Consider the following 461373-nt stretch of genomic DNA (forward strand, 5'->3'; position numbering starts at 1 on the left):
GATCGGCCTTGCCTTCGAAGCCGATACCCGGCAGATCGGGCATCGTGATGTGCCCATTCTCGACCTTCACGCCATCCGGGAAGCCACCGTACGGCTGGAACAGGTCGGGATAGGATTCGTTCCCGCCCAGTCCCAGACCGGCGGCGATATTCAATGACATCTGGTGCCCGCCGTGCGGGATGCAGCGCTTGGCCGACCAGCCGTGTTCCTTGAGCATGTCGAGCGTGCGCAGGTACTCCACCAGGCCATAACTGAGCGCGCAATCGAATTGCAGCCAGTCGCGGTCGGCGCGCATGCCGCCGTGGCGGATCAGGTTGCGCGCATCCTGCATCGAAAACAGGTTCTCGCCCGTGGCCATCGGATTGGCGTAGTAGTTGCGCAGCGTCGCCTGGAGCTCGTAGTCAAGCGGGTCGCCCGCTTCCTCGTACCAGAACAGATCGTACTGCGACAGCGCTTTGGCGTAGCGGATCGCCGTGTCCAGATCGAAGCGGCCGTTCGCATCCACGGCAAGCTTCTGCCCGTCGCCCAGCACACTCAGGATCGAGTCGATGCGGCGCAGGTCTTCGTCGAGCGAGTCGCCGCCGATCTTCTTCTTGACCACCGTGTAGCCGCGATCGAGATAGCTGCGCATCTCGTCTTTCAGCTTGCCGTGGTCCTGCCCCGGATAATAATAGCCACCGGCCGCATACACGAACACACGGCGCTCCGGCTGGCCATTGCCATAGCGGTCGGCCAGCAGCTGGAACAGCGGCACGCCCGCGATCTTGGCCGTCGCATCCCACACCGCCATGTCGATCGTGCCGATGGCCACCGAGCGCTCGCCGTGACCACCGGGCTTTTCATTGGTAAACATCGTTTGCCAGATCTTGTGCGGGTCAAGGTTCGCGCCCGTGTCGTCCTGCAGCGCGGCCGGATCTGCTTCGAGGATGCGCGGGATGAAGCGCTCGCGCATCAGCGTGCCCTGGCCATAGCGGCCGTTGGAGTTGAAGCCGTAGCCGATCACGGGTTTGCCGTCGCGGATCACGTCGGTCACCACGGCGACCACGCTCAGCGTCATCTTGCTGAAATCAATGTAGGCGTTACGGATCGGAGAGCTGATCGGAACGGTCTGCTCGCGGATGTCGACGATTCTCATGGCGGTGTCTTTCATGTGCTGGTTGTACGAGACACCAGATTATTCGCTGGAGGGGCGGTTATGATTGAATCTCTTTCACAGGATTCTTCACCTAAAGTGAACAATGACCTCGCCTCGCATCTCGAATTCTTTGTGCTGCTGGCCCGCCACGGCAGCCTGAGCGCCGCTGCGCGCGCGCTCGACCTCACACCGCCGGCTGCCACCAAGCGCCTGGCGCAGCTCGAAGAGCGCCTGGGCGTGCGGCTCGTAAACCGCACCACGCGTACCAGCAGCCTCACGCCCGAGGGCGAAACCTATCTGCACTACGCGACCCGCATCCTGGCCGACCTGCACGAGATGGAAGAAGCGGTATCGAGCACGCGCGCCGTGCCGCAGGGCCTGCTGCGCGTGAATGCCTCGCTCGGCTTCGGGCGCACGACGATCGCGCCGCTGGTGTCGACCTTCGCGCAGCGCTACCCGCAGGTGGAGGTGCAGCTCGACGTCACCGACCGGCCGGTGGACCTAGTCGCAGGCGGCATCGACCTGGCGATCCGCTTCGGCGAGCTGCCCGACCAGCGCCTGGTCGCGCGCCGCATCATGTCGAACCGGCGCCTGCTGTGCGCGTCACCGCGCTATCTGGAGCGGCACGGCACGCCGGCCAGCCTGGCCGATCTGGCCAGCCACCGCTGCATCGTGCACCGGCAGAACGACGAGGCGCATGGCGTCTGGCGCCTGGAACATGAAGGCCGCGCCGTGTCGGTCAAGGTCCAGGGTGCGCTGTCGAGCAACGACGGCGACATCGTGCTGGGCTGGGCGCTCGATGGCCACGGCATCCTGGTGCGCTCGGAGTGGGATCTGGCAAAGTACGTCGACAGCGGCCGGCTGCGCATCGTGCTGCCCGGGTACGCGCAGCCCGCGGCCGACCTGTTCGTCGTCTATCCGAACAAGCGCCGGCAATCGGCGCGGGCACGCGCCTTCATCGATTTTCTGGTGGCGCACTTCGGTGCATGACGTCGCGCTGAGCGGACGCAAAAACGGCCCCGATCGGGGCCGTTTTGCTGGCAGTACACCAGGGCCAGGGCCCAGCCCCGGTGATCGCCCTTACTTCACACCCGCCGCTGCCAGCGCCGTCATGTTGACGATGCGGCGCACAGTGGCGCTCGGGCTCAGGATGTGCACCGGCTTGGCAGCGCCCAGCAGGATCGGGCCCACGGTCACGCCCTTACCCGCGGCGACCTTGAGCACGTTGAACAGGATGTTGGCCGCATCCAGCGACGGCATCACCAGCAGGTTCGCGCTGCCCGAGTAACCGGCGTCGATCTTGTACAGGTCACGGATTTCTTCCGACAGCGCAGCATCACCGTGGATCTCGCCGACCACGGCCAGCTCGGGCGACTGCTCGGCCAGCAGCGCGCGCGCTTCGCGCATGCGCTTGGCGGACGGCCGCTCGGACGAACCCTGCGACGAGTGCGACAGCAGCGCGGCCTTCGGCTCGAGGCCGAAGTGCTGCAGCGTCTCGGCTGCCAGGCGCGTGATGGCGGCCAGCTCCTGGGCGCTCGGCTGCTCATTGACATACGTGTCGGTGATGAACAGCGTGAACTTGTCGAGCACCAGCGCGTTCATCGCGGCCAGCACTTCGGCGCCTGGCGCCACGCCGATCTCGCTGCGCACGTGCTCCAGGTGGTCGTCGTAGCAGCCGGTCATGCCGCAGATCAGCGCGTCGACCGTACCCGCGGCCAGCAGGCGCGTGCCCTGCAGCGTCGTATCGGCTTCGGCCGCAATGACGGTGTAGTCTAGGCCTTCACGCAGGCGCAGACCCGCATCCTTGATGGCGCGCTGCAGGACCGACGTGTCGCCGATCAGCACCGGATGCGCGATGCCCTCGTCGACCACGGCCTGCACCGCACGCAGCACGCGCGGCTCGGTCGCTTCGGCGTAGGCCACCTTGCGCACATCGGCGCGCGCCTTGTCGAACACTGGCTTCATGAAGAAACCGGTGTGATAGATCATCTGACCCAGCTTGTCGCGGTAGGCGTCCATGTCGGTGATCGGGCGCGTCGCCACGCCCGATGCGGCAGCGGCTTCCGCCACGCGCGGTGCGATCGCGCCGAGCAGGCGCGGATCGAACGGCTTCGGAATGATGTACTCGGGGCCAAAGGCCAGGTCCTGGCCTTCATAGGCCAGCGCCACGACGTCGCTCGCTTCGGCTTCAGCCAGTTCGGCGATTGCCGTCACGCAGGCCAGCTTCATTTCATCGGTGATGCGCGTGGCGCCGCAATCGAGCGCGCCGCGGAAGATGTACGGGAAGCACAGCACGTTGTTGACCTGGTTCGGGTAGTCCGAACGGCCGGTGGCGATGATGACGTCCGGGCGCGCGGCCTTGGCCACTTCAGGACGGATCTCCGGTTCGGGATTGGCCAGCGCCAGGATGACCGGCTGGTCGGCCATCGTCTTGACCATCTCGCCCGTTAGCACGCCGGCGGTCGAGCAGCCCAGGAACACGTCAGCGTCCTTGACCACATCGGCCAGCACGCGCGCATCGGTCGCCTGCGCATAACGCGCCTTGTTTTCTTCCATATTGGCGTCGCGACCCTGCCAGATCACGCCACGCGAATCGACGACGTAGATGTTCTCTTGCTTGACACCCAGCAGCACCATCATGTCCAGGCAGGCAATCGCCGCCGCGCCGGCGCCGGAGGCGACCAGCTTGATCTGGCCGATGTCCTTGCCGACGACTTTCATCGCATTGAGCAGTGCGGCGGTCGAGATGATCGCGGTGCCGTGCTGGTCGTCGTGGAAGACCGGGATGTTCATGCGCTCGCGCAGCTTCTTCTCGATGTAGAAGCATTCCGGCGCCTTGATGTCTTCGAGGTTGATGCCGCCGACGGTCGGCTCGAGCATCGCAATGGCGTCGATCAGCTTGTCCGGATCGAGTTCGTCCAGTTCCAGGTCGAACACGTCGACACCGGCAAATTTCTTGAACAGGCAGCCCTTGCCTTCCATGACCGGCTTGGCGGCCAGCGGACCGATATTGCCCAGGCCGAGCACCGCGGTGCCGTTGGTGATCACGGCCACCAGGTTGCCGCGCGACGTGTAATCGAACGCGGTAGCCGGATCGGCGGCGATTTCTTCACAGGCGTACGCCACGCCCGGCGAATACGCGAGCGACAGGTCGCGCTGGTTCGACAGCGGTTTGGTGGCGATCACTTCGATCTTGCCGCGGGTGGGGCTGCGGTGGTATTCCAGCGCGTCGATCCGCAGTTGGGTGTTCTGTGCTTCGTTCAGCGTACTGTCGGTGCTCATGTTCTTCCTATGCTTATTGGGTGATGCGGCGTGGGAGGCGGGGCCGCCACAAGGCGTGCGCGCTACGATCCTCCCATTGTTGGGCAAACATTCTAGCCGAACCGACACCATCGCGTGCGCGACCGGTTCCCGCACGATCGTTCACATTTTCTGCACGTTCAACAGTTCGACGAAGCGCGTTGCCGCCATACCCAGCGGCCGTTCTTCGGTCCACACGATGTCGACGAAGAAGCGCAGCACGTTGGTCAGATTGGCGGTCGGGATCTCGACCAGCTCACCGCCCTGCACCGCCTCGCGCACCTGGCTCGCCGGCAGCCACGCCCAGCCCAGGCCCGCCTTGACCAGCGCCAGTGCGGCGATCGGGCTATCGGTCTTCCACTGCAGCGACGACATCGCGATGCGCTGGTCCACCTGGTCGGTGTCGCGCCCCGCCACGACGATCTGGCGCTGCAGCAGCAGATCGGTGTCGCGCACCTGCGCCTGCCTGCCCCCCTTGAACATCGGATGGGCGCGCGCCGCCACCGCCACCAGGCGCTCTTCGGCCACTTCCTGGAATGCCTGATACGGCGCCGCGCCATATCGCTCAAAGACAAGTGCCAGGTCGGCACGCCCGCTGCGCACCATCGCCAGCGCATCGGCCTGCGGCGCGGTCAGCACCTCCACCTGCAGCAGCGGGTGCTCGACCGCCAGCGCATGCAGCGCGGCGCTCCACGGCACGGTGCCCAGCAGCTCGGGCACGAGCGCCAGCGTCAGCGACGCTTCCAGGCCGCGGTTCAACGACAGCGCATGCACGTTCAGGCGCTGCAATCCCTCGGCCAGCAGGCGCGCCTGCGGCAGCAGCGCCAGTGCCTGCGCTGTCGGCACCGGATTGCGGCCGGTACGGTCGAACAGCTGCACATCGAGCTGCGCTTCCAGATTTGCGATCGCCATGCTGACGGCCGATGGCACGCGCCCGAGCGCGCGCGCGGCTGCGGAAAACGAGCCATGGTCGATCGCCGCCAGGAATGCTTTTACGTTGTCGAGGTCAAACGCCATCGTTCAATTCCATTGATAGGTGCTGACTTTTTTCATCACCAGATTCGACATAGTATCGGGCCTCACACAATCGGAGGCAATATGGTCTGGATTCTGCTGGTCCTTGCAGGACTGTTTGAAATTGTCTGGGCCGTTGGCCTGAAATACACCGAAGGCTTCACGCGCCTGTGGCCCACGGTGGGCACGGTCGCCGCCATGATCGTCAGTTTTGGCCTGCTGGCCCACGTGCTCAAGACGCTGCCGATCGGTACCGCCTACGCGATCTGGACGGGGATCGGCGCCGTCGGTACGGCGCTCGTGGGCATCATCGTGCTTGGGGAATCGGCCTCACCGGCGCGGCTAGCGTGCATCGGCATGATCGCGGCAGGCATCGTCGGACTCAAGCTCGTTTCTGCGCACTGAGAACGATTCGGGGAAATGAATCGACAAATCGTTAGGACATTCTGGAAAAGCCGTGTATCTTCAACGATGCACCACATCAAGTCGTTGTTATTGTTGGCTTTTCTCTCCCGCCTCGCCTCTTCCGGCAGTCCAGTTTGATTCCCCCGCTTTTATCTTCTCTTGGTTGAACGTGCGTATTGGGCGATTTTGCCCATGTCACTGCAAAGGAATTCAACATGACTACCCAAACCGGCACCGTAAAATGGTTCAACGACGCAAAAGGCTTCGGCTTCATCACGCCTGATGGCGGCGGCGACGATCTGTTCGCGCACTTCCAGGATATTCAATCGGAAGGCTTCAAGAGCCTGGCCGAAAATCAGCGCGTGTCGTTCGAGCGCTCGACCGGCCCTAAAGGCGAAAAAGCCGGCAACATCTGCGCAATCTGATGCTGCCCTCGTGACGCCGCAGCGCGCACCACGCAGATAGCGTGGGCGCAGCCGCAGCGCACATTGAAAAGCCCGCCAATCGGCGGGCTTTTTGCTGTCTGGGCGATCAACGCAAATTTACAAACTGCTCAGGAATTGGTTCACATCTGGCCGCGCACGTGGTGCTTTCGCCGTCGACGCGGTACCCAGACCAATGAAACAAATAGCCCGCTCATGTACCTCGAGCTGGAGTAACGTGCGCATGCCGGCAAAATCCATCGCTGCGCCACTGGCAAGGCCACTTGCAAAGCCCAGCAACTGAGCTGCCACCAGCATGTTCTGGATCGCGCAACCGAGCGACACGAGTTTTTCGTGCGTCGGGATGATGGTGCCCGGTTCGTCGCGCAGCACCGCCACCAGCAGGCATGGCGCGCGCAGGGCCTTGTCGTGCGCGGTGGCGAGCGCCTCGTCGCCGCAGGCCGGATCGCGTGCCAGTACGGCAGCGGCAAACACGTCGCCCAGCAGATGCCGCTTGTGCTGCGGGATCAGGATGAAGCGCCACGGCCGCAGCAGCCCATGGTCGGGCGCCTGCGCGCCGGCTTCGACGATGCGCAGCAGGGCCGCGTCGTCCGGGCCGGGCGCAACGAGACGGCGCAGCGTGTAGTTGCGCCGCGCGGCCAGGATGGTCAGGAAATCGTCGGCGCCAGCCGGATACTCGGTGTGCATGGCGCCAGTATAGCGACAGCGCCGCCGATGCGCCGGGATGCGACGAACACCGCCAAGCACGTACGGTACGTGCTCAGTACACGTCGCGCCGGTAACGGCCCGCATCGATCAGGCGATCGCGCCCGGCCTCGCCGAGAATCGTTGCCAGTGCCGCATCGACCTCCCCCGCCATCCCCTGCAGGCTGCCGCAGACGTGGATGACCGCATTGCGCTCGACCCAGTCGCGCAGCGTGTCGGCGCGGGCGCGCAGGCGATCCTGCACATACTCGGGCGCGTCGTCGCGCGAAAACACCAGATCGCATTCCGGCAGTGCACCGGCATCGCGCCACGCGGCGATCTCGCCCGCGCACAGGCTGTCGAAGGCGCGCTGGCGTTCGCCGAACAGCAGCCAGTTGCGGTGCTGCCCGGCCAGAACGCGGCTGCGCAGGTGCGCGCGCAAGCCGGCCATGCCCGAGCCGTTGCCGATATAGATGCAGGGCCGCGCATCCTGCGGGCCATGGAAGCCCGGATTCGTCGCCAGCCGTGCGCGGACCATCGCGCCGATGTCGAGATGCGCGGTCAGCCAGCCGGATGCCAGGCCCATGCCCTGCTCGTGGCGCTGCTGGCGCACGAGCAGCGTCAGTGCGCCATCCTGCGGGATGCCGGCAATCGAATAACGGCGCGGCGCCAGCGGTTTGAGTGCATCCGCGCATTCCTGGGTCGATGCGAATGGATGTCCGGTGCCGGGCAGTTCGCTCCAGGCCAGCGCCTCGCGCAGCGTCTGGGGTTCGCCATGCCAGATAACGCGCGCCGCGCCATCCAGGCCGCTGGCCGCCAGCCAGGCGTCAACGGTCGCCGCCGTGTGGCGCGCCGCGACGTCCAGCAGGTCGCCGGCCTGCCACTGCTGATCTGCCGTCGTCTGCAGCACCAGTTCATACAGCGGCGCGCCCAGGCTGCCGGGATTCAACAGTGTGCGCGCGACGAGGCGCCAGTCGGTCATCGGTGCCGCGTCATTGGCAGCGGCGGGAAACGTGCCGGCGGCCGCACCCAGGGTGCCCAGCGCATGCATCCAGCGGCCCAGCGCCGCGGCGTCACCCTGGTCGACGTCGATCCGTGGGAACAGCGCCGTGGCGCCCAGCGCACCGAGGCGCTCGTCAAGCGCGATGCCGTAGCCGCAGTAGCGCGCGTAATTACGGTCGCCCAGCGCCAGCACCGCGTACTTGCAGCCGGCCAGCGCCAGCGGCCCTGCATGCAGGTCGCGCGTGAAGCGGCGCGCTGCATCGGGCGCTTCGCCGTCGCCAAAGGTCGCCGCCACGAACAGCGCATGGTCGTAGCCAGCCAGTTCGCCCGGGCTGAGCGCCGACACCGCGCGCAGGTCGACCGCGCGGCCACCGGCGCGCAGCGCCGCAGCGCTGTGCAGCGCGATCCGTTCGGCCTGGCCGCCCTGGCTTGCAAACGCCAGCAGGATCGGTGCGCCGGCGCCTGGCGTGGTGGGTCCGCTCGTCATGGCGAGCGCCCGTTCGCGCGCCAGGGCGCGCTGTTGGCGTCGCCGGCCCAGGTACAGCAGCCAGCCGGTAATGGCAAAGCCGGGCAAGGCCAGGCTGGCGAGCATCATGATGACCCGCCCCGGCAGGCCGAAGTAGCTGCCCGTGTGCAGCGGCCGGATCGTGCTCAAGGCGCGCTGGCCAACGGTTTGCGCGTCGTAGGGTTCGTTCTTGAGCAGTGCGCCGTCGCTGGCGCGCAGCGACATGCGGTTGCGGGCGCGCTCGTGCGGGCCGTCCTGCGCAATCCACGTCAGTTGGTAGGCGCCGCTGCCGCGTTCCGGCAGGCGGATCGTCGCGCTGGCCCAGTTCGGGGCATGCGCGAGGAAGGTGTTCCAGGCCGGATCGAGTGCGGCCGGGCCATCCGGCGTTGCTGGGCGCTTGCGTGGCTGCGCCTTTGTTTCGGTCGCGGCGCGGCGCTCGCTGCCGGCCCAGCCCTGCACCGTGTCGCGCACGACGTCAAAACTCCAGTAAATGCCGGTGCCACCCACGATCAGGTAAGCCACCAGCGCCCAGGTACCGGCAATCGCATGCAGCGCCCACAGGAACGAGCGGCCCCGCAGGCTGGTATTGAAGGTGAGCCAGGTGCGCCAGTTGGCGGGTTGGCGCGGCCAGCGCAGATACAGGCCGCTGAGCGCGAGACCCACGAGGCACAGCGCCAGGATGCCCAGCACGAGGCGGCCCGGGGCGCGCGGCAGCAGCATCCAGCGATGCAGTTCCTCGACCCAGTTGAACGCGGCCTCGAAGCGCAGCGCCGGCAAGACCGCGCCGCTGTACGGGTGCACGCGCACGTCCGGACCGCGCCGCTCACCCTCCGGCGCGGCAAAGCGCACCAGCGCCGTGCTGGCAGGATCCGCTTCCAGCACGATGCTCACCACGCGCTCCCCGGGTCGCGCGCGCTGCGCGGCCTGCAGCAGTTGCGCCGGCTGCAGGCGCGCACGCGCTTCGGCATCGACCGTCATGACGCCCGGATTGAGCACGTCGAGCAGTTCGTCCTCGAACGCCATGATGGCGCCGGTCAGGCCAATGACGGCCAGCAGCGTGCCGGCCGTGATGCCGACGAACCAGTGCAGCTGGAACCAGACCGTGCGCAGCGACGGCAGGCGCCAGCGGCTCACAGCGCGACCTTCATCGACAGCTTGATCAGGCGCGGCAAGCCTGCGCTCAGGCGCGTGCCGGCGCCGGCCCAGTACTGCTTGTCTGCAGCATTGTCGACATTGAGTTGCCACGTGGTGCGCTTGCCGGCGAATTGGTCGATGTATCGGGCACCCACGCTGAACACGGTGGTGCCGCCCAGCCAGGCCTGGTTCAGGTCATTCACGGGCCGCCGGCCCGTGTAGTACGCGCCGCCCGTCAGCGCCAGGCCGGGCACCGCATCCAGGTCCCAGGCCACGAACGTGCTGGCGGTGCGGCGCGCTGCATTTTCCGGCAGCTTGCCGTCATACGTCGCGTTGATATTGCGGAAAGCCGGATCGAGCCACTGGGCCGACGCCTGCCAGGCCACGCTGCGCAGAATGCGGCCCTGCGACGACAGCTCCAGACCGCGATAGCGCTGCTCGCCATCGGCGGTGAAGACATTCGCGGCGTTGGTGTAGTAACCGGGGCGCTCGATCTCGAAGAGTGCCGCCTGTGTCAGCAAGCCGCCAGGCGTGCGCCAGCGCGCGCCGACTTCGCGTTGCTTGCTCACGCCGGGCGCCATGCGGGTTCCTTCATTCGCAGTGCCGGCCGGTGCGGCCTCGCCCTCTTCCAGGCCTTCGGCGGCTGACGCATACACGGAGAGATCGTCACGCAGGCGGTAGATGACGGCTGCCATCGGCGTCGTCTCGCTCGCGTCGTAGTCGTTCACGCCCTGCGTGCTGCGGTAGTCGACGCGGCGCACGCCGCCGATGAATTGCCAGGCGCCCAGGCTGATGCGATCGACCAGGTACAGGCCCTTGTCGCGCGAATCGAGTGCCGCCGTCGTGGGCGTCGCCGGCCGCGCACCGACCGAGACGTTCGTCACCGGCAGCGGCGCATACAGATTCTGTGCGGGGATCGTGTAGTTGGCCTGGAAGATCGGGGCCTGGCCCTTGTCGGTATCGCTCGCGCCGATCGTCACCTCGTGCGTCAGGGAGCCCGTGCGCAACTGGCCGGCCAGTTCGGCGCGCAGCATGCGCGAATCCACGTCGGCATGCTGCAGATTGCCCGTGATGCGCCCTGCCCCGGTCGCGATGCTCGCTGCATTATTGAAGCGGAAGATCGGCAGCGAACGGTCGCGCTTCGTTTCGGCGTGGCCCGCTTCGAGCGTCAGCGCCCAGGCGTCATTCAGTGCGATGTCTGCGCGCAGCTGCGCGTTGCGCGCATGCGTTTCGAACCTGGCCCAGTCGGGGCCGACGAGCCGGCGCGGATCCACCGCGCGCGGCAGCGTGATCACGCCGCCCACGGCCGGCGGCAGGTTGATCCCGGCCTGCTCGGTCACGCGGCGCTTGTCGTATTCGAGGTCGGCGCGCAGGCGCACGCGCGCGTTCACGCGCCAGTCGAATGCGCCGGAGGCGAAGCCGCGGTTGCCGTTGCCGACGCCATCGAGGTGAGAGCCGAGCGTGCCGCCGGCCGCGTTGATCCGCACGCCGAACGCGTCATCAACACCGAAGCGGCGCGCAGCATCGAGCGTGGCGACGACGGTCCCATTGCTGTCGACGTTGGCGCCGACGGTGTTCAGCGGCATGCTGCCGGCGCGCTTGGTGACGAAGTTCACGACGCCGGCCGGCGACGTGAAGCCGTAATACAGGGCCGTTGCGCCCTTGAGCACCTCGACGCGCTCCTTGTTCTCCATCGACACCTGGCCGAAGTTCATGATCGGCAGCGAGCCATTGAGGCGGTAGTTGGTGCGGTTTTCGACAGCGATGCCACGGATGACCAACTGGTCCCACGTGTCGCCGCCGTTCTGCTGGCGCGTCACGCCGGCCGTATTGCGCACTGCGTCATACAGGCCGGCGGCGCCCTGCAGGTCGAGCACGTCGCGGGTGATGACGTTAACGGTCGACGGCACGTCCATCACGTCGCTGCCGCGAAAGCTCCCGGCTTCCACTGTATTGGGCATGAACCCCTGCGCCTTCACGGCCGTTACGCGCACTGCCGGCATCGCGCCACCATCGGCTTCCTGCGCCATCGCTGTCGTCGGAAACGCATGCGGAAACACCAGGGACAGGGCAAGAACGAGACGCGACGGACGCAGGCAAAGGGACGAGGACATGAGAAGAAGCAGTGACGAGGAGCAAACCAGGATTCTATCGTGAATGAGAATCATTTTCAATGACGACGGCAGGTACACCGTGACTTGCTGCAGATGCACACCATGTACTTGGCGTACCTATCGCCTTTTGTGATGCAGGCATCAGAAAACGCTATTTACATGTGCATGTCATTCAATTCTATGATGACTTGACTGCATCAAACGCCACGCGCGGGGCAGCCTCGAGCACAAAAGCCTATAACAGGAGACACGCATGCCGACACACGCAATCACACGCAGGGTACTGACCGCCGCAATCGCGCTGCTCGCTTCAAGCGCCGCCCTGGCCGCCGACTATCCGGAAAAAACCATCACCCTCGTCGTCCCGTTCTCGGCCGGCGGGCCTACCGACGTCGTGGCCCGGATCCTCGGGCAGAGCATGGCGAAGTCGCTCAAGCAATCGATCATCGTGGAAAACGCCCTTGGTGCGGGCGGCACGCTGGCCGCCGGCCGCATCGCGCGCGCCACGCCGGATGGCTACACGCTGCTGCTGCACCATAACGGCATGGCCACCAGCACCACGCTGTACCGCAAGCTCGCCTTCAACCCCATGACCGACTTCGAGTACATCGGCCAGGTGGCCGACGTGCCGATGGTGCTCATGGCGCGCAAGGACCTGGCGGCCAATACGCTGCCCGAGCTGATCGCGATGATCAAGTCGAAGAAGGACGCGATGACAATGGGCCATGCTGGTCTGGGCGCCGTGTCGCACCAGTGCGGCATGCTGTTTCTGAGCGCGATCGGCGTGCCACTGACGACCGTTCCCTACAAGGGCACGGCGCCGGCACTGAGCGATATGCTGGGTGGCCAGATCGACCTGTTGTGCGACCAGACGACGCAGACGACGTCGTACATCCGCACCAATCGCGTGAAGGTGTACGGCGCGACGACGAAGACCCGCATCCCGTCGCTGCCGACCGTGCCGACACTGGCCGAGCAGGGCATGGCCGGTTTCGAGATGTATGTGTGGCACGGGATGTACGCACCAAAAGGCACGCCACCAGCGGTGGTGGCGCGTATCGGCACCGCGCTGCGCGAGGCGCTCAACGATCCGAACGTGAAGGCGCGCTTTGCCGAACTGGGCGCCGAGCCGGTGTCGGATGCGAAGGCCACACCGGAAGGCTTGCGGACGCACCTGAAAGCAGAGATCGAGAAGTGGGGCCCGATCTACAAGAAGAACGGCGCGTTCGCCGACTGATACGCGCAACGCAAAAAGCCCGCGCTGCCATCACGGCAGCGCGGGCTTTTTTTATCGCTGTTCGCTAGACCGCGCCTTGCGCGTGCATGGCTGCGATGGCCGCTGGGTCGTAGCCCAGCTCCGCCAGGATCGCATCCGTATGCTGGCCCAGCGCGGGCACGGCGTCCATGCGCGGCGTGACGTTGTGCGGTAATCCGGGCGGCAGCATGGCGGGCACGCGGCCGTTGGCGGTGTCGACTTCGGTCCAGCGCCCACGCGCCTTCAGTTGCGGATGGCCCCACACTTCGTGCATGTCGTTGACCTGGGCATTGGCGATGTGGGCCAGCTCCAGCCGCTCGCGCACCTGCTGCGCCGTCAACGTCGAAAACGCCGCCACGATCAGCGCCGCCAGTTCATCGCGCGCTGCGACCCGGCGTGCGTTGGCGTTGAAGCGCGGATCGTTCGCCAGGTCGGGCGCCTGCAGCACGATGGCGCAAAAGGCCGTCCACTCACGTTCGTTCTGGATGCCCAGCATGACCGACTTGCCGTCGCCAGCCAGGAACGGCCCGTACGGGAAGATGGTCGCGTGCGAGGCGCCCGTGCGCGCTGGCGGCGCCGCGCCGTCATATGCGTAGTACAGCGGATAACTCATCCACTCGGCCATGCTCTCCAACATCGACACATCGATGCGGCAGCCTTCGCCCGTGCGGCCACGCTGCAGCAGCGCGGCCAGGATGTTCGTGTACGCGTACATGCCGGCTGCGATATCGGCAATCGAACAGCCAGCCTTCGACGGGTCGTCCGGCGTGCCGGTGATCGACAAAAAACCTGATTCGCTCTGGATCAGCAGGTCGTAGGCCTTGCGGTCGCGGTACGGACCGTCGCTGCCGTAGCCCGAGATGTCGCAGACGATCAGGCGTGGATGGCGTTCTTTCAGCGCTTCATAAGACAAGCCAAGGCGTTCGGCCGCGCCGGGCGCGAGGTTCTGCACCAGCACGTCGGCTTCTGCCAGCAGGCCGGCCAGCACGGCGTCGGCCTGTTCGTGCTTGACGTCGAGCGTGAGGCTTTCCTTCGAACGGTTGGTCCAGACGAAGTGCGAGGCCAGGCCATTGACGCGTTCATCGTAGCCGCGCGCGAAGTCGCCGCTGCCGGGCCGCTCGACCTTGATGACGCGCGCGCCCAGGTCGGCCAACTGGCGCGTGCAGAACGGCGCTGCGATCGCGTGTTCCAGCGTGACGACGGTGATGCCGTCGAGAGGTCGCATTGGTGTCACAGGTGTCATGTGCGCGCCTCCTCAGAACGAACGTGGCAGACCAAGCACATGCTCGGCGACGTACGACAGAATCAGGTTTGTCGAGATCGGCGCCACCTGGTACAGGCGCGTTTCGCGGAACTTGCGCTCGACGTCGTATTCGGACGCGAAACCGAAGCCACCGTGGAACTGCAGGCAGGCGTTGGCCGCTTCCCACGATGCTTCGGCGGCCAGCATCTTGGCCATATTGGCTTCAGCGCCGCACGGCTTGTGCGCATCGAACAGCGCGCAGGCTTTAAAGCGCATCAGGTTCGCCGCTTCGACGTTGATATACGCGCGCGCAATCGGAAATTGCACGCCCTGGTTCTGGCCGATGGGTCGCCCGAACACGACGCGCTCATTGACGTACTTGCTGATCTTGTCGATGAACCAGTAGCCGTCGCCGATGCATTCGGCAGCGATCAGCGTGCGCTCGGCATTCAGGCCGTCGAGGATGTACTTGAAGCCCTTGCCTTCTTCGCCGATCAGATTCTCGGCCGGGATTTCCAGGTTCTCGAAGAACAGCTCATTGGTCTCGTGGTTGACCATGTTCTGGATCGGCTGCACGACCATGCCCTGCTTGATCGCATCCTTGATGTCGACCAGGAAGATCGACATGCCCTCGGATTTTTTCGTGACCTCGGCAAGGGGCGTGGTGCGCGCCAGCAGGATCATCAGGTCGGAATGCTGCACGCGCGAGATCCACACCTTCTGGCCGTTGATCACGTAGCGGTCGCCCTTGCGCACGGCCGTCGTCTTGATCTTGGTGGTGTCGGTGCCGGTGGTCGGCTCGGTCACGGCCATCGATTGCAGGCGCAGTTCGCCGCTGGCAATGCGCGGCAGGTAGTGGCGCTTCTGCGCTTCGGAGCCGTGGCGCAGCAGCGTGCCCATATTGTACATCTGGCCGTGGCAGGCGCCGGCGTTGCCGCCCGAGCGGTTGATCTCTTCCATGATGACCGAGGCTTCCGTCAGGCCCAGGCCCGAGCCACCGTATTCCTGTGGGATCAGCGCCGCGAGCCAGCCGGCTTGCGTCAGTGCGGTGACAAAAGCTTCGGGGTAGCCCCGCTCGTCGTCGACCTTGCGGAAGTACTCGGCCGGGAATTCGGCGCACAGGGCGCGCAGCGCGTCGCGGATGTCTTCAAAATCGTGGTCGGTGTGCATGGCGGTCTCCTGGTTTTTATTGGGGTGGCTTAGGCCAGCAGCGCTTCGGCGCGCATGGCCAGTTGGCCGTCGTGGGTCTTGGCCCACAGCGTGATCGTGTGGCCGTCCGGCTCGACGCGGCCGCAAACGCTGAAGCGGTGGATGTCGAATAGCGGCTGCACGGCGCGAAACGAAAACGCGCTGACGACGGCGGCCGGCCGTTCGCGCCGCACGAGGTCGAGCAGCAGGCTCGCGATCAGCGGGCCGTGCACGATCAGGCCCGGATAGCCTTCGACCTGCGTCACGTAGGGCTGGTCATAATGGATGCGGTGGCCGTTGAAGGTCAGCGCCGAGTAGCGAAACAGCAGCACCGGGTCGGGCGTGATCTCGCGGATCCAGTCGTGGTCAAGGTCGGCCATTACCGGGACCGGCGCCGGATCGTCAGGCTGCGGATTGGCGCGGTAGACGATGTCATGTTCTTCCTCGATCGCCACGCCGGCTGCGCCTTCGATCACGTGGCGCACCAGCACGAACACCAGCTTGCCGCTGCGGCCTTCCTTGCTCGTGATGTCCGCAATGGTCGACACGCGCCGTGCCTGATCGCCGACCTGCAGCGGCGCAATGAAGCGCAGGCGCCCGCCGGCCCACATACGGCGCGGCAGATCGACCGGCGGCAGGAAGCCCCCGCGCAGTGCGTGGCCGTCCGGTCCGAGTTGCGATTGCCGGTGGACGGGCAAAAAGTACAGCCAGTGCCACAGCGGCGGCACGGCGCTGCCGGGGTGCGGGGCCGGGTCATCGCGGTCGAGCAGCGCGGCCATCGCCGCGAGCGGCGCTGCGGTGATGGCATCCAGCTGTTCTTCGGTGCGGCCCTGCCAGGCGGTCAACTTGTCCATGGGGTGTCTCCTGTCGTTGTCTTGTTCTAGTCGAATGCGTCGTCGACGATGCGCTGGGCCCGGAGGATCACGGGGCGATCGGCCATCTTGCCGTCCACGGCGACGGCGGCGCCGTTGGCCTCGCGCGCTGCGGCCAGCACGCGCGTGGCCCAGGCCAGCTCGACATCCGTGGGCCGAAAGCCTGCGTTGACGGACGCCACTTGGCGCGGATGGATGCATAGCTTGGCGCCGAAGCCGAAGCGGCGGGCGCGCACGGTGTCCGCACGCAGCTGGGCGTCGTCGTCCAGCGCCACGGTCACGCCATCGATGGGCGCCGCCAAACCGGCCACGCGCGAGGCCAGCACCAGCATCGAGCGAAAATGCAGCAGTTCCTCGTCATCGCCCTCGATGCCCAGGTCGAACTGGAAATCGATCGAGCCGAATGCCAGGCGCGCGACGCCTTTCACACGCGCCAGCGCATCGACCGCTGCCATGCCGGCGGCGGTCTCGATCAGCGGCAGTACCGGGAGGCCAAGCTGCGCAACGCGCTGCAGATTTTCCACCGACTCGGCCTTCGGCAGCATGATGGCGGCCACGCCGGCGTGGCGACACAGGGCCAGGTCATCCTCGAACCAGGGGGTGTCTTCGGCGTTGATGCGCAGGATGACGGGCATCGATGGGTCAAGTGCCGCTGCCACCTGCATGCGCGCCGCGTCCTTGTCTGCGGGCGGGACAGCATCTTCAAGGTCCACGATAACGGCGTTGGCTCCGCTATCCAACGCGCGGACAAAACGCTCGGGGCGGTTACCGGGGACGAACAGGTAGGAACGGGGGATGGCTGCCATGACGAACCAGTCGCGTGGTGGGATTGAGGCCCATCATAAATTTGAATGCAGGCGACTCAGAAATAGAAAAACGTGATTCGACGATCACGTGAGTGCATGGCTGGCAGCGATCACGCCCCGGTATTGCAGGCAGCGGAGGAATAGCTTATGTTGATGGCACGACCACTTGAAGGACAACCATGGATATCAAGCAGATCCGCACACTCATCGCCATTGCCGAAACGGGCAGCGCCACCAAGGCTGCGGAACTGCTGCACCTGGTGCAGCCAGCCGTGTCGCGCCATATCCGGATGCTGGAAGAAGAATGCGGCGCCCTGCTGTTCGAGCGTGAGCGCCACGGCATGGTGTTGACCGACGCCGGCCGCACGCTGGCCGAATACGGCCGCCGCGCGCTGCGTGAACTGGACAAGGCACGCGCCGAAATCGGCCCGGCCGCCAATGCGATCTCGGGCCGGCTGATGATCGGACTGCTGGCCAGCACCAGCAATCTGCTGGCGACCGAACTGGTGGCGCGCGTGCGCACCCGACACCCTGCGGTCACGGTCGGCATCAATGTCGGGTATGCGGGCAATGTCGTGCAGTGGCTGGAAGCCGGTGAAGTCGAACTCGCGCTGCTGTACGACACACGCGCCTCGAATGGCCTGCAGGTCGAAGCGCTGCTCGATGAACGCCTGTACGTAATCGGCCCACCGGGCGAGATCGATGCGTCGACGCCGTTTCCGCTCAAGCAGCTGCGCGACCGACCAATGATCCTGCCGAACGCCCCGCATGGCCTGCGCAGCATCATCGAACACGCGCTGGCAGTGGCCGGCATCAGTGTCGACGTGGTGGCCGAAACGAATGCCCTCGACCTGCAGAAATCGCTGGTCAACAAAGGCTTCGGCTACAGCATCCTGCCCAGCTCAGCGATCCTCGACGAACTGCGTGAGGGCACGCTGTCGGGCGCCCCGGTCGGCACGCCCGACCTGTCACGCCGCATCGTCCTGGCACGCGCCGCCACCCGTCGCGCTTCACCGGTCAGTGTGGCAGCCGCCCCCGAACTGGTCGGCCTGATGAAAGAAATGGTCCTGAGCGGCGCCTGGCCCGGCGCCGCCTGGATCGGCCGCTGACCGCACCAGCCGCAGCCACTGGCTGGCTGGCTGGCTGCCAAAGAAATTGCCCAATAATTCGACTCTGACCCTAATTGTCAGGCAGCCTCGACACTCAAAACAATAATTAGGGTCAGAGTCGAATTGTTTGACAACTTTTGGGAATTGCCCAATAAATCGACTCTGACCCTATTTGTTGGCGGGCCCGAGCAATTGCCCAATAATTCGACTCTGACCCTCATTGCGGAGAAATCGGATCAATTGCTCAATAATTCTACTCTGACCCTAATTAGGGGTTGGGGTTAGAGGGATTGGCCGAGTTTCAGCGTGGCGGCGACGTTGCGGGCCGTGGTGCGCAGGTTGAATTCGGCGTTGGCGAGGGCTTCGGCGACCGTGCCGGCTTTCATGATGGTGCTGAAGGTGGCGTCGATGCCGTGGGCGTGGACGGCGCTGGCGTCGTGGCCCAGGCAGCCACCGATGGCGATGACCGGTTTGCCATGGTGGGCGGCGACGCGGGCCACGCCGATCGGCGTTTTTCCGTTGACGGTCTGGCTGTCGATGCGGCCCTCTCCCGTGATGACCAGGTCGGCCAGCGCGACGGCGGCGTCCAGTCCGACCGCGTCGGCGACGATTTCGCTGCCCGGCCGCAGGCGGCCTTTCAGGAAGACCAGCATTGCAGCGGCGATGCCGCCACCGGCGCCGGCACCCGGCACGTCGGCCACGTCCTGGCCCAGGTCGCGCGCGATGACGGCGGCGTAGTGGCGCAGGTTGGCGTCGAGTTGGGCGACCATCGCTGGCGTGGCGCCCTTTTGCGGGCCGAAGATGGCGGAGGCGCCATTTAGACCGACCAGCGGATTGCTGACGTCGCACGCCACCTCGAATACCGCGTCCCGCACGCGCGCGTCGAGCTGCGTGATGTCGATGCGCGCGAGGTTTGCCAGCGCGGCGCCGCCCGGCGCCAGTGGCGCGTCCTGCGCGTCGAGCAGCTGCACGCCCAGTGCTTGCAGCATCCCGGCGCCGCCGTCGTTGGTGGCGCTGCCGCCCACGCCGAGAATGAAGCGGCGCGTACCGGCGTCGAGCGCGGCGAGGATCAATTCGCCCGTGCCACGGCTGGTCGCGCGCAGCGGATCGCGCGCGGCCGGCGGGACCAGTTCCAGGCCGCTGGCAGCGGCCATCTCGATCACGGCGATGACGTCGCCGCCCGTCAGGCCGTAGAAGGCGTCGACGGGCGTGCCCAGCGGACCGGTGGCGCGCAGGTCGACGCGGCGGCCGGCCGTCGCGGCGATCATCGCCTCGACGGTGCCTTCGCCACCATCGGCGACGGGGATCTTGACATAGCTGGCGTCAGGGAATATCTCGCGGAAACCCGCCTCGATGGCGCTGGCTGCTTCCAGCGCCGACAGGCTTTCCTTGAATGAATCGGGTGCGATCACGATGTGCATACTGCGCTCCGATCAACGATTGACGAGGCGCGCAGGCACCACGAGCACCAGCATCGCGCCGATGAACAGCACGGTCGACAGGATGTACAGCGCCATGTCCGTGCTGCCGGTGGCGTCCTTGATCCAGCCGACCAGGAAGGGGCTGAGGAAACCGGCGATCTGGCCCATCGAATTGATCAGCGCCAGGCCGGCGGCCGCCGCCGCGCTGCCCAGGAACGCTGCCGGCAGCGGCCAGAACATCGGCAAGCCGGTCAGTGCGCCCATCGTCGCCAGACTCAGGCCGATCATCACCAGCACCACGCTATCCGAGAAGTTCGCGGCCAGCAGCAGGCCAGCCAGCGCCATCAGCAGCGGCGCCGAGAGGTGCCAGCGGCGTTCGCGGCGACGGTCGGCCGAGCGGCCCACCAACACCATGAAGACACCCGCGAACAGGTACGGAATCGCGCTGAGCCAGCCGACCGTCGTGGCGCTCTCGAAGCCCAGCGACTTGATGATCGATGGCAGCCAGAAGTTGATCGCATACACGCCCATCTGGATGCTGAAATAGATGAAGCCGAGCATCCACACATGCCAGTCGCGCAGCACGGCGCCGAACGAATGCACCGCGTGCGTGCCGCTCGAGCGCTGCGCTTCGTCCTCGTCGAGCGCCGTCTGCATCGCGGTTTTTTCCTCGGCCGTCAGCCACGGCGCCTGCGCCAGGCTGTCGTTCAGGTAGAACAGCACGGCCACGCCCAGCAGCACGGTCGGAATCCCCTGCAGCAGGAACAGCCACTGCCAGCCAGCCATGCCGCCCTGCCCGGCCGAGAAGTGACTGAGCATCCAGCCCGACAGCGGGCCGCCGATCAGGCCCGAGACGGGAATGGCCGACATGAACAGCGCCATCACCTGGCCGCGCTTGTGCGCCGGGAACCACTTGGTGAAGTACAGGACCATGCCCGGGAAGAAGCCCGCTTCGGCCACACCGGTAAAGAAGCGCAGCACATAGAATTCGACGGGCGTGCTCACGAACAGCATGCAGGCCGACAGCGCGCCCCAGGTCATCATCATCACCGCGATCCAGCGCCGCGCGCCGAGCTTGTGCAGGATGAGGTTACTCGGCACGCCGAAGGTCACGTAGCCGATGAAGAAGATGCCGGCACCCAGGCCATACACGGTCTCGCTCAGCTGCAGCGCATCGAGCATCTCGAGCTTGGCGAAACCGACGTTGACGCGATCCAGGTAATTGAAGAAGTAGCAGACGAAGATGAAGGGGATCAGGCGCCACGTGGCCTTGCGGTAGGCGCCGTCGAGCAGGCTCGCGCCGGGGGTGCTGGCAATGGTACTCATGCTGTCTCCGAATATATGGTCATGTAATCATCGAGATTATCAACCAAACAAGGGCCACACAGCGTCGGCGACACGCACAAGATTCAGTACCACGTTCACGCCTTTTTTCAGACATATGCACAAGTTGGCCGCCGAATATGGTTCTCCCGAACAGGCCAGCGTCTGCTATCGGACCCTGGCAACACCCGCCCGACGCAGGCGCAGCCCCGACAAATTGTGCATAATCACAAACGATTCCCCCCTTCAGATATCGCCATGCACATCCTCGACGCCGGCCTCGCGCAGGAGATCGTCTCGCGCACCATGCGCATCATCCCGTTCAATGTCAACGTGATGGACGCCCACGGCGTCATCCTCGCCAGCGGCAATCCGGGGCGGGTCGGCGAGCTGCATGCCGGCGCCTTGCTGGCGCTGGCCAAGAAGCTCACCACCGAAATCGATGCAGCGGCCGCGCACAAGCTGCATGGCGCTCAGCCGGGCATCAATCTGCCGCTGTGCGTCGGCGGCGAGATCTGCGGCGCGGTGGGCTTGTCCGGCGCGCCCGACGACGTGCGCCAGTTCGGCGAGCTGGTACGCCTCAGTGCCGAGATGATCCTCGAGCAGGCCGCCCTGACCCAGGCGCTGCAGAGCCATTCACGCTACCGCGAAGCGTTCGTGCTCAACCTGATCCGCTACGAGCCGGGCGCGCGCGCCGAACTCGAAGGCTGGGCGCAGCGCCTCGGGATCGACGTCGAGCGCATGCAGCTCGTGTTCCTGGTAGAACTGCAGGGCGTGCCGCCAGCAGTGGACCATGCGCCGAGCGCCGTGCAGGTGCTGCAGATGCGGATCCTCGCGCGACGCGACGACGCCCTCACCGCCACCGTCGGGCCGGCCGAACTGGTGCTGCTCGAGGCGTGGGAGCCGTCACGCAAGGGACTCGAGACACCGCCGCAGCGCCGCCTCGACGCCCTGGCCCAGCTGCTGCGCGAAGAATGCACGCTGCCGTTCACGCTGTCGATGGGAATCGCCTTGCCCGGCATCGACGGCGCGGCCATCTCGTATGGCAGTGCGCGCACCGCCAGCCGGCTGGGGCGTGCGCGCGATCCGCAGCAGCAGGTCTTCAGTTATTACGAGATGGCCTTGCCGGTGCTGCTGTCCGGCCTGGACAGCGGCTGGCAGGCGCACCAGCTGCGCATGCCGATCGCGCGGCTTGCGCACGACAAGAGCCGCGCCATGCTGCGCGCAACGCTATCCGCGTGGTTTGCGCAGAACGAGAATTCGGCCGCCACCGCAAAGGCGCTGGGCATCCACCGCAACACGCTCGACTACCGGCTGCGGCGCATCGGCGAGCTCACGGGCCTGGACCTCGGCGCGAGCGAAGACAAGCTGCTGCTGTATGTGTCGTCGTTGTTAAGCCCGACCCTGAGTCCGACCCTGAGCGCAACGGTGAGCCCGCCTGTCAGCTCGACTGTCAGACCTGCCGACCCACCGGCGTAGCCGACAACGCGCAGGTCGGCATCGATGCCGGCATCGCGCCCGACTTGTTGTCGTCGCGCGCGCGCCGGGCCTTCGCCGCCGCAGCAATGCGACGCGTCTCGGTCAGAGCGGCCGCGCGTTGCGCCAGGGTCAGCTGGCCGCCCAGCGCCGTCAGCAACCCGCTGCCCTCGGCGAACATCAGCAGCGACGGGTCGCCAGGCTGCGCAAGCTCCGTGTCGATCAGGCCAACCGCGAGCAGGTAGCCATACCCCTGCACCAGGTGCCTGTCCGTCAGGTCCGCGCCGCCCCGCTTCTGCATGCCACACATGGCATCGGGCATATCGAGCGCCAGCACGCTATTTCTCACACATTATGACGAGCGCTGGCGCAGATACACTTTGTAGCATTGCTTACTGGAATTCTTAACATGTTAGGCGGTGGCCGTAGTCTAATGAACTCATCGATTCAACGGATCGGCCACCAGGAGAAATAAAAATGAAAACCAAGTTCATCGCAGCATTGATTGCATTGACCTTTACCGTGAGTGGCAGCGCTTTTGCACAACGCGGTGATCACGGAAACGATCGCGATCACGACCGCAACGGCTATTCGCAGCAACGCGACGACCGCCGCGACGATGACCGCCGTGACGACGATCGCCGCAACAACGGCGGCCCGCGTGCCCATGACAACCAGCATCGCAACGACAGCGCCCAGTATTATCGCCGTGACGATAACCGCGGTGGCGGTCCGCGCCACGACCTGCGCCGTGGCGGCAAGCTGCACAAGGAATACCGGAATAATCGTTATGTTGTGAATGATTGGCGCGGCCGTCACCTGAGCGCGCCACCGCGTGGCTATCACTGGGTCCAGACCGGCAACGATTATGTGCTGGCAGCGATCGCCAGCGGCATTATTGCCCAGGTACTGTTCGCGAATTAAACGCCAGTTGATGCTTCGATAAACCGCCCGTCTAACGACGCGGCGGTTTTTTTACGCGTGCGCGTACCATATTTACAACATCCATTCATCCCTCTCCGATTGTTGCATCCATTCAACCCAGCGCACGTTTAATATCAGTCAATAAGTTTGATGTAATCACGGAGAATGGATGAATACGAATTTGAAACCAGGCGCACGCGCCGTGCGCGGCGTCCTCCTGGCCTGCGCCGGGACGACCATTGCCCTGGCCAGCCTGCCTCTCGCCGCGCAAACGCTGCCAGCGACGTCGGCAACTGAATTGCCGCGCGTCGAAGTCACGGGCTCGGCGATCCGCCGCGTGCAGTCTGAAACTGCGCTGCCAGTGCAAACGATTTCACGTGCCGAGATCGAGAAAACGGGTGTGACCACCGCCGCCGAACTGATGGGACGCGTGTCGGCCAACAGCAATGGTTTGACCGACGGCGCCAGCATCAATGTCGGCGGCGACCAGCGCGGCTTCAACAGCGCCAACCTGCGTGGCATCGGCACCTCGTCGACGCTCGTGCTGCTCAATGGCCGGCGCATGGCCAACTTTGCGTCGCCCGGCGATGACAGCGGCGTTGACCTGAACAATATTCCGGCCGCCGCCCTCGAGCGCGTCGAAGTGCTGCTCGACGGCGCATCGGCGCTGTATGGCACTGACGCCATCGGCGGCGTCATCAACTTCATCACCCGCAAGGATTTCCAGGGACTCGAAGCGAACGTGTACGTCGGCACGACGGACGAAGGCGGCGCCGGCAAGCGCACCGCCAGCCTCAGCGCCGGCAAGGGCGTGCTCGAGCGCGATGGCTACAATGTGTTTGCCGTGGCCGACTTCCAGCGCGCCAATCCCCTCAACACGTCGCAGCGCAGCTTCATTCCTGGCCTGCAGGTCGAGCAGCGCCTCGGCCACCTGCTCTCCAGCTACACCAGCCCGGCCAATATCCGCCTGACCTCGGCCCAGCGCGATCGCCTGCAGGAGATCGGTTTCACGCTGAACGGCCAGCCGATCACGAACCGCCTGATCAACCTGTCGGTCCCGAACTGCGCGCCGCCGGCCAATGTCTACCTGCCCGAGGGCACCGGCGGCGTCGATGCCTGTACCTATAACTACATGGGTGATACCGAGCTGTATCCGAAATCCGAAAAAGCCAGCCTGCTCAGCCGCGCCGTCATCAAGCTGGGCGGCTCGCACCAGGCATATGCCGAAGTCGCGCTCAGCCGTGCCAAGACCGACTACACCGGCTCTTCGGCACGTGTGACCGGCTACATCGATTATTCGCGCGTGCCGCAACTGGCTGGCACCGGCCTGGACCAATTGGACGACGACATTCCGGGCGAACTGGAATTGCGCATGCGCCTGAACGAAGCGGGCCAGCGCACCAGCACGCTCACCAGCGAAGGCGTGCGTTTCGTGGTTGGCATGACGGGCACCGTGGGCGGCTGGGATTACGACACTGCGTACAACCACAGCGTCAACACGGTCAAGGACCGCGATACCCATGGCTACGTGCTGTACAACGAGCTGCTCGAAGGGATCGCCGACGGCCGCATCAACCCGTTCGGTGCATCGAGCCCGGAAGGCCAGGCGCTGATCGACAGCATCCAGGTCGACGATGTCGTGCGCCGCGCGCGCGGCACACTCGACGCCGTCGACGTGAAATTTTCACGCGCCCTGATGCCGATGGCGGGCGGCGAGCTGGCGGTGGCCATTGGCGGCGAAGCGCGGCGCGAAAAGAACCGCTTCACGCCATCGGCCCTGCTACTGAGCGACAACATCAACAATGACGCCGCGCCCGAAGGCGGCCGCGCGACCAGCGACAGCCGCGATGTGGCTGCGGTGTACGGCGAAGTGCTGATGCCGTTCGCGAAACAGTGGGAAGCGCAGCTGTCGGCGCGTTACGACCATTACGAAAACGTTGGCGGCGCGGTCAGTCCGAAGATCGGTCTGACCTACCGGCCAAGCGAGGCGCTGCTGCTGCGCGGTTCGGCCGGCCGGGGCTTCCGCGCGCCGTCAATGACGGAGTTGTATCGCCCGACCGTCTACAGCAGCACGGCCACCCTGCCCGATCCGGTCTACTGCGCCACGGTCGAGAACAATTATTCGGACTGCGCCGACAACTGGGACACGCGTCGCTACAGTAACGAAAACCTGAAGCCCGAGCGCAGCCGCCAGTTCTCGCTGGGCGCCGTGTTTGCCGCCGGCAAGCATGTCAGCGCATCGCTCGACTACTGGAACATCAAGCGCACGAACCTCATCAGCGAAATCGGCGATGACATTATTCTGGGCAACCTCGCCAAGTACGGCGATCTCGTGTATCGGGACGAGGACGGCCTGATCGACTACATCGCGCTGCGCAAGGACAACCGCGGCGCGCAACTGGCGCGCGGCATCGACCTGGCGCTCACGGTGCGTGGGGTCGATACAGCCATCGGTCGCTTCGGCGGACGCCTGAACGGTACCTATGTGCTGACGTCGGACATCCAGAATGCACCAGGGGACGAATTCGTGAGCAACCTGAACCGCTTCGTGACCGACGGCGTGGTCCAGCGCTGGCGGCACACGGTGAGCTTCGACTGGGATCGCGGCCCGCTGTCGGCCAGCCTGCAAAATACATTCTCGAGCGGCTACGAAGACCAGAATACGGCGATCAATATCGATAACGGCAGCGTGGTGGCGGCCAACCGGGTCAAGCGTTATTCGCTGTGGGATTTGTCGGGCGCGTATGCCGTCGATGCACACCTGAAGCTGCGGGTGGGCATCCAGAATCTGTTCGACAAGAGTCCGCCCTATTCCAACCAGGCTTATTACTTCTTGTCGGGATACGACCCCAGCTATACGGATCCGCGCGGGCGCCGTTTCTATGCCAGTGCCAATTACTCGTTCAGATAGCGTCTGATGGCTTGTTCCGGGATTTCACCGAGCCGTGGAATCCCGGATGTCTGCCAACGTCCCCCCGTTCATCGAGCACCACCTCGCCATGTCGGGAAAACTTACAAGCGTAAATACACTCAACAGGCGCTGATCACAATCTCGATCCAAATCAAGCACTTGTAATTTAATTAAGATGTGGCACGGTTACTGCTAGTTACAAGGCTCACACTAACCGGAGAAAACCATGTCCCTGCGTACCCTGAAAAAGCTGCTTGTCGGGCTGTCATTGCTGGCCTGCACTTCTGCATTCGCTGCACCGCTGGTGGTCAATATCGCTGGTGCCCAGAGCTTTGGTGAAGTGGGAGAGGCAGGCAATACGGTCTACACGTTCAATGTGGGCGCAGGCTCCCAGATCACCAGTGTCGCCTTCAACGTCAACATTACCGCTTTCACACCGAGCTATCTGTCCGAGATCGGCCTGTATTTCAGCGATTCAGCGCAGTCGACTGGCGTGTATTTCAACCCGGGTTTTGAAAACCCGGACCCTGGCACCGCCACCTACGCCGGCTCGGCCAGCCTGATCGACCTCGGGTTTGACTTCCTGGTCGGCGCCGATGGCATCCTGCGTCTGGAGTTCTACGAGGATTTCGATGATGGATTAGTATCGCCAGACGGCATCTGGAACTTCGGCACGATCACCTTTGGTGTGACGGAAGTGGGCGGGCCTGTCGATCCGGGCACGGACATTCCTGAGCCGGCAACCGGCATGCTGCTCGGCGCCGGCCTGGCCTTGATGGGCTTTACGGCGCGGCGCCGTCGCACCGGCGCCAACATGGTGTAAGCCGCAACCTGGCGCAGTTGCCTGGCAGCTGCGTCACAGGGACTGGTTCTCGATACGAACCAGTCTCCAGCAATCGTCCATCTTGAAGTAATACGACACCAGGTAATCGGTGTCGGCCTTGGCCAGATTGACCCGCGCCGTCGCTGTCGTCACCTCTTCCAGTTGCAGAACGAGCGCGTTGTCCTTGCGCTCCTGCACCAGAGGCATGACGGGAAATTCAGCCGACTGCACCGCCGTGTAGCTGCGTTGCACCGCCTCGTCACTGGAAAATCGCTGGATGAAAAACGAAATGTCCTGGGCCGGACAAACGGACGCCGACGTGGTCGCGGGCGCATCCGACTGCGTATTCAACTGCGCCGCCTGGCCATGACCTGCTGCCATCAGCAGCAGCGCGAAGCTTAGCTTGTCCAAACCACCCACATTGACCTCCCCGATCGATTCCCTCAGAAATAGCGCGCCGCGACCAAGCCGGCTGGCGGCCGATGGATCGACCGCCGCGCTTGCCTCGCAACCAGTGCCCAAGTCTATCAGAAGAGCAACGGCGTCCTGAACACGGTCGGCCAGGTCACCTTGACAGGTCGTCATCACGAAAAATGGGAACGTGCATCAGCTGTTCTGTCGCCATACAGGAACGAAAATCCTCTGACACCCGACATTTCTGCACACGATTGCATTGTCATGCCTCAAATGCAACGGATAAGCTGGCATTATGTGAAAGATTAGACATGAACGTCTGCAGCGCTCACGGGCGTCAGGCACAGAAAATCGCACGGCTTTGACAGAATGACGATGAATCGATTTCGAACTACCGGACTCCCGGCCAGCATCCGGGGCACGTTGCCCGCTCATCTTGACGCTTCCCCCACCACCCCTCCCCACCGCCCCCGCTTGCTGCTGGTCGACGACGAGCCGCGCGTACTGGCCTCATTGCAGGAAATGCTCAAAGGTAGCGGCTACGCCATCACGACGGCCGACAGCGGGACCGCCGCGCTGGCGTGCCTGGCAGAGATGCGCTTCGATCTGGTGCTGCTCGACCTGCTCATGATGGATGTCGATGGCCACCAGGTCATGGACTTCATCAACCAGCGCGACATCAAGGCCGACGTCATCGTTGTCAGTGGTACCGTCGGGATCGATTCGGCCATCGGCGCCCTGAAACGCGGCGCCCACGATTACCTGCGCAAGCCGTTCAGCCGCGAAGAATTGCTGCGCACGGTCGAAAACGCGCTCAAGCAGCGTGACCTGCAGCAGATCAACCGTCGCATGGTGGCAGCGCTCGCGCTGTCCGAGAAAAAATACCGTTATCTGGTCGACGCCTCGCCCGACATGATCTACATGCTCGGTCACGAAGGGCGCTTTACCTACGTGAATGACCGTGCGTGCCAGATGCTGGGCTATGAACGCGAAGAGCTGCTGGGCCAGCACTACACGGCGCTGCTGCATGCCGAAGACCACGAGCGCGCACTGTACGTGTTCAACGAGCGGCGTGTCGGCGAGCGGGCCTCGCGTGACGTCGAGCTGCGCGTAACGTGCCGGGCCAGCCCGATGCACGGACACGCCACCGTCGCCGACACATCCGTGATGACGATCTCGCTCAACGCGATCGGCATGCACCGCGAAAAACGCGATCCGCACACGCAGACCTATGTCGGCACTTACGGCATCGCGCGCGACGTCAGCGCGCGCAAGCGTGCCGAGGCGGTCATCCATCACCAGGCGTACCACGACATCCTGACCGACCTGCCCAACCGCGTGCTGTTCAAGGACCGGCTCGGCCTGGCGATGCTGCAGGCCCGCCGCAAGCGCGCCGAACTGGCGGTGATGTTCATCGACCTGGACCGCTTCAAGCTCGTCAACGACACGCTCGGCCACGGTCACGGCGACAAGTTGCTGCAGCAAGTGGCGCAGCGCCTGAAGGACTGCCTGCGCAAGGGTGACACGCTGGCGCGCCAGGGTGGCGACGAGTTCACGATCGTGCTGCCCGATCTGCGCTCGCGCGACGATGCGCGCGTGGTTGCCGACAAGTTCATCGAGCAGCTGCATCAGCCATTCGACCTGGCCGGCACCGAAGTGCATATTTCCGCATCGATCGGCGTGGCCATCTACCCCGAGCACGGCGAGTCGATCGACGAGCTGCTGCGCAATGCCGACATCGCGATGTACCGCGTCAAGGACCTCGGCAAGAATGGCCATGCGTTCTACGATCCGTCGATGCACGACGCGCTGCACCAGAACGTCGCGCTGGAACAGCATCTGCGCCGCGCACTCGAGCGCAACGAGCTCGAAATGTACTACCAGCCGCAGATCGACGCTGCCAGTGGCCGCATCATCGGCGCCGAGGCGCTGATGCGCTGGAACCATCCGGTGCGCGGCCTGATCATGCCTGCCGAGTTTTTGCCATTCGCCGAAGAGAGCGGCCTGATCGTGCCGATCTCGGAGTGGATGATCGACACCCTGTGCCGCGACATGGCGCAATGGGGCACGGACGGTGCGAACGCGTTGACGCTGTCGCTGAATCTGTCGCCGCATTATCTCGACCACAGCAAATTCTTCGAGACGATGCGCAATGCCCTCGAGCGCTATGACATCGGCCCGGGGCGGATCGCCGTCGAGATCACGGAGAATATCTGCATCCGCAACCCGCAGTACGCAATCGAGCAGCTCAAAAAGCTCGGGCAGCTGGGTGTCTCGGTGGCCATCGACGATTTTGGCACCGGCTATTCGTCGCTCGCGTATCTGCACCGGTTTCCGATCCAGACCATCAAGATCGACCAGTCGTTCGTGCAGCAGATCAGCGACGAGGATGGGCATTACCCCGTCGTGCTGGCGATCATCTCAATTTCACGCGGCCTGAATCTGGACCTGGTGGCCGAGGGCGTGGAAACCGAGGCGCAGGCTCGCTATCTGCGCGCGCACGGGTGTTCGACGATGCAGGGATTTTTGTTCCACCGGCCGATGCCGTTGGGGGGCTTTGTCAACGTGCTCAATTCGTAGCATTGTGGCGCCAGGCCATGGAAGGCCCGGCACCCTGGCGCGACGGCCCGCAATGCCACCATGGGGAGCAGTCCCTCCAGCCACATCGTGTCCTGCAGCCTTGGACCTGGGCACCGAAGCGCTGATCCGACAGCACCGTCTACGCCGATTGCACGTCGACTCCCGCCAATGTTCCAGCGATGGCGTACGGCCGGCTCGCGGGCTTGTTACTGGTTTTTTGGCCGTGGCCGCAATACTTTCTCAACGAAGCGGGCCGTTTGACCTGCCTGACTAGAAAAGGCGCGCCGGCCCTTGAAGGCAGGGCACGCATGGGCAGCGGCCATCAGCCGGGGCGACCTGCCGCCTCCGTCGGCACCTTGGCCGGGATCCATCATGTATCCGATCCTCTCGGCAATGACTTCGTTGCGGAGTAGGTCAATAACTTTGAGCGAGCTACCCGCAATCCAGTAACGACGATCATCGGCTGTCGAAATATCCTCATAAGTAACGCCATAGCGTGGTGCTGGCTCACTTGTAGGGCTGGACACCAGTACCACTCTGAAATAAGCCTTCAAATAGCGTGGGTCCTTCAAACCTGGTTGTTCGATGGACCCTGTGTAGCGATATCGTTTCCCATCCTTAGGGTCACTGGCGTCCACGTACATATATCCAACTTGCCTCTGAAGAGGAGCGATCCGCCCTTCTGCGCGCTCAATATGGCCAGGCAAATCATGGTGCGCCCTAAGAAAACTCTCGATATAGCCATCTCCGGTAAGGTCTCTCCCATACGGATCATCAAGGACGAACTGTTGGCTGTAGTTGATGTCGCGAGAACGAATCTTCAGTAGCAGCAGACCATCCACATCCTCGACGGTCCTTTTGATTGTCTCTCCAGCCGTATTGCAACGCTGCTGGAACAGCGTTCGCGCCACTGCCATATCTTTGGATTCTGCATAAACATGTGACGTTATGCTCGATAGGATCAATGCAACAGCAATTCCAATTAGCACCAACATATTTTTTTCTTGATCGTCACGAGACCTTCGGGATTCTTAATTGACACGCATAAAAAGTGCGCCAATTCCTGGTAATGAATCTTGACGCTGCAAAGACAACCCCATTTTTATGGTTTTACGACTAAGAAGAACGGCATCATCGAGAACATCAACAAACTGGCCTGCTCATGAAAAGGCCGACGAAGCGGATAAGTAAAGACGCAGATATATCCTAACGGAAAATTTCTGGAAATTACTCACCGATTGTCGCAAGGCATGTTGTAAATTTTCAGTTCCTGCAATCGTTTCCTCGTCGCAGTACGGCTTTGTTTCGTGCAAAACCGATGTTCGATGAATGGACTGCCGGCTTTTCGCCGCGATCATTCCCTTGACGTTGATCCACCCAGTAAGCTGATTCGCGCAACAAAGCCCCTACCACGCAATCCCTGGACGACACGGGCACTCACTCCCCCGTGATCTTCGCATCCTTCACAAATTTGCCCCACGTCTGATATTCCTTGCTCGTATGCGCTGCCAGTTCCTGCGGCGTCATGTAGACCGCGTACGCACCCTGCTCCTGCGCCTTGCGTTTGAACGCATCGGTCGCCATGATTTTCTTGATCTCGCCCGTCAGCTTGTCCACGATCGGCTTGGGCGTGTTGGCGGGCGCGTACACGGCAAACCACGAGCTCACGTCCAGCTTCTCGTACCCTTTGATCGTCGCCGTCGTTGGCACGTTGGGCAAGCTCGGCAGCGCAACGTTGCCGGTCACAGCTATGGCGCGCAGCTTGCCGGACCGGATGTGGGCCAGCAGCGGCGGCGCCGTCGTAAAGGTCATCTCAACGTTTCCACCCAGCAGATCGGTAATCGCCGGGCCCGTGCCTTTGTAGGGCACGTGGGCGATGTTCGTGCCGCTCATCCGGTTCAGCATTTCGCCCGTCACGTGTTGCAGGGAGCCGTTGCCGGACGACGCGTAATTGAGTTTGCCGGGGTGTGCTTTGGCATAGCTGACCAGTTCGGGCAGCGTCTTGATCGGCAGATCAGGCCGCACGACGAACACTTGCGGCGCCACGATCAGGTTGGCAACGGGGGTGAAGTCCTTGATCGGATCGAATCCGGCTTTGACCACATGCGGCGTGATGACGTGAAAGCCCGAGTACTGCACCAGCAAGGTATAGCCGTCCGGCCTGGCCCGCTTGACGGCCGAGGCGGCGATTGCGCCTGCACCGCCCGGCCGGTTTTCGACGACAACCGGTTTGCCTAATGCCTTGGACAGCGGATCGGAAATCATGCGCGCGGCCAGGTCGGTGGTACCGCCTGGCGCTGCCGACACCATCAGCGTGATGGCGCGCGCGGGGTAGTTGTCCTGCGCCTGCGCGTGCGCGCCGATGCTGGCAAGTGCTGCGCCGACGGCGAGCATACTGGCGCGCATGCGCAGCGAATGAATCGATTTCATGGTGTCTCCTGAATTATTAAAATAGTTTTTTGCATGCCGGCGATGGCCTGGGTTCAAGCCGGGCGCGCTTCTGCACGCTCCCTGATCGCGTCAAAATCCCCGGGTGGCCGGTGCAGATCGAGCCGGCGGCCGGCCTTGACGATCTGGCTCGGCGTCTCGTGCCCGATCAGCGCCGGCAGCCGTGTCGATGCCTCCAGCAAGCGGTCCAGATCGACCCCCGTGTCGTAACCCATCAGCTGCAGCGCGTGTACCACCTCTTCGGTGCAGACATTGCCCGAGGCGCCGGGTGCATACGGGCAGCCACCAATGCCGCCGAGGGACGCATCGAAGCGGTCGGCGCCCGCATCGATCCCCGCCAGTACATTGGCCAGGCCCATGCCGCGGGTATTGTGAAAGTGCAGGCTCAGTTCGGTATCCGGCCAGGCTGCGCGAAAACGCGCCGTCAGCGACGCGACCTGGCTCGGGTACGCCATGCCGGTCGTGTCGCATAGCGTGATGCCGCTGGCGCCCGCCTCATCGATGAAGCGCGCGCACCAGGCCAGCAGCGTGTCTTCCGGCACGTCGCCTTCCATCGGGCAGCCGAACGAACACGACAACGAAATATTGACAGCCAGCGATGCTTGCCGCGCCAGGGCCGCCACCTCGCACAAACCCTGGAACGATTGCGCCTGCGTCATGCGCAAATTGGCCAGGTTGTGCGTTTCGCTGGCCGACATCACCAGGTTCAGTTCGTCGGTGTGGCTCTCGATCGCGCGCTCGGCACCACGCACGTTCGGCACCAGCGCGCTGTAGATCACGCCCGGCACGCGCTCGATGCCAAGCATGACCTGCTGTGCATCGGCCAGCGCCGGAATCGCCTTGGGCGAAACAAACGCAGTCACTTCGATCTTGGCCATGCCGGCCTGCGACAGGCTGTTCACCAGCGCGATCTTGTCGGCGGTCGGTACGAACACCGACTCGGCCTGCAAGCCGTCGCGCGTGCCGACTTCCTGCATGTGGATGCGGCGGCCAGCGCCGTTCCACCGGTTCATGCGACCACTCCCTTGGTGCGCAAGGCGGCGATGTCCGGCTCACTCAATCCCAGTTCGCGCAGCACGCCATCGGTGTCGTCACCCAGGCCCGGGGCAGAGCTGCGTACGGTGCCCGGGGTACCGAGCAATTTGGGAACGACGCCGGGCACCTCGAGCTCATACCCGTCGCGCGTGGACTGGGCCAGAATCATGTCGCGCGCCCGGTAATGGGGATCTTCCGCGATGTCTTTCGCCGTATAGACCTTGCCGGCCGGGACGCGGGCGCCGCCCAGCAGGTCGAGCACCTCGGTGATCGGGCGGGTTGCGGTCCAGACGCTGATGGCGGCGTCGATCTCGGCCACGCGCACGACGCGGCCGGCATTGTCCGCCAGCGCCGGGTCGTGGGCCAGATCGTCGCGCCCGATCACGGCCATCAGGCGCTTGAAGATGCTGTCGCCGTTACCGGCGATGAGCACGTAGCCATCGTTGCAGCGGTAGGCGTTCGACGGCGCGATGCCGGGCAGCGCGCTGCCGGCGGCTTCGCGCACGGCACCGAACGCGCTGTATTCGGGCAGCAGGCTTTCCATGACGTTGAACACGGCCTCGTGCAGGGCTACGTCGATCACCTGGCCCTTGCCGCCATTGACCTTGCGGTGGTACAGCGCGGTCAGCACGCCGATGGTGCCGTGCAGTGCGGCCAGCGTATCGCCGATCGACACGCCGCAGCGCACCGGCACGCGGTCGGGTTCGCCCGTCAGGTGGCGCAGGCCGCCCATCGCTTCGCCGATGGCGCCGAAGCCCGGCAGGTCGCGGTACGGACCGGTCTGGCCATAGCCCGAGATGCGCAGCATCACAAGGCCCGGATTGAGAGCGGACAGCGCGTCCCAGCCCATGCCCCAGCCTTCCAGGGTGCCGGGGCGGAAGTTCTCGATCAGCACATCGGCTTCGGCGATCAGCTTGCGGGCGATGTCCTGGCCTTCGGCGCTGCGTAGATCGAGCGCGATCGAGCGCTTGTTACGCGACTGCACCTGCCACCAGACCGATGTGCCTTCCTTGATCATGCGCCAGTTGCGCAGCGGGTCGCCGCTGCCGGGCGCCTCGATCTTGATGACATCGGCGCCGAATTCGCCCAGGGTCTTGCCGGCGAACGGGCCCGCAATCAGTTGACCCATTTCGATGACGCGCACGCCGCGCAGGGCGCCGTCGGGAATGCTGCTGTTGAGGTTCATGCTGGTCTCGTCGATGGTGGTAGCTTGTCGACCCAGCATAGAGACAACGGGCCCTGCCCGTCCAACCGTTTCTTTTCAACGAGCCTTCGTCAACCGCGAACGCTCTTCGGCAGCTCCAAGATGCGCGAGCAGCGCCCGCGTCACCGGCGACAAGCCCTTTTCTTCCCGCACGACAATGCGCAGCTCGCGCTCGGCCCACGGCTCGTCGATCTCGACAGCCACCAGCCCCAGCGGCTGGCCGATGGCCGTAAACACTTCGTGGGGAATCACGCCCAGGCCCATGCCCACCTGCGCCATGCGGCAGACGGCGTCGAAGCCAGGCACATGGATGCGGGTTTTCAGTGGCCGGCCTGAGGCGCGCGAAGCCAGGTGCGTGCGCTTGTTGATCGAACTGTCCGCGTGCAGGCCCACATGGTCGAAGTCGAGCGTGTCGGCGAACGGCACGCGGCCGCGCCCGGCCAGCGCGTGGTCGTGGCGCATGACGAGCACGACGCGGTCGCGCCGGTACAACTGGCTGTGCAGGTCGCGGGTATCGGTGTCGCCCGAGCAGATGCCGATCTCGGCGAAACCGTCTTCGACGCCCTTGACGACATCGCCGCTGGGGCGCTCTTCCAGGTCGAGCCGGATCTGCTCGTGCAGGTTCAGGAAGGCGCGCAGATCCTCCGGCAAGAATTCCACGATGGCCGACAGATTCGCCACCATGCGCACATAGCCGCGCAAGCCCTGGGCGTGCTCGGCCAGTTCCTGGCCGATCTTGTCGACGCTGAGCAAGATGCGGCGCGCATGCGTCAGCAGCGATTCGCCGGCCGGGGTCAAGGTCATGCCGCGCGCGGTGCGCACCATCAGCGCCACGCCCAGCGCCCCCTCCATGTCGGCCAGCCGCTTGCTGGCGGCCGAGACGGCAATGGCTTCGCGCTCGGCGGCGCGGGTGAGTGAACCTTCTTCGTGGATTGCCAGGAAAAGCTGCAGGCTGGTGAGATCCAGCCTTCTTAGGATATTGTTCAGTGCCATCGGAAAAGCTGATACAGCAGGAGACGAGAGTGTCACGACTGTATCAGGTCTGCTCAGGCAAACAGGTTTCCCACCCTGGGCGTGTCCGCCAGGTTCCAGATGCGCGCGGCGAGCGCATGCATCTCGGCTTCGCTCGCGGCTTCGCCAAACAGCGCCAGCCGCAGCGCTTTCCCTTCGAGTTCAGGGCGCGACAAGGTGTTGCCGGGGTCGCCCTTCGGTTCATCGACCCGGCCAGTGAGGCGCCGGCCATCGGTGGTCTCGACCGTGACCTTGCCGATCCAGCGCGCCGGATAGGCGGTGTCGACTTCGTCGTCGAACTCCATGCCCACCTTGCCACGAAACGCGGCAATCGGCGCCGCATTGAAATTGTCCTCGAACTGGCTCAGGCCGGCCACATCGTAATGTGCGATCAGCCCCAGCACCGTCCCCATCGAGAATTTGGCCTGATGCACCGTCTGCGGATCGACGACTGCGCCCAGCACATCGATTGCACCCTGGTGCACGTGCGCGACGACGCGCGCGATCTGCCCGGGTTGCAGGCCGTGGGTTCGCATCACCTGCTGCAAGGCGTCGGCAGCCGGATGCGTGTGCCGGCACGACGCGTGGAATTTGAAGGACGTCTCGGCCAGTGCCCAGCGCTCGCCCAGGCGGTCGGTCAATTTGGCCGGATCGGCGTCGCTCGACATGCCCGCCGCCATACCCTGCGCGCCCTCGAGGATGCGGCGCGCACCGGTAAAGCCGTCCTGGGCCAGGTAGGCCGAGGTCAAGCCATTCGCGGCTGCGGCGGCCGTATGCAATTGCTTCGAGTCGGCGGCGTCGCGCAAAAATTCCCACAGGCCTGCCGCCTGCGTGCCGGCCGAGCCGAACGCATGCAGCATCTGCTCGGGCGTGAGCTTGAGCAAGTGGCCCGCCGCTGCCGCAGCCGCCAGCGTACCGGCGGTGCCCGTCGTATGAAAAATGCGGTAGTGCGAGCGGCCAAGAAATTCGCCGACGCGGATGCCGACTTCATAGCCGGCGACGGCCGCCGTCAGCAAGTCGCGCCCGCTGGCGCCGATCGACTGGGCAACGGCCAGCGCCGCCGGAAACACGACCGCGCCGGGATGGAAGACCGAGCCGTTGTGCACGTCGTCCTGTTCGGCGACGTGCGAGGCAGCGGCGTTGACCATGGCAGCGAACATCGGCGTGGTCGTGCGGCGCGAGATCAGCACCTCGCAGGGGCCGCTGCCCGGCCCCATCGTCTGCGCGTAGCGATCGATGGTTTGCACGGCGCGCGAAGTGCGGCCGGCCAGCGCCGAACCGATCCAGTCGAGGAACAGGTCTTCGGTGCGCATGCGCACGGCGTCGGGAATCTGCTCGTAACGCAGGGTGGCGGCGAAGCTGGCGAGCAGCTGGCTCGGGTGCTGGTGATCAGCCATGTGGTCTCCTTGGTAGACGAGTTCGACGGTCGCCAGGGTGCGGCGTCGCGTGCTTGCTCCGGCCATCATAGGACGTAATAAACAACAAAGAGAAATAGAAATAAATGATGCCAGCATCACGGGCGCATCGATCGAAGCAGCACCATGCGCCATGACTGCGTGGTTGCGAATACCGTAAATTTGATACAGGTCAATGACCGCCAGGCGCTGTAAGGTGTAATTTTGATGCCCATCACGTTCACTCTCCATTACACCGCATGCACCACACCCCATGGCATTTCCCCGTCTGACCCGGCCCGCCAAAGCGCATAGCAGCGCCGCACACCTCATCCTGTTATTGCTGCTCCAGGCTGCCACTAACAACGGCGCGCTTGCCCGCGATTCGCTTGCGGACACACAGGCAAACGCGGCCAACCCGTGCGCGCCAGAGGTTGCGCGTGCTGTCCCGCTCCCCTCATCCGCCGTGCCCTGGTTGTCCGGTACGCACGGGATGGCAGAGGGGGCGTTGCAACTGCTGCGCGCGGCGCCCGCACACGGCCTCGACGTCCGCCGCTATCAGGTCGACGAACTCACGCAACGGCTGACCGGCCCCGAGGGCCAATCGGCGGCATTCGTGCGCGATCTCGACCGCGCAATGGTCCAGTACCTGTGCGATCTGCACGGCGGCCGTGCGGCCTGGGCCAGCCGGGTGTCCGCAGCGCCCGACACCGGTTTCGACCCGCGCCAGCGCCTGGCCACCGTGCGCGACGCGCAAGGGCTGGTACAGGCCATCGATGCAGCCGTGCCCGCCATTCCGCTGTATGGCCGGGTCAAGGCCACGCTGGCACAGTACCGCACGCTGTCCCTGGCAGCACCGGACTGGCCCGCGCTGCCGCCGGTCGCACGGGCCGCCATCCACGCCGGCGAGCCCTACGCGGGCACGGGCATGCTGCAGGCGCGGCTGCAGTTGCTGGGTGATCTGGACGCGCAGGCACCCATGGGCAGCGACGGCATCTATACGCCGGCACTGGCTGGCGCCGTGCGGCGTTTCCAGTCGCGGCACGGGCTGGACGAAGACGGCGTACTGGGCGCCGCGACGGTCACGGCGCTGTCGGTGCCGCCCGCGCACCGTATCGCCCAGCTGGCGCTGACGCTCGAACGCCTGCGCTGGCTGCCCCCGCCCCCGGTGCACGGGCGCGTCGTCGTCGTGAACGTGCCCACCTACCGCTTGTGGGCCTTCGATGCCAGCGACAATTTTGCCGCGCCAACGCTGGAAATGCGCGTGATCGTCGGCGCGCGTGGCCGCACGCCCACGCCACTGTTCATCGGAGAAATGCGCTATCTGGAATTTGCGCCTTACTGGAATGTTCCTGCCAGCATCCAGAAGAATGAAATCGTCCCGAAGCTGGCGCGCAATCCTGCCTACCTGCAGCAAAATAACATGGAACTGGTGGGATCGGACGGGCGCGTGCTGCAGGTTGGCGTCGGCGATGCGGCAAGCCGCCTGCAGGCCGGCAGTGCCAGGGTCAGGCAGCGCCCCGGCCCGCGCAATGTGCTGGGCGACGTCAAGTTCGCGCTACCCAACCCGATGAATATCTATTTGCATTCCACGTCGGCCAGGGAACTGTTCAAGCGTACGCACCGCGACCTGAGCCATGGCTGCATCCGCGTCGAACAACCGGCCGAGCTCGCGCAATTCGTGCTCGCCGATCCGCAGCAGTGGAACGGTGCACAGGTGGCTGCCGCCATGAGCGCGGGCAAGAACCGTTTTGTCAGGCTGGCCGAGCCAGTGCCTGTGGTGCTGTTCTATGCAACGGCCCTGGTCGATCGTGAAGGCCGGGCCTTGTTCGCCCCCGATATCTATGGGCGCGACGCTGCGCTGATCGCCGCGCTGCAGCTGGAATGATTGCGATGCCGCCGTCGCGCGGCGCCGGCGGCACCCTGGGTCACGCCACGGCGACTGCGTCACTCACCTGTTCGCTGTCGATGGTCTCCTGCTTGACGGACGACGAGGTGGTGTCAGCCGGCGCCTGCGCCGCAGCACCGTGGACGGCGGCGGCCTGCGCCAGCAGCGCGTAAAAAATCGAGTTCATGCGGCGCATTTGTTTGGTATTCATGGGGGCTCGCTGGTTGATGGATGAGCGCCATGCATATGGCAGTCACGGCATGCAGTGTGCAGAGACGAGCCCGCAATTTCAATGATGCAAGTCAAAGACTGCCGTTACCGTGGCCCATCGGTGGAATATCCCTGCTGCTGACGCCGCGCCTACTGCACCAGCACGTAGCGGCCCGGCGCAGCGTCCGGCACCGTGTCCGGATCGACCGCCGTCACAGCGGTGGCGGCGATCTGCGCGGTGGCATGGCTGCGCAACCAGTGCTCCCATGCCGGCCACCATGAGCCGGCGTGCTGCGGCGCCGCCGCGCACCAGGCGTCGGGATCGAGATAGCGGCCATCGTGGGCGCGCGTGGCGATCTGGTAGCCGTGCCCGCCACTTGCCAGCGGCGGGTTGACGACGCCGGCATTATGCCCGCCGCCCGTCAGGCAGAATGTGATGTCGGCGTCGGCCAGCAGGTGCAGCTTGTAGACCGACAGCCAGGGCGCGACCGTATCGCGCCGGGTGCCGAGCACGAACATGGGCCAGTGCAGGTCGGACAACGCGACCGGGCTGCCGCCCACGCGGTAGCGGCCCTGCGCCAGATCGTTGTCGAGATACAGGCTGCGCAGGTACTCGCTTTGCTGGCGGTATGGCATCCGGGTGGCATCGGCGTTCCAGGCCGCCAGGTCGCTGGTAACGCGCCGGCCCTTCCCCAGCAAATAGTTCTGCACCATGCGCGACCAGACCATGTCCTTCGCATTGAGCAGCGCAAACGCGCCTTCCATCTGCGTGCCGTCGAGATAGCCTTTACCGGCCATCACGTTGTCGAGAAAGTTCAGCTGGCTCTCGTCGATGAACAGGCCCAGTTCGCCGGGCTCGCTGAAGTCGACCTGCGCCGCGAGCAGTGTCAGGCTGGCCAGGCGAGCGTCGCCGTCGCGCGCCATGGCGGCCGCGGCAATGGCCAGCAGCGTGCCGCCCAGGCAGTAGCCGAGCGCCTGGATCGCGTACCCGGGCCGCAGTGCGGCGACCTGCTCGATGGCCGCCATTACGCCAAGCTGCAGGTAATCATCCATCCCGAGATCGCGGTCGATCGCATCGGGATTTTTCCAGGAGATCATGAAGACGGTGTGGCCACGGTCGACCAGATAGCGCACGAGTGAATTGGCGGGGGACAGGTCGAGGATGTAGTACTTCATGATCCATGGCGGCACCATCAGGACCGGCTCGGCGCAGACGGTGGCGGTCGCCGGCTCGTACTGGATCAGCTCGATAAGGCGGTTGCGATACACCACCTTGCCGGGTGTCAGGGCGACACCCCGGCCCGGCTCGAACCCCGTTGGCGCCGTCGCCGCGGCGCCGCTCGCATCGTCGATCGCGTTGCGCCACCCCATGGCCAGATTCATGCCGCCGGAACGCCAGGTTTCCTTGAGCACGACCGGATTCGTCATCAAGAAATTGGATGGTGAAAACATGTCCAGGACCTGGCGCACGGCAAAGGTCCACAATTGCTCATGATGCCGTGTTACCCCGGGCACGCCGGTGGTGGCGTTGTACCACCATTGCTGCTCGAGCAGGAATGCCTGGTAGATCAGGTTGAACGGCCACGCCTGCCACTCGGGCGCAGCGAAGCGGCGGTCTTGCGGCAAGGGGATGATGCAGGGGACAGACTTCTGGCCGGCATCGGCTGCGGCGCTTGCGGCCAGGCGCAGCAGCTTGCGCTGCGCCTTGCTGACCAGTTCACACTGCTTGTCCGGGGAACCGGCCAGATGCACCAGCCAGTCGGTGGCGGCGGCCGCCAGTGAAGCCGGGGACAGGCCCTGCGTCCACCATGCGATCTGGGCATGCAGTGCACGGTCGAGTTCGCGCACCGGCGCCTCGCCAGGCGTGGCAGAACCGGTCGCAGGCAGGGATGGCAGATCTGCGATGCGCTTACCCTCCTCTCAGCGAAACAGCAAAACAGGCAGATGCGCGTGCTCGATCACTCGGGCGGTCTGGCTCGCAAGAATGTGCTCACTGGCGCCGTGACGGCCGTGCGAGCTCATGCAAATCAGGTCAGCGTGATGGTCGAGCGCGGCGCGCACGATGGCCTGCCACGGTTCGGCGCCGGTCAGGACCTGGCACTTGCACGGCACGCCCAGCGTGCGCGCGGTGTCGGCGACCTGTTCCAGAATGCGCTCTGCATGCGCCAGCGTGGCCGATGCCAACCCGGCATCAGCGTTGTCGGAAGGCGGGACGACATGCACGGCGACCACCGCCGCGCCAATACCGGCGGCAAACGCCAGGCAGGTGGCCACCAGCGGCGTCATCGACAATGACCCGTCGACCGGCAACAGGATGCGCTGGAACATCGGTCATTCTCCAAAAAAAGATTGTCAGCGCCTGGCCGCAGACCAAGCGGCGGGCATCGGGTTGATCCTAGTCGTGCCGCTGCAAACACCGATATGACATGCATCAAAAATCACGGGAATGCACAGCGTCGCGGGCGTGCGCGCCATGCCACGCCCGGCAAGTTTGATGCAAGTCAAATTCGTTCAAACCGGTTGCGCCAAGCGCGAACGTTGCGCTGGACTGACCGCATCGACGCGCCGTACGCTGGTCAGTCACAGCCATCCGGAGGTGCACCATGTGCTACAAGACCATCGTCGTCCACGTCGACCATTCGCTGCATGCCGAGGCGCGCATGCGGTACGCGGCGCAACTGGCCGCGCGCTGCGGCGCGCACCTCGTCGGCAGCGCCTTCTCGGGCATTTCGCGCTATGCCGAGGCGGGCAGCACGATGCTGCTGGCGCAGCAGCACGAACGTCGGGGCGACAACGACAGCGCGCTGGCACGCTTCGACGCGATTGCCATTGCCGAGGGCGTGGCCAGTCATGAGCGGCGCTATGCCGACGACGAGCCGGCTGGCGGACTGGCGCTGCAAGGCCGCTACGCCGATCTCGTCGTCGTCAGCCAGACGGACCTCGACGATCCGGCGGCGGCGCATCTGGCCGGGCCAGTACCGGCGCAGGTCGTCCAGGGCAGCGCGCGTCCGGTGCTGGTGCTGCCCCATGCACGCCGGCACGCGACGATCGGCGGACGCATCATGCTGGCATGGGACGGCAGTCTACAGGCCACGCGCGCCGTCGCTGGCGCCCTGCCGCTGCTGCGCGATGCCGGCCTGGTGGCGATCGTCCTGTTCCAGCCGCTCGAGGCCACCGGGCGCGAACCGGGCACCGATCTCGCGCTGTACCTGGCACGCCAGGGGGTGCGCTGCGAGGTGCATGTCGAACCGTCGCCGATCGACGACGGCGCCGCCTTGCTGGCCTGCACGGATTGCCTGGACGCCGACCTGATCGTGATGGGCGCGTACGGGCGCCCTCGCCTGCGCGAAATGGTCCTGGGAGGCGTCACGGAAACCCTCCTCGACCGGATGACGGTGCCGGTGCTGATGGCGCACTGATGGTCCCCGACCCGACCGCCGATGGCCTGAGCGCAGCCGAGGCCGCGCACCGCATCGCCACGGACGGACCGAACACGCTGGCCACGACCGAGCGTCGCACCTGGCGCCGCATCGCTGCCGATGCGGCGCGCGAGCCGATGTTTTTGCTGCTCGCGGGCGCCGCCGTGCTGTATCTGGTGCTGGGGCAGCCCGATGAAGGGCTGCTGCTGTGCCTGATGGTCGCCGTCAGCCTCGGCCTTGGTCTGTACCAGGAAGGCAAGACCGAGCGCGCGCTGGCCGCACTGCGCGACCTGGCCAGCCCGCGCGCGCATGTCCTGCGCGACGGCTGCTGGCACATCATCGACAGCGCCGGCATCGTGGCCGGTGATCTCGTCGCGGTCAACGAAGGCGACCGCGTGCCGGCCGATGCCCACGTGCTCAGCAGCGCCGGATTGCAGGCCGACGAGTCGCTGCTGACGGGCGAATCGATGCCGGTCGAAAAGGACGCGACGACAATGCTGTATGCCGGGTCACTGGTGCTGCAGGGCCACGCGATCGCCCGCGTGGCCGCCACCGGCGCGCGCAGCGAGCTGGGCCGGATTGCCGCGTCACTGCAGTCGCTGCGGCCGGCGCCGTCCCCGCTGCAACGCCAGAGCGCCGCGCTGGCGCGTGCGTTTGCCGTGCTGGGCATGGCATTCAGTGTCATCTTGGTGCTGGTCTATGGCCTCATGCGCGGCGACTGGCTGCAAGCCGTGCTGGCCGGCATCGCGCTGGCCATGTCGATGCTGCCCGAGGAACTCGCGATCGTGATGACGGTGTTTCCCGCGATCGGGGCCTGGCGCCTGGCGCGCCAGCAAGTGTTGGTGCGGCGCCTGCCGGCGATCGAAACGCTGGGCGCCATCTCGGTCCTGTGCGTCGACAAGACCGGCACACTGACGGCCAACCGGATGGCCGTTGCGATGCTGTACGCACACGGCGCGCGCCATCCGGTCACGTCGCAGGCCCTGCCGGCCGCGCTGTTGCCGCTGCTTGAAACGGCGGTACTGGCCAGCACCGCGACGGGGCCGGACCCGATCGACCGGGCCGTGCAGCGTCTTGGTGCATCATGCCTGCCGCCGGCGCAGCGCCACACCGACTGGTTACTGGTGCACGAATACAGCGTCAGCGCGCAGCAGCGTGCACTGGTGCAGGTATGGCGGCGCCCCGACGACATCCTGATCGCTGCCGCCAAGGGCGCGCCGGAAACCGTACTCGGATGGTGTCATGCCGATGCCGCGCTGCTGGCTGCAGCATCATCCATGGCGCAGGAAGGCCAGCGCATGCTGGCGGTCGCGCAGGCCACCCTGCCCGGCACCAGCTGGCCGGTCGCGCCAGCCGATATCGCGTTCACGCCAGCGGGGCTGCTGGCCCTGGCCGACCCGCTGCGGCCCGAGATCCCCGCGTGTGTCGCCCGCTGCGCCGGGGCCGGCATCCGGGTGGTGATGATCACGGGCGACCATCCGGACACGGCGCGCGCCATCGCGCGACAGGCGGGGCTGTCTGACACGCCGGTGCTCACCGGCGCGGCGCTCGATGCGCTGGGCGATGCGGCGCTGGATGCGCGCATCGGGGCGCTCACCATCTGCGCGCGCATTGCCCCGACACAGAAACTGCGCCTGGTCCAGGCGTTCGCACGGAGCGGCGCCACCGTCGCCATGACGGGCGATGGGGTCAACGATGCGCCGGCGCTCAAGGCCGCCCACGTGGGCATCGCGATGGGCGGTCGCGGCACCGATGTGGCGCGCGAGGCGGCGGCGCTGGTCCTGCTGGACGACCGCTTCGCGTCGATCGTCGATGCCATCGGCGCCGGCCGCCGGATCCACGACAACCTGCGCAAGTCGATCCGCTACGTCATTTCGATGCATGCGCCAATCGCCGGGATGGCCATCCTGCCGATCCTCGCCGGCTGGCCGCCGCTGCTGTATCCGATGCACATCGTGTTCATGGAGCTGATCATCGATCCCGCCTGCACGCTGGTGTTCGAAAACGAGCCGTCGGCGCCCGGTGCGATGCTGCGCCCGCCGCGCGATCCGCACGCGCCGCTGTTGACACCTGCCGCCCTGGCCCGCACGCTGGCCATGGGCTTGGGTCCTTTGGTGGCAGTGGCCGGCGCGTATGGCTGGGCGCTGGGCGCGCTGGCGCCTGCCGAGGCACGCGCGTTCGGATTTACCACGCTGGTGTTTGCCAACCTGTCGCTGATCCTGGTCAACCGCGCAGCGGGCGCGAGCCTGCTCGGTTCACTGCGCCAGCCTAACCGGATCCTCTGGCTGGTCGTGGCGGCGGCCCTGGGCCTGCTGGCCCTGGCGCTGTACGTGCCGTGGCTGGCGGCGCTGTTCCAGTTTGCGGTGCTGGCGCCGGCAACCATCGCTGGCGCAGGCGTCATCGGCCTGGCAGGCGCGTTGCTGCCGGCACTGCTGTTGCGGCGGCATCGACATTGACCAGCTCGCTGCACATAAGGATTTACATCAATAACCAATCAGTTTTTTTTGATGCAAATCAAGAATTAAGAAGATATATGACCTCTTCAGCAACTTAATCTCGACGTGGCGCAGTGATAGGCCTATTGTCAATACATTCAGCACACCACGCCGGAACGTCATGACATCCACGCCAGCCATCCAGCCAGCTTGCGCCAGCACTGCCGGGGAACTGGCAGCGTCCGTGTTCCACCATAGCCGCGACGCCATCATGATCACGGCACTGGATGGCACGATCCTGGCGGTCAACCGCGCATTTTCCACCATCACCGGGTACACCGAAGACGACGTACGCGGCAAGAATCCGCGCATCCTCAAGTCGGGGCTGCAAGACCGCGCATTCTATGCCCGCATGTGGCAGGCCATCACCAGCCAGGGCTACTGGCAGGGCGAAGCCTGGAACCGGCGCAAGGATGGCACGCTGTTTGCCGAGCGTTTGACGATCATTGCGGTCCCGGGCGCCGATGGCACACCGCATCACTACCTTGCCATGTTCGCCGATGTCACCAGCGCCAGCATCCAGCGCCAGCGTCTCGAAGAACGCGCGAACTATGATGCGCTGACCGGTCTGCCCAACCGCGTCCTGCTTGACGAGCAGCTCGAACAATTGCTGGCATGCGCGCGCGACACGGCGTCCGGGGTGGCGCTTGCCTTTATCGACCTGGACGGGTTCAAACAGGTCAACGACACCCTGGGCCATCCGGCCGGCGACCGCCTGCTGGCCAGCATCGCGCAGAACCTGCGCGCTGCACTGCGCGGGTCGGACACGCTGGCACGTTTCGGCGGCGACGAGTTCGTCGCCGCCCTCCCCGGCATGCACGACGACGCGGTACTGGCTGCATTGCTCGCACGCGTGGCCGCTGCCGCCCGCGCGCCGATCCTCGTCGATGGCAAGGCAATCTGCCTGTCAGCCAGCATCGGGGTGGCGCTGTTTCCACGGGATGGCACCACGGCGGCGCAACTGATTACCCATGCCGATGCCGCGATGTATGCCGCCAAACGTGCAATGCGCGGCGGCGCGTGCGCCATCCATGTTTCCGCAGCCAGTCCGGCAGGCGGAAAGCGTCACCACCATAAGGTACTACCACCATGAATGCACCGTTACGCGTGGCCCCTTTTCCGGCCCCACGCGGTTCCCTGCCGGTCATGAAAGGCCAGTGCGGCGACTGCAACACCGGTGGCCTGTGTCTGTCCACCGGGCTGGATTCGGGCAGCAAGGTGCGCTTCGATCGCCTGGTTGGCCAGCATCGCCGCATTGCGGCCGGTGACACGCTGTACCGCACCGGCCAGCCACTGCGCAGCCTGTACGCGCTGCGCTGCGGTTTCTTCAAGACCCGCCGGCCTGGTGCTGCGGGGGACCAGATCACCGGTTTCCCGATGGCCGGTGAACTGATGGGGCTGGAAGCGGTGGGCACGGGCATCCATCAGTCCGACGCGATCGCGCTCGAGGACAGCATCGTGTGTGAACTGCCGTTCGCGGCGCTCGAGCGCCTGTTCGAGGACATTCCCAGCCTGCATCGCCGCTTCTACCGTTTGATGAGCTGTGAAATCAACCGGCAGCAGCATCTGATGCTTTTGCTTGGCCATATGCGGGCAGAGCAGCGGATGGCAACGTTTCTGGCCGACATGGGGGCAGCATACGCAGCGCGTGGCTATTCGCCCGCACAATTCCAGCTGCGCATGTCGCGTGAAGACATCGGCAGCTATCTCGGCCTGACCATCGAAAGCATCAGCCGCCTGCTGGGCCGCTTCACCAAGCTGGGGCTGATCACGGTCGACAAGCGCGCCATCGTGCTGACCGATCCGCAACGGATCGCCGCGATGGCAAACGGCTTCTCGCCCTGCAGTCCGATGGTCTGACCGCCCGTACGGCCGCCAGGGCAAGCTGGCCGGTTTGATGCATGTCATGGATTTTGCGTCCCCTCCCGGTCATCGTTGCCAGGAACGCCAAACAACGCCAAACAGCGGCGGCCGGCGCGACAGCAAGCACGACGACCTCGGAGGTTTTCATGAACATGATGAACGCAGCAGTCTTCACCGGGCCCGGCCGCATCATCCTGGACCGCAAACCCGTTCCGGTTGCCGGTCCCGGCGAGGCCGTCATCCGGATCACGCTGACGACAATCTGCGGCACCGACGTGCATATCCTGAAAGGCGAATACCCCGTCAAGCCGGGCCTGACGATCGGGCACGAGCCGGTAGGCACGATCCACGAACTGGGCCCCGGCGTGACGGGCTACCGGATTGGCCAGCGGGTAGTCGTGGGCGCCATCACGCCGTGTGGCCAGTGCCATACCTGCCTGGATGGCCACCAGTCGCAGTGCGGTGGCCGCGCCATCGGCGGCTGGCGCTTCGGCAATACGATCGACGGCTGCCAGGCCGACTATCTGAAGGTGCCGTTTGCGATGGCCAACCTGGCGCCCATCCCCGACGGCCTGACCGATGAGCAGGTACTGATGTGCCCCGACATCATGAGCACCGGCTTTGGCGGCGCCGAACATGGCGGCATCCGGCTGGGCGACACGGTCGCCATCTTTGCCCAGGGCCCCATCGGCCTGTGCGCCACTGCCGGCGCACGGCTGCGCGGCGCCAGTTGCATCATCGCCGTCGACAGCGTCCTGGAGCGCCTGAAGATGGCCCGCCAACTGGGCGCCGATCACACGGTCGATTACCGCGCCACCAACCCGGTCGACGAGATCATGCGGCTGACCGGGGGCCAGGGCGTCGACGTTGCCATCGAGGCGCTCGGCACCCAGCAGACGTTCGAACACTGCCTGCGCGCGCTCAAGCCGGGCGGCACGCTGTCAAGCCTGGGCGTGTATTCCGGCAAGCTGTCGCTGCCGGTCGAGGCCTTCGCGGCCGGGTTGGGCGACCAGTCGCTCGTCACCACGCTGTGCCCGGGCGGCAAGGAGCGCATGCGCCGTTTGATGGCCATCGTCGCCTCCGGCCGGCTCGACCTGCAACCGCTGATCACGCACCGCTTCCGGCTCGAGCAGATCGAACAGGCGTACGAGCTGTTCGCGAATCAGCGCGACGGGGTGCTGAAAGTCGCGATCACGCCCTGACGGCCGGCCCGCTCAGCCAGGTTCGCCACGTTACCCACCGAAGGGGAAAACCATGTCCTACCAATCCATTCTCGTCCACGCGTGCCAGCCGGAACTGGCGCAGGCACGTTACCGGCTGGCAGCGGCCATCGCGCTGGCCGAAGACACGCGCCTGACCGGCATCGCTCTCTCGGGCGCGATCGAATTCATCGTCCGTTGCAGCGCCGCTGCCGGCGTGGCGCCCATCGGCCCGGACGACTACAACTTCCTGACCGACAACGCGAAGCGCACGTTGACGGACTTTGAACACGCGGTGCGCGCCGCAGGCGTCGTCCCGCTGGAAAGCAAGCTCAGCGATGAATCAGCCATCCACGCCCTGCCGCTGGAAGCGCGCTACTGCGACCTGCTGCTGATCGGCCAGGTCACCCACCCCGACGCGATCCTGGCCGACGACTACTCGCTGGCGCGCCATATCCTCATCCATGCACCCTGCCCTGTCATGGTGGTGCCGTCGACCACCATTGTCACCGGCGTGCCCACCAGGCCCCTGATCGCCTGGGACGGCAGCATGGAAGCGAGCCGGGCCGTGCGCGCCGCCCTGCCCCTGCTGCGCCGCGCGGCCAGCGTGACGGCGGTGTGCTTTCATCCTCAGAAGTACGGTGGCGATCAGGGGCTGGCAGGCAAACAGCTCGCCACTTACCTGGCCAGTCACGACATCGACGTCGAGGTACTTGCGCCAGCACTGGCACCGACTGGCAACATCGGCGATGCGCTGCTCGCGCTGACCGCCACGGGGGCGCACGACCTGATAATCATGGGCAACTTCGGCCATTCGCGGTTCCGCGAACTGGTGCTGGGCGGCGTGACCGAGACTGTGCTCGCCGGGACGGTCGTGCCGGTGCTGACCAGCCATTGATCGCAGACGGTTCGATTGCGTAGCAAGATGGGATGTGACTGCGCATGCACCGACCACACCGGGAAGGCAAGCCCAAAAGCAAACGGGCCCCGATTGGGGCCCGCGCGATGACAATCTGGAGGCGAGGATCGGAGTCGAACCGACCTAGACGGCTTTGCAGGCCGCTGCATAACCGCTTTGCTACCTCGCCAGAGGATTTGATGCACTCGTGATGCGGGCGGTTATGCACCGCATCGACAAGGGAAGAATGGATCTTCCTGGAATTCTGGAGCGGGAGAAGAGGCTCGAACTCTCGACCTCAACCTTGGCAAGGTTGCGCTCTACCAACTGAGCTACTCCCGCTGGGGAGTACTACGTTACGACGCCATTTGCAGGACACTGGAGCGGGAGAAGAGGCTCGAACTCTCGACCTCAACCTTGGCAAGGTTGCGCTCTACCAACTGAGCTACTCCCGCTTGGAGCCATGCAATTACTGATCACATCTACTGCTTTACTACGCCAATGCTACGTTCTGCAACAATCAGCCGAAACTGGAGCGGGAGAAGAGGCTCGAACTCTCGACCTCAACCTTGGCAAGGTTGCGCTCTACCAACTGAGCTACTCCCGCGTACAGAACAACGATTATGACAGGTTTCAGACGTTTTTCCAAGATCGCGTGCCAACTTTGCAATCTTTGGAGCGGGAGAAGAGGCTCGAACTCTCGACCTCAACCTTGGCAAGGTTGCGCTCTACCAACTGAGCTACTCCCGCTTCGTCTTTCAATCTGTCGCGTTGTTGTCGCAACAGGCAGGCATTATAGAGATTCTATTCCGTACGTCAAGGATGCCCGGAAACTAATTAAATCGGACCCGCTTTTTCCTTGATCAGGGGCCACGCGCGGCGCAGGTAATAGAACATCGACCACACGGTCAGCACGCCCGCGACCCACAGCAGGTACTCGCCCCAGAACTGGAAATCGATGCCAAACAGCGTGTCATGAAGCAGCAGCATCGGGATCGCCGTCATCTGGGCGGCGGTCTTGATCTTGCCGATCGAGCTGACCGCGACCGAACGCGTCGCGCCAATCTGGGCCATCCATTCGCGCAGCGCCGAGATCGTGATTTCACGGCCGATGATGATGCCGGCGATGATCACGTCGACGCGGTCGAGCTGGACCAGCATCAGCAGCGCCACGGCCACCATCAGCTTGTCGGCGACCGGGTCGAGAAAGGCGCCGAAGGCCGAGGTTTCGTTCCAGCGGCGGGCCAGGAAACCGTCGAACCAGTCGGTGATGGCGGCCACGATGAAGACGGATGTGGCGGCCAGATTACGGTCCGGCATGCTCATCCAGTCAGAAGGAAGATAGAACAATCCGACCACCAGCGGAATCAGGGCGACGCGTAACCAGGTCAGGAGAATCGGAATATTTAAGGGCATGGGGGAGCTGATTACCGTGGAAAAATGCTTGGCCGTAAGTCTACATGGCTAAGGGAGTTTGGGCCAGTTGACTCGTCTGTACGGCGGACGATCAGCGGGGACTGCAGTGCGTGCAAGCTCAACGGCTGTGGTGCAATGCTGGTTGACACTGATTGCAGAGATTGGCGGCGCCATGGCGGCGCCGCCGGTATGCCACCGATGTTCAGTGCAATTGCCGGTAAATCTCTTCAGCGAGCGCACTCGAAATACCTTCTACCGTCATCAGGTCTTCGACACTGGCGTCGATCACACCACGCAGGCCACCAAAGCGTGCCAGAAGGCGCTGGCGGCGTTTGGCGCCGATGCCCTCGATCTCTTCCAGGCGCGACGCCTGGCGCGCCTTGGCGCGCTTGGCACGCATGCCGGTGATCGCGAAGCGGTGCGCCTCGTCGCGGATCAGCGCGACCAGCATCAGCGCGGCCGATTCCTTGCCCAGTTCCTGCGCCGGACGGCCATCGGCGAAGATCAGGGTCTCCAGGCCAACGCGACGCCCTTCCCCCTTGGCCACGCCGACGATCATCGACAGGTCCAGCCCCAGCTCGGTAAACACCTGGCGCGCCATCTCGACCTGGCCCTTGCCACCATCGACCAGCACGATGTCGGGCATCACCCCGGCGCCGGCCAGGACCTCGGCCGCTACTTTCTCGTAGCGGCGCATCAGCACCTGCCGCATCGCTGCGTAATCGTCGCCCGGCGTGATGCCGTTGATGTTGAAGCGCCGGTACTCGCCGTTCTGCATCGCGTGGTGGTGGAACACGACGCACGAGGCCTGCGTTGCCTCGCCCGCCGTGTGGCTGATGTCGAAGCACTCGATCCTCAGTGAGTCGAGATCGTCGGTCTCCAGCCCCAGCGTGTCGGCCAGCGCGCGCGTGCGCAGTTGCTGCGAGCCCTGCTCGGACAGCAGGCGCGCCAGCGCGATCTCGCCGCCCTTCTGCGCCATCTCGAGCCACTGGCGGCGTTGCCCGCCCGGCTGCAGCACGAGGTTGATGCGGTGGCCACATTGCTCGCTGAGCGCCAGGATCAGCTCGGGCTGGTCGAACTCGACGTTCAGGATCAGCGTGCCCGGGATGAACTGGCCCGCGTAGTGCTGTGCCAGGAACGCGCACAGCACCTCGACGTCGAGCGGGCATTCGCCCAGCGATTCCCCCACATGGCTCGGGAAGTAGGCGCGGTCGCCCAGATGCCGTCCGCCCCGCACCATCGCCAGGTTGACGCAGGCGCGCCCGCCCTGCAGTACCACCGCAATGACGTCGACATCAGCATCGCCCACGGTTTCCATGCTTTGCGCGTGCAGCACTTTCGACAGCGCCTGGATCTGGTTGCGCACGCCGGCGGCCTGCTCGAACTTCAGGTCCATCGCGTAGGTCTGCATCTTGTTCTGCAGGTCGGCCATGACTTCGCTCTGGCGCCCGCGCAGGAAGCGCGCGGCGTTCTCGACGTCGAGCTGGTACTGCTCCGGCTCGATCAGCTTGACGCACGGCGCGCTGCAGCGGCCGATCTGGTGCAGCAGGCACGGCCGCGTGCGGTTGGCGTACACGCTGTCTTCGCAGGTACGCAGCATGAACACGCGCTGCAGCAACTGGATCGATTCCTTGGCCGCCCAGGCGCTCGGGAACGGGCCGAAGTACTGGTTGCGCTTGTCCAGCGCGCCGCGGTAATACGCCATGCGCGGTGCTTCGCCGCCCGTGATCTTGATATACGGGTACGATTTATCGTCCCGAAACAGGATGTTGTAGCGCGGCTTGAGCGACTTGATCAGGTTGTTTTCGAGGATCAGCGCTTCGGCTTCGCTGCTGACGACCGTTGTTTCCAGGCGCGCGATCTGCGACACCATCATCGCGATGCGCGGGCTCGACAGGTTTTTCTGGAAATAGCTCGAGACGCGGTTCTTCAGGTTGCGCGCCTTGCCGACGTACAGCACGTTCTCGGCCGCGTCAAAGTAGCGGTAGACGCCAGGCAAGCCCGGCAGGCGATTGACGGTCGCGAGCACCTGCGCACGCACGTCGGGTTCGACCTTCGGGCTCAGTTCGCGGTTGGCCTCGGCGCGCGACTGATCACGCGCCTCCGCCAGGCGTTCACGCCCCAGGCGCGCCGTCAGTTCGGGCGTGAGTTCGGGCGTGAGTTCGACACCGCTGCCGGTCAGCGTGGTGGGTACGACGGGCTTTGCTTCGGACATGAATCTCTTGAAAAGGGGTCAGGCTGCTGGCGCAGGGGCCTGGGTAACGATGACAAACGCGACGCCGTAATCGGCCTCGTCGCTGATCGACACCTGGGCGCTGAGCCGGTTTTCTTGCATGAATGCTTCGAGCGCCCCGCTGCAGACGATCATCGGCTTGCCGCTCGGGGCATTGAGCATCTGCATCGAGCGCCAGGTCATCGGCATGCGGATCCCGGTGCCGATGGCTTTCGAGAACGCTTCCTTGGCCGAAAACCTCGTGGCCAGAAAACGCAGTCCGCGCACCGCATTCTTGGCGCTGCGGGCGTGGTACTTGGCCAGCTCTTGCGGGCCGAGGACTTTTTCGGCAAAGCGCGGGCCGCTGCGTGCGAGCGCCGCTTCCACGCGCGAGATCTGGACGATGTCGGTGCCGATGCCGTAGATCATGCCGGCTCGGTCCCGCTGGTATAGGCCGTGCCCAGGCGCGCCGCGACCATGATCGCCTTCATCTCGCGCACGGCGTTTTCGAAGCCGACAAACAGGGCGTGGCCAACGATGGCGTGGCCGATGTTCAGCTCATGCAGGTCCTTGATGGCCGCGATCGGCTGGACATTGGTGTAGTGCAGGCCGTGGCCGGCATTCACGCGCAGGCCGCGCTGAACGCCTTCGCGCGCGCCAATGCGGATGCGTTCGAGCTCGTGCGCCACTTCGTCGGGCGTGGCCTCGGCATAACGGCCCGTGTGCAGCTCGATCACGGTCGCGCCGACGGCGGCAGCGGCTTCGATCTGGCGCGCATCGGCATCGATGAACAGCGAGACACGGATGCCCTCGTCCTTCAGCTGCTTCACCGCCGCCTCAACCTCGTTGTAGTAGCGCACGACATCCAGGCCGCCCTCGGTCGTGACTTCTTCGCGCCGCTCGGGCACCAGGCACACGTCCTGCGGTTTGACGCGGCAGGCGAAATCGATCATTTCGCGCGTGACGGCCGCTTCCAGGTTCATGCGGGTGGCCAGCAGCGGGCGCAGCGCGATCACGTCGGCGTCGCGGATGTGGCGGCGGTCTTCGCGCAGGTGCAGCGTGATCAGGTCGGCGCCGGCCTGCTCGGCCAGCAGCGCGCCGCGCAGCGGGTCCGGGTAGGTCGTGCCGCGCGCATTGCGCACGGTGGCGATGTGGTCGATGTTCACGCCCAGGTCGATCACCTGGCCAACGGGATTCAGGAAGCTCATGGTGTTTTGGTCTGTTTTACAGTTGCATCAAGTCGATCAGGATCTGGCGCGTGTTGAGCGGCTGGCCGCCCAGGTGGTGCGCCAGCAGGAAGCGCATCAATTGCTTGCTCTGCGCCTGCGTGGCCGGGTCAGTATAGTCTTCGCGCTCCATGTCCAGCAGCGTCTTGCCCAGTACCACCGGCCAGACTTCGCCTGCACCGGCCTCGCGCGCGCCGCGTTCGGGGTCCACCACATAGTCACCGCCCGCCTCCACACGACTGCGCGTGGTCGTACTGCGACTCAGGTCGGCAGCAACCCCTGTCTCCTTAAGTAAGGCCCGTTCGAATTTTCGCAAGACAATTTGCGCAGGTTCGCCATGCGCCAACTGGTTCAAGGTCGAGACATAGTGATCGAACAGGGCCGGATGGCGGTCGTCGCGCGCCAGCAGTTTGACGAGGAGTTCGTTGAGGTAGAAGCCACACAGCAGCGCCGTGCGCTCCAGCGGCAGCATGCCGCCGACCCACTCGGCGTCGATCAGCGTGCGCAGTTCGGACTTGCCGCTCCACGATACGGACAGTGGCTGAAAGGTTTGCAGCACGCCGCGCAGCTTGGAGAACGGGCGCTTGGCGCCCTTGGCGACGAGTCCCACGCGACCGTGATCGCGCGTGAACATGTCAATGATCAGGCTGGTTTCTTTGTAGGGATAGCTGTGCAGCACGAAGCCGGGCTGGCCGAGTACACGGCCGTCACGCGCCGATGTCCTGGAAGATGCGCTGGCAGGTGCGCCGGCCGATGTGCTGGCCGACGCGCGGGTCCGCTTGGCGGGCGGTGGCGCCGCCTGCTCGGGCGCGTCGTCGATCAGGTCATCGTGGCTCGGCATGCTATGTGGGCGCGCTCCGGGAACTTACTCGTAACCGTAGGCGCGCAGGCCCATTTCGTTGTCGGCCCAGCCCGATTTGACCTTGACCCAGATTTCCAGGTACACGGGGCCGCCGAACAGTTTTTCCATGTCGAGGCGCGACTGCGTCGAGATTTCTTTCAGGCGCGCGCCCTTGTTACCGATGATCATCGATTTATGGGTGTCGCGCTCGACCAGGATGGCGGCGAACACGCGGCGCAGATTGCCCTCTTGCAGGAACTGTTCGATCAGCACGGTGCTGGTGTACGGCAATTCGTCGCCCGACAGGCGGAACACTTTTTCGCGGACGATCTCGGCGGCGAGGAACTTTTCGCTGCGGTCAGTGATGTCGTCCGGCCCGAACACGGGCGCATTCTGCGGCAGGTGGTTCTTGATTTCGTTTTCCAGCGCATCGGTCTGGAAGCGCAGCTTGGCAGAGACCGGCACGACAGCGGCAAATTCACGCATCGCGGCGATCTTCTGCGCGAACGGCATCAACACGGCCTTGTCCTTGACGTGGTCGGACTTGTTCAGCACCAGGATCACCGGCACGTTCTTTGGCAACAGATTAAGGACCTGTTCATCTGCCGGACCAAACGTGCCGGCTTCGAGCAGAAACAGCACAACGTCGGCCGAGATCAGCGTGTTCGAGACCGTCTTGTTGAGCGTCTTGTTCAGCGCGTTGGCGTGCCGGGTCTGGAAGCCTGGCGTGTCGACGTAGATGAACTGGGCGTCGTCGCGGGTCTGGATGCCGGTGATGCGGTGGCGGGTGGTCTGCGCCTTGCGCGACGTGATCGACACCTTGGCGCCGATCAGGACGTTCATCAGCGTCGACTTGCCGACGTTCGGACGGCCTACGATGGCGATATAGCCGCAGCGGAAATTGTCGGGGATGGCGTTCATGCTTTTTTGCTTCCTGGTTGTTCTGGCTTTGCCGCAGCCGGCGCCAAGGATTGGTCTGGGGCGCCACTCTGGGTGGTGGCGATGCCGGCCAGCTTGAGCTGGGCCGTGCGCGGCTTCGCCTTGCGGCTCACGGGCGACTTGGCCAGCGCCTTCTGGGCGGCGCCCAGGGCCAGGCTGGCTGCGGCCTGCTCGGCGGCGCGGCGGCTGCCACCGCGGCCGAACACTTGCACACTCAATTTGGGCACCAGGCATTCGACTTCGAATTCCTGGCTGTGCGCGGCGCCGTGCGTGGCCACCACATTATACGTCGGCAGCGCGATCCGCTTGGCCTGCAAAAATTCCTGCAGCAGCGTCTTGGCGTCCTTGCCAAGCGTGCCGGGGTCGACCGTGTCCAGCAGCGGAATGTAAAAGGCGCGGATCACGTCGCGCGCGCTGTCGAACCCGGCATCGAGGAAGATCGCGCCCAGCAGGGCTTCGAGCGTGTCGGCCAGGATCGACGGGCGGCGAAAGCCCCCCGATTTCAGCTCACCCTCGCCCAGGCGCAGGAACTGCGACAGGTCGAGCTTCTGGGCGATCTCGAACAGCGCCTGCTGCTTGACGAGATTGGCGCGCAGGCGCGACAGGTCGCCCTCATCCAGGCCACGATAGCGTTCGTACAGGATCGAGGCGACGACGCAGTTCAGGATCGAGTCGCCCAGAAATTCGAGGCGCTCGTTATGCAGCGCGCTATGGCTACGGTGGGTCAGGGCTTGCTGAAGCAGCCCGGCATCCCGGAATGTATAGCCCAAGCGCGTCTGCAATAACTGATGATTCATTGTCGGTGTCGTGTGCGTGGCCGGCGCCAGGCGCCCTGCCACGAAGTCCATATGGCGTGAAAGTACGGTTACGGTGCGGCGGTGCTGGCCTCGGCGACGATGCCGCTCGGGTCCGTGGTGCCGGAAAAGTCGATGAGGATGCTGACGTTGCCGGCCAGCGGCAGGCGTTTTTCGTAGGCGAAGCTGATCTCGAGGTCGCCATCGTCGCGTGTGAAGACCAGGTCGGCGCCGCGGATGGCTTCGACGTCGTTGACGCTGGTATTGCGGTCGAACGCCGCCTGCATCGCCCGCACGGTGCCGCCTTCGGCCTTGGTCTTGACGATGGCGGTCTTGATCGCGTTGTACTCGATATAGGCCGGAATCATGCGCATCGCAAAGACCAGCACGAGGCCGATCACGGCAAGGGCCACGATCAGGCCGGTCAAGGTGACGCCCTGCTGTTTGCTCCGGACCATATGCACCCCTTTAATGAATGCCGCCAACGCGCTTGAAGTTGCCAAAGTTCATCCAGACGACGAATGCCTTGCCCACGATATTCCGGTCCGGCACGAAGCCCCAGTAGCGGCTGTCGGCGCTGTTGTCGCGGTTATCGCCCATCATGAAATACTGGCCGGCCGGCACGACGCAGGTGAATTTGTCTTCCGTATAGTCGCAGGCTTCGCGCAGCGGGAACTGCTCGACGCTGGGGAAGTCAAAGTTGCGGCGATCGGCCGTGTTCAGGATGCGGTGCTGCGTGAACCCGCCCGGGCTTGGCAGTTTTTCTTCCAGCTGCTTGTGGTAGACCGGATGCTGGTCGTCCAGGTAATCGTCCAGCGGCGTGTACTCGACAGCCTTGCCATTGACGGTCAGGCGCTTGTCTTCGTAGGTGATGGTATCACCAGGCACGCCGACGACGCGCTTGATGTAATCCTGGCTCATGTCCTTTGGATATTTAAACACCATCACGTCGCCTCGCTGCGGGTCATTGATCTGGATAACTTTCTTGTTGATGATTGGCAGGCGAATACCGTAGGTGTACTTGTTCACCAGGATGAAGTCGCCCACCAGCAGCGTCGGCACCATCGACGACGACGGGATCTTGAACGGCTCCCACAGGAACGAGCGCAGGATGAACACCATCGCGATCACCGGAAAGAAGCTGCCCGAATACTCGACCCAGGTGGGCTGGCGTATGTGCGCTGCTTCGATCGCGGCGCGGTTGCCGTTGTGATCAACCTTGATGCCCTCGGCCACCATCTTTGCGTTGCGCGCATCGTACTCGCGCAATGCGGCATCGGCGGCGCGCCGGCGTTGCTTTGCCAAAACAAACCGGTCCAGGCACCAGATGATGCCCGTGATGACCATCAGCACGAACAGGATCAGGGCGAAATTGCTCAACACAGGTTGCAGGTTCATTATTTGTCTTCCACCTGGAGGATCGCCAGGAACGCTTCTTGTGGAATCTCCACCGAACCGACCTGCTTCATGCGCTTCTTACCTGCCTTTTGTTTCTCGAGCAGTTTCTTTTTACGGGAAATATCGCCGCCGTAGCACTTGGCCAGCACGTTCTTGCGCAGCGCCTTCACGTTTTCACGCGAAATGATCGTTGCACCAATCGCGGCCTGGATCGCCACGTCGAACATCTGGCGCGGAATCAGTTCGCGCATCTTCGCGGCGACCTGGCGGCCACGGTACGGCGCATTGGCGCGGTGCACGATGATCGCCAGCGCATCGACCTTCTCGCTGTTGATCAGCATATCGACCTTGACGACGTCGGCAGCGCGGTTTTCCTTGAACTCGTAATCCATCGACGCGTAACCGCGCGACGTGGACTTCAGGCGATCGAAGAAGTCCAGCACGATCTCGGCCATCGGGATTTCGTAGTGCAGCTTGACCTGACGGCCGTGGTAAGCCATGTCCATCTGGATGCCGCGCTTGCCGTTACACAGCGTCATCACGGCGCCCACGTACTCTTGCGGCATGTACAGGTTGACGTCGACGATCGGCTCGCGCACTTCGTTGATCTTCGATGGTTCCGGCATCTTCGACGGATTGTCGACGCGGATCATGGTGCCGTCACGCATTTCGACTTCGTACACCACGGTCGGGGCCGTCGTGATCAGGTCCATGTCGAATTCACGCTCGAGGCGCTCCTGCACGATTTCCATATGCAACAGGCCCAGGAAGCCGCAGCGGAAGCCGAAGCCCAGCGCCTGCGAGACTTCCGGCTCGTACATCAGGGCGGCGTCGTTCAGCTTGAGCTTTTCCAGCGAATCGCGCAGCGCGTCGTACTGGTTGGCCTCGACCGGGAACAGACCGGCGAACACTTGCGGCTGCACTTCCTTGAAGCCCGGCAGCGGTTCGGCCGCCGGCTTGTTGGCCAGGGTCACCGTATCGCCGACTTTCGCGGCGGTCAGCTCCTTGATGCCGGCGATGATGAAGCCCACCTGGCCGGCCGACAGCGACGGCAGCGAGACCGAGCGCGGCGTGAACACGCCAATGCTTTCGACCAGGTTCACCGAACCGGTCGCCATCAGGAGAATCTTGTCTTTCGGGCGCAGCGTGCCGTTAATCACGCGCACCAGCATCACGACGCCGACGTACGGGTCGTACCACGAGTCGACGATCAGCGCCTGCAGCGGCGCATCGGCGTCGCCCTTCGGCGGCGGCACGCGGGCGATCAGCGTTTCCAGCACGTCTTCAATGCCCAGGCCGGTCTTGGCCGAGCACATGGTCGCGTCGCTGGCGTCGATGCCGATGACGTCTTCGATTTCCTTGCGCGCGTTGTCCGGATCGGCGTGCGGCAAGTCGATCTTGTTCAGGATCGGCACCACTTCAACGCCCAGGTCGAGCGCGGTGTAGCAGTTGGCGACCGTCTGGGCTTCCACGCCCTGCGATGCGTCGACCACCAGCAGCGCGCCTTCGCAGGCGGACAGCGAGCGGCTCACTTCGTACGAGAAGTCGACGTGACCCGGGGTGTCGATCAGGTTCAGGTTGTAGACCTGGCCATCGCGCGCCTTGTAATGCAGGGCCGCGGTCTGGGCCTTGATGGTGATGCCGCGCTCGCGTTCCAGGTCCATCGAATCGAGCACCTGGGCATCCATTTCACGGTCCGACAAGCCGCCGCACAGCTGAATGATGCGGTCAGCCAGGGTCGATTTACCGTGGTCGATGTGGGCGATGATGGAGAAGTTACGTATGTTGTTCATTAACAGAGCTCAAAACCAAATAGACCGCGAATGCGGCGGATACGACTGAATCAGGGTGCACGTGCCGCGCGCGGCAAACAGAAAAAGCGCCGCGCCGGGGCCGTGCCGGTCCCCAGGCGAGCGCCATGGCAAAGCAAACAATTCTGGGGAGGGCCGTCTTGAAACACGCCAACCCGGCATTTTACCGGATTTCGGGACGCCCAACGGGATTTCGGGCCTGCCCCTCGAGGTAGGCCAGCACCGCGGCGCGGTCGAGGAAGTAATGGCACAGCTCGGGCCGGTCGAGCGCGCCGTAGAGTACCGGCACCAGCTCGTCGAAGCGCGCCACCAGTGCGGGATCGGCATCGACGTCCAGCACGGTAATGGCGAACGGCTGCGCCAGGGTTTCGAGCGCCCGCAGCGCTGCCAGCATGTCATCGCACAGGTGGCAATACCCGCGCGCGTACAGCGTGAACGGCACGCAAGGTGCGGCGGGCATGGCGCGCATCAGGGACGCGGCTTGACGGTCAGGTATTGCGTAGTGCCATCGCGCAGCACCAGCAGCGCCACCGGTTTCGCTTTGTCATGCTTGGCGAGCAAGCCGGCGAACTGTTCAATGCTCGTCAGCGGCGTGTTGTTCCACTGCAGCAGCACGTCGCCCGGCTGGATGCCCGCGCTGGCCGCGGCGCCCGTTGCATTCTCGACCAGCACCCCGCCCTCCACGCCCAGCTGACGGCGGTCGGCTTGCGCGATGGCCGACAAGGTCAGGCCAAGTGTATTGGCCGTCGCGCCCGGCGCCGGTTTCTTTGCTGCCGGCTTGCCCGGCGTGGATTTGTCGTCCTGCAGCTCGACGATCGTGACCGGCACCTCGAGCTGCGCGCCGCGGCGCCAGACGGTGACGCTGGCGCGGCTGCCAACCTTGGCGGCGCCGACCAGGCGCGGCAGGTCGCGCGTGGTCTCGACCGGCTGCCTGTCGAATGCCAGGATGATGTCGCCGACCTTGATGCCGCCCTTCTCGGCCGGCCCGCCGGCTTCGACCATTGACACTTCGGCGCCGCGCGCCTTGCCCAGGCCCAGCGACTCGGCCACGTCGCGCGTGACTTCACTGATCTGCACGCCAATGCGGCCCCGCGTGACCTTGCCGCTGGCCTTGAGTTGCTCGGACACCCGCGTGACTTCATCGATCGGCACCGCGAACGAGATGCCGTTGTAGGCGCCGGACAGCGTGGCGATCTGCGAATTGATGCCGATGACTTCACCGCGCATATTGATCAAGGGGCCGCCCGAGTTGCCCGGATTGACCGCCACATCGCTCTGGATCAGCGGCAGGTATTCGCCCGTGTCGCGCGACTTGGCCGAAATAATGCCGGCCGTGACGGTGTTTTCGAGGCCGAATGGCGAGCCGATCGCAAGCACCCATTCGCCGACGCGGATCTTGCTCGAGTCGCCCGTGCGCAGGTATGGGAGGTTCGTCGCGGTCAGCTTGAGCAGTGCGACGTCCGAGCGGCGGTCAGCGCCCAGCACCTTGGCCTTGAATTCGCGGCGGTCGGTCAGCGTGACCGTGACTTCGTCGGCGCCTTCGACGACGTGGGCATTGGTCAGCACATAACCATCGCCCGAAATGATGAAGCCGGAGCCGACGCCGCGCTGGACTTCGCGCTCTTCTTCGGCTTGCGGCGGGCCGCGCCGGCCGCCGCGCGGCGGCATCTGGCCGCCAAAGAAGCGGCGCAGGAATTCCTGCATTTCTTCTTCACCGGGCGCGCCGCCGCGCGTGCTGACGCGCTCGGTGGTGCGGATATTCACGACGGCCGGACCGACCTTGTCGATCACATCGGTGAAGTCGGGCAAGCCGGTCACGGTGGGTGCGGACACCGGGGCCGCGCCGGCGGCATGCGCTGGCGAGAGGGAGAGTACGGAGGTGCCGGACACGAGCAGTGCCGACAAGAGCAGGCTGGCAGTTTTACTGGTCATGGATTCGCTGTTGAATGGCTAAGATTGACCAAATGGTAAGCCAAAACCGGCGCTTTGTCGCGTCGTCAGGCGTCGCGTGCAGGACGGCTCGCGCTGCAGTGCCTGACAGGCAGGCCATGAAGGCAGCGCAGTTCAGGAAGCGCCGGGGTTGGCCAGGATGGCCGCCTGGCCCGTTGACCCGGTCACGGCATTCGCACCGCCGCTGCCACTACCGTTGCCATCGGCCAGATCGCCACGATCGCCACGATCGGACGGCAACCGCCCCTGTTCGTGCGCCAGCGCTGTGGCCAGCTGTTCGGCGAAGCCGGGCGACAGGTCTGGCGCCGGCATGGCGCGCAAGGTATCCCGGATGAGGTGATACCGGTCCCACGCCTGCTTGCCATCCTCCTCTTGCAGTGCGGCCAGTGCCAGCTCGGCATCGGCCTGCGGCAATTCGCCGTCGACCAGCGCCGAGATATGCGCGCGGAGTGTTTCGTTGGTGTCCATCGGGGTGTCCGTCGACGTCGGTGTGTTCACGGTAAGTTCAATGTTAATGCTGTGTTCGTACGATCCCGCTACCTACCGTCGTTTGTCAACCGGAAATTCAAGCAAGGGCCGCAATTTATCGGCGATGACTTCGCGCGCCCGAAAAATACGGCTGCGCACCGTACCGATGGGACAGGCCATGACTTCGGATATTTCTTCGTAGCTGAGTCCTTCTATTTCACGCAAGACAATGGCCGTGCGTAGTTCCTGGGGCAGTGCTTCCATGGCCGCATTCACCGTGTGGGCGATCTGCTTACTGGCAAGCATCGACTCCGGTGTATTGATGTCACGCAGACTGTCTGCCTCATCAAAGCCTTCGGCGCCTTCGGCATCCGTTTCCGTCGAGGTCGGCGCACGCCTGCCCTGAGTCACCAGGTAATTCTTCGCCGTGTTGATGCCTATCCGATAAAGCCACGTATAAAATGCGGAATCACCGCGAAAATGGCGCAGTGCCCGGTACGCCTTGATGAACGTTTCCTGCACGACGTCTTCTGCCTCGGCCGGATCGTGAACAAGACGCGACACCAGACGCATCAGGCGGCGCTGGTACTTGGAGACGAGCAGATCGAACGCCTTCTGGTCCCCTGCCTGCACGCGCTCCACCAGCAACTGATCACTCTCGCGTTCTGTCGTCACGGACCATGCCCCATTGGCGACCCTCTCCTAAGAGTTGATCCCCTGCAATAAGTTCAAAGTATTTTTGTCGCTGCGTTGCGCGCACCTTGCGCCAATGACCGCACTGCCACGGACAGCGCACGAAAGTCACCTGGCGACACGCTGTCGGGCAACACGGCGAGCGCGATGGTGTCGCCAGCCGCCGTGCGCAGACGCAGCAGCATGCACACAGGCCAGACCGTTGCGCCAGGCAGCAGCGTCACCGCAACCCCCTCGGATGGCGGACAGGATGAACCTGCTGGTAGCGACGCGCCTGCCGCATCCACTGCGCCCATCTCTTGTTGTACCGTCAGGCGTAGCTGCCCAAGTCCAGAAATATCAAGGCGGTGCGCCGTTCCAAATCCATGCAAAAGCGCCTGGGAATGGGCCTGCGGGCAACCCCGAAAAAAGCGGTGTACACGGCCCAGTGACCAGGCCAGTGCCACGGCGCCCAGCAGCGGCGCGACAGCGGTCAGCCTGCCAAATGCGAAGCGTTCAGGCGTGCCGAGACCGACGACCAAAGCGGTCGCAACGAGGGCGCCGCCGAACCCGGCGCACAGCCAAAGCAGGCAACGCGACGGCCGGACGATGACAGACACCGCACAGTGCATACAACGAGGGGAAACTGGATAGGCTGGCCCGGCGGACAAGCTGCGGACGTTGCCGCCAGCACCGGAACATCACCGCTGTAGAACAACAAGCGGACAATGCACCGGGCTGCAGAAGCGCCCATCCCGTTCGACCGGGATGGGGCTGGTCAGGTTCAGATTTTCGCGAAAACGAGCGTACCGTTGGTACCGCCGAAACCGAACGAGTTCTTTACCGCGTAATCGATCTTCATCTCACGCGCCGTGTTGGCGCAGAAGTCCAAGTCGCACTCGGGATCCTGGTTGAAGATGTTGATCGTTGGCGGCGAGATCTGGTTATGGATCGCCAGCACCGTGAACACCGATTCCAGGCCGCCTGCGCCACCGAGCAGGTGACCGGTCATCGACTTGGTCGAATTCACGACAATCTTCTTGGCATGGTCACCAAACACGCGCTTGATGCCACGCACTTCTGCCGCATCGCCCAATGGCGTCGAGGTGCCGTGCGCATTCACGTACTGCACCTGGTCGGCATTGATGCCAGCGTTGTTGAGGGCATTGACCATGCAACGTGCCGCGCCACTGCCATCCTCGACCGGCGAGGTGATGTGGTTGGCGTCCGCGCTCATGCCGAAGCCGATGACTTCAGCATAGATGCGGGCGCCGCGCGCGACAGCGTGTTCATACTCTTCGACGACCATGACACCGGCGCCCTCGCCCAGCACGAAGCCGTCGCGGTCGCGGTCCCAGGGACGCGAGGCCGTGGCCGGATCATCGTTGCGGGTCGACAGCGCGCGTGCCGAGGCGAAACCGCCCAGGCCCAGTGGAGACACGGTCGACTCGGCGCCGCCCGCGATCATCACGTCGGCGTCGCCGTATTCGATCAGGCGCGCTGCCGCGCCGATACTGTGCAGGCCGGTGGTGCAAGCGGTAACGATGGCCAGGTTCGGACCACGCAGGCCGAACTTGATCGAGAGATCGCCCGAGATCATGTTGATGATCGAGGCTGGCACGAAGAATGGCGAAATACGGCGTGCGCCGCGGTTCGTGTATTCCTCTTTGGTGGCTTCGATCAGCGGCAAGCCGCCGATGCCGGAGCCGATCACCACGCCAATGCGGTCCGCATTGTCTTCGGTGACAACCAGACCCGAATCCTGCAGGGCCTGGATCCCGGCTGCCATACCGTAATGGATAAAGCTATCCATATGGCGGCCTTCTTTGCCCGGCAGGTAATCCTCGACGACGAAGTTCTTTACTTCACCAGCGAAGTGGGTCGTGAATTGCGACGCATCAAACTTGGTGATGGCGGCAATACCCGACTTGCCAGCCAGCGCTGCATCCCACGCTTCGGTAACGGTGTTACCGATTGGTGAAATGCAACCCAGGCCAGTGACGACGACACGGCGGTTGCGTGAACGACTCAAGCGATTCTCCCAAAAACTGTAAAGCGACTACTCAGACCCGATTCAGGCTTTGACGTGCGCGGTAGCGTAGTCGATGGCTTGCTTGACGGTGGTGATCTTCTCAGCCTGTTCGTCAGGGATTTCCATTTCGAACTCATCTTCCAGAGCCATCACCAGCTCGACGGTGTCCAGCGAGTCAGCACCGAGGTCGTCAACGAACGAGGATTCGATTTTGATGTCTGCTTCAGCAACACCCAGTTGCTCAGCGACGATTTTTTTAACGCGTTGTTCGATATCCGACATGTTGTAGCTCCATTAAGGTATGTGTTGCGGAAAGTGCGCGCATTTTATCAGGTTTGCGACCTGAAAAACTATTTTCGGCGACTGCGCCTAACTCGCCGGAAAGTCCTGCTAAAAGTCGGGATTGCACCGATATCGTCCTGTTCAAACAGGGCCAATCACCGTGCAATCCTTCCCTCTATTGCTACTGTTTTCTTACTTGATGCTTAATATACTTAATTCATGTACATGCCGCCGTTCACGTGCAGCTCGGTGCCCGTGATGTAGGCCGCTTGCGGCCCGGCCAGGAACGCCACCGCATGGGCAATGTCTTCCGGCTGGCCCAGGCGGCCCAGCGGAATCTGGGTCAGCAGTGCAGCGTGCTGGTCGTCGCCCAGCGACTTGGTCATGTCGGTATCGATGAAGCCCGGCGCGACGCAATTGACGGTGATGTTGCGGCTGCCGATTTCGCGCGCCAGCGCGCGGGTCATGCCGGCCACGCCGGCCTTGGCCGCCGCGTAATTCATCTGGCCCGGATTGCCCGAGGCGCCCACCACCGACGTGATGTTGATGATGCGGCCTGCCTTGGCCTTCATCATCCCGCGCAGCACCAGGCGCGACAGGCGGCCGACGGCGGTCAGGTTGGTGGCGATCACGCCATCCCACTCTTCGTCTTTCATGCGCATGGCCAGGTTATCCTGGGTGATGCCGGCATTGTTTACGAGGATCGACAGGCTGCCGAACTCCTTCTGCACATCCGCCACGACGGCCGTGCAGCGTTCGCTGTCGAGCACGTTCAGGACAACACCCTTGCCGCCAAATGGCGCCAGGTAGTCCGAGATCGCCTGCGCGCCGGCATCGCTGGTGGCGGTGCCGACGACTTTCGCGCCCTGGCGGGCCAGTTCGAGAGCGATGGCCTTGCCGATGCCGCGCGATGCGCCGCTGATCAGGGCGACTTGGTTTTCCAGATTCATGGTGGTCCTCTTGTTGGGGTTAGTGGTGCTGCGCCGGCGTTACGCGTTGAACGTGTCCAGCACGCGTTCGAGCGCGGCCTGGTCGACCAGCGCGTCGCCGACCAGCGCCGGATCGATCCGCTTGGCCATGCCCACCAGCGTCTTGCTCGGTGCGCATTCAATGACCTGCGTGACGCCGTCCTGCGCCATCTTCTGCATCGTCTCGACCCAGCGCACCGGACCTGCGGCCTGACGCACCAGCGCATCCTTGATCTGCTCCGGATCATTCAACACGACGACATCGACGTTGTTGATGACGGGGATCTGCGGCACGGCAAAGGTCAGCGTGCGCATGTACTCGCGCAGACGGTCCGATGCGGGTTTCAGCAGCGACGAGTGGAACGGCGCCGAGACCGACAGCTTCATGGCGCGCTTGGCACCCTTGGCCTTGGCGATCTCGCAGGCACGCTCGACCGCCGCCGTGTGGCCGGCGATCACGATCTGGGTCGGTTCGTTGAAGTTGACCGCTTCGACGACCTCGCCCTGCGCGGCTTCGGCGCAGACGGCGCGCACGTCGTCGGCTTGCAGGCCTAGAATGACGGCCATGCCGCCCTGCCCGACCGGCACCGCGTCCTGCATCGACTGCGCGCGAAAGCGCACCAGCGGCACGGCGTCGGCAAACTGGATCACGCCGGCGGCGACCAGCGCCGAGTATTCGCCGAGGCTGTGGCCGGCAACGACGGACGGTAGCGGGCCACCGGCAGCGATCCAGGCGCGGTACACGGCCACGGCGGCGGTCAGCATGGCCGGCTGGGTGTTGGTGGTGAGATCGAGGTCTTCTTTCGGGCCGTCGGCGATCAGGCGTTGCAGATCAAAGCCGAGGGCGTCGGAAGCTTCCTGCACGGTCTGATCGACAACCGGGTTGCCGGCGAAACCGTTCAGCATGCCCACTGCCTGGGCGCCTTGTCCGGTAAACAGGAATGCGAAGTTGCTCATCGTGATAGTTCCGTAGTAATTGGTTCTTGGGAGTGCCGCCAGTGAGTGCGACGCGGTGTTCGACTCGTTACATGCGCGCCAGCACGGCGCCCCATGTAAAGCCGCCGCCCACGCCTTCCATCAGCACGTTCTGGCCCGGCTGGATGCGGCCATCGCGCACCGCCTGATCGAGTGCCAGCGGGATCGAGGCGGCTGAGGTATTGCCGTGCTCGTTGACGGTGACGACCATTTTTTCCAGCGGCAGGCCGAGCTTCTTGGCAGTGCCGTTCATGATGCGGATATTGGCCTGGTGCGGCACCAGCCAGTCGATCTGGTCCGGCGTGACGCCGGCGGTATCGAGCACTTCGTGCGCAACCTTCTCGAGCACCGACACGGCCAGCTTGAACACGGCCGGGCCGTCCATGTGCAGGAAACCGCTGCCGGCAACGGCGCCGCCCGCCAGGTTGCCCGGAATCGACAGGATGTCGGCGTGACTGCCGTCGGCGTGCAGCTTGGTGGCCAGGATACCCGGCTCGTTCGACACTTCCAGCAGCACGGCGCCGGCGCCATCGCCGAACAGCACGCAGGTGCCTCGGTCATTGAAGTCGACGATGCGCGAGAAAATTTCGGAGCCGATCACGAGCACGCGCTTGTGGTTGCCGGCGCGGATGAACGCGTCGGCGGTCGACAGCGCATAGACGAAGCCGCTGCAGACCGCCTGCACGTCGAAGGCGGCGCTGCCATTGGCCATCCCCAGCTTTTGCTGGACGATGCAGGCCGTGCTCGGGAAGCTGCCGTGAAAGTCGGGAGTGGAACTGGCGACGATGACGAGGTCGATGTCGCCCGCCTCGCGGCCGGCCATCTCGAGCGCGCGGCGCGCGGCGTGCACGGCCAGGTCGGATGAAAGCTCATCGGCGGCGGCGAAGTGGCGCGCCTCGATGCCGCTGCGGGTAACGATCCATTCGTGCGACGTTTCGACACCTTGCGCAGCCAGCCGCGTGGCCAGCGCTTCATTGGTGACACGGTTGGCCGGCAGGTAGCTGCCGGTGCCGGTGATTTTGCTGTACAGGGTCATTGCTTCACCATCCGCTCGGTTATTGCGCCTGGCGCTCGATCGTGGACACGGGCTCGAGCACCGGCATGGGCGCTTCGGCAGCGCCCGTTGAATTCGGCATCAGCTCGGTAATTAGTGCCGACAACTGTTCTTGCACATTATTGTGCGCGGCCTCGTAGGCACGCTTGATCGCCCATTCGAACGAATAGGCGGTCGCGCCGCCGTGGCTCTTGAACACCAGGCCCTTCAGGCCCAGCAGACCGGCGCCATTGTAGCGCTCGGGATTGAGTTTCTTCAGGGCCTTGCGTGCGAACACGGCGCCGACCATCGACATGATGTCGGCCTTGAACGTCGTTTTCATGAAGCGCGACAGGCCTTCGATCGCCTTGAGCATCACGTTGCCGACGAAACCGTCGCAGACGACGACGTCGACGGTGCCCTTGAAGATGTCATTGCCTTCGACGTTGCCGTAGAAATTGAGCTTGCCGCGGGCAGCATCGTCGCGCAGCAACACACCGGTGGCCTTGACCACCTCGTTGCCCTTGATGTCTTCGGTGCCCACATTGAGCAGGCCAATGGTCGGGCGGGGAATGCCTTCGATCGCCGAGCACAGCACCGAGCCCATGATCGCGAACTGGTGCAGGTGATGCGGTTCGCAATCGACGTTCGCGCCAAGGTCGAGGATGTAGGTCGGGCCGTTCTTCTGGTTGGGCATGATCGAGCAGATCGCCGGACGGTCGACGCCGGGCATCGTCTTGAGCACGTAGCGCGAGACGGCCATCAGGGCGCCGGTGTTGCCGGCCGAGACGCAGGCATTGGCGCTGCCGTCTTTCACCAGCTCGATCGCCACGCGCATCGACGAATCCTTCTTGCGGCGCAGGGCCACCTCGATCGGATCGTCCATCGCGACAACTTCGGTCGCGTTCTTGATCGTGAGACGCGGCAATTTGTCGCCGTGGTGTTTCTTGAGTTCTGCGCGCAGCACCTCTTCGACGCCCACGAGCACGAGCTCGGCGTCAGCCTGCTTCTTGAGGAACGAGATTGCTGCCGGAATAGTTACTGACGGGCCGTGATCGCCACCCATGCAGTCAATGGAAATTTTTATGGTCATGTATTGGGGATGCCGCGGCTCACACAGGACTGGCGGCCAGATGGGATCGATTCGTCGCCAGGAGGCGCACAGGATCCGCGCTGCTCAACATGACGGGGCGAAATGCATGCCCGTGATGCCAACAATGCCTGAGCAGATGCCAAAGAAAAAGCGGCGCCACGCAGATAACATACGTTGCGCCGCTTTCATGGTTCTAAAAGCCAGGACGTCGATTACTCGTCGTTTTTGGTCTTCAGAACTTTGCGACCACGGTAGAAACCGTTAGGGCTGATGTGGTGACGCAGGTGCGTTTCGCCGGTGGTTGGCTCGACTGCCAGGTTTGGTGCAACCAGGAAGTCGTGCGAACGGTGCATACCGCGCTTCGATGGGGATTTTTTATTCTGCTGAACAGCCATGATAACTCCTAATACTAAGTTCTAAAATTTTAACACATTCGACGTGCAACGATTTGCGCATCGAGTATCCCAGCAGCAATCTTCAAGGATGTCCCCCGGGATTGCCGACACGTTTCCGTCTACTTCTACTACCAATGCCATACTCGAGCGCTGCACGCGTCTGACACATTCTTTGCAAATTTTGGGCGACATTCTTTCTACGCTGCCGCCACCGTACTGCGAAACCGATCCTGCTGTATTTGGTACTACATCATTCTGTCTTGAGATTCTTGAGGCCGGCAAATGGCGACGGCTTCTCGTTCTTCAGGCTGTCCAGCAGCTTGTTTTCTGGGCAGACATCGTGCTTCGGCGACTGTGGCAACGCCAGCAGCGCTTCGTCTTCGAGCAACTGACGAATATCGCAGGTATGGCTGCCAACGATCACATCGATGCTGTCATCGTCGAGAACGATCTCGATGGCATCGGCTTCTTCGTCATCCTTGCCCAGCACCAGCATGGTCGACGAATCGATCTCGTAATCCATGGGTTGCAGGCAACGCTGGCATTCCAGCTTCACGTGACCGGCGACCTCGAGGGTCAGCGACGGATAACCGTGACGGGTTTGACCACCTTGCATCGTCCAGCGGATGTCACCGCCTTTTTCGGAACTCTCTTCGGCCAGCCGGGTCATCTCGACCAGGGGCGTGCTGCCTTCACGAAAACCATCGCTCTTGCAAAACTCGAAGGCATCAATAATGAAAGCGCTCATTTAGAAAGTCGTCCCGGAAAACCTGCGATAATAGCAGGCTTTTCACCGCAGCGCCATGAAACTGTGGCTTCGCTGCCGATTTATCCCGAGGGCCGCATGCTACCAAGTTCCACCCCGCCCCGCCTGATTCTCGCCTCGGGCTCGGCCTACCGGCGCGAATTGCTGGGCCGGCTCGGCCTGCCATTCGAGGCCATCGCACCGGATCTCGATGAAACCCCGCTGCCAGGCGAAACGCCGCCGGCAACCGCGCTGCGCCTGGCGCGCGCCAAGGCCGAGGCCGTGGCAAAGCTGCATCCGGGTGCGCTCGTGATCGGCTCCGACCAAGTCGCCACACTCGACAATCTGCAGATCGGCAAGCCGGGCGACCATGCGCGCGCGCTGGCGCAGCTGCAATTGATGCGGGGCCGTGAAGTCGTGTTCCATACGGCCCTGTGCCTGTGGGACGGACGCGCCCCCATCCCCGCCGATGCTGTCCAGGTCGAGAATGTGCAGGTCCGCGTGCGCTTTCGCGACCTGCCAGACGCCGAACTGGACGCCTACCTGCGCATCGAACAGCCGTACGATTGCGCCGGCAGCGCCAAGAACGAAGGCCTGGGCATTGCCTTGATCGACCACATCCACTCGCTTGATCCGACCGCCCTCACCGGCCTGCCGCTCATCGCCCTGACCGGCATGCTGCGGCGCGCCGGCGTGCGCTTCTTCGGCACCTGACCACTTACCTGAAACGACCCATGCCCGGCACCCTGTACTTGATTCCCAATACCCTCGGCCCACTCGACGCCGCGCCCGGCTGCCTGAACGGCCTGCTGCCGACGCAGGTGCAGGCAATGACCAGCTCGCTCGATTATTTTGTGGCCGAAAACGCCAAGACCGCGCGCGCGTTCCTCAAACTGATCGCCATCGACCATCCGCTGGCCAAGCCGCTGCAGGAAATCGAGATCGCCGAACTAAACGTGAACACGCCAGCCGCCGCGCTGACGCAATTGCTGGCGCCGTTGCTGGCGGGGCGCGATGCGGGCCTGGTGTCAGAGGCAGGCGTACCAGCGGTGGCCGATCCCGGCGCCGACCTCGTGCGCCTGGCGCATCAGCACGGGATCGCCGTGCGGCCACTGGTCGGCCCGTCGTCGCTGCTGCTGGCCGTCATGGCCAGCGGCCTGAACGGCCAGAGTTTCGCCTTCAATGGTTACCTGCCGACCGATGCGGCGCTGCGCACGAAACGCATCCGTGAGCTGGAAACCCGTTCACGGGGCGAGCGCCAGACGCAGCTGTTCATCGAGACGCCGTATCGCAATGGCGCAATGCTCGAGGCGCTGGTGGCTGGTTGCCAGCCGGGCACGCTGGTGTGTGTGGCCACCGACCTGTCGTTGCCGAGCGAGTCGGTACGCACGATGACGGCGGCGAAATGGAAGGCGGCGTTAGGGACGGACAAGGGGCCGGACTTCCACAAGAAGCCGACCGTATTCCTGCTGCTGGGTCAATAAAGAATCAGCCGGACTCAGCGCACGTCGTGCGTCAGCTCGCGGACCCAGTCGAACGCTGCCAGTTCGATCTCGCGTACCTCGGGCACCGTCAGCCCGATCTTCTTGAGTTCGGCATTGAGCTTGCGGCCGCCAACGGCCGTTTCGAGCAGCTCGGCGATGCGCAGCATCGTACCGAAGTCGCCATCGCGGTCGATCAGCGCGTCACGCACGTCATGCGCAACCTCGACATGCACGAGGATGTCGGCCATGCGCACCGAGAACAGCGCTTCGGCCAGCGACATGATGCCGACGGTAAAGGCGCGGTCGGCGCTGGCCGTGTCGCCGGGGCGCACGCGCAGCGTCATCAGTTCGAGCAGCTTGCCGCGCGTGGTGGCCAGTTGCAGCAACGGCGAGTGCAGCGAGACTTGCGCGCCTGCGGCCGTGTAGAGCAGGATCTGCAGCCAGCGGCCCAGTTGACGGCGCCCCAGCACGGCGAGCGCCTGTGACAGCGATTCGATGCGCGGACCCGGCACCGCGCGGCTGTTGACCAGCCGCAGCAGGTTCAGGCTGACCAGCGCGTCGCGCTTGACGGCCGTCTCGATGGTCTGGTTGTCGGCGTTGGAATTGACGAGCTCCAGCAAGCGCAGCAACACGACTTCGGTCGGGGCGATCTTGCGGCCGCTGAGGATCACCGGTCGCGCAAAGTAATAGCCCTGGAAGTATTCGAAACCGAGTTCCATACACAGCTTGAACTCTTCGATCGTCTCGACTTTTTCAGCCAGCAGGCGCTTGCCGGTCTTTTTCAGCGACGCGACCAGACCGCCCAGCGCGTCCGGGGCCACGCCCTTGATATCGACCTTGATGATGTCGATCAGCGAAATCAGCTGATCGAGTTCGGGCGAATGTTCGATGACGTCGTCCACGGCGAACTTGAAGCCGAGGTTTTTGAGTTCGTCCACCCGCGCCAGCAACTCCGGCGTGGGTTTGACGGTTTCCAGGATTTCGAGAATGACCTTGTGCGGCTGCAGGAAGCGCACGAAATCGCTCATCAGGACGACGGCGTCGACATTCACAAAAGCCAGCTGATCGCCCACCACCTGCTCCATGCCGAGCTGGGAAGCATGCGAAATGACAGCCGCCGTCGCGGCGGCGCCGTCAGTCAGCTTGGCGTCTTCGTCCTCGCCGGCAGCACGAAACAGCAGTTCGAACGCCAGCAATTGCTGGTCGCGCCCGAGAATGGGTTGCCGTGCGAGGAAAAAATCGTCAGACGGCACCAAGACCGCTGCCGTTGCATCAGCATGCATTGAAATATTACTCCTGGAAACTGTCGCGGCAGATCGCGGCGCGCTGGCGGCACGCACCCGCGAACCATCAGCACCGACTATACTACAAAAACATCAATCTTAGCATTTCGACATCAAATCGAACGCTAGCTGCGACCGCCGCCCTGGCGGGTGCGACCGGTGCGCGGTGCATCTGGCGTCGCCGGGCGATCGCCACCGGTGCGGGGCGCACGCGGCGTGGCCGGCGCCCCGTCGCGCGCAGCAGGAGCACGTGGCGCCGCGCTCCGTGGCGTCGTCGAGCGCGGTGCAGCGCTCGGCCGACCCGCATCCTGCGTCGGACGGCCTGTGCCCTGCGTAGGACGGCCCGCGCCGGTGGCGGTACCCGTACGCGATGGCTTGACCGGCGCTGCCGGTTCGTCGCCTTCGCGCGGCATCACCTGGCCCGGCAGGCGCAGACTGCCCTTGCCCGACAGCGGGCTGGCGCGGCGCGCATTGCCGATCGGCTGGCGCGGCATGCCGGCGGCGCCATCGGTGCGGCTGGCGCTGCGACCGAGGGCGGTACCCGTGACCTGGGTGCCCTTTTCGATCGTGAAGCGTGCGCCGGCGTCCTTGCCCAGCACGCGCACCAGGTACGGCAGCACTTCGCGCAGGATCGGCTCGAGCGTGTATGGCGGGTTCAGGATGAACATGCCGGAGCTGTGCAGGCCGGTGCCGTCCGGGGTCGGCGTCTGGATCGTCAGTGTGACGTTCAGCCATTCCTTGGCCGGCACGCGCTTGAGGCGATCGGCGAACTGGCGCGATTCCATGCGCTGCAGCACCGGATACCAGACGGCGTAGATGCCGCTCGGGAAGCGCAGCAGCGCGTCGTCAAGTGCTTCTTTTACACGCTTGTAGTCATCCTTGACTTCGTACGGCGGATCGATCAGCACCAGCGCGCGGCGCGACGGTGGCGGCAGCAGGGCCTTCATGCTGTCGAAGCCGTCGCCCCGGTCGATCATCACGCGGCGGCCGCGCGAGCGCTCGCCCTGCTCGGCCTTGTGGGCGTCGAGCTTGCGGAAGTTATCGGCCAGGATCTTGCAATCGGCCGGGTGCAGCTCGAACAGGCGCAGGCGGTCCTGCTCACGCGCCATCTGCTCGGCGACATATGGCGAGCCCGGGTAATAGCGCATCTTGCCGCTGGGGTTCATGCCCTTGATCAGATCGAGGTATTCCTTGAGGGGTGCCGGAACGTCAGTGAGCGCCCACAACGGGCCGATGCCGGTATCGAATTCGGCGGTCTTGGTCGACTGAAAACTGTCGAGTGCGTACACGCCGGCGCCCGAGTGGGTATCGATATAGGTATAGGCGGCATCCTTCTGGTTCATGTACTGGTGCAATTGCACCTGGATGAAGTGCTTGAGGACATCGGCGTGGTTACCCGCGTGGAAGGCGTGGCGGTAGCTCAACATAAGCTGGAATTCCTAAAAGTGACGTTGCCGCGCGAAACTGGCGGCGATATTAGGCGCCATTATCCACTACAACCGGGCCCGGCTGGGAATCGGTGCGATCTGCGGTCGACATAAAAGGCGCAGTCAGCGTTATCTATTGATGACTGTGATAGCGATACTAAGCAATTGTTCTGGCGAAGTAACCCGCTCACCATCCAGTGCCCAGCGCCAGCCGAGGTAGTTGGGCAGGTAGCGCGATGCCACGCCACGAAAGCCCTGTAGCCAGGCCTTGAAACGTTGATGGTAGGCGTTCACGTTCTGCACATGGATGGCAAGGCTGCCCAGACGCCTCGCTCGCACACCGGCGCGCACATTGACCGCCTCGTGCGCGATCCTGTGCTTGCGTGCAAAGGCGCGGTAAGCGGGATGGCCGTCACTGACCAGCAAGGCCTGCCGATCCAGCCTGGGCAGCAAGTCACGGTCGAGTTGCGCAGCCGTGAGCGCTCCGCGGCCGGTCACGGCATCAATGGTGCGCCCCTCGCGGTCGCGCGCGACCAGGATGCAGTCAAGTTCATCGGAAATGCCCCGCTTGGCAGCGCGGCCGCCCCGGCGGCGCGGTGGCCGATCGATCGTGCGCGAACCTTTTTGTGACTCGATCAGAAATGTTTCGTCAGCTTCGACAATGCCGTTGAGCGCTGCGGGTCGATCGAGTTTGACCCAGTGCAGGAAGCGGTGGCGCCATCGAAAGGCCGTGTTGCGGTGTACCTCGATGCGGTCTGCAGCCTTGCGCACGGGCAGTGAATCGAGCAGTGCCTGCGAATACGCGAGCCATTTGGCCTTGAGCCTGAGCCGCGCCAGTGGCGTACCGGTGAGGTCGTTAAAGGTGCGCCCGCAAGCGCAGCATCGGTAGCGCTGCAAGTCGTTGGCGAACCCGTGCCGATAGCAGCGCTCGTTGCCGCATCTGGGGCAGCAGCGGCTTGGCGCTCTGGCCTCGGTAATTAGCGCAACCACCTGATCGAGCCCGGCGGCAGGATGCAGGGCATCGAGCACTTGCCGCCGCTGCGGTTGGTTCAGCGAAGGCAGTTTTGCGAACCAACCTTTAAAACGTGGCGCTTTCATGATCGACTCCTGACGCTGGCGACAGGGGTTGGACCACTGGACTGCTCGTCTGTTCAAAGCTAGTCTCTATTTAACGCTGACTGCGCCACATAAAAAAAGCCGCAACCCTCGTGAGGTTGCGGCCAGTGCACCACCAATGTGCTTGTCAGGCGACTTTCTTTTCTTCGAAGAACTGCTCGTCCTCTGTGGAGCCGTGCAGCGCCGTGGTCGAGCTCTGGCCCTGCTGGATGGCTTGGGTCACGGCGTCGAAGTAGCCGGTGCCCACTTCGCGCTGGTGCTTGACGGCCGTGAACCCTTTTTCGGCAGCGGCGAATTCGGCCTCTTGCAGCTCGACGAAGGCCGACATGCCGGTGCGGGCGTAACCATGGGCCAGGTTGAACATGCCGTAATTGAGCGAGTGGAAGCCGGCCAGCGTGATGAACTGGAACTTGTAGCCCATCGCGCCCAGCTCGCGCTGGAACTTGGCAATGGTCGCGTCGTCCAGGTTCTTTTTCCAGTTGAACGACGGCGAGCAGTTATAGGCCAGCATCTTGCCCGGGAACTTGGCGTGGATCGCATCGGCAAAGCGGCGCGCAAACTCGAGGTCGGGCTTACCGGTTTCGCACCAGACCAGGTCGGCAAACGGCGCATAGGCCAGGCCGCGCGAAATCGCTTGCTCGACGCCCGGCTGGACGCGGAAGAAGCCCTCGACCGTGCGCTCGCCGGTGCAGAATTCCTGGTCATTGGCGTCGATGTCCGACGTGAGCAGGTCGGCCGCTTCGGCGTCCGTGCGGGCGATGACGAGCGTCGTGGTGCCCATCACGTCGGCCGCCAGGCGGGCTGCGTTGAGTTTCTCGATGGCTTCGCGGGTCGGCACCAGCACCTTGCCGCCCATGTGGCCGCATTTCTTGACCGAGGCCAGTTGATCTTCGAAGTGCACGCCCGATGCGCCGGCTTCGATCATCGACTTCATCAGCTCGTAGGCATTGAGCACGCCGCCAAAACCGGCTTCGGCATCGGCCACGATCGGGGCGAAGTAATCGATGTCATCCTTGCCTTCCGACCATTGGATCTGGTCAGCGCGCTGGAACGTGTTGTTGATGCGGCGCACGACCAGCGGCACCGAGTTGGCCGGATACAGCGACTGGTCCGGATACATTTCGCCAGCGGCGTTGGCGTCGCCCGCCACTTGCCAGCCCGACAGGTAGATCGCCTTCAGGCCCGCTTTTACCTGCTGCATGGCCTGGTTGCCGGTCAGCGCGCCCAGGGCGTTCACGTACGGCTCATCATTGACCAGGTTCCACAGCTTCTCGGCGCCGCGCTTGGCCAGCGTGTGCTCGATGCGCACCGAGCCACGCAGACGGACGACGTCGGCGGCCGTGTAATTGCGCACGACACCTTTCCAGCGTGGATTGGTGTCCCAGTCTTGCTGCAGTTCGGCGATTTGCTGTTCACGGGTAGTCATGGTGTGTTCTCCTGAAGGGTGGTAAGACGTTTGATCAACTTTGCGAATCCGTTGAGACAATCATATAGCCGTTTGTGCGCGGCACCATCAGTCTTCTATAAGACATACGACTGAAATAATTACCATCAATATCAATGACTTGGACTTTGCATATCATGATACGAAATGAAATTTCTCACGATGGTAAGGAATTGCATCGCTGGCATGCTGCGCATTCCGCATTGCACGACGATCATTTCGCATCCTGAAATATGGCGTCTTATTTCCCGTCAAGAAACGACAAAGGGCGCGGCAATTGCCGCGCCCTTTTCATGTCACCGACCCGGCTTACTTCGCCAGTTCGACCGTCTGCTCGCCGAAGGTCAGCTCACCCCCCCGCACCCGCACCGGAATCACGTCCTTCGGCCCGAAGCGGCCCGACAGGATCGCTTTCGACAGCGGATTTTCGATCTGTTGCTGGATCGCGCGCTTGAGCGGCCTTGCGCCGTACACCGGGTCATATCCTGCTCCCGCGATCTTCTGCAGCGCCTCTTCGTCGATGTCGAGCGTCATGTCCATCTTGGCCAGGCGCGCTTCCAGGATCTGCAGCTGGATGCGGGCAATGGCGCCGATGTTCTTCTCATCGAGCGCATGGAACACGACGATCTCGTCGATACGGTTGATGAACTCGGGACGGAAATGACCGCGCACCTCGGCCATTACCGCCATCTTCACGACGGCCGGCTCATCGCTTTCCATCGCCTGGATCCGGTGCGAACCCAGGTTCGAGGTCATCACGATCACCGTGTTCTTGAAGTCGACCGTGCGGCCCTGGCCATCGGTCATGCGGCCATCGTCCAGCACCTGCAGCAGCACGTTGAATACATCCGGGTGCGCCTTTTCGATCTCGTCGAGCAGGATCACGCTGTATGGTTTGCGCCGCACGGCCTCGGTCAGGTAACCGCCTTCTTCATAGCCCACATACCCCGGCGGCGCACCGATCAGGCGGGCGACCGAATGCTTCTCCATGAATTCGCTCATGTCGATGCGGATCATCGCGTCCTGCGTATCGAACAGGAAGCCAGCCAGCGCCTTGCACAGCTCGGTTTTACCGACACCGGTCGGGCCCAGGAACATGAACGAGCCATACGGGCGATCCGGGTCCGACAGGCCGGCGCGCGAACGACGGATCGCATCCGACACCGCTTCAATGGCTTCGTCCTGGCCCACGACGCGCTTGTGCAGCTCATCCTCAATGTGGAGCAATTTGTCGCGCTCGCCCTGCAGCATGCGCGTGACGGGAATGCCGGTTGCGCGCGAGACCACTTCGGCGATCTCCTCGGCGCCAACCTGCGTGCGCAGCAGCTTGGGCTTCTGTCCGTCGAGTTCGGCGCGCGCGGTGCTCGCTTCAGCCTCGCGCAGCTGCGCTTCCAGTTCCGGCAGACGGCCGTATTGCAGCTCGGAGGCCTGCTGCCAGTTGCTCTGGCGGCGCGCTTCTTCCATCTGGTAGCGGATGCGCTCGATCTCTTCCTTGATGTGCGTGGTGCCCTGTACTGCGGCCTTCTCGGCTTTCAGGATTTCTTCGAAGTCGTTGTATTCGCGTTCCAGGCGCGTGATTTCATCGCCCAGCAGCTCGAGGCGGCGCTGCGACGCTTCGTCGGTTTCGCGGCGCACGGCTTCGCGCTCGATCTTCAGCTGGATCATCCGCCGCTCGAGGCGGTCCATGACTTCGGGCTTCGAGTCGATCTCGATTTTGATCTTAGCCGCTGCCTCGTCGATCAGGTCGATGGCCTTGTCGGGCAGGAAGCGGTCGGTGATGTAGCGGTGCGACAGCTCGGCCGCCGCAATGATTGCCGCGTCGGTGATGTCGACCTGGTGGTGCAGTTCGTATTTCTCCTGCAGCCCGCGCAGGATGGCAATCGTCGCCTCGACACTTGGCTCGTCGACGATGATCTTCTGGAAGCGGCGCTCGAGGGCGGCGTCCTTTTCGACATACTTGCGGTACTCGTCGAGCGTGGTCGCGCCGACGCAGTGCAGCTCACCGCGCGCCAGCGCCGGCTTGAGCATATTGCCGGCATCCATCGCGCCTTCGGCCTTGCCGGCGCCCACCATCGTGTGCAGCTCGTCGATGAAGACAATCGTCTGGCCTTCGTCCTGCGCCAGCTCTTTCAGCACACTTTTCAGGCGTTCTTCGAATTCGCCGCGGAACTTCGCGCCGGCCAGCAGCGACGCCATGTCGAGCGACAGCACGCGCTTGCCTTTGAGCGAATCGGGCACTTCACCATTGACGATGCGCTGCGCCAGGCCTTCGACGATGGCCGTCTTGCCCACGCCCGGCTCACCGATCAGCACGGGATTGTTCTTGCTGCGACGCTGCAGCACCTGGATCGCGCGGCGGATTTCATCGTCGCGGCCGATCACCGGATCGAGCCTGCCGGCGCGGGCGCGCTCGGTCAGGTCGAGCGTGTATTTCTTGAGCGATTCGCGCTGGCCTTCGGCTTCGGGCGAATTGACGCTTTCGCCACCGCGCACGGCCTGGATCGCCGACTCTAGCGACTTCTTCGCCAGGCCGTTTTCACGCGCCAGGCGGCCGGCGTCGGACTTGTCTTCCAGCAGCGCCAGAAGGATCATTTCGGATGAGACAAAACCGTCGCCGCGCTTTTGCGCTTCGCGGTCGGCCAGGTTCAACAGGCCCATCAGGTCGCGCCCGACCTGGACGTTGCCGCCGGTGCCGGTGACCTTTGGCTGACGCTCGAGCGACGCCTTGAGCGCATTGGACAGTGCACCGACGTTCACGCCGGCGCGCTGCAGCAGCGAGCGCGCACTGCCGTCGTCCTGGTTCAACAGCGCCACCAGCAGGTGGACCGTTTCGATGTATTGGTTGTCATTGCCGACCGCCAGGCTCTGGGCATCCGCCAGCGCTTCCTGGAGCTTGGTCGTCAGTTTATCTTGCCGCATGGTGTGACTCCTGAGTTGGTTCTTGGTTGCGATACAAGATTGGGATGACGGGGGGCTTTTCAAGCGCAGCGTCGAGGCTGACGTAAGAAAAATACCTACAAACAGAAAAGCGCTTAACTGTCAGACAACTTCGACTCCGGCATCGGCCCGGCCGCCTGCAGATCGCGCACGTTCTTTTGCACAGCGATCACGGCAAACAGCGACAGTGCGAACGACATTGCATAGAAGCCTTTTTCGCTCAGCGCCAGCGTGGCGTTGACCAGACCAATGCCCAGCAGCCCGATGGATGCTGCCAGCGAGAACCAGCACAACGACGAATACAGCCCCGTGACCGGCAGGCCTTCCGCGCGGTCGCGCACCGTTTTTTGCAGCGAGATGGCGGCGAACAGGCCATACAGCAGCAGCACGAGGTAATAACCTTTTTCATTCAGCTGCATCTGGGCGTTCCAGAGGCCGATCAGATAAGCGGCCATGCCGATGATGAGCGCGCCCCAGGAGGCGCCGACGAAGGCCGCGGTCGGCCGGTAATTGGTATTCATGAACGAGCTCCTGTGCATTTACTGGACGGAAACTTTAGCATGCTTCAACCGGGCCATTTGTGCGTTGTCAGGCAAACCCGCCCCGCCCCGTCGACTTTACCCGCGCAGGGTACGTAGCAGCGCGAAACCGGCCATGCAGCACAGGAGCGAGCCGATCAGATGCAACGCCGTGTGCGCCAGCGCCCAGCCAATATCGCCGCGCTGCAGCAGCGTCATCGACTCGCCACTAAAACTGGAAAAGGTCGTCAAGCCACCGAGGAAGCCGGTGACGATGAACAGGCGCCAGTGCGGCGCCAGCCCGGGCTGGTCGGCAAAGAACGCGAGCGCGCAGCCGATCAGAAAGCCACCGAGCAGATTGGCCGCCAGCGTGCCGATCTGGACAAAGCCGTGCAGGCTGCCCAGCCACAGGCCCAGGCCCCAGCGCAGCCAGGCGCCGATGGCGGCGCCGAGCCCGATCGCGAGAAAATTCAGCGGGCTTGCCACCGTGCCCGCGCTGTATCGTCCGTCACGCGCGCATCGACCCAGCGCGCGCCGTCCGGCGTGTCTTCCTTCTTCCAGAACGGCGCGTCCGTCTTCAGGTAATCCATGATGAATTCGCAGGCCGCAAATGCATCGCCGCGGTGCGCCGCGGTGACGGCCACCAGCACGATCTGATCGAGCGGCAGCAGCGGCCCCACGCGGTGGATCACCAAGGTAGCGAACAGCGGCCAGCGCGCGGCAGCCTGCGCGGCGATGTCGTCGAGCGCTTTCTCAGTCATGCCGGGATAGTGCTCGAGCTCCATCGCCGCGACCTGCGCGCCATCGTTCAGGTCGCGTACGGTGCCGACGAATGCCACGACGGCGCCGACGCGGGCATCGCCCTCGCGCAGGCGCGCGACTTCGAGGCCGAGGTCGAAGTCGCCGGTTTGCACACGCACGTGGTTCATGATGCGTCCTTCGGCTGACGCAGCATCGGCTGCCGCAGCATCGGCTGCCGCAGCATCAGGCACTCGATGCGCGTTTCGGTGCGCACGTCGGCCAGCGCCGGCAGCGCCAGCAATGCGCGCAGCTCGGCCGTATTGCCACCCGGCTTCTGCCCCGACTTGAGGGAGCTTTGCAGCACCTCGACCTGCAGGCGCAGGCGGTCGCGGGCGAATTCGGCGCCGCTGTCAATGCCGGCGGCAATTTCCAGGCGCAGCAGATCGTTCAACAGGCGTGGCCGGTTTTCATGGAGCTGGCGCGCATACGCGGCGCGATCGCCTTCGAGCGCCGCCAGCGCCGCGTCGAAGCGCTTCTGCAGGATCGGCTCGTAACCACCGTCGACCGGGGCCAGTGCCGCCCAGCGGGCACGCCAGTCGTCTCCTTGCGTGTGGGTGCCGGCGTTGCTGTCCGGATCGGCGATTGCTGTTTCGAGCGCCTGGATCAGGCGCAGCTTGTCGCGCACGACGCCGGCCAGGACCGTGTCGGCAGCGCGCCGCACCTGGGCCACCTGCGCCTGCACCTGGGCCACGGCAGCCTGATAGCGCTGCTCAACACGCGCCTCATGGGCGCGCGGCACCGGCCCGATCGCCTGCCATTCGGCGGCGGCTTCGCGCAGCATTCTCGCGACGTTGGACGGCGTGGCATCACCTGCGGCCGCTTCGAGGCGCGCGCACAGCGCTTCCTTGGCCGCTTCGTGGGTTCGGCGTTCGCTGTCGGCCGCATGCGCATGCTCCTTGCGGGCCGCGAACAGCGCGTCACAGGCAGTGCGGAAACGCTGCCACAGCGCCTGCTCGGCCTTGCGTTCGAGCGGCAATGCGCGCGCATGCTCTTGCCAGCGGCTCTGCAACTCGCGCAGCATGTCGACCGCGTGCCGTTCGTTCGGATCGAGCTTGTGGACTTCTTCGATCAGTTGCTCGCGCACGGCCACTTCGACCTTGCGCTGGTTTTCCAGCGGACGCTGCAGCGTGGTCAGCGCCTCGGCAAACAGGCCGTCGAGACGTTTCTTTTCCTTGCGGTCGACCGCGCCCAGATGGCTCCAGGCCGTACGCAGGCGCTGGACGGTGGCCGACACATGCTTCCAGTCGGCGTTGTCCTGCTGCAGGTTGGCGATCTCGGCCTGGGCTTCGTCGACCAGCGCCTGGCCACGCGCGGCATTCGCGTGGCGCTCGTCGGCCAGCTGGCGGAAATGCGCAGCGGCCGGCGCGTAGGCAGCGCTGCAGGCAGCGTCGAAGCGCTCCCACAGACTGCGCGGCGCCGGGCCGGACAAGGTGTCGAGCGCCTTCCAGCGCTCGCGCATGCTGCCGACTTTCTTGGCCAGTTCGCCCATCGCCAGGTTCTGCGTGGCCAGCGTCTCGACTGTCTTGATCAATTCTTCGCGCGACACGTTGCCGCCCCAGCGCGCCCAGTCGGACAAGCGTTTCAGGTCGGCGCGCAGATGGGTCAGCTGCTCGAGCTGGGCGCTCGTCAGGCGCACGCCTTTGTCCTTGGCTTCCTTCAGCGATTTGTCGATTTCGGCGGCGGTGCCGAGCGAGCCCTGCTGCAGGGCGGCTTCGAGCGCTTCCAGCTGGTCGAGGAAGGCCTGGTCGGCGCCCTTGTCTTTGGCAGGCACGCTGCCGCTGTCAGCTGGCGCTGCACCCGGGACTGTCGTCGGGACGGCTCTCGGCTTGCGGATCGCTTGCGGGAACGACGCGAGCAAGGCGTCGAAGCGCGCTTGCAGCGATTCAGTGGCGGCGGCGTTGGCAGGCATGGCCGGCAGGCGCTGCCATTCGCGGCGCAGGGCATCCGGCGTCAATGCTTCTTGCGGCTGCGCCGCCCATGCGGTCAGTGCCGCATCACGGGCGGCCAGCGCTGCAGCATCCTTCTCGGCGGTGGCCAGGCTGGCCGTCAGGCGTGCCATTTCATTGCTCACCTCGCCCACCAGTGCGCGCGGCAGCGATGGGTGGCCAGGATCGGCCAGTGCCGCTGCCTGTTCCTGCTGCAGGCGGGCCAGCGCCTCGCCGAGCGCAGCAGCGTTCAGCCCCTGCCCGTCCAGCTGGCGCAGCGCGGTCAGGCGATCGATCATGGCGCGCTGCAACTGCACCTGCGCTTCGAGACGGGCTCCAAGCTGGGCGCGCACGGCCGCGAAGTCAGCAGCGAGCTCTGGCGCGCGGATGACCGACCATTTGCGGTCGAGTTCGGCAACATGATTGGGCGTGAGCAACACGTCGGCCAGCATGGTGCGCGCCTGCGCCAGCGTGTCTTCACCCCGGCGCAGTTCGGCTTCGTGATGGCGGATCGCGTCGAGCCGGCCATGCACGAGCTTGGCAACGCGGCGATCGACATTGCGCATCGCGCCATACACACGCTCGAGATGCTCGCGGCCATGGAGCAGCTCGGCGGCGGCCAGGCGCAATTCGGAAAACGGGGATTGCAGGATGAACTCGGCGGCGGCGGCTTCGTCGCTGCCAAGCGCCTTGATCTGCGCAGCCTGGCGCTCGCGGGCGCTGGCCACGGCGGCGCGTGCCTCGGCGGCCTGGGCTGCAGCCTGGTTGGCGGCCTGCTCTGCAGCGGCGGCCGCTGCCGCCCTGGCCTTGTTGTTGGCCTTGCTACCGGTCTTGCCAACGACTGGCTGGGCTGCGCCCGATTTCGCCGGGGCCGGCTTGGCGGCGCTCTGCTGCTCGCCGGACGCGGCCGGCTTACTGCCCTGCCGCTTGAAGAGAAAATCGAACATAGAAAATTCGCACCGCTAAAACTGCCATCATAGCAAAGAACATGGCGTCAACCGGTGCGCACGGCCTGCTGCGGCGGCTAATTGAGGATGGGCGCGACGGGCGGCGAGACGGCCGATTTCCTGACTGAAACTTCTGGGCCTGCAATGCCCCGCACCGCGCCGCGCCCGGCGTCGCGGTGTTCGTTCTGTACCGTATCGTGAGCAAGCATCTGGTTGGCAATCGTGAACCAGTGGTCGCCGGAGATCAATGTGCGCGCCAGTGGCAGCAACTCGCGCTCCTCGCGTTCGAGGCGCTCGAGGAGCAGTTCGCAGCATTCTTCGAGCGCGCCCAGACACCCGGGATCGCCATCGGCAGCGGCGGCCTGGGCCGCCATGCGCGCCGCGTGCGCACGCCGGCTCAACGCATCGAGTTCGGCCAGCAACACGCCGGCATCGGCCCCACGCCGGCGCAGCGCCGGCAGCACGAACTTGTCGAGTTTACGCCACTGGCAGGCGTCGCTGACCTGGCGCAGCGCCGCGCAGGCTGCCTCGTACTGGTGGGCCGCCGGGGGTTCGCCCCACCAGGCGGCAGGCCGCCAGCGGTCAAGCAGCGCCTGCAGCTCGACGCGTGCCCGGGCCTGTTCGACGGACAGTGCTACCAGCGTGTAGGTGGAAGTGAGCATGATGTCTCCTCTCGGTGCGCCGCCAGCGCGCATGGCGAGGCCATGCCGGATCGGCTGGGGGTGCGGGTATCGGGGTAGCCGGCGCTGGATGTTGTAGTAGTAGCCGGCGACAAGAACTAGCTAGTGTAGAGACACGGTCCTAGTCAGGTTTGATGTTCGTCAAATGCGATTTGACAACAAGAGCGGGGTCAGGCACGACGAATTTCCCCACACAACATGCTTGCGAGATGGTATTGCACGGCGCGCCACGACCGGTCGCCGGCTGCGTTATAGTAGGCCCCGATTTCGGCTTTCCCAACGGTAGAACTCCCCATGCGGCTGCTGCACACTTCCGACTGGCATCTTGGCCAGACCCTGCACAATTTCGACCGGATTCACGAACACGGGTGCTTCCTCGACTGGCTGGTCGATACGCTGGACGCAGAACGTGTCGATGTGCTGCTGATCGCCGGCGATATTTTCGACAACGCCAATCCGTCCTCGGCCGCCCACCGCCAGCTGTACCGCTTCCTGCAGCAGGCCCGCAGCCGCGTGCCGCATCTGCAGGTGGTGGTCATCGCGGGCAACCACGATTCCGCCGGCCGGCTGGAAGCGCCCACGCCGCTGCTCGAAGCCTATGGCACGATTGTCGTGGGCAACGTATTGCGCAGCAGCGATGGCGAGGTCGACCTCAAGCGCCTGCTGGTGCCGCTGCATGACCGCGAAGGCAAGGTGGCTGCCTGGTGCCTGGCCGTGCCGTTCCTGCGTCCCGGCGACGTGCCGCGCCTGCGCGCCGCAGCGGGCGATGCAGCGGGCGATGAGCCTGGCCTCGATCCCTATCTGCAGGGCACAACTCTGCTCTACCGCCAGGCATATGCGCTGGCGCGTGAGCGCGCTACGGAGGGCCAGGCCATCATCGCCATGGGCCACTGCCATATGGTCGATGGCCAGGCGTCACTCGACTCCGAGCGCCGCATCGTCATCGGCGGCACCGAGGCGCTGCCCAGCAGCATGTTCGATCCAGGCATCGCCTACGCGGCGCTGGGTCACCTGCATCTGGCCCAGAAGGTTGGCGGGCGCGAGAATGTGCGCTACAGCGGCAGCCCGTTGCCGCTGTCTTTTTCGGAAGTCAATTACCAGCACCAGGTGCTGCGGATCGACCTGGAAGGGGATCATGCCGTGGACATCACGCCGCTGTTCGTGCCCCGCGCGGTGGCCTTGCTGCGCGTGCCGGCCAAACCTGCGCCGCTCGACGAGGCACTCGCGGCACTGGAGGCACTCGAACTCGATCCCGACCTGCCGCAGCACGCCTGGCCCTTTCTCGAAGTCAGGGTGCTGCTCGACGGGCCAGAACCCGGCCTGCGCGCGCGCATCGAGGCGGTGCTGGCCGGCAAGCCCGTGCGCCTGGCCAAAATCGAACCGACGCGCAAGCACGTGGCCGTCGACGATACCGAACTCGCGCTGAGTCTGGACCAACTGGCGCAGCTGCAGCCGGACGATGTCTTCCGCCGCCTGTGGCTGCAGAAATACGGCGCCGAAGCACCGCCCGAGCAGATCGCGTCGTTCGCCGAACTGTTCCACGCGGTGGAAGGCGAGCCGCGATGAAGATCCTGCGTATCAGCGGCAAGAACCTCGCTTCGCTGGCGGGCGAGTTCGCCATCGATTTCGAGTCCGAACCGCTCGCCTCCGCCGGGCTGTTTGCCATCAGCGGCCCGACCGGCGCCGGCAAGAGCACCCTGCTCGACGCGCTGTGCCTGGCGCTGTATGGCGACACGCCACGCCTGCTGAAACGATCGAGCACGCGCCTGCCCGATGTGGGCGAAGAAACGGTCACCGCGCAGGATGCCCGCACGCTGCTGCGCCGGGGCGCGGCCGAAGGCTGGGCCGAGGTCGACTTCGTCGGGAGCGACGACCGGCGCTACCGCGCCCGCTGGGCCGTGCGACGCTCGCGCAACAAGCCGAATGGCGCCCTGCAGCCGGTCAAGATCTCGCTGAACCGGCTGCCCGAACTGATCCCCGTGGGCGGCACCAATACGGAGGCCGCAGCAGAGATCGTGCAACGCATTGGCCTGTCGTTCGAACAGTTTACGCGCGCCGTGCTGCTGGCCCAGAACGAATTCTCGGCATTCCTCAAAACCGACGAAAACGAGCGCGGCGAACTGCTCGAAACCCTCACCGGCACGACGATCTACAGCGACATCTCGCGCCGGGCGTTCGAGCGCTACAAGGCCGAACAGGTCCGCACGCAAGTCCTGCAATCGAAACTGGCCAATGCCGCGCCGCTGTCGCCGGAGGACCGCGCGCTGCTGGAGAGCGAGCGCACAAGCGCCGATCTGGCGCGGCAGGCGCTGGACGATCGCCACGCCCTGCTCGAAGGGCAACTGCGCTGGCACCAGGAACTGGACAAGCTCACGCGCAGCGAAGCGCAGGCCGAACAAGTCCTGGCGACGGCCAACGCGCAAAGCGTGGATGCCGGCGAGCGGCGCCAGCGCCTGGCCACGCTTGACGCGGTGCAGGCGGCGCGGCCCCTCACGCTGGAAGTACAGCGCCTGGAAGCCGAGCGGCGCCAGGCCCACTCGGCCATCGAACATGCGCAAGCCCAGCTGGCGGCAGCGCTCGAGGTGCGGCGCACCAGCGTGGCCGAGACCGATGCGGCTACCGCGCAGCTGGATGCCGCCGAAGCTGCGCTGCGTACAGCCACGCCGCAACTGGACGACGCCAAGGCCCTCGATGCGGCGCTGGCGACACTGGCGCCGAACCACGTGCAGGCGCAATCCGCACTCGACGCCGCGCGCACGCAGGCGCGCCAGGCGCGCGAGCAGCACCAGGCCAAATCGACCGCATTGGCACGTGCGCAGCAAGCCCGCGATGGCGCTGCCGCCTGGCTGACGGACCAGTCGCGCCTCGACGCGGTGGCCGGCGCCTGGGGCCAATGGGAACGCCTGCTGCGCCAGGGCGAAGACACGCTCGCCACGCTGGCTGCCAACAAGGCGGCGGCAGAGACAATCCAGGCCCAGGCACTGGGCGCTGCCGGGCGCGAGGCGCAAGCCACGCGCGCGCTGGTGGCCAGTACTGCACGCCTCGATGCGCTGGAGACGACGCGCCGCGCAGCAATGGCGGCTCTGGCCGGCTTGGATGCGGAGGCCATCGGCGCCGGGCGCCAGGCACTCGACGTGCAACGCGAACGCCTGACGCAGGCCGAGCGTACCTGGACCGACCTGTCGGCTGCGCGCGCCACACTGGCCGGCGTCGCGCGCGACAGCGACCGTGTCGAGACAGCGCGCTCCAGCGCCGAACAGGGGCTGACCGAGGCACGCGCCAATGCGCCAACACTGGAAGCGGCGATGACGCAGGCCGAGCGCTCGCTGGCGGCAGCGGAACTCGCGTGCGCGGCGGATGTCGAACAGTTGCGAGCGAACCTGGAGGACGACGCGCCCTGCCCCGTCTGCGGCGCGCACGAGCACCCGTATGCCCATCAGGCTGCGCCACTACAGAACATGCTGACCAGCCTGCGCGCCGAGGTCGACGGCTGCCGCCTGCGCGTGCGCGACAACAACGCGCTGCAGGCGCAGCATGCGGCGGCAGCGGGCGCGGCGCACGAGCGGCTGGCGGCGCTCGCGCACGACCGCCTCACGCTGAGCGAGCGCGTCGCCAGCCTCGAACAGGCCTGGCATGCCGACCCGCTGGCCGTGGCCGCGCCGCCGGCCGACGAACGCACCGACTGGTTCGTCGCCCAGCACAGCGCGCTGCGCGACGCGGTCGATGCGTTGGTGCGGCAAGAACAACAGTGGCGCGCCGCTGCCGCCGCGCGCGACGCGGCCCAGCACGACGTCGATGCTGCCCAGTCTGACCTGGCCCGCCTGCGCTCTGCAGCAGAAAGCGAGCGCGAGGCCGCAGCCGGGCTGCAGGCCGCGCTCAAGACCCACACGCTGCGCCACGAGGCAGCCAGCGCGCAACTAGATGCGCTGCTGGCCGAACTCGATGGCCCGTTGGCCGAAGCGCATGGGGACGGCTGGCAAGCGGCATGGCGGCGCGATCCGGCCACCTGGCGCGCGGCGCGTGCGCAGGAAGCCGCCGCGTGGCGCGAGCAAACCGACGCACTGGCCCGCGCCACCGCCGCGATTGCGACACTGGACGTGGAAACGACGGCGCTGGCCAAGCGCATCGCCGAGACGGACGCTGCCAGCGCGCGCAGTGCACTCGACTTCGAACGCATCGATGCCGAACTCACGCAGAAACGCACGGCGCGCGCCACGCTGTGGGCAGGCCGCCCGGCACGCGACGTCGAGCGCGAACTGAACGCCGCCGTCACCAGCGCGCGTGAATTACTCGCGGCGCGCCAGCTGGTGGCGCAGCACGCGGCCCAGGGCGAAACGACGGCGCGTACCGCACTGGCGGGCCTGGTCGAGCGCGTGGCGCAACTCGACCACGCCGGCGCCGCGGCGGCTACTGCCCTGGCCGACTGGCTGGAGGACTACCGCAAGGATCCCGACGGCGTGGACGACATCGCCAATCTCGATGCACTGGCCCGCCTGCTGCAAGTGGGCGCGGCCTGGCTGGCGCAGGAACGCACGGCGCTGAATGCGATCGACACCGCCGTCGGCCAGGCCACGGCGATCCTGAACGAGCGGCGCGCCCAGCGTCTGGCGCATCTGGCGTCGGCCCCGCCGGACGGCCAGCCGGTCGAGGCCGTCACGGCGGCGTTCGACGCGATCCAGGCCGAGCGCCACGCTGCCATCGAAGCATCGACCTCGGCGCGCCTGCGCGTCATGCAGGACGACGAGCGGCGCGTGGCCGCCGCGTCCAGCCTGCGCGAGATCGAAGAGCAGCAGATACAGGAACAGCGCTGGGGCAAGCTGTCGGAGCTGATCGGTTCGAGCGACGGCAAGAAATTCCGCAACTACGCGCAGCAGTTCACGCTCGACGTGCTGCTCGGCTACGCGAACGCGCACCTGGCGCAGCTGGCCAAACGCTACCGCCTCGAGCGCGTCAGCTACGCGGGCATGCCGTCGCTGGCGCTGATGGTGCGCGACCAGGACATGGGTGGCGAAGTGCGCTCGGTCAATTCGCTGTCGGGCGGCGAATCGTTCCTGGTCTCGCTGGCGCTGGCGCTGGGCCTGGCCTCGCTGTCGTCAAACCGGGTGCGGGTGGAGTCGCTGTTCATCGACGAGGGCTTCGGTAGCCTCGACAGCGACACGCTGGGCGTGGCGATGGACGCCCTGGACGCGCTGCAATCGCTGGGGCGCAAGGTGGGCGTCATTTCGCACGTGCAGGAGATGACCGAGCGCATCGCAACCAAGGTGCTGGTGCGCCCGGCAGGTGGCGGCAGCAGCGCCGTGGTGGTCGAATGAACCGAGTCAGCCAGCATAGTCGGGCGGTGTAAAATGCCGCCCTCCTTTCCTTTCCCAGCTCCGTGATCATGAAACCAGCCCGTACCCTGACATTCAAGTGCGCAAAATGCACCAAGCCCGTCACCGTCTATCTGCAAAAAGTCTCCGCCTGCTCGCACATCCAGCCTTACCAGGGCATCTGCGGCTGCGGTGAAGTCAAGCGCCACGCCACCGGCAATGCCGATGCCGTTGCGTCCTATCTGGCGTCGAGCGACGGCAACTGGAACCACCATCACTAATACTAATAGGGATCAAGCGATGGCACGCATCGAATGGGTCGAAGACGGCGTCGAACGCTCGGCCGTCTGGCGCTCGGAGAGCGGCTGGCCGGCACCGAAAAAGGTCGTGCTGGCCGACGACACGATGAGCGCCGACGCCGCGTACCGGCTGGCACTGGACGGCACGGCGCTGCTGTGGCGCGGCGACTTCCAGAACGCCCGCCAGCTGGTGCAGGCGCTGGCGCGCCGGATCGACCACAAAGGCGAGCGGCCACGCCGCGCCAAGGCCGGCAAGGCGGCGCCCACGCCCCTCGAAGCCTTCCACCGCCATCGCCTGTCGCAGTTGCAGCGGGCCCGCACGCTGGCGATGCTGGTGCTGCCGTTCGAGGCCGACCACAGCATCCCCCTGCGCCGTGCGCCGGATGCCCAGCAGGCTTGCCTGGAAGCGTACGGGCCGGTCGACGCGCCGTATGTCGCCTCGCTGCGCGAGCTGCTGGGCGTGATCGGCGCCCATGAGTGGCGCAGCAAGGGCGTCATGATTCCTGCGCTGAACGACCGCATCTACCCGTGGTACGGCGTGTTTTCGCCCGTGCGCGGTGAATACGTCGAGCTCGTCGCGCAGGCGCCGCTGCCTGCCGGCGCACAGCGCGCGTTCGACATCGGCGCCGGTACCGGCGTGCTGTCGGCCGTGCTGGCGCGGCGCGGCTTGCAGGTACTGGCCACCGAGGTCGATCCGCGGGCGCTGGGCTGCGCGCGCGCGAACATCGCGCGCCTGGGCTTGGGCGCACAAGTCGAGATCGCACAGACCGACCTGTTCCCGGAAGGCCGCGCGCCGCTGGTGGTCTGCAATCCACCGTGGTTGCCAGGCAAGCCGAGTTCGGCCATCGAATATGCGATCTACGATCCGGACAGCCGCATGCTGCGTGCATTCCTGGCGGGCCTCGGCGCGCATCTGGAGGCCGGTGGCGAAGGCTGGCTGATCATGTCGGACTTTGCCGAGCACCTGGGCCTGCGCAGCCGTGACCAGTTGCTGGCATGGATTGCCGCGGGCGGCCTGGAAGTGATCGAGCGCCACGATACACGGCCCGTGCACCCGCGCGCGACCGATGCCGACGATCCGCTGCACGCGGCCCGCTCGCAGGAAGTCACGTCGCTGTGGCGCCTGCGCAGCAGCGCCATCTGAGGGATTTACCCCCTCTGCACGTCGCGCATTGCATATTGCTGCGCAGCGCGCTATAATTGCGCTGCGGGGTGGAGCAGTCTGGCAGCTCGTCGGGCTCATAACCCGAAGGTCACAGGTTCAAATCCTGTCCCCGCAACCAATTCAATACAAAAGCCCGACTCACAGAGCCGGGCTTTTGTTTTCTATGGCAACAAAATGCAACCTCGAAGGCAGAGGATGAGAGACAAGAAAGACCACGCAACGTTCGACCTGCCTGGTTTCGAGCCGGCAGCGCCGCTCGATACGGTCACCGAACCCAAACGCACCGGCCCTCGTCCCCGCCGCAGCTCGCTCAAGCAAGAACAACTCTGCCTGATCGACGAAACCGACAACTCCGGCCTGCCTGTCTGGCGCCGCGACGACAAGCTCGACCTGACCGGCCTGCCGGTCTGGGCGCCCGATCCCCAATAGCGTCGGCCCTGCCGGCTGGAGGCTTCCATGCAATCCGATTCGTTTACCTCGCTGGCCCTCACGCCGCAATTTCTCGCCAATCTGACCACCCTCGGTTACGACCACATGACGCAGGTGCAGGCCGAAACGCTGCCGTCCGTCCTGGCTGGCAGCGACCTGATCGCCCAGGCCAAGACCGGCAGCGGCAAGACCGCCGCATTTGGCATCGGCATTCTGCACAAGCTCAATCCGGCCTGGTTCGCGATCCAGGGCCTGGTGCTGTGCCCGACGCGTGAACTGGCCGACCAGGTCGCCGGTGAACTGCGCCGGCTGGCGCGCGGCGTGGGCAACGTCAAGATCCTGACGCTGACCGGCGGCGTGTCGATGCGCCCGCAAATTGCATCGCTCGAACATGGCGCGCACATCGTCGTCGGCACGCCGGGCCGCATTCGCGATCACCTGGGCCGCGCGACGCTCGATCTGGCCAACGTGCAGACGCTGGTGCTGGACGAAGCCGACCGCATGACCGACATGGGCTTTTATGACGAGATCGCGGGCATCGTGTCGGCCACGCCAAAGCATCGCCAGACGCTGCTGTTCTCGGCCACCTACCCGGACGATATCCGCTTTGCCACGCAAGGCTTCCTGCGCGATCCGCTGGAAGTGAAGGTCGAGGGCAAGCACAGCTTCGAGCAGATCGACCAGCGTTTTTACGAGATTGGCTTCGAAGGCCGCGAAGATGCGGTCGGGCAGCTGCTGCGTCATCACCGCCCGGTGTCTGCCCTCGCCTTCTGCAACACCAAGGCGCGCTGCCGCGAACTGGCCGACGCCCTGCAGGCACAAGGCTTTTCGGCGCGCGCGCTGTATGGCGAACTGGAACAGAGCGAGCGCGATGAAATCCTGGTGCTGTTCGCCAACCGCAGTTGCTCGGTACTGGTAGCCACCGACGTCGCCGCGCGCGGCCTGGACATCGCCGACCTCGGCACCGTGATCAACGTGGACGTGTCGAAAGACCCCGAAGTGCACGTGCACCGCATCGGCCGCACCGGCCGCGCCGGCGGCAGCGGCATGGCGCACACGCTGTGCGCGCCGAACGAAAAGAAATGGGTTGGCCTGATCGAGCAGTACCAGGACCAGCCGGCCGTCTGGGAAAGCCTGGCTACGCTGGGCGACGACGCCGAACCCGCCGCACCGGCGCCGATGGTCACGCTGGTGATCGCTGGCGGCAAGAAGGCCAAGCTGCGTCCCGGCGACTTGCTGGGCGCGCTGACGGGTGACGCCGGCCTGACGAAAGACCAGGTCGGCAAGATCAATATCGGCGAATTCAACAGCTACGTCGCGCTCGAGCGCAGCGTGGCGCAGGCGGCTGTCAAGCGCCTGGGCGAAGGCGATGCGCCGGGGCCGGGCTTTGGCGTCATCAAGGGCCGCTGGTTCAAGATGCGTTTTCTCGACGCCTGAACGGTTGCGCGGCGGCGCATTTGCTGCGCGTTTGCCGCGCATCTGCCACCCCATCTGCCGCGCACGCTTAAGATGGGGGTACCGTCTTCCTCACAAATCTGGCATTATTTGCAATAAATAAACATTCGTTCGGCCCGCGCAAGCGGCGACCGGCAAGATGCCATGAACCCCAGCACTCCCCCGCAGCACCTCGACGGCCGTACGGTCCGCGAGATCGTCGAGTACAACCACGAGATGGTCAGCGAGCCATGGTGCCGCCGCATCATCCGCCAGGTGCTGCAATCGCTCGAAGTCCAGTACGGCATGAACGTGCCGCACCGCCGCATCACGCCCGACAGCCTGCACATCCTCGAGGCCGGCGACCCGATGCTGGTGCCGGGCTACAGCGAGTTGCCCGACACCGCCGTACCGGCCGAGTACGAAGCGCGCGACCTGTACGACCTGGCCGCCGTGATGCATTACGCGATTTCGCAGGAACTGGCACCAGTCGCGCAGCTGCGCACGCTGGGCCTGACTGACTACAGCGAGGGCTTTCTTGCGGCGCTCGACCGTTGCCTGTCGCCCGATCCCGCCGTACGGCCACAAACCATCGAGCAGATGCGCGGCCTGCTGGGCATTGCCGTCATCGCACCGAAGCCCGCCATGTCGCTGCCGCCGATCGACGACGAGCCCGTGGCGCCAGTGGTGCCGCTGCCAACGCCAGCGCCGGCCCTGACGCCATCACTTACGCCAACCCCTCCGGCGACGCCCGAATCTGTCCGCGCGCCTGAACCAGTAGCGATGCCAAAGCCAGCGCCGGCAGCGCCAGTCCCTACCCCCGCCCCCGGCCCGCTCCCGATGCGCGCCGCCGCCAATGCATCGACGCCGATGGCGCCCGCCCCAACGCCGGTCGCTGCCCGGCGCACCAAGACACGCTGGCCACTGATCATCGGCGCCATCATCCTGATCCTGGCCGCGCTGGCAGCCTTGTTCGCACTGATGCCCCAGGCCGACCTGAGCGGCATGAAAGACAGGTCCGCGTTGCCGGCAACGCCCGAGGCGCCGGTGCCGGCGGCCGCCCCGGCGCCGCTGGTCACGCTCGCCGAAGAACCGGCGCAACGCGACGCGCCGGTCATCGACGAGACCGAACCGCGCGCAGCCACGACCACCCCGCCGCCGGCCAAACCGGATGTCGCCGTGCCACCGACCGCAGTGCGTCTGGCGCCGCAAGGCACCCCGCCCGAAGCGGCCATCGCCGGCACCACCTATAAACTCCTGATCCAGCCGTGGGGCACGATCGTCGTGGATGGCGTCGAGCGTGGCGCCACGCCGCCGCTGAAGCACATCACACTACCGCCGGGCGAACACACGATCCGCATCGTCAATCCGGGCTTTCCCGAGCACACCGTAACCGTACAATCGGTCGAGGGCCAGAGCGGCACGATCGAACTTGATTTCACCGAGGAGAAAACGCCTTGAGTACTTGTTTCATGAAACACCTGCCTGCGGCGGCGCTGATCGCCGTGATGACGACGGGCTGCGCCGAATTCGGTCCGGCATTGGGCGGCAAGGAAGCTGCGCGCGCCCATCCCCGTGCCGACGATGCGCGCCCGCGCGCCGAACGTGCCCAGCGCGCCGACCGCACGAACCGCCCCGCAGCGGGCACGGTCGACCGCAGCGACGTCGCGCTGCGCGAAGGCATCGCGCTGTACAACGACGGCGATTACAACGGTGCAATCCGGCGCCTGAGCAGCGCCGACATGAAAAGCGGCAATCCACGCGAACGCCTGTCGGCCGCCAAGTACACAGCGTTCAGCTATTGCGTGAGCGGACGCCAGGCGCTGTGCCGCGAGACGTTCGACGCCGCTTTCCGCCTCGATCCGGCCTTCGACCTGAGCCCCGGTGAGCATGGCCACCCGCTGTGGGGCCCGGTGTTCAGCCAGGCCAAGCAGGCGGCGCGCCGCTAGTGGTTCAGACGCCCACGCGCGCCCGGTAGGTCGGCGCGCGGCGGCGCCGGCTGGCCTGCTCGTACGCATACGCCATTCCGATCAGCGCCGGCTCGCTCCACGCCGTGCCGACGAACGACAGCCCGACCGGCAAACCGTGGATGAAGCCCGCGGGCACCGTGATGTGGGGATAGCCGGCCACCGCTGCCGGCGATGAAAAACTCGCACCGTAATGGTCACCGTTGACGGTGTCGGTCAGCCAGGCTGGTCCGCCGGTCGGCGCCACCAGTGCGTCGAGCTTGTAAGCGCGCAGCACCTGGTCGATCCCCTTGTCGCGCGAATAGCGCTGGTTGTTGGCCAGCGCTTTCACGTACTCGCGTGCCTGCAGGCCGCCGGCAGCCTGCGCCGCAATCAAATGCTCCTGACCGAAGAACGGCATCTCGCGCGCCGCATTGCGCAGATTGAACGCAATGATGTCGGCCATGGTCTTGACCGGCGCGTGCGGCGCGTACGCCGCCAGCCACGCTTCGAGATCGGGCCGGAATTCGTGCAGCAGCACGGTCAGTTCGGACGCGCCGTATTTGTCGGTATTGGGCACCGCGACATCCACCAGCACCGCGCCCTGCGCCCTGAGTACGCCCAGTTCCTTCTCGATCAGCGCATTCACGCCGTCGTGCCCGCCAAAAAAGTCGCGCGCCACGCCGATGCGTTTGCCGCGCAAGCCATCCTTGTTGAGCGCGTTCGCATAGTTGATGACGGGAGCGCGCGACGTGGCGCCATCCTGCGGGTCGGCACCGGCCAGCGCCGCCAGCAGCAGCGCCGCGTCGGCCACGCTGCGCGTCATCGGCCCGGCCGTGTCCTGCGAATGCGCGATGGGAATGATGCCGCTGCGGCTGACCAGCCCCAGGGTCGGCTTGATGCCGACGATGCCGCAGGTCGACGCCGGCGAGACGATCGAGCCATCGGTTTCGGTGCCAACGGCCAGCGTGGCCAGGCTGGCGGCGATTGCCGAGGCCGAGCCGGAACTCGAGCCGCTGGTATTGCGATCAAGCGCATACGGATTGCGGGTCAGGCCGCCGCGCCCGCTCCAGCCGCTGGTCGAGCGGGTCGAGCGCATGTTCGCCCATTCGGACAGATTGGTCTTGCCGAGGATGACCGCGCCGGCATTGCGCAGGCGGGCCACGATGTGGGCGTCGCGCCGGGCCTTGACGCCGTCCAGCGCAAGCGAACCGGCCGTCGTGCTCATCTTGTCGGCGGTGGCGATATTGTCCTTGAGCAGGACCGGAATGCCGTGCAGCGGGCCGCGCAGCTTGCCGGCCTTGCGTTCGCGGTCGCGCTCGCGGGCGATCTCGAGTGCATCGGGATTGGTTTCGATGACCGAGCGCAGGCGTGGGCCGGCGCGGTCGATGGCCGCAATGCGGGCCAGATAGCGCGACGCCAGCTCGTGCGCCGTCAGCTTGCCGGCGCGCATGGCCTGCCCCTGCGCGTGGACACCGGCTTCGAGCATGGCGGCTGCCGCCGTCTTCGATGGTGCGGCATGCGCCAGCACACTCGTGCCGGCAACTGTACCCGATACCGTGCCAGCCACGCCCATTCGTACAAAATCCCTGCGCTCCATGCCTGTGTACTCCATCAAATAGCCAAGCAATAGAATAGCAGCAACGTGACAGGCGGACTGCCCGGCTGTGATAGGTGAAATGACTCACAGACGAGCCGATCATATATTGGACAAATCCAGCGTCAGCCGTCACCCTGATCCAATCATTGTTTTTGCATTATTCTGGGAGATTGCCATGCCGACTTACCGTTCACACACCACGACCCAAGGTCGCAATATGGCAGGCGCCCGCGCCCTGTGGCGCGCCACCGGCATGAAAGACGGCGACTTCGACAAGCCGATCATCGCGGTGGTCAACTCGTTCACCCAGTTCGTGCCGGGCCACGTCCATCTGAAAGACCTGGGCCAGCTGGTCGCACGCGAAATCGAAGCGGCCGGCGGCGTGGCCAAGGAATTCAACACCATCGCCGTCGACGACGGCATCGCGATGGGCCACGGCGGCATGCTGTACTCGCTGCCCTCGCGCGACCTGATTGCCGACTCGGTCGAATACATGGTCAACGCGCACTGCGCCGACGCGATGGTCTGCATCTCGAACTGCGACAAGATCACGCCCGGCATGCTGATGGCCGCGATGCGCCTGAACATTCCGACCGTGTTCGTCTCGGGCGGCCCGATGGAGGCCGGCAAGGTCATCAAGGTCGTCAACAACGAACGCAAGGTCATCAAGCTCGACCTGATCGACGCGATGATCAAGGCCGGCGACGCGACCGTGTCGGACGCCGATGTGGCCGAGATCGAGCGCTCGGCCTGTCCGACCTGCGGGTCGTGCTCGGGCATGTTCACGGCGAACTCGATGAATTGCCTGACCGAGGCGCTGGGCCTGGCGCTGCCAGGTAACGGCACGATTGTCGCTACCCACGCCGACCGCAAGGAACTGTTCCTGCGCGCCGGCCGCCTGATCGTCGAAACCGCCAAGCGCCACTACGAAGAGGATGACTACTCGGTGCTGCCGCGCTCGATCGCGACCAAGACCGCGTTCGAGAACGCGATGGCGCTCGACGTGTCGATGGGCGGCTCGACCAACACGGTGCTGCACCTGCTGGCCGCCGCGCACGAAGCCGAAGTCGACTTCACGATGGCCGACATTGACCGCATCTCGCGCCTGGTGCCCTGCCTGTGCAAGGTGGCGCCGATGACCGACAAATACCATATCGAGGACGTGCACCGCGCCGGCGGCATCTTCTCGATCCTGGGCGAACTGGCGCGCGCCGGCCTGTTCGACACATCGCTGCCGACGATCCACAGCCCGACGATGGCGGCGGCCATCGAAAAGTATGACATCGCGGTCAGCACCGACGAAGCCGTGCACCAGTGGTTCCGTGCGGCCCCGGGCGGTGTGCCGACCCAGGTGGCGTTTTCGCAATCCGAGCGCTACGAGAAGAACGACCTCGACCGCGCGATGGGCTGCATCCGCGACCGCGAACACGCGTATTCGAAGGATGGCGGCCTGGCGGTCTTGTACGGCAACATCGCTGAAAAAGGCTGTATCGTGAAGACGGCCGGCGTGGACGAAAGCATCCTCAAGTTCTCGGGCAAGGCGCGCGTGTTCGAAAGCCAGGATGCGGCGGTCGAAGCGATTCTCGGCGACAACGTCGTGGCGGGCGACGTCGTCATCATCCGCTACGAAGGCCCGAAAGGCGGACCGGGCATGCAGGAGATGCTGTATCCGACCTCGTACATCAAGTCCAAGGGCCTGGGCAAGGCCTGCGCATTGTTTACCGATGGCCGTTTTTCGGGTGGCTCGTCGGGCCTGGTGATCGGGCACGCATCGCCCGAGGCGGCCGAAGGCGGCGCAATCGGGCTGGTGCAGGAAGGCGACATGGTCGACATCGACATCCCCGAGCGCACCATCAACCTGCGTGTGACGACCGAGGAACTGGCGCACCGCCGCGCGGCGATGGATGCGCTGGGTGCGGACGCCTGGTTGCCGCTGGGGCGCGAGCGTTACGTCTCGCAGGCACTGCAGGCGTATGCGGCGCTGACCACGTCGGCCGATCGCGGTGCGGTGCGGGATCTGGCGCAGCTGCGCCGCCGGTAACAGTCGGCACGGACATAAAAAAACGCTGCCAAGGCAGCGTTTTTTTATGGGGAAAACCGTGCTTAGTTACGCACGACTTTCTTGTACTCGTTGGTACGGGTGTCGATTTCGATCATGTCGTCGCCGCTGACGAACAACGGCACCATCACGGTGTGCTGCTTGCCTTCGATGGCGTTTTCGATCTTGGCTTCTTTCAGGACGTTGCCCGACGTGTTGCCCTTGACTGCCGGCTCCGAGTACACGATCTGGCGTGCGATCGTGGTTGGCAGTTCGACCGAGATGGCCTTGCCGTCATAGAACACGGCTTCGCATTCCATACCGTCTTTCAGGTAGTGCAGCGCGTCGCCCAGGTTCTCTTCTTCGATTTCGAACTGTTCGTAGTCGGCGTCCATGAAGACATACAGCGGATCGGCGAAGTACGAGTAGGTCACTGGCTTCTTGTCCAGAACGACGACGTCGAACTTGTCATCGCCGCGGAACACGTTTTCCAGCGGAGCATTGGTCAGAAGATTCTTCATCTTCCACTTGTAGGTGAAGCCCGTGCGGCTCGAGCCGTTGACGTCGGAACGCAGCACGATGAACGGCTTTTCATCAACCATGATGATGTTGCCAACACGAATTTCTTTTGCGGGTTTCATAGATATTTTACGTAAAAAGATAGTTGCATTAAATCATCGCCGGCTGGTGGGCCGAAGGCCCCGGACCTGCGTTTGATCGTCGGAATCCGTTAGAAACTAACCGGGCATTATACGCTGTTTTCCTGGGCCAACCGCAGATCGCGCACGAAATCGAGCAGTTGCGTGACCAGATTGCCCTGCGCGAGTACTGACTCGCGCCAGGCATCAGTCTGCGCCGCGATCTCGGGCAACACGCTCTCCAGTGCATTCCAGGCGGCTGCGTGGTCGTGCAGTGGCTGCGCGCCGTTCCAGCCAAGCATGTACGCCTCAAGTGCCGGCGCCTGTTGTGCGTAGACCGCCAGGAATGCGCGCAGCTTCTTGTGGTGCAGGTTGTCGTCCTGCGGATAGATGTGCCAGACGAACGGGCGACCGGCCCATTGCGCCCGCACCCATGAGTCTTCACCACGCACGACATTCACGTCGCAGGCCCACAGCAGCAGGTCGTAATCGTCCTGGGGCAGGAATGGCAGCACCCGCACGGTCAGCCGGCCATGGGTCGCGCTCGCGCCTGCCACTGGCGCGGCGCCCAGAAAGGCGGCGACTTGTTCCGGCGCCACGCCTTCCGGCACCAGGCAGAGCGTGGGCGCGGCGCCGCTGCACCATGTCCCGAACAGCGCGGTGACCGGTGCACCCGGGTAGCAGAACAGCGACACCTTGCGCCCCGCCGCCTCGGCTGCGGTCACGCCGAAGCGGGCCAGGAACGCCATGACCGCAGCGGGATCGTGCTGGAATGCATGACGGCGCGCCTCGAGCCCGGCTTCGTGCAGCAGCCCGCCAGTGCGCGTATTGAATCCGGGGAAATAGAAATGCTTGGTCAAGCGCAGGCGCGGATGCATCGACGGCAGGCGATGACAGCCCTCGACCCAGTCCTCGGCCGTCAAGCCTTCGAAGTTCAGCCATACCGGACGCGGCGTGCGCGCAGCCATCGCCCGCTGATAATCCGGCGGCAGCTCGCAACCGAAGAACTCGATGACGACGTCGGGAATGTCGTGCGCGTGGAATTCGCCCTCCTGATCCTGCCAGTGGCGCACCGTGACGCCTTGTATGCGTTGCTGCGCAGCTGCCGGATCGACCTCGGGACAAATGCGCCTGAAACTGATCAGGTCGTCGACCCACAGCGTCACCCCTGCGGCGTGCTCGTGGCACAGCTGGCGCGCCAGGCGCCAGCAGATGCCGATGTCGCCATAGTTATCGATGACCTTGCAGAAAATTGCCAGCGACGGTGTAAAGGAGGACAGGGACATGGATGCGGGCGGCGCCGTGACGCGCGAATGCGGGGGCCGTCATTCTACCCCGAATTGACATGGTGATTTTTCTCAAGCCCCAGTGCGCATTACAAAGAAAATCGGGCTTTTCTTACGCGCGTCTGCGCTATCGCAAGGTGCGAATTTAACCTTGGCTACATCGCCATTACGCCAAAACTTCACCGCGAGGCACCGGTCGAACGCCTACCTGCAGGAAAAGCAGCCTCGAAAGGCGGCCATCCTGCCCTTCCCTCGCGCTACCGGTCAAACCGGCGCGCGAATCATATGAACACGGTCGTGTGTGGCGGGGTCTTGCTGTTTCAAGCCGGCCTCAGCGCGACCGAATAACCGGAGGCTCGTACCATGAATGAATTTCAACAACCATTTGCGCAACCACAGTTTGCACCACAGGGTCTGGGCAGCATGTTCGGCGGGGCGCTCGGCGGTATCGTCGGGCGCGGCATCGGTGGCTGGGTCGGCCACAGCGGCGCGGGCGGGCGCATTGGTGAAATGGCTGGCAACTTCCTCGGGCACCTGTCGCCATTTTCAGCCGATCCTTCCGGCGGCATGGGCGCGCAGCAGCAGGTCGATCCGCAACAGCTGCAGCAGTTGCAACAGCTGCAGCAACTCCAGCAACTGCAACAACTTCAGCAGCAACAGCAGCTGCAACAGATGCAGCAGTTGCAACAACAGGGTCAGCTGACACCGCAGGGCGGCTTCTTTGGCAATCTGATCAGCACGATCGGCAAGCCCGCCGGTGCGCTGGTCGGGCACATCAGCGGCAATCGCCACCTCGGCAACATGATCAGCGACTATTCCGGGTATGCACGAATGCTGCCACTGGGCGCCGATCCGCAAGCACAGCAGCAGGCACAGCAGCAAACGCCACTGCAACATCCGCTGGTCCAGCTGCAGCAACTGCAGGCCCAGCAACAGCAATTACAGCAGTTATTGCAACAAGTGCAGCAACAGGCCGCCATGCTGCAACAGCAGATCGTGCAGCAAGGCGGCCAGCTGGCGCCACAAGGCTGGCTGAGCAATGCTATCACCCAGTATGCGCGGCCAGTCGGCAGCTTCATCGGCGAACAGTTGGGCAACCAGGGACTGGGCGCTGCGATCGGCGGCGTGGCCGCGCAGCTTGGTCGGTATGTGCCGGCGATGGCTGATCCGTACGGGCAGCAGTTCGGCGCGCAATTCAATGGTCAACCCGGTGGTCAACCCGGCAGTCAATTCGGCGGTCAATTCCCCGGTCAGCAAGCGCAGTACGGCCAGGCGAGCCAGTTCGGTCAGCAAACCGTCCACTGAAGCCTGACGCACACAACACCATGCCCCACCCGCCAGGCCATTGCCGGTAGCTGCCGGCCATGACCTGGCATCGAGGAGTTCTTGCCATGCCGGCGCCCCTGCCCCCTGCCCCGATCACTCGCTACATCGTGCGCGCCGCGCACGACGATAACGAACTTGTCCGGTTCCTGGCGACCCTGGGCACCGAACCCGGCGTGCAGGTTGTCGACCTGATCGGGCCATCGTCCGGCCCGCCGCACACGGCGGTCGTCGAAACCGACGCACCCACGGCCGAGCGGCTGCGGCAACAGACTCTTGACCAGCTAACGATCGAACCCGACCAACCGCTCTCACTGTCCGACTGAGCAGCGTCGGGCAAAGGAAACACTATGGCCAAACACGCAAAAAGTGGCGCTGCCGATCCGCCGCAGACGCCCGCGGCGTCGCATGATGGCGCAGCAGACGCCCGCACCGACTCCACTGGCGGCCCCGCCCCGATGCAGGGGCGCCTGGTCACCGAACGCAAGAAAAAATACCTGGTGGCGCCACGTGCTGTACTCAGCGGCTTCGGCATCAGCAGCTGGGGGGCGCCGCTGGGCCTCTCGACAGTGCAGCACGCGCTCACCACGATGACCGATATCGAGGTAATCGATACCATCACACCCCGCGCCGGACTGGCCACGGCCGGCTTCGGCCCATCCTCGATGGGCGACGGCGCAGAAGGTGTGGTGGTGGCGCGCATGACCGACCAGAAGGCCGGCGAACTGCTGCAGCGCGGCCAGGGTCAGTTGATCGTCGAACGCGACCAGCACCTCGAACTGCTCGACCCCATGCTGCGCCGTCCCGACCTGGTCAGCTCGCTCACGCCCTACCAGGGACCGCAGTGCGAACTGCTGCTGGCAGTGGTGGGCACCGACGGTGCACCGCTGCCCGAGGTGGAGGTCTCGCTGTTCGGCGGCGTGCTGCCCAGCACTGCCATCACGGGCGCCGACGGTGTGGCGCGTCTGCGTTTGTATGGCGACGATGCGCACACGATCAGCGGCCTGTATGTCAAGCCACGCGCCGATTACTGGAGCTTCTATCAGCGCGATCCCGACCTGAGTCTGCAAGAGGCCAACATCGTCATGCTACGCCCTATCGCCGAGTGGCCCGCACTGCGCGGCCTGCCGCAACAAAACGCGATGGGCTGGGGCGCACGGGCCATGCGCCTTGACGGCGTGCCGCAGCATTATCGGGGGCGTGGGATCAAGGTGGCCGTCATCGATTCCGGAGCCGCCACCACGCATGGCAACCTGAACGCCATCCACGAAGGCTTCGACGTCATCAACAAGCGCACCGACCGCAGCACCTGGAACGTCGACACGCTCGGGCATGGTTCGCACTGCACCGGCGTAATTGCCGCCACCGATCCGGCCTGGGGCATCCGCGGCTTCGCGCCCGAAGCCGAAATCCACGTCTGCAAGCTGTTCCCTGGCGGCCAGGTCAGCCAATTGATCGACGCGCTCGAATATTGCATCGAGCAAGGCATCGATGTCGTCAACATGAGCCTGGGCGGCTCGGCGCCGTCCGAAACGCTCGAGCGACAGATCGTGCGCGCCAAACAGGCCGGCGTCGCCTGCATCGCCGCTGCCGGCAATTCGGCCGCTGCCGTGCGATACCCGGCATCATCACCGCATGTGCTGGCCGTCGCAGCCATTGGCAAGATCGGCGAGTTCCCGCCCGACAGCTACCACGCCGAAACCATCGGCGCCGACATCGACATGTATGGCTACTTCACGGCGCGCTTCAGCTGCTTCGGGCCGCAGGTCGATGTGTGTGCACCGGGGGTCGCGGTGGTGTCGTCAGTACCGCCAAATAATTTCGCCGCGTGGGACGGGACCTCGATGGCGGCGCCGCACGTGACGGGGCTGGCCGCACTCGTGCTGGCACACAGGCCAGAATTCGGGTCGATGGTGCAGGCCCGCTCCGCGGAACGGGTCGAACGGCTGTTTCAGGTCCTGCGAATGAGCGCGCGCCCTGTCACGCTGAACGATCCTAACCACATCGGCTACGGCTTGCCCGATGCGCTGGTGGCGCTGGGCTTGCCCATGGCGCAGCAGGCCATGCCGTGGCAAGGCACGGCAGCGGGGTACGGTGCATCAGGCGGCATGCATGCGATGTCGCCACATGATGGTGGATGGCCCAGCGCGGCCGGAACCGCGATGCAGCACCAGGGCGTGCAATACCAGAGCACGCAGCACCAGAATGTGCAGCACCAGGGCATGCAGCCTCAAGGGCAGGGTTTGCCCTATCCATTTGGCACGATGCGGGTCTCGGGCTGGTGAAATGGAGGGCGTCGCGCGACGCTGTCGCAGACGAAAAAAAACCGGAGCCCCACTGTCGTGGCCGGCTCCGGCTTTCTGTCTGGCGTCCCCACGGGGATTCGAACCCCGGTACTCACCGTGAAAGGGTGATGTCCTAGGCCTCTAGACGATGGGGACCTAAAACTGGTGCTGCGTACTACTGAATGTGCTGTACCCGATACGGCTGGCTGCAATCGCACCACTACAAACCTTCGCAACCATCACAACAATGATGGTGCGACCTGCTTTACTACCAAACCATTGCGCACACAGCTGTATGACCACAATAGAAAAACCGGAGCACCTCTCCGCGCAAGCGCGTTGGTCTACCCCGGTTTTAAACTGGCGTCCCCACGGGGATTCGAACCCCTGTACTCACCGTGAAAGGGTGATGTCCTAGGCCTCTAGACGATGGGGACCTAAAACTGTTTTGCTCTGACGAGCATACTGCCACTACATGATGCTGATGACCTCGATGCACCGCCGCTGGCGCGGCACATCTGCCAAATTCTTGGCGTCCCCACGGGGATTCGAACCCCGGTACTCACCGTGAAAGGGTGATGTCCTAGGCCTCTAGACGATGGGGACCTAAAACTGTTTTGCTCTGACGAGCATACTGCCACTACATGATGCTGATGACCTCGATGCACCGCCGCTGGCGCGGCACATCTGCCAAATTCTTGGCGTCCCCACGGGGATTCGAACCCCGGTACTCACCGTGAAAGGGTGATGTCCTAGGCCTCTAGACGATGGGGACCCTGGACCTGCAATGCTACATTTTTTACTGCCGAATGTCGTTTTCTTTTACGTGGTGGAGGTAAGCGGGATCGAACCGCTGACCTCTTGCATGCCATGCAAGCGCTCTCCCAGCTGAGCTATACCCCCCACGGGAAAACAACATTTTACTACACTGCACCTGCTTCGACCAGTAGCTGATGATGCTCGCATACTGTGCCGGGCCATTCTAACCAGCAAGCTGGCGTCCCCACGGGGATTCGAACCCCGGTACTCACCGTGAAAGGGTGATGTCCTAGGCCTCTAGACGATGGGGACCATGAACAACCGATTACTGCTTTGCTGCTGGCTACACAGCGTCACATCACTACCGCGACAAAACCACTGTCACACTTCAGAGTTGGTGGAGGTAAGCGGGATCGAACCGCTGACCTCTTGCATGCCATGCAAGCGCTCTCCCAGCTGAGCTATACCCCCGCAGCGCTGAAGTGCGAGCATTATATAGGACACCCTTGCATTTCGCAAACTACGTTTTAAGACGTCGAAGCGGGGTGCCCACCGCAGGCTTTTACAGCCCCTTCTGCACGCGCGCCAGCACGACGTCGCGGCCAAACAACTCGAGCACCACATCGATCGCCGGGGTCTGCAACTGCCCCGTCAACAACAGACGCAGCGGCATGGCCAGTTGCGGCATCTTCAGGCTGTGGGCCGCCAGTACTTCCTTGATCATCGCCGCCAGCGACGCCTTGTCCCATGCTACCGTAGCGCAGCGCTCGGCAAACAGCGCCAGCGCCCCGCGCACGGCTTCGGTCAGGTGCAATGCCAGTTGCTCGGCGTCCGGTTGCGGATCGCGGTAGAACAGCATGGCGGCATCGGCCAGCTCGTTGATCGTGTTCGCGCGTTCCTTCATCAGGCCCAGCACGGTTGGCAGCGCTGGCGCGCCATCGAAGCGCGCACCGTCCCGCTCGAGTTTCGGCAGCGCCAGTGCGGCCAGGCGTTCGTTATCGGCTGCCTTGATATAGTGGTTGTTCAGCCAGTTCAGCTTTTCCGGATTGAACTGGGCCGCCGATGCCGTCAGGTGCTCCAGGTTGAACCACTCGGTGAACTGCGCCATCGAGAACACTTCGTCGTCGCCGTGGCTCCAGCCCAGGCGCGCCAGGTAATTGAGCATCGCTTCGGGCAGATAGCCCTGCTCCGGATAATCCATGACGCTCACGGCGCCATGGCGCTTGGACAGCTTTGCGCCATCGGTGCCGAGGATCATCGGCAGGTGGCCGTACAGCGGCAGCTCGGCGCCAAGCGCGCGCAGGATATTGATCTGGCGTGGCGTGTTGTTGACGTGATCGTCGCCGCGCAGCACGTGCGTGATCTTCATGTCCCAGTCATCGACCGCAACGCAGAAGTTATAGGTCGGCGTGCCGTCCGGGCGCGCGATGACCAGGTCGTCGAGCTCCTTGTTGCCGATCGTGATCGTGCCCTTGACCACGTCCGTCCATGTCACGTCGCCATCGAGCGGATTCTTGAAACGCACGACCGGCTTGACGCCTTCCGGCACGGCCGGCAGGGTCTTGCCGGCTTCCGGGCGCCAGGTGCCGTCATAGCGCGGCTTCTCGCCTGCTGCGCGCATGCGTTCGCGCATTGCTTCGACCTCGTCGGGCGACGAATAGCACAGGTAGGCGGTGCCGGCGTCGAGCATGCCGGCGACCACTTCGCGGTAGCGGTCCATGCGCTGCATCTGATAGAACGGGCCTTCGTCGTGCTCCAGCCCCAGCCACTTCATGCCGTCGAGGATGGCCTGCACGGCTTCGGGCGTCGAGCGTTCGAGGTCGGTGTCTTCGATGCGCAGGATGAACGTGCCGCCAAAGTGGCGGGCATAGGCCCACGAATACAGCGCGGTGCGCGCGCCGCCAACGTGGAGGTAGCCGGTCGGGCTGGGAGCAAAACGGGTGCGGACGGTCATGGCAGAAAGCAATCAGGTAAAAGGCGTATTCTACCCCGTTGCCCGCCCGGCCAGCACCGGCAGTCAGCCTGGCCGCAACATGCCCTCAGTCACGATAACGCTGCTGGCCGAAGGCGCGGGGTGCGGCCCCCGCGCCGGCGCGCGCGCAGGCGCTTGCCACGAGGTGCGCGGCGCGTTGCAAAGGCGCCGGTGCGTGCCGCGCCATCACATGCAGGCACAAGCGCGCGGCGCCCGCTGGCACGCCGGGAAATTCCACCGGTTGGACGAGCACCGCTTCATGCGCAAGCCACGCAGCGGCCACACGCGCCGCGGCTTCCGAGCCAGTCCAGACCGGCACGATCGGGGCAGGCGCCCCCAGGCAATGCTGGCCCGTACTCTGCAGCGCTGCGCGCAGTCCGATGACATTGCGCAGCAGGTCGGCGCGCAGCGCCTCGCCCTCGGCCGAGACGGCAATCTCCAGGCTCGCCGTGGCCACCGCCACCTGCAGCGGGGACAGGGCATCGAACCGCATGCGCTGACCGGCGAGCCGCTGCATGCGGCCCCATGCCGAACGATCGGCGCAGGCGACAAAGCCACCCTCGGTGGCGAAGGTCACGGACAGACCCCCTGTCACAATATCGACCTGCCCCGTCATGCGCTGACTGGCCAGCACGCCCCCGCCGCCCGCACCCAGTGCGCCCAGGTCGTGTGTCACATCGACCAGCAGGCTCGCGTTGTATTCGCGGCACAGATGCTGCAACAACGGCAGGTCGGGACTGCGCGCCTCCGTGGCAAACAGCCCTTCGGTCACCACCAGGATGCCGTTGACTGCGTCCACCGCGCGGATGCGGTCAAGCAATTCCCGCACGTGGTCGCAATCGAGATGTTGGTGCAGCAGGACCCGACGGGTGGCGCCGGCCGCGCCATGACGCAGCCAGTCTTGGGCCTGGGCATCGATCACGATATGGTCGGCCTCGCGCACGAGCGCCGTGATGGCCGCGAGAGTAGCGGTCCAGCCCGTCGGGAAGAGCGCCACGTGCTCCAGACCCACGAGCGCGCCCAACGCTTCTTCGAGCGCTTGCGCGGAACGGGCATGCCCTGCCGGGACGATCGAACGGGCGCCGTGCGGACCGGCATTGCAGCGCGCGCGCCGCACCGCCTCATGCACACCCGGGTGGGTGGCCAGCGCCAGATAGTCCGGCGACGTGAAATCGATGCCGTGCGCTTCCTGGCCGCCATGACCGGCTACTGCGGCCACCGCGTGAAGCGTTGGGCTGAAGGGAATGGATTCGTTGTGCACGGCGCCTCCGGGACGGGTCGACAATCGAAAAAAGCAGGCATGTTCGTTGCCGACCGCGTCATGCCGGCTTGGTGACGGGCCCAGGGCATGGCAGCACTCGGCGGCCTGGCGACACTCGGCCAGCCAGCGCATTGCCGCGCATCGGACATCATGCTTCGTGCATGCGGTCACGCGCGTGCCAGACCGCGCAACCTGACAGTGTAGGTAGGGAGTTTTCTGAAGGCTTTATCTTCAAACAAATTGTCCGCAAGAAAAACCTGACCTGCGCGCAAGGGATGAGGCGACGAAATGCACAAAGCCCATGCACAACAGCGTTGCGCATGGGCTTTGCGGAGACCAGCCAGGCATGCCGCCTGGCCGATTGGACGTCAGTCGTTCTTGACGACGATGCTCGGGAACCTGCTGCTCATGTCCTTGGCCTTGTCGGCGATCTTGATCGCGACCTTGCGGGCGATCTGCTTGTAGACCGCAGCGACGGCGCCATCCGGATCGGCGACGACGGTCGGACGACCGGCATCGGCCTGCTCGCGGATCGACATCGTCAACGGCAGCGCGCCGAGGAACTCGATGCCGAAGTCGGCGCACATCTTTTCCCCGCCGCCGTGACCGAAGATGGCTTCGGTGTGGCCGCAGTTGGTGCACGTGTGGGTGCTCATGTTCTCGACCACGCCGAGGATCGGGATCCCGACTTTTTCGAACATCTTGAGGCCCTTGCGCGCGTCGAGCAGGGCGATGTCCTGCGGCGTGGTGACGATCACGGCGCCCGTGACCGGCACTTTCTGCGACAGCGTCAGCTGGATGTCACCGGTGCCTGGCGGCATGTCGACAATCAGGTAATCGAGGTCGCGCCAATTGGTCTGCTCGAGCAGTTGCTGCAGCGCGCCGCTGGCCATCGGGCCGCGCCACACCATCGGCTCATCCGGGTCGATCATGAAGCCGACCGACGACACCTGGATGCCGTGGTTTTCCAGCGGCTCCATGCTCTTGCCGTCATTGGTCAGCGGGCGACCGCTCACGCCCAGCATCATCGGCTGCGACGGACCATAGATGTCCGCATCCAGGATGCCGACGCTGGCGCCTTCGGCGTGCAGCGCCAGGGCCAGGTTCACGGCCGTCGTCGATTTGCCGACCCCGCCCTTGCCCGAGGCAACGGCGATGATGTTCTTCACGTTCGGCATGACCTTCATGCCGCGCTGGACCGTGTGCGACACGATCTTGCTGTAGGCGCGGATGGCCACGCCTTCGACGCCTGGGAGGGCCAGCACGGCGCTGGCCGCCATCTGGCGCAGCATCTCGACCTGGCTGGCGGCCGGGTAGCCCAGTTCCAGCTCGAACGTGACCTGGCCATTGTCGATATTGATGTTCTTGATCGACTTGGTCGTGATGAAATCCTTGGTGGTATTGGGGTCGATCACGCTCGCCAATGCCGTCTTGATATCGCTTTCAGTGATGCTCATGGTGCTCTCCGGGTGTTCTCCGATTGATATTGGGGCGAAGTGTAGCGCAAAACGGCGGGGCAGCCAGCCTGTTGGTGGTAAACCACGGGCAATACCCCCTGCGCGCACAGGGCCATCCGCTGTTAAAATGCTTCTTTTCATATAACCGAAGCGTTTCAACCATGACCCGCAAGCTGTTCGTCACCACCGCACTGCCCTACGCCAATGCTGCCTTCCATATCGGCCACATGATGGAGTACATCCAGGCCGACATCTGGGTCCGCTTCCAGCGAATGCAGCGCGAAGGCAATGCGCAGGGCGGCCAGAAACGCGAAGTGCATTTCGTCTGCGCCGACGATACCCACGGCACGCCGATCATGATCGCGGCCGAAAAAGACAACATCACGCCGCAGGAATTCGTGGCCAAGATCGCCGCCGGCCGTGCGCAATACCTCGATGGCTTCCATATCGCCTTCGATAACTGGTATTCCACCGATTCGCCCGAAAACGTCGAACTCTCGCAAGGCATCTACCGCAAGCTGCGCGATGCCGGCCTGATCGTCACCAAAACGGTCGACCGCTTCTACGATCCGGTCAAGGGCATGTTCCTGGCCGACCGCAACATCAAGGGCGAGTGCCCGGTATGCCACGCCAAGGACCAGTACGGCGACAACTGCGAAGTGTGCGGCGCCGCTTACCAGCCGACCGAACTGATCAACCCGCTCTCGGTGTTTACCGGTTCCACGCCCGTGCTCAAGCCGTCGGAGCAATACTTCTTCAAGCTGTCCGACCCGCGCTGCTTCGCGTTCCTCAAGGAGTGGCTCAACACCCCGGGCCGCCTGCAGCCGGAAATGGTCAACAAGGTGTCAGAGTGGCTGGGCGACGCCGGTGAAAAGCTGGCCGACTGGGATATCTCGCGCGACGCGCCCTACTTCGGCATCCCGATTCCCGATGCACCGGGCAAGTTCTTCTATGTGTGGCTGGACGCGCCGGTCGGCTACCTGGCCAGCCTGAAGAACTACTTCGACAAGCAGGGCCTGGATGTCGAGGCGTTCCTGAACGACCCGGCCGCCGAGCAGCTGCACTTTATCGGCAAGGATATTGTCTCGTTCCACCTGCTGTTCTGGCCCGCAATGCTCAATTTCTCGGGCCATCCGATCATCGACAACCTGAAGGTCGCCGTCCACGGCCACCTGACGGTGAACAATGAAAAAATGTCCAAGTCGCGTGGCACCGGCATCTCGCCGCTGCGCTACCTCGAACTGGGCATGAACCCGGAGTGGCTGCGTTACTACCTGGCCTTCAAGCTCAACGCCAAGGTGGAAGACCTGGACTTCAACGGCGACGACTTCGTGGCCCGCGTCAACAGCGACCTGATCGGCAAGTACGTGAATATCGCCAGCCGCTGCGCCGGCTTCATCGCCAAGCGCTTCGACGGCAAGCTGGCCGACAGCGTCTCGCCGCTGGGCCGCGACTGGATCTGCAAGGCGCTGATGCACGACGGCGCCGAGCGCCAGGCATCGGTGGCGGCAAGTTTCGAGGCGCGCGAGTATGGCCGCGCGCTGCGCGAAATCATGGAAATCGCCGACGTCATCAATCAGTATGTCGACGAACACAAGCCATGGATCCTGGCCAAGGACGAGACAAAAACAGCCGAACTGCACGACGTTTGCACGACGGCGCTGATCCTGTTCCGTCAACTGACGATCATGCTGCAGCCGGTGCTGCCACAAGTGGCTGCGCGCGTCGCCGAATTCCTGGGCGACGCTGAACTGAGCTGGGCCGACACGCATGGCGCCGCCGTCTACGAATCGATGCTCGGCCGCACCATCGGCACCTACACGCACCTGATGCAGCGCGTCGATGCCAAGATGGTCGAAAACCTGTTCGACAAGCCTGCCCCGGCGGCAACGGCTCCAGCGATCGCCGCACCGGCAGCCGCGGCATCCGCTCCCGCAGCAACGCCAGCGGCCGATGCCGGCGCAGGCGAAGGCGACATCGAAGCCCTGGCCCCGACCATCACGATCGACGACTTCGCCAAGATCGACCTGCGCGTGGCGAAAATCGTCAACTGCGAACACGTCGAAGGCTCGACCAAGTTGCTGCGCCTGACGCTCGACGTCGGCGAAGGCCGTCACCGCAATGTATTCTCGGGCATCAAGTCGGCGTACCAGCCGGAAGACCTGATCGGCAAGCTGACGGTGCTGGTGGCCAACCTGGCCCCGCGCAAGATGAAGTTCGGCGTGTCCGAAGGCATGGTGCTGTGCGCGTCCGCCGCTGACGAGAAAACCAATCCGGGCCTGTACCTGCTCGACCCGATGCCGGGCGCGACGCCAGGCATGCGCATCCGCTGATGTTCCACGCCGGCGCCTGGCCTGGCGTGCCACGATGATGTGGCCGCCAGCCAGCCGCCGGACGGCCCCGGACGCAATTTCCGGGGTCAGTACCGGGTGTACAATGCCATGTTTAAACTATGACAAGACGCCCTACAAACTCTTTTGATAGGTAGCCAAGAACCATGACCGATTTGACTCCCCTGCGCCATATTCCGACCGCCAACGTGTTCCGCAAAGGCGACGTGTTCGTCCTGTTCGGTGAACTGTTCGGCCGCGGCTACGTGAATGGCCTGATCGACGAAGCGCGCGCCGCCGGCATGACGATCGTCGGCATCACCGTCGGCCGCCGCGACGAGACCGGCGCACTGCGCCCGCTGGACGCCGCCGAACTGGCCGAAGCCGAAGAAAAACTGGGCGGGCGCATCATCAATGTGCCGCTGATGGCCGGCTTCGATATGGATGCACCGGAAGGCGAAAAGAACCCGACCGAAATGCTGTCCGGGATCACGCTGAAAACCTGGCAAGAAGAAACGCTGGACTGGGAACACATCGAGCGTTGCCGCGAAGCCGGCGTGCGCCGCTTCACGACTTCGGCCGCCCAGGTCATGCAGGAAATCGACAAGCTGGTGCCACAGGGTGCGAATGTGTTCTTCGCCCACACGATGGCCGGTGGCATTCCGAAGATCAAGGCCTTCCTGGCCATTGCCAATCGCATCTACAAAGGCCGCGGCGAGCGCTTCATGTCCTCGCGCGCCCTGCTCGAGAGCGATCTGGGCAAATTGATCCTGATGAACTTCGACGAAGTTTCGGCCAACACGCTCAAGTACCTGATCGACGCGTCTGCCAGCATCCGCGACCGCGTCACGCAGGGCGGCGGCGAAGTGCGCTACACGGCCTATGGCTACCATGGCACCGAGATCCTGATCGGCGGCGAGTACCACTGGCAGACCTACACCAACTACACGCAGGGTTACGCCAAGATGCGCCTGGAGTCGGTGGCCGAAGCAGCATGGAAGAACGGCATCAATGCCACCGTGTTCAACTGCCCGGAAATCCGCACGAATTCGTCGGACATCTTTGTCGGCGTGGAACTGTCGCTGTTCCCGCTGCTGGTCGCGCTCAAGCGCGAAGGCGGGGGCGCCTGGGCTGATGAGCAATGGCGCATCTGCGAAGAACTGCTGGGCGAAGGCACGTCGCTGCAGCAACTGCTCGACACCATCGAGGGCTACAACAACGACGCCACCAGCGCCGAGTTCCGCAATTTCGAGGCATGGCCGATGGACAACACGCCGGCCCTGGCCGATGTGATGATCGGCACCTCGGAAGCGATCACGGCCCTGCACAAGGACAAGAAAGCGCTGATCACCGATCACCTGTCGAGCCTGGTGCTGGAAGGCGCCGGTCCGCTGATGTTCCATGGCGCGTCGGAAAAGATCGCGCCAGTCGTGTGGCTGAACCACGACATCATCGCGCGCCAGCTGAACGCGCTGCACAAGTAAGCGCAACATCGTCATACTTGACGCGACTGGCGCGGGGCGCAGGAATCTGCCCCGCTGCCGTTGTCATCAAGCCGCTGTTCCATTGCATCCACGAAGCCAATCATGATCTTCTCAAAAAAACACGTGAACTACGAATCCGAGCATACCAAGTTCATCTCGGAACTGAAGAAACAGCATCCAGAGATGGATGCCGGCCAGGTGGCCGGTCGCGCGCTGCTGTGGGACAAGGCCCCCGTCTCGCTCGACGAACAGGCGCGCACTGAAGAATCGCGCCTGCGCCAGCGAGCCTATCCGTACCAGAACAAGGTCTGAGGACGGACGCGCGCATGATGCCCGACGGGGCGGCTGACGGACACGAAGTGCATCCTCAGCCCGTCCAGCCCGCCAACGACACACCGCATCCTGCGCCGGCCGACGCTACCCTGGCACGCCTGTACGGCGAACCGCTCACGCGCTTGCCGAATGACCTGTATATCCCGCCCGATGCGCTCGAGATCTTTCTTGACGCCTTTGAAGGACCGCTCGATCTGCTGCTGTACCTGATCCGCCGGCAAAACTTCAACATCCTCGACATCCCGATGGCGCAGGTCACCCTGCAATACCTCGTCTATGTCGAACAGATCCGCAAAAGCAATCTTGAACTGGCCGCGGAATACCTGTTGATGGCGGCAATGCTGATCGAGATCAAGTCGCGCATGCTGCTGCCCAAGCGCCAGGACGACTTGATCGAGGATGCGGGCGATCCGCGCGCCGAGCTGGTGCGCCGTCTGCTGGACTATGAGCAGATCAAGACTGCCGCTGTCGCGCTGGGCAATGTGCCGCAGGAAGGCCGTGATTTTGTCCGGCCCGAGCTGTTCGTGGAACAGGGCCTGGTCCAGCCGTTGCCTGATGTCGATCCCTGGGATTTGCAGCGCGCCTGGCTCGATGTACTGCGCCGCGCCAAGCTGACCCAGCATCACCGGATCGGGCGCCAGGAACTGTCGGTGCGCGAGCACATGTCGGCCATCCTGCGCACGCTGCAGTCGCAGCGCTTCGTCGAATTCGGCGACCTGTTCGCGGGCCAGCACACGGTGCCGATCGTCGTCGTGCACTTTGTCGCGATGCTCGAACTTGCCAAAGAAACCTTGATTGAAATTACCCAGGCCGAACCGTTCGCACCGATTTACGTGCGCCTGGCCTATTCACCGGCTTGAAGCCGGCCTTTCCTGAACCGATCCGACATGAAAATCATCTCTTCCATTGACGAGCTGCGCGACCAGCTCAGCGGCCAACTGCGCACGGCGTTCGTGCCGACGATGGGCAATCTGCACGAAGGCCACCTGTCGCTGATGCGCCTGGCGCGCCGCCATGGCGACCCGGTGGTTGCCTCGATCTTCGTCAACCGCCTGCAATTCGGCCCCAACGAAGACTTCGACAAGTACCCGCGCACATTCCACGAAGACGTGGCCAAGCTGGAAAAAGAAGGCGTCTACGTGCTGTTCGCGCCGACCGAGAAGGATCTGTACCCGGAGCCGCAAGAGTACCGTGTGCGCCCGCCTGACGGCCTGGGCAGCACGCTGGAAGGCGAATTCCGCCCCGGCTTCTTTGAAGGTGTCTGCACGGTCGTCACCAAGCTGTTCTCGTGCGTGCAGCCGCGTGTGGCAGTGTTCGGTAAGAAGGATTATCAGCAGCTCATGATCGTGCGGAACATGGCGCGCCAGTTCGCCATGCCGACCCAAATCATCGGCGCCGAAACCTACCGCGCCGAAGACGGCCTGGCGCTGTCGTCGCGCAATGGGTATCTGACGGAAAGCGAGCGGGCCGAAGCGCCGACCCTGTACCAGAATCTGAATGCAGTGGCCGACAGCGTGCGTGGCGGCGAGCGCGATATCGCGCAGGTCGAAGCGCGCGCGATGGCGGCGCTGGCCGAGCGTGGCTGGAAGCCTGACTACATCTCGGTGCGCAAGCGCGGCGACCTGCAGGCGCCGGACGCGGCCGACCTGACGAATGGCGAACCGCTGGTCGTGCTCGCAGCAGCCAAGCTGGGCAACACGCGCCTGATCGACAATCTGGAAATCTGATTGTTTGGGGCGCCTTGCGGGCCTCAGCCCGCCGGGCAGCCCTGGCGCACCAGCGCTGCCTTCAACTCCCGCTTGAACCCGGTGTAATCAACGGCTTTCTGCACATAGTCGTCGACACCCAGCGCCTCGGCGCGCTCACGGTCTGCAGCCAGGCCGGAGCCCGATACGATGATGACGGGCATCGCGGCCAGGGCCTCGGCGCGCAGGCGCGCCAGCAGCTCGAACCCGTCGACCTGCGGCATTTTGATATCAAGCAGCAGCAGATCGAAGTTCTGCTGGCGAATCATCTCGAACGCCTCAGCGCCATCATTTGCCACGACCAGCTGGTGGTCGAACGCGAACTCCTGCAGGGCCAATCGCGTCAGCATGACGTCGATGCCCAGATCGTCGACCAGTAGAATGTTTTTCATCCGGCATGCTAGCAGAGCCGTCAGATGGACGCCGCCACGTATGCACAGGCGGTAGCAGGCCAGCGCCCCTACCCGTCCAGCCCCACGCTTTGCGCCCACGCCAGCGCCGACAGATGCGCTTCGTTGACGTCGGACGGGCTCAGCGCGACCGCTGCCGCCAGCGACGCCACCAGATTCGAATTGAGCTCGCAGGCTTCGGCCAGCGCGAGATACGGCCCGTAACTGCCTTCGCGTGTCGTCAATGCCTTCACGACTTCGTCGGGCAATTGAATCGCATCGAGCACTTCCTGCATCGACAAGCCCAGCAAGCGGTCGAGCAGCGAGAACATGCCGGCCACGAACAGGTGTTCGGCTGCGCCCCGGCCCAGTGCTTTTTGCCCCAGCAATTCGGCCAGGCGGCCGCGCACGACGGCCGTTTCCATCAGCACCGGCGAATAGCCACTGGCGCTGGCCGTGGCCAGCAGCAGCACCAGCCAGCGGTACAGCGGCGCGTAGCCGAGCAACGAGATGGCCTGACGCAGCGATTGCACTTCGCGCCCTGCCCCAAAGCCGGCGGTATTGATGTAGCGCAGCAGCTTGTAGGTCAGTGCCGGATCGCGTTTGAGGACGCTTTCGAGACGCCCCACATCGTCATTGGCCTGCACCATCTGCATCAGTTGCAGGATGATTTGCTGGCTCGGGTTCATGCCCTTGACCGGATTGCCCGGCCGGGGCGTCAGGTGCAGTTTGCCGACAAAGGCATCCATGCCAAGTGCGGCGCAGGCATCGAAATCGGCCCACGTGCCCACCGGCCGCCCGACCATGCGCAGCGCTGAATGCTTGGCGCTGGCATACGTACGGGCCTGATCGGCCACGTCGACTCCGGTAAAGCGCACTTCGACGTACGACGCGTACGGCGCCAGATTGCGCCCCAGCAGCGTGAGGTCGCAACCGCGGATCGCCACGCCCACGCCACCGGCGCGCACCGCCTGCACGGCCGAGCGCACATCGACGTCGGTCAACTGGCGGATATCGAACGCGAGGACGGTGTGTTCCGGCGGTAGCGCGTGGAGCGCATCGGTCGACAGCATGGCCGGCACGGCGTCCAGGAACAGGATCTTGTCGCGCAGCAGCCAACCCTGGTCGACATGATTGACGTGCTCGGCAACGAAGCCGACCAGGCCTTCGAGATCGAGGCCGGTCGGGATACGGCCATCGTGCTGTTGCCACGACAGCTCGTAGCCGAGAACGCGCTGCCGGGGATCGAGCAGCGGTTCACGGACAATGAAGTTGGTGCGATGCATGGAGGCGCCGTTTCAAATTGCTCGGCGCAAGCTCAGAACCCGAGACTGTCGAGCAGGTCGTCGACCTGCCCCTGGTTTGCCACGACTTCGGTGCCCGTCGGCTTGATTTGCGGGCCGTTCATCAGGCCATTGTCCAGTTCGCGCTTGATCTCGCTTGGTGCGAAATCGATCAGGACCTGAACCAGCTGCTTTTCGAGGTTCTGGGCAATGCCCGTGATGCGCCCGATGACCTGGCCAGTGAGATCCTGGAAGTCCTGGGCCATCATGATGCTCATCAACTCGCTGCGGGTGGCAACCGCCCCTGCACGCGACTCGTCCAGGCCGGCAATCGTGCGTTGCGCCATGGCGCGCCACTGCGCATCCGTTGCCTCACTTGCAGGCGCATCGAGCAGCGCTTGCCAACCTGCCTTGAGGTCGGTCGAACGCGTTTCGATGGCATCCTGCAGCGGACCGGCCGCGTCGGTGGCGTCCAGCACCTTCTTGGCAGCCTGTTCGGACAGATGCGCCACGTAGTCGAGCCGGTCGCGCGCATCGGGGATGTCGCTTGCGGCTTTCTCGATCAGCTTGTCGAGACCCAGGCCACGCAGATTCTCGTGCAGCGCGCGGGTCATGTGACCGACCCGGCTCAGCACCTCATCGTGCGATGACGCGCCGGTAACAGGCGCGGTATTCTGGTCAACCATTTCAGGCTCCGGCTTTGTCCAGTTTCTCGAAAATCTTGTTCAGCTTTTCGTCCAGCGTCGCAGCTGTGAATGGCTTGACGACGTAGCCGCTGGCGCCTGCCTGTGCTGCCGCGATGATGTTTTCTTTCTTCGCTTCGGCCGTCACCATCAGTACCGGCAGCTTGGCCAGTGCAGGATCAGCGCGAATGTGCTGCAGCATCGTCAGGCCGTCCATGTTTGGCATATTCCAGTCGGACACGACGAAGTCGAACGATTCACTGCGCAGTTTTGCCAGCGCCATGACGCCATCTTCTGCTTCGTCGACGTTGGCATAACCCAGTTCTTTCAACAGATTTCGGACGATGCGACGCATCGTCGAGAAATCGTCAACAACCAGAAAACGCATCTTTGGATCAGCCATGAATTACTCCGTTTGAATCTACTAATTTGGTTTGTTGGGTAAGCTACTTTTACAGACGCAAGAATAGCATTTTTGTTGCTCTGCGGCGATAAAATAGCCCACAAAGCATGGAAGGATGATGAATTCAGTTCAAACACGCAACGCCCGGCTGCCTTGGGCGGCCAGATGGTCGAGTACGAGGCGCGGTAAAGCCTGCAATGGACCGACTTCGTGGGCAGCGCCGATGGCAATTGCTTCACGCGGCATGCCGAACACCACACAGCTCGCTTCGTCCTGAGCGAAGTTGTGAGCGCCCGCTTCGCGCATCTCGAGCATGCCCGCCGCGCCGTCCTTGCCCATCCCGGTCAGAATAACACCAACGGCGTTTTTACCGGCCGCCTGCGCAGCGGAACGGAACAACACATCGACCGATGGCCGGTGACGGTTGACGGGCGGACTCTGTTCGATACGCGTCATGTAGTTCGCGCCAGAGCGCACCAGCAACAGGTGCGAGTGGCCGGGCGCGATGTACGCGTGGCCGGGCAGCACCCGCTCGTTGCCGGCCGACTCGACCACGCTGATCTTGCACAGCGAATCGAGGCGCTTGGCGAACGACGTGGTAAAGCCCTCCGGCATGTGCTGGGCAATCAGGATGCCCGGGCAGTCGGACGGCATCTGCATCAGGAATTCGCGGATTGCTTCGGTGCCACCGGTCGAGGCGCCGATGATGATCAGTTTTTCGGACGAAATGAGTGGGCTCCTCAGCGCCGACAGCTGCGTGCTGGCCACCTGGGGCGTGCGGCTGCGCGGGGCAATGCGTGCGCGCGCGGCGCCGCGGATCTTGTCAGCGATCATGTCGGCGTACTCGCGCATGCCGCTCTGGATCGATATCTTGGGCTTGGTGACGAAGTCGACGGCGCCAAGCTCGAGGGCGCGCATCGTGATTTCCGAACCGCGCTCGGTCAGCGACGACACCATCAGCACCGGCATCGGGCGCAGGCGCATCAGTTTTTCGAGAAAGTCGAGGCCGTCCATCTTGGGCATCTCGACGTCGAGCGTCAGCACGTCCGGATTGTGTTTCTTGATCAGCTCGCGCGCGACAAGAGGATCGGGCGCCGTGGCCACCACTTCCATATCGGGTTGCGAATTGACGATCTCGCTCATCACGCTGCGGATCAGTGCCGAGTCGTCGACGATCAGGACCTTGATTTTCATGGTGTCTCCGTAATTGCTCAGAACAGGTCGATCGCGCCGCCGACGGGTTCGACCTTGAGGCGTTTGGCGTAATCGAGTTCGCGCTTGGCCAGCGTGTCGTTATGGGTCTGCATCAGCTTCTTGACCAGCACCTTGCCCGTGCGCGGGAAGAAAAACACCTTGCGCGGGTAGATGTCATTCAGGTCTTCGGCCAGCACCGGAATCCGTTCGGTCTTCAGGAACTGCATCACGAACGCGGCATTGCGCTCGCCGACGTTCATCGCGGTAAAGCCGCGCAGCACGGCGCCACCGCCAAACACCTTGGCTTCCAGGTGTTCGCGGCGCGCGCCGGCCTTGAGCAGATCGTTGATCAGGATCTCCATGGCGAACGTGCCGTAGCGCATCGACGCCGATACCGGATTGTTGGGTTCGGCCGCGCCGTCGGGCAGCATGAAATGGTTCATGCCGCCCAGGCCCGTGACGCGGTCGCGGATACAGGCCGACACGCACGAGCCGAGCACGGTCGAGATCAGCATGTTCTCCTTGGTGTAGAAATACTCACCGGGCAGGATTTTGGCGGCATCGATCGCGAACGTGCGATCGTGGTACAGATTGGTTGCGAATTGGCTGTTCATGGTCGCCCTTCGTTCTTACGCCGTGCGCGCGTCGAGTTCGTACACGGTCTTGCCGCGCAGGCGCAGGGAATCGGACACGTACAGGAAGTTTTCGGAATGGCCGGCAAACAGCAGCCCGTGGCCCTTCATCAGCGGCACGAAGCGGCTCAGGATGGTGCGCTGGGTCGGCTTGTCAAAATAGATCATCACGTTGCGGCAAAAGATCGCGTCGAACTGCCCGTCCAGCGGCCAGCCATCGGCCAGCAGGTTGAGCGGCTTGAACGTGACGAGCGAGCGCAGCTCGGGGCGGATGCGCACCATGCCCTCATGGGCGCCCTTGCCGCGCAAGAAGAAGCGGCGCAGGCGTTCCGGCGAGACTTTCTCGATGCGCTCCATCGGGTACACGCCATTGGAGGCCGTGGCAAGCACGTTGGTGTCGATGTCGGTGGCGATGATCTCGACTTTCGGCGTGAGCGTGTTGAACGCTTCGCAGGCTGTCATCGCGATCGAATACGGCTCTTCGCCGGTGGACGCGGCCGAGCACCAGATGCGCAGCGGGCGCGGATCCTTCTTGTGCAGGGCGACCAGGTGCTCGAGCAGCAGCGGGAAGTGATGCGCCTCGCGGAAGAACGACGTCAGGTTGGTGGTCAGCGCGTTGGTAAACGACTCCCACTCGCGGTCCATGCGCCCTGCTTCCAGGTCGTCCAGATAACGCGTGAACGACTGGATGCCGGTCGCGCGCAGGCGCCGGGCCAGGCGGCTGTAGACCATCTCCTGCTTGCTGTCGGCCAGCGAGATGCCGGCGCGCTGGTGAATCAGCGCGCGCACGCGTTCGAAATCACGGCGGGTGAAATCGAACTCTTTATTGGTTTCTGTTTTCTGCTGCGGCACTGTGCGTGACTTTCTTGAATACGATGGCGGGCTCGACGAGCCGGCCGGATTGTTGTGCTTGGTGCCGACGCAGAAGGTGGCTTACGCCGCCAGCTTGTCGATCAGGCCCATTTCGCTCGACGACATCAGCTTGTCGATGTCGACCAGAATCAGCATGCGCTCGTCGACGGTGCCCAGGCCAATCATGTAGTCCGAATTGAAGGCGCTGCCCATTTCCGGGGCCGGCTTGATCTGGTCTGGCGTGAGCGTGGTGACGTCCGACACGCTGTCGACGACCATGCCCATGATGCGGCCACCGATGTTCAGGATGATCACGACCGTGAACTGGTCGTACACCGGCGTGCCCAGCTTGAACTTGATGCGCATGTCGACCACGGGAATGATGATGCCGCGCAGATTGATCACGCCCTTGATGAATTCGGGGGCGTTGGCGATGCGGGTCACGGCTTCGTAGCCGCGGATTTCCTGCACCTTCAGGATGTCGATGCCGTATTCTTCCGAACCCAGGGTGAAGGCAAGGAATTCGCTGCCGGCGCCGTCGTGCGCGGTGCCGTCGGTCGAGAGAGTGTTTGCCAGGTTGGACATGGTATTCCTTTGTTTGCAGTGAAAATAAAATTTATTGAACGACGGGATCGTCGGCCAGCTGGCGCGACGAGCGCACCAGCGCTGCCACGTCGAGAATCAGGGCGACACCACCGTCGCCCATGATGGTTGCGCCGGAAATTCCGGCGACTTTGCGGTAATTCGCTTCCAGGTTCTTGACCACCACCTGCTGTTGCCCGACCAGTTCGTCCACGAACAGCGCCGCCTTTTTGCCCTCGGTCTCGAGGATGACGACGATGCCGTCGGACGGGTCGCGGTGCACCGGTTCGATATCGAACATCTGGTACAGCGGGATCATCGGCAGGTATTCGCCGCGCACTTTCAGCACGCGCCCGCGGCCGGCGATCTCGCGCACGTCCTGCGGCGTCGGCTGCAGCGACTCGACCACGAACGACAGCGGCAAAATATAGATTTCTTCGCCGCTGCGGATCGACATGCCGTCCAGGATGGCCAGCGTCAGCGGCAGCGAAATCGAGATCGTCGTGCCGAAGCCGGCCGCGGAACGGATGTCGACCGTGCCGCCCATCGCAGTGATATTGCGCTTGACGACATCCATGCCCACGCCGCGGCCCGACACGTCGGTGACGGTATCGGCGGTCGAGAAGCCCGGTGCGAAGATCAGTTGCCAGACTTCGGCATCCGTCATCGTGTCCGATACTGCCAGCCCGTTCTGCGCCGCCTTGGCCAGGATTTTTTCGCGGTTCAGGCCGGCGCCGTCGTCGGCCACTTCGATGACGATATGGCCGCCCTGATGACCGGCCGACAGGAACAGGCGCCCTGCTTCGCTCTTGCCCGCAGCAATACGCGCGGCCGGCATCTCGACGCCATGGTCAATGGAGTTGCGCACCAGGTGCGTCAGCGGATCGACGATGCGCTCGATCAGCCCTTTATCCAGTTCGGTCGCGGCGCCATTGGTGATGAAGTCGACCTTCTTGCCGAGCTTGCCAGCCAGGTCGCGCACCATGCGCGGGAAGCGCGAGAACACGAAGTCCATCGGCATCATGCGGATCGACATCACCGCCTCTTGCAGCTCGCGCGTGTTGCGGTCGAGCTGGCTCACCGACGACAGCAGGCGCTCGTGCAGGATCGGATCGAGCACGGCGCTGCGCTGCTCGAGCATCGCATTGGTGATGACGAGTTCGCCGATCAGGTTGATCAGCTGGTCGACCTTCTCGACCGATACGCGGATGGACGACGACTCGTTCTTGTCGTCCTTGCGCGCAGCTTTCTTTTCCAGCGCCAGCTCGGCCAGGTGCTCCACGACGTTCTGGGCTTGCGTGGCGAGGGCGACAACCGGCTCCGGCGCGCTGTCGACGATGCCGGCCGCAGCGCGGATCTGTTCGATCGGCTGGAAGAAGCCGTAGCCCAGTTCGTCTTCGGACGGCTCGCCGGCGGCAGGCGCCACGTCGTCGTCCGGACCGAAGAAGCCGTAGCCCTGGTCGTCTTCGATACGCTTGCGCTCGGCCGCTTCGATCAGGCGCTGCTCGGGCGTGAGCGCCGGTGCTTCGAAAATCTTCAGGTCATCCGGATTGAGCACGAACGAGCAGATGGCGATGATGTCGTCCAGGCTTTCCAGCGTCGTGATGATGACGGCGGTGCGGCCGCCATCGAGCGGTGCGACCGAGATCCGGCCCATCAGGCCCAGCTCGTCGACCAGCGCATCGATGTCGCGCTGCGCCACTTGCGGCAGCTCGATCTTGTAGCGGTGCGCGCCTTCGGTGGGCACTTCAACGCGCGCCGGCGCCGACAGGTAGGACGGTGCAACGACCGGCGCCACCGGCACGACGCCTTCGGCCAGATCGTGCAGCGCCATGCGCACGTTGGCGACGACTTCCTGGTCGACCTGCTTGCCATGGCGATGGCCGTCGAGCTGCATCTTGAGCGCATCCTTGGCCGCCAGGAACGCGTCGACGTGGTTCGAGGTCAGCGCCATCTCGCCCTTGCGGATACGGTCGAGCAGCGACTCGAGCACGTGGGTCACGTCGCACATGTCGGTCAGGCCGAAAGTCGATGCGCCGCCCTTGACCGAGTGCGCGGTGCGGAAGATCGCGTTCAGATCTTCGGCGTCGGGCGCTGCCAGATCGACGCCCAGCAGCAGGCGCTCCATTTCGGCGAGCAGTTCTTCTGCTTCGTCGAAAAAGACCTGGTAAAACTGGCTGATGTCGATGCTCATGGGGATGTCCGCTCGTGGTTGCCTAAGCCAAAATTCATGGCTTAACCGATCACTTTTTTGACCACCTCGATCAGGCGCTGCGGATCGAACGGCTTGACCAGCCAGCCATTGGCGCCGGCAGCGCGACCCTTCGATTTCATCTCGTCCGACGACTCGGTGGTCAGCATCAGGATCGGCGTCTTGGCGTAGCCAGGCAGCGTGCGCAGCGACTTGATCAGCGCCAGGCCGTCCATCTTCGGCATGTTCTGGTCGGTCAGCACCAGGTCAACGGCCTGCAGCTTCGCCTTGTCGAGGCCATCCTGGCCGTCCACGGCTTCCACCACATGGTAGCCGGCGGCCTTCAGACTGAAAGCCACCATCTGGCGTAGTGAACTGGAATCGTCGACTGCGAGAATCGTTTTTGCCATCTTGTGCTCCTGCTGTTTTACACCGGGCGGACCCGGGTTGAATTGGTTGTTGGGTGACTACGGGACTGCGGCGGCGCGGTCAGAACAGCTCGACGTCGCCGCTTTCCAGGTGTTTCTGTTCGACCGACCTGCGCAGCGTGCTGCGCAGTTGCAGCGACTGGATTGCCAGCGCCACACTGACCTGGCCCAGCCGGTCGACGATTTCGTCGCTGCCGGTATCCGGCGCGATCTCCGCGCCATGATCGTTCAGCGTGCCCAGAAAGTCACGCAAGCCCGACACGCGGCGCAGCGTCCGTTCGATCAGCTGCGCCGTCAGGTCCTGAAACTGCATGCTGGTGATCGCCGTGTTCACGTGCGCGCTGACGTCGTCCGACATCGCGCCCAGCAGAGCGCGATCTTCAAGCGACAGCACGCCCCCGGCCAGCATGCGGTCAATCGCTTCCTGGCGCGCGCCAACAACCGCGTGCACCGCGACGAAGCTGCCGGTGAGCTTGTCGATGGCTTCTTCGAGCAGCAATTCGGTCTGGAGCAGATCGGCTTCCACCTCGGTCAGGTGGCGCCGGCCATGCACCGACACGCCTGAGAGCAGGCGCTTGACGTGCGATCCGAGTATCTTTTTTCTTGTCATCGTGTTCTCTCCAAACCTGCCCGCACGGCGTCGGTCATCGCGGTTTCACCGCATTTAACGTCGCCGTCGCTGCCGCCTCGGCGTCCTCGGCCGGCACATCCAGCGTGGATGCATCGCGCCGCACCGCGTCTTCGGTGCGCTTGTTCATGACGATGATGCTGATGCGCCGGTTGATGGGGCTGAACGGGTCCTTGGCGTCCAGGTTCGCGGCCGAGGCCAGCCCCACCACGCGCAGTACCTTGTCATCCTGCAGGCCGCCCAGCACCATTTCGCGCCGCGAGGCATTGGCGCGGTCGGCCGACAGTTCCCAGTTGCTGTAGCCGGCGTCGCTGTGGTACGGCGTCGAATCGGTGTGGCCCGAAATCCCCAGCTTGTTCGGCACTTCATTGAGCACCATGCCGATGATGTGCAGGATTTCCTTCGTGTACGGCTGCAGCTCGGCCTTGGCCATCGCGAACATCGGGCGGTTCTTTTCATCGACGATCTGGATGCGCAAGCCTTCGCTGGTGATATCGAGCAGCAGCTGGTTCTGGTACTTCTTGAGCATCGGATTGACTTCGATGGCCGACTCGATGCGCGCCTTCAGGCTTTTCAGGCGCTCGCCTTCTTCGCGCGCCAGCGCAGCCTTGGCCGCCTGCAGGTCGTAGCTCTTGTTGACGGGTGCCGAGTCGCCGCGCTTGACCTGGCCGGCGGTGCGCGTCAGGTCTTCGCCGCCGCCCTGTATCACCGACGACGAGTCGCCCGAACCCGAGCCGCCCTGCATCGCCACCTTCAGTGGGGTCTTGAAGTATTCGGAGATGCCCACCAGGTCGCCCTTGGCGGTCGAGCCCAGCAGCCACATGAGCAGGAAGAACGCCATCATCGCGGTCACGAAGTCGGCATACGCGATTTTCCAGGCGCCGCCGTGGTGACCGCCGGCCACCTTCTTGATGCGCTTGATGACAATGGGACGTGCGTTGTCGTCAGCCACGCTCATTCTCCATGGTGTACTGCGGCGAAAGATCGAATGCGGTCATCGCGGCTTACTTCTTCTTCTTGATGTGTTCTTCGAGCTCGGCGAAGGTCGGACGCTCGGTCGAGTACAGCACCTTGCGGCCAAATTCGACGGCCAGCGCCGGCGCATAGCCGTTCAGGCTCGCCAGCAGCGTCACCTTCACGCACTGGAACATCTTGGTCGACTCTTCGAGCTTTTGCTCCAGCACGGTGGACAGCGGGCTGACGAATGCGTAGGCCAGCAAGATGCCCAGGAAGGTACCGACCAGCGCCTTGGCGATCAGGATGCCCAGCTCGGCCGGCGGCAAGCCGACCGATTCCATCGTGTGAACCACGCCCATCACCGCCGCCACGATACCGAAGGCCGGCAGGCCGTCACCGATCTTGGCGATCACGTGGGCCGGAATGGCGCCTTCGTGGTGGTGCGTCTCGATTTCGTTGTCCATCAGGTTTTCGATCTGCATCGCGTCCATGTTCCCGGACACCATCAGGCGCAGGTAATCGGTCATGAATTCGATGATGTGGTGGTCGGACACGACGGCCGGGTACTTGGAAAACAGCGGCGACGCGTCCGGGGCTTCGATATCGCCCTCGATCGACATCAGGCCTTCCTTGCGCACCTTGGACAGCACATCGAATTGCAGCGCCATGAGTTCCATGTACATGTCTTTCGTGTACTTGGAGCCCTTGAAAATGCTGGGAAACGCCTTGAGCGTCGCCTTGATCGCCTTGCCGCTGTTACCGACGAACAAGGCGCCGAACGCGGCGCCGCCAATCATCAACAGCTCGATCGGCTGCCACAGCGACGCAAGGTGACCACCCGCCAGGGCAAAGCCGCCAAACACGCAGGCACAGACGATGATGTAACCAACAATAACTAGCAAAGGATTTCGCTCCAGAAAACCCGCATCGTGTCGCGACATGACGACTCGAAACCGGTAATGTCAGAAAATGTTTATTCAGGGAATTACTTTAGCTGGAGAAGTGCTGTCCGGCAAGCAAAACCACCCCGGAAACTCACCATTTGTCGCTTAAAAGTCCCATATATACAAAGCGGGACCATCTGTGTACGGATGCACAACACGCGTCGGTGTTTGTCCGACAACGATAAATTCGTAACTGAAAAGCATCGTGCCGGGTCGCATCTCGCGCGCGGCCTTGCGCCACAGCGCACTCATCGCAGCCGGGGACAGGTAAGCGAACACGGCGTCGTAGTCGCCCAGATCGAGTCGTTCGTAGTCGCCACGGATGAAGGCGGCCGGACTGCGCGCCAGCCGGGCGCGCACGAAGCTGGCCAGCCACGGGAGCGGCGCAAGCTCGATGCCTTCGATACGCGCATCTGGCCGGCGGCGCTGCAGCGCCAGCACCAGCCCGCCGATGCCACTGCCGATGTCGATCACGCGCAGCGTCCTGCCCTGCGGCAGCGCGGCGTCCACCGCCTCCCACACCTTGCGCCCGGACGGGTAATACGGCACCTGCGTGCGGTAGGTCGACCAGTACAGCAGCAGCAGGAACAGAAAGACGACCAGGAACGCCAGCGGCGGAATCGCCAGCGTGCTGGTGGCCAGCAGGGCCAGCGGGAAACCGAACTGGATCGCGCGCCACCAGATCGCCAGACCGCGCCACCAGGTCAGGCCAGCCGCAAGCAGACCCTGGACCAGGGCCACGTGCCAGTACGAGACGACGAGGCCGCCCGTGGCGAGCAGATAGATGACGGCGAGCGTAAGAGGAAAGGCGGCGAGCTGGAGCAACAGCGCCCGGATCGCGGGCGCGCGCAGCAAGCGGCGGGGCGATGGAGAGGAAGGTGAGGCTGGCAAGGGCGGCTGCCGGCGCGCTGGATCAGGCCGGGTCGAGACCGGCGGCCTTGCCTTCGGCCTGCTCGGCTTGCTCATCGGCACGCGCCTGGTCGAGCGCTTCCTTGGCCTTGCGGGTCTTGCCAGCGCGCGAAGGCATGTGGCACAGCCCGCACAGGTAGTCGCTGTTGAGGTCGAGGGAATTGACGATGAACTTGCCCTGGCACTTGCTGCATGGCGCCAGTTGCAGCATGCCGCCGTTGAAGAAGCGCACCAGCGTCCAGGCGCGCGTGAGCGAGAGCAACGGCTCCTCGTTTGGCGCCGGCGGCATTTGTTCCAAATAGAGTTTGTAGGCCTTCATGACGGCCTGGATGCCGGCAGCGCCGGCATGCTCCACCAGGAACTGGTGGATATTGATGAACAACGACGAATGGATATTCGGCTGCCAGGTCAGGAACCAGTCGGTCGAGAACGGCAGCATGCCCTTGGGTGGAGAGACACCCTTGAGCTCCTTGTACAGCTTGAGCAAGCGTTCGCGCGACAGCGAGACTTCGGTCTCGAGCAGTTGCAGGCGTGCGCCCAGGTTGATCAGTTCAATGGCGAGCTGGATTTCCTGCGCCTCGGTGACAACGCTCTTTTTACTCATGGCGATACGGCTCCCGGCTCTGTCGGCCTTACAGCAAGACCGCTGGCAGCGATTATACGATCTCTTCGACTGGCTGGCCGGCCATCAGGATGGCGGCGTGCGACTGGGCCAGGCTGCGCTCCTTTGTGTGGCTGGTCAGCATCGACAGGATCGCGCTGTCGTCGAAGCGGAAGCGGGCCAGCATCATGTTGCCGCCGGCGAGCTTCAGGATCTGCGCATTGCTCATGCCTTCGATCAGGTCGGCGATGTCGGCCGAGACGCCCAGGCGGAAAATGGCAGTGACCTTGTCAGCACGGATCATTTGCTGGGCCAGCATCAGGTAGCTCAGGTTAGCGTCGCGAATTTCAGCCATCATGTCGTTCATCGTCATTTTCTCTCTCCAGTCGTTGTGTCGGCTGCCGTTGTGTTGCCGATGAGATAGATTCTGACCGTGGGGAAACTATTCTCAAATTGGAGAAAGTCTGTATTTTCGGTCAGTGAACGACGAGACGGACCCATAGGAGTTTGTCTTACAAACCCATCTGGTTCCCTATGAAACCCCGGCTAAAACCAGGGCTGTTCGGCGCAGGAAAGCGCCTTGATGATACGCAGCAACAAAACGCGTTTGTCGCAATTTTGCCACTTGGCAACAGCCGCTTATCTCTTTAACGGCAGCTGGCGGAACAACTTTAGGGTCAGTTTGAAGAAATTTTCGACATTTTTTCTGACCTCACTACCTGCCTGCCCCCGCCTGTCCATCCATTAACGGCAGCCTTGCTACCGACTTTAGGGTGATCCAACAAAAAATTTCATTTATTTTTGGCGGGTTCCTGCCTATCTGAAATTGTTATCGGACGTCCCTGGAGGAACTTTAGGGTTCGCTGCAAAATAATTTGAACTTTTTTTCGAAGTGCTCGGCCCTGGCCAAAATTCGTGCAAACGATGTTTTGCTTTACTATTAACACAATGCGCACTACCCCTACTCCCCTCAACCAGCCGTTCTCGGTATACCTCGACCTGGTCCGCTTCCTGGCTGCGCTGGCCGTGGTGCTGATGCACATGCGCATGTTCAGGCTGGTCGATATTCCCGGCTCCCAGCACTGGACGCTGCTGGGACGTGAATCGGTGATGGCCTTCTTTGTCCTGTCCGGCTTCGTCATTGCCTACACCACGCAGATGCGCCGCCCTGACGCACTCGACTTCACCGTGGCGCGCGCCGCCCGGATCTATTCGGTCGCCCTGCCCGTCCTGCTGCTGGGCTTCCTGTGCGCCTGGGTGAGCCAGGGCCCGCATGTGCCCGGCATGGATGCGAGCTACCAGGTGGCCAAGCCCTGGTTCTACATTCCGTTCCACCTGCTGTTCATGGGCGACCTGTGGCGCCTGTCGGAGCACCCGCCCTGGCTCGGTCCCTGGTGGTCGCTCAATTACGAAGTCTGGTTCTACGTACTGTTTGGCGTCGCCTGTTATGTGCGCCGGCCATGGCGCCTGCCGGCGATCGGCCTGCTGCTGGCTGTCATGGGCTACAAGCTGTGGCTGCTGCTGCCCGTCTGGCTGGCCGGCGTCGCGCTGTACCACTGGCAGGCCCGCTACACAATGAGCCGCAGCGCAGCGCGCGCCGGCTGGGTGCTGAGCATGGTCCTGCTGGTGGCGTACGAGGCCTACGGCGTCGAAGAACTGCTGCGCGGCGCAGGCCGCGCCAGCTGGCTAGGCCAGCATGTCGCACTCGGCAATGCCGACCGCTTCCTGGCCGACTATGCGTTTGGCGTGATCGTCGTCCTCAATTTCGCCTGCGCCCGCTTCGCCGGCTTTACCGGCCTGCTGCGCGTGGCGCGGCCCATCCGGCTGTTCGCCGCCTACACGCTGACGCTGTACCTGTCGCATGCGCTGGTGCTGATTGGCTGGCCCGAGCTGTATCCGCACGATCCCGCCAGCATCACCGACGTGCTGGCCCTGTCGGTCGCCGTCGCCGCCGCAACCGCATTGCTGGGCATGCTGACCGAGCAGCGCAAGGACGCGTTCAAGCGCCTGTTCGAGCGCGTGCTGGGCCCGCTGCGGCGCCCTGCGCAACGGGCAGCACTGGCGCCGGCGCCGCTTAACCCCATCAAGGAGAAACAAGATGACGTGTGATGTATTGATTTTGCCTGGCCTGTTCAACTCCGGTCCCCAGCACTGGCAATCGCTGTGGCACGAGCGTCATCCGGAATGGCGCCGCGCGGCCCATCGCGACTGGACCAACCCCGACCGTGACGAGTGGGTGGCTGAAATGGAAGAAGCCATTGCCGGCTGCAGCGGCGCCCCGGTGCTGGTGGCGCACAGCCTCGGCTGCATGCTGGTCGCGCATTGGGCACTGTCCGGCTCACCCCTGAAAGTGGCGGGCGCCTTTCTGGTGGCGCCCAGCGACGTCGAACGGCCATCGTTCCCGATCCCTGCCGGTAATTGGGCACCGGTCCCCCGCACGCCGCTGCCGTTTCCCAGCATGATCGTGGCGAGCACGAACGATCCCTATGCCAGCATGGAGCGCACCCAGTCGTTTGCCGACGCCTGGGGCAGCAAACTGGTCGAGATCGGCGACGCCGGCCACATCACCACCGACGCGGGGTATGGCGACTGGCCCGAAGGCTTGCGTTTGCTGGATGGGTTTTGCGCTGACATGACGGCGCAAAAAGAAACGGCGTGACGACCTATCACGGCAGTTGCCACTGCGGCGCGGTACGCTACGAGGCCGACATCGACCTGGCCACCGGCACGGTCAAGTGCAACTGTTCGATCTGCACCAAGCTGCGGTTTTGGGCCTGTGTCATCGCGCCGACGGCGTTTCGCCTGCTGCAGGGCGACGAGACGCTGCGCGACTACCGCTTCGGCGCGCACCGTGACGGCCATGCATTCTGCAGCGTGTGCGGCGTCCATGTCTTCACGACTGTCGCTGCGGGACCGTTCGTTGCGGTGACGGTTGCAAGCCTGGATGATCTGCCGGTCGATGCGCTGATGGCGGCCCCGGTGCGCTACATCGACGGGCGCAACGACAACTGGCATACAGCGCCAGCCGAGGTGCGTCACTTGTAGGTGGAGCAGCAGCGCACAATCAGCGCCCATAAAAAAGCCGCCACTCCCTGTAACGGGAACGGCGGCTTTCACACTAACGGATCAAGCTTACTTCGCGCCCGCCAGCAGCATTTCGTTCAAACGCTTCACGAACGACGCCGGATCGCTCAGGCTGCCGCCTTCGGCCAGCATCGCCTGATCGAACAGGATGTGCGACCAGTCGGCAAAGCGCGGGCTCGTCGTGTCTTCGTACTTCAGGCGCTGCACCAGCGGGTGGTCCGGGTTGATCTCGAGGATCGGCTTGGATTCCGGCGCGTCCTGGCCTGCGGCCTTGAGCATGCGCAGCAGGTTGCCCGACAGCTCGTTGTCGTCCGCCACCAGGCAGGCCGGCGAATCGGTCAGGCGGAACGTCACGCGCACTTCCTTGGCCTTCTCGCCCAGCGCGCCCTTCATGCTCTCGACCAGTTCCTTGTAGCCAGCTTCGGTCTCGGCATGCTCCTTCTTCTCGGTCTCGTCTTCCAGCGCGCCCAGGTCCAGGCCGCCCTTGGCAACCGATACCAGTTCCTTGCCTTCGAACTCGGTGAAGAACGACAGCATCCACTCGTCGACGCGGTCGGTCATCAGGATGACTTCGACACCCTTCTTGCGGAAGATTTCCAGGTGCGGGCTGTTCTTGCCGGCGTTGTAATTGTCGGCCGTGACGTAATAGATCTTGTCCTGGCCTTCCTTCATGCGGCCGATATAGTCGGCGAACGAGACGGTCTGGGCGTCCGAGTCATTGGCGGTCGAGGCAAAGCGCAGCAGCTTGGCGATGCGGTCCTTGTTGGTCGCATCTTCGCCCACGCCTTCCTTGAGCACCTGGCCGAATTCCTTCCAGAAGGTCGCGTACTTGTCCTTGCCGGCCTGCTCGTCCGAGTTCGCCATTTCTTCCAGCATCCCCAGCACCCGCTTGGTCGAGCCTTCGCGGATCACGCGCACGTCGCGCGACTCCTGCAGGATTTCGCGCGAGACGTTCAGCGGCAGGTCGCTCGAGTCGATCACGCCCTTGATGAAGCGCAGGTAGGTCGGCATCAGCTGCTCGGCGTCGTCCATGATGAAGACGCGCTTGACGTACAGCTTGATGCCGCCACGCTTGTTGCGGTCCCACAGGTCGAACGGCGCGTGCGCCGGCACGTACAGCAGTTGCGTGTATTCACTGCGGCCCTCGACCCGGTTGTGGGTGTAGGTCAGTGGTTCCTGGAAGTCGTGCGAGACGTGCTTGTAGAACTCGTTGTACTGCTCTTCGGTGATGTCGTTCTTCGAGCGTGCCCACAGCGCGCTGGCCTGGTTCACGGTCTCGACGTCGTCCTTCAGGACGGTTTCCTTCTTTTCTTCGTCCCACTCTTCTTTCTGCATCACGATCGGCAGCGAGATGTGGTCGGAGTATTTGCGGATGATCGACTTGAGCTTCCAGACCGACAGCAGTTCTTCTTCGCCGTCGCGCAGGTGCAGGATCACGTCGGTACCGCGACCGGCTTTTTCGATCTGCTCGATCGTGTAGTCGCCCTCACCAGCAGACGTCCAGCGCACGCCTTCCGAGGCGTCGGCGCCCGCGCGGCGGGTCTCGACGACGATGCTCGAGGCGACGATGAAGCCCGAATAGAAGCCCACGCCGAACTGGCCGATCAGCGCTGCGTCCTGCTGCTGGTCGCCCGACAGCTTGCTGAAGAATTCCTTGGTGCCCGACTTGGCGATGGTGCCCAGGTGCGAGATCACTTCGTCACGGTTCATGCCGATACCGTTGTCCGAGATCGTGATCGTCTTGGCGGCGGCGTCGAACGCCACCTTGATTTTCAGTTCGTGGTCGTTGCCATACAGGGCGTCATTGTTGATCGCCTCGAAGCGCAGCTTGTCGGACGCATCCGACGCATTCGAGATCAGTTCGCGCAGGAAGATTTCCTTGTTGGAGTACAAGGAGTGAATCATCAGTTGCAGCAGCTGTTTTACTTCAGCCTGAAATCCAAGGGTTTCTTTTTCGGCGTGGGCCATCTTGTTCCTCGTTAAAGACAAATAGGGGTTGGTCAGACCCGGACGCATATGTGGCCCTGCCGGGGGATTTCAAGAGATATTTTTGATAAGCAATATCGCGCGGTGCCCATATTCCTGAATATGGACGCGACCGATCCGGGCATTGGGCAGCGCCGCCGGCTCGACGTACAATACCGGATTCATTCACGCACCCTGGAAATTCCATGACCGTCTACGACAAACTCAAAGAACTGAACATCACGCTGGAAGCCCCGGCCACCCCGGCCGCGGCCTACGTCATGTACGTCCAGACCGGCAACCTCGTGTTCATCTCGGGCCACATCGCCAAGAACGCCGACGGTGCGCCGAACGCTGGCATCCTGGGCCGCGACAAGACCACCGCGGACGGCCAGGCGGCTGCGCGCTCGGTCGCCATCGACCTGATCGGCACGCTGCAGCAAGCGGTCGGCGGCGACCTGACCCGCGTCAAGCGCATCGTCAAGCTGATGAGCCTGGTCGCATCGACCCCGGAGTACAACGAGCAGCACCTGGTCACGAACGGCGCGTCGGAACTGATCGGCGAAGTGTTCGGCGACGCCGGCAAGCACGCGCGTTCGGCCTTCGGCGTCGCCTCGCTGCCGCGCGGCACCTGCGTCGAGATCGAAATGATCGTCGAAGTGGCATAAACACAGCGTTTGCGCGGCAATAACCGGCGCACATTCGCCGGTGTTTCCTTTACTGTCATGACGGGTGGCGCTGACCCGGCGCCGTCCGCCGACAAGAGATCGCCTACCCGGCGTGTTCTATATAATGGCCCGGCACGACCGTGCCCCTTCCTGCGAGACAAGTATGAAAATCGACAACCCCAATCCTATCCAGTGGCAGTTCTCGGAACGCGCCGCGCAGCTGCAAAGCTCCTTCATCCGCGAAATCCTGAAGATCACCCAGCGTCCGGACATCATTTCGTTTGCCGGCGGCCTGCCATCGCCTGCGACCTTCCCGGTCGAGCGCATGAAAGCGGCCTATGACAAGGTGCTGAGCGAAGCCGGCAAAGTGGCGCTGCAATACGGCCCGACCGACGGTTACGCGCCACTGCGCGAATGGATTGCCAACTCGTTGTCGACCGAAGGCTCGACCATCCTGCCGGAACAGATCCTGATGACGTCCGGCTCGCAGCAGGCGCTCGACCTGCTCGGCAAGGTGCTGGTCGACGAAGGCAGCCGCGTGCTGGTCGAAACCCCGAGCTACCTGGGCGCGCTGCAGGCGTTCTCGGTGTACCGTCCCGAATTCAAATCGGTCGACACCGACGAGCATGGCCTGGTGCCGTCGTCGATCGATGCCGTCGCCAAGGGCGCGCGCATGCTGTACTCGCTGCCGAACTTCCAGAACCCGACCGGCCGCAGCCTGTCGCTCGAGCGCCGTCGCGAACTGGTGGAAACCTGCGCGCGCCTGGCCATCCCGCTGATCGAGGACGATCCGTACGGTTCGCTGTCGTACCGCGGCGAGCCGATGCCGAAGATGGTCGCGATGAACCCGGACGGCGTCATCTACATGGGCTCGTTCTCGAAGGTGCTCACGCCTGGCATCCGCCTCGGCTACGTGTGCGCTCCGCTGCCGCTGGTGCGCCGCCTCGAGCTGGCCAAGCAGGCCGCCGACCTGCACACCGCGCAGCTCACGCAGATGGTCGTGCACGAAGTTGTCAAGGATGGTTTCCTTGACGAGCACATCCCGACCATCCGCAAGCTCTACAGCGACCAGTGCCAGTGCATGCTCGACGCGATGAAAGAACACTTCCCGGCGAGCGTCAGCTGGACCGAACCGGAAGGCGGCATGTTCATCTGGGTCACGCTGCCACAGCAGATCGACGCGATGAAACTGCTCGAGCAGTCGCTCGCCGCCAAAGTGGCCTTCGTGCCGGGCGCGCCGTTCTACGCCAACGATCCGGCGTCGAACACGCTGCGCCTGTCGTTCGTGACGGTGCCGCCGGAACGCATCCGCGAAGGCATCGCCATCCTCGGCAAGCTCATCGCCGGCATGCTGTAATACCCGATCGACCCGCGCCCACGGCGCGGGTCGATCACAGTGAGGTTGCATTATTGCAACAACATCATCACACGTCAGGATTCTGGCAAGATCAGTTGTCTGATTGTCGCGGATTGCGGGTATGATTTCGTCACATTGATGAGGTCTTACTGCAACTGATGATGCACCCTGCTCTAGCGCTTGCAGCTCCGGCGCGCCAATCCGCCATTCTGATCGTTGACGATGCGCCCGACAGCGTCGGCCTGTTGCAGGACATGATGCGACAGCAGGGTTACCAGACCTTTGTTGCCAGCAACGGCAAACGCGCGCTCGATATCGCGCTGCGCGTGCAGCCCGACCTGATCCTGCTCGACGTGCGGATGCCCGACCTCGATGGCCTGGAAATCTGCCGCCGCCTCAAGCGCGCGCCCGACACCGCCCATATTCCCGTCATATTCATCAGCGAGTGCGGTGAAACCGAAGACGTCGTCGCCGGCTTCGACACGGGCGCTGCGGATTACATCGCCAAACCGGTGCGCATGGCCGAAGTCTGCGTGCGCGTGCGGGCCCAGCTGCGCCTGCGCAGCAGCAGTGACAGCCAGAAGCAACAGGCCGAGCGCCTGCAGCTGATCGTCGATGGCATGGACGAAGGCCTGATGCTCGTCGACGCCGACGGCTGCATCGCCTTTGCCAACCCGGCCAGCGAAGGCTTCCTGGCCCAGCCGCGCAGCCTGCTCACCGGTCGCCCACTGTGCGACCTGATCGAGCCGCCGGCAGACCGGGACTATGCCGCGTTCTTCGCCAACCCGTCGGATGAGCAGGCTGCAGCGCGCTGCCGCGGCACGCGCGAAGTGCGGCTGCGCCAGCCCGATGGCACGCTGCGCGCGATCGACCTGGGCCTGTCGCCGATGGCTGGCGACGAAGGCCTGTTCGTCATCCTGCTGCACGACATCACGCACCACAAGCAATCCGAAACGGCGCTGCAGCATGCCGCGCTGGTCGACCCGCTCACGCGCATTGCCAACCGCCGCCACTTCGACGCTTTCCTGGAAAAAGAATGGCAGCGCGCGATCAGGAGCAGCCAGCCGCTGTCGCTGATCGTGATCGACGTCGACCACTTCAAGGGCTACAACGACAGCCTGGGCCACGCTGCCGGCGACACCTGCCTGCAGGCGATCGCCGCAGCGCTGCAATCGCATGCGATGCGCCCGACCGATCTGGCGGCGCGCTATGGCGGCGAGGAATTCGTCGTGCTGCTGGCCGATACCAGCGGCCCGAGCGCCACCCGCCTGGGTGAATCGATCCGTGCCCATATCGAGCAGCTGGCCATGCCGAATCCCCGTGCCGACTGCGCCGGCGTGGTCACGGCCAGCGTGGGCGTGGCCTGCATCGTGCCGACGCTGTTCGACGATATCCGCTCGCTGTTTGTTTCGGCCGACCGTGCCATGTACGAAGCCAAGGCGCGCGGTCGCAATCAAGTCGTCATGCTGCAGGCAGGGACAACGCTGGAAACCGTGCGCGGCTCACGCGCGCCCTGAGCCTGTCCGTCAGATGGCTGCCGGCACCGCGTGCTGCAAGCGCCACGCAGCCATATAGCGTTTTTCCTGCGTATCCCATTGCGCATCGTCCCATCCCAGTTCTTTCTGGCAGATCGTGCGCACCCGGCCCATGAGGGCGGCGCCGCCATCGGTCAGCTGGATGCCCAGGCGCGTGCGGCGCAGCAGCAGGTCGTCGAGCCGGTACACCTGTTCGGCGCGCGCCGCCCAGCGCAGCTCGGCCCACAGCGTGTGCGTGCCCGGAATGCATTCGAGCTCGCCTGCCTGCGCGGCGGACAGGAGCGCCTTGACGTGCACGCCGTAACGGCCCGTCAGCCGGCGCAGCACGGTGGGCGGCAGGTCGCGCCGCGCCGGCACGCTGGCCCGTGCGAACACGGTCCCGCGCTCGGTGCGCAGCGGCGCACCCGGCAACTGGCGCGCCGCCTCGCGCAGCACGTCGCGCGCGGCCAGGCGGAAGGTGGTCAGCGTGCCACCCGCGACCGAGACCAGGCCGGGTTCGGACCACACCAGGTGCTCGCGCTTCTCACTGGTGGATACACCGTCGCTGCCGCTGTCGAACACCAGGCGCGCACCGGCAAACGTAGCCAGCACGTCGGCGTCGGTCAGCGCCAGCGATGCGAACTGGGCCTGTACGGCCGCCATCAGGTAATCGAATTCGCGCCGCGTGATGCTCGGCTGGGCATTGACGTCGTCGGTCTGGTCGACGTCGGCCGTACCGACCAGCGTCACGCCCTCCCACGGAAACGCAAACACGGGGCGACCGTCGACCGGATGCAGCAGACTGACGGCGTCGGTCAGTGGCAGGCGGTCAGCCGGCAGCAGCAGGTGGCTGCCACGCAGCCAGCGCAAACGCGCCATTGCGTCGTTGACGCCGGCGCAGGCGGGCGCTGGCGGTGCACCAGTGGCGTCGATCACCACCCGCGCGCGCACTGCCGTCTCAGCGCGCGTGCGTTCGTCGCTCAGCAAGGCGCCATGCACCTTGCCGCCATCGCGCACGAGCGACTGCACGGTGATGTAATTGCAGGCCACCGCGCCATGGGCACGCGCTTCGGCCAGCACGCGCAGCACCAGGCGCGCATCGTCGGTCTTGGCGTCGGTATAGCGGATGCTGCCGGCGCTGCGCGGATCGGGTGCATCCGGGGACGGGGTGCGCAAGGCGTCCTGGCGCTGCCATTGCGGTTCGCGCCGGCCCGTGAGCAGGTCGACCACGCGCAGCATCGACAGCAAGCCCAGGCGGCGCGTGAGGTCCGCGCCATGGTTGGCGAACGCAAACGGCTGCGCATCGACCAGGCCAGGCACGGCGCGCAGCAGCGCTTCGCGTTCGGCCACCGCGTCGCGCGTGCGGCGCAGGCTGCCGGCGGCCACATTGCGCAGGCCGTCGTGCATCAGTTTGGATGAACGGCTCGAGGTGCCGCAGCCAAAGTCGGCCTGCTCGACCAGCAGTGCCTTCAGGCCGCGCCGCGCTGCTTCGAGCAGGATGCCGGCGCCGGTGATGCCGCCGCCGATGACAAGTACGTCCCAGTCGCGCGGTGGCGGGAAGGTCGTCATGATGTCACCCGGCTGACGGGAGCCATGGCGCCGCCGGGCCAGCCCCGGCAAGTGCCCTGCTGGCACAGTCGCATGCAGATTGCCTCGTCACCCCAGCCATTACAACGCCGCATCAAACCGCCTTCTTCGTTATACTTGGACACAAGTTGCCCTTTTTGCCAGATTAGTCAGGGCCTTGCCAACTGTATTGCGCATTCATGACACTGCCTTGCTCGATCACGCCACGCCCGCCGGATACCGCCCGCGTGACCGGCCCGTATCTCCAGACCCTGCTCGACACCGCCCTTGAACGCGGCGTGACGCTGGCCGAGCTCGCATGCGCTGCCGGCCTGGCCGCCGATGCACTCTCGCCGCTTCCCGACACGTTGTCAACAACACGCTACATCGCCCTGCTCGATGCCGGCGCGCGGCTGGCGAACGATCCGTTTTTTGGCTTGCATGTCGGCGAAAATGTACGGCCTGCCACGTACAGCGCGTATGGCCTGATGCTGCTGGCCAGCAGCAGTTTCGGTCACGCGCTGGCGCTGGCCCAGCGCTATGAATCGCTGGCACACGACCTGGGGCGCAGCCGGCTTGCCATCGAAGGCCCGCACGCACTGCATGAATGGATCAGCCGCTATCCGGACGCCACGCGCCACCTGGCCGAGAGCGTGTACGCCGGCATTCGCGTGTTCGGCAGCTGGATGGCCGGACGAGCCTTGACGCCGCAGGCGATGCACTTCAGGCATGCCGATCCCGGCCACGGCCACGACGATTACCTGCGCGTGCTGGGCGTCGCGCCGACGTTCGACGCGCCGTGCCATGGCGCTGCCTTCGACGTGGCGCTGCTGGCCATGCCGGTGCCGAACGCCGATACCAGCCTGTTTGCGGTACTGCACCAGCATGCCGAGCGGCTGCTGGCGCAGCGCGCCATGGCCGTCGACGGCATCGTGGCGCAGGTGACGACGGCGGTCATGGCGCGCTTGCCGGACGGCCAGGCCCGCCTGGCACCGGTCGCGGCCGACCTGGGATGGTCGGCGCGCACGCTGCAGCGCAAGCTGGCGGATGCCGGATCGAGCTTCCAGCAGGTGCTCGATGCAGTGCGCTTCGCGCTGGCGCAGGACTATCTGCAGCGACGCGAGCTGGGTCTGGCCGATATCGCCTTCCTGCTGGGTTTTCAGGACCAGAGCGCGTTCACCCATGCGTTTCGCGAGTGGAGCGGCATCAATCCAGGGGCCTGGCGCGAACAGGCGGCCTGAGCGGTCAAGCGTCGTGCCCGGCCCGCCGGCCGCGACCCAGCACGTGCAGCGCATCGTCGACCACCGGCACGATGCCGAGCACGCACAGGAAGGCCGCCAGCGGAATCGTCGACAGATAGCCCAGGTGCTTGAAGCCCAGCGCGCCGACCACGCCGCCGATGCAGAAGGCAACCAGCAGCGCCGCCATCAGGGCCAGGCGGCCCAGGTTGGCCGTGACCTTGGGCTGGTGCCGGCCACCATCCATATTCCAGTACGCAAGCTTGCCCAGCTCGATGCCGATGTCGGTCACGATGCCGGTCATGTGGGTGGTGCGTATTTCGGCGTGCGAGACCTTGGTGATGACGGCGTTCTGCAAACCCATCATGAAACACAGCAGCATCACGGTCAGCGGAATGAACAGCGCATCGATGTCGTTCAGGCGTGCACCCAGGATGCCGAACACCAGCAGCAGGATCGCTTCGAGCACGAGCGGCAGCGCATAACCGCTGTAGAGACCCTGACGGCGCACGAGATTGACAAGGATCGCGGTGCAGGCCGCGCCCAGCATGAAACTGAGCAAGGCGCCCAACGCCGCGAGCACCAGGTCGGTGTGACCGAGCACCAGATGGTCGGCCGCGCTCGAGACGATGCCGGTCATGTGCGACGTGTACTCGCGCACCGCCAGATAGCCACCGGCATTGATGGCCCCGGCGACGAAGGCCAGCGCCACGCCCAGGTGGCGGTTGGCCCCGGGGGTGCGGGCGTGTCCAGTCAGGCTGCGCGCGTAATTGATCGGCACGGAAAATCGGCTTTCGACGAGAACATTGCGGGTGGATATTGACGTCAGATGTTACCGCAAATCACTTTAAGCGTATGCGCCGTGGCGGCGATTCCTGGCGCTATAATGAAAAATTAGTCAAATGCGCACACTGGTATCGCCGTGAACCCCCACCTCGACAAACTCCATCCCTATCCGTTCGAAAAATTGCGCCAGTTGTTTGCCGGCGTGACACCGAACCCGGATTACACGCCCATCAGTCTTGGCATTGGCGAGCCGAAGCATCCGACGCCCGCGTTCATCGAGAAAGCGCTGATGCATGCGGTATCGGGCCTGGCCAGCTATCCAAGCACGATCGGCAGCGAGCCCTTGCGCACCGCGATCACCGGCTGGCTTGAACGGCGCTACGGCTTGCCGGCGCTCGACGCAGCCACGATGGTGCTGCCGGTGAACGGCTCGCGCGAGGCGCTGTTTGCCATCGCACAGTGCACGATCGACGCATCGAAGCCCGATGCGCTGGTGGTGTGCCCGAACCCGTTCTACCAGATCTACGAAGGCGCGGCCTACCTGGCCGGCGCGGCGCCGTGGTTCGTCAATTCGGAACCGGGCCGCAATTTCGCGCCCGATTACGCCAGCGTGTCAGATGATGTCTGGCCGCGCGTGCAGCTGATGTATGTCTGCTCGCCCGGCAACCCGACCGGCGCCACGCTCACGCTGGACGACTGGCGCGAGCTGTTCGCGCTGTCGGACCGCTGGGGCTTTCTGATCGCGGCGGACGAATGCTATTCCGAGATCTACACGGGCAGCACGCCGCCACTGGGCGCGCTCGAAGCCGCGCACCTGCTGGGCCGCAGCAGCGGCGAGCAGCCTTACCGCAACCTGATCGTGTTCTCGAGCCTGTCGAAGCGCTCGAACGTGCCGGGCATGCGCTCGGGCTTCGTGGCAGGCGATCCGGTGGCGATGAAACGTTTTCTGCTGTACCGCACCTACTGCGGCGGCGCGATGTCGCCACCGGTGCAGGCAGCGTCGATCGCGGCCTGGAACGACGAGCAGCACGTGCAGGACAACCGCATGCTGTACAAAGAGAAATTCAATCTCATCACGCCGCTGCTCAAGAACGTGATGGACGTCGAACTGCCCGACGCCGGCTTCTATCTGTGGGCCGACGTGCGCCGCACCGGCCTGTCGGATGTCGACTTCGCACGGCGCCTGTACGCCGACTATAATGTCACGGTCCTTCCGGGCAGCTACCTGGCGCGCGATGCGCACGGGCAGAACCCGGGCCAGGACCGCATCCGCATGGCCCTCGTGGCCAGCGTCGACGAAGGACTGGAAGCGGCCAACCGCATCGTCCAGTTCTGCCAGGGCCTCGCCTGACGCCTCTGCACCCTTGAACTCATTCCAACCAAGACCAGCACCATGACCCAACAACTCCAGAACATCATCGACACCGCCTGGGAACAGCGCGCCGACATCAGCCCGAACAGCGCCAGCGCCGAACTGCGTGACGCAGTCGCCCACGTGCTCGCGGGCCTCGACGACGGCAGCCTGCGCGTCGCGCAGAAGGACACCGGCACCTGGGTCGTGAACCAGTGGATCAAGAAAGCCGTGCTGCTGTCGTTCCGCCTCGAGAACAACGTGCCGGTCGCCTCGGGCGACATTCAGTTCTACGACAAGGTCCCGACCAAGTTCGCCGACTACACGCCCGAAGACTTCTCACGCGGCGGCTTCCGTGTGGTGCCGCCGGCCGTGGCCCGGCGCGGCAGCTTCATCGGCAAGAATGTGGTCCTGATGCCGTCGTACGTCAATATCGGTGCCTACGTCGACGAAGGCACGATGGTCGACACCTGGGCCACGGTCGGTTCGTGCGCGCAGATCGGCAAGAACGTCCACCTGTCGGGCGGCGTCGGCATCGGCGGCGTGCTCGAACCGATGCAGGCCAACCCGACCATCATCGAAGACAACTGCTTCATCGGCGCGCGTTCCGAGATCGTCGAAGGCGTGATCGTCGAAGAGAACTCGGTGATCTCGATGGGCGTCTACATCGGCCAGTCGACCAAGATCTATGACCGCGCCACGGGCGAAGTGTCCTACGGCCGCGTGCCGTCGGGTTCGGTCGTCGTGTCGGGCAGCCTGCCGTCCGCCGATGGCAAGTACAGCCTGTACTGCGCCGTCATCGTCAAGCGCGTCGATGCACAGACGCGCTCGAAGACAGCCATCAACGATCTGCTGCGCGGCGACTGATTGCGCACGTAGTCAGTACGGCCGGTTGAACGGGGCGGCATGCCTGCCCCGCTCAACCAGCTCTTGTAACTCCCCCGATTGACGGAGACGATGCGATGGCCATGGACCGCCTGTTCCAGCTGATGAAAGAGAAGAACGCGTCCGACATGTTCTTCGCCGTGAACTCCCCGGTGCATATCAAGATCAACGGCGCGCTCATCCCCATCAACCAGCATCGCCTCGAACCCGAGAACATCCTGTCGCTGCTGTCCGAGATCGCAACGCCAGAACAGATCGACGAACTCCAGCGCGACAATGAATTGAACATGGGCGTGTCGGTCGCGAACGTCGGCCGGTTTCGCCTGTCGGCGTTCCGCCAGCGCGGCTCGATCTCGGCCGTGTTCCGCTTCATCCCGGCGACCATCCCGCCGCTGGCCGAGCTGGGCCTGCCACCCGTGCTGGCCGAACTGATCATGGAAAAACGCGGCCTGATGCTGATCGTGGGCGCTACCGGCTCGGGCAAGTCGACCACCATCGCATCGATGCTCGATCATCGCAACGACCTGCGCACCGGGCATATCCTGACGCTGGAAGACCCGATCGAGTATCTCTTCAAGAACAAGAAATCGATCGTCAACCAGCGCGAGATCGGCAGCGACACGCACGACTTCGGCATCGCACTGAAGAACTCGATGCGCCAGGCGCCCGACTGCATCCTGATCGGCGAAATCCGCGACCGCGAAACGATGCAGGCGGCGCTGGCGTACGCGCAGTCAGGCCACCTGGTGCTGGCCACGCTGCACGCGAACAACAGCTACAACGCGCTCAACCGCATCATCAGCTTCTACCCGCTGGAAAACCGCAACGCGCTGCTGCAGGACCTGGCCTCGAGCATCAAGGCCATCGTGTCGCAGCGGCTCGTCAAGGCGGCTGCCGGCGGTGCGCGCCGCGCGGCAGTTGAAGTCATGCTCAATACCCGCTACATCGCCGACCTGATCGAACAGGGCGAAATCAGCCAGATCAAGGAAGCGATGGACAAGAGCCTGTCGGCTGGCTCGCAATCGTTCGAAGGCGCCCTGTTCCACCTGATCAAGGAAGGCCACGTGACGCAGGACGAAGGCCTGGCCAACGCCGACTCGGCCACCAACCTGCTCTGGCTGCTCAACAACGGGCCCGATAGCCAGGTCCAGCAGCAACTGGACGACAAGCCCAGCGAACCCAAGGGCGGCGCCTCGTTCACCGAGTTCACGCTCAATTCCTAATCTTCCGGGGCGGCGCTGCCGCCCTTTTTCCCCGCATATCCATGACGACTACCCTCTACGGCATCCCCAATTGTAGTCGTTGAGATGCGTGGACTTGGTAGGATTGAAAAGGGAGTCGGTGAGCTGATCATTGCGGTGCTCGCACAATTCGCCTAGATAGAGCGACAACGCCTCCGCGAACAAACCACCGCAGGTCGTGAAATCGCGCGCAAGTCTCTGGAACTCACCGGGAAGGCTCATAGGGGGAAAGTCAGTTTGGGGCGGCCAGCACGGTATGATCCCGAGGTTGTAAAGAAGTAGCGCATAAAGCATGACGCTAGCATTCGCAAGCCAGCTGAACACTTTGATCTCTCCGACTCGACGGTCAAGCAATACTGTTTAGCCATATCTACCCCAATGTAGTCCTAGTTTCTTCCAAATAAGAGTCGGGTAAAAATGGTAAGGCCATGGAGCGTTGCAATGAGGGCGAAGGATGAAGCAGGTCTAATCCCGCTATCGACCAGAGGTCGCAAGCAGACGGTCCTGTCGATGATCCCATCAGAGTTGCGACCGTGATTGCCAAGTCCGACTTGCTAGAACTGGATATATTGAACAAGTCAGCGTTTAGAGTCGGATATAGTGATGAAATATCACAACCATAGGGCGGTGTCAGCAAAAACGACGCGAGTAAAATCCCGCGAATAGGTGCAGGCACTGCACTACTTCATGAAGACCCCGCTTCAGTCTGTTGATGCTAAACGCCAGGAGCGTTCAAACACCCCTGGCTACATCACTTCTACCGGTTCAGGACTTGCCTTAAGCGAGACTCCCACTTGTGATCGTGAACAACGCGGTCATGCGCGAGCTTCCCATTAATGATTTCGTTTTTGGTAAGCTGCGACAACGTTTCCCAGTCATGTCGAAACACGTATGTTGCATTGTCAAGATGCGCGCTCTCCAGAATAAAGATCTCCTTGCTCTCAAAGCCATAAACGAAGTATGCGCTGAAACCTCCCCTACCCATGGCTAAGAAATCAGGTTTGAAGCCTGCAATAGTGCCCATACGTCCACGGATCAACTCCCGCGCTGACTCACTTAGATTTTCCGTCAACCTTTCGACAAAGGGCTTTGCTTTCGTCCACGGCGAAGTTCCCGGGGGAAGAACCTCCCACTGCAAACTCTTCAACTTTACACCCACCCCAATCCCCGATGCCACATCGATTGCCTGGAACTCTCCAAAGCATTCAAGCATCATGTTTGCGAGATGGAGCGCACCATCTGTGCTCCCGTTAATGAGATCAATCTCCCGCGTAACAATATAGGTTTCGCCCGCAATGATGCTGGCATAAAGTTGCTCCGACGGAGCTAATACATAGTCCCTTGGATATACTTCCATGTCTCGCCACTGAGTCCCAGTGTGTTCACGGCCGTGCCAGTCACGCCAAGTGCGGTAGGACTCGAAGGATTTAACAACCTTCGGAAGATCCTTCCGGACTAACTCCTTGCCATTTGCGTTATACGATGTCACTCGACCGACGCAGGACGGAATAATGCACTCTCCTGGTGCGATATGCAGACTAAATCCCAGTCTAGCCCAAGTTCCTGGTGGCACCTCGGTTGCGTTGACAGCAAACCTGACCTTGGGATGCTTGTCCGTGACAGCAAGCAATTTCGAAATAGACCTGATGTTTGTACCTTTATAGAACATACTTTTTCCTTTAGTTGGAAGCTAACTGTGACCTCTCAACCTCCGGTGAAAAGCACTTGACGATCGCCAAGCAATCCGCTAACCTTCAGTTCGACTTGAGTAAGGCCACATAAGCTGTAGCACACGATGTTTCCTAGACATCTGAGCGCAGTTGATAACTCGCTGACTCTGCTCAGCGAGAGCTAAACCGCAAACCCGTATTTGCGGTTATTTCTATTGCAATATAGAAATATTTCATTGCCAAAGCATGCGCTTTACTATTGATTACTTATAGACGCCACTGCTTGCCTTCCCTGTGATGAGATACGTCCTTACACGGAAGACTAAAAGCAATAGGCCGTTAGCTAACTGATTACATTTCTTCTTCGTCATCTGCCAGATGCAGATCGATGTACCCTTTTAGCCGCACCCTGTCTGCGCTATAAAACGGATCAGGGAACTCGATCCAAGCCGTCCTACCACCACTCAATTTCACCGGCAGTCGATGCCCTGGAGCAACAGCCGAGCTTGCAATTGCAGCCACTACGTCTCTATTATTCGACTCGACCTCTTGAACCATACCGCCATTAGGCGGATCATCATCCTGTTGACTGCCGTGCAAATGGACGTCATTCTCGTCGCCAGCAAAGTAGTGCGAGAATTCAAGTGACTTCTTGAACACACTCAGGCATGCACTAGCTGCCGAAGGAGCAAATCCACGCTGGATAAGCTCGAACGTGATCGTTTGATCTGAGGGCAAGTGATTTCCATACTGATCCAGCATGGCAGCGAAGAGCGGCGGATTAAGCATGAACTTTCGGAGCAAAGCACGCTTGTGATTTGAATCCGGAGTGAACTGATAGTCTTCCACATCTTTCGATACCGCCACACACCCATCCTTCGGACGCTCGATTAAACCCCAGTAGCCCAAAGAGGCCATAGCCTGAAGTGCCGCGCCGCTTTTCGAGCTATAACCAATGTGCCCCATAGCGACCTCAACACGCGCCACGTGTCGACGCTCAGCCTGATACATCTTTATCGCTCTTAATAGCGCCTCTTCCAAAGCCATGCTTGGCGCTCGAGGGCTATTTTTACGCTTGTTATCGTTGTCCATTTGCAAGCCATTTCTCTAAGTGATGCCATTGTACCCCAACAGCAGAAGAATAATCAACGATGATCATAAAAAAATCTTAAGAATCTTTTTAATAGTCCCTAATAAGAATCCATGAAAGATTTTTTCTGTTTATATTCAGTACCTTACGCTATCGTCACGAAGGAATATAAACAAGTTCCCAAGATTCCCAACCCTTTCATCACTGGGTAACTTTGCTTTTAATCTCCAACTGCACTCATACGATCAAGTTGCCGAGATGCGCACTGTATCTGTTTCTTTTGCTGCCAACTGAGCATTCCACTATCATGTCCGTCTTACCCCTTACGACGTACCACAACGACGTAGAATTCAGCACCACCACGAATCCACAGAATTCAATAAACTATTGATTTAATGAATAAATTTACCCTCTACGGCATCCCCAATTGCGACACCGTCAAGAAAGCCCGCACCTGGCTGCAAGACCACGGCATCGACTTCACCTTCCACGATTTCAAGAAACAAGGGCTCACGCCTGAACTGGTGACGACTTGGCTGCAAGACCTCGACTGGACCACCTTGGTCAACCGCAAGGGCACCACCTGGCGCAACTTGCCGGACGAACGCAAGGCGGCCATAGTCGATGCCGACAGCGCCATGGCGCTGATGCTCGAGAACCCATCGGTCATCAAGCGCCCGGTCCTGCAAGGCGCCGGGCCTGTGACGGTCGGTTTTTCGCCGGCTGCGTTTGAAGAAAAATTCGGGGCGGCAGCATGAGGCCATCACGCACCCTGCTGCTCACCGAAGAGCTGATCGCACTCGACTCGATCACGCCCCAGGACAAGGGTTGCCAGCAGCGCCTGATCGAGCTGTTGGCGCCGCTGGGCTTCGTGTGCGAGACGATCGTCTCGAACGGCGTGACCAATCTGTGGGCCCGCAAGGGCGAGAATGCGCCGCTGTTCGTGTTTGCCGGCCATACCGACGTGGTGCCGGCGGGTCCGCTGCACCAGTGGACATCCGAGCCGTTCATGCCGACGCAGCGCGAGGGCAAGCTGTACGGCCGCGGCGCCTCCGACATGAAGACGTCGATCGCGGCAATGGTCGTCGCCTGCGAAGAGTTCATCGCCGCCTATCCGGACCACCGCGGCTCGATCGCGTTGTTGATCACGAGCGACGAAGAAGGCCCGGCGGTCGACGGCACCGCCATCGTCTGCGACCTGCTCGAAGAACGGGGCGTCGCGCCCGACTATTGCCTGGTGGGCGAGCCGACCTCGAACCACGTGCTGGGCGACACGATCAAGAATGGCCGGCGCGGTTCGCTGTCGGGGCACCTGGCCGTCAACGGCGTCCAGGGCCACATCGCCTACCCGCAACTGGCGCGCAACCCGATTCACCAGATGGCGCCGGCACTGGCCGAGCTGACGCTGGAAGTGTGGGACGAAGGCAACGAGTACTACGCGCCCACCAGCTGGCAAGTATCGAACATCGCCGCCGGCACCGGCGCCAACAACGTGATCCCGGGCAGCGTGAGCCTGGACTTCAACTTCCGCTTCTCGACCGCCAGCACGGCCGAAGGCCTGCAGGCGCGCGTGCATGCGATCCTCGATCGCCATGGCCTGGACTACGATCTCGACTGGACCCTGTCGGGCCTGCCCTTCCTGACCGAGAAAGGCACGCTGTCGGACGCCGTCTGCACCGCGATCAGCGACGAACTGGGCGTGCAGACCGAATTATCGACCTCGGGCGGGACCTCGGATGGCCGCTTCATCGCCCGCATCTGCCCTCAGGTGATAGAATTCGGCCCACCGAACGCCAGCATTCACAAAATCGACGAGCACATCGAACTGCGCTACATCGATCCCCTGAAGAATATCTATCGCCGTACGCTCCAGCGCCTGCTGGCCGCTTGAAGCATTACAACCCATCATCCAGGCCATGACCACCACCTCATTCTCCACGCCGCGCGACCTGCTGCGCTATGCGATCACCCGTTTCAACGGTGCCAAGCTGTTCTTCGGCCACGGCAGCATCGAAGCGTTCGACGAAGCCGCCTACCTGATCCTGCACACCCTGAAGCTGCCGCTCGACCGCCTGGAGCCGTTCCTCGACGCCAAGCTGCTGGACGACGAAGTGCTGCAGGTGCTGGCCGTGATCGAGCGGCGTGTGACCGAGCGCGTACCGGCTGCCTACATCACCAAAGAGGCGTGGCTGGGCGAGTACCGCTTCTATGTCGACGAACGCGTGCTGGTGCCGCGCTCGTTCATTGCCGAGCTGATTCCGCAGCAGTTCAGCCCATGGCTGGTGGACCCGGATGGCGTGGAAAACGTGCTCGAACTGTGCACCGGCAGCGGGTGCCTGGCGATCATGATGGCCGATACGTTTGCCAATGCGGTGGTCGATGCGATCGACATCTCGAAGGATGCGCTGGCCGTGGCCGAGACGAATATCCGCGAATACAAACTCGAAGGGCGCGTGAACCCGATCGAGTCCGACCTGTACGAGAACGTGCCGTTCAAGAAATACGACCTGATCATCACCAACCCGCCGTACGTGAACGCTGAATCGATGCGCACGCTGCCGCAGGAATACATGGTCGAGCCGCAGATCGCGCTGGCCGGCGGCGAAGACGGCATGGACCTGGTGCGCAAGATCATCGCCGGCGCCGCCGAGCGCCTGACGCCGGAAGGCATCCTGGTGGTTGAAATCGGCAACGAGCGCGAGTACGCCGAAGCCGCGTTCGGCCACCTGGGCCTGACCTGGCTGACCACGAGCATCGGCGACGACGCCGTGTTCCTGCTGACGGCCGAACAGCTCCAAAACGCGTAATCATCCGCATCCTTCTTTTATCCGTGGGGTGGGCGACTCGGTTGCCCACCCCACGCTGCACGTCAACTTTCAAGCGTCCCACACCATGATCCGTATCCAGAACGTCAGCCTGATGCGCGGCACCAAGCCGCTGCTCGTCGATGCCGACCTGACCCTCAACCCGGGCGACAAGATCGGCCTGATCGGCGCCAACGGCGCCGGCAAATCGAGCCTGTTCGGCATGCTCCGTAACGAGCTGCACCCGGACCAGGGCCAGATCGACTTCCCGGCCAAATGGCGCATGGCGTACGTGGCGCAAGAGACGCCAGCGCTGGACCGCGCGGCGCTCGATTACGCCATTGACGGCGACGTCGGCCTGCGCAAGCTCCAGGCCGAGCTGGAAGAACTGGAATCGCACCCGGATGTCGACGCCCACGGCATGCGCCTGGGCGAGCTGCACGGCATGCTGGCCGACGCTGACGGCTACACGGTGCAGTCGCGCGGCGAACAGCTGCTACTGGGCCTGGGCTTTTCGCTGGCGCAGATGAACCAGCCGGTGGCGAGCTTCTCGGGTGGCTGGCGCATGCGCCTGAACCTGGCGCAGGCGCTGATGTGCCCGTCCGACCTGCTGCTGCTCGATGAACCGACCAACCACCTGGATCTGGATGCGATCATCTGGCTCGAAGACTGGCTCAAGCGCTACACGGGCACCCTGATCATCATTTCCCACGATCGCGACTTCCTTGACGAAGTGGTCAACGTGATCGTGCACATCGACGAGCGCAAGCTGAAGCGCTACACGGCCAACTACTCGGGCTTCGAGCGCCAGCGCGCCGCCCAGATGATCCTGGCCGCCGGCGCCCTCGAGAAGCAGCAGCGCCAGCGCGCCCACCTCGAGTCGTTCGTCAACCGCTTTAAGGCGCAGGCTTCCAAGGCGCGCCAGGCCCAGAGCCGCATGAAGGCCCTGGCCAAGATGGAAGAGCTGGCGCCGCTGCGCGCCGCGGCCGAGTTCTCGTTCGACTTCCGCGAGCCGCTGTCGGCCCCGAACCCGCTGCTGGTGCTCGACAAGGTCGACGCCGGCTACTTCCTGCTCGACGAGCATGGCGACAAGGTCGGCAAGAAAACCATCGTCAACCACATCGACTTTTCGCTGACCATCGGCCAGCGCATTGGCCTGTTGGGCGTGAACGGCGCTGGTAAATCGACGCTGATCAAGACCATCGCCGGCGAGCTGATGCCGCTGACCGGCGAAGCGACCATCGGCAAGGGCCTGTCGATCGGCTACTTCGCCCAGCACCAAGTCGAGATGCTGCGCCATGACGAGTCGCCCCTGTGGCACCTGGCCAAGATCGCGCCGACCGTGCGCGAGCAGGAACTGCGCAACTTCCTGGGCAGCTTCAACTTCCCGGGCGATATGGTGACCAGCTCGATCAAGCCGTTCTCGGGCGGCGAAAAGGCGCGTCTGGCGCTGGCCCTGATCGTCTGGCAGCGCCCGAACCTGCTGCTGCTCGATGAACCGACCAACCACCTGGACCTGGAAACGCGCGAGGCGCTGACGATGGCGCTGGCGCAGTTCGAAGGCACGCTGATCGTCGTGTCCCACGATCGCCACCTGCTGCGCGCGACGACCGATGAATTCATCATCGTTGCCGACGGCCGCCTGCAACCGTTCGACGGCGACCTGGACGACTACAAGGACTGGCTGTTCAAGACCAAGCTGGGCAAAGGCACCGACATCCTTCCGCTGGCCAAGACCGCCGCGCCCGTCGCGCCGGTGCCAAGCGCCACGCCGGCCGAGCGTAAGGAACAGAAGCGCCTGGGCGCCGAAGAGCGCCAGCGCAACGCCGCGCAGCGCAAGCCGATCGAAAGCAAGGTCAAGCGTCTGGATGAGCAGATGGCCAAGCTGCAGGCAAAGAAAGCCACGATCGATGCCGCCCTGCTCGACCCGACGATCTACGATGCGCAGAACAAGGATCGCCTCAAGACGCTGGTGGCCGACCAGGCGTTCGTGGCGCGGGATCTGGAAACGCTCGAGGTGGAGTGGCTGACGCTGCAGGAACAGCTGGAAGCGCTGGCATAAGCCAGTGGGATAAGCAGTACGACGCCGTCAGGCGGCCCTGAGCGGCCGCCGCGGCGACAACGACACGAGGCCATCGATGTCGATCAACACCACGCACCGGCCGTCGATGCGGGCAATGCCGATCAGGTAGCTGGCGCCGGCCTTGTCCGGGACGGCCTGCACGGCTTCCGGGCGCACGTGCACGATACCGGTCACCCCTTCCACGACCATCCCCACCAGGCCGCTCGACAGGCGCAGGATGATCACGTCGGTATCGGGGTGCACGATGCCCGCGCCTGCGCCTGCGCCTGCGCCTGCACCTGCGCCTTGAGTGGCGGTGGTACGCATGTCGATCACCGGCAGGATCACGCCATGCGACAACGCCACGCCGCCGATGATGTCGCCGTCTTCGGCGAAGCGCTCGAGGGATTTGAGCAATTTGAGTTCCTGCACCCGCGCGCAATCGAGTCCGTACTCCTGCCCATCGAGCATGAAGCTGAGGTAATCCGTTGGTGCGCCAGACCGTGGCGCGCGCGCTGTGTTGTGCATGGTGGATCCTCGATCAGTCCGACCACCATCGTAAGCCTGCCGGTCACGGTGATGTTGACTGCAATCAATTCGCACCACCCGCCCCTGCGGATGCGGTGGCTCAACCCAGCGGTGTGGGTGACGCCGAATTCCAGGCCCAGGCGCCGTCGCGCCCGGCGTGCAGCAACTCGGTGCCCACGGCATCGCGCAGGCGCAGGCGGATGTCGCGCGGCCCCTGGTCCCAGATGCAGCCAAGATCGGGCTCGTACGGCAAGGCACGTACCTGCACCTCGCCCGCAATGGCCTCCAGCGCGATCTGCGCCGCGCCGACGCGGTCGTAGCGCTGCGCTTCCAGGCGACCCAGTACCTCCATGCCCGACTGCCGTTCGGCGTCGAGCTTCTTCGTTTCGTCGGACAGGCGACCGAGCTCCTTGAGCGCCGGCCCCGCGGTGTCGGTCATGCGCTGGAACTGGGGTACCTGCTCGGGCTTGAGCACCAGATCGCCGCTGCGGATGCGCGGCGCGATTTTCAGGTATTTGCTCAGGTGCGGCTGCGCTGCGAGCGTGTCGATCAACGCGCGGTGACGCGCCGCGAGCTGATCGAATTGCCCGATCCGCTCACGCACCTGGGCCATCGCATCGTCGATGCGCGCGCAATCGGGCCGCAGCAGGTACACCAGCATCTCGCCCTGCTTCCACGGAGCGGCGCTGCCGATCTTCACGCGCCGGCCCGCGATGGCACTGCCCTCGGCGCGCGTGACCTCGACGTCGTCGCCCATGATCTCGCAGTTGATCGCCGTGTCGATGCGAATGCGCGCACCGGAAATCACGCAGTTCTCGGCCCGCCCCAGGATCACGTCGCCCCTGGCAGCCTGGATCGTCGCGCTGGACGCCACCCCCAGAACGCGCACGCCGCCGTTCAGGTTGCGCGCGCTGCCGCCGACCAGGTTGCGCTCGAGCCGGATCGCCCCGCCGCGCGAGAGCACGTGACCATACACGTCCGCATGCACGGTAATGCTGTCGCCTTCGATGGTGCGCTGCTCCTGCACGTCCCCGAATTCTTCGTAGTCGCCGCTCAGGTGCAGGTTGCCCGTGGTGCGGGCGCTGACGCCGTCGTGGCTGACGATCTTGTCGGAGATAGCGATGCGGCTGCTCTTGGGGTCGACATTCAGGAAGCCGTCGCGACGCGCGATCAGGAACTCGCCGGCCGGCACGATATCGATGCCAGTGCCTTCGGATGCGTACAAGGCCAGGTCGAGGTCCTTGCCGATCTCGGCCAGGATCGGGATGCCGGTCAGTTCGAATCCCGGACTGCCCGCCGTGCGTGGCACCTTGCGCAAGAGACGCGTGCCCATCTGCACCTGCGGAAAGCGGTTCTGGAAGCTCATCAGGTCGAGTTTGCCGTTGGCCAGCTGGAGCGGAGCATCGCTGCGGTGCAGTTCGCTCGTGACTTCTTCGACACGCGCAGCGTCGCCGTCGATCGCCGCCAGTTGGCGCGCCACGATGCAGCGTCCGGTCGCGCCCTTGCCGATGGCGTCGCGGATGGCATCGACATCAGCGCCAAAGCGGATCCCCTTCATCCACATGTCAGCGACGAACTCGTCGGCATTGAGCCTGGTTGGCCGCTCATTGCCCTCGGGGTCGGACTCGACGACCGGCTCGAAATAGTACTCTGCCTGGCCATCCGTGATCTTTACCGGGCGGTACAGCGCCTGCCGTGCCGGAGTGAACGGCAGGATGTGATCGGCGATGCGCGCCTGCAGCTGGCCGGCCGCATCGCGCGGCAGCGCCGGGCCGTGGCCGTAGAGCACCTTGATCAGGACAGCGTAATCGAGCCCCGCCAGGTAGTGCCCGGAGCGCAGAATGCTGTCGAGCGCCGCCACCAGCGTCGCGCCCGGCAGCGCGGAATCGGCATACACGCCATCAGCGCGCCGGGTAATGCAGTGGTCCGGGCCATCAGAGACAAAACGCGCTGCGGCAGGGATGGCAAGGTCGGGCACGTTCACGCTCCAGGTGGCTGATATTGTCGGCACATGCCTTACCAAGAGTAAGGCGCCCGAGAACATAGCATGTTGCGCAAATTAAATAAATATATGGCAATGAAATTTGCAAAAAAGAAAATTCACAGCCTTTGGTCAAGTTGTGGGGCAAGGTCTGAAATGGTCACCATGCATCCACCAGACGTGACAACGGCGCCACCGGCGCCGTCGTTTGCTGAAGTCGCCGCTGGTCAGCGGCGGCGCGAACTGGGGTACAGATCCGCGCCTTCCTTGATCTGGCGACGCAGATCGCGCCGCTCATCCGGCGACAGGCGCCCGCGCGGACGCTCGTCACGTGCCGACTCCTGCGGGACGTCGGCATTGCGGCGCCCCTGCTCGCGTACTTCGAATGCTCTCGCATCGCGCTGCGCCTGCATCTCGTAACGCTCGCGTGCCTGAGCGTCGTCGGTGCGACGGTTGCGATCCTGGTCCTGGGCCAATGCACCGGCGCCGGTCGCCGCCAGGGCGCAGGCGAGAACACCGAGGCGCACAAGCCGGGCGAACCGGCCGCAAGCGGTGCCGGGTGCTGCTGGATTGTCGTTGAGCGCGTGGTTCATGGTGTTCCTCTTCCGTGATGCCTGATAAACGGATAAGCTGTGTTGATCACTTGACGCCAGTGTAGGTTGATACCGAATACGGGGTAAGACTAATTGGGTAAAGTTTGTAACACATTGTAATGGCTGAGCTGAGTCGTACCTGCGACGTAGCCATAAGAAGTTACCATAGCGACATTCATCTGACAATTCTGGACAGTTCCATGACTTCAACGACTCCGAACATTAACGTGGGTACCGGCACGCAGGGCGGCCACTCCGCCAAGATCATGGTCGTGGACGACGACGTGCGCCTGCGCGATCTGCTGCGCCGTTATCTGACCGAACAGGGTTTCCAGGTCGTGACCGCAGAAAGCGCACCGGCCATGAACAAGCTGTGGCTGCGCGAGCGCTACGACCTGCTCGTGCTCGACCTTATGCTGCCCGGTGAAGACGGCTTGTCGATCTGCCGCCGCCTGCGCGGCGCGGGCGACCAGACCCCGATCATCATGCTCACCGCCAAGGGCGAAGACGTCGACCGTATTGTCGGCCTCGAGATGGGCGCCGACGACTACCTGCCCAAGCCGTTCAACCCGCGTGAACTGGTGGCGCGCATCGGCGCCGTGCTGCGCCGCAAAGGCCCGGACGAAATCCCGGGCGCGCCATCGGAAACCCCGCAAACCTTCGAGTTCGGCGACTTCATCCTCGACCTGGGCACGCGCACGCTGAAGAAAAACGGTGACACGGTGCCGTTGACCACCGGCGAATTCTCGGTACTCAAGGTGTTCGCGCGCCACGCACGCCAGCCGCTGTCGCGCGAAAAACTGATGGAACTTGCCCGCGGCCGTGAATACGAAGTGTTCGATCGCTCGCTCGACGTCCAGATCTCGCGCCTGCGCAAGCTGATCGAACCCGATCCGTCGAGCCCGCTGTACATCCAGACCGTCTGGGGCCTGGGCTATGTGTTCATCCCTGAGGGTCAGCCGCGCTAGTGAAGCCTCCTGCATTTACGTCGCTCGCGGCGGCGCATCGCGCCGTGCGCTTCGCCTGGTTCAAGAGCGGCCTGTTCTGGCGCACGTTCTTCCTGATGTCGGTGCTCACCGCCGTCTCGATGGGCGCCTGGATCGGCATGATCAACGTCTATCAGCGCGGCCCGCAAGTGCAGCAGACGGCCGAAACAGTGGTGTCCGTGGTCACCATCACCAAGGCCGCACTGACGCACTCGGCGCCCGACCTGCGCCTCGAACTGCTGCTCGAACTGGCCTCGAACGAAGGCATCCGCATCTTCACGCTCGAAGACACCGACGTCATCGACCCGCCACCGCACAATCCCCTGATGCCCGAGATCGCCGCCATCGTGCGCGAACGGCTCGGCGCCGACACGCGCTTTTCCAGCGGCGTAAACGGCGTGCCGGGTTTTTACATCAGCTTCGATATCGAGGACGACAAATACTGGCTGATGCTCGAGCGCGAGCGCCTGGCAGGCCTGACGCGCGTGCAGTGGCTGGGCTGGGCGGTGGTGGTCGGCCTGCTGTCGGTGCTGGGCGCAGCGCTCATCTCGAGCCTCGTCAACCGGCCGCTGGCGCGCCTGACGTCGGCGGCGCGCGCCATCGCCAAGGGCGAGCGCCCGGCGCCGCTGCCCGAAAAAGGCTCGCAGGAGATCATCGAAGCCAATCGCAGCTTCAACCAGATGGTCGAAGACCTGGCCCAGGTCGAGAAGGACCGCGCGGTGATCCTGGCAGGCATTTCGCACGACTTGCGCACGCCGCTCGCGCGCATGGGTCTCGAGGTCGAGATGGCCAACCTGTCGCAGGAAGCGCGCGACGGCATGCAATCGGACATCGCACAGATGGACGCCATCATCGGCCAGTTCCTCGACTACGCCAAGCCAACCGAAGCGGCCACGTTCGTGCCGGTGGATCTATCCGAGCTGCTGGCGGACATCGGCCACCACGCGGGCCGCATTCCGAGCCTGCGCATCAGGACCGACCTGGTGCCGGACGTGCACGTGCAGGGCAACGCCACCGACCTGCGGCGCGTGATCAACAACATCATCGAGAACGCCCGCCGTTACGGCGTCACGCCGGGGCAGGAGTATACCGAGATCGACATCGTGCTGCGCGTGAAAGCAACAGGCCACGGGCGGCGCGCCGTGATCGAGATCGGCGACCATGGCGTGGGTGTGCCGCCGGACCAGATCGCGCAACTGATGAAGCCCTTCACGCGCCTGGACAGCGCGCGCGGCCAGGCCAATGGCGCCGGGCTGGGCCTGGCGATCGTCGAGCGGGTGCTCACGCGCCACAATGCGGGGCTCGAAGTGAGCAACCGCGAAGGTGGCGGGTTCCTGCTGCAGGTGGCGTTGCCGCTGGCGGCCTGAGCGTGTAGAAGATTCAAGCCCCGATCAGGCTCGCAAACCGGGCCAGATCAATATTCCCGCCGCTGACCAGCACGCCAATGCGCTTGCCCCGCAAGCTATCCTTCATCTTGCGCGCCGCTGCAAAACCCAGGCACCCCGTCGGCTCCACCACGATCTTCATGCGCTCGGCAAAGAACCGCATGCACGCCACCAGTTCGTCATCGCTGACGGTCAGGATGTCATCCACATCGCGCCGGATGATCGGGAACGTCAGCTGACCCAGGTGCTGCGTCTGCGCGCCGTCGGCGATCGTGCGCGGCGTGTCGATGTGCACGATCTGCCCGCTGCGAAACGATTGCTGGCCATCGTTGCCCGCTTCCGGCTCGACGCCGTACAGCAGGCATCCCGGCGACAGTGCGCGCGTGGCCAGTGCCGAGCCCGACAGCAGACCGCCGCCGCCCAGGCAGACGAAGAACGCGTCGAGCGGGCCGATCTCGTCTAACAGTTCTTTTGCTGCGGTGCCCTGCCCTGCGATCACGTCGGCGTGATCGTATGGCGGGATCAAGGTCAGGCCATCGCGCTCGGCCAGCGCGCGGCCGATCTGCTCGCGGTCTTCGGTATAGCGGTCATAGGTGACAACGGTGGCGCCATAGCCGCGCGTGGCGGCCACCTTCGCCGCCGGCGCATCCTCCGGCATGATGATCGTGGCGGGGATGTCCAGCAGCCGCGCCGACAGCGCGATCGCCTGTGCGTGGTTGCCCGACGAGAAAGCCACGACACCGGCACGGCGCTGCTCAGGGCTGAACCTGGCCAGTGCGTTGTAGCCGCCGCGGAACTTGAAAGCGCCCATGCGCTGCATGTTTTCGCACTTGAAGAACACCTCGGCGCCGAACTCCTCGTTGACGGTGCGCGAGGTCAGCACCGGCGTGCGGTGCGCAGCGCCGGCAATGCGTTCGGCGGCCTGGACGACGTCGTCATACGTGGGAAGCTGGAGCATGGTCATGCGGGTAGTCCTTTCAGGAGCAACGGGTAAGGGAGGCATTGGCGCAGTCTATCGGCCACCCGGAAGATCGTCAAACCCGACGGGTCGGCTGCCGGAAAATCGTATGCAGACGTGGCCGATAAGATCGTTTTACGACGTGATTGTTGGTACAGTGACCGATCGTCCCAGAAGACGCCACGTTGCATACACCGAGGAAGCATATGTATCCGTTGCATTTTGCCGTCACCAGTTTGTTCGCGTTGCTGCTGTTCGGCCAAGCTGCCCAAGCCGCCCCCGTCATCACGAAACAAGCGCTGCAACAGGATATCGATCTCGTGCTCAGGACCGTGCGCGACCAGCATCCGGACCTGGGTTTTTCGACGAGCGATGCGGCCATGACCGCTGCACTGGAAGCGATCGGGCGCGATCTGCCGCCGTCGATGACGCGCGATGAAGCGTGGCGTCAGCTGGCCCGCCTCAATCCGCTGCTGGCCGACGGGCATTTCGCGATTGCGCTGACCGACTGGCGCGCCGATACCGCAGCGCACCGCGCCGCCGGCGGCGCCCTGTTCCCGTTCGACGTGGCATTCGATCCGAAGGGCCGGCTCGTCATCGATGCCGCACTGGGAGGCGCAGCATCACCCCTGGCCGGCGCGCGCATTGTCGCCATCGACGGTATGCCGGTCGATACGCTCGTGGCCAGCCTGGGCTCACGCGTCCACGGCGATACCCCCGCGATGCGCATGGCACTGCTGGCGCAGCGCTGGTGGCTGTATTACTGGAAGACGCTCGGGGCTGCGCAGCAGTACCGGCTCGTGATCGAACGCGATGGCCAGCGCAGCGAACTTGCTGTCCCCGGCAGCACGGACCAGCCGCGCATGCTGCAGGACGAGGTCGACACCGCGCGCCTGTACCGGCTCGACACCGTGCCGGGCTGCTCGGCGGTCCTGACAGTCAGTTCGTTCAGTAGTGCCCACCTGGCGCATTTCGTCGCCTTTACACACGCCGCGTTCACGCGCCTGCGGCAGGAAAACATCCGGGACCTCGTCATCGACATCCGCGCCAACGGTGGCGGCGACGATGTGATGTGGCTCGATGGCTTGATGCCGTACCTGGCGACGACGCGTTACCGCACCGGCTCCAGTGCCGTCAAGCGCGTGTTGCGCGCCAACCCCGAGCGCGGCGAACAGGTCGGCCAGATCAGCCATACGCAGATCGCCACCTGGCGCGAACCGCAACCCGATCATCCCGCCCGCTTCAATGGCAAGGTGCAGGTAGCGATCGGGCCTCTGACCTACTCGTCGGGCGTGCTGTTTGCGAACGTGATGCAGGACTTCGGCTTTGCCACCCTGATCGGGACCGGTGGCGCCGTCCGGCGCAGCCAGTCGGGCGGTGTGTACGGCGTGCCGCTGCCGCAGTCGGGCCTGACGCTGTGGATACCGCGGTTCGTGCTCGATCCGCCAGGCAGCGCCCCCAGGGGCACCTTGCTCAACGCGCAGGCGCCGTGGGATCGGGCTGCCGTGCCAGCGTGTCGGACCCTGTGACCGCGCAGGGCGACGACGGGGGGACGGCAAGCAGCGCCCGCGTGATCTGGCGGTTGTGCCTGGCCGAGCCTACAACGATGGCGCAGGCGCCCAGCACCATCAAACCGAGGGCGCCCAGGCCGGCCCACGGGCCGCCCAACAGCAGCGCCAGCACAGGGATGGGGATGAGGACGAAATAAAAATCGAACAGCAAACCGATTGCAATGTCCCAGGCGCTGCGCTTGAGCCCTACGGTGACCGTGGAAAGATCGCGCCAGCCGGCCACCGTCTGCCAGTTGCCCGGTTCGTCCAGGACAACGGCAAAGCTCGCTCCTGCGGCTGGCACCGCATGGTGATCGAAGATGACGGAGAACTGGCGTTTGCCGCCCGCTTCAAAACTGAACGTTCCCGACTGGACGTCGAATACCCGCTCGAAGCGGACCGTCTCGATGTGCATGTGCTCTCCCCCATGGCTGCCTTGACCCGTGCACCGTAGCGCAGACCGGGTGACCTGTCCAGCAAGCGGGACGATTCATGCGCGCTGCATCAGCCAGGAATCCGGTTGACGAGCGGCTCGCCGCGCTCGAATGCGCTGATGCTGTCGATGGTCGTGCGCATGATCTGGCCGATCGCTTCGACCGTGAAGAACGCCTGGTGGCCGGTGACGATCACGTTCGGGAACGACACCAAGCGCTGGATCACGTCGTCCAGAATGACCGTTGACGACAGGTCCTGGAAGAACAGGCTCGCTTCCTGTTCGTAGACGTCGATCGCCAGCCCGCCCAGCTGGCCGGTCTTGAGCGCCGTCACCACGGCGTCGGTATCGACCAGCCCACCGCGGCTGGTGTTGATCAGGACGCAGCCACGCTTGACGCGCGCCAGAGCGGCCGCATCGACGATGTGGTGCGTCGTATCGAGCAGCGGGCAATGGAGCGAGACGACATCGCTGCAGGCGAGCAGCTCGTCCACGCTGGCATAGCGGCCGCCGAGCGCCTCGAATGCCGGCGTCGGATACAGGTCATGGCCCACGAGCGTACAGCCGAACCCGGCCATGATGCGGGCGAAAATCAGCCCGATCTTGCCGGTGCCGATCACGCCGACCGTCTTGCCGTGCAGGTCAAACCCCATCAGGCCGTCGAGATCGAAGTTGCCTTCCCGCGTGCGCACGCTGGCGCGCGCAATCTTGCGGTTCACGGCCAGCAACAGGCCGACCGCAAACTCGGCGACCGAGTTCGGCGAATAGTCGGTGACGCGCACGACCTCGATACCGAGCCGGCGTGCGGCTGCAGCATCGATGTGGTTGTAACCGGTCGAGCGCGTGGCCACCAGGCGTGTGCCCTGGCGCGCCAGGATATCCAGCACGCCCGCATCGACGGTGTCATTGACGAACACGCACACGGCAACACACCCCGCCGCCTGGCGTGCCGTCTCGACGCTGAGGCGCTCTTCGATGAACAGCAGCGCGTGGCCGACCCCATCGTTGGCCTGCGCCAGCATGGTCTTGTCATAGCGACGTGCACTGAATACGGCTGTTTTCAAAAGGTTCTCCTGGCAAGGTCACGGTCAAGCCGTTATACGCTCTTGCCCGCCATAAGCACAGACTTACCGTCGCAGACTGGCAAACGAACGGCGCGCAGGCCTACAAATGAATGTGAAATGGCGCACAGAAGGCGAATAATGCAAATAAGACAATAAAGTTGTTGAATTTATATCTGAACCGAGGAGTCGATCATGAAGCGTCATATCTGCCAACTGTGCCTGCTGGCCGCCACCACGATGGCTGCACCAGTTGCCTTTTCCGAGACCAGTATCGTCAAGTGCGTTGACGACGCAGGCCGCGTGACCCTGACCGATCGCCCTTGCGAGGCCGGCGCCACCACCGTGCGCATGGCCAGCGAACCCGCCAACGATGGCGTGACGCGTGTGCACGCGCATCCATTGGTTGCAGAAGCCAGTGTGCTGCCGCCACCGCGCGCGGCGCAACGAATCCACGTGCCGGTTGCCCGGATCGTTGCCCGCCCCCTGGCCAGTGACATCGCCACCCTCAAGGCAGCACGCGCCCAGTTCGTATTGAGCGATGTCCGTTCGACGCCAGCATTGGCCGGGCTCGATTGAGCACGACGTGCAGATGCCATCAAAAACTGTCGATACAATTTACACTGAATAAGTTGTCAGTTTGAGTATGATCAAAATAGGTAGTTAAATCAACAACCTATTAATTTCTGGAAGATTGGCACGTAACTTGCGTTATTGATGAGCACACACTTATCGGAGGTTATCTTGTCACTGCGCTCACTCAAACAAACATTGGTCGGCCTGTCACTCCTCGCCTGCACCTCTGCCTTCGCGACGCCCTTCACCTTTGACGTCACAGGCGCACAGAGTATCGGTGAGCTCGGTACCGACGGTAACGACGTGTATGAAATCAATGTTGGCGCCAACGCGACCATCACCAGCGTCAGCTACAACTTCAACGTCACTGCATTCACCCCGAGCTGGTTGTCTGAAATGGGTTTCGCCTTCACCAATGGCGCTTTTACGGACGGCGTTGTGCTGAACCCGGGTCTTGGCATTGACCAGCCAGGTACGCGCAACTTCACGGACGTGGTGGATCTGATTGCCGAGGGGTTGAGCTTCAGTGTGGATGCCGACGGCATCCTGCGCCTCGAGTTTTACGAAGACCTGGATGACGAATCGATTTCGCCTGACGGCGTCTGGAATTTCGGCACCATCACGTTCAATACCGATGCCGTGGACGTCCCGCCTGGCGGCGAAGTGCCAGAGCCGGCAACCGGCATGCTGATCGGTGCTGGCCTGGCGCTGATGGGCTATACGACCCGCCGCCGTCGCAACGCGGTCAAGACCGCAGCCTGAGCGATCCTGCATCCACACAGCGAGGCACCTTTCAGTAAAAATGCCGTTCAGTGCAAGCTGAACGGCATTTTTACTGGGTCAACGGGTTGGCAACAAGTGGCGCTGCCTGTGCATCAGGGTGGTTGGCGGCTAATGCAAGCGCGTTACGCTGGCCAGATGCGACGTCGGTGGCTTGTCCCACTCGCCGAGCAGTGCCAGCAAGGCTGCATCCTGGGTGAAGCTGGCGCTCGAGCGCCCTTCCAGCAGGCGGTCGGGCGGCATCGAGCGCGCCACGACGAATCCCTGCACATAATCGACGCCGATTTCCTGCAGCGTCTGGACCGTGGCGGCATCCTCGGCCCATTCTGCAATGGTCTTCATGCCCAGGTTGACCGCCAGGCTGACGATCGCCTCGACGATCGCCACATTGGCCGGATGCGCATTGATATTGACGATGAAGTTGCCATCGATCTTGAGGACATCTGCCGGCAATTCTTTCAGATACGAGAACGATGTGTAGCCGGCGCCGAAATCGTCCAGCGCTACCTTCACGCCGAAGCCACGCACCTGATCGATGAAGCGGCGCGTGTTGTCCAGATCGTGCAAGGCCACACTCTCGGTGATTTCCAGGCACAGGCGGCTGGCCACATGCACGTAGCGGCCCAGTATCTCGAACGTGTCCTGGACGAAGCGCTCGTCGTTCAGCGATGCGCCCGACAGGTTCATACAGACGAAGCGGGTGTTGACCAGTGCGTCGTTGTGCTCGGCAATCCAGGCCAGCGTGCTGGTAAGCACCCAGCGGTCGATCACGCTCGCGCGCCCGCTTTTTTCGGCAGCGGCAATCACGGCCCCCGCTGGCACGACACGGCCATCGGGCTCGCGCATACGCAGCAACACCTCGAAATTGAGCGATTCAAACGGCGTGCGCAGCGACATGATCGGCTGCATCTCCAGCAGCAGGCCGTCAGTGGCGGCCGGCCCCGACAGGCGTTCGACCAGGTCGAGTTCGGCGGCGCGCTGGCGGAATGCATCGGCGCCGCGTTCGTACACGACCAGACCATCGCCCGTGCCGGTCTTGGCTTCGCGGCAGGCGCGGTCGGCGGTGGAAACGGCATCCTTCATCGGCATGCCCGGCACCACCTCGATCAGGCCGACCGACGCGCGCACGTGGAAGGCCTTGTCACCCACACGATAAGGCGTACTGCCCAGCCGGTCGACAATGCCGCGGATGATGATCGAGGCCAGCGGAATGGCCGTTTCCGGCATCACGATCACGAACTCGTCGCCCCCCACACGCCCCAGCTGCTGGCCGCCGGCCAGCATTGCCCCCATCCGTTCGCAGACCTGCTTGAGCACTTCGTCGCCGGCCGCATGCCCGAACAGGTCGTTGATCAGCTTGAAGCGGTCAAGGTCGACATACGCCATGGCCATCGGTCGACCGGCAGTCAGGCTCGCAATGGCATTGCTGAACTCGCGCTCGATGCCGCGCCGGTTGAAGACCTTGGTCAACGGGTCATTGTTGGCCATGAAGCGCAACTGCTCGGTGGCCTTGTGTTTTTCGGTGGTGTCCTGCAGCACGCCCTCGATGCGGGATCTGGCCAGCGTGGCGCTGACCTGGAAACGCTGCGTGCCATCGCGGCTCGTCAGCTCCATCTCGGCCTCGACTTTCGCATGCACCTGCTCGTGCAAGGCGGCCCAGCTCGCTTCTGTGAAGAACTGGCGCCATGCCGTACGGCCTGCCGTGAAGTCCGTGATGCCCAACATCTTTTGCAGCGCCGGATTGACGCTCAGGAAGTGACCATAGATATCGAGCGTGAACAGGCCGACGGGCATGGCCTTGTACGCATGCTCGAGTTCTTCCTGGGCTTCCTGGCGCTTCTCGGTTTCCATGCGCATCTGTTCGGCCACGGCCAGCGCTGCCAGCAGGCTTGAGGCGAGCGCGGCGGTGACGCTGTTGATCACGCCCAGGAGCTCGCGCATGCCGAACGCGGCCGACGCCACTTCAGCCAGCGAGGCCATGAAGGTGACAGCGAACGACGCCGCGAACCAGCCCGCAACGCGCGTGCGCGATTCGACGATGATCTTGAACAGGCCGATCGTCATCAATGAGAAGCAGCATGCAAGGATGCCCCACATCAGCGGCAGGTACATGCCGTACGGGACCAGGATCGCGGCGGCCAGCATCGGCATGCACAACCACTGCATGACGCGCATCGGCACCACGTAGCGCATCTCGGCCAGGTGGTCCTTGAGCAGCGCGTGGTACAGCGTGAGTGTGGCGATGCCGTACATCGTGAAGGTAACGGCGCGGCTGCGCAGCAGCCAGTCGGACGGCACCGCCTGGCCGAGCCACTGGATGTCCCAGCCGGCCGACAGCGCGCCCACGCGCAGGTTCAGGATCAGCCAGCCGGCAAACATCACGTACACCGGCTCGCGGTTGATCAGCGCCGTGATCAGGATGAACAGCGCCAGCACGATCATGCCGCCGTCGAGCAGGCCCGACTTGCGATGGTATTGCTTGACCGACAGCGCGTACTGCTCGAGCGGCCATTGCACGACTGTCAGGCGCGCCGGGCCCGCGAACGTTCCGCGGCACAGCAACTGGCGCGGCAGCGGCGCGACGCTCAGTGCGAAACCGGCTTTGTCTGCGCGCATCAGGCCGCTGCTGTCGCTGCGGCTGGCGCCGCCCATGGGCGCCAGCGAGGCGGCGTTCCAGCAGGCGATATCGAGTGCATGACGGGACGGGAATTCGAGCACCTGCTCGCCCGGACGGGGCATCGGCTCGACGACGAACCAGACCGGCGCTTCGGACAGATGGGTGTCATGGGTATTGGTCAGCGGACGCTCGCGCGTTGGCCCGAGTGCGCTGGCCGCATCGAGCGTGCCGGCGGCATCGGCCATGACATGCATCGTCAGTGGCACGTCGCCGCTGGTGCGGTATTCGTCGTGCCAGAAAACGAGCGCGATGAGCGAGACGACCGCAATCCCGATCGGGATGAGGTAATACGAAAACATCTTCAGAACCAGTTCGACAGCCGCTTGCAACGCGGCTGGTAACGACGCACGGAACTGATGAGAAAGCTTGGGCATGAGCGGCCTTGGTAATGCGCGTGACCACCGTGCGGACAACGACGGCTCCTAAAGCGCAAGGATACAGCTTTAGCGTAGCGCCGTCATGCCGTTCGTAGTTGAACAAACGTCGATCTTGCGTGGTGAAAGCGGTCTCAGGCGACGGCCAGTTCTTCCCGCGCTGACCAGTCCGGCATGGCCGGGCGCACGACCGGGCCGATGTCGATGTCCGGGTGTACCGTGTTGAAGAAGAAGTCGAGCATCGGATGACGCGCTTCGGTCCAGCGCTGCTGGAAGGTCGCGATCTCGAACGCCATCACGCGGTGCGGGATATTCCCGACATGCCGCAGCGGCACCAGGCCGTCTTCCGGGAACACATCGACGAACAGCATCTGCTCGTACTGGCGGTCGACGGGCGGGCGACCCGTTGCCACCGAGTAGTCGATGGCGTTGTCCTGGCAATACATGAAACAGGCCTTGACCAATGCAATTTTTACCATGCGCCCGGTGCGCCCTTCATCGACTGCGAGCCGGGTGGCTTCGACCAGCCGCTTGCCCTGCAGCCAGTCCGGCAGCACCACCGATTCTTCGACGCCCAGCGGCCGGTGCAGGTTGGTGCGGATACGGGTACTGCCGATCGCCGTGCCATCAAGTTTGGACTCGGCCAGCAGCACGATGGTGTCGGCGTCGTAGTCAGCCGCTTCAGGCTGCGACAGGCTCCGTGCAAAATCGGGCACGTGGCGCGCATAGGCCGCATGGCGGATTCGCACGGCCTTGAGCAGGTCGGCCTGGGTCTCTACCCGGCGAATCGTGAACGGCAGTCGTTCAGTCGCGCTGCCGGCGACCTGGAGGCGCACCGGACGTGGTCGCGACAGTGTGGCTGGGTTGATGACGGCGGCGTTGAACTGCTCCATGACGAAACTCCTTGGGTTGATTAGTTGAAACAGAAATTGACTGGTTTCAATTATCAATCGGCGTATGGACATTCTAATTGCTGAGCAGGCCTACTTTTCACCTTCAGTTTCAATGAGCGGGAAACCGCGCCAACTGATCAGGTTCCGCACGCCATGCGCCCCGCATGATCGCGGCCACGGTCACAGCATCCGCGCGCTGCCCGAGACCCGTACCGGGCCGCCTGTGTCGGTCCCGAATTTGGCCGTAATGAGCGAGCGCATGCCCATGTCTTCGCCCTGCACGACGGCGATCCGGCCGCCATGCGGCCAGCGGATATCGCGCAGGTAGCCGGCCAGCGCCGCCGTGGCAGCGCCCGTGGCCGGATCTTCCAGCACACCACCGGACGCAAAAGCGTTGCGTGTATGAAACAGCTGATCGTGTTCGGCCCAGGCCAGCACGATCGTTACCAGCCCGTGTGCCTGCATCAGTGCCCGGCCTGCATCGAGCACATAATCCATCCGTGCCAGCGTGGCGCGGCTGGTCAGCGCCAGCAGCAGATGGTCGGCACCGGCGTGGATGCAGGCAGCAGGCATGCGCGGATCGAGGTCCGCGCGCCTGTAGCCAAACAGTGCCAGCGCCGCATCGACCAGCGCGGCCGGTGCCGGGCTGCTGCGGGTGGGTGGGGATTGCAGCGCTGCCTGCAGCCGCGCCCCATCGTGCCGACCCTCGACGGTGATCGCGGCGGCGTTCAGGGTCAGCGCAAAACGGCCGTCGCCCTGCCTGCGCGCCAGCGCGGCGCCAAGGGCAATCGTCGCATGGCCGCAGAACGGCACTTCCGAGGCGGGCGAAAAATACCGCACGCGCCAGCCCTCGCCTTCGGGCGCCGCGAAGACGGTTTCCGAGAACCCGACCTCGCGTGCGATGGCAGCCATCTCGACCGCTGGCGGCAAGGCCGCGCCGATCCAGACGCCGGCCGGATTGCCGCCCTCGCCGTGGTCGTCGAAGGCGGCGAGTCGTTCAATGTCCTGGCGCATGGATGCTTCCTCAGTCGTTGGAAACATCCATCATAGCGCCACGGTACTAGCGCCGGGCGTCGATGCGCGGCAGCAGCACGGCCAGGATGCCCAGCAGCGGCAGGAACGAGGCGATCTGGTACACCTGCGCGATGCCGTGCACGTCGGCGATGCTGCCCATCGCGGCGGCGCCCACGCCGCTGATACCGAACATCAGGCCGAAGAAGATGCCCGAGATCAGGCCGACCTTGCCCGGCACCAGCTCCTGCGCGAACACGACGATGGCCGAGAACGCCGACGACATCACCAGCCCGATGATCACCGACAGCACACCGGTCCAGAACAGGTCGGCGTACGGCAGCGCGATGGTGAATGGCGCCGCGCCTAGGATCGAGAACCAGATCACGCGCTTGCGCCCGATCTTGTCGCCGATCGGCCCGCCTGCGAACGTGCCCAGCGCCACCGATGCCAGGAACAGGAACAGGTACATCTGCGCGGTGCCCACCGGCAGCTTGAATTTTTCGATCAGGAAGAAGGTGTAGTACGTCTGCAGGCTCGCCATGTAGATGTACTTGGAAAACACCAGCAGCGCCAGCACGACCAGCGCCTGCATCACCTTCTTGCGCGGCAGCGCCGGACCGGCATGCAGCGCGGCCTTCTTGACCATGTTCATCAGGTGATGGCTGTACCAGCGGCTCACGCCGACCAGCACCGCCACCGCAACGAGCACCAGCAGCATGAACCAGGCAATCTCGGCCTGCCCACGCCCGACAACGATCGCCGCCGCCAGCAGCGGCCCCAGGGCCGAGCCGGCATTGCCGCCGACCTGGAACACCGACTGCGCAAACCCGAAGCGCCCGCCCGACGCGAGGCGCGCCACGCGCGAGGCTTCCGGGTGGAAGGTCGACGAGCCCACGCCGATCATGCCGGCAGCAACCAGCAGCATCGGATAACTGCCCGCCCACGCGAGCAGACCGACGCCGAGGAGCGTCACGCACATCCCGGCCGGCAGCAGGAACGGGATCGGCCGCTTGTCGGTGTACAGGCCGATCCACGGCTGCAGCAGCGACGCGGTGCACTGGAACGTCAGCGTGATCAGGCCGACCTGGGTAAAGGTCAGGTTGAATTCGTGCTTCAGCAGCGGGTAGATCGACGGCAGCACCGCCTGCACGCAATCGTTGAGCAGGTGGACAAAGGCAACCGAGAGAAGGATTTGCATGACCGCACCCGGGACGGCCGGGGTGGTAGCGGAGGTGGTGCTGGACGGCGAGGAAGATGTGGACATGGACGACGCTGGTAGACAGAACAGTCCGACAGGATATGCGAAAACCGGCGCCCACGGGCGCCGGTTCTTTGACTACCAGTTCTTTAACTACGGGTGATCAGCCGGCCGGCACCAGCCGGATCGCCTGCCCGCCGCCTGGCGCCAGTACCATCTTGATGGTATCGGTGCTCTTCACGGTGCGCTTCTCGATCACCAGATCAAACCGGCGCTCGCTGCGATAGTCCGCCTTGTCGCCATCGCGGTAGATCTCGGCCACATACGACTTGCCCGCATCGAGGAACGACAACGGCAGATCGAGCGTGCGCGCATTGCCATCGGTGACCGAGCCGACATACCAGGCGCTCGAGTTGCGGTCCTTGCGTGCGATGGTCGCGTATTCACCGACAGCGCCATGCAGCACGCGCGTATCGTCCCAGTCGGTCGGCACGTCGCGAATGAACTTGAACGCACCCGGATAGCGGTCGTAATGCTCGATCAGATCAGCCGCCATCACCACCGGCGAATAGATCACCACGAAGTTGGCCAGCTGCTTGGCCTGGGTCGAGTTGAACGGCTTCTTGTCCTTGCCCTCCAGGCTCAGGATGCCCGGCGTGTAGTCGAGCGGGCCGCTGAGCATGCGGGTAAACACCAGATTGGCCTCGTGCTCGACGCTGTTGACCGGATTGCCCCAGGCGTTGTACTCCACGCCGCGCGCACCTTCACGCGAGATCCAGTTCGGATAGGTGCGGCGCAGGCCCGTGTCCTTCACCGGCTCGTGCGTGTTGATCGCAATCTTGTAGCGCGCCGCATCCTCGACCACCTTCTGGTAGTGGCGCACGCCCTCTTGCGAATCCGTGTAGCCAAAATGGACCTTGCCGTTCTTGCCCATAAACTGCGCCGCGCCGCCATCGGTCACGTAGCCGGTCTTGATGCTGTCCACGCCGTTCTTCGCATACAGGCGCAGCGCTGCATCGAGCTGCTTTTCGTAGTGCGCGATATTGCCGCCGGTTTCGTGGTGGCCGATGATGTGGACACCGCGCGCTTTGCCGTACGCCGCCAGTGCCGGCAGGTCGAAGCGCGGGTTCGAGCGGGTGAAGTCCATGTCCGCACCATTGCCAGCCCAGTCGCTGTCCCAGCCCGGATTCCAGCCTTCGACCAGCACGCCGCGGAAGCCGTTCTTGGCCGCGAAGTCGATGTAGCGCTTCGTGTAGTCGGTCGTCGCACCAAGCCGGTCGCCTGCGGCCCAGGTTTTGGTTTCGAGGTGCATGTCCCACCAGACGCCGACATACTTCGACGGCTTGACCCACGAGACGTCGCCCAGTTTGTTCGGCTCGTTCAGGTTCAGCACGAGGTCGGACATATACAGGCCCGCCGCGTCACCCGCGATCTGCATCGTGCGCCAAGGTGTCGTAAAACTGCCGGTGCGCACGACCGGCGCGCCATTGGCGGACGGGGTCAGGTGCGCACGCAGGCGCTGGCCTTCGACCCGGCGCAACCACATCGACGCGTAGTCGACCAGCGCTGCTTCGTGGAAGGCGATGTGCGTGCCGTTTTCCATCTTGACGGTCATCGGCGTGTTGGCCATGCCCACTTCGCGCAGCGGCGTTTTCTGGATCGGGTATTCGAGCGCCCAGACTTCACCGGCCTGCTGCCACCAGGCGGTGGCCGGCTGGGCCACCACGAATTCGGTCAGCTCGTCGGCGATGTGCACGGCGCGGTTATTGGCCTGCTTCGGGAATTCGTAGCGGAAGCCCACGCCATCGTCGAACACGCGAAACACGATCGCCAGGCGCCGGCCATCCTTTTTCTGATGCACGTCCACGCGCAGCTGGCTATAGTGATTGCGCACCGTGCGGCGCTCGCCCCAAGGCTGCTCCCAGGTGCTGTCATGGGCCGTGACCAGGTGACGCTCCATCGCGAAGCCGGCATCGAGCGGCTTGTCGCTGGCCAGCACGAAGCCCAGGCGCGACGGCGCGATGACCGGCTGGCCATTGCGCTCGACCTGGTACGACAGGCGCCCGTCCGGGGCGACCTGCAGCGACACCTTGAGCACCTTGCCGGGCGACTCGACGGTTGCCATCAGGTCTTCGGCGGCGAACGCGCCGGTACTGATCACCATGCCCAGCGCCACGAGGCTCATCTTCAATAAACTGGTATGCATCCTACGTCTCCTGTCTCGTCTTGTTTTCTGTTGCATTTTCAACCTGAAAGCGGTCGCCCCGGATAGTCCGGCATCGGGGATGCGCGGTCAATGTGCGGCTGAAGCGAATCTGAAGATTCGTCGCGGCGCCCGAAGCGCGGCGCACTGATACACTCGCGGCATGAAAATTCTGATGATCGAAGATGATCTGGCGATCGGCCAGGCACTGTTGTCGGTGTTCCAGGACGAAGGCCACACGGCAGTCTGGCTGCGCCTGGCTCAGGGCGCGGCCGCGCGCATGCGCAGCGAATCGTTCGACGCGGTGGTGCTCGACCTGGGCCTGCCGGATGGCGACGGCACCGATGTGCTGCGCGCGCTGCGCGATGAGGGCGTGCGCCTGCCGGTGTTGATCATCAGCGCGCGCGACAGCCTGCAGGACCGCCTCAAGGGGTTCGACCTGGGCGCGGACGACTACCTGATCAAGCCCTTCGAGATTCCCGAGCTGCTGGTGCGCCTGCGCGCGATCGTGCGCCGCAGCCACGGCGCGCTGGAAGAAAACCTGTGGGTGGCGGGCGACATCGAGCTGGACGAAAACCGCATGTTGGTCACGCGCGCCGGCCAGAGCGTCACGCTCTCGAAAACCGAATTCGCGCTGCTGCTCACGCTGATGAAGCAGGCCAACCGCGTACTCACGCGCGTCGAACTCGAACGGCGCGCCCTGCCCTCCGGCGAAGGCCAGAGCCAGACGCTCGACGTGCATATCTTCAATCTACGCAAGAAAGTGGGCGAAGGCGTGATCCGCACCGTGCGCGGCGTCGGCTACATGGTGCAGCGTGACGTTTAGACAGTCCTCGCTGTTCCGGCGCCTGATGTTCAGCTTTGCCGGCGTGATCGTCAGCGTCGCAATCATCGGCGTGCTGTGGATGTTTTATGAGGCCAAGGTCACGCAGCGCACGCGCACCTTCAGCGAAAACAAGGCGCACACGCTCAATATCCTGTCGCACCTGGTCGACACCGGCGCCCGGCCCGAGCGCATGCTGCCTGCCCTTGCCGCGATCGAGGTGAACCGCGAACGCATGTTCAGGGAGCTCGATTACCACTCGCGCGTGCGCGTCCGGGTCTGGCTCGATGGCCGCCTGCTCTACAACTCGATGCCGGAGCTGCCGGATGTGCTGCCCGAGGTGGCTGCGCGCGGCGCCTACGCGTGGGTGCGCTGGACGGCGCATGACGCCGATAACCGCATCGTCGTCGAGCGCCGCCACGAAGTCGACGACGAGTGGATGCTGACCATCTGGGGCGTGAGCTTCCTGCTGTCGTCGACCTTTTTCAGCCTGCCGCTGCTGTTGATTCCGGCGTGGCTGATCGTCGGCATCGGCCTGCGGCCACTGCGCTCGATCGCGTCGAGCATCGCCCAGCGCACGGATGCCGACCTGACGCCGCTGCCCGACTCGAAGTACAAGGAACTCTCGCCGCTGGTGGTGGCGATCAACGGACTGATGCACCGCCTCTCTCAGCGCATCGAGCACGAACACGAGTTTCTGACCGACGCTGCGCACGAGCTCAAGACGCCATTGGCGGCCATCCAGATCAACGCCCACGTCCTGATGAGCCGCGCCGGTGCCGAGATGGCCGAGCGCTGCGCCGAGCCGGCGGCTGGTCTGCGCAGCGGCGTCGCACGCGCCACGCACACGGTGCACCAGTTGCTGGCGCTCGAGCGTGCCAGGGCCGAACCGCAGGTGGCGCAGGCGTGCCCGCTGACGGACGTGGCCGACTTCGTGCGCGAGCGCGTGGCGACGGCTGCGCACCTGGCGGTGCAGCGCAATATCGAGATCGAATTCGACGCTGCCCTGGACGCCGGTGGCGCGCTGCCGCTGCACCTGGAAAGCATGGCGTCGGCGGTCGATAACCTGATCAGCAATGCGATCAAGTATTCACCGACGGATGGCCGCATCACCGTGCACCTGACGCGCGCCCCTTCTGGCTACCGGCTGGCGATCTGCGACGGCGGGCCGGGTATTGCGCCGGACCTGCGCGACAAGGTATTCGAGCGGTTCTACCGGGTGCCGGGGCAGGAGCAGCTGGGTTCAGGGCTGGGGCTGGCGATTGCGGAACGGGGCGCCGCAAGGAACGGCGGCACGATCTCGCTGGAGGATGGCGAGCATGGATGCGGCGTGTGCGCGACCATCACGTTCAGTGGCGCGGTGGGGTAGCTTTCAGAACGGTGCCTACAGCCAGCCAACGCGCTTCAGGCGCCGGTGCAGCAGCGTGCAACCGGCGACGATCCCGAACATCACCGCGGGATAACTCCAGCGCCAGGCCAGCTCCGGCATGTGCTGGAAGTTCATGCCATACAGGCTGAACACCATCGTCGGTACCGCCAGGATCGCGCCCCAGCCGGCGAGGCGCTTGACGACGTCATTCTGGCGGATCGTCACCTGCGCCAGCGAGACCTGCATCGCGGCATTGATCATCTCGCCGATCCGGTCTGCCGTCTGCGTCACGCGCGCGACATGGTCGAGAATGTCCCGGTAATAGATGCGGTTTCCGGCCGGAATGATGTCGCTGTGAAAACGCAGTAGTTCGTTGCAGATGTCGATCAACGGTGCAGCCGCCCCATGCACCGACAGCAGCTCGTTTTTCAGGTTGTAGAACTCTTCCAGGTTATCCGACGATGGATTCGGCAGAAACAACGCCTTCTCCACTTCGCGGAACCGGTCCTGCAGCATGTCCATGCATGGCTGGTAATGGTCAACGATGAAATCGATGATCGTGTAAAGCACGTACCCGGGGCCCGTCGCGAGTTTGGCCGGCACGCTCTCGGCGCGTTCGCGTACCGCGCGATAGCCATTGGACTTGCCGTGCCGGATCGTCATCACGAAGCGCGGCCCGACAAACACGTGCGTCTCGCCAAAGTGAAGCACCTGCTCGACGAGAGACACCGTATGCAGCACGACGAACAGGTTCTCGCCATACTCTTCGATCTTGGGCCGCTGGTGCGCCTTGCGCGCGTCTTCCACCGCCAGGTCGTGCAGGTCGAATTCGTCCTGCACCATGTCCATCAGTTCCTTGTCCGGCTCGAACAAGCCAAGCCAGACAAACGTGTCGTCGTCTTCCAGCGCGACGCTGATGTCCTCGATCCGGATCTCTTCCAGCTTGACGCCCTTGCGGTACACAGTGCAGTTGATGCGCGCCGCCACTTCATTCACGGATCGGCTCCTTCAATGCGAGCTGGCCAGGGTTGCGGCCCCTGGCGATGTCCCGGCGGATAGTCATGCGGTCTCTCGTGCAAAATTGATCGTGGCCGCGATTCTACGCAGCGCCGCGTAAAAATTTTGTCAAAAATGCGGCAAAACTGTCAGGACGGCGCTCCCGGCGCGGGGCGGTGCAGCACGTCCAGCCGGCGCACGAATTCGCGCAGCACGATCCGGTACAACTCGTCCCCGAGCACGCTGTCTTCGGCGCCGGCATCGATGTTCGGGTTGTCGTTTACTTCGATCACCACCGGGCCGCGCGACGTCATCTTCATGTCAACGCCGTAGAGGCCGTCGCCGATCAGGTTCGCCGCGTGCAGTGCATGGGCCAGCAAGTCGGCCGGCGCTTCGTCCAGCGGCACGGCGCTTGCCATGCCGAATTCGGCCTTGCCATTGGCGTCGCGCTTGGCGACCTGCCAGTGGCCTTTGGACATCCAGTATTTGCTGGCGAAGATCACCTGGCGATTGAGTACGCCAATGCGCCAGTCGAATTCGGTGAACATGTATTCCTGCACCAGGATCAGCGCCGATTGCTGCAGCAGTTCTTCGGCCACGCGGGTGAATTCGGCCGCATCCTTCACTTTCATCACACCGCGCGAAAAAGCGCCGTCGGGGATTTTTACCACCATCGGATAATCGATCTGCGCCTCGATCGCGGCCAGCGCTTGGGCGTCGGCGTGCTGCAGCGTGAACGTGCGCGGTGTGGGCACCCCGTGCAGGCGCAGCAGATCGGCCAGATACACCTTGTTGGTGCAGCGCAGGATCGAGCCGGCGTCGTCGATGACCACCAGCCCTTCGCTCTCGGCTTTCTTGGCGAACAGGTAGGTGTGATGGTTGACGGCCGTGGTTTCGCGGATGAACAGCGCATCGAATTCGGCCAGGCGCGCAAAGTCATGACGGTCGATCAGTTCGACGGTGAGGCCCAATTCGCGCCCCACTGCGCCAAGTCGCGCCAGCGCCCCGGTGTTACTTGGCGCCAGCTCTTCATCGGGATCGTGCAGCACCGCGATGCGGTAACGGTAGCGCCGCGCCCCGGGTGCCGGCTGCGGCAAGCCCGCGAATGCACCAAGAGCTGCCTCGCAGCCCGCGCGGCCATGTTCGCCCAGCGCCTTGAGCCCCTGGGTGTGGATCGCCGCGATATGCCACGCTTCGCCGCGCTCATCGCCGCGCGCAAATTCGACCCGCATCAGCGGCGCCGGAAAGGTCTCGAAAATGCTGCGCGCCACCGCAGCCAACGGCGTGTAGTCGGTGCGGCCGAACCGGATGTCCATCGAAAACTCGACCGGCATCGGGCCGCTGCCGTCGGCGCCCAGCACATCACTCAGGGCGCGATCGAGTTCGCCCGTGTCGAGTGAATAGATCGCCTTGCGCGACAGGTCATTGATCGTCTTCACCGACGGCAGTACCTGCTGGCCGCGCGCCTGCGCCATCAGCGAGCAGTAGTAGCCGACCGACAGGTATTTGTAGCTGCGACACAGGTTGATGACCAGGATGTCTGCGTCCAGCACAGGGTTTGCCAGGAAGGCGTCGGCTTCGATGACGGTGCAGCCAGGGCGCGCGGCGCGCCAGTCGCCGGCACGGTCGACGATGATCAGGAAGGCGGGGGCATCAGGTTCGGGGTCGGGTTCGGCGGGCGCTGTTTGGGTCGCCGTGACGGCGGGGGAAATCATGCGAAGCGTGGTCATTGGAGGTATCGGAGTTGATCGGGGGTGGATCGAAACGCGCGCCTGGCACGATGGCCAGCGCTGTCCAGACTCTAGCGACTGGCCCGTAAAAACCGCGTAAAGAACACGGCGCATCGCGACAAGCCCGCGTAAATGACGCGGTCATCGCCTCGCGCAGGTGTCATTCAGCCCGTTCAGTACGCAGCAACGCCCACAACTGAACGTCGATCGCTTGTTCATCGACACGCCAGCGCGCGCGCAGCAACCCTTCGCAGCGAAATCCGAGACGAGCCAGGAGCGCCGTCGATGCGTCGTTGCCGGGAATGACTTCGGCTTCGATGCGGGCCAGGTCGAGCGCATCGAAGCCGTGAGCGAGCAGCGCGCGCACGGCTTCGCCGGCCAGGCCCTGCCCCCAGTACGGCCGCGCCAGCAGATAGCCGAGCGTCGCGCGCCGGTGCTGCGGATGGATGTCGAACAGCGCGCAACTGCCCGCCAGGCCGCCGTCGCTGCGGCTGACAATGACCAGATGCAGCCCGCTTCCCCGTTCAAGGTCAGTCTGCGCTTCGGCGATCGCCGCGCGCGCCTGCCCAGGACACGTCCACACCGTGTGACTCCAGTGGCGCATCACCTCGTGGTCGCCATACAGCGCCAGCAAGCCGTGTGTGTCGGCGTCCGTCGGCACGCGCAGGCAGAGGCGCGGGGTCACCAGGCTGGCGGGGTCAATCGGGATCATGGCGTATCTCGCTCCGAGGTGGAAAACGCGCAGCTTAGCCCCGCACCGTAGGGCGCGACAGGCCGCGTTTACACGGCATTGATGGAGTTGCCCGCCCCTTTTTTCCTGTTTTTACGGGCGCCCCGCTACGCTGGCGAACATCGCATCAACTTCGGAAGGTTTCAATGATCATCGCCATCGTCAACCAGCACGGCAGCCCTGAACGCACCGTCGTGGCGCGCAACCTGGCGGTTCTGCGCGCACGCAGCGGCAGACGCGTATGCCTGATGACCACCTCCGCAGGTGCGGACAGCGACTGGTGCAATGACCGCAGCAGCGCCGGCGTGCGGCCCTGGATCGACACGCGCCATGTGGGCAGTCGCGCCGTCGAAACGCGTTTGGCCGCGCTGCGCCCGCTGTTCAATGACATCCTGATCGACGCCGGGGCGCGCGATACCGACGGTTGCCGTTGCGTGCTGGCAGCCAGCCACCTGGTGGTGGTGCCAGTGCGAGGCGGCGCGCTCGACCTCGACCTGCAATACCGCCTGCTGGCCCGGTTGAACGGTGCGCGCGTATTGAATCCTGGCCTGCGGGTGCTGTTCGTCGCCGTCAGTGGTCAGGCCGGGCCGGACGCCAACGAGCGCGCCGCCGTGCTCGCGCACGTGAGCCGGGTGCAGAATGCCAAGCTGGCCTCGACCGTCCTGCACGCGCCGGCCGAATTCGACTACGGCCTGGGGCGCTGCGTGTCGGATGCGGCGGCATGCGACCCGGACGCCGCCGCCGAGATGCAGGCGCTGTACGACGAGGTGTATGCCGCGCTGCCGACGATGGCGCATTCAATGGAAGCGCAGATGGGCGCGGGTCATGCGCTTTGGCGTTGAACGTGCTGACGGCGTTTTTACGCGCGGCGCGCCACTATTTGCAATTCATTTATCCGTAAGACTGCAACGCGAAGGGAGTGACCATGCGGCACGCAACACCTGATGGTCCGACCGCGCAACGCGCAGCAGACGTGCCTACGAACGTCTACACGGACAGCGCCATCAGGCTAGCAACAACGAGCGACATCGTGGCCTTGGTGGCCATTGAAAACACCAGCTTTCCCGGCGACCGGCTCGACCGGCGCCGCTTTCGCTACCTGCTCACACAGGCCAACAGCGTGACCTTCGTCGACGTAGACGGGGCCGTCGTGCGGGGCTACATCATGCTGCTGCTACGCACAGGTTGGCGCGGTGCGCGCGTCTATTCCATAGCCACGCATCCGGCCCACCTGGGCTGCGGCGTGGCCGCACGCCTGCTGACTGCGGCCGAGCGCTGGGCTGCGGTCCACGGCTGCGTGGAAGTGCGGCTCGAGGTCCGCACCGACAACGCCGCCTCGCTCGCGTTGTTTCGCAAGCGCGGCTACGTTGTGTTCGGACGTTATGGTGCGTATTACCACGACAGCATGGATGCGCTGCGGCTGCGCAGGATGCTGGGTCTATAACCGGTTTGCCCGGCCCGGCGCTGGCGTTGATGGCTGTCGGATCTAGCGTCACCGGTGCTGATGCAGCATTGCGCAAACGGAAAGACAATCCCTAAGGCTAAGCTCGAATTCATGCGTGCCGATGGAGACAGGCGCGTGAACTACTACGAGGTCGAACTGGAGAATGTAATGATCGCGGACATGGAACAGATGGCGAGAGAGGGGATGCTTCTGATTGACCACGTCTCCCTGCAATTTAGCAAAGTGAAGTGGAAAAACTCGCAGCAGAGAATCGGCGGCGGCGTAGTTGGCCAAACTGCTGATGGATGGGATCTGTCCTGCCACAAATTGTGCGCTTAGCCGGAGTAATCATGACTGACCCGAAACCTGATCCGCTGCGGCCCACCCAAGATTCGCGCGGGTTCTTCATGCTGCCGCGAGCGGCTCGTGATGTTGGTTATTACACCTACGGCACGATGGATAAAAGACCTGATCGTGGCGGATACCAATATGCCCACCCGATCATGATGACCACCATCCTGCGTGTAGCGCACGAATAGCAGAAGATAGATCCGCGCCGCGTTGGTGTTGGCAACATCAGCCGAGCCGACATGCGCGACGATGGCGAGCATGCTACTCATTTGGATGGGCTACAAGTTGACTTACGACCTATTGGCAAAGACGGCGTCGAATGTCCGGTAAGCTGCTTCTCTCCAGAGTATGACCGAGCAGCAACTACCAAAATTATCGAGTTGTTTCGTGCATTCACACCAGTCCAAGTGGTCTGGTTCAACGACATGTCGATACCGTTCGTTCGCCCTATGCGGGGCCATCACGACCACTTTCATGTCGGACTAAGGGGATAATATGCGACGCGCTATCTCAGCAATCGCCGTGTGCGGATTGGCCACGCTGTCTGCGCTGGCGTCCGATACGCTAGGCGGGTGGACTCCGATACCCGGGGCAAATTATCGAATATTTTCCGGCGAAACTGTCGCATACAGTGAGGCCCCTACGGCTAAAGATCGCAAATTGAGCATCCTGTTCAGGGGGCAGGCGGCCAAGGAAATTGTTGACTCGATTGGTCCCGACGCACGTGCGCAAGATATGTGCAGCACATCGAACGGCGACCGTGAGCGGGCGAAAGGGGCAGTTCAGTGTACCTTCACAGCGCTCAAGGCTTCTGAGACGGGCATGGGCTATCGGTGCTGGGTCGGTGTCGATCTAATCAGTGGAAAGGGCATTCCTAGCGTGCCCTGCTAAAGCAGCGCCGACATGGTCAAAGTTACCTCCCACCTAACCCGGACCCGGACTATGCGGTCTCGGGAGAACAAGTAGGAGCACTTTTGCAGGCCTCTATATCGTCAGCGCTACCGTCGTCGTTGGCGTTGAGCTGAGCCACGTCGACCTGGTGCGCGCAGAGCGAGGGGTCGACGGCGGCCTGGCCGATCAGGTTTCCGCCGACAGATCTACTGGCCAACAAGGCGCTCGCACAGAATCGCATTTCACCTTGCTGGCCTTTGCGTGGGCGAAGTAGATGCGTCGCTGGTGACATCCATTCGTAGTCGCCGCGCGCAGCCTGATTTTGTCAGCCTTGCACCAAAAACGGCAACACCCGTTCAAGCAGCATATCCGGCGCTTCCTCGGCAATGTAATGCCCGCACGGCAGCGCCCCACCCTGCACATCGGCCGCCACCCGCTGCCACTCCTTGAGCGGATCGAAGCAGCGCCCCACCACGCCCTGCTCACCCCACAGCACCATCAGTGGCAGCGCCAGACGGTTCCCGGCATCGCGGTCAAACCGATCGTGCTCGAGGTCGATCGTCGCAGCAGCGCGGTAGTCTTCACAGATGCCGTGCGCGGCGCCCGGCAACGCCAGGCAGCGCTGGTACTCGGCCAGCGCGCGCGGGTGGAACGGCGCCAGGCCTGCGCTGCGCTTGCCCATCACATCGCGCACATACGCGGCCGGGTCGGCCTCGATCAGGCGCTCGGGCAGCGGCGCCGGCTGGATCAGGAAGAACCAGTGCCAGTAGGCGCGCGCAAACGTGTCCGACGTTTGCTCGTACATCGCGAGCGTGGGCGCGATGTCCAGCAGGACCATCCGCTCGACGGCCTGCGGATGGTCCTGCGCCAGCCGGTGCGCGACGCGCGCGCCGCGGTCGTGGGCCAGCACGCGGAAGGTGGCAAATCCCAGTGACTGCATCACCGCCACCATGTCGGCCGCCATCGCACGCTTGCTGTAGTTGGCGTGGTCCGGTGCGCCCTGCGGTTTGGACGAATCGCCATAACCACGCAGATCGCAGGCCACGACCGTGAACTGCTCGGCCAGGCGCGGTGCGACGCGGTGCCAGATGGCGTGCGTTTGCGGGTGGCCGTGCAGCAGCAGGAGCGGCGGGCCGGAACCACCGACGATGGCGTTGATGGTGACGGTCGGGTCGACGTCGACTTGCAGGGCGCGAAAATGGGGGAACAGGTCTGTCATGGTGTCTCGTTAATGATTTCGTTACTGGCGTGATGATGTGGAGGCTTGATGGGTCTCGTCGTGCCACCACTATACAAGCGGATGCCCCTGCAGTGCGGCGGCACGCTGCATCCTTGCCGTGCGCTCTGCTGCGTGCGCCAGTGCCTCGCGTCGCAGCCGGGCCGCGGTGCGCAGCGTTCCGATGCCGCCTGCAACCAGCACGATCGCCAGCGCCACAAAAAACCACTCCGTGGGATTGATCCCATCCGCGTAGACGATGGCGCGCCCCGGCTTGCCGGGCTGATAGCGGACCGTGATCGGATCACCCGGCTGCTGGTGGGCGAAACGCGCCTGCATGACGGCATGCACGCGGTCGCACTGCACACCGCTCAGCCACGACGTGGCCTGGCGCCTGCCGGTAAATTCCCGGCCACCCACGGTGTAGCGATAGCGCAGCTGTATGCACCAGCGGGTCGAGCGGCCTGTGGACTTGTAGAGCGTGCTGCTGGTGATCTGCGCCTGCGCTTTTGGCCAGTCCCAGGCCGCGTACTTGTCGAACAGGGTCACGCACATGAACACGCTGATCGCCATGCCCACGAGCACAAAACCCCATCCGAGGAGTGAATGAAGCTGGGGGTCCGGTGGAAATGTAGGCTCGGCCCGGGGCGCTGACGTTGGCTGGCTCATTACTTGGATGGGCTGAATCATGACCCCATCGTGCCGTGAATCCGGCGCGCTGGCAATCACGCTGCATCACCTTATGCAGCAGGCATCGGCATGCACTCGCCCGCGCGTTGCTTACCCCACTTACATGAACCTGACATCCCGCCATTGTTGTAATTACGTCATTTGCGATCAGCACGAATTGACACCATGGCAAGCGCTGCGCAGTATGGAATGGAGGTCCCGGCCTCGCCCTTCCCAGTGGAACACCCGCGTTTGAATATCAAAGGATTGCACCATGCAGAGAGCCAAGACCGAAAAGACAGCAGTTGCCCTTGCCATTGCCGCGCTGTGCGCAGGCTTTGCCCACGCCCAGGAGGCGCCGCAAGCCGAAACCACGGCAGCGTCCGCGACGGTCGTCGTCACCGGTACCCGCGTGGCCAACCGCACCGTGCTCGACACCAGCGCACCCGTCGATGTGATTTCGGCCGAGACCCTGAAGAACTCGGGCAGCACCGAAATGACGCAGGCGCTGTCGATGGCTCTGCCTTCGCTGAATTTTCCGCGTCCGGCGCTGACCGACGGCACCGACACCATCCGCCCTGCCACGCTGCGCGGCATGTCGCCCGACCAGACCCTGGTGCTGGTCAATTCCAAGCGCCGCCATGCGTCGTCGCTGGTGAACGTCAACGGCTCGATTGGCCGCGGTTCGGCAGCGGTCGACCTGAATACCATCCCTACCGCGATCGTCAAAACGGTCGAGGTCCTGCGTGACGGCGCCGCAGCCCAGTACGGCTCGGACGCGATCTCGGGCGTCGTCAACATGCGCCTGCGCACCGACCGCACGGGCGGCGAAGCGACCGTCAACTACGGCGCCAACAAGACCGAATACGATCTGAACAACGCGGCGCCACCGGCCGGCGGCACCTGGACCGCCCCGGCGTCGCGCAAGCGCACCGACGGCCAGACTGCCACGGTCAGCATCTGGAAAGGCCTGGCACTGGGCGAGACCGGCTACCTGACGATCGCCGGCGAATTCCGCGAGCAGAATCGCACCGAGCGTGCCGGCTACGACATGCGTCAGCAGTACGCACTGGTCAATGGTGCGTTCGATCCGCGCGAGAACACGATCAACCGCTTCAATGCGTGGACCGGTGAACCCGACATGAAGCAGTCCACGCTGTTTGCCAACGCCGGCAACGACCTGGGCGGTGGCGTCAAGGTGTATGGCTGGGCCAGCCACCAGGACCGCGAGGCCACATCGGCCGGCTACGCCCGCATCCCGCAGGACGTGCGCAACATCCAGTCGATCTACCCGGACGGGTTCCTGCCTTTGATCTCGCCGACCGTGAAGGACTTCTCGGCCACGGGCGGCGTGACCTGGCTTGCCGGCGCGTGGGACATGGACGCCTCGCTCGGCTACGGCAAGAACAAGATGGAATACACCATCGAGAACACGCTGAACCGCTCGCTCGGCCCGTCCAGCAAGACGGCGTTCTATGCAGGTGGCTATTCGTACGACCAGGCGGTGCTGAACCTGACCGGCGTGCGCAGCGTCGAGATGGCGTCGTTCTCGTCGCCGCTGAACGTGGCCGTCGGTATCGAAGCGCGCCGCGAAGGCTATGAGCTGTTCGCCGGCGAAGAGCAGTCGTACAGCTTCGGCGGCGCGCGGCTGCCAAACGGTACGCCGACGGCGCCGGGCGCCCAGGTGTTCCCGGGCTTCCGGCCATCGAATGAAGTCGATGCGCACCGCAACGCCATCGGCGCCTTCATCGACCTCGAAGCGAATGTCACGCCCGAGCTGCTGGCATCGGTGGCCGTGCGCGGCGAACGTTATTCGGACTTCGGCAACAGCCTGGCCGGCAAGCTCGCACTGCGCTACGACTTCAACCCGAACTTCGCCGTGCGCGGCGCGATCCAGAATGGCTTCCGTGCGCCCTCGCCGCAGCAGCAGAACTTCACCGCGACCTCGACCAACTTCATCAACGGCGTGCCGTTCGAGATCACGACCTTCCGCCCGGACGATCCGGTCGCCGTCGCACTGGGCGCCAAGCCGCTCGACGCCGAGAAATCGATCAACGCGTCGCTCGGCGCCGTGATGCGCCTGGGCGCCGTCAGCCTGACGGTGGACGCCTACCGCATCGACATCGACGACCGCATTATCCTGTCCGAAAACCTGACGCAGACGAACGTACGCAACTACATCGCCAGCCAGGGCTTCATCGGCGTGGGTGGCGGGCGCTTCTTCATCAACGGCGTGGACACCACCACCAAGGGCGTCGACATCGTGCTGAGCATGCCGTACAACGCCGGCGATGCAGGCAAGTTTGACTTCACGCTGGCGGCCAACTTTACCGACACCGAAGTGACCAAGACGCCGACCACGACGCAGCTCTCGAGCCTGAGCCCGGCGCCGGTGCTGTTCGATCGCCTGAACGTGCTGTCGCTTGAAAAAGGCCAGCCAAAAAACAAGGTCAGCGCCAACGTGAACTGGAAGCTGGGCCAGTGGGGCGCGACGCTGCGCGCCACGCGCTACGGCGAAGTGCTGTCGCCGGGCACCACGGCGGCATTCGACTTCGAGATGGGCGCCAAGACCACGGTCGACCTGGAAGGCCGCCTGGCCGTCACGCCGAAGCTGACCCTGGCGCTGGGCGCGGACAACGTGTTCGATCAGTATCCGGAAACGCAGCCGCCGTCCATCAACACCACCGGCAACACGCCGTTCTCGACGTATGCGCCGTTCGGTCGGTCGGGCCGCTATATCTACGGCCGCGCCACCTACGCGTTCTGAGTTAGCGTTCCAGCACCTCGCCCAGCCTGTGGGCGAGGAAGTCCACCAGCGCCGCCACCCGCGGCGCGAGTGCACCCTGTTTGTAGAACACGGCCCACACGGGCTGTGTCCACGGCAGGGTGTGTTCTTCCAGCACCGGCACCAGCCGCCCCGCCGCGACATCCGCGCGCGTCAGAAAATCCGACAGCGATGCAATCCCCGCGCCATGCAGCGCCAGTTGCCGCAGCGTCTCGCCGCTCGACGCCACCACCTGCGGCGTGATCGTCCAGCCTTCGCCGCCGCCATGACGCAGCGGCCAGGTATTCAACAGCGCCGGCGCCGTGAAGCCCAGCGTGCGATGCCCTGCGAGTGCCGCCGTGTCGGGCGGCGCGCCATGGCGTTCGAGATACGCAGGTGAGGCCAGCACGCGCAGCCGCGCCGCGCCCAGGCGGCGCGCATTGAGCGTCGAATCGGGCAGCGCGCCGATGCGGATCGCCAGATCGGCCCGTTCTTCGATCAGGTCAATATAGGTTTCGCCGCTCACCAGTTCCAAGCCAATCAGCGGATACGCATCCAGGAACTCGGCGACCAGTGGCGCGAGCAGGTGGCCCAGCGCCGGCGTGGCGGCATTCACGCGCACCAGGCCCGCTGGCTGCGAGCGGCGCGCCGCCGCTTCGGCCTCGGTGTTGGCCAGGTCGGCCAGAATCGTCCGCGCCCGGCCCAGCAGCCAGGCACCCTCCTCGGTCAGTTGCAGGCGCCGCGTCGTGCGCTGGATCAGCGTCATGCCCAGGCTGCCCTCGAGGCGCGAGATGGTGCGCGAGACGCCCGACGGCGTCTGCCCCAGGCGCTCGGCGGCGCGTGAAAACGAGCCCGCGTCCATGACTGCGGAAAATACAATCAAGGCATCCACGTCGATCATTGATGACTCCGAATCAAAAGTCCATTGTAGCCGGACCTGTTTTTCCGGGCTGGCAAAGGCGGCACACTGCATGCCTGCCATCTCTGAAGAAAGAACACCATGCCACTCGCACTCTGGGCACTCGCATTGAGCGCCTTTGCCATCGGGACGACCGAATTCGTCATCGTTGGCCTGATCCCTACCATCGCCGCCAGCCTGCAGGTGTCGGTACCCTCGGCGGGCCTCCTGGTCAGCCTGTACGCGCTGGGCGTGGCCATCGGCGCGCCGCTGCTCACGGCCATGACGGGCCGCGTGCCGCGCAAGCAGCTGCTGCTTGGCCTGATGGTGCTGTTTACGATCGGGAACCTGGTGGCCTGGATGGCGCCGGACTACACGGCGCTGATGGCCGCGCGCGTGCTCACGGGCCTGGCGCACGGCGTGTTCTTTTCGATCGGTTCGACCATCGCCACCAGCCTGGTCCCGAAGGAAAAAGCGGCCAGCGCGATCGCGCTGATGTTCACCGGCCTGACCGTAGCGCTGGTTACTGGCGTACCACTCGGTACCTTCATCGGCCAGCACTTCGGCTGGCAGGCGACGTTCCTCGCGGTGTCGTTGCTGGGCGTGATTGCCGTCATCGGCAGCGCCATCCTGGTGCCGTCCGATATCGCCGGCAGCAAGCCGGTACCACTCTTGATGCAACTGGCCGTGCTGAAGAAGCCGCGCCTGCTGCTGGTGTACGCGATCACGACGCTCGGCTACGGCGGCAGCTTCATCGCCTTCACGTACCTGGCGCCGATCCTGCAGCAAGTGTCCGGCTTTGCGGCGTCGACCGTCAGCCTGGTCATGCTGGTGTATGGCGTATCGGTCGCGGCCGGGAATATCTGGGGCGGCAAGCTGGCCGATCGCCTCGGGCCAGTGCGCGCGCTGCAGATCGTGTTTGCGCTGCTGGCGCTGGTGCTGCTGGTGCTGGCGTTTACGGCGCCCAGCAAACCGCTGGTGCTGATCACGGTCCTGGCTTGGGGCGCGGTCGCCTTCGGCAACGTGCCTGGCCTGCAAGTGTATGTGGTGCGGCGCGCCGAACGCGATGCACCGCAGGCCGTCGATGTGGCCTCTGGCCTGAACATCGCCGCCTTCAATGTCGGCATTGCGCTGGGCGCCTGGGGCGGTGGCCTGATTGTCGCGCACCTCGGCCTGATGGCCACGCCGTGGATCGGCGCGCTGGTGGTCGTGGGCGCCCTGCTGCTCACGACGCTGGCTGGCTGGCTCGATCGCCGCGACGGCGTGCCTGCAAAAGACATAACCGCCGCAACGGTCGCACTGCACTGACCTGCTTACGCGTCCAGCTCGGGATACCGACGGAAGATGCCGTCCTGGTTGAACGGAATGCGGCGCGGCGATGCCAGATAGGCCGCGATCTTCGGCCGCGCCGCCACCCGGTCGCGCAAGGCCGTGAGCTCGGGATGCTCCTGCTCGACCTTCTTCATCGCGTTGGGGAATGCGTAGCGCAAGCCCTCGATGACCTGGAACAGCGACAGGTCGGCGTAGCTCACGCGCTCGCCCAGAAGGTAGTCGCGTGGCTCGGGATTTGCCAGCAGCCGCGCAAAATAGCCCATGAATTTGGGGATGCGCGTCTCGACAAAATCGGCCGCGCGGCGCTTGGCCTCGGGCTTCTGGTCTTCGTAGTACAGCATCGAGGCGATCGGATGATGCGTGTCGTGCGCCTCGGTGACCAGGTCGGCGATCGTCAATTGCAGCTGGTGGACCCAGAGCCGGCCAGGCTCGGTGCGTGGCGCCAGACCATGCTGTTCACCCAGGTACAGCAGGATGTTGGCTACCTGGCCGATGGTCTGTTCGCCCGCTTTCAGAAATGGCGGGGCGAACGCAGGATGGTCGCCGACTTCGAGCGCAGCCATCAATTGGTCGACGCCACCATCGCCACGCGCCACATCGACATAGTCGACGCCCGCTTCCTCCAGCACCAGGCGCACGAATTCGCCGCGGCCCTGGATCGACGGCCAGTAATACAGTTGGTAGGGATGCGCCATGATCGCCTTTCCTGTTGATGGAGAAAAGTCATGGTAGACCGAACCGGAAGGCCGGGAAGCACGGTACGCCGGCGATGCGGACTTGCCCTCGATTCAGGCGACTGCGCACCACCGTTTGGCGATCGTCGGCGGCAGGTTGAAATGCTTCGCCGTTTCGGCAATCGAGGCCTTGTTTGCTTTCTTCCATGCCGAGACCTGACTGGCGTTCGGCCTTTGCGGAATGCCCGTGCTGTCCTTGCTCTTGGCCGTCTTGGCTGTCGCAGCGCGCGATGCCTGACCGACGACGCGACTTGACGCCGTGCGGTGCATGCTGCGGGACTGCGCCATCTCCGCAGCGGTGTTAGTAGCTGACACGCTGTCGTCGACAGAGTCGTTCTCGGTCCCAGGGCCCTGCGCGAGGGCGGCTTCCGGCGGCTGGTTGTGCGTCATGGATGTTCTTTCGTGCTGATAAATGAGTGCCGCCATTATGACCTGCTCCGGATCGCGACCCCGCATTCGAGGCGTTCTACATGACGCGACCCGCGTGGTGCGCCACAGGCATCGCCCGATTGTCGTTATTGAGCAACACCCATCATGCCGCTAAACCCTGTCAACAGGGCGACTGCCCCCAATCGTGTTGGTTCCTGACGAATCCTTAAACTTTCTCCAAGCACACGTTGGCGATAGGGAACATAATTGCACTGAGGAACTAATTTAATAAAGTTCGCCCGCCACTTTTTGCCCCATGGAGCGCTCGATGATTTTCGCGCGATTGACCCAAGGCTGGCACGCCCTGCGCCGCTGGCGCGAGCACCAGTCCCTGAATGCCCACGTCCGCTTCGAGGACACGACCTTCAACCGGGCATACCGGGATGCGGTGCATGGCAACGCCGGTCTGGTCTTGTGGCAGCACGACGGCGAACATGGCCAGTTCGCGCTGCAGTTGCGCGCCGCGCAGCACGACGAGCCGCAGAATGGGTTGACCCTGACGCTGCTCGCCAATGACGCCGTGTTGCATCGCCTGTCCTGGAACTGGGCCGACGGTGCGCAGCTCGCGCTTCCGGTGGCAAGCGTGCCGCTGGTGACCCACAACGCCGGCCTGTGGCGCGATGCCGGACCGGCCTTCGATGCGTTCGAACGCGCGTTCCCGAATAATTCGCCCAGCTTTTTCGCGTTTGCTGCCCTGCAGGGCGCGGCACAGGCGCTGGGCATCGACCGCGTGCTCGCACTGCGCGCTACCGCGCACCCGGCCTATCAGGCTGACCAGCACGCGACCTTCGAGAGCGGCTACGACGGCTTCTGGCGCATTCTCGGCGGCGCCGAATACGATGCGCGCCACTACCAGATCACGCTGCCGTTCTACCTCAAGCCGCTGGCCGACATGCCATCGAAGCACCGCAAGCGCGCCGCCCAGCGCCGCGATCAGTGGCGCGCAATCGGTGAGGCTGCGCGCACCACGCTGCTGCACCATATGGCGCCCGTCGCCACGACCGCGGCCGCGGCCAGAGCGCCCACCACCGCGCAAGCCTGATTCCACCTCGACGCTTGCCAGATTCACCACGGCCGTCAAGCGCCGTGCTACACTCGCGCCTTCGCTAGGGGTCCTGGAACGTTGTTCCGGGTGAGACATACCCTTCGTACCTGATCTGGATAATGCCAGCGAAGGAAAGCGCAAAGCAGCCCTCCCGTTCGTTTGCCCTTCCCCCACGTTGGCTCCGGCTTGATTTCAAAGCGGCGCGCCTCTGTGGCGCGCAAACACGAGCACACCATGACCTTCACTCTGAAGCACCCAGTACTTGCCTGCGCCATCGTGCAGGCCTTCGTTGTCACGCCTGCTGCATTTGCGCAGGACGCCATCCCCTCGGTCGTCGTCACCAGCAGCAAATGGATCGCGCTCGACCGCGCCAGCGTCGGCGGTTTCGCCGACACGCAGCTGCTCGACGCGCCGGCGTCGATTACCTCGATCGGCCAGGGCCAGATGCAGGATCTGTCGATCCGCAGCGTCAGCGATGCGAGCCGCTACGACGCGTCGATCGGCGACGCCTACAACGCCATCGGCTACGCGGAGCAGTTCTCGGTGCGCGGCTTCACGCTCGACAACGCGACCAGCTACCGCAAGGACATGATCGCCATTTCGGGCGACACGCAAATCCCGCTCGAGAACAAGGAGCGCATTGAAATCCTGCGCGGCCTGGCCGGTCTGCAGGCCGGCGTCGCAGCACCGGGCGGCATGCTCAACTTCGTCACCAAGCGCCCGACCAATGCACCGCTGCGCTCGGCCACCGTCGAAGTGCGCGAACGCGGCACCGTGTACGGCGCGGTCGACCTGGGCGGACGCTTCGCCGACCGCCGCTTCGGCTACCGCATCAATGCGGCCGCAGAAGACCTGAAATCGTACGTGCGCGGCGCCGACGGCAAGCGCCAGTTCATCTCGGCCGCATTCGACTGGCAGATGTCGCCCGATGCGCTGTTCCAGATCGACGTCGACCACCAGCACAAGGAGCAGGTCACCGCCCCCGGCTACCAGCTGCTGCGCAATGAAGTCCTGCCCACCGGGATCTCGGCGAAAACGCTGCTCAACGACCAGCCATGGACACGCCCCGTCGACACCGACAGCAGCAACCTTGGGCTGCGCTTCGAGTACCGCATCAGCGACACCTGGACTGCGACCGTCAACGCCAACAAGCACTGGTTCAAGCGCGACGACTTCACCGCTTTCCCGTACGGCTGCAGCAATGAGGGTGATGGCTACTATCCGGGCTATTGCTCGAACGGCGACTATGACGTGTATGACTTCCAGAGCACCGGCGAGCGCAAGACGCCATGGGGCGCGCAAGCGATGCTGCAGGGCCGCTTCGACACGGGCGCGGTGCGCCACGCACTGACGCTCGGCAGCGCCTACGCCGAACGCCACGACAGTTTCGGCGAATACGTGTACGACTACGTCGGCTCGAGCAATATCTGGCAGAACCAGATCGTGCCGCCGGTGGACAGCAGCCGCGTCACCGGCCCCGTGATGGAACGCCGCGCGACCGAAGAACGTTCGCTGTTTGTGCAGGACATCCTGACCCTGTCACCGGCCTGGACGCTGCACGCCGGCGTGCGCTACGTCCAGCTCAAGCTCGATGCGCTGGAAGAAATCGACCAGGCGCGCGTGACATCGAAAGACTCGTTCGCGCTGCCGAACGTGGCGCTGGTCTATGCGCCGGCGCCGGACTGGCGCGTGTACGGCTCGATCAGCCATGGCCTGCAATACGGCGGCATCGCGCCGATGGAGACGGTCAACCAGAACACGGTGCTCTCGCCAAGCCGCTCGAAGCAGTTCGAATTTGGCGTCAAGCGCAATGTGAACGAGCAACTGGCTTTGTCCGGCGCCCTCTTCGAAATCACCCAGGGCCTCGAATACACGAACGCCGCCAATGTCTTCGTGCGCGCGGGCGAGCAGACGCATCGCGGTGTTGAACTGTCGGCGCAGGGCCGCGCCCTGCCCGGCCTGAACTACAACCTGTCGCTGATGGCGCTCGATACGGACCAGAAGGACACGGGCGACGCCAGCACCGAAGGCAAGCGCGTGACCAATGTGCCGGAATTGCGCACGGCCGCCTGGGTCGAATACGTGGTGCCACAGGTGGCAGGGCTCAAGCTCGACGCGCAGTGGCAGTACTCGGGCAACAAGGTGTTCGATCCGGCCAACCGGGTCAAGGTGCCGGGGTACCACGTGGCCGGGTTTGGCGCATCGTACCTGCTGCGCGCGGGCGGTTTGAACACGATCATCCGGGCGCGGATGGACAATGCGTTCGACAAGTTCTACTGGCGCGATGTGACGCAGTCGCTGGGTGGGTATTTGCTGCCGGGGGCGCCGAGGACGTTCAGGCTGTCGGCGCAGATTGATTTTTGATGTTCAGGAATCGATCACCGCTTATTTGAGGGCCAGCGCGGCTGCTTTTTGGCGCTTCCGCGTTGGAAAAAACTTGCGTTGAGAAAAAGAAGCCCTGGAAAACTTGCGTGTTCCAGGGCTTGCTGCCGACTAACAATAAAGTCGGCCACAATTCCTTCTATCAGACAGAATAATCACAGCACGCTGTCCTTGCAAATAGTGTTTGCCACGCCGCGCCGGCAAATGTCGTGCACCTGTCGGTTTCAACAATAAAGTTGGCCACAGCCCGCAGGGTATGCAGGTTTGCAAAGGTCGCTTCGACCAAAATCATATACGGACGTTGGCCGCTACGGATACCAGACGAGCGAGCTTCCTTCGGCGAATGCACCTTCGTAGTGTCGTCGGAAAGCTGCCATGTTTGGATCATTCATGCTCTCAACATCAATTTTACGCCCTTCGCACAACTCAACTTCCAAAAACCCGAATAACTCGACTGCGCATTTGGCGGCATTGAGATCTGGGACACTGTCGCTCTGCGCGAGGAACAGAATGAAACGATGGGTGCTACCTGCTATTGGACTAGCCCAGTCGAAGCTTGTTTTTCCTGCAAAACGACCTGAGCCGGGGTACAAAATAACCGTCTTCAAAGGTTACTCCTTCGTTTGGTTGCCGGACTATGTTGGGCAATTGAGGGCCTTCACTCGTTCGCTGCCGGGCGGTTACGAACAGTCGGAACAGGTCAGTGTAATCGGCCGCTGTCTGCTGAGTAACTAAATAGTTTTTGTCAGGCGCTCTAATCCGACAACTCCAGCAACTTCCCTAAACACCGCCGCTCAAACCCATTCAACCCCTGCATCACCAGCGGGTCATCATCACCGATCACACCAGCGTCCAGCAGCAAGCGCAACGTCGCGATGCGGTCCCCCAGTGCCAGCGCCTGCGCCGGATGCGAACCCTCCGGCTCATGTGCATGCGCGATCGCCTTGACGACATCCGGCGGAAAATCCCAGTGACTGGCAATCACCGCCGACAGCTCGCGGCTGGCGGCAAAGAACGCGATGCCGAATTCGCCGGAACCGGGTACCTTGCCTTCGCAGACGCGGTCGGCCACCTGGAACGCCACCTGCAATCCCAGGTTGTGCATCAGGCCCGCCAGATAGGACTCGAACACGCCGGCCGAGAGGCCTGGCGCCATGACGCTGGCAGCGAATGCGCAGCGTTCGGCATGCTTCCAGACGACGGGCGCCACCTTGCGTGCCACGCCCTGCGTCGTCACGCGCAGCAGCGGGCGAAACGCGATGCGCGCGAGCAGCATGCGCAAGCCGTTCAGGCCGAGCATCGTGACGGCGCCTTCCAGCGTTTCGATGGGCGTCACGGGGCGGTAATAGGCGCTGTTCGCTTCGCGGATGACCTCGGCAACCAGCACCAGATCGCGCCCTACCTGGGCCGACAATGCGCCCGTCGAGATGTTCTCGTCCGACAGCGCAGTCAGGAGCTGCGAGATCAGTTCAGGGATGCGTGGCACGAGGCCGGAAGCACAGACAGGATCGGCGGCGAGCGAGCGCACTTCGTCCAGGATCTGGGCCTCCTGCTCGGGTGACGCCGCGCAGCGGCTGCTGGCCGTCAGCCAGCGGTAATAGGTGGCGTGGACCTCGGTCGCCATGGCTTGACTGTCTTCGCCCGTCAGCGCTGCGCCGACGGCTGCGGGCGCGACGGGTTCCTTCTCCGCGCCGCCCAGCAAACGACCAATCCAATTTTTCATCGCATCCCGTCCCGTGTTCAGAAAGTGGCATATTGTAATGCCACAAAGAAACAAATAGTCAGGTCGAGCGAACTATTTGCCGCCGATCCACCGTGTCTTTGCATAACGGCGCAGCGCTGAACCTACGCATGACGGGAATCAATGAGACGGCATGCGTGCCGCAAGCATCATCAGGGCGCAGCGAGCAGCTGTTCCACTTGCGCCATGCGCTGCGGGAGGTCGCCTGCCAGGATGGTGTAGGCGATGCCCCGCGCGGTGAGCGTCTCGAGCAGCATCCGGTGCACCATCTGGCGCACCTCCTCCGATTCGCGCTGCAGGCCGTCCGGCTCCCACGGGCCGTCGGGCGCCGTCACCAATGTGACGGTGTAGGCATGGCGCGCGGCGAGCTGCGCCAGTTGCGCATCCACCCTGCCCCAGTACACCAGGCTGTACAACGCCGTCATCAGGGCCGTCGTGTCACAGAACAGATAGCGCCGCGCGACGCGCTCTGCTGCATCCTCGCGTGCCAGTTGCGTGCGCGCGATGCCGAACTGGTCGTCCTCGCGCGGCACGCGGGCTTGAACCTCGACGAATTCGCGCAGGTATTCCGGCACCCAGACCGTGTCATAGCGGCGTGCCAGCGCTTCGGACAGCGTGGACTTGCCCGACGATTCGGCGCCCAGGATCGCAATCCGGGCCACACCGGCAACGGGCATCTTCACGCCCGCTGCTCCACATGCGCAGACCAGGCACGCAGGCCAGCGATGGCCAGCAGCACGAACACGCCATACAGTACGGCCGTGAGCATCAGGCCCTTGTAGACGTACAGGCCGACATACAGGATGTCGACCGCGATCCAGATGTGCCAGTTCTCGAGCTTCTTGCGCGCCAGGAGCAGTTGTCCCATCAGGCTGCCGGCGGTGAGGAAGCCATCGGCGTGCGGCACGTCGGTGTCGGTGAAATGATCGAGGAAGGTCGAGAGCAGCACGAAGCCGGCAAACCAGGCGACCAGCACCCAGGCGCGGGTGCCGGGATTGAGGCGCTTGACGACCAGCGGCCCATTGCCGGCGCCGCGCAGCCACATGCTCCAGCCCCAGATCGACGCGCCGATGAACACGAACTGCAGCCCCATGTCGCCATACAGCCGCGCCTCGAAGAACACCACCGCGTAGGTGGCCGACGACACGATCGAAAACAGCCAGGCCCAGTGCTTCTGGCGGATGTTGAGCACGACCGTGATGACAGCCAGCAGGAACGAGATCAGTTCGAGCGGTGACGTCACCAGGCCGGCGAGGACAAGGGGTTCGTTCATGCGGACGTACCCGGATTACTTCTTCGGATACTTGATCGTCATTTCCTTGAGCAGGTTATCGGCATGATCGACCTCTTTCATCACCCACAGCATGTAGCGGATATCCACGTGGATCGCGCGCGTGATGGCGGTGTCGAAGTACCAGTCCTTGGTGATCGATTCATAAGTCGAATCGAAGTTCAGGCCCACCAGCTCGCCCCGCCCGTTCATGACGGCCGACCCCGAATTGCCGCCCGTGGTGTCGGCGCTCGACAGGAAGTTGACCGGCACGGTGCCCAGCGCCTTGTCCTTGAACACGCCGTAGCGCTTGCCCTGGATGGCTCCCTTGAGCGCGGCCGGGACGATGAACGGATCCTTGTCGGTTTCTTTTTCAAGAATGCCTTCGACGGTCGTGAACGGCCCTTTCAGCAGGCCGTCGCGCGGCGCGTACGGCGACACCGTGCCGTAGGTCACGCGCAGCGTCGAGTTCGCGTCCGGGTAGACCGGCTTGCCCTGCGACGTCTTGAATGCGATCACGGCCGCCATGTATTGCGGAATCACGCGTTCCAGGTTGCCGTCGATCTCGTTACGCCCGTTTTCCAGCGCCATGCCGGCGTCGTGCAGGCGCACGGCCAGCGCGATGAACGGATCGTTCGAGGTGCGGAACGCCTGCGGGTCCTTGCCGATCCAGGCCAGGCGCCTGGCGGTGTCGGCCAGCTCGCTGCTGCGGTACATTGCCGGCAGCGCCGCTTCGGTCGGCAGCAGTGCGTCAAGGCCCTGCGGGCGCACGGCGCCGTCGATGCGCGCGTAGCGGCCCAGCGCGGCCTTGTAGCGCGCTTCGTCCACGCTTGGCACGAACGATTGCTCGAGCCGCGTCAGGCGCGCCTTGATGAACGACAGGTCGCGTTCCTGGTAGCCGCCTTCGCGCTCTGCGTCCGGCTTCTGGCGCTCTAAAGCCAGGCGGTACAGCGTGCGCGCGCTCTTGAGCAGGTCGCTGTGGGTCGCCTCATTCCAGGCGGCTTCCTGGCGTTGCAGCGCCATGTCGCGGGCGATCACGGCGTCCAGTTCGGTCAGCAGGTTCTTGTTGGCGCCGGCGTGACTTTGCTGCCAGGTGCGGAACTCTGCGTCCTGCACGTCCTTGATGGCGGCGATGTCCTTGCGCGCGAAGCCGTCCATCAGGCCCTGCGTCTTTTTCAGCACGTTGTTCAGGCTCTTGGCCACGCTCGCGTAGCGCACGTCCCAGGCCGGATTGCCCTGGGTTGCGGCGGCGATAGTGGCCAGATCGGCCGTGATCGTGGCTGCCTTGGCCGGGAAATCAACGTCGCGCGCGAAGCGGATCTCGCTTGGCAGCTTGTAGCGGCTGGTGCGGCCCGGGTAGCCCGCCAGCAGGATCGGATCGCCGTTCTTCAGGCCTTCAGCCGACACCACCAGGAAGTCCTTCGAGCGGTATGGCACGTTGTCCGGCGACGGGTCGGCCGGGCGGCCGTCCTTGCCGACGTAGGCGCGCAGGAACGAGTAATCGCCCGTCTGGCGTGGCCACTCGTAGTTGTCGATGTCCCCGCCGAAGTTGCCGATGCGGTCGGACGGCGCGTGCACCAGACGCACGTCACGGATCATCAGCTGCTTGATGCGGTAATACTCCAGGCCGCGGTGAAACGCCGGCACCGAGCAGCGCGTCGATTTGTCGGTCTCGCATTCGGCGATCAAGGCCTTCACGCGTGCGGCCACCAGCGCGTGGCGCTCGCTGCCCGACAGCGTGGGGCTCAGGCCATCCAGCACGCGCTTGGTGACGTTCTCGACCTTTTCGGTCACGTAAATCAGCGTGCTCGGGCCGCCCGGCAGTTCTTCGGCGCGGGTTTTGGCCAAAAAGCCATTGACGATGTAGTTCTGCTCCGGGGTCGAATTGCGCTGGATCGCGCCGTAGGCGCAGTGGTGGTTCGTGACCACCAGGCCATCGGGCGAGACGAACGACGCCGAGCAGCCGCCGAGCGACACCATGGCGCTCATCGGATGCTTGCTCAGGTCGGCCAGCTTCGCAGCCGGCATCGTGATGCCGATGCGCTTGAGTTCGGACGAGAGCTGCGGCAGCTGGTGCGGTTGCCACTGGCCTTCGTCGGCAAAGGCGGCGGTCGCGGCGCCCAGGAGGGCGACAGGCAGGAAAATCGATTTGAACAAGACAACACCCTGGATGAAAAAAGCAATGCGGGAGTATATCGCCGTTGTATCCCGGCCGTGGCGATTTATGGCGATGCGACCGCCGTACCGGTCGCGTCAACACCCGGTCATATTGGTCTGGCAGGATGTAATATTGTCGTTTTGCAAGACAGGCATCCAGGGAAGGCATGCAAACATGACAAGCGAGTCGCCACTGTACCGACATACTGTCCTGTATCTGTGCCAGAGTTTCTTCATCAAGGACAACCGGGCAGAGTTGCTGCTGCATGCCCACAAATACGATTTCGACATCCGCTTCTTCAGTGAGCTGGGGCAGTATGTCGCGGCCGTCGACGCCGATCGCGGCCTCAGTCTGTTCGTGATCGACCTCGACACCCTGCACAATATGCAGGCCGACCTGCAGGATGCGCGCAAGACGCTGATGCTGGGTGAATTGCTGGCGCGTCTGCCGCCCGGTCACAGCTATGTGTACCTGCAATCGAGCCGCCAGGGCAGCCGCTTCCTGCTGCAGCAGCGGCTGGTCGACAGCCATTGCCTGGCGTATGCCGAAAAACCGATCGCCAACGATGTGCTGGTCGACAAGCTGTTCAACCTGTTCGTGCAAAGCAAGCGGGGCGACGCCGTCACACTGGTCACGCTCGGCCTGCCCGGCAGCCTCGATGACGCGGCGCTGCGCGACCAGCGCATCGATGTCAGCTACCACGCCGACCCGTGCACATTGCACCTGCGCGTCAAGGCATTGCAGCCCGACCTCGTGCTGATCCCCGACAGTGACTACCTGCGGGTGGACGCCCTGGCGCGCGTACTGCAAAAGAATATCGAGGCCGATCCGGTGCGCGAAATCGTGCTGTTGCAGCGCCGCCCGGACGACGCCCTGGCCCGGCGCGCACTGGGCGATGGCTTCGATGCGGTGTTGCCCGACACCGGCTCGGGCATGCTCGAAGCGCAACTGGCCAACCGCGCGGCCAAGATCCGCGTCAACAAGGATCTGATCGGCAAGGACCGCGCCACGGGCCTCCTCAACAAGGTCGGGCTGCGGCGTAAAACACAGGACCTGATCCGCCAGGCCACGCTGGAAGACAAGCCATTGGCATTCGGCGTCATCGACATCGACAAGTTCAAGACCATCAACGACACCTGGGGCCACCATTTCGGCGACATCGTCATCAAGCGGCTATGCCTGTGCCTGGCGCCGCAGATGGGCGAGCGCGATCTGCTCAGCCGCTTTGGCGGCGAAGAATTCGTGGTGGTGTTCTGGGATTGCACGCTGGCGCAGGCCTGGCCCCGCCTGGATGCGCTGCGGGCGGCCTTCGGGGCCATTGCGTTTCAGGTCGCGCCGGGCGATGAACGGCACTTTTCGTTCAGCGGCGGCCTGGCGGCGTTTCCGGCGCAGCGCAGCGAAAACGAACTGTTCGTGCAGGCCGATGCGATGCTCTACACGGCCAAACAGGGTGGGCGCAACCGGATTTGCCCGGCGCCCTGAGCTAGCCTCGAACGTCGGCCAGCTTGCCCAGGCAGCGCCGTTCGAAGCTGTTCAGGCCATCGGTGACGAGGTTGTCGTCCTCCGCGACGACATGGGCATCGATCAGCACGTGCAGCTTGGCGATCTGGTCGCCCCGCTCCAGCGCCCGGCCCAGCGCCGATGCGGCCGGCGTGCCGGTACTGGCGATCGCATGCACGACATCCGGCGGGAACTCCCAATGCGCTGCGATCGACGCCGACAGAGCGCGGCTGACGGCAAACAAACGGGCGCCGAATTCGCTCGAGCCGGGAATCTTGCCCGCTTCGGCTGCACGTTCGGCCAGGCGGAACGCCACCAGCAAGCCCAGGTTCTGCATCAGCCCCGCCAGGTAAGCTTCGAACACGCCGGCAGCCATGCCCGGCGCCATCAGGCTCGACGCCAGCGCGCACTTCTCGGCCTGATGCCAGACGAGCGGCGCCGCGTGGCGTGCAAAGCCGGTGTCGGCCATGCGCAACAGCGGGCGAAACGCGATCCTGGCCAGCAGCATGCGCAGGCCGTTCTGACCGAGCATCAACAACGCGGCATCGAGCGACTTGATGGGCTGCAGCGGGCGGTAATACGCGCTGTTGGCTTCGCGGATTACTTCGGCCACCAGCACCGTGTCGCGCTCGACCGAGCGCGCGAGCGCGCCCTGCGAGACGGCGTCGTCGGCCAGGTCGCGCAACAGTTCCGGGATCAGTTCGGGGATGCGGGGCACCAAGCCGCTGGCCGCGTTCGGATCGAGCGCCAGCGTGCGCACCAGGTCCAGCAGGTGTTCTTCGACGTCGGGTGTGGCCTCGTAACCGGCCGATGCGGTCAGCCAGCGGTAATACGCACCATCGACCTGCACGGCCAGGTCGGCCGCAGGTTCACCGGCCGGCGGTTCGCTCACGTCCACGGCTGGCGTCTTGTCGGCGCCCAGCATACGGTCAATCCATTTTTTCATAAAGTCGCTCGGGCCTCGGATGCGTCATTGTAAGCCCTGGCGCGCCTCAATTGACAATTGCCGGTGCGTTGGCGTTGCTGCCCTCGACCCAGCCACCGCCCAGCGCCTGAATCAGCGACACGGCCGCCGTCTGGCGGTCGGCCTGCACCTGCACCAGCTGGCGCCGCGCATTGAGCGCCGTGACCTGCGCCTGCACGACCTCGGTATAGCTCACCTGCCCCGCTTTGTAGCGGTTCAGGATCTGCTCTTCGACCAGGCCCGCAGCTTCGGCGGCTTCGACCCGCAACTGCTGCTGCTGCTCGAGCACGCGGGTGGCGGCCAGGCCGTTCTCGACATCGGCAAACGCCGTCAGGACCACCTGACGGTAGCTGGCCACCGTGGCCTGGTGGCGCGCCTCGGCGCCTTCGACGCTGGCGCGCGTGGCGCCGGCATTGAACAGCGTCTGCGCCGCCGACAGGCCGAACGACCAGGCCGCGTTCGACAGTGAGAACAGGTCGCCCACGCGGCTCGTGTTGTTGCCATATGAAGCCGACAGCCCGAAGGTCGGGAAGTAGGCCGAGCGGGCGATGCCGATGTCGGCATTGGCCACGGCCACATTCCGTTCGGCGGCAGCGATGTCGGGCCGGCGCTGCAGCAGCGTGGATGGCACGCCCACCGGTACGGCCGGCACCACGACCTGCCATGGCGTGCTTGCCAGCGCAAAGCTCGACGGACTCTGGCCGACCAGCACCGCGATCGCGTGTTCGAGTTCGGCGCGCGAGCGCTCGAGGCCAAGCGCATCGCTGCGCGCCGTGGCCAGCTGCGTCTGCGCCTGCAGCACGTCCGAGCGCGCGGAGACGCCGGCCGCGAAGCGGTTTGACGTGATCTGGAGCACGCGTTCATAGCCCTCGATGGTGGCCGTGAGCATGCCGATCTGGGCGTCCGTCTGGCGCAGCGAGAAGTAGTTGATCGCCAGCTCGCCAAGCGCCGCAAGGCGCACGCTGGCCAGGTCGGCGGCGCTGGCCTGGGCACTGGCTTCGGCCGCGTCGACCGCCGTGCGCAGGCGGCCGAACACGTCCGGCTCCCAGCTCGCGCCGATCTGCAGGCGGTAGGCGCTGGCGGCGCCGCGGTTGGTGTCGCCGCTGCCGCCACTACCGCCACCGCCGGCACGGTCGCCGCCAGCGCCAAGCGACACCACCGGGAACAGCGATGCGCGCTGCTGCGCGACGATCGAGCGCGCCTGGGCATAGTTGGCCACGGCGACCGCGATGTTCTGGTTGGCCACCTCGACCTGGCGGCTCAGGCGATCGAGCTCCGGGTCGTTGAACAGCTGCCACCAGGGACCGCGTTCGAGTGTGTCGGCGGGCGCGGCAGGCGCCCAGCCCGGCAAGGGCGCGTTGACGCCCTTGTACGATTCGGGCAGCGGACCGGCAGGCAGCGCCGCAGGCCGTTCGTAGGCCGGGCCGACGGCGCAGCCGCCAAGACCGAGGGCCAGTGCGAGGACGGTCAGGCGCAGGGAAGCAGAGATTTGCATGGGCATCATGGTTTGGCGAGCGATGGACCGGTCCCCGGCGTCGGATCGACGTCGTGCGGGTGGCGGGTCAACGCGTGTTCATCGGGTTTGCGGGTGCGCAGCTTGTCGAGCAGGACATACACGACCGGCGTGGTAAGCAGTGTCAGGAGCTGACTCGCGACCAGGCCGCCGATGATGGCAATGCCCAGCGGCCGGCGCAGTTCGGAGCCTTCGCCGAAGCCGATCGCCAGCGGCAACGCGCCCAGCGCGGCGGCCAGCGTCGTCATCAGGATCGGGCGGAAGCGCAGCATGCACGCTTCGCGCACCGCTTCCATTGCGGTGAGGCCCCGCGCGCGTTCGGCCTCCAGCGCGAAGTCGATGATCAGGATCGCATTCTTCTTCACGATGCCGATCAACAGGAACACGCCGATCAGCGCGATGATCGAGAACTCCATCTTGAACAGCAACAGCGCCAGCACGGCGCCCACACCGGCCGACGGCAGCGTCGAGAGCACGGTGATCGGGTGAATCAGGCTTTCGTACAGAATCCCGAGCACGATATAGATGACCACGATGGCGGCCAGGATCAGCAGCGGCTGCTCCTGGCTCGAGGCCTGCGCCGCTGCGGCGGTGCCCTGGGAACTGCCACGCACATTGGTCGGCATGCCGATGTCGGCTTCGGCCTGGCGCACGGCGGCTTCGCCGTCGGTCAGCGTGAAGCCTTCGTTCAGGTTGTACGACACCGTGGTGGCCAGTTCGCCATCCTGGTGGCTGACTGAAGTTGCGGTCGCGCTTTCGGCGAAGCTGGCGATTGCCGACAGCGGCACCATCGTCGCGGCGCTGTCGGCCAGCGCCTGGCCGCCGGACGGATCGCGCGCGGCCGTCAGGCTCGCGGTCGCCGATGTCGCCGCGCCCGCAGCGCCAGCGGCGGCGGCCGTGCCGGTGCTGGACGAGACCACGTTCTGGCTCCCGCCGGCGGCCCGCGCCGGCACGTACACGTCCTTGAGCGCCTCGGGCGACTGTGCATATTTCTGCGCCACGCCCATCACCACGTGATACTGGTTCAGCTCATCGTAGATGTTCGCCACCTGGCGCTGGCCGAACGCGTTGTACAGCGCATTGGTCACGTCGCGCGTGCTGATGCCCATGCGCGCCGCACTCTCCTTGTCGATGGTGACATAGGTTTCCACGCCGTTCTCGGCCTGGTCGGTGTCGACGTCGACCAGCGCGGGCTGCCCTTTCATGGCCTCGGCCAGTCTGGCAGCCCACAGCTTGAGGTCTTCCGCGTTGTCGCTCTTGAGCGTGTACTGGTAGGTCGAGTTGCTCGAACGCCCGCCCATGCGCAAGTCCTGCACCGGGTTCAGGAAGATCGAGATGCCGGTGACCTTGGCCAGTTGCGGACGCAGACGCGCGATCACGGCCTGTGCTGCGACATCGCGCTCGCTCACGGGCTTGAGGTTGACGAACATGAAGCCGCCGCCGGCGCGCCCGCCGCCCGTGAACGCCACGACCGTTTCAACCGCCGGATCCTTGCGGATGATCTCGACCAGCTGGTAAATCTTCTTCTGCATGGCCTGCGACGAGATGCTCTGGTCGGCGCGGATGCCGCCATTCATCTGGCCAGAATCCTGCTGCGGGAAGAAGCCCTTCGGTGCATTGGTGAACAGGTAGATGTTCAGGCCGACCGTAAACAGCAGGATGATCATGACCAGCACCTTGCTGGCCAGCGCCCAGTCCAGCGCATGCTCGTAGACGCGCAGCACGCGCGCGAAGCCGCCTTCGGACCAGCGCGCGAGGCGTCCCGGCTTCTTGTCCTTGTCTTCGGCGCGCAGCAACCAGGCGCACATCATCGGCGTGGTGGTCAGCGAGATCACGAGCGAAATCATGACCGCCGCCGACAGCGTGACGGCAAATTCGCGGAACAGGCGGCCCACCTGCCCGCCCATGAACAGCAGCGGGATGAACACGGCCACCAGCGACAGCGAAATCGACAGCACGGTGAAGCCCACTTCGCGCGCGCCGAGCAAGGCGGCGGCCATGCGGTCCATGCCGTTCTCGATATGGCGCGCCGTATTTTCCAGCACCACGATGGCATCGTCGACGACAAAGCCGGCGGCAACCGTCAGCGCCATCAGCGACAGATTGTTGAGCGAAAAGCCCAGCGCATACATGACGCCAAAGGTGCCCAGCAGCGAGACAACCGTCGCCACCGCAGGAATCACCGTGGCGCGCAGGCTGCGCAGGAACACGCTGACCACGGCCACCACCAGCACGATCGACAGCACCAGCGTGAATTCGATCTCGTGCAGCGAGGCGCGGATCGAATTGGTACGGTCCGATGCGATCGCCAGCTGGATGTCGCCGGGCAGCTGCGCCTGCAGCGATGGCAACAGGTCGCGGATGCCGTCGACGGTCTCGATGACGTTCGCGTCGGGCTGGCGCGTGACCAGCACGATGACGGCGGGCCGTCCGTTGAACAGGCCCAGCGTGTAGACGTTCTCGGGGCCGTCGAACACGGTGGCCACGTCGGACAGGCGTACGGCGGCGCCATTGCGCCACGCGACCACGAGGTCCTTGTAATCGGCGGCGCTGCGGCCGTCGCCCCCGGCCGGCTGCGAGTAGATCTGCAGGCGGTTGCCGTTGCCATCGATCTCACCCTTGGGACGGTTCGGGTTGGTGGCCTGGATCGCGGCGCGCACATCCTCTGCTGACACGCCGTAGCGGTTCAGCGAATACGGCACCAGCTCGACGCGCACGGCCGGCAGCGAGCCGCCGCCGATTTCGACTTCGCCGACGCCCTTGACCTGCGCCAGGCGCTGCTGCACGAGGTTCGAGACCGACTCGAAGATCTCGGCCGGCTCTTTGGTCTTGGACGTCAGCGCCAGGATCAGCACCGGCGCATCTGACGGGTTGGCTTTACGGTAGGTCGGGTTGCTGCGCAGCGTGGCCGGCAGGTCGGCGCGCGAGGCGCTGATCGCCGCCTGCACTTCGCGCGCGGCGGAATCGATCTGGCGATTCAGCTCGAACTGCAGGTTGATCCGGCTCGAGCCGGTGCCGCTGCTGGATGTCATTTCATTGACACCGGCAATCGCGCCGAGGCGCCGCTCGAGCGGCGTGGCCACGCTCGACGCCATCGTTTCCGGACTCGCGCCCGGCAGCGACGCCGACACCGAAATGGTCGGGTAATCGACCTGCGGCAGCGGCGCCACCGGCAGCACGAAGTAGGCGGCGATGCCGGCCAGCGCGATGCCGATGGTCAGCAGCACCGTGGCGATCGGCCGCTCGACGAAGGGGCGCGACAGGTTCATGCGCCCGCTCCCTCGGTCTTGCTTTCAGCGTCACCTTGCGCCTTACCCGTCAGGCGCCGCGCGGTGCGGTCGAACGCCAGGTAGATCACCGGCGTGGTAAACAACGTCAGCAGCTGGCTGAGGACCAGGCCACCGAACATCGCCAGGCCCAGTGGGCGGCGCAGTTCGGCGCCCTCGCCCGTACCCAGCATCAGCGGCACGGCCGCAAACAGCGCTGCCAGTGTCGTCATCAGGATCGGGCGGAAGCGCAGCAAGGCCGCCTGGCGGATCGCGTCGAGTGGCGACTTGCCTTCTTCGCGCTCGGCCTCGATCGCAAAGTCGATCATCATGATCGCGTTCTTCTTGACGATGCCGATCAACAGGATCATGCCGATGATGCCGATCACGCCCAGCCCCTGGCCACTGACCCACAGCGCCAGCAGCGCTCCCACGCCAGCCGATGGCAGCGTCGACAGGATGGTCAGCGGGTGGATATAACTTTCATACAGCACGCCCAGCACGATGTAGACGCAGACGACGGCCGCCATGATCAGCCACAGCTGGTTCGACAGCGACGACTCGTAGGCGCCGGACGCGCCCAGGAACGTCATGCTGACCGACGCCGGCATCTTGATGTCCACGGCAGCGGCGCGGATCGCGGCCACCGCATCGCCCAGCGACGCGCCAGCCGCCGTATCGAATCCGACCGTGGCCGCCGGGTACTGCGCCACGTGGATCACCTGCAGCGGCGCCTGGCGTTCACTGATGGTGGCCACCGCCGACAGCGGCGTCGACTGGCCCGAGCCGGTGCGCAGTTGCAGCCGGCCCAGCGCGGCAATCGACATCGCCTTGTCCTGCTGCGCCTCCAGAATCACGCGGTACTGGTTGGTCTCGGTGAAGATCGTCGAGACGATGCGCTGGCCGTAGGCGCTGTAGAGCGCATCGTCAATCGACGCGGCCGTGATCGACAGGCGCGACGCGGTGTCGCGGTCGATGTCGATGAAGGCGGCAGCGCCGGTCGCGCCGGCATCGGTAACGGCCGTGCGCAGCTCGGGCAAGGTGCCGATCTTGGTCGTGAGCTTGCGCGCCCACTCGTTGACCAGGTCAGTGTCGGCGCCTTCGACCGAGAACCGGTACTGGGTCGGACCGCTTTCGGCGTCGATCGTCAGATCCTGCGTCGGCTGCAGGAACAGCTGCAGACCCGCCACATTGGCGACACGCTCGCGCAGGCGCACCATCGTTTCGGCCTGGTCGCCACGATCGGCCTTCAGGTTGATCAGCATGGTGCCGGTATGGAGCATCGTGTTATTGGCCGCGTCGACGCCGACGTACGAGGCGACCGATTCGACCGCCGCATCCTGCATGATGCGGCGCGCCGCTTCCTGCTGCAGCTTGGCCATGTCCGTGTACGAGATCGACTGGCGTGCCTGCACGCGCGCCTGCAACTGGCCAGTGTCCTGGGTCGGGAACAGCCCTTTCGGGATGATCGTCCACATCACGGCGGTCAGCACCACGGTGGCCAGCGCGACGAGCAGGGTCAGGCCCTGGCGCTTCAGCACCCAGCCCAGCATCACGTCGTAGCGCGCGATCACGCGGTCGAAGAACGCCTGGAACTTGACGGCGAAGCGGCTTGGTTTTTCATTGTCGTGGCTGCGCAGCCAGCGCCCGGCCATCATCGGCACGAGCGTGAGCGACACGACACCCGAGATCAGGATCGTGATGGCCAGCGTGACCGCAAATTCGCGGAACAGGCGCCCGACCACGTCGCCCATGAACAGCAGCGGAATCAGCACGGCGATCAGCGAGACGGTCAGCGAAATGATGGTAAAGCCGATCTGCGTGGCGCCCTTGATCGCAGCGGCCATCGGCGCCTCGCCTTTTTCGATGTAGCGCGCGATGTTCTCGATCATGACGATCGCATCGTCGACGACAAAGCCGGTCGCAATCGTCAGCGCCATCAGCGACAGGTTGTTCAGGCTGTAGCCAAGCAGGTACATGACGCCGAAACTGCCGATCAGCGAGATCGGCACGGCCAGGCTGGCAATCACGGTCGCGCGCAGATCGTGCAGGAAGGCGAAGATCACCAGCACGACCATGATCACGGCCAGCACCAGTTCGATCTGCACGTGCTTGACCGAGGCGCGAATGCCCGTGGTGCGGTCGCTCAGCACATCCATGCGCAGCGCGCTGGGCAGACCCGCCTGCAGTTCGGGCAGGCGCGCCTTGATTGCGTCAACGGTGGCGATGACGTTCGCGCCCGGCTGGCGCTGCACGTTCAGGATGATGGCCGGCTTCATATTGGCCCAGGCGCCCAGGCGCACGTTCTCGGCGCTGTCGACAACCTTCGCCACCTCGAGCAGCTTGACCGGCGCGCCGTTGCGGTAGGCGACGATCAGGTTCTGATAATCGGGCACCGTGACCAGTTGGTCGTTGGCATTGATCGCGTACGAACGCGTCGGGCCATCGAAACTGCCCTTGGCGCTGTTGGCGTTGGCGGCGGTGATCGCGGTGCGCAGCGTGTCGAGGCCCAGCCCGTACGATGCGAGGGCAGCGGTATCGGCCTGGATGCGCACGGCCGGGCGCTGGCCGCCCGACAGCGACACCTGGCCCACACCGGACACCTGGCTGATCTTCAGGGCCAGGCGCGTGTTGACGAGGTTCTGGACTTCGGTCAGCGGCAGCGTGTCGGACGTGATCGCGAGCGTGAGCACCGGCGCGTCGGCCGGATTGACCTTGGCATAGACCGGTGGCGCTGGCAGATCGGTCGGCAGCAGCGAGCCGCCGGCATTGATCGCGGCCTGCACTTCCTGCTCGGCCACGTCGAGCGTCTCGCCCAGCGCGAACTGCAGCGTGACCATCGACACGCCGGCAGCGCTGGTGGAACTCATGCGGGTCAAACCGGCCATCTGGCCGAACTGGCGTTCGAGGGGTGCGGTGACGGTACGCGCCATGACTTCGGGACTGGCGCCCGGGTACAGCGTCTGCACCTGGATGGTCGGGAAGTCGACCTGCGGCAGCGCGGCCAGCGGCAGGAAGCGGTAGCCCACCAGGCCGGACAGCACGATCGCCAGCATCAGGAGGGCCGTGGCGACCGGCCGCTGGATGAAGGGGGTTGACGGACTCACGCGATACTCCCGTGCGCCGGATACGGCACCATCATTGCGGTGCTCCCCGCGCCGGCCGGCCTGCGCCCTCGCGCCCGCCCTGCCCTGCACCACGCGCGCCGCCCGGCTTGTCGCCCGGCAGCACCACGCTCGCGCCATCGCGCAGGCGGTCGGCACCTTCGGTAATCACCTGCTCACCGGCTTTCAGGCCACTGGCGATCTGCACCTTGTCCACGGTCGCCTGCCCGCGCTTGACGATGCGCAGCGACACGGTGCGTTTGGCGGCGTCGAGCACGTAGACGAAGTCGCCGTCGGTGCCGTGGCGCAGCGCCGTGACCGGCACCTGCACCGCATTCTGGATCGTGTTGACGGTCAGGCGCAGGTTGACGAACTGGCTCGGGAACAGTTTGGCGTCGGTGTTGGCAAAGCGGGCCTTGGCACGCACGGTGCCGGTCGACGTGTCGACCTGGTTGTCCAGCGCGATGAAGCTGCCCGTGGCCAGTGCATCGGTGCGGGTGCGGTCCAGCGCGGTGGCCGGCAGCTTTGCGCCTTGCGTGATGCGCTGCTGCAGCACCGGCAAGCCATCTTGCGGCACCGCGAATTCGACGTCGATCGGGGCCAGCTGTGTGATCACGGCGATGCCGGCAGTGTCGCCACTGCCCACCAGGTTGCCCACGTCGACCGTGCGCAGGCCGACGCGTCCGCCGATCGGAGCGCGCACCGTGGCGTAATCAAGGTTGAGCTGGGCCGTGCCTTCATTGGCGCGGTCGATCGTCGCCGTGCCTTCGAGCTGCTTGACCAGTGCGGCCTGGGTATCGACTTCCTGGCGCGCGATCGAATCCTGTTCGAGCAGGGTCTGGAAGCGCTTGAGCGTGACGCGCGCGCTGTCGAGCTGCGCCTCGTCGCGCTGGCGCTGACCACGCGCCTGCAGCAAGGCCATCTGGAACGGGCGCGGGTCGATCGTCGCGAGCACCTGACCCGGCTTGACCAGCTCGCCCTCGGTAAAGTGGATCTTCTGGACCACGCCCGAGACTTGCGGGCGCACCGTCACGATCGCGGCCGGCACCACGGTGCCCAGCGCTTCGAGCGTGACCGGGATGTTGGCCACCGTCGCGGTCGCGACACCGACCGTCGTCGCCGGGCCACCCCGACCGCCGCCCGGGCCGCCAGGGCCACGACCACCGCCGCCACCTCCGCCACCACCACCGCCAGGCCCGCCTGCCGACATGCCCGGGCCACCCGGCCCGCCCCCGCCGCCGGGGGCGGGGTTGATCAGCGTCCAGGCCAGGTAGCCCAGGGCGGCCATCGACAGCACGGCAATGGTGCCGCCAATGACACGGGTGCGCTTTTTACGCGCCGGGCGGCTGGTGGCGGGAGGGATCGGAGAATGCTGGTCCATGCTTGTCCTTGTCGATTTTTTTTGTCAATGCGCGCTACGCACTACTACTCACGGCGACTGTAGCATGCGAATTTCACATGGAATGTTTCGTAACGTACATAGAATACCGGGCGAACCGGCCTTGAAACGGCGCCCCGCCGCCATACTTAACATCGATTTACACGGTTAGCCCCTGAATGACGGCAGTAAACGGAAAACGGGCGCAACACCAGGGTGTTGCGCCCGTCCCGCCTTTGTCTCAATCAGTTACAAAGTCGCTACATGTGCAGCATGCATGTGCTGCCGTGCGTCACCAGTTGCCGCAGAAGCAGTGCGTAACGGCGGCAAACGGCTTGCGCTCGGTCGTCAGTTCCGACAAGAAGGCCATGTCGGCCGCAACCTGGTTCACCGGCCCGGCAGGAATCGCGTTCTCGATCAGGCCCAGCTTGACCTGAATGGTCATCGCCTGCACTGCCGAGGCGCCCGCCATCTGCAGGAACCGCTCGACGCGCGTCACTGGTCGCTCGACATACACGACGCGGTAATCCTTGCCCAGCTTGGCGCGACCGGCAGCCGAGGCCAGCGCATCGTTGTAGCCGCCCAGGCGATCGACCAGGCCGCGCTCCTTGGCCTGGACACCGGTCCAGACACGGCCCTGTCCGACTTCATCGATCTTGGCCGGCGTGGTCTTGCGCGCCGCCGCCGCCTTGGTGGTGAAGTCGCTGTAGACGTTGTTGATGCTCGACTGGACCAGCTGCTGGAAGCGCGGATCGAGTGGACGCAACGGATTGTAGGCATCGGCCAGCCAGGTCGTGGTCACACCATCGGTGTGGATGCCCAGCTTGGCGGCGACCTTGTCAGCCGTCGGCAGCAGCGCAAACACGCCGATCGAACCGGTGATGGTGGCCGGGTCGGCGATCACTTCGTCGGACGCCATCGAGATCCAGTAGCCGCCGGACGCTGCCACGCTGCCCATCGACACGACCACCGGCTTGCCGGCGGCGCGCGTCAGTTCGAGCTCGCGCCGGATCAATTCGGAACCGTAGGCGCTGCCGCCCGGCGAATCGACGCGCAGCACGAGCGCCTTGATATTGTCGTCCTCGCGCGCCTGGCGAATCAGGTTGGCCATGCTGCGCCCGCCGATCACGCCGGGGCCGCCATCGCCATCGGTGATCGAGCCGGATGCCACCACCACGCCGACCGCATCGCCAAACTGCTTCTGCGGATGACGCGACAGGTAGTCGTAAAAGCCGATCTGGCGGAACGACTTGTTGTCGTCGTCCGGCGCGCCGCGCTTGATCATCAGGTCGCGCAGTTCGTCGCGGGTTTTCAGGCCATCGACCAGTTTTGCCTGCAACGCCACCTTTGCGGCGCTGCCGCCGGCATTGTCCATGCGCTCGGGCAGCGATTCGATCATGCCGGCGATCGCGCCATCGGGCAGCTTGCGGTTTTTCTCGACCAGGCCCGTGTAGCCGGACCACAGCGCGTTGTACAGATAGGCGTCGGCTTCGCGCGCGGCATCGGACGGGCCGTTGGCGATGTACGGCTCGGCGGCGCTCTTGTAGGTACCGACCTTGATCAGGTTGACCGTAACGCCGACCTTGTCGAGCGCATCGCGGTAATAGTTGCGGCGCCCGCCGAAGCCTTCGATCATGACCATGCCCATCGGATGGACATAGACTTCGCTGGCGTGCGAGGCGACCAGGTAGCGCTTCTGGTCGTAGCTGCCGCTCCAGGCGACGACCGTCTTGCCGCTCTTCTTGACGCGGTCGACTGCGGCACCGATCTCGCGCAGCATGGCCATGCCGCCGCCCTGCATCTCGTCGAGCAGCAGCACGACACTCGAGATGTTGGGATCGCGCGCCGCCGCGTCGAGCACGACGATCACGTCGCGCAGGCGCACGGTGCGCTTGGAATCGCCGCCGACATTGTCGAGTACCGTGTCGCGCAGCGTGGTTTCATACTGCTCGACCAGGTCGCCCCGGATCTCGAGCACCAGCGCCGTTTTGTTCGCGATCGGCTTGACGCCGCCGCTGAAGAACAGCGAGACCACGAGGATCACGATCAGCAGGAACAACAGGTTGACGAAGGTGCGGCGGGTCACGTCGAGCGCGGTCCACAGCATGACGAACCCGCGCCGCAAAGCGCTCAGGGGCTTGAAGGCCATCGAAACTCCATAAAAGGTTACTGCAAAGGTTAAGCGGACTGCATGGAAGGACGACTGCCGGTGCGCAGCGAGATCGCGTACAGCCCCGCGAACACCAGCATGCCGTTGATCATCAAGAGTTCCAGCCCGAGCCGGTACGAGCCGAGCAGATACGCCTGATTGTACTCAAGGATCGCGCACAGGACCGGCGCGCCGATCGTGACCAGCGGTACAAGGCGATTGCGCGGCACGCGCGCCGTGAACATGCCGAACGCGAACAGGCCAAGCAGCGGACCGTAGGTGTACGCCGCGAGCTTGAGGATCACGCCGATCATGCTGGGATTGTCGGCCGCCTTGAAGCCCATCACGAGCAACAGGAACAGGAACGCGTAGCCCAGGTGCACGCGGCGGCGCAGGCCCTCGGCCTGAGTTTGGGTCAAGTCGGTACGGCGTTTGATGCCCAGCAGGTCGATGCAGGTCGACGAGGTCAGCGCCGTGATCGCGCCGTCGGCGCTCGGGAACAGCGCCGAGATCAGTGCGATCAGAAAGATGATCTGCAGCGCCGGCGGCAGGTGGCCCATGACGACGGCCGGGAAGATCTTGTCGCCGGTGGCCGTCACGCCCACGGTCGGCGCGTACAGGTACAGCAGGCCGCCCAGGAACAGGAACGACAGCAGCACGACCACCAGCACGGCCGTCAGCGCCAGCAGGTTCTTTTGCGAGTCGGCCAGCGTCTTGACCGAGATGGTCTTCTGCATCATTTCCTGGTCCATCCCCGTCATGGTGATGGTGATCAGCGCACCGGCCACGATCTGCTTGAGCCAGAAATTCGGGCTGTTCACGTCAAGGGTGAAGACGCTCGCCAGGCCGCTCGAACGCATCTGCTCCAGGCTGTCCGGCACCGACAGGTTCAGTTCACCCAGCAGGAACCAGGCGCACGCGAACAGGCCGAACAGCATGCCGGTCGTTTGCAGCGTGTCGGTCCAGACGATGGTCTTGACGCCGCCCTGGTAGGTGTAGAGCAGAATCATCCCCAGCACGACGAGGGTGCTGAGCCAGAACGGCACGCCCAGACTGTCGAGAATGACTGCCTGCAGGATATTGACCACCAAGTACAGGCGCGCGGTGGCGCCCAGCAGGCGCGAGATGATGAAGAACCCGGCCCCGCTCTGGTAGGCGCGCCGGCCAAGGCGCACGTCAAGGTAGTGGTAGATGGACGTCAGCTGCAGACGGTAGTACAGCGGCAGCAGCAGCCACGTGACGACGAGGTAGCCGATCACGTAGCCGATCAGGATCTGCGCGTAACCGAAACCGTCGACGCCGACCGCGCCCGGCACGCTGACGAAGGTCACGCCCGAGAGCGTGGTGCCGACCATGCCGAAGGCGACCAGCACCCAGTTGCTGCTCTTGTTACCGATGAAGAAGCTGTCGTTGTTGGCGCCGCGCGAGGTAGCCCAGGCCACGGCCAGCAGCAAGGCGAAGTAGCCGATGAGGATGCAAAACAGGAGAAGCGGGGACATGAAAAGCCGGGGATGATCGTTTTGCCCAGCAATATACACCGGAATGCACTGGAAGCCGCAGCCAGTGGGCCCCGCCCTGCCCGGCAGGCGGCGCTCAGACCTCTTCGCTGCGTACCCGCCGGAATGGCCCGATACAGGTTTGCATGGTCTGGTCGGCGCACATCAGGAAAATGGTGCGTGACGGGTGGAACTGGATGAAGTTGATGACCTGCGCGCCCGGCTTCATCACGTTGCCCGAACAATCGGGCTTGCCGTTGTCTTTCACGATGCGGTCTTGCAGGCGATAGAAGCCCTGCTTGTCGGGCTGGGCGGAAACCGTGTAGACGCTTTCGGAGACCTCGGCGGCGCTGGTAACGAACGTGGTGCCGTCGGCGCGAAAGCGGTAGGTTTCGGCGCATTCGGTGCCCGGCACCGTCAGCCGCCAGATGCCCAGGATCGGATGACCCGCGGCGACGTCCGCCGATGCAACTGCCGGTGCGGCGACCAGCGCCGGCGCGCCCAGGCAGGACAACAGGAACAGAACGGCACGTGCGCGCATGCGAGGCTCCATCAAACGACAACGCCTGCCCGAAAACCGGACAGGCGTCGTGATTATGGCACCGCGCAATGGTGCGCGGCGCGCGGCAGTCTGTGATCAGCCGTTGTCTGAACCGGCCTTCGGCTTGGCCGGACGACGGCTGCGCGGCGCAGCCTTGCGCACCGGGCGGGCGCCCTTGGTGCGTGCCGGTGTGGATGCTTCTGCATCCACTTCGGCTTCTGGCTCAGGCGCGACCTCTTCCTGCGCTGCGGCAGCCGCAGCTTCCTGCGCTGCGGCTTCAGCTGCTGCAGCAGCTTCGGCTTCAGCAGCTGCAGCCTGCTCCGCCAGCTTCTTGGCCGACGGCTTGCGTGGCGCGCGGCGACGTTCTTTCTCGACCGGCGCCGGTGCTGCTTCAGCTTCCACCGGCTCGGCGTCGCTCACGACCAGCGTCGGTTGCGATGCCGGTTCGTCGAAGGTCTGGTCCTGTGCTTCCGGCTCGTACGCAACCGGCTCCAGCAGCGCTGGCACGTTCGATGCGTCGTTGCGGTTACCGCCCTTGCGGCCACCCTGGCCACGGCCGCGACGGCCATCGGTGCGGGCCGGCTGCACTGCGGGTTGCGCTGCCGGTTCTTCGAACAGTTCTTCCTGCGGTTCCGCCTCGACCGCAACCGGCTCCGGCAGTGCTTGTACGTTCGGCGCATCGTTCCGGTTACCGCCCTTGCGGCCACCGCGGCCACGGCCACGACGGCCATCGTTCTTGACCGCCTCGTCATTGCCTTCGACCGGCGCTGCCGCATCGAGCATGTCCTGCACCACGGCGTCCGGCGCCTGGGTGCCGTCCTGCTGGGCTTCCTGCCCCGCTGCTGCATTGCCCGCATGCGCGCTGCGGAACACATAGGTACCGGATTTTTCGTCGCGGCCGAATTCGAACAGGCCACGCGTCTGCGCTTCTTCGAGCAGATTGCCGAAGGTGCGGAAGCCGTAATAGGTTTCCGAGAAATCGGGACGGCGGCGCTTGAGCGTGTCTTTCAGCAGCGAAGCCCAGATTTTGCCCGTATCGCCGCGCTCGGACGTGAGCGCATCGAACGTTTCGACCACCATATCGAGCGCCTGCACCTTGCGCGCTTCGAGTTCTTCCTTGCGCTTGTCGTCACCGACATTGGTGTTGGTGTTGTTGCTGGCGTTCGAGCGGCGCGGTTGCGGCGCAGCCTTGCGCTCGTCGCGCTTGGCAGCGGTGCGGCGCTGTTCGCGCACCAGGTCATCATAGAAGATGAATTCGTCGCAGTTTGCCACCAGCAGGTCGGAGGTCGATTGCTTGACGCCGACGCCGATCACCTGCTTGTTATTTTCACGCAGCTTCGAGACCAGCGGCGAGAAGTCCGAGTCGCCGCTGATGATGACGAAGGTGTTGACATGCGACTTCGTGTAGCACAGATCGAGTGCATCGACGACGAGGCGGATGTCGGCCGAATTCTTGCCCGACTGGCGCACGTGCGGGATCTCGATCAGCTCGAAGTTCGCTTCATGCATCGCTGCCTTGAAACCCTTGTAGCGGTCCCAGTCGCAGTACGACTTCTTGACCACGATGCTGCCCTTGAGCAGCAGGCGTTCCAGCACCGGCTTGATGTCGAATTTTTCGTAATTGGCGTCGCGAACGCCTAGTGCGACGTTTTCAAAGTCGCAGAACACCGCCATGCTGATGTTGTCGGAAGAAGAGGCCATGAGTTGTTTTTTCTGTAGTGATAGGGCAAACGTATGGCGATTATACGCACGCCCTTCCGTTTCGCGCCGTATGACATTGCCTTGCGGCCAGTTTCAGCGATTGGGTGTGGCGCGTGGGCACCATCGGCCAACGTTCTTTATGCTATGCCATCCGATCCACTTGAAGGAGCTCAACACATGACCGCAACAACCAACCGCCGCGTCGTCCTCGTCTCGCACCCGAAAGGCAAGCCAACCGCAGAGAACTTCCGCATCGAGGATGCACCGATCCCGACGCCGGGCGACGGCGAACTGCTGCTCGAAACCCTGTTCCTGTCGCTCGACCCGTATATGCGCACGCGCATGAACGGCACCGCCACCTACGCCGCCGCCCTGGAGCTGGGCGACGTGATGGTCGGCGGCACCGTCGCCCGCGTCAAGCAGTCGAACCACCCGGACTGGAAAGAAGGCGATGTCGTCGTCGCCTACTCCGGCTGGCAGTCGTTTGCCATCTCGGACGGCAGCAACCTGCGCCGCGTCGATCCGGACAGCGCGCCCGTCTCCACCGCTGTCGGCGTGCTCGGCATGCCGGGCTTCACCGCGTATGCCGGCCTGCTGGAAATCGGCCAGCCAAAGGCAGGTGAAACCGTCGTCGTGGCCGCCGCCAGTGGCGCCGTCGGCTCGGTCGTCGGCCAGATCGCCCGCATCAAGGGCGCGCGCGCTGTGGGCATCGCCGGCGGGCCCGAGAAGTGCGCGTTCGTCAAGGACGAGCTGAAATTCGACGCCGTGGTCGACCACCGCGCACCGGACTTCGCCGAGCAGCTGGCCAAGGCCTGCCCGGACGGCATCGACGTGTATTTCGAGAACGTCGGTGGCCAGGTGCTCGAAGCGGTCAAGCCATTGCTGAACAACTTCGCGCGCATTCCCGTGTGCGGCCTGGTGTCGCATTACAACGATGCCGGCGCGGGCGCGTCGATCGACCTGAGCCTCACGCTGTTCAAGAGCCTGACCGTGCGCGGCTTCCTGCAGAACGAATTTGTCGAGCGGCTCGAGCCAACCTTCCTGAAAGAAGCCGCTGGCTGGATCAAGGATGGGTCGCTGCGCTACCGCGAAGACATCGTCGAGGGTCTGGATAAAGCGCCGGAAGCCTTCATCGGCCTGCTCGACGGGAAGAATTTCGGCAAGCTGGTGGTGCGCGTCGCAGAATAATTACACACCACAAGTGACTTTTGGTGCGGCGCAGTCGGCGTCCAACAGGACTGCGCCGTCCGGCATTTACCCGTCATCCGTCAAATGTGGCCTATAATTATTTAACCTTTGCAACCGTTAGTCGAACATCGATGCTGCCCAACAACCTGTTCGAGTCTGTCTTCAACCGATCGCCCTTTGGGCACTACCTGCTTTCGCCGACGCCGGAAGCAACCATCCTCGCTGTCAACGATGCGTTCCTGAAAGCGTCGGCGCGCACGCGCAACGAATTGGTGGGCGTCAGCCTGTTCATCGCTTTCCCGCAAGATCCGGATGACCCCACCGACACCGGTGAGGCGCGCCTGCGCGACTCGCTGGCCCGGGTGCGCGCCAGCAGCCGCCCCGACACCCTGCCTGCGGTCCGCTATCCGATTCCGGTCGTGCTGCCCAATGGCGAGACGGGCTTCGAAGAACGCTTCTGGACCGCGACCAGTACACCGATCTTCGGCGCCGATGGTGAGCTGGTCTGCATCTCGCACAGCAATATCGACGTCACCAACCAGGTCAACTTGGAAGCCGCCGTGCGCGAAAGCGAGAAACGCTTCCGGGCGCTGACCAATGCGACGGCCGACGTCATTTACCGCATGAGCGCCGACTGGTCCGAGATGCGCCGCCTCGAAGGGCGCGGCTTCATGAAGGACACGGATTCCCCCACGGGCAACTGGCTCGACGACTACATTCCGCCGGGCGACCATGCGCTGGTCCAGGCCGGGATCGCGCGCGCGACGCAGGACGGCGCGGTGCTTGAACTCGAGCACCGGGTCTGGCGCAGCGATGGCAGCTGTGGCTGGACGCTGTCGCGCGCCGTACCGATGTACGACGCGGCCGGTCAACTCTATGAATGGATCGGCGCCGCCAGCGATATCAGCGAGCGCAAGGCATGGGAAGACAAGCTGCGCGAGGCCGACCGCCGCAAGGACGAATTTCTCGCGATGCTGTCGCACGAGCTGCGCAACCCGCTGGCGCCAATCGGCGCCGCCGCCGAACTGCTGCAGCGCGCGAAGCTCGACGATGGCATGCTCAAGCGCACCAGTCAGATCATCGGGCGCCAGGTGAAGCACATGACGGCGCTGATCGACGATCTGCTCGACGTCTCGCGCGTCACGCGCGGGCTGGCGGAACTGGACCAGACAGTGCTGGACGTGGGCGCCGTGCTGCACGAAGCGGTCGAACAGGTCACGCCGCTGATCGAATCGCGCGGCCATGTGCTGGCGCTGACGCTGCCCCCGCCCGGCACGCAGGTGCTGGGCGACCGCAAGCGCCTGGTGCAGGTGGTGGCCAACCTGCTGGGCAACGCCGCCAAGTACACGCCCGAGGGCGGGCGCCTGGCCGTGACCGCCTTCGCGCGCGGCGACCGGCTGCACATCGATGTCCTCGACAACGGGATCGGCATGGCGCCCGAGCTGGCGGCGCGCGCGTTCGATCTGTTCACGCAGGCCGAACGCAGTTCGGACCGCTCATCGGGCGGCCTGGGGCTGGGCCTGGCGCTCGTGAAAAGTCTGATCGAGCTGCATGGCGGCGAGGTCTCCTGTGACAGCGCCGGGCCGGGCCAGGGCAGCCGGTTCTCGGTCTGCCTGCCACTGCTGCATGCACCTGAGGCGGCTGCGCCAGTGCCCGATGCGCAGCCGGGCGCGGACGCAGCGCTGCTGCGCGTGCTGGTCGTGGACGACAATGTCGACGCGGCCGTCATGCTGGCGATGCTGCTGGAAGCGAGCGGCCACCAGGTGCAGGTCGAACACGATCCGCTCGAGGCGCTGGCCGCCACACTGGCCAACCCGCCGCAGGTATGCCTGCTCGATATCGGCCTGCCCGGCATCGACGGCCTGGAACTGGCGCGCCGCCTGCGCGCCCGCCCCGGCACCGCCCACGCGCTGCTGATCGCGATCACCGGCTACGGCCAGGACAGCGACCGCCAGCAGATCCTGCAGGCCGGGTTCGACCATCACCTGGTCAAGCCGATCGATATCGCGCAGCTGTATACGCTGCTGGATGGCGATAACGATCTTGACGCTCAGCCAAAAGCATCTACAGGAAGAGACGGAAATCGTACGATAGGGTGAATCGAGGCGGCGATGATCATTCTTGGCGATCCTCAACCGTTCTGGGCCGCCTTGGCGTCTGCCAGCTCGTCGGTGCTAGCCATGTAGCCCTCATCGGCGGCCAGCTGCGCGTCCGGCGGCAACTGCTCGTGTTCGCGCGCGCGGGTGAGGAGCACTTGTACCGTGTCGATTTTATGGTGCACAGTCTCGAATAACGCGGCCAGGGTCAGCGGCTCCGGGAGCATCACTTCGCATTCCTCGGCGGCGCGCGCGGCCGGGTGCTCGCGCGCCAGTTCACCGGATTGTCCCGTCTCGTCGCGCTCGATCAGGCGCAGCACGTTGCGCAAACCCTGCTCCAATTGTTCCAGCCGGCTCGATTCCATTCAAAACCTCCCGTGTTCGCGATAGAAAAAAAGCACTTCGGCCAACTGCACGCCGCAACGCCCTGCAAAGCATACACATTCTTCCTCTCCGACGACGCCCTGCTCGGAGCTAACGCCAGTGAGATAGATGCGCGACATGTACCTCAACGTGAAAACGCCGTGGCGGGGCCTAAAATTGGCTGGAACAGCTATCGCCGCGCGATTTACCGCTCTTCCTGCAGACGCTTTTAACTGAGTGTGCTTACCCGTTGCTTTAGCATCGAGGCCGGCACACTAGCCCGGTTGAGCAGTGGGCGGGGCGCGGACCTTGCGACACGTCTAGAGCGATGTATCCGGGTCTTGCGTCCCGAACTCTGGTTGTGGCTTAAGCGCATCTTTGGCAGAAACGATCTTGTATGCGCTTGCAGGAATCGTGCTATTCGGGTTGGAGAGGCGGACATGGCCCACATACCCAAGCACAAGCAGAAGCGCCAAGCCAACCATCGCGTATAAGAATGCTCCTGCGGAACTTTTCCTGATTGTTTTAGTGCCGACTAACTCAGCATTTGCGGCCCGGGGACGACCGTTCTCATCTTGTCGAATTTCATAGGTTATCAAGCTCCCCAAAAGAGGTCGATCTACCTTTTTGCGAAATGCAGATACGTGCAGGAACATCCGCGCGCTTGCCCCGTTTTGAACGACGAAACCAAATCCGCGCTCATCATCCACTCGATGATTCTTCCTTGAAGTCGCATGTTTTATGAGCCAACTGAATAAATAGATCAATCCCGATCTCGGTGCGCTCACTAACGGTCCGGGTCGATCTTGTGCGATACCCCACCAGATCCAAACGGCTGCTCCTGGCCGAAAGCACAAGTTCCCGGGAGCATGTCCGTCTCGGCCTCTTGTGTCAAACATGATCATTTGGTGTCGAACTTTATTGTTCTCTGTCCGACTCTATTGTTCGTCCGCATCAGCTGCAGGCTGCCGCATGTTGCGGCCTGGAGCCTGCGATAATGACGTCTTTGAATCACCGACCCAACAACGACGCCATGCAAGCCAAAGCCCATTACCTGCAACTACGGCCCCACGACGCCCTGCCCGACCTGACCGCTCTGGCACCATTCATGGCGATCGTCGTCATCGATGACGACAGCGACGAAATGTGGCGCTGGGACGTGGCGCGCTGGCTCGTCGCGTCGGGCTGCCGCAGCATGCTGGCTTGGGGCAAGGAATGCGAAAGCTGGCACGACGCCGTCGAGGATGCTGCGCTCGAAGCCTTCGACTACGACGACATCCCGCCCGAGCAGATCGTGACGGTATCGCAGCATGCCGACGAAGACCTCGACGAGGTGTTCTGGTTCGCGCGCCACCGCGCCAGCCACCCGGCACTGCGCCTGAGTACGGCGGTCATCCTGCACGTGGCGGTGCGCGGCCAGCCGGACGAACTGCTGGCGCAGCTGGCCGAGGCCTGAGCGCATTTGCAGTACCACCATCAGAGCCGGGCCAGCGTCTCCGGGTCGCCCTGGCCGTCGAAGTATTTGTCGATGCAGGCCTGGAACACGGCTTCATCCGGCGCCACGTCCGCGAACAGCGTCATCGACGAGTGGAATTTCAGCTCGTCCGGATGGCTGAAGATGGCGCCGGCCGATTCGCCGTCGAGCGCGGCGACGATGCCGGCGCACTCACGCAGGCGCTTTCCCAGCACCGGATGCGCGAGATACGCGGCCGCTTCGTCGGCAGACGCCATCGCGTAGCGCTGCGCCATGGCGCTCGTGCCCAGGCCGGCGATCTGCGGAAACACGAACCACATCCAGTGCGTGCGCTTGTGACCGGCGCGCAGCTCGGTCAGCACAGTCGTATACACCGGTTCCTGTGCCTGCACAAAGCGGTCGAGATCGAATTGATTGTCCATGATGGCCTCCCCTGTCACCGGAATCGTACAACGTCGCCGTTGTTTGCTAAAGTGCCGCACAATGAATGCTGACCATTTAGCCCTCCTCCTGGTTCGAGAAATGCCCTATGGTAAATACAAGGGCCGCAAGATTGCCGATGTGCCCGGCCACTATCTCGGCTGGCTCGCGCGCGAGGGGTTTCCACGCGGCGAGCTGGGCCAGTTGCTGGCACTGATGTACGAGCTCGATCACAACGATCTGCGCGGCTTGCTCGATCCGCTGCGCGGCCCGCCGGGCCGCCACAGGTAATTGATACTTTTTGGCAATTAAGGCGACATACCGGCGATGCGCATCGGTATAATCGGACATTCATTGACGAGTTCATCATGCCGAACGAACAAGCATCATCGCCACTGGTTCTGGTTGTCGAAGACGATGACCACATCGCACAGGTACTGCGCTTCATGCTCGAGCGCCAGGGCTACCGTGTCACCCATCTGGCCGACGGCCGCGCTGCGAGTGCGCATATCGCTGGCGCTGCCGAAACGCCGGCCCTGATCCTGCTCGACGTGATGCTGCCCTACCTCGACGGCTTCGAGCTGGTTGCGCTGGTGCGTGCACGGCCCGACTGGCATGCAGTACCGATTCTGATGCTCACCGCAAAAAATACCGAACGCGATACGGTGCGCGCGCTCGATGCCGGCGCCAACGATTTCGTCAGCAAGCCGTTCGAGCCCAATGCATTGCTGGCACGCGTACGGCGCCTGATCCAGGGCCAGGGCGCCTGACGGGGCCGAACCGTACGCGCCGATTCGGGCTATTGACTTAAAATCAAGTCATGTCCCGTTCGCTCCCACTCCTGTTTGTTCTTTCGCTGTCGACCACACCCGCGCTTGCTGCCAGCCTGCAGCTGTGTCCGGGTCCGCTGGTCGTGTCCCCTGGCGCCATCACCGCGCAGACCACCGCGCGCGATGGCACGATCCTGCATGCCATCGTCACCGAAGAACCCGGCAAACAGCAGGCCAATTGCAGTGTGCTGCCGTTGCCGACGGCCGTCATGGGTGTGCAGGCGCTGCACTTCCTGCCGCCAGACGCCAGTCCCGGCAAGACCATCCTGCTGCGTGGGATCGAGGCTGACAAGGGCAAGTCGTTCAGCGTCAGCGAACACACGCTGGTCAGTGACCAGCCCGCGCCACGGCCGCAAGCACCCATGCCGTTCGGCGCCAGCCTGCTGGGGGCGATGCAGGCGCGCACCCATGGCGACACGGCGCGCGTGGGCGCCGACATCAAGGACGGGCGCCTGTACCTGACCTGCCGCGCCGGCGCCAAACCGGCCGGCGTCACACTGCTTGGCCCGTGGTTCCTGCCGCGCGCACGCGCTGTCATGCAGGCGGCGTTCGCCGGCGAAGGCCGCTTTGCGCTGCAAGTTGCAAGCGGCGCATCGGGCAAGTCCGGGCAGTCGTTCGATCTCGGCACACTAAGCGGTGAACAGCGCGTGCAGACGACGCGCTTCGATTTGCCCGAAAAACTCGACCGTGCCAATTGGCGCGCGCTGTCACTGGCCTGCCCACAAGGCGCGGCAACCTTGCGGCTCGACGCGCTGACGCTCCAGGGCGCCGCTGAAGCCGATGCGGCCGCAGCGCCCCGCGCGACCTGGACCTGGAGCCCGAACGAATGGCGCGAACGCGGCGCAGCGCTGCTCGACTGGGCAGTCCAGCAAAAGATCGGCGCGGTCTTCATCACGGTCCCGCTCAAGGATGGCAGTGTCGACGACGCGGCGCAGCTGGGCGCGTTCGTGCGTCAGGCGGGCAGCCGCGGCATCGCAGTCAGCGCCATGGAAGGCGCGCCCGACATGGTGCTGCCTGCGTCGCAGGACGCGGCCATCGCCCGCCTGCGCGCCTATGCCGCCTACAACGCGTCTGCCGCCGAGGGCGCGCGCCTGAAAGGTGTCCAGTACCACATCGAACCGTACCTGGTCCCGGCCCACGTGCTGCCACAGGCGCAGCGCGACCGCCGTTACCTCGAACTGGCGGCCAGACTGCGCCAGGTGGCAGGTCCGCTGGCGCTGGACTTCGTGGTGCCGCACTGGTGGGCTGACAAAAAGGCACTGCTGGACGGACTGGCAAAGCACGCCGACATCCTGACGGTCAAGAGTCCGCGCACGGATCCGGCGCAGATCTATCGCCTGGCCGTGCCGTTCCTGGATTGGGGCGTCGAGCATGGCAAGACGGTGCGCGTGGCGCTCGATGCGGGGCCGATCGGCGCCGGTGTCCAGCGCCGTTATGAACGTCGTCCACCCGGCGCGCGCGGCGACCTGCTCGTGTTCACACTGAGTGGCCAGAAGATCCTGCTGCTGCAGCAAGTCCCGGCAGCGCACGACAAGGCGCAGGCCTACGCGCTGGCCGCCAGCCAGGAGATCGACGCGGCCGACGCCAGCTTCCATTCAGACAAGGGCGCGCTGATGCGGCTGTTGCCGCAGCTCGAACGCACGTTCGGGGCCTGGGAGAGCTTCGGCGGCATGGCCTTGCACGACCTGCGCTGACGGTGTGCGCTGACCAAGGTCATGCCAACGGCAACTCCACCGTAAACCGCGTCCCCGCGCCGGCCCGGGTTTCAAACCCGATCGAGCCGCCGTGCTCTTCGACGATCGCCTTGCTGATGGAGAGGCCCAGGCCCGAGCCGCTGCGCTGGCGCGAGTCCGCCGCGTCGGCCTGCGCGAACCGTTCGAACACGCGGCTCTGGAAGGCCGGCGGAATGCCGGGCCCCTCGTCGGTCACGCTCAGGCGCGCCCAGCCCGGGCGCTGTGCCAGGCCCAGTGTGATGTGCTTGCCGCCCGGTGTGAACTTGATCGCGTTCGACACCAGGTTGGTCAGCACCTGCACCATGCGGTCATGGTCGATCTCGGACTGCACCCGTTCGGCGCCCGGCGGCATGTCGAGGCGCAGCGTCACGCCCGCCTGGCGCGCCTGGCCTTCCATGGCATCGGCCACGTGATGCATCAGCGGCGCCAGCAACTGGGCGGTGCGCTGGTATTCCATATGGCCCGCTTCGATCTTCTGGATGTCGAGCAGGTCATTCACCATCCGCATCAGGCGATCGCAGCTCTGGCTGGCGATCGCGACCAGCCTGGCGGCATCGGGCGGCAGGTTGCCGGCCATGCCGCCGTCGAGCATCGACAACGATGCGTGGATCGACGTGAGCGGCGTGCGCAGCTCGTGCGAGACGGTCGAGACGAATTCGTTCTTCATGCGCTCGACCTTCTTGCGCTCGGAAATATCGTGCAGGAAGATCGAGAAGAACGCATCCTCGCCCTCGCCGGCCAGCGTCACCGTGCTCTCGACCGTGAACTCGAAGCCCTGGCGGTTGATCACGGTGCGCTCCATGCGGCGGGCGAGCATGAACTGGCCGTTGTGGCGGAACGACTGCAAGGCCTTGCCGATGCTGTCACGGTAGCGTTCGGGCAGGATCATTTCCGCCAGCGGCCAGCCGACGGCCTCGTGGCGGGTCCAGCCGAACATGCGCTCGGCGGCCGGGTTCCAGTCCACGATCATGCCGCGCAGGTCGACCGCGATGAACGCATCCTGCGCCGCTTCGACGATGGCAATGATGCGGCCCTCGCTGGCGCGCACGGCGACCAGTGCACGTTCCAGCTCCTGGGTGCGGCGATCGACCCGCTGTTCCAGCGTGTCATTCAGGGTCTGCAGGTCGGCGCGGCGCTGTACCAGCGCCGTCACCAGCGCATTGAGCGCGCCCGATAACTGATGCACTTCGGTATAGCTGCTCCCGGCCGGCACCAGTTCATGGGTGTCGCCGCGGCGCAGGCCGTCGGCCGAACTGGCCAGCGCCGCGAGCGGGCGCGTGATGCGGCGTGCCAGCAGCCAGCCGCCCAGCGAGAACAGCAGCGCCAGCACGCCACCGCTCCACAGGGCGCGTGCGCGCAACTGCCGCACCGGCGCATAGGCATCGTCGAGATCCTGGCGCACCAGTACGTGCCAGCCCAGACCAGTGTAGTCGCCCACGGCTTTGGTCGACGCATAGCCGACCAGGTAGTCGCGCCCATCCGGCCAGTGCTCGACCGCGTACCCGGTATGTCCTTCGCGCGCCGCGCTCAGGCTGCCGAGTTTGATGGTCGTGTCGAGCACGTCCTGCGGCCCGAGCAGCACGACGCCTTCGGCGCTGACGATCAGCGCCTGCACCTTGTTGCGGGTCTGGACCGGCGCGATGATCGAGCGCTCGACGTCGCGCGCCCATTCCCACGACAGGTGCGTGCCCATCACGCCGGCCGGCTGGCCGTCGGCACCCAGGTAAGGAAAAGCGACATCGACGAAGCGGCGCGGCTCGCCTTCCTGCACCGGTAGCAGCTTGGCCAGCAGCACCGCCTCGTGCACGTCGCCGACATACTTGCCTGCCAGCGCGTTGCTGAACCAGGGTCGCTTGGAGACATTCTTGCCTTCGAGCAGGCCACGCGCCTCGACCAGCACGGTGCCATCGAGGTCGGCCAGGCCGATCCATTCGTAATAGCCGTAGGTCGACTGCATGTCGGCCAGGATCCGGCGCCGCTCGGTCTGGCTGGTCGCCGGCGAAATCAGGTCGTTGCGGCGCGCCATCAGTCGCACTTCACGGAAGCGTTCGTACATGCCGCGATCGAGCTTGTCGGCGGTCTGCATCGCCATTTCGCCCAGGCCCCCGCCGATGCTGCTTTTGACCTGCGCCGTCGCCGAGCGTTCGACCACTTCGACCAGCAGCAGCGTGAGAATGCCGCTCATCAGCGTAAACGCGAGAGCAAGCCGTGCACCCAGTCCACGCGGGACCAGGCGCTGCCAGAACGATGGGGAATTCGGCATGGAAAACATGAGAGTGTCGATGGTTCCAGCGTAGCATGCAGATGATGGCTCAGGGCAATACTACACTTGGTAATTGACCGATAGTTACAGGAAAACCCCGTAGAAATACCCGATCTGCGTAAATGTGTTGCGAGACCGCATTGTCAGAACTGTCGGACAGGTCTTCCCTCCGGAACGGCGAGCTGGCCGATTCCGCACGGACACGCCGGATTTCCGATAAACTTGCGCCCTACAAGTCTATCGTCATCGATTGGAAACACCGTCATGCAAGCCGCCGCCATTCCCGCCAACCTTCCGCCAGCCCTGCTCGACTACGCCACCTCGTGCGCGCTGCCGACCCCGTGGGCCGAGTTCACGCTGCATGCCTGGGTCGAGGCAGCCACCGGCAAGGAACATCTGGCGATGGCGCTTGGCGACCTGGGCAACGGTGAACCGGTGCTGGCGCGCGTGCATTCCGAATGCCTCACCGGCGACGTGATGTTCTCGCAACGCTGCGATTGCGGCGCCCAGCTCGAAGGCGCGCTGCGCCGCATTGCCGAAGAAGGCCGCGGCATCGTGCTGTACCTGCGCCAGGAAGGCCGCGGCATTGGCCTGCTCAACAAGATCCGCGCCTACCGCCTGCAGGAAGCCGGCGCCGACACCGTCGAAGCCAATCTGCAACTGGGCTTTCACGCCGACGCCCGCAACTATGAACTGTGCAGGCCGATGCTGGCGCAGTTCGGCATCAAGGCGGTGCGCCTGATGACCAACAACCCGCGCAAGATCGACGCTCTCACCCGCCTGGGGATCACGGTCACCGAACGCGTGCCGCTGCTGGTGAACCGCAACGCCCACAACAACAGCTACCTCAATACCAAAGAGGCCAAGCTGGGCCATATGATGGCGCCCCTGACGTCCGTCGAGCAGGGCGAGCCGGTGGCACCGGCAGCGGTCACGCCGTTTGCCTAGCCCATGGCGCGCTAACGCGCGCAAGTCCGGCCGCTGCGATGGCAAGATAGCGGTTTCTACCTGTTCCCTGGCAACCGCATGAACTGGGTCACCCTTGCACGCTCGTTCGCACTCCTGCTGACCGGCCTGGCGCTGGTCGCTGCGCCCGCCATCTTCACGCCGCCGGCGGTCGCGCAGACGGGCGCCGGCGCTGTCGCGCGTGCTGCACTGGCTACCCCGGCAGCGGCGCATGCCCCCGCGCCAGTCCCGCAGATCGCGGTCGACACACCACCGGCGGCCACGCCCACCGAGCTGCTGCCGGGCGAAGTCGATACGCAGGACGCTCTGCCCCAGCCTTCGTCGGCCGCGCAGGACCTGTACGAATCGGCGCGCAGCGACCTGCTGCAGATCCGCATGCTGCTCAAGAACGGGCGCACCCAGTCCACGGTCGGCTCGGGCTTTCTGGTCGGCACCAGCAATCTGGCGCTGACCAATTACCACGTGGTGTCGCAGATGGCGCTCGATCCGGCCATCTACACGGCCGAATACATCGACACCGACGGCAATACCGGCCCGGTCGAACTGCTGGCGGTGGACGTGCTTCACGACCTGGCGGTGGTGCGCATCAACCGCAATGGCAGCGGCTTCTTCAAGGTCCCCGAACAGAAAGTGAAGCTGCGCCAGGGCCAGCCGCTGTACTCGCTGGGCAATCCGCTCGACCTGGGCTTTGCGATTTCCGAGGGCGCCTACAACGGCGTGCTCAAGCGCAGCTTTTACGATCGCCTGATCTTCAGTGGCCCGATCAACTCGGGCATGAGCGGCGGTCCGAGCGTGACCGCCAGCGGCACCGTGGCCGGCATCAACGTCTCGCGCCGGCGCGACGGCGAATCGGTCAGCTTCCTGGTGCCCGTGATGTACGCGCAGGAGCTGCTGCGCAAGGTGGCCGAGCAAGCCGCGCCGCCGCCCGACTTCAATCCCCTGATCGGCAAGCAGTTGCTGGCGCACCAGGGCGGCATGGTCGACCGCCTGCTGGAAGAACCGCTGACGCTCAAGGGCATGGGGCCGTACCTGGTGCCGGTGCGCGAGTCCGGCCAGGTACGTTGCTGGGGCCGCTCCAATTCGCGCGGCGCCGCGTACGCGGTCGACGCCATGAGCTGCGTGATGCAATCGGCGGTATTCGTCTCGGACGTCCAGCAGACCGGCAACGTGTCGATGACGCACCGCTACATCCGCTCGGGGACGATGGACCCGATGCGCTTTGCCGCGCTGGCCACCGACATCTTCCAGGTCGATAACCTGGGTAGCACGGGCGACCCGCGCCTGACCAAGCCATTCTGCACCGAGCGCTTCGTGCACACCCGCACCCTGCCGTTGCGCGCCGTGACCTGCGTGCGCGCCTACCGCAAGTTCGAAGGCCTGTACAACTTCACGCTGCTCACGGCCAGCACCGACGCCTCACAGGCCAGCCTGCAAAGCCGGCTCGATGTGTCGGGCGTGTCGTACGAAAACGGCATGCGCGTCACGCGCGCCTATCTCGGCGCCTTCGGACGCACGGTGCGCAAATGAGCGGCCCCTGGACCATCGAGACGCTGGCGCGCAACGGCGAGGTGCTGCACCGGCACCGCGTGACCACGCTGCCGATCCGCCTTGGCCGCGCCTACGACAACGACTTCATCGTCGATGACGAGTACGCCGCGGCGCACCACGCGCTGGTGGAACTGGGCCCCGACGACGCGCTGCTGATGCGCGACCTCGATACGAGGAACGGTATCAACCACAAGGGTCGGCGCGTCAAGGAACTGACGCTGGGCGGCGACACCGTCGTGCGCATGGGGCACACGTCGCTGCGCATCCGCCCGGCCGCGCACCCGGTGCCGCCCGAACTGGTCGACCGCACGATGCACGGCTGGGAAGGCATGCTGCCGGGTGGCGCCGGCATCGTGCTGTGCGTGCTGACCGCGCTGCTGGTCGCCTGGCTGCTCGACGCTGGCGCCGACCCCGAACGCTACGCGCTGTATCCGGCGCTGGCCGTGGGCGCGGGCCTGGCCTGGAGCGGCATGTGGGCGTTTTCCAACCGCCTGTTCGGCCGCCGCGCGCGTCTCGGACGGCATCTGTTCATTGTCGGCTTCGGGCTGGCCGCGCTGGTCGGCGTGCGCCTGCTGGCCAGCGTGGTGGCCTATGCATGGTCGTTCGAATGGCTGACCGGCTATGGCTCGCATGCGGTCGTGGTGACGGTGGCATTGATGATCTACTTCCACCTGGCCACCGTCACGCCGCAGTTCCGGCGCCGCTTGCGCATTTCGTGCGCCGGGATCGCGGTCCTGGTCTCGCTGCTGATCCTGGCCGGGAACATGCAGCGCAATGGCCGCACCGCCGACGAGTTGTACATGCCGGTGCTGCTGCCGCCCGAGCTGCGCGCCAGTCCCGATGTGCCTGTGGCCGAGTACATGGGCAGCGTGGGCGCGATGAAGCGCGAGATCGACGCCGAGCGCCGTGGTGACGCCGAGTAAGGTAAAGGCCTAGTCCAGCGCCGCCAGCAGGCGGCTCACCGTTTCGGCGGCGATCGGCTTGGTGAAGTGCTGGTCGAACCCGGCCTCGCGCGAGCGTGCCTGGTCTTCTTCCGAACCCCAGCCGGTGACGGCGACGATGGTCATCCGTGCCAGTTCCGGCATGGCCCGCAGGCGCGTGGCCAGTTCGAAGCCCGTCATGCCGGGCATGCCGATATCGAGGAACGCAACGTCCTGCACGAACTCCCGGGCCAGGGTCAGCGCATCGCGGCCGTTGGTCGCGGTGCGGATCTCGTGCGAGTTCAGTTGCAGCAGCAGCGACAGGCTTTCGGCCGCGTCGATATTGTCGTCCACCACCAGGATGCGGTAGGTGCGGCGCTGCGCCGTGCGGCGATCCTGGCGCGCGGTGTCCTCGCCAGGCACCGCCATGCGCGCGCCCAGTGGCAGGCGCACGGTGAACGTGCTGCCAAGGCCGGCGCCGGGACTCTCGGCGCTGACGCTGCCGCCATGCAGCGCCACCAGCTGGCGCACCAGCGACAGGCCGATGCCCAGCCCGCCCTGCGCCAGACCCATATTGCGACCGACCTGGTTGAACATCTCGAAGATCGTGTCCTGGTGCTCGGGCGGAATGCCCACGCCGCTGTCGGTCACCGATACCACCGCCTGCCCGCCGCCACTGCCGCCGCTGCCGCTGTCGCGTTCCTTGCGCACCGTGAGGCGGATGCTGCCGCCGGGCGGCGTGTACTTGGCCGCATTGGTCAGCAGGTTGTTGATCACCTGTGCGACGCGGGTCGGATCGATGTCGAGCAGCAGCGGTTCACCCCACATGGCGACATCGAGCATGTGGCGCGCGCCCTGAATCATCGGCGTGCTGGTCTCGACCGCGCTTGCCACCACACGGTTCAGATCGACCAGCTGCTTGCGGATATCGATCTTGCCGCTGGTGACGCGGGCGACATCGAGCAGGTCGTCGATCAGGTGCGTCATCTGGCGCGTCTGGCGCTCCAGCATTTCGCGCACGCGCTCGATCGTTTCGGGACTGTCGGCGCGCAGGCGCATGATTTCCAGGCCGGTGCGGATCGGCGCCATCGGGTTACGCAGTTCATGCGCCAGCACGGCCAGGAATTCGCTGCGATGACGCGTGGCCTCGGCCGACTCGTGCGCCTGGCGTTGCAGCGCCGCCTCGACACGGTGGTGCTCGCCGGCGTCGATCTCGAAGGCCGTATGGAAGAAACCGTGCACGGTGCCGGTGGCGTCGCGCAGTGGCGAGAAGGCGGCGCTGAAATGGCGTGTGTCGACTGCCGGCACCAGCTGCACATCGTCGAGCCAGGCCGGCGCGCCGGCAAGCGCACTGTCGACCAGCGGCGCCAAGCGCGGCCAGGCGGCGGGGAGGATGCCGGACAGCGGCTGGCCCAGCGCCTGTGGGTACTCTGCCCCCAGCAGCCTGGCATAGGCATCGTTGAACAGCACCGGCATGGCGGGCGATGCAGGCGTGCCCCAGCCGACCAGCGCCGGATGCCGCGCATCGAGCATCAGATCGACTGCGACGCGCAACTCGGGCGGCCAGCTGGCCGCGTCACCCAGTACAGTGGCTGCCCAATCATGGCGGCGCACCAGGGCGCGCATGCCCCCATCGTCGGAGGAAATGGAAGAAGGTCGGACTGGATCGCTCATGGTTGAATTGTCGCATGAACTCGAATTGACAGTCGGCAATTGCGCCTCGGGTGATGCGATGTCATCGCAGCGGCAGTCACCATGCATGCCGCTTTGACACGCGCCAGGGAATGCTGGAAGATCGACCGTCTCCCATTTTGCCTGTCCCATGCCCTCACGCCGCACCCTGCTCGTCGCCGGTATTGCCTGGCTCCTGTTCTGGACGCTGATGGTGCTCGTCGCCGTCGAAGACTACCGGCGCGACGGGGGCGCCGCGCTCTGGCATCCAGTCTTGTGGCAAACGTCATCGGCACTGGTGGCCACCTGTCTGTTCGTGATCCAGCGCCGCTTCAGCGCGCAGCATGACGTGCTGGTTGCCACGCCGTGGCGCTGGTTCGGGCAGCAGGCGCGCTGGCTGCCGCTGTACTGGTTCGGCTTCACGCCGGTCGTGTTCGCGCTGCGCCACGCGGTCTATGCACTGGCCGGCACGCGTTACGAGCACGAGGCCTGGTCCGAGGTGTTCGTCTACGAGGCGCTCAAGATCTCGCTGTTCTTCGGCCTGTTCACGATGATCGGCTTCGGCCTGCTGTCGTATCGCGAGATGATGAAGGAGCGCGTGCGCGCCGAGCAGGCCAGCGCCCTGCTGCGCGAAGCCCAGCTTGAGCGCCTGACGCGCCAGATGCAGCCGCATTTCCTCTTCAATGCGCTCAACACGATTTCCTCGCTGATGCACACCGATGTGGCACGCGCCGATGCGACCCTCGCGCGGCTGGCCGACGTATTGCGCGCGACGCTGGCGCTGGGTGAAAAACCGCAGGCGAGTCTGGGTGACGAATTGCGTCTGGCCCAGGGCTACGCCGCCGTGATGCAGGAGCGTTTCGACGGGCGCGTGACGCTGGCCTGGGACATCGAGCCGGCCGCCCTGCCAGTGCTGCTGCCCGCGATCAGCCTGCAACCGCTGCTCGAGAACGTGTTCAAGCACACGGTGGCGCACCGGCGCGCACCGACGGCGATCCGGGTCGAAGCCAGGATCGTGGACGGCGCGCTGCGCTTGTGCATCGAGGACGATGGCGGCGTGCTGGCGCCATCCGGCACGCCGGGCACGCCGGGCATCACGGTGATCAACCTGCGCACCCGGCTGGCCGCGTTGCACGGCGCGCGCGCGGACCTTGCCCTGCATGCGCTGCTGCCGGCCGGCGTGCGCGCCGAACTGAGGGTGCCATGCGCCTCCTGATCGTCGACGACGAACGGCCGGCGCGCGAGCGCCTGCGCCGCATGCTCGCGCACGAGCCGGGCGTCACGTCGGTGATGGAAGCAGCCGATGGCGTCGAAGCGCTGGCGCTGATCGCACGCGATGCGCCCGACGCACTGCTGCTCGATATCGAGATGCCGGAACTGTCAGGCATCGACGTCGCCGCTTCGCTGCCGGCGCCGGCGCCACTGGTGGTATTCGTGACCGCCTACGATGACTACGCACTGCGCGCGTTCGATGCCGAGGCGGTCGACTATCTGCTCAAGCCGTTCGATGGCGCGCGGCTGCGGCGCACACTGGATCGGCTGCAGAGTCGGCTGAGCGCAGCGGCACACGCGCCGACAAGCAGCGCCACCCCGCCACGCCAGTTGCTAGTGACCGAGCGCGGCGCCACCCGCGTCGTGCCGGTCGCCGATATCGAATGGCTCGAAACAGCCGATAACTACGTCGCGCTGCACACCCGCAACGGCGCACCGCTGCTGCGCCAGTCCCTGGGCACGCTGCTCGCGCAGCTCGGTCCCGCGTTCGTGCGCTGCCATCGTTGCGCGGCGGTGCGCCTGACTGCCGTCGAGCGCATCGTCCCGCACAGCAGGGGCGATTGCACGCTGGTGCTGCACAGCGGCGCCGTCGTCCCATGCAGCCGGCAATACCGGGCGGCCCTGCTCGATCCGCTTCGCCCCGCCTGAAGTCCGGTTCGCCCCATGGCGCTGGCGCCGCCATGCGAGGCTGCGCGATGCTGGGGTCTTCAAATTCCAAGGACTCCCCATGCAGCCATCTGTTCCTGCCACCAGCCAGCGCCTGTACTTTCTCGACTGGGTACGCATCCTGGCGTTTTTCGTGCTGATCGCCTATCACGTGGGCATGTATTACGTGAGCTGGGACTGGCACGTGAAGAGTGCGCACGCCAGCGAAGCGGCCGAACCCTTCATGCTGCTGTCGTCGCCCTGGCGCCTGACACTGCTGTTCTTCGTGGCCGGGGTGGCCTCGCACTTCCTGCTGACACGCCTGGGCCCACAGATCTTCGTGCGCCGGCGCAGCCTGCGCCTTCTGGTGCCGCTGCTGTTCGGGATGCTCGTGATCGTGCCGCCGCAGCCCTATCTCGAAGTGGTTGAAAAACTCGGCTACACGGGCGACTACCTGGCGTTCATGCGGCTGTACCTGGTGGGCTACGACGGCTTCTGCCGCGACGATTGCCTGTCGCTGCCAACCTGGAACCACCTGTGGTTCGTGCTGTACCTGTGGTGCTATACGATGGTGCTTGCCGCCGGCGCGGCGTTGCTGGGAGAACTGCGCATTGCTGCGCTTGCGCGCCGGGTTGGCGCCCTGCTGGACGGGTGGCGCCTGCTGATATTGCCGGTCGTGTTTCTGGGCGTGGTACGCATCCTGTTGCTCGACCGTTTTCCGCAAGACCATTCGCTGACAAACGACTGGTACAACCATGCCACCTACCTGCCCGTCTTCGTGCTCGGTGCGCTGCTGGCGCGCACGCCACGGATCTGGGCCACGATGACGGCGCAGCGCTGGCCTGCGCTGTGCCTTGCCCTGGCGGCCTGGGCGGGAATCGTGCTGTGGCTGCTGGGGTCGCACGAGACCATGGCGCCGCACGAGATCGAACGCTGGCGCACCGGGATGCGGTTCGTGTACGCGCTGTGCGCCTGGAGCGCCATCATCGCCGCCTGCGGCTTTGCACGTTGTCACCTGAACCGCGACGGGCCGGCCCGGCGCTACCTGACCGACGCCGTGTTCCCCGTCTACATCGCGCACCAGACGCTGATCGTCGTGATGGCGCATGCCTTCAAGCCGCTGCAGCTGGCGCCCGGCTTCGAAGCGGCGCTGTTGATGATCCTGACCGCCTGCGGCAGCTTCGCGCTGTACGAGATGGTGCGGCGCGTGCCGCTCGTGCGGCCGTTGTTCGGTCTGGCGCGGCAAGTGCGCATGCCACGGACGACCGAATCCCTGACTGCCACAGCGTTGCGGCAGTAAGCGTCATCCGCACGTTCGGGGTGCACCATATGAGTACGCCTTGGTGAGCGCCAGCGGTCAACCGGGCTGGCCCGATCCTTGCATGTACTAAAGCACACTGAACTGCGGGAGAAGTCGATGTTGACCCAAAACGATGTGCTCGAATACACGGGCATGCATGGCCATATGATCCGCGTGCTGTGGATCGACCGCGCCCAGGCGCTGGCCTGGACGTACCGGCTGGCCAGCCCCTCGGCCCTGCCCGAACCGACGCCCTTGCACGACCTTGAGGACGAACTGCGCAGCGGTGGCGCGCGCCGCCTGCTGGTCGATCCGTTTGCGGCCGCGCCGCCGCAAGAGCCGGTACCGCAAGGCTACCTGGCCCTGCAAGCCAAGGCCTGGTCGGCCGTGCGCACCCTGCACGCCGATCGTCAGGCGCTGTACCAGCCGCGCGAGCGCGCCATCCTGATCGCTGGCTACGCTGCGGCCCATGGCATCTCGAAGTCCAGCATCCTGCGCTACCTGCGCCGCTACTGGGAACGGGGCCAGACGCCGGATGCGCTGCTGCCGGACTACGGCAACTCGGGCGCACCGGGGCGCACGCGCGCCGTCACTGCCGGCATCAAGCGTGGCCGGCCACGCAAGGGCGAGGCCACCGGCACCAATGCCGACGAACGGATGCGCGCAATCTTCCGCGCCGCTGCAGCGCGCTACGCCGCCAGCCACGACGATTTTTCGCGCCGCGCAGCGTATCGCCAGATGCTGGGCGACTTCTTCCAGGGCCAGGACGCGGGCGGCCTGCCGAGCTTCGGCCAGTTCAACTACTGGCTCGAACGCGACGCTGCTGCCCCGCCAGCGGTCACGCTGACACGCCCGTCTGCACCATTGCCGGGCCGCGCTGCACCACGCTTTGCCCATCACGCCGCCATGCCGTAACCCACCAATCCGGTGCGCCGCACGCCACCGTGGTGCGCACCGGATGATCGTCTAGCGCGGCCGATGCATCTGGAACAGCTGTTCCGGCCCGACCGAGAAGTAATCGGCCGGCCCGCCCGCGCGCAGGATATGGCCGGCATTGGCCGTGTCGTAGACACCATCCTTCAGCGACGCTGCGGCGATGTGCACACCCACCACTTCGCCCAATACGAGCCAGGTCGGCACCGTCTCGCCGCTGGCCTGCTGCAGCTGGATGATCTGCGTGACCTTGCATTCGAACGCCACCGGACTTTCGGCCACGCGCGGGGCCGCCACCAAGCGCGATGACGTGGGCGTCAGCCCGGCCAGCGCGAACTCGTCAACCTCGGGGCCGACGGCGGCGCACGACGCATTCATCGCCTCGGCCAGCGGGCGGGTCGCGAGGTTCCACACGAATTCGCCCGTCTCCTGCACATTGCGCAGCGTGTCCTTGGCGCCGATGCTGGCAAACCCGACGATCGGCGGCACGTAATTGAAGGCGTTGAAGAAGCTGTACGGGGCCAGGTTGCGCACGCCGGATGCGCTCAGCGACGAGATCCAGCCGATGGGCCGTGGGCCGACGATGGCATTGAAGGGATCGTGGGGCAGCCCGTGGCCTTGACGGGGTTCGTAGAAATGGATCGACATGGATTGGCTTTTTCTTGAATGGGTTGGAATGGTGTGCGTTCAGGGCGCATTCAGGGCCCGTTGATCGCGCGGGCCGCATCGGCGCTCAGGCAACTGGCCAGCAACCTGACCGGGGCCGGCAGCGCCAGCGTACTGCGCAGCGCAAGCAGCAGCGTGCGCTCGGCCCAGTCGTCGGTCAGCGTGATCAGCTTCAGGCCCATCGAGCGCACGTGCGGTTCGGCGGCCAGGCGCGGCAGCACGCCGATGCCCAGGCCCACCATCACCATGCGGCAGACGGCGTCGAAGCTGCGCACCTGGATACTGAGCTTCAATGGCTTTTCAAGGCGGCTGCATTCGGTGCGCAGCCGTTCGGCCAGCGACGTGGCTTCGGACAGGCTGACGAATTCATAGTCCAGCGCATCGGCCAGCCGCACGCTGTCGTGCGTGGCCAGCGGATGATCGTGCGACACGATCAGGACCAGCCGGTCCTGGCGGTAATCGAAGACGTCGATGTCGCCGACGGCGGTGCGGTCGGCGAACAGGCCGATGTCGGCGCGGTTCTCGCGCACGGCTGCCACGACGTCGCCGCTGTTACGCTCTTCCAGGCTGACGCGGATGCCCGGATGCTCGCGCCGAAAGCGCGTCAGGTCGTCCGGCAGAAACTGCGTGACTGCGGACGTATTGGCCCAGATGCGCACCTGACCCCGGCCGCCGGCAGCGAAGTCGGACAGGTCGCCGGACATCCTGTCGACATCCTGCAGGATGCCCAGCGCGTGCTGAAAACACGAGCGGCCCGCTTCGGTCAGCGTGACGCCATTGGCGTGGCGGTACAGCAGCCGGGTGCCCAGATGCGCCTCAAGGTCCGATACACGTTTGCTTGCTGCGGCGACGGCGAGATTGGATTGCTGGGCGCCGCGCGTGATGCTGCCGGTGCGCGCAATCTCGATGAACAAGTTGAGCGTGACCAGATCAAAACGCGCGTAGTTCAACAGCACTCTCCTTGGATGACGACAGGGTAGACAGCGTGCATCTTGCCACAAGCACGTGGCAGCGTTGCGCGCGGGTTCAGAACACCCAGTCTTCTTCCTTCCTGCGCCATGCTTCATAGGCCCGGATCTTGTCAGCGTGGCCGATCGTCAGCGCGATATCGTCGAGGCCATGCAGCAGCCGGTCCTTGCGCGCCGGGTCCACCTCGAACCGGCTGATGCGTTCGTCGCCTGGCCAGGTGACGGTCTGCGCCGGCAGGTCGACCTTCAGCGAAAAGCCGGGCGTGGCGTCGCACGCCGTGAACAGCGCATCGACCTCGTGGTCCGCGAGCACGATCGGCAGCAAGCCGTTCTTGAAGCAGTTGTTATAAAAAATCTCGGCAAACGACGGCGCGATGAGGACGCGGATGCCGTAGTCGGCCAGCGCCCACGGCGCATGTTCGCGCGAACTGCCGCAGCCGAAATTCTCGCGCGCAAGCAGGATGCTGGCACCCTGGTAGCGCGGCTGGTTCAGCACGAAATCCGGGTTCAGCGGCCGGCCGCTGCAGTCCTGATCCGGTTCGCCGATATCGAGATAGCGCCAGGCATCGAACAGGTTCACGCCGAAGCCGGCGCGGCGGATCGACTTGAGAAACTGCTTGGGGACGATGGCATCGGTATCGACATTGCCGCGATCGAGCGGCACGACCAGTCCTTCGTGTACGGTAAATTGTTCCATCAGCTCCACTCCCGGATATCGACGAAATGCCCCATGACGGCCGCGGCGGCTGCCATTTCCGGACTGACCAGATGCGTGCGGCCGCCCGCGCCCTGGCGCCCTTCGAAATTGCGGTTCGAGGTCGAGGCCGATCGCTGGCCGGGCTGCAGCTGGTCCGCGTTCATGCCCAGGCACATCGAGCAGCCCGGCTCGCGCCATTCGAAGCCCGCCTGGCGGAAGATGGCGTCGAGCCCTTCGGCCTCGGCCTGCTGCTTGACCAGCCCCGAGCCCGGCACCACCATCGCCAGTTGCACGTTGTGCGCGACCTGCCGGCCGCGCACGATGGCAGCGGCAGCGCGCAAATCCTCGATGCGCGAGTTGGTGCACGAGCCGATGAAGACCACATCGACATGGATGTCGGTGATGCGCGTACCGGGCGCCAGGCCCATGTACGACAGCGCGTGCACGATGCCGGCACGCCGGGTCGGGTCCGGCTCGTGCGCCGGATCGGGCACCATGCCGTCGACGGTCGTGACCATCTCGGGCGACGTGCCCCACGTGACCTGGGGCTTGATCGTGGCCACGTCGATCGTCACCACCGCATCGAACACGGCGCCGGGGTCGCTCGCGAGGGTGCGCCAGTAGGCGACGGCGCGCTCCCACTGTGCGCCGCGGGGCGCTTCGGGGCGCCCGTCCAGGTAGGCGAGCGTCTTGTCGTCGACCGCGATCATGCCGCAGCGCGCGCCGGCCTCCACCGTCATATTGCACAGGGTCATGCGGCCTTCCATCGACAAGGCGGTGACTGCCGCGCCGGCATACTCGATCGCATAACCGGTCGCGCCTGCGGTGCCGATCTTGCCGATCATGGCCAGCGCCATGTCCTTGGCCGTCACGCCAGGCGGCAGCACGCCGTCGTAGCGCACCAGCAGGTTCTTCGACTTCTTGCCGAGCAGGCACTGGGTCGCCAGCACATGTTCGACCTCGGACGTGCCGATGCCAAATGCCAGGCAGGCAAACGCGCCGTGCGTGCTTGTATGGCTGTCGCCGCAGACGACGGAGAGGCCCGGCAGCGTGACGCCCTGCTCCGGCCCGATCACATGCACGATGCCCTGGCGCCGGTCCGTCATGCCGATTTCGTCGATCCCGAATTCGCCGCAGTTTTTCGTCAGTGTCTCCACCTGCAGGCGCGAGACGGGATCATCGATGCCGGCCGCGCGGTCGGTAGTGGGGATATTGTGGTCGGCCACGGCCAGGTTCGACGCGATGCGCCAGACCTTGCGGCGGTGCGTGCGCAGGCCTTCAAAGGCCTGCGGGCTCATGACTTCATTGAGCAGATGGCGGTCGACGTACAGCAGCGTCGTGCCGTCGTCCTCGACGTGCACTTCGTGCCGTGACCACAATTTATCGTACAGCGTGTATGCCATGATCTGTCGTCTCCATCGCGATCGTTCGATTGCCGACACTGCCCGCTCTGCGGCGGCGTTGCCGGTGGACCGAGTGTGGCCCGAAACCGCGTGACCGGGGAATCCCTGAATCGGCAATTCCCGTTTCGCGGATGGCGAAGGCTTCGCGGAATGCGAAACCTGCACGACCGATAATACGAATGCCGGACGCGCGAGAAGTCAGTACATTGGCTTGTACCTTGCTGCACCCAAAGCCCGCCCCGGAGAGCGGGTCATGACAGACACATTCACAGGAGACCTACGATGCTTCGCACCCTTGCCGGCAGCATGCTGCTGCTCGCTTCAGCCACAGCCCTTGCCCAATCGCTGCCATCCAAGCCGATCACGCTGATCGTTCCCAACCCGCCCGGCGGCGTGGTCGACACGGCCGCGCGCGTGGTCGCGCAACCGCTCGGGCAGCTGCTCAAGCACACGGTCGTCGTCGACAACCGGCCCGGCGGCAGCGGCAATATCGCCTACCAGACGGTGGCGCGCTCGGCACCCGACGGCGCCACGCTGCTGGTATCGTACTCGGCGTATCACACCGCCAATCCGTCGCTGATGACGAAGCTGCCGTGGGCGCCCAAGGATTTCACGCCCGTTGCGCTGCTGGTCACCGCGACCAATGTCGTGGCCGTGCACCCGTCCCTGCCGGTCAATACGCTGGGTGAACTGGTGGCCTACCTGAAAAAGAACCCCGGCAAGTTCAGCTATGCGTCGCAGGGCAACGGCTCGCTGTCGCATATCGGGACCGAGCTGTTCAAGCAGCAGACCGGCACCAATATGCTGCACGTTCCGTACAAGGGTTCCGGCCAGGCGGTTGCGGACGTGCTATCGGGACGCGTGCACGTGTTCATCACGACGCCGCCATCGGTGATGCAGCATGTCCAGTCCGGCAAGCTGAAGGCGCTGGCCATCGCCGGCAAGGCGCGTCATCCGATGCTGCCGCAGGTACCGACGACGGCCGAAGCGGGCTTCCCCGACTTCACGCTCGAAGCCTGGGTGGGCCTGTTCGCGCCGGCGGGCACGCCGCCGGCTCTCGTCACGCAATTGACCAATGGCGTGAAGGGTGCGCTGGACACGCCGGAAGCGAAAAAGCAGGCCGATGCCCAAGGCGTCGAAATCCACTACCTGAATCCGCCTGCCGTCGCCAGCCTCGTAACGGGCGAGCTCGACTACTGGAACAAGGTCATCAAGAAGGCGAACATTACGCTCGATTGATGCCTTGCCGTCAGGCCTGGTCTGCCGCCAGGCCGGCGCCGCAATCCTTGCAGAACTGCGCGCGCGGATCGTGCCCCGTGCTGCCGCAACTGCTGCAGGTACGCGGTTCGCCGCGCGGCGCGTGGCGCGACAGCTTCTGTGACGTCATTTCGGCGCTGACGATCCCCGTCGGCACCGCCAGGATGCCCCAGCCAAGCAGCATCATGAACGACGCGATTGCCTTGCCCAGATGTGTGTGCGGCGTGATATCGCCATAGCCGACTGTGGTGATCGTCACCGTGGCCCAGTACATCGCCATCGGGATGCTGGTAAAGCCGCTTTCGGGCCCCTCGACCACGTACATGACAGTACCGAGAATCAGGATCAGCATCAGCACGACCGACAGGAACACCATGATCTTGCGCTTGCTGGCCACCAGCGCCTCACCCAGGCGCGTGTACTCGTCGACATAACGCGTGAGCTTGAGGATGCGGAAAATGCGCAGCAGGCGCAGGATGCGCACGTCGAGAAACACCTGACTGCCCGGCACCAGCAGCGAAATCCAGGTCGGCAGCACCGACACCAGATCGATCACACCATAGAAGCTGCGCGCATAGCCCACCGGGCGCTGCACGCAGACCAGGCGCGCGATGTACTCGAGGGTGAAGAAGATCGTGAACGTCCATTCGAGCACCGACATCTGCACCGCATAGCGCCGGCCGATGGCCGGCACGCTGTCGAGCACCACGGTGAGGATGCTGAGCAGGATGATCGCGACCAGCGCGAGGTCGAAGCGGCGCCCGGCCGGCGTGTCGGTGCCGAAGATGACGTCGAACATGCGCGCACGCCAACCACCCGCCGGGCGACCCAGCAGGGTTGGCATATCGCGTGGCGCAGTGGGGACAGGTTGGTTGTCGCTCGCCCGGCTCATCGGGCGTGCTGCGTGACCCAGGCGCCGAAGGCAGCCATGAATTTTTCGAAGAACGCACGCGTGCTGTCGTCGATCAGCCTGTCGCCCTCGTATTTGGCAGCGACGCCGCCGATATACGCTTCCGGCGCCGGCATCGTCGGCATGTTCAGGAACGGCAGCATCTGGCGCAGATGGTGGTTGGCGCCGAAACCGCCCAGGACGCCGGGCGAAACGCTGACCACGGCGCATGGCTTGTCGGCGAACGCCGCCTTGCCATACGGGCGCGAGCCGACGTCGATGGCATTCTTGAGCGAACCCGGTACCGAGCGGTTGTATTCGGGCGTGCAGAACAGGATGCCGTCCGCGCCCCCGATCGCTTCGCGGAACACCGTGAACGCGGACGGCGGCGTGGCGGTGTCGTCGTCCTCGTTGTACAGCGGCAGATCGCCCAGTTCGACGATGGTCAGTTCAAAGCCATCCGGTGCCACGTCGATGAGGCTGTTGGCAACGCGGCGGGTGAACGATTCCTTGCGCAGGCTACCGACGAGGACGGCGATTTTCTTGGTGGTCATGGGGATTCCTTGGTTATGCATGATGTGTATTGTCGATCGCTCATGATAACCAGTTTCACCCCGATGCTGGGCGGCTACAGGCGCAGCCGCCGGTACATCTGCAGGAAGCGCTTGCGCGCCGCCTTGCTCAAGACCACGACCGGATCGCCGTGCCACGCATACAGGAACGGCGCGCCGCCCTGGCGGTCGCTGATGCGCACCGACAGCAAAAAGCACGTGCCCAGCGGGTACTGCGCCAGATCGAGCAGGCGGCGCGAGCACTGCACGCGCATGCCCGTCGAAAACGCCTGCCCCGAGACGGGCGAAATGCACGGCCGGCCGCGCCAGTCCAGGCTGGATTCCACCGCCACCTCGCGGTAGGCCCAGGCATCGCGCGCCATCGTTACGCCTTCGCCAGCGCGGGTGCGCGAACCACGTGCGCCTCGCGGATCGGCAGATTGATCAGCGCGGCGGCTGCAGCCAGGGCCATGTCGGCGTACCACATCCAGCTGTAATCACCCGTGTGGACGACGGCCAGCCCGCCCAGCCAGGCACCGAAGAAGCCGCCGATCTGGTGCGACAGCAGGGTCATGCCGAACAGCGTGGCCAGGTAGCGCACGCCGAACAGCTTGCCCACCAGGCCTGCCGTTGGCGGCACCGTCGCCAACCAGGTAAAGCCCAGCGCGCCGGCAAAAATATAAAAGGTCCCCGCGGTCTTGGGCGCCAGCAGATACAGGCCGACGATGACGACGCGGCTCGCGTAGATCCAGAACAGCAGCGACTTCATGCGATAGCGCGAGGCCAGCATCCCGGCCGAGAGGCTGCCCGCGATGTTGAACAGGCCAATCAGCGCGAGCGCCGTGGCCGACACCGTCGTCGGCAAGCCGCACATGGCGACTTCGCCCGGCAAGTGCGTGACGAGAAAGGCGATGTGAAAGCCGCAGGTGAAAAAGCCCGCATGCAGGCACAGGTAGCTGCGGTCGCGCAGTGCCTGGCGCAGTTGCTGGCCGAGGGCAATGGTGGGTGCTGCCGATGCGGCCGGTGCTGCCGATGCGGCCGGTGCTGCCGATGCGGCCGTCGGCAATGCTGGCGCAACGGCAGCGCGCTTGCGTCGCAGCGGCCAGGCCAGCGGGATGGTGAGCAAGGCGGTCGCGGCCAGCGTCAGCATCGCCACGATCCAGCCGGCACCGGCGATGATCGCGCCCATCAACGGGGCCAGCGCGAACTGGCCGAACGAGCCACCGGCATTGATGAAACCGGACGCGAACGCGCGGCGCTCGGGCGGCAGGCGCTGGGCCGTGGCGCCGATCAGGATCGAGAAGCTGCCCGCCCCTGCCCCGGCCGCCGACAGGAAGCCCATCGTCAGCAACAGCGCCCATTCGGAGCCGACGAACGGCGTGGCCGCCGTGCCGAGCGCCAGCATCACACCGCCCAGGGCGATGACGCGGCCCGGGCCGTACTTGTCAGCCACGGCGCCAAAGACCGGCTGCGCCACGCCCCACATCAGCTGCGCCACCGCCATCACGAAGCTGATCGTGGCGACACCCAGGCCGGTGGCCGTGTTGAGGGGTGACAGAAACAGGCCGCTGGTCAGGCGCGTCCCCGTCGTGATCATCATGACGGCGCTGGCAACCAGGATCAGGGTCCAGGCCGCGCGGGGCGACAGGTGGGCGGGGGCGTTTGTCATTTGGCAATTATAGAGCCACCGCCCCGCCCCAGGCGACGATCAGTCGACAGATTAGTCGGCTGGCATGCGAATCAGCAATGCGGTCGATTGCGCGGCCATGCCCTCTTCGCGCCCGAGGTAACCGAGCTTCTCGTTGGTCTTGGCCTTGATATTGACCTGCTGCGGCGAGACGCCCAGGTCTTCGGCAATGCGCGTGACCATCAGCGGGATGTGCGGCGCCATCTTCGGCTGTTGCGCAATGATGGTCGCATCAATGTTGCCGATCGTGTAGCCGGCGTGCAGCACGCGGTTCGCCACTTCGCGCAGCAGCGTGCGCGAGTCGGCGCCAGCAAACATCGGGTCGGTGTCCGGGAAGTGCTTGCCGATATCGCCCAGCGCGGCCGCGCCCAGCAGCGAATCGATGATCGCGTGCAGCAGCACGTCGGCATCCGAATGGCCTTGCAGGCCCAGGCGGTGCGGGATTGTCACGCCGCCGACGATGAGCTTGCGCCCTTCGACGAGCGCGTGGTTGTCATAGCCGGTGCCGATGCGAAACGGTGGAGTGGGATTGTAGGATGCGAGTGCCATGATGGTCGTTTCTTGTCTTGGTCAGATGGAGGCGTCGGCGGCCAGGTACATCTCGGCGATCCGGATGTCCGATGGCAGCGTGACTTTGAGATTGCGCGGGTGCCCTTCGACCAGCCTGGGGGCCAGGCCAAGGGCTTCGACCGCGCTGGCGTCGTCGGTGATCGCGGCAGGATCGGTCGCCGCGTCGAGCGCGCGGCACAGCAGCGCGTAAGTGAACATCTGCGGCGTCTGGGCCAGCCACAGGTTGGCGCGGTCCACGGTGGCGATGCCGCCCTCGCCCCTGCGCTTGACGGTATCGACCACTGGCAGGGCCAGCAGGCCGCCGGCCGGATGGTCGCCCGTCCCGGTGATCAGGCGTTCGATCAGCGCCGCGTTCAGGCCGGGGCGCGCGGCGTCGTGTACCAGCACGTGGTCGGTATCGGCCAGCGTGGCGCGTACGGCGTGCAAGCCGTTGCGGATCGATTCCATGCGCGTCGCGCCACCGCAGCGCAACACGGTGACGCGGCTGGCGCCAGTCATTGCGTCGGGCAGCACGGCGTCGATGAACGGGTCGTCAGGACTGACGACGACGTAGGTGTGGGCAATCAGCGGGCTGGACAGAAAGGCGTCGACCGTGTGGCGCAGCATCGGCTTGGCGCCGATGGCAAGGTACTGCTTGGGGCTGCGGGCAGCCATGCGTGCGCCGACGCCGGCGGCCGGAATCAGGGCCACGTGGCGACGGCTTGCGTCGGGTTGTTCGTTCATTGTCATCAACAGCTGGTTGTCATCCATTGCGGCGTGCGGTTCTCAGCAACGACTGTACCTCACCTGCACAAACCTTGCCCAGGCGGGCGTACTCCTGCGGCGTGTCGATGGCCGCCTGCAGCACTTCGACCCTGGCCATCTCGCCCTTGATATAAGGCATCCAGCTACGGTCGATCTCGCGCTGCAGCAGCGCCTGCGCCTGGCCGATGGGCGCGTACAGCGGCTTGCCGGCAAAGCGCCCCGCCAGCCGCGCGCGCACGGTCGCCTCGGCCTTGGGCATGAAGCTCTGGTACGTCGTCAGGTGACGCATTTCATGGGCCAGCACTTCGCGGTAGGCGCACGATGCGGGTGGGAATTCGCGGCTGACATACACGACGATGGGCGCGTAATCGAGACTGACGTCAATCCGCGGCGCCACGCATTCGTAACCGGTGGCCGGGTCGGCCAGCATGCGCCCGCCGACATTGATGCGCACCCGTGCTTCGGTGTGGGTCAGGCCCAGCACCCACGAGCCGCGCCGCACGCTGGGCATCAGGCGCGTGAGGTCATAGTACGAGCGCGTGTTGTCGATGCGATAGCCCTGCTCGCGCGTCGACAGTACCGAGATGCTTTCGCCGATCGTGTCTTCGCAGCGCGCCTGCAGCGGCGTGCGGGTCTGGGCCGACGCCGCCGAGATCAATAACGACAGCATTGCTGCCAACAACAGGTGCTGCATCGTGATCAGGCAGGCGTCCAGTCGCCAGCCAGGATTTTCTCGAGCCAGAACGTGCCGATGATCGTCTTGACGTCGGTGATCTCGCCACTGCGCACGAGGTCCAGGAGTTCGGGCAGCGTGACGGAAAACAGTTCAAGGAATTCGCCGGCATCGAGCTGTTGCTCGCCGTGCGTCAGGTCTTCGGCCAGGAAGATCTCGAGGTGCTCGTCCGAGTAGGCAATGGCATTGTGGATGGTGCAGACGAAGCGCCACTTGGCCGCCGTGTAGCCGGTCTCCTCGACCAGTTCGCGCTTGGCGCAATCGAGGTGGTCTTCGCCCGGATCGATTTTACCGGCCGGGAATTCGATGAAGACCTTGCCATTCGGGTAGCGGAACTGGCGTTCCAGCAGGATGCGCCCATCGGGCAGCAGCGGCAGGATGACAACGGCGCCGGGGTGGCGGATGAATTCGCGGTGGCTTTCCTTGCCATCCGGCAGGCGGATCCGGTCGCGTTCGACCTTCAGGAAGGGACCATCGTAGACGACGCTGCCGTCGAGGCGGGTTTCTTTCAGTTCCGACACTATGTGCTCCTTATCGTTGAGGCTGCGATACGGAGCATCATAAGCGAACCTCTCGATTTCTACCTGCGTGGCTTGTGCAGATACCGCATCACGAAGCCGGGAAACGCCAGCACCAGGAACAGGCACCCGGTCACGGCATGAAACTCCCAGGTCTGCACGGCCACCGAGCCGATGCGCGATTCGAGCAGGCGGGCAATGAAGCCCACCACGAAGTACAGGACGATCAGCTCGAGCAGCCGCACCGGGAACGGCTTGGTGCGCCGCTCCCCGGCCGGCTTGCGGCTGGGGAGCGCCACGAGCCCGAACAGGCGCTCGTTGATGAACGGCAGGTTGGCAGCGGCCAGTGCGAGAAGCACCACCAGCCAGGTGGCCAGGTTCAGATCCACGCCTTACTTGGCCAGCGTGGCCTGCATGGCGCTGTAGCAAACGGCCAGCAGGCTGCCCGGGATCACGCCCATCACCACGATCGCCACGCCGTTGAGCGACATGACGATGCGCATGTCCAGCGGGGTCGAAATGGCCGAGGTGTCGGCGGCTTCATCGAACCAGATGGTCTTGACGATGCGCAGGTAGTAGAACGCACCGATCAGCGAGAACATGACAGCCACGACCGCCAGCCACACCATGCCGGTATTGGCCACGGCCTGCAGCACCGCGTACTTGGCGATGAAGCCCACCATCGGCGGCACGCCGGCCAGCGAGAACATCAGGATGGTCATGACAATGGCGAACCATGGGCTGCGCTTGCCGAGACCCTTGAAGTCGCTGATCAGTTCGGCTTCATGGCCGGCGCGTGCCAGCATCATGATCAGGCCGAAGGTACCGACCGTCGTGAGCACATAGATGATCGTGTAGTACATACCGGCGCTGTAGGCGGCAGCAGCATCGGTCAGATCGCTGCCCGTATTGCCCACCACGAGGGCCAGCACGACAAAGCCCATTTGGGCAATGGTCGAGTAAGCCAGCATGCGCTTGATATTGGTCTGCGCGATCGCGGTGATGTTACCGAACGCCAGCGACAGCACGGCCACGACCATCAGCATCTGCTGCCAGTCGAACGCCATCGAAGGCAGTGCTTCGACCAGCAGGCGGATGACGATGGCGAACGTTGCCAGCTTCGGCGCGCCACCCAGCAGCAGCGTGACAGCCGTCGGGGCGCCCTGCACCACGTCCGGCACCCACATGTGGAATGGCACGACGCCGAGCTTGAACGCCAGGCCGGCTACCAGGAACACCAGGCCGAAGACCAGAATCATGCGGTCGGCTTCGCCGGCGCTCGTGACACGGCCGATGGTGTCGATATCGATCGAACCGGTTGCGCCATAGATCATCGACATGCCGTACAGCAGGAAGCCCGATGCCAGTGCGCCGAGGACGAAGTACTTCATTGCCGCTTCGGTCGAGATCGCGTGATCGCGGCGCAGCGCCACCAGCGCGTACAGCGACAGCGACATCAGTTCCAGACCGAGGTAGATCGACAGCATGCTGTTACCGGAGATCATGATCATCTGGCCCAGCATCGAGAACAGTGCGAGCACATAGAACTCGCCGCCCAGGTTGCCCGACATCATGTCGCGCGCACCGACATACTGGCGCGAATAGACCAGGGTCATGGCCGTGGCCAGGTAGGTAAACAGCTTGAGCAGGTTCGACATCGGATCGGACACGTACATATTACTGAACGTGAAGACGGTCGTGCCGGCATTGAAATCGACGAACGAGAACACGGCGCAACCGGCGATTGCCAGCAGCGACAGCGCATACGTCAGATTGCGCTTGCCGGCCTTCAGGTACATATCGATCAGCAGGATCGCCGATGTCGCGATCAGGAGGAAGATCTCGGCATACACCGGCACCAGATTGGTGTCGGCTGCCGATAACAGGGTTGGGGTCATCTCATTCATGGCGTTTTATTGAGGCACTTTGCTGACTGCGACATGTTGCAGGAGATCGGTGACCGACACCTGCAAGGTCTCGGCGATCGGCGCCGGGTACAGGCCCATGGCCAGGGTGGCGATGGCCAGCACCGACAGGATGGCGAACTCGCGCCCGTTCAGGTCGACCAGTTCGGCCACATGCTTGTTGGCGACCGGGCCAAAGATGACGCGCTTGACCATCCACAGCGAATAGGCAGCGCCCAGGATCAGCGCGGTACCCGAAGCCAGGCCCGTCCAGAAGTTGAACTCGACCGCGCCCAGGATGACCATGAACTCGCCGATGAAGCCCGACGTCGCCGGCAGGCCGGCATTGGCCATCGAGAACAGCACGGCGAAGGCAGCGAACTTTGGCATCGTGTTGACGACACCGCCGTAGGCAGCGATTTCACGCGAGTGCACACGGTCGTACAGCACGCCGATACACAGGAACATCGCGCCCGACACGAAGCCGTGCGAGATTGCCTGCATCAGGCCGCCCTGCACGCCCAGGTCGTTGAACATGAAGAAGCCCAGCGTGACGAAGCCCATGTGAGCAATCGACGAGTACGCTACCAGTTTCTTCATGTCCTTCTGGACCAGCGCGACCAGGCCGATGTAGATCACGGCGATCAGCGACAGCACGATGACGACCGGCGCCAGGTACTGGCTTGCGTCCGGGGTGATCGGCAGCGAAAATCGGAGAAAACCGTATGCGCCCAGCTTCAGCATGATCGCAGCCAGCACGACCGAACCGCCGGTTGGCGCTTCGACGTGGGCATCCGGCAGCCACGTGTGCACCGGCCACATTGGCACCTTGACGGCAAATGCCATGAAGAACGCGCAGAAGATCAGGATCTGCTCTTTCATCGTCAGCGGCAGCAGGTGCCAGTCGAGGATGTTGAACGTGCCCGACGCGTTGTACAGGTAGATGATCGCGACCAGCGTCAGCAGCGAACCGAAGAACGTGTACAGGAAGAACTTGAACGCTGCATACACGCGGTTCGGGCCGCCGAACACGCCGATGATGATGAACATCGGGATCAGCGTCGCTTCGAAGAAGAAGTAGAACAGCAGGCCGTCCAGCGCGCAGAACACGCCGATCATCAGACCCGACAGGATCAGGAACGAACCCATGTACTGGGCGACACGTTCCTGGATCACTTCCCAGGCCGCCAGCACGACGATGATCGTGATGAAGGCGGTCAGCGGCACGAACCACAGCGACAGGCCATCGACACCCAGGCGGTAGAAGATGTTGAAGCGATCGATCCAGGCCGCTTGTTCAAAGAACTGCATGCCGTGGGCTGCGTTGTCGAAGTTCGTGATCAGGGGAATCGTCGGCAACAGACTGACGATGGCGCCCACGAGCGAGAGCATGCGTACCATGCCGGCATTCTTGTCGCGGCCGACGGCCAGGACCAGTACGCCGAACAGGATCGGGAGCCAGATGGCCAGGCTCAGGTACGGTGGAAATGTTGAAATTGTAGACTGCATCATTTTTCGTTATCTCTGCCTGTGATTAACCGCGCCAGAACGGGAAGAAGTACAGCATGGCCGCCAGCACGCCAACGATCATCACGAACGCATAGTGGTAGATGTAACCGGTCTGTGCTTTACGGGTGATGGTCGAGAACCAGCCGACTGCCTTGGCGCTGCCGTTGACGACCAGGCCGTCGATCAGGCCGCGGTCGCCTACTTTCCACAGGCCACCGCCCAGCAGCAGCGAGCCGCCGGCGAAGACTTTCTGGTTGAACGCATCCATGTAGTACTTGTTGTCCAGCAGGGTGTGCAGCGGCTTGAACTTGGCATAGAACCAGGCCGGCACGCGTGGGTTGATCATGTAGCAGTAGTAGGCGGCAACGACGCCAGCCAGTGCCAGCCAGAACGGTGCGGTCTGCAGGCCGTGCAAGGCCATCGCGGCAGCGCCGTGGAACATCTCGCCAAGTTCGGCCATGGCCGGGTGGTTCGGGTTCACGGTGATGACGCCATCGAAGAACGTGCCATGCAGCATCGGCTGGATCGTGAAGAAACCGATCAGCATCGATGGAATCGCCAGCAGGACCAGCGGCACCGTCACGACCCATGGGGACTCGTGCGGCTTCTGGCCCGGGGCCAGGCCGTGGTGGCCGTGGTCGTCGTGCGCGTCTTCCTCGTGATGCGAACCGGAATCGTGCAGTGCGTGCGGCTCGTCATGCTCGTGACCAGCGGTCGCCTTGTGGTGCGTGTCATGAGCAGCATGAGTTGCGTGAGTTGCGTGAGCATCATGATGATCATGCGCATGAGCTTTGCCGAAACGCTCTTCGCCGTGGAACACGAGGAAGTACATACGGAACGAGTAGAACGCCGTGACGAATACGCCGGCCAGCACCGCGAAGTTCGCGAAGCCGGTACCTGGCAGATTACTTGCGTGCACTGCCTCGATGATCGAATCCTTCGAGTAGAAGCCCGAGAAGAACGGCGTACCGATCAGGGCCAGCGAACCGATCAGCGAAGTGATCCAGGTGATCGGCATGTACTTGCGCAGGCCGCCCATGTTGCGCATGTCCTGGTCGTGGTGCATGCCCATGATGACCGAGCCGGCGCCAAGGAACAGCAGCGCCTTGAAGAACGCGTGCGTCATCAGGTGGAATGCGGCGACCGAGTAGGCCGACACACCCAGTGCGACGGTCATGTAACCCAGCTGCGACAGCGTCGAGTAAGCAACCACGCGCTTGATGTCGTTCTGGATGATGCCCAGGAAGCCCATGAACAGCGCGGTGATCGAACCGATGACGATGATGAACGACAGCGCGCCATCGGACAGCTCGAACAGCGGCGACATGCGCGACACCATGAAGATGCCGGCGGTAACCATCGTTGCGGCGTGGATCAGTGCCGAGATCGGGGTCGGACCTTCCATCGAGTCAGGCAGCCAGACGTGCAGCGGGAACTGCGCCGACTTGCCCATCGCGCCGATGAACAGGCAGATACAGGAGGCGGTCAAGAGCGGCCAGTCGGTGCCCGGCACGGTCATCAGGGCCAGCTGGTCGGCCTGCGCGAACACTTCGGCGTAGTTCATCGTGCCGGCGGCGGCCAGGATCAGGCCGATACCGAGGATGAAGCCGAAGTCGCCGACGCGGTTGACCAGGAACGCCTTCATGTTGGCGAAGATCGCCGTTGGACGCGTGTACCAGAAGCCGATCAGCAGATACGAGACCAGGCCCACTGCTTCCCAGCCGAAGAACAGCTGCAGGAAGTTGTTGGACATGACCAGCATCAGCATGGCGAACGTGAACAGCGAGATGTACGAGAAGAAGCGGTTGTAGCCGTCATCCTCGGCCATGTAGCCGATCGTGTAGATGTGCACCATCAGCGACACCGACGTGACGACGCACATCATCATCGCGGTCAGGGTGTCGATCTGGAAGCCGACGGCCAGCTTGAGCGTGCCGACGGTCATCCAGGTGTACAGGTCCTGGTTGAGCTTGAAGCCGTCGAGCGCGGCCATCAGGGTCATGACCGAGATGACCAGCGCGATCGCCACGCCGAGGATGGTCGCGGTATGCGACACCTTGCGGCCGACGACATTGCCCAGGAACTTGGTACCCAGCAGACCGGCAATTGCCGAGCCTGCGAGCGGTGCCAGTGGCACTGCCAGTAAGAGTGAGGTTGAAATTTGCCCCGCCATGTTGAACCTTATTCGTTATAAGTTATCGAGCGAGACCGATCAGCCTTTGAGGCTGTCGAGGTCTTCCACGTTGATCGTGTCCAGATTGCGGAACAGGACCACCAGGATCGCCAGGCCGATTGCACTTTCGGCGGCCGCGACGGTCAAAATGAAGAACACGAAGATCTGCCCCGCCGCGTCGCCCAGGTAGTGGGAAAACGCGATGAAGTTCAGGTTCACCGCCAGCAGCATCAATTCGATGGCCATCAGCAAGATGATGATGTTCTTCCGGTTCAGGAAGATACCGACCACCGAGATCGCGAACAGGATCGCGCCCAGGATCAGATAGTGTGCGAGGGAGACGGTCATTTGCTTTCCTTCGGTTCGGCTGGGGCAGCTGGCGCGGCAGCAGCAGCGGCTGCAGCGGCCTTCGCCACATTCGCGGCATCGATGGCCGGCTGGTTCACGGTCGCAACCTTGATGATCTTCAGGCGGTCGTTGCGTTTTACACGCACGGCGTCGGCCGGATCGATGGCCTTGCTGTCCTTGCGGCGGCGCAGCGTCAGGGCAACAGCAGCGATGATTGCCACCAGCAGCACCACGGCAGCGATTTCAAAGCCGTAGATGTAGCGGGTATAGATCTGCATGCCCAGTTCCTTGGTGCCGCCGATGTTCAGGGCAGCCGCTTCCGGCGTTTGCTGGAAGTTGCTGTAGCCGTGCCACAGCACCGCGCCCATCTCGAGCACGATCAGGGCGCCAACGCCGGCTGCCAGTGGCAGGAAGCCCCAGAAGCCTTCGCGCATACGGTCGATATTAATATCGAGCATCATGACGACGAACAGGAACAGCACCATGACGGCGCCGACGTAGACCAGCACCAGCACGATGGCGAGGAACTCGGCCTTCAACAGCAGCCAGATACCGGCTGCGTTGAAGAAGGCCAGCACCAGGAACAGCGCGGCGTGAACCGGGTTCTTGGCGGTGATGACGCGCAGGCCTGCCAGCACCATCACGGCCGCGAACACGTAGAACAAAATATCAGTAAATGTCATGACTAACCCAGGAGCCTCTTGTAATTAACACTTAGCGGAACTTGGCGTCCGCCTCGCGGGCAGCGGCAATCTCGGTTTCGTAGCGGTCACCCACGGCCAGCAGCATCTCTTTGGTGTAATAGAGGTCGCCGCGTTTTTCGCCGTGGTATTCCAGCACGTGCGTTTCGACGATCGAATCAACCGGGCACGATTCTTCGCAGAAGCCGCAGAAGATGCACTTGGTCAGGTCGATGTCGTAACGCGAGGTGCGGCGGGTGCCGTCTTCGCGCTGGGTCGACTCGATCGTGATCGCCATGGCCGGGCAGACTGCTTCGCACAGTTTGCAGGCGATGCAGCGCTCTTCCCCGTTGGGGTAGCGACGCAGCGCATGCAGACCGCGGAAGCGGTTCGACATCGGGGTCTTTTCTTCCGGGTACTGGACCGTAATCGAGCGCGACAGAGCGTAGCGGCCGGTCAGGGCCAGGCCCTTGATCAGCTCGGTCAGCATCAGGCTGCCGAGGATTTCTTTCATACGTGACATGTGCGTCCCCTTACTTCCAAATATTCCACGACGTCTGCATCCAGGCGGCGATGAACACCAGCCAGACCAGCGTGATCGGAATGAACACTTTCCAGCCCAGACGCATGATCTGGTCGTAACGGTAACGTGGGAACGTACCGCGCACCCAGATGAAGAACGTAACCAGGCAGAACGTTTTCAGGAACAGCCAGAAGAAGCCGATGAAGCCGCCCAGGGTGCCGCCCACTTCGAGGAAGCTGAATGGTGCCGACCAGCCGCCGAGGAAGAACAGCGACGCCAGGCAGGCGATCAGGATCATGTTGCCGTACTCGGCCAGCATGAACATCGCGTACGACATGCCCGAGTACTCGACCATGTGGCCGGCAACGATCTCGGATTCACCTTCGATCACGTCAAACGGGTGACGGCCGCACTCGGCCAGTCCCGAAATCAGGTAGATGATGAACAGCGGGAACAGCGGCAGCCAGTTCCACGACAGGAAGTTCACGCCCCAGCCGGCGAACGTGCCCATCTGCTGACCGGCAACGATGTCCGACAGGTTCAGGCTGCCCGTCACCATCAGCACGACCACCAGCACGAAGCCCATCGGGATTTCGTACGAGATCATCTGGGCCGATGCGCGCATGGCGCCCATGAACGAGTACTTCGAGTTCGACGCCCAGCCGGCGATGATGATGCCATAGACCTCGACCGAGGTGATCGCCATCAGGAGCAGCACGCCGGCGTTCACGTTGGCCAGCGCAAACTGCGGACCGAATGGGATGACCGACCAGGCGGCCAGCGCCGGCATGATCGTCATGACCGGACCGATCACGAACAGGCTCTTGCTGGCCTTGGCCGGGATCACGATCTCTTTGATCAGGAGCTTCAGGCCGTCGGCCATCGGCTGCAGCAGGCCGCCAGGACCGACGCGGTTCGGACCGACGCGGATCTGGATCCAGCCGATGAACTTGCGTTCCCACAGCGTGGCGTAGGCGATCGCGATCATCAGCGGTGCCAGCACCGCGATGATCTTGATCAGGGTCCAGGCAATCGGCCAGACCGGGCCGAGCAGGTCTGCACCGCCGGCGTTGAATGAATCAATGTAACCGGGCGCGGCCATTACTTGCTCTCCCCTGCTTTTGCAACTTGGATGGAACCGAACATGGCGCCCAGGCCTGCCACGGCCGGATGGCCGGCGGCGACCCGCACTGCGTTCGATGGCAGCGTGGCGTCGACATCGGCCACCAGCACGGCCGAACCGGCGCCCTGCGTGACGGTGACGCTGTCGCCGGCCTTGACGCCGATCGATTCAGCCACCGCTTTCGACAGCGTGACCAGCGGCGCGTTCGCGTCGGCGGTGCGCTGCAGCGGCTCGGCGCGGCGTGCCAGCGCATCGGTGAAGTACACCGGCACGTCGGTCACGCGCTCGAGCTGGCCCGCCGGCGCATAGGCGCCAACGGTCGGTGCCAGCGTGGCTTTGTTGTTCAGCTTGCCCGACAGATCGGTGACACCCTTGCCGAACAGCTCATCGCGGATCGATTCGGACGTGTCGTAGTCGAAGCCTTGCAGGCCCAGGAGGTTACCCAGCACGCGCAGCACTTTCCAGGCTGGACGGGTGTCGCCCAGCGGACGCACGGTACCGTTGAAGCTCTGTGCGCGGCCTTCGCAATTGACGAACGTGCCCGAAGTTTCCGAGAACGGTGCGATTGGCAGCAGCACGTCGGCGTAGTCCAGGCCGTGCTTGAAGGCCGACATGACGACGACCATCTCGGCGCCGGCCAGTGCCGCGCTGGCTTGCTGCGGATTGGCAGCGTCCAGTTGCGGCTCGGCGTTCAGCAGCACATAGGCTTTTTTCGGCGTGGCGAACGGTGCTTCGTTCTTGCCCGACGTAGCGCCCACCAGGTGGCCGCCGATCGTGTTGGCCGACTCGACCAGGTAACCGAACGAGCAACCGGTCTGCTCGGCGATCCACTGCGCGGCGGCGTGGATTTTCGAGGCTTGCGGATGTTGCGCAGCAGCGTTGCCCAGCAGGATCGCGCCTGGCAGTTCAACGTCACCAACGACGACCAGCGAGGCGGCGATGGCTTTGGCGATGTCCGACGCTTCGATCTGCTCGAAACCGGCTGGCGCCGCGATGCCTTTGTCGGCAGCGATGGCAACGACGATTTCCGACAGCGCGACGAGCCAGTCGCTCGGTGCAGCGATCAGTTTGTGCGCGACCTTCATCAAGAGTTCGTCGTCCGCGCCAGCCACCAGCGACAGGCGCAGGCCCGACTTGGTGGCGGCGCGCAGACGCGTCGTGACCAGCGGGTGATCCTTGCGCAGGAACGAACCGATGACCAGTGCGCGCTTGAGCGTGCTCAGCTCGGCGATCGGCATGCCGAGCCATGGCGTGACCTGGCCGTCGAGCGAAAAGTCGCTCTGGCGCAGGCGGAACTCGACGTTGTCGGAGCCCATGCCGCGCACGGCCTTGTTCAGCAGGTGCAGTTCTTCGACGGTCGAGTGCGCAGTGGCGACAGCAGCGATCGCATCGGCGCCGTGCTCGTGACGGATATTGCGCAGGCCGTGGGCGACGTATTCGAGGGCGGTCTGCCACTCGGCTTCCTGCCACATGCCGCCCTGCTTGATCATCGGCTTGGTCAGGCGGTCGGTGTTGTTCAGCGCTTCGTACGAGAAACGCTCTTTGTCCGACAGCCAGCACTCGTTAACCGCTTCGTTTTCGAGTGGCAGCACGCGCATGACGCGGCCACCCTTGACCTGGACGATCAGGTTCGCGCCCAGCGAATCGTGCGGCGAGACCGACTTGCGGCGCTGCAGTTCCCATGGACGTGCCGAGTAGCGGAACGGCTTGCTGGTGAGCGCGCCGACCGGGCACAGGTCGATCATGTTGCCCGAGACTTCCGAGTCGACCGTCTTGCCGACGAACGTCGTGATTTCTGAATGCTCGCCGCGGCCCAGCATGCCGAATTCCATGACGCCGGCCACTTCCTGGCCGAAACGCACGCAACGGGTGCACTGGATGCAACGCGACATCTCTTCCATCGAGATCAGCGGACCCGCTTCTTTCGGGGCCACCACGCGCTTTTCTTCTTCGTAGCGCGAACCGCTCTTGCCGTAGCCCACGGCCAGATCCTGCAACTGGCATTCGCCGCCCTGATCGCAGATCGGGCAGTCGAGCGGGTGGTTGATGAGCAAAAATTCCATCACCGACTTCTGGGCCTGCACGGCCTTGTCGCTGTGGCTGCGCACGATCATGCCCGGCGAGACCGGGGTCGCGCACGCTGGCAAAGGCTTCGGCGCCTTTTCCACTTCGACGAGGCACATGCGGCAGTTCGCAGCGATCGACAATTTCTTGTGATAGCAGAAGTGCGGAATGTACGTTCCGAGCTTGTTTGCGGCGTCCATCACCATCGAACCCGGTGGGACTTCAACTTTCTTGCCGTCTAATTCAATTTCAACCATGGGATCGTTACCTGACCTGGTTTAAAGGTATGAGGGCACGAGGCAGTGCTTGTGCTCAATGTGATATTCAAATTCTTCGCGGAAGTGCTTGATCATGGCCTGCACTGGCATCGCGGCCGCATCGCCGAGCGCGCAAATCGTGCGGCCCTTGATGTTGTCAGCGATGTTGTTCAGAAGATCCATGTCGTCCGGTCGGCCCTGGCCATGCTCGATGCGGTGAACCATGCGGTACATCCAGCCCGTGCCTTCGCGGCATGGCGTGCACTGGCCGCATGATTCTTCGTAATAGAAGTACGACAGGCGCAGCAGCGACTTGACCATGCAGCGCGTCTCGTCCATCACGATCACGGCGCCCGAACCCAGCATCGAGCCGGCCTTGGCGATCGAATCGTAGTCGAGATCGGTTTGCATCATCTGCTCGCCCGGCACCACCGGCGCCGACGAACCGCCTGGAATCACGGCCTTGATCTTCTTGCCACCGCGCATGCCACCGGCCAGTTCCATCAGGGTCGCAAATGGCGTACCCAGCGGAACTTCGTAGTTGCCTGGCCGCTCGACGTCGCCCGAGATCGAGAAGATCTTGGTGCCGCCATTGTTCGGCTTGCCCAGCGCCATGTAGTTCTCGGCGCCGATGTTCAGGATGAACGGGACCGCAGCGAAGGTCTCGGTGTTGTTGATCGTCGTCGGCTTGCCGTACAGGCCGAACGAGGCCGGGAACGGCGGCTTGAAGCGCGGCTGGCCCTTCTTGCCTTCGAGCGACTCGAGCAGCGCGGTTTCTTCGCCGCAGATGTAGGCGCCGTAACCGTGGTGCGCGTGCAGCTGGAACGAGAACGTGCTGCCCAGGATGTTGTCACCCAAGAAGCCCGCGGCGCGTGCTTCTTCCAGCGCTTCTTCAAAGCGCAGGTAGTCTTCGAAGATTTCGCCGTGGATGTAGTTGTAACCCACGGTGATGCCCATCGCGTAGGCGCCGATGGCCATGCCTTCGATCAGCGCGTGCGGGTTGTAGCGAATGATGTCGCGGTCCTTGAACGTGCCCGGCTCGCCTTCGTCGGTATTGCAGACGAGGTATTTCTGGCCCGGAAACTGGCGCGGCATGAAGCTCCACTTGAGGCCAGTCGGGAAACCGGCGCCGCCACGGCCGCGCAGGCCCGACGCCTTCATGTCGGCGATGATCTGCTCGGGCGTGATCTTTTCTTCGATGATGCGGCGCAGCGCCGAGTAACCACCACGGTTGACGTAGTCGGTCAGGTGCCAGTTGGTGCCGTTCAGATCCTTCAGGATCAGTGGCTTGATGTGACGATCGTGCAGGCTGGTCATTTGTTCAGTTCCTCAAGCAGGGCGTCGATCTTGGCGTCGCTCATGAACGAACACATGCGGTGGTTGTTCACCAGCATGACGGGTGCGTCGCCGCACGCGCCCATGCACTCGCCTTCCATCAGCGTGAACTTGCCGTCCGCCGTGGTGTCACGGAAGTCGATGTTCAGGGCGTCCTTGATGCGCTGGGCCGCGCGTTCGCCGCCCGACAGTGCACATGGCAGGTTGGTGCACACGGTGATCTTGTGCTGGCCAACCGGCTTGACGTTGAACATATTGTAGAAAGTCGCCACCTCTTGCACGGCAATCGCCGGCATCTGGATGTAATCGGCGAGTTCCTGCATCGTCTCTGGCGACAGCCAGCCCAGTTCGACCTGGGCGTGGGCGAGCGAGGCCATCACGGCCGACTGGCGTTGATCGGCTGGGTACTTGGCCAGCTCCCGATCGATTTTTTGATAGCACTGCGGGGATAACATATTCTTCTCTGCCTTTCGGACTAGCGATCAATACTGCCGAACACGATGTCTTGCGTACCGATGATGGCGACGGCATCAGCGATCATGTGTCCGCGTGCCATTTCGTCGAGGCTCTGCAGGTGGACATAGTCCGGCGTGCGGATTTTCAGGCGGTATGGCTTGTTGGCGCCGTCGGAGACGATATAGATGCCGAATTCGCCCTTCGGATGCTCGACCGCAGCGTACGCCTCGCCCTCTGGGACGTGGAAGCCTTCGGTGAACAACTTGAAGTGGTGAATCAGCGATTCCATATTGGACTTCATGTCCATCCGGTTCGGCGGCGCAATCTTGTTATTGTCGATCATGACCGGGCCCGGATTGGCGCGCAGCCAGGTGATGCATTGCTTGATGATGCGGTTCGACTGGCGCATCTCTTCTACGCGCACCAGGTAGCGGTCGTACGAGTCGCCGTTGGTGCCCACTGGAATATCGAATTCGACCTTGTCGTACGCTGCGTACGGCTGCGTCTTGCGCAGGTCCCAGGCGATGCCCGAGCCGCGCAGCATCGCGCCGGTGAAGCCCATCGCTTTCGCGTCTTCCGGCGTCACGACACCGATGCCGACCGTACGCTGCTTCCAGATACGGTTGTCGGTCAGCAGGGTTTCGTATTCGTCGACATAGCCGTCGAAGCGCTTCGTGAACGCGTCGAGGAAGTCGAGCACGGAGCCCTGGCGGTGTTCATTCAGTGCGTCGATCGCCTTGGCGCTGCGGATCGGCGAAGCCTTGTGCTGTGGCATCGTGTCCGGCAGGTCGCGGTACACGCCGCCTGGGCGATAGTAGGCCGCGTGCATGCGCGCGCCCGACACGGCTTCGTAGACGTCGAACAGGTCTTCGCGGTCGCGGAAGCAGTACAGGAACGGGCCCATGGCGCCGATGTCCAGCGCGTGCGCGCCCAGCCACATCAGGTGGTTCAGGATGCGGGTGACTTCGTCGAACATCGTGCGGATGTACTGGGCGCGGATCGGCGCCTGGATACCGAGCAGCTTTTCGATCGCCAGCACGTAGCCGTGTTCGTTGCACATCATCGACACGTAGTCGAGACGGTCCATGTACGGCACCGATTGCAGGTAGGTGCGGGTTTCGGCCAGCTTCTCGGTGCCGCGGTGCAGCAGGCCGATGTGCGGGTCGGCACGCTGGATCACCTCGCCGTCGAGCTCGAGCACGAGGCGCAGCACGCCGTGCGCTGCGGGGTGCTGCGGACCAAAGTTCAGGGTGTAGTTCTTAAGCTCAGCCATTATTTCGTCCCGTAAGTCTCTTCGCGAATCACGCGGGGAATGTTCTCGCGCGGTTCGATCGTGACGGGTTGATAGATCACGCGTTTCTGCTCGGGGTCGTAGCGCATCTCGACGTAACCCGAGATCGGGAAGTCCTTGCGGAACGGGTGGCCGATGAAACCGTAGTCGGTCAGGATGCGGCGCAGGTCGCCGTGGCCATCGAACAGGATGCCGAACAGATCGAACGCTTCGCGCTCGAACCAGTTGGCGGCGCGCCAGATCGGCGTGATCGATTCGACCAGCGGCATGTCGTCGTCCGGGCAGAACACCCGCACGCGCACGCGCCAGTTGTGGGTCAGCGACAGCAGGTGCACGACGACCGCAAAGCGCGGTCCTTCGTAGGTGCCTTCGCCGTATTCCGAATAGTCGACGCCGCACAGGTCGATCATCTGCTCGAACGCCAGCGCAGGGGTATCGCGCAGGGCCGTCATCGAGCGGATGTAGTCGGCGGCCTTGACCACCACCGTGACTTCACCCAGCGCGCTGGAAATAGCGGCGCCCTCGCCCAATGCAGTCTGCAGGGCGAGTTGAAGGGTTTCGAGTTTTGTCGTCATGGAGTACGCCGTCCGTTTTTAGCGCGCGATGGTATTGGTGCGCTTGATCTTGTTCTGGAGCTGCATGATGCCGTACAGCAAAGCTTCGGCGGTCGGTGGACAGCCTGGCACGTAGACATCGACCGGGACGATGCGATCGCAGCCACGGACGACCGAATACGAATAGTGGTAGTAGCCGCCACCGTTGGCGCAGGAGCCCATCGAGATGACCCAGCGCGGCTCGGCCATCTGGTCATAGACCTTGCGCAGCGCCGGCGCCATCTTGTTGCACAGCGTGCCGGCAACGATCATGACGTCGGACTGGCGTGGCGACGGGCGGAACACGATGCCGAAGCGGTCCATGTCGTAGCGGGCCGCGCCCACGTGCATCATCTCGACCGCGCAGCAGGCCAGACCGAACGTCATCGGGAACATCGACCCGGTACGTGCCCAGTTGACCAGCTTGTCGGCTGTGGTGGTGATGAAACCTTCGTTTAGTACGCCTTCAATAGCCATGGCTTATTCCCAATCAAGGGCACCTTTCTTCCAGATGTACCAGAAGCCCACGACGAATTCGGCGATGAACACCATCATCGTGATGAAACCGGTGAACCCCAGTTCGCGCATCGAGACGCCCCATGGGAAGAAGAATGCCGTTTCAAGATCAAACAAAATAAACAGGATCGCGACCAGGTAGTACCGGACGTCGAACTTCATGCGCGCGTCTTCGAAAGCTTCGAAGCCGCATTCATACGGGGACAGTTTGGCATCGTCGGGTTTGTGCGGCCCGAGCAGGCGACCAAGCACCTGCGGGGCGACACCGACACCGATGCCAACCAGGATAAAGAGAAGAACGGGGAGATAACTTTCGAGGTTCACGATGAAGCCTTCTGAACGATCGGTTAATGGAACGCTGCAGAGATGCAGCACCGAATCGTGCGAACCTGGCTTCGAGCCTGCCGCCAGGATCGTACGACAGATCCTCGTAAAAAAGCCAGCTCAGGCATGAGGTAAAGACTCGTGCGCCCTTGCTGGCTTTCTTTCTAAATTTTGGTGCCGACGGCGAGACTCGAACTCGCACAGCTTGCGCCACTACCCCCTCAAGATAGCGTGTCTACCAATTTCACCACGTCGGCTGGAGAACAGTATTTTAACCTGCTTTAGCACTATCTTTCAATGCTCAAATTGCGCAATCACAAAGATATTTGCCATTTATTTGAATCATATCGCCGAACAATCTATTGGACGCTCTTTTACTGACATGAGCATGACAAAGTTCGTTGCGACGCAATCGTCAATATTGCGAGGCTGCACATGCAGGCTGCCTAACCCTGTCACGCGCCGCAGTATTCTACGCCTAAAAACAACAATGCGCCCGATAAAAGGCGCATTGTTTTTGAACCACAACGGCGCGCATGGCGCCGGGTCAGCGTGACCTGGTTTTACGCTTGCTGCAGCGCTTGCCAGGTCGACTATCTGATCCCTTACTTGGTCGCTGGCGCAGGCACGGCCGGCGCTGGCGCCGGGGCTGCCGGAACCGCACTGCCGGCTGGCAGCGTCGGCACATCGGCCGGGGCCGTCTGCACCGGGGTCGTGACCGGGATGCCGGCCGCAGGCGCCTGGGCGCGGCCCATCACGCCGGCGTTGTCGCTGCTGGTGCGGGTGTTGCCAATGTAGGCCAGGGTCAGCGTGGTGCCGAAGAACACGGCGGCGGCCACTGCCGTTGCCTTGGACAGGAAATTCGACGATCCGGATGCACCGAACAGGCTGCCCGATGCCCCGGAACCGAAGGCCGCACCCATATCAGCGCCCTTGCCATGCTGCATCAGGACCAAGCCAATAATGGACAGGGCCGAGATAACCTGCACGACGATAATAAGATTAGACCAGATCATTGCAATTCCATTCCAAGGTTTAACAGCGTTTCAAATTTTTTGTAATTCCAAAATCTTCGCAAAACTAAATGCGCGAGATTAAGTCTTTAAGCAGCACGCAGAATGGCGAGGAAGTCGTCGGCTTTCAGTGCCGCCCCGCCGATCAGGCCGCCATCGATATCCGGTTGCGCCAGCAGCTCGCGTGCATTCTCCGGCTTCATGCTGCCGCCGTAAAGGATTTGTACGGTTTCTGCGGCATCAACGTTGCACTTGCGCACTAACGCGCGCATGTCAGCGTGGACTTGTTGCGCCATCTCGGGCGTGGCTGTCTTGCCGGTACCGATCGCCCATACCGGCTCGTAGGCCAGCACCAAGCGTGATACATCCTCAAAACCCACCAGTTCCAGCACCGCGTGCAACTGGCCACCGACAACGTCGTTGGTCTCGCCCGCTTCGCGCTGCTCGAGTGTTTCACCGATGCACACGATCGGGGTCAGGCCGGCGTCCAGCGCCGCTTTCGCCTTGCGTGCGACCAGCTCGTTCGACTCGCCGTGATAACCGCGGCGCTCGGAGTGGCCGACGATCACGTACCGGCAGCCGAAATCGTGCAGCATCGAGACGCACACTTCGCCGGTGAAGGCGCCGCACGGCTCGGTCGCGACATCCTGCGCGCCCCAGGCCACACTGCTACCAGCCAACAATTGCTCGCACTGGAACAGGTACGGCGCGGGGACGCACACCGCGCACGACGCCTGCGTGCCAGCGCCAGCATCAGCGGCCAGACCAGCGAGAATGCCTTGCAGCAGCTCGGCATTGACTGCCCGGCTGCCGTTCATCTTCCAGTTACCTACTACGAGTGTGGGACGCATACTACCCCATGTCAAATAACCCGCTATTCTAGCGGTCGATATTGTGGCGGTCAAACAATGGCTGACTGCATCAACCGGCCTGAAACCGCCTGTGGATGCGCCGCGCAGGGCCCTTGGACCCCGCCGGCGCGCCTGTTGTTTTTATGGTCAGTCGGCCAGTACCTGCAGCACGATCTTGCCCACGTGGGCGCTCGATTCCATCATCGTGTGCGCCGCCGCAGCTTCTGCCAGCGGGAACACGTGATGAATCACCGGCTTGATCTTCTTCTGCGCAAACAGCGGCCAGACCTGCTCGCGCAACTGGCGCGCAATGGCTGCCTTGAAGGCGACCGAACGGGGACGCAGCGTCGAACCAGTGATGGTCAGACGGCGGCGCAGCACGTGGTTCATGTCCAAATTGGCCTGTGCGCCACCCAGCAGCGCGATGACGACCAGGCGGCCATCGTCGGCCAGGCACTCGATCTCGCGTGCCACGTAGTCACCCGCCACCATGTCCAGAATGACGTCGACACCGCGACCGTCCGTGAGTTCCTTGACCACGGCGACGAAATCTTCGTCGCGGTAATTGATGCCCCGCTCGGCGCCCAGCGCTTCGACGGCGCGGCATTTGTCGTCGCTGCCTGCCGTGATGAACACGCGGTGCCCCAGCGCGCTGGCGATCTGGGTGGCCGTCACGCCGATACCCGAGCTGCCGCCCTGCACCAGCAGGCTTTCACCTTCGCTCAGTCGGGCGCGCTCGAAGACATTGCTCCAGACGGTGAAATAGGTTTCCGGCAAAGTGGCCGCTTCCAGCGGGGTCAGCCCTTCAGGAACCGGCAGGCATTGTTCGAGTGGCGCGGCGCAGTATTCGGCGTACCCGCCACCCTGCACCAGTGCGCAGACGAGGTCGCCCTTGGCAAAACCGCTGTCACCCAGGTCGCCGTCGACGATTTCTCCGGCCACTTCCAGGCCCGGCAGGTCAGAGGCGCCCGGTGGCACCGGGTACTTGCCCAGACGCTGGAACACGTCCGGACGATTGATACCGGCAGCATGGACCTTGATCAGGACTTCGCCGCTTTTCAGGACCGGCAATGGCCGTTCACACAGTTGCAAGACGTCGGGTTCCCCCGGCTTGGTAATCTCGATGGCGCGCATGGAAAGCTCCCGCATTAGCAAAACCGCAATTGTACGGGACTCGGCGGCGGCTTGCCGACGACCCCGGCGATCGTGCGCGCCGTGAATGATGCCTATGAATAGGTCGTGACCGTCACGCCCTGCTCGACCGCATCGAGCGCCTGGCGCGCCATCGTGCGAATGCCGTCGTAGCTGCGCGCGGCAGCAATGAAGCGGCCCGTATGGCAGAACACGGCGTCCGGCACGCCCGTCACGGCCGCCAGATCCGCTTCGCGCAGGCCAGCCCAGGTTTCAGGCAGATCGGCGCGCGCATCGAAGCTTTCCGTATCGACCGACACCGTGTGCAGGATGTAGCGGTTTTCGGTCAGGCTGTGGCTGATGACGAACAGGATCTTCGGCATTTCCTTGCGCACGATGCTGCTCCACGGCAGCGCGGCGTTCTTCAGGAACAGCAGCTTGCCGCCCTCGAGCACCTCGGCCTGGCGCACCTGCGTGACGGCCAGCATGGCGCCCACGCGGTAGCGCACTGCATTGCCCATGATGTCAGTAAGAAATTCCACGGCGCGCATGAACTGGCCCATCCGGTACTCGTCGACCGCTTCGCCGTAGCCAAGGCGCTGTTCGTCGAGCCAACCTGGATTGAAGCCCGACACCACGGCCGACAAGCCATAACTGCCCGGCGCGTTCTTGGCCACGCCGACGTCCGACAGATCCAGGTACTGGACGATATCGACGTCGATGGCATACGCGATCTGCTGGGCCGTATCCTCGGATAACGTCTCGCCCGTGTGGCGCAGCGCCAGCGCCGCGACGCACTGCGCACCATGGTCGCGCCAGACGAGACCGGCGCTGGCATACGGCACGCCGGACGGCCGGGTGGCATTGAATTCCTTCTGGTGGTGGTCGAACCGGCCCGTGGCTGGGTCCCAGACCCCGCCGACATCGATCGCGAAGTCGGCGGCATCGATCCGGGCCTGCTCGCGCGTGCGGATGACGTCGGCGTCGGGGAACAGCACCTTCAGGACGGCGACTGCCCACGCATCGTCTGCGTGGAATTTGCCGCCGTGAGTGGCAATCAACATACAAGCTCCAAATTGCCGCTACGCCGCGATGGTTTCGGGCGCGCGAGTGAGTCAAAGCCGAAGCCTACCATGCGAGCACGCATTTCAGACTATCTCAGCGCGCCCGGCCAGCTTCGCCGCGGTGCGCAACGGTCGCCGCACGGGCACCCAGTGCCTGTGTCAGCTTCTTGTGGCGGTGCGCGAAGAACAGCTTGACCAGATAGCGCACGACGGGCGTGGCCAGGCGCGGCGTGAATGCCAGATAGTCGGTGACCTGCACGCCCCGGCCATCGGGCGACGCCGTGATCACGCGCTCGTGGCGCCACGAGCGCATCGACAGCAGGTCGGATTCCTCGACGAAGCGGTGGCCCGGTTCCATCTCGGTAAAGCGCAGTTTGGACATATCGATCGGAAACAGACCAAACAGCAGGAACTGGCAGCGCCCGAGCACGGTGTTGAGTGCAGTATCCGGGCCGATATGCGTCATTGCCTTGGGAAAGACCACCTTGAGCAGCGGGCGCATTTCGGTGCGCACACCTTCGAGCGATGTCGACCAGGCCCAGGCCTCGCCGGTCGAAACCGGCACTATGGTCGTCATCGTCAGTGTAACCTTGGCCATCCGGGACTCCTTGACAGTGTGTTCACACCATCATGGCCTGCGCTGCATCCCGGCTCGGTTCGCCAACCCGCATAACAGGACGATTGGCTGGCGTTACCGGGACCGGGCTGGCCTGCTAGGCGTCGCCGCCCGTTTTTGACGTCGCCGGCAGCGGCGTGCCCGGCTTCCAGGTACGCGACAGCGCCTGCGCTTCTTCGATCTGCTCCTGCGTCATGCGCTTGGCGATGGCGGCGCGCTGGTCGACGGCGTTGCGGTTGCCGCCGGCCGCGGCCAGGTTATAGAGCATGTAGGCCAGCACGACATCCTGCGGCACGCCGGCCACGTGGTAGCGGTACATCAGCCCGAGGGCGTTCTGCGCCTCGGCGTGGCCCTGCTCGGCGGCCTTGCGGAACCAGGTTACCGCGTGTTTTTGGTCTTGCGGCACCGAATTGCCCGTGTAAAACATCGCGCCGACCACGTACTGCGCATCGGCCTTGCCCTGCAGCGCGGCCTTCTGGTGCCAGGCAAATGCCTGCTTGTAGTCGCGCGGCACGCCCCGCCCCATGTAATACATGAGCCCCAGCAGATGCTGCGCTTCGGCATTGCCGGCCTTGGCCAGCGGCGTGACTTCCTTCAGGGCAAGCGCGTAGTTGCGCGCGTTGTAGGCACTGGCGCCTTCGGGGAAACCGGCCTGGGCGCTGCCCTGCAGGCCGAACTGCAGGCACAGCGCCAGGAGGATTGCAAAGAATGGTGTCGTCATGGTTCGCACACAGAATCCAGGTCGTTGCCGATGGCGCCGGGATGCCCCCGGCCGGCGTGGTGGTCGCGCGACTGTCATTTCCAGTTGACCTTGCCCAGCCCGTCGAGCGCCACCTTGCGGTTGACCGGCTTGCCCAGTACCGTCACCGACCCCATCCCCGACAGCGACACATTGATGCTCTGGCGCACATTGACGGTGGCATTGCCCAGCCCCGACAGATCGAGCGCCACCGAGTCGACGCTGCAACCCTGCGCATCGAGTCCGCCCAGGCCGCCCAGCTCCGCCTTCAAACGCTTGCTGCGGCCGGTCAGGGTCACGAAGCCGGCGCCGCCCAGGTTCAGGTCGATGCCCTCGCTGTCGATCCCGTGGATCTTGAGGTTGCCCACGCCGCCCAGGTTCGCGGTGATGAAGCGGTAATTCGATGATGATACCGACATTGACCCGGCGCCATCGAGATTGATGTCCAGTGACTGGCCGGCAAAGCCGCTGACCGTGGTGGCGCCGATACTTTCGGACGAAACCGCGCGCAGGTTCGGCAGCACGAGCTCGGCCTGGATGCCGGACGAGCGGCCGAAGTTGAAGCCGGCGCGGCGGCCTTCGGTTTCGATATTGAGCGTGTCGCCGCGCTGCGTGGTGGTGGTGCGCGCCAGCAGGCGCGCGTCGCCCGTGAGCACCAGCGTGGCCGTCGCGCCCTGGCGGATCACCAGGTCCCCCACCCCTTCGAGCGTCACGCGCACGACTTGCGCATCGACTGGCCGCGTTTCACTGGCCGTGTCCGGCGCGGCGCGCACGAGGCCCGCCGTCGCGCCCAACAAGGCGGCCACGGCGCCCAGCTTGAAAAGGTGATTCATCGAGGTTCTCCAGTCTGTTGCGGCCCGGGCGGGTGCCGGGACTTGTCATGATGAAACTATAGCCGGAAACGCCGGCCCTCCCGTCATGCGTGCGATGAACTGCACAAAACGGCGTCCGAACTGCGCAGCGGTGGCGGTTTGGGGCAGAACGACCGGGGGCCGATGCAGCACGCATCACCCCGCGTTGCCCTGCGCTGGCACAACAAAAACATTCTTTTTAAGCATGCCATTGCGCTAAGATGTTTCGCCGGTGGCGCACCCCGCCCCGGTGACACCCATTTCATTGCGATCCATTTCGAGGTCCCCATGCGCCTGCGCCACTACCCCGCCCTGCTGGCCGGGTTCACCCTGTCGATGTCGGCATTTGCCGCACCGGCCGACGGGTGGACCTTGCCGGTCACCATGAAAAAACTCGACAACGGCCTGACCGTGATCGTGTCGGAAGACCGCACCTCGCCCACCGTCGGCGTCTCGGTCGTCTACCACGTTGGCATGCGCCTTGAGCCGAAGAACCGCACGGGCTTCGCGCACCTGTTCGAACACCTGATGTTCCAGGGCACGCCGAACGCGCCGAAGGGCGTCTTCGATACGACAATCACGGGCGGCGGCGGCTGGAACAATGGTTCGACCCGGCCCGACTTCACCAACTACATCGAAACCGTACCAAGCTCGGCGCTCGAACCGATCCTGTGGCTGGAAGCGGATCGCATGAAGACGCTCGACTTCAGTGCCACCACGCTGAAGAACCAGCAGGATGTCGTCAAGGAAGAAATCCGCGTCAACGTGAAGAACCAGCCGTATGGCGGCTTCATGTGGATCGACATCAGCCAGCATGCGTTCCAGAAATGGGAAAACAACCACGACGGCTACGGCAGCTTCGAAGACCTGGAAAACGCCAGCCTGGACGACGTGCGCGCATTCCACCGCGACTACTACGGCCCGAACAATGCGGTGCTGGCCATCGCCGGCGACATCACGCCGCAGCAGGGCTTTGCGCTGGCCCAGAAATACTTCGGCGCCATTCCCGCGCGGCCGGTACCGAAGGGCACGGATTTCAGCGAGCCCCTGAACACGGCCGAAAAACGCCTGCAGCAAAGCGATGCGCTGGCGCAGGTGCCGGCAATTGCCGCGGCCTGGAAGGTGCCGGAGCGCGGCAGCCGCGACCAGGCGCCGGTCGCCGTGCTGGCCGAACTGCTGGGCGGCGGCGATGCGTCGCTGTTCTACCAGGGTCTGGTCAAGGGCCGCGAAATCGCGCTGAACGTCGACATCCTGTTTGGCCTGACCAGCCCTTGGGAATACAACGGCCCTACCCTGATGACCGTCCACGCGCTGTACAAGCCCGACAGCAGCGCGGACGCCATCCTCAAGGCGATGGATGAAGAAATCGCCAAGGTGGCCAGGGACGGCGTCGACGATGCCACCCTCAAGCGCGTCAAGACGCGCATGCTGGCCGACTGGAACAACAAGCTGGAAAGCTTCGTCAACCGCGCCGACACGATGGCCAAGCTGCAGGTGCTGTGGGGCGACGCCAATGTCGTCAACAAGATTCCGGGCTGGATCGATGGCGTGACCTCGAGCGACATCCAGCGTGTCGTCAAGACGTATCTCGTGCCAACGAACCGCACCGTCATCGACCGCAAGCCGGCCGCCATGATCGAGGCCGCCAAGACCGCCGCCACGTCTGCCCCCACCACCACTGCGCCTGCCGGCGTGAACAAATAAGGAGCGCATCATGAACAAATTGATGCTCGCACTTGCCGTCTCGCTGGCGTTCGCGCCGACGCTGCATGCACAAACCAAAGCGCCGAACGGCATGCCTGCGTATGGCCAGGAAAAATCGATTCCCGCACCGAAGATCGGCAAGCAGACGCTGGCCAACGGCTTGACCGTGTGGGTCGTGCCGCGCCAGGGCTTGCCCCGCGTGGACTTCGTGCTGGCACTGCGCGGCGCTGGCTTTGCCGCCGACGCGCCGGCCCAGGGCGGCTTCGCCGCGATGCTCGCCGGGATGCTCAACGAAGGCACGACCAGGCGCGATTCGCGCGCCATTGCCGAAGCCGCGCAAGGCATGGGCGGCGAAGTGGCCGCCAGCCCGGCCGCGGACGGCATCATCCTGTCGGCCAACGCCGTCGCCTCGCAGGCGGGCGGCATGCTGGCGCTGATGGCCGAGATCGCGCGTCAGCCGTCGTTCCCCGAGAACGAAGTGGCGCTGGCCAAGGCCAATGCGCTGCAGGCGCTGCGCGTGGCCGAGACCCAGCCGGGTTTCCGCGCCGAGCGCGCGATCAAGAAAGCGGTCTACCTCGACCATCCGTACAGCCGCACGGATCCGACCGCCGAGTCGATCAATGCCGTGAGCGCCGCAATGCTGCACACCGAACACGCAAAGCGCTTCCGTCCGGATCGCGCGCTGCTGGTCATCACCGGCCGCATCACCGAAGCGGAGGCGCTGAAGCTGGCGCAGGCCGCGTTTGGCGACTGGAAGGCCAGCGGCGCCGCACTGCCGGACACGCCTGCCGTCGCCACGACCGTGACGCCGGCGCGCATCGTGCTCAAGCGCGACGGCAGCGTGCAGTCGACGCTGCGCGTGGGCAGCCCCGGCATCGCGGCCAGCGCCGCCGACCAGATCCCGCTGCGCCTGACCAGCACCATCATCGGCGGCGGTTTCTCGAGCCGGATCAACACCAACCTGCGCGAAGAAAAAGGCTATACCTACGGCGCATCGGCCGGGGCACGCATGAGCCGCGCGGGCGGCATGATGGTCGGCGGGGCCGACGTGCGCAATGAGGTGACGGGCGCGGCGCTGGCCGAATACTTCAAGGAATACAAGCGCCTGGGCAGCGAACTGGTTCCGGCAGCCGAGATGGAGATGAACAAGCGCTACGTCGCGGGCGGCTACCTGCTGAACAACCAGTTGCAGCGTTCGGTGGCCAACACGCTGGCCGCGAACTGGCTGGTCGGCTTGCCGCCCGAGTTCCTGGGCGACTATGTGCCGCTGATGCGCAAGGTCACGCCGCAGCAGGTGCGCACGGTGGCGCAGAAATATTTCGCGCCCGAGAAGCAGTCGATCGTGATCGTCGGCGACCCATCCAAGCTCGATGCGCAGCTGGCGCCGTATGGCGAATTTACGGTGCAGGACAAGTAACCCGATCAGCGCAGTACCCATGCATGCCCCGTGTCACTCACGGGGCATTTTTTTGGCGCAGTCAACGTTAAATAGAGACCAGCTTTGAACTGACGAGCACTCCAATGGTCCAACCCCTGTCCCGAGCGTCAGGAGTCAATCATGAAAGCGCCACGTTTCAAGGTCTGGTTCGCAAAACTGCCTTCACTGAACCAGCCACAGCGCCGGCAAGTACTCGATGCCCTGCATCCGGCAGCTGGGCTCGGTCAGGTGGTAGCGCTTATTACCGAGATCAGAGCGCAAGGCCGCTGCTGCCCCAGATGCAGTAATGAACGCTGCTACCGGCACGGGTTCGCCAACGATTTGCAGCGCTACCGCTGCTGTGCCTGCGGCCGCACCTTTAACGACCTGACCGGCACGCCACTGGCGCGGCTCAGACTGAAGGCCAAATGGCTCGCGTATTCCCAAGTGCTACTCGATTCACTCCCTGTACGCAAGGCAGCAGATCGGGTTGGGGTACACCGCAACACGGCCTTTCGCTGGCGGCACCGTTTCCTGCATTGGGTCAAGTTCGACCGGCCGGCAGCTCTCAATGGCATCGTCGAAGCTGACGAAACATTTCTGCTTGAATCACAAAAAGGTTCACGCACGCTAGATCGGCCACCACGCCACCGCGGCGGCCATGCTGCCAAACGAGGCATTTCCAGCGAATTGGACTGCATCTTGGTCGCACGCGATCGCGAAGGGCGCACGGTCGATGCCGTCACTGGCCGCGGTGCGCTCACAGCTGCGCAACTCAAGCGTGATTTGCTACCCAAGCTCGATCCGCAGGCGTTGCTGGTCAGTGACGGCCATCCGGCGTACCGCGCCTTTGCACGCAAACACAGGATCGCGCACGAGGCGGTCAATTTGCGTGCCGGGGTGCGTGCAAGGCGGCTGGGCAACCTTGCCATCCATGTGCAGAACGTGAATGCCTACCACCAGCGCTTCAAGGCATGGCTACAGGGCTTTCGTGGCGTGGCGTCGCGCTACCTGCCTAATTACCTGGGCTGGCGCTGGGCGCTAGATGGCGAGCGGATCATTTCGCCAGAACAATTGCTTAGTATTGCTATCAGCGTCATCAACAGATAACTCTGACTGCGCCATTTTTTTCGTCTCGATCTTTATTTATCGACAAGTATGCAAAGAGAATAGCCGTGCATATTTAGCATGATAAAACGCCATAAGCCAGCGCCAAGATTTATCAAACCAATTATTTCAACAAGATTACAACAAGAAAGTATTTACTTGCGTCGGATATCAATGCAGCAATAATATCAATGCGCTCGCATTGCATTATTTGCATCGTGAATTTCGATGTGCAACGCATCGCTGGCACCACGAGGAAGCTCCCGGAAGACGCATCACTGCTTACCACAACGACCCACGCCCACCAGTCGCGAAAGGACTACGCATGAGAACGAAGCCTTCGAGCTCGCCGTACCACGGCAAGCAAAGCCAGCTGCACACCGCCCCCCTGAAAAAAGGTTCGCTCGCGCTGTGCGTCGCGCTGGCCCTGGTTGTCGGCACCCCATCCGTGCTGGCGGCGCAGGTCGGCCCGATCCAGGTGCAGAACCAGCGCGCGGCCGCATTCTGGCAAGACGTGACGGTACCGGCTGCATCGACAACCGCGCGCACCAGCAGCGCCAAAACCCCGGCCCTGCAACTGCGTCGGGTGCGCGCTGCCAGTCTCGACCTGGCAGGCATCCGTGGCGTCACCCGCGAAGCACCGATGGCGCGCAGCGGCGACCTGTCGGCGAGCAGCCTGACGATCTCGCTGCCGCATCCTGACGGCGGTTACCAGCGCTTCACGCTCGAAGAATCGCCGGTGATGGAGCCGGGCCTGGCAGCCAAGCACCCCGACATCAAGACCTATCGCGGCAAGGGCGTCGACGATCCGCGCGCCACGCTGCGCATGGACATCACGCAGCTCGGCTTGCACGCATCGGTGCGTTCGCCGGACGGCGGCTGGTACGTCGATCCGTACTACCGCAATGACACCAGCGTCTACGCCAGCTACACACGTGCCGACCTGATCAACCCACGCACGCCTCTGGTCGAAGGCGCAATCGAGCCGCAACTGAGCCTGTCGCGTTCGTTCTACCAGGAAGGCGACAGCGTCGTGGTGAACGGCGCAGGCTTTGCCCCGGGCGCCAGCGTCAGCCTGAACATCGCAGCCGATGGCGATGGGGTGGCGCTGCACAACGCCACGGCCACGGCCGACAAGAACGGCGCGATCAGCGTGACGCTGCCGGCCGCCGCAGCACGTCAGGGCGCATTCGACATCACTGCCACCGACGGCCGCAACAGCACCAGCGCGCCCTACCGCGTGGTCGATGCCAGCATGGCTGCCAATGCCGTCGTCGGCAGCGCGCTGCGCACCTACCGCCTGGCCCTGGTGACCGACCCCAGCTACGCGACCTACTTCGGCCCTGCCAACGTCACCGCCGCCAAGGTCACGCTGATCAACCGCGTGACCCAGGTCTATGAAGACGAAACCTCGATCAGCCTGGTGCTGATCGACGGCACCGACGCGCTCAACCTGAATACCGCCGAGCAAATGACCGGCGCCAATGGCCCCTGCGGCGGCGCGGCCTGCTATACCGCCACGCAGGCCTCCACCTGCGGCAGCGGCACCCTGTCCCGCAACCGCATCGTCACCGGTTTGCTGGTGGGCGCCAGCAGCTTCGACGTGGGCCACATCGCCCTCGGCCTGAATGGCGGCGGCATCGCCAGCCTGGGGGTCGTGGGTGGCAACGCCAAGGCCCAGGGTTGCACCGGCATCCCGACCCCCGTCGGCGACTTCTTCGCCGTCGATTACGTCGCGCATGAACTCGGTCACCAGTTCTCGGGCAACCATACCTTTAATGGCACGATCGGCAGTTGCAGCGGCGGCAACCGCAGCGCCACCACGTCGGTTGAACCGGGCAGCGGCTCGTCGATCATGGCGTATGCCGGCATCTGCGGCACCGACAACCTGCAGCCGCACAGCGATCCGTACTGGTCGCAGCGCAGCTTCGACGAGATCGTGGCCTATACCTCGGGCGCCGAGACCAACCTCAGCGAAGTACAGGTCGGCGCCCTGACGGGTTTTGCCACCAATGGCCAGCAGTTCCAGCTGAGCTATAACGGCAATCTGTCGGCCCCGATCGTGCGCGGCGCCAACTACACCACGGCTGGCGTCAAGGCGGCCATCGAAGGCATCGCCGGCTGGCCAAGCGGCGGCTTGGTAACGGTCAGCACGCTCTCCGACACCGCCTTCACCGTCACGTTCGGCGGCACGCTCGCCGGCACCAATGTGCCTTCACTGGTGGTAAGCAATGTCACCGGCGGTGGTGCCGGCTTCATCGGTGAAGTCACCAGCGGCGGCCCGACCACCCGCGGTGGCAGCGTGACGGGCACGACCAATTCGGCCCCGAGCGTCACCGTGCCACCAAGCTTCACGATTCCAGTGCGCACGCCATTTGCCCTGACCGGCAGCGCCGTCGATGGCGATGACGACACCGTGACGTACATGTGGGAGCAGAACGACCGGGGCGGCAGCACTGGTACCTCGCTGATCAGTAACGTCAAGCTCAACGGCCCGTTGTTCCGCCAGTTCGGCACGCGCGCCATCGTGACCAGCGCCGGCACGCTCGAGTACTCGTCGCCAGGTCAGAACCAGGCGACCACCGATCCGACCCGCGTGTTCCCGGACATGGCGCAGATCCTGGCGAACAACACCAATGCCGTCACCGGCGCCTGCCCGACTGCCAGTACCGCGCCAACGGCAACCGAAATCGACTGTTTCTCGGAGTTCCTGCCAACGGCCGCCTACGTGGGCTTCGGGACCAACGCCGCGCCAGCGTCGCTGAACTTCAAGCTGACGGCGCGTGACGGCCGTGGCGGCATCAACAGCGCCACCACGACGCTGGTGCTGGCGCCTGCAGCCGGCCCGTTCCTGGTCACCTCGCCCAACACGGCGGCCACCATCAACGCCGGCCCGCAGACCGTGACCTGGAGCGTGGCCAACACGGACGCGGCGCCAGTGAGCACCGCCAACGTGAAGATCACGCTGTCGACCGACGGCGGCGCGACCTGGCCATACCTGCTGGCGGCGAGTGTGCCGAACACGGGCAGCGCCAGCGTCACGTTCCCGGCAGTGGCAACCACGCAGGGCCGCATCAAGATCGAGGCGGTGGGCAATGTGTTCTTCGACGTCTCGGACGCCAACTTCACGCTGGCCAACGCGCCGGTCGTGGGTGACGTGACCGGTGACGGCGTGGTCGATTGCGCCGACGTGGCGGTGGTGCGTGCTTCGCTGAACAAGCGCACTGGCCAGGCCGGATTCGATCCGCGCGCCGACGTCAACAGCGACGGCATCGTCAATATCCGCGACCTGAACGTCGTCACGCAGCGCGTGCCAGCCGGCACGGTCTGCAACTGATCCAGGCGGCGGGCCGGATCAACGTATCCGGCCCGCCAGAACCATTGATTGCATACTCAACTTTAGGATCACACCATGAGCAAATGGAAGCACTTCATCGCCGCCGTCCTGCTGGGCGCCAGCACCCAGGCCTGGGCCGCCCCCATCCTGTCGTTCTCCACCGGTCCAGCCGCGCAAGTCGGCTCGACCGTGACGTATAACATCGCGATCGACGACATCGCCGACCTGTATTCGTACCAGTTCTCGATCAACTACGATGCGCGCTACCTGCGCGCACTGAACGTGACCGAAGGCGCCTTCCTGGGCACGGCAGGCAGCACGGTCAGCGGTGTTCTTGGCATGGACACAGGGTTCATCGACTTCGTGTACGGCAGCCTGCTCGGCCCGATCCCGGGCGCCTCGGGCAGCGGCCTCTTGGCCAGCATCACCTTCGAAGCGATCGGTGCGGGCACGTCCGCGCTGTCGTTCGCTGACGCGATCTTCCTCGATTCAGTTGGCGATGACATCGCCGGCTTGACTGCGCTGTCGGGTCAGGGCGTCGTGCTCGCTGACCCGGGTGGACCGGTTGACGTGCCGGAACCGGCCAGCGTCCTGCTGTTCGGCGCCGGCCTGGCAGGCGCCGCCGCGCTGCGTCGCCGCCGCACGGGCGCCCGCGCATAATTACCGACAGCGATAAGCAAACAGGCCTGCACTGCGGTGACGCGGTGCAGGCCTGTTTTCATTGACAGTACTGTTGTTACGCCAATGCTTCCTTGGCCGCCTCTTCAGGCGTGAGCGAATCGTAGAACTGGTCGGTGAACCATTCGATTTCTTCCTCGATATGGTCTTGCGCCTGCCGTACGGTAGCACCGCCCGCGACTAAAAACCCCTCGACCTCGATACACCAGTTGACGAACGCCAGCGTTTCTTCGTCGAGTTCTTCTTCCTTCTTGGCCATGGCAAATCCCCGTATCACGTTACCGCCGGTCGGCGCGACCGGCGTTGGCGTGATTCTACCGTAGCCGGTCAGCGCTCGGTGGCCACTTCCGGCATCAGGCGATTCATGACGCTGTAGTTGATCGCCGTCCACCACTCCGAGCCTTCGCCGGTCAGCGCCGCTTCGGATTGCGCGATCGCCTCATGGTCGCTGCTGACCAGGTAATCCTCGACATCGTTCAGCGACGCGAACGACAGGATCGAGACCGCATCGATCTTGCTGCCTTCAGGGTCTTTCTGAGTCGAGCCGATATTGAGCAGCACCGCGTAGCGCTTCACGAACTCGGTCGTCGCCGGCTGGCCCATGACCAGCGGCGCGTGCTCGTCCAGCAGACGGCGCTGGAACTCTTCGCGTGACAGGTCCGGGTTGCGCATGTGGATCTTGACCAGGCTGACCGGATCGCGGTGGCGCGCGCTCGGGATCAGGATGTATTCGCGCGTGATTTCACGCGTGACCATGCGAAACGCCACCTGCTCGTCGGCGATGATCCGCTCGGCAAATTTCTCCTGGCCCAGCACGCGCTCGATGTCGTCCTGCTCGGCATACGTGATGTAGGCCAGGCCATCCCAGCGCGGACGCCCGTACGGCGGCACGCACTTTTCTGGCTCGGCCGGCAGCTTGCCGTCGTCGCCGATCATCGCGCGGTACGGTGGCGGGAAGAACGAGGACGGGCCCGACGCGATACGGTGCACCTGGTCGTAGCGCAGCACGCGCTCGGACGAACTGCCCGGCTCATCCCACGCGAATTTCGGGCCGTGGACCTTGCGCCAGTATTCGTCCCAGTGCTCGAACGCCAGGTTTTCATTGCCTTCCAGCGCCAGCGCGCCGGGACGCCAGTTCGGCAGATGCACCTCATTGCCGTGCTTGCTTTTGGCCGAGCCGGCATCTTGCGGCCGTTCGCTGCGCGGCGTGCTGTCGACACGGCTGACAAAGGTCGCCGTGACGATCAGTGGATGTGTAATCGGATCGCGGGTCTGGCCCATCGGTGGTCGCTGCAGGTTGTCGCTACGGTCGAAATCAATGGTCATGACATTCCTTTTTCTTGATCGTGCGTTAAAAGACAATGGTAAAAAATCAGTTGGCGTTAAACAGTGGCAGCACGTGCTCTGCCAGTTCGGCCAGCGCATCCTGCGCCGGCCGGCGCAGCGGCTTGAGGTTCAGCGCCACGTGGCTCACGCCTTGTTCCTGCTGATGGTAAAACAGCTCGACCAATGCATGGCGGCCGCTACGAATGCCATTGCGCACGAAGCGCATCGGCTCATCCGGGTCTTCGGCCAGATCGAACATCGTGCCGTAGCCGTACGGGCGCACCCACTGCCCCGGCTCGTGGCTGGCGCGCCATGCCTCGATCAGTTGCGGCAGGCGGGTGAAGTCGCTCAGGTGCCAGATCCAGCCGTCGCTGTGCCGGGCAATCCACGCCATGTCCTGGCGCGCACGGCCCACGACAATCATCGGCAGGCGCGGCGCCGCCGGCTTGGGCACCAGGTCGATGCCCCCGTCGAGGTTGCCGTAGTGCGCCGTGCGCGCGTGCGGAAAGTCCTGTTCGGTGACGGTCCTGATCAGCCCGAACGCTTCGCGAAAACGCTCGCCGCGGTTGTCGAAATCCAGGCCAAACGCCGGATATTCCACCGGCCGGTCGCCGGTCGACAGGCCCAGCACCAGGCGCCCGCCCAGCAACTGGTCGACCGACACGGCCTGCTTGGCCACGATCAATGGCTCGCGCAGCGTCGCCACGATGCCGGCGGTGCCCAGCGCGATGCGGCTCGTGTGCGCCGCCAGAAAGCCCATGTACACCATCGGATCGAGCACCTGGCCGGTGTCGCCGAAATTGGGATCGTAGAACGGCACGTCGCGCAGCCACAGGGTCGAGAAGCCAGCCTCGTCGGCCATGCGCGCCATCGTCTGGTGATTGGCCAGCGTCGGAAACGGCGAATCCGGATAGCCTTCGAGCGGCATGATGAAGCCGAAGGTCAGCTTGCCCGGCTTGAAAATCCGGCCATAGCCGGCATGGCTTGCCAGTTCGGCCGGCAACGGCCCAATGGGTGCGAGTGCCATGATCGTTATGCCTTGATTGCTGGAGTTGCAGCCGGCGTCATGCGTGCTACCAGGCTGGTCGCCAGCGCAGCCAGCACGGCGATGCCCGCAGCCACATAACCGACATTGCCCGCGCCCCAGTTAGCCACTGCAAGGCCACCGATGACGGCGCCCAGCGCGATGCCGCCGTTGGCTGCCGACACATTGATCGTGCCGGCCAGCGCCTGGGCGCCGGTTGCCGCCTTCATCACGCGGATCTGGCAAATCGGATACAGCGCGGTATTGGCAATGCCCCAGACGCCCAGCGCGATGGCGAACCCGATGCTCAGGCCGGCGAACAGCATCGATGCGGCCATGCCGGCTGCCAGCACGAGGCTGAAGATCGCGGTGGTGGCCAGCGGCTTCTGGTCTACCCAGAGACCACCCAGCCAGTTACCGATCAGGCCAACCGCACCAAAGCCCATCAGCCACCAGCCGACCTGCGCGGGTGCGACGCCAGCCGATTTCTCCAGCATCTCGGCCAGGTAGGTGTAGCCGGTGAACATGGCGGTGAACACCAGGATCGACAGCGCCACGTTGGCCATGAAGAACGGGCTTTTCAGGATTTTTGCCTGTTCGCGCATGGCAACCGGCTGCGATGCACGCACCGTCGGCATGCTGAAGAACATCAGCACGGCCACCAGCAGCGACAGCGCGGCCAGCAGGCCGAATGCGCCGCGCCAGCCGATGGCGTCTGCTGCCAGCGTGCCGAGCGGAATACCAAACAGCATCGCGGCCGAAATGCCGAGATACACGGTCGAGACAGCGCGACCGGCTTTTTCAGGGCCGGCGATCTGGGCTGCGGTGTCGCTGGCGGTGCCCCAGAACACGGGCAGCGCCAGCGCCGGCAGCAGGCGCGCTAGCGCCAGCACCCAGATGTTTTGTGCAACAGCGGCCAGCGCATTGGTTGCTGCAAACAGCACCAGCACGGCGACGAACAACTTCTTGCGGTCGACATTGGCCAGCCACGCCGTCAGGAACGGGCCGCATACCATGACGACCACGGCAAACAGCGTCACGAGCTGGCCGGCTGTGGCCACCGTGATGGACAGGTCACGCGCCAGCGCCGGCAGCAGGCCGACGATCAGGAACTCGGTGGTGACGATGACAAACGCGGCGATGGCCAGAATCGTGATGGAGAGTATGCCGCCAGTCGCCTGAGGCTTGTCCGCCATCGTATCGACGGTGGTAGTAGATGAATTGGGCATTGCGGAAAACTCCAGTAATTATCTGACTGTCATCATATAAGAGATAAAAATTCGCATGTTGGATAAGAATTCCTGCATCATGTGGAATAAATTTCCAGGAATTAGCCAATGACACCCGCAGAACGCCTGAAAGGCCTTGAAACCTTCGTTGCCGTGGCCGACGCCGGCAGTTTCACGGCGGCCGCCGACCGGCTCAATCTGACCAACTCCGCCGTTGGCAAGTCCATTGCCCGGCTCGAAGGGCGATTGAAGCGGCCGCTGTTCGACCGCACCACGCGCAAGCTCGAGATGACGGACGCCGGCAACGTGTTCTACAAGGTCTGCGTGCGCGTGCTGGACGAACTTGAAGCGGCCGAGCGCCTGTTGGCGCACGACCATATCGCCCCGTCGGGCCGGCTGCGCGTGGACATGCCGGCCACCTTCGGCCGCATGCATGCCGTGCGGTCGCTGCTGGCGTTTGCCGAGCAGTATCCGCAGGTGCAGCCGCACGTGTCGTTCACCGACCGCTTCGTCGATCCGGTCGAGGATGGCCTGGACGTGGTGGTGCGCATCGGCGGCTCGGACACGTGGCCGGCGGCGCTGTGCTACCAGCACCTGGGGGACGAAGAGCTTGTCTTCTGCGCGTCGCCCGCCTATGTGGCGCGGCACGGCGCCCCGACGACGCTGGAAGCGTTACTGGGTCATGACGCCATCCTGTACGGCCGCGCGGACGGCAGCACGAGTCCATGGCTGATCAAGGATGGCGACCTGCCTCTGGCGCGCCAGCATGTGAACGGGCGCATCGTGTTGGGCCAGGCCGAGGCGCAGGTCACGGCGGTAGAGATGGGACTGGGGATCGCGCAATTGGCCACCTGGCTCGTCGAGCAGCAGCTGCGCGACGGCACCCTGGTGAAAATCCTGCCGGAGCTGGCCACGGCCGGCCTGCCGCTGTATCTGGTGTGGCAGCGCAGCCGCCAGCACGCGCCCAAGGTAACGGCGCTGATCGCACACTTTGCGCAGACGTTGACGATCCGGCCTGCCGCAGCTGATGCAACTGATGCAGCGGATGCGCTAGCGCCGCAGCCTGTCGCGCCAGCCTGACGGGGTCACGCCGACACAGCCCTTGAAGCGCCGCGTCAGGTGGCTCTGGTCGGCAAAGCCGCATTCGATCGCCACCGCCGCGAGCGGCATCCCGCCCCGGATCAGCGTGCAGGCATGGGCCACGCGCACCGAATTGAGGTACACGTGCGGCGGCGTGTGATACGCCGCGCTGAACGCGCGCGTGAGATGCGTGCGCGACATGCCGGCCACGGCGGCCAGGTCGGCCACCGTGAGATCGCGCTGGAAATACATGCGGATATAGTCCCTGACTCGCGCCATGCGCGCATCGGCGGCGAATGCGCCGGTCCGTTCGGGAGGCATCCCGGGACGCTCGCCATGGCGCGCCAGCATCGTGCCAAGGAATGCACGCAGCAGCGTTTCTGCCCGCAGCGACTCGGCTGACGTTGCCAACAGGCTGCCGGACAGCCGCGCAAACGTCGCAGCCATCCGGTGATCGGTCACGCATGGCCGGGTGAAATACCGGCCATCGGCGCGTTCGCCCTCGGGCGCGATGCAGCTCGCGACGAACGCATCCGGCACATACCAGATCGCATAGCGGAACCCGTCGGCCGTGCCAGCGCTGCCATCATGGTCTTCGTCCGGATTGAACAGGACCAGGTCGCCCACCTGGCTGTCGTACTGCGCGCCCTTGCAGCGAAACCGCTGCACCCCGGCGGTGGTCACGCCGATCGCGAAACCATCGTGACTGTGGCGCTCGAATGCGTGATCGGTGAAGCTGGCCTGCATCAGCGTGATGCCGCCCGCCAGCGCCGAAAAGGTGGTGTCGTTCACTGGCCGGGCGGGTGCGGTATGCATGCAACAATTGTACAAGACCCCTGGCCACTCGCAGGCGCACCATGATGTTTTCACTTTTTAACTTAAGGAGAACGCATGAGCGCTGCAATCGACCTTGCCGGCAAGCTGGCCACCTTCAACGAAGCCTGGCAACCGCGCACGGTCAGCCTGTTCAACGGCCACGACGTCATGGTCGCCAAGTTGCGTGGCGAATACCACTGGCATGTGCACGACGATTCGGACGATTTTTTCCTGGTGCTGGCGGGTAGTCTGGAGATCGACCTCGACGACGGCACGACCGTGACACTGGCGCCAGGCCAGTTGTATGTCGTACCGCAAGGCGTGCGGCATCGGCCCCGCGCGCCCCTCGAAGCGCACATCATGCTGATCGAACGCACCGGCACGCCGAACAGCGGCGACCCAGCCACGGCGGCCCCACGCCGTACGATCTAGCGTCCTTACAGAACAGGCGGGATTTCGATTTTGTGTTAAAAATAAGGCAACTGAATCAATCCTGTATTCGGTTGAACAATGTATCGAACAACACAATTTACTTAGGACTAAACATGAAATCTACCAGCCTGCTCTCCTCCGCCCTGATTGGCGCCGTCGCCAGCGCCCGCTCGATGACGCCGATGGCCACCCTTGCCGCTGCACGCCTGGCCGGTCGCCAGACGTCGGGCAACCTCGTCCTGCTGGATCGCCCATTGTTCAAGTACGGCGCACTGGCCATGGGCGCCGGTGAACTGTACGGCGACAAGATGAAGTCGGCGCCGGACCGCACCGTGTTCCTGGGCCTGCTGGCACGCATTGCCAGCGCGGGCATCGCCGGTGCGGCGCTCGCGCCAGAGGGTCGTGAAAAGGCAGGCGCTGCAGTTGCTGTGGCGACCGCCGTACCGCTGGCGTATGCCACGCTGGCCGCCCGCAAGCAGGCAATGGCCAAGATCGGCCAGACCCGCAGCGGCCTGATCGAAGACGCGCTGATCGTCGCTGCCGGCGTAGCCGTCGTGGCGCTGGCAACGCGCGCCGCACGCGACTATTGATACAGCCGGGCCGGCGTCAGCCGCCGGCCCGCTTTGCCCGGTGCCCGAGTTTGGCCAATGCCTGCAGCACGGTGTCGCAATGATCGCCCTGCACTTCGATCACGCCGTCCTTGACGGTGCCGCCGGCACCGCAGGCAGTACGCAATTGCTTGCCGAGCACGGCCAGGGCCATCGGGTCGAGCGCCACGCCCTTGACGAGCGTGACGCTCTTGCCACCCCGCCCTTTGCTCTGCAACGACACGCGCACATTGCCATCGCCAACCGGCGCGGCATTGGCGCCCGTCTTGCAGGTGCACTGCGCGACGGGCTGGCGACAGGTCGGGCACATGCGGCCTGTTTCCGTGGAATAGACGAGACCGCCATTCGAACTACGCATCGTGGTCAGTCCAGCCGCTTGAGGCGCTGCCCCATGATGCCCCAGCGGCAATCCACGCCGTCGACCCGTCCCACCAGCGCCCAACCGGTGCCGATCTTTTCGACGGTGACGCGGCTCTCGATTTCCTTGGCAAGCTTCTCGGCCCAGCCAGTGGCGGCGCCCTGCCCCTTGAACAGTTCCTTGCCGTCGTAAATCACGGTTGCATCGAAGACGGACATGGCGAATATGGTCATTGCTTCCTCTGGACTTCTGAACGAAAGCAGCATCCTACCACCGGTCACCGTCGCATAACCTCGCCACGCATGATGCATCGCAGGCGCGCTGCCTGAACGCCGATTGATCGTCGCCGCATGGAAATCGGCGTATTTGGCGGCATCGATCAATTTGAGGAGATCCGCCTTGCCGGTGTCTGACCAGCCGGTGCGCCGTTCGACGACCTTGCTGTTCCTGAGCAGATAAAAAGACGGTATGCCTGTCACGTCGATGCTCTCCCATTGCGTGGCACTATATGGCGCGTGGATTGGCATCGACGGATTGACGCCGTTCCACTCGCTGATCAGATATGTGTCGATGGGTGCGTTGGGGGCAGTGGCCAACACGAGACGCGCCTGTTGCAAACGCCGCTGGAGTTCGGGGTCAGCCTGTAGCGCTCGCAGTGCGTTGGCAGAATGATGGCAGCCAGCGCCGACAACTATCACGAGTTTCGTACCGGGCCGACTCGGCATGGCAATGCGGATCAGGGTATTGTGCTTCGCGTCGTACGCCAACGCGCTGCGGCCTGCGAAGGCTGGGCCGAGCGAATCCACCACCTGAGGAACGGCCCTCGCGGCGAGATCGGGACGCATGGCAGCCGACGCCTGCGCATTCGCGAAACGACGCGCAGCGAGCAAGGCGTACAGTATGGCGTCATCCAGCGTGCGCCGGGTATCGATACCGCGTGCGGTGAGTTCGTCGTGCAACTGCAGCATGTCGTCGGCCGATATGCAGCCGGCCAGCTGGCAACACAGGCAAAAACCCAGATGCTACGCTGGAAAATTCAATGACACTGCGTCTCTTGGCTTACTTTTCCCTGTTTTTGCCAGGCCATATAGCAAAGCATATTCCACAGAAAATCCCCACGAATGCAGCACGGCCCCAATCGAACTCGTCTGTACTGCTCAGGAAACCGGTGTAAAGAAGTGTGCCAACGGCAACTCCTGTCGCATTAAGAAAAAAAAATCATCGTTTGCGAAAGTCATCTTGATCTGAATATCGTACCGCAGCCAACCATCCTGCAACAGCCAATGAGTCGCTCAACCGGCAGTTAGCCACCAAGAGCAGATATTCAAAATCTTTTTCGATTTCCAAGTATTAAAAAAGCGACCGATGCAAAACCGCAAAGTATTCCTATACCGATACCTCGCACCAAGAAATTGGCAGATATCGGTCCAACCATGTACTCATAGACGAAAACTAACAGACCTACAAGCAATCCAGCAAGCACGCTCTGGATAATCAATTTTTTTGTAATGTTCATGCCCTGTTTTCTTTACTGAATCTGCATTGTTTCTTGTTTCAGAAATACGCGCTTGCGTCATCATGTTTTATCCAGCATAGCAGACACACAAGTTCCATAAGTCACAGAATGTCACAATGACCTTCATTGGCCCTGCATTGAAATCTCGATGTATCAGCAGCAAATTGCTGGCCGCAATAGGCAATGGCCGTCAGCACCTGCGTCTGGTACAGCCAAACTTGGATAACGTCAGGATTACAACAGCCATTGTCGGCATGGCGATCGTTTGAATTCTGCGCGTCAGCGCAGCACTGCCAACCTGACTTTCTTGCCTTTGCGGAAGGTATAGATCGTCATCGCCGCGTCGCGCAAATCGCCCTTCTGATCGAAGGCGATACTGCCGGTAATGCCCTCGTGCCTGACGGCGGCCAAGGCCGGCAGGAACCTGGCTGGATCGCTCGAATTTGTGGTCTGCATCGCTTTTGCGAATACCATCACCGCATCGTAGGCATAAGGCGCATAGGACTGTATCGGGAGCTTGTAGCGCTGCTGATAACGCTGTGTGAATGTATTCAGGCCCGCTTCCTGCGCAGCACCAACGCCCCCCGCCACGACGCAGTACACCTTGTCGTCGACCAGCGCGTCGCCGGCCAGCAGCGGCATTTTTTCCGAGCAGACACCGTCGCCCGAAATGAGCTTGGCGCGCAGACCGAGCGCCTTCATCTGTTTGAGCATCGGCCCGGCCACCGCGTCCATGCCGCCATAAAAAATCACGTCCGGATCGCGCGCACGGATCTGGGTCAGGATGGCGCTGAAGTCGGTTGCCTTGTCGGTCGTGAACTGGCGGCTGACCACGCTCGTGCCCGCCCCCGCCTTCTTGACGCCCTTGACGAATTCGTCGGCCAGCCCCTGGCCGAAGGCGGTGCGGTCGTCGATCACGGCAATCTTTTTGGCTTTCAGGGTGCCGAGCGAATACGTGGCCAGCGTGCGGCCGATCAGGTTGTCGTTGGCGACCACGCGAAACGCCGTCCTGAATCCCTGATTGGTGTAGACGGGCGTCGTGGCCGCTGGCGAAATCTGCGGAATCCCGGCGTTCGCATAGATTTTCGAGGCCGGCACGGTCGTACCCGAATTGAGGTGCCCGACGACGGCCGCCACCTTCGCATCGACCAGCTTTTGCGCGACCGTCGTGCCGGTCCGCGGATCGGCAGCGTCGTCCTCGGGCTGCAAGACCCATTGGACCTTGCTGCCGCCCAGCACGATGCCCTTCGCGTTGAGGTCATCAATCGCCATGCGGGCGCCGTTTTCGATGTCCTTGCCCGCATGGGCGCTGGGGCCGGACAGCGGAGACACCGTACCAATTTTGACTTGCACCACCTTGCCTGCAGGCTGGGCCTGGGCAAATGGTACGACGGCAAGGACAAGCGAGGATGCAGCTGCGAAGACAGGAAAATGCATGACGGGCCTTGTGAAGATGCGCCTAGCGCTGTGGCGCCATCAGGTCGAGCAGGATCGCCGTCTCGGCCTTGATGGTATTGGTGAGCGTTGGTTTGAGATCCGGCGCCCATTGTGGCGAGTGGGTGCCCGGCAAGGGCTTGCCAGCCTTTTTCGCTGCCTCGAGACGACCAGCATCGACCGCGCCCACGTGCAGCAGCAGCGCCTTCACACCGGGCTGCTGGCCATACATGGCGAAGTCTTCAGACGTCATCTTGGCCGGCATTTCTTTCACAAAATCAGGGCCGACGGCCTGCTCGACCGCCTTGACGGCGCGCGCCACCAGCTGTGGATCGTTGACCACCGAATCGGTGCCGGTCTTGACTTCCACCAGCGGCTCCTTCGGCGCGCCGGCGGCAAGCGCTTCGCCCTTGGCTTCGCGGGCGATGCTGGCCAGGACACGCTGGCGTACTTCGGGCCGGAAGGTGCGCACTGTCAGCGCCAGCTTCACTTGATCCGGCACGATATTGGCCTGGGTGCCGCCCTGGACGCTGCCAACCGTAATCACGACCGGGTCGAGTGGATTGTTTTCGCGCGAGATCAGGGTCTGCAGCGCCATCACCAGCCGCGCCGCCATTACCACCGGATCGCGCGTTTCATGCGGTACGGCGCCATGGCCGCCCTGCCCGAACATCGTGATCGTGACGGTGTCGGCCGACGCGCGGAATGGCCCGGCATGCCACATGACCGTACCCGACGCCATCGACGCGTCGTCATGCATCGACAGCGCGTAATCCGGTTTCGGGAAGCGCGTGAAGAGGCCGTCCTTGAGCATGGCGGCCGCGCCGGTCAAGGCTTCTTCGGACGGCTGGCCGATCAGCATCAGCGTGCCGCTCCAGGCCTTGCGGTTTTCCGCCATCAGTTTTGCCGTGCCATACCAGGCAGCCATGTGCAGATCGTGACCGCAGGCATGCGCCACCGGCACGGTGTCACCGGCGGCATTTTTCGTCGTGACCTTGCTGGCAAACGGCAGACCGGTCTTTTCCAGCACCGGCAGCGCATCCATCTCGGTACGCAGCATCACGGTCGGCCCCGGACCATTCTTGAGGATCGCCACGACGCCGGTGCCACCAACGCCGGTGGTCACCTCGAAGCCGAGCGCCTTGGCCCGTTCGGCCAGCTTGGCGGCGGTCTTGTGCTCTGCAAAACCGAGTTCGGGATTGGCGTGCAGGTCACGGTAGAAGGCTTCGAGTTTGGGGAAGTCAGCGGCCAGCTGGGTATCGAATGGCGCCGGAAGCGACGCAGCGTGCGCGCCGGCCTGGGACAGCCCAGCCAGCAGGCTGGCGGCGAGGACGGTGTGACGGAATGTGCTGCGGAACGTGCTGCGGAAAGTGCGTGAAAATGGCATCGTGACTCGCTTCAAGAGTTGGGAAGAGGCAGTTCCTGATTCATTCTGACTGCGCGCTGGCGCGCACGGGGATGGCGGCGCGCCAGCGAACTCAGGCTTGTTCCTGCTGGAACTGGGTGCGCTGGGTCCCGATTTCCTGCATATAACCTTCGAACTCGGCAGACGTCTCGATGCGTCGCACGACCTGGTTATTGCTGTCGTCTACCGTGAATACCCCGCCGCGTTCCAGCACGCCCAGAACGGCGGCCCGAACATTTTCAAGCGACACATCACTGCCCGTCGTGGCCAATGCAGTCCAGGTATCCTGGTCGATCGATACATCGTGTTCAAGAAATTGCAGGTTGAATTTCATGGTGTTTTTTATCTCGAAGGGAATGAGTTTTCAACATAACATGAACGCCGCAGCCGCGATTTTCCACTGGCTGCGGTGCAGCAGGCAGCAAAGGTGTTCAATCGGCGCTGTCCGGCTCAGGCCCACGCGTCTTGCCTGCGGGCGGCTTGAGCTTGACGACCCGGCCACTACGCGCCGATTCGTAGATCGCATCCATGATGCGCTGGTCCTGCAGTCCCTCCTCGCCCGGCGTGTGCACGTCCTTGTTTTGCTGGATGCAGCTGGCAAAGTGGTCGATCATCAGCGTGAACTGGTTGGTCTTGCCGGCCGGGATCTCGCTGGTCTGGTCCTTGCCGTCGACCACGCGTGTGATCCGCAGCTTGTTGCCGTGATAGGCATACGCAGGGTCCATGTCGGCCCATGCTTCGAACCCGTTCAGGCGGAACATCTGCGACTTGTGCGCCGAATAGCTGGTGCTGCAGGTGGCCGAGAAACCGCTTGGAAAGCGCAGGACGAACTGGCACGATTCCTCGACTTCGCGAAAGCGCGCGTCGCCTGGCGTCGACCAGATGCTGCCGAACACCTCGGTCGGTTCTTCACCGCTGAGAAAGCGCGCGGCATTGATGCAGTAGATACCGATGTCCGGCAGCGCGCCGCCACCCGCCAGCGCCTTCCTGAGGCGCCAGTGCTGCGGGTCGCCCATGTTCTGGGAGTTGACCGAGTTGAATTCCTTCAGCGCGCCCAGCTTTTTGTCGCCGACCATTTTGATCAGCGTGCGATCCAGCGCTTCGTACTGGCTGCGGTAGGCGATCATCAACTGGCGCCCGGCCTTGCGGCAAGCGTCGATCATCTGGCGGCACTCGGCTGCGCTGTTGGCCATCGGCTTTTCGCACAGCACGTGCTTGCCGGCACGCGCTGCGCGCACCGTGTAGTCGAGGTGCAGATGATTGGGCAGCGCGATATACACGCCTTTCACGTCCGCCATCTGCGCCAGCTTGTCGTAGTCCTTGTAGTCGAGCACGGCGCTCTCGGGGATGTTGTACTGGCGTGCGACCTTCAGCCCCTTGTCACGGTCCCCCGTGACCAGCGCCACGACTTTTGCATGCTTGCTTCGCTGGAAGGCGGGCAGCATCTCGTCGATGGCGATGCGGCCGAGCCCGACCACGGCGACGCCCACCCGCTCACCCCACGAATCGCCCGGCGGTTCGGTCTTTTCCGGCTTTTCGGACTTGTCGAAGATGGGCGGGAAGCTGACCCTGTTCTGCTCGCTGGCCGCGGCCTGCAGCGCTGGTGTGGACAAGGCGGCCATGGTGCCGACATAGCGCAGAAAATCGCGGCGCGGCGGCTGATCGTGCTTCATGAGGATTCCTTTTGCGTAGCGGGAATTGATCCTCGCACGCGATCCGGAACAGCAGCGCTAGTTTGCCGTAAAGAAATGGTATGGGTGTTCTTGATGTCAGTGCATTCGCACCAGAGTCAACGCGTCGTGCAAATGCGATGGGCGGGTGGCCGCGCAGTTGATCATGACGTGGCGTTGTTCAATATCCACGCCATTTTTACAACTTCGTGTTTATTGCGCACAACAATGGACGTGTCCAGCGCGTGATTTTCCACAAAATGATACCATATTTCCCTTATACAACAATTGTGACCAAAGAACAATATCTCTGGTCTTTGTCCCGTCATGACCGATCTCGCCGATATTGCCCAATGGCGCGTCCGCATCTTCGCTTCCCTGATGTCAACCTTGCGCGTTCTTGTGCTCGTCGGCGTGGTACCCAGCGCAGCACTGGCCGTCTATCGTGACTTGCCGGCCGTTGCATTGATGGATGCAGTGGCACTGGTCTGGATCCTTGTCATCTCGCGTATGGATGCGCTCGATTACAGGCTGCGTGTCCTGAACTACCTCGTCATGCTGTTCAGCGCGGCGGTTTGCACGATGATCACGGTCGGGACCCTGGGCCTGTTATACCTGCTGTCGGCGCCGGTGATGTCGGTCATCCTGCTGGGCTTGCCTGCGGGACTGGTCATGCTGGCACTCGGCGCCGTCGCCATGATGGTGCTTGGCCTTGCCGGCTACATCCACTTTCCAATACAGAACGGCGATGCCAATTCATTCGCCACGGTGGCTATCTTCACCCTGAACTACACGTGCGTCGGCGCGTTCATCACGCTCACCTGCGGCAAATTGCTGAAGGGCTTGTCCACCTCGCTGAACAGCCAGCGCTTCGTGGCCGAGGCGCTGGCCGCCTCCAACGACGATTTGCGCCTGACCTCCGCAGCGTTGGCCGGGCTGAACGACATGGTGCTGATCGCCAGGGTTGGCGACGAGAAAAGCCCGGAGCACCCGGTCATCTTTGCAAATGCTGCGTTCGAGCGCCGCAGCGGTTACCGGTCCGATGAAATCATCGGACGCAGCCTGCGTGTTCTGCACGGACCCGATACCGATGCGGCGATTGTCGGCAAGATCGCTGGTGCGATGGCCCGGCAGGAGCCGGTTGCGGGTGAAATGATCCATTACACCAAGTCCGGCGAGCCGTGCTGGATCGAGGTGGAGATGGTGCCGTTTGCCAATCAAAGCCATGAGGTGACCCATTGGGTTGCCGTCGGACGTGACATCAGTGAACGGCGCCGCGCTGCCGATGCCATCCACCAGCTGGCATTCTTCGACGTCCTGACCGGCTTGCCGAACCGGCGGCTGCTGATGGAACGACTGGACCTGATGCTGGCGCGGGCGCATGCGGGCGACGGCATGGGCGCGGTGCTGTACATCGACCTGGACAACTTCAAGCATGTCAACGATGCGCGCGGCCATGCGACCGGCGACGCCGTCCTGCGGCATATCGCCACCTGCCTGTCGCGTGCCGTGCACCAGCAGGATACGGTGGCGCGGCTCGGTGGCGACGAATTTGTCGTGCTGGCCGAACACCTGGACTGCAGCACCGGGAGCGCCACCGGTGCCGCCCTGGCGCTTGCCGGCAGGGTCCGCGCAGCCATCACCGAAAGCGTCCTGATCGACGGCCAGCTGTACCGGCTGTCGGGCAGTATCGGTATTGCCCTGCCGACGAGACCGGGCCATACCGTACCGGACCTCCTGCGCGAAGCGGACACGGCGATGTATCACGCCAAGGACGGCGGGCGCAATCAGGTAGCCCTGTTCGAACCCGGGATGCTGGCGGAAGCCGAAAACAAATTGATTCTCGAGCGCGACCTTGCCAATGCCATGGTCAACGATGAACTGGCACTGCATCTGCAGCTGCAGGTGGACCCCGAGGGAACGCCCATCGGCGCCGAAGCCCTGCTGCGCTGGCGCCGGGCGGACGGTGTGCTGATACCGCCCGACGTCTTCATCCCGGTCGCCGAAGCCTCCGGCCAGATCGTGGCGCTCGGTGCCTGGGTGTTGCGCCAGGCCTGTCTGACCTGGTGCGAACTCGACCGGGTGGGCCATGCGCTGCCGCTGTCGATCAACATCAGCCCGCGCCAGTTCCGCGAGCCGGATTTCGTGTCACAGGTTCAGGCGATCATCGGCGCCTGCAACGTGCCGCCACAGCAGCTGATTTTCGAAGTGACCGAAGGGCTGCTGGTCGACGACCTGGACCTGACGATTGCACGCATGGGCGAGCTGGCGCAGTTCGGCATCCGCTTTTCGATCGACGATTTCGGCACCGGTTACTCGAACCTGGCCTATCTGCGCCGCATGCCGCTGTATGAACTCAAGATCGACAAGAGTTTCATGCGCGATATGCCGCATGACATCAATGGCACCGCGATTGTCCAGTCGATCCTGGCCATGGCAGGCCATCTCAAACTGCGCGTGGTTGCCGAGGGCATTGAAACAGCCGAACAGGCGCACTTCCTGAACGAGCACGGCAGCCCATGCATGCAAGGCTACCTGTTCTGCCGGCCCATGGCGCTGTCCGATCTGGTCGAGCGCCTGGTGGCGGCCCGGCCGGCTGAAACGGCGCCGGAACTCGTGGACGGCTGACGCGCTCACGTTGTTACGTGGGACCGGGCTCACGAACATGCCCTGTCCAACGCGGGCGCCGCCAGCCGGGCCACGCGCGCATCGCCAGCGTTAGGTCGCGTGCTGTCGCAGCGAGGCACGACGCCGGCTGTCGGAGATTTCTGCCAGCAGGGATACCAGGTCGCCGCCGTCGACCGGTTTGACAAAATGAAAGTTGAACCCGGCCTGCTTCGATGCTGCGCGGTCCTCATCGCGGCCATATCCCGTCACGGCGATCAGGACGGCATCGGCGGTCGATGGATTCGCGCGGAGACGCCGCGCCAGCGAGAAACCATCGATTTCCGGCAAACCGATATCGAGCAGGTAGACATCGGCCGGCGCCACCCTGGCAGCGTGCAAGGCGGCGCTTGCGGTGTGTTCAGTGCTGACCTCGTGGCCATCTGCCGCGATTCTCAGCGACAGCATCTGAGCCGCATCAATATTGTCATCCACAACCATCACGCGCAGCGAGCCTGCCGGGTCGACCGACACCAGCACCGGCGTCGGGGAGTCCGACGTGGTGGCCGGCGGTGCCAGCGGCAACGTCACCACGAAGCGGCTCCCTTTACCAAGCCCACTGCTGCTGGCGCTGATTGCCCCATCATGCAGCTCGACCAGCCGCTTGACGACGGCAAGACCGATGCCCAGGCCACCCTGCGCACGATCGGCGCTGCGCTCAGCCTGGGCAAACAGGTCGAATGCGCGCGTGATCAATTCCTCGCTCATCCCGATTCCGTTGTCGCTGACGGCAATATGGACGCATCCGCCTTCGATGCCTGTCTCGACGCGCAGGACACCACCCGGCGCGGTGTACTTGGCCGCATTGTTGAGCAGGTTGGTCAATACCTGGATCAGCCGCTTGGCATCGCCGCAAACGATCAGGGCAGTAGCCTGCGGCGGCACATCGAGTCGGTGGCGCCGCGATTGCACGAGCGGCATCACCTGCTCCACCGACTGTTCGAGCAGCACCCGCAGGTCGACGCGCTGCTTGTCGATGACGACCAGTCCGCGCGTGACACGTGACACATCGAGCAAGTCGTCGACTAACCCGGTCAGGTGCCGCACCTGCCGCAAAATGACTGCGCTGGTGCGCTCCACCTGAGCGGCATCAGTCGATTTGCGGCCCAATAACTCGGCTGCGACCATGATCGGCGCGAGCGGATTACGCAGTTCGTGCGCCAGCATCGCCAGAAATTCGTCCTTGCGGCGATCGGCGTCGCGCAAGCCTTCTTCTGCCTTCAGACGCTCAGTCATATCGAGCATCGCCACGACGCCGGCCACCACCTGGCTACATGTGTTTGCGGACGGCTGCGCAGTGCCTGCACCAATGGCCATTCGTCCGGCGCAAGGCGGCGGCCATGGCGCTCCGAATGATCGGCCCACCAGCCCTTCCACTCCGAAAAATCGATCCGGGTATGCCTGGGCAGCGAACGACGGCTCCACAGCGCATCGTGGGCCGCATTCGATTCCAGGACCTGGGACTGCGTGTCGGCCATCATGATGCCCACTGGCGTTGCCTGCAGCACCGCATGCAGACGCGCATGTCCGGCCTCGGCCTCCCGTGCGGCAAGAAGCGCTTCTTGCTGGCTCAAGCGCAATGCCTCCTCGGCCCGCTTGCCCTCGGTGACTTCCATCGTCACGTGATAGATGCACAGCAAGACGCCGTTGTCGTCAAAGATCGGCGTGTTGACGGCATTCCAGAATCGTTCGACAAAGATCTCGACCCCGTCCGCGTTGGTGGAGCGAATCGGGTAGCGCTGGGTCGGCATGGACTGCGGCTCGCCGGTGTCGATGGCGCGTGCGATCGAGGCACGCAGCGCTTCGACCCCGGTGTCCAGGCGGTCGTTCGGATCCGACGGAAGCGCCTGAAACAAGGGCCGCCCGACCAGCTCCTCACGGGTATGGGCCACATTGCGCAAGAATGCGTCGTTGACATCCAAAATGATCGGGTCTGAACTGGGCGACAGGATATACGCACCGATGGGGGCATTCAGAAAAAATGAATGATAAAGAGATTGATTCAGCATGGGCGGCCCGGACGGTAGTTAATGCTCACATTAACCTGTCTGACTTCTGAAACCCGTGCGCTGGTTAACCAATGCGGGCCAAGACGGGTTGGGTGCGTCTATCCAGAGCACATCAGCAACGTCGCTTGCTGGCAACGTTCGCCAGCGTTGTCCTACACCCCTGGCCGCCATGGGACTATTCGTGCGCGCAAGAGCCGGAACTATGATGAAGCCACATTCCAAACAGCGAGGTCACCATGTCGATGCAGAACGAAAGCAAGGATACCAAAGCAAATATTGATAGCGGCAACAGCCAGGGCGGCCAGATCCAGCCCGACACGCAGGAGTCCGGCGAAAACGCCAATCAGCAGGGCCAGTTGCCCCCTAGCCAGACCGATGACGATCAGTACGATCAGGGCACCGTCAAGCGCGAACCCTGAACGTTTTCAGTTCGCCCGAAGTAACGGACGCCGGGCCTGGAGTGCATGCTCCAGGCCCGGCGTCTTTCAATCTGGTCAGTTGTGAATGTATTTGGTGTACACGTCGCTGAAATCGCGCTTGGTGTAGGTCTCGAGCATTGCCGTATTCAATGCGGTGAGCAATTCGTCGAACTGGCTGACCAGGCCACCGGCGCCCGGTGCGATATTGAGCTTGTGCACCGATGCAGTGGCATCCAGCGTACGCAGCGCGTTGCCGCGGCAAACCGCATCGCGTTGCTGCTGTTTACCGATCGAGATTAGCGCTTTATAGATGTCCTTGAGCTGTTCGATGAACGCTTTCTTGACGTCGATGGAGAACTTCGTGTCGTCCAGATTGAATTTGAGCTCGATATCCATATCGAGCGTGCCGGCTGTTTCGATGGTCACGCCACTGATCTGGTACGACGCGTAATCGTAGCGTTTGATCGCGCGTTTCGACGACATGGCCGATTCGCCATCCACATGGATCAGGCCAAGATTGGTAAAGCAGTATTCATCCTTCTTGCTTTTGATGAGAAAGAAGATCTGCTCGCCGTCTTCGGTGAACAGGTAGTCATCCGCATCGACATTGCCGTAGTCGGCCGGGCCGACAATGACGCCGATATCGCTGATGCCGAGTGCTTCTGCCGCCATACGCTTGAACATGATCGCCTTTCAGTGTTGGGAAAAAAGATACATTACCACCGTTTATTCGGGCACCCCAAGAATCACGCTCGACGCCTTGAACACGGCGGTTGCAGCGAGCCCTTCCGCCAGCCCCAGCGTATCGACACTTTCGTTTGTCACGGTCGCGGCAACCGTGCCGCCGCCGCCAAGCGCAATCACGACCTCGGCATTGACGGCGCCGCGCGTCAGGCGCGCAACGGTGCCGGCCAGCTGATTGCGCGCCGACAGCCGCACGCCCTCGCCCGCCGTCATGACGATCACCGACGACGATTTGATCAGCGCAAACACTTGCCGGCCCGGCGCCAGCGCCAGGTTGTCGGCGCTCTCGCGCGTAACGATCGCAACGATCTTCTGCCCGCCGGCGATGGCAAGTTCGATCTCGTCATTGACCGCACCCGGCAGCACGCGCGTGACGGTGCCAAAGAACTGATTGCGTGCGCTTGTTCGCATTTTGAACCTCGAAAACAGGGCGACATCGTCGGCCACGCCCGCTGCCTGCCGGTTGAGCCGTTCCAGAAAATCATGGTGCAGTTGCTCGACCATGGTGAAGTTCTCGACCAGTTGCGCGCCGCGCGCCGTCAGCCGCGTGCCGCCACCGCCCTTGCCGCCGGTTGAGCGCTGCACGAGCGGTTCGCCGGCCAGGTTGTTCATCGTGTCGATCGCTTCCCACGCCGCCTTGTAGCTCAGGCCGACCTGTTTTGCGGCCGCCGTGATCGAACCGCATTGCGCGAGCGCCGCCAGCAAGCCGACCCGGTTCGTGCCGCCGAGCTGCTCACCACCGATCGTCATCCAGACGGTGCCCTCGAGAGCGATGTGCCTGTCATCCATGTGCGCTCCAGAATCCGTTATATACTTGCGACTATAGCGCTTTTTACGACTCGAGGACGACATGAAATTCTTTGCCAGTGTGCTTGCCGTGGTGACCTGCCTGGGAACGGCCCATGCTGGCGACGTCCAGGTGGCGGTGGCCGCCAATTTCGCCGGCCCGATGGAAAAGCTGGCCGCGCAATTTCAGAAGGACACGGGCCACAAGGCCGTCGTCGCCAGTGGCGCCACCGGCAAATTCTATGCGCAGATCCGCAACGGCGCGCCGTTCGAGGTGCTGCTGTCGGCCGATGATGAAACGCCGGCGCGGCTGGAAGCCGAAGGCCAGGCCGTCGCCAAAAGCCGCTTTACCTACGCAATTGGCCGCCTCGTGCTGTGGTCGGTTAAGGCCAACTACGTCGATGCGGCTGGCGCCGTGCTCAAGACGGGCGACTTCACGCACCTGGCCATCGCCAATCCGAAGACGGCCCCGTACGGCGCGGCGGCAACGGCCGTCATCGACAAGCTGGGCTTGACCGCGCGTCTGCAACCACGTCTGGTGCAGGGCGAAAACATCGCGCAAGCCTTCCAGTTTGCCAGCACGGGCAACGCCGAACTGGGCTTCGTGGCGCAGGCGCAGGTCTGGCGCGACGGCAGATTCACGGCCGGTTCGGGCTGGATCGTTCCGGCGACCATGCATGCACCGATCCGCCAGGATGCCGCGCTGCTAACCCGCGGCGCGAAGAACCCGGCCGCGCAGGCGCTGCTGGATTATCTGCGCAGCGACAAGGCCAAGGCGCTGATCCGCGCCTACGGCTACGAAGTCTAGGCACATGCTCGACGCGTCCGACTTCGCCGCGATCTGGCTGACGCTCAAGCTCGCGACTCTCGTCACGCTGCTGTTGCTGCTGTTTGGCACGCCGCTGGCATGGTGGCTGGCGCGCACCCGCTCGCGCGCCAAGCGCGTCGTTGGCGCGCTCGTCGCCCTGCCCCTCGTGCTGCCCCCGACCGTGATCGGCTTTTATCTGCTGCTGGCGATGGGGCCGAACGGTCCGCTCGGGCAGCTGACCGGCGCGCTGGGGCTCGGTACGCTTGCCTTCACCTTCACGGGCCTCGTGATTGCATCGGTGTTCTATTCGCTGCCGTTCGTCGTGCAGCCCCTGCAGAATGCGTTCGAGGCCATCGGTGAACGCCCGCTCGAAGTGGCCGCCACGCTGCGCGCCGGGCCGTGGGACACGTTCTGGTCGGTGGTCGTGCCGCTGGCGCGCCCCGGCTTCGTCACCGGTGCGATCCTCGGCTTTGCGCACACGATCGGCGAATTCGGCGTCGTGCTCATGATCGGCGGGAACATCCCCGACAAGACGCGCGTCGTTTCCACCCAAATTTACGATCACGTCGAAGCGATGGAATATGCGCAGGCCCACTGGCTGGCCGGCGGCATGCTGGTGTTCAGCTTTGTCGTGCTGCTTACCTTGTACACGCTGTATCCCCAGTCGATGCGGGGGACGCAGCGATGATACCCATCTCGCTCGCATGCCGGATCGACCGCGGCACGTTCAACCTCGATGTCGACCTGGCCCTGCCCGGGCGCGGCGTAACCGCGCTGTTCGGTCACTCGGGTTCCGGCAAGACCACGCTGCTGCGCGTGCTGGCGGGCCTGGAGCGTGTGGCCGGTGCGCGCGTCGCGCTGGGCGACGAAGTGTGGCAGGACGATGCGCGCAAGGTATTCGTGCCGACCCACGAGCGGGGCATCGGCTACGTGTTCCAGGAAGCGAGCCTGTTCCCGCACCTCTCCGTGCGCGCCAATCTCGAGTTCGGACGCAAGCGCCTCAAGCCCGCCGAGCGCCGCTTCGACTTGCTGGCGGTAGCCGAACTGCTCGGCATCGAACGCCTGCTCGATGCCAGTCCCGCCACGCTGTCGGGCGGCGAGCGCCAGCGCGCGGCCATTGCGCGCACGCTGCTTGCCTCGCCCCGCCTGCTGTTGATGGACGAGCCGCTCGCTGCGCTCGACATGCGACGCAAGCTCGAGATCCTGCCGTATCTGGAACGCCTGCACGACGAACTGGCGCTGCCGGTCGTGTATGTCAGCCACGCGGCCGACGAAGTGGCGCGCCTGGCCGATCACCTGGTGGTGCTGGAAGAAGGCCGCGTACTGGCCAGCGGCCCGCTGGCTGCGACGCTCGCGCGGCTGGACCTGGCGGCGAATTTTCAGGACGACGCCGGTGTGATGCTGGAAACGACGCTGCAAGCGCACGACGCCGATGGCCTGTCGCACCTGGCGTTCGCCGGCGGCGTGCTGCTGGTGGGCCAGCGCGACGTCGCCATCGGCACCCGCGTGCGCTGCCGCATCCATGCGCGCGATGTGAGCCTGGCGCTGGAACGGCCACGCGGCAGCAGCATCACGAACATCCTGCCGGCGCGGGTCGATGCGGTCGGCCCGAGCGGCACGCCCGGCCAGGTGCTGGTGCGCCTGCTGGTCGGTGACACGGCGCTGCTGGCGCGGATCACCGAGCGTTCGCGGCGCGAACTGGCGATCGCGCCGGGCAGCGCGGTGTGGGCGCAGGTGAAGGCCGTGGCCTTGCTGGCCTGACCCTGAACCGGGTTAGCCCCGGAGCGCCGCTTCCAGATCCGACAACTCCGCCGGCTTGACCAGGTGCGCATCGAACCCGGCCTCGTGCGCGCGGCGGCGGTCTTCCGGCGAACCGTAGCCCGTATGCGCCACCAGGCGGATATGCGCCAGTTGCGGATTGCTCTTGATGCGACGCGCTACCTGGTAGCCATCCACACCTGGCAAGCCGATATCGAGCACGATCACGTGCGGCTCGTGGCGCGCGGCCAACGCTTCGATCTCGTTGGCGTCGGCGGTGGTGTGCGCCTCGTAACCCATCTCGGCCAGCAGGAACCCCATCATCTCCATCGCATCGACGTTGTCGTCCACCAGCAGCACGCGCATGCCGCCGCTCTGCGACTCGGGGGTTGGTTGCGTTGCCGTCGCATCGGCCGCGCCGGCGCCGACATGCAGCAGCGGCAGGTCGACGGTGAACGTGCTGCCAAGGCCGATGCCGTCACTGGTTGCCGACAGGTGGCCGCCATGCAGTTCGAGCAGGTGCGACACCAGCGACAGGCCGATGCCCAGGCCTTCCGGCGCGCGGTCGGGCGGCACCTCGACCTGGGTGAACATGCCGAAGATGCGTGGCAGGTTGTCCCTGGCGATGCCGATGCCGTTGTCGCGCACCGAGATGCACACGCGCGCACTGTCGGTGATGCGCACGGCCAGATGGATTTCGCCGCCGGTGGGCGTGAACTTGGCCGCGTTGTGCAGCAGGTTGCCGACCGACTGGGCCAGGCGCACCGGGTCGCCCGAGACCCAGATCTGGTGGTCCGGCTGCTCGACGCTCAGGTGGTGCCCGCGCGCGTTGATCAAAGGCGCCGCCGTCTCGATGGCCTGGGCGATCACGCCGTTGATGTCGACTTCTTCATTGCGCAGCACGATCTTGCCTTCGGAGATGCGGGCCACGTCCAGCAGGTCGTCGACCAGGTGCGCCAGGTGATCGACCTGGCGCGTGATCACGTCGCGCGCATGCGCCTGGCGCTCGGCCGCGCCTTCGCCGATGGCGCCCAGCAGCGCGGCCGCGTTGCGGATCGGGCTCAGGGGGTTGCGCAGCTCGTGCGCCAGCGTCGCCAAAAACTGGTTCTTGTTGCTGTCGGCGGCGCGCAGCAGCGCCTCCATTTCGCGCCGGCCCGTGATGTCGCTGGTCACGCGCGCCACCCGCACCACCTGGCCGCGCGCATCGCGCACCGGGAACACGCGGTCGCGCACCCAGCGCACCTGGCCGTCGGCGCCGGCAATGCGGAACTCGTCGTCGTAGTGGGCTTCGAACGCTACACGCTCCCAGCGCGCCGCCATGCGCGCACGGTCGTCCTGGTGCACAGCAGCGAGCCAGTCGTCGGGCTGCTGGCCCAGCGCCTCGGCGCTGCGGCCCCACACGGTGGCATACGCCGGGCTGACATACACCACGTCGCGCGCCGGCACCGAGAACATCCAGAACACGTCGTCGATGTTGTCGGTTAACTGGCGGAAACGTTCTTCGCTGTCGCGCAGGTCGACCTGGATCTGGCGCATGCGCAGCAGTGCGTTGACGTTGGCGATCAGTTCATCGGCCTCGATCGGCGCGGCCAGATAGTTGTCGGCGCCGCCTTCCAGGCCGCGGATCTTGTCGGCGCGGCCCGTCAGCGCGGCCGACGTCTGCAGCACCAGCACCGTGCTGCTGTCCGATTCGGCCTTGATGCGGCGGCACACTTCGATGCCGTTGATGTCGGGCAGCTTCACGTCGAGCAGCACCAGCGCCGGCAAGGTCCTGCGCACGATTTCCAGCGCGTCGGTGCCGTTGGCCGCTTCCAGCACCTCGAAGCCGGCGCTTTGCAGGATGCGGGTCTTGGCGTAGCGCGCGCCGTCGTTGTCGTCAACGTTGAGAATCTGGGTCGGATGGGAGTTCATGATCCTGTGGGGTCAAATGCTGGTGACGTCGGCGCCAGGGTGCGCGGCAGGGTCAGGGTAAAGGTGGAACCGACACCGACGGTGCTGGCCACATCGACCCGCCCGCCGAGCAGTTCGGCCAGCTTGCGGCACAGGGGCAGACCGAGACCGGTGCCCTTGCTGCGCCGTTGCAGCGGATGCTCGATCTGGCTGAATTCTTCGAAGATCAGTTGCAAGTTCTCGTGGCTGATGCCGATGCCCGTGTCGGCCACGGCAAACGCGATCGTGTCGGCTTCGGGATCGTGCGCGGCGTACACCAGCACCGACCCCTGCTCGGTAAATTTCAGTGCGTTCGAAATGAAGTTGCGCAGGATCTGCGAAATCTTGCCTTCGTCCGAGAGCAAAGGCGCCTGCACGCCGGATGGCTCGAACACCAGTTCGACGCGGCCCTCGTCCACCAGCGGGCGCAGCATGCCCTTGAGCGCGCGGAACAGGTTCTCGACCACCACCGGCTCGACCTGTACCTGTACCCGCCCCGCTTCGATCTTGGCCAGGTCGAGCAGGTCATTCACCAGCTCTGACAAATCGTTGGCCGCGGTGGCGATGAAGCTCACCTGGCGCTCCTGCTCTTCGGTCAGGTCGCCATCCATCCGGTTGAGCAGCAACTGGGCCAGCGCGCGGATCGACGACAGTGGCGTGCGCAGTTCGTGGCTTGTGTTGGACAGAAAGCGCGACTTCATTTCGTCGGCGCGGCGCAGGCGCTCGGCCTTGTCTTCGATCTCGGCGTACAGCGCCACGATGCCGCGGTTGGTGTCCTCCAGCTCGCGCGTGAGCGAGATCAGGTCTTCCTGGCGCTCGCGCAGTTCGGCCAGCGTCGACAGCAGCTCCTGGTTCTGCATCTGCAGCTCGTGCAGGGGACTGGCGTCCGGGCTGTCGGCCAGACGCGCGCCGATTTCAGCCAGGCGCGCCGGCGTGATGCGCTCGTGCGCCGGCAGCGCCTTGCGCACCGTGACCCTGGTCGCGCCGGTTTCGCCGGGGTCGACTTCGCACGCGTCCATCAAACGATGGGCGGTGACGATCGCCAGTTCGCGCAGCGACTCGGGTCCCATCTCGCGGTCCGCCGGGTCGCCGGCATCGGCGCTGAGGGGCTGCCCGGCGCTGATCAGGACTTCGAGATGCTGGCGCCCGTCGCGTTCGCACAGCTGGAACACGGCGCGCCCGCCGGGGCCCTGGTAGCTGGCGCCGCGCGCGACTTCGGATACCGCCGTGCCGACCCGCACCTGGTCCTGCTGCGAGAGTCCCAGCAAGGCCGAAATCTGGCGCGCGCGCTGGCGCACCAGCACCACATCCTGTTCGCGGTCCAGGCCAACGCTGAGGATGCGCAGGGCGGTCATGCGAGGCCTGCTACCCGGCGCACGACGACAACCATCGCGTCGTCGCGCCCGCGAATGAAGTCGCGCATCAGCACAGCCGCGATCAGCGCCGGCGCGCGCCCGTGCAGGCCCGGATACTTGTGCAGGTCCCACTGGGTCTGAATGCCGTCCGAGCACAGGATGCACAGCGCGCCGGGCGGAAACGGCACGGTAAACTCCTGCACCTTGCGCATATTGGCGCCGACGATGCCGTTGTGCGAGACCAGCGCGCGCCGGTCGTCGTCGATCACGACACCGGCGATATTGCCCACACCGGCGAAACTCAGTTCGTCCTTGTAGAAATCGATGCGCGCCGCCGCCAGCGCAGCGCCCCGCGTGCCGCGCAGCGCCTCGTGCGCTGCGTGCACCATTTCGCCGGCCCCGACCGGACCGCGCCCGGCCAGTGCATCGATTGCCGCATTCGTGGCCGCCGCTGCATTCGGGCCGTGGCCCAGGCCATCGCACGCCAGGATGGTGGCGCCATCGTCGCCGCACGAGACGGCCCAGCCGTCGCCGCATTCGTCTTCACCGGCGATCGGCGCCCACAGCGCGCCCACTTCGACACCGCGCGGATGCGGGGCCGGTTCGTCGCGCCACAGACGCATGAAGAACGCGGCACCTTCGCCGCGCCGCGTGTACACGTCGAATTCATCGGACAGGCGCACCAGCGCGCCCAGGCCCGTGCCGGCGGTGCCGGCGCTCGAGACGCCATCGAGCAGGCAGTTGTCGATGTCGGCGATGCCGGGGCCCTTGTCGAGCGCCAGCACATCGACGCCGATGCCGGCCGGCGACTGGGCCGGGCCGACGTGCATGGCACCTTCGCCGGCGTGCTTGAGGATATTGGTGGCTGCTTCGGTGATGATCAGAGCCAGCTGGCCGGCCTTGAGGTCATTGAAGCCCAGCGAGTCGGCCACTTTCTGGCCGGCGCGGCGCACGGCCGCGACATCGCTGGCATGGGTCAGGTTGAAGACGAAGTGCGACGACTGAGAACTGATCAGCGTTTCCATTTGATAATCAGCACCGCGGTGCCCTCATTCGGACGGCTGTCGATGTCGAACTCGTCGACCAGCCGCTTGGAGCCGCCCAGGCCGAGGCCCAGGCCGCCGCCGGTGGTGAAACCGTCACGCAATGCGCTCTCGATGTTCGGGATGCCCTGGCCGTCGTCGATGAACAACAGACCGATGCCAGGGCGTGCGCCGTCGTCGAAGGCATCGAGATGCACCTCGCCGCCGCCGCCGTATTTGATGGTATTGCGTGCCAGCTCACTTGCCGCCGTCACCAGCTTGGTCTGGTCGATCAGCGACAGGCCGATTGCCACCGCGCGCTCGCGCACCTGCTTGCGCACGCCCACCACGTCTTCATCGGTACGCAGGCGCAAGGTCACGCGGCCGGTACGCTGCGCGCAGCGGTGCTCCAGCAACGGCGTTTCGAACAGCACCGTCCGGGTTTGCGCGTCGACCATTATCGATAGCTCTTTCCGAGCAGCGCCATGCCCTTCTCGACATTGAGCGCCGTCTGCACGCCATGCAGGGTCAAGCCGAGTTCGACCAGCGTGATCGCGACCGCCGGCTGCATGCCCACCACCACGGTGCGCGCATCGAGCACGCGCGCCATGGCGGCGGTGTTGCTGATCATGCGGCCGATGAAGGAGTCGACCAGATCAAGCGCCGAGATGTCGATCAGGACGCCCTTGGCGCTGTCGCTCACGATGCGCTGGGTCAGGTCGTCCTGCAGCTGCATCGCCAGGCGATCGTGCATGTCGACCTGGATCGTCACGAGCAGCAGGTCACCCATGCGCAGGATCGGGATACGTTCCATAGCGATCGCCTCAGGCTGCGTTCTTGACCATGATCGACGCGCCGGTGCGCTCGAGCGCGACCAGGAACGCATCGGCCAGCGTGGCCTTGGTGATGACGTCTTCCAGATTCACGCCCAGGTGCACGATGGTTTGCGCGATCTGCGGCCGGATGCCGCTGATGATGCAGTCGGCGCCCATCAGGCGCGCCGCAGCGATGGTCTTCATCAGGTGCTGCGCAACGAGCGTGTCGACCGTCGGCACGCCGGTGATGTCGATGATCGCGATCATGGCGCCCGTGTCGACAATCTTTTGCAGGATGTTTTCCATCACCACCTGGGTGCGGGCCGAATCGAGGGTGCCGATCAGCGGCAGCGCCAGAATGCCGTCCCACAGCTTGACCACGGGCGTGGACAGCTCGAGCAGCTCCTGCTGCTGGCGCACGATGATCTGGTCCTTCGTTTTCTGGAACACTTCGATCGTAAACAGGCCCAGCTTGTCGATCAGCGTGTTGACGGTCCAGGAGGCGATCGCCAGGCCATCGGCATCGGCTTCGAACACGTCGCGCAGGCGCGCGAACAGCGGCTGCTTGAGCGAGAACACGAGCGTTGCCGTTTCGGCCGGGGTGGAGCCGGCCTTGGCGCGGGTGGCCGAGATTTCGCTGAGAAGATCGCGCACTTCGTCCCACGAACGGTGCTCGATGTTCTCGAGTTCACCGCTGCGGGTCGCGACAGCGAACGCTTTGAGCAGCTGCTGGCAGTGCGCGCGCAACTGCTCGCGCGCCGCGCCGCTGCTGCGCAGCGTGATCGACTCCAGCTGGGCGAGCCATTCTGCGCCAATCCCCGATTCTTCTGCAAGAATCGCCTGGCTGATTCGGTCCGCATAATCGTTCATGCTCATCTGTCGTATCCTCAAATATTAAGTGGCGCAGCACAATGTTTCATCAAGTTTGGACTGATTTGGCAGGGTGCTCGCAAGTATCCAACTATACCATTTCCGATGTAGACAATCGGCATTGTTCTGTTGACTAGAGGATATTTTTGCGCACCCCGCGTACACCTGCGCGGTGCGCCCATTCATACAGCACCGGCAGCAATAACAGGGTCAGCACGGTCGATGACAAGACCCCGCCGATGACCACCGTGGCCAGCGGGCGCTGGACCTCAGCGCCGGTGCCCGTCGCCAGCGCCATCGGCACGAAACCGAGCGAAGCGACCAGCGCCGTCATCAGCACCGGCCGCAGGCGCGCCAGCGCGCCATCGCGCACTGCCTCGGGAAGCAGCATCCCCTCCTCGCGCAGGCTGCGAATGAACGTGATCAGCACCAGGCCATTGAGCACCGCCACACCCGACAGCGCGATGAAGCCGACCGCCGCCGACATCGACAGCGGAATGCCGCGCGCCCACAGCGCCGCCACGCCGCCGGCCAGCGCGAACGGGATCCCCGTGAACACCAGCAGGCCATCGCGCAGGTTGTTGAAGACCAGGTACAGCAGTACGAACACCAGCAGCAGCGAGGCCGGCACGATCAGGCGCAGGCGCTCGGCGGCCGTCGTCAGGTTCTCGAACTGGCCGCCCCAGGCCGTCCAGTAGCCGGGGGCGATGCGGACATCCTGCGCGATGCGCGCCTGCGCCGCCGCGACGAACGAGCCGATGTCGCGCCCGCGCACGTTGGCGGTGATGACCACGCGGCGCTTGCCTTCTTCGCGACTGAGCTGGTTCGGGCCAGGTGCCACGTCGAAGGTGGCGATTTCGCCCAGCGTGATGAAGCTGTGCCCGCCCTCCTTCGTGCCAGGCAAGGCCACCGGCAGCCGGCGCAGCGCATCGATGTCGGCGCGCATGTCTTCCGGCAGGCGCACGACGATGTCGAAGCGGCGGTCGCCTTCGAACAGCGTGCCGGCCACGCGCCCGGCGGTGGCGGTCGCGATCATTTCCTGCACGTCGCCGATGTTCAGGCCCATGCGCGCGGCGCGCTCGCGGTCGACCCGGATCTGCAGGATCGGCAGGCCGGACGTCGCCTCGACCTGCACCTCGGCCGCGCCTGCGACCGTGCGCAGGCTGGCCGCGATCTGACCCGCAGTCGCTTCCAGCACCGCCAGATCGTCGCCAAACAGCTTGACGGCGACGTCGCTGCGTACGCCCGAGATCAGTTCATTCACGCGCAACTGGATCGGCTGACTGAATTCGTAACTGTTGCCGGGCAGGCGTTCGAGCGCGGTGCGGATCGCACTTTGCACGGCGGCGCGCGAACGCTTCGGCCTGGGCCACGCGGACTCGGGCTTGAAGATGATGTAGCTGTCGGCCACGCTGGGCGGCATCGGGTCGGACGCGATTTCGGCCGTGCCGATGCGGGCGAACACACGCGCGATCTCGGGCACCTCGCGCATCAGCGTCGTCTCGATCTGCTGCTGCATCTTGACCGACTGGGTCAGGCTCGTGCCAGGCACGCGCACCGTCAGCACGGCCATGTCGCCTTCGTCGAGATTCGGCGCGAACTCCAGGCCCAAGCGCGTGGCCATCAGCACGGCCAGAGCGATCACCAGACCCGCAAACACCAGCACCACGGCGCGGTTGGCCAGCGCGTAGTCGAGCGCCGGCGCATACCAGCGACGCGCGGCCAGCATCACGCGGCTGTCCTTTTCGTCGACCTTGCGGCCGATGAACAGCGCCACAGCGGCCGGCACGAACGTCACCGACAGGATCATCGCGCCCAGCAGCGCGAACACCACCGTGAATGCCATCGGATGGAACATCTTGCCCTCGATGCCGGTGAGCGCAAAGATCGGCAGGTACACGATCATGATGATCAACTGGCCGTAGATCAGGGGCCGCCTGGCTTCGCGCGCGGCGGCGAAGACTTCAGCAAAGCGTTCTTCGCGCGTGAGCAGGCGCCCCATCCGGTGCTGCGCGCCGGCCAGCCGGCGCACGCAGTTCTCGACGATGACGACGGCGCCGTCGACGATGATGCCGAAGTCCAGCGCGCCCAGGCTGAGCAGGTTGGCGCTGACGCCGCCGGCCACCATGCCGGAAAATGTAAACAGCATCGCCAGCGGAATCACCAGCGCCGTGAGCAGCGCAGCGCGCAGATTACCGAGGAAGAAAAAAAGCACGGCGATGACGAGGATTGCACCTTCGACGAGGTTCTTGCGCACGGTGGCAATCGCCTTTTCGACCAGCACCGTGCGGTCGTACACGGTGACCGCCTTGACGCCCTTGGGCAGGCTGCGGTTGATCTCGAGCATGCGCGCGTCGACTGCCTGCGCCACCTTGCGGCTGTTCTCGCCGATCAGCATGACCACGGTGCCCAGCACCACCTCGACGCCGTTTTCGGTGGCCGCACCGGTGCGCAGCTCGCGCCCGATGCCCACTTCGGCGACGTCGCGCACGCGCACGGGAATCCCGTTGACGCTGGTGACGACGATATTGCCGATGTCGTCGATCGATGCAGCCTGGCCCGGCGCGCGCACCAGGTACTGCTCGCCCTCACGCTCGATGTAGCCGGCGCCGACATTGCTGTTGTTGCGCTCGAGGGCGTGCACGATGTCGATCAGTTCCAGCCCGTACGACGACAGTGTCGCCGTGTTCGGGGCCACCAGGTATTCCTTGTCGAAGCCGCCGATGGAGTTGATCTCGGTCACACCCGGCACCGTGCGTAGTTGCGGCTTGATGATCCAGTCCTGGATCTCGCGCAGGTCGGTCGGCGTGTACGGCGTGCCATCGGGCTTCTTCGCCCCCGGCTCGCTCTCGACGGTCCACTGGTAGATTTCACTCAGGCCCGTGGCGATCGGGCCCAGTGCCGGCACCACGCCGGCCGGCAGGTTTTCGCGCGCATCCTGCAGGCGCTGGCTCACGAGCTGGCGCGCAAAGTGGATGTCGGTGCCCTCGTCGAACACCACCGTCACCTGCGACAGGCCATAGCGCGACAGCGAGCGGTAGGTTTCCAGGTGCGGCAGCCCGGCCAGCACCGCCTCGACCGGGTAGGTGATGCGCTGCTCGACCTCGAGCGGCGAGTAGCCCGGCACCGCCGTGTTGATCTGCACCTGGACGTTGGTCACGTCGGGCACGGCGTCGATCGGCAGTCGTCCATAGTTGTAGATGCCGATGGCGGCCATCGCCAGCACCGCCAATAGCACGAGCCAGCGCCGCTCGATACTGAGCGCAATGAGCCGATCGAACCAGGTGGAAGCTTGCAGGTCAGTGTTCATGGCTGGCCTCACCCTTGCCCTGTTCGGCCTTGATCGTGAAGCTGCCGCTGGCGGCGTAGGTGTCGCCCGGATTCAGGCCGGCCGTGATCTCGATGAAGCGGCCATCCGCGCGCCCGGTGCTGACAGGCTGCGCGATGAAGCCTTCCTTGACGCGCTTGTAGACTACCTGCCGGGTATCGACGGTCTGGATGGCTTCGCGCGCGACGGCCACCGGCACATCGCTTGAACCGGTCACGATGTCGACGTTCACGGCCAGGCCAGGCCGCCACGCGGCGCCCGGATTGGCCAGCACCACGCGCGCCTTGGCCGAACGCGACGCCTCGCCCACCAGCGAACTCACAAAACTGACCTTGCCCGGCGCGGTCGTCTCCGAGGCGATCGAGCGGATCACGGCGCTCGTGCCGACGCGCACGATGTCCAGGTCACGCGCCGGCACCACCACGTCGGCCCACACGGTCGACAGGTCGGTCAGCGTGAACACGCGCGTATCGGCGCCCACCACTTCGCCCAGCGTGATGTGCTTTTCGACGATGATGCCGTCGAACGGGGCGCGGATGGCGAGCAGGTTCGAGCCGCCGCTACCACTACCACCACCTGCGCCCAGCGCCTGCAGTTGCTGGCGCACGGTGTCGCGCGCGACTTCGGCCTCGATCAGTTCCTGCTCGGCTTTCAGCAGATCCTGGCGCGCCGTGATCTTTTCTTCCCACAGCGTGCGCTCGGTCGCAACAATCCTGCGCGCGTAGTCGACGCGCTTCTGCGCCGCCGTCAGCGCGCCGCGCTGGCCGGCGATGTCGGCGCTGGCGATGCTGGCCAGCACCTGGTCCTTGCGTACCTGCTGGCCCAGGTCGGCGCTGACGTCGCGTACCGAGCCGGCCGCGCGCGGCGTCACGTGGGCAGTGCGGTCTTCGTTCAGCGCGATCTGGCCCGGCATGCGGATGAAGGTGTCCAGATGCTTCGGGCCGGCCGTGGCAACCGTGATACCGGCCACGGTGATCTGGCCCGGCGTGAAGTGGATGACGCCGTCGTCGGCGTGCGCGGCTTCTTTTTCCTCGGCGTGTTCAGCCTGTTCGTCGTGTTCCTCACTCGCTGGCTGCGCGCGGTCGCGCAGCATGACAAAGGCGGCGAGCGCCAGCGCGATGGCCAGCATGATGACAATGATGCGGGTTTGCTGCTTGTTCATGGGTTCTCCTGCACGGCTGCTTGTCCCAGCAGGCGTGCGATATCGGCCTGCGCGCGATGGCTCTCGGCGACGGCATTGAGGTATTGGTAGGTGGATTGCGCCAGCACGCGCTGGGCGTCGAGCACGTCGATGAGGCCAAACTTGCCAAGCTCGAAACCGCGGCTGGCGGCGCGCTGCGCGTCCTGTGCACCGGGCAGGATGTCGGTCGCGATCAGCGCGCATTCGGCCAGCGCTGTAGCAAGGCGCGCATGGGCCTGCCCCAGTTCGGCGCGCAGGCGCGCAGCTTGCGCATCCTGTTCGTCCTGCGCCTTGTCGACGCGGCGCAACGCATCGAGGACGGCGCCGTCGTTGCGATTGAACAGCGGCAGCGGCACCGACAGGCCCAGCACGGTGCGGTTGCGGGCATCCGGCCCTTCGCGCTGGGCACCGACGATCACGCTGACGTCCGGCGTGCGGCGCGCCTGTTCAAGCCGGACCAGCGCCTGGCGGTGCTTGAGGTGTGCGCCGGCCTGGCGCATGCCGGGTGCGGCGTCCAGTTGTGCCAGCAACCGGTCCAGCGGCGGCAGCGTGGGCAGCGTGACGGCGTCCGGTTCGACGACCACGAGTCCGCGCCCGTCACCCGCCCATAGCGCCGCGAGCTGGATCCGCGCGGCTTCCAGCGCGCGCGCCGCCTGCAGCGCCTCGATACGCGCTCCCCCCTGCGCCACGCGGGCGCGGGTCTGCTCGACGGGCGACAGGGTGCCGGCATCGACCCGCTTGCCGGCAGCGTCGAGCGCGCGGCCCGCGAGATGCACCAGCTCCTGCGCCATGCGTTCGCGCGCCAGCGCCGCCACGACATCGTGGAACGCAGCAATCACGTCGGCGCGTACGCGCGCCTGCTCGGCGTTCAGCGCCAGCGCCGCCAGCTGGCCTTCTTGGCGCGCCGCATCGATGCGCGCGGCGCGCTTGCCGCCCAGCTCCACCGGAATGGTCAACAGCGCCGTGGTCGTGCGGCTATCGCTGCGCGTGCCCTCACGCAGCAGCTCGAGTTCGGGATTGGGCCGCGCCCCGGCCTGGGTCAGTGCGCCCTGCTGCGCGGCGACTTCCTGGCCGGCCGCGCGCAGCGTCGGGTTCAAACGCAGGGCCAGTGCGATGGCGGCGTCGAGCGTCAAGGGCTGCATGGGGGCCGCCACGGCGGCGGCCATGGGCGCGGCATGGGCTGCGGGCGGCAGGCCAATGGAGGCCAGCGCGCACGCCATGGCGAACGCCGCCAGCGGCGGTGTCAAACGGTATTTCATGATGATGCTCCGAACGGGTGAATGTCCGGCGAAGGCAATCGGGCGGCCGCGCTTGGCGGGCCGGCGATGGAGGTTCGCCGCGCTAGATGCGCAGCAGGCGGTCGGGTGGCGGAATCAGGTCGGGCACGTGCGAGACGTAGCGCCGTGTTTCGCCGCGCATGTGCGGCGCCCCCTTGGGCAGGGGCAGATTGGGTTGCGACGACAGCACCGCGCTGGCCGACAGGTGGTGGCAGGCGTCGCAGTCGTTGCAGGGATCGGCCGGGCTGGCGTCGTCCTGGCTGGCTGCCGTGGATGACGACGTGGCCGACGAAACATGCTTGTGGGTGTGGTGGCCCGGGTGCATCGTCTTTTCATTGTGCGTGCAATAGGCAGCACCCGCCGCCCAGGCAGCCTGGAAGGGCATGGCGAACAACAGCAGGATGAGGAAAAGACGGCGCATTGGTGTATTAAATACCCTGTAGCCGCTGGAGGGTCAAGCACTATCGGCGGCCCGGCGTCTGCCGTCCCTTTTTTGGCCCGCTTCTGGCTGGAAGACGTCTTGCAGCACATCGATGAACGCGCGCAATGCGGCAGGCACATGGCGGTGACCGGGATAGTACAAGGCCAGCTCGCTCGACGGTGCGCACCAGTCTTGCAGCAGGGGCACCAGGCGGCCGGCGGCCAGATGGTCGCGCGCGCTGGTGTCCGGCACGTAGGCGATGCCCTGCCCGGCCAGCGCCGCATCGACCATCAGGCCGACCTGGTTGAGGATGAGCGTGCCCGGGACGTCGAGCGCCATTGCCTGGCCGTGGCGCGTGAACTCCCAGCGGTAGATCTTCCCGCTTTGCATGCGCATGCGGATGCAGCGGTGGCCGAGCAGGTCGTCCGGGACGGCAGGCACGCCATGCACCTTCAGGTAGGCGGGCGAGGCCATCGGCATGAAGCGCACCGGCGCACCGAAGCGCGCCATGTGCATGTCTTGCGGCACCGCTTCGGCCAGGCGCACGCCGGCATCGAAGCCGCCGGCGACGATGTCGACCAGGCCATTGTCGACGAACAGGTCGAGTGCAACAGCCGGGTAGCGCGCCTGGAACACGGGGACCGCATGCTGCAGCAGCCAGTGTGCGGTCGGCTCGGCCGTGTTGATGCGCAGCAGGCCGCCGGGCTGCTGACCGACACCGTTAACGGCCTCGCAGGCCGCGCCCAGTTCGCGCAGGACCGGCTCGATGCGGCGCAGGAACCCCTCGCCCGCCTCGGTCGGCGCGACGCTGCGCGTGGTGCGGTGAAGCAGGCGCACGCCGAGCTTTTCTTCCATCACGCGCATCATGTGGCTCAGCGTCGACGGCGATACGCCCAGTTCATCGGCTGCCTTGCGAAAGCTGCGGCGGTTGGCGATGGCGACAAAGACGCGCAGATCATCGAGGTCGGGCTGGGACATTGCTGGTGATCCTTCACGAATGCATGCGAGATTCATCCGATGATAGCAGCAGATTAGTTCGCTATCGTGGCGGCTCCATTTACCCTGACAGGAGAACAGCATGCAACGCACCTGGTTCATCACCGGCACGTCCAGCGGCTTTGGCCGCATCATGACCGAACAACTACTGGCGCGCGGCGACCGCGTCGCGGCCACCCTGCGCACACCGTCGGCGCTCGCCGACCTGCAGGCGCGCTATCCGGGACAACTCTGGGTGGCCCAATTGGATGTCACTGACGATGCGGCGATCGATGCGGTGCTGGCGCGCGCCTTCACCGAGCTGGGACGGATCGACGTCGTCGTCAGCAATGCCGCTTACGGCCTGTTCGGCGCGGCCGAAGAACTCGCCGGCGCGCAGGTGCGGCGCCAGCTCGACACGAATCTGCTCGGCGCGATCCACCTCATTCGCAGCGCCCTGCCCTGGCTGCGCAAGCAGGGCGGTGGCCGCGTGATCCAGGTGTCATCCGAGGGCGGGCAGATCGCCTACCCGAACTTCAGCGTGTATCACGCGACCAAGTGGGGCATCGAAGGCTTTGTCGAAGCGGTCGCGCAAGAGGTCGCACCGTTCGGCATCGAATTCACGCTGGCCGAGCCGGGGCCGACGCCCACCAATTTTGCCGCCGGCCTGGACACGGCGCCGGCCATGGCGGACTACGACGCAACGCCATCGGGCGCGGTGCGGCGCGCGCTGGCCGATGGCAGCTTCAAATTGAGCGGCGATCCGGTACAGATGGTGCGATCCATGATCGACTCGGCCGACCAGTCGCCGGCGCCCCGTCGCATCGCACTCGGTTCAAGCGCGTACCAGTCGATCCACGCCGCGCTGACGGACCGGTTGGCCAGGCTCGAAGCGCAACAGGCCATTGCATTGAACGCGGACCTGAAAACGTGAAGAACGCTTCGCCGGATTAATCCACCAGCAGGCTTGCGCTAGGCTGGGGGGCCGCCTGGATTTCCTGCGCACTGCCGCGCGCAGGCACCGGCACATCGAACTGATAATCGGCCGCGGCATGCACTTCCCAGCCGCCGTCGCCCGTCAGCCACAGCACATGCGTATGGTGGCGCAGCACGCCGGCGCGGTGCGCGACGCTGACCAGCGTCGTGCCCTTGTCGCGCAGGCGCTTGTACAGCGACGATTCATTGGCTGAGTCTAACGCGCTGGTGGCTTCATCCAGGATCACGATGGCCGGCTCGTGCACCAGCACGCGGCCGAACGCCAGGCGCTGCTGCTCGCCGATCGACAGCAGCTTTTCCCAGTCGAGCGTGGCGTCGAGGCCCCCGACACGCTCGGCCAGATACGGCAGGTGCACCTGCTCCAGAATGGCGGTCAATTGCTCGTCACTGAGCGACGTGCGGGTGCTTGGATAGATGAGCTGGCTGCGCAATGTGCCCGGTTGCAGATACGGCTGTTGCGGCAGGAAGAAGAAATCCTCTCGCGGCGGATGATGAATCACCCCGCTGCCCTTGTGCCACAGCCCGGCAATGGCGCGCAGCAGCGAGCTCTTGCCGCAGCCGCTGTCGCCGTTGATCAGCAGCGCGTCGCCGGGGTTCAGCGACAGTGTCAGGTCCTTGATCAGCACGCGGTCGGACTGCGGCGGGCACAAGGTCAGCGCCTCGAGTGCAAGACGGTCGCCTGGCGTGCGTGTGATGCGGGCCTGCATGTCGCATGGATTGCCAGCCGGCGGCTCGGGCATCACGTGCATCGACAAGGTTTGCAGGCGGCCAATGCCGGCGACGAAGCGGCTCAGGCTTTCGAAGTTGTCGACGATGACGCCGACCGCCGTCAGCACCGCGGTGAAGGCGCCGGCTGCCTGCACCGCACGCCCCACTTCGAGCTCACCCGACAGGACGGCATCGGCCAGGATCACGAACGGCAGCACCAGCGTGAGCTGGCTGAAGGTGCGCTGGAACAAGTTGAGCGCGCGCTGCTTCTTGATCAGGCGCGAAAAATTATGGATGACCTTGTTGAACTTGCTGTCGATGTGCGCGCGCTCCTGCGCTTCGCCGCCATAGAACGCGATCGACTCGGCATTCTCGCGCAGCCGGATCAGGCTGAACCGGAAATCGGCTTCGCGCCGCAATTGCCAGAAGTTCAGGTGGATGAGCGGATTGCCGAAGACGAGCAGCGCGATCATCGTGCCCAGCACGGCGTAGGCGACCAGGACACCAACGAGCACATGCGAGATCGACCACAGCACGGCGCTGAACGCCACCAGCTGCATCACCGAACCCAGGAAGATCAGCATGAAGTGGACCGAGCGGCCGGTGAACGTGTTCACGTCCTCGCAGATGCGCTGGTCGGGGTTATCGATTTCCTGGTTCGAGCCCAGCTCGTAATATTTGCGGCCGCCCACGTAACCATCGAGAAAACGCCGCGTCAGCCAGCGCCGCCACTTGTTCGCGAACAGGTCGCGCATATAGTAGTAGAACGCGTAGATTGGGACGGCGAACGCGAGCACGATCAGGCAGGCCTGGACCGCGCCCCAGAAGCGGTTCCGGTCCTTGCCGGCCAGCGCCGAGGTCAGCTCGCCAGCCTGGTCATTGAGCATCACGGCGAGCTTGGTTTCCACCAGCATCAGCACGATCAACAGCGCCAGCAGCAGCCAGGCCCGCTTGCGCTCATCGCCCAGCCAGTACGGCTTGGCGACGCTGACGAACTGTTTCCATGCCGCCACCGACAAGGGCGGGCCTCTGCGCTTTTTCTTCGTGTTGCCGGGAATGTCGCGCGGCGTTCCCTCGTCAAGCGTCTGTGTATGGTCCGTCATGATTCTGCAATGCCTGTTCCCGGCGCGTCCGACCACGAAAACGCGTCCGGTGGTACGTTGATTCGTGCTGGCATCGACAGCGATGATCGCCGATGCCTGCAAACCTGCAAACTGTATTTACCCAGTTCACGTACGCAGCATACGGTTGTGTCGACAAGTAATCCGTGCGGAAACAGACATAGTCGAGCAAATACAAGCCGCAACAACAGGCAGGTCACCAACAAAATGCCTGCAGGTCGTTCTCGCTGCGCGCGATCGTCGATTTCTCCCGCTACCGACCGACATAAAAAAAACCGCCAGGCTCACGCACTGGCGGTTTTTTTACATTGCAGCGTGATTACACCGCTGCGCCTTCGACCGGATCGGCAGCCTTCATCGACAGCTTCAGACGACCGCGCTCGTCGGTCTCGAGAACCTTGACGCGCACTTGCTGGCCTTCTTTCAGGTAGTCGGCAACGGCGTTGACACGCTCGTTGGCGATCTGCGAGATGTGCAGCAGGCCATCCTTGCCTGGCATGACTTGCACGATCGCGCCGAAGTCCAGCAGTTTCAGCACGGTGCCGTCGTAGGTCTTGCCCACTTCGACCGATGCGGTCAGCTCTTCGATGCGGCGCTTGGCTTCCTGGCCTGCAGCAGCATCGACCGACGCGATCGTGACCACGCCTTCGTCGCTGATGTCGATCTGCGTGCCGGTCTCTTCGGTCAGCGCGCGGATGACGGCGCCGCCCTTGCCGATAACGTCACGGATCTTCTCTGGATTGATGCGGATGGTGATCAGGCGTGGCGCGAAGTCCGACAGCTCGGTCTTCACGGTTGGCATGGCCTTCTGCATTTCGCCCAGGATGTGGTGACGGCCTTCTTTGGCTTGCGCCAGTGCCACCTGCATGATTTCCTTGGTGATGCCCTGGATCTTGATGTCCATCTGCAGCGCGGTGATGCCTGCTGCGGTACCGGCTACCTTGAAGTCCATGTCGCCCAGGTGATCTTCATCGCCCAGAATGTCCGACAGCACGGCGAACTTGCCACCTTCCTTGATCAGGCCCATGGCGATACCGGCCACGTGCGATTTCATCGGCACGCCGGCGTCCATCAGTGCCAGACAGCCGCCGCAGACCGAGGCCATCGACGACGAACCGTTCGACTCGGTGATTTCCGAGACCAGGCGCACCGAGTAGCTGAAGTCTTCCGGATCCGGCAGCGCAGCGATCAGCGCGCGCTTGGCCAGACGGCCGTGGCCGACTTCACGGCGCTTCGGCGTACCGACGCGGCCGGTTTCGCCGGTGGCGAACGGAGGCATGTTGTAGTGCATCATGAACGAGTCGGTGTACTCGCCCATCAGCGCGTCGATCTTCTGGCTGTCGCGGGCAGTGCCCAGCGTGGCAACGACCAGCGCCTGCGTTTCACCGCGGGTGAACAGGGCCGAACCGTGGGTGCGTGGCAGCACGCTCGAACGAATCGAGATCGGACGCACGGTGCGGGTGTCGCGACCGTCGATGCGTGGCTCGCCTTCCAGGATCTGCGAACGCACGACCTTGGCTTCCATGTCGAACAGGATGTTGCCGACGTCGCCAGCATCGGCCGTGACGCCAGCGGCGCTCAGGTCAGCCATCACTTCGGACGACAGCGACTTCAGCTTTTGCTGACGCGCCGATTTTTCGCGGGTCTGGTACGCATCGCGCACTTTCGCGCCGGCCAGTTCGCCGATACGGACGATCAGTTCTTCGTTCTTTGGCGCCGGCGCCCATTCGACTTCCGGCTTGCCGCCTTCGGCGACCAGGTCGTGGATCGCATCGATCACGACTTTCATCTGGTCATGGCCGAACACGACGGCGCCCAGCATGATTTCTTCGGACAGTTGCTTGGCTTCGGATTCGACCATCAGGACGGCGGTCTCGGTACCGGCCACGACCAGGTCCATCTGCGAAGTCTTCAGCTCGGTGGTGGTCGGGTTCAGGATGTACTGGCCATTTGCGTAGCCGACGCGCGCGGCGCCGATCGGGCCACTGAACGGGATGCCGGCGATGCACAGGGCCGCCGACGCGCCGATCATTGCAGGGATATCCGGATCGATTTCAGGGTTGACCGACAGCACGTGGATGATGACCTGGACTTCGTTCAGATAGCCTTCCGGGAATAGCGGACGGATTGGACGGTCGATCAGGCGCGAGGTGAGCGTTTCTTTTTCGGAAGGACGGCCTTCGCGCTTGAAGAAACCGCCCGGGATTTTACCCGCAGCATACGTTTTCTCGAGGTAGTCGACGGTCAGCGGGAAGAAGTCCTGGCCCGGCTTGGCATCCTTGCGTGCGACCACGGTTGCCAGCACGACGGTATCTTCGACCGACACCACGACGGCGCCGCTTGCCTGGCGCGCGATTTCGCCCGTCTCCAGGGTGACAGTGTGTTGACCGTACTGGAAGGTTTTCGTAACTTTGTTAAACATGGGGTATCCCTTTCATTTTGCCGACAGATTTTCAGGTGCTGTCGTTCACCTCTCACCACGGGCCGTTCACGAGCACAACAGCCTTGCAACAACAAACAAACCGCTCAAAAACGAAAAATGCCCGCGACAGAGAACTGGCGCAGGCATCTTCAGACTTAAACCGTCTGGCGCAAACGAATTACTTACGCAGGCCCAGTTTGGCGATCAGGTCGCGGTAACGGTTCAGATCCTTGTTCTTCAGGTACGACAGCAGGCTCTTACGACGGTTGACCATCATGATCAGACCACGACGCGAGTGGTGATCTTTCTGGTGGGCCTTGAAGTGGCCGTTCAGGTCGTTGATGCGTGCGGTCAGCAGTGCAACTTGCACTTCTGGCGAACCGGTGTCTTTTTCGCCGCGTGCGTTGTCCGCGATAATCGCGGCTTTGTTCAGAGTTTCTACGGTCATGATGTTACCTTTCACATGCGGTGCAAGAGTCGCAACCCAGCGCACCGTGATTGATTAAAATGCCTGCCCGGATTCGGACAGACCGGCAAGTATAGTGCAAATCGCGGGTGCCCACCAGCATTTGCCCGCCCTGCCGCCAAGTAAAGGACAAAATAATGCACCCAATGATGAAAATAACAACGCTGGCCGCCACGCTGCTACTGGCGGCGTGCGCCACGCGCCCTGCCCCGCTGCCAGGCGAAAGAGCCGATGTGGTCCAGGCCAAGCTCGGCAAGCCAACGTCCGTCTATGTCGATCCCGATGGCGCAGCGCGCTCGCTCGAGTACGCGACGGGGCCGATGGGCCAATACACGTGGATGGCGCGCCTCGGACCGGATGGTCGCCTGACGGCCTACGAGCAAGTGCTGACTGGCGAAAAATTTGCCACGCTCAAGGTCGACCAGGCGACCAAGGAGCAGGTCCTGCGCACGATCGGGCGCCCTGCCGAACGCTCGCGCGTGGCGATGCAGAACTATGAGGTCTGGTCGTACCGCTACAAGGAGGCCGGCGTCTGGAACTCGCTGATGCACGTGCACTTCGACGAGCAGGGCGTCGTGCGCCAGATGATGAACGGACCGGATCCGATGTACGAGCCAAGGGACCGCAGCTCCTGGTAGGGGCTGCGGTATCAGGCGGGTTAGCGCGCCGGCGGCAGCTTGCGCCCGCCGTCGCTGAGCACGAAGTCTTCGATCGCATCGAGCGACGGCGCCAGGCGGCGCAGCGAGCTCGATAGCGTGGCGAGCAGCGTGACGTGGTTCACGCCCGTAAAACTCACCTCGCGCACCGGCACACCCGTCGCGCGCATGCGGTCCGCCAGCGCGCCGGTGTTGCGCTCAGGGTCGACCGTCGAATCGTTGCGCGCCGCGATCAACAGCGCGGGCGGCGCATTGACCGTCACGTGGTTGATCGGCTGCGAATCGCGCGGCGTATTCGGGTACAGGAACACCGGGCGCGTCGTTTCATTTTCTACGGGCAGGAAGTTATAGGGGCCGGCCATGCCGATCCAGCCACGCAGGATGCTCGGGGCCGTGCCCTGCGCCCGCAGCCAGCGTGGATCGAGCGCCAGCATCGCGGCGTTATAGGCGCCGGCGCTGTGGCCCATCGCGTAGATGCGCTTCGGATCGCCACCATAGGCCTTGATCCGGCGCGACGTCCAGGCCAGTGCTTCGGCGCTGTCGGTCAGGAAGTCCGGATAGCGCACCTGCGGGTACAGGCGATAGTCGGGAATGACCACCACGAAACCACGCGCCGCCAGCGCGCGGCCCACAAAAGCATAGTCGGCGCGCTCGCCGTCGACCCAGTTGCCACCGTAATAGAACACGATGACGGGCGCCGGACCGGTCCAGTTTTCGGGCCGGTAGATATCCAGCACGTGACGTGGATTGGTGCCGTAGGCGGCCGAGGCCACCGTGCGCGTGGCACCGCTCGGCGAGACCGCGTTGACCAGCGACAGCGGTGAGCAGGCAGCAAGCAGGCCTGACAGGACCAGAACAGCAGCGGCGCAGGCCGCGAAATAAGGAGCTCTCATGGTTCGGGCAGCCTGTGATCAGCGGTGAAGGTCGTCGTCAGCATCGTCAAGCGGGATGATGCTGACCCGCTTGCCCTTCGCACGCTGCCACACGTACACGGCGTAACCCGACAGGCCATAGATCACGAAGATCGGCCACAGCACCTTGGGCGGATCGATCGCCAGCAGCGCCAGCACCAGCGCGATCAGGAACACGGCGATGAACGGCACCGACTTGCGGAAGTTGATGTCCTTGAAGCTGTAGAACGGCACGTTCGACACCATCGTCAGGCCGGCGAAGACCGTGATGCACCACGACACCCACTCGACCTTGCGCGGGATGACGCTGATATCGGGATCGATCATCATCATGATGAAGCCGATCACGAGCGCCGCTGCAGCCGGGCTGGGCAAGCCCTGGAAGAAGCGCTTGTCGACCACTTCGATATTGGTGTTGAAGCGTGCCAGGCGCAAGGCGGCGCAGGCGCAGTAGATGAAGGCGGCGACCCAGCCGACCTTGCCAAGGCCGTTGAGCGACCATTCGTACATCACGAGCGCCGGCGCGGCGCCGAACGAGACCATGTCGGCCAGGCTGTCGTACTGGGCGCCGAATTCGGATTGGGTATTGGTCAGGCGGGCGATGCGCCCGTCCAGGCCGTCGAGGATCATCGCGATGAACACGGCCCAGCACGCCTGGTCGAAACGCTGGTTCATCGCCATAACGATGGCGTAGAAGCCGCAGAACAGCGCGGCAGTGGTAAAGGCATTGGGCAGCAGGTAGATGCCACGGCTGCGCTCACCGGCCGCCCGTGCTTGCGTACGGGGCGCGAAACGCTTTTTCAGGCGGGAGAATCGTGGACCTTTGGGCGGGGTCCCTAGCTTTCTTCTTCGTGGAAAAGTTGGCATAAGCAATCGTATTCAAGTGAGCCGCCGAGCGACTGTTCCCAACCATTATAGAGGCGGGACCCGTGTTAGCGAAACACTACGCTAACCCAGCTGGCAATTGCATGGCGCCTACTTGAAGGCGCAGTCAGCGTTAAGTAGAGCCGAGCCATGAACTGATGAGCAGTTTCGTGGTCCAACGCCTGTCGCCAGCATCAGGAATCGCCCATGAAAGCGCCCCGTTTCAAGAACTGGTTTGCCAGGTTGTCAGCGCTGAATCCGCCACAGCGCCAGCAAGTGCTCGACGCCCTGCATCCCGCAGCCGGCCTCGACCAAGTGGTCGCGCTGATCGCGCAGGCCAGAGCGCCAGCGCGCTGCTGCCCCAGTTGTGGCAACGAACGCTGCAATCGGCATGGATTCGCCAACGACCTGCAGCGCTTTCGCTGCTGCGCCTGTGGCCGCACGTTCAACGACCTGAGCGGCACACCGCTGGCGCGACTCCGGCACAAAGCCAAATGGCTCGCCTATTCGCAGGTGCTGCTCGATTCAGTATCCGTACGCAAGGGCGCAGAACGGGTCGGCGTGCACCGCAACACAGCATTCCGGTGGCGTCACCGCTTTCTCGATTGGGTCAAGCTCGACCGGCCTGCATCGCTCAACGGCATCGTGGAGGCCGATGAGACATTCCTGCTCGAATCGCAAAAAGGATCGCGCACGCTCGACCGCCCGCCACGCCGACGGGGTGGGCGCGCGCCCATGCGGGGCATTTCCCGCCATCTCGATTGCATCCTGGTAGCACGCGACCGAAATGGCCGCACCATCGATGCCGTCACTGGCCGTGGCGCACTGACGGCCGCGCAACTCGAACGCGATTTGCTGCCCAGACTTGATCCGCAGGCACTCCTGGTCAGCGACAGCCACGCCGCGTACCGGGCCTTCGCACGCAAGCACAGGATTGCGCACGAGACGGTCAATCTGCGCGCCGGTGTGCGCGTCAGGCATTTGGGTAGCCGCGCCATCCACGTACAGAACGTGAACGCGTACCACGGGCGCTTCAAGGCCTGGCTACTGGGCTTTCGCGGAGTGGCATCGCGCTACCTGCCCAACTACCTGGGGTGGCGCTGGGCACTGGATGGCGGGCGGGTCAGTTCCGCAGAACAATTGTTTTGCATCGCAATCGGCGTCATCAACAGACAACGCTGACTGCGCCTACTTGAACACGACTGTGCCGGATGGTGGCTTATTTGAACTTGACCTTGCCCACCAGGCGCATCTGCAGCGTGGTTTCGCCTGGCTCGAAGCTTGGTTCGGCCACGCCGTCATCCATCTCGCGCTTGGCGCTCGAACGCATCATCATGGCCGGCGCACCCCGCGCATCGCCTGCATAATTGCCCGAGCCTTCAAAGTCGACCGTATCGAGCATGGCGTCGCCCGGCTGGCGGCCCATGGCCTTGGCAATCGAGACAATGCGCTCGTTCAGGTTCTGGTACGTGGCGGCGATGCGCTGGTCGTCGAGACGCTTCTCGGTCGCCGGGGTCAGGCCGAAGTTGATGTTATTGATCTGCAGGACCTTCTGCGCGGCGGCAGCGGTTTTCGGCAGCGCGGCCAGGTTCGTGGTCTTGACTTCCAGGTACTGGCCGACGCGCCAGGCGATCGGCACCGGCTTGACTGGCGCGACCACGCGGCCTACCGGCTGTGGCTGCACTTCCGGATACACCGGGTACGTGTAGTAGCCCTGGGTTTTCAGTTCGGCGTTCGGATCGGCGCGGCGCACGATCTCGGTGCCCTCTTTCATCTTGCGGTTGACGCGGTCGGCGGCGGCGTTCTTGTCCTTGTCGTGTTCTTCGACGGCGAAGGTGATCGTCGCTTCGTCATTGGCATGTTTGACTTCGCCGAAGGCCGGGACGATGACCATGGTGCCGGTGGTCGCGGTCGACGGGGCGGTCTGCGCCTGGGCAGCGCTGAAGGCCAGCACGAGGGCGGCAGCGACGAGGGATTTGGTGAATGCCATTGTTGTTCTCCTGTGAGTTGCGACGTATGTCCGGCGTAGTTATACGATACCTTGCACAGGGAAAACATCGGTATTTTGTAATGGACAGTTGCAAATGAGTAGGTTTTGAAACGTGTTCGCAGTCGCCAGATGAACGCGTGGACGGCGAGCCGTCCACCCTACGAGGTGTGCGCGACCGGTTTTCCACCGCACACATGTTCGTAGGGTGGACGGCTCTGCCGTCCACGCGTCGATCGCCAACGCCACACCACCGCACGCGATGGTCTGGCCGCAAGCTTAGTTCTTCGACTGATCCACCAGCTTGTTCTTGGCAATCCACGGCATCATCGCGCGCAGCTTCGCGCCGACTTCTTCGATCGGATGCTCGGCGGTCAGGCGACGACGCGAGATCAGCGTTGGTGCGCCGGCCTTGTTTTCCAGGATGAAGCTCTTGGCGTATTCGCCGGTCTGGATGTCCTTCAGGCACTGGCGCATCGCGTTCTTGGTGTCTTCGGTCACGACGCGCGGGCCGGTGACGTATTCGCCGTATTCCGCGTTGTTCGAGATCGAGTAGTTCATGTTGGCGATGCCGCCTTCATAGATCAGGTCGACGATCAATTTGAGTTCGTGCAGGCACTCGAAGTACGCCATCTCCGGCGCGTAACCGGCTTCGGTCAGCGTCTCGAAACCCGCCTTGATCAGCTCGACCGCGCCACCGCACAGCACGGCCTGCTCGCCGAACAGGTCGGTCTCGGTTTCTTCGCGGAAGTTCGTCTCGATGATGCCGGCTCGGCCGCCACCGTTGGCCATCGCGTACGACATGGCGATATCACGGGCGGCGCCCGATTTGTCCTGGTACACGGCGATCAGGTGCGGCACGCCGCCACCTTGCGTGTAGGTGCCGCGCACCGTGTGGCCCGGCGCCTTCGGCGCGACCATGATGACGTCGAGGTCGGCGCGTGGAACGACCTGGCCGTAGTGCACGTTGAAGCCGTGGGCGAAGGCCAGCACGGCGCCTTGCTTGGCGTTCGGCTCGATGTTCTGCTTGTAGACTTCGGCGATGTTTTCGTCGGGCAGCAGGATCATGATGACGTCGGCGTTCTTCACTGCCTCATCGACTTCCGCCACTTTCAGGCCGGCTTGCTCGACCTTGCCCCACGAGGCGCCGCCGCGGCGCAGGCCGACGGTGACATTGACGCCCGATTCGCTCAGATTCTGTGCGTGCGCATGGCCTTGCGAGCCGTAACCGATGATGGCAACGTTCTTGCCCTTGATGAGGGAGAGGTCGCAGTCCTTGTCGTAGAAAACGTTCATTTTTTATCCTGTTATTTGATTTGAATTGTGTGATGTTGAGCTTTGCTCAAACTTTCAGAATGCGTTCGCCGCGGCCGATGCCCGAGCCACCGGTGCGCACCGTTTCAAGGATCGAGGCGCGGTCGATGGCGTCAATAAAGGCATCCAGCTTCGATTTGGCGCCGGTCAGCTCGATCGTGTAGGTCTTTTCGGTGACGTCGATGACGCGGCCCCGGAAGATATCGGCGGTGCGCTTCATTTCTTCGCGCTCCTTGCCGACCGCCCGTACCTTGATCAGCATCAGCTCGCGCTCGATGTGCTGGCCTTCGGTCAAGTCGACCACCTTGACGACCTCGATCAGGCGGTTCAGGTGCTTGGTGATCTGCTCGATGATGTCGTCCGAGCCGGACGTCACGATCGTCATGCGCGACAGCGTCGCGTCTTCGGTCGGCGCCACGGTCAGTGTTTCGATGTTGTAGCCGCGCGCCGAGAACAGGCCAACCACGCGCGACAGCGCACCGGCTTCGTTCTCCAGCAGGACAGAAATAATATGGCGCATTTACAGGTCCTCCGAGCCAAGCAGCATTTCGTTCAGGCCGCGGCCCGCCTTGACCATCGGCCACACGTTTTCACTCTGGTCGGTGATGAAGTTCATGAATACCAGGCGGTCTTTCATCGCGAACGCATCGCGCAGCGCGCCGTCGACATCGCCCGGTTTCTCGATCTTCATGCCCACGTGCCCATAGGCCTCGGCCAGCTTTTCGAAGTCGGGCAGCGAATCCATGTACGACTCGGAATAGCGCGAGCCGTAATCGATCTGCTGCCACTGGCGGACCATGCCCAAAAAGCGGTTATTGAGCAGGATGATCTTCGGCGTCAGGTGGTATTGCTTGCAGGTGGCAAGCTCCTGGATGCACATCTGGATCGAGCCTTCGCCGGTGACGCAGGCCACGGTGGCATCCGGATTGGCCATCTGCACGCCCATCGCGAACGGCAGGCCGACACCCATCGTGCCCAGGCCACCGGAATTGATCCAGCGGCGCGGCTTGTCGAACGGGTAGTACTGCGCAGCCCACATCTGGTGCTGGCCGACGTCGGACGTGATGAACGCGTCGCCACCGGTGACCTTGTGCAGCTGCTGGATCACGGACTGCGGCTTGATCAGCGTGTCGGAGCTCGCATACGCCAGGCAATCGCGGCCACGCCATTCGGCGATCTGCTTCCACCAGCTTTGCAGCGCAGGCGCATTCGCGTGCCCATTGCCGGCATCGAGCTGCGAGAGCAGTTCGATCAGCACGTCCTTGACGTTGCCGACGATCGGGATATCCACTTTCACCCGCTTGGAAATCGACGACGGATCGATGTCGATATGGATGATCTTGCGCGGATGCGAGGCGAAGTGCTTCGGGTTGCCGATCACGCGGTCGTCGAAGCGGGCGCCAATGGCGATCAACACGTCGCAGTGCTGCATCGCCATGTTCGCTTCGTACGTGCCGTGCATGCCCGGCATGCCGACGAAGTGCGGATCGGACGAACGCGACCCGCCCAGGCCCATCAGCGTATTCGTGATCGGAAAGCCCGTGGTCTCCACCATGCGGTTGAGCTCATTCGAGGCATTGGCCAGGATGACGCCGCCGCCAGCATAGATCATCGGCCGCTCGGCGTTCTGCAGCAGCGCGACGGCTTTGCGGATCTGGCCGGCATGGCCCTTGTCGACTGGGCGGTACGAGCGCATGTCGACTTCGCGCGGGTACTCGAACAGGCATTTGTTGACCGTGATGTCCTTCGGGATATCGACCAGCACGGGACCGGGCCGGCCGGTGCGGGCGATGAAGAAGGCTTTCTTGATGGTGGACGCCAGATCGCGCACGTCCTTGACCAGGAAGTTGTGCTTGACCACCGGACGGGTGATGCCGACCGTGTCGCATTCCTGGAACGCATCCTGGCCGATCGCGTGGCTCGGCACCTGACCGGAGATCACGACCATCGGCACCGAATCCATATAGGCGGTCGACAAGCCGGTGACGGCATTGGTGACGCCCGGACCGGACGTGACGAGGGCAACGCCCACGGTGTTCGAGCTGCGCGAATACGCATCGGCAGCATGCACCGCGGCTTGCTCGTGGCGAACGAGAACGTGCTGGAATTTATCTTGCTGGAAGATCGCGTCGTAGATATACAGAACCGCGCCGCCCGGATAACCGAAAACGTGCTTGACGCCCTCTTCTGCCAGACAACGGACAACGATTTCAGCGCCCGTGATGGGGACTGTTGGATCGAAACTCATAACCATTCCTTTCAAAACCCATAGGGTTGATTGATCGGATGCTCGTTCCTGGCGATATGCGTGCTGCGCTTACAACCCTCAGGCTCCACTTCTTTCTGCGTGCACGTCGATGGTTCGGGTCGCCGTAGGGACCGTACGCATTGACGCTGGGCGCAACTCGTTAGGCTTGAGTGTTTGTAGCGGTTGGACGCATCTCTCGCGCTTGTGGCACGGGTCGGAGCAAACTGCCTACAAATGAAAGCGTGCCATGGCGGACGGGGCGTTGTGGGCGACTCCCGCATGACGTTGATGCTTTGAGGGTGCAAAGCGTGAGGAACACCATACCGCGCCGCACCATTCTGGTCAAGCTTTGTTCTTCGACAAGATGCCACCTCGATTGGCGCACATAGCTGTGACGGTGCGCCTGCCGGGTAGCCGCTGGGGGCAACGCACCGCACTGCGACGTAGCGCGCGGGCTCTGACCCGCTCGTTTCTGGTGCACGTACAGTGCGTGTGTTGTAAATCCGGTGCACCGCATTAAAATATAGTTTATTGCCACATGGAAATCGACCTTCAAAGAAAAAAACGCTTAAGATTATTTCTTCGAAGATTCAGTTTTTTGCTTACCTTCTGTTCCGGATTCAGCTATGCAAGCGCCCAACGAAACTCTCCAGGAAATGGCCATGGCCGCCATGACGGCCATCGATCGCGCACAGGCGGTGATCGAGTTCGATCTCGAAGGCCGCATCCTGCATGCCAACCGCAACTTCCTGCTCACCCTCGGTTACGAGCAGGATCAGGTCATCGGGCGCCAGCATGCGATGTTCTGCGAACCCGCCTACCAGCGCTCGCCCGAATACAAGATGTTCTGGCACAGCCTGGCCAAGGGCGAGTTTCATACCGGCGAATTCAAGCGCATCCGCAGCGACGGCGCACCGGTCTGGATCCAGGCCACCTACAGCCCGATCTTCGACGCCGATGGCAAGCCGGTCAAGGTGGTGAAGTTCGCCACCGACATCACCGAGCAGAAGCTGCTGGCCGCCGAATCGCGCGGCAAGCTCGACGCAATCGGACGCTCACAGGCGGTGATCGAATTCGATATGCGCGGCAATGTCTTGTCCGCCAATGAAAATTTCTTGCGCACCATGGGCTATACCGAAGACGAGATCGTCGGCTGCCACCACACACTGTTCTGCGACCCGCAACTGGCCAAAAGCGCCGAATACCGTCACTTCTGGGCCGACCTGGGCCAGGGTCGGTTCCAGGCCGGGCGCTTCCAGCGCCGTGGCAAGCACGACGCCGACATCTGGATCCAGGCCACCTACAATCCGATCCTCGATGCCAATGGCAAACCGTACAAGGTCGTCAAGTTCGCGATGGACGTCACGGCACAGGTGCGGCGCGAAGAACTGGTGAGCACCAAGATCGACGCCATCGGTACGGCACTCGACGGCCTGGGCCGCTCGATCACCACGATCGCCGACGGCGCGCGTGAGTCAGCCGCGATGGCGGCGCGCACCCAGGACGGTGCGGCTAGCGGCAGCCGCCTGCTGGAACGCTCCAAGGGCGCCATGCAAGCCATTCAGACGTCGTCCGGCGACGTGCGCGAAATCATCGACACCATCACCAGCATCGCCGGTCAGACCCATTTGCTGGCCTTCAATGCGGCGATCGAGGCGGCGCGCGCGGGCGAGCATGGGCGCGGCTTTTCGGTCGTGGCCAACGAGGTGCGCAAGCTGGCCGAAAAGTCGGCCCTCGCGGCGCGCGAGATTTCCAAGCTGATCAACGAGACGGTCAGCCGCGTCGACGAAGGCACCCGCCTGGCCGGGGATGTGGAAGATGCATTCGAGCGCATCCTCGAATCGGTCGCCGCCACCAGCAGCTCGATCGCCGGCATCGGCAGCGCCACCCACCATCAGGCCGACTCCACCCGCGACGCTTCGCGCCTGCTGGCCGAGCTCGAGGCAGTGGCGCGCGAGCGCTAGGCCATGCCGGCCACCTGCAGCGCGCGGCTGACGCTGGCGCGCATCCGGATCGGCGAAGTCGGGATCGGCATACGGATCGAAGCCGTGCTCCAGGCGCTGCCCTTGCCAGAGACGTTCAGTCGCCTGCCCCTGCGCACCCACGCCCTGCTCGGGATGGTCGACCACGACGGCATGGCCGTACCGGTGGTCGACCTGGCGCGCTGGCTCGACGTCGGCGCGGCGCCGGCGGGCGCCGTCCCGCAACTGCTGTTGCTGCGCGAAGGTGACCGCACCGTCGGCCTGCGCGTCGATGCGCTCGAGGAGCTGGTCGAGGTCGAGGCAGCGGCGCTGCAGCGCCTGCATCACGGCAACGATCCGGACGACGTGTTCCACAGCGCCGTGCCAGCCGGGAACGGCGTACTGTTGAGTCTGCTGGAAGTGACCCGGCTGGCCGATCTGGCGCAGTGCTGGAGCACGGCGCCGACGGCCGCCACGGGCGCTGCATCCGCTGCCCCGCCCGTGGCCGACACGCTGCAACGCACCTGCTACGCGCTGCTCGACACCGGCCACGGCCTGATCGGCGTCCCACCAGCGGCGCTGGCCGAAGTGCTGGCCCTGCCGCCGCTGACGCACATCGGCAGCAGCGCCTGGTGCCGCTGGCACGACAGCCAGCTCGCGCTGATTGCCAGCACCGCGCTGTTCCAGGCGCCTGGCGTCGACACGCGCGTCGCTGCTGCGCCCCTGCTCGCCGTTCTGCAGCACGCTGACCTGGCGCTGGGTGTGCCGGTGCAGGCCGTGCTGCGGCTCGAGGAATTCGGTCCCGGCGTGCTAAGCACGGACGGGGTTGGCGAGAACGTGATCGACGCCAGCGGTGCCACGGTGCTGCTGGTCGACGTCGCGCGCCTGCTGGCGCGGCATCCCGAGGCGGCCCTGGCGCGCGGCGACAGGGTCACGGCCACCGCTTCCGCCAACACTATCACCAGCACCAGCACCAGCAATGCCGAAGCCTATATCGTGTTCGATGCCGCCGGCCTGCAGGCGCTGCCACTCGCCGCGATCGAGCAGATCGTGCCGCTGGACGTGCCGCTGGGCTCCACCATGGCCTGGCAGGGGGCGGCGATCCCGCTGATCAACCTGCGTGGGGAGGCACCCGATGCGGATGGCGCGGATGGCACGGTGCTGGTGGCGCAGGGCGCGCACGGGCTGGCCGGCCACATCGTGCACCGCGTGCAGTCGCTGATTCCGGCCGGGGCCGGGCGCATGTTCAACATGGGCGCCAACGGCACCGAGTTCATCACGACCGACGATGGCGGACAGCAAGCGACGTACCGCATTGCGACGCTAAGCGCGCTGCAAGCGGCGAACTAACCCCACTGGCCTTGCGCTTCAGCGCTGCATGCCCCAGCGCCGCACCGTCACGTGCTCCAGCGTCTGGAACACGCAACGCTCGATCGCCAGGCCAATCAGGATCACCGTGGCGAGGCCCGCGAACACCTTATCGGTGAAAAGCTCGTTGCGGTTCTGGAAGATGTACCAGCCCAGGCCGCCCTGCCCTGATGTACTGCCAAAGACCAGCTCCGCCGCGATCAGCGTGCGCCAGGCAAAGGCCCAGCCGATCTTCAGGCCCGACAGGATCGACGGCAGCGCCGCCGGCACCAGGATCTGCACCACCATGCGCAAGCCACCAAGGCCATAGTTACGCCCGGCCATGCGCAGTGTCTCAGGCACGGCGCGAAAGCCGGCACTCGCGTTGAGCGTCAGCGGCCACACGACCGAATGAACCAGCACCATCAGCAGGCTGCCCTTGCCCAGGCCGAACCACAGCAGCGCCAGCGGCAGCAGCGCAATGGCCGGCAGCGGGTTGAACATCGACGTCAGCGTGTCAATCAGCTCGCGCCCGAAGCGGTTCGACACGGCCAGCCAGGTCAGCAGGAACGCAATGGCCACGCCGAACAGAAATCCCTGCACGAGGATGGCCAGCGACACCGTCACATAACCGATCAGTTCACCCGACGCGATGCCGTCGATGAATGCGCGAGCCGTCTGCAGCGCGCCCGGCAACAGCAGATCGTTGTCGACCCAGCGCGCCAGCAACTCCCACAGGATGACCAGCGCCAGCAGGATCGCGGACTTGTTCAGCCAGCTCAAGCGGTCGACCGCGCCCGTGCTGACCAGGGCGGGCGCGGGCGCTGCACGCTGCGGCGCGACGTATTCCGGCCGGACCGGCGGTTCGTGCACGGCGCTCATGGTTGCACCAGCGCCGGTTGTGGTTGCACTGCGGGCGCATCGGCGTCGGCACCGAACAGCAGCGCGTGGATGCGCTGCGTGGCGGCCTGAAACTCGTGGCTGCCCGCACTGGCCAGGCTGAACTGGTGACTATTGAGCTCGGCCCGCACGCGCCCCGGGTGCGGCGAGAGCAGCAGGATGCGGTTGCCCACCACCAGTGCCTCTTCGATCGAGTGCGTCACGAACAGCATCGTGAAGCCGATCTCGTCCCACAGCGACTGGAGTTCTTCCTGCATGCTGCGCCGGGTCAGCGCATCGAGCGCCGCAAACGGCTCGTCCATCAGCAGCACGGCCGGCTGCATCGCCAGCGCGCGGGCAATCGCCACGCGCGCCTTCATGCCGCCCGACAGCGTGTGCGGATAAGCATCGGCAAACCGCGCCAGCCCGACCTTGCCGAGCCAGTGGCGGGCGCGCGCCTCGGCCTCGGGCCGCGCCACACCGCCGGCCAGCATCGGGAACAGGACGTTCTGCTTCACCGTCTTCCACGGCGGCAGCTGGTCGAATTCCTGGAACACGACGATGCGGTCCGGGCCCGGCCCCGTGACCGGCGTGCCGCCCAGGTGCAAGCTGCCCGCGCGCGGCGCGATGAAGCCGCCGATGGCTTTGAGCAGCGTCGACTTGCCGCAACCTGACGGTCCCAGCAGCACGAAGCGGTCGCCCCGGTAGACGTCGAAGCTCACATCGTCGGTCGCGCGCACGATGCCGCGCTCGCTGGCGTATTCCAGCGTGACATGCTCGGCGCGCAGCAGCGGTTCCGGCGGCACCAGATTGAAGGGGGCAGTGGCGCGCATATCAGCTTCCGTTGGCGATGGCCGGATGCGCGAAGAAGTAATCGCGCCACGATGCCGGCCTGTTCCTGATGGCACCGACCTGGTGCAGGAACTGCGCCAGTCCCAGCGTGTTCTGCGGCGCCACGCTGAACTGCGTCTTCGGATCCTTGATGACCTTGAGCAGCAGCGCCCGGTCGACGCTGCCCTTGTTCACGCGCAGATAGGCATCGGCCGCGCCTTCCGGATTGGCGGCAATATACTGGGCCGCTTCGGCCAGCGCATCGATGAAGGCGCGGTAGGTCTTTGGATTGTCCTTCACGTACTTCTCGGTGGCATACAGCACCGTGGCCGACGACGGCCCGCCCAGCACCTGGTACGAGTCGAGCACGACGTGCGCATTGGGATTGCCGGCCAGCTCGAGTTGCTGGAACGGCGGCGCGGCGAAATGCCCGTTGAGCTCAGTCTTGCCCGCGATGAGGGCAGCGGCCGCATCCGGATGCGGCACCGTCTGCGTGAGCGGATCGAGCTTCTTGAACTCGGCCACGCCCCACTGTTTCGCCGCCGCCATCTGCAGGATGCGCGCCTGCACCGATACCGTCACGGCCGGCAGCGCAATCCGGTCTTTGGCGCTGAAGTCGGCAATCGTCTTCACGGCCGGATTCGTGCTGACGAGGTAATACGGAAAGCTCCCCAGCGACGCGATGCCGCGCACGTTCTGACGGCCCTTGGTGCGATCCCAGATCGTCATCAACGGGCCGACGCCGGCGCCGGCCACGTCGATGGAACCGGACAGCAGCGCGTCGTTGACGACCGCGCCGCCCGACAGCTTGACCCAGTCCACGTCGACATCGATCCCCTGCTTCCTGCCGTGCTTTTCGATGAGCTTCTGGTCCTGCGCCACATTCAGCAGCAGGTACACAACACCGAACTGCTCGGCCACGCGGATCTTGCCTTCGGCCTGCGCCGTTGACGGCAGCGCCAACGTCAGCGCTGCAGCCAGTGCCAACAATTTTTTATTGAGATTCATGGGTGTCCTGGAATAAGGTCAGAAAGGCACGTCGCCTTCGATCGTCGTGCGGTACAGCTTGCGGCGCAGGTGGTCCGGGCAACCGGCGGCCAGGTGCATCAGCGAACGGTTGTCCCAGAACACCATGTCGTGTGGCTGCCACTGGTGGCGGTAGACATGCTCGGCGCGCGTGCCGTAATCGAACAGCAGGTCGAGCAGTTCGCGGCTGCGCTGTGCGGACACGCCCAGGATGCGGGTGGTGAAATGCTCGCTGACGAACAGCGCGCGGCGGCCCGTCTCGGGATGCATACGCACGACCGGGTGGCTGACCGGCTTGACTTCGTCGATCTGCGCCTGGGTCAGCTGCGGCCGGTACGGGTTGCGCTGGCGCAGTTCGTCGTAGCGCGCCAGATACCAGTGTTCGGCCTGCAATCCCTCCACCTCGCGCTTGAGGTCATCGGGCAACGCATCCCACGCCGCATGCTGGTTGGCGAACAGCGTGTCACCGCCCTCGGCCGGCAACTCCTGCGCATGGAGCATCGAGCCCAGGCTCGGCGTTTCTTTATAGGACAGGTCGGAATGCCAGAAGTGGCCGGCGTCGCCCAGCCCGACCGGCTTGCCGTCTTGCTGGATGTTCGAAATCACCAGCACCTCGGGCTGCTCGGGCAGCTGGAAATTGCGCAGCACGTGGATCTGCAGGGCGCCGAAGTGGCGGCTGAAGGCCACCTGCTGCGCGGGCGTGATGTGCTGGTCTCGAAACACCAGCACGTGGTAATCGAGATGTGCGCGGTGCAGGCGCGCAAGATCGGACGTGGCCAGCGGCAGCGAGAGGTCGAGGCCGATGACTTCGGCGCCCAGCGGTGCACCGGCGAATGGATGGATGGCAAAGGACTGGCGGGCAGAATCGAGTGGCATGGCAATGGCGTGGCTGAATGATCGTGTTGTTACGATAACCACGCCCACCAGCCCCAACAACGAATGATTTCAGCTATCGTCATGCAGTTTTTGCACCCCATGCACGGCGCATGGCGGAAGTCCACCCTGAGCGATTTCGATGCAGGCCGGATGGTTTTTTGCTAGGATGCGACAGTTTTCCCTAAAGCACGACCCACTCGCGCGCCTCCCCCTGAACCTGCATGGCCACAGACAAAGAACTTAACGACTTCCTGCAGAATGTCGAACGGCGCGCGTTCAAGCAGGCGGTCTATGCGGTTCGCAAGGACGAATCGGCGCTGGACATCGTGCAGGACGCGATGATCAAGCTCGCCGAGAAATACGGCGACAAGCCAGCCGCCGAGCTGCCGATGCTGTTCCAGCGCATCCTGCAGACGACGATCCTCGATTACTTCCGCCGCGAAAAAGTGCGCAACACCTGGGTCAGCCTGTTCTCGGGCTTCGGGCGGGGCGATGGCAACGACGATGATGACTTCGACATCCTTGCCTCACTCGAGGCCGAGCAGGGTTCGGCGGCCGCAGAGTCGAGCGCGGACCAGGTCGAGCGTGCCCAGACCTTGCGCCTGATCGATGACGAAGTACAAAAACTCCCGACGCGTCAACGGGAAGCCTTCCTCATGCGTTACTGGCAAGATATGGACGTCGCCGAGACGGCGGCAGCAATGGGTTGTTCCGAGGGCAGCGTCAAGACGCATTGCTCGCGCGCCACCCACGCCCTCGCGGCAGCACTCCAGGCCAAGGGAATCACACTATGAATACCGACGACATCAATCTGGCGTACAAGATACGCCACGCGCTGGACGAACAGCTCGACCACCTGCCGGCTTCCACCGTCGACCGGCTGGCCGCTGCACGCGCTGCCGCCATGGCGCGCAAGAAACCCGACGCCGCCCGCTTCGGCTTTGCTTCTGGCGCCGGCTGGCGCGGCATTGGCGCATTCCTGGCCGGGCCGACCGTGGCGCGCCTGGCCATCGCCGTGCCGCTCATGGCACTGGTAATTGGCATGGGTGGCTTCTACCAGCATGAACAACAGCAGCAACTGGCTGCACTGGCTGACATCGACGCCGCCGTACTGGCCGACGAATTGCCGCTGACGGCCTATCTCGACCCGGGTTTCAACGCCTATCTGGAGTCGCAGCAGCGCCAGCAATGACCAAGAAGAACGTCTCGACATCGCGCTTCCCCGTGCTGAAAACAGTCATCGGCGTCGTGGCCGCTGCTGCACTGGCCTGGGTGATCGTCGATCGCCTCGAGACGCCGTCCATCCTGCCGGCAGCCACCGAGACAATCGCGAGCGTGCGCCCGCTGCGCAAGGCCCCCGACAAGCCGCTATGGCGTGACCTGAGCAATGCGCAACAGGTGGCGCTTGCCCCGCTCGCCCCCGAATGGGACCGCATGGAAGGCGCGCGCAAGCGCCGCTGGATCGAAGTCTCCGCCCGTTTCGCCTCGATGGCCCCGGCCGAGCAGCAACGCGTGCAGGAACGCATGCGCCAGTGGATGAAACTCACGCCCCAGCAGCGTGAACTGGCGCGCGAAAACTTCAGCAAGACCAACAAACTGGCGCAGGGCGACAAGGCCGCCAACTGGGAAAACTACAAGCAGCTGTCGGCCGAGGAAAAGCGCAAGCTGGCCAGCAAGCCGGCCACGCTGCAAAAGAGCGCGCCGATCGCGCTGCCCGATACGCCGCTGCTGGTCGTGCCGATGCCGTGCGCGGCGAACACGACGCGCCGCGGCGCCGAGTGCGTGCTGATCGGCACGCCCGACACGCCGCCGCCGTCGGCGATTGCGGTCGTACCGGCGCCCACTACGTCCACGCCGACGCCTACCACCGCGCCACCGCTCGCGCCTGTCCCGGCGGCGACAGCAAATGGCGGCGCAGTCGCCACGTCGGGCGTCCAGCCCGGCGCGTCTCAGCCCGCCAACCAGGCCGCCAATGCCAGCAACTGAGCCGCCGGTCGTGCTGCCCGAAGCTGCGCTGGCGCTTTCTGGTACGCCCACGATCAAGCGGCGCCTGGCAGTGATGGTGTATGAATTTTTCCTGCTGTTCGCGGTCGAGATGCTGGCCGTCCTGTTGTATCTGTTCATGACAGGCAATCGCCAGGACGCATCCTTCCAGCACGGGTTGAAGGTGTACCTGTTCGTGATTACGGGCCTGTATTTCACCTGGTGCTGGCGCGACAGCGGGCACACGCTGGCGATGAAGACCTGGCGCATCAAGCTCGTCACGCCGGGCCATGCCCGCCTGCCCTGGCGCGTCGCCATCGTGCGCTACCTGGCAGCCTGGGGCTGGTTTGCGCCCGCGCTGATCGTCTGCGCGACCTTGGAGCTGCATGCAAAGGCCGATATCGCGATCGCGCTCGGACTCGGCGTTGCTGCCTGGGCCGCGACGGCCTGGCTCGACCCCGACCGGCAGTTCCTGCATGACCGCCTGGCCGGCACGCGCCAGATCGGCCTGCCGAAGCCCGTGTCCGGTAAGGGTAACGGCAAGGGTAACGGCAAGGGCAAGCTGGCCTGACACGCACAAGCCGGCGCGACCCGATGATCGTCGCATCAAGACGGCCAAGCTGTGACATCATGCGGGTCCAACAACAAACATCAGTCCACGTGCGCTTTGTCTTCCACTGCGCACGGTACGTTCTCCGAATCAGAATTAGAAGCAGAAGCAGCCAGCATGCCCGACACCCGTTTCCAGGCCCTGTTCGAACAGGCACCAATCAGCATCCAGATCCTCGCGCCATCGGGCCACACCACGCGTGTCAACAAGGCATGGGAAAACCTGTGGCAGATCCACGAAGGCACGCCGCTGATGGCGTACGTGCTGGGCGACTATAACGTCTTGCACGACCCGCAACTGATCGACAACGGCATCGCCGCGCTGCTGGCGCGGGCGCTGCAGGGTGAGCGGGTTGAGTTGCCGGCGATGCTGTACGACGTCAGCGCGCTTGATGGCAACGGTCCGAAGCGCTGGGTTACCGCGAAGGCGCGACCGATCAAAGACAAGGCCGGTAATACCCTCGAAGTCATGCTCATGCACGAGGACATCACCGAGCGCATGGCGGCCGACAGCGCGCTGCGCCTGCGCGAGCAGCGTTTCCGCTCGCTCGTGATGGCCACGTCGCAGATCGTCTGGTCGAATACCCCGGACGGCCGGGTGCTGGAAGACTCGCCGTCCTGGCGCGCCTATACCGGCCAGACCTACGACGAGTGGAAGGACTTCGGCTGGGTCGATGCCTTGCACCCCGATGACCGCGAACCGGCCCAGTCTCTGTGGCTGGCCTGCGTGGCCGCGCGCTCGGTGTTCGAGACGAAATACCGGCTGCGCAGTGCCGACGGCAGCTACCGCTGGACCGAGGTCAAGGGCATCCCGATCCTGGCCGACGACGGCACGATCCGCGAGTGGATCGGCGCCAACACCGACATCCACGACATGATCGCGGCCGAGCTCGAACTGGCCCAGCGACTTGACCGCGAAAAACGCAACAGCGCCCTGCTGGCCAAGGTCGCGCAGGCAGCCCGCACCTTGCACACGGTGCTGGCAGCGGAAGACATCGCGCAGGCGCTGGTCACGGCCGTGCGCGACATCCTGCAAACCCACCAGGCGGTCGTTTCGCTGACCGAAGCGGGCGGCTGGACGCAGGCGATCAATGCCGTCTCGCTGTCGGACAAGTACGCCGCCTACCGCAGCTACGATGCCAAGACGGACGGCTCCGGAATCTACGCGCAGGTGTGCCGCGACAACCGCGTCATGCGCCTGACCCAGGCGCAGCTCGAGGCGCATCCCGCCTGGCGCGGCTTTGGCGAGCATGCCGGTGCGCACCCTAGGCTGCGCGGCTGGTTGGCCGTGCCGCTGATCGACCGCATGGGCAAGAACATCGGCCTGATCCAGGCATCCGACCGGTTCGAGGGCGACTTCACGGACGAGGACGAAGCCATCCTCGTGCAACTGGCGTCGATCGCCGCCACCGGTTTCGAGAATGCGCGGCTGTACAGTTCGCTGCAGGATCAGGACCGCCGCAAGGACGAGTTCCTGGCGATGCTGGCGCACGAACTGCGCAACCCGCTGGCGCCGATCGCGGCGGCGGCAGAAATGCTCAAGTTCGGCACCGCCAACGAAGAGCGGGTGCGCCGTTCCAGCGAAGTGATCAGCCGCCAGGTCCGCCACATGACGTCGCTGGTCGACGACTTGCTCGACGTGTCGCGCGTGACCCGGGGCCTGATCAAGCTGGACCGGGCGCTGCTCGACCCGATGCAGCTCGTGGCCAATGCCGTCGAGCAGTCGCAGCCATTGATCACGGCGCGCGGCCATACCTTGACCGTGACGGGCGATGCCGCCGGCGCCCACATCGCCGGCGATGCGCACCGCCTGGTCCAGGTGCTGGCCAACCTGCTCAACAATGCGGCGAAGTACACGTCCCACGGTGGACAGATCGCGTTGACGGTGACGCGCGAACCGGACGCCGTGGCGATTACTGTGCACGACAATGGCGTCGGCATCGATGCGTCGCTGTTGCCGCGCATGTTCGACCTGTTCACCCAGGCCGAACGCTCGCCGGACCGGGCCCAGGGGGGCCTGGGCATCGGGCTGGCCCTCGTCAGGAGCATCATCGACCTGCATGGCGGCGACGTGATCGCCGCCAGCGATGGTATCGGTCGCGGCAGCACGTTCACGGTCCGGCTTGCCATTGCGGACACGGTCACCGGCGCCGTCGATGCGACGGATGCGCTGCGCTTGCAACAACGTTAACTTGTCACGCGGAATTCGAAATACGTCGTCGCGGAAATACCCCAATAATTGAACGGTCTACGAACTCGTCAATTATTGAATAAGGGTACGCCATGCACCAATCACATCTTCGCGTCGTCATCATGGGCGGCTCCAGCGGCATCGGCGCCGCTACTGCCATCGCCTTTGCCCGCCAGGGCGCCCACCTCGTGCTCGGCGCCCGCGGCAAGGAAGGCCTGGACGACGTCGCCCGGCGTTGCCGCCAGGCCGGCGGCCATGCCGACGTGCTCGTTGTCGACGCCACCGATGCCGATGCGGTGGCCGCGTTCGCGCAGGATGCGCGCGACCTTCTTGGCCAGATCGACCTTTGGTTCAGCAATGTGGGCAGTGGCGTGGTCGGCAAGTTCGCCGATGTGCCAATCGCGCACCATCGCCAGGTCATCGAAACCAACCTGATCAGCCACATGAACGACGCGCATGCCGTGATCCCGATTTTCCTGGAACAGGATTACGGTATCTGGGTCAACATGATTTCGTCGGGCGGCTTCGTCGCCACGCCGTACGCAGCGGCTTATGGCGCCAGCAAATTCGGGCTGCGCGGCTTCAGCGAGGCGCTGCGCGCCGAACTGGGCAAGAAGCGCGACATCCACGTGTGCGACATCTACCCGTCCTTCGTCGACACGCCGGGCTTCAAGCACGCTGCCAACTATACCGGCGCCAAGCTGTCGTATCCGCCGGGCGTGCTGGCCCCCGAGAAAGTGGCCAACGCCGTCGTCGCCCTGGTGCGCAAGCCACGCGCCGTCACGCTGCTGGGCGCGCCGGACGTGACCAAGAAGCTCACGCAACTGGCGCCAGACCTGCTGGCCTCCGGCATGAACCGCTTCATGGAAACCTGGGCCAAGCGGGCTGACCGGACCGACGATACGGTAGGCGCGCTGTACGAGCCGCAGCATGGCGCGAGCGGCATGCACAGCGGCATGGTGAAGCGCCATGCCCCTGCCTCTGCACGACCGCGGCGCGACGTGCGGCCTCGCGTGCCATCGAATGACAGCACGCTTGCCGTGGGCGCCGTGCTGATCGCGGCCGCCGTTGGCCTGTCCTTACTGGGCGAGCGCTCTGACAATTAATACGTCAGATTGACCTGCATGACGGCAGTCGTTCCGCTGACTTCGTTACCGACGATCAGCAACGGCTTGCCGTTGGGCGACTTGCTCGCCGGGATGAACGTCAAGCCTTCCGGTCCAAGGTCGCCCTTGTCGCCATCGCGCGTGTTCAGGTAGGTCACGAACGACGCGGACGCTGGTTTCGTGATGTCGTAGACCATCACGCCGCCGATGCGTTCCAGGCCGACGAACGCATACTGCTTGTCGCCGAACTTGCCGACCACGACGCCTTCCGGCTCCGGGCCTTTCGAGGCGCTGCGGTCTTCCAGATTGTTGTTGTCGTTGCTGGCGTTGAAGCGCGCGTTGGGCAGCGCGCTTGTGCGGCGCTCGAATTCGTCGCCCGAATCGTAGACGCGCTTGATGTCCGTGTCCCAGATCGAAAACGAACGCCCGCCAAATGTGTACAGCTCGGTGCACTGGCCGGCGGCGTTCTTGCCGGTCATGCCGCCGCCATTCGGCGTCGTCGTCACGCGCAGCCGGCCCAGGTTCGAGTCGAACGTCGCGTTGCCGGCATTCGGGAACACGCTCGGATCCAACCCTGCCGTGCAATAGGCGCGGACACGCGTCTCTTCATTGAAGCCCGGCCAGTCTGCGCGGGCATCGCCCTCATTCGCGGTCAGCAGGTAGTGCTTGCCGTCGACCGTGTAGCCGGCAATCGCGTCCGGCAGGTACATGCCCTTGACTGGCTGCGGGCCGATCTTCGTGGCCGGCGTGCCGCTGTTGGTATTGGTGCCGCCATCTTCGTCCGACGCGTCCAGACCGAAACCGGCCACATTGTGGTCCTTGAAGCCAAGCGGCTTGATCGATGTGACTTTCGCGCTCGCGACGTCAACGATGGCAATGGCATTGTTCTCTTGCAGCGTGACCCAGGCCGTCTTGCCGTCTTCGCTGACGGTGATATATTCCGGCTCGAAGTCCTGCGCCGCCGTGGCCTTGGGGCCAAAGATGCGGATGCCCTGCGCGCGCAGCGCCGTTTCCTGGCCATTGAAGCTGCGGAAGTCGGCGGTGGCGACACTTGGTGCACCGCCGCGGTTGACGGTGATGATGCTGACCGCACCTTCCGGGTCGCTGGTCCCGGCAACGCCGTAGCCGCTTGGCTCGCCTTCATTCGCGACCAGCACCTTGCTGCCGTCCGGCGTGAACACCAGCATGTCGGGCAGCGCGCCGACCTTCACGCTGTTGACCAGCTTGAGGTCGGCGGCGTTGTAGAACGCCACGGTGCCCGGATCGGTCTTGACCGCCGCTTCGATGGCAAGGGCGACCAGGCCGTCGTACACGGCGACGCTGTTGACGGCCTTGCCGAGGCCCGCGACGCTGATCGTGCCCAGCAGCTTGGGTGCAGTCGGTGCGCTCAGGTCCAGCACATCGACCGTGCCATTGGCGCCGTTGACGACGAACAGGCGCTTGCTGGCCGCATCGTAGGCAGTGATCTCGGCCGCGCCGACGGCGCCGCCGTTGTAGCTGCCGATTTTTTCCAGCGTCAGCGTGGTGGGTGTCGGTTCGTCGTCATGGTCGCCGCCGCAGGCAGCAAGCGTGCACGCCAGCGCAATCGTGGCAATCATCGGAAGGTAGCGGGAAGTAGCAGGGGCAGCAGAGGTGCGTTGCAGCATGATGGTCGGTTTTCCAGGGAAGAAAAACCGCCAGCATAGGACGCGCCGATGACACCAGCATGACATGTCATCAACACGTTCCCCGTCACCGGATCAGAACTGATCGGTGTCGCGCAGGAAGCGCCAGCCGCCGGCCGGCATCGGGCCCATCGAGATGCGGCCGATGCGCAGGCGGCGCAATGCGGTCACGCGCAGGCCCACATCGCCGCACAGGCGCTCGATCTGGCCGCGCTGGATGTTCTTGCCTGCGATGCGCAGGCGCTGCTCGCTTTGCCAGCTGGCCTTGAACATGCGGCCAAGCTTGGCCATGCCATTGTCGGCGATCTGGCCGTCGACTTCGACGACGTACTCGGACTCGTTGCGCGATGCATCGTCGACCAGCTTGCGGATCACGCGGAAATCCTGGCTGAACACGATCAGGCCTGAAGCCATGGTCTCGAGCGGCGTGGCAGCCGTCGTCTTGAACAGGTGCCGGCGCAGGAACGGCTTGCCGCGCCCGTGTTCCAGCACTTGGGTGTCAGCATTGATCGTCGCGAGCGCCGCTTCTATTTCGATACCAGCCGGCTTGTGCATCAGGATCGTTACCGGGTCCGGTTCAACCGGCGTCGCGCCGGGCAGCAGCTCGACCTTTTGCTCCGGCGTGACGCGGGTGGCGGGATCTTCGGCCACGGCGCCGTCGATGCTGACCCAGCCGCCGGCGATATAACGCTCGGCATCGGCGCGCGAGCACCCTGCCACGTCGGCGACGCGTTTGGCCAGGCGGATTGCTTCTTCAGTTGTCATGCACGCCAATCAGTAAAAAATGCGGTGAAGACGTCGACCGCGCGCTGGACATCGCGCGCAGAGACATCGAGGTGCGTCACGAGACGCATTCTGGGGCCGACCGTGGCGCGGATCTGCGCCCGTTCGAGCGCCGCGCACAGCGGTACGCAGGCGGCAGCCGGCACGTCGATCCAGAAGATATTCGTTTGCGGGGTGCTGACGCTGAGCGCCGGGATCTGGGCCAGGCCGCGCGCCAGTTCGGCGGCGTTGTCATGATCCTGCGCCAGCAGCGCGACATTGTGTTCGAGCGCGTAATGCGCGGCAGCGGCGATCACACCGGCCTGGCGCATCCCGCCGCCCAGCATCTTGCGCCAGCGCTTGCCCTGTTCGATGAAGGCCTTGGGGCCAAGCAGCACCGAGCCGACCGGCGCGCCAAGGCCTTTGGACAGGCAGACCGAGACGGTGTCAAAGCCCTTGACCGCGTCCGCCAGGCTGATGCCCTGCTTGACGGCGGCGTTGCAAATGCGCGCGCCGTCCAGGTGCGTGGCCAGGCCTTTTTCGTGCGCGAGCGTCGTGGCCGCAGCCACGTACTCCTGGCTCAGCACACGCCCGCCGATCGTGTTTTCCAGCGCCAGCAGGCGCGTACGCGCGAAGTGCATGTCGTCAGGCTTGATGTAAGCCTCGATATCGGCCAGCAGGATCGAGCCGTCCGGCTGGTTGATGATCGGCTGCGGCTGGATGCTGCCCAGCACCGCAGCGCCGCCGCATTCGTACTTGTAGGTGTGCGCTTCCTGGCCCACCAGGTATTCGTCGCCGCGACCGCAGTGCGTTATCAGGGCGATCAGGTTCGTCTGCGTGCCGCTCGGGGCGAACATGCCAGCCTCATGGCCGAACAGCTCCGCTGCATAATCCTGCAGGCGGTTGACCGTGGGGTCGTCGCCATACACATCGTCGCCGACGTGGGCGGCCACCATCGTGGCGCGCATCGCAGCGCTCGGCTGCGTCACGGTATCGCTGCGCAGGTCGATCCAGCCTTGCGTGTTGTCGCTCATGCTTGTTGTCACTCCGTGGTGGCGGCTTGTGGGGCGTAGAAACGTTCGGTCATCTCTGCCAGGCCCAGTTCACCCAGCACCTCGTGCAGGCGTTCGGTCGGGCGGCGGCGCGGCAGGTTTTTGTAGGTAGCGATGATGAGTTCATTCTTCATCGAGTGCTCCCAGCCCACCAGCTCGGTCACGGTGACCTGGTAGCCATGCGCCTCGAGCTGCAGGCAGCGCAGCACATTGGTGATCTGGCTGCCGAATTCGCGCGTGTGGATCGGGTGGCGCCAGATTTCGGTCAGCGCGCTGCGTTTCACGTCCTTGCCCTTGTTCTTGCGCAGGACGGTAGCGACTTCAGCCTGGCAGCACGGCACCAGCACCATGTGCTTCGCGTTCTTCTTCAGTGCGAAGTCGATGGCGTCATCGGTGGCGGTATTGCAGGCGTGCAGCGCGGTGACGATGTCGATCGATTCAGGGAGCGCGCTCGACGTGGTCGACTCGGCCACCGACAGCGGCAGGAACGACATGCCCTTGAAGCCCAGGCGCGCAGCCAGCTCGGTCGATTTGGTGACCAGCTCTTCGCGCGTCTCGATGCCGTAGATGTGCGAACCTTCGTTTTCCTCAGCCTGCTGGGCTTTGACGAACAGGTCGTACAGGATGAAGCCAAGGTACGATTTGCCTGCGCCATGGTCGACCAGCGACACGCTGCCCTTCGCCCCCTGCACATCGCGTAGCAGCGGCTCGATGAAGTTGTACAGGTGGTAGACCTGCTTGAGCTTGCGGCGGCTGTCCTGGTTCAACTTGCCGTCGCGGGTCAGGATGTGCAGCTCTTTCAGCAGCTCGATCGACTGGCCCGTGCGAACCTCGGGTGGCAGCTCCGGGGCAGCCGGGGCTTTCTTGACGTTCTCGACACGCTTCATGAAGATCAGTGGTTCTTTTCGGCAGCGTGGTTGATCGTGTACTTCGGAATCTCGACAACCAGATCTTCGTCGGCAATGATCGCCTGGCACGACAGGCGCGAATTGGGCTCCAGGCCCCAGGCCTTGTCGAGCATGTCTTCTTCCTGTTCTTGCTGTTCGTTCAGCGAATTGAAGCCTTCGCGCACGATCACGTGGCAGGTGGTGCAGGCGCAGACGCGGTCGCACGCGTGTTCGATGTCGATGTCGTTTTCGAGCAGGACGTCGCAGACCGATTTGCCGCTTGGCGCGTCAAGCACGGCGCCTTCTGGGCACAGCACGGGATGGGGAAGGATGACGATTTGTGGCACTTGGATTACCTCGGTTGATTGTTTTGTAGGGTGCGGTGTGCAGATCCGGGTTGCGTCTTAAATCTCGTCCAGCGACTTGCCCGACAAGGCCTTGCGCACGCTCTTGTCCATGCGGCGCGCCGCGAATTCTTCGGTGCCGTGGGCCAGCGCCTGGACTGCATCGTGCACCACGTTCTGGCGCAGGCCCGGTTCGAGCGTCGTGTCGTTCGACATCGCCACCGCGTCGCGCACCATTTGCAACTGCGCAGCGATGGCGGCCTGCTCGTCAGGCGACAGCAGATCGGTATCGCTGTCCAGCGCCGACTGCGTCGCCAGCAGGATTCGCTCGGCCTCGACCTGCTCTTCGCGCAGTGCGCGCATCTGCATGTCGCTCGAGGCCGACGTGTACGAATCCTGCAGCATGCGCGCCACCTGATCGTCCGCCAGGCCGTACGACGGCTTGACCGTGATCGATGCCTCAACGCCCGAGCGCATCTCGCGCGCGGCCACGGCCAGCAAGCCATCGGCGTCGACCTGGTAGGTCACGCGGATGCGCGCGGCGCCAGCCGCCATTGGCGGGATGCCGCGCAGCTCGAAGCGCGCCAGCGAACGGCAGTCCGACACCAGCTCGCGCTCGCCCTGCACCACGTGCACCGCCAGCGCCGTCTGGCCATCCTTGAAGGTCGTGAATTCCTGCGCGCGCGCGACCGGAATCGTCGAATTGCGCGGAATGATTTTTTCGACCAGACCGCCCATCGTCTCGATGCCCAGCGACAGCGGGGTCACGTCCAGCAGCAGCCAGTCTTCGCCATCGGCGCGGTTGCCGGCCAGCAGATTGGCCTGGATCGCCGCGCCCAGCGCCACCACGCGGTCCGGGTCGATATTGGCGTGCGGGATGGTCTGGAAGAATTCCGACACCGCCCGGCGCACGTGCGGCATGCGCGTCGCGCCGCCGACCATGACCACGCCGTCGACGTCTTCGACGCTCGTGTCGGCGTCGCGCATCGCCTTGCGGATCGCATTCATCGTCTTGCCGACCAGGTGCTTGGTGATCTCGACAAATTCGGTGGCCGTGATCGTCACCTGTACCAGCTCACCCGATTTCAGGATCGCCTCGATCGTCGTTTCTTCGTTGGTCGACAGCAGTTCCTTGGCCTGGCGGGCCTTGACCATCAGCGTCGCGGTATCCTGGTCCGACAGCGGGGCCAGGCGCGCTTTTTCCATGATCCAGCAGAACAGGCGATGGTCAAAGTCGTCGCCGCCCAGGGCCGAATCGCCACCGGTCGACAGCACTTCGAACACGCCCTTCGACAGCTTGAGGATCGAGATGTCGAACGTGCCGCCGCCCAGGTCGTAGACGGCGTACACGCCTTCCTTGCCCTGGTCGAGGCCATACGCGATGGCGGCGGCGGTTGGCTCGGACAGCAGGCGCAGGACGTTCAGGCCGGCCAGCTGGGCCGCATCCTTGGTGGCCTGTCGCTGGGCATCGTCAAAATAGGCTGGCACCGTGATCACGGCGCCCACCAGGTCGTCGCCCAGCGAATCTTCGGCGCGCTGGCGCAACGTGGCCAGGATCTGGGCCGAGATTTCAACAGGGCTTTTTACGCCGGCGACGGTGTTCAACTGGACCATGCCCTCGCCATCGACGAAGTCGTACGGCAGGTTTTCCGCATGCGTGATGTCTTTGAGGCCACGGCCCATGAAGCGCTTGACCGAGACGATCGTGTTCTTCGGGTCGGTGGTCTGGTGCGCGCGCGCCTTGTGGCCGATGTGGGCGTGGCCGTTGTCCAGATAGCGCACGATCGACGGCAGCAGCGAGCGGCCCTCCTCGTCGCTGAGCACTTCGGGGCTGCCGCTGCGAACGGTGGCAACGAGCGAATTGGTGGTGCCCAGGTCGATGCCCACGGCCAGGCGGTGCTGGTGCGGGGCGGTGGACATGCCGGGTTCGGCGATTTGGAGGAGTGCCATAGTCGTGATACCAGTGTTATTTTTGCGTGCCGGGGACGGTGCGGACGCTATTTTACGCGTCCGACCGGCATAGCGGGGCGTGGACGACACCGCCGTCCACGATGAAGTGCGGGAAGGTTATGCCTCGATCGCTTCGAAGGCGTACTGCACTTCGTCGCCGAACTTGTCGAGGAACATCAGCGAGCGCACGCCCTGCGCGGCAGCGGCGTAGTCGCCCGCATCGAGCTGCTGGCCAACGGTGACCAGCATCTGCTTGCGTTCGGCACGTACCTGCGCATCGAGTGCGTCTAGTGCAGCGGCATCCTTGCCAGCGCGCGCATCGCCGAGTTCTTCGCGCCATTCCATCTGCTGCATCAGGAACGCGGTGGGCATCGCGGTATTCGATTCGGTCTGCAGGTCGACGCCATTGAGTTCGCACAGATACTGCGCGCGTTTTTGCGGATTGCGCAGGGTCTGGTAGGCGTCGTTGGCGCGCGTCGCCCATTGCATCGCGACGCGTTTTTCGCCGTCGCTGCTGCCGACAAACCGGTCAGGATGAACGCGGCCCTGGATTTCACGGTAGGCGGCATCCAGGGCGTTTTGGTCGACCTCGAAGCGGGCCGGCAGTTGAAACAGTTCGAAGTGATTCTGCATGCGCGATCAGATGCGGAAGCTCTCGCCGCAGCCGCAATTGTCCTTGACGTTCGGATTATTGAAGCGGAAGCCCTCGTTGAGGCCTTCGCGGGCGAAATCGAGCTCGGTACCGTCGATGTATGGCAGGCTTTTCGGGTCAACGAATACCTGCACGCCATGCGATTCGAAGACGCTGTCTTCGTTGGCGCTTTCATCGACGTACTCGAGCTTGTAGGCCAGGCCGGAGCAGCCGGTGGTGCGCACGCCGAAACGCAAGCCAATGCCCTTGCCCCGGCGTTCGAGGTAACGGTTGACGTGCTTTGCAGCTTTTTCGGTCAGGGTGATTGCCATGTTGTGCTTCTCCAGCTCAGTTCTATTCCAGGAATTACGCTGCTGCGACTGTTTTGTCGGCGTGCTTCGCCTTGTAGTCGGCCACAGCGGCCTTGATCGCGTCTTCTGCCAGGATCGAGCAGTGGATCTTGACTGGCGGCAGTGCCAGCTCTTCGGCGATCTGCGTGTTCTTGATGGCCAGTGCTTCGTCCAGGCTCTTGCCCTTGACCCATTCGGTGATCAGCGAGCTCGATGCGATGGCCGAACCGCAGCCATACGTCTTGAACTTTGCGTCTTCGATCAGGCCCTGATCGTTGACCTTGATCTGCAGCTTCATGACGTCGCCGCAGGCCGGCGCGCCGACCATGCCGGTGCCTATGTCATCGTCGCCCTTGTCGAACGCGCCGACGTTGCGTGGGTTTTCGTAGTGGTCCAGTACTTTGTCCGAATATGCCATGGTGATGCTCCAGTATGTTTAGAAAATGCGCGCTCGGTATGAGCAGATCAGTGTGCAGCCCACTGGATCGAGCTGATGTCGATCCCGTCCTTGAACATGTCCCACAGCGGCGACAGTTCACGCAGCTTGCCAACTTTGCTCTTGAGCAGGTTGACGGCAAAATCAATTTCTTCTTCGGTCGTGAAGCGGCCAATCGAGAAGCGGATCGAGCTGTGCGCCAGCTCGTCGCTGCGGCCCAGGGCGCGCAGCACGTATGATGGTTCCAGGCTGGCCGAAGTGCAGGCCGAACCGGACGACACGGCCAGGTCCTTGATCGCCATGATCAGGGACTCGCCTTCGACATAGTTGAACGAGACGTTCAGGTTATGCGGCACGCGGTGATCCATGTCGCCGTTGATATAGACTTCTTCGATCTCCATCAGGCCACGGGCCAGGCGATCGCGCAGTGCGCGCACGCGTTCCAGCTCGCTGTCCATCTCGACCTTGGCCAGGCGGAAGGCTTCGCCCATGCCGACGATTTGGTGCGTCGGCAGCGTGCCCGAACGCATGCCGCGCTCGTGACCGCCACCGTGCATCTGCGCTTCGAGGCGCACGCGCGGCTTGCGACGCACGTACAGCGCGCCGATGCCTTTCGGACCGTAGGCCTTGTGCGCGGTGAAGGTCATCAGGTCGACCTTGAGCGCTTCGAGGTTGATCTCGACCTTGCCGACAGCCTGGGCCGCGTCGCAGTGGAAGATGATGCCCTTCGAGCGCAGCAGTTCGCCAATTTCGGCGATCGGCTGCACGACGCCGATTTCGTTGTTCACGAACATGACCGACACGAGGATCGTGTCAGGGCGGATCGCCCCTGCCAGCTGCTCGACGGTGATCAGACCATTGGCTTGCGGCTCGAGGTAGGTCGCTTCGAAGCCGACGCGCTCGAGTTCACGCACGGTATCCAGCACAGCCTTGTGCTCGGTTTTGACCGTGATGATGTGCTTGCCCTTGGTCTTGTAGAACTGGGCCGCACCCTTGATGGCCAGGTTGTTGCTTTCGGTCGCGCCGGAGGTCCAGACGATTTCACGCGGATCGGCACCGATCATCGCGGCAACGTGGCCGCGCGCTTCTTCGACAGCCGCTTCGGCGTTCCAGCCGTAGGCATGGCTGCGCGACGCAGGATTACCGAACTGCTCGCGCAGGAACGGGATCATCTTGTCGGCGACGCGTGGATCGACCGGCGTCGTGGCCGAGTAATCCATGTAGATCGGGAAATGTGGAGCTGGCGCGAAGCTCTGCTCGGTGGTCTTGTCCATTGGCGCGTTCATCTGATTTACTCCGGTAGCTTTAGTTATGTCCGACTGCGGCGGGGGCGCCGCGGTGCACGTGCACGACGTTCTGTTCTTTCTGGCGCTGCTGGTCGACCAGGTCTTGCAACGATACCGAATCGAGGTAGTCGACCATTTTTTCGTTCAGCGTGGTCCACAGTTCGTGGGTCATGCAGCGGGCGCCGTCGGTGTGAGCGCCATGGCAGTTCTCTTTACCGCCGCACTGGGTTGCATCGAGCGGCTCGTCGACGGCGATGATGATGTCCGCCACCGTCACCTTGCCCGCCGCGCGCGCCAGGCTGTAGCCGCCGCCCGGCCCACGGATCGATTCGACGATCTCGTGGCGGCGCAGCTTGCCAAATAGCTGCTCGAGGTACGACAGCGAAATGGCCTGGCGCTGGCTGATGCCCGACAGCGTGACCGGACCATTGCCTTGACGCATGGCAAGGTCGATCATCGCAGTGACAGCAAAACGGCCTTTGGTGGTCAGACGCATTTCAACCCCGGTGAATGATAAAATATTTCTCTTGTCCAAGTACCAAGTCGGCGCCGCCTCTTGCGGCATGTTTCCCTGTGAAGCTGGGGAAAGACCTGATTAGTTGAACGATTTAGTCAAGTATAGCAAATCGTGGTGATCTTGTCTTGGACCACCCCAAAAACGGCGGGTCATGTTCATGACGAATACGCGGTCGCCAGGCCCTGTCAACGGGCCCGCAACAACGCCATCGGCCCGAACAGCGCCTGCATGCCCGGATGCCCGATGAAACTCAGGTTGTAAGGATGCTCGGCCACCGCCTGCGGGAACGCGGCCGTCTCTGGCAACTTCTGCAATTGTTCGGCGATCTTGCCCCACAGAACCAGCGTCGGCACCTGCGGCTGGGCGGCCAGCGCCGCCAGCACCGTCTGCAGGAACGGCAACCAGGCGCGCGCGTCGATGACCGGCTTGACATGCTTGCGAAACACGAGCGCAGCGTTCAGCAGCAAAAAACCCTCTTGCACAAGATTGTCCTGCAACTGCGCCAGCGTCTGGATCGAGCCGTCAACGCGCGCGGCCCGGGCAATTGGCGCCAGCGCCTCGCCGCTCGTCGCATCGGCTTGCAACTGGCCGCTGGCCACCAGCAGCATTTTCATGAAGTTGCGCAGTGACGTGGCCCGGTTCACGGGCTTGGACAGGCCGGCATCGCTCCACAGATCACCCACGGCGCCGTCCATGAAGCTCACGCCGGTAGCGCTTGCGGCGCGCGGGTACGGCCCCTCCCCCACCAGCACGTAGCGTACCTTGTCCAGCGGCTGGGCAAAGGCGGCGAACATGCGGTGTTCGGTGGGGACGTAATCGTCCTGCGCCAGCGCCGGCAAATAATCAGGGTTGGCGCGGGCCACCGCCTGCAGCCCCGCTTCGAGGATCGGACGCCACGAAGCATCGGCCAGGTCGAGGGCCTGCAGGATCGGTGCAGGAATGGCGATAGGACTGAAGGCAGGCGCGGCGTTATCGGTCATGGCGAAATGGCAATGGAAAGAGGCGGCGATTGTAGCGCGCCGCCACCTTTCTCATCCACCCGCGCGCTATTCGGAATCGGGCTGGCGCGACGGGTGCGCGGCCTGGAACGCGGGCAGCGCCACGCATAGCGCATTGATGCGGTCGATATTCGGATAGGCCGACACATCGATATTGAAGCGCTGCGCATTGAATACCTGCGGCACCAGGTAGCAATCGGCGATGGTCGGCTGGGCGCCATGGCAGAATGGCCCCGCGCCCGGATCGCGTGCCAGATGGGCTTCGAGCGATTGCAGTCCCTCGATCACCCAGTGGCGGTACCACTCGCTCTTTGCCTGGTCGGGCACACCGATCTCGCGCGCCAGGTAATTGAGCACGCGCAGATTGGTGATCGGGTGGATGTCGCAACCGATGATCTGGGCCAGCTCGCGCACGCGCGCCCGGCCCGGCGCATCCTTGGGCAGCAGCGGCACGTCCGGAAAGACCTCTTCGAGATACTCGATGATGGCCAGCGACTGCGACAGCGTGATGCGGTCATCCTGGAACGACGGCACCAGGCCGCTCGGGTTGATCTGGCGATAAGCGTCCTGCAGGTGCTGGCCGCCATCCTTGAGCAGGTGCACCGTCACCGCGTCATACGCCAGCCCTTTCAGGTTCAGCGCGATGCGCACCCGGTAGGCGGCCGAGCTGCGGAAGTAGGTATACAGTTTCATGGTTGCCTCTCGTGGTAACGGACGACTTCCTGATCGATGGCGCCGAAGATGCTGGCCCCGCCCGCATCCAGCATCTCGATGCGCACCGTGTCGCCGAATGACAGGTACGGCGTCTTCGGGGCGCCGCCTTCGATGGTTTCATACATGCGCACTTCGGCCAGACAGCAATAGCCGACGCCGCCATGCTCGACGCTCGATCCATACAGCCCGCCCTGCTTGTTCGACACGGTGCCCGAGCCGATGATGCTGCCCGCGCACAGCTCGCGCGTGGTCGCCGCGTGCGCGATCAGCTGGGCGAAACTGAAGGTCATGTCTTCGCCGGCGTTGGGTTTGCCGAACGCGGCGCCGTTGAGCGTGACCAGGATTGGCAGATGCAGCTTGTTGCCCTGCCACGCGTCGCCCAATTCGTCGGGCGTGACCGCCACTGGCGAGAACGCGCTGGCCGGCTTGGACTGGTAGAAACCGAAGCCCTTGGCCAGCTCGTTCGGGATCAGGTTGCGCAGCGACACGTCGTTGACGAGCATGACGAGACGGATGGCGCTGGCGGCCTCGGCTGCGTCGGCGCCCATCGGCACGTCGCCCGTGACCACCGCCACCTCGGCTTCGAGATCGATGCCCCAGTCTTCAGACAGCGCCGCGATCGGGTCCATCGGGCCGACGAAGGAATCGCCACCGCCCTGGTACATCAGCGGATCGGTGTAGAACGACGCCGGCACCTCGGCGCCGCGCGCTTTGCGCACGAGCTCGACATGGTTGATATAGGCCGAGCCGTCGGCCCACTGGTAGGCGCGCGGCAGTGGCGAGTGACAGGCGGCCTCGATGAACGATTCGGCGCTGTCGGCGTTGCCATCGTTGAGCTGGGCATAGACGTCTTCGAGCTGCGGCTTGCACGCATCCCAGTTGTCGAGCGCGGCCTGCAGCGTGCGCGCGATGGCCGGGACCTGCTGGCAGGTGACCAGGTCGCGGCTGACGACGACCAGAGTGCCGTCGCGGCCGCCGGCTTTGAGGGTGGCGAGTTTCATGGACTATCCTTTTGTTATTGCTGAGTAGCCGCCATTACAAGGTAAAACGCACTATCATACAAACGATATTTTTCAGCTCGATATATCAGTTTATCTAATCAATCCATCTGATGAATCCAACCTTGCGACAAATGCGCGCCTTCGTTGCGCTGGCCAGAACCGGCACGTTCACGCTGGCCGCGCAGACCCTGCACGTGACGCAGTCGGCATTGTCTGGCCTGATCAAGGAACTCGAGCAGACGCTGGACGCCCGGGTCGTCGACCGCAGCACGCGCCGGATCGGCCTGACCGACATCGGCCGCGAATTGCTGCCCTTATTTAGCCAGATCATCGATGACCTGGACGGTGCGCTGGCTAACGTGGCCGACCATACGCGCCTGAAGAAAGGCGTCGTGCGCATCGCGGCGCCACAGCTGATGGCGTGCACACTGCTGCCGCCCAGCATTGCCGCCTACCGCGCGCAGCACCCGGAGATCGTCGTGCGCCTGGCCGATACCGAAGTCGAGGGCGTCATCACGCGCGTGCTGTCGGGCGAAGCCGACGTGGGCATCGGCCCGGAACGCACGCCCGCGCCGCCGCTGCTGGCGCGCGAACTGTTTACCATGCCGTTCGCGCTGGTGTTTCCACACCAGCATCCGCTGGCCGCGCTCGAGCGCGTGACATGGCAGGATGCTGCAGGCCACCCGTTCATTTCGCTGCAGGGCCAGTTCACCGAGCTGCTGCTCGACGCGGTGCAGGACGCGCGCACGGGCATCGCGCTCACGCCGGCGCATGAGGTGACCTTCATGACAACGGCGCTGGCGATGGTCAGTGCGGGCCTGGGCGTGACGGTGTGCCTGCCCTACGCCGAACCGCTGGCCACGCTGTACGGGCTGACGATGCGCCCGCTCGATGCGCCGACCGTGCAGCGCCGCTTTTTTGTCTACACGCGGCCAGGGCGGTCGCTGTCGCCGGCCGTCGAGAGTTATCTGGATTTCCTGTTTGCATATGTAAAACGGGCGCAAGGAGAGGGCTGATTCTCACAAAAAGGCACGCTACAATGGGTCGTGTCTTTTTTTATCGGACCAGCGATGTCCCTCGATACGATTGCGATCAACCGCCAGATGAACAAGTTCGATGGCCATGCCAGCGTCTGGCTGTTTGGCTACGGCTCTTTGATCTTCAAACCTGATTTCCCGTTTCTTGAACAGCGGGCCGCCTCGATCAGCGGCTGGACGCGACGCTTCTGGCAAGGCTCGCACGATCACCGCGGCACCGAGACGGCGCCGGGACGCGTGGTGACGCTCGTGCCAGACCCGGACGCGGTCTGCCATGGCATGGCGTTTCTCGTCACGCCCGAAGAATTTGCGCATCTCGACCATCGCGAAAAGAACGGCTACCTGCGCCTGGCGACGCAAATGCGTTTTGACGACGGCAGCAGCGACGAAGGCATCGTCTACATCGCCACGCACGACAATGCAGCGTACCTTGGGCCGGCCGACGAGCACGCGATTGCGCGCCAGATCGCCACGGCGCGCGGCCCGAGCGGCCCGAACAGCGACTACCTGCTGGGCCTGGCCCAGTCACTGCGCGCGCTGGGCAAGCCCGATCCGCACGTGTTCGAGATCGAGCGGCATCTGGCGGCCATGGGCGTTACGCAGCAGTACGCGTGACGGGGTCAGCGTTTGAGTCGGTCTGCTGCGCGATGGCTGCAAGCGTGGCCAGCACGCGCGCAGCACGCTGTTCGAGCGAACCCGTCAGGATCGTGTAGCCGATATCGCGCCGGTCCAGGTCTTCCAGGACCAGCTGCTGGATCTGCGTGCGCCACGCCGCGTTTTCGCGCACGCCGGGCTCTTCTTCATAGGGAATATCGTCGGCGCACACGAAATGGTGCAGGTAGCGCGTGCGGCATTCCCGCGCATAGCGTAGCAGGGCCGGTGGCACCGGCTCGGTGACCTGGCCGAAGCGCAGGCCGAGCAGCAGCGTGGTCAGTGCATTGGTGTCGACGAAGACGTAGTCGCCGCCCGCGTTCGCGACAGCGGCGTCTTCGGCAGCGCGGTGCCGTTCGGCGATCTCGACATAATCCGCTGCCACCAGCTGGCCCTGCTTTTCTTCCCAGATGACGCGGCCGATTTCGGGCACGAACTGCGCGCCCTGCTCGCGCGCCAGCTTGCTGGCCAATGTCGATTTTCCCGTCGACTCGGCGCCGACGAACACCACCAGCCGACTATCTGCCCCCTGCTCACCCATGCCTGCATCCTGTAATGATCGATGCGACATCCTAGCCGAGCCGCCGCGACAACTCAACGATTCAGTCAAGCGCGCGCTGGCGCGACTCGGTGTCCACGCACAGGATGGCGATCGCGCCCATGAGCAAAAAGCCAGAGAGCATGATCAGCGCCAGCGTGAAATGCGTCGCCATCACCGGCGCGACGATCGCCGGCGCGAACAGGCCGCCGAAGCGGGCAACTGCGCCGGCCATGCCCATGCCGCTGGCGCGCAGGCGGGTCGGGTAGACCTCGGGCGTGAACGCATACAGCGCGCCCCACGTGCCCAGCAGCGCAAAGCTCATCAACAGCGTCGAACCGACGACCAGCACGGTCGAGCTGCCCAGGCTGTAGCCGAGGCAGCCAACACTGCTCAGCAGCAGAAACCCGACCAGCGTCGGCTTGCGGCCCCAGCGTTCGACGCCATACGCGGCCAGCGCGAAGCCGGGCAACTGGACCAGCGCCAGCACGATCAAAAATTCCTGGCCGCGCATGAAGCCGAAGCCTTCCGCGCTCAGCCGGATCGGCAGGTAGACAAACACGCCGTAATAGGCAATCGAGATCAGGCCCCAGGCGACGAACAGCGCCACGCTGCGCCGCCGCAGTCCGCCCGAAAACAGCGACAGCAGCGTCGTCTTGACCGGCGCTTCGGGCAGCAACGGCGGCATCGTCAGCGCGCGGCCATTGGTCCTGGCCACGCGTTCCAGCACCGCGCGCGCCTGCTCCGGCTTGCCGCTGCGATGCAGGTACATCGGCGACTCGGGGATATACCAGCGCAGCACGATGCCGATCAGCGCCGGAATCCCGGTGACAAAGAAGATCACGCGCCACGCATCGTCACCCCAACCGACCGCCCACAGGGCCAGCACGGCCAGGGCAATCGTGCCCAGCGCCCAGAACGATTCGAGCAGCACCAGCCAGCGCCCGCGCCGGTCGCTGGGCAAAAATTCGGCCATCATCGTGTAATCGACCGGCAGCGTTGCGCCCACGCCGATGCCCGTCATCAGGCGCAGCGCGAGCAGCCACGTGAAATCGGGCGCGAATGCGGACGCCACGCCGAAGCAGGCGTCGATCACTACTGCCATCAGCAGCACGGGCCGGCGGCCGATGCGGTCCGCCAGGCGCCCGAACACGAAGGCGCCGATCAGCATGCCGACAAAGAACACGGTCCCCGTCTGCAAGGCCTGCGGCATCGACAGCCCGAAGGTTTTCGCGATCGATGGCGCAGAAAAACCGATCGACAGCACCTGCATCGCGTCGGCCAGCCAGACCAGGCCGAAGATCAGGAAAATACGGTATTGAAACTTGCCGACGCCGGCAGCCTGCAAGCCCTGCTCCATCGTCACGGCGGCAGCGCCGGCCTCGTTCGGGCGGCTACCGGGAAAGCCGGCCTGCCCTGGTGTCACTGGTGTGGTCATGGATTCTTATCGAGGCGACTGGACGGCGCGCGCATCGGCGCCTGTCAATGCCGCATCTTAGAATAAAACGCGCTCATCAGTGACATTTTACCCATTGTCGGCGCCTGATCAGCCGCCGAAGTTCAACGACGCGCCGCCCGGCCCACCCGGTCCCGAACCGCCGCCCGGGCCGCGCCCGTTGCCAGGCCCGCCGCGCCGGTTCTGCTCGTCACGCGGCCCAGCGGGCGCCGCGCCGCGCCCGCCGCCGTCGGGTACCACGCGCAGTAACTGCTCGCCCAGGCGGCCCGCGACCCGGCGGCGCTGGTTGTCGTCGAGGCCATCGTTCACGTCGAGCCACAGCGTGCGCAGTTGCCGGTCCTCGGCGTTTGCCGTCGCGCTTTCGGCGTCGGTGGCTGCGTCCAGCTTGCGCAGGTCGGCGTCCGGGCTGGCCAGCAAGGTCCTGGCCCATTCCTGCAGCGCGGTGCGGCGCCGGGCGCGATCGCGCAGGATCGTGCGCGATTCTGCTTCGGCCTTGCTCCACAGGGTTTGCTGGTTGGGACTCAAATTAAGCGACTGTTTCAGGTCGCCCGCCATTGGCAGCAGGTCTTCGGCGCGCAGATCGGTCAGTGGTACCGCATGCGCCGTGCCGGCGCCGGCCATGGCCAGTGACAGCAGGCAGATGCGCAGCGAACAAGGCAAGCGTGAGAACGTGTTTGGAAATGGCATACGATACCCATGGTCAGAAAGAACGATCACGAATATAAGCGCAAGGCAGATGGCTGTCGTGCTGCTTTACCGAAACTTAACCGGCGCGTCACCACCGTTTCAGCGCTGCGCCAAGTTGCTTCAGGCCGGGAGCCAGTGCGCCCAGCACGCTGTCAACATGGCGAACCTTCCCTAATTGCGGCCCCGGCCCCAGCAAGCTGACGGCAGCCGACAGTGCCTTGTCGTCGCGCGTGCCGAACATGCGCGTGCTTTCCACGCCGGCACGTGTTGCGGGCGGCGTGTCATCCGGTGCAGGCAGGATTGCAGCGAGATGCTGCGCCAGGTCTTCTTCACGCAATGCCAGCCCCAACGCATCGTGACGAGCGGGATCCGGCGCCACGATCACGTCCGGCGTGATCCCGCGTGCCTGGATTTCATGGCCATTGGGCGTGAAGTAGCGCGCCACCGTGATTTTGACGGCACTGTCGCCGGTCAGCGGAAAGATGCTCTGGATCGAACCCTTGCCGAACGTGCGCGAGCCAAGCACGGTGGCGCGGCGGTGGTCCTGCAATGCGCCGGCCAGCAATTCGGCGGACGATGCCGACGCACCGTTGACCAGCACCGCCAGCGGTACCGTTCGCGCCCATGTCGGCAGGTCGGCCAGAACGTCCGGCTCATCTGGCCGCTGGTAGAACCGCGGATCGACCGTGACGGTGGCTTCGGCAGCGGCAGCGGCAGGGGCAGCAGGATCGGCAGCGGTGGCACGCCCGCGCGCCGAAATAATGGCGTCCCCGCCGGCAGGAACGCGCCGGCCACGCCGACCGCGGCCGACACCAAACCGCCCGGATCATTGCGCACGTCGAGCACAATGCCGCGCGGCGCCCCGCTTGCATCAAGCGTTTTCAAGGCGGCAACCAGATCGTGCGCGGTGCGCCCTTCGAATGCCGACACCTGGATCCACGCGACGCCGTTTGGCATCGCACGTGTCGTGACGGTCTGCGCCAGCAACGCGGCCCGGTGCAGCCTGGCGGTACGAACGGCGCCGCTGCCGCCCCGCCGGTACCCGATGTCCAGCGCGCTGCCGGGCACGCCGCGCATCCGTCGCGCAATCTCGGGCAAGCGCATGCCTGAGAGCGTCACACCATCGATCGAAGCGACCGTATCGCCCGGCTCGATGCCGGCCAGGTATGCCGGTGAGTCTGCGGTGACGGCCGTTACCACCATGTCTGCGGCAGCGAAATCGACACTGATGCCGATGCCGGTGTACTCGCCAGCCTCGTCCTTGCGGACGGCATCGAGTTCGTCCTTGTTCAGAAAGCCCGAGTGCGGGTCGAGCGAGGCGAGCATGCCGGCGATCGCCCCTTCGAGCAGCTTCTTGTCGTCCGGCGCGTCGACATACCGGGTTTTTACCAGCGCATAGGCCGAGACCAAAGCCTGGAATTCGGCAGCGGGAACCACGACCGGCTCGCCTGCCCGGCAGGTGTTTGCGGCGACAATGGGAAAGAGAAGGCAAAGAATGGTGGCGCGAAGTCGTTTCATGAGTCGGTGTCCTTGATGATCGACCGATTCTCTGCTGACCAGGTGTTGTGTGCGGTTAAGCGCTTGTAAGCAGGTGTAAGCAGGAGGCTGTGCAGATCTGCGTTCAGCGCTGGCGCATCAGCTGCATTCTCAGAACAGGTCCAGCTGCCCCGCCCCCTGCGCACTGCCGCGGCGTGTCGTCGCGGGCACGACCACCGGCCGCCGGAATTGCGAGCGATCGAGCCGCCCGAAACGCCCGCGCAAGGACTTGAAGCCAAGGCGCTCGACTGCTTTTTCAAAGCGCTGACGGATCAGGTCGGCCCACACGCCGTCACCATGCATGCGCTGTGCAAAGTCGGCATCGTAATCCTTGCCGCCTCGCATCTCGCGGATGCGGTTCATCACCCGCTGCGCGCGGTCCGGGAAATGGGCCTGCAACCACTCTTGAAACAGCGGATTGACTTCGTGCGGCAGGCGCAGCACCGTGTAGTGCGCGCCGACCGCGCCGGCATCGCGCGCCGCTTCGAGGATGCGTTCGATCTCGGGCTCGGTCACGAACGGGATGATCGGCGCCACGCTCACGCTGACGGGAATGCCGGCGTCAGTCAGCGTGCGGATCGTGCGTAGACGGCGCATTGGCGCGGCCGCGCGTGGCTCGAGCGTGCGCGAAATCTGGGCGTCGAGTGTCGTGAGCGTTACTGCCGCGCAGGCCAGGTTGTTGGCCGCCATCGGCGCCAGCAGGTCGATGTCGCGCTCGATCAGCGACGACTTGGTGATCAGGCCAAGCGGGTGGCGGCATTCGGACAATACCTCCAATACCTGGCGCGTGATCTGACGCTCACGCTCGCAGGGCTGGTAGGCGTCGGTGTTCACGCCAATGGCGATGTGCTCGGGGACGTAGCCGGGCTTGGCGAGTTCGCGCCGCAGCAGTTCGGGAGCATTCACCTTGGCGAAGAGCCGGGATTCAAAATCAAGGCCCGGCGACAGGCCGAGATAGCTGTGCGTGGGCCGCGCGAAGCAATAAATGCAGCCGTGCTCGCAACCCCGGTAGGGATTGAGCGACACGCTGAACGGAATATCAGGCGACGTGTTGCGCGACAGGATCGTCTTGGCGAACTCGTCGGTGACCACGGTCTTGAACGCGGCCGATTCACCGGTCGACCCGGCAGCCGATTCAGAATCGGCATCAGACCAGCCATCGTCAAAACGCTCGCGACCGTTGACCTCATAGCGTCCTTGGATATTCGACACCGCACCACGCCCCTTGCGTGCAACGCGCGGCGGCGCCAGCATGATGTGTTCTTCTACCCGCTCGCGGCGGATGGGCTCATCGGTGTCGATCATGGCCGCTGCTCCATACTGTATGTTTATACAGTATATTACGCCGCTACCTCACCAAATTCAAGACGCACGCAAGCCGCTAGTTATGCGGACGGGCAAAGGTCGCCAGATAGTTCACGCTCGTATCGCTGCACCATGAGGCCCGATGCAACACCGGCAGGTAACGCATGCCGCGCAGATCGATCCGCTGCAACCCGGCGCCGGTGGCGGCAGCCAGCATCTCGGCGGGTTTGACGAAGCGACGCCACTGGTGTGTGCCGCGCGGCAGCACGCGCAACACGTACTCTGCGGCCACGATGGCCAACAGATAACTCTTCCAGCTGCGGTCGATTGTCGACGCCAGCAGCAGACCACCGGGCGCAACGCGCCGGGCTACCTCTTCGATGAAGGCGTTGGGGTCGGCCACATGCTCGGCCACCTCGAGCGCCAATACGACGTCGAAGCGTTCATCGGGCCGCAGGACAGTCTCCAGTTCACCCAGGCGATAATCGACTACCGCGCCGCTGGCAGCGGCGTGGCGTTGCGCCGCCGCCAGGTTGCCAGGCGAGGCATCGATGCCGACCACCTGCGCGCCACGCAGCGCCAGCGGTTCGGACAGCAGTCCGCCGCCGCAGCCGACGTCGAGGATGCGAAGCCCCGCCAGCGACATCTCGGCGCGGCCGAAATGCGACGCCATGCATGCCAGCAGATAGGCCTGGCGCAACGCGTTCGTGACATGCAGCGGTCGCATTGGCCCGTTCGGGTCCCACCAGGTGGCGCCAAGTCGGTCGAAGCGCGCGATTTCATCGGCAAGCGCGCTCATGTTTGGTCTCCGCTCGCAGCAGCAGACACCAGCGCTGCCAACGCGCGACCGGAGCGCCATGCGCCTTCCACACCGCCGCCGGCAAGGGCATCGCCGCACACACCAAGCCCCTTGCCCGCGTCCCACCAGGCGCCAGCGGCCGGCTCGTCACCGGGCACCGCTGCCAGCGTTGCATACAGCCAGCGATGCACGGCCGCGAAACGCCAGGCCGGAGCACCGCCGACACAATCGGCAAGCGCCGCCTGCAGCATCGCCTGCACCTGGTCGGCTTGCGTGTCCAGATGCGCGCCGGTCCAGTCGGGCGTTGCGTGCACCACCCACTGGGCCTGCCCCGCCAGCACTGTGCGCGCCGGCTTGACATCGTTGCGCAGCACCAGCGCCAACGGGCCGGATGCGGGCAGCGCCAGGTCCCAGTCACAGCCCGTTGTGGGCGCATCGGTTGTGCCCATCAAGACCCAGACGGGCAACATCGGCACGGCCTGCGCGCGCGCGGCCCAATCCGGGCGATGCGCGCCCAGCAGCACGGCCGCCTGTTGCGGCGGGATTGCCAACACCACGGCATCGAAGCCATCGGCCAGGGGCACACCAGCAACCTCCAGAGACCACGTTGCGCCGCTGCGACGCACGCCATCGACCGTGCATAACGTATGCAACGGCAGGTCCTTCAACAACGCGCGGCACAGGGCCGGCATGTCGGGCGTGGCAACCCACATCGCGCCGCCAGGCAGGGCTGCGCTGTGCGGGGCGAGGTGAGGCGTCCAGCGCGCCAGCAGCCCGGTGCGCTGCCCCTGCTGCACGAAATCAACGAAGTCGATGCTCGTGGCAGCAAAGCCCGGCGTCCCATGATCCAGGCCCAGCACGGCCTCGGCGAGCGTTACGCGTCTGGTGGACATCCTCCCGCCAACGCCGCGCGACTTGTCGAACACCTGCACCGCATGCCCGGCATCGGCCAGCGCGCGCGCGCAGGTGGCGCCGGCAATGCCGGCCCCCACCACCGCCACCCGTAGGCTCGTGCCGCTCATCGCTTGCTGCCGCGGCCGCGCCATAACGGCCTCATGACCAGGAACAGGCGATAGGCCGGCTCCAGCAACGCTAATGCCAGCCTGGACCCCAGCAGCCGTCCAAGCCAGGCCCAGCGCGGCAGGGACCGCCACAGCAGGGTGAAAGCCTCCGCACCGCTGGTCAGGGTGCCATCGGGACGACGCATGTGCAGGCGCGCCATGGCGGCCTTGCGGTTCAGTCCCGGGCCAAGCGCTTCGGGCGCGCAGTGGGCGACGTCGACCCAGCAAACCTGGTCTGCTCCGTCCTGACGCTGATAGAGGGCGATCTCGCGGGTGCATACCGGACAGCCGCCGTCGTAGTACACCGTGGGGGAGGTAGAGGATTGTTCTTGCATGATTTGATCATACAGGAAACAGGTCAAAATGCGGTTCACCGTCACGAGTGTTTCGTTCTAACGACCCACTAAACGGTTCACGTCCTGTTCATCAGATTGACTTATGTTGCCTGCGAGTGATCCGGCAGCGCAAGCGTGTGTATAGGCTGCTTGTTGTGCGACAAACCCGTCGAAGGCGTCGAGCAGCGGACCGAAGTGTCCAGGCGCGCCATCCAGCTGCCCCAGCGCCTGCGCCGCCGCTTCCAGGCTCGATAACTGATGCGGCGCGTGCGCTTTACGAATGCGGTAGTTCGACGGCGCTACGTCGGTCAACGCCAGCCGCGGCAGCCGTTGCAGCGCCGGGTTCAAGTACAGCATCTTGCGGCTCTTGCGCCAGGTGGCGTCGAGCAGCACCAGCCGCAGGGCCTCGGCGGGCAGAACCGGCATTTGTGGCGGCATCGGCAAGCCCGCGTCGCCCGGCGTGGCCGGATACAGCAGCACGGGCGTGCGCCCATCCGCATGCAGCAGGCTGTCGAGCACCCCGGTATCGAAGGCTTCGCCGGTCGCCATCACGCTGCCGGTGACGCACAAATGCAGCAAGCGCGCGCTGTTCTTGGCATTGCCCACTTCGAGCGGATGCTGCAGGATCAGCAAGTGGGCCTGCGCCTGCACCGGCGTGATCCAGCGACAGATGCAGGCCGACTGCGCCCGCAAACACCTCACACAGACAGCACGTTTCAAGCCAGCCGCACCCGTCACCGCGCCGGCGTCCAGCCACCGCCCAGTGCACGGTACAGATCGACGTGCGCAGCCAGCAAACTCGTGCGCAGCTGCAGCGCCGCGAGATCGGCACTGAACGCCGTACGCTGCGCGTCGAGCTCTTCCAGGTACGACGCATAGCCATTCGTGTAGCGGTTGTGGGCAACGCGCAGCACTTCACCGGCCGCCGCGCGTCGTGCCTCGGCTTCCACCAGTTGCCGCTGCAGGCCATCGATCGACGCCAGCGCATTCTCGGTCTCGGCAAACGCGGTGCGCACCACGGTCTCATAGCCATAGATGGCGCGATCGCGCACCGTGCCGGCGATCTCCGCCTGCGCACGCAGGCGGCCCGCGTCGAACAAGGGCGCAAGAACGCTACCGCCGATGCTCCACAATTCCGTTGGCGAACGCAGCAATTGCGTGATGCCGCCCGCCCCTGCCCCGAGCGACGCCGTCAGCCGGATCGACGGCAGCAGCGCATCGCGCGCCACAGCCAGGCTGGCGTCGGCCGCCGCGATGGCCTGCTCGGCCTGGGCGATGTCGGGCCGGCGCCGCAGCAGTTCGGATGGCAAGCCGGCCCCCGGGGTCGGCTCGCGCAGCGACAGCAGATCGGTACCGCGCGCAATCGCCCCTGGACTCGCACCCAGCAGCAGATTGAGCGCCTGCTCCTGCTGCGCCACCTGCCGCTCCAGTTGCGGCACGGTGCCGGCCGTCGCGTGCAATTCGGCTTCGGCCTGCGACATTTCCAGGCGCGAGCTGTAGCCCACCTCGAACTGGTGCCGCGCCAGGTTGTACGAGCGCTCGCGCGAGGCCAGCGTGGCCTTGGCCAGCGCCAGCTGGGCGTCCAGACCCAGCAGGTTCAGGTAGCCCGATGCCGTATTGGCCGCCACCGCCAGCGCCGCTGCTTCCAGCGCTGCCTCTTGCGATAGCGCCTCGAACTGCGCTGCCTCGACGGTGTTGGCCACGCGGCCGAACAGGTCCAGCTCGTAGCTGGCCTGCACCGCGCCCACCAGCGACGTCGATTCAATCGGCGTGCCTTGCGGGCCGATGGCGCGCGCCCGCGTCGGCGCCAGCGACAGGTTCAGCGCCGGCAGACGCGCGCTGTCGGCCACGCGAATGCGCGCCTGGTATTCCTGCAGCCGCGCGCGGGCCACCTTGAGGTCGCCGTTGTTCGCCTGCGCCTGTTGCACGAGGGCGTCCAGCGCCGGATCGCCGAATGCGCGCCACCAGTCACGTTCGACGCTGGCATTCGCGCCGGGCAAGGTCATGCGCCATGCCACCGGCACCGTCACCGAGGACGGCGGCGCCGGCTGCGGCGCCATCGCGCAGGCAGCCAACAGGAGTGGCGCCGCCAGAACCACCAAGCGCCGCTTCACCGCTGCCCCGCGTTCGCCGTGGTGGCAGCGGCCGTATCTATTGTGGTCACCACCGACATCCCGGGCCGCAGGCGGTTGGCCAGCGGCTGGTTCGGGTCAATGCTGATACGCACAGGAATCCGCTGGGCGATCTTGACGTAGTTGCCGGTGGCGTTGTCCGGTGCGATCACCGAAAACTCCGAGCCGGTGGCCGGCGCGATGCGCTCGACGTGGCCGCGCAGCTTCGCGCCGCCCAAAGCATCGACACTAAAACTGACCGGCTGGCCGACTGCCACCCCCGCCATCTGCGTTTCCTTCAGGTTGGCGATGATCCACATCTGGTTCGGCACCAGCGCAGTCAGCTGCGCACCCGCATTCACGAAAGCCCCCTGGCGCACGGTCACCTGCCCCAGCTGGCCGTCGCGCGGCGCGGTGATGTTGGTATTGGCCAGGTCAATTTCGGCCAGCTTGACGGCTGCTTCGGCGCTGGCAACCGCGGCTTCGAGGGCGGCGCGGTTGACGCCGACCGACGCCAGGCTCTGGCGGGCGATCTCGACGGAGGCGCGCGCCTGGTCGCGGCTGGCCGCGGACTGGGCGCGGGTGGCGCGCGCGGCATCGAGTTCGCGTGCCGACAGCGAGCCGTCGGCCGCCAGCTCTTCCACGCGGCGCAGGTCAGCGCTGCTGCGCCGGGCCTGCGCTTCGTTCGATGCCAGCAGCGCCTGGTTCTGGGCGATGGTCGCGCGGGCGCTGGCGTTCGTCTGCGCGAAGTTGGCCAGCGCCGCCTTGCGGTTGGCCAGTTCGGCCCGTGCCTGCGCCAGGCGCTGGATCGGGATCCGGTCATCGATGCGCAGTAACAGCTCACCCTTCTTGACGGTCTGGAAATCCTGCACGCGCACCTCGGTCACGTAGCCGCTCAGCTGCGGACTGATGATCGTCACCTGGCCGCGCACCAGCGCGTTCTCGGTCGCCTGCAGAGCACTGCGAAACGGCGGCAGGTTCCAGGCGTACAGCACGATCAGGATGCCGGCAAGCGCGATGGCGGCAAAGGCCAGCGCACTGAGGATGATCTTGCGCTTCGGGCGCGCGGGGGTAGGAACAGGTTCTGACATATCAATCGGTGACGGTAATGGGTGCGGGAATGTTATTGACAGGGACTGCGGGTGCCGGCGCTGGTGCCGCTGCCGCTTCCGGCGGGTTGTAATGCATCCAGACGGCGTGCAGGAAGATCCAGGTCGCGCTCGTGGCGGCGATCAGGGCGATCATCAAAAACACGTCGTTGTAGGCCAGGATGTTGGCTTCGCGCGTGGCGCTGGCGGCCAGCGACGCCAGGCTCTGGCGCGTGCGCGCGGCCGGGTCGGCCAGCAATTGCCCGGCCGCTGCCGCGCCGGACTGGATGCGCCCGGCCACCAGCGGATCGAGCAGACTCAGGCCCTCGACGATCGTCGACGAGTGGAATTTCTCGCGCATGATCTGGAACGTGCCGACCAGCGCAGAGCCGATCAGGCCGCCCAGATTCTGGGTCAGGCCGAACAGCACCGAGAAACTGATCAGGGCGCCGGGGTTGCCGATCACCGTGACGATCATTGAAATCAGCGACGGCCCGATGAACAGCGTGCCGCCAAATGCCAGCAGGCTCTGACTCAGGTACATCTGCTCGGCGCGGGTCTGGTTATTGGCATGCGCATCCATCCAGGCGCCCAGCGCCATCAGCACCAGCGCAATGACCTGCGGCGCCATCAGGTGCTTCACATTGACCGTCAGGGCCGACACGACGATGCCGGCGACGGTAGCCGCCAGCACGCACAGGAACAGCGACTGCATCTGGTTATTGTCCAGGCCCACGGCGCGCAAGAAGCCGACCGCGCCCACGCTCTGCTCGGACAGCACGATGCGCACCAGCAGCAAGGACAGCGCGACGCGCAGGATGCTGCGGTTGGTCAGCCAGCGCAGGTTCAGCAGCGGATTGGCCCGGTTGTGCTCGACGCACATCGCGGCAGCAAGCAGGAAGATCGACACCGCCAGCGCCACGCCGATCCACGCCTGCTCGGTCCACCAGAAGATGCGCCCGAACGTGAGCACCATGCATAGCAGCGCCATCCCCGGCGCGAACAGCGCGAACGTCACAAAATCGGTCGGTCGGAACGCCTTGATGCGGTCACCCGGTGGCAACTTGAGCAGCAGCACGGCGCCCAGCGACACCAGCGCCAGGCCCAGCTCGAACATGTACAGGCCGCGCCATTCGGCAATGCGCAGCAGGTCGCCCGAGAAGATATAGGCCAGCGGCAGCGCCAGCTGAGCCGTGCCGAGCGAGATCGCGATGCCTTTCAGGCGCCACTCCTTCTTGAACCCCTGCAGCGTGTAATACAGACCCAGCGGACTGACGGCGGCGGCCAGCATGCCGTGGGCGGCGCGCACGGCGATGGCCGAGCCGAGATCGTTGACGAACAGATGGGCCAGCGTGACCAGTGCGTACAGCACCAGGAAGCACTCGGTGAACAGACGCAGGCCGAACTGTTGCCGGAATTTCACCAGCAGCAGGTTCATCGATGCATTGGCCATCACGTAGGCGGCCGGCAGCCAGGCCGTTTCGGTCTGGTACGCGCCCAGCACGCCCTGCAGATTGATCAGGTTGACGGCAACCAGCGCATTGCCCAGGCCGCCCGTGATCGTGACGAGGATGCCGACCGCCAGATAGGCCAATCGCAGCTTTGTGGTGTGCGCTGGCGTGGACGGAGAGCCGGGCAGCATCGGCTTTTCGTCGGGTGCCCATTCGCGTGGCGCGTACTTGCTCATCCTGCTGTTTCACCGTAGTTGTCAGGCTCGCTATCTTACGCCTTTGCTCAAATTCACGTCGGATGGCGCTTTCGCCACACCCGAAACATTTAATCTGAAAGTTAGTCAACCAGATATTGCCCTACGGATTTATTGGCTCTAGACTCAAATTGTTCCGTACGGAAATTGTTTCGTAAGGCAGCATTTCCAGAGTCAGCCATGTCGAACATCCACGCCATCCGCACCCTGATCTCCGCTTCGCTTGCCGCGCTGGCCATGCTGCCCGCATTTGCACATTCGCAGGAACTACCGGCATCACCGCCCGTCGCCAGCACGCTCGACTACCGGATGAACGAGCACGTCATCCGGGTGCCGGCCGGCCTGGACGATGTGCTGCTCGAGACCACCGTCTTCCAGCCCGATGGCGCCGGCCCGTTCCCCCTGATCGTCATCAATCACGGCAAGGACCCTGGCCGCCCGAACCTGCAGTCGCGCGACCGCTTCTATCATATGGCGTCCGTGTTCGTGAAGCGCGGTTACGCAGTGATGGTGCCGATGCGCCAGGGCTTTTCCAAGTCGGGCGGACGCTACCGCGATCGCGGCTGCGACATGACGGCCAACGGCTACACGCAGGCCGAAGACATCCGCGCCACCCTCGCCTATGCACGCCAGCAACCGTGGATCGACGGCACGCGCATGATCGTGGCCGGGCAGTCGTACGGCGGGCTGGCGGCCATCGCACTGGGGACCGAGGCGCTACCGGGCGTGCGCGGCCTGATCAATTTTGCAGGCGGCTTGCGCGACGACAGCAACCGCTGCGCGTGGCGCTCGCAACTGGTGGCGGCCTTCGCCGACTACGGCGCCAAGGCAAAAGTCCCGAGCCTGTGGATGTACGGCCAGAACGATTCACTGTTCGGCCCGGAGCTGGCCAGCCGCATGCACGCCGCCTATGCGGCGGCCGGCGGCCGTGGCCGCCTGGTCGAATTTCCCGCCTTCAAGCGCGACGCGCACGGCATGCTGGCCAGCCGCGACGGCGAAAAAGTCTGGCTGCAAGATACTGAACAGTTCCTGCGCGAGATCGGCATGCCGACCGCCGTCGTGGTCGACGTCGCTGCCCCGCCCTCCCCGGCGCGCACCGATTATGCGCAGGTCGACGATATCGCCGCCGTACCGTTCCTGTCCGAGAACGGCCGCCGCGCCTACCGCGACTACCTGACCAAGATGACGCCGCGCGCGTTTGCCGTGTCGGCCAGCGGCGGCTGGACCTGGGCCGAGGAAGGCGAAGATCCGGACGGACGCGCACTGGCGACCTGCTCGGCCAAGAGCAGGGAGCCATGCCGGCTGTACTCGGTCGACGACTATGTGGTCTGGCATGACGAGCGCATCGACCGGGCCGAAAAAGCGGCCGCCACGGCAGCGCTGATGCCGGCGCCGAACCTGATGGCCGACTCCGACCCGACGACATCGGTGGGCAGTACGACCGCGCGCTGATCGCGCAGGCTTGTCAAGCGGCCTGCGCAGTTCTTCCTGCATGAGTTCGCTTTACTGTGCGTCCGGTCGATCCAGCGCAAACCGCAGCTTGGTGATGCATCAGACAATGCGGCTGTCGCATTGTCCGGAGCATACCAATGGTTCGTCTCGTCCACGCCTGCGCTGCCGCGCTCCTCGTCGTCGTCTTCGGGCTGCTGGCCGCGCCCGTCGCCCATGGCGCGAACAACGATCCCGTCGTGCTGGTGCACGGCTTTCTGGGCTTTGGCCCCGACGAGTTCCAGAAGAGCGGCTTCAACTACTGGGGCGGCTATGGCGACATCGCGGCGCACATGCAGGTCTACCGCGGCCCGCACACGGTGGTTGCCGCCGCCGTCAGCCCGATCGCGTCGAACTGGGACCGCGCCGCCGAGCTGTATGCGCAGATCAAGGGCGGCTGCGTCGACTATGGCAAGGCGCACGTTGCCGCACAAGGCGTGCCGGGCCAGGTGCAAAAGCCGCCTGGCAAATGCTGGGCCGCCGACCCACGCGACAATCCGCACGCCTATCCGCCGGCGCTCTATCCGCAGTGGGGCCGTGACCACCCGATCCACATGATCGGCCACAGCCAGGGCGGCACGACCATCCGTGCACTGATCCAGCTACTGGAACACGGCGCAACGACGGACGAAGGCGATGGCGCGCTGTTCAAGGGCGGCAAGACGGGCTGGATCCGCAGCGCGACGACGATCTCGGCGCCACACGATGGCACCACGCTCAGTGACGCGGTCTTGACTATCCTGCCCAATGTTCCGATCGTGCTGCGCGACATCTTGCGCAACCGGGCTGCCAGCTGGGAACTCGCGCCAGACGGCGCCCGCGAATTCAACCGGTGGGCGCTGACCTCCACCAACGTCTACTATTTTTCAGTGGGCACGGTGGCCACCGCCAGCGGCAGCTGGTGCTGCAACGGCACCGACCGCGCGATCGCACCGATCCAGACAACGGCGTTCCAGTACGCGCGCGCCGACATGATGCCCTACTTCAAATCGTTCGCCGGCGAGTGGATCGTGCCCTCGGCCGCCCAGCGCGGCATGGGCAGCTACACCGTCAATGTGCCAAACCGGGTGCGCATCGACAGCGACTGGTTCCCAAGCGATGGCGTCGTCAACACGGTCAGCATGCGCGCACCTAGCGGGCATACGGTACGCGACTACAACGGCACGGCGCTGCGCGGAACGTGGAACTTTCTGGGCAACTACCCGGGATACGACCACTTCGATATCCTGAACTGGCCCAATCAAGGGCCATCGGCTGATCCGCTGTACGACCGGATCAGCGACATCCTCTTTGCGCTGTAGCTCAGGATGACAACACCTCATGGGGCCGATGGATGCGCACGATCTGCAAGCCGTCTGGCTGGTCCACCAGCATGCACAGCTTGCCGGTGCGCTTGCAATGGTCCTGCACGCGCCAGTAGTCGCCGTGGCTCATGCACCCGGTCTGGCAAATCACCAGGTCGGCTGCCTGCAGGCTCGCTTCCAGGTCCGCCGCGACGCCAGCTGGCGTATGCCCCGGATGGCCCGCGCTGCCCGTCTGCCCGGCCAGCTCACGGCGCTGCAGCGTGCGCATCAGCTCACGCACGCGCGTCTGCAACGCGGCCACCTGGCGGCCCAAGGCCACGCGTCGGCCCAGTCCCGGCAGCGCCGCATCGAGGGCTGCGCGGTCTTCGCGTTCCCAGCCCAGTGCCGTTGCAGCGCGGATCGTCGCACCCCGCGCGCGGATCAGCTGCGCTTCGATGGCGGCGATGCGCACGGCCTGCGACTGCAGCAGCACACTGCAGCGCGCCTGCGCGTCGGCATGTGCCCGTAGCAACGTCACGTGTTCGCCAGCCAGGCCATCGGCTTCCCGGTATGCGGCCATCTGCACCTCCTGTTCCTGAACCAACACCCATCTTAGATGAGAACGATTCTCATTTCAAGGGCACGTCGAAGGGGGACAAATCGACACATCGTGACGTGAGAACAAATTTTCACGATACAATATGGCCCTGCTCACCTGTGCGTTACCCCGACGGCCCATGACCCAGGCATCTCCCGACCAACTCGACATTTCCAGCTGCGCCAGCGAGCCCATCCGCACGCCTGGCGGTATCCAGCCGCACGGCTTCATGCTGACGCTATCGCCTGCACTCGACGTGTTGCAGGCCAGTGCCAATCTGCTGCCAATGGCTGGTATTGCGGCAGAAGCCGCGATCGGCCTGCCACTGGCAGCCGTCATCGGCAAGGCCTGTGGCGAGCGCATGGCGCGCGAACTGGCCACCGATATGCTTGGCCAGCGCCCCATGTATCTGGGCACCGTCACGCTTGGCAACGACCGCCATTTCGATGTGATGGGCCACGTCTGGGACGGCCTTGTGATCGCCGAGTTCGAAGCGGTCGAGCGTGCCGAGCCCGCCGATTTTCGGCACCTGTATCCGCTCATTACCGACTTTCTCGCCAAGGTCGGCGAGCACGCATCGATCCCTGCGCTGACCGAGCTCGCGGCCCACCATATACGGTCCGTCACTGGCTACGGCCGCGTGATGGTGTACCGGTTCGATCCAGATGGCCATGGCCGCGTGGTGGCCGAAGCCAAAGCGCCCGACTACGACTCGTACCTGAACCAGTCTTTTCCGGCCAGCGACATTCCATCCCAGGCACGCGAGCTGTACCTGAGCTCGCCGATCCGCGTCATCCAGGATGCCGACTACGATGCCTCACCGCTGGTACCTGAGTTCAATCCAGCCACGGGCACCCGTAACGATCTGACGTATGCGGCGCTGCGCAGCGTCTCGCCCGTGCACCTGCAATACATGCGCAACATGGGCACGCTGGCCTCGATGTCGGTCTCGCTGATCGTGCGTGGCAAGCTGTGGGGCCTGATTGCATGCCACAACGCCGTCCCGCGCGCGGTATCGGTCGAAAAACGCACGGCCTGCGAACAACTCGGTCAGATCCTCGCCTTGTGCGTCGAGAGCCGCGAAGACAGCGCAGAGCTGCAGTTCCGTCTGGACGTGCGCCGCATCATGGTCGAAATCCTTGGGCGCCTGACCAAGAGCGCCGACTTCATCGACAATCTGCGCGGTGTGTCTGGTGAGCTGCTGCGTTTTGCCCGCGCTGGCGGCGTGGCCATCGTGGCGGACGAACGCATCTTCACGTACGGCGATACGCCGGACGACGCCGCCATTCGCGATCTGTCGACCTGGCTTGCCGTGCATGGCCACACCGAGGTCTTCCACACCAGCGAGCTGGGAGCCGTGTATCCGCCGGCCAGGACCTTCATTCACAATGCCAGCGGCTTGCTGGCGCTGCCGATCTCGCGCATTCACCAGCACTATCTGCTGTGGTTCCGCCCCGAAATGATCCAGACCGTGGAATGGGCCGGCAATCCGTACGAGAAGGAAGCGGCCCCCGGTGCGCCGAGCCGGTTATCGCCGCGCCAGAGCTTTGCCACCTGGCGCGAAACCATCCACGGCCACAGCCTGCCATGGCATGCCGCCGAAATCGAGATGACCACCGAGTTCCGTACCGCACTGCTGGGCATTGCGCTCGAGCGCGCCGAGCAGATGGCCGAACTGGCCGAAGAACTGGGCCGCGCCAACAAGGAACTCGAAGCGTTTTCGTATTCGGTCTCGCACGACCTGCGCGCGCCGCTGCGCCACATCGCGGGCTTTTCCGACCTGCTGCTTGAATCGGCCGGCAGCGAAGACGTGGCCCTGCGCCAGCGCTTTTTGAAAAACATCAAGGAGTCGGCGCGCCTGGCCGGCAAGCTGGTCGACGATCTGCTGTCGTTCTCGCAGATGGGCCGCGCCGCGCTGCGCCCGACCAGCATTGACATGACCGACCTGGTGTCGGGCTGCATCGACAAACTGGGCATCGAGATCGGCCAGCGCCGCGTCGACTGGCACATCGACCGCATGCCCGTCGTGCAGGGCGACCCAAGCTTCCTGCACCTGGCGATGTTCAACCTGCTGTCCAACGCCGTCAAATTCACGAACGGGCGCGACCCGGCCGTGATCCGGATCTGGGCCGAGGATGCCGGCGACGATTACGCATTCCACGTGACCGACAATGGCGCCGGCTTCAACCGCGAGTACGTACACAAACTGTTCGGCGTGTTCCAGCGCCTGCACCGGATGGAAGATTTCCAGGGCACCGGCATCGGCCTGGCCAATGTGCGCCGCATCATCGAACGCCACAACGGCCGCGTCTGGGCCGACTCGATCCTGGGCGAAGGTGCAACGTTCTCCTTCACCCTCCCCAAACAAGCCATCACAGAACAAGGCACCCATGCTTAAGCCCATCCTCCTGGTAGAAGACAATCCCCACGACCTGGAGCTCACCCTCATCGCCCTGTCGAAGAGCCAGCTGGCCAACGAAGTCGTGGTCGCGCGCGACGGCGCCGAGGCGCTCGACTATCTGCACCGGCGCGGCGAATTCGACGGCCGCCAGCTCGGTAATCCAGCCGTGATCCTGCTCGACCTGAAATTGCCGAAGGTCGATGGCCTGGAAGTGCTCAAGGAAATCCGCACCACCGCCGAACTGCGGTCGGTGCCGGTGGTGATGCTGACGTCGTCCAAGGAAGAACAGGACGTGATCCGCAGCTACGAGCTGGGTGTGAATGCGTATGTGGTCAAGCCGGTCGATTTCAATGAATTCGTGCGCGCCATTGCCGACCTGGGAATCTTCTGGGCGGTGCTCAACGAGCCGCCGCCAGGCTCGCACCGTTACATCAAGCCGAAGTGACTGGCCGTTTGCGGCTTGCCTGAGGCGCGCCGCGAACGACGCAGCAAATGACGGATGCGCGCACTGAGCGCATCCGGATGGTAGGGTTTTTGCAGCAGGTGGACCGACGCGTCCAGCTTGCCTTCGTGCGTCAGCACGCCTTCGGCATAGCCCGACGTGTACAGCACTTCGCACTCCGGCAGGTGGCGCCGCACGATCTCGCCCAATTGCAGACTCGACAGCGGCCCCGGCATGATCACATCGGTAAACACCAGGTCGATATGCCGGCCCTCTTCCACCAGCGCCGCAGCGCTGGCCGCATCGCGCGCCTCCAGCACGTCGTAGCCCAGCGCCGACAGGATGCCGCAGGTCGATGAACGCACGTCGTCTTCGTCTTCGACCACAAGAATCGTTTCCAGGCCGCCCGTCAGCGACGGGTGCACGGCTGCCTCGGCTTGCTCAGCCGGGACCGCGCTGCTGCGTGGCAGATAGATGCGCACGCTGCTGCCCTTGCCCGGCTCGCTGCGCAGCACGATTTCACCGCCCGACTGCTTGACGAAACCATACGCCATCGACAGCCCCAGGCCCGTGCCCTGGCCCGTCGGTTTGGTGGTGAAAAACGGCTCGAACGCCCGGCGCAGTACGTCCGGCGGCATGCCCTTGCCCGTATCGGCGATCTCGAGCATCACGTAATCGTTGTGCGGCACGTCGGGCGGCAAATTGTCGTCGGCGGCAGCATTGACGGCGCGGATGGTCAGCGTGCCGCCATCGGGCATCGCGTCGCGCGCATTGATGACCAGATTCAGCAGCACGTTGTTGAGCTGGTTGGGATCGACCATGGTGCTGCCCAGTTCAGGCGCGACCTCGGTCTCGACACGGGTACCGGCGCCAAGGACGCGGCGCGCCATGTCGTCGAGCTCACGCACCAGGTGGGTCGGGTCGATGACGACCGACTGCAGCGGCTGGCGCCGTGCAAAGGCCAGCAGATGCGCAGCCAGCTTGGCGCCGCGCTCGACACCCGACAGCGCCATCTCGACGCGCGTGCGCGCCGCGTCGTTCAGGTTGCCGACCATTTTCAGCAATTGCAGATTGCCGCCGATGATTTGCAGGACGTTGTTGAAATCGTGGGCCACGCCGCCGGTGAGCTGGCCGATCGCTTCCATCTTTTGCGCCTGGTGCAGCGCCAGCTGGCTTGCCGCCAGTTGCTCCTGGCTCAGGCGCAGCGATGCAAACGCTTCATCACGTTCACGCCGCGCAACGCAGGCACCGCTGTGATACCGCACACGCGCCACGAGCTCACGGGGATCGGGCCACTTGACCATATAGTCGTTTGCGCCGATGGCAAAGGCTTTGGCCTTGGTGTCGGGGTCGTCTTCGGAAGAAAGCAGGATGACCGGCACGTCATGCGTGTCCGGATGCGCGCGCAGCATGGCAATCACATCAAAGCCATCCAGACCGCCAGGCATGCGCAAATCGACGATCACCACCGTCGCAGCGACATCGCGCGCGACCTCGACGGCGCGGGCCGGGCTGGACTCGTAACGGAGCTGGTGACCGACACAGCTCTTGAGGCCATGGGCGATGATGTCCTGAGCAAACGACTCGTCGTCGATCAACAGCACGGAACAAACGGTGGAGTTGTCTTCGATCATTGCAAACTGCGTCGCTTTCAGGGCTGGAGGGGTAACGTGCTGCGCGAGAATTCAGGGTTAATTCTACACTAATACCATTTAACAAGGGTTCGTCCCGCTCGGTATCATTCCGGCAAACTCGGGTCAAGACTTGTGCGGTAAAAAATCGCCCTGCATATGGCGCGCATGCCACATCACCACGCCACGACCACGCCTGATGACCCCTGCCCGCTGTGCGGACGGCCGCTGGGAACCGAGCACGTCGACCGCCATCACCTGATCCCGAAGACGTTCAAGGGGCGCGACCAGTACCCGATCCACAAGATCTGCCACCGCAAGATCCATTCGGCGTTCACCGAGCGCGAATTGCTGCAGACCTATCACACGTGGGAAGCGCTGCGCGGGCACGCCGATATCGCGGCGTTCATCCTGTGGGTGGCGAAGAAGCCGGCGGGGTTTTATACGCGCACGTACACCGCGAACAAGAAGAAGGGGCGCTGACGAACCGGCACCGGAAATGCAAAAAGGGCCGCATTTGCATGCGGCCCTTCTCTTGTTCTGGCTCCCCGACCTGGACTCGAACCAGGGACCTGCGGATTAACAGTCCGTCGCTCTACCAACTGAGCTATCAGGGAATTGAGGCAATATTATAGCCGGGCATTTGCGGTTTGACCAGCGCAGTGTGTGAATCGGCTGGCCGGCCGCTGGCAAGGGGCGCTTTTGATATAGTCGCAGCTTCCCACCACCCTCCCTGATCCCCGAACGACCATGACCATCTCACGCACCCTCGGCACCCCACTCTCTCCTTCCGCAACCCGCGTCATGCTGCTCGGCTCGGGCGAACTGGGCAAGGAAGTGATCATCTCGCTGCAGCGCCTGGGTGTCGAGGTGATCGCGGTCGACCGCTATCCAAATGCACCGGGTCACCAGGTCGCGCACCGGGCGCACGTGATCGACATGACCGACGGCGCAGCGCTCGAAGCGCTGATCGCGCAGGAGCGCCCTCACCTCGTAGTGCCGGAAATCGAAGCGATCGCCACGGACAAGCTGGCCGAACTGGAAGCGGCGGGCGTCATCACCTGCATCCCGACCGCACGCGCGGCGCAACTGACGATGAACCGCGAAGGCATCCGCCGCCTGGCCGCCGAAGAACTTGGCCTGGCCACGTCGCCGTACCAGTTCGCCAGCAGTCTGGCCGAGTTGCAGGATGCCTGCGCTGCCGTGGGCTTTCCGTGCGTGGTCAAGCCGGTGATGTCGTCGTCGGGCAAGGGCCAGTCGAAGCTCGATGGCGCGGATGATGTAGCCGCGGCCTGGGCCTACGCTGCCAGCGGCGGGCGTGTCGACGCCGGACGCGTGATTGCCGAAGGCTTCATCGACTTCGATTACGAAATCACGCTGCTGACGGTGCGCTCGCTGGGCGCGGATGGCCAGGTCGTAACGAGCTTCTGCGATCCGATCGGGCACAAGCAGGTCCAGGGCGACTACGTCGAATCGTGGCAGCCGCATCCGATGCAGCCGCTGGCACTGGAGCGCTCGCGCGAGATCGCCGCCAAAGTCACGGGCAATCTGGGCGGACTGGGCGTGTTCGGCGTCGAACTGTTCGTCAAGGGCGACATGGTGTGGTTCTCGGAAGTGAGCCCGCGTCCGCACGACACGGGTATGGTGACGATGGCCAGCCAGGTGCAAAGCGAGTTCGAACTGCATGCGAAGGCGATTCTCGGCTTGCCCGTGAACGTGGCCCTGCGCGCACCGGGTGCATCGGCGGTGATCTACGGTCAGCTCGATGAAACGGGGATTGCATTCGAGGGCGTGGCCGAGGCGCTGCAAGTGCCTGGCGCGGATGTGCGCCTGTTCGGCAAGCCGGAGTCGTTTGCACGGCGGCGCATGGGCGTGGCGTTGGCCACGGCAGACGATATCGCCACGGCGCGTGAACGTGCGCTGGCGGCAGCGGCGAAGGTCAAGCCGGTATCGGGCAAGTAGGAATCTACGGGCCCGAATACAAAAAGGGCCGCATTTGCATGCGGCCCTTCGTATTCTGGCTCCCCGACCTGGACTCGAACCAGGGACCTGCGGATTAACAGTCCGTCGCTCTACCAACTGAGCTATCAGGGAATTGAGGCCGCATTATACCTGCTGGTGTCGATTTCGCAAATTTTTCAAAAGAAAATCTAACGCCCGATCCGCGCCAGCAGGCGTTTGAGCGTATCGATCACCAGTTCCGGCTCGGACAATTGCGGAAAATGCGCGCTGCGCTCGGCCACGACGCGCTCGCCCAATGGCGACAAGGCTGCCAGCGCCAGCTGCGAACGCTCGCGTTCACGCACCAGCGCCGCCGGCACCAGCCATCTCGGCAGGCGCTTCGTGCCCGACAGCACCGTCACCGGCACGGGTGGGAATGCCGGCGCCTCGAGAATATCCCTGACGGTTTCGCGCTCGTTGCGGAGTTCGTCGAACGCATCGCGCGGCGACACGCGGTCCAGCAGCTTGACGAAGCCACGCTGCAGCGCCGACTGGTGTTGCTTCAGGTTGTCGACGTCCTGCGGTGCCGTCGCTTCGATGAACAGCACACCCGCCACCTCATCGGCGAACTCGCGCGCGAACAGGTTGGCGTGCAGGCCGCCAAACGAATGCGCCACCAGCACGAATGGCGGCGGTACCTTGGCGAACTGCAGCAACAGGCGCAGCTGCGCGACGACGGTCTCGCCATACTGCGCTTCAGTCGGCTTCGGACTGCCGCCCGTACCCGGCCGGTCGTAGCTGAACACGGTACCCAGCGCCTCGATCTCGGGATACAGCTTGAACCAGCCATCGAGCGGGCCGCCGGCGCCACCGATCAACACGATCGACGGACTGCCCTGCCCAGCTCTGGCGAAGCGGAACATCTGCCCTTCGATCAGGGTGGCGTGGCTTTTGAGTGGTTGCTTCACGCGAACTCTCCAAAAAGACGACATAACGCCGCATAACGAAAAAGGCCGCATCCTTCGATGCGGCCTTCTTGTATTCTGGCTCCCCGACCTGGACTCGAACCAGGGACCTGCGGATTAACAGTCCGTCGCTCTACCAACTGAGCTATCAGGGAATTGAAGCTGGCATTATATGGTTCATGAAACGTTTCTGTCAAATCAGAACAGGCGTTTCGTTCTCCATCTACTGCTGCTCTCTTGCGCTTGCAGCGATCAAGAGAGCCAGGATTTTAGAGAACTTTGGCGATGGCGTCAACGACGCGATCGATGTTCGTCGAATTGAGCGCAGCCACACAGATGCGGCCCGTGTCCACTGCGTAGATCGATTCGTCGCGCAGCTTGCCCACTTGCTCCTTGGTCAAGCCCGAGTACGAGAACATGCCAACCTGCTCGCGCACGAATTCGAAGTCGTGGCCCGGGGCCTTGGCCTTGAGCTTTTCGACCATCGCGCCGCGCATCTCGCGGATGCGCACGCGCATGCCGGCCAGCTCTTCTTCCCACAGCTTGCGCAGCTCGGGGGTTGCCAGCACGGTGGCGACGACCTTGCCGCCATGGGTTGGCGGGTTCGAGTAGTTGGTGCGCACGACGCGCTTGAGTTGCGACAGCACGCGCGTGGCTTCTTCGCTCGTGGTGGCCACGATCGACAGCGCGCCCACGCGCTCGCCGTACAGCGAGAACGATTTGGAGAACGAGTTCGACACCAGCATTGCCATGCCGGTGGCTGCGAAGCGACGCACGACGGCGCCGTCTTCATCGATACCATTGGCAAAGCCCTGGTACGCCATGTCGAGGAATGGCACCAGATTGCCGGCCTGGACGGCAGCAATCACCTGATCCCACTGGTCTTGCGTCAGGTCGGCGCCGGTCGGGTTGTGGCAGCACGCGTGCAGGACGACGATGGAACCTGCAGGCATCGACGTCAAAGCGGCCAGCATGCCGTCGAAGTTCACGCCGCGGGTGGCCGCGTCGTAATAGGCGTAGTTGTGGACCGTGAAACCGGCGCTCTCGAACAGCGCGCGGTGGTTTTCCCAGCTCGGATCGCTGATATACACATCAGACGCTGGCAGGAAGCGCTTGAGGAAGTCGGCGCCGATCTTGAGTGCGCCGGTGCCGCCAATGGCTTGCACGGTCAGCGCGCGCTTCTCTTGAATTACCGGGCTGTCGGCACCAAATACCAGCTCTTGCACCGCTTTGTCGTACGCTGCCAGGCCTTCGATCGGCAGGTAGGTTCGCGGCGTCGGCTGCTCCATCAGTTTCGCTTCCGCTTTCTGCACGCACTCGAGCAGCGGCACTTTGCCCTTGTCGTCATAATAGACACCCACGCCGAGGTTGATTTTCGCGGTGTTCGTGTCGGCGTTGAAGGCTTCGGTGATGCCCAGGATCGGGTCGCGTGGGGCCATTTCAATGGCACTGAACAAGCTGGCGGAGGCAGTGGAAGTCATCTGATAAACTCGGTTTTGTTGGCTGGATTGACAGCGGCGGGGTTTGCAATTGTATAGACAGCGGCCCTTGAACCTGCAGGGCCGCGAGCGGATTCTCATTCTAACAAAGGTCTGTAAGCATGGCTGAATTATCCATCGCAACTTCTCCCGAACCGACCGTCATCACGTTCCCGGATTCGCCGTTCAAACTGCACCAGCCGTTCGAGCCGGCGGGCGACCAGCCCACCGCGATCAAGGGTCTGATGGAAGGCATCGACGACGGCCTGATGTACCAGACGCTGCTGGGCGTGACGGGCTCCGGCAAGACCTACACGATGGCCAATGTGATCGCGCAGGCCGGCCGGCCCGCGATCATTTTTGCGCCGAATAAAACGCTGGCGGCCCAGTTGTATTCGGAGTTCCGCGAATTCTTCCCGCAAAACGCGGTCGAGTATTTCGTCTCGTACTACGATTACTACCAGCCCGAAGCCTACGTGCCGCAGCGCGACTTGTTCATCGAAAAGGACTCGTCGATCAACGAGCACATCGAGCAGATGCGCCTGTCGTGCACCAAGTCGCTGATGGAGCGGCGCGACGTCGTCATCGTGGCCACCGTCTCGGCGATCTACGGTATCGGTAATCCGAACGAATACCACAAGATGATTCTGACGCTGCGCCACAAGGACAAAGTGGCCCAGCGCGACATCATCGCGCGCCTGATCCAGATGCAGTACACGCGCAACGAGATGGATTTCTCGCGCGGCTCGTTCCGCGTGCGCGGCGACACGATCGACATCTTCCCGGCCGAGCACGCCGAGCTGGCGATTCGCGTCGAGATGTTCGACGACGAGATCGAATCGCTGCAATTGTTCGATCCACTGACGGGCCGTGTGCGCCAGAAGATCCCGCGCTTTACCGTGTATCCGGGTTCGCACTACGTCACGCCCCGCTCGACCGTGCTGCGCGCGGTCGAGTCGATCAAGGCCGAGCTGCGCGACCGCCTCGAAGAATTCCGTCAGCAGAACAAGCTGATCGAAGAACAGCGCCTCGAGCAGCGCACCCGCTTCGACCTCGAGATGATGGCCGAGATCGGTTTCACCAAGGGCATCGAGAACTATTCGCGCCACCTGTCCGGCGCGATGCCGGGCGAGCCGCCGCCGACGCTGATCGACTACCTGCCGAAAGACGCGCTGATGTTCATGGACGAGTCGCACGTGATGATCGGCCAGCTCAATGCGATGTACAACGGCGACCGTTCGCGCAAGGAAAACCTGGTCGAGTACGGCTTCCGCCTGCCATCGGCTCTGGATAACCGGCCGCTGAAATTCGTCGAGTTCGAAGGCAAGATGCGCCAGACGATTTTCGTCTCGGCCACGCCGGCCGAGTACGAACAGGGCCGCGCCGACAACGTCGTCGAGCAAGTGGTACGTCCGACCGGCCTGGTCGATCCGATGATCATCGTGCGCCCTGCCCTGTCGCAGGTCGACGACCTGATGGGCGAGATCAATGACCGCATCGCCAAGGACGAGCGCGTGCTGGTGACGACGCTGACCAAGCGCATGTCCGAGCAGCTCACCGAATACTTGGGCGACCACGGCATCAAGGTGCGCTACCTGCACAGCGATATCGACACGGTCGAGCGCGTGGAAATCCTGCGCGACCTGCGCCTGGGCACGTTCGATGTGCTGGTCGGCATCAACCTGCTGCGCGAGGGTCTCGATTTGCCGGAAGTGTCGCTGGTGGCGGTGCTCGACGCCGACAAGGAGGGTTTCCTGCGCTCCGAGCGTTCGCTGATCCAGACGATCGGCCGCGCGGCGCGTAACCTGAACGGCGTGGCGATCCTGTATGCGGACCGCGTTACCGATTCGATGCGGCGCGCCATTGACGAGACCGAACGCCGGCGTGCCAAGCAGGTTGCGTTCAACCTCGAACACGGCATCATCCCGAAAGGCGTGCACAAGAAGATCAAGGAAATGATCGACGGCGTGTACAACCCGAACACGGAGCGCGAGGTGCTGCAAGACGCCAAGGAAACGGCGAAGATCGAGTCGATGAGCGAGAAGCAGATCAGCAAAGAGATCAAGCGCCTCGAGAAACTGATGGTCGATCACGCCAAGAACCTGGAGTTCGAGAAAGCCGCGCAGGTACGCGACCAGTTGCATGTGCTCAAGCAGCAGGCGTTCGGCGCGCCGGGCGCCGACAACGTCGTCTCGATGCTGGGCAAATAAATTAAAGAAGGCTAAAGTCTTTAGCCTTCTTTATTTTCTGTTTTTCGCGATTATTTCTCTATACTCTGCAGCAATAATATATCCAGAAATTTGTGATATCAAAGCACAAATAACGATTGCAAAGCATGAGGCTGCCAAACAAATAGAAATGGATTCAAGTATCCATTTTTCATAATTAGAAAATTTAGCTACCAAAGCCATTGCAAGAGCCTGAACGATTCGATCAGCTATAAACACAACCGTAACTAATGCGATATTTGAAATTATTTCTTTCTTTAACCTTGTGAGGCTTTCTTGACATATGAAATATTTATTTCGATCAGGAAAATCATTGCGGAGGTCAGTTAAATCTTTGGCTGTGTTATCAACGTAAGTAAACATCGCGAATGACAAAGCGCCCATTATCGCGAGCAAATAGGGGAGTACTTCATTCAGCTTCACCAAGGCCTTACTCGCGGCATCACCTAATAAATAAATAGCTGAGCAAGTTAGAGTGCAAGCCCCTAAAATTAATAGTACAATTTTGAAAAATTGCTTTTTACTCATAGTTTTTTCTAATTGCCCTAAATATCTCACTTACTACTGTTGCATCTCGGTCTCTGCTCTCAACATAATTCGGGTCTTCATTTCCGGCTATTCCCCCATCCGGAATCGAGTCAACCACTTCAACTTTATCAATATTATCAGTGCTTGAGTGCGTCTTTTTTCCTCCATGATCGCCCTCAGTGGTCACCGACCACGTTCCCTCGCCCTCTTGGATGTACTCGATGTAATCGTTTATAGGATTCTGTGGAATCGACAGCTCGCCCTGTTCGTTTATTAAGTTAATTTTTATCTGGTCTTGGCCAAATAGTTCTTTTAGTGCCTTCAAAGCATCTCGTGCAGACAAATTCGTCTCCAAGATATTTGGAGAAATAAGTTTTACCTCTAGCTTATATATTTTTTGATGAGATTCGACTATATTCCAGAAATGCTCTTTTCTTACGCAACCCTCGACAAAAATCGAGTGGTTGTAGTCGCGTAAAATTGGCTGCCTAAGCCCTCCTTGCAATGCTCGAATAGTCTGATACGAGGTTCCGAATCTCCAATCTGTTTCAACGACTATGAATTGTCTTTGCAGATCGAAAATTGCTAATACTGGTTGCCAGTCGTCCTCCCGCGTTTCTACTATGTCTCCTGGGACTTTTCTGCCAACGTGAGCTTGTCGTAATTTGGCCAATTTTCCCATCCAAAATCGACCTTCTGGAAAAACTGAGTTTTCAGTCGGCTCGACAGCCGAGAATCCTACAAAACTATACGAGACTCCGTTGACCGAAAACTCCCGCTCCTGATTTATTGCACCAATTACTGCCTCGCCTTTTGGAGAAGGGAGGGGTAATGAATCGAGTACACCCTGACTTTCTTCTACCAATGAATACCGAAGAAATAAAAATTCTCGTATTCTCTCCATAGCTGACACCCTGTAAGATCAATTTCCAGAAGGAAAATATGCTATCACAAGGAAATACTATCTAGATGATTAGTTTTGGGCAATCGTCTAAAAGTAGGAGATAATATGCATCGCGCATACACAGCAAGTCAAACTTACTCGTTACACGCTTGGCGAAAATTCGAATTATTAGTCGCTACCGCAGTTGGACATATCTCATATGCAGAACAAAGTTGCACCGAGCGCGCATGAAAATCAGTAAGATACTGCTTTCATCAAAGCGGCTTAGCGTTCTATGCTGGCCAGCAACGTCAACAACCGGTCCAGGTCGGCCGGTTTGACCATGTGATGGTCGAAGCCGGCGTCGTGCGCACGCTGCTGGTCTTCGGCTTGGCCGTAGCCAGTCAGCGCCACCAGCACGGCCCCCGCCGTCGCAGGCTCGGCGCGCAGGCGGCGCGCCAGTTCGTGACCATCCATATCGGGCAAGCCGATATCGAGCAGCGCCACGGTGGGCGGTTCGCGCAATGCCGTCGCCAGCGCGCTCGCGCCATCGAACTCGACCCGGACGTCATACCCATTCATTTCCAGCAGCGTGGCCAGCATCTCGGCGGCGTCCACATTGTCATCCACCACCAGCACGCGCAGGCCCGACGCTTCCGTCGCGGGCGCATCTGGCTCTGAAGCTACTACGGGCGCGACCGGTTCCAGCAGCGGCAGATACACGACGAATTCGCTGCCCTCATCCAGCCCGTCGCTGAGCGCATCGACCCGACCACCATGCAGCAGCACCAGGCTCTTGACCAGTGCCAGGCCCAGGCCCAGTCCGCCTTGCGAGCGGTCCGGCGTGCGCTCCGCCTGCGTGAACAGGTCGAAGATATACGGCAGCATCGGCGGCTCGATACCCTGGCCATTGTCACGCACGGCAATGCGCACGTCGCCGCCATCCATTCGCACGCTCAGCACGATGCGGCCTCTGGCAGGTGTGTATTTGGCAGCGTTGTTCAGGATATTTGACAGCACCTGGATCAGGCGCGTGCGGTCGCCCAGCACGTACAAACCCGGTTCGATCTCGACGAACAATTCATGGTGGCAGCTGTCGATCATCGGCCGCACCTGCTCGACCGCTTCCTGTACGAGCGGGTCGACGGCCACAGTTTCCTGCAGGATCGTGACCTGGCCGCGCGTGACGCGCGAGACGTCCAGCAAATCGTTCACGAGCGCCGTCATGTGCTCAGCCTGGCGCGCGATGATCGCGCTGGCGCGCGCAATGCCGGGCGCGTCCATCTGGCCGCGCTGCAGCAGTTGCGCGGCGGTGGTGATGGGTGCCAACGGATTGCGCAATTCGTGCGCGAGCATCGCCAGGAAGTCATCCTTCTGGCGGTTGGCTTCGCGCAGCTCGTCCTCGATGCGCTTGCGCACGGTGACATCGCTGCCTTCCAGGAAAATACCCGTCACCCTGCCCTGCTGGTCACGGATCGGCTGGTAGACAAAATCGAGAAAGCATTCCTCGAGCGGGCCGTGCGGCTCGCGCTGCACGCGCAGCGGCACGGCATGGCCGACGAACGGCTGGCCGCTGGCATACACCTGGTCGAGCAGCTCGAAGTAACCCTGCCCCTGCACCTCGGGCAAGGCATCGCGTACCGATTTACCGATCAGATCGCGATGCCCGACCAGTGCCAGGTAAGAACGGTTGGTCAGTTCGAATACGTGGTCGGGGCCGCGCAACACGGCGATGATGCCGGGCGCTTCTTCGAACAGGTTCACCAGGCGCGTGTTTTCCTCTTCGCGATAACGCTGCGCCAGCACTTCGTTGGTGATTTCGACGCAGGCGCAGAACATGCCGGCGACGATGCCGTCATCGCCTCGCACGGGCGAATACGAAAAGCGGAACCAGGTCTCTTCGTCGTATCCATGGCGGCGCATGGTCAGCGGGAAGCGCTCGAGATAAATCGACTCGCCGTTCATCGTGCGATCGACGAGGGGCGCGATCTCGTCCCAGATGTCGGGCCACACATCGCGAAAACGCAGACCGAGGGACGCCGGGTGCTTGGCGCCCAGGATCACGCTGTAGGCATCGTTGTACAGGAAGCCAAGCTCGTCGCCCCAGGCGACGAACATCGGGAACTTGGAGTCGAGCATCAGTCCAACGGTCGTGCGCAAGGCCTGCGGCCAGTCACGTGGATGACCGAGTGGCGAGGTAGTCCAGTCGTGTTCGCGCATCAGCGCACGCACCGTGCCGTCGCCGAGGAATAATGACAGTCCTTGCCGCGCGCCAGTCGGCGCTCCCACTACCTGATTCATACCCATGATGCTTCGTGTTGATCCGCGCACATCGCGCAAGCGAAGTGTGCCAGATTTGCCGCTCCGCTCACGCACGCCAGCGTAAAACGAGCGTGACGCGAGCGTTACAGCGTGCGCACAAACTCGCGGATACCGCCCAGCAGCATCTCGACCGCCATTGCCGTCAGGATCAGGCCCATCAGGCGCTCGAAGGCCGTCATGACTTGCGGGCCAAGCTTTTGCTGCAGCTTTTCGGCACTGAGGAACACGGCCAGCCAGACGATGCCGACCGCCGCCAGTGCGGCCACGTGCACCATCGTCTCAGTAAAGCTGGTAGCCGACAGCAGCAGGACGGTGGCCAGCGCCGATGGCCCGGCCAGCGCAGGGATCGCCAGCGGCACGATGAACGGCTCGCCGCCCTCGCTCTTGCCCAGCACGCCATCCGGATGCGGGAAGATCATGCGGATCGCAATCATCAACAGGATCACGGCGCCGCCGATGCGCAGCGCGATCGGGCTCAGGTGCAACGCTTCCAGGAAGTGCTTGCCAAAGAACATGAACACCAGCAGCAGCACGAAGGCGATGGCGCACTCGCGGATCACGATGCGGTTGCGGCGCTCGAGCGGGGTGTCTTTCAGGGCGGCGGCGAACAGCGGGACGTTACCGAACGGGTCGGTCACGAGGATCAGCAGAATGAATGTGGAGAAAAAGCTTTGGGTCATGGCTTATTATTCTTAGGATACGCGACTACAGTAAAGGCGTAATCTTACCAGAGTGCATCAACGTGCCGGACGATCTGGCACGAAGGCCGATCACCTCCCCATCGAAAGCAGACATGGGATCACAACAAAGCACGGTCGACTTCATCCTCGACCAGATGAGCGCTGCCGGAGCGGTGAGCGCCAAGAAGATGTTCGGCGAATACGGCATCTATCTCGACGAAAAGATGGTCGCACTGGTGTGCGACGATGTCCTCTTCGTCAAGCCAACGAAGGGTGGTCTGGCGCATATCGGGACGCCTGTCGAGGCGCCACCCTATCCGGGTGCGAAACCGTGTTACCAGATTGACGGCGACCTGTGCGAAGACCGGGACTGGCTGAGCCAGCTGGTGCGGATTACCGAGCAGGAATTGCCGCTGCCCAAGAAGAAAAAGAAAGCGCTGTAACCGTTACCTATTGGTGAGCTCGGTTGCTACAGTGAAGCGCGAATAAAAAAGCGGGGAAAGGCATCTGCCCTTCCCCGCTCGTCGCCCGCTTGAGCGGGTGAATTACTTCTCGAACTTCTTCAGCCAGGCCGACAGCTGGTGCGGGCGCAGGCCGTCGTATTCTTCGAACGGCTGGTGAATCCATGGGTTGTGCGGCAAGTCGTCCAGGAAATAATCCGGACGAATCGACGACGTACCCTTGACCCAGATGACCGCCGATTTGACTTCGGTGACCTGTGGGTAGTTCTCGGTCAGGTGCTGGCTGACTTTACGCAGCGTCACGCCCGAGTCGGCCAGATCGTCGACCAGCAGCACGCGGCCGGCCAGCGGACCCTTGGTCATCGTCATGTACTTCGAGATGTCCAGGTCACCTTGCTTGGTGCCCGCTTCTTCGCGGTACGAGCTGGTCGACAGGATCGCCAGCGGCACATCGAAAATGCGCGAGAACACGTCGCCCGGACGCACACCGCCGCGCGCCAGGCACAGCACCTGGTCGAACTTCCAGCCCGACTCATACACTTGCAGCGCCAGGCGCTCGATCAGGCGGTGGTATTCGTCCCACGAGACCCACAGGTCTTTTTCCGTCGATACAGGGGAATTCATCTTTTTTGACTCCAGATTTTGTCGTTAGGCCGCGAACGGGTGGCGCAGCACGATCGTTTCTTCGCGGTCAGGACCGGTCGAGACCATGTCGATCGGCACGCCGACCAGTTCTTCGATGCGCTGGATATAGGCGCGGGCGTTGGCCGGCAGCTCTTCCATCGACTTGGCGCCGACGGTGCTTTCGGTCCAGCCTGGCATCTCTTCGTACACTGGCTCGCAGCGGGCTGCGTCTTCAGCGCCGACCGGGAAGATGTCGACCGCGCGGCCGTCGATCTTGTAGCCGGTGCACAGCTTGAGCGACTCGATGCCGTCCAGCACGTCGAGCTTGGTCAGGCACATGCCCGACACGCCGTTGATCTGGACCGAGCGGCGCAGCAGCGCGGCATCGAACCAGCCGCAGCGACGGGCGCGGCCCGTGACGGTGCCGAACTCGTGACCCACGCGCGACAGGTGCTCGCCGACGCCAGCGTCGGTTGGCAGTTCGGCCGGGAACGGGCCCGAACCGACGCGGGTGGTGTAGGCCTTGGTGATGCCCAGGATGTAGTGCAGCATGTTCGGACCGACGCCGGCGCCGGCAGCGGCATTGCCGGCCACGCAGTTCGACGAGGTGACGAACGGATAGGTGCCGTGGTCGACGTCCAGCAAGGAGCCCTGTGCGCCTTCGAACAGCAGCTTGCCGCCGGCTTTGTGCGCGGCGTACAGGGCGGACGACACGTCGCCGACCATCGGACGCAGGCGTGGCACGAGGGCCATCGCGTCGTCGAACGTGGTCTGGAAGTCGATCGCTTCCGCGCCCAGGTAGTTCACCAGCACGTGGTTGTGGTAATCCAGGTTCTCTTTGAGCTTCTCGGCAAAGCGCTCTGCGTTGAGCAGGTCGGCGATGCGGATGGCGCGGCGGGCGACCTTGTCTTCGTAGGCCGGGCCGATGCCCTTGCCCGTGGTGCCGATCTTGTTCTCTCCACGCTTGAGTTCGCGTGCCTTGTCGATGGCGACGTGGTACGGCAGGATGATCGGGCAGGCTTCCGAGATCATCAGGCGCGAGACGACTTCGACGCCGGCCGCGGCCAGCTTGTCGATTTCGCGCATGACGTCCGGCACCGAGACCACGACACCGTTGCCGATGTAGCAGGCGACGCCTTCGCGCATGATGCCCGACGGGATCAGTTGCAGCGCGGTTTTCTGGCCCTTGATCACCAGGGTGTGACCAGCGTTATGGCCGCCCTGGAAACGCACCACGCCAGCGGCGTGGTCGGTGAGCCAGTCGACGATCTTGCCCTTGCCTTCATCGCCCCACTGGGTGCCGATGACAACGACGTTCTTTGCCACGTTAGTATTTGACATCACTTAACCTAAGTTTTTGAGAATCCAATTTCCACTTTCGAGGACGAGTACGCGGTCGCACTCGAACTCGTCCTGAACATTGTCGTGACCCGGCATGCTCTGGATCACGACTTCGCCTGCCTTGCGCAGGTCAGCGATTTTTTCCTTCAGCTCGGGGGCATTGCCCCACGGCGCGCGAATGGAATGTTTGCGCTCGGCCATCGGCAACAGCCGGGCCAGTTCGCGCAGGTCGAGCGAGAAGCCCGTCGCCGGACGTGCACGGCCGAATGCTTCGCCCACATGGTCGTAACGACCGCCGCGCGCCACCGCATTCGGCAGCCCCGTCACGTACAGCGCGAACATGGCGCCGCTTTCATACTGATAGCCACGCAGGTCGGCCAGATCGATCGCGATCTCGGCGCGGCCCAGCGCGCCGGCGGCCAGCGCCGCCAGTTCGGCCAGTGCGCGCTGCACGCCCGGCAGGGCCGGCAGTGCGTCGCGGGCTTCGGCCAGCACGTCGATATTGCCGTACAGGCGCGGCAAGGCCAGCAGCGCCTTGCGGGTCTGCGGGTAGTAATTCTGCGAGATGGCGTCCAGGCCCGGCGCATCCTTGGCGCGCAGCAGGCTGTAGAGCTGGTTCTCGTCGCGCTTGGCGGCCGGGTCGTCGTCGAGCAGTGCGCGCAGCACGCCGACGTGGGCCAGGTCCAGACGCACGTTCGTGAAACCGGCCAGGGCCAGCGAACCAAGGGCCAGTTCCTGGATCTCGGCATCGGCTTCCAGGCCCGCATGGCCATAGATCTCGGCGCCGATCTGCATCGGCTCGCGCGTGGCGTGCAGACCCGACGGGCGGGTATGCAGCACGCTGCCGGCGTAGCACAGGCGGGTGATCGAGTCGCGGTTGAGCAGGTGCGCGTCGATGCGCGCGACTTGCGTGGTCATGTCGGCACGCAGGCCGAGCAGACGGCCCGACAGCGGATCGACGACCTTGAAGGTTTTCAGGTCGGTGTCGGCACCGGCGCCGGCCAGCAGCGAGTCGAGATACTCGAGCAGCGGCGGCATGACCAGTTCGTAACCGTAGAGCCGGAAGTTGTCGAGCATCAGTCGGCGCAACTCTTCGATCTTGCGCGCTTCGGACGGCAAGACATCGGCGATATTTTCAGGCAATAGCCAATTCGGCATGGGCAACGACGTTATGGGTTTGGGGTAGTCAATGGCAAGCTTCGTACGACAGGCGTGCCAGCGCACGACGCGAACGCCGAATCGGTGATTTTAACCGAAAACCACCAGATTGAGGCAGCGAAAGCGGGACTGGCGGGGGTCAAGGTTGATAATCTGCCACGATGCCGGACAGTACGGGCACTGCCTGCCGCAGACGACACTGGGGGAGCAAGACCGATGGCCCTGCTCCCCCAGCTTGTCCAATTACCCCCGCAACGATGCGGGAACAGCGTTATTTACCGCCGCCTGCCGGCGCCTTGAAGTACTTGAAGAACTCCGAGTTCGGATCGACGACAAGCACGTCGCTGCGATCCTTGAAGCTCGCACGGTACGCTTCGAGCGAACGGTAGTAGCGCGCGAATTCCGGGTTCTTGCCGAACGCCTCGGCGTAGATGGCCGATGCTTTGGCATCGCCGTCACCCTTGACTTTTTCAGCGTCGCGGAACGCTTCGGCAATGATCACGGTGCGCTGACGGTCGGCGTCAGCGCGGATCTGCTCGGATTCGGCAGCACCGGTCGAACGCGATTCGTTGGCGACGCGGACACGCTCGGCGCGCATGCGTTCGTACACTGAGTTGATGTTCTGCTCGGTGTACTCGACGCGCTTCAGGCGCACGTCGACGATGCCAATGCCCACTTCCTTGGCTTCGGACACCAGCTTGGCCTGCACCGCTGCCATCACGGCTGCGCGCTGGCCCGAAATCACTTCACGCACGGTGCGCTTGGTGATCTCGTCGCTCAGCGCTGCCTTGATGACCTGCGACAGCCGGTTCTGCGCGCGCGTTTCGTCGCCTGCAAAGCTGACGTAGTAGAGGCGCGGATCGCTGATGCGCCACTTGATGAACGAATCGACCAGCACGTTGCTCTTCTCGGACGTGATGAAGCGGTTCACGTCAGGCGTGTCGAGCGTCAGGATGCGCTTGTCCATGTAGACCACGTTCTGGAACGGTGGCGGCAACTTGAAATGCAGGCCCGGCGTGTCGATCACTTCCTTGACCTGGCCGAGCGCGAACACGATCGCGAAGCGGCGCTGGTCGACGACGAAAATGGTGGACGACAGCAGCATCAGTGCGATGAAGCCGGCCACGAAGATGGTAACGAGGCGGTTCATTAACGGGTCTCCCGATCACGTGAGGAATCACGGCTGCGCTCATCACGCTGGCGCACCGCTTCCAGGGCCTGGGTCACTTCGGCCGGCTGGGCAGTGCTTGGCACCTGCACCGGACCCGACTTGCTGCCGACCTGGGCATCGTTGGCCGCAACCTGCTGCATCAGCTTGTCGAGCGGCAGGTACAGCATATTGTTGTTGGCACGCGAGTCGATCATCACCTTGGTGGTGCTGGAGAAGATCTGCTGCATCGTGTCGACATACATGCGGTCACGGGTCACACCCGGGGCCTTGGCGTAGGCAGCGACGACCTGATCGAAGCGCGATGCATTACCCGTCGCGTTTTCAACCACCATCGAGCGATACGCTTCGGCGTCCTGCTGCAGGCGGAACGCCTGGCCGCGCGCGGCCGGAATCACCTGGTTGGCATACGCTTCACCTTCGTTGCGCGCGCGTGCACGGTCCTGGCTGGCGCGCACGGCGTCGTCGAACGCGTTCTGGACCTGCTCCGGCGGTTGTACACCCTGCATCGTCACGTTGCTGATCAGGGCGCCCAGTTTGTAGCGATCGGTGATCGTCTGGATCAGCGTCTGCACATCGGCTGCGACTTTCTCGCGGCCTTCGTACAGGACGAAGTCCATCTTGCTGCGACCAACCACTTCGCGGATGGCCGTCTCGGCTGCCTGGCGCACGGTGTCGTCCTGATCGCGGTTGTTGAAGACCCAGGCAACCGGGTCTTTCAGCGTGTACTGGACCGCGAACTGGATGTCGACGATGTTTTCGTCATCGGTCAGCATCAGCGACTCTTGCGACTGCTTGTTGCTCGCCGTGCCACGGTAGCCGATCTCGGCCGTACGGATCGTCGACACATCGACGATCTCGTGCGCCTGGATCGGGTATGGCCAACGCCAGTTGAAACCCGGCGTGGTCGTGTGGCTCAATTGACCGAATGTCGTGACCACGGCCGTCTTACCCTCTTGCACGATGAACGCGCCGGAGGCCAGCCAGATGAAGCCGACGATGATGGCAATCACGCCGGCACCGATGCCAGCGCCGCGCATCTCTCGGTTCGGGCCACCGCTGTCGCCGCCGCCGTTGTTGTTGCCGCGGTTGCCGAACATCTTGTTGAGACGCGCATTGAAATCGCGCCACATCTGGTCGAGGTCGGGCGGACCGTCACCCGGACGGCGACCGTCCTGAGCCTTGCGGTCATCTTCTGGGTTACGGCCCCAGCGTGGGTCGTTCAGCGACAGTTTGACGCCGAATCTTTTTAGTATGGAAACAAACATAGGCTTAGCGTGGCCCGACAAGGGTGGAAGTTGGCAGATGGTCGGCAGGACTTTCGGGTAGCGCGCCAGGCAGTGCGTCCACCGACGCATCGTCCTCGGCGAGCTCGAAAGCTTCGTCCTGTTCTTCGTTTTCCGGGGTGGTCCGGTAGCTTTGGCCAGGCGCGGATCGGGCCGTTTCGGCGATCGCCGAACGCAGCAGATCCAGGCCGGCGCCGCTATGGGCACTGATAAACACCCGGTTGATCTTATCATACTCATCACGCTCGACTTCGGGCTCCAGGCCCGCCGCATCGATCTTGTTCCAGACCAAAATTTGGGGAACATGATCGGCGCCGATCTCGCGCAATACCTCGTTGACCTGCTCCACCTGCTCCATGCGCGTGGGCGACGCGCTGTCGACCACGTGCAGCAGCAGGTCGGCGTGGATCGTCTCTTCGAGCGTGGCGCGAAACGCCGCCACCAGCTGGTGCGGCAAGTCGCGCACGAAGCCGACCGTGTCAGAGATCACGACACTGCCGACGTCGTCGCCCAGATACATGCGGCGGCTGGTCGTGTCGAGCGTGGCGAACAACTGGTTCGCCACGTACACGCCGGCCTTGGTCAGCGAATTGAACAGCGTCGACTTGCCGGCGTTGGTGTAGCCGACCAGCGAGACGGAGAACGTGTTATTGCGGCCGCGCTGGCGGCGCTGAGTCTCGTGCTGCTTGCGCAGCTTGGTCAGGCGCGCGCGCAGTGCCTTGACCCGCTCGCCGATGAGCCGGCGGTCGGTCTCGAGCTGGGTTTCACCCGGACCGCGCAGGCCAATACCGCCCTTTTGGCGTTCAAGGTGGGTCCAGCCGCGGATCAGGCGCGTGGCCAGGTGCTGCAACTGCGCCAGCTCGACCTGCAGCTTGCCCTCGTGGCTCTTGGCGCGCTGCGCAAAGATATCGAGGATCAGGCTGGTACGGTCGACAACGCGCAGTTCGAGACGACGCTCGAGGTTACGCTGCTGGGCAGGCGACAGTGCGTGATTGAAGATGACGATGTCGACGCCAAGTGCCTTGGCGTCGAGGGCGATTTCATCGGCCTTGCCGCTGCCGATGAAGAGTGCGGGATCGGGGCTCGAGCGCTTGGCCGTGATCGTGGTGATCGGGTCGGCGCCAGCGGAGCGTGCAAGCAGGGACAACTCTTCGAGACTGGCGTTGAAGTCGCCAGTCCCGAAGTCGATGCCGACCAGGGCTGCGCGCATGAGCGGCGTGCCGGGGGCGTCAGCCATCGGCCTTACTCGGCTTCGCTGGAGTCAAGATTGAGGTTGACGGCGCGGGCCGGCACGACGGTGGAGATGGCGTGTTTATAGACCATCTGGGTCACGGTGTTGCGAAGCAAAACGACGTATTGGTCGAAGGATTCGATATGACCCTGCAGCTTGATACCGTTGACCAGGTAGATCGAGACAGGGACGTGTTCCTTGCGCAAGGCGTTGAGGAATGGGTCTTGTAACAGTTGCCCTTTGTTGCTCATAACAGCTCCGTGATGTTGTTGTAGTTAAAAGTTTGAGGCGATTTGCCGATTTTCAAGTAGTCATGCCACATGGGTGAGGCCATATTCTGCCAAAGCGAATGCGGCCCTGAACTACTGTAACCTGTTTCGCCACTTTTTGTCGTACTGCTACGGCTTCGCGAACGGGTTCTTGCCACTGCGCAGTTCGATCCGCAGCGGTGTGCCGACCAGGCTGAACGTCTCGCGGAAATGCTTCTCGAGATAGCGCTTGTACGGCTCGCTGATCCCGTCCAGGGCATTGCCGTGGATGACGATGATCGGCGGGTTCTGACCACCCTGGTGGGCGTAGCGCATCTTTGGACGGCCCGAGCCCTTGCGCTTCGGCTCCTGCTTCTCCACGGCCTCTTGCAGCGCGCGCGTCAGGCGCGGCGTCGACAGGTTGGCGGTGGCGGCGGCGTAAGCAGCCTCGACCGATTTCATCAGTTGCGTGATGCCGGTGCCGCGCAGTGCCGAGACAAAGTGCGTGTTGGCAAAGCTCAGGAAATCGAGCTTGCGGTCGAGATCGATTTTGACTTCGTCGCGCTCGTCGGTTTTCAGGCCATCCCATTTGTTGACGGCCACGACCAGCGCCCTGCCCGACTCCAGGATGAAGCCGGCGATGTGCGCGTCCTGCTCCGAGATGTCTTGCTGGGCATCGAGCAGCAGCACGACGACGTTGGCGTCGGCGATCGACTGCATCGTCTTGACGACCGAGAACTTCTCGATGGCTTCGAAGATCTTGCCGCGACGGCGGATACCCGCGGTGTCGATCAGCGTGAACTTCTTGCCGTCGCGTTCGAACGGTACTTCGATCGAGTCACGCGTGGTGCCTGGCATGTCGAAGGCGATCACGCGCTGCTCACCCACCAGCGTGTTGATCAGGGTCGACTTGCCCACGTTCGGGCGGCCGACGATGGCGATCTTGATGCCATGGTCGACGTGCTCGAGTTCAGCCGGTTCGTCCGGCCGTGCGGCAAACGCAGCGTCGAGGGCTTCGACCACGAGGTCGGTCACACCATCGCCGTGGGCGGCGGAGATGACATACGGGTCGCCCATGCCGAGTTCATAGAAGTCGGCCGTGACGGCCGTGTACTTCATGCCTTCGGACTTGTTCACGACGAGCATGACCTTGCGACCGCTCTTGCGCAGGAAATCGGTGATGGTCTTGTCGTGCGGGGTCAAGCCCTGACGACCGTCGACGATAAACACGACCACGTCGGCTTCGGCGACGGCCTGGCGCGTTTGCAGCGCCATTTCGTGCATGATGCCTTCTTTGGCGACCGGCTCGAAACCGCCTGTGTCAATGACCAGGAATGGTCGTTCGCCAATGCGGCCTTCGCCGTAGTGGCGGTCGCGCGTCAGGCCTGGCATGTCGGCCACCAACGCGTCGCGCGAACGGGTCATGCGGTTAAATAAGGTCGATTTCCCGACGTTGGGTCGACCTACGAGTGCGATTACCGGCTTCATGTTTTCTTATTCGACCGCGATGGCGGTCACAGTTCCGTTTTGTGTTTGAAAAATCAGGTTTGTGCCGGCCACCAGCGGCGTGCCCACGATCGGGCTCCCGTCGGTTGCGGCGCGCGCCAGGAAAGAGCCATCTTCGCGCGACAGGAAGTGCACATAGCCTTCGTAGTCGCCGACCGCGACGGCGCGGCCATACGACAGCGGGGTCGACAGGCGACGGAACGACAGTTTGTCGTTCTTCCAGCTGCTGGCGCCCGTGTCGCGGGTGAATGCATTGAGTGCTCCCTTGTCGTCCGGTGCGAACACGAACAATTGGTCGACGGCCACGCCGACGCTGGAAGACAGGTCACGCGTCCAGCGCGCCGAACCGGTCACCAGGTCAAAGCAGCCTACGCGCCCCTGGTAGGAAGCGGCGCACACCTCGTTTTCGAACAGCACCGGGGCGCCGCCGATATCGGTGACGCGCTCCAGTTCGGTCGCGCCGCGCGAGATGCCGACCTCGACGTCCCAGCGCGGTGCGCCGGTCGCGATGATCAGTGCGGACAACTTGCCGCCTGGCTGCGCGACGATGACGTCGGTGCCGGCCACGATCATGCCCGGCGCATTGCGCAGCGTCAGCGGCGGCGCGACCTTCTGCACGGTCCATTTCTTGCTGCCGTCGGTTGCATCGACACCGACGATGCGGTTGTCGATTGAACGGGCAACGACGATGCCTTGCGACACGACCGGCGCCGACAGGATCTCGCTCGACAGCTGTGTTTTCCAGAGCAGCTTGCCATCCATGTTGTAGCCCATCAGGATGCCCTTCTCGCCGCCGACGACGATCAGGTTGCCATCCGTGCCCACGCCCGCCGACAGGTCGCTGTCGGCCTTGACGCGCCACAGCTGCTTGCCGGTGGCGGCATCGACGCGCGCAATGGCGCCATCGGCCGCGGCCACGACGAGCGTGTTGCCGGTGAGCGCAGGCGAGAACTGGTAGCCCTTGGCCTTGCCGATGTCGAGTTTCCATGCGGTGCGCACGGCCATGCTGCCCTTGAGTTCGACAAGCTTGGCGGGTTGATCGCCCTTCTTGTCGGATGCAAATGGATTGAGCGAATTGAGGGTCGAGCAACCCGTCATCAGGGCCAGTACGCCGACGCCAACAAGCTTGCTGCTAATACGCATTATGTTCTACCTTGTTCCTGGACTATAAAGGACGCAAAGCCCGCGGCCGCTGGGAGGCGGACGCGGGCCATCTCATGCGAAAAATTTACGCAGCCGCTTTCTGGTCTGCGGCTGGCGCTTGGCCGGTCTTCTTGTCTGCCGGCACGGTGCCGCCAATGGCTTCGAGTTTGACCTGCACCAGTTGACGGGCCGGGCTGGCGGCATCCATCGCGGCCAGTGCGGCGACGTACGCAGCGCGCGCTTCGTTCAGCTTGTTCTGGCCGACCAGCACATCGCCCTTGCGGTCGTTGACTGACGCGGTGAACTGCGGCAGGAACGTGCCGTTCAAGACTTTCAGCGCCTCGTCGAAGGCGTTTTCGTCGAGCAGCACGCCAGCCAGGCGCAGCTTGGCGATCGACTTGTATTCGTCGTTGCCGTTGTCGGCCGCCCATTGCAGCTGGGCCTTGGCAGTCTTGAGGTCGTTCGCATCGAAGGCCGTCTTGGCCGCGGCCAGAGCTGCCATCTGCGTGTACGGCGAGTTCTCGTACTTGGCGCGGATGTCGCCGGCGATACGCTGCACCTTGGCATTGTCATTGGCCAGCAGCGACGTCTGCAGTTCGTCGTACAGCGCCGAAGCTTCGATCGACTTGTTGGCCTGGTGGGTCTTCCAGAAATTCCAGCCGGCGAACGAACCGAGCGCCAGGATCAGGACCCAGACGATGATGTTGCCGTATTTCGACCAGAACGCTTTGAAGGAATCAAGCTGTTCCTGCTCTTGGTGATCGTATGCCATGTGCGTTTCTTGTAGTGAGTGGATGGAATGCGTCGTACGACGGGTGTTAATGCTTATGGATGTGATCGTGGTCGTGACCGCAGTGTTCGTCATGCACGTGCGCGCCGGTGATCTGGTCGACCAGATAATCGACCACTTCCAGGAACTGCACGGTGCTCTGCTGCTGCTCGCCGATCTCGCCGCGCATCGTCTTCACGGCGGCGGTTTCGTTGGCGACTTCGTCCTCGCCAATGATCACGGCAAACGCTGCGCCGGACCCGTCCGCCTTCTTCATCTGGCTCTTGAAGCTGCCGGCACCCGCTGGCGTTGCGCAATGTAACACAACATCCAGCCCGGCATCCCGAATGCGCTCGGCCAGGATGAAGGCTTGCAGCTGCGCCTTCTCGCCCTGATGGACCATGTAGACGTCGCATTGGTTCGGCTCGGCCGGCTCGCCCATCGCCTTCATCAGCTCGATGATGCGCTCCATGCCCATCGCGAAACCGACGGCCGGCGTGGCCTTGCCGCCAAAGGTTTCCACCAGCGGATCGTAGCGGCCGCCAGCGCAGATCGTGCCTTGCGAGCCGAGTGCATCGGTGACCCACTCGAACACGGTGCGGTTGTAATAGTCCAGGCCGCGCACGAGGCGCGGGTTCACCGTGTACTGCACCGCGTTCTGGTCCAGCAGGAACTTGACGCCGTTGAAGTGCGCCAGCGATTCTTCGCCCAGATAATCAAGCAGGCGCGGAGCCGCGTTGACCATCTCCTGCATCGCCGGATTCTTGGTGTCGAGGATGCGCAGCGGATTGCTGTGCAGGCGGCGCTTGGCTTCGGCATCCAGGATGCCCTCGTGCTGCTCGAGGTAGGCGATCAGGTCAGCGCGGTGACGCTGGCGCTCTTCGGCATTGCCGATCGAGTTCAGCTCCAAGCGCACGTTCTCGATGCCCAGGTCATCCCACAGGCGCCGGCACATCATGATCAGCTCGGCGTCGATGTCCGGGCCCGAAAAACCGATGGCTTCGGCGCCGAACTGGAAGAACTGGCGATAGCGGCCGCGCTGCGGACGCTCGTGACGGAACATCGGGCCCTTGTACCACAGGCGGCGCGGGCCGTCGTAGACCAGATTGTGTTCGAGCACCGCGCGCACGACGCTGGCGGTGCCTTCCGGGCGCAGCGTGAGCTGGTCGCCGTTCATCGAATCTTCGAACGAGTACATCTCTTTTTCGACGATGTCGGTCACGGCGCCAATGGCGCGCGAGAACAGGCTCGTCTGCTCGACGATCGGCGTGACGATCTTATGGTAGCCGTAGCTTTTCAGGATCGTTTCAGTGGTGTTCTCGAACAATTCCCACAGCGGTGCATCGCTGGGCAGGATGTCGTTCATGCCTTTGATGGCGACGATTTTTTCTGGTTTGGACATGGTAAGTAAACTCTTCGATCACCGCGTGCTGGCGCCGCGGCGGATTTTATTGTGCGACCGACTCGCGGCTGTAATTCTTCTTCACGTAATCGAGCACGATCGTCTGGAACTCTTCGACGATCCGCTCGCCGCGCAGCGTGGCAAACTTCTGGCCATCGACAAACACTGGCGCCGCCGTCGATTCGCCCGTGCCCGGCAAGCTGATGCCGATGTTTGCGTGCTTCGATTCGCCCGGACCATTGACGATGCAACCCATCACGGCCACGTTCATGCCTTCCACGCCCGGATACGTCTTTTTCCACTCCGGCATCTGGTCGCGCAGGAACGTCTGGATATTGTCCGCCAGCTCCTGGAACACGGTCGACGTCGTGCGGCCGCAACCCGGGCACGCGATGACCATCGGCGTGAATTTGCGCAGGCCCATCGTCTGCAGGATTTCCTGACCGACGATGACTTCGCGCGTACGATCGCCACCCGGCTCCGGCGTCAGCGAAATACGGATCGTATCGCCGATGCCCTCTTGCAGCAGCACCGACAGCGCGGCGGTCGAGGCAACGATGCCCTTGCTGCCCATGCCCGCTTCGGTCAGGCCCAGGTGCAGCGGGTAGTCGCAGCGGCGGGCCAGCTCGCGGTACACGGCGATCAGGTCCTGCACGCCCGAGACCTTGCACGACAGGATGATCTTGTCGCGTGCCAGGCCCACTTCTTCAGCGCGGATGGCGTTTTCGATGGCCGACGTGATCAAGGCTTCGTACATGACGGCCTGGGCCGACCATGGATTGGCGCGCAAGGCGTTCTCGTCCATGATGCGCGCCAGCAGCGACTGGTCCAGGCTGCCCCAGTTCACGCCGATACGCACCGGTTTGTCGTACTTCGCGGCGATCTCGATCATCTGGGCGAACTGGGTGTCGCGCTTGGCGCCCTGCCCCACATTGCCCGGATTGATCCGGTATTTCGACAGCGCCTGCGCGCACTCGGGATAGTCGCGCAGCAGCAGGTGGCCGTTGTAGTGGAAGTCGCCGACCAGCGGCACATCGACTTCCATGCGGTCGAGCTGGGCACGGATCGCCGGCACGGCCGCTGCGGCTTCCGGCGTGTTCACGGTGATGCGCACGATCTCGGAGCCGGCACGTGCCAGCTCCTTGATCTGGATCGCGGTGCCGATCGCATCGGCGGTATCGGTATTGGTCATCGACTGGATGACAACGGGTGCATCGCCGCCGACCCACACCTGGCGCGCGCCGTGCGCGACCAGGACCTTGCGGCTGGCGCGGCGGGCCATCGGGCCCGACGGAATGGCGGCGGCCGATGCGAACTCGGGGATTGGGGCTTCGTTCAAGGAATTCATGTTGGTTCCAGCGAGTGATCAGCTTATTTCAGGGCCACGCGTGCGATGGTCTTGCCCGGCTGCTGTGGCAGCGGGACGTTGGTGCCGCGAAGTGTCGCGGTCACGGCGCCCGGCACGCCGACGGTCAGATTCACGGGACCGGCGACTTCGACCGACTCGGTACTGCCGGCCTTGACCAGGCGCGAGATCAGTGGACGACCGCCGCCGCTCGGGCGCACTTCGATCCACGAATCGGCGCGCACGTTCAGCACCAGGGTGTTGACGCCGGCCGCAGCCGGTGCCACGGCAACCGGTGCCGGCGTCGCGGTAGCCGGTGCAGTGACCGGCGCCGCGGCAGGCGCAGCAGCAGGCGCGCTCGGCGTGGTTGGTGTCTTCGTCGTTGGCGCGCCAGCCGGGGCCGTACCCTGGCTCGATGGCGACGGCACCGAGATGAGCGGCACGGACGGATTGATCAGGCCCTGCTGGACCGGCGCAGCGGCGCCTGGGGCAGCAACACCTGGCGCCACGACGCCGGCAGCCGGATTCTCGAGCACCATCGTATCGCCCGATTCGACATCGCGGTTCAGACTTGGTATCAGGTTGAACTGCCAGGCCGCAACTGCGGCACCGGCGACCACCACGACAGCGGCGATCCAGCCCAGCGGCAGGCTGCGGCGCTTGCCATTGATCGGGAACCGGGTTTCCGAGAACGCCGCCGGTTTCTGTTCACGGCGCGCAGCAGCCATCGCCGACTGGGCGCCGGCGCGGGCTTCCGGCGGCATGTTCAGTTCGATCATCGACACCAGTGGCGCCGCGTCGATGCGCAGCAGCTTGGCGTAGGCGCGCACGAAGCCGCGCGTGACGGCCGGGCTGGGCAGCGAGGCGTAATCGCCCGCTTCCAGCGCCAGCACCTGGCGCGGCGCCAGCTTGAGCTGGTCGGCAACCTGCTCGACGCTCCAGCCCATGGTTTCGCGCTGGGATTGCAGGGTCTTGCCAGGGATGCCGGACGCGTTGCCCGGTGCGGCTGGCTGGTCTGCTTGCTCGTTCATTGTCCTTGTCCTTGTCCTTGTTCTTCTTTACTCACCAAACGCCCCGCGCTCGTACGCTGCGTACTCGGGCGAACCGGGGAAGCGGCGCCGCAGCTGGGCTGCCAGCGACGCTTCATGGGTCCGGTCACCCGCCTTGCGGCCAATGCGCATAGCAAGCCACAGCGCATCAGCCGGCAGCGTCTCGAGCTTGGCTGTCTCGAGCAGGCGGTTGATGAAAAAACCGGCGCGCTCAAGGTCGCGCCGCTCGTAGTACACCCGCGCCAATCCGGTATTGACCGTCGGCAGACCGGGGTTCAGACGCAAGGCTTCGAGCAGATAGCGCTCGGCCGCATCGTTGTTCCGGTTCTTGATGCTGCACACGCCCGCATTCACCAGCGCGCTGAGCGGCGTCTGGTACGTGGGGTTCTTCAGTGCGGCATCGAAATAACGCATCGCTTCGGCCGGGCGGTTGACCGACTGGCACAGGAACGAACCGAAGTTGTTTGAAAACTCGGGGTCGTTCGGGCGCAGGCGCAGCGCCTGCTGGTAATTCTCTTCAGCCAGCGGATACTGGCCCATCGACGTGTAGACCAGCGCGCGCAAGCCGTAGGCATCGGCGTAAGCCGCATCGGCCGCCAGCGCCTTCTTGATCTCGTCGAGCGCGATCTCGTACTTGCCCTGCTGGTAATAACCGACCGCCAGTTGAATGCGGATCGACGCACGCTTCTCGCCCGCCGTCTGGTCCGACGCCGTCTTGAGCTCGCCTGTGCTACCCGACCCGCTGCCCGCGTTGCTGGCGCATCCGGCCAGCAGGGTCAGGGTCGAGGCGAGTGCAAGCGCGGCGGCGGCAAGCTTCATCAGGTCGGGATCTCCACGATGCGCCCGAAGTCGGCGCCAAACTTTTTCTGGTACTCGGCCATTTTTTCCATGCGCTCGACCACCCGGGTGCGGTCCTTGACCTCACCGGCCAGCTGGCCGCAGGCAGCGTCGATATCGTCGCCGCGCGTCTTGCGCACGGTGGTGACGATGCCGGCATCCATCAGCACCTGGGCAAACGCCTTGATGCGGGGATTCTTGGAGCGGAACAGGCCGGACTCGGGGAACGGATTGAACGGAATCAGGTTGAACTTGCAGTTCACGCCCACGACGGGGTCGTTGACCAGTGCGATCAGTTCGCGTGCGTGCTCGTCGCTGTCGTTGAAGCCGTCGAGCATGCAGTATTCAAAGGTGATGAAGTCGCGCGGTGCAAACTCGAGATAGCGCTTGCAGGCGGCCATCAATTCGCGCAGCGGGTATTTCTTGTTCAGTGGCACCAGGATATCGCGCAGCGCATCGTTCGACGCGTGCAGCGACACGGCCATGGCCACCGGCACGTCCTGCGACAGCTTGTCGATATTCGGCACCACGCCCGAGGTCGACAAGGTAACGCGGCGGCGCGACAGGCCGTAGGCGTTATCGTCGAGCATCAGCTTGAGCGCGGTAACGGTGGGTTCGTAGTTCAGCAGCGGCTCGCCCATGCCCATCATCACCACATTGGTGATCTGGCGTTCGCCTTTCGGGCCCGGCTCGATGCCTTTGGTGCGGCGCAGCTCGAACTCGGCCATCCACAGCTGGCCGATGATTTCGGCGACTGTGAGGTTACGGTTGAAGCCCTGCTTGCCCGTCGAGCAGAAGCGGCAATTGACGGCGCAGCCGGCTTGCGTGGAGATGCACAGCGTGCCGCGGTTTTCTTCCGGGATGAACACGGTTTCGACCGCATTGCCATTGCCGACATCGACCAACCACTTGCGCGTGCCGTCGGTGGACGTGTTGTCGCTGACGATGGCTGGTGCGCGCACTTCGGCGCGCGTGCTCAGCTTTTCACGCAGCGATTTGGCCAGGTCGGTCATGCTGTCGAAGTCCGCGGCGCCAAACTGGTGGATCCAGCGTTGGAGTTGCTTGGCGCGGAACGGCTTCTCACCCAAGTCGGCGCAATACGCGACGAGTTGCGCGGGATCGAGGTCCAGCAGGTTGGTGAGCGTCGTCATGGCAAAAATTCCTCAGTTTCAGCACCCGCTCGCATCGGCCCTTGGCCGCAGGCGAGCGGGTTACTCATTGCATTAGTCCGGGGAGAATGCTCCGGGGCGCGCCCGGACTGCGCTCCCCCTTACTAATTAACGCGAGTAGACGTTCAGTGCCGGGAAGTAGTAAGCGATTTCCACAGCAGCGGTTTCGGCAGCGTCCGAACCGTGAACAGCGTTGGCATCGATCGAATCGGCGAAGTCAGCGCGGATGGTGCCGGCGTCAGCTTTCTTTGGATCGGTTGCACCCATCAGGTCGCGGTTTTTCAGGATCGCGCCTTCGCCTTCGAGGGCGGTGACCATGACTGGGCCCGAGATCATGAACTCGACCAGGTCCTTGAAGAATGGACGTGCAGCGTGCACAGCGTAGAAGCCTTCGGCTTCAGCGCGCGACAGTTGCACCATGCGTGCAGCGACGATCTTCAGGCCAGCTTCTTCGAAACGGCTGTAGATTTTGCCGATCACGTTTTTTGCGACTGCGTCAGGCTTGATGATGGACAGGGTGCGTTCGATTGCCATGAGAAAACTCCAATAAAATGAAAGGTTTAGAACTGAGCGATGAAAACAAACTTTGGGACTCAATTAACCTTCAATTTTACCATATCCGACCCGAAAAGCTCATATTGCGGTGGCGGTCGGCAAGGTGGTACAGTGGCGGCAAACTTACGTCCAGCTTCTTGATTAAACTTCATGCTCGTTTAAGTCACATGTTATAGGATGATAGGTAGTTGCTGTACAGTACCTGCAGTTATTCATTTCTCCGGAGGCACTATGTATCCTAGTACCCAAAGTACCATCGACCTGACCAAAGGTGGCCAGGCCTCGCGTAACAAAGTGCTACGCAATACTTACTGGTTGCTGGCGCTGTCGATGATCCCGACCGTGGCAGGCGCCTTCCTTGGCGTATCCATGGGCGTGGCGCTGTTTAGCGGTATCCTCGGCTTCGTGATCTTCATGGCCGTCGCATTCGGCTTCATGTGGGCGATCGAGAAGAACAAGGATTCCGGTCTGGGCGTTGCCCTGCTGCTGGGCTTCACGTTCTTCATGGGCCTGATGCTGGCCCCGCTGCTGACGCACACGCTGAAGTATTCGAACGGTGGCAGCCTGATCATGACCGCCTTTGGCGGCACCGCGATCGTGTTCGCCGTGATGGCCAGCATCGCCACCACGACCAAGCGCGATTTCTCGGGCATGGGCAGCTGGCTGATGGCCGGTGTGGTCGTGCTGCTGCTGGCAGTCGTCGCCAACATCTTCCTGCAGATGTCGGTGCTGTCGATTGTGATCTCGGTCCTGGCGATCGGTATCTTCTCGGCCTTCATCCTGTATGACGTGCAACGCATCGTCAACGGCGGCGAAACCAACTACGTCACCGCCACGCTGTCGATCTACCTGAACGTCTTCAACATCTTCTCCAGCCTGCTGCGCCTGCTGGGCATCGTGGGCGGCGACGACTGATCGTCCCCTGCCCCGATAAAAAAACCGGCCACTGGCCGGTTTTTTTTCGCCCTCTACTTTTCACCCACAGCCGGGGTCAGGTCTGACATTCAGACACGACCTCAGCCTCAACTACCTGCAATGGTGTCTAGCCCATAATTAGCATGGCCCGATGCCGGCTAGCTCCGACTGCTAAACTGTCGAGCCCGTGTCCGAATGTCAGACCTGACCCCGGCTTTGCAGTCGAGCTCGTGTCCGAATGTCAGACCTGACCCCGGCTGTTCAGGTCCAGTCTTCTGCGGGGACTGGTTTCTCGCCAAGTTCGAACACGCCGATCGATTCCACGTGCGACGTGTGCGGGAACATGTTGACGACGCCTGCTTTTGTCATCACGTAGCCGGCTTCGTGCACGAGGATGCCGGCGTCGCGTGCCAGTGTCGACGGGCTGCACGAGACGTAGACGATTCGCTGCGGCATCAGGTGCTCGTGGGTCGCGCGCAGCTCGGCTAGCGCTTGCGCCAGCGCCATTGCGCCATCGCGCGGCGGGTCGATCAGCATGCAGTCGAAGCGGCCCAGCGCCACCAGGTCTTCTTTGGTGATGTCGAACAGGTTGCGGGTCGAGAACGACGTTTTCGCGGCCAGGCCGTTGGCGCGGGCATTGTCCAGCGCGCGCTCGGTCAGCGCCGTGCTGCCTTCGATGCCGACGACCTCGCGCGCCTGGGTCGCCAGCGGCAGCGTGAAGTTGCCCAGGCCGCAGAACAGGTCGGCAACGCGGTCGGTCGGCTGCACGTCCAGCAGGCGCAGCGCCTTGGAAACCAGCACGCGGTTGATCTGGTGGTTGACCTGGGTGAAGTCGGTCGGCTTGAACGGCATGCGGATACCGAACTCGGGCAGCGTGTAATACAAGTCGGTGCCCAGCGGATAGTAAGGATGCGCCGAATCGGGGCCCTTCGGCTGCAGCCACCAATGGATCTGCCATGTGTCGGCGAATGCCTTGAGCAGGGTTTCGTCCTGGCGGCTCAGCGGCGCCATGATGCGCAGCACCAGCACCGTCGATGCCTCGCCGATCGCCAGCTCGATCTGCGGCACGTGGTCGATCACCGACAGCGCGGCAATCAATTCGCGCAGCGGCACGATCAGACGCGCGACGTGGTCGGGCAGGATTTCGCAAGTGACGATATCGGCCACCAGCGCCGAGGATTTCTCGTGAAAGCCCACCATCACGGTGTTTTTCTTCGGCACGTTACGCACCGACAGGCGCGCGCGGTAGCGGTAATCCCAGGTCGGGCCGTACATTGGCCGCAGGATGGTCTCGGCCTTCACCTTGGCGATGTGCTTGAGGTTATCTTCGAGCACGCGCTGCTTCATTGCCACCTGCGCGCCCGGCTCCAGGTGCTGCATCGAGCAGCCGCCGCAGTCACCGAAATGGATGCATTTCGGCTCGACCCGCATCGACGACGCGCGCTGCAGCGTGACCATGCGGCCCGCTTCCCAGTTCTTCTTTTTCTTCAGCGTCTCGTAACTGACGCGCTCGCCCGGCAGCGCGCCTTCGACGAAGACGACTTTACCCGGGGAGCCGTCGGCGTTCTCGAGGTGGCCAACGCCGCGCCCGTCCATGTCGAGGGATTTGATGTCGATGAAAATGTCGTGCATGGGCGATCAGAAAGGAGTGAACGTCGGGAGGAGGATGCGCTGGCGGCGCGGCCGTACAGGCGGCGCATGATAGCAAGGAAACGGATGAGGCGCTACCAGTGGCCCAGGCTCCGTTACAGCAAAGAATCGCGGTGGACACCGCGGGCGGCCATTGCACGCTTGAGCTTGACGAGCGCCTCTTGCTGGATCTGGCGTACCCGCTCCCGCGTGACGCCCAGCTCGTCGGCCAGCGTCTCGAGCGTGGCCGGCTCGTCATTGTCCAGGCCAAAGCGCCGCGTGACGACCAGGCGCTGCTTGTCCGGCAGCCGCGCCAGCCAGTCGCGCACCAGCAGCGCGGCTTCCTGCTGCTCGGCGTGGGCGTCGGGGCTGCTTTCGCCATCGTCGGGCAGCACGTCCATCAGGCTCGATTGCGGATCATTGTCGAGCGGGGCATCAAGCGAGGTCGGGTGTTCGGACAGCATCAGGATATCCTGCACTTCTTCGACCGGGCGGCCGATCAGGCTGGCGATGTCCTCGCTCGACGCGTCCTTGCCGTTGCGGGTTTGCGCTTCGAGATGGTATTTGGCGCGCAGCACGCCATTGAGTTCGCGCACCATGTGCACCGGCAGGCGCACCGTGCGTGCCTGGTTCATGATCGCGCGCTCGATGCTCTGGCGAATCCACCAGGTCGCATAGGTCGAGAAGCGAAAGCCCCGCTCGGGTTCGAACTTGTCGATCGCGCGCATCAGACCGATATTGCCTTCCTCGATCAGATCCAGCAGCACCACGCCGCGGTTGATGTAGTGCTTGGCGATCGAGACGACCAGACGCAGATTGTGCTCGATCATCGTCTGGCGCGCGTCAAAATCCCCCGCCTTGGCCAGCGTGGAGAAATGGACTTCCTCGGCGTGCGTGAGCAGCGCGCGGGTGCCGATCTGGTTCAGATAGTGCTGGGTGGTGTCGGTCGCAAGCTCGGCCTGCAAGACCTTGCGCAGCTCGTCGACCGTGTCGACGACCACGGCAACCGCCGCCGGTTCGCCGTCGTCCGCAGCAGGCGCCGCATCGCTTTCCGGATCGTCCGGAAACTCGTCGGTGTCCTGCAAATCGAGCGAGTGCGGCGGCTGCGTCATACCATCCTATCGAACGGGCAGGAACCTCGTCGGGTCGACCGGCTTGCCCTGCTGGCGGATTTCGAAGTGAAGCTTGACCAGATCAGCATCGGAATCGCCCATTTCGGCGATCAGCTGGCCCTTGGCCACATTGTCGCCTTCCTTCACGACAATCTTGCGATTGTGCGCGTAGGCCGACAACAGGCTGTTGCTATGCTTGACGATGACGAGGTTACCATAACCGCGGATCCCGCTGCCCGCGTACATGACCTTGCCGGAACCGGCGGCGACCACGGGCTGACCGGCCTTGCCGGCGATGTCCAGACCCTTGTTGCGGCCATCGTCGAACGTGGCGATCACGCGCCCGTCCGATGGCCACATCCAGCTCAGGCGTGCTTCGTCGCTGGCGGCAGCCGCCGGGGCGGCGGGCGCTGCCGGCACGACCGGCGTGACGGCCGGGACGCTCGGGCGCGTGTCGGCTGCGGCGCTCTCGGTGAACGGCTTCTTGTCGACGCGCGGCTCGGTCTTGCGCGGCGTGGTGGCGGCCGGTGGCATCGGAATCGGCTGGGTCTGGACGTTGGCGGTGCGTTCGCCGCCCGGCGCGCTCACGCGCAGCACCTGACCGACCTTGATGTCGTCCGGATTGGCCAGCTTGTTCCAGTCGACCAGGTCGCGGTAGTTCTGGCCGAAGTCGAAGGCGATGCGCAGCAGCGTGTCGCCCTTGCGCACGGTGTACATGCCACGATCGTCATGCTTGGGCGTCTCGTCGACACGCACCGGGGCCGGACGGGTCTGGACAGGCGGGGTACCGCGTTCGACGACGGGCGCCTGGCGGGAAGTGGTGGAACAGCCGGCCACGAGGCCGATGAAAATCGTCAGGAGAGCGAAACGCGGTGCTTGTGTCATTGGCATTCTTTAGTCTTGTCGTCGTACTGCGAGCCTGGCGGCCCGGATTGAAATTAGATGGTGCCCGGACGCAGTGGCACGAAGTGGCACGCTTCCAGCGTTTCGCTGGTCCACTCGGCCTTGCCGGTGCGGGTTATGCGGTGCAGGTGCTGCACCTCGGCGCCAATGGGCGCCACGAGATGCGCACCGATGGCCAGCTGCTCGAGCAGCGCGCGCGGCACTTCAAGGCCGGCGGCCGCGAGAATGATACCGTCGAACGGCGCCACCTGCGGCAAGCCTAACATACCATCGCCATACTGCAAACGCAGGTTCGATATGCGCATCGGGCGCAGATTGGTTTTGGCGAGCTCGTGCAGGGGCTTGATGCGCTCGATCGAATACACGTCTTTCGCGACAAACGACAGCACCGCGGCCTGGTAGCCGCAGCCCGTGCCGATCTCGAGCACGCGATCGAGCTTGCGGCCCGCGCACAGGATGTCGATCATGCGCGCCACGATGTACGGCTGCGAGATCGTCTGCTGATGGCCGATCGGCAGCGACGCATCGACATACGCCTGGCCCGACATGGCGGGCTCGAGGAACAGATGGCGCGGGACGATTTCCATGGCCCGCAGCACTTGCGGGTCGTTCACGCCCTGGCGCGCGATGCGGATCACCATCGCGCGGCGCACCGCTTCGGTGGCGGCCAGGTCCGAACGCTGGGCCGTCGGCGCGCCGGTAGCGGCCGGCACATAACCGGGGGCACGCGCGCCCGGTCCGGGTGCCGGCGGCGCCATGCTGCCGCTGGCGGCGTTGCGGGTGGCGGTCTGCGGCGTGAACACGGGCGACGGGGTCCCGGGCTTGCGCGCGGCGCCCGTCGTCGACGACAGGGGCAACGGGAAGTTCGGACGCGCGTCCTTCATGGCAAGGCTCCAGCCAGCAGGTCGAGCTGGGTCTTGTGGGTGAGATCGATCTGCAGCGGCGTGATCGACACGCACCCCTGCGACGTGGCGTGGAAATCGGTGCCCTCGCCCGCATCGAGGCAGGCGCCGGGCGCGCCGATCCAGAAGATTTCGCGCCCGCGCGGATCCTGCGCGCGGATGACGGGCTCGGCCTGGTGGCGACGGCCGAGTCGGGCCGGCGTCAACGGCCCGATCTGGTCGTACGGCAGGTTCGGGATGTTCACGTTGAGCAGGAACGGCGATGGCAAGGCGGCAAAACCGCCCGCCGCGAAGCGTTCGACGATGTCGCGCGCCACGCGCGCCGCATCGTCGATGTGGGCCCAACCGCTGTTGACCTGCGAAAATGCAATGGCCGGCACGCCGAACAGATACGCCTCGGTGGCAGCGGCCACGGTGCCCGAATACAGCGTGTCGTCACCCATGTTCTGGCCATTGTTGATGCCGGAAACCACCAGGTCGGGGAGCGCGTCGGACATCCCGGTCAGCGCGATGTGCACGCAGTCGGTCGGCGTGCCATTGGCAAAGTAAAAGCCGTTGGCCGCCTTGTGCACCGACAGCGGACGGTCGAGCGTCAGCGAGTTGGACGCGCCCGAACGGTTGCTGTCCGGCGCGACCACGACGATCTCGGCGATCGGCGCGAGCGCGTCCGCCAGCGCCTGGATGCCTGGCGCGAGATAGCCATCGTCGTTGCTAATCAGTATCCGCATGGAGGCGATTTTACCTGAAGCAACGCTTGTATCGACACCTGGTGGCGGAAAAATGCATCCGGATTTCATCATCCGGAACGTTGAATGGTGCTTTTACAAGCGCCCGAGGGGAACGACTTGCTGAATCGACAAGCAGCATGGCAAGAGCGGCAACGGCCAAAAAACCACGCTCACTGACTGTCGTTCAACTGCCTCAACCCCGCCATGTCGCCTTGCGTGGCGAAGATGTCTGCCAGCGCCCTGCGCGCCGCAAGGCGGGCAGCGACATCACAGGTGACTTGCCGTGCGCAGGCGCGCAGTACGGCTTCGAGCAAGCGGCGTGCGTTTCCGAGTTCGCCGGCCTGGACCAACAGCAGCGCCAGCCGGTAGCTCCAGCGCAGCGTGTCGCGATGCTCGCTGCCCTGCTGGCACTGGCGTGCCGCGACGACGCTTTCCAGCACCGTGCGCGCATGGGCAAACGCTTGTTGCCGCGCCAGCGTCTGCGCGAACGCTTCGTGGGCATCGAGCGCTGCAGGCGACGCGAATGACAGGCTGGATTGGTCCATGCGATGCCTCATGCGTGGGGAGAAAGGCCATCCGGAACGTCGCGCCAGAGGACGAAGCACGACGCGGTCCTGCCGATCCTAGCGTGCCTTTGTGGACCTGCCGTTGCGGTCGAACAGGCATAATGCGCCGCGCCGGTATCGTTGAAAGAAGCCATGAAAGCCATCCGTTGTACCGCCTGGGGTCCGCCCGGCAACTTGATCCTTGCCGACCTGCCCGACCTGGTGCCGGGCCCCGGCGAGGTCGTGGTCGATGTCCGCGCTGCCGGCGTGAATTTTCCGGACGTGCTGACGATCCAGGGCAAGTACCAGTTCCGGCCGCCCCTGCCTTTCACGCCCGGCAACGAGTTTGCCGGCGTCGTGCGCGCGGCCGGCCCTGGCGTGACCGCGTTTGCACCGGGTCAGCACGTGATCGGCTTCACGCGCACCGGCGCATTTGCCGAGCAGGCGCTGGCGCCCGTGAGCGCGCTGCTGCCGATGCCGGCCACGATGGATTTCGACGTGGCCGCCGCGCTGACGCTCACCTACGGCACCGCGTATCACGCGCTGGCCGACCGGGGCGCCGTGCAGCCGGGCGAGAAGATCCTGGTGCTGGGCGCGTCGGGTGGCGTCGGACTGGCGGCGATCGAGGTCGGCAAGGCGCTGGGCGCGCGCGTCATCGCAGCAGCCTCGACCGATGACAAACTGGCGCTGTGCGCGGCCCACGGCGCCGACGCGCTGATCAACTATGAACGGGACGACTTTCGCGACGCGATCCGCGCCGCCACCGACGGGCGCGGGCCGGACGTGATCGTCGATCCTGTCGGCGACAAGTACAGCGAACCGGCGCTGCGCTCGATTGCCTGGCGCGGCCGGCACCTGGTGATCGGCTTCGCGGCGGGGAGCATTCCGCAACTGCCGTGGAACCTGATGCTGCTGAAAGGCGCGTCCGTGGTGGGCGTGTTCTGGGGCGATTTCACGCGCAAGGAAATCGATGCGCACCATGCGGCGATGGCGCAACTGGCCGCCTGGCAGGCCGAGGGCAAGCTGCGCCCGCTGGTGTCGAAGCGCTACGCGCTGGCCGACACCGCGCAGGCGCTGGACGACATGGCGGCGCGCAAGGTGACCGGCAAGGTCGTGATCACGCCGTAAGCGTGCTCAGGCCGCGCCGGCGTCGGCATCAGCGTCATCGGCCACCACAGGATCGAAGAAGCGCAGCACCTCTTCCTGCACCCGCGTGCGCTTGAACGATGGCAGGCTCTGCCAGATGCGGCGTCCGTACGGCTTGGTAATGATGCGCGGATCGCAGATCATCAACACGCCCCGGTCGTCCACGTCGCGGATCAGGCGGCCGGCACCCTGCTTGAGCGTGATGATCGCCTCGGGCAACTGGTGGTGCATGAAGCCGTTGAGGCCCTGCTTTTCCATCACCTCGATGCGCGCGGCCAGCACCGGATCGTCCGGCGGCGCGAATGGCAGCTTGTCGATGATCACGAGCGAGAGTGCATCGCCGCGCACGTCGACGCCTTCCCAGAAGCTCTGGCTGCCCACCAGCACGGCATTGCCGGCCGTGCGGAACGAATCGAGCAATTCGGTGCGGCCCCGCTCGCCCTGCACGAACAGCGGGAAATCCCAGCCGCGCTCGGCAAATTCGACCCGCAGGCGTTCCGCCACCTTGTTCACGGCGCGAATCGTCGTGCACAGGAAGAACGTGCGCCCGCCAGCGGCCTTGATCACCGGCAGCGCCGCGTCGACGACGGCGTCGGTATAGACCGCCGCCTGCGGTTCCGGCAAGCCGGTCGGCACGTACAGCAAGCCCTGGTTCACATAGTCGAACGGGCTTGGCCAGGTCTTGGCCGGCTCACCCGTCAGGCCCAGCTGGTCGGAGAAATGCTTGAAGTCGTTTTTGACCGCCAGCGTTGCCGACGTGAAGATCCAGCTGCGCGGCGTGCCTTCGCGCTGGTTGGAAAAGATCGGCGCGATCGACAGCGGCGTCTTGTGCAACTGCAGCGACGACGCGAACGCTTCGGCCCACAGCACCGCCTGCTCGGCGGCGGGCGCCTTGGCGTCCGGTTTCCAGCCGTCGATGGCGGCGGCCAGATCGTGCGCCCGCACGCGGCAGGCTTCGATCGTTTCGGCGCGCGCGGCGTTTTCCTCGAGCACGGTGATCATCCCCGCCAGCTCGGCCTTGAGCTTGTCGAGCGCCGGAAAGAATTGCGAGGTCGGCATGATCTGCGGCAGCGACAGGCGCAGATTACCTTCACCAAACGCCAGGCGCAGGTCGCGCGCCGCTTTCTCGACCACGGTGACGACCTTGGCCCAGTCCGGCCCGCCGCGTGCATGCGCCAAGCCTTCGGCCAGCACGTCGCGGCACAGTTCGAGCACTTGCGAGGTCGACACCGACTGGCCGAAGAACAGTGTCGCCGTGTCGGGCAGCTGGTGCGCTTCGTCGAAGATGATGGTGTTGGCCGACGGCAGCAGCTCGGCCACGCCGGTGTCCTTCAGTGCCACGTCGGCAAAGAACAAGTGGTGATTGACGACGACGATGTCGGCCTGCTGCGCTTCGCGCCGCGCCTTCATGACGAAACAATCCTGGTAGTACTGGCACTCGGCGCCCATGCAGGTGTCGCGCGTGGACGTGACGAGGTTCCAGACCGTGGCGGTTTCCGGCACCTTGGCCAGCTCGGCCTTGTCGCCCGAGTTCGTCATTTTCATGAAGCGCGAGATTTCGCGCAAGTGGCCGACGTCGTCGCGCGACGTCAGGCGGCCGTTCTGCAGCGTGCGCTCGAGGTGAAAATGGCAGACGTAGTTCGAGCGCCCCTTGAGCAGCGCCACCGAGACCGGCGCGCGCAGCGCGGCGCGGATGGTCGGGATGTCACGCATGAACAACTGGTCCTGCAGGTTCTTGGTGCCGGTCGAGACGATCGTCTTGCCGCCCCACAGCAGGGCCGGGACCAGGTAGGCGAAGGTCTTGCCCGTGCCCGTACCGGCCTCGGCCATGAGCACTTGCTGGTTGTCGATGGCGTGGGCGACGGCCTTGGCCATCTCGGTCTGGGCCTGGCGTGGCTTGAAGGTGCCGACGGCGGGCGCGAGCGGGCCGCCCGCACCGAACAGGCGGTCGAGGTCAGCGTCGTACTTGCCGGCAGGGATAACGGAGTCGGTCGACGCGGCGGAAGTTGCTTCCGCGGCGCCAGTGGCCGGCCCAGCCGTCCCGACCGGCTCTGCGGCAGGGCCGGGAACAGGGAGATGGTCGGTCAATGTATGTGTCGTAGTAGGGCCTGAGGCAATTGGCTCAGGCCGGGATATCGGGGACCAGCTGCATCTTCAGCAGCGTAATATGATCTTTGAGCTGCAGTTTACGCTTTTTGAGGCGGCGCAGTTGTAACCCGTCCGCGTGGCCGTCCGCGGTCAGCAGGGCAATGACGGCATCGAGGTCGCGGTGTTCCACATCGAGTTCAATAATACGGCGCTGGATGTCCTGGACATCGATCATGATGGTCTGTTCCAAACAGTGGTTGCAGATGGGATTGCGGAATTGGGAGCCGGTCGGCGCTGGCGCAGCGGGCCTTCCAGTATTGCTCTAAGCAAATCTTCTTGCTTGTTGCTTGGTTCTCGGTGCATAGTTTAATCCACGCGGTCATTGCCGCCAACAAAGATTGGCGTTAGGCTAAAGAAAACAAGCATTTATGACTTCCTACAGGATCGAAGCGGGCACTGCGCAACACATCGGCAACCGCCCCCAACAGAACGATCGCGCTGCCCTGCTCACGGGCGCGCGCGCGCCCGGCTACGTGCTCGCGGTGCTGTCCGACGGCATCGCCAGCCCCGCCGGCGCGGAACAGGTGCTGCACACGGCGCGTCAGGTGTTCGACGAATTCAAGCCCGGCGAGCATCCGGACATCGAGCGACTGGCGCAGCTGCTGCACGAGATCATCAGCGAAACCCACACGGTGATCAAGATGAACGCCATCGCCGGCAAGACCGAACTGCACGCCAGCTTCGTCGGTTTGGTGATCAGTCCGCATTGCGAAGCGGTTTGGGCCCATGTGGGCGACTCGCGCCTGTATCGCTTCGAGCACGACAAGTGTGCAATGCGCACGAGCGACGTCGCCTACGTCGAGCACCTGATTTCGAGCGACCGCCTGCCGGCCGATGCGGCGCGCAACCACCGCCGCTCCAAGCTGTTGCTCAATGTACTGGGCAATAGCCGCAAGGAGCCATTCGTCACGACCGGCAGCCACACCGGCCTGGTCGCCGGCGACAGCTTCCTGCTGGGTTCCGACGGCCTGTGGCATTTCTTCACCGATGCCGAACTGGCCGCCGTGACCGCCAAGTCCACGCCGCGCCAGGCCGCTGAAAAGCTCATCAGCAAAGCCGGTGAACGCTCGCAGGGCAAAGGCGGCAACTGCACCATGGCGATCGTCAAGCTGGCCAAACCGGCCAGCGCCTAGTTGCTCGCTGCAGGCGGCTGAGCCGCTTTCTTCGCCGCCTCATCGGCCGCGCGCTTGGCTGCTTTTGCCTCGCGGTCGGCAACGCGGCGCGCCACCTGCTTCTGGCGCTCGATCGACTCCACCCGACGTGCTTCGGCTGCCGCCACATTCTGGGCTGCGCGCGCCTGGGCGCTCTGGGCACGTGCCTCGTTTTCCTGCAGGCGCTTGGTACGGGCTGCGCGTGATTCAGGCGTCGTGCGCGGCGTTGGCAAGGCCGCGGTTGGCGGCGCCTTGACGGCCGGTGGATTGGCGGCCAGTTCGGCTTCTTCTTTCTGGAAGGCGGCTTCGGCCACGGCCAGCGCGCGATCGCGCTCATCGACCTTGGCCTGACGCAGATAGCGCGACGCTTCGATCTCGATGGCGCGCTGCTCGAGCAAGGCGATGCGCTGCTGCTCACTAGCCTCCTCCAGACAATTGTTGACGAAGAATTTTTCGTAGCAGACCACTTCGCGTTCAGCGTAGCGGGTGTCGATGGCGCGGCGCTCGGCGGCCACGGCTGCCAGTCGCTCCTGGGCCTGCGCAGTGGAGGTCGATGCCGGCGGCGGCACGTCCGGCGCGGCCGGCCCGGTCGTCGAGCAGGCCGCCAGCACGCTGGCGAAGGCCAGGAGCGCGCCGGCGCGCAGCATGGAATGTGATGTCATGTGGATCCTTGTTGTCGTGCCTGGCCGCATCAGGCGATCTTGTCGGCCGCGCCGCGCCGCTCGGAGAGCATGTATTCGCGCGACTGCATCTCGATGATACGCGATACGGTCCGGTGAAATTCATTGGCCAGCTGGCCCTGCGTGTAGAGCTCTTCGGGCTCGACGGCCGCGGACATGATCAGCTTGACCTTGTGGTCATAGAACACGTCGATCAGCCAGGTAAAGCGGCGTGCTTCGGACGATTGCGCCGCCGACATTGCAGGAATGCCGGACAGCACCACCGTGTGGAACTGACTGGCCAGTTCCAGGTAATCGTTCTGCGAGCGCGGGCCGCCGCACAGCGTGGCGAAATCGAACCAGATCACGCCGCCGGCACGGCGCAGCGCGCGGATTTCGCGGTTCTCGATGTGCACGACCGGCGCTTCGTCGGCGATGTCGGCCACCTTGGCATAGGCGTCGCGCAACGCGCGGTCGGACGCGGCATTCAGTGGCGTGTAATACGCCTCGACCTGCTCGAGCGCGCGCTTGCGGTAATCGTTGCCGGCATCGACGTTCAGCACGTCCAGCTTGGCCTGCAGCAGCGCAATGGTCGGCAGCATGCGGTCACGGTGCAGGCCGTCCGGGTACAGCGTCGACGGCTCGTAGTTCGACGTCATCACGAAGCTCACGCCATTGTCGAACAGCGCCTTGAGCAGGTTGTAGAGGATCATCGCGTCGGCGATGTCCGAGACGTGGAATTCATCGAAGCAGATCAGCCGGTATTTCTTGGCGATGCGCTTGGCGACTTCGTCGAGCGGATCGGCCACACCTTTCAGTTCATCCAGCTGCCCGTGGACGGCGCGCATGAATTCATGAAAGTGCAGGCGCGTCTTGCGCACCACCGGCACGACCGAATAGAACGAGTCCATCAGGAACGATTTGCCGCGCCCCACCCCGCCCCACATATACACGCCTTTCGGCACCGTGGGGCGGTTGATCAGGCGCTTGAAAGCGGACGACCGCTGGGCCTTGTAGGCGACCCAGTCGTCGTACGCCTGCTGCAGGCGGTCCACCGCCATTTGCTGCGCGGGGTCGGATGTGAAACCACGCGCGTTGAGCTCGTGCACATAATATTCTTGAACGTTCATGGGATACCGATAAAAACATGGGGTGGACGGCGACGCCGTCCACCCCATGGAATTCACGCGCCGGCACGCATGCCGGCGAAGTTTCTGCTGCTTAGAAGTTCAGCGAACGCTTGTCCACCGCCAGTGCGGCTTCTTTGGTGGCTTCCGACAGCGACGGGTGCGCGTGGCAGATGCGGGCGATGTCTTCGGCCGAGGCCTTGAATTCCATCGCGACGACAGCTTCCGAAATCAGCTCGGACGCCATCGGACCCACGATGTGCACGCCCAGGATTTCGTCGGTCGTGGCATCGGCCAGGAACTTGACCATGCCCGACGTGTCTCCCAGCGCGCGCGCACGGCCGTTGGCCATGAACGGGAAGGTACCGGCCTTGTAGGCGATGCCTTCGGCTTTGAGCTGCTGCTCGGTCTTGCCGACCCACGAGATCTCTGGCGACGTGTAGATGACCCAAGGAATCGTGTTGAAGTTGACGTGACCGTGCTGACCGGCGATACGCTCGGCCACGGCAACGCCTTCTTCTTCGGCCTTGTGCGCCAGCATCGGGCCGCGCACGACGTCGCCCACTGCCCACACGCCCGGCAGATTGGTGCGGCACTCGTCATCGACCACGACAAAGCCGCGCTCGTCGAGCTGCACGCCCACGGCTTCGGCGTTCAGACCGATCGTGTTCGGCACGCGGCCGATCGAGATGATCAGGCGGTCGAACGTGGTGCTCTGTTCGGCGCCGGTGCTGTCGGCATACGCCACGGTGACGTTGTTCTCGCCCTTGGTGATCGCGCCGATCTTGCAACCGAGGTTGATTTTGAGGCCCTGCTTGACGAACAGCTTGTGCGCTTCTTTGGCGATCTGCTCATCGACTGCGCCGAGAAAAGTAGGCAGACCTTCGAGCACGGTGACGTCAGCGCCGACACGGCGCCAGACGCTGCCCATTTCCAGGCCGATGACGCCGGCGCCGATCACGCCCAGCTTGCCCGGAACTGCGTCGATCGCCAGTGCACCGGCGTTCGACAGGATCAGTTTCTCGTCGAATTCGGCGCCTGGCAGCTGGCGTGCGTTCGAACCGGTCGCGATGACCACGTTCTTGGCGGTCAGCGTGTCGGTGGTCGGGCCGCTGACATTGATGGTGTAACCGCCTTCAGCAGTGCCGGCGAACGCGCCGCGGCCGTGGAAGAAGCTGACCTTGTTTTTCTTGAACAGGAACAGGATGCCATCGTTGTTCTGCTTGACGATCGTGTCCTTGCGACCCAGCATCTTGCCCAGGTCGAGTTCGAGGCCCGAGACGTTGATGCCATGGTCGGCAAACGCGTGACCGGCGTGCTCGAAGTGCTCCGACGACTGCAGCAGTGCTTTCGACGGGATGCAGCCGACGTTGGTGCAGGTGCCGCCCGGGGCAGGCTTGCCGGCGGCGTTGCTCCATTCGTCGATACAGGCAACCTTGAAGCCCAGCTGGGCTGCGCGGATGGCAGCAATGTAACCGCCAGGACCGCCGCCGATGACGACGACGTCAAATTGTTTATCGCTCATTACATGATTCCTTTTTTATTCTTCCGGAACAAATACCCACAGCAGCAGGTAGATCAGGATGCCGAAGCCGAACGTGAGGACGAACAGCACGAAGATCAGGCGCCAGACCCACGACTCGAGGCCATAGGTGCTCGCCAGGCCGCCACACACGCCGCCGAGCCAGCGATCGAGCCGCGTGCGGCGCAGGCCGCTGAGCAGGTCGTCGCGGTGCGTGTCGAACGACGAGCCGCTCTTGAACGCGCTCTCCTTCGTCAGGCTGACGGTTGACGCGCCAGAGAGAATGCGCGCCTTGGCCTGCTCGAATTCGGCGTCGGACAGCGCGCCGGCCTGGTGCAGCTCGTGCAGCCGCTTGATTTCGTCTGACAGCATGTCGTTCTCCGGCAAACTATGACCGGCGCCACGGGGCGCCGGCCAGGTTGAGACTTACAGGTCCAGCAGCAGGCGGGCCGGATCTTCCAGCGCATCCTTCATCGCGACCAGGCCCAGGACGGCTTCGCGGCCGTCGATGATGCGGTGGTCGTACGACATGGCCAGGTAGTTCATCGGACGGATCACGATCTGACCGTTTTCGACAACCGCGCGGTCCTTGGTCGCGTGCACGCCCAGGATGGCCGACTGTGGTGGGTTGATGATCGGGGTCGACATCATCGAACCGAACACGCCGCCGTTCGAAATCGAGAACGTACCGCCGTTCAGATCGTCCAGGGTCAGCTTGCCTTCCTTGGCTTTCTGGCCGAATTCACCGATTTTCTTTTCGATGTCGGCGATCGACATCTGGTCGGCGTTGCGCAGGATCGGCACCACCAGGCCACGTGGCGAACCGACAGCGATACCGATGTCGAAGTAGCCGTGGTAGACGATGTCGTTACCGTCGACCGACGCGTTCAGCACTGGATACTTCTTCAGTGCGGCAACAGCGGCCTTGACGAAGAACGACATGAAGCCCAGCTTGACGCCGTGTTCTTTCTCGAACTTGTCCTTGTACTTGTTACGCAGGTCCATGACTGGCGCCATGTTCACTTCGTTGAACGTGGTCAAAATGGCGTTGGTCGACTGCGATTGCAGCAGGCGTTCGGCGATACGGGCGCGCAGGCGGCTCATCGGCACGCGCTCTTCCGGACGGTCGCCCTGGCTGGCTGGCGCGGCGGCAGCGACTTGCTGCAGTGGTGCCTTGGCAGGGGCGGCGGCTGGCGCAGGTGCTGCTGCAGCGGCTGGCTTGTTGGCGACTGCGGCCAGGGCGTCGCCCTTGGTCACGCGACCGTCACGGCCCGAACCATCAACGCCGGCGGCGTTCATGTTGTTGTCAGCCAGGATCTTGGCAGCGGCAGGCATTGCCACGCCGGCTTTCGACTGGTTCGATGCAGCTTCCGGAGCGGCTTGCGATGGCGCGGCAGCGATCGGTGCGTTTGGCGCGGCCGATGGAATGGCTTTCACTGGCAGCGGGCTGGTCTGCGCCGATGCTTCGGTGTCGATGACGGCGATGACTTCACCGGCGACGACGGTTGCGCCGTCGGCCTTGAGCAGTTGCACGATCACGCCGGCGCTTGGCGCTGGCAGTTCCAGGACCACCTTGTCGGTCTCGATGTCGATCATGTTCTCGTCGCGCTCGACGGACTCGCCGACTTTCTTGTGCCAGGACAGCAGGGTTGCTTCAGCAACCGATTCCGACAATACAGGGACCTTGACTTCGATTTGTGCCATTTAAAACTCCAGTAATTATTCTTTGCAAGAAACCCCGACGCGCAGCGCCGGGGTCGTGGTCTTACTTATTGGTGATCACTTCGTCAGAATGAAGCCCTTGAGCTTCAAGAACGCCGTCTCCAGCAGTTCTTTCTGCTGCGCGATGTGCTTGTCGGCATAACCGACCGCAGGCGACGCCGAGGCGGCGCGACCGGCGTATGCCAGGCGCTGGCCATCTTCCATGCCTTCGAAGATGTTGTGCTGGATCTGGAACCAAGGACCCTGGTTTTGCGGCTCGTCCTGCACCCACACCACTTCGCCGGCGTTCGGGAACTTTTTGAGTTCTGCGCCGAACGACTTGTGCGGGAAGGGGTACATCTGTTCCATGCGGATGATCGCGGTGTCGGTCACGTTGCGCGCCTTGCGTGCATTGACCAGGTCGAAGTAGACCTTGCCCGAGCAGACCAGCACGCGCTTGACCTTCGATGCGTCGATCTTCTCGTCGCATTCGCCGATCACGGTCTGGAAACCGCCCTTGGCCAGGTCGGTCAGCGGCGAACCGGCATCCTTGTTACGCAGCAGCGACTTCGGCGTGAAGATGACCAGTGGCTTGCGGAACTGGCGCACCATCTGGCGACGCAGCAGGTGGAAGATCTGGGCGGCGGTCGTTGGCTGGACCACTTGCATATTGTTGTCTGCGCACAGTTGCAGGAAACGCTCGATACGTGCCGACGAGTGCTCCGGACCCTGGCCTTCATAGCCGTGCGGCAGCATCATGACAAGGCCCGACGCGCGGCCCCACTTCACTTCGCCCGAAGCGATGAATTGGTCGATCACGACTTGCGCGCCGTTGACGAAGTCGCCGAACTGGGCTTCCCAGATCGTCAGCGTGTTCGGTTCGGCGGTCGAGAAACCATACTCGAACGCGAGCACGGCTTCTTCGGACAGCACCGAGTCGATCACGGTGAAGTTGGCCTGGTTCTCGGACACATTGGCCAGTGGCAGGTAGATGCCCTGGTCCCAGCGTTCACGGTTCTGGTCGTGCAGCACGGCGTGACGGTGCACGAACGTACCGCGGCCGGCATCCTGGCCCGACAGGCGGATGGCGTAACCCGACGACAACAGCGACGCGTAGGCCAGGTGTTCGCCCATGCCCCAGTCGAGGTTGACTTCGCCGCGGCCCATATTGGCGCGATCGGCCAGCACCTTGTCGACCAGCGAGTGCGGCTTGAAGTTTTCTGGCGTCGTGGTGATGCGTTGCGCCAGGCGCTTCAGTTCGGTCAGTGGCACGGCGGTATCAGCCGCGTCGGTCCACTTCTTGTTCAGGAACGGTGCCCAGTCGACGGCGTACTTGTTCTTGAAGTTGGTCAGCACCGGATCGACCGTGTGCTTGCCGGCATCCATCGCATCGCGGAACGCAGCGACGAGCTTGTCGCCACCATCGGCTTCGATGGTGCCCTGCGCTGCCAGCTTTTCGGCGTACAGCTTGCGGGTGCCCGGGTGCTTGGCGATCTTCTTGTACATCAGCGGCTGGGTCAGCGCTGGCGTATCCTGCTCGTTGTGGCCCAGCTTGCGGTAGCAGATGATGTCGACGACGACGTCCTTGCCGAATTCGGCGCGGTAGTCGAGTGCGATCTGGCTGGCCAGTACGACGGCTTCAGGATCGTCGGCGTTCACGTGCAGCACCGGTGCTTCGATCATCTTGACGACGTCCGAGCAGTACAGCGTCGAGCGCGCATCGCGCGGATCCGACGTCGTGAAACCGATCTGGTTGTTGATGACGATGTGGACCGTACCGCCCGTACCGTAGCCGCGGGTCTGCGCCAGGTTCAGGGTTTCCATGACCACGCCCTGGCCGGCGAATGCAGCATCGCCGTGCACCAGGATCGGCAAGACTTCTTTGCCCTTGCGGTCGCCACGGCGTTCCATGCGCGCCTTGACCGAACCTTCGACCACCGGGTTGACGATCTCGAGGTGGGACGGATTGAAGGCGAGTGACAGGTGGACCGGGCCGCCTGGCGTCGTGATGTCGCTCGAGAAGCCCTGGTGGTACTTGACGTCACCGGCTGGCAGGTCGTCGGCGTGCTTGCCTTCGAATTCTTCGAACAGGTCGGCCGGGCTCTTGCCCAGGGTGTTGACCAGGACGTTCAGGCGGCCACGGTGGGCCATGCCGATAACGATTTCCTGGACGCCCTTTTCACCGGCGCGCTGGATGACTTCGTCCATCGACGCGATGAACGATTCGCCACCTTCGAGCGAGAAGCGCTTGGCGCCGACGTACTTGGTGTGCAGGTAGCGCTCGAGGCCTTCGGCCGCGGTCAGGCGCTCGAGGATGTGTTTTTTCTTTTCGGCAGAGAAGGTCGGGGTCGAACGGATCGATTCCAGACGCTCTTGCAGCCAGCGCTTTTCGGTCGGGTCGCTGATGTACATGAACTCGGCACCGATCGAGCGGGTGTACGTGTCACGCAGCATGTTCAGGATATCGCGCAGTGGCGCGGTTTCTTGACCGAAATACGTATTGGTGATGTTGAAGACCGTGTCCATGTCGGACTCGGTGAAGCCGTAGAACGCAGGATCGAGTTCTGGCAACAGCGGACGTTCCTGGCGCTGCAGCGGATCCAGGTTGGCCCAGCGCGAACCGAGGTAACGGTAGGCGGCGGTGATCTGGGTCACGGCGACGCGCTTGCGGCCCAGTTCGGAGTCAGCCGAAGCAACCACGGTGCGGATCGGGCCTTGCTTGGCGCGTTCGGCGAACGACGCAATGACCGATGAATGGACGACGTCAGGACGGTTCGAGCCATCGACGGCCGGCACGTGCTGCATCTGGTCGAAGTAGGCGCGCCAGTTTTCTGGCACCGACGTCGGATTGTCCAGATAGGCCTCGTACAACTCTTCCACGTACGGGGCATTGCCGCCGAACAGGTATGAGTTGGCGTTTTGTTGTTGCATCATTCTTGCTCACCTTTCTTTTCGCGCTTCGCGAGGGTTGGGCGGGTTATTTAACCTTCCGCGACACGGCCTGACCGTTTAGCGGATTGCACTTCAAGACATCAAGTTGTGGGGGAAGGACTGTTTCAGTACCGATACATGTGCAAAATCCTGCCTGTTTGCGCTCATGATTGTAACGCATGATCCCATGCGGGGCAGATTACATTCCTAGAATAATTTATTACCAAATGTGTTTTTGAACACTCACACCACACCGGCAAATGTGCGGTTGTCGTCAATACCACGTTGACCTTGTAAATGATAATCGTTATCATTTAACGCATGTCCACCTCCGCCCCGTCCCCTGATGTCGTCCAGCCGGTGTTACCGGCATCGGCCAAAGCAACCAGTACGCCCGCCCCCGCTGCCAGCGGCATGCCCCAGCGCCTCCCGGGCGCGGGCCGCGCCATGTTTCTCAAGCAGTTGCACCAATGGCACTGGATCAGCTCGGCGATCTGTCTGATGGCGATGCTGCTGTTCAGTTTTACGGGGCTGACGCTGAACAACGCGGCGCTGATCAAGGCCACGCCTGAAGTCACGCGCCTGAAAGCCACGCTGCCGGCGCCACTGCTTCCCGAATTCAGGCAGTGGGCCGAAGAACACGCCGACGCCAAGGTGCCGCTGCCGAGCAGCATCGCCGACTGGACCAACAGCGCGTTCCCTGTCGATGTACACGGCCAGCGCGCCGAATGGACCGAGGAAGACGCCTACATCGCGCTGCCCCGCCCCGGCGGCGACGCCTGGCTGCGCATCGCCGTCGACGGCAGCGCCGAATTCGAGCGCACCGACCGCGGCTGGATTTCGTGGCTCAACGACATGCACAAGGGCCGCAACACGGGCGCCGTCTGGAGCTGGTTCATCGACATTTTTTCGGTCGCGTGCATCGTGTTCTGCATCACGGGCTTTTTGATCATGAAATACCACGCGACCAACCGGCCGTCGACCTGGCCGGTGATCGGCTTCGGCATCGTGCTGCCAGCCGTGCTGGCGTTGTTGTTTGTCCACTGAAGTTTGGCCAACTGAGCTATTCATCTAATTCCAACCTGAGAGAAGACCAAGAATGAAACTGTCCCACTCGCTCGTCCTGACGCTGCCGCTCGTTTCCGGCTGGGCCATGGCCGCCGACCTGTCCGTCAAATTCGACCTGCCGCAACTGAACGTGGCCGAATACCACAAGCCGTATGTGGCGATCTGGCTCGAACGCGCCGACCAGAGCGTCGCGGCCAATCTCGCCGTGCTGTACGACCTGAAAAAGGATGCTGCCGGCGAGAAGTGGGTCAAGGACCTGCGTACGTGGTGGCGCAAGGCCGGGCGTGATGCGAAATTCCCGCTCGATGGCGTCAGCGGCGCCACACGTCCGGCAGGCAGTCAGACGATGAAATTCGACGGCGCCAAGCATGGCCTCGACAAACTGCCGGCCGGCGACTACAAGCTGGTCGTGGAAGCAGCGCGCGAAGCGGGCGGGCGTGAACTGGTCAAAGTGCCGTTCACGTGGACCGGCAAGGGCAAGGTCGCGGCGAATGCGGCCGGCAAGGAAGAACTGGGCGCCGTCGCCCTCGAGCTCCAATAACAACAATCCAGAGAGAATCCCATGCACAACCGTATCCTCAAGGGCGCCCTGCTCGGCCTGGCCCTGGCCGGCATGTCGATGAGCGCGCAGGCGCACCGCGGCTGGCTGCTGCCCAGCACGGCCATGGTCGAAGCGAAAGAGCCGTGGGTCACGCTCGACGGCGCGATCTCGGAAGGCCTGTTCGAATTCCACCACGTGCCGCTGCGCCTGGACAATCTGACGATCACGGGGCCCGATGGCGTGACGACCAAGGCCGAAGGCGCCGTGCTCGGCAAGTTCCGCAGCACGATCGACATTCCCCTGCCGAAGAACGGTACCTATCGCCTGGCCATCGTCAGCAACAATGTGATGGGCAGCTACAAGCTGGGCGGCGAGGTCAAGCGCTTCCGCGGCGTCGAAGGCACACCGGGCGCGCAAGTGCCGGCTGGCGCGACCGACGTAACCACCAGCACCACGCACACGCGCCTGGAAACTTTCGTCTCGGCCAATGACATGAACGACACGGCGCTCAAGCCAAGCGGCGTCGGCCTCGAAATGATCCCGGTCACCAATCCGTCCGACCTGCGCGCGGGCGAACCGATCACCTTCCGCTTCCAGCTCGACGGCAAGCCGCTGCCGAACTTCCCGTTCAGCATGGTGCCGGGCGCCGTCAAGTACCGCGGCACGCTGGGCGAGCTGCGCTTTACCACCGATGCCAAGGGCGAGGTCAAGTTCACGGTGCCGGAAGCGAATATGTACTGGCTCTCGGCCAAGTTCCCGCTCGAGACGCAGAAAGGTCCGCCAGCGCCGGGCGCCAAGCGCTATAGCTACACGGCCACGCTCGACGTCCTGCCGCAATAAGGGCGAAAAGGCTCGATGCGTACCATTCTTGTTCCCCTGAACGTCGACGCGGCCATGCCGCCCGGCGGCAGCTCGCTGTTCACCACATCCGGCATGTCGATGGGCACGACCTGGTCGGCGCGGCTGATGCTGCCGCCGGGCGCCGATGGCGCGGTAGTCACCCGCGCGCTGCAAGGCGAGCTGGATGAGATCGTTGCGCAAATGAGCCACTGGGACGAAGGCTCCCTGCTGTCGCGTTACAACCGCGCCCCGGCCGGGAGCTGGCACGCGCTGCCGCCGCAGTTTTTTGCGGTCGCCGAGTATGCGCTGCAGGTAGCGGCCGACAGCAGCGGGGCTTACGATCCGGCCGCCGGTGCCCTCGTCGATCTGTGGGGCTTTGGCGCCCACGGACGCTACGACCAGCCGGGGTTCCAGGCGCCGCAGGCTGAGCTGGTTGCTGCTGTTATCGCGCGCCGGGTTGAACGCCAGCCGATGCTCGACCATGCGGGGCGGCGCCTGCTGCAACCGGGCGGCGCGATGCTGGACTTTTCATCTGTCGCCAAGGGATATGCAGTCGATCGCATGGCCGCCTGCCTCGAGGAGCGCAGCGTGCGCCACTTCGTCGTCGAAGCAGGCGGCGAATTACGTGGTGCCGGGGTTAAACCGGATGGCCAGCCGTGGTGGGTCGAGGTCGAGGGCGTGCCGGATTGCGAAGGTGTCGGGCAGACGGTTGTTGCCCTGCACGGGATGGCGATTGCCACCTCGGGCGACTACCGGCGCAGCTTTCAATATGGCATGCGGCGCATGGCGCACACGCTCGACCCGCGCAGCGGCTACCCGGTCAATCACGATCTGGCCTCGGTCACGGTGCTGGCGCCGACCTGTATGGCGGCTGATGCGCTGTCCACTGCGCTGACGGTGCTGGGGCCCGACGACGGGCTGGCGTTTGCGGAACAACGCGGGATTGCGGCGCGCTTTCTCGTGCGCGCCGGAGCCGGCCTGAAAGAAACCACCACAGGCACCTGGCGCCTGATGATGCAATGAATCTGCAATGATGATGACGATCGAACCGCTGCGCTGGGGCAGCGCATTGGCGCTGTCCGGCGCCTATCTTGCGATGTGCCTGGGACTGTGGCGCATGCATCTGGCCAAGGCACGTCCCAGCGGCGTAGCAGCCGACTGGCTCGTGGTCTACGCGAGCCAGACCGGCAGCGCAGAATTTCTGGCCGAACGGACGGCCGCCACACTGGCGCTCGGGGGCCTGGACGCGCGCGCGGCCTGCATCTCGACGCTCGACCTGGCGACCTTGTCCAGCGCCAGCCGCATCCTGTTCATCTGCAGCACCTACGGCGAAGGCGACGCGCCCGATCCCGCCGCGCGCTTTGCCACGCAGACGATGGACGCGGCGCCGGACCTGTCGCAGCTGCACTTCGGCATGCTCGCCCTGGGCGACATCACCTATACCAACTACTGCGGCTTCGGCCGCGCGCTCGACGCCTGGCTGCGTGAGCGCGGCGCAACAAGCCTGTTCGAGCGGATCGACGTCGACCGCGGCGCGCCAACCGCGCTGGCCGCCTGGCAACACCACCTGAGCCATCTGGCCGGCACGAGCGACGCACCGGACTGGGAAGCGCCCGCCTACGGCGCCTGGCGCATCGCCGAACGCACGCTGCTCAATCCCGGCAGCGCCGGTGCACCGCTGTACCGCCTCGCGTTGACACCGCAGGATGGCGCGCTGCCGGGCTGGGAAGCGGGTGACCTGGCGCAGGTGAGCGCACCGGCCGCCCCGGCGCATCCGCGCGAATACTCGATTGCGTCAGTGCCAGCAGAAGGCCAGCTCACGCTGCTGGTGCGATTGCAGCAGCGTGCCGACGGGACGCCGGGCGCGGCGTCCGGCTGGTTGTGCACGGACGCGCTTGCGACAGACACGATCCGGCTGCGGGTGCTCGCGCATGCACGCTTCCGGCTGGGCGAGAACGCGCTGCGGCCACTGATCGCCATCGGCAACGGCAGCGGGCTGGCTGGGCTGCGCGCGCTGCTCAAGGCGCGCATCGACACCGGCACCCACGACAACTGGCTGCTGTTCGGTGAGCGTAATGCGGCTCATGATTTTCTGTGCAGAGGCGAACTGGAAGCATGGCGCGACAGCGGCGCCCTCACCCGCCTCGACCTAGCGTTTTCGCGCGACGGGAGCACGGCGCGTTATGTCCAGCACCTGGTCGCCGCGCAGGGTGAGCTGCTGCGCAAGTGGGTGCACGATGGCGCGGCGATCTATGTTTGCGGCAGCCTGCAGGGGATGGCTGGCGGCGTGCATGATGCATTGGTCGAGGTGCTGGGAGTGGACACGGTCGAGGCGATGATGGCCGATGGCCGCTACCGGCGCGATGTGTACTAATGCCCTGATCAAGTTCTATTTTTTTTCAGCACACTTCTTTTCATTTATCACTTATTGAGCATGAGTATGGACGAACGATAAGGTCAGACACGTAGCCAGGGTCAGGTCTGACATTTGCGTAGCCAGGGTCAGGTCTGACATTTGGACACGAACTCTTCCTTAGCACCTTCACCGAAGCATCTATAAACACTCTTTCTGTTAAGCTCGTGTCTGAATGTCAGACCTGACCCTGCTCTTGCTGGAGTCGCACAGGCACTTTTGAGCCGAGAATACTCCTCCCAACATTGTTATGGTTCGCATCGCTGTCTATAACGGCGACGATTCACGCTGAAAGCTCGTCAGAATTCTGGTGGCTTTTATCGAGATGATCGATCTCATAATAGAAATAGCTCACACCACCCAGCCACGGATCGCTTGAAGAAGCTTTACTAGCAGCTGAGATTCAAACATCGGAACTTACGCTCAGCGCTACAAGTCGCGCAACGAGCGGACGCACTATCAAGATGCAAATGAAGGCTGCCGGCATTGCAACGCGGTAGGCGGACATCACGTTCCACAAGTAGTTTCTATCGTATCCAAATTCCGTGAATGTAATTACCATGGACATCAGAAATGACATCACTATTGCCATATATAGTGCAAATACATAGGGCGCAAAAAATTTTGGCAACCTGCGTTTTGCAATCCACCGATTTGAATGATTCATTGGTATTGACCTATCTAAGATGCAAGAGATAATTCAGGTTATCATTCAGCACTGGCCAACAGAAGACGCCGGCAGCTTAAGTCTTCACCAAGAAAAATTTATGAATGCTTTTAGGGAATGCCGTGAACATTGTGGGCGCAATCACCAACTTCACTTGTGTCGTCGAATCCGGAACTCTTGCCTCAGCCGCCCGTTCTCTAGGCGTCAGCGCGGCATCCGTTAGCCAAAACATCGCACGCCTTGAAGAACATCTCGGTGTCCGTTTACTGGCGCGTACCACTCGGCAAATGGCACTGACCGAAGCCGGTCGCGTCTATTACGACAAGGTTCGTCATATTCCGCGCGAACTCGATCTGGCAAAACAGGCTGTAGACAAAGGGCTGGACTTGCAGGAGCATCTCACTATCGCAACCTTGTCCTCAGTTGGCCGCCATCTCCTTGCGCCCTTGCTACCGGCATTCGGCCGCCGCTATCCACGCCTGGCAATCGAGCTGGTAAGCGCCAACCACCGTGCCGACCATCTACGAGAAAAAATCGACGTCAGCATACGTATTGCTGCGCAACTCGACGACCGACTTGTGGCACGGGTTATTGCGTCGCGCCCGTTTCTAATCTGTGCTTCGCCTGAATATCTGAAAGATGCCGGGACACCGACTTCGCCTCAAGAGCTGCGATCTCACTCCTGCCTCGTACTGCGCTACGCTACCAACGGCCGCTTCCTTCCGTGGGAATTCGTACGCGATGGAGTGCACTTTGATGCGCCAGTTAATCCATCCATGATCAGTGACGATATCGATATGCTGGCGCAGATGGCGGTCAATGGGGGAGGCATTACGCGCTTGGCAGACTTTGTCGCGCAACCACTGATAGAACGCGGCCTGCTTGTAACATTATTTGACCAGCTCCATCAAACCGCCGGACAAGCCATGCCCGAGCCAATGCAGATATTTGCCTGCGTAACCGACCATACGTCGCTCACGCCCAAAGTACGAGCCTTGATGGATTATCTCAAGGAGGCTCTAAACCAGTGCTAAACTGGCTTACCGCACCTACATATTGGCCGTTCTAGAACAAACGCGATGCTCATGGAAAGGCGTGCGCGTGTTTACCAATCCTGGCGGGAGTTTGGAGCGGACGATTGGGAAGCACAGTTTGCATGCCCGTAGTTCAATAGGCAGCTGTGCTGGGCGCCGATCGCGTTTATATACGTAAATGCACGTGGAACGGAGCAGACCAAGCAGCGAACTCGGCGTCTGCGAACTTTGCTGAAATGGTGCAGGTCGCTGAAATAAAAGCGAGTGCAGACAAGGCGCGCTGCTTCCGGCCAGAAGCGGTTCTTGACAGAAATGCCTTGTTTGCGACAAACTCCAGTCTCGAACAATGCGAAAAACGATGGCTTAACTTTGCGTGACTGCATGGTCGCGCAGCTAGCCAATCGCCGACACGTCGCTTTGCACTTCTGCAAGGCAGGCCAGCGTTTCCTCCGACTTTATCGGAAATTTTCGAGCTTGCGCGCTTTCGTCGCGTAATCTCAGATCGGAACGCATCCAAATGGCCTACTCTGCACGCCCCCTTCATCCAAGCTCACCGCGTATTGCTATTGTCGGGGCTGGCTTGGCCGGTTTAACGCTTGCACGTGTTTTGCACGTCAACGGCATACGGGCCACCATTTACGAGGGCGAAGCGTCACCCACAGCGCGGGCCCAAGGTGGCTTACTCGATATTCACGAGCACAACGGCCAGTCAGGGCTGAAAGCGGCAGGCCTTTACGAGGCATTTCTCGCCCTTGCACTACCTGGCGAAGATGCGAAGCGTATCGTTGACAAACACGGCGCCCTATTATTTGACAGGCCGAGCTCGGGCTCTGGTGCACGGCCCGAGGTAGAGCGAGGTGCCTTGCGAGACCTTTTAGTCGCTTCCTTGCCCGCCTGCGCCATAAAATGGGGAAGAAAGCTGACCCAGACTATTCCACTTGCCAATGGGCGGCATCAACTCGTGTTTGCAGACGGCACTACGGTTGAGACGGACCTGCTCGTTGGGGCAGATGGCGCATGGTCGAGAGTGCGGCCCCTGGTCTCATCCGCCACGCCACAATATACCGGCACGTTCTTCGTCGAGAACCGCCTGTTTGATGGCCCGGTCCGGCATCCCGAAAACACGGCGGCCATTGGCTCGGGTACGTTGATGGCAGTGGCACCAGGCAGGGCAATCCTGGCGCATCACCATGCGAACGGCATGCTGCACACCTATATTGCTCTGAATAAGCCTGGTCCATGGATCCATGCCATCGATTTTAGTCGGAGAGCAGAGGCTCTCAACCGAATCGCCATGGAGTTTGCTGGCTGGGATGCGCAGCTTCTCGCGCTGGTAACTGCGAGCGATACCGCGCCAGTCGTATGGCCCATCCATGCGTTGCCGGTAGACCATCAATGGAAACGAATCCGTGGCGTCACGCTGGTTGGTGATGCTGCGCATCTAATGTCGCCATTTGCCGGCGAAGGCGCAAACCTCGCACTCCTTGACGGTGCTGAACTCGCACATGCGCTTTGCAATCATCCCGATGACATTGAGGCCGCATTGGCAACGTACGAACTAGCGCTCTTCTCACGCAGCGCCGCTGTCGCCATGGAGAGTGCGCAGAATCACCTGCGCTTTTTTGGTAACGAAGCGCCTCACAGTGTGGTGGCGATGTTTACGAGTCATTGACGGATATCCTCAGCACTTGCCAATGTCCGTGCCGGGGTCAGGTCTGACATTCAGACACAAGCTCTGCGATGACTCATTTGACGTGAACGACCGGGTTCGGCCTTGGATTCAACCAGTCACTCGTGACAATCTGAGGAATTTTCTACCCAGGAAGCTGCTATCGTGCTCCGAGAGGCCGGATTCGGCCCAGAGCCCTGGTTGCTGAGCGAGGATGAGTGCGGGTGTTCGGTACGATTACTGCTGCCGGATTTAGTCAATGCGGACTTTGATGCACAGGACGACAGGACTGCGTGAAAATCGATTTCAAACATATCGCTCTATTGTCGGCATCAATCTGCGTTGCACTTGCGCTCATCTGGCTGCTCACGCCGAATCTGTTACTGTCTCTATGGGCCGTGGAGTTTTCTGAGCCAGTTGGGCTCGTCAGCAGACGCGCTTCGCCCCTGTTCGCTGGCATGGGCCTGATGTTATTCAAGTTGAGGCACGTCGGGCCGTGCCCCGCTCGCACAGCCGTATCGTCGGGCCTCATGCTCACCTGTCTCATGCTCGCCCTATTGGGCATCATTGAACTCGTTATTGGCCATGCTGGTCCGGGCATTCTGCTGGCAGTGACCGTTGAGATTGCCCTTGCTCTTGGGTTCTACCTGGCAAACTGAAGTCCAAGTTTCGCGATGGATCGACGACTGCGGGTCGGATAGGTCCAGGCAATCCGCAGGTTGTGTCCACCTTTATTGGATTGCCCAAGGTGCGCTACGCACCCCTGGCGTCATTGCTACGGCCAGAAATCAAGTTTGCATTGATCCACGATGCCACGTCGGTAACCGGAATAGCGCGCTGGGCATTGAAACTGTCGCTTTTATCCCAAGCAACACCCCTTCCCTGCGCAAAGGCGGCGCGATACTTGCGCATCATATTATGTGGGTCGCGGGCCAACTCGCCCAGCAAGTATTCTTCGCTCCATGCTGAACGGCTGAAGGGTTTGCCTAGCGCAGCTTGCAGCTTGTCGGCCACCTCCCGATACGTCACAGTGTCGCCAGCCAAATAAACGATGTCGTTGCGGATACGGGGTTGCGTGAAAACGACCTCGGCAGTCAGAACGCCAATGTCATCTGGCGTAGTCAGCGTGACAGCAGTGTCGAGGCTGCCAAGAGCGTGCACCGCATGCTCTTCAAGATCGACGACGCCGAATTCTGGCTCAAACAGGTAGCTCATGAACATACCGGTCGAGATGATCACCCACTCAGTCTGGTGCTGACCCCGCAGCAATTCGCGCACGTCCAACTGGGCGTCGAAGATGTCCTGCGGACTGCCGCGACCGATGACGTCAAAATCGACGCCGAACTGCCATGGGAAGTACCTGGGAATTCGCGCTTGCAGGGCAGCACGCGCCAATTTCATTGGCGTGTCGATACCCGCTGCATAGCCAGCACATCCTATGACTGTGTCATATTGGCCGAACACCACGGCCAGCTCGTCGATCGAGCTTTTTACAAGATCGCCGATGATGATGTCAATCCCAAGGTTTCGGATTTCGGCCACATCACGCTGCTTGTCTGGCACATTGGACGCTGCGGCGCTTGCGCGCAGCAACACGCTGATGGTCACACCATCGACGTCCTTCGCACGTTGCGCAAGACTGCGCAGTACCGGCATCCCGAGTTCCCCGGCACCGAGTACAAGAATCTTTTTAGACGTCGCGTCAGGGTCTGCCTGGTTCATCGTTAGCGGTACCGATAATTGGCGGGCTTGGTTGGCCATGTTGATTTCTCCTCTAGCGTTGATACCTGCACTATAGGGGGCGCAACGATGCGGAAAAAGTGGTCCTGAAGGTTTTCATCGTGCAGAAAATGCGAACAATGGTGGGTTATAGTGCCTTTTCCTTATAGCTATCAGGCCGACATATGGATCGCGTACAAGCAATGCAGGTGTTTGTCCGGGTCGTCGAAGGCAAGAGCTTTGTACGCGCAGCGCAGACGCTCGGCTTACCGCCATCATCCGTCACCGGCATCATCAAAAGGCTTGAAAAACATTTGCAAATTCGGCTGCTCAACCGTTCAACGAGAAACCTCAGCTTGACACCGGAAGGCGAGCAGTACTTCTACCGTTGCCGCGAGATACTCGACCTGATTGACGACACGGAGGCGAGCCTGAACGGCTCTGCCGAGCGCCCGCAAGGAAGGCTGCGGGTGGATATGCCGGGGGGCATCGCGCATGCCCTGATCCTGCCGCGTTTGGCGCAATTTGAGCAACGCTACCCGGATATCTATCTCATGATCGGTATAAATGATCGTCAGGTGGACCTGATCCAGGATGGCGTCGATTGTGTGATCCGTACCGGCAACCTCAATGACTCAACACTGGTCTCGCGCCGTTTGGGGGCGTTGCGCTGGGTCACATGCGCAGCGCCGTCCTATGTGGAAGAAAAGGGAACTCCCAAGAGGCTGCTGGATCTGCAAGCACACCAGGCTGTCCACTACTTTTCCAGCACGACGCGGCGGGGAAGTGAGCTGCATTTTGTCGAAGACGGGCATTGCGTCACCGTTCCGGTGTCCGGCAAGGTAGCAGTCAACGAGACTGGGCTTTACATCAAGCTTGGCATCGAGGGACGCGGCCTGATTCAGTTGGCTGAGATGCTCGTGGCGGAACAATTGCGGAGCGGAGAATTAGTCGAGGTGCTGGCCGACTGGCGGCCAGCACCTGTTCCTGTATCACTACTTTACCCTCATCGCCGCTTTCTCTCTCCGGCGATGCGCGCGTTTGCCGATTGGACAGCCGAACTGTTTACCACCGTCGGCTAAGGGCCGATAGCTGTCTGTCGAAACAGTCAGTGACTTTTCGAGCCAGGCAACCTGCGAAGCTAACGCGAACTGCTGACTTGGCCGAGAAGCAGCCATACAATCCACGTTATGCCTGAGATCATTCATCAGGTGGGTCCCTTTGTGAACAACTGTTCGTGTGTGAAGAGTACGAGGCGCCATGAAGACACGAGCAGGGCATCCTTCAGGTGCCCTGTGGAGACTTAGGTATTGTCCTTTGGAGCAGAGATCTGCTGCCTTTTGGGTCTGAATTAGCGGCGTGCGCTGTGGGTCGGTTCCCGTCCTTCGTGACATTCGGCGATTATTCAAGCATGACTACCTGCTATGCTAATTTCGACATCCAGCTTCGGCCAGAAGCAGGCATTGTCAATTTCGCTAACCGCTAAATTCGATGAGTCAGCTATGAAAAACACCAATATCAACGCACGCGCTGCGTTACTTGCATGTTTATGCTTCCTGTGCTGTGCCGGTCTCATGCTCTCCAACAAGCAACATGTGGCGGCGCTAGCAGTGCTCGGTGCCGCTTCAATTTGGGGTGTAGTTGCTTATAAAAAGCGAGCGTCCAAACGCTGAAGATCGGTGAGGCATTTTCGTGAGTGACCGCTGAGGATCGTGAACGGTCGTTTAAAGGCCCCGAAGATTGCTGTCGAGTTGCCATCGTTCGTAAAACAATTGTTCATGGTAGTACTGCAGGATGGTATCTGCTGGGACTCGACACACTATACCGTTCACAGGAAGGTTAGCCTTCTGCCCTTGGCGCGTCGCCATTCATTCGAGCTAAGACGCTATCCAGGCATGCGACTGGAGGCTTCATCTCATTACTGGGGAGCTCCGAAGCAAAACGCATGACGGCGTCGTAATGCTGATCGTTGTAGCGAAAGGCGAATTGCACGCGTTCACCAGCCATCATGTTGAGACCAGAATTGCATCGCGTCGCCACCGATACTCATCCTCACCAGACCGGAGTTTTATGCGTCTCATTCACCTCGCCCTCGTTTCATTGATACTGGCCAGTCCCGTCCGCGCAGATAGCCTTGATGACGCTGTGATGGCCGAAATGAAACGGCGCCACGTGCCCGGCTTGAGTGTATTGGTGCTCAAGGATGGCAAAGTCATCAAGGAAAAAAGCTATGGCACGGCCAACCTCGAGCATGGCGTTCCGGTCACACCGCAGACGGTGTTCCAGTCTGGCTCGATCGGCAAGACGTTCACTGCGGCGCTGATCCTGTTGCTCGAACAGGATGGCAAGCTGAGGCTCGACGATCCGATCTCGCGCCACTTGCCCGACACCCCGGCGGCTTGGTCATCGATAACGATTCGTCACCTGCTCAGTCACACTTCCGGGCTGGGCGACCCCTACGATGTCATTGACTTCCGCAAGGACTACACCGACGAAGAACTGATCGCGCTCGAAGCGACAGTCCCGGTGCGCTCCGCGCCGGGCGAGAAATGGGCTTACAGCAATATGGGCTTTCATCTGCTGGGCTTCATCGCCAACCGGGCCGGCGGCAAATTCTACGGCGACCAGCTGCGCGAACGTATTTTTGCACCTCTCGGCATGGGCACGCGCGCGATCAGCGAAGCCGACATCGTTCCCCACCGCGCTGCCGGCTACGAGTGGAAAAAAGACGCCTACAAGAACCAGTCCTGGGTGGCGCCAAGGCTGAATACGACGGCGGACGGCAGTCTATACCTGACCGCGCGCGACTTGGCGGCCTGGGACCAGGCCCTGTACGGCGACAAGATCCTGGATGCGCGCTTGCGCACTGCCAGCTTCACGCCGGCCAGGTTGAACGATGGGTCGGACGCCCCCTATGGATTGGGCTGGTTCGTCGATACGGTCAAAGGTCGCCGGCACATCTCCCATGGCGGTGCCTGGCAAGGGTTTCGCACGCAGCTGTGTCGCTATGTCGATGACAAGCTGACGGTGGTCGTGCTGGCCAATTCGACGACTGCGCTCCCGGCCAGGTTTGCCGACATGATCGCGGCGCACTACGTGCCCGCGTTGTTCGACGCCCCACCAAAAGCGATTGCGGACGCAAATCCTGGTCTGACGGCGCAAGTGCGCGCCTTGATGGCCAGCATTGGAGCAGGCAAGCCGCCAACCGGTCTGACCCCTGAATTGGGCGCCAGGTTCACGCCTGCCCACCTGACCTACCTGAAGGAACGCGCCGATGAAAAGGGGCCGCTTCAAACGGTCGAACTGTTGTCCAGCGAACCCAAGGAAGGGGGCCACAGCCTGCGCTACCGCTTCAGGCACGCCAACGAGACGATGTTGGTATCGGTGCTTGTCGATCAGGCCGGGCAGTTCAGCCAACTGGGTTCCTGGCCCGAGTAAGCAAGCCAGGCAACAGGCTCGCATAATGCAATGGACGTATGTGCGTCTGACGGTTTCCCGCGATGTCAGCATGACGGGGCAAAGCGAGGGGCGCCGGATGGGCGTGCCACACGCATCAGCGGCCGGTTCACGCGTTGACGGCGCAAGAGCCCGAGCGGATTCTTGCCATCACCAATTCGGTCGAATTTGAACAAATGCCGCCGAGCCAGAGAGCCTTCCAATCCAACCCTGAATTCATCGTTTTTTGAAGAACGAACGACCGGTTCGGATCAATTCCGGACTGTGGTGCCTGCTGCTCGACATTCAACGAGCAACTATCTATGCTGGCCTGAATGCAGGCTAGGCCTTTCGTGTAAGCCGTGGTGACAAGGAGTAAGCATGGGTAACGATGACATCGTACGGGCGAACTTCTGGAACGAGTCAACAGGACACTGCGATTGCTGCGGTAAGCAATCCAGGACCATCTGGGGAGATTTAGCGGATTCGTCTGGATCGAAGGCTGTCTACTTTGTGCATTGGACAATTGACGGGCCAGAGCACATGCCCATTGTCGATATGGTCATTGGGCCGTGGGGAGATGGCACATCGCCAACTGACCGCATGCTGGTCTCCCTGCTTTACCAGCCTCGACCAGGTGGTGGGGCATTTATGGTGACTAACGCCAAAGGAAGGCGTGCGGATGACCGCAGCCTCTGCAGCCGCGCACTCGATAGAGAGAACGTCGTTGGTACGCCGTTAGCGAACGAAGTATTTTCGCTGGTCGATTCGCTCTGGCTCACGGAACCACGGATAGAAGAAATTCGGGCTTTGGACAGCCTCGCAAAACCGAGCAGTTAAGCGTTCACTTCGGGTCGACAGTTGCCTGTCGAAACAGCCTGTAATCTTTTTCAGCCCGGCAACCTGATAATCTGACGCGAACGGTCGGGTTCGGCCAAAATCAGATCGACCAGACACCCGACGCCCCATACCTGAAACACCTTGCAGAACAATGCGATAAATGCACCGCGTCAGGGCTTTACACCCACACCCTTCCAGAACGCGATGTGGCCAGTAATATTTGACGCAGCGGATTTTGGTGTGGCATACACCCACGCCGCATCCTTGTTGACCTTGCCGTTTACTTCAATGTTGTAGTAGCTCGCGGTCCCCTTCCAGGGACAGTTGGTTGTCGTACTCGAGTCGCTGAAAAACTGGCGGTTTAAAGAGGCGGGGGGAAAATAATGGTTCCCTTCAACGACGACAGTATCGTTCGATTGCGCCAGCACTTCACCATTCCATATTGCTTTCATATGCACTCCGGTAGCGCTTCGGATCTGAAGCGCGGACCAGTCTACACCGGTTGCGCGAGAAAGTTGATGCGGATGTTTGTGCGATGAGCGCGCGCATTTCGAACCCATCTTGAAAGCCAGTCGTTTCTTTGAAATTCCTAATTGAGGCTCAACCCTTTCGTCGCAGGGTATGCACGGGTCGGCGCATTCCACTGGACCGCTGTGTGGCTGCTGCCTAAGGTGGAAACTTTCCAACCCCCGGGAGTTTCCATGCGCGTTCTACTGTCTTCCCTTCTTCTCGCACTTTGCCTGGCGAGTCCGGCACATGCCACCGAAGGCGCCGCCCCAGGCGCCCGAGCGGCCGACGTGGCGGCGATCCACGCGGTCGTCGATCAATTCAAGGCGGCGATCATCGCCCGTGACGGCAAGACCCTCGGCAGCCTGTTCCTGCAAGATCACGACAGCTGGCTGTCGGTGGCCGACGAGGCGGTCTGGGCCAAAGTCAAGGCGCGCAATCCGAAGGCACGCAAAGTGGTTCCTTCGAGCTGGAAAAAGTTCGCCGAGCTCGTCCAGACCTCAGACAAGCCGATCGAAGAACGTTTCTACAACGTGCGGGTCGACACCAATGGCGCCGTCGCCTCGGTGTGGTTCGATTTCGACTTTCTCGACGACGGCAAGGTGACCAACCGCGGCAGCGAGAGCTGGCAAATGGTGCGCGCGGAAGATGGCTGGAAGATCAGCTCGATGCTGTTTTCCATGGGCGACTGAGACGATAGAATAGCAACATTACAATTCGAAAAGCCGGCATGAAAGTCGAAACGCCCCTGTTCGTCCCCGTGCTGGCCGCCCTGCCGGTCGCCGCCTGCATGGCCATCCTCGGGCTGCCTGTCTTTGGCTACGAGTATGCTGCGGCTTTCCGCAGCTTGTACTTCGTTGCCTGCCTGGTGTGGTTGATTCCGCTGGCGCTGCTGCAGCGCGCCATGTGGCGCCGTGACTGGCCCTGGCTGCGCATGGCGCTGGTGCTGCTGGCCGCCAGCTACGCCATGTCTATCCTGAACGCCGTGCTGGGACAGGGCCTGGGCATCTGGCTCGGGCTGCAAAAGCACTACCGCTGGAATGAACTGGCTGAGGGTCTGGACGGCTGCTGGCTGGCCCTGATCGCGTTCTGCGCCGTGCATGCAGTGGCGGCCTACTACCTGTCGCTGCAACAAGTGCGCCTGCATCTGGCAGAGGCGCAGGCCGCAGCGCGCGACGCCCAGCTGCGCGCGCTGCGCCTGCAGGTCAACCCCCATTTCCTGTTCAACTCCCTGAACGCGATTTCCGCGCTCGTGTCGGCCCAGTCCAACCGCGAAGCCAACCGCATGCTCGGCTGCGTGGCCGACTTTCTGCGCGCCACGCTTGCGCACGACGGCCGCCACGAGCATTCTCTCGCGGAAGAACTGGCCCTGCTCGACGCCTATCTCAAGATCGAACAGGCACGCCTGGGCGAGCGCCTGTGCTTGAGCATGAAAGCCGGTCCGGACCTGCTCGACAACGTCATGCCCTACCTGATGCTGCAGCCCCTGGTCGAGAACGCGATCCGTCACGGCATCGCGCCGCTGTCGGTTCCCGGGCGGCTCGACATCCGTCTTCAGCATGTCGGCGGGCGCCTGCTGGTCGAGGTGCGCAACGACGGTCAGCAGCCGGCGCAGCCGGGCTGCGGTATCGGCTTGGCCAACGTGAGGGAACGCTTGCGCCACCTGTACGGCGACGAGCAGGAAGTAGAGGCTGGATGGGGACAGGACGGCCGCTTCGGCGTGCGTATCGCCTTGCCGCTACGCAGCATGGAGACGGCAGCATGAACATGCGGGTCGTCATTGTCGACGACGAACCGCTGGCCAGGCTGGCGGTCAAGCTCAGGCTCGCGCGGCGCAGCGGCTTCGCGCTCGTCGGTGAGTTCGGTGACGGCGACAGCGCCCATGCCGGCATCCTGGCGCTGCGGCCCGACCTGGTATTCATCGATGTCGAGATGCCAGGCAAGACAGGGCTCGAGGTGCTGGCCGCGCTGCCGCCGGCACAGCGGCCGATGGCGATCCTGCTGACCGCCTACGACAGCTTCGCCCTGCAGGCGTTCGATCTGGCCGCCCTGGATTACCTGCTCAAGCCGGTCGATGACGAACGCCTGGATGAAGCCCTGGACCGCGCGCAGCAGGCCTTTCCTTATCGCGCCCATGGCCGTACGTTGCCACCAGCCGCGCCGGCGCTGCGCAGCTTTACCGTGCGTGTCGGCGCGCGCACGGTGCTGGTGCCGGTGGCGCAGGTCGAGCGCATCGAGGCCGACGGTGACTACGCCACCCTGCACGCGAACGGCAAGACCTGGCTGGTTCGCGAGCGCCTGCACAACCTGGCCATGCAGCTCGATGCGCGCCAGTTCCACCGTGTGCACCGCTCGACCATCGTGCGGCTGGACATGATCGCCGAGCTGCGCTCGCTGACCAACCGCGACGCCCTGCTGCGCCTGCATGACGGCAGCGTGCTGCGCGCCAGCCGCACCTATATGCCCGCCCTGGCGGAAGCGCTACAACACCTCGACAAGACATCCGCATGATGCAGCTTCAATCCCCTTCCGCCCGGTTCGCCGGGCTGGACACCCTGCGCGCGCTTGCCATCGCGCTGGTCCTGATGTCGCACTACCAGGGCTTCGTCAGCCACGCGCCGACCTTCGGCTTCATGGGGAAAATCGGTTGGGCCGGCGTCGACCTGTTTTTCGTGCTGAGCGGTTACCTGATCGGCAATCAGCTGCTGGCGCCGGCCGCACGTGGCGACCACCTGGACCTGACAACCTTCTTCGCACGCCGCTTGCTGCGCACACTGCCGAATTACTACGCGGTGCTGGCCGTGTACCTGCTGCTGCCGGATAGTCCCATCGCCGGCAAGAGCATGGCGCCGGTCTGGCAGTTCCTCACCTTCACCCAGAACTTCGGTTTGAACTACGGGGAAACCTTCACGCACTCGTGGTCACTGTGCATCGAAGAGCAGTTCTACCTGGTGTTCCCGCTGGCAGTGCTGATACTGGTCGGCAGCGGGCGCTCGCCGCGCCTGCTCTGGTGCGCCCTGCTTGCCGCCATCTGCACCGGCATGACGGTGCGCGGCACGGCGTTCCTGGATGGGATGGATGCCTTTGCGGCACCGGTGTACTACTCGAGCTTTTCCCGCTTCGACGAATTGCTGCCCGGTGTCGCCATCGCGATGCTGAAGAATTTCCATCCGGCGGCCTTTGCACGCATCCTGCGCCACGGGAATGCGCTCCTGGTAGCGGGCCTGGCGATGTCGGCAGCTGTGCTGTACGGAATAACGAACGACGTGCCGACGGCTTTCGCGGCATCCACCTTCGGGTTTTCACTGGTCGCCGCCAGCTTCGCGCTGCTGACCTGTTCAGCGCTCAGCCCCGGCTCGATCCTGAACCGGGCGCGCATTCCCGGCGCGGCCAGCCTGGCCCTGTGGTCCTACGCCATCTACCTGATGCACAAGCCGGTGTTCATGGCCTTGCGGCCGGAATTGATCAGCAGGCGCATCGATCCCGGCGCACCCTTGACCATTGCAGCGGTCATGGCGGCCGGCATCCTGGGCGGCTGGGTGCTGTACCGCGTGATTGAGACGCCGTTCATGCAACTGCGGGCGCGCTGGTATCCGGCTGGCACATCAACAACGCATCATACGGGCGCGGCGATGCCCGCTGGTCATTCGATCAGGGGCTAGTCCAGAAAGGCTGACAGTCGCCGCCAAACCTCATGCGCACTCAACATGCCGCGTCGCGATGCTGATGGCTTACCATGCACCATTACCACTTCCTTGCCCGCCCGTGAAAATCGCCATCGGCCACCGCCTCTTTGCCTCCGTGCTCCTTGCCATGCTGACGGTGGCCGCCGCCGCCGTACTGCTGCTGCGCCAGAATGTGCTGGGCAGTTTCGGCGACTACGCGGTGGCGATCGAACTGGATCGCCTCGATGAACTCTCCGGCGCGGTAGCGCGCCAGTACAGCCAGCATGGCGACTGGACATTCCTGCCGCTTGGCGACGACCGGCGCGACTGGATCGGCGGCGAATTGACGCGCCTGCAGTCCGTACGCGGGAAGCCGGCGCCGCCGGTCGGGCCGGTCAGGCCAGTGCCGCCAGTGGACCCCGCAGCGCCTGCGGCACCCGCCGCTCCCCTGCACACGCGAGCCGGCCCGCCCATGCCACCGCTACCGCCGCCTCCACCCGCCCCACCCGGCGTGATCGCCGACCTGCACACACGCATCACGCTGCTCGATGCGAATGGCGGCTATCTCGCCGGCCGCCCGCCGGGCAACCTGCCACTGGCCCGGCGCGCGATCACCGTCGATGACCGCACGATCGGCTATCTCGGCGTTGCGCGCAGCGCGCGGCCCAGCGACGCGATGGCGTTCGCGTTTCTCGACCAGTTGCAGCGCAGCCTGTGGCTGATCGGCGGGCTGGCCCTTGTACTCAGTGCGCTGGCCGCGATCGGCCTGGCGCGCCACTTCCGACGCCCGATCGACCGCCTCGCACGCGGCGCTGGCGCGCTGGCGGCCGGTGACTACGCCGTGCGCCTGCCGGTCCAGCGCAGCGACGAGCTGGGTGACCTGGCGCGCCACTTCAATGTGCTGGCCGAGCGGCTCGATCAGGCCGAAGCGGCGCGCCGTCAATGGGTGGCTGATACGTCGCACGAGCTGCGCACGCCGCTGGCCGTGCTGCGCGCACAGTTAGAGGCGATCCAGGATGGCGTGCGCCAGGCCACACCAGCCACTGTCGATGCGATGGTGCTGCAGGTACACGCGCTGACGAAGCTGATCGACGAGCTGTATGCGCTGGCGCGGGCCGATGTCGGCGAGCTGGCGTGCCAGCGCGTGCCGCTCGATCTGTGGCAACTGGCGGCCGCCGAAGCGCAGGCATTCAGCGCGCGCTTCCAGGCGGCCGGCCTGGCGTTCGAGACCGCCCCGGCGCCGGCACAATCACAGGTGCTGGGCGACCCGGACCGCCTGCGCCAGGTGCTGGCCAACCTGTTCGAAAACAGTCTGCGCTACACGACGCCCGGCGGCGCCGTGCGGCTAAGCGCGCAGGTGCATGATGGCCAGTTGCACCTGACGCTCGATGACAGCGCGCCGGGCGTGCCTGATGCGGCACTGGCACGACTGGCCGAGCGCTTCTACCGCGTCGATGCATCGCGCAGCCGCGCGCACGGCGGCGCCGGCCTGGGTCTGGCCTTGAGCCGGCGCCTGCTCGCCGCGCAGGGCGGCGCGCTGTCGTTTGCCCATTCGCCACTGGGCGGCCTGCGCGTGACCGTGTCGCTGCCGCTGCTTGAAAAGGACACGCCATGAACAGCACCATCATGATCGTCGAGGACGAACCGGAGCTGGCCGCCGTGATCGCCGACTACGCACGCGCGGCTGGCTATCTCCCGACCGTGCATGGCGACGGCGCGCAAGCCCTGGCCGCGATCCGCACGGCGCCACCGGATCTGATCGTGCTCGACCTGATGCTGCCTGGCCTGGATGGTCTGGCGCTGTGCCGCGCGGTGCGCGCATTTTCGGAGGTGCCGATCGTGATGGTGACAGCGCGCGTCGAAGAAATCGACCGCTTGCTGGGACTGGAACTGGGCGCCGACGACTACCTGTGCAAGCCGTTCAGCCCGCGCGAACTGATGGCGCGCATCAAGGCGATCCTGCGCCGCGCCGGAAGCGGCGACGTCGCGCCGGCGCCGCTGCTGCTCGACGAGGCCGCGCGCAGCGTCAAGGTCAACGGCCGCTCCCTCGACCTGACGCCAAGCGAGTACGCGATCCTGGCCGCGCTGGCACGCCGGCCAGGCCAGGTGCTGTCGCGCGCCCAGTTGCTCGACGCGGCCCGCGCCGACAATCTCGACGCCACCGACCGGGCCATCGACAGCCACGTCAAGAACCTGCGGCGCAAGATTGACGGGGCGGCCCCGGGGCTGGAGCCGATCCGCTCGATCTACGGCCTCGGCTACCGCTACGACGCGTGAAGCTTACTTCGGCGCGTACATCGACGCGTAGCGGGCGCCGAAGTACAGGATGAACGCATAGCATGCGGCCGGCAGCAGGAACGAGATCTGCACGCCCAGCGAATCGGCCAGCGCGCCCTGCGCAAACGGCACCAGCGCACCGCCGACGATGGCCATGCACAGGATGCCGGAACCCTGGCCCGTGTGCTTGCCCAGGCCGTGCAGCGCCATGCTGAAGATCGTCGGGAACATGATCGAGTTGCACAGGCCAACCGCCAGGATCGCCCACATTGCGATGTCGCCCTGCGCGAACGTGCCAACCAAGACCAGCACGATTGCCGCCACCGAATTGAACGCCAGCGTCTTGCCGGGGCTGACCACGCGCATCACGGCAAAGCCGATGAAGCGCCCCACCATCGCGCCGCCCCAGTAGATGCTGACGTAATGGGCAGCGTCGGCGTGTGCCAGGCCAGCGATCTGCGGCTCGCCGATGAAGTTGATCAGGAAGCTGCCGATGCTTACTTCCGCGCCCACGTACAGGAAAATGCCGATGGCACCCAGCACCAGGTGGCGATGCGCCAGCACCGAGCCGGCGGCACCTGCCACCGGCGTGCCATCGTCCTCTGCCGCGACAATCTTCGGCAGCTTCGCCATCAGGAACAGCACGGCCAGCACGACCAGCAGGCCGGCCAGCATCAGGTACGGCCCGCGTACGCTGGCGGCTTCCGCAGCCGCATTTGCAACAACATCGCTGCCCGCCACGGCGGCAGCACCGGCCGCCGACAGAATCAACACCCCGCCCACGGCCGGCCCGATTGTCGTGCCCAGCGAATTGAATGCCTGCGTCAGCGTCAGGCGGCTCGACGCGGTGCGCGCCGGGCCCAGTACGGCCACATACGGATTGGCCGCAACCTGCAGCACCGTGATGCCCGAGGCCAGTACGAACAGCGCCAGCAGGAACATGCCGTAGCCACCGGAAGCGGCCGGATAGAACAGCGTGCAGCCGCCAGCGGCCACCAAGAGGCCCGTGACGGCGCCCTTCTGGTAGCCGATGCGGCGAATCAGCGCGCCGGCCGGCAGCGACACGATCGCATATGCGCCGAAGAAGCAGAACTGCACCAGCATCGCCTGCACATACGTCAGCGTGTACACCGCCTTCAGGTGCGGAATGAGCACGTCGTTGAGCGACGTGATCAGGCCCCACATGAAGAACAGGATGGTGACGATGACGAGCGCCCCCGTGTTACTGCCTTGTTGCGTCCCGGGGGGACCGTCCTGCCGCGCGACCGGTGCCGCGCCCGTTGCCATATTGGCCATGCTGTCTCCTGATGATTGTTATTGTGCTCGGGGTGCTTAACGGGCCATGCCGGCGGGCGGACGTGGCAGGTCGCGGGCACGGGTGCCCCAGCCCTGCGCATCCGGCTGCGGCGCGAGCTGGTACTTCAACGCGCCGCCCGACTGCAGTTGCTCCCAGTCGAGCCAGACGCGTTCGACCGCGCGGCCGCCGTAGTTGACCGACTTGACGAAACCGCGCTGGCCCGGCTTGGCGCCAGCAGCGTCGATGCGCAGCGTGCGGCCCTGCGCCAGGTCGATCTCGGCGCCGGCAAAGCGCGGCGCGTGCAGCAGGAAGCGGCCGCTGCCCGGCATGTCCGGATAGATGCCCAGTGCGCTGAACAGGTACCAGGCCGACATCGTGCCCAGGTCATCGTTGCCCGTCACGCCGCCCGGACCATTGGTGAACAGCGTTTCGGCGGCGCGCAGCACGGTGGTCGTCTTCCACGGCTGGCCCATCAGCGTGTACATCCACGGTGCGTGCAGGTCCGGCTCGTTGTTCGGGTTGTAGCGGAACTGGGCGTAGTAGCTGTACGGCCCCACCACCCACGACTTGCGCACGGCGTTCGGGTCGGCCAGCACGGCCGGATAGTCGAAGAACTGGTCAAGCCGGCCCAGCGCCCCTGCCTGCCCGCCCATCGCTGCCGCCAGACCCGGCACGTCCTGCGGCGCCAGCCACTGGTACTGCCACGCCGTGCCTTCATGAAAGCCATGGTCGCCGCGCGGGTCGAACCCGCTGCCGACATCGGCGAACCAGCTGCCGTCGATCAGGCGTGGCCGTGGGAAGCCGCGCTGGCCGGTCGGTTCGTCGACCGCGTTCGCGTCCCAGATCGTTTTCCAGTTCAGCGCGCGCTGCGCCAGCACACGGGCATCGTCCTCGTGGCCAAGCGCCTTGGCCATCTCGGCCAGCGCGCCGTCGGCCAGCGCGTATTCGAGCGTCGCCGAGGCGCCGTGGTGCGGGTCGGTGTCCATCCCTTTCGAGACAAAACTGCGGTCGTACTGCACGAAGCCCTGCTTCATGTAGTTCGGGTTGCCCGAGCGGCCTTGTGGACGGATGCCGTGGGCCGGTACGCCGAACGCGTTTTCGCGCAGCGCCGTGTAGGCCTGGGCTTCGCGGCCCTTCAGCGCGCCGAAGCGCCACAGATCGACCAGGAACGGCGTGACCGGATCGCCCGTCATGATATTGGTCTCGAAATTGGCGTAGCCCCAACGTGGCAGCCAGCCGCCCTGGTCGCGGATCGCCAGCACCGAGGTCGCGATATCGCGCGCGCGCTCGGGGCGGATCAGCGCCAGCAACTGGTTCTGCGCGCGGTAGGTGTCCCACAGCGAGAAGAATTCGTAGTAGGTCCAGTCTTTCGCGGTATGGATCGCATCGTCGTAGCCGCGATAGCGCCCATCGGCGTCGTTACCGGTCAGTGGCTGCAGCAGCGCGTGGTACAGCGCCGTGTAGAACACGGTGCGGTCATCCTTGCTGCCTCCCTTGATGCGCACGCTCTTGAGTTCACGCTGCCAGGTGGCCTGCGCTTTCGTCTTCATGGCATCAAAAGTCAGGGCTTTGTCGCCCGTCTTGCCGTCGGCGGCGAGGTTGATGCGCGCGCCTTCGGCATCCACGTGCGAGATCGCGCTGACGGCGGTCACGGCCTGGCCGTTTTTCAGGTCGAAGGTCAGCCAGACGCCATGCGGCTTGGCCTCGCCCTGCTGGCTTGGGCCGGCAGCGCCAGGCCAGCCGCCACGATCATCCCAGACGCCCTTGGCGGCAATCGGCTGATCGAACTCCATGCGGAACCAGGTCGTGTACTTGGCGCCGCCGCAGAAACTGCGGGTGACGATCTTGCCTTCGACGGCGCGCTCGCCGACGACCTGCACTTCGCTGCCGATGACGCCATGGCGCTCGTTGGCCTGGGCGACGTTGAGCAGCACGTGGCCGGTCTTGGTGCCCGGCGCATAAGTATAGCGTTCGGCGGCGGCGCGGGTCAGCGCGGTCGCTTCGGCCGTGATGCCGCCGTAGCTGGTCAGCTTGACCTTGTAGTAGCCGGCCTGGCCCACTTCGCCGTCATGCGTGTAGTCAGCAGCGTAGCGCTTGTGGTCGAACGTGCCTTTCTTGGCGGTGTCGAAATCGCCGCCCGGGCCGATGGTGCCGGTAACCGGCAGCACCGACAGCTGCCCGCCCTGCTCCCAGCAACCGGCGCCGGACAGGAACGAGTGGCCAAAACCCCGGATCCGCTTGTCGCTGTAGCGGTAGCCGGCGTAGTGGTCGGCGATCGGGCTGACCTGGATCATGCCGAACGGTGCGGAGGCGCCGGGGAAGGTATTGCCTTCATCCTGGGTGCCGATGAAGGTGTTGACCGGCATGCTGTCGGCCGCCAGCGCGACCTGTGCGCCCAGGGGCAGCAGGCAGGCCAGCACCAGCGTAGGGACACTGAAACGGGTACGGAAATGCGGCATCACGATGCTTCTCCTTCGAGCAGTTCGAACAGTTGGTGCATGGCCGCCGGTGGCGGTGGGGTGGCGCCGGCCTGCAGGCAGGCGGCGGAGCCGGCCGCCAGTGCGGCGTGCAGGTGCGCCTGCAAGGCGCGCTGCGGATGGCGTGCAAGGCTGTGCAAGAGGCCAGCGGCGCTGGCGTCGCCCGCGCCCACCGTGTCCACGACCGCCACCTTCGGCGCCAGCGCGTGGCAGCGCTCATCGCCATGGAACAGGCTCGCACCCTGGCCGCCGCGCGTGAGCAGGCAATAAGCAGCCGGGTTGAACGCGCGCAGGCGCGCCAGGGCGTCGTCCAGCCCCAGGCCAGGGAACAGGCCGCGCAGGTCGTCGTCCGACACCTTGATCAGGTCGGCCAGCGAGGCCATCGCTTCGAGCGTCGGCGTGTAGCGCGCATCCATCAGGTTGCGGTAGTTCGGATCAAAACTGATCGACACGCCCCGTTCCTTCAGCGTGCGCGCCAGCGCCACCAGCGTGGCGGCCAGCGGCTCGCGCGCCAGGCTGATGCCGCCGAAGTGCGCCCAGCACAGACCGTCGAAGGCGCCGGCCGGCAGTGCCGATGGATCGAAATGCAGGTCGGCGCTGTCGTCGCCGATGAAGAAGTAGCGCGGCGGCTCGCCGCCCTCGACCACGGCCAGCAGCGGCGCGCGGTCCACGCGCTGCAGCAGGCGCAGGTCCAGGCCCGCCGCTTCGCTGGCGGTCCACAGCGCGTCGCCAAAACGGTCGCGGCTGATCGCGCCGGCAAACGCCGTCGGCTCGCCCAGCACCGCCAGCGCGCGCGCCACGTTCCAGGTCGAGCCGCCCACGCGGCTGACCCAGCGCTCGTCGCCCTGGTGGATCATGTCGGTCAGCGCTTCGCCAGCGCACAGCATGAACGGCGCATCAACCATGGCGGGGTCCTTTCATCGCGGCGACGATGTCGTAGACCGCGCCCATCGTGTGGTAATCGACCTTGCCGGCCGGGCTTTTCTCGTCACTGAGCTTGCGGTTCTCGCGGTCGAGGATGCGGTACCAGGCGCCGTGCTCGTGGTCGACGAAGTGGCTCCAGCTGTATTGCCAGAGGCGTTCGTACCAGGTCCAGTAGGCGTCGTTGCCGGTGCGCGTGGCCAGGAGCGCAGCTGCGGCGGCGCTTTCGGCCTGCACCCAGAAGTACTTGTGGCTGTCGCAGACGGTCAGGTCGGGCGCGAGCGAATAGGCGACGCCGCCGAACTCGTTGTCCCAACCCTTCTCCACCGCCACCTTGAACAGGCGCTCGGCGGTTGGCAGCAGCCAGCTCAGGTCACCGGTCAGAACACCCGGGGCGCGTGCTTCGAGCTGCACCAGCAGCTTGGCCCATTCGGTGAAGTGGCCCGGCTGGTAGCCCCACGGGCGGAACAGGTTTTCCGGGTCGTCGATGTTGAACTTCCAGTCCGGCTGCCACTGTTCGTCGTAGTGTTCCCAGATCAGGCCACCGCAGCGCGCGGCCTGGCGCTGCGTGATGTTGCTGGCCACCAGATAGGCGCGCTCGAGGTAGCGCGCTTCGCCGGTGGCCTGATGCGCTGCCAGCAGCGCTTCGACCGCATGCATGTTCGCGTTCTGGCCGCGGTACGTCGACAGCGTGCGCCAGTCGTGGCTCGCCTCGTCGGCGTACAGGCCATCGGCCGCGCTCCAGAAGCGCGCTTCCATCAGGTCGAACGTCTCGCCGATCCAGGCGCGCGTCTCGTCCAGCCCCGCCATCGTCGCGTGCGAATACGCCAGCAGCACAAAGGCCTGACCGTAGGCATGCTGGGTGCCGTCTTCGACATCGCGCCCGTCGAGCATCCAGGCGTAGCCGCTGCCGTCCGGTGCACGGTGCGCGTCGCGCAGGAAGCGCACCGCGTGCTGCAGGCCGTCCAGGTAAGCCGCGTCGCCAAACTGACGGTACGCCATCGCGTAGGTGAACACGAAGCGCGTGCTGCTTACCAGATGGCGGTGGCGCGGGTCGTAGACGGCGCCGTCATCCTTGAAATAATGGAACATGCCGCCGGCGGGATCGATCGCGCGCGGGTGGTAAAAGCGCATCGTGTGGCGCGCGTGGTCGAGCAGCTGGTCCGGGCTGCGAAAGTTCGGGAACGTGGTCATGGTGGGGAATGGTGGTTGTACGCTAGTCGTCGTAGCTGCTCTCGCGCACGATCATCTCGACTGGCAGGGTTATCTGGGTGGCGTCCACGTCGCTCTGCTGGAGGCCGGGCTGTTGAGAGTTGGTCTGTTGAAGCTCGGGCTTGGCGAGCAGCGCATCGACGCCGGCGCGACCCAGCGCCTCCTTGTCCACGCGCACGGTGCTCAGTGGCGGGATGGCCGCAGCGGCAGCGGCGATGTCGTCGAAGCCGACGATGGCGAGGTCGTAGGGAATCTTGAGCCCCTCGCCCAGGCAGTACTTCATCGCGACCAGCGCCGTGCTGTCGTTGTAGCAGAACAGCGCGTCGGGCCGCTTCGGCAGCGCCAGCAGGCTGCGCATCGCCTCGATCACGCCGTCGTCGCCCTCGCCCATGGTGGGCACGCTCACTTCGAGGTTCGGATCGGCATGCATCTTCGCGTCGAACAGCGCCTGGCGAAAGCCGCGGTTGCGCTGTCCGATGCTGTAGTGGGCCAGGGACCCCGACAGCATCGCGATGCGCTTGCGCCCGACCCGCAGCAGGTGCTGCGTGGCGAGGTAGCCGCCGCTGATATTGTCCGGGTTGATCGACGTGAAGCCGCGCCGGTGCATATCAACCAGCACCATCGGCTTGCCGGTCTGCTGCAGGGCAGTGAGGATTTCCGGCTCAAAAAAGCCGGCGCACAGGATCGCGTCGGGCTGGTGCAGGCGGATCTGTTCCAGCACCGGCTCGGCCGGCCCGACGACGATCAGCGACAGCGCGATCCCCTCGCGCCGGCACGCTTCTTCGGCCCCGTGCAGCACGGGCGTGAAGAAGGGGCTGGACGTGAGGGTGTTGTGCTGGCTGTGGAGCAGGAACGCGATACGGCGGATCCGGCCTTTCTTCAATAGCGAAAAGTCGTAGCCCAACCGCAGCGCCGCGTCGCGCACGGCCGTGCGCGTGGCCTCCGTCATGCCACCCTGGTTCTTCAGCGCGCGCGAGACGGTGCCAATGGACAGCCCGGTGGCGCTGGCGATGTGGCGCAGCGTGACCTGGCTCACAGGCGCGCCTCCGGCATGCCGGGCATCGTGATCATGGACATGATCGGTCTCCAATCGTTGGTTTAATAAACGCCTCTGTGGGCGTTTTTTGCGTCGTCCGAAAAGGCATCCGGCGCGCGTTGTTCCAGTGCGTTTTATAACAGCCGCGCCTCCGGAGCGTCAACGCGGGCAGACTAAACTGCCCGTGTTTTAGCGCGTTTTAGTAAACAAGCAGCGCCCCAGAGTGCGGTGTGTTTACCGCGCTTCGAGCAGCTCCACTTCGGCCAGCTCGAACGCGGCTCCTTGTGCAAAGCGCAAGCGGTACGCCTTGTACACGCCGGGCTTGGCGATGCCGAACGGGCGCAGCTGACGCTCCCAGGCAAAGACTTCGTTCTCGCGCGTGTCCAGTGCAACCCAGCCACCCTTGGCATCACGGCCTTCCAGCGTCCATGACACCTTGCCCAGCGGCGCCTTGCCGCCGGTGAGCGTGTAGTGGCTGATGCGCGCGCTTTTTGCCAGCGTGATGCCGATGTTCGCTGCCGCCGGCACTTCCACGGCCGTCGCTGCATCGTCGTCGTTCAGCGGCGCGGGCGCGCGCTTGCCGTCCAGCGTCAGCGTGGCACCCTTGCTGCGGTCAACCAGACCCGCGGGCTGCTTGCCAACAGGCGTCAACGATGCCGGCAAGGCGCCGGCCCCAGTGCCCCAGGTCGATGGCGTGCTGCCCATCGTGAACTCCAGCGTCGCGCCGCCAGCGATGTCGTCGTGGCGGATCCATGGTTTGGTCCACGGCTTGCCATTGACCGTGAGCGACTGCACGTAGACGTTCTCCGGGCTGTTGTCATGCGCGATCACGGACAACGTTCGGCCATTTTCCAGGCGTACGTCGGTGCGCGCGAACGCCGGCGAGCCGATCACGTATTCTGGGGACCCCATCCGCAGCGGATACAGGCCCATCATCGCAAACGTGTACCAGGCCGACATCTCGCCATTGTCTTCGTCGCCTGCATAACCCTGCCCGATCTCGCTGCCCAGGTACAGGCGCGCCAGGATGTCGCGTGTGATCTTCTGCGTCTTGGCCGGCTGGCCGGCCGCCGCGTACATCCATGGGATATGGTGCGACGGCTGGTTGCTGTGCGCGTACATCCCCATGCGCACGTCGCGCGCTTCGGTCATTTCGTGGATCACCTGGCGGTAGCTGCCCGAGAACGCTGCCTGCGCCGTTTCGGGCGTGGCGAAGAAGGTATCGAGGCGCTTGCCCAGCGCGGCGCGCCCGCCCATCAGGCTGGCCAGTCCTTCGGCGTCGTGCGGTACGGTGAACGCGAAATTCCAGGCATTGGCTTCCGTGTAGTCGCCACCCCAGCGGCGTGGGTCGAACGCCTTGGCCGGTTCGCGCCACGCGCCCTTGGCGTCGCGGCCGCGGAAGAACCCCGTGGCCGGGTCGTACAGGTGGACGTAATCGGTGGCGCGCGCGCCGAAGTACGCGGCTTCCTCGCGGTAGCGGCGACCGCGCGCAGTATCTCCTTCGCCGCCAGCCAGGGCCGTGGCCATCTGCGCCAGGCCGAAGTCATTGAGTGCGCCTTCGAGCGTCCACGACATGCCTTCATGGACCGACGCATCGGCATATCCGCGGTACATCGACTTGCCCAAACCCTTGCGCCCGACGTTCGACACGGGCGGCACCACCGTCGCGTTCTTCAGCGCCGCCTCGTAGGCCTGGTGCGCATCGAACCCGCGCACGCCCTTGAGCCAGGCGTCGGCGAAAGCGACGTCGGAACTGGTGCCGACCATCAGGTCGGCGTAGCCCGGCGACGACCAGCGCGCCACCCAGCCGCCGTCGCGGTATTGCTGCAGGAAGCCGTCGACCATCTCGCCGGCGCGGGTTGGCGCCAGCAGTGCGTAGGCGGGCCAGGTGGTGCGGAAGGTGTCCCAGAAGCCGTTATTGACATACACCTTACCGGCGACGACGGGCGCCGAGGTCCTGTCGTCGTCGCCACCGGTTTTGGCCTGCGACCAGCCGCTCTGGTCGGCGTGGCGCCAGTCGGGTTGCTGCGCACTGCCGACGTTTTCGTGGCCGACGTTCGGGTACAGGAACAGGCGGTACAGGTTCGAGTAGACCGTCGTCAGCTGGTCGTCGCTGGCGCCGTCCACCTTCACCCGGCCCAGTTCCTTGTCCCAGGCCGCCTGCGCGCGTTCGCGCACGGTGTCGAAACCGGCGTCGCCGATTTCCAGCGCGAGGTTTTTCTGCGCCTGCTCGACCGAAATCAGCGACGTGGCGATGCGCATGCGCACTTCACCGCCGTCGGCCTTGAACTTGATGTAGCCGGTCGGGCGGCCCGTCTCCAGGGGGCCGCTGGCCTGCCAGCGCTGGTCGAAACGCGCGAACACGAACATGCGCGTCGCGCCGTTCGACAGGCCGCTGCGCGTGTCGGTGTAGCCGCGCAGCGTCTGCGTGGCCGCGTCCAGACGCAGGCCGCCGCGTGCATCAACGTTATCGAACAGCAGGTTAGCATCGCCCCCTTGCGGGAAGCGGAAGCGGAAGATCGCCGCCCGTTCGCTCGGCGCAATCTCGGCGCGGATGCCGTTGTCGAAGTCCACGCGATAGGTGTGCGCACGCGCCACTTCGTTATCGTGCGAGAACGACAGTGCGCGGCGCTTGCGGTCGGGATCGGGCTTGCCGCTCGCGTTCGACGGCATGATCTGGAAGGTCTGGCGGTCGCCCATCCAGGGGCTCGGTTGGTGGCTCAGCGACAGCGCCTGCAGGCGCGGGCGGTTGTTCTCGTCGTTCTGTTCGTTCCAGCGATACAGCCAGCTCAGGGTGCTGGCATCGGTGGCCGGCGTCCAGAAGTTAAAGCCGTGTGGCATCGCCGTGGCCGGGATATTGTTCCCGCGCGAGAAGGTGCCGTTGGCTTGCGTGCCGCGCGTGGTCAGCACGTGGTCGGTCGGGCGCTTGGCTTCGGCGCGGGCCTGCTCGCCGATGACGATGTCATCGAGCCAGCCGCTGGCGCCGGCGGCCGCAGTGGGCTGCAGCGCCAGCTCGATCGACTTGATGCGGCGCCCCGCCAGGCTGCCCAGGCGCACCGACTTGTGCGCCCACTGCTGCGGATACAGCGTGTTCGACCTGGCCTGCGCCACCGCGTCGATACGCACGCCGTGGTTGTCGCGCAGGTCCAGGTTCGAGATGCGGCGGCCGTCGTCCAGCACCAGGTCCAGCGCCACGCCGGTGGACGTGGCAATGTCGCCATCGACGATTTCGGGCAGCACGTTCCATGACAGGACCGTGTCGGCCTTGATCGCCAGATCGACCGCGAACAGCGGCAGGCGCCCGCCCTTGCCGTCGCTGTGGTACTGCAGCGCGCGCAAACCGGTATAGCCGGTCTTCGCCTTGGCGGCATACGGCTTGTCGGGGCCACTACCCGGCGTGACCCGGATGCCCTCGCCCGCGGTGGTGGCAGGAAGGGGCTCGTTCGCTTCGAACGACGTGGCAAAAACGTTTGCAGTGCGGGGTTCGGCGGCATTGGCCATGCTGGCCAGCAGCATGGCCACGGCGGCGCCGATGGTGTGGGTCTTGTTCATGGGGTGATCTTCCAGGAAGTTGGGTTGGTCGCGCGCATGGCATCACGCAGCGAACGGACATGGAGGGCGGCGCGCAGCACGCTGTCGCTGGCAGTGGACGTCACGCGCACGGTGACGGGTTCACCCGGCAGGATGGTCAAAGCATTGTCGTGGAACTGCGCATCGACGTCGCCGGCATCGAGCCAGACGCCGCGCGCCAGTGTCGCTGCCGTGATCTCGATGCGGTAGCCGTCAACATCGCGGTGCACGGTCGTGTGCAGGCCGGGATCGCGCCAGGCGACGTCTTTCGCCGGCACGAAGTAGACGACGCCGGTCGATGCCGGCTCGCCCTCTACCTGCAGCGTGAACACGGCAACGGTCGATGCGGGATCGGCGCCGGCCAGCAGGTCGGCATCGGCATACGCGCCCGCGTCGCTAGCTGACAGCGGCGCGACCGTAATGGCCTCGCGTGTATCGCGCAGCACAGCGCCATCGAGCGACATCACACGCGTGTGCAAGGTTCCCTGCACGGCGTGCGTGCGGTCGTTGATGAGGCTAACGCGCGTAGCACCGCGGGCGTCGCGCAATGCCGCGACGGCGACCGGTGCAAAGAAGCGGCGCGCATGAAACTGCAGCGCCTTTGGCCGGCCGAACCAGTCGATACTCGACCACGACGCGCCCGGCCATACATCATTGAGCTGCCAGTACAGCGAACCCATCGTGTGCGGGCGGCTGCGGCGGTGGTGCAGCGCGGCCAGCTCGATGCCGTCGGCCTGCATCACCTGGCTCAGGTAAGCAAACGCCGGGAAATCGACCGGCTCGCCGAACTGCGCCTGCACGTATTTCGTCAGGCGCTCATTGCCCTTGCCGGCCATGAATTTCTGGTGTGCTTCGATGACGGGCGTGGCCACGCCCTGCTCGACGCGCGTGGCAAACGCATCGATCGTGCGCTGCACCGGCCATGCTTGCAGCCCGTACTCGGACATGAAGCGCGGCGTGATGTCGAGGTAGTTGGAGACCGGATGCGCCGGATTGCCCCACACTTCCCAGTAGTGCATGTCCCCGCTGCCTGGGGTATTGGCCGCTTGCTGCAAATCGTTGCCGGGCGAGCTCGACCAGTAGCCGATGCCGCCGCTTTCTTCGGCCACCACGCGGCGCAGGTCGACGCCGAACAGCGCGACATAACCGTCCCAGACCTGAGTGGCAAAGACCGGATCGGCGCGCTCGAGCGTCTTGCGGTGGCCCCAGTTTTTCCAGGCGATCTCCTGCTCGTTATTGCCGCACCAGAGCACGACGCTCGGGCGGTTGCGCAGGCGCCGCACCTGGTCGCGCGCCTCGTGCACGACATTAGCGCGAAACGCCGGATCGTACGCCGGCTGCATCCCGCCGCCGAACATGAAATCCTGCCAGACCATCAGGCCCAGTTCATCGGCGAGGTCGTAGAAATCCTCGTCTTCGTAATAGCCACCGCCCCAGCTGCGCAGCATGTTCATGTTGGCGTCGGCGGCCGATTGCAGCACGTGCCGTAGCTGCTCACGGCGCACGCGCGGCTGGAACATGTCGAACGGGATCGTGTTGGCGCCCTTGGCAAACACGGGAATGCCATTGATGACGAAATAGAAGCCCTGGCCGGCGGCGTCGCGGTCGCGCCGCAGCTCGACGCTGCGCAGGCCCGTGCGTGCAGCGTGCGTGGCAAGCGTGCTGTTGCCATGGCTGACGTCGAGCTGGTAGCGGTACAGCGGCTGCTTGCCGTAGCCGTTCGGGAACCAGCGCTGCGGATCGTCGATCCGCACCGGCAATTCAATGCGGTTGGCACCGGCGCGCAGGTCGATCTGCTTCGTTGCGGTGAGCGTGCGCTGACCGCCGGGCGCCGTCTGCCACAGGCGCAGCGTAAAGCGCCCGGCGCGCACCGCGTCGAGCGATGCGATGGCGGCGATGTCGGCGCGCGCTGCATCGACGCGGTCCTGGCGCAGTTGCAGGTCGTCGATGCGCACTGCATCCCAGCTGTGCAGCACGACGGGTTTGCCGATACCGGCCGTGACGTAGCGCGGGCCCCAGTCCCAGCCATAGTGGTAGCCGGGTTTGCGCACGAAGTTCGCGCTCAGCACATCCTTGGGTTCATCCCCGTAAGGCGACGCGTAGTTGCCGGCGATCTTGTGTGGCATCGCAGCGACCTGCGGCTGCATCGTGTTGATGGGTGAGCGAAACACGATGCGCAGGATGTTGCCGTGCTCGCGCAGCCGGCCGGCCACTGGCACGCGCCAGGTGCGAAACGCATTGTTCGCGTCGAGCAGCTTGACGCCGTTGAGCCAGACTTCGGCAAAGGTGTCGAGTCCGGCGAATACCAGCTCGCTGCGCGCGCGCTGCAGCACGGCGCGCGGCACATCGAAGGCGGTACGGTATTCCCAGTTGGCCAGGCCGATCCACTGCAGGCCCGCTTCGGGCGCGCCGACGTAGGGATCGGGAATCAGGCCGTGTGCCAGCAGATCGGTATGCACAGTGCCCGGCACGGTGGCCGCGCGCCACGGCATGAGGTCGGGATGCGCCGCTTCGCGCGCGTCGCCCGGCAACAGGTGGAAGCGCCAGCCCCCGTCGATGACGAGCTTGTCGGATGGGTTGGCCAGGGCGAGACCTGCGCAGAAGAAAAGAAGCAGGCCGGCGCACAGCGCGCGCCAGCCGCCGGCCGTCGCGATCGTGGTGATCCGAGCGTTCATGGCGTGATCCTGGAAAGAAGACACCCTCCCCGCCAGGGTGGCGGAGAGGGTCGCTGCGGACTCAGAACTTGTAGTTCAGGCCCACATACGCCACACGGCCGGCGTAGTTGTTGCTGTAGAAGCGCGACTTGGTGTCGTTGCCCAGGTACGAGTGCGACTCTTCCTCGGTGGCGTTCAGGACCGATGCGGTCAGGCTCAGCTCCGGCGTGAAGTTGTACGACGCGTTCAGGTCGACCTGGCTGTACGGCGCCTCATACACGTTCAAGCCGTTCATCAGGCCGTTGACCACCAGGCCGCGGCGGTTATACGACGCGCGCAGCATGAGCCGGTCGGTCGAGTAGAACACCGTCACGTTGGCCTGGTTCTTGGCGCTGCCCACCAGCGGCGAGGTGCCGATCTCGGTGCCGTCGGCCAGCGTGATCGCGGCCTGGTTGGTCTTGTTGTACGTGTAGTTGACCTGGAAGCCGATGCCGTTGTCGAACGTGTGCTGCGCGTACAACTCGATGCCTTTCGACACCGCGTCGCGCCCGCCGGCACTGGTCGCGTAGTTCTGCACCGCGATCGCCTCGCCGCCGAGGTTCAGGTTCACGTCACGCACGACCGGCACCGCGAAGTTCTGGACGTTCTTGCGGAAGATGCCGGCGCCGAGCACGGAGCCGCGGTGGAAGTACCACTCCAGGCCCAGGTCGTACTGCGTGGCCTGGTACGGCTCCAGATCCTTGTTGCTGCCCGAGCCGAACCAGCCCTGGCGGTCGCCCCCGCCGATCAGGCGGCGATCATTGACGTATTCCTGGCTGAAGTTGCTCAGGGCGCCCGGTGCGCCGATGTCGTTGTAGCTCGGGCGCGCCACGACCTTCGAGGCGGCGCCGCGCAGCAGCAGCGTGTCGGTCAGGTCGTACGCGACGTTCAGGCTTGGCAGCACATCGGTGTAGGTGCGATCGAGCGAGCTGACGACATAGGTCGAGACGTGGCCGGTGGCCGGATTGGTTTCGCTGTCCGGCACGACCGTGAAGCCACTCGTGCAACCCGAGCCGGCAGGTGCACCGGCAGCGGGCAGGCCACCGGCCAGGCATGGCGCCGGGGTGCCGTCAGGACCGTCGAAGAAGTAGTCGTTGTAGTAGTCGACCTTGTCAGTCGAATCGGCATGCTGGCGGGTGCGCACGACGCGCACACCCAGGTTGCCGCGCAGGCGGTCCGTCTTGAAATTGCCCTGCAAGTACATCGACGTGATCTTTTCATCCACGTTGTAGATGAAGTTTTCTTCGTTGCGGGTCTGCATCTCGCCGTACGTCTGGTTCAGGTACGAGATATAGGCCGGATAGTTGATGCCCGGGAAGGCGCTGGCTTTCAGGCCGCCCGTCAGGTTGCCCAGCGATTCGTCGTACAGGAATTCAGGACGGAACTGGTTGGCAGATGCGTCGCAGCCGTTCTGGTAGCGGCTGTCGTAGTCGCCAGGATTGGCGCCCTTGCAGACCCAGTAATTGTTGCCGGTGCTGCGGCTGGTGCCACCATCGCGGTACTTGGCGCCGAACTGCACCGAGTCCAGCCAGCTGCTGTCGGCGTGCCAGGTCAGGTCGGCCTGCGCGTAGTTCTGGTCGGTGCTGTTGCGGGTCCAGGACGAGGAGGTCGAGCCCAGGTCGATCTCGCCGATGCCGTTGCGCAGGTTCTGCATCAGCTCCGGCGCGAACGTCATCGTCGGCTTGCCGCTCACGTCCCACGATGTGGCCGTGTTACCAAGCGACCAGCTGCCGTCGGCATTCTGCCGACGCGGCTTGATCGGCATGCCGAATTGCAGTTCCGGGCCGCCCTCGGCCCAGGTGCGGCCGAGCTTGAAGGTGGCGTCGACGGACTCGCCCTTCCATTCGACTTCAAAGTCAGCGGTTTGCGACAGCGCCTTCTCGCGGCTGTAGCCACCGGTGATCTGCGGGGTCGGGATCGTGCAATCGTCCGGACCGAAGCCGCCGGTGTTGCTCAAGCCGGCAGCGCCAGCCTGCGCGCTGTTGCAGTAGTACGCCTTGCCTGGACGCACGCTGTACTGCGCGCCGGTCACGACGGTGCCGCTCGGGTCGAACGTGAGGCCGTCGAGCAGGCGCCCGCCCGGCCAATTGCCATCGCCGTCGTAGCGCGCGATATTCCATTCCGGGACCTTCAGCTGGTTGAGCTGCGAATTCTGCTGCAGGTCGAAGCGGAAGTAGTTGGCCGTCATGTTCAGGTTGCGCAGCGGCTTGAACTGCAGCGTGAGCTGGCCGCCCTTGCGCTCGCGCTCGGTGGTGCGCACGTCCAGCGCAACGGCGGTCGGCATCGCGAACTTGGTGTAGTACTTGCCGGACTGGTCATAAAAGCCCGACTGGCCCCACCAGAACGAATTCAGGTTGGAAGGCTGGCCATCGGCGCCCACCGGCGGCTGCGCCTTGTAGTCGTCGGCATACCATTGCCAGTTTTCAGTGCTCGCGCCCATCGTACGCGTGGTGCGCTTTTGCTGGGTGTAGCCGACCAGGACGCCAAAGCGGTTGCTCTCGTCGTGCCACGCGTACTGGCCGGAGAACTGCGGGTCGGTCTTCTTGGTGGTATCGGCCCAAGTGCCTTCCGCATTGACGAAGCCCGTGCCCGACTTGACATCGAGCGGCCGGCGCGTGCGCAGGATCACCGTGCCGCCGATGCCGCCTTCGTCGAAGCGCGCTTCGGACGTCTTGTACAGCTCGGCGCTGGCCAGCATGTTCGACGGCATCAGCATGTAGTTGAACGAGCGCGACGGATCGCCATTCGATTCGGCGGTGGCGACGTAGTTGCCGTTCAGCTGTGTCAGGGTCAGGTCGGACGACAAGCCGCGCACGCTGACGTTCTTGCCTTCGCCGCCACTGCGGGTGACGACCACGCCCGGCACGCGCTGGAGCGCATCGGCCACGTTCTTGTCCGGGAATTTGCCCACGTCTTCGGCGGTCACCACCTCGACGATCGAATTGGCTTCGCGCTTCTGGTCGAGGCTTTTCTCGATGGAGTAGCGAAAGCCCGTCACCACCACCGTCGACGGGCCTGCAGCGGCAGGCTGGTCGGCGGACGGCGCCTCGGTGGCTGCAGTTGCCACTGCAGTTGCAGCCGGGGCTGTCTGCACTGCGCCTGGCTGCGCGGCCGGCGGCTGGGCCGGCTGGTCGGCCGGCATGGTCTGGGCGTGAACGGTCGAGAGCGACAGCAGCGCAAGGCTGACGGCCATGGCGATGGGCGTGACGCTGCAGCGCTGCCGTGAAGCGCGGTGGGTGTGTGAATGCATGTGTGTCTCCTGGTCGTGCCCTGTATGGGCTATCTTTTATGGCGGCAGCAGGTTCAGGCGGCCGTCAACCGGCAGCCTTTGCGCACCGCAACGTGAAGCGTCCCGATGTCATCGCCAGCGCGACACATTCTCAGGGTGTCGCCTGCCGGCCTGTCGCAGATTTACTAAACGGCGGGCATCTCTTCTGCATATCGCAGGGGTCGTGCAAACCGGTACCGCAAATTTATACAAGTAGTGTGTGAAGCCTCAACAAACTTTGGCGGTTTGCGTGAAGTTTAGTGCCGTTTAGTAAACGGCGACTGCACAATTTTCTTCCAGGAATTTTTCATTGCGCGTGTAAGCTGTCGCGCGTCTCCATGATTTCTCCACATTGTGGGCGCACGATGTGTTTCATGCCCACCAAGGAGAACACCATGAACCGCATCATCCGATCCAGCCTGGCCCTCGGCCTTGCCATCACCCTGCCACTGTCAGCCAGCCTGGCGCACGCCGCCGACCAACCCGACTGCCGTGGCACCAGCAGCAAATGTGCACCGCCACCACCACCGCCTGCGCCACCGGCGCCGCCAGTGGGTGCAGTCGCACCAGCGGCACCGCCGGCGCCGCCGGTTGGCACCCCGCCGCCGCCTGCACCACTGGGCGGTCACGCCCTGAAAGACAGGCCAGCGCCACCGGCACCTCCAGCACCACCGGCGTCACCGGCGAACGGCAAGCGGATCGCACCGCCGCCGCCACCACCGCCAGTCGCCGAGATGCCTGACGTTGCGCCACCCGCACCGGCTGATGGACCAGTCCCCAAACCGGTAGCAAGGTAACCGGACGCACCGCAGCATGCGACTTGACTGATGTTATGTTGCGGTGCAAAATAGCTGGCTATGACCGTATTGTCCCTCCCCGCCACCCAGCTCCGCAGCGCCTAACGTGCTTACAGCACGCGTCGCGCCGTACTGCGGCTGGCTGCGGCATCCTTCCCGGGATGCGGACTGCCACGCGGTTATTTCTGCTCAGTAACACCCCCGTAATACCCCTTCCCCATTGCACGTCCATGCACCGCCGTCATCACGACGCCGGTGCGTTGTCGTTCGTCTTGCTGCGCCCTGCTTCGTGCACGGCGTTTCCATTTCTTGCACTCGGCTGTTACAGCCCGGGAAGGTATCCTCATGGTATTTCAACACATCCGCCAGGACTGGTTCTCCAACGTCCGTGGCGACCTGCTTGCAGGTATCGTCGTCGCCCTCGCCCTCATCCCTGAGGCCATTGCGTTTTCCATCATTGCCGGCGTCGACCCGAAGGTCGGCCTGTACGCGTCGTTCTCGATCGCGACACTGATCGCCTTTTTCGGCGGGCGGCCAGGCATGATCTCCGCTGCCACCGGCGCCATGGCCCTGATCATGGTCTCGCTCGTCAAGGAGCACGGCCTCGATTATCTGCTGGCCGCCACCATCCTGACCGGCGTGCTGCAGATCGTCGCCGGCTGGATCAAGCTTGGCCGCCTGATGCGGTTTGTCTCGCGCTCGGTGATCACGGGCTTCGTCAACGCCCTGGCGATCCTGATTTTCCTCGCCCAGTTACCTGAACTGACGAACGTCACGTGGCACGTGTACGCCGTCACTGCGGCCGCGCTGGCCATCATCTACGGCTTGCCGTACCTGACGCGCGCCGTGCCGTCGCCGCTGGTCGCGATTGTCGTCATGACCGGCGCGTCCATCGCACTGGGCCTGGACATCCGCACCGTCGGCGACATGGGCGAGCTGCCGGACAGCCTGCCGTCGTTCCTGATCCCGAACGTGCCGTTCAGTCTCGAGACCCTGCAGATCATCTTGCCGTACTCGGCCACGCTGATGCTCGTGGGCCTGCTTGAATCGCTGATGACCGCCACGATCGTCGACGACCTGACCGATACCCGCAGCGACAAGAACCGTGAATGCGTCGGTCAGGGCATCGCCAACGTCGCTACCGGCTTCATCGGCGGCATGGCCGGCTGCGCGATGATCGGCCAATCGGTGATCAACGTGAAATCGGGCGGCCGTACCCGCCTGTCGACGCTGACCGCTGGCGTCGTGCTGCTGCTCATGGTCGTGTTCCTGGGCGACTGGGTGCGCCAGATCCCGATGGCGGCGCTGGTTGCCGTGATGATCATGGTGGCCATCGGCACGTTCAGCTGGAGTTCGATCAGCAACCTGCGCGCGCATCCGGCCAGCTCGAGCATCGTCATGCTCGCCACGGTCGTCGTCACCGTGGCCACGCACGACCTGGCCAAGGGCGTGCTGGCGGGCGTGCTGTTGTCGGGCGTGTTCTTTGCGCAGAAAGTCAGCCGGATGCTGAGCGTGACGTCGCGCGTGGAGACTGGCACGGATGGCGGCGAGGTCCGTCACTACCTGGTCAGCGGTCACGTGTTCTTCGTGTCGTCCGACCAGCTCGTCCATGCGTTCGACTACAGCCCGACGCGCGCGACCGTGCACATCGACCTGAGCGACGCGCATTTCTGGGACATCACTGCCATCGGCGCGCTCGACAAGGTCGTGCTGAAACTGCGCCGCGCCGGTGCGCAGGTGGTCGTGCATGGCCTGAACGAGGCCAGCGCCACCCTGATGACCCGCTTTGCCATCCACGACAAGGACGGCGCCGAGGACATGCTGGCCGGTCACTGATCAGAGTGTGGCGCAGACGGGCGTCATGAGGTTGGCAGATTGATTACAATCAGCGCCTATTTCATGCCCCTGGAGGCGCCATGTTCGACTTCGATCTACCCTGGTGGGAGCTGATCGCGCGCGGCGCGATCGTCTACTGCGCCCTGCTCGCCATGATGCGCATTGCAGGCCGCCGTACAGTCGGGCAATTCACGCCGTTCGACCTGCTCGTGGTGATGCTGTTGTCCGAATCCGTGTCCAATTCGATGACCGGTGGCGACGAATCACTGCTCGGCGGGCTGGTCATCGCTGCGACACTGGTGGCGCTGACCGTGCTGATCGCCTTCCTCACATCGCGCAGCCGCAAGTTCGAGGCGTTCGTCGAGGGCAGTCCCGTATTGATTGGGCGCGATGGCGTGTTCTTCAAGGATGTGATGAAGCGCTGCCGTCTGTCGCAGGACGATGTCGAAGAAGCGCTGCGCGGCGCCGATTGCCCGCGCCCGAAGATGAAGTGCGCGTTTCTCGAAGTGAACGGCTCCATCAGCATCATGCAGAATCCGCAGTAGATCAGCTTGCGGCGCGCTCCGCCAGCAGCTGCCCCCAGGCGGGAATCGCGGCGCGCCAGAATGCCTCGATGGAATCCGGCGCTGGCCCGTCGAGCACAAGCCCCAGAAACGCCGCGGTCTCCATCAGAACGTCGATTGCGGCAGGCGCATCGCCTGCCGTGACGGCAAGCGCACCCGTCTGCTTCGACAATTTTTCTCCATTGCTGTTGCGTACCACCGGCACGTGCAGGTAGCGCGGCGTCGGTGCGCCGAGCAGCCGCTGCAGATGGATCTGGCGCGGCGTCGAGTCGAGCAGATCTGCGCCGCGCACGATGTCGGTCACGCCTTGCTCGATATCGTCCACCACGACCGCCAGTTGATAGGCCCAGAACCCGTCCGCGCGCTTCAGCACGAAGTCGCCGGCATCACGGGCCAGGTGCTGCGTGACTGGTCCGGCAAAACGGTCAACAAAGGTAATGGCATCCTCGCCCGCCGCCGGCACGCGCACGCGCAGGCTGCGCATGGTGCGTCCCGGGCCGAGGCCATGGCGGCAGGTGCCCGGATAGATGGCGCTGCCGTCGGGTGCTACGCCGATGCGCGAATCGGCAATCTCGCGCCGGTTGCAGCCGCACGGATACGTGTCGCGCTCAATGCGCGCGGCAGCGGCTTCATACAAATGCTTGCGCCGGCTTTGCCAGACGATGTCGCCGTCATGCCCCATCCCAAGCGCGGCCAGCAGTTGCAGCATGCGGTCGGCCGCGCCGGGTACGCTGCGGCCTTCGTCGATGTCTTCGATGCGGATCAGCCAGGTGCCCCCGTGCCAGCGGGCGTCGAGGTAGCTGGCCATGGCCGCAACCAGCGAACCGGCATGCAGCGGCCCGGAAGGCGATGGCGCAAAGCGGCCTATGTAATGCGTCTTCACTGCAAGCTGCTTATTTCTTTGGTTGCTTTTCGTGGTCGGCGATGATCCCGACGACCTGGTCGTTGACGGCATTGGGCACCGCCAGCGACAGCTGATAGTGGACGATCTCGAAGCCTGACTTGGTCTTGCGCAGCACGCCACTGGCCATCGCCGGCCCCATGTTTTTGGTATCGAGCAGCTCGTCGAACCAGATCAACGATTTGTCGGCCGACGCATAGACATTGCGGCGCGTGGCCTTGAAGGTCCAGGCGGATTTGGCATCGAAGTACTTCTTCGACCATGCCTTGAATTCGTCGCGCGTCCACAGCTCGGTGCGGTCAGTGCCGATATACACGCCATCCTTGGCGATCTTGTCGAAGTACGCCATGCGCGTGTTGGCGGCGTCATCGTGCCAACCGTCGACGAAGGCGTTGACTTCGCGCGTGAGGGTCGCATCGGTGGCGGCGTGCGCAGCGCCGCCCAAGCCCAGCGACAAAGAAAGGCACAGGAAGCAGGCGGCGAAAAAACGGTGCATGGTGGTTCCCTCGATGACGATCATGAGGAAAACATTCTACACATGCACGCGACAGGCCGTGGCACTACCGCTTCGCCGGTTCGGGTTGATGCTCGATGCCGAGCACCGTGGCCTCATGCGGGCCATCCGGCTGCTGCCACGACATCCGCCCGCCAACGCGCACACCCAGCAGTGCCATGCCGGCCGGCGTGAGCACCGAGAGCCGTTCGGCGGTGTCCTGCATATCGTTGGGGTAACTCAGCGTCATCGTTTCTTCTTCGCTGGCGCCGGCCACGCGAAAGCGCACGCGCGAATTCATGGTCACGACATCGAGCGGCATCTCCCACGGCTCGACCAGTTGCGCATGTTCCAGTTCACCCAGCAGCGCGTCGCGCGCCCTGGCCTGTGCTGGCGAAAGCCGGTCGAGTGCGCGCTCGAGGCGCTCGAGATCCAGCCAGGAAACAACCATTGCATCACTCATTTCAGTCTCCACGATCAGCGTTGAAAGAGCCGGCTTGCCGCTGCGATGGCGGCGCCTGGCTGCGGTGCTACGAACGGATGCCGTACGCCGCTCGGCCATGGGCTGCGCGGAGTAATCCCAGCCGCGCCAGCGTGCGTGCACCAATGGGGTCGCCTGATCGTGAATGCATGGAATGTTTCATAGTGGAAATTGATACTGATGAGCTCAGTATAGACCGCTTCAGCGGCAACGCCAGGGGTCGGTCAACGAAATATTTTCGTTGCATGCGCCATGAAAAAAGCGGGCCGCAGCCCGCTTTTTTAGCGATCGAACGGGCGGATTAACGCTTGTCCATGTCCGGCACGTCACGCGCCGGCGAACCGACGAACAGCTGACGTGGACGGCCGATCTTCTGCTCTGGATCGGCGATCATTTCGTTCCACTGCGCGATCCAGCCGATGGTACGGGCCATCGCAAAGATGCCGGTGAACATGGTGACCGGGATACCCAGCGCCGATTGCACGATGCCCGAGTAGAAGTCGACGTTCGGGTAGAGTTTACGCGACACGAAGTATTCGTCTTCGAGAGCGATGCGTTCCAGTTCCATCGCCAGCTTGAACAGCGGGTCGTCCTGCAGGCCCAGTTCTTCCAGCACTTCGTGGCAGGTTTCGCGCATCAGCTTGGCACGCGGGTCGAAGTTCTTGTACACGCGGTGACCGAAGCCCATCAGCTTGACGCCGGAGTTCTTGTCCTTGACCTTCTCGATGAAGGCCGGGATGTTCTCGACGCTACCGATTTCCTTCAGCATGTTCAGCGCTGCTTCGTTCGCGCCGCCGTGGGCAGGGCCCCACAGGCAGGCGATGCCGGCTGCGATACAGGCGAACGGGTTGGCGCCCGACGAACCGGCCAGACGGACGGTCGAGGTCGATGCGTTCTGCTCGTGGTCTGCGTGCAGGATCAGGATGCGGTCCAGGGCGCGCACCAGCACGTCGTTGACCTTGTACTCTTCGCACGGGTTGGCGAACATCATGTACATGAAGTTGGCGCTGTACGACAGGTCGTTGCGTGGGTACACGAACGGTTGGCCGACGTTGTACTTGTAGGCCATGGCGACCAGGGTCGGCAGCTTGGCGATCAGGCGGATTGCCGAGATTTCGCGCTGCTTGGCATCGTTGATGTCCAGCGAGTCGTGGTAGAACGACGCCAGCGCGCCGACCGTACCGACCAGCACCGACATCGGGTGCGCGTCGCGACGGAAGCCACGGAAGAAGAAGTTCATCTGCTCGTGGATCATCGTGTGCTTGGTCACGGTGTCGGTGAACAGGTCTTTCTGTTCAGCGTTCGGCAGTTCGCCGTTCAGCAGCAGGTAGCAGGTTTCCAGGAAGTCGCAGTTGACGGCCAGTTGCTCGATCGGGTAACCGCGGTACAGCAGCTCGCCCTTGTCACCGTCGATGTAGGTGATGCTCGAGTTACAGGCGGCGGTCGACATGAAGCCAGGATCGTACGTGAACTTGCCGGTCGCGCCGTACAGCTTGCGGATGTCAACGACGTCCGGGCCGATG

412 protein-coding genes, 17 tRNA genes, 1 pseudogene and 1 riboswitch (2 of these 431 cut by a window edge) are annotated in these 461373 nt (G+C 64.0%); of the genes and pseudogenes, 138 read left to right on the plus strand and 292 right to left on the minus strand.

Annotated features, from left to right (window positions below; all coding sequences use genetic code 11):
* Positions 1-1135, minus strand: the 5' portion of a protein-coding gene (locus AC56LH_RS10455) for a mandelate racemase/muconate lactonizing enzyme family protein (protein ID WP_499645887.1). It extends 32 nt beyond the left edge of the window; only the first 1135 of its 1167 coding nucleotides appear in the window; its start codon is at positions 1133-1135; its stop codon lies beyond the left edge, outside the window.
* A gap of 96 nt (positions 1136-1231) precedes the next feature.
* Here AC56LH_RS10455 and AC56LH_RS10460 point away from each other — a divergent pair, with 96 nt between their 5' ends.
* Complete coding sequence (locus AC56LH_RS10460) at positions 1232-2125, plus strand: LysR family transcriptional regulator (RefSeq protein WP_499645888.1); 894 nt, start codon at positions 1232-1234, stop codon at positions 2123-2125.
* A gap of 90 nt (positions 2126-2215) precedes the next feature.
* Here AC56LH_RS10460 and AC56LH_RS10465 read toward each other — a convergent pair whose 3' ends face one another.
* Together AC56LH_RS10465 and AC56LH_RS10470 are read right to left on the minus strand one after the other, a co-directional pair.
* On the minus strand, positions 2216-4417 hold the full coding sequence (locus AC56LH_RS10465) for an NADP-dependent malic enzyme (protein WP_499645889.1): 2202 nt from the start codon (positions 4415-4417) through the stop codon (positions 2216-2218).
* 141 nt (positions 4418-4558) lie between these two features.
* Positions 4559-5452 carry a LysR family transcriptional regulator gene (locus tag AC56LH_RS10470; RefSeq protein WP_499645890.1) on the minus strand — a complete coding sequence of 298 codons (894 nt, stop codon included), beginning with the start codon at positions 5450-5452 and terminating at the stop codon, positions 4559-4561.
* An 81-nt stretch (positions 5453-5533) separates the two neighbouring features.
* Between AC56LH_RS10470 and sugE the strand changes: the two genes are divergently transcribed.
* Entirely contained in the window at positions 5534-5854 is a 321-nt protein-coding gene (sugE, locus tag AC56LH_RS10475; protein WP_258834692.1) for a quaternary ammonium compound efflux SMR transporter SugE, read from the plus strand.
* A 215-nt stretch (positions 5855-6069) separates the two neighbouring features.
* On the plus strand, positions 6070-6279 hold the full coding sequence (locus AC56LH_RS10480; RefSeq protein ID WP_258834693.1) for a cold-shock protein: 210 nt from the start codon (positions 6070-6072) through the stop codon (positions 6277-6279).
* A 117-nt stretch (positions 6280-6396) separates the two neighbouring features.
* Here AC56LH_RS10480 and AC56LH_RS10485 read toward each other — a convergent pair whose 3' ends face one another.
* From AC56LH_RS10485 to AC56LH_RS10495, 3 genes are all read right to left on the minus strand, one after another.
* Positions 6397-6984, minus strand: a complete 588-nt coding sequence (locus AC56LH_RS10485) for a nitroreductase family protein (protein ID WP_499645891.1) — start codon at positions 6982-6984, stop codon at positions 6397-6399.
* Between the two features lie 73 nt (positions 6985-7057).
* Positions 7058-9622: a PepSY domain-containing protein gene (locus AC56LH_RS10490; RefSeq protein WP_499645892.1), complete on the minus strand. Its 2565-nt coding sequence runs from the start codon at positions 9620-9622 to the stop codon at positions 7058-7060.
* Positions 9619-11736 (minus strand): TonB-dependent siderophore receptor, encoded by a 2118-nt coding sequence (locus AC56LH_RS10495; RefSeq protein ID WP_499645893.1) that lies wholly within the window; start codon positions 11734-11736, stop codon positions 9619-9621. The genes AC56LH_RS10490 and AC56LH_RS10495 overlap by 4 nt, the downstream gene beginning before the upstream one ends.
* A gap of 253 nt (positions 11737-11989) precedes the next feature.
* Between AC56LH_RS10495 and AC56LH_RS10500 the strand changes: the two genes are divergently transcribed.
* Positions 11990-12973, plus strand: coding sequence for a tripartite tricarboxylate transporter substrate-binding protein (locus AC56LH_RS10500; RefSeq protein ID WP_499645894.1), 984 nt, complete (start codon positions 11990-11992; stop codon positions 12971-12973).
* A gap of 64 nt (positions 12974-13037) precedes the next feature.
* Here the strand turns inward: AC56LH_RS10500 and AC56LH_RS10505 are convergent, their stop codons facing one another.
* The 4 genes from AC56LH_RS10505 to AC56LH_RS10520 are packed head-to-tail and all read right to left on the minus strand — an operon-like array spanning position 13038 to position 17100.
* Positions 13038-14216: a CaiB/BaiF CoA transferase family protein gene (locus tag AC56LH_RS10505; RefSeq protein WP_499648446.1), complete on the minus strand. Its 1179-nt coding sequence runs from the start codon at positions 14214-14216 to the stop codon at positions 13038-13040.
* A gap of 30 nt (positions 14217-14246) precedes the next feature.
* Positions 14247-15404: an acyl-CoA dehydrogenase family protein gene (locus tag AC56LH_RS10510; RefSeq protein WP_499645895.1), complete on the minus strand. Its 1158-nt coding sequence runs from the start codon at positions 15402-15404 to the stop codon at positions 14247-14249.
* A gap of 29 nt (positions 15405-15433) precedes the next feature.
* Positions 15434-16276 carry an HTD2 family dehydratase gene (locus AC56LH_RS10515; RefSeq protein WP_499645896.1) on the minus strand — a complete coding sequence of 281 codons (843 nt, stop codon included), beginning with the start codon at positions 16274-16276 and terminating at the stop codon, positions 15434-15436.
* 26 nt (positions 16277-16302) lie between these two features.
* The gene (locus AC56LH_RS10520; protein ID WP_499645897.1) at positions 16303-17100 is read right to left on the minus strand and encodes an HpcH/HpaI aldolase/citrate lyase family protein; all 798 of its coding nucleotides are present in this window, start codon (positions 17098-17100) and stop codon (positions 16303-16305) included.
* Between the two features lie 179 nt (positions 17101-17279).
* On the opposite strand from AC56LH_RS10520, the gene AC56LH_RS10525 reads away from it, so the two are divergent.
* Entirely contained in the window at positions 17280-18209 is a 930-nt protein-coding gene (locus tag AC56LH_RS10525) for a LysR family transcriptional regulator (RefSeq protein ID WP_499645898.1), read from the plus strand.
* A 281-nt stretch (positions 18210-18490) separates the two neighbouring features.
* On the opposite strand, the gene AC56LH_RS10530 is transcribed toward AC56LH_RS10525, so the two are convergent.
* The gene (locus tag AC56LH_RS10530; protein ID WP_499645899.1) at positions 18491-19630 is read right to left on the minus strand and encodes a glycerate kinase; all 1140 of its coding nucleotides are present in this window, start codon (positions 19628-19630) and stop codon (positions 18491-18493) included.
* A gap of 12 nt (positions 19631-19642) precedes the next feature.
* Positions 19643-20956 (minus strand): MFS transporter, encoded by a 1314-nt coding sequence (locus tag AC56LH_RS10535; RefSeq protein ID WP_499645900.1) that lies wholly within the window; start codon positions 20954-20956, stop codon positions 19643-19645.
* Positions 20957-21211: 255 nt separating this feature from the next.
* Here AC56LH_RS10535 and AC56LH_RS10540 point away from each other — a divergent pair, with 255 nt between their 5' ends.
* The gene (locus AC56LH_RS10540; RefSeq protein ID WP_499645901.1) at positions 21212-22432 is read left to right on the plus strand and encodes a sugar diacid recognition domain-containing protein; all 1221 of its coding nucleotides are present in this window, start codon (positions 21212-21214) and stop codon (positions 22430-22432) included.
* Here the strand turns inward: AC56LH_RS10540 and AC56LH_RS10545 are convergent.
* On the minus strand, positions 22407-22778 hold the full coding sequence (locus AC56LH_RS10545; RefSeq protein ID WP_499645902.1) for a hypothetical protein: 372 nt from the start codon (positions 22776-22778) through the stop codon (positions 22407-22409). The two genes, AC56LH_RS10540 and AC56LH_RS10545, sit on opposite strands and share 26 nt — an antisense overlap.
* 128 nt (positions 22779-22906) lie before the next feature.
* Between AC56LH_RS10545 and AC56LH_RS10550 the strand changes: the two genes are divergently transcribed.
* The 3 genes from AC56LH_RS10550 (at position 22907) to AC56LH_RS10560 (ending at position 27087) form a co-directional block, all read left to right on the plus strand.
* Positions 22907-23353 carry an RcnB family protein gene (locus AC56LH_RS10550; protein ID WP_499645903.1) on the plus strand — a complete coding sequence of 149 codons (447 nt, stop codon included), beginning with the start codon at positions 22907-22909 and terminating at the stop codon, positions 23351-23353.
* Between the two features lie 169 nt (positions 23354-23522).
* Complete coding sequence (locus tag AC56LH_RS10555; RefSeq protein WP_499645904.1) at positions 23523-26264, plus strand: TonB-dependent receptor; 2742 nt, start codon at positions 23523-23525, stop codon at positions 26262-26264.
* 226 nt (positions 26265-26490) lie between these two features.
* Entirely contained in the window at positions 26491-27087 is a 597-nt protein-coding gene (locus tag AC56LH_RS10560) for a PEP-CTERM sorting domain-containing protein (RefSeq protein WP_499645905.1), read from the plus strand.
* 33 nt (positions 27088-27120) lie between these two features.
* Here AC56LH_RS10560 and AC56LH_RS10565 read toward each other — a convergent pair whose 3' ends face one another.
* Positions 27121-27675, minus strand: a complete 555-nt coding sequence (locus tag AC56LH_RS10565) for a hypothetical protein (RefSeq protein ID WP_499645906.1) — start codon at positions 27673-27675, stop codon at positions 27121-27123.
* Between the two features lie 201 nt (positions 27676-27876).
* Here AC56LH_RS10565 and AC56LH_RS10570 point away from each other — a divergent pair, with 201 nt between their 5' ends.
* Positions 27877-30081, plus strand: coding sequence for an EAL domain-containing response regulator (locus AC56LH_RS10570; protein WP_499645907.1), 2205 nt, complete (start codon positions 27877-27879; stop codon positions 30079-30081).
* A 206-nt stretch (positions 30082-30287) separates the two neighbouring features.
* On the opposite strand, the gene AC56LH_RS10575 is transcribed toward AC56LH_RS10570, so the two are convergent.
* The 6 genes from AC56LH_RS10575 to AC56LH_RS10600 all read right to left on the minus strand — a co-directional run bounded on the left by AC56LH_RS10575 (position 30288) and on the right by AC56LH_RS10600 (position 37176).
* Positions 30288-31076 carry a hypothetical protein gene (locus tag AC56LH_RS10575; protein ID WP_499645908.1) on the minus strand — a complete coding sequence of 263 codons (789 nt, stop codon included), beginning with the start codon at positions 31074-31076 and terminating at the stop codon, positions 30288-30290.
* Between the two features lie 442 nt (positions 31077-31518).
* Entirely contained in the window at positions 31519-32511 is a 993-nt protein-coding gene (locus AC56LH_RS10580; protein WP_499645909.1) for a Bug family tripartite tricarboxylate transporter substrate binding protein, read from the minus strand.
* A 53-nt stretch (positions 32512-32564) separates the two neighbouring features.
* A complete protein-coding gene (locus AC56LH_RS10585; RefSeq protein ID WP_499645910.1) occupies positions 32565-33542 on the minus strand; it encodes a hydroxymethylglutaryl-CoA lyase in 978 nt (325 codons plus the stop codon).
* The gene (locus AC56LH_RS10590; protein WP_499645911.1) at positions 33539-34750 is read right to left on the minus strand and encodes a CaiB/BaiF CoA transferase family protein; all 1212 of its coding nucleotides are present in this window, start codon (positions 34748-34750) and stop codon (positions 33539-33541) included. Before AC56LH_RS10590 ends, AC56LH_RS10585 begins: the two co-directional genes overlap by 4 nt.
* Before the next feature lie 75 nt (positions 34751-34825).
* Positions 34826-35761, minus strand: coding sequence for a LysR family transcriptional regulator (locus AC56LH_RS10595; protein WP_499645912.1), 936 nt, complete (start codon positions 35759-35761; stop codon positions 34826-34828).
* Between the two features lie 53 nt (positions 35762-35814).
* Complete coding sequence (locus AC56LH_RS10600) at positions 35815-37176, minus strand: MmgE/PrpD family protein (protein ID WP_499645913.1); 1362 nt, start codon at positions 37174-37176, stop codon at positions 35815-35817.
* A gap of 271 nt (positions 37177-37447) precedes the next feature.
* Between AC56LH_RS10600 and AC56LH_RS10605 the strand changes: the two genes are divergently transcribed.
* Positions 37448-39061: a L,D-transpeptidase family protein gene (locus AC56LH_RS10605; protein ID WP_499645914.1), complete on the plus strand. Its 1614-nt coding sequence runs from the start codon at positions 37448-37450 to the stop codon at positions 39059-39061.
* 40 nt (positions 39062-39101) lie between these two features.
* Here AC56LH_RS10605 and AC56LH_RS10610 read toward each other — a convergent pair whose 3' ends face one another.
* The 3 genes from AC56LH_RS10610 to AC56LH_RS10620 form a co-directional block, all read right to left on the minus strand.
* Positions 39102-39272 carry a hypothetical protein gene (locus tag AC56LH_RS10610; RefSeq protein ID WP_499645915.1) on the minus strand — a complete coding sequence of 57 codons (171 nt, stop codon included), beginning with the start codon at positions 39270-39272 and terminating at the stop codon, positions 39102-39104.
* 149 nt (positions 39273-39421) lie between these two features.
* Positions 39422-41158, minus strand: coding sequence for a PHA/PHB synthase family protein (locus AC56LH_RS10615; protein WP_499648448.1), 1737 nt, complete (start codon positions 41156-41158; stop codon positions 39422-39424).
* Positions 41159-41191: 33 nt separating this feature from the next.
* On the minus strand, positions 41192-41599 hold the full coding sequence (locus tag AC56LH_RS10620) for a universal stress protein (RefSeq protein ID WP_499645916.1): 408 nt from the start codon (positions 41597-41599) through the stop codon (positions 41192-41194).
* A gap of 275 nt (positions 41600-41874) precedes the next feature.
* On the opposite strand from AC56LH_RS10620, the gene AC56LH_RS10625 reads away from it, so the two are divergent.
* From AC56LH_RS10625 to AC56LH_RS10650, 6 genes are all read left to right on the plus strand, one after another.
* Positions 41875-42690, plus strand: a complete 816-nt coding sequence (locus tag AC56LH_RS10625; protein WP_499645917.1) for a universal stress protein — start codon at positions 41875-41877, stop codon at positions 42688-42690.
* Positions 42690-45146: a cation-translocating P-type ATPase gene (locus AC56LH_RS10630; RefSeq protein ID WP_499645918.1), complete on the plus strand. Its 2457-nt coding sequence runs from the start codon at positions 42690-42692 to the stop codon at positions 45144-45146. Before AC56LH_RS10625 ends, AC56LH_RS10630 begins: the two co-directional genes overlap by 1 nt.
* A 160-nt stretch (positions 45147-45306) precedes the next feature.
* The gene (locus tag AC56LH_RS10635) at positions 45307-46278 is read left to right on the plus strand and encodes a diguanylate cyclase domain-containing protein (protein WP_499645919.1); all 972 of its coding nucleotides are present in this window, start codon (positions 45307-45309) and stop codon (positions 46276-46278) included.
* On the plus strand, positions 46275-47045 hold the full coding sequence (locus AC56LH_RS10640; protein WP_499645920.1) for a helix-turn-helix domain-containing protein: 771 nt from the start codon (positions 46275-46277) through the stop codon (positions 47043-47045). Before AC56LH_RS10635 ends, AC56LH_RS10640 begins: the two co-directional genes overlap by 4 nt.
* 149 nt (positions 47046-47194) lie before the next feature.
* Positions 47195-48250, plus strand: coding sequence for an NAD(P)-dependent alcohol dehydrogenase (locus AC56LH_RS10645; RefSeq protein WP_499645921.1), 1056 nt, complete (start codon positions 47195-47197; stop codon positions 48248-48250).
* 52 nt (positions 48251-48302) lie between these two features.
* Positions 48303-49145 (plus strand): universal stress protein, encoded by an 843-nt coding sequence (locus tag AC56LH_RS10650; RefSeq protein ID WP_499645922.1) that lies wholly within the window; start codon positions 48303-48305, stop codon positions 49143-49145.
* A 116-nt stretch (positions 49146-49261) separates the two neighbouring features.
* Here AC56LH_RS10650 and AC56LH_RS10655 read toward each other — a convergent pair.
* The 28 genes from AC56LH_RS10655 to AC56LH_RS10790 form a co-directional block, all read right to left on the minus strand.
* Positions 49262-49335, minus strand: a tRNA-Cys gene (locus AC56LH_RS10655).
* A gap of 76 nt (positions 49336-49411) precedes the next feature.
* A tRNA-Gly gene (locus AC56LH_RS10660) sits at positions 49412-49487 on the minus strand.
* A gap of 37 nt (positions 49488-49524) precedes the next feature.
* Positions 49525-49600, minus strand: a tRNA-Gly gene (locus AC56LH_RS10665).
* 76 nt (positions 49601-49676) lie between these two features.
* Positions 49677-49752 (minus strand) — tRNA-Gly (locus tag AC56LH_RS10670).
* 67 nt (positions 49753-49819) lie between these two features.
* Positions 49820-49895, minus strand: a tRNA-Gly gene (locus AC56LH_RS10675).
* 87 nt (positions 49896-49982) lie between these two features.
* The gene (gene pgsA / locus AC56LH_RS10680; RefSeq protein ID WP_499645923.1) at positions 49983-50561 is read right to left on the minus strand and encodes a CDP-diacylglycerol--glycerol-3-phosphate 3-phosphatidyltransferase; all 579 of its coding nucleotides are present in this window, start codon (positions 50559-50561) and stop codon (positions 49983-49985) included.
* A gap of 202 nt (positions 50562-50763) precedes the next feature.
* The gene (uvrC, locus tag AC56LH_RS10685; RefSeq protein WP_499645924.1) at positions 50764-52776 is read right to left on the minus strand and encodes an excinuclease ABC subunit UvrC; all 2013 of its coding nucleotides are present in this window, start codon (positions 52774-52776) and stop codon (positions 50764-50766) included.
* A gap of 18 nt (positions 52777-52794) precedes the next feature.
* The gene (gene acpS, locus AC56LH_RS10690; protein WP_499645925.1) at positions 52795-53202 is read right to left on the minus strand and encodes a holo-ACP synthase; all 408 of its coding nucleotides are present in this window, start codon (positions 53200-53202) and stop codon (positions 52795-52797) included.
* Positions 53199-53981: a pyridoxine 5'-phosphate synthase gene (gene pdxJ, locus AC56LH_RS10695; RefSeq protein ID WP_499645926.1), complete on the minus strand. Its 783-nt coding sequence runs from the start codon at positions 53979-53981 to the stop codon at positions 53199-53201. The genes acpS and pdxJ overlap by 4 nt, the downstream gene beginning before the upstream one ends.
* A 16-nt stretch (positions 53982-53997) precedes the next feature.
* Positions 53998-54840 (minus strand): DNA repair protein RecO, encoded by an 843-nt coding sequence (gene recO / locus AC56LH_RS10700; RefSeq protein WP_499645927.1) that lies wholly within the window; start codon positions 54838-54840, stop codon positions 53998-54000.
* A 24-nt stretch (positions 54841-54864) separates the two neighbouring features.
* Positions 54865-55761 carry a GTPase Era gene (gene era, locus AC56LH_RS10705; RefSeq protein ID WP_258834735.1) on the minus strand — a complete coding sequence of 299 codons (897 nt, stop codon included), beginning with the start codon at positions 55759-55761 and terminating at the stop codon, positions 54865-54867.
* Complete coding sequence (rnc, locus tag AC56LH_RS10710) at positions 55758-56549, minus strand: ribonuclease III (protein WP_499645928.1); 792 nt, start codon at positions 56547-56549, stop codon at positions 55758-55760. The genes era and rnc overlap by 4 nt, the downstream gene beginning before the upstream one ends.
* Before the next feature lie 95 nt (positions 56550-56644).
* Positions 56645-57031 carry a DUF4845 domain-containing protein gene (locus AC56LH_RS10715; RefSeq protein WP_258834737.1) on the minus strand — a complete coding sequence of 129 codons (387 nt, stop codon included), beginning with the start codon at positions 57029-57031 and terminating at the stop codon, positions 56645-56647.
* A 10-nt stretch (positions 57032-57041) separates the two neighbouring features.
* On the minus strand, positions 57042-57971 hold the full coding sequence (lepB, locus tag AC56LH_RS10720; protein WP_499645929.1) for a signal peptidase I: 930 nt from the start codon (positions 57969-57971) through the stop codon (positions 57042-57044).
* The gene (gene lepA, locus AC56LH_RS10725) at positions 57971-59764 is read right to left on the minus strand and encodes a translation elongation factor 4 (protein ID WP_183558236.1); all 1794 of its coding nucleotides are present in this window, start codon (positions 59762-59764) and stop codon (positions 57971-57973) included. The genes lepB and lepA overlap by 1 nt, the downstream gene beginning before the upstream one ends.
* A gap of 181 nt (positions 59765-59945) precedes the next feature.
* Positions 59946-60242 carry a glutaredoxin family protein gene (locus AC56LH_RS10730; protein ID WP_499645930.1) on the minus strand — a complete coding sequence of 99 codons (297 nt, stop codon included), beginning with the start codon at positions 60240-60242 and terminating at the stop codon, positions 59946-59948.
* A gap of 8 nt (positions 60243-60250) precedes the next feature.
* A complete protein-coding gene (locus AC56LH_RS10735; RefSeq protein WP_499645931.1) occupies positions 60251-61714 on the minus strand; it encodes a DegQ family serine endoprotease in 1464 nt (487 codons plus the stop codon).
* Between the two features lie 132 nt (positions 61715-61846).
* Positions 61847-62200 (minus strand): RseA family anti-sigma factor, encoded by a 354-nt coding sequence (locus AC56LH_RS10740; protein ID WP_499645932.1) that lies wholly within the window; start codon positions 62198-62200, stop codon positions 61847-61849.
* 72 nt (positions 62201-62272) lie between these two features.
* Positions 62273-62875, minus strand: coding sequence for an RNA polymerase sigma factor RpoE (gene rpoE, locus AC56LH_RS10745; RefSeq protein WP_499645933.1), 603 nt, complete (start codon positions 62873-62875; stop codon positions 62273-62275).
* A gap of 53 nt (positions 62876-62928) precedes the next feature.
* The gene (locus tag AC56LH_RS10750; RefSeq protein WP_499645934.1) at positions 62929-63492 is read right to left on the minus strand and encodes a hypothetical protein; all 564 of its coding nucleotides are present in this window, start codon (positions 63490-63492) and stop codon (positions 62929-62931) included.
* A 164-nt stretch (positions 63493-63656) separates the two neighbouring features.
* The gene (gene fabF, locus AC56LH_RS10755) at positions 63657-64904 is read right to left on the minus strand and encodes a beta-ketoacyl-ACP synthase II (RefSeq protein WP_183558217.1); all 1248 of its coding nucleotides are present in this window, start codon (positions 64902-64904) and stop codon (positions 63657-63659) included.
* A gap of 42 nt (positions 64905-64946) precedes the next feature.
* Complete coding sequence (acpP, locus tag AC56LH_RS10760) at positions 64947-65186, minus strand: acyl carrier protein (RefSeq protein WP_020653257.1); 240 nt, start codon at positions 65184-65186, stop codon at positions 64947-64949.
* Between the two features lie 212 nt (positions 65187-65398).
* Positions 65399-66136, minus strand: a complete 738-nt coding sequence (gene fabG, locus AC56LH_RS10765) for a 3-oxoacyl-ACP reductase FabG (protein WP_499454611.1) — start codon at positions 66134-66136, stop codon at positions 65399-65401.
* A gap of 39 nt (positions 66137-66175) precedes the next feature.
* On the minus strand, positions 66176-67111 hold the full coding sequence (gene fabD / locus AC56LH_RS10770; protein WP_499645935.1) for an ACP S-malonyltransferase: 936 nt from the start codon (positions 67109-67111) through the stop codon (positions 66176-66178).
* A 67-nt stretch (positions 67112-67178) separates the two neighbouring features.
* Positions 67179-68165 carry a beta-ketoacyl-ACP synthase III gene (locus AC56LH_RS10775; protein WP_308638720.1) on the minus strand — a complete coding sequence of 329 codons (987 nt, stop codon included), beginning with the start codon at positions 68163-68165 and terminating at the stop codon, positions 67179-67181.
* 19 nt (positions 68166-68184) lie between these two features.
* Positions 68185-69255 (minus strand): phosphate acyltransferase PlsX, encoded by a 1071-nt coding sequence (gene plsX / locus AC56LH_RS10780; protein ID WP_499645936.1) that lies wholly within the window; start codon positions 69253-69255, stop codon positions 68185-68187.
* 212 nt (positions 69256-69467) lie between these two features.
* Positions 69468-69650, minus strand: a complete 183-nt coding sequence (gene rpmF, locus AC56LH_RS10785) for a 50S ribosomal protein L32 (RefSeq protein ID WP_028104096.1) — start codon at positions 69648-69650, stop codon at positions 69468-69470.
* Positions 69651-69900: 250 nt separating this feature from the next.
* A complete protein-coding gene (locus AC56LH_RS10790; protein WP_499645937.1) occupies positions 69901-70398 on the minus strand; it encodes a YceD family protein in 498 nt (165 codons plus the stop codon).
* Positions 70399-70494: 96 nt separating this feature from the next.
* Between AC56LH_RS10790 and AC56LH_RS10795 the strand changes: the two genes are divergently transcribed.
* Entirely contained in the window at positions 70495-71109 is a 615-nt protein-coding gene (locus tag AC56LH_RS10795; RefSeq protein WP_499645938.1) for a Maf-like protein, read from the plus strand.
* A 20-nt stretch (positions 71110-71129) separates the two neighbouring features.
* Positions 71130-71879 (plus strand): SAM-dependent methyltransferase, encoded by a 750-nt coding sequence (locus tag AC56LH_RS10800; RefSeq protein WP_499645939.1) that lies wholly within the window; start codon positions 71130-71132, stop codon positions 71877-71879.
* A 14-nt stretch (positions 71880-71893) separates the two neighbouring features.
* Here AC56LH_RS10800 and AC56LH_RS10805 read toward each other — a convergent pair whose 3' ends face one another.
* From AC56LH_RS10805 to AC56LH_RS10850, 10 genes are all read right to left on the minus strand, one after another.
* The gene (locus AC56LH_RS10805; protein ID WP_183558195.1) at positions 71894-73162 is read right to left on the minus strand and encodes an EAL and HDOD domain-containing protein; all 1269 of its coding nucleotides are present in this window, start codon (positions 73160-73162) and stop codon (positions 71894-71896) included.
* Positions 73163-73287: 125 nt separating this feature from the next.
* A complete protein-coding gene (locus AC56LH_RS10810) occupies positions 73288-74589 on the minus strand; it encodes a 23S rRNA (adenine(2030)-N(6))-methyltransferase RlmJ (protein ID WP_499645940.1) in 1302 nt (433 codons plus the stop codon).
* A gap of 129 nt (positions 74590-74718) precedes the next feature.
* Positions 74719-75687 (minus strand): IS1595 family transposase, encoded by a 969-nt coding sequence (locus tag AC56LH_RS10815; RefSeq protein ID WP_499645941.1) that lies wholly within the window; start codon positions 75685-75687, stop codon positions 74719-74721.
* Between the two features lie 145 nt (positions 75688-75832).
* A complete protein-coding gene (gene aceA, locus AC56LH_RS10820) occupies positions 75833-77131 on the minus strand; it encodes an isocitrate lyase (protein WP_499645942.1) in 1299 nt (432 codons plus the stop codon).
* 327 nt (positions 77132-77458) lie between these two features.
* Positions 77459-80068 carry an ATP-dependent chaperone ClpB gene (clpB, locus tag AC56LH_RS10825; protein WP_499645943.1) on the minus strand — a complete coding sequence of 870 codons (2610 nt, stop codon included), beginning with the start codon at positions 80066-80068 and terminating at the stop codon, positions 77459-77461.
* Positions 80069-80181: 113 nt separating this feature from the next.
* Positions 80182-80607 carry an inner membrane protein YiaA gene (gene yiaA, locus AC56LH_RS10830; RefSeq protein WP_499645944.1) on the minus strand — a complete coding sequence of 142 codons (426 nt, stop codon included), beginning with the start codon at positions 80605-80607 and terminating at the stop codon, positions 80182-80184.
* A gap of 96 nt (positions 80608-80703) precedes the next feature.
* Positions 80704-81090 (minus strand): fluoride efflux transporter CrcB, encoded by a 387-nt coding sequence (gene crcB / locus AC56LH_RS10835; RefSeq protein WP_499645945.1) that lies wholly within the window; start codon positions 81088-81090, stop codon positions 80704-80706.
* A complete protein-coding gene (gene moaE / locus AC56LH_RS10840; RefSeq protein WP_499645946.1) occupies positions 81075-81533 on the minus strand; it encodes a molybdopterin synthase catalytic subunit MoaE in 459 nt (152 codons plus the stop codon). The genes crcB and moaE overlap by 16 nt, the downstream gene beginning before the upstream one ends.
* Positions 81530-84277 (minus strand): DUF349 domain-containing protein, encoded by a 2748-nt coding sequence (locus AC56LH_RS10845; protein WP_499645947.1) that lies wholly within the window; start codon positions 84275-84277, stop codon positions 81530-81532. The genes moaE and AC56LH_RS10845 overlap by 4 nt, the downstream gene beginning before the upstream one ends.
* A gap of 77 nt (positions 84278-84354) precedes the next feature.
* Positions 84355-84939, minus strand: coding sequence for a hypothetical protein (locus AC56LH_RS10850; RefSeq protein WP_499645948.1), 585 nt, complete (start codon positions 84937-84939; stop codon positions 84355-84357).
* Positions 84940-85251: 312 nt separating this feature from the next.
* On the opposite strand from AC56LH_RS10850, the gene AC56LH_RS10855 reads away from it, so the two are divergent.
* The 9 genes from AC56LH_RS10855 (at position 85252) to AC56LH_RS10895 (ending at position 95542) form a co-directional block, all read left to right on the plus strand.
* Complete coding sequence (locus AC56LH_RS10855; RefSeq protein ID WP_499645949.1) at positions 85252-86523, plus strand: exonuclease SbcCD subunit D C-terminal domain-containing protein; 1272 nt, start codon at positions 85252-85254, stop codon at positions 86521-86523.
* A complete protein-coding gene (locus AC56LH_RS10860; RefSeq protein ID WP_499645950.1) occupies positions 86520-90269 on the plus strand; it encodes an AAA family ATPase in 3750 nt (1249 codons plus the stop codon). The genes AC56LH_RS10855 and AC56LH_RS10860 overlap by 4 nt, the downstream gene beginning before the upstream one ends.
* A 68-nt stretch (positions 90270-90337) precedes the next feature.
* Positions 90338-90547 carry a hypothetical protein gene (locus AC56LH_RS10865; RefSeq protein WP_183558170.1) on the plus strand — a complete coding sequence of 70 codons (210 nt, stop codon included), beginning with the start codon at positions 90338-90340 and terminating at the stop codon, positions 90545-90547.
* 19 nt (positions 90548-90566) lie between these two features.
* Positions 90567-91709: a methyltransferase gene (locus AC56LH_RS10870; protein WP_499645951.1), complete on the plus strand. Its 1143-nt coding sequence runs from the start codon at positions 90567-90569 to the stop codon at positions 91707-91709.
* A gap of 62 nt (positions 91710-91771) precedes the next feature.
* A tRNA-Met gene (locus AC56LH_RS10875) sits at positions 91772-91848 on the plus strand.
* Positions 91849-91925: 77 nt separating this feature from the next.
* Entirely contained in the window at positions 91926-92159 is a 234-nt protein-coding gene (locus AC56LH_RS10880) for a hypothetical protein (RefSeq protein WP_183558164.1), read from the plus strand.
* 27 nt (positions 92160-92186) lie between these two features.
* The gene (gene dbpA, locus AC56LH_RS10885) at positions 92187-93596 is read left to right on the plus strand and encodes an ATP-dependent RNA helicase DbpA (RefSeq protein ID WP_499645953.1); all 1410 of its coding nucleotides are present in this window, start codon (positions 92187-92189) and stop codon (positions 93594-93596) included.
* 162 nt (positions 93597-93758) lie between these two features.
* Positions 93759-95054: a PEGA domain-containing protein gene (locus AC56LH_RS10890; RefSeq protein ID WP_499645954.1), complete on the plus strand. Its 1296-nt coding sequence runs from the start codon at positions 93759-93761 to the stop codon at positions 95052-95054.
* An 11-nt stretch (positions 95055-95065) separates the two neighbouring features.
* Positions 95066-95542 (plus strand): TssQ family T6SS-associated lipoprotein, encoded by a 477-nt coding sequence (locus AC56LH_RS10895; protein WP_499645955.1) that lies wholly within the window; start codon positions 95066-95068, stop codon positions 95540-95542.
* Between the two features lie 4 nt (positions 95543-95546).
* On the opposite strand, the gene AC56LH_RS10900 is transcribed toward AC56LH_RS10895, so the two are convergent.
* Positions 95547-97139, minus strand: coding sequence for an amidase (locus AC56LH_RS10900; RefSeq protein ID WP_499645956.1), 1593 nt, complete (start codon positions 97137-97139; stop codon positions 95547-95549).
* Positions 97140-97314: 175 nt separating this feature from the next.
* Here AC56LH_RS10900 and ilvD point away from each other — a divergent pair, with 175 nt between their 5' ends.
* The gene (gene ilvD, locus AC56LH_RS10905) at positions 97315-99180 is read left to right on the plus strand and encodes a dihydroxy-acid dehydratase (protein WP_499645957.1); all 1866 of its coding nucleotides are present in this window, start codon (positions 97315-97317) and stop codon (positions 99178-99180) included.
* Positions 99181-99242: 62 nt separating this feature from the next.
* On the opposite strand, the gene AC56LH_RS10910 is transcribed toward ilvD, so the two are convergent.
* Entirely contained in the window at positions 99243-99818 is a 576-nt protein-coding gene (locus AC56LH_RS10910) for an elongation factor P (RefSeq protein ID WP_183558142.1), read from the minus strand.
* Between the two features lie 107 nt (positions 99819-99925).
* Positions 99926-101101: an elongation factor P maturation arginine rhamnosyltransferase EarP gene (gene earP / locus AC56LH_RS10915; RefSeq protein WP_499645958.1), complete on the minus strand. Its 1176-nt coding sequence runs from the start codon at positions 101099-101101 to the stop codon at positions 99926-99928.
* A 363-nt stretch (positions 101102-101464) separates the two neighbouring features.
* Here earP and AC56LH_RS10920 point away from each other — a divergent pair, with 363 nt between their 5' ends.
* The 3 genes from AC56LH_RS10920 to AC56LH_RS10930 all read left to right on the plus strand — a co-directional run bounded on the left by AC56LH_RS10920 (position 101465) and on the right by AC56LH_RS10930 (position 104709).
* Positions 101465-102406 carry a hypothetical protein gene (locus tag AC56LH_RS10920; protein ID WP_499645959.1) on the plus strand — a complete coding sequence of 314 codons (942 nt, stop codon included), beginning with the start codon at positions 101465-101467 and terminating at the stop codon, positions 102404-102406.
* A gap of 86 nt (positions 102407-102492) precedes the next feature.
* Positions 102493-102750, plus strand: a complete 258-nt coding sequence (locus tag AC56LH_RS10925; protein WP_499645960.1) for a hypothetical protein — start codon at positions 102493-102495, stop codon at positions 102748-102750.
* A gap of 24 nt (positions 102751-102774) precedes the next feature.
* The gene (locus AC56LH_RS10930) at positions 102775-104709 is read left to right on the plus strand and encodes a S8 family serine peptidase (protein ID WP_499645961.1); all 1935 of its coding nucleotides are present in this window, start codon (positions 102775-102777) and stop codon (positions 104707-104709) included.
* 80 nt (positions 104710-104789) lie between these two features.
* Here AC56LH_RS10930 and AC56LH_RS10935 read toward each other — a convergent pair.
* The 10 genes from AC56LH_RS10935 to apbC form a co-directional block, all read right to left on the minus strand.
* Positions 104790-104865, minus strand: a tRNA-Glu gene (locus AC56LH_RS10935).
* Between the two features lie 205 nt (positions 104866-105070).
* A tRNA-Glu gene (locus AC56LH_RS10940) sits at positions 105071-105146 on the minus strand.
* 93 nt (positions 105147-105239) lie between these two features.
* A tRNA-Glu gene (locus AC56LH_RS10945) sits at positions 105240-105315 on the minus strand.
* A gap of 93 nt (positions 105316-105408) precedes the next feature.
* Positions 105409-105484 (minus strand) — tRNA-Glu (locus tag AC56LH_RS10950).
* A gap of 52 nt (positions 105485-105536) precedes the next feature.
* Positions 105537-105612: transfer RNA gene (locus AC56LH_RS10955), tRNA-Ala, on the minus strand.
* Positions 105613-105704: 92 nt separating this feature from the next.
* A tRNA-Glu gene (locus tag AC56LH_RS10960) sits at positions 105705-105780 on the minus strand.
* 83 nt (positions 105781-105863) lie between these two features.
* A tRNA-Ala gene (locus tag AC56LH_RS10965) sits at positions 105864-105939 on the minus strand.
* 91 nt (positions 105940-106030) lie between these two features.
* Entirely contained in the window at positions 106031-107422 is a 1392-nt protein-coding gene (gene gltX / locus AC56LH_RS10970) for a glutamate--tRNA ligase (protein ID WP_499645962.1), read from the minus strand.
* A gap of 85 nt (positions 107423-107507) precedes the next feature.
* A complete protein-coding gene (locus AC56LH_RS10975; protein ID WP_499645963.1) occupies positions 107508-108701 on the minus strand; it encodes an aminotransferase class I/II-fold pyridoxal phosphate-dependent enzyme in 1194 nt (397 codons plus the stop codon).
* A gap of 368 nt (positions 108702-109069) precedes the next feature.
* Complete coding sequence (gene apbC, locus AC56LH_RS10980; RefSeq protein WP_499645964.1) at positions 109070-110158, minus strand: iron-sulfur cluster carrier protein ApbC; 1089 nt, start codon at positions 110156-110158, stop codon at positions 109070-109072.
* Between the two features lie 161 nt (positions 110159-110319).
* Between apbC and metG the strand changes: the two genes are divergently transcribed.
* The 5 genes from metG to panC all read left to right on the plus strand — a co-directional run bounded on the left by metG (position 110320) and on the right by panC (position 116032).
* Positions 110320-112491 carry a methionine--tRNA ligase gene (gene metG / locus AC56LH_RS10985; protein ID WP_499645965.1) on the plus strand — a complete coding sequence of 724 codons (2172 nt, stop codon included), beginning with the start codon at positions 110320-110322 and terminating at the stop codon, positions 112489-112491.
* Between the two features lie 164 nt (positions 112492-112655).
* The gene (locus tag AC56LH_RS10990; RefSeq protein WP_499645966.1) at positions 112656-113972 is read left to right on the plus strand and encodes an enoyl ACP reductase FabMG family protein; all 1317 of its coding nucleotides are present in this window, start codon (positions 112656-112658) and stop codon (positions 113970-113972) included.
* Positions 113973-114074: 102 nt separating this feature from the next.
* On the plus strand, positions 114075-114284 hold the full coding sequence (locus AC56LH_RS10995) for a DUF3460 family protein (protein ID WP_183558098.1): 210 nt from the start codon (positions 114075-114077) through the stop codon (positions 114282-114284).
* A 14-nt stretch (positions 114285-114298) separates the two neighbouring features.
* Entirely contained in the window at positions 114299-115165 is an 867-nt protein-coding gene (locus AC56LH_RS11000) for a segregation and condensation protein A (protein ID WP_499557005.1), read from the plus strand.
* Between the two features lie 27 nt (positions 115166-115192).
* Complete coding sequence (gene panC / locus AC56LH_RS11005) at positions 115193-116032, plus strand: pantoate--beta-alanine ligase (protein ID WP_499645967.1); 840 nt, start codon at positions 115193-115195, stop codon at positions 116030-116032.
* 23 nt (positions 116033-116055) lie between these two features.
* Here the strand turns inward: panC and AC56LH_RS11010 are convergent, their stop codons facing one another.
* The 16 genes from AC56LH_RS11010 to flhD all read right to left on the minus strand — a co-directional run bounded on the left by AC56LH_RS11010 (position 116056) and on the right by flhD (position 129099).
* A complete protein-coding gene (locus AC56LH_RS11010) occupies positions 116056-116442 on the minus strand; it encodes a response regulator (RefSeq protein ID WP_499645968.1) in 387 nt (128 codons plus the stop codon).
* Between the two features lie 68 nt (positions 116443-116510).
* Positions 116511-117725, minus strand: coding sequence for an EAL and HDOD domain-containing protein (locus AC56LH_RS11015; protein ID WP_499645969.1), 1215 nt, complete (start codon positions 117723-117725; stop codon positions 116511-116513).
* A 32-nt stretch (positions 117726-117757) separates the two neighbouring features.
* Complete coding sequence (cheZ, locus tag AC56LH_RS11020) at positions 117758-118408, minus strand: protein phosphatase CheZ (protein WP_499645970.1); 651 nt, start codon at positions 118406-118408, stop codon at positions 117758-117760.
* A gap of 1 nt (position 118409) precedes the next feature.
* Positions 118410-118808 (minus strand): chemotaxis response regulator CheY, encoded by a 399-nt coding sequence (cheY, locus tag AC56LH_RS11025; protein WP_183558083.1) that lies wholly within the window; start codon positions 118806-118808, stop codon positions 118410-118412.
* A 129-nt stretch (positions 118809-118937) separates the two neighbouring features.
* On the minus strand, positions 118938-120002 hold the full coding sequence (locus AC56LH_RS11030; RefSeq protein WP_183558080.1) for a protein-glutamate methylesterase/protein-glutamine glutaminase: 1065 nt from the start codon (positions 120000-120002) through the stop codon (positions 118938-118940).
* Positions 120003-120019: 17 nt separating this feature from the next.
* Complete coding sequence (cheD, locus tag AC56LH_RS11035; protein WP_183558077.1) at positions 120020-120616, minus strand: chemoreceptor glutamine deamidase CheD; 597 nt, start codon at positions 120614-120616, stop codon at positions 120020-120022.
* Positions 120617-120631: 15 nt separating this feature from the next.
* Positions 120632-121486: a CheR family methyltransferase gene (locus AC56LH_RS11040; protein ID WP_499579557.1), complete on the minus strand. Its 855-nt coding sequence runs from the start codon at positions 121484-121486 to the stop codon at positions 120632-120634.
* A gap of 81 nt (positions 121487-121567) precedes the next feature.
* Positions 121568-122071, minus strand: a complete 504-nt coding sequence (locus tag AC56LH_RS11045; RefSeq protein WP_183558070.1) for a chemotaxis protein CheW — start codon at positions 122069-122071, stop codon at positions 121568-121570.
* A 31-nt stretch (positions 122072-122102) separates the two neighbouring features.
* Complete coding sequence (cheA, locus tag AC56LH_RS11050) at positions 122103-124262, minus strand: chemotaxis protein CheA (protein WP_499645971.1); 2160 nt, start codon at positions 124260-124262, stop codon at positions 122103-122105.
* A 41-nt stretch (positions 124263-124303) separates the two neighbouring features.
* The gene (locus AC56LH_RS11055) at positions 124304-124669 is read right to left on the minus strand and encodes a response regulator (RefSeq protein WP_332531146.1); all 366 of its coding nucleotides are present in this window, start codon (positions 124667-124669) and stop codon (positions 124304-124306) included.
* A gap of 79 nt (positions 124670-124748) precedes the next feature.
* Positions 124749-125297 carry a chemotaxis protein gene (locus AC56LH_RS11060; protein WP_499645972.1) on the minus strand — a complete coding sequence of 183 codons (549 nt, stop codon included), beginning with the start codon at positions 125295-125297 and terminating at the stop codon, positions 124749-124751.
* Between the two features lie 34 nt (positions 125298-125331).
* Positions 125332-126267: a flagellar motor protein MotB gene (gene motB / locus AC56LH_RS11065; RefSeq protein ID WP_499645973.1), complete on the minus strand. Its 936-nt coding sequence runs from the start codon at positions 126265-126267 to the stop codon at positions 125332-125334.
* Positions 126268-126319: 52 nt separating this feature from the next.
* A complete protein-coding gene (gene motA, locus AC56LH_RS11070) occupies positions 126320-127174 on the minus strand; it encodes a flagellar motor stator protein MotA (protein WP_499645974.1) in 855 nt (284 codons plus the stop codon).
* A 147-nt stretch (positions 127175-127321) separates the two neighbouring features.
* Positions 127322-128107, minus strand: coding sequence for a class I SAM-dependent methyltransferase (locus tag AC56LH_RS11075; protein ID WP_499645975.1), 786 nt, complete (start codon positions 128105-128107; stop codon positions 127322-127324).
* A gap of 22 nt (positions 128108-128129) precedes the next feature.
* Positions 128130-128729: a flagellar transcriptional regulator FlhC gene (flhC, locus tag AC56LH_RS11080; protein ID WP_499645976.1), complete on the minus strand. Its 600-nt coding sequence runs from the start codon at positions 128727-128729 to the stop codon at positions 128130-128132.
* Positions 128730-128781: 52 nt separating this feature from the next.
* Complete coding sequence (gene flhD / locus AC56LH_RS11085; RefSeq protein WP_332531140.1) at positions 128782-129099, minus strand: flagellar transcriptional regulator FlhD; 318 nt, start codon at positions 129097-129099, stop codon at positions 128782-128784.
* A gap of 575 nt (positions 129100-129674) precedes the next feature.
* Between flhD and AC56LH_RS11090 the strand changes: the two genes are divergently transcribed.
* The 3 genes from AC56LH_RS11090 to AC56LH_RS11100 are packed head-to-tail and all read left to right on the plus strand — an operon-like array spanning position 129675 to position 131771.
* Positions 129675-130835 (plus strand): acyltransferase family protein, encoded by a 1161-nt coding sequence (locus AC56LH_RS11090; RefSeq protein ID WP_499645977.1) that lies wholly within the window; start codon positions 129675-129677, stop codon positions 130833-130835.
* Positions 130825-131385, plus strand: coding sequence for an RBBP9/YdeN family alpha/beta hydrolase (locus AC56LH_RS11095; RefSeq protein ID WP_499645978.1), 561 nt, complete (start codon positions 130825-130827; stop codon positions 131383-131385). The genes AC56LH_RS11090 and AC56LH_RS11095 overlap by 11 nt, the downstream gene beginning before the upstream one ends.
* Positions 131382-131771, plus strand: coding sequence for a GFA family protein (locus AC56LH_RS11100; RefSeq protein WP_499645979.1), 390 nt, complete (start codon positions 131382-131384; stop codon positions 131769-131771). The genes AC56LH_RS11095 and AC56LH_RS11100 overlap by 4 nt, the downstream gene beginning before the upstream one ends.
* 87 nt (positions 131772-131858) lie before the next feature.
* On the opposite strand, the gene htpG is transcribed toward AC56LH_RS11100, so the two are convergent.
* Positions 131859-133778, minus strand: coding sequence for a molecular chaperone HtpG (gene htpG / locus AC56LH_RS11105; protein WP_499645980.1), 1920 nt, complete (start codon positions 133776-133778; stop codon positions 131859-131861).
* A 203-nt stretch (positions 133779-133981) separates the two neighbouring features.
* Between htpG and AC56LH_RS11110 the strand changes: the two genes are divergently transcribed.
* From AC56LH_RS11110 to AC56LH_RS11120, 3 genes are all read left to right on the plus strand, one after another.
* Positions 133982-134443, plus strand: a complete 462-nt coding sequence (locus tag AC56LH_RS11110; RefSeq protein WP_499645981.1) for a RidA family protein — start codon at positions 133982-133984, stop codon at positions 134441-134443.
* A gap of 163 nt (positions 134444-134606) precedes the next feature.
* The gene (locus AC56LH_RS11115) at positions 134607-135800 is read left to right on the plus strand and encodes an aminotransferase-like domain-containing protein (protein WP_499645982.1); all 1194 of its coding nucleotides are present in this window, start codon (positions 134607-134609) and stop codon (positions 135798-135800) included.
* A 158-nt stretch (positions 135801-135958) separates the two neighbouring features.
* Complete coding sequence (locus AC56LH_RS11120; RefSeq protein ID WP_499645983.1) at positions 135959-137317, plus strand: diguanylate cyclase; 1359 nt, start codon at positions 135959-135961, stop codon at positions 137315-137317.
* Positions 137318-137326: 9 nt separating this feature from the next.
* Here the strand turns inward: AC56LH_RS11120 and AC56LH_RS11125 are convergent, their stop codons facing one another.
* Positions 137327-138883, minus strand: coding sequence for a glycerol-3-phosphate dehydrogenase/oxidase (locus AC56LH_RS11125; protein ID WP_499645984.1), 1557 nt, complete (start codon positions 138881-138883; stop codon positions 137327-137329).
* 197 nt (positions 138884-139080) lie between these two features.
* Between AC56LH_RS11125 and AC56LH_RS11130 the strand changes: the two genes are divergently transcribed.
* Positions 139081-140121: an AraC family transcriptional regulator gene (locus tag AC56LH_RS11130; RefSeq protein ID WP_499645985.1), complete on the plus strand. Its 1041-nt coding sequence runs from the start codon at positions 139081-139083 to the stop codon at positions 140119-140121.
* Between the two features lie 4 nt (positions 140122-140125).
* Here the strand turns inward: AC56LH_RS11130 and AC56LH_RS11135 are convergent, their stop codons facing one another.
* The gene (locus AC56LH_RS11135) at positions 140126-140899 is read right to left on the minus strand and encodes a YoaK family protein (protein WP_499645986.1); all 774 of its coding nucleotides are present in this window, start codon (positions 140897-140899) and stop codon (positions 140126-140128) included.
* Positions 140900-141040: 141 nt separating this feature from the next.
* Here AC56LH_RS11135 and dapC point away from each other — a divergent pair, with 141 nt between their 5' ends.
* The 3 genes from dapC to AC56LH_RS11150 all read left to right on the plus strand — a co-directional run bounded on the left by dapC (position 141041) and on the right by AC56LH_RS11150 (position 144363).
* Positions 141041-142255 carry a succinyldiaminopimelate transaminase gene (dapC, locus tag AC56LH_RS11140; RefSeq protein WP_499645987.1) on the plus strand — a complete coding sequence of 405 codons (1215 nt, stop codon included), beginning with the start codon at positions 141041-141043 and terminating at the stop codon, positions 142253-142255.
* Positions 142256-142297: 42 nt separating this feature from the next.
* Positions 142298-143122, plus strand: a complete 825-nt coding sequence (gene dapD, locus AC56LH_RS11145; RefSeq protein WP_499645988.1) for a 2,3,4,5-tetrahydropyridine-2,6-dicarboxylate N-succinyltransferase — start codon at positions 142298-142300, stop codon at positions 143120-143122.
* 95 nt (positions 143123-143217) lie between these two features.
* The gene (locus AC56LH_RS11150) at positions 143218-144363 is read left to right on the plus strand and encodes a PilT/PilU family type 4a pilus ATPase (RefSeq protein WP_499645989.1); all 1146 of its coding nucleotides are present in this window, start codon (positions 143218-143220) and stop codon (positions 144361-144363) included.
* A 775-nt stretch (positions 144364-145138) separates the two neighbouring features.
* On the opposite strand, the gene AC56LH_RS11155 is transcribed toward AC56LH_RS11150, so the two are convergent.
* Both AC56LH_RS11155 and AC56LH_RS11160 read right to left on the minus strand, forming a co-directional pair.
* Positions 145139-146050: a hypothetical protein gene (locus tag AC56LH_RS11155; RefSeq protein ID WP_499645990.1), complete on the minus strand. Its 912-nt coding sequence runs from the start codon at positions 146048-146050 to the stop codon at positions 145139-145141.
* Positions 146051-146402: 352 nt separating this feature from the next.
* The gene (locus AC56LH_RS11160; protein ID WP_499645991.1) at positions 146403-147143 is read right to left on the minus strand and encodes a hypothetical protein; all 741 of its coding nucleotides are present in this window, start codon (positions 147141-147143) and stop codon (positions 146403-146405) included.
* Between the two features lie 393 nt (positions 147144-147536).
* On the opposite strand from AC56LH_RS11160, the gene AC56LH_RS11165 reads away from it, so the two are divergent.
* From AC56LH_RS11165 to AC56LH_RS11180, 4 genes are all read left to right on the plus strand, one after another.
* Positions 147537-147899, plus strand: coding sequence for an ArsC family reductase (locus AC56LH_RS11165; protein ID WP_499645993.1), 363 nt, complete (start codon positions 147537-147539; stop codon positions 147897-147899).
* Entirely contained in the window at positions 147896-149032 is a 1137-nt protein-coding gene (gene dapE, locus AC56LH_RS11170; RefSeq protein ID WP_499645995.1) for a succinyl-diaminopimelate desuccinylase, read from the plus strand. Before AC56LH_RS11165 ends, dapE begins: the two co-directional genes overlap by 4 nt.
* Positions 149033-149057: 25 nt before the next feature.
* Positions 149058-149948, plus strand: coding sequence for a 50S ribosomal protein L3 N(5)-glutamine methyltransferase (prmB, locus tag AC56LH_RS11175; protein ID WP_499645997.1), 891 nt, complete (start codon positions 149058-149060; stop codon positions 149946-149948).
* 85 nt (positions 149949-150033) lie between these two features.
* On the plus strand, positions 150034-152007 hold the full coding sequence (locus AC56LH_RS11180) for an ATP-binding cassette domain-containing protein (RefSeq protein ID WP_499645999.1): 1974 nt from the start codon (positions 150034-150036) through the stop codon (positions 152005-152007).
* A 27-nt stretch (positions 152008-152034) separates the two neighbouring features.
* On the opposite strand, the gene AC56LH_RS11185 is transcribed toward AC56LH_RS11180, so the two are convergent.
* From AC56LH_RS11185 to AC56LH_RS11195, 3 genes are all read right to left on the minus strand, one after another.
* Positions 152035-152535 (minus strand): chemotaxis protein CheW, encoded by a 501-nt coding sequence (locus AC56LH_RS11185; protein ID WP_499646001.1) that lies wholly within the window; start codon positions 152533-152535, stop codon positions 152035-152037.
* A gap of 100 nt (positions 152536-152635) precedes the next feature.
* A complete protein-coding gene (locus AC56LH_RS11190; protein WP_499646003.1) occupies positions 152636-154513 on the minus strand; it encodes a flagellar assembly protein A in 1878 nt (625 codons plus the stop codon).
* A gap of 230 nt (positions 154514-154743) precedes the next feature.
* Positions 154744-155109: a hypothetical protein gene (locus tag AC56LH_RS11195; protein ID WP_499646005.1), complete on the minus strand. Its 366-nt coding sequence runs from the start codon at positions 155107-155109 to the stop codon at positions 154744-154746.
* Between the two features lie 200 nt (positions 155110-155309).
* Here AC56LH_RS11195 and ompR point away from each other — a divergent pair, with 200 nt between their 5' ends.
* Both ompR and AC56LH_RS11205 read left to right on the plus strand, forming a co-directional pair.
* Entirely contained in the window at positions 155310-156077 is a 768-nt protein-coding gene (gene ompR / locus AC56LH_RS11200; RefSeq protein WP_482899376.1) for an osmolarity response regulator transcription factor OmpR, read from the plus strand.
* Positions 156077-157462, plus strand: coding sequence for a sensor histidine kinase family protein (locus tag AC56LH_RS11205; RefSeq protein ID WP_499646007.1), 1386 nt, complete (start codon positions 156077-156079; stop codon positions 157460-157462). Before ompR ends, AC56LH_RS11205 begins: the two co-directional genes overlap by 1 nt.
* 13 nt (positions 157463-157475) lie before the next feature.
* Here the strand turns inward: AC56LH_RS11205 and AC56LH_RS11210 are convergent, their stop codons facing one another.
* Positions 157476-158444 carry a threo-3-hydroxy-L-aspartate ammonia-lyase gene (locus AC56LH_RS11210; RefSeq protein ID WP_499646009.1) on the minus strand — a complete coding sequence of 323 codons (969 nt, stop codon included), beginning with the start codon at positions 158442-158444 and terminating at the stop codon, positions 157476-157478.
* Positions 158445-158644: 200 nt separating this feature from the next.
* Here AC56LH_RS11210 and AC56LH_RS11215 point away from each other — a divergent pair, with 200 nt between their 5' ends.
* Complete coding sequence (locus tag AC56LH_RS11215) at positions 158645-159967, plus strand: S41 family peptidase (RefSeq protein WP_499646011.1); 1323 nt, start codon at positions 158645-158647, stop codon at positions 159965-159967.
* Here AC56LH_RS11215 and AC56LH_RS11220 read toward each other — a convergent pair.
* Together AC56LH_RS11220 and AC56LH_RS11225 are read right to left on the minus strand one after the other, a co-directional pair.
* Positions 159912-160403: a hypothetical protein gene (locus AC56LH_RS11220; RefSeq protein ID WP_499646013.1), complete on the minus strand. Its 492-nt coding sequence runs from the start codon at positions 160401-160403 to the stop codon at positions 159912-159914. The two genes, AC56LH_RS11215 and AC56LH_RS11220, sit on opposite strands and share 56 nt — an antisense overlap.
* A gap of 89 nt (positions 160404-160492) precedes the next feature.
* Positions 160493-161485 (minus strand): 2-hydroxyacid dehydrogenase, encoded by a 993-nt coding sequence (locus AC56LH_RS11225; RefSeq protein WP_499646015.1) that lies wholly within the window; start codon positions 161483-161485, stop codon positions 160493-160495.
* A 192-nt stretch (positions 161486-161677) separates the two neighbouring features.
* Here AC56LH_RS11225 and AC56LH_RS11230 point away from each other — a divergent pair, with 192 nt between their 5' ends.
* The gene (locus AC56LH_RS11230) at positions 161678-162061 is read left to right on the plus strand and encodes a DUF4124 domain-containing protein (protein WP_499646017.1); all 384 of its coding nucleotides are present in this window, start codon (positions 161678-161680) and stop codon (positions 162059-162061) included.
* Positions 162062-162199: 138 nt separating this feature from the next.
* Complete coding sequence (locus AC56LH_RS11235) at positions 162200-162820, plus strand: PEP-CTERM sorting domain-containing protein (protein ID WP_499646019.1); 621 nt, start codon at positions 162200-162202, stop codon at positions 162818-162820.
* A 129-nt stretch (positions 162821-162949) separates the two neighbouring features.
* On the opposite strand, the gene AC56LH_RS11240 is transcribed toward AC56LH_RS11235, so the two are convergent.
* From AC56LH_RS11240 to AC56LH_RS11260, 5 genes are all read right to left on the minus strand, one after another.
* Positions 162950-165889 (minus strand): putative bifunctional diguanylate cyclase/phosphodiesterase, encoded by a 2940-nt coding sequence (locus tag AC56LH_RS11240; RefSeq protein WP_499646021.1) that lies wholly within the window; start codon positions 165887-165889, stop codon positions 162950-162952.
* Between the two features lie 134 nt (positions 165890-166023).
* On the minus strand, positions 166024-166782 hold the full coding sequence (locus tag AC56LH_RS11245) for an N-acyl amino acid synthase FeeM domain-containing protein (protein ID WP_499646023.1): 759 nt from the start codon (positions 166780-166782) through the stop codon (positions 166024-166026).
* Between the two features lie 180 nt (positions 166783-166962).
* Positions 166963-167796: a PhzF family phenazine biosynthesis protein gene (locus tag AC56LH_RS11250; protein ID WP_499646025.1), complete on the minus strand. Its 834-nt coding sequence runs from the start codon at positions 167794-167796 to the stop codon at positions 166963-166965.
* A 46-nt stretch (positions 167797-167842) separates the two neighbouring features.
* Positions 167843-168994, minus strand: coding sequence for an MFS transporter (locus tag AC56LH_RS11255; RefSeq protein WP_499646027.1), 1152 nt, complete (start codon positions 168992-168994; stop codon positions 167843-167845).
* 163 nt (positions 168995-169157) lie between these two features.
* Entirely contained in the window at positions 169158-171200 is a 2043-nt protein-coding gene (locus AC56LH_RS11260) for a glycoside hydrolase family 97 protein (protein WP_499646029.1), read from the minus strand.
* A 172-nt stretch (positions 171201-171372) separates the two neighbouring features.
* On the opposite strand from AC56LH_RS11260, the gene AC56LH_RS11265 reads away from it, so the two are divergent.
* Both AC56LH_RS11265 and AC56LH_RS11270 read left to right on the plus strand, forming a co-directional pair.
* Positions 171373-172023 carry a response regulator transcription factor gene (locus AC56LH_RS11265; RefSeq protein WP_499488389.1) on the plus strand — a complete coding sequence of 217 codons (651 nt, stop codon included), beginning with the start codon at positions 171373-171375 and terminating at the stop codon, positions 172021-172023.
* Positions 172013-173389: an ATP-binding protein gene (locus tag AC56LH_RS11270; RefSeq protein ID WP_499646032.1), complete on the plus strand. Its 1377-nt coding sequence runs from the start codon at positions 172013-172015 to the stop codon at positions 173387-173389. Before AC56LH_RS11265 ends, AC56LH_RS11270 begins: the two co-directional genes overlap by 11 nt.
* A gap of 15 nt (positions 173390-173404) precedes the next feature.
* Here the strand turns inward: AC56LH_RS11270 and AC56LH_RS11275 are convergent, their stop codons facing one another.
* The 3 genes from AC56LH_RS11275 to AC56LH_RS11285 form a co-directional block, all read right to left on the minus strand.
* Positions 173405-174385: a magnesium and cobalt transport protein CorA gene (locus AC56LH_RS11275; RefSeq protein ID WP_499646034.1), complete on the minus strand. Its 981-nt coding sequence runs from the start codon at positions 174383-174385 to the stop codon at positions 173405-173407.
* Between the two features lie 149 nt (positions 174386-174534).
* Positions 174535-176115, minus strand: a complete 1581-nt coding sequence (locus AC56LH_RS11280; RefSeq protein ID WP_499646036.1) for a RimK family ATP-grasp domain-containing protein — start codon at positions 176113-176115, stop codon at positions 174535-174537.
* A gap of 160 nt (positions 176116-176275) precedes the next feature.
* A complete protein-coding gene (locus AC56LH_RS11285) occupies positions 176276-176827 on the minus strand; it encodes a GNAT family N-acetyltransferase (RefSeq protein WP_499646038.1) in 552 nt (183 codons plus the stop codon).
* A gap of 164 nt (positions 176828-176991) precedes the next feature.
* On the opposite strand from AC56LH_RS11285, the gene AC56LH_RS11290 reads away from it, so the two are divergent.
* The 3 genes from AC56LH_RS11290 to AC56LH_RS11300 all read left to right on the plus strand — a co-directional run bounded on the left by AC56LH_RS11290 (position 176992) and on the right by AC56LH_RS11300 (position 178628).
* Positions 176992-177687, plus strand: a complete 696-nt coding sequence (locus AC56LH_RS11290) for a P-loop NTPase family protein (RefSeq protein WP_499646040.1) — start codon at positions 176992-176994, stop codon at positions 177685-177687.
* A 131-nt stretch (positions 177688-177818) separates the two neighbouring features.
* Positions 177819-178289, plus strand: coding sequence for a GNAT family N-acetyltransferase (locus AC56LH_RS11295; RefSeq protein ID WP_499646042.1), 471 nt, complete (start codon positions 177819-177821; stop codon positions 178287-178289).
* Between the two features lie 33 nt (positions 178290-178322).
* Positions 178323-178628, plus strand: a complete 306-nt coding sequence (locus AC56LH_RS11300; RefSeq protein ID WP_499648450.1) for an Hcp family type VI secretion system effector — start codon at positions 178323-178325, stop codon at positions 178626-178628.
* Here AC56LH_RS11300 and AC56LH_RS11305 read toward each other — a convergent pair.
* From AC56LH_RS11305 to AC56LH_RS11315, 3 genes are all read right to left on the minus strand, one after another.
* Positions 178625-178900, minus strand: coding sequence for a hypothetical protein (locus AC56LH_RS11305; protein WP_499646044.1), 276 nt, complete (start codon positions 178898-178900; stop codon positions 178625-178627). The two genes, AC56LH_RS11300 and AC56LH_RS11305, sit on opposite strands and share 4 nt — an antisense overlap.
* 956 nt (positions 178901-179856) lie before the next feature.
* Positions 179857-180750: an alpha/beta fold hydrolase gene (locus AC56LH_RS11310; RefSeq protein WP_499646046.1), complete on the minus strand. Its 894-nt coding sequence runs from the start codon at positions 180748-180750 to the stop codon at positions 179857-179859.
* A gap of 69 nt (positions 180751-180819) precedes the next feature.
* Positions 180820-181320, minus strand: a complete 501-nt coding sequence (locus AC56LH_RS11315; RefSeq protein ID WP_499646048.1) for a DUF3592 domain-containing protein — start codon at positions 181318-181320, stop codon at positions 180820-180822.
* Positions 181321-181690: 370 nt separating this feature from the next.
* Between AC56LH_RS11315 and AC56LH_RS11320 the strand changes: the two genes are divergently transcribed.
* Positions 181691-184183 carry a TonB-dependent receptor plug domain-containing protein gene (locus tag AC56LH_RS11320; protein ID WP_499646050.1) on the plus strand — a complete coding sequence of 831 codons (2493 nt, stop codon included), beginning with the start codon at positions 181691-181693 and terminating at the stop codon, positions 184181-184183.
* Position 184184: 1 nt separating this feature from the next.
* Here the strand turns inward: AC56LH_RS11320 and AC56LH_RS11325 are convergent, their stop codons facing one another.
* Entirely contained in the window at positions 184185-185081 is an 897-nt protein-coding gene (locus AC56LH_RS11325; protein ID WP_499646052.1) for a LysR family transcriptional regulator, read from the minus strand.
* A gap of 99 nt (positions 185082-185180) precedes the next feature.
* Here AC56LH_RS11325 and AC56LH_RS11330 point away from each other — a divergent pair, with 99 nt between their 5' ends.
* Positions 185181-186386, plus strand: a complete 1206-nt coding sequence (locus tag AC56LH_RS11330; RefSeq protein ID WP_499646054.1) for an MFS transporter — start codon at positions 185181-185183, stop codon at positions 186384-186386.
* 5 nt (positions 186387-186391) lie between these two features.
* Here the strand turns inward: AC56LH_RS11330 and AC56LH_RS11335 are convergent, their stop codons facing one another.
* Together AC56LH_RS11335 and AC56LH_RS11340 are read right to left on the minus strand one after the other, a co-directional pair.
* Entirely contained in the window at positions 186392-187105 is a 714-nt protein-coding gene (locus tag AC56LH_RS11335; protein ID WP_499646056.1) for a glutathione S-transferase, read from the minus strand.
* 93 nt (positions 187106-187198) lie between these two features.
* Positions 187199-187570 (minus strand): hypothetical protein, encoded by a 372-nt coding sequence (locus tag AC56LH_RS11340; RefSeq protein WP_499646058.1) that lies wholly within the window; start codon positions 187568-187570, stop codon positions 187199-187201.
* A 271-nt stretch (positions 187571-187841) separates the two neighbouring features.
* Here AC56LH_RS11340 and AC56LH_RS11345 point away from each other — a divergent pair, with 271 nt between their 5' ends.
* Complete coding sequence (locus tag AC56LH_RS11345; protein WP_499646060.1) at positions 187842-188615, plus strand: DUF535 family protein; 774 nt, start codon at positions 187842-187844, stop codon at positions 188613-188615.
* A 56-nt stretch (positions 188616-188671) separates the two neighbouring features.
* Positions 188672-188769, plus strand: a riboswitch (TPP riboswitch).
* A gap of 83 nt (positions 188770-188852) precedes the next feature.
* Complete coding sequence (locus AC56LH_RS11350) at positions 188853-190982, plus strand: TonB-dependent siderophore receptor (RefSeq protein WP_499646062.1); 2130 nt, start codon at positions 188853-188855, stop codon at positions 190980-190982.
* A 326-nt stretch (positions 190983-191308) separates the two neighbouring features.
* On the opposite strand, the gene AC56LH_RS11355 is transcribed toward AC56LH_RS11350, so the two are convergent.
* The 5 genes from AC56LH_RS11355 to AC56LH_RS11375 form a co-directional block, all read right to left on the minus strand.
* The gene (locus tag AC56LH_RS11355; protein ID WP_499646064.1) at positions 191309-191608 is read right to left on the minus strand and encodes a hypothetical protein; all 300 of its coding nucleotides are present in this window, start codon (positions 191606-191608) and stop codon (positions 191309-191311) included.
* A gap of 146 nt (positions 191609-191754) precedes the next feature.
* Complete coding sequence (locus AC56LH_RS11360; protein WP_499646066.1) at positions 191755-192723, minus strand: HDOD domain-containing protein; 969 nt, start codon at positions 192721-192723, stop codon at positions 191755-191757.
* Between the two features lie 170 nt (positions 192724-192893).
* Positions 192894-193418: an AAA family ATPase gene (locus tag AC56LH_RS11365; protein WP_499648451.1), complete on the minus strand. Its 525-nt coding sequence runs from the start codon at positions 193416-193418 to the stop codon at positions 192894-192896.
* A 2-nt stretch (positions 193419-193420) separates the two neighbouring features.
* Positions 193421-194014 (minus strand): nicotinamide riboside transporter PnuC, encoded by a 594-nt coding sequence (gene pnuC, locus AC56LH_RS11370; RefSeq protein ID WP_499646068.1) that lies wholly within the window; start codon positions 194012-194014, stop codon positions 193421-193423.
* Positions 194015-194029: 15 nt separating this feature from the next.
* Complete coding sequence (locus AC56LH_RS11375; protein ID WP_499646070.1) at positions 194030-196168, minus strand: S46 family peptidase; 2139 nt, start codon at positions 196166-196168, stop codon at positions 194030-194032.
* A gap of 175 nt (positions 196169-196343) precedes the next feature.
* On the opposite strand from AC56LH_RS11375, the gene AC56LH_RS11380 reads away from it, so the two are divergent.
* Complete coding sequence (locus AC56LH_RS11380) at positions 196344-197651, plus strand: GGDEF domain-containing protein (protein WP_499646072.1); 1308 nt, start codon at positions 196344-196346, stop codon at positions 197649-197651.
* 1 nt (position 197652) lies between these two features.
* Here the strand turns inward: AC56LH_RS11380 and AC56LH_RS11385 are convergent, their stop codons facing one another.
* From AC56LH_RS11385 to AC56LH_RS11425, 9 genes are all read right to left on the minus strand, one after another.
* On the minus strand, positions 197653-198615 hold the full coding sequence (locus tag AC56LH_RS11385) for an HDOD domain-containing protein (protein WP_499646074.1): 963 nt from the start codon (positions 198613-198615) through the stop codon (positions 197653-197655).
* 46 nt (positions 198616-198661) lie between these two features.
* Positions 198662-200128: an efflux transporter outer membrane subunit gene (locus AC56LH_RS11390; protein WP_499646076.1), complete on the minus strand. Its 1467-nt coding sequence runs from the start codon at positions 200126-200128 to the stop codon at positions 198662-198664.
* A gap of 5 nt (positions 200129-200133) precedes the next feature.
* Positions 200134-203415 carry an efflux RND transporter permease subunit gene (locus tag AC56LH_RS11395; protein WP_499646078.1) on the minus strand — a complete coding sequence of 1094 codons (3282 nt, stop codon included), beginning with the start codon at positions 203413-203415 and terminating at the stop codon, positions 200134-200136.
* A complete protein-coding gene (locus AC56LH_RS11400; RefSeq protein ID WP_499646080.1) occupies positions 203412-206519 on the minus strand; it encodes an efflux RND transporter permease subunit in 3108 nt (1035 codons plus the stop codon). The genes AC56LH_RS11395 and AC56LH_RS11400 overlap by 4 nt, the downstream gene beginning before the upstream one ends.
* A gap of 31 nt (positions 206520-206550) precedes the next feature.
* Complete coding sequence (locus tag AC56LH_RS11405; RefSeq protein ID WP_499646082.1) at positions 206551-207897, minus strand: efflux RND transporter periplasmic adaptor subunit; 1347 nt, start codon at positions 207895-207897, stop codon at positions 206551-206553.
* Positions 207898-208186: 289 nt separating this feature from the next.
* Entirely contained in the window at positions 208187-210043 is a 1857-nt protein-coding gene (gene sppA / locus AC56LH_RS11410) for a signal peptide peptidase SppA (RefSeq protein ID WP_499646084.1), read from the minus strand.
* A 29-nt stretch (positions 210044-210072) separates the two neighbouring features.
* A complete protein-coding gene (locus AC56LH_RS11415; protein WP_499646086.1) occupies positions 210073-211542 on the minus strand; it encodes a sodium:solute symporter in 1470 nt (489 codons plus the stop codon).
* Between the two features lie 94 nt (positions 211543-211636).
* A complete protein-coding gene (locus AC56LH_RS11420; RefSeq protein ID WP_499646088.1) occupies positions 211637-212080 on the minus strand; it encodes a hypothetical protein in 444 nt (147 codons plus the stop codon).
* Between the two features lie 96 nt (positions 212081-212176).
* Positions 212177-213781, minus strand: coding sequence for an NYN domain-containing protein (locus AC56LH_RS11425; protein ID WP_499646090.1), 1605 nt, complete (start codon positions 213779-213781; stop codon positions 212177-212179).
* A 177-nt stretch (positions 213782-213958) separates the two neighbouring features.
* On the opposite strand from AC56LH_RS11425, the gene curA reads away from it, so the two are divergent.
* Positions 213959-214969, plus strand: coding sequence for an NADPH-dependent curcumin/dihydrocurcumin reductase (curA, locus tag AC56LH_RS11430; RefSeq protein ID WP_499646092.1), 1011 nt, complete (start codon positions 213959-213961; stop codon positions 214967-214969).
* A 131-nt stretch (positions 214970-215100) separates the two neighbouring features.
* The gene (locus tag AC56LH_RS11435; RefSeq protein ID WP_499646094.1) at positions 215101-217068 is read left to right on the plus strand and encodes a PAS domain-containing hybrid sensor histidine kinase/response regulator; all 1968 of its coding nucleotides are present in this window, start codon (positions 215101-215103) and stop codon (positions 217066-217068) included.
* Between the two features lie 32 nt (positions 217069-217100).
* Here the strand turns inward: AC56LH_RS11435 and AC56LH_RS11440 are convergent, their stop codons facing one another.
* Together AC56LH_RS11440 and AC56LH_RS11445 are read right to left on the minus strand one after the other, a co-directional pair.
* Entirely contained in the window at positions 217101-217430 is a 330-nt protein-coding gene (locus tag AC56LH_RS11440; RefSeq protein ID WP_499646096.1) for a hypothetical protein, read from the minus strand.
* Between the two features lie 318 nt (positions 217431-217748).
* On the minus strand, positions 217749-218195 hold the full coding sequence (locus tag AC56LH_RS11445; protein WP_499646098.1) for a cold-shock protein: 447 nt from the start codon (positions 218193-218195) through the stop codon (positions 217749-217751).
* A 266-nt stretch (positions 218196-218461) separates the two neighbouring features.
* On the opposite strand from AC56LH_RS11445, the gene AC56LH_RS11450 reads away from it, so the two are divergent.
* Positions 218462-218884, plus strand: coding sequence for a DUF7684 family protein (locus AC56LH_RS11450; RefSeq protein WP_499646100.1), 423 nt, complete (start codon positions 218462-218464; stop codon positions 218882-218884).
* 20 nt (positions 218885-218904) lie between these two features.
* Here the strand turns inward: AC56LH_RS11450 and AC56LH_RS11455 are convergent, their stop codons facing one another.
* The gene (locus AC56LH_RS11455; protein ID WP_499646102.1) at positions 218905-219324 is read right to left on the minus strand and encodes a DUF1810 domain-containing protein; all 420 of its coding nucleotides are present in this window, start codon (positions 219322-219324) and stop codon (positions 218905-218907) included.
* 61 nt (positions 219325-219385) lie between these two features.
* Here AC56LH_RS11455 and AC56LH_RS11460 point away from each other — a divergent pair, with 61 nt between their 5' ends.
* The 3 genes from AC56LH_RS11460 (at position 219386) to AC56LH_RS11470 (ending at position 221846) form a co-directional block, all read left to right on the plus strand.
* A complete protein-coding gene (locus AC56LH_RS11460; RefSeq protein ID WP_499646104.1) occupies positions 219386-219613 on the plus strand; it encodes a DUF3820 family protein in 228 nt (75 codons plus the stop codon).
* 77 nt (positions 219614-219690) lie between these two features.
* Positions 219691-220092, plus strand: coding sequence for a response regulator transcription factor (locus tag AC56LH_RS11465; RefSeq protein WP_499646106.1), 402 nt, complete (start codon positions 219691-219693; stop codon positions 220090-220092).
* Between the two features lie 50 nt (positions 220093-220142).
* Entirely contained in the window at positions 220143-221846 is a 1704-nt protein-coding gene (locus AC56LH_RS11470; RefSeq protein ID WP_499646108.1) for a hypothetical protein, read from the plus strand.
* 19 nt (positions 221847-221865) lie between these two features.
* Here the strand turns inward: AC56LH_RS11470 and AC56LH_RS11475 are convergent, their stop codons facing one another.
* On the minus strand, positions 221866-224157 hold the full coding sequence (locus AC56LH_RS11475) for an ATP-binding protein (RefSeq protein ID WP_499646110.1): 2292 nt from the start codon (positions 224155-224157) through the stop codon (positions 221866-221868).
* Between the two features lie 255 nt (positions 224158-224412).
* Here AC56LH_RS11475 and ribA point away from each other — a divergent pair, with 255 nt between their 5' ends.
* The 3 genes from ribA (at position 224413) to AC56LH_RS11490 (ending at position 227585) form a co-directional block, all read left to right on the plus strand.
* Complete coding sequence (gene ribA / locus AC56LH_RS11480) at positions 224413-225096, plus strand: GTP cyclohydrolase II (RefSeq protein WP_499646112.1); 684 nt, start codon at positions 224413-224415, stop codon at positions 225094-225096.
* A gap of 78 nt (positions 225097-225174) precedes the next feature.
* Positions 225175-226641 carry a S1 family peptidase gene (locus tag AC56LH_RS11485; RefSeq protein WP_499646114.1) on the plus strand — a complete coding sequence of 489 codons (1467 nt, stop codon included), beginning with the start codon at positions 225175-225177 and terminating at the stop codon, positions 226639-226641.
* Positions 226638-227585: an FHA domain-containing protein gene (locus tag AC56LH_RS11490; protein WP_499646116.1), complete on the plus strand. Its 948-nt coding sequence runs from the start codon at positions 226638-226640 to the stop codon at positions 227583-227585. The genes AC56LH_RS11485 and AC56LH_RS11490 overlap by 4 nt, the downstream gene beginning before the upstream one ends.
* 9 nt (positions 227586-227594) lie before the next feature.
* Here AC56LH_RS11490 and AC56LH_RS11495 read toward each other — a convergent pair whose 3' ends face one another.
* Complete coding sequence (locus AC56LH_RS11495; protein ID WP_499646118.1) at positions 227595-229256, minus strand: hybrid sensor histidine kinase/response regulator; 1662 nt, start codon at positions 229254-229256, stop codon at positions 227595-227597.
* Between the two features lie 148 nt (positions 229257-229404).
* Between AC56LH_RS11495 and AC56LH_RS11500 the strand changes: the two genes are divergently transcribed.
* From AC56LH_RS11500 to AC56LH_RS11515, 4 genes are all read left to right on the plus strand, one after another.
* The gene (locus AC56LH_RS11500) at positions 229405-230469 is read left to right on the plus strand and encodes a sensor histidine kinase (RefSeq protein WP_499646120.1); all 1065 of its coding nucleotides are present in this window, start codon (positions 229405-229407) and stop codon (positions 230467-230469) included.
* Positions 230457-231173 carry a LytR/AlgR family response regulator transcription factor gene (locus AC56LH_RS11505; RefSeq protein WP_499646122.1) on the plus strand — a complete coding sequence of 239 codons (717 nt, stop codon included), beginning with the start codon at positions 230457-230459 and terminating at the stop codon, positions 231171-231173. The genes AC56LH_RS11500 and AC56LH_RS11505 overlap by 13 nt, the downstream gene beginning before the upstream one ends.
* A gap of 79 nt (positions 231174-231252) precedes the next feature.
* Positions 231253-232470: an acyltransferase family protein gene (locus tag AC56LH_RS11510; RefSeq protein WP_499646124.1), complete on the plus strand. Its 1218-nt coding sequence runs from the start codon at positions 231253-231255 to the stop codon at positions 232468-232470.
* A 117-nt stretch (positions 232471-232587) separates the two neighbouring features.
* Entirely contained in the window at positions 232588-233385 is a 798-nt protein-coding gene (locus AC56LH_RS11515) for a hypothetical protein (protein ID WP_499646126.1), read from the plus strand.
* Positions 233386-233436: 51 nt separating this feature from the next.
* On the opposite strand, the gene AC56LH_RS11520 is transcribed toward AC56LH_RS11515, so the two are convergent.
* The 4 genes from AC56LH_RS11520 to leuC all read right to left on the minus strand — a co-directional run bounded on the left by AC56LH_RS11520 (position 233437) and on the right by leuC (position 237137).
* On the minus strand, positions 233437-234051 hold the full coding sequence (locus AC56LH_RS11520; RefSeq protein ID WP_499646128.1) for a flavin reductase family protein: 615 nt from the start codon (positions 234049-234051) through the stop codon (positions 233437-233439).
* Positions 234052-234101: 50 nt separating this feature from the next.
* A complete protein-coding gene (locus AC56LH_RS11525) occupies positions 234102-235019 on the minus strand; it encodes a LysR substrate-binding domain-containing protein (RefSeq protein WP_499646130.1) in 918 nt (305 codons plus the stop codon).
* Between the two features lie 76 nt (positions 235020-235095).
* The gene (gene leuD, locus AC56LH_RS11530) at positions 235096-235734 is read right to left on the minus strand and encodes a 3-isopropylmalate dehydratase small subunit (RefSeq protein WP_499646132.1); all 639 of its coding nucleotides are present in this window, start codon (positions 235732-235734) and stop codon (positions 235096-235098) included.
* Positions 235734-237137 (minus strand): 3-isopropylmalate dehydratase large subunit, encoded by a 1404-nt coding sequence (gene leuC, locus AC56LH_RS11535; protein ID WP_499646134.1) that lies wholly within the window; start codon positions 237135-237137, stop codon positions 235734-235736. Before leuC ends, leuD begins: the two co-directional genes overlap by 1 nt.
* 282 nt (positions 237138-237419) lie before the next feature.
* Here leuC and AC56LH_RS11540 point away from each other — a divergent pair, with 282 nt between their 5' ends.
* Entirely contained in the window at positions 237420-238376 is a 957-nt protein-coding gene (locus AC56LH_RS11540; RefSeq protein WP_499646136.1) for a Bug family tripartite tricarboxylate transporter substrate binding protein, read from the plus strand.
* Between the two features lie 10 nt (positions 238377-238386).
* Here the strand turns inward: AC56LH_RS11540 and AC56LH_RS11545 are convergent, their stop codons facing one another.
* The 31 genes from AC56LH_RS11545 to AC56LH_RS11695 all read right to left on the minus strand — a co-directional run bounded on the left by AC56LH_RS11545 (position 238387) and on the right by AC56LH_RS11695 (position 265429).
* On the minus strand, positions 238387-239238 hold the full coding sequence (locus AC56LH_RS11545; protein WP_499646138.1) for an ion transporter: 852 nt from the start codon (positions 239236-239238) through the stop codon (positions 238387-238389).
* Positions 239239-239282: 44 nt separating this feature from the next.
* Complete coding sequence (locus AC56LH_RS11550) at positions 239283-239837, minus strand: NADPH-dependent FMN reductase (RefSeq protein ID WP_499646140.1); 555 nt, start codon at positions 239835-239837, stop codon at positions 239283-239285.
* A gap of 74 nt (positions 239838-239911) precedes the next feature.
* Positions 239912-240217 (minus strand): hypothetical protein, encoded by a 306-nt coding sequence (locus tag AC56LH_RS11555; protein WP_343025379.1) that lies wholly within the window; start codon positions 240215-240217, stop codon positions 239912-239914.
* Positions 240218-240219: 2 nt separating this feature from the next.
* Positions 240220-241503, minus strand: a complete 1284-nt coding sequence (locus AC56LH_RS11560; protein ID WP_499646142.1) for an MFS transporter — start codon at positions 241501-241503, stop codon at positions 240220-240222.
* 51 nt (positions 241504-241554) lie between these two features.
* The gene (ispF, locus tag AC56LH_RS11565; protein ID WP_499579829.1) at positions 241555-242070 is read right to left on the minus strand and encodes a 2-C-methyl-D-erythritol 2,4-cyclodiphosphate synthase; all 516 of its coding nucleotides are present in this window, start codon (positions 242068-242070) and stop codon (positions 241555-241557) included.
* 21 nt (positions 242071-242091) lie between these two features.
* The gene (ispD, locus tag AC56LH_RS11570) at positions 242092-242841 is read right to left on the minus strand and encodes a 2-C-methyl-D-erythritol 4-phosphate cytidylyltransferase (protein ID WP_499646144.1); all 750 of its coding nucleotides are present in this window, start codon (positions 242839-242841) and stop codon (positions 242092-242094) included.
* Entirely contained in the window at positions 242834-243529 is a 696-nt protein-coding gene (locus AC56LH_RS11575; protein WP_499646146.1) for a hypothetical protein, read from the minus strand. Before AC56LH_RS11575 ends, ispD begins: the two co-directional genes overlap by 8 nt.
* 5 nt (positions 243530-243534) lie before the next feature.
* Positions 243535-244092: an NUDIX domain-containing protein gene (locus AC56LH_RS11580; protein ID WP_499648453.1), complete on the minus strand. Its 558-nt coding sequence runs from the start codon at positions 244090-244092 to the stop codon at positions 243535-243537.
* 56 nt (positions 244093-244148) lie between these two features.
* Complete coding sequence (locus AC56LH_RS11585; RefSeq protein ID WP_499646148.1) at positions 244149-244475, minus strand: DUF2818 family protein; 327 nt, start codon at positions 244473-244475, stop codon at positions 244149-244151.
* A 3-nt stretch (positions 244476-244478) separates the two neighbouring features.
* Positions 244479-245993 carry an NADH-quinone oxidoreductase subunit NuoN gene (nuoN, locus tag AC56LH_RS11590; RefSeq protein WP_499646150.1) on the minus strand — a complete coding sequence of 505 codons (1515 nt, stop codon included), beginning with the start codon at positions 245991-245993 and terminating at the stop codon, positions 244479-244481.
* Between the two features lie 6 nt (positions 245994-245999).
* Entirely contained in the window at positions 246000-247502 is a 1503-nt protein-coding gene (locus tag AC56LH_RS11595) for an NADH-quinone oxidoreductase subunit M (RefSeq protein WP_499646152.1), read from the minus strand.
* Positions 247503-247524: 22 nt separating this feature from the next.
* A complete protein-coding gene (gene nuoL, locus AC56LH_RS11600) occupies positions 247525-249672 on the minus strand; it encodes an NADH-quinone oxidoreductase subunit L (RefSeq protein ID WP_499646154.1) in 2148 nt (715 codons plus the stop codon).
* A 39-nt stretch (positions 249673-249711) separates the two neighbouring features.
* Positions 249712-250020: an NADH-quinone oxidoreductase subunit NuoK gene (gene nuoK, locus AC56LH_RS11605; RefSeq protein ID WP_183557698.1), complete on the minus strand. Its 309-nt coding sequence runs from the start codon at positions 250018-250020 to the stop codon at positions 249712-249714.
* Positions 250017-250703: an NADH-quinone oxidoreductase subunit J gene (locus AC56LH_RS11610; protein WP_499646156.1), complete on the minus strand. Its 687-nt coding sequence runs from the start codon at positions 250701-250703 to the stop codon at positions 250017-250019. The genes nuoK and AC56LH_RS11610 overlap by 4 nt, the downstream gene beginning before the upstream one ends.
* Before the next feature lie 31 nt (positions 250704-250734).
* Positions 250735-251223: an NADH-quinone oxidoreductase subunit NuoI gene (gene nuoI, locus AC56LH_RS11615; RefSeq protein WP_183557692.1), complete on the minus strand. Its 489-nt coding sequence runs from the start codon at positions 251221-251223 to the stop codon at positions 250735-250737.
* Positions 251224-251233: 10 nt separating this feature from the next.
* Positions 251234-252325 (minus strand): NADH-quinone oxidoreductase subunit NuoH, encoded by a 1092-nt coding sequence (nuoH, locus tag AC56LH_RS11620; protein WP_183557689.1) that lies wholly within the window; start codon positions 252323-252325, stop codon positions 251234-251236.
* Positions 252325-254667, minus strand: a complete 2343-nt coding sequence (gene nuoG, locus AC56LH_RS11625) for an NADH-quinone oxidoreductase subunit NuoG (protein WP_499646158.1) — start codon at positions 254665-254667, stop codon at positions 252325-252327. Before nuoG ends, nuoH begins: the two co-directional genes overlap by 1 nt.
* Before the next feature lie 21 nt (positions 254668-254688).
* Positions 254689-255984: an NADH-quinone oxidoreductase subunit NuoF gene (nuoF, locus tag AC56LH_RS11630; protein ID WP_332531043.1), complete on the minus strand. Its 1296-nt coding sequence runs from the start codon at positions 255982-255984 to the stop codon at positions 254689-254691.
* Positions 255981-256457 carry an NADH-quinone oxidoreductase subunit NuoE gene (nuoE, locus tag AC56LH_RS11635; protein WP_183557680.1) on the minus strand — a complete coding sequence of 159 codons (477 nt, stop codon included), beginning with the start codon at positions 256455-256457 and terminating at the stop codon, positions 255981-255983. The genes nuoF and nuoE overlap by 4 nt, the downstream gene beginning before the upstream one ends.
* A 20-nt stretch (positions 256458-256477) precedes the next feature.
* Complete coding sequence (locus tag AC56LH_RS11640; RefSeq protein ID WP_183557677.1) at positions 256478-257731, minus strand: NADH-quinone oxidoreductase subunit D; 1254 nt, start codon at positions 257729-257731, stop codon at positions 256478-256480.
* The gene (locus tag AC56LH_RS11645) at positions 257731-258324 is read right to left on the minus strand and encodes an NADH-quinone oxidoreductase subunit C (protein WP_482899456.1); all 594 of its coding nucleotides are present in this window, start codon (positions 258322-258324) and stop codon (positions 257731-257733) included. The genes AC56LH_RS11640 and AC56LH_RS11645 overlap by 1 nt, the downstream gene beginning before the upstream one ends.
* Positions 258325-258342: 18 nt before the next feature.
* Positions 258343-258819, minus strand: coding sequence for a NuoB/complex I 20 kDa subunit family protein (locus AC56LH_RS11650; RefSeq protein WP_147933132.1), 477 nt, complete (start codon positions 258817-258819; stop codon positions 258343-258345).
* A gap of 3 nt (positions 258820-258822) precedes the next feature.
* A complete protein-coding gene (locus tag AC56LH_RS11655) occupies positions 258823-259182 on the minus strand; it encodes an NADH-quinone oxidoreductase subunit A (RefSeq protein ID WP_183557670.1) in 360 nt (119 codons plus the stop codon).
* Between the two features lie 172 nt (positions 259183-259354).
* Positions 259355-259439 (minus strand) — tRNA-Leu (locus tag AC56LH_RS11660).
* A 348-nt stretch (positions 259440-259787) separates the two neighbouring features.
* Positions 259788-260198, minus strand: a complete 411-nt coding sequence (secG, locus tag AC56LH_RS11665) for a preprotein translocase subunit SecG (RefSeq protein WP_499646160.1) — start codon at positions 260196-260198, stop codon at positions 259788-259790.
* A gap of 86 nt (positions 260199-260284) precedes the next feature.
* Positions 260285-261046: a triose-phosphate isomerase gene (gene tpiA, locus AC56LH_RS11670; RefSeq protein ID WP_499646162.1), complete on the minus strand. Its 762-nt coding sequence runs from the start codon at positions 261044-261046 to the stop codon at positions 260285-260287.
* A gap of 147 nt (positions 261047-261193) precedes the next feature.
* Positions 261194-262180, minus strand: a complete 987-nt coding sequence (locus tag AC56LH_RS11675; RefSeq protein ID WP_499646164.1) for an NAD(P)H-quinone oxidoreductase — start codon at positions 262178-262180, stop codon at positions 261194-261196.
* Between the two features lie 92 nt (positions 262181-262272).
* Entirely contained in the window at positions 262273-263241 is a 969-nt protein-coding gene (locus AC56LH_RS11680; RefSeq protein ID WP_499646166.1) for an MYG1 family protein, read from the minus strand.
* A 94-nt stretch (positions 263242-263335) separates the two neighbouring features.
* On the minus strand, positions 263336-263839 hold the full coding sequence (locus tag AC56LH_RS11685; protein ID WP_499646168.1) for an Rv1443c family protein: 504 nt from the start codon (positions 263837-263839) through the stop codon (positions 263336-263338).
* A 115-nt stretch (positions 263840-263954) separates the two neighbouring features.
* Positions 263955-264578, minus strand: a complete 624-nt coding sequence (locus AC56LH_RS11690) for a tetratricopeptide repeat protein (protein WP_499646170.1) — start codon at positions 264576-264578, stop codon at positions 263955-263957.
* 74 nt (positions 264579-264652) lie between these two features.
* Positions 264653-265429, minus strand: coding sequence for a GIN domain-containing protein (locus AC56LH_RS11695; RefSeq protein WP_499646172.1), 777 nt, complete (start codon positions 265427-265429; stop codon positions 264653-264655).
* A 306-nt stretch (positions 265430-265735) separates the two neighbouring features.
* Here AC56LH_RS11695 and AC56LH_RS11700 point away from each other — a divergent pair, with 306 nt between their 5' ends.
* The 5 genes from AC56LH_RS11700 to AC56LH_RS11720 all read left to right on the plus strand — a co-directional run bounded on the left by AC56LH_RS11700 (position 265736) and on the right by AC56LH_RS11720 (position 273672).
* Positions 265736-267151, plus strand: a complete 1416-nt coding sequence (locus AC56LH_RS11700; RefSeq protein ID WP_499646174.1) for a M16 family metallopeptidase — start codon at positions 265736-265738, stop codon at positions 267149-267151.
* 10 nt (positions 267152-267161) lie between these two features.
* Positions 267162-268568: a M16 family metallopeptidase gene (locus tag AC56LH_RS11705; protein ID WP_499646176.1), complete on the plus strand. Its 1407-nt coding sequence runs from the start codon at positions 267162-267164 to the stop codon at positions 268566-268568.
* A 141-nt stretch (positions 268569-268709) separates the two neighbouring features.
* Complete coding sequence (locus AC56LH_RS11710) at positions 268710-269678, plus strand: IS1595 family transposase (RefSeq protein ID WP_499646178.1); 969 nt, start codon at positions 268710-268712, stop codon at positions 269676-269678.
* 322 nt (positions 269679-270000) lie between these two features.
* Positions 270001-273012, plus strand: a complete 3012-nt coding sequence (locus tag AC56LH_RS11715; protein WP_499646180.1) for a reprolysin-like metallopeptidase — start codon at positions 270001-270003, stop codon at positions 273010-273012.
* 75 nt (positions 273013-273087) lie between these two features.
* Positions 273088-273672 (plus strand): cohesin domain-containing protein, encoded by a 585-nt coding sequence (locus tag AC56LH_RS11720; RefSeq protein WP_499646182.1) that lies wholly within the window; start codon positions 273088-273090, stop codon positions 273670-273672.
* Between the two features lie 76 nt (positions 273673-273748).
* On the opposite strand, the gene AC56LH_RS11725 is transcribed toward AC56LH_RS11720, so the two are convergent.
* The 4 genes from AC56LH_RS11725 to AC56LH_RS11740 all read right to left on the minus strand — a co-directional run bounded on the left by AC56LH_RS11725 (position 273749) and on the right by AC56LH_RS11740 (position 277236).
* Entirely contained in the window at positions 273749-273949 is a 201-nt protein-coding gene (locus AC56LH_RS11725; RefSeq protein ID WP_183557631.1) for a globin family protein, read from the minus strand.
* A 68-nt stretch (positions 273950-274017) separates the two neighbouring features.
* Positions 274018-275016 (minus strand): EthD domain-containing protein, encoded by a 999-nt coding sequence (locus AC56LH_RS11730; RefSeq protein ID WP_499646184.1) that lies wholly within the window; start codon positions 275014-275016, stop codon positions 274018-274020.
* 46 nt (positions 275017-275062) lie between these two features.
* Positions 275063-276043: an LLM class oxidoreductase gene (locus tag AC56LH_RS11735; RefSeq protein ID WP_499646186.1), complete on the minus strand. Its 981-nt coding sequence runs from the start codon at positions 276041-276043 to the stop codon at positions 275063-275065.
* 5 nt (positions 276044-276048) lie between these two features.
* The gene (locus AC56LH_RS11740; protein WP_499648455.1) at positions 276049-277236 is read right to left on the minus strand and encodes an MFS transporter; all 1188 of its coding nucleotides are present in this window, start codon (positions 277234-277236) and stop codon (positions 276049-276051) included.
* A 141-nt stretch (positions 277237-277377) separates the two neighbouring features.
* Here AC56LH_RS11740 and AC56LH_RS11745 point away from each other — a divergent pair, with 141 nt between their 5' ends.
* The gene (locus tag AC56LH_RS11745; RefSeq protein ID WP_499646188.1) at positions 277378-278349 is read left to right on the plus strand and encodes a LysR family transcriptional regulator; all 972 of its coding nucleotides are present in this window, start codon (positions 277378-277380) and stop codon (positions 278347-278349) included.
* Here the strand turns inward: AC56LH_RS11745 and AC56LH_RS11750 are convergent.
* Positions 278320-279165, minus strand: a complete 846-nt coding sequence (locus AC56LH_RS11750; protein WP_499646190.1) for a helix-turn-helix domain-containing protein — start codon at positions 279163-279165, stop codon at positions 278320-278322. The genes AC56LH_RS11745 and AC56LH_RS11750 overlap by 30 nt on opposite strands.
* Before the next feature lie 75 nt (positions 279166-279240).
* Between AC56LH_RS11750 and AC56LH_RS11755 the strand changes: the two genes are divergently transcribed.
* Positions 279241-279597, plus strand: coding sequence for a cupin domain-containing protein (locus AC56LH_RS11755; RefSeq protein ID WP_499646192.1), 357 nt, complete (start codon positions 279241-279243; stop codon positions 279595-279597).
* A gap of 113 nt (positions 279598-279710) precedes the next feature.
* Positions 279711-280187, plus strand: a complete 477-nt coding sequence (locus tag AC56LH_RS11760) for a hypothetical protein (RefSeq protein ID WP_499646194.1) — start codon at positions 279711-279713, stop codon at positions 280185-280187.
* A gap of 16 nt (positions 280188-280203) precedes the next feature.
* On the opposite strand, the gene AC56LH_RS11765 is transcribed toward AC56LH_RS11760, so the two are convergent.
* From AC56LH_RS11765 to AC56LH_RS11795, 7 genes are all read right to left on the minus strand, one after another.
* Complete coding sequence (locus AC56LH_RS11765) at positions 280204-280563, minus strand: translation initiation factor Sui1 (protein ID WP_499646196.1); 360 nt, start codon at positions 280561-280563, stop codon at positions 280204-280206.
* A 5-nt stretch (positions 280564-280568) separates the two neighbouring features.
* Positions 280569-281531 (minus strand): hypothetical protein, encoded by a 963-nt coding sequence (locus AC56LH_RS11770; RefSeq protein WP_499646198.1) that lies wholly within the window; start codon positions 281529-281531, stop codon positions 280569-280571.
* Positions 281532-282002: 471 nt separating this feature from the next.
* Positions 282003-282143: a hypothetical protein gene (locus tag AC56LH_RS11775; RefSeq protein WP_499646200.1), complete on the minus strand. Its 141-nt coding sequence runs from the start codon at positions 282141-282143 to the stop codon at positions 282003-282005.
* Positions 282144-282358: 215 nt separating this feature from the next.
* Positions 282359-283516 carry a branched-chain amino acid ABC transporter substrate-binding protein gene (locus AC56LH_RS11780; protein ID WP_499646202.1) on the minus strand — a complete coding sequence of 386 codons (1158 nt, stop codon included), beginning with the start codon at positions 283514-283516 and terminating at the stop codon, positions 282359-282361.
* 22 nt (positions 283517-283538) lie between these two features.
* The gene (locus AC56LH_RS11785; RefSeq protein WP_499646204.1) at positions 283539-284900 is read right to left on the minus strand and encodes an amidohydrolase; all 1362 of its coding nucleotides are present in this window, start codon (positions 284898-284900) and stop codon (positions 283539-283541) included.
* Between the two features lie 91 nt (positions 284901-284991).
* Complete coding sequence (locus AC56LH_RS11790; protein WP_499646206.1) at positions 284992-285252, minus strand: hypothetical protein; 261 nt, start codon at positions 285250-285252, stop codon at positions 284992-284994.
* Positions 285253-285349: 97 nt separating this feature from the next.
* Positions 285350-286591, minus strand: coding sequence for a Gfo/Idh/MocA family protein (locus tag AC56LH_RS11795; RefSeq protein WP_499646208.1), 1242 nt, complete (start codon positions 286589-286591; stop codon positions 285350-285352).
* A 324-nt stretch (positions 286592-286915) separates the two neighbouring features.
* Here AC56LH_RS11795 and AC56LH_RS11800 point away from each other — a divergent pair, with 324 nt between their 5' ends.
* A complete protein-coding gene (locus AC56LH_RS11800; protein WP_499646210.1) occupies positions 286916-289216 on the plus strand; it encodes a putative bifunctional diguanylate cyclase/phosphodiesterase in 2301 nt (766 codons plus the stop codon).
* A 90-nt stretch (positions 289217-289306) separates the two neighbouring features.
* Here AC56LH_RS11800 and AC56LH_RS11805 read toward each other — a convergent pair whose 3' ends face one another.
* Entirely contained in the window at positions 289307-290569 is a 1263-nt protein-coding gene (locus tag AC56LH_RS11805) for a hybrid sensor histidine kinase/response regulator (protein ID WP_499648457.1), read from the minus strand.
* The gene (locus AC56LH_RS11810; protein WP_499646212.1) at positions 290485-291261 is read right to left on the minus strand and encodes a PAS domain-containing protein; all 777 of its coding nucleotides are present in this window, start codon (positions 291259-291261) and stop codon (positions 290485-290487) included. The genes AC56LH_RS11805 and AC56LH_RS11810 overlap by 85 nt, the downstream gene beginning before the upstream one ends.
* 236 nt (positions 291262-291497) lie before the next feature.
* On the opposite strand from AC56LH_RS11810, the gene AC56LH_RS11815 reads away from it, so the two are divergent.
* The gene (locus tag AC56LH_RS11815) at positions 291498-291680 is read left to right on the plus strand and encodes a hypothetical protein (RefSeq protein ID WP_499646214.1); all 183 of its coding nucleotides are present in this window, start codon (positions 291498-291500) and stop codon (positions 291678-291680) included.
* Positions 291681-291755: 75 nt separating this feature from the next.
* Here AC56LH_RS11815 and AC56LH_RS11820 read toward each other — a convergent pair whose 3' ends face one another.
* Together AC56LH_RS11820 and AC56LH_RS11825 are read right to left on the minus strand one after the other, a co-directional pair.
* The gene (locus AC56LH_RS11820) at positions 291756-292364 is read right to left on the minus strand and encodes a PH domain-containing protein (RefSeq protein ID WP_499646216.1); all 609 of its coding nucleotides are present in this window, start codon (positions 292362-292364) and stop codon (positions 291756-291758) included.
* 42 nt (positions 292365-292406) lie between these two features.
* Positions 292407-293213, minus strand: a complete 807-nt coding sequence (locus AC56LH_RS11825) for a TOBE domain-containing protein (RefSeq protein ID WP_499646218.1) — start codon at positions 293211-293213, stop codon at positions 292407-292409.
* Positions 293214-293274: 61 nt separating this feature from the next.
* Between AC56LH_RS11825 and modA the strand changes: the two genes are divergently transcribed.
* Genes modA through modC form a run of 3 tightly spaced genes read left to right on the plus strand, consistent with a single transcriptional unit; the run spans position 293275 to position 295779 of the window.
* Positions 293275-294018 carry a molybdate ABC transporter substrate-binding protein gene (modA, locus tag AC56LH_RS11830; protein ID WP_499646220.1) on the plus strand — a complete coding sequence of 248 codons (744 nt, stop codon included), beginning with the start codon at positions 293275-293277 and terminating at the stop codon, positions 294016-294018.
* Positions 294019-294022: 4 nt separating this feature from the next.
* Positions 294023-294706: a molybdate ABC transporter permease subunit gene (modB, locus tag AC56LH_RS11835; protein ID WP_258834921.1), complete on the plus strand. Its 684-nt coding sequence runs from the start codon at positions 294023-294025 to the stop codon at positions 294704-294706.
* The gene (gene modC / locus AC56LH_RS11840; RefSeq protein WP_499646222.1) at positions 294703-295779 is read left to right on the plus strand and encodes a molybdenum ABC transporter ATP-binding protein; all 1077 of its coding nucleotides are present in this window, start codon (positions 294703-294705) and stop codon (positions 295777-295779) included. Before modB ends, modC begins: the two co-directional genes overlap by 4 nt.
* 12 nt (positions 295780-295791) lie before the next feature.
* On the opposite strand, the gene AC56LH_RS11845 is transcribed toward modC, so the two are convergent.
* The 11 genes from AC56LH_RS11845 to AC56LH_RS11895 form a co-directional block, all read right to left on the minus strand.
* Positions 295792-297687 carry an ATP-binding response regulator gene (locus AC56LH_RS11845; protein WP_499646224.1) on the minus strand — a complete coding sequence of 632 codons (1896 nt, stop codon included), beginning with the start codon at positions 297685-297687 and terminating at the stop codon, positions 295792-295794.
* A complete protein-coding gene (locus AC56LH_RS11850) occupies positions 297684-299060 on the minus strand; it encodes an ATP-binding protein (protein WP_499646226.1) in 1377 nt (458 codons plus the stop codon). The genes AC56LH_RS11845 and AC56LH_RS11850 overlap by 4 nt, the downstream gene beginning before the upstream one ends.
* The gene (locus AC56LH_RS11855) at positions 299057-300085 is read right to left on the minus strand and encodes a SpoIIE family protein phosphatase (protein ID WP_499646228.1); all 1029 of its coding nucleotides are present in this window, start codon (positions 300083-300085) and stop codon (positions 299057-299059) included. The genes AC56LH_RS11850 and AC56LH_RS11855 overlap by 4 nt, the downstream gene beginning before the upstream one ends.
* Positions 300073-300540, minus strand: coding sequence for an anti-sigma regulatory factor (locus AC56LH_RS11860; RefSeq protein WP_499646230.1), 468 nt, complete (start codon positions 300538-300540; stop codon positions 300073-300075). Before AC56LH_RS11860 ends, AC56LH_RS11855 begins: the two co-directional genes overlap by 13 nt.
* The gene (locus AC56LH_RS11865; RefSeq protein ID WP_183555342.1) at positions 300540-300896 is read right to left on the minus strand and encodes an STAS domain-containing protein; all 357 of its coding nucleotides are present in this window, start codon (positions 300894-300896) and stop codon (positions 300540-300542) included. The genes AC56LH_RS11860 and AC56LH_RS11865 overlap by 1 nt, the downstream gene beginning before the upstream one ends.
* A 10-nt stretch (positions 300897-300906) precedes the next feature.
* The gene (locus AC56LH_RS11870; RefSeq protein WP_499646232.1) at positions 300907-301773 is read right to left on the minus strand and encodes an STAS domain-containing protein; all 867 of its coding nucleotides are present in this window, start codon (positions 301771-301773) and stop codon (positions 300907-300909) included.
* A gap of 127 nt (positions 301774-301900) precedes the next feature.
* Positions 301901-305077, minus strand: a complete 3177-nt coding sequence (locus AC56LH_RS11875) for an efflux RND transporter permease subunit (RefSeq protein WP_499646234.1) — start codon at positions 305075-305077, stop codon at positions 301901-301903.
* On the minus strand, positions 305067-306257 hold the full coding sequence (locus tag AC56LH_RS11880; protein WP_499646236.1) for an efflux RND transporter periplasmic adaptor subunit: 1191 nt from the start codon (positions 306255-306257) through the stop codon (positions 305067-305069). The genes AC56LH_RS11875 and AC56LH_RS11880 overlap by 11 nt, the downstream gene beginning before the upstream one ends.
* A complete protein-coding gene (locus AC56LH_RS11885; RefSeq protein ID WP_499646238.1) occupies positions 306254-307534 on the minus strand; it encodes a TolC family protein in 1281 nt (426 codons plus the stop codon). The genes AC56LH_RS11880 and AC56LH_RS11885 overlap by 4 nt, the downstream gene beginning before the upstream one ends.
* Before the next feature lie 82 nt (positions 307535-307616).
* A complete protein-coding gene (locus tag AC56LH_RS11890) occupies positions 307617-307973 on the minus strand; it encodes a cation efflux protein, CzcI family (protein WP_499646240.1) in 357 nt (118 codons plus the stop codon).
* 33 nt (positions 307974-308006) lie between these two features.
* On the minus strand, positions 308007-308951 hold the full coding sequence (locus AC56LH_RS11895) for a LysR family transcriptional regulator (protein WP_499646242.1): 945 nt from the start codon (positions 308949-308951) through the stop codon (positions 308007-308009).
* 100 nt (positions 308952-309051) lie between these two features.
* Between AC56LH_RS11895 and AC56LH_RS11900 the strand changes: the two genes are divergently transcribed.
* Positions 309052-309882 carry an SDR family oxidoreductase gene (locus tag AC56LH_RS11900; protein WP_499646244.1) on the plus strand — a complete coding sequence of 277 codons (831 nt, stop codon included), beginning with the start codon at positions 309052-309054 and terminating at the stop codon, positions 309880-309882.
* Positions 309883-309898: 16 nt separating this feature from the next.
* On the opposite strand, the gene AC56LH_RS11905 is transcribed toward AC56LH_RS11900, so the two are convergent.
* The 3 genes from AC56LH_RS11905 to rpsO form a co-directional block, all read right to left on the minus strand.
* On the minus strand, positions 309899-311755 hold the full coding sequence (locus AC56LH_RS11905; RefSeq protein WP_499646246.1) for an ABC transporter ATP-binding protein/permease: 1857 nt from the start codon (positions 311753-311755) through the stop codon (positions 309899-309901).
* 337 nt (positions 311756-312092) lie between these two features.
* The gene (pnp, locus tag AC56LH_RS11910) at positions 312093-314195 is read right to left on the minus strand and encodes a polyribonucleotide nucleotidyltransferase (RefSeq protein ID WP_499646248.1); all 2103 of its coding nucleotides are present in this window, start codon (positions 314193-314195) and stop codon (positions 312093-312095) included.
* A 178-nt stretch (positions 314196-314373) separates the two neighbouring features.
* Positions 314374-314643, minus strand: coding sequence for a 30S ribosomal protein S15 (rpsO, locus tag AC56LH_RS11915; RefSeq protein ID WP_183555352.1), 270 nt, complete (start codon positions 314641-314643; stop codon positions 314374-314376).
* A gap of 164 nt (positions 314644-314807) precedes the next feature.
* Here rpsO and bamE point away from each other — a divergent pair, with 164 nt between their 5' ends.
* Positions 314808-315299, plus strand: a complete 492-nt coding sequence (bamE, locus tag AC56LH_RS11920) for an outer membrane protein assembly factor BamE domain-containing protein (RefSeq protein WP_499646250.1) — start codon at positions 314808-314810, stop codon at positions 315297-315299.
* Between the two features lie 20 nt (positions 315300-315319).
* On the opposite strand, the gene AC56LH_RS11925 is transcribed toward bamE, so the two are convergent.
* Both AC56LH_RS11925 and pssA read right to left on the minus strand, forming a co-directional pair.
* Positions 315320-316210: an alpha/beta hydrolase gene (locus tag AC56LH_RS11925; RefSeq protein ID WP_499646252.1), complete on the minus strand. Its 891-nt coding sequence runs from the start codon at positions 316208-316210 to the stop codon at positions 315320-315322.
* 18 nt (positions 316211-316228) lie between these two features.
* The gene (gene pssA, locus AC56LH_RS11930; protein ID WP_499646254.1) at positions 316229-317095 is read right to left on the minus strand and encodes a CDP-diacylglycerol--serine O-phosphatidyltransferase; all 867 of its coding nucleotides are present in this window, start codon (positions 317093-317095) and stop codon (positions 316229-316231) included.
* A 204-nt stretch (positions 317096-317299) separates the two neighbouring features.
* On the opposite strand from pssA, the gene AC56LH_RS11935 reads away from it, so the two are divergent.
* Positions 317300-318274, plus strand: a complete 975-nt coding sequence (locus AC56LH_RS11935) for an IS1595 family transposase (RefSeq protein ID WP_499646255.1) — start codon at positions 317300-317302, stop codon at positions 318272-318274.
* Between the two features lie 37 nt (positions 318275-318311).
* Here the strand turns inward: AC56LH_RS11935 and AC56LH_RS11940 are convergent, their stop codons facing one another.
* From AC56LH_RS11940 to AC56LH_RS11955, 4 genes are all read right to left on the minus strand, one after another.
* Positions 318312-319082 (minus strand): SIMPL domain-containing protein, encoded by a 771-nt coding sequence (locus AC56LH_RS11940; RefSeq protein ID WP_499646257.1) that lies wholly within the window; start codon positions 319080-319082, stop codon positions 318312-318314.
* A 276-nt stretch (positions 319083-319358) separates the two neighbouring features.
* Positions 319359-320375, minus strand: a complete 1017-nt coding sequence (gene ilvC / locus AC56LH_RS11945; RefSeq protein WP_183555357.1) for a ketol-acid reductoisomerase — start codon at positions 320373-320375, stop codon at positions 319359-319361.
* A 46-nt stretch (positions 320376-320421) separates the two neighbouring features.
* A complete protein-coding gene (gene ilvN, locus AC56LH_RS11950; protein WP_183555358.1) occupies positions 320422-320913 on the minus strand; it encodes an acetolactate synthase small subunit in 492 nt (163 codons plus the stop codon).
* Complete coding sequence (locus tag AC56LH_RS11955; protein WP_183555359.1) at positions 320914-322641, minus strand: acetolactate synthase 3 catalytic subunit; 1728 nt, start codon at positions 322639-322641, stop codon at positions 320914-320916.
* Positions 322642-323303: 662 nt separating this feature from the next.
* Between AC56LH_RS11955 and AC56LH_RS11960 the strand changes: the two genes are divergently transcribed.
* Positions 323304-324605 carry a methyl-accepting chemotaxis protein gene (locus AC56LH_RS11960; RefSeq protein ID WP_499646259.1) on the plus strand — a complete coding sequence of 434 codons (1302 nt, stop codon included), beginning with the start codon at positions 323304-323306 and terminating at the stop codon, positions 324603-324605.
* A 3-nt stretch (positions 324606-324608) separates the two neighbouring features.
* Entirely contained in the window at positions 324609-325952 is a 1344-nt protein-coding gene (locus AC56LH_RS11965) for a chemotaxis protein CheW (RefSeq protein ID WP_499646261.1), read from the plus strand.
* An 18-nt stretch (positions 325953-325970) separates the two neighbouring features.
* On the opposite strand, the gene AC56LH_RS11970 is transcribed toward AC56LH_RS11965, so the two are convergent.
* Genes AC56LH_RS11970 through AC56LH_RS11985 form a run of 4 tightly spaced genes read right to left on the minus strand, consistent with a single transcriptional unit; the run spans position 325971 to position 329561 of the window.
* On the minus strand, positions 325971-326831 hold the full coding sequence (locus AC56LH_RS11970) for an ABC transporter permease (RefSeq protein ID WP_499646263.1): 861 nt from the start codon (positions 326829-326831) through the stop codon (positions 325971-325973).
* A complete protein-coding gene (locus tag AC56LH_RS11975; RefSeq protein WP_499646265.1) occupies positions 326828-327661 on the minus strand; it encodes an ABC transporter ATP-binding protein in 834 nt (277 codons plus the stop codon). The genes AC56LH_RS11970 and AC56LH_RS11975 overlap by 4 nt, the downstream gene beginning before the upstream one ends.
* Before the next feature lies 1 nt (position 327662).
* Positions 327663-328667, minus strand: coding sequence for an ABC transporter substrate-binding protein (locus tag AC56LH_RS11980; protein WP_499646267.1), 1005 nt, complete (start codon positions 328665-328667; stop codon positions 327663-327665).
* Between the two features lie 18 nt (positions 328668-328685).
* On the minus strand, positions 328686-329561 hold the full coding sequence (locus tag AC56LH_RS11985) for a TauD/TfdA dioxygenase family protein (protein WP_499646269.1): 876 nt from the start codon (positions 329559-329561) through the stop codon (positions 328686-328688).
* Positions 329562-329782: 221 nt separating this feature from the next.
* Between AC56LH_RS11985 and AC56LH_RS11990 the strand changes: the two genes are divergently transcribed.
* From AC56LH_RS11990 to AC56LH_RS12015, 6 genes are all read left to right on the plus strand, one after another.
* On the plus strand, positions 329783-330355 hold the full coding sequence (locus AC56LH_RS11990) for an RNA polymerase sigma factor (RefSeq protein ID WP_499646271.1): 573 nt from the start codon (positions 329783-329785) through the stop codon (positions 330353-330355).
* A complete protein-coding gene (locus tag AC56LH_RS11995; RefSeq protein ID WP_183555367.1) occupies positions 330352-330753 on the plus strand; it encodes a DUF3619 family protein in 402 nt (133 codons plus the stop codon). The genes AC56LH_RS11990 and AC56LH_RS11995 overlap by 4 nt, the downstream gene beginning before the upstream one ends.
* Positions 330750-331547 (plus strand): DUF3106 domain-containing protein, encoded by a 798-nt coding sequence (locus tag AC56LH_RS12000; protein ID WP_499646273.1) that lies wholly within the window; start codon positions 330750-330752, stop codon positions 331545-331547. The genes AC56LH_RS11995 and AC56LH_RS12000 overlap by 4 nt, the downstream gene beginning before the upstream one ends.
* A complete protein-coding gene (locus AC56LH_RS12005) occupies positions 331534-332115 on the plus strand; it encodes an RDD family protein (protein WP_499646275.1) in 582 nt (193 codons plus the stop codon). Before AC56LH_RS12000 ends, AC56LH_RS12005 begins: the two co-directional genes overlap by 14 nt.
* Before the next feature lie 156 nt (positions 332116-332271).
* Entirely contained in the window at positions 332272-334344 is a 2073-nt protein-coding gene (locus tag AC56LH_RS12010) for a PAS domain-containing sensor histidine kinase (RefSeq protein WP_499646277.1), read from the plus strand.
* A 92-nt stretch (positions 334345-334436) separates the two neighbouring features.
* On the plus strand, positions 334437-335450 hold the full coding sequence (locus AC56LH_RS12015; protein WP_499646279.1) for an SDR family oxidoreductase: 1014 nt from the start codon (positions 334437-334439) through the stop codon (positions 335448-335450).
* Here the strand turns inward: AC56LH_RS12015 and AC56LH_RS12020 are convergent.
* From AC56LH_RS12020 to AC56LH_RS12085, 14 genes are all read right to left on the minus strand, one after another.
* Entirely contained in the window at positions 335447-337096 is a 1650-nt protein-coding gene (locus tag AC56LH_RS12020; protein WP_499646304.1) for a choice-of-anchor I family protein, read from the minus strand. The two genes, AC56LH_RS12015 and AC56LH_RS12020, sit on opposite strands and share 4 nt — an antisense overlap.
* A gap of 93 nt (positions 337097-337189) precedes the next feature.
* Positions 337190-337879 (minus strand): RNA pseudouridine synthase, encoded by a 690-nt coding sequence (locus AC56LH_RS12025; RefSeq protein ID WP_499646309.1) that lies wholly within the window; start codon positions 337877-337879, stop codon positions 337190-337192.
* Positions 337876-338910 carry a low-specificity L-threonine aldolase gene (ltaE, locus tag AC56LH_RS12030; RefSeq protein ID WP_499646311.1) on the minus strand — a complete coding sequence of 345 codons (1035 nt, stop codon included), beginning with the start codon at positions 338908-338910 and terminating at the stop codon, positions 337876-337878. Before ltaE ends, AC56LH_RS12025 begins: the two co-directional genes overlap by 4 nt.
* Before the next feature lie 8 nt (positions 338911-338918).
* Positions 338919-339815, minus strand: a complete 897-nt coding sequence (locus AC56LH_RS12035) for a class I SAM-dependent methyltransferase (protein WP_499646313.1) — start codon at positions 339813-339815, stop codon at positions 338919-338921.
* A gap of 5 nt (positions 339816-339820) precedes the next feature.
* The gene (fdx, locus tag AC56LH_RS12040; protein WP_482899523.1) at positions 339821-340162 is read right to left on the minus strand and encodes an ISC system 2Fe-2S type ferredoxin; all 342 of its coding nucleotides are present in this window, start codon (positions 340160-340162) and stop codon (positions 339821-339823) included.
* Positions 340163-340219: 57 nt separating this feature from the next.
* Entirely contained in the window at positions 340220-342109 is a 1890-nt protein-coding gene (gene hscA / locus AC56LH_RS12045; RefSeq protein ID WP_499646315.1) for a Fe-S protein assembly chaperone HscA, read from the minus strand.
* A gap of 117 nt (positions 342110-342226) precedes the next feature.
* The gene (hscB, locus tag AC56LH_RS12050) at positions 342227-342742 is read right to left on the minus strand and encodes a Fe-S protein assembly co-chaperone HscB (protein ID WP_499646317.1); all 516 of its coding nucleotides are present in this window, start codon (positions 342740-342742) and stop codon (positions 342227-342229) included.
* A 6-nt stretch (positions 342743-342748) separates the two neighbouring features.
* A complete protein-coding gene (gene iscA, locus AC56LH_RS12055; protein ID WP_183555379.1) occupies positions 342749-343072 on the minus strand; it encodes an iron-sulfur cluster assembly protein IscA in 324 nt (107 codons plus the stop codon).
* A 34-nt stretch (positions 343073-343106) separates the two neighbouring features.
* The gene (gene iscU, locus AC56LH_RS12060; RefSeq protein ID WP_499646319.1) at positions 343107-343508 is read right to left on the minus strand and encodes a Fe-S cluster assembly scaffold IscU; all 402 of its coding nucleotides are present in this window, start codon (positions 343506-343508) and stop codon (positions 343107-343109) included.
* A 47-nt stretch (positions 343509-343555) separates the two neighbouring features.
* On the minus strand, positions 343556-344812 hold the full coding sequence (locus tag AC56LH_RS12065) for an IscS subfamily cysteine desulfurase (RefSeq protein ID WP_499646321.1): 1257 nt from the start codon (positions 344810-344812) through the stop codon (positions 343556-343558).
* Positions 344813-344831: 19 nt separating this feature from the next.
* Positions 344832-345308 carry a Fe-S cluster assembly transcriptional regulator IscR gene (iscR, locus tag AC56LH_RS12070; protein WP_332530980.1) on the minus strand — a complete coding sequence of 159 codons (477 nt, stop codon included), beginning with the start codon at positions 345306-345308 and terminating at the stop codon, positions 344832-344834.
* Positions 345309-345514: 206 nt separating this feature from the next.
* A complete protein-coding gene (locus tag AC56LH_RS12075; RefSeq protein ID WP_499646323.1) occupies positions 345515-346309 on the minus strand; it encodes a uracil-DNA glycosylase family protein in 795 nt (264 codons plus the stop codon).
* Positions 346310-346375: 66 nt separating this feature from the next.
* Entirely contained in the window at positions 346376-347020 is a 645-nt protein-coding gene (maiA, locus tag AC56LH_RS12080; protein ID WP_499646325.1) for a maleylacetoacetate isomerase, read from the minus strand.
* On the minus strand, positions 347017-348042 hold the full coding sequence (locus AC56LH_RS12085) for a fumarylacetoacetate hydrolase family protein (RefSeq protein ID WP_499646327.1): 1026 nt from the start codon (positions 348040-348042) through the stop codon (positions 347017-347019). The genes maiA and AC56LH_RS12085 overlap by 4 nt, the downstream gene beginning before the upstream one ends.
* A 110-nt stretch (positions 348043-348152) precedes the next feature.
* On the opposite strand from AC56LH_RS12085, the gene AC56LH_RS12090 reads away from it, so the two are divergent.
* The gene (locus AC56LH_RS12090) at positions 348153-349058 is read left to right on the plus strand and encodes a LysR family transcriptional regulator (protein WP_499646329.1); all 906 of its coding nucleotides are present in this window, start codon (positions 348153-348155) and stop codon (positions 349056-349058) included.
* 54 nt (positions 349059-349112) lie between these two features.
* A complete protein-coding gene (locus tag AC56LH_RS12095; RefSeq protein WP_499646331.1) occupies positions 349113-349694 on the plus strand; it encodes a gamma-glutamylcyclotransferase in 582 nt (193 codons plus the stop codon).
* Here the strand turns inward: AC56LH_RS12095 and AC56LH_RS12100 are convergent.
* The 13 genes and pseudogenes from AC56LH_RS12100 to AC56LH_RS12160 form a co-directional block, all read right to left on the minus strand.
* Positions 349675-350271 carry an AAA family ATPase gene (locus AC56LH_RS12100; protein WP_499646333.1) on the minus strand — a complete coding sequence of 199 codons (597 nt, stop codon included), beginning with the start codon at positions 350269-350271 and terminating at the stop codon, positions 349675-349677. The genes AC56LH_RS12095 and AC56LH_RS12100 overlap by 20 nt on opposite strands.
* Positions 350272-350332: 61 nt before the next feature.
* Entirely contained in the window at positions 350333-351628 is a 1296-nt protein-coding gene (locus AC56LH_RS12105; RefSeq protein WP_499648459.1) for an MFS transporter, read from the minus strand.
* A 186-nt stretch (positions 351629-351814) separates the two neighbouring features.
* On the minus strand, positions 351815-352411 hold the full coding sequence (locus AC56LH_RS12110; protein WP_499646335.1) for a hypothetical protein: 597 nt from the start codon (positions 352409-352411) through the stop codon (positions 351815-351817).
* A gap of 88 nt (positions 352412-352499) precedes the next feature.
* The gene (locus AC56LH_RS12115; protein WP_499646337.1) at positions 352500-353012 is read right to left on the minus strand and encodes a S41 family peptidase; all 513 of its coding nucleotides are present in this window, start codon (positions 353010-353012) and stop codon (positions 352500-352502) included.
* A gap of 176 nt (positions 353013-353188) precedes the next feature.
* A pseudogene (locus tag AC56LH_RS12120) lies at positions 353189-353929 on the minus strand (S41 family peptidase); the annotation flags it as partial.
* A 129-nt stretch (positions 353930-354058) separates the two neighbouring features.
* Positions 354059-355252, minus strand: coding sequence for a PA0069 family radical SAM protein (locus tag AC56LH_RS12125; protein WP_499646339.1), 1194 nt, complete (start codon positions 355250-355252; stop codon positions 354059-354061).
* A 76-nt stretch (positions 355253-355328) separates the two neighbouring features.
* Positions 355329-356051, minus strand: coding sequence for a bifunctional 2-polyprenyl-6-hydroxyphenol methylase/3-demethylubiquinol 3-O-methyltransferase UbiG (gene ubiG, locus AC56LH_RS12130; RefSeq protein ID WP_499646341.1), 723 nt, complete (start codon positions 356049-356051; stop codon positions 355329-355331).
* The gene (locus tag AC56LH_RS12135; RefSeq protein WP_499646343.1) at positions 356048-357073 is read right to left on the minus strand and encodes an NAD(P)/FAD-dependent oxidoreductase; all 1026 of its coding nucleotides are present in this window, start codon (positions 357071-357073) and stop codon (positions 356048-356050) included. Before AC56LH_RS12135 ends, ubiG begins: the two co-directional genes overlap by 4 nt.
* On the minus strand, positions 357070-357492 hold the full coding sequence (locus AC56LH_RS12140) for a thiol-disulfide oxidoreductase DCC family protein (RefSeq protein WP_499646345.1): 423 nt from the start codon (positions 357490-357492) through the stop codon (positions 357070-357072). Before AC56LH_RS12140 ends, AC56LH_RS12135 begins: the two co-directional genes overlap by 4 nt.
* A gap of 12 nt (positions 357493-357504) precedes the next feature.
* On the minus strand, positions 357505-358200 hold the full coding sequence (locus AC56LH_RS12145) for a tRNA-uridine aminocarboxypropyltransferase (RefSeq protein WP_499648461.1): 696 nt from the start codon (positions 358198-358200) through the stop codon (positions 357505-357507).
* The gene (locus AC56LH_RS12150; RefSeq protein ID WP_499646347.1) at positions 358182-359561 is read right to left on the minus strand and encodes an efflux transporter outer membrane subunit; all 1380 of its coding nucleotides are present in this window, start codon (positions 359559-359561) and stop codon (positions 358182-358184) included. Before AC56LH_RS12150 ends, AC56LH_RS12145 begins: the two co-directional genes overlap by 19 nt.
* Positions 359558-360649, minus strand: a complete 1092-nt coding sequence (locus AC56LH_RS12155) for an HlyD family secretion protein (protein ID WP_499646349.1) — start codon at positions 360647-360649, stop codon at positions 359558-359560. Before AC56LH_RS12155 ends, AC56LH_RS12150 begins: the two co-directional genes overlap by 4 nt.
* 1 nt (position 360650) lies before the next feature.
* Positions 360651-362333: an MFS transporter gene (locus AC56LH_RS12160; protein WP_499646351.1), complete on the minus strand. Its 1683-nt coding sequence runs from the start codon at positions 362331-362333 to the stop codon at positions 360651-360653.
* A 198-nt stretch (positions 362334-362531) separates the two neighbouring features.
* Between AC56LH_RS12160 and AC56LH_RS12165 the strand changes: the two genes are divergently transcribed.
* Positions 362532-363803: a dienelactone hydrolase family protein gene (locus tag AC56LH_RS12165; RefSeq protein ID WP_499646353.1), complete on the plus strand. Its 1272-nt coding sequence runs from the start codon at positions 362532-362534 to the stop codon at positions 363801-363803.
* A gap of 137 nt (positions 363804-363940) precedes the next feature.
* Positions 363941-365140, plus strand: coding sequence for an esterase/lipase family protein (locus AC56LH_RS12170; protein ID WP_499646355.1), 1200 nt, complete (start codon positions 363941-363943; stop codon positions 365138-365140).
* Position 365141: 1 nt separating this feature from the next.
* Here the strand turns inward: AC56LH_RS12170 and AC56LH_RS12175 are convergent, their stop codons facing one another.
* Entirely contained in the window at positions 365142-365702 is a 561-nt protein-coding gene (locus AC56LH_RS12175; protein WP_499646357.1) for a DUF2325 domain-containing protein, read from the minus strand.
* 157 nt (positions 365703-365859) lie between these two features.
* Between AC56LH_RS12175 and AC56LH_RS12180 the strand changes: the two genes are divergently transcribed.
* Both AC56LH_RS12180 and AC56LH_RS12185 read left to right on the plus strand, forming a co-directional pair.
* Positions 365860-368118 carry an ATP-binding protein gene (locus tag AC56LH_RS12180; RefSeq protein ID WP_499646359.1) on the plus strand — a complete coding sequence of 753 codons (2259 nt, stop codon included), beginning with the start codon at positions 365860-365862 and terminating at the stop codon, positions 368116-368118.
* A complete protein-coding gene (locus AC56LH_RS12185) occupies positions 368111-368566 on the plus strand; it encodes a response regulator (RefSeq protein WP_258835020.1) in 456 nt (151 codons plus the stop codon). The genes AC56LH_RS12180 and AC56LH_RS12185 overlap by 8 nt, the downstream gene beginning before the upstream one ends.
* Here AC56LH_RS12185 and AC56LH_RS12190 read toward each other — a convergent pair.
* Entirely contained in the window at positions 368548-370197 is a 1650-nt protein-coding gene (locus tag AC56LH_RS12190; RefSeq protein ID WP_499646361.1) for a response regulator, read from the minus strand. The two genes, AC56LH_RS12185 and AC56LH_RS12190, sit on opposite strands and share 19 nt — an antisense overlap.
* 165 nt (positions 370198-370362) lie before the next feature.
* Here AC56LH_RS12190 and AC56LH_RS12195 point away from each other — a divergent pair, with 165 nt between their 5' ends.
* Positions 370363-370677, plus strand: a complete 315-nt coding sequence (locus tag AC56LH_RS12195) for a hypothetical protein (RefSeq protein ID WP_499646363.1) — start codon at positions 370363-370365, stop codon at positions 370675-370677.
* Between the two features lie 58 nt (positions 370678-370735).
* On the opposite strand, the gene AC56LH_RS12200 is transcribed toward AC56LH_RS12195, so the two are convergent.
* A tRNA-Asn gene (locus AC56LH_RS12200) sits at positions 370736-370811 on the minus strand.
* Positions 370812-370944: 133 nt separating this feature from the next.
* Here AC56LH_RS12200 and purT point away from each other — a divergent pair.
* The gene (gene purT / locus AC56LH_RS12205) at positions 370945-372156 is read left to right on the plus strand and encodes a formate-dependent phosphoribosylglycinamide formyltransferase (protein WP_499646365.1); all 1212 of its coding nucleotides are present in this window, start codon (positions 370945-370947) and stop codon (positions 372154-372156) included.
* 56 nt (positions 372157-372212) lie between these two features.
* On the opposite strand, the gene AC56LH_RS12210 is transcribed toward purT, so the two are convergent.
* The 4 genes from AC56LH_RS12210 to AC56LH_RS12225 form a co-directional block, all read right to left on the minus strand.
* Positions 372213-372288 (minus strand) — tRNA-Asn (locus tag AC56LH_RS12210).
* A 56-nt stretch (positions 372289-372344) separates the two neighbouring features.
* Positions 372345-373103 carry an alpha/beta fold hydrolase gene (locus AC56LH_RS12215; RefSeq protein ID WP_499646367.1) on the minus strand — a complete coding sequence of 253 codons (759 nt, stop codon included), beginning with the start codon at positions 373101-373103 and terminating at the stop codon, positions 372345-372347.
* A gap of 76 nt (positions 373104-373179) precedes the next feature.
* A tRNA-Asn gene (locus AC56LH_RS12220) sits at positions 373180-373255 on the minus strand.
* 114 nt (positions 373256-373369) lie between these two features.
* Positions 373370-374581 (minus strand): amino acid aminotransferase, encoded by a 1212-nt coding sequence (locus AC56LH_RS12225; protein WP_499646369.1) that lies wholly within the window; start codon positions 374579-374581, stop codon positions 373370-373372.
* Positions 374582-374700: 119 nt separating this feature from the next.
* Here AC56LH_RS12225 and uvrB point away from each other — a divergent pair, with 119 nt between their 5' ends.
* Entirely contained in the window at positions 374701-376788 is a 2088-nt protein-coding gene (gene uvrB, locus AC56LH_RS12230) for an excinuclease ABC subunit UvrB (protein WP_499646371.1), read from the plus strand.
* A gap of 30 nt (positions 376789-376818) precedes the next feature.
* Here the strand turns inward: uvrB and AC56LH_RS12235 are convergent, their stop codons facing one another.
* The 4 genes from AC56LH_RS12235 to AC56LH_RS12250 all read right to left on the minus strand — a co-directional run bounded on the left by AC56LH_RS12235 (position 376819) and on the right by AC56LH_RS12250 (position 381219).
* A complete protein-coding gene (locus AC56LH_RS12235; RefSeq protein ID WP_499646373.1) occupies positions 376819-377334 on the minus strand; it encodes a hypothetical protein in 516 nt (171 codons plus the stop codon).
* Positions 377327-378238, minus strand: a complete 912-nt coding sequence (locus AC56LH_RS12240) for a DUF4747 family protein (protein ID WP_499646375.1) — start codon at positions 378236-378238, stop codon at positions 377327-377329. The genes AC56LH_RS12235 and AC56LH_RS12240 overlap by 8 nt, the downstream gene beginning before the upstream one ends.
* A 264-nt stretch (positions 378239-378502) precedes the next feature.
* A complete protein-coding gene (locus AC56LH_RS12245; RefSeq protein ID WP_499646377.1) occupies positions 378503-380524 on the minus strand; it encodes a hybrid sensor histidine kinase/response regulator in 2022 nt (673 codons plus the stop codon).
* Positions 380525-380622: 98 nt separating this feature from the next.
* Positions 380623-381219, minus strand: a complete 597-nt coding sequence (locus AC56LH_RS12250; protein WP_332530948.1) for a MarC family protein — start codon at positions 381217-381219, stop codon at positions 380623-380625.
* Positions 381220-381332: 113 nt separating this feature from the next.
* Here AC56LH_RS12250 and AC56LH_RS12255 point away from each other — a divergent pair, with 113 nt between their 5' ends.
* A complete protein-coding gene (locus AC56LH_RS12255; RefSeq protein ID WP_499646379.1) occupies positions 381333-381662 on the plus strand; it encodes a TfoX/Sxy family protein in 330 nt (109 codons plus the stop codon).
* Between the two features lie 102 nt (positions 381663-381764).
* Here AC56LH_RS12255 and AC56LH_RS12260 read toward each other — a convergent pair whose 3' ends face one another.
* From AC56LH_RS12260 to ndk, 16 genes are all read right to left on the minus strand, one after another.
* Entirely contained in the window at positions 381765-382304 is a 540-nt protein-coding gene (locus tag AC56LH_RS12260; protein ID WP_183555411.1) for a phosphoribosyltransferase, read from the minus strand.
* Between the two features lie 24 nt (positions 382305-382328).
* Entirely contained in the window at positions 382329-383645 is a 1317-nt protein-coding gene (locus AC56LH_RS12265) for an adenylosuccinate synthase (protein WP_183555412.1), read from the minus strand.
* Positions 383646-383648: 3 nt separating this feature from the next.
* Entirely contained in the window at positions 383649-384803 is a 1155-nt protein-coding gene (locus tag AC56LH_RS12270) for an ATP phosphoribosyltransferase regulatory subunit (RefSeq protein ID WP_183555413.1), read from the minus strand.
* Positions 384804-385074: 271 nt separating this feature from the next.
* Positions 385075-385953 carry a protease modulator HflC gene (gene hflC, locus AC56LH_RS12275; RefSeq protein WP_499580127.1) on the minus strand — a complete coding sequence of 293 codons (879 nt, stop codon included), beginning with the start codon at positions 385951-385953 and terminating at the stop codon, positions 385075-385077.
* Positions 385953-387239: an FtsH protease activity modulator HflK gene (gene hflK, locus AC56LH_RS12280; RefSeq protein WP_499646381.1), complete on the minus strand. Its 1287-nt coding sequence runs from the start codon at positions 387237-387239 to the stop codon at positions 385953-385955. Before hflK ends, hflC begins: the two co-directional genes overlap by 1 nt.
* Before the next feature lie 4 nt (positions 387240-387243).
* Positions 387244-388467, minus strand: a complete 1224-nt coding sequence (gene hflX / locus AC56LH_RS12285; protein WP_499648463.1) for a GTPase HflX — start codon at positions 388465-388467, stop codon at positions 387244-387246.
* 32 nt (positions 388468-388499) lie between these two features.
* Positions 388500-388739 (minus strand): RNA chaperone Hfq, encoded by a 240-nt coding sequence (hfq, locus tag AC56LH_RS12290; RefSeq protein ID WP_183555416.1) that lies wholly within the window; start codon positions 388737-388739, stop codon positions 388500-388502.
* 147 nt (positions 388740-388886) lie between these two features.
* A complete protein-coding gene (der, locus tag AC56LH_RS12295) occupies positions 388887-390224 on the minus strand; it encodes a ribosome biogenesis GTPase Der (protein WP_183555417.1) in 1338 nt (445 codons plus the stop codon).
* Positions 390225-390230: 6 nt separating this feature from the next.
* A complete protein-coding gene (gene bamB / locus AC56LH_RS12300) occupies positions 390231-391385 on the minus strand; it encodes an outer membrane protein assembly factor BamB (protein WP_499646384.1) in 1155 nt (384 codons plus the stop codon).
* Between the two features lie 85 nt (positions 391386-391470).
* Positions 391471-392157: a YfgM family protein gene (locus tag AC56LH_RS12305; protein WP_499646386.1), complete on the minus strand. Its 687-nt coding sequence runs from the start codon at positions 392155-392157 to the stop codon at positions 391471-391473.
* A 46-nt stretch (positions 392158-392203) separates the two neighbouring features.
* Positions 392204-393556: a histidine--tRNA ligase gene (gene hisS, locus AC56LH_RS12310; RefSeq protein WP_499646388.1), complete on the minus strand. Its 1353-nt coding sequence runs from the start codon at positions 393554-393556 to the stop codon at positions 392204-392206.
* Positions 393557-393602: 46 nt separating this feature from the next.
* Entirely contained in the window at positions 393603-394904 is a 1302-nt protein-coding gene (gene ispG / locus AC56LH_RS12315; protein WP_499646390.1) for a flavodoxin-dependent (E)-4-hydroxy-3-methylbut-2-enyl-diphosphate synthase, read from the minus strand.
* Between the two features lie 23 nt (positions 394905-394927).
* Positions 394928-395932, minus strand: coding sequence for a RodZ domain-containing protein (locus AC56LH_RS12320; RefSeq protein ID WP_499646392.1), 1005 nt, complete (start codon positions 395930-395932; stop codon positions 394928-394930).
* Positions 395933-395959: 27 nt separating this feature from the next.
* The gene (pilW, locus tag AC56LH_RS12325) at positions 395960-396769 is read right to left on the minus strand and encodes a type IV pilus biogenesis/stability protein PilW (protein WP_499646394.1); all 810 of its coding nucleotides are present in this window, start codon (positions 396767-396769) and stop codon (positions 395960-395962) included.
* A complete protein-coding gene (gene rlmN, locus AC56LH_RS12330) occupies positions 396769-397938 on the minus strand; it encodes a dual-specificity RNA methyltransferase RlmN (RefSeq protein ID WP_258835036.1) in 1170 nt (389 codons plus the stop codon). The genes pilW and rlmN overlap by 1 nt, the downstream gene beginning before the upstream one ends.
* 126 nt (positions 397939-398064) lie before the next feature.
* Positions 398065-398490 (minus strand): nucleoside-diphosphate kinase, encoded by a 426-nt coding sequence (ndk, locus tag AC56LH_RS12335; protein WP_183555425.1) that lies wholly within the window; start codon positions 398488-398490, stop codon positions 398065-398067.
* Positions 398491-398742: 252 nt separating this feature from the next.
* Between ndk and AC56LH_RS12340 the strand changes: the two genes are divergently transcribed.
* Positions 398743-399426 (plus strand): Bax inhibitor-1/YccA family protein, encoded by a 684-nt coding sequence (locus AC56LH_RS12340; RefSeq protein WP_499646396.1) that lies wholly within the window; start codon positions 398743-398745, stop codon positions 399424-399426.
* A gap of 261 nt (positions 399427-399687) precedes the next feature.
* On the opposite strand, the gene rlmD is transcribed toward AC56LH_RS12340, so the two are convergent.
* From rlmD to AC56LH_RS12370, 6 genes are all read right to left on the minus strand, one after another.
* Positions 399688-401058 (minus strand): 23S rRNA (uracil(1939)-C(5))-methyltransferase RlmD, encoded by a 1371-nt coding sequence (rlmD, locus tag AC56LH_RS12345; RefSeq protein WP_499646398.1) that lies wholly within the window; start codon positions 401056-401058, stop codon positions 399688-399690.
* 113 nt (positions 401059-401171) lie between these two features.
* Complete coding sequence (rpoS, locus tag AC56LH_RS12350; RefSeq protein WP_499646400.1) at positions 401172-402167, minus strand: RNA polymerase sigma factor RpoS; 996 nt, start codon at positions 402165-402167, stop codon at positions 401172-401174.
* A gap of 6 nt (positions 402168-402173) precedes the next feature.
* Entirely contained in the window at positions 402174-403052 is an 879-nt protein-coding gene (locus AC56LH_RS12355; protein ID WP_499646402.1) for a peptidoglycan DD-metalloendopeptidase family protein, read from the minus strand.
* Between the two features lie 53 nt (positions 403053-403105).
* On the minus strand, positions 403106-403954 hold the full coding sequence (locus AC56LH_RS12360) for a protein-L-isoaspartate(D-aspartate) O-methyltransferase (RefSeq protein ID WP_499646404.1): 849 nt from the start codon (positions 403952-403954) through the stop codon (positions 403106-403108).
* Positions 403951-404700: a 5'/3'-nucleotidase SurE gene (surE, locus tag AC56LH_RS12365; RefSeq protein ID WP_499646406.1), complete on the minus strand. Its 750-nt coding sequence runs from the start codon at positions 404698-404700 to the stop codon at positions 403951-403953. Before surE ends, AC56LH_RS12360 begins: the two co-directional genes overlap by 4 nt.
* A gap of 170 nt (positions 404701-404870) precedes the next feature.
* Complete coding sequence (locus AC56LH_RS12370; protein WP_499646408.1) at positions 404871-405245, minus strand: hypothetical protein; 375 nt, start codon at positions 405243-405245, stop codon at positions 404871-404873.
* Positions 405246-405398: 153 nt separating this feature from the next.
* Here AC56LH_RS12370 and AC56LH_RS12375 point away from each other — a divergent pair, with 153 nt between their 5' ends.
* Positions 405399-406373, plus strand: coding sequence for an NADPH:quinone oxidoreductase family protein (locus tag AC56LH_RS12375; RefSeq protein ID WP_499646410.1), 975 nt, complete (start codon positions 405399-405401; stop codon positions 406371-406373).
* Between the two features lie 6 nt (positions 406374-406379).
* On the opposite strand, the gene yoaA is transcribed toward AC56LH_RS12375, so the two are convergent.
* Positions 406380-408479 (minus strand): DNA repair helicase YoaA, encoded by a 2100-nt coding sequence (gene yoaA / locus AC56LH_RS12380; RefSeq protein ID WP_499646412.1) that lies wholly within the window; start codon positions 408477-408479, stop codon positions 406380-406382.
* 34 nt (positions 408480-408513) lie between these two features.
* Complete coding sequence (locus AC56LH_RS12385) at positions 408514-408714, minus strand: YdcH family protein (RefSeq protein ID WP_343025543.1); 201 nt, start codon at positions 408712-408714, stop codon at positions 408514-408516.
* A gap of 193 nt (positions 408715-408907) precedes the next feature.
* Here AC56LH_RS12385 and AC56LH_RS12390 point away from each other — a divergent pair, with 193 nt between their 5' ends.
* Positions 408908-409672: a PP2C family protein-serine/threonine phosphatase gene (locus AC56LH_RS12390; RefSeq protein ID WP_499646414.1), complete on the plus strand. Its 765-nt coding sequence runs from the start codon at positions 408908-408910 to the stop codon at positions 409670-409672.
* Here AC56LH_RS12390 and AC56LH_RS12395 read toward each other — a convergent pair.
* The 6 genes from AC56LH_RS12395 to AC56LH_RS12420 all read right to left on the minus strand — a co-directional run bounded on the left by AC56LH_RS12395 (position 409669) and on the right by AC56LH_RS12420 (position 417633).
* Positions 409669-410352 (minus strand): hypothetical protein, encoded by a 684-nt coding sequence (locus AC56LH_RS12395; protein ID WP_499646416.1) that lies wholly within the window; start codon positions 410350-410352, stop codon positions 409669-409671. The two genes, AC56LH_RS12390 and AC56LH_RS12395, sit on opposite strands and share 4 nt — an antisense overlap.
* A gap of 29 nt (positions 410353-410381) precedes the next feature.
* Positions 410382-411479 (minus strand): cell division protein ZapE, encoded by a 1098-nt coding sequence (zapE, locus tag AC56LH_RS12400; RefSeq protein ID WP_499646418.1) that lies wholly within the window; start codon positions 411477-411479, stop codon positions 410382-410384.
* Between the two features lie 91 nt (positions 411480-411570).
* Positions 411571-413001, minus strand: coding sequence for a dihydrolipoyl dehydrogenase (gene lpdA, locus AC56LH_RS12405; protein ID WP_183555437.1), 1431 nt, complete (start codon positions 412999-413001; stop codon positions 411571-411573).
* Positions 413002-413016: 15 nt separating this feature from the next.
* Positions 413017-413370, minus strand: a complete 354-nt coding sequence (locus AC56LH_RS12410) for a PspC domain-containing protein (protein WP_499646420.1) — start codon at positions 413368-413370, stop codon at positions 413017-413019.
* Between the two features lie 54 nt (positions 413371-413424).
* A complete protein-coding gene (gene odhB / locus AC56LH_RS12415) occupies positions 413425-414702 on the minus strand; it encodes a 2-oxoglutarate dehydrogenase complex dihydrolipoyllysine-residue succinyltransferase (protein ID WP_183555439.1) in 1278 nt (425 codons plus the stop codon).
* Positions 414703-414777: 75 nt separating this feature from the next.
* Entirely contained in the window at positions 414778-417633 is a 2856-nt protein-coding gene (locus AC56LH_RS12420) for a 2-oxoglutarate dehydrogenase E1 component (protein ID WP_499646422.1), read from the minus strand.
* 411 nt (positions 417634-418044) lie between these two features.
* Between AC56LH_RS12420 and AC56LH_RS12425 the strand changes: the two genes are divergently transcribed.
* The 5 genes from AC56LH_RS12425 to AC56LH_RS12445 are packed head-to-tail and all read left to right on the plus strand — an operon-like array spanning position 418045 to position 422453.
* Positions 418045-418677 carry a PepSY-associated TM helix domain-containing protein gene (locus AC56LH_RS12425; RefSeq protein WP_499648465.1) on the plus strand — a complete coding sequence of 211 codons (633 nt, stop codon included), beginning with the start codon at positions 418045-418047 and terminating at the stop codon, positions 418675-418677.
* Between the two features lie 52 nt (positions 418678-418729).
* On the plus strand, positions 418730-419239 hold the full coding sequence (locus AC56LH_RS12430; RefSeq protein WP_499646424.1) for a DUF2271 domain-containing protein: 510 nt from the start codon (positions 418730-418732) through the stop codon (positions 419237-419239).
* 21 nt (positions 419240-419260) lie between these two features.
* On the plus strand, positions 419261-420079 hold the full coding sequence (locus AC56LH_RS12435) for a DUF4198 domain-containing protein (RefSeq protein WP_499646426.1): 819 nt from the start codon (positions 419261-419263) through the stop codon (positions 420077-420079).
* A gap of 15 nt (positions 420080-420094) precedes the next feature.
* Positions 420095-421102: an FAD:protein FMN transferase gene (locus AC56LH_RS12440; protein ID WP_499646428.1), complete on the plus strand. Its 1008-nt coding sequence runs from the start codon at positions 420095-420097 to the stop codon at positions 421100-421102.
* 7 nt (positions 421103-421109) lie between these two features.
* Positions 421110-422453, plus strand: a complete 1344-nt coding sequence (locus AC56LH_RS12445) for a sulfite reductase subunit alpha (RefSeq protein WP_499646430.1) — start codon at positions 421110-421112, stop codon at positions 422451-422453.
* A 442-nt stretch (positions 422454-422895) separates the two neighbouring features.
* On the opposite strand, the gene AC56LH_RS12450 is transcribed toward AC56LH_RS12445, so the two are convergent.
* Positions 422896-423159 carry a DUF2798 domain-containing protein gene (locus AC56LH_RS12450; RefSeq protein WP_499646432.1) on the minus strand — a complete coding sequence of 88 codons (264 nt, stop codon included), beginning with the start codon at positions 423157-423159 and terminating at the stop codon, positions 422896-422898.
* A gap of 122 nt (positions 423160-423281) precedes the next feature.
* Between AC56LH_RS12450 and AC56LH_RS12455 the strand changes: the two genes are divergently transcribed.
* The 3 genes from AC56LH_RS12455 (at position 423282) to AC56LH_RS12465 (ending at position 426521) form a co-directional block, all read left to right on the plus strand.
* Positions 423282-424193 (plus strand): LysR family transcriptional regulator, encoded by a 912-nt coding sequence (locus AC56LH_RS12455; RefSeq protein ID WP_499646434.1) that lies wholly within the window; start codon positions 423282-423284, stop codon positions 424191-424193.
* Between the two features lie 517 nt (positions 424194-424710).
* On the plus strand, positions 424711-425865 hold the full coding sequence (locus AC56LH_RS12460) for an FAD-dependent oxidoreductase (RefSeq protein WP_499646436.1): 1155 nt from the start codon (positions 424711-424713) through the stop codon (positions 425863-425865).
* Between the two features lie 290 nt (positions 425866-426155).
* Positions 426156-426521 carry a hypothetical protein gene (locus AC56LH_RS12465; protein ID WP_499646438.1) on the plus strand — a complete coding sequence of 122 codons (366 nt, stop codon included), beginning with the start codon at positions 426156-426158 and terminating at the stop codon, positions 426519-426521.
* A 94-nt stretch (positions 426522-426615) separates the two neighbouring features.
* Here AC56LH_RS12465 and AC56LH_RS12470 read toward each other — a convergent pair whose 3' ends face one another.
* Positions 426616-427584: an aromatic alcohol reductase gene (locus tag AC56LH_RS12470; RefSeq protein WP_499648468.1), complete on the minus strand. Its 969-nt coding sequence runs from the start codon at positions 427582-427584 to the stop codon at positions 426616-426618.
* 182 nt (positions 427585-427766) lie between these two features.
* On the opposite strand from AC56LH_RS12470, the gene AC56LH_RS12475 reads away from it, so the two are divergent.
* The 4 genes from AC56LH_RS12475 (at position 427767) to AC56LH_RS12490 (ending at position 431856) form a co-directional block, all read left to right on the plus strand.
* Positions 427767-428663, plus strand: coding sequence for a LysR family transcriptional regulator (locus tag AC56LH_RS12475; RefSeq protein ID WP_499646440.1), 897 nt, complete (start codon positions 427767-427769; stop codon positions 428661-428663).
* A gap of 420 nt (positions 428664-429083) precedes the next feature.
* The gene (locus tag AC56LH_RS12480) at positions 429084-429254 is read left to right on the plus strand and encodes a hypothetical protein (protein WP_499646442.1); all 171 of its coding nucleotides are present in this window, start codon (positions 429084-429086) and stop codon (positions 429252-429254) included.
* Between the two features lie 286 nt (positions 429255-429540).
* Positions 429541-431019, plus strand: coding sequence for a serine hydrolase domain-containing protein (locus tag AC56LH_RS12485; protein ID WP_499646444.1), 1479 nt, complete (start codon positions 429541-429543; stop codon positions 431017-431019).
* A 378-nt stretch (positions 431020-431397) separates the two neighbouring features.
* Positions 431398-431856, plus strand: a complete 459-nt coding sequence (locus AC56LH_RS12490; protein ID WP_499646446.1) for a hypothetical protein — start codon at positions 431398-431400, stop codon at positions 431854-431856.
* Positions 431857-432026: 170 nt separating this feature from the next.
* Here the strand turns inward: AC56LH_RS12490 and AC56LH_RS12495 are convergent, their stop codons facing one another.
* Positions 432027-432308: a DUF427 domain-containing protein gene (locus tag AC56LH_RS12495; RefSeq protein ID WP_499646448.1), complete on the minus strand. Its 282-nt coding sequence runs from the start codon at positions 432306-432308 to the stop codon at positions 432027-432029.
* 249 nt (positions 432309-432557) lie between these two features.
* Here AC56LH_RS12495 and AC56LH_RS12500 point away from each other — a divergent pair, with 249 nt between their 5' ends.
* From AC56LH_RS12500 to AC56LH_RS12525, 6 genes are all read left to right on the plus strand, one after another.
* Positions 432558-433055 carry a nuclear transport factor 2 family protein gene (locus tag AC56LH_RS12500; RefSeq protein ID WP_499646450.1) on the plus strand — a complete coding sequence of 166 codons (498 nt, stop codon included), beginning with the start codon at positions 432558-432560 and terminating at the stop codon, positions 433053-433055.
* A gap of 38 nt (positions 433056-433093) precedes the next feature.
* Complete coding sequence (locus AC56LH_RS12505) at positions 433094-434128, plus strand: sensor histidine kinase (protein WP_499646452.1); 1035 nt, start codon at positions 433094-433096, stop codon at positions 434126-434128.
* Positions 434125-434874: a LytR/AlgR family response regulator transcription factor gene (locus AC56LH_RS12510; protein ID WP_499646454.1), complete on the plus strand. Its 750-nt coding sequence runs from the start codon at positions 434125-434127 to the stop codon at positions 434872-434874. The genes AC56LH_RS12505 and AC56LH_RS12510 overlap by 4 nt, the downstream gene beginning before the upstream one ends.
* Positions 434871-436025: an acyltransferase family protein gene (locus tag AC56LH_RS12515; protein ID WP_499646456.1), complete on the plus strand. Its 1155-nt coding sequence runs from the start codon at positions 434871-434873 to the stop codon at positions 436023-436025. The genes AC56LH_RS12510 and AC56LH_RS12515 overlap by 4 nt, the downstream gene beginning before the upstream one ends.
* Positions 436026-436128: 103 nt before the next feature.
* Complete coding sequence (locus tag AC56LH_RS12520) at positions 436129-437643, plus strand: ATP-binding protein (RefSeq protein WP_499646457.1); 1515 nt, start codon at positions 436129-436131, stop codon at positions 437641-437643.
* Entirely contained in the window at positions 437640-438305 is a 666-nt protein-coding gene (locus tag AC56LH_RS12525) for a response regulator (RefSeq protein WP_499646459.1), read from the plus strand. Before AC56LH_RS12520 ends, AC56LH_RS12525 begins: the two co-directional genes overlap by 4 nt.
* A 3-nt stretch (positions 438306-438308) precedes the next feature.
* Here the strand turns inward: AC56LH_RS12525 and AC56LH_RS12530 are convergent, their stop codons facing one another.
* The 8 genes from AC56LH_RS12530 to AC56LH_RS12565 form a co-directional block, all read right to left on the minus strand.
* Positions 438309-439601: a sugar MFS transporter gene (locus tag AC56LH_RS12530; RefSeq protein ID WP_499646461.1), complete on the minus strand. Its 1293-nt coding sequence runs from the start codon at positions 439599-439601 to the stop codon at positions 438309-438311.
* A 36-nt stretch (positions 439602-439637) separates the two neighbouring features.
* Positions 439638-442061, minus strand: a complete 2424-nt coding sequence (locus AC56LH_RS12535) for a GH92 family glycosyl hydrolase (RefSeq protein ID WP_499648470.1) — start codon at positions 442059-442061, stop codon at positions 439638-439640.
* Entirely contained in the window at positions 442061-442984 is a 924-nt protein-coding gene (locus AC56LH_RS12540) for a carbohydrate kinase family protein (RefSeq protein ID WP_499646463.1), read from the minus strand. The genes AC56LH_RS12535 and AC56LH_RS12540 overlap by 1 nt, the downstream gene beginning before the upstream one ends.
* Complete coding sequence (locus AC56LH_RS12545; protein WP_499646465.1) at positions 442977-444194, minus strand: AGE family epimerase/isomerase; 1218 nt, start codon at positions 444192-444194, stop codon at positions 442977-442979. The genes AC56LH_RS12540 and AC56LH_RS12545 overlap by 8 nt, the downstream gene beginning before the upstream one ends.
* A 22-nt stretch (positions 444195-444216) precedes the next feature.
* Positions 444217-445248, minus strand: a complete 1032-nt coding sequence (locus tag AC56LH_RS12550) for a LacI family DNA-binding transcriptional regulator (protein ID WP_183555460.1) — start codon at positions 445246-445248, stop codon at positions 444217-444219.
* Positions 445249-445482: 234 nt separating this feature from the next.
* A complete protein-coding gene (locus AC56LH_RS12555) occupies positions 445483-448800 on the minus strand; it encodes a GH92 family glycosyl hydrolase (protein ID WP_499646467.1) in 3318 nt (1105 codons plus the stop codon).
* Positions 448797-451493, minus strand: a complete 2697-nt coding sequence (locus AC56LH_RS12560) for a beta-mannosidase (protein WP_499646469.1) — start codon at positions 451491-451493, stop codon at positions 448797-448799. The genes AC56LH_RS12555 and AC56LH_RS12560 overlap by 4 nt, the downstream gene beginning before the upstream one ends.
* Before the next feature lie 61 nt (positions 451494-451554).
* A complete protein-coding gene (locus AC56LH_RS12565) occupies positions 451555-454761 on the minus strand; it encodes a TonB-dependent receptor (protein ID WP_499646471.1) in 3207 nt (1068 codons plus the stop codon).
* A 413-nt stretch (positions 454762-455174) separates the two neighbouring features.
* Here AC56LH_RS12565 and AC56LH_RS12570 point away from each other — a divergent pair, with 413 nt between their 5' ends.
* From AC56LH_RS12570 to AC56LH_RS12580, 3 genes are all read left to right on the plus strand, one after another.
* On the plus strand, positions 455175-455576 hold the full coding sequence (locus AC56LH_RS12570; RefSeq protein ID WP_499646473.1) for a hypothetical protein: 402 nt from the start codon (positions 455175-455177) through the stop codon (positions 455574-455576).
* A gap of 345 nt (positions 455577-455921) precedes the next feature.
* Positions 455922-457412, plus strand: coding sequence for a SulP family inorganic anion transporter (locus tag AC56LH_RS12575; protein ID WP_499646475.1), 1491 nt, complete (start codon positions 455922-455924; stop codon positions 457410-457412).
* A gap of 80 nt (positions 457413-457492) precedes the next feature.
* Positions 457493-457957 (plus strand): DUF421 domain-containing protein, encoded by a 465-nt coding sequence (locus tag AC56LH_RS12580; RefSeq protein WP_499646477.1) that lies wholly within the window; start codon positions 457493-457495, stop codon positions 457955-457957.
* Between the two features lies 1 nt (position 457958).
* On the opposite strand, the gene gluQRS is transcribed toward AC56LH_RS12580, so the two are convergent.
* From gluQRS to gltA, 4 genes are all read right to left on the minus strand, one after another.
* A complete protein-coding gene (gene gluQRS / locus AC56LH_RS12585) occupies positions 457959-458858 on the minus strand; it encodes a tRNA glutamyl-Q(34) synthetase GluQRS (RefSeq protein ID WP_499646479.1) in 900 nt (299 codons plus the stop codon).
* Between the two features lie 10 nt (positions 458859-458868).
* Positions 458869-459372: a nuclear transport factor 2 family protein gene (locus AC56LH_RS12590; RefSeq protein ID WP_499646481.1), complete on the minus strand. Its 504-nt coding sequence runs from the start codon at positions 459370-459372 to the stop codon at positions 458869-458871.
* A 64-nt stretch (positions 459373-459436) separates the two neighbouring features.
* The gene (gene rnk, locus AC56LH_RS12595; RefSeq protein WP_499646483.1) at positions 459437-459832 is read right to left on the minus strand and encodes a nucleoside diphosphate kinase regulator; all 396 of its coding nucleotides are present in this window, start codon (positions 459830-459832) and stop codon (positions 459437-459439) included.
* A gap of 319 nt (positions 459833-460151) precedes the next feature.
* A protein-coding gene (gltA, locus tag AC56LH_RS12600; protein ID WP_499580263.1) for a citrate synthase crosses the window boundary here: on the minus strand, positions 460152-461373 show its 3' portion. Its footprint extends 80 nt past the window's final position; 1222 of the gene's 1302 nt are visible here — the last part of the coding sequence; its start codon lies off the right edge, out of view; the stop codon is at positions 460152-460154.

The sequence above is a fragment of the Telluria sp. LT1R51-2 genome (genome assembly GCF_059685775.1).

Excerpts from the sequence above, each read along its gene's own strand:
- AC56LH_RS11705 (WP_499646176.1), top strand. The coding sequence starts at position 267,162 with ATGAACAAATTGATGCTCGCACTTGCCGTCTCGCTGGCGTTCGCGCCG.
- maiA (WP_499646325.1), bottom strand. The coding sequence starts at position 347,020 with ATGAAACTGTATACCTACTTCCGCAGCTCGGCCGCCTACCGGGTGCGC.
- AC56LH_RS11955 (WP_183555359.1), bottom strand. The coding sequence starts at position 322,641 with ATGAGTTTCGATCCAACAGTCCCCATCACGGGCGCTGAAATCGTTGTC.
- AC56LH_RS11865 (WP_183555342.1), bottom strand. The coding sequence starts at position 300,896 with ATGGAACGTATCCCGATCCTGCGCATGGGTGACCTGCTGCTCGTGACG.
- AC56LH_RS11260 (WP_499646029.1), bottom strand. The coding sequence starts at position 171,200 with ATGCATACCAGTTTATTGAAGATGAGCCTCGTGGCGCTGGGCATGGTG.
- AC56LH_RS11415 (WP_499646086.1), bottom strand. The coding sequence starts at position 211,542 with ATGTCCCCGCTTCTCCTGTTTTGCATCCTCATCGGCTACTTCGCCTTG.
- AC56LH_RS11090 (WP_499645977.1), top strand. The coding sequence starts at position 129,675 with ATGCGCACTACCCCTACTCCCCTCAACCAGCCGTTCTCGGTATACCTC.
- AC56LH_RS10860 (WP_499645950.1), top strand. The coding sequence starts at position 86,520 with ATGAAGATCCTGCGTATCAGCGGCAAGAACCTCGCTTCGCTGGCGGGC.
- AC56LH_RS10505 (WP_499648446.1), bottom strand. The coding sequence starts at position 14,216 with ATGCGACCTCTCGACGGCATCACCGTCGTCACGCTGGAACACGCGATC.
- zapE (WP_499646418.1), bottom strand. The coding sequence starts at position 411,479 with ATGAACGTTCAAGAATATTATGTGCACGAGCTCAACGCGCGTGGTTTC.
- plsX (WP_499645936.1), bottom strand. The coding sequence starts at position 69,255 with ATGACCATAAAAATTTCCATTGACTGCATGGGTGGCGATCACGGCCCG.
- AC56LH_RS11790 (WP_499646206.1), bottom strand. The coding sequence starts at position 285,252 with ATGAAATTCAACCTGCAATTTCTTGAACACGATGTATCGATCGACCAG.
- AC56LH_RS11940 (WP_499646257.1), bottom strand. The coding sequence starts at position 319,082 with ATGGCATTCACCAAATCCCTCGTCGCTGCCGCCCTCGTGCTGGCCTTC.
- AC56LH_RS10795 (WP_499645938.1), top strand. The coding sequence starts at position 70,495 with ATGCTACCAAGTTCCACCCCGCCCCGCCTGATTCTCGCCTCGGGCTCG.
- moaE (WP_499645946.1), bottom strand. The coding sequence starts at position 81,533 with ATGAACCACGTGCGTGTGCAAACCGGCGACTTCGACCTCGGCCTCGAA.
- odhB (WP_183555439.1), bottom strand. The coding sequence starts at position 414,702 with ATGGCACAAATCGAAGTCAAGGTCCCTGTATTGTCGGAATCGGTTGCT.
- cheA (WP_499645971.1), bottom strand. The coding sequence starts at position 124,262 with ATGAGCATCGACATCAGCCAGTTTTACCAGGTCTTTTTCGACGAAGCA.
- AC56LH_RS11330 (WP_499646054.1), top strand. The coding sequence starts at position 185,181 with ATGCCACTCGCACTCTGGGCACTCGCATTGAGCGCCTTTGCCATCGGG.
- AC56LH_RS12540 (WP_499646463.1), bottom strand. The coding sequence starts at position 442,984 with ATGGTTGATGCGCCGTTCATGCTGTGCGCTGGCGAAGCGCTGACCGAC.
- AC56LH_RS11240 (WP_499646021.1), bottom strand. The coding sequence starts at position 165,889 with ATGCCCAAGCTTTCTCATCAGTTCCGTGCGTCGTTACCAGCCGCGTTG.
- AC56LH_RS11235 (WP_499646019.1), top strand. The coding sequence starts at position 162,200 with ATGAGCACACACTTATCGGAGGTTATCTTGTCACTGCGCTCACTCAAA.
- AC56LH_RS11800 (WP_499646210.1), top strand. The coding sequence starts at position 286,916 with ATGACCGATCTCGCCGATATTGCCCAATGGCGCGTCCGCATCTTCGCT.
- AC56LH_RS11510 (WP_499646124.1), top strand. The coding sequence starts at position 231,253 with ATGCAGCCATCTGTTCCTGCCACCAGCCAGCGCCTGTACTTTCTCGAC.
- ispG (WP_499646390.1), bottom strand. The coding sequence starts at position 394,904 with ATGAATTCCTTGAACGAAGCCCCAATCCCCGAGTTCGCATCGGCCGCC.
- ompR (WP_482899376.1), top strand. The coding sequence starts at position 155,310 with ATGACTTCAACGACTCCGAACATTAACGTGGGTACCGGCACGCAGGGC.
- AC56LH_RS10465 (WP_499645889.1), bottom strand. The coding sequence starts at position 4,417 with ATGAGCACCGACAGTACGCTGAACGAAGCACAGAACACCCAACTGCGG.
- AC56LH_RS12530 (WP_499646461.1), bottom strand. The coding sequence starts at position 439,601 with ATGGCCAATATGGCAACGGGCGCGGCACCGGTCGCGCGGCAGGACGGT.
- AC56LH_RS10570 (WP_499645907.1), top strand. The coding sequence starts at position 27,877 with ATGAATCGATTTCGAACTACCGGACTCCCGGCCAGCATCCGGGGCACG.
- AC56LH_RS11425 (WP_499646090.1), bottom strand. The coding sequence starts at position 213,781 with ATGGCCTCTTCTTCCGACAACATCAGCATGGCGGTGTTCTGCGACTTT.
- AC56LH_RS10790 (WP_499645937.1), bottom strand. The coding sequence starts at position 70,398 with ATGAGCGCTTTCATTATTGATGCCTTCGAGTTTTGCAAGAGCGATGGT.
- AC56LH_RS10550 (WP_499645903.1), top strand. The coding sequence starts at position 22,907 with ATGAAAACCAAGTTCATCGCAGCATTGATTGCATTGACCTTTACCGTG.
- cheZ (WP_499645970.1), bottom strand. The coding sequence starts at position 118,408 with ATGGTTGACCAGAATACCGCGCCTGTTACCGGCGCGTCATCGCACGAT.
- rpsO (WP_183555352.1), bottom strand. The coding sequence starts at position 314,643 with ATGACCGTAGAAACTCTGAACAAAGCCGCGATTATCGCGGACAACGCA.
- AC56LH_RS10560 (WP_499645905.1), top strand. The coding sequence starts at position 26,491 with ATGTCCCTGCGTACCCTGAAAAAGCTGCTTGTCGGGCTGTCATTGCTG.
- AC56LH_RS12095 (WP_499646331.1), top strand. The coding sequence starts at position 349,113 with ATGTCCCTCGATACGATTGCGATCAACCGCCAGATGAACAAGTTCGAT.
- recO (WP_499645927.1), bottom strand. The coding sequence starts at position 54,840 with ATGCCGAGCCACGATGACCTGATCGACGACGCGCCCGAGCAGGCGGCG.
- AC56LH_RS11975 (WP_499646265.1), bottom strand. The coding sequence starts at position 327,661 with ATGCGCGCCACTGCCCCCTTCAATCTGGTGCCGCCGGAACCGCTGCTG.
- AC56LH_RS10865 (WP_183558170.1), top strand. The coding sequence starts at position 90,338 with ATGAAACCAGCCCGTACCCTGACATTCAAGTGCGCAAAATGCACCAAG.
- secG (WP_499646160.1), bottom strand. The coding sequence starts at position 260,198 with ATGATCTGGTCTAATCTTATTATCGTCGTGCAGGTTATCTCGGCCCTG.
- leuC (WP_499646134.1), bottom strand. The coding sequence starts at position 237,137 with ATGGCATACACGCTGTACGATAAATTGTGGTCACGGCACGAAGTGCAC.
- iscA (WP_183555379.1), bottom strand. The coding sequence starts at position 343,072 with ATGGCAATCACCCTGACCGAAAAAGCTGCAAAGCACGTCAACCGTTAC.
- AC56LH_RS10530 (WP_499645899.1), bottom strand. The coding sequence starts at position 19,630 with ATGCACATCGTGATCGCACCCGATTCATTCAAGGAAAGCCTGTCGGCG.
- AC56LH_RS11995 (WP_183555367.1), top strand. The coding sequence starts at position 330,352 with ATGAATACCGACGACATCAATCTGGCGTACAAGATACGCCACGCGCTG.
- AC56LH_RS10610 (WP_499645915.1), bottom strand. The coding sequence starts at position 39,272 with ATGAATACCAAACAAATGCGCCGCATGAACTCGATTTTTTACGCGCTG.
- AC56LH_RS11730 (WP_499646184.1), bottom strand. The coding sequence starts at position 275,016 with ATGACCATTGATTTCGACCGTAGCGACAACCTGCAGCGACCACCGATG.
- AC56LH_RS12125 (WP_499646339.1), bottom strand. The coding sequence starts at position 355,252 with ATGATCGACACCGATGAGCCCATCCGCCGCGAGCGGGTAGAAGAACAC.
- uvrB (WP_499646371.1), top strand. The coding sequence starts at position 374,701 with ATGGCTGAATTATCCATCGCAACTTCTCCCGAACCGACCGTCATCACG.
- AC56LH_RS10515 (WP_499645896.1), bottom strand. The coding sequence starts at position 16,276 with ATGGACAAGTTGACCGCCTGGCAGGGCCGCACCGAAGAACAGCTGGAT.
- ispD (WP_499646144.1), bottom strand. The coding sequence starts at position 242,841 with ATGGATGACAACCAGCTGTTGATGACAATGAACGAACAACCCGACGCA.
- uvrC (WP_499645924.1), bottom strand. The coding sequence starts at position 52,776 with ATGTCCGAAGCAAAGCCCGTCGTACCCACCACGCTGACCGGCAGCGGT.
- AC56LH_RS11180 (WP_499645999.1), top strand. The coding sequence starts at position 150,034 with ATGATCCGTATCCAGAACGTCAGCCTGATGCGCGGCACCAAGCCGCTG.
- AC56LH_RS12500 (WP_499646450.1), top strand. The coding sequence starts at position 432,558 with ATGCGCGTTCTACTGTCTTCCCTTCTTCTCGCACTTTGCCTGGCGAGT.
- AC56LH_RS10715 (WP_258834737.1), bottom strand. The coding sequence starts at position 57,031 with ATGGTCCGGAGCAAACAGCAGGGCGTCACCTTGACCGGCCTGATCGTG.
- AC56LH_RS11465 (WP_499646106.1), top strand. The coding sequence starts at position 219,691 with ATGCCGAACGAACAAGCATCATCGCCACTGGTTCTGGTTGTCGAAGAC.
- nuoN (WP_499646150.1), bottom strand. The coding sequence starts at position 245,993 with ATGAATGAGATGACCCCAACCCTGTTATCGGCAGCCGACACCAATCTG.
- AC56LH_RS11560 (WP_499646142.1), bottom strand. The coding sequence starts at position 241,503 with ATGACAAACGCCCCCGCCCACCTGTCGCCCCGCGCGGCCTGGACCCTG.
- AC56LH_RS12570 (WP_499646473.1), top strand. The coding sequence starts at position 455,175 with ATGAACCGCATCATCCGATCCAGCCTGGCCCTCGGCCTTGCCATCACC.
- hflK (WP_499646381.1), bottom strand. The coding sequence starts at position 387,239 with ATGTTTGTTTCCATACTAAAAAGATTCGGCGTCAAACTGTCGCTGAAC.
- AC56LH_RS12375 (WP_499646410.1), top strand. The coding sequence starts at position 405,399 with ATGAAAGCCATCCGTTGTACCGCCTGGGGTCCGCCCGGCAACTTGATC.
- rlmN (WP_258835036.1), bottom strand. The coding sequence starts at position 397,938 with ATGACGACGCTCACCAACCTGCTGGACCTCGATCCCGCGCAACTCGTC.
- AC56LH_RS12180 (WP_499646359.1), top strand. The coding sequence starts at position 365,860 with ATGACCCAGGCATCTCCCGACCAACTCGACATTTCCAGCTGCGCCAGC.
- AC56LH_RS11450 (WP_499646100.1), top strand. The coding sequence starts at position 218,462 with ATGCAAGCCAAAGCCCATTACCTGCAACTACGGCCCCACGACGCCCTG.
- AC56LH_RS11045 (WP_183558070.1), bottom strand. The coding sequence starts at position 122,071 with ATGTCCAACCTGGCAAACACTCTCTCGACCGACGGCACCGCGCACGAC.
- AC56LH_RS10900 (WP_499645956.1), bottom strand. The coding sequence starts at position 97,139 with ATGGAGCGCAGGGATTTTGTACGAATGGGCGTGGCTGGCACGGTATCG.
- AC56LH_RS10510 (WP_499645895.1), bottom strand. The coding sequence starts at position 15,404 with ATGCACACCGACCACGATTTTGAAGACATCCGCGACGCGCTGCGCGCC.
- AC56LH_RS12245 (WP_499646377.1), bottom strand. The coding sequence starts at position 380,524 with ATGGGTATGAATCAGGTAGTGGGAGCGCCGACTGGCGCGCGGCAAGGA.
- AC56LH_RS12480 (WP_499646442.1), top strand. The coding sequence starts at position 429,084 with ATGAAAAACACCAATATCAACGCACGCGCTGCGTTACTTGCATGTTTA.
- AC56LH_RS11860 (WP_499646230.1), bottom strand. The coding sequence starts at position 300,540 with ATGGTCGACGCGCAAACCCGGACGGTGCTGTTCGAAACGCCGTTGCTG.
- AC56LH_RS12385 (WP_343025543.1), bottom strand. The coding sequence starts at position 408,714 with ATGATCGATGTCCAGGACATCCAGCGCCGTATTATTGAACTCGATGTG.
- AC56LH_RS12255 (WP_499646379.1), top strand. The coding sequence starts at position 381,333 with ATGGGATCACAACAAAGCACGGTCGACTTCATCCTCGACCAGATGAGC.
- AC56LH_RS12135 (WP_499646343.1), bottom strand. The coding sequence starts at position 357,073 with ATGAGCGGCACGAGCCTACGGGTGGCGGTGGTGGGGGCCGGCATTGCC.
- acpP (WP_020653257.1), bottom strand. The coding sequence starts at position 65,186 with ATGTCGGATATCGAACAACGCGTTAAAAAAATCGTCGCTGAGCAACTG.
- purT (WP_499646365.1), top strand. The coding sequence starts at position 370,945 with ATGACCATCTCACGCACCCTCGGCACCCCACTCTCTCCTTCCGCAACC.
- AC56LH_RS11520 (WP_499646128.1), bottom strand. The coding sequence starts at position 234,051 with ATGTCGATCCATTTCTACGAACCCCGTCAAGGCCACGGGCTGCCCCAC.
- modB (WP_258834921.1), top strand. The coding sequence starts at position 294,023 with ATGCTCGACGCGTCCGACTTCGCCGCGATCTGGCTGACGCTCAAGCTC.
- AC56LH_RS12090 (WP_499646329.1), top strand. The coding sequence starts at position 348,153 with ATGAATCCAACCTTGCGACAAATGCGCGCCTTCGTTGCGCTGGCCAGA.
- AC56LH_RS11395 (WP_499646078.1), bottom strand. The coding sequence starts at position 203,415 with ATGAACCTGTCGCGCCCCTTCGTCGAGCGGCCGATCGCCACGGTGCTG.
- AC56LH_RS11155 (WP_499645990.1), bottom strand. The coding sequence starts at position 146,050 with ATGTTCTATAAAGGTACAAACATCAGGTCTATTTCGAAATTGCTTGCT.
- AC56LH_RS11805 (WP_499648457.1), bottom strand. The coding sequence starts at position 290,569 with ATGGCCATTGGTGCAGGCACTGCGCAGCCGTCCGCAAACACATGTAGC.
- AC56LH_RS11420 (WP_499646088.1), bottom strand. The coding sequence starts at position 212,080 with ATGCGCGCACGTGCCGTTCTGTTCCTGTTGTCCTGCCTGGGCGCGCCG.
- AC56LH_RS11405 (WP_499646082.1), bottom strand. The coding sequence starts at position 207,897 with ATGGACCAGCATTCTCCGATCCCTCCCGCCACCAGCCGCCCGGCGCGT.
- AC56LH_RS11010 (WP_499645968.1), bottom strand. The coding sequence starts at position 116,442 with ATGAAAAACATTCTACTGGTCGACGATCTGGGCATCGACGTCATGCTG.
- AC56LH_RS12260 (WP_183555411.1), bottom strand. The coding sequence starts at position 382,304 with ATGAATTCCCCTGTATCGACGGAAAAAGACCTGTGGGTCTCGTGGGAC.
- AC56LH_RS10810 (WP_499645940.1), bottom strand. The coding sequence starts at position 74,589 with ATGTTGAGCTACCGCCACGCCTTCCACGCGGGTAACCACGCCGATGTC.
- AC56LH_RS11785 (WP_499646204.1), bottom strand. The coding sequence starts at position 284,900 with ATGCCATTTTCACGCACTTTCCGCAGCACGTTCCGCAGCACATTCCGT.
- AC56LH_RS11360 (WP_499646066.1), bottom strand. The coding sequence starts at position 192,723 with ATGAAAAATTGGATTGGTCGTTTGCTGGGCGGCGCGGAGAAGGAACCC.
- AC56LH_RS11000 (WP_499557005.1), top strand. The coding sequence starts at position 114,299 with ATGATGCCCGACGGGGCGGCTGACGGACACGAAGTGCATCCTCAGCCC.
- AC56LH_RS11900 (WP_499646244.1), top strand. The coding sequence starts at position 309,052 with ATGCAACGCACCTGGTTCATCACCGGCACGTCCAGCGGCTTTGGCCGC.
- modC (WP_499646222.1), top strand. The coding sequence starts at position 294,703 with ATGATACCCATCTCGCTCGCATGCCGGATCGACCGCGGCACGTTCAAC.
- AC56LH_RS11385 (WP_499646074.1), bottom strand. The coding sequence starts at position 198,615 with ATGAAAAAATGGATTGACCGTATGCTGGGCGCCGACAAGACGCCAGCC.
- AC56LH_RS11715 (WP_499646180.1), top strand. The coding sequence starts at position 270,001 with ATGAGAACGAAGCCTTCGAGCTCGCCGTACCACGGCAAGCAAAGCCAG.
- AC56LH_RS11935 (WP_499646255.1), top strand. The coding sequence starts at position 317,300 with ATGAAAGCGCCCCGTTTCAAGAACTGGTTTGCCAGGTTGTCAGCGCTG.
- AC56LH_RS11980 (WP_499646267.1), bottom strand. The coding sequence starts at position 328,667 with ATGAATCTCAATAAAAAATTGTTGGCACTGGCTGCAGCGCTGACGTTG.
- AC56LH_RS12035 (WP_499646313.1), bottom strand. The coding sequence starts at position 339,815 with ATGAAGCGTGTCGAGAACGTCAAGAAAGCCCCGGCTGCCCCGGAGCTG.
- tpiA (WP_499646162.1), bottom strand. The coding sequence starts at position 261,046 with ATGCGTCCCACACTCGTAGTAGGTAACTGGAAGATGAACGGCAGCCGG.
- AC56LH_RS11710 (WP_499646178.1), top strand. The coding sequence starts at position 268,710 with ATGAAAGCGCCACGTTTCAAGGTCTGGTTCGCAAAACTGCCTTCACTG.
- AC56LH_RS10880 (WP_183558164.1), top strand. The coding sequence starts at position 91,926 with ATGAGAGACAAGAAAGACCACGCAACGTTCGACCTGCCTGGTTTCGAG.
- dapD (WP_499645988.1), top strand. The coding sequence starts at position 142,298 with ATGACCCAACAACTCCAGAACATCATCGACACCGCCTGGGAACAGCGC.
- nuoF (WP_332531043.1), bottom strand. The coding sequence starts at position 255,984 with ATGACCAGCCTGCACGATCGTCACATCAAGCCACTGATCCTGAAGGAT.
- AC56LH_RS12440 (WP_499646428.1), top strand. The coding sequence starts at position 420,095 with ATGCGTACCATTCTTGTTCCCCTGAACGTCGACGCGGCCATGCCGCCC.
- AC56LH_RS11325 (WP_499646052.1), bottom strand. The coding sequence starts at position 185,081 with ATGATCGACGTGGATGCCTTGATTGTATTTTCCGCAGTCATGGACGCG.
- AC56LH_RS10495 (WP_499645893.1), bottom strand. The coding sequence starts at position 11,736 with ATGTCCTCGTCCCTTTGCCTGCGTCCGTCGCGTCTCGTTCTTGCCCTG.
- AC56LH_RS11815 (WP_499646214.1), top strand. The coding sequence starts at position 291,498 with ATGTCGATGCAGAACGAAAGCAAGGATACCAAAGCAAATATTGATAGC.
- AC56LH_RS11115 (WP_499645982.1), top strand. The coding sequence starts at position 134,607 with ATGAAAATCGACAACCCCAATCCTATCCAGTGGCAGTTCTCGGAACGC.
- AC56LH_RS10870 (WP_499645951.1), top strand. The coding sequence starts at position 90,567 with ATGGCACGCATCGAATGGGTCGAAGACGGCGTCGAACGCTCGGCCGTC.
- nuoL (WP_499646154.1), bottom strand. The coding sequence starts at position 249,672 with ATGGCGGGGCAAATTTCAACCTCACTCTTACTGGCAGTGCCACTGGCA.
- dapE (WP_499645995.1), top strand. The coding sequence starts at position 147,896 with ATGAGGCCATCACGCACCCTGCTGCTCACCGAAGAGCTGATCGCACTC.
- AC56LH_RS12265 (WP_183555412.1), bottom strand. The coding sequence starts at position 383,645 with ATGTCAAATACTAACGTGGCAAAGAACGTCGTTGTCATCGGCACCCAG.
- AC56LH_RS11255 (WP_499646027.1), bottom strand. The coding sequence starts at position 168,994 with ATGCAAATCCTTCTCTCGGTTGCCTTTGTCCACCTGCTCAACGATTGC.
- AC56LH_RS11015 (WP_499645969.1), bottom strand. The coding sequence starts at position 117,725 with ATGCATCGCACCAACTTCATTGTCCGTGAACCGCTGCTCGATCCCCGG.
- hscA (WP_499646315.1), bottom strand. The coding sequence starts at position 342,109 with ATGGCACTCCTCCAAATCGCCGAACCCGGCATGTCCACCGCCCCGCAC.
- AC56LH_RS12170 (WP_499646355.1), top strand. The coding sequence starts at position 363,941 with ATGGTTCGTCTCGTCCACGCCTGCGCTGCCGCGCTCCTCGTCGTCGTC.
- pnuC (WP_499646068.1), bottom strand. The coding sequence starts at position 194,014 with ATGAACGAACCCCTTGTCCTCGCCGGCCTGGTGACGTCACCGCTCGAA.
- AC56LH_RS11685 (WP_499646168.1), bottom strand. The coding sequence starts at position 263,839 with ATGGCCAAGGTTACACTGACGATGACGACCATAGTGCCGGTTTCGACC.
- ubiG (WP_499646341.1), bottom strand. The coding sequence starts at position 356,051 with ATGAGCGCGCTTGCCGATGAAATCGCGCGCTTCGACCGACTTGGCGCC.
- AC56LH_RS11770 (WP_499646198.1), bottom strand. The coding sequence starts at position 281,531 with ATGCTGCAGTTGCACGACGAACTCACCGCACGCGGTATCGATACCCGG.
- AC56LH_RS11960 (WP_499646259.1), top strand. The coding sequence starts at position 323,304 with ATGGCCGCCATGACGGCCATCGATCGCGCACAGGCGGTGATCGAGTTC.
- AC56LH_RS10585 (WP_499645910.1), bottom strand. The coding sequence starts at position 33,542 with ATGAACCGGTGGAACGGCGCTGGCCGCCGCATCCACATGCAGGAAGTC.
- AC56LH_RS12545 (WP_499646465.1), bottom strand. The coding sequence starts at position 444,194 with ATGACCACGTTCCCGAACTTTCGCAGCCCGGACCAGCTGCTCGACCAC.
- prmB (WP_499645997.1), top strand. The coding sequence starts at position 149,058 with ATGACCACCACCTCATTCTCCACGCCGCGCGACCTGCTGCGCTATGCG.
- AC56LH_RS10540 (WP_499645901.1), top strand. The coding sequence starts at position 21,212 with ATGCACATCCTCGACGCCGGCCTCGCGCAGGAGATCGTCTCGCGCACC.
- AC56LH_RS11320 (WP_499646050.1), top strand. The coding sequence starts at position 181,691 with ATGCAGAGAGCCAAGACCGAAAAGACAGCAGTTGCCCTTGCCATTGCC.
- AC56LH_RS12240 (WP_499646375.1), bottom strand. The coding sequence starts at position 378,238 with ATGGAGAGAATACGAGAATTTTTATTTCTTCGGTATTCATTGGTAGAA.
- hflC (WP_499580127.1), bottom strand. The coding sequence starts at position 385,953 with ATGAACCGCCTCGTTACCATCTTCGTGGCCGGCTTCATCGCACTGATG.
- AC56LH_RS10920 (WP_499645959.1), top strand. The coding sequence starts at position 101,465 with ATGAATGAATTTCAACAACCATTTGCGCAACCACAGTTTGCACCACAG.
- hscB (WP_499646317.1), bottom strand. The coding sequence starts at position 342,742 with ATGCAGAATCACTTCGAACTGTTTCAACTGCCGGCCCGCTTCGAGGTC.
- AC56LH_RS12425 (WP_499648465.1), top strand. The coding sequence starts at position 418,045 with ATGCCCCAGCGCCTCCCGGGCGCGGGCCGCGCCATGTTTCTCAAGCAG.
- AC56LH_RS11485 (WP_499646114.1), top strand. The coding sequence starts at position 225,175 with ATGAACTGGGTCACCCTTGCACGCTCGTTCGCACTCCTGCTGACCGGC.
- AC56LH_RS12395 (WP_499646416.1), bottom strand. The coding sequence starts at position 410,352 with ATGACATCACATTCCATGCTGCGCGCCGGCGCGCTCCTGGCCTTCGCC.
- AC56LH_RS11120 (WP_499645983.1), top strand. The coding sequence starts at position 135,959 with ATGATGCACCCTGCTCTAGCGCTTGCAGCTCCGGCGCGCCAATCCGCC.
- AC56LH_RS12025 (WP_499646309.1), bottom strand. The coding sequence starts at position 337,879 with ATGACAACTGAAGAAGCAATCCGCCTGGCCAAACGCGTCGCCGACGTG.
- AC56LH_RS10650 (WP_499645922.1), top strand. The coding sequence starts at position 48,303 with ATGTCCTACCAATCCATTCTCGTCCACGCGTGCCAGCCGGAACTGGCG.
- flhD (WP_332531140.1), bottom strand. The coding sequence starts at position 129,099 with ATGACGATGAACGACATGATGGCTGAAATTCGCGACGCTAACCTGAGC.
- curA (WP_499646092.1), top strand. The coding sequence starts at position 213,959 with ATGACCGCAACAACCAACCGCCGCGTCGTCCTCGTCTCGCACCCGAAA.
- nuoH (WP_183557689.1), bottom strand. The coding sequence starts at position 252,325 with ATGGCCGCGCCCGGTTACATTGATTCATTCAACGCCGGCGGTGCAGAC.
- AC56LH_RS11340 (WP_499646058.1), bottom strand. The coding sequence starts at position 187,570 with ATGGCGGCACTCATTTATCAGCACGAAAGAACATCCATGACGCACAAC.
- AC56LH_RS11335 (WP_499646056.1), bottom strand. The coding sequence starts at position 187,105 with ATGGCGCATCCCTACCAACTGTATTACTGGCCGTCGATCCAGGGCCGC.
- AC56LH_RS11610 (WP_499646156.1), bottom strand. The coding sequence starts at position 250,703 with ATGACATTTACTGATATTTTGTTCTACGTGTTCGCGGCCGTGATGGTG.
- AC56LH_RS12450 (WP_499646432.1), bottom strand. The coding sequence starts at position 423,159 with ATGAATCATTCAAATCGGTGGATTGCAAAACGCAGGTTGCCAAAATTT.
- metG (WP_499645965.1), top strand. The coding sequence starts at position 110,320 with ATGACCCGCAAGCTGTTCGTCACCACCGCACTGCCCTACGCCAATGCT.
- AC56LH_RS12420 (WP_499646422.1), bottom strand. The coding sequence starts at position 417,633 with ATGATGCAACAACAAAACGCCAACTCATACCTGTTCGGCGGCAATGCC.
- AC56LH_RS10575 (WP_499645908.1), bottom strand. The coding sequence starts at position 31,076 with ATGTTGGTGCTAATTGGAATTGCTGTTGCATTGATCCTATCGAGCATA.
- AC56LH_RS11760 (WP_499646194.1), top strand. The coding sequence starts at position 279,711 with ATGAAATCTACCAGCCTGCTCTCCTCCGCCCTGATTGGCGCCGTCGCC.
- AC56LH_RS11985 (WP_499646269.1), bottom strand. The coding sequence starts at position 329,561 with ATGCCACTCGATTCTGCCCGCCAGTCCTTTGCCATCCATCCATTCGCC.
- fabG (WP_499454611.1), bottom strand. The coding sequence starts at position 66,136 with ATGAATCTGGAAAACCAAGTCGCCCTGATCAGCGGCGCATCGCGCGGC.
- AC56LH_RS11110 (WP_499645981.1), top strand. The coding sequence starts at position 133,982 with ATGACCGTCTACGACAAACTCAAAGAACTGAACATCACGCTGGAAGCC.
- AC56LH_RS11765 (WP_499646196.1), bottom strand. The coding sequence starts at position 280,563 with ATGCGTAGTTCGAATGGCGGTCTCGTCTATTCCACGGAAACAGGCCGC.
- AC56LH_RS12105 (WP_499648459.1), bottom strand. The coding sequence starts at position 351,628 with ATGGAGCAGGGCTTGCAGGCTGCCGGCGTCGGCAAGTTTCAATACCGT.
- AC56LH_RS11455 (WP_499646102.1), bottom strand. The coding sequence starts at position 219,324 with ATGGACAATCAATTCGATCTCGACCGCTTTGTGCAGGCACAGGAACCG.
- AC56LH_RS10845 (WP_499645947.1), bottom strand. The coding sequence starts at position 84,277 with ATGTTCGATTTTCTCTTCAAGCGGCAGGGCAGTAAGCCGGCCGCGTCC.
- AC56LH_RS11845 (WP_499646224.1), bottom strand. The coding sequence starts at position 297,687 with ATGAACTCCCATCCGACCCAGATTCTCAACGTTGACGACAACGACGGC.
- nuoE (WP_183557680.1), bottom strand. The coding sequence starts at position 256,457 with ATGTTATCCCCGCAGTGCTATCAAAAAATCGATCGGGAGCTGGCCAAG.
- AC56LH_RS12320 (WP_499646392.1), bottom strand. The coding sequence starts at position 395,932 with ATGAACGAGCAAGCAGACCAGCCAGCCGCACCGGGCAACGCGTCCGGC.
- ilvD (WP_499645957.1), top strand. The coding sequence starts at position 97,315 with ATGCCGACTTACCGTTCACACACCACGACCCAAGGTCGCAATATGGCA.
- AC56LH_RS12470 (WP_499648468.1), bottom strand. The coding sequence starts at position 427,584 with ATGAACCAGGCAGACCCTGACGCGACGTCTAAAAAGATTCTTGTACTC.
- AC56LH_RS11850 (WP_499646226.1), bottom strand. The coding sequence starts at position 299,060 with ATGACCGCCCTGCGCATCCTCAGCGTTGGCCTGGACCGCGAACAGGAT.
- AC56LH_RS11550 (WP_499646140.1), bottom strand. The coding sequence starts at position 239,837 with ATGACCACCAAGAAAATCGCCGTCCTCGTCGGTAGCCTGCGCAAGGAA.
- AC56LH_RS12005 (WP_499646275.1), top strand. The coding sequence starts at position 331,534 with ATGCCAGCAACTGAGCCGCCGGTCGTGCTGCCCGAAGCTGCGCTGGCG.
- AC56LH_RS11435 (WP_499646094.1), top strand. The coding sequence starts at position 215,101 with ATGCTGCCCAACAACCTGTTCGAGTCTGTCTTCAACCGATCGCCCTTT.
- dbpA (WP_499645953.1), top strand. The coding sequence starts at position 92,187 with ATGCAATCCGATTCGTTTACCTCGCTGGCCCTCACGCCGCAATTTCTC.
- ilvC (WP_183555357.1), bottom strand. The coding sequence starts at position 320,375 with ATGAACGTTTTCTACGACAAGGACTGCGACCTCTCCCTCATCAAGGGC.
- AC56LH_RS11755 (WP_499646192.1), top strand. The coding sequence starts at position 279,241 with ATGAGCGCTGCAATCGACCTTGCCGGCAAGCTGGCCACCTTCAACGAA.
- AC56LH_RS11720 (WP_499646182.1), top strand. The coding sequence starts at position 273,088 with ATGAGCAAATGGAAGCACTTCATCGCCGCCGTCCTGCTGGGCGCCAGC.
- AC56LH_RS11280 (WP_499646036.1), bottom strand. The coding sequence starts at position 176,115 with ATGACCACGCTTCGCATGATTTCCCCCGCCGTCACGGCGACCCAAACA.
- AC56LH_RS10995 (WP_183558098.1), top strand. The coding sequence starts at position 114,075 with ATGATCTTCTCAAAAAAACACGTGAACTACGAATCCGAGCATACCAAG.
- AC56LH_RS11890 (WP_499646240.1), bottom strand. The coding sequence starts at position 307,973 with ATGCGCCGTCTTTTCCTCATCCTGCTGTTGTTCGCCATGCCCTTCCAG.
- AC56LH_RS11470 (WP_499646108.1), top strand. The coding sequence starts at position 220,143 with ATGTCCCGTTCGCTCCCACTCCTGTTTGTTCTTTCGCTGTCGACCACA.
- surE (WP_499646406.1), bottom strand. The coding sequence starts at position 404,700 with ATGCGGATACTGATTAGCAACGACGATGGCTATCTCGCGCCAGGCATC.
- AC56LH_RS12160 (WP_499646351.1), bottom strand. The coding sequence starts at position 362,333 with ATGAGCAAGTACGCGCCACGCGAATGGGCACCCGACGAAAAGCCGATG.
- AC56LH_RS12485 (WP_499646444.1), top strand. The coding sequence starts at position 429,541 with ATGCTGATCGTTGTAGCGAAAGGCGAATTGCACGCGTTCACCAGCCAT.
- AC56LH_RS11575 (WP_499646146.1), bottom strand. The coding sequence starts at position 243,529 with ATGCAGCACCTGTTGTTGGCAGCAATGCTGTCGTTATTGATCTCGGCG.
- AC56LH_RS11195 (WP_499646005.1), bottom strand. The coding sequence starts at position 155,109 with ATGAACCACGCGCTCAACGACAATCCAGCAGCACCCGGCACCGCTTGC.
- AC56LH_RS11345 (WP_499646060.1), top strand. The coding sequence starts at position 187,842 with ATGATTTTCGCGCGATTGACCCAAGGCTGGCACGCCCTGCGCCGCTGG.
- AC56LH_RS11650 (WP_147933132.1), bottom strand. The coding sequence starts at position 258,819 with ATGGCTATTGAAGGCGTACTAAACGAAGGTTTCATCACCACCACAGCC.
- fabD (WP_499645935.1), bottom strand. The coding sequence starts at position 67,111 with ATGAGCAACTTCGCATTCCTGTTTACCGGACAAGGCGCCCAGGCAGTG.
- AC56LH_RS11055 (WP_332531146.1), bottom strand. The coding sequence starts at position 124,669 with ATGGCAAAAACGATTCTCGCAGTCGACGATTCCAGTTCACTACGCCAG.
- AC56LH_RS10520 (WP_499645897.1), bottom strand. The coding sequence starts at position 17,100 with ATGGCAGCCATCCCCCGTTCCTACCTGTTCGTCCCCGGTAACCGCCCC.
- AC56LH_RS12065 (WP_499646321.1), bottom strand. The coding sequence starts at position 344,812 with ATGAACGCGCCAATGGACAAGACCACCGAGCAGAGCTTCGCGCCAGCT.
- AC56LH_RS11735 (WP_499646186.1), bottom strand. The coding sequence starts at position 276,043 with ATGGCACTCGCACCCATTGGGCCGTTGCCGGCCGAACTGGCAAGCCAT.
- AC56LH_RS12165 (WP_499646353.1), top strand. The coding sequence starts at position 362,532 with ATGTCGAACATCCACGCCATCCGCACCCTGATCTCCGCTTCGCTTGCC.
- AC56LH_RS11965 (WP_499646261.1), top strand. The coding sequence starts at position 324,609 with ATGCCGGCCACCTGCAGCGCGCGGCTGACGCTGGCGCGCATCCGGATC.
- AC56LH_RS11855 (WP_499646228.1), bottom strand. The coding sequence starts at position 300,085 with ATGGAAACGCTGATCAGTTCTCAGTCGTCGCACTTCGTCTTCAACCTG.
- AC56LH_RS11895 (WP_499646242.1), bottom strand. The coding sequence starts at position 308,951 with ATGTCCCAGCCCGACCTCGATGATCTGCGCGTCTTTGTCGCCATCGCC.
- AC56LH_RS11250 (WP_499646025.1), bottom strand. The coding sequence starts at position 167,796 with ATGCGCCAGGACATTGAACGACTCGCCGCCTTCGACGACCACGGCGAG.
- AC56LH_RS11695 (WP_499646172.1), bottom strand. The coding sequence starts at position 265,429 with ATGAATCACCTTTTCAAGCTGGGCGCCGTGGCCGCCTTGTTGGGCGCG.
- AC56LH_RS11490 (WP_499646116.1), top strand. The coding sequence starts at position 226,638 with ATGAGCGGCCCCTGGACCATCGAGACGCTGGCGCGCAACGGCGAGGTG.
- nuoK (WP_183557698.1), bottom strand. The coding sequence starts at position 250,020 with ATGACCGTCTCCCTCGCACACTATCTGATCCTGGGCGCGATCCTGTTC.
- AC56LH_RS11165 (WP_499645993.1), top strand. The coding sequence starts at position 147,537 with ATGAATAAATTTACCCTCTACGGCATCCCCAATTGCGACACCGTCAAG.
- iscR (WP_332530980.1), bottom strand. The coding sequence starts at position 345,308 with ATGCGTCTGACCACCAAAGGCCGTTTTGCTGTCACTGCGATGATCGAC.
- pnp (WP_499646248.1), bottom strand. The coding sequence starts at position 314,195 with ATGTTTAACAAAGTTACGAAAACCTTCCAGTACGGTCAACACACTGTC.
- AC56LH_RS11880 (WP_499646236.1), bottom strand. The coding sequence starts at position 306,257 with ATGAACAAGCAGCAAACCCGCATCATTGTCATCATGCTGGCCATCGCG.
- AC56LH_RS12175 (WP_499646357.1), bottom strand. The coding sequence starts at position 365,702 with ATGGCCGCATACCGGGAAGCCGATGGCCTGGCTGGCGAACACGTGACG.
- AC56LH_RS12445 (WP_499646430.1), top strand. The coding sequence starts at position 421,110 with ATGATGATGACGATCGAACCGCTGCGCTGGGGCAGCGCATTGGCGCTG.
- AC56LH_RS10990 (WP_499645966.1), top strand. The coding sequence starts at position 112,656 with ATGACCGATTTGACTCCCCTGCGCCATATTCCGACCGCCAACGTGTTC.
- AC56LH_RS12505 (WP_499646452.1), top strand. The coding sequence starts at position 433,094 with ATGAAAGTCGAAACGCCCCTGTTCGTCCCCGTGCTGGCCGCCCTGCCG.
- AC56LH_RS11680 (WP_499646166.1), bottom strand. The coding sequence starts at position 263,241 with ATGTTGATTGCCACTCACGGCGGCAAATTCCACGCAGACGATGCGTGG.
- AC56LH_RS12510 (WP_499646454.1), top strand. The coding sequence starts at position 434,125 with ATGAACATGCGGGTCGTCATTGTCGACGACGAACCGCTGGCCAGGCTG.
- AC56LH_RS10625 (WP_499645917.1), top strand. The coding sequence starts at position 41,875 with ATGTGCTACAAGACCATCGTCGTCCACGTCGACCATTCGCTGCATGCC.
- AC56LH_RS10910 (WP_183558142.1), bottom strand. The coding sequence starts at position 99,818 with ATGAAACCCGCAAAAGAAATTCGTGTTGGCAACATCATCATGGTTGAT.
- AC56LH_RS11990 (WP_499646271.1), top strand. The coding sequence starts at position 329,783 with ATGGCCACAGACAAAGAACTTAACGACTTCCTGCAGAATGTCGAACGG.
- AC56LH_RS12360 (WP_499646404.1), bottom strand. The coding sequence starts at position 403,954 with ATGAAGGACGCGCGTCCGAACTTCCCGTTGCCCCTGTCGTCGACGACG.
- AC56LH_RS12515 (WP_499646456.1), top strand. The coding sequence starts at position 434,871 with ATGATGCAGCTTCAATCCCCTTCCGCCCGGTTCGCCGGGCTGGACACC.
- AC56LH_RS11130 (WP_499645985.1), top strand. The coding sequence starts at position 139,081 with ATGACACTGCCTTGCTCGATCACGCCACGCCCGCCGGATACCGCCCGC.
- pdxJ (WP_499645926.1), bottom strand. The coding sequence starts at position 53,981 with ATGAGCTTCCTGAATCCCGTTGGCCAGGTGATCGACCTGGGCGTGAAC.
- AC56LH_RS10800 (WP_499645939.1), top strand. The coding sequence starts at position 71,130 with ATGCCCGGCACCCTGTACTTGATTCCCAATACCCTCGGCCCACTCGAC.
- AC56LH_RS10775 (WP_308638720.1), bottom strand. The coding sequence starts at position 68,165 with ATGACCCTGTACAGCAAAATCACCGGCACCGGCAGCTACCTGCCGGCC.
- AC56LH_RS11690 (WP_499646170.1), bottom strand. The coding sequence starts at position 264,578 with ATGACGACACCATTCTTTGCAATCCTCCTGGCGCTGTGCCTGCAGTTC.
- AC56LH_RS10645 (WP_499645921.1), top strand. The coding sequence starts at position 47,195 with ATGAACATGATGAACGCAGCAGTCTTCACCGGGCCCGGCCGCATCATC.
- AC56LH_RS12340 (WP_499646396.1), top strand. The coding sequence starts at position 398,743 with ATGTATCCTAGTACCCAAAGTACCATCGACCTGACCAAAGGTGGCCAG.
- AC56LH_RS10590 (WP_499645911.1), bottom strand. The coding sequence starts at position 34,750 with ATGAACCTCAACAGCAGCATTCCCGACGGCGCCCTGCGCGGCGTGCGC.
- AC56LH_RS12110 (WP_499646335.1), bottom strand. The coding sequence starts at position 352,411 with ATGCCATTTCCAAACACGTTCTCACGCTTGCCTTGTTCGCTGCGCATC.
- AC56LH_RS11220 (WP_499646013.1), bottom strand. The coding sequence starts at position 160,403 with ATGCACATCGAGACGGTCCGCTTCGAGCGGGTATTCGACGTCCAGTCG.
- AC56LH_RS11390 (WP_499646076.1), bottom strand. The coding sequence starts at position 200,128 with ATGCAAATCTCTGCTTCCCTGCGCCTGACCGTCCTCGCACTGGCCCTC.
- AC56LH_RS11265 (WP_499488389.1), top strand. The coding sequence starts at position 171,373 with ATGATCGAAGATGATCTGGCGATCGGCCAGGCACTGTTGTCGGTGTTC.
- AC56LH_RS12565 (WP_499646471.1), bottom strand. The coding sequence starts at position 454,761 with ATGCATTCACACACCCACCGCGCTTCACGGCAGCGCTGCAGCGTCACG.
- era (WP_258834735.1), bottom strand. The coding sequence starts at position 55,761 with ATGAACGCCATCCCCGACAATTTCCGCTGCGGCTATATCGCCATCGTA.
- AC56LH_RS11365 (WP_499648451.1), bottom strand. The coding sequence starts at position 193,418 with ATGCCCGTTGCCGGTGTGGCCCGGATTGCGATCCTGGGCGCCGAATCG.
- AC56LH_RS10925 (WP_499645960.1), top strand. The coding sequence starts at position 102,493 with ATGCCGGCGCCCCTGCCCCCTGCCCCGATCACTCGCTACATCGTGCGC.
- AC56LH_RS10855 (WP_499645949.1), top strand. The coding sequence starts at position 85,252 with ATGCGGCTGCTGCACACTTCCGACTGGCATCTTGGCCAGACCCTGCAC.
- AC56LH_RS11460 (WP_499646104.1), top strand. The coding sequence starts at position 219,386 with ATGAATGCTGACCATTTAGCCCTCCTCCTGGTTCGAGAAATGCCCTAT.
- AC56LH_RS11290 (WP_499646040.1), top strand. The coding sequence starts at position 176,992 with ATGATCATCGCCATCGTCAACCAGCACGGCAGCCCTGAACGCACCGTC.
- lepA (WP_183558236.1), bottom strand. The coding sequence starts at position 59,764 with ATGAACAACATACGTAACTTCTCCATCATCGCCCACATCGACCACGGT.
- AC56LH_RS12435 (WP_499646426.1), top strand. The coding sequence starts at position 419,261 with ATGCACAACCGTATCCTCAAGGGCGCCCTGCTCGGCCTGGCCCTGGCC.
- yiaA (WP_499645944.1), bottom strand. The coding sequence starts at position 80,607 with ATGAATACCAATTACCGGCCGACCGCGGCCTTCGTCGGCGCCTCCTGG.
- AC56LH_RS11875 (WP_499646234.1), bottom strand. The coding sequence starts at position 305,077 with ATGAACACTGACCTGCAAGCTTCCACCTGGTTCGATCGGCTCATTGCG.
- apbC (WP_499645964.1), bottom strand. The coding sequence starts at position 110,158 with ATGAGCATCACTGAAAGCGATATCAAGACGGCATTGGCGAGCGTGATC.
- AC56LH_RS11640 (WP_183557677.1), bottom strand. The coding sequence starts at position 257,731 with ATGGCTGAGCTTAAGAACTACACCCTGAACTTTGGTCCGCAGCACCCC.
- AC56LH_RS11780 (WP_499646202.1), bottom strand. The coding sequence starts at position 283,516 with ATGCATTTTCCTGTCTTCGCAGCTGCATCCTCGCTTGTCCTTGCCGTC.
- AC56LH_RS12580 (WP_499646477.1), top strand. The coding sequence starts at position 457,493 with ATGTTCGACTTCGATCTACCCTGGTGGGAGCTGATCGCGCGCGGCGCG.
- AC56LH_RS11545 (WP_499646138.1), bottom strand. The coding sequence starts at position 239,238 with ATGCCAACCCTGCTGGGTCGCCCGGCGGGTGGTTGGCGTGCGCGCATG.
- sugE (WP_258834692.1), top strand. The coding sequence starts at position 5,534 with ATGGTCTGGATTCTGCTGGTCCTTGCAGGACTGTTTGAAATTGTCTGG.
- AC56LH_RS10850 (WP_499645948.1), bottom strand. The coding sequence starts at position 84,939 with ATGCTCACTTCCACCTACACGCTGGTAGCACTGTCCGTCGAACAGGCC.
- der (WP_183555417.1), bottom strand. The coding sequence starts at position 390,224 with ATGAAGCCGGTAATCGCACTCGTAGGTCGACCCAACGTCGGGAAATCG.
- AC56LH_RS11505 (WP_499646122.1), top strand. The coding sequence starts at position 230,457 with ATGCGCCTCCTGATCGTCGACGACGAACGGCCGGCGCGCGAGCGCCTG.
- cheY (WP_183558083.1), bottom strand. The coding sequence starts at position 118,808 with ATGGCTGATCCAAAGATGCGTTTTCTGGTTGTTGACGATTTCTCGACG.
- gltX (WP_499645962.1), bottom strand. The coding sequence starts at position 107,422 with ATGACCGTCCGCACCCGTTTTGCTCCCAGCCCGACCGGCTACCTCCAC.
- AC56LH_RS12015 (WP_499646279.1), top strand. The coding sequence starts at position 334,437 with ATGCACCAATCACATCTTCGCGTCGTCATCATGGGCGGCTCCAGCGGC.
- sppA (WP_499646084.1), bottom strand. The coding sequence starts at position 210,043 with ATGGCCTTCAAGCCCCTGAGCGCTTTGCGGCGCGGGTTCGTCATGCTG.
- AC56LH_RS11305 (WP_499646044.1), bottom strand. The coding sequence starts at position 178,900 with ATGCTCGCCATCGTCGCGCATGTCGGCTCGGCTGATGTTGCCAACACC.
- AC56LH_RS10890 (WP_499645954.1), top strand. The coding sequence starts at position 93,759 with ATGAACCCCAGCACTCCCCCGCAGCACCTCGACGGCCGTACGGTCCGC.
- ribA (WP_499646112.1), top strand. The coding sequence starts at position 224,413 with ATGCAAGCCGCCGCCATTCCCGCCAACCTTCCGCCAGCCCTGCTCGAC.
- AC56LH_RS11555 (WP_343025379.1), bottom strand. The coding sequence starts at position 240,217 with ATGGCGCGCGATGCCTGGGCCTACCGCGAGGTGGCGGTGGAATCCAGC.
- flhC (WP_499645976.1), bottom strand. The coding sequence starts at position 128,729 with ATGAGTAAAAAGAGCGTTGTCACCGAGGCGCAGGAAATCCAGCTCGCC.
- nuoG (WP_499646158.1), bottom strand. The coding sequence starts at position 254,667 with ATGGTTGAAATTGAATTAGACGGCAAGAAAGTTGAAGTCCCACCGGGT.
- AC56LH_RS11285 (WP_499646038.1), bottom strand. The coding sequence starts at position 176,827 with ATGATCCCGATTGACCCCGCCAGCCTGGTGACCCCGCGCCTCTGCCTG.
- AC56LH_RS11245 (WP_499646023.1), bottom strand. The coding sequence starts at position 166,782 with ATGGAGCAGTTCAACGCCGCCGTCATCAACCCAGCCACACTGTCGCGA.
- AC56LH_RS10640 (WP_499645920.1), top strand. The coding sequence starts at position 46,275 with ATGAATGCACCGTTACGCGTGGCCCCTTTTCCGGCCCCACGCGGTTCC.
- modA (WP_499646220.1), top strand. The coding sequence starts at position 293,275 with ATGAAATTCTTTGCCAGTGTGCTTGCCGTGGTGACCTGCCTGGGAACG.
- AC56LH_RS10620 (WP_499645916.1), bottom strand. The coding sequence starts at position 41,599 with ATGTTCCAGCGCATCCTGTTGCCGGTCGACGGGTCATTGTCGATGACG.
- AC56LH_RS11905 (WP_499646246.1), bottom strand. The coding sequence starts at position 311,755 with ATGACGGACCATACACAGACGCTTGACGAGGGAACGCCGCGCGACATT.
- AC56LH_RS11310 (WP_499646046.1), bottom strand. The coding sequence starts at position 180,750 with ATGACAGACCTGTTCCCCCATTTTCGCGCCCTGCAAGTCGACGTCGAC.
- lepB (WP_499645929.1), bottom strand. The coding sequence starts at position 57,971 with ATGAACCTGCAACCTGTGTTGAGCAATTTCGCCCTGATCCTGTTCGTG.
- AC56LH_RS12225 (WP_499646369.1), bottom strand. The coding sequence starts at position 374,581 with ATGACTTCCACTGCCTCCGCCAGCTTGTTCAGTGCCATTGAAATGGCC.
- AC56LH_RS11645 (WP_482899456.1), bottom strand. The coding sequence starts at position 258,324 with ATGACGACAAAACTCGAAACCCTTCAACTCGCCCTGCAGACTGCATTG.
- AC56LH_RS12000 (WP_499646273.1), top strand. The coding sequence starts at position 330,750 with ATGACCAAGAAGAACGTCTCGACATCGCGCTTCCCCGTGCTGAAAACA.
- AC56LH_RS12490 (WP_499646446.1), top strand. The coding sequence starts at position 431,398 with ATGGGTAACGATGACATCGTACGGGCGAACTTCTGGAACGAGTCAACA.
- AC56LH_RS11750 (WP_499646190.1), bottom strand. The coding sequence starts at position 279,165 with ATGCATACCGCACCCGCCCGGCCAGTGAACGACACCACCTTTTCGGCG.
- ispF (WP_499579829.1), bottom strand. The coding sequence starts at position 242,070 with ATGGCACTCGCATCCTACAATCCCACTCCACCGTTTCGCATCGGCACC.
- AC56LH_RS10500 (WP_499645894.1), top strand. The coding sequence starts at position 11,990 with ATGCCGACACACGCAATCACACGCAGGGTACTGACCGCCGCAATCGCG.
- AC56LH_RS11500 (WP_499646120.1), top strand. The coding sequence starts at position 229,405 with ATGCCCTCACGCCGCACCCTGCTCGTCGCCGGTATTGCCTGGCTCCTG.
- AC56LH_RS12190 (WP_499646361.1), bottom strand. The coding sequence starts at position 370,197 with ATGATCGAAGACAACTCCACCGTTTGTTCCGTGCTGTTGATCGACGAC.
- acpS (WP_499645925.1), bottom strand. The coding sequence starts at position 53,202 with ATGATCTACGGCATCGGCACCGACATCGTCCAGATCTCGCGCGTGGAA.
- earP (WP_499645958.1), bottom strand. The coding sequence starts at position 101,101 with ATGTCCCTGTCCTCCTTTACACCGTCGCTGGCAATTTTCTGCAAGGTC.
- leuD (WP_499646132.1), bottom strand. The coding sequence starts at position 235,734 with ATGGAACAATTTACCGTACACGAAGGACTGGTCGTGCCGCTCGATCGC.
- iscU (WP_499646319.1), bottom strand. The coding sequence starts at position 343,508 with ATGGCATATTCGGACAAAGTACTGGACCACTACGAAAACCCACGCAAC.
- htpG (WP_499645980.1), bottom strand. The coding sequence starts at position 133,778 with ATGGCCCACGCCGAAAAAGAAACCCTTGGATTTCAGGCTGAAGTAAAA.
- AC56LH_RS11350 (WP_499646062.1), top strand. The coding sequence starts at position 188,853 with ATGACCTTCACTCTGAAGCACCCAGTACTTGCCTGCGCCATCGTGCAG.
- AC56LH_RS11795 (WP_499646208.1), bottom strand. The coding sequence starts at position 286,591 with ATGAAGCACGATCAGCCGCCGCGCCGCGATTTTCTGCGCTATGTCGGC.
- AC56LH_RS12250 (WP_332530948.1), bottom strand. The coding sequence starts at position 381,219 with ATGACCCAAAGCTTTTTCTCCACATTCATTCTGCTGATCCTCGTGACC.
- AC56LH_RS10735 (WP_499645931.1), bottom strand. The coding sequence starts at position 61,714 with ATGACCAGTAAAACTGCCAGCCTGCTCTTGTCGGCACTGCTCGTGTCC.
- AC56LH_RS11215 (WP_499646011.1), top strand. The coding sequence starts at position 158,645 with ATGTATCCGTTGCATTTTGCCGTCACCAGTTTGTTCGCGTTGCTGCTG.
- hflX (WP_499648463.1), bottom strand. The coding sequence starts at position 388,467 with ATGCGCGCAGCCCTGGTCGGCATCGACTTCGGGACTGGCGACTTCAAC.
- AC56LH_RS11495 (WP_499646118.1), bottom strand. The coding sequence starts at position 229,256 with ATGAGCGATCCAGTCCGACCTTCTTCCATTTCCTCCGACGATGGGGGC.
- AC56LH_RS12355 (WP_499646402.1), bottom strand. The coding sequence starts at position 403,052 with ATGACACAAGCACCGCGTTTCGCTCTCCTGACGATTTTCATCGGCCTC.
- AC56LH_RS12370 (WP_499646408.1), bottom strand. The coding sequence starts at position 405,245 with ATGGACCAATCCAGCCTGTCATTCGCGTCGCCTGCAGCGCTCGATGCC.
- AC56LH_RS10635 (WP_499645919.1), top strand. The coding sequence starts at position 45,307 with ATGACATCCACGCCAGCCATCCAGCCAGCTTGCGCCAGCACTGCCGGG.
- ndk (WP_183555425.1), bottom strand. The coding sequence starts at position 398,490 with ATGGCAATCGAACGCACCCTGTCCATCATCAAGCCTGACGCAGTCGCA.
- AC56LH_RS11820 (WP_499646216.1), bottom strand. The coding sequence starts at position 292,364 with ATGTTCAAGCGTATGGCGGCAGAAGCACTCGGCATCAGCGATATCGGC.
- AC56LH_RS10470 (WP_499645890.1), bottom strand. The coding sequence starts at position 5,452 with ATGGCGTTTGACCTCGACAACGTAAAAGCATTCCTGGCGGCGATCGAC.
- ltaE (WP_499646311.1), bottom strand. The coding sequence starts at position 338,910 with ATGAGCGACAACACGCAAGGCTGGATCGACCTGCGCAGCGATACCGTG.
- AC56LH_RS12020 (WP_499646304.1), bottom strand. The coding sequence starts at position 337,096 with ATGCTGCAACGCACCTCTGCTGCCCCTGCTACTTCCCGCTACCTTCCG.
- AC56LH_RS12235 (WP_499646373.1), bottom strand. The coding sequence starts at position 377,334 with ATGAGTAAAAAGCAATTTTTCAAAATTGTACTATTAATTTTAGGGGCT.
- rpmF (WP_028104096.1), bottom strand. The coding sequence starts at position 69,650 with ATGGCTGTTCAGCAGAATAAAAAATCCCCATCGAAGCGCGGTATGCAC.
- AC56LH_RS12010 (WP_499646277.1), top strand. The coding sequence starts at position 332,272 with ATGCCCGACACCCGTTTCCAGGCCCTGTTCGAACAGGCACCAATCAGC.
- AC56LH_RS12430 (WP_499646424.1), top strand. The coding sequence starts at position 418,730 with ATGAAACTGTCCCACTCGCTCGTCCTGACGCTGCCGCTCGTTTCCGGC.
- AC56LH_RS10525 (WP_499645898.1), top strand. The coding sequence starts at position 17,280 with ATGGATATCAAGCAGATCCGCACACTCATCGCCATTGCCGAAACGGGC.
- AC56LH_RS12560 (WP_499646469.1), bottom strand. The coding sequence starts at position 451,493 with ATGAACGCTCGGATCACCACGATCGCGACGGCCGGCGGCTGGCGCGCG.
- rlmD (WP_499646398.1), bottom strand. The coding sequence starts at position 401,058 with ATGCACGACATTTTCATCGACATCAAATCCCTCGACATGGACGGGCGC.
- AC56LH_RS10535 (WP_499645900.1), bottom strand. The coding sequence starts at position 20,956 with ATGAGTACCATTGCCAGCACCCCCGGCGCGAGCCTGCTCGACGGCGCC.
- rnk (WP_499646483.1), bottom strand. The coding sequence starts at position 459,832 with ATGAGTGATGCAATGGTTGTTTCCTGGCTGGATCTCGAGCGCCTCGAG.
- AC56LH_RS10605 (WP_499645914.1), top strand. The coding sequence starts at position 37,448 with ATGGCATTTCCCCGTCTGACCCGGCCCGCCAAAGCGCATAGCAGCGCC.
- pssA (WP_499646254.1), bottom strand. The coding sequence starts at position 317,095 with ATGCCAACTTTTCCACGAAGAAGAAAGCTAGGGACCCCGCCCAAAGGT.
- AC56LH_RS11440 (WP_499646096.1), bottom strand. The coding sequence starts at position 217,430 with ATGGAATCGAGCCGGCTGGAACAATTGGAGCAGGGTTTGCGCAACGTG.
- AC56LH_RS11970 (WP_499646263.1), bottom strand. The coding sequence starts at position 326,831 with ATGAGCGCCGTGCACGAACCGCCGGTCCGGCCGGAATACGTCGCGCCG.
- AC56LH_RS11210 (WP_499646009.1), bottom strand. The coding sequence starts at position 158,444 with ATGACCATGCTCCAGCTTCCCACGTATGACGACGTCGTCCAGGCCGCC.
- AC56LH_RS10595 (WP_499645912.1), bottom strand. The coding sequence starts at position 35,761 with ATGGCACTGAACAATATCCTAAGAAGGCTGGATCTCACCAGCCTGCAG.
- AC56LH_RS11675 (WP_499646164.1), bottom strand. The coding sequence starts at position 262,180 with ATGCGCGCCATCGAGATTACCAAGCCGGGGGAACCCGACGTCTTGCAA.
- AC56LH_RS11515 (WP_499646126.1), top strand. The coding sequence starts at position 232,588 with ATGTTGACCCAAAACGATGTGCTCGAATACACGGGCATGCATGGCCAT.
- AC56LH_RS10480 (WP_258834693.1), top strand. The coding sequence starts at position 6,070 with ATGACTACCCAAACCGGCACCGTAAAATGGTTCAACGACGCAAAAGGC.
- AC56LH_RS12195 (WP_499646363.1), top strand. The coding sequence starts at position 370,363 with ATGCCACATCACCACGCCACGACCACGCCTGATGACCCCTGCCCGCTG.
- AC56LH_RS11160 (WP_499645991.1), bottom strand. The coding sequence starts at position 147,143 with ATGGACAACGATAACAAGCGTAAAAATAGCCCTCGAGCGCCAAGCATG.
- AC56LH_RS12555 (WP_499646467.1), bottom strand. The coding sequence starts at position 448,800 with ATGAACAAGACCCACACCATCGGCGCCGCCGTGGCCATGCTGCTGGCC.
- AC56LH_RS11885 (WP_499646238.1), bottom strand. The coding sequence starts at position 307,534 with ATGAAATACCGTTTGACACCGCCGCTGGCGGCGTTCGCCATGGCGTGC.
- AC56LH_RS12075 (WP_499646323.1), bottom strand. The coding sequence starts at position 346,309 with ATGACCGATAACGCCGCGCCTGCCTTCAGTCCTATCGCCATTCCTGCA.
- AC56LH_RS11775 (WP_499646200.1), bottom strand. The coding sequence starts at position 282,143 with ATGATGACGCAAGCGCGTATTTCTGAAACAAGAAACAATGCAGATTCA.
- AC56LH_RS10895 (WP_499645955.1), top strand. The coding sequence starts at position 95,066 with ATGAAACACCTGCCTGCGGCGGCGCTGATCGCCGTGATGACGACGGGC.
- AC56LH_RS12085 (WP_499646327.1), bottom strand. The coding sequence starts at position 348,042 with ATGAAACTCGCCACCCTCAAAGCCGGCGGCCGCGACGGCACTCTGGTC.
- AC56LH_RS11725 (WP_183557631.1), bottom strand. The coding sequence starts at position 273,949 with ATGGCCAAGAAGGAAGAAGAACTCGACGAAGAAACGCTGGCGTTCGTC.
- AC56LH_RS11540 (WP_499646136.1), top strand. The coding sequence starts at position 237,420 with ATGCTTCGCACCCTTGCCGGCAGCATGCTGCTGCTCGCTTCAGCCACA.
- clpB (WP_499645943.1), bottom strand. The coding sequence starts at position 80,068 with ATGCGGCAAGATAAACTGACGACCAAGCTCCAGGAAGCGCTGGCGGAT.
- AC56LH_RS11060 (WP_499645972.1), bottom strand. The coding sequence starts at position 125,297 with ATGACAAGAAAAAAGATACTCGGATCGCACGTCAAGCGCCTGCTCTCA.
- AC56LH_RS10600 (WP_499645913.1), bottom strand. The coding sequence starts at position 37,176 with ATGGCTGATCACCAGCACCCGAGCCAGCTGCTCGCCAGCTTCGCCGCC.
- AC56LH_RS12270 (WP_183555413.1), bottom strand. The coding sequence starts at position 384,803 with ATGCCGAATTGGCTATTGCCTGAAAATATCGCCGATGTCTTGCCGTCC.
- AC56LH_RS12305 (WP_499646386.1), bottom strand. The coding sequence starts at position 392,157 with ATGGCATACGATCACCAAGAGCAGGAACAGCTTGATTCCTTCAAAGCG.
- AC56LH_RS11030 (WP_183558080.1), bottom strand. The coding sequence starts at position 120,002 with ATGAAAATCAAGGTCCTGATCGTCGACGACTCGGCACTGATCCGCAGC.
- AC56LH_RS12525 (WP_499646459.1), top strand. The coding sequence starts at position 437,640 with ATGAACAGCACCATCATGATCGTCGAGGACGAACCGGAGCTGGCCGCC.
- nuoI (WP_183557692.1), bottom strand. The coding sequence starts at position 251,223 with ATGTCACGTATGAAAGAAATCCTCGGCAGCCTGATGCTGACCGAGCTG.
- pilW (WP_499646394.1), bottom strand. The coding sequence starts at position 396,769 with ATGAAGCTTGCCGCCGCCGCGCTTGCACTCGCCTCGACCCTGACCCTG.
- AC56LH_RS11150 (WP_499645989.1), top strand. The coding sequence starts at position 143,218 with ATGGCCATGGACCGCCTGTTCCAGCTGATGAAAGAGAAGAACGCGTCC.
- AC56LH_RS11925 (WP_499646252.1), bottom strand. The coding sequence starts at position 316,210 with ATGAGAGCTCCTTATTTCGCGGCCTGCGCCGCTGCTGTTCTGGTCCTG.
- AC56LH_RS11700 (WP_499646174.1), top strand. The coding sequence starts at position 265,736 with ATGCGCCTGCGCCACTACCCCGCCCTGCTGGCCGGGTTCACCCTGTCG.
- AC56LH_RS11125 (WP_499645984.1), bottom strand. The coding sequence starts at position 138,883 with ATGACGACCTTCCCGCCACCGCGCGACTGGGACGTACTTGTCATCGGC.
- AC56LH_RS12495 (WP_499646448.1), bottom strand. The coding sequence starts at position 432,308 with ATGAAAGCAATATGGAATGGTGAAGTGCTGGCGCAATCGAACGATACT.
- AC56LH_RS12475 (WP_499646440.1), top strand. The coding sequence starts at position 427,767 with ATGGATCGCGTACAAGCAATGCAGGTGTTTGTCCGGGTCGTCGAAGGC.
- AC56LH_RS10740 (WP_499645932.1), bottom strand. The coding sequence starts at position 62,200 with ATGGACACCAACGAAACACTCCGCGCGCATATCTCGGCGCTGGTCGAC.
- AC56LH_RS10805 (WP_183558195.1), bottom strand. The coding sequence starts at position 73,162 with ATGCATGCTGATGCAACGGCAGCGGTCTTGGTGCCGTCTGACGATTTT.
- AC56LH_RS12100 (WP_499646333.1), bottom strand. The coding sequence starts at position 350,271 with ATGGGTGAGCAGGGGGCAGATAGTCGGCTGGTGGTGTTCGTCGGCGCC.
- AC56LH_RS10730 (WP_499645930.1), bottom strand. The coding sequence starts at position 60,242 with ATGCCCGCCGCACCTTGCGTGCCGTTCACGCTGTACGCGCGCGGGTAT.
- bamE (WP_499646250.1), top strand. The coding sequence starts at position 314,808 with ATGATGAAAATAACAACGCTGGCCGCCACGCTGCTACTGGCGGCGTGC.
- aceA (WP_499645942.1), bottom strand. The coding sequence starts at position 77,131 with ATGACTACCCGTGAACAGCAAATCGCCGAACTGCAGCAAGACTGGGAC.
- AC56LH_RS10555 (WP_499645904.1), top strand. The coding sequence starts at position 23,523 with ATGAATACGAATTTGAAACCAGGCGCACGCGCCGTGCGCGGCGTCCTC.
- AC56LH_RS12390 (WP_499646414.1), top strand. The coding sequence starts at position 408,908 with ATGACTTCCTACAGGATCGAAGCGGGCACTGCGCAACACATCGGCAAC.
- AC56LH_RS11185 (WP_499646001.1), bottom strand. The coding sequence starts at position 152,535 with ATGCACAACACAGCGCGCGCGCCACGGTCTGGCGCACCAACGGATTAC.
- AC56LH_RS12460 (WP_499646436.1), top strand. The coding sequence starts at position 424,711 with ATGGCCTACTCTGCACGCCCCCTTCATCCAAGCTCACCGCGTATTGCT.
- bamB (WP_499646384.1), bottom strand. The coding sequence starts at position 391,385 with ATGCGTATTAGCAGCAAGCTTGTTGGCGTCGGCGTACTGGCCCTGATG.
- AC56LH_RS11475 (WP_499646110.1), bottom strand. The coding sequence starts at position 224,157 with ATGTTTTCCATGCCGAATTCCCCATCGTTCTGGCAGCGCCTGGTCCCG.
- AC56LH_RS11870 (WP_499646232.1), bottom strand. The coding sequence starts at position 301,773 with ATGAGCATGAACGATTATGCGGACCGAATCAGCCAGGCGATTCTTGCA.
- AC56LH_RS11315 (WP_499646048.1), bottom strand. The coding sequence starts at position 181,320 with ATGGCGATCAGCGTGTTCATGTGCGTGACCCTGTTCGACAAGTACGCG.
- pgsA (WP_499645923.1), bottom strand. The coding sequence starts at position 50,561 with ATGCCCTTAAATATTCCGATTCTCCTGACCTGGTTACGCGTCGCCCTG.
- AC56LH_RS11745 (WP_499646188.1), top strand. The coding sequence starts at position 277,378 with ATGACACCCGCAGAACGCCTGAAAGGCCTTGAAACCTTCGTTGCCGTG.
- AC56LH_RS12185 (WP_258835020.1), top strand. The coding sequence starts at position 368,111 with ATGCTTAAGCCCATCCTCCTGGTAGAAGACAATCCCCACGACCTGGAG.
- AC56LH_RS10485 (WP_499645891.1), bottom strand. The coding sequence starts at position 6,984 with ATGCACACCGAGTATCCGGCTGGCGCCGACGATTTCCTGACCATCCTG.
- lpdA (WP_183555437.1), bottom strand. The coding sequence starts at position 413,001 with ATGAGCGATAAACAATTTGACGTCGTCGTCATCGGCGGCGGTCCTGGC.
- AC56LH_RS12575 (WP_499646475.1), top strand. The coding sequence starts at position 455,922 with ATGGTATTTCAACACATCCGCCAGGACTGGTTCTCCAACGTCCGTGGC.
- AC56LH_RS10815 (WP_499645941.1), bottom strand. The coding sequence starts at position 75,687 with ATGAAAGCGCCACGTTTTAAAGGTTGGTTCGCAAAACTGCCTTCGCTG.
- panC (WP_499645967.1), top strand. The coding sequence starts at position 115,193 with ATGAAAATCATCTCTTCCATTGACGAGCTGCGCGACCAGCTCAGCGGC.
- AC56LH_RS11810 (WP_499646212.1), bottom strand. The coding sequence starts at position 291,261 with ATGCTGAATCAATCTCTTTATCATTCATTTTTTCTGAATGCCCCCATC.
- AC56LH_RS11095 (WP_499645978.1), top strand. The coding sequence starts at position 130,825 with ATGACGTGTGATGTATTGATTTTGCCTGGCCTGTTCAACTCCGGTCCC.
- AC56LH_RS10580 (WP_499645909.1), bottom strand. The coding sequence starts at position 32,511 with ATGAAATCGATTCATTCGCTGCGCATGCGCGCCAGTATGCTCGCCGTC.
- hisS (WP_499646388.1), bottom strand. The coding sequence starts at position 393,556 with ATGTCCAAACCAGAAAAAATCGTCGCCATCAAAGGCATGAACGACATC.
- AC56LH_RS11380 (WP_499646072.1), top strand. The coding sequence starts at position 196,344 with ATGACAAGCGAGTCGCCACTGTACCGACATACTGTCCTGTATCTGTGC.
- AC56LH_RS11740 (WP_499648455.1), bottom strand. The coding sequence starts at position 277,236 with ATGGCGGACAAGCCTCAGGCGACTGGCGGCATACTCTCCATCACGATT.
- AC56LH_RS11230 (WP_499646017.1), top strand. The coding sequence starts at position 161,678 with ATGAAGCGTCATATCTGCCAACTGTGCCTGCTGGCCGCCACCACGATG.
- AC56LH_RS12535 (WP_499648470.1), bottom strand. The coding sequence starts at position 442,061 with ATGCCGCATTTCCGTACCCGTTTCAGTGTCCCTACGCTGGTGCTGGCC.
- hfq (WP_183555416.1), bottom strand. The coding sequence starts at position 388,739 with ATGAGCAACAAAGGGCAACTGTTACAAGACCCATTCCTCAACGCCTTG.
- AC56LH_RS12590 (WP_499646481.1), bottom strand. The coding sequence starts at position 459,372 with ATGCACCGTTTTTTCGCCGCCTGCTTCCTGTGCCTTTCTTTGTCGCTG.
- AC56LH_RS11825 (WP_499646218.1), bottom strand. The coding sequence starts at position 293,213 with ATGGATGACAGGCACATCGCTCTCGAGGGCACCGTCTGGATGACGATC.
- cheD (WP_183558077.1), bottom strand. The coding sequence starts at position 120,616 with ATGAACAGCCAATTCGCAACCAATCTGTACCACGATCGCACGTTCGCG.
- rpoS (WP_499646400.1), bottom strand. The coding sequence starts at position 402,167 with ATGACGCAGCCGCCGCACTCGCTCGATTTGCAGGACACCGACGAGTTT.
- AC56LH_RS11595 (WP_499646152.1), bottom strand. The coding sequence starts at position 247,502 with ATGATGCAGTCTACAATTTCAACATTTCCACCGTACCTGAGCCTGGCC.
- AC56LH_RS12410 (WP_499646420.1), bottom strand. The coding sequence starts at position 413,370 with ATGCTGTCAGACGAAATCAAGCGGCTGCACGAGCTGCACCAGGCCGGC.
- AC56LH_RS10630 (WP_499645918.1), top strand. The coding sequence starts at position 42,690 with ATGGTCCCCGACCCGACCGCCGATGGCCTGAGCGCAGCCGAGGCCGCG.
- AC56LH_RS10930 (WP_499645961.1), top strand. The coding sequence starts at position 102,775 with ATGGCCAAACACGCAAAAAGTGGCGCTGCCGATCCGCCGCAGACGCCC.
- AC56LH_RS12155 (WP_499646349.1), bottom strand. The coding sequence starts at position 360,649 with ATGTCAGAACCTGTTCCTACCCCCGCGCGCCCGAAGCGCAAGATCATC.
- ilvN (WP_183555358.1), bottom strand. The coding sequence starts at position 320,913 with ATGCGCCATATTATTTCTGTCCTGCTGGAGAACGAAGCCGGTGCGCTG.